The following is a 461,373-nucleotide window of genomic DNA, read 5'->3' as shown; positions in this document are numbered from 1 at the left end:
GGAGCCGATCCGCTCGAACTTCGAGTTCGGCCAGATCAACGTCGTGCTGATGACGCTCGTGATCGCCGACTGCGTCCCCCGGCGCACGCCGTGGCCCCGCGGCCTGCTGCTCGGCTTGGCGATCGCACTGAAACTGACCCCGGCGGTCTTCCTGCTGTACTTCCTGCTGCGCCGCGACGTGCACACCCTGCTGCGGACGGCGGCGTCGGCCGTCATCGCGACGCTGGCCGGGTTCGTGTTGGCGTGGCGGGATTCGCTGGAGTATTGGACCGAGACGGTGCGCAACACCGACCGCATCGGGACCGCGACGCTCAACACCAACCAGAACATCGCCGGAGCCCTCGCGCGGCTCGGCCTCGGCGAGGGCCCGCGCTTCGCGCTGTGGGTGGTGGCGTGCTTCGCGGTGCTGGCGCTGACGGTGTGGGCCGCCAGGCGGGCACTGCGCAGCGCGACGGACGAGTCGTCGGTGCTCGCGCTGATCTGCGTGGCGATGTTCGGCCTGGTCGTGTCACCGGTGTCGTGGTCGCACCACTGGGTGTGGACGCTGCCCACGCTGCTGGTGGCCGGCATCCTGGCCTACCGCCATCGCAACGCACTGCTGGCCGCCGTGACCGCGGCCGGCGTCGCGCTGATGGTCTGGACACCCATCACGCTCATGCCCGAGCACCGCGAGACCACGGCATCGCTGTGGCGCCAACTGGCGGGCGGTTCCTACGTGTGGTGGGCGCTCGCGACGATCATGGCGATCGGCTTCGCGTCGACGTCGCAGGCCGGGGACCGAGCCGCGGTCGCGGCCGAGCCGCTGGTCCGGAACTAGCCCGCGGCCGTCTGGGGCATCCGCGACGCGGGCTTCGCTTCGGCCTTCTCGGCGTTCTCCTTGACGTCGGCCGCGTAGAGGTCGACGTACTCCTGCTCGGAGAGCCGCATCAGCTCGTACATCACCTCGTCGATGACGGCGCGTTCGATGAACCGGTTGCCTGCCAGTCCGTCGAACCGGCTGAAGTCCATCGGCTTGCCGAACCTGACCTCGACCCGTCCGAACCGCCACATCTTGCTGCCGGGCGGGTTCACGACATCGGTTCCGATCATCGCGACCGGAATGACCGGAACGCCGGTCTGCAGCGCGAGCCGCGCGAGGCCCGTCTTGCCCTTGTACAACCGGCCGTCCGGTGAACGCGTGCCCTCGGGGTACATGCCCAGCAACTTGCCCTCGCTGAGAATCCGCTCGGCCGTCGTCAGCGCACTCTGCGCGGAGTCGGCGTCGGTGCGGTCGATCGGCACCTGACCGGCCACGGTGTAGAACCAGCGCGTGAACCAGCCTTTGATCCCCGTCCCGGTGAAGTACTCGGCCTTCGCCAGGAACGTGATCCGGCGGCTCACCACGAGCGGCAGGTAGAAGCTGTCTGCGACGGCCAGGTGATTACTGGCCAGGATCACCGCACCCGAGGCCGGAACATGCTCCAGGCCAGTCACTTTCGGCCGACCGAGCAAGGACAGCAAAGGTCCCATGAAGATGAACTTGAAAAGCCAATACCACATGGACCCTCCACCTTGGGCGCACCGGACGATGCTCTGGCCCAACTTTACCCAGGCGTTGTAGTGGCTACCACAGGACGCCCGCGCGGGCCGGTGGCCTCACTCCTGCACGGTGACGGGGATGTGCTGGTAGCGGCCCGGTCCGGCCGGCGGCGGCGAGTCATCTGGCGGCGGCGGGGAATCCGGTCCGCCGTCGGGACCCGGGGTGCCCCCGGTGCCGTCGGTGTCGTCGAGTACCGCGCGGATCACCGCGAGCAGAGCGACGCTGTGCTCGGCGATCACACCGAGAAGCGGATGGTGTTCGCCGTTGATCACCGCCGCCAGCGCGCACACCGGACACCACACCTGCTGGCACTTACCGGGACCGCCTGCGGCAGTGGCCGCGGCCCGCGCGGCGGCCACGCGCACCGCGGGATCCAACTTGTCGAGAATGGACTGGGCAAGCTGGCGCAGCTCGGGGCCGAGGTCGGGATGAGACCCAATCATGCCGGCCACACCTCCGGATTAGGACGGAAACGCACCGTCAACTCGCTGCCCCGTAACTGCGCGTCCGTCACGATGCATCGCCGAAGAACGGACGCCAACCGGACCCGGCGCCGCATACCGCCGACCCCGATGATCAAGTCGTCATCGACCCGGCCCAACGTCAGTCCGGCGGAGTCGACCTGGGGCAACTCTAGCCGCAATCGGTACACCGCATCGAGACCGGATCCCGATTCCCGATCCACCACCGGCCGCAGCGGCCCGGGCGGCGGGGACCCGTCGCGCCTGCGGGCACAGTCCAGCAGCTCGCCGAGCGCCTTGGTACCGATCGGCTCACCGGCCAGATGCGGCACCAGCACCAGCCCGACATCGCCGATCGTGGCGTCGAGCTCGTCAAGCACCGCCTGCTGCTCGGATATCCGCTCGGTGTACCAGTCGAACGCCGGATGCGCGGGCAGGTTCGAGTACTCGAACGAATCATCCTGCACGAGAATCTGATTGACGATGAGCTCGGCCACTTCGACACCCATGAGCGCCAACGAGCCCAAGGTCCGCGCCGCCTCGGCCGCCACCACCCGTTCAGCCGTCAGCACCAGGTGCGCGGTGACGCGCGATCCGTCGGTGAGCAACGCCGAGAGTTCCCGGATACCGGCATCGGTGCGCTCCAGCAGCGCCACGATCCCCGCCGTCGCGGCGTTGTTTTCTACGGTGCCCGAGAGCCTGCGGTGTCGCGGCCAGGCCCGCTCGAGATACAGGCCGAACGTGTCGGGCAGGGTCAGCATGCGCAGTGCATCGGCCGTCGACGCACAGTCCACCACGACGTGATCCCAGCGCCCCGAGCCGGCCAGCTCACCCACCTCGTGCAGGCCGAGGACTTCCTGTATCCCCGGCAAGGCCGAAAGTTCTTCTGGGGCAACATCTCCCAGATCCGACTCCGGGAATCGCGCCGAGAGCGTGGCAGCGATCTCGGCCCAGCGCGACTCAAGCAGCGCGAGCGTGTCGAGAGCGAGCGCGTCGAGCGATCCACCGGTGTCGGCGAATCCGGACTCCATGTCGGTCAGCACCCGGGTCGGTGACCGCTGCCCCGTCGGCGCGAGGCTGATGCCCAGCACGTCTCCGGTCGAATGCGCCTGATCGGTCGACACGATGAGCACACGCGACCCCGCCCGCGCGGCGCGCACGGCGGTCGCGGTGGCCAGCGTGGACTTGCCTACCCCGCCCTTACCGACAAACAGGCTGATCCGGGCTGGCTCTGCACCTTGGGCAGGCGACGGCGAATCACTCAGCCTCTACTCGTTTCTTGAGGTCTTTCAGTGCGGTGTCGGTGAGCCGCCGTTCGGCCTTCCGCTTGAGCAGGCCGATCATCGGGATGATCAGATCCACCGACAGTTCGTAGGTGACGTCCGTACCGGATCCCTTGGGCTTCAACCGGTATGCCCCCTGCAAGGACCGCAGTAGCGAGCTCGACACCAGCGACCACGTCACCGACGTGCGGTCGGCCGGCCAGTCGTAGGCCAGGACCATGGTGTCCTTGAGCACCGCCGCGTCGAGCACGAGCCGGGCCGTTTTCGGGTAGCCCTCGTCGTCGGTCTCGAGAACCTCGGTCTCCTTGTATTCGGCGACCCAATCCGGATAGGAACCGATGTCGGCGATGACGTCCATCACCGTCGACGGATCGGCATCGATGTAGATGGTCTGCGCCGTCTTGTCCGCCACCTGCACGCCCTTCTCCCCCGTTGCGCGGAGGTACACGACCTACCTAGGGCCTCCGCGAAGAAATCTACTCTCCCGCGCCGCCCCGGACCCCCAGGAACCCGTCGTCAGGCCAGCCGGGAAACTCCGATCGGGCGCGACGCCTCCAGCCGCTGCTTGATCTCGAACGCCATCGCCTTCCCGGCGACCCGGCGGCGATGGTTCATCTTGGCCAGGTCCATGCGCGCGAGTTGCCAGGCCGTCGCACCGGACGGCTCGGCATGCAGGAAGTAATGCAGGATCACGCCGTCGAGCATCTCCTCGAGCCAGATCTCCATCGTCCCGGTGAGCGCACCGGTGACCGTCCAGCGTTGGCCTTTCTCAGCCCGGTCCTCGACGACGGCCAGCCCGAGATCCGGCCACCACCGGCGCCAACTCGCTGGATCCGCCACGGCCTCGCCCACCGCCACCGGATCAGCGGCGACGAACGTTTCGTCGGCGATCTGAATGCTGTTCATCGCGGAATAGCTTCACACATGCGCCGTCACCGGCACAGCCCGGCCGACTAGGCTGACCGGCACAGTCGCTATACAAGCCTGGAGGGCAAGATCGTGCGTGAGTACAGTGCCGAATACAGCGTGCCGCCATCCTTCACCGTCGGCGAGTACGACAACGTCGTCGGTTCCGTATTCACCCACGAGGCCGACGACCCGGACCATGTGATCTTCCGCCGACTGGTCGATGGCGCCTGGACCGATGTGACGTGCGCCGAGGCCGCCGGTCAGATCCGTTCGGTGGCACTGGGTCTGATCGCCGACGGCGTGCAGCCCGGTGACCGGGTCGCGATCCTGTCGGCCACCCGTTACGAATGGCCCATCATCGATTTCGCGATCCTGTCGGTGGGCGCGGTGACCGTGCCGATCTACGAGACCTCGTCGGCCGAGCAGGTGCGGTTCGTCCTGGAGAACTCGGGTGCGGCGGTCGTGTTCGCCGAGACCGACGCGCACGCCGCCAAGGTCGAGCAGCTCAAAGGCGACCTGCCCGGTCTGCGCACGGTCCTCACGATCGACGGCTCGACCACCCCCGCGCTGCAAGCCCTGGCCGAGGCAGGCAAGTCCGTCGACCCCGCCGAACTCGACAAGCGGCTGGCCGGCATCCGGTCGGCGGATCCGGCCACCCTCATCTACACCTCGGGCACCACGGGCCAGCCCAAGGGTTGCCAGCTGACCCATTCGAACCTGCTCTACGAGATCCGCGGCGCCAAGGAGTGCTTCCCGACCCAACTGGCCAAGGGCGAACGCATGCTGGTGTTCCTGCCGCTGGCCCACGTCCTGGCCAGGGCCATCACCATCGCGGCCTTCGCCAACAAGGTCACGCTCGGCTTCACCAGCGACATCAAGAATCTGGTGCCGATGTTCGCGGTGTTCAAGCCGACGCTCGTCGTCTCTGTCCCGCGCGTGTTCGAGAAGGTGTACAACACCGCCGAACAGAACGCCCGCAACGACGGCAAGGGCAAGGTCTTCGAGATCGCGGCCGAAACCGCGATCGAGTGGAGTAAAGCTCAGGACACCGGAGGCCCGGGCCTGGTGCTCAAGCTCAAGCACGCAGTGTTCGACCGGCTGGTGTACGGCAAGCTGCGGGCCGCGCTCGGCGGCGAGTGCCATGCCGCCATCTCGGGTGGCGCACCGCTGGGCGAACGGCTCGGCCACTTCTACCGCGGTGTCGGCCTGTCCATCTACGAGGGCTACGGCTTGACCGAGACCAGCGCCGCGATCACCGTCAACCGTGTCGGCGAGCTCAAGGTCGGTTCGGTCGGCAAGCTCGTTCCCGGCAACAGCATGCGCATCGCCGACGACGGTGAGCTGCTGGTCAAGGGCGGCGTGGTGTTCAACGGCTACTGGAAGAACCAGGCCGAGACCGACGCGGTGATCTCCGACGGCTGGTTCCACACCGGCGACCTCGGCGCGATCGACGACGACGGCTTCCTCACCATCGTCGGCCGTAAGAAGGAGATCATCGTGACCGCGGGCGGCAAGAACGTCGCCCCCGCGCAGCTCGAGGACCGGCTGCGCGCGCATCCGTTGATCAGCCAGGCCATGGCCGTCGGCGACAAGCAGCCGTTCATCGCCGCCCTCATCACGATCGATCCGGAAGCCTTCCCGGGCTGGAAGGAGCGCAACGGCAAGAGCGCGAGCGCGACGGTCGCCGAGCTCGCCGAGGATCCCGACCTGACCGCCGAGATCGACCTGGCGGTCAAAGAGGCCAACCAGGCGGTGTCGCATGCCGAGGCCATCCGCAAGTTCCGGATCCTGCCGGTCGACTTCACCGAGGACACCGGCGAGTTGACGCCGACACTCAAGGTCAAGCGCAAGGTCGTGGCCGAGAAGTTCGCCACCGACATCGCCGCGCTGTACGGCTAGCTAGCCGCTCAACAGTTCGGCGAGGCGGGCACCTTTGGCCCGCCACTGCCAGTTGTCGACGGTCCAGTGCCGGCCGGCGACGCCCATCGCGGCCGCGCGGCCCGGATCGGCGAGCAGATCACCGACCGCGGTCGCGATCGCACCGACATCGGTGCCGTCGACGACCGTGCCCGTCTGCCCGTCGAGCACGGTCTCCGGCGCCCCGCCCGAGGTGCCCGCGACCACCGGCACCCCGCAGGCCGAGGCTTCCAGGTACACGATGCCCAGACCTTCGACATCCAGTCCCGCGCCGCGGGTCCGGCACGGCATCGCGAACACGTCGGCCATCGCGTGGTGGGCGGGGAGCTCCGCCGCCGGTACTCCCCCGGTGAAGATCACGTGGTCGGCCACGTCGCGCTCTTCGGCCAACCGCTGCAATGTCTCCAGGTACGGCCCGCCGCCGACGATGACCAACGCGGTGTCGCGAATTCGCCGCCGGATCGCGGGCAACGCGCGGATCAGCATGTCCTGGCCCTTGCGCGGCACGAGCCGCGACAGGCACACCACCACGGGACGATCGCCGAGCCCGTAACGCTCCCGCAGTCGCGCGCGGGCCACGGGATCGGGCTGGAACCGGTCGGTGTCGACGCCGGGGGCGAGATGTTCGAGCGCCGCGTTCGGGCCGAACGCCGAGGCGAACCGGCCGCGCGTGTAGCGGCTGACGAACGTGACGACGTCGGCATCCTCGCCGATGCGGCGCAGCGCGTTGCGCGCCACCGGCAGCATCGACCAGCCCACCTCGTGCCCGTGCGTGCTGGCCACGACGCGGCCCGCGCCGGCCCGACGCGCCAACGGGCCGAGCAGAGCCAGGGGCGCGGCTGCCCCGAACCAGACGGTTTCGATGTCGTGCTCACGGATCAACCGGGTCATGCGGATCGCCACGGACGGCTCGGGCACCATGAGGGTCGTGGGATGGCGCACGATCCGGTAGCCGGCCCGCTCGGCTTCCGCGTCGTAGTCGGCGCACCCCTTCCACTTCGGGGCGTACACCGTGAGCTGGTGCGAACCGTTTCGCGTCAGCTCCCCGACGAAGGCCTCCAGGTACGACTGAATGCCGCCGCTACGCGGTGGAAAATCGTTGGTGACCAACAGAACCCGCGTCATCGCGCCATCCTTGTAACCATCGGCGATCAGGCTAGCCGCTCAGCCACCGACGCCAACCGGCGACCACCTCGTCGATATCGGCGCCCAGGGTGTCGCGCACCGCGGTCGCCACATCCGGGTGGCCGATCCCGCACGCGCGCACATACAGCGCGCGCAGCGTCGGTACCCCGTAGGTCTCGGCGACATAGCGGCTGAACCACCAGGCGCGGTCGTAGGCCAGCGACCGCGCGGCGCCTGGCGAATCGAGGTCGGCATCGGTGGGCAGCTGCCCGAGGGCGCCGGCATTCTGCGGGCGGCGGTCGATCGCCGGGCGGCCGACGTAGTCGGCGACGCCCTCGGTGAGCCAGCGGGGCGCGTCGGCGGCGGTCTGCGATCGCGCTGCGTAATGAAACAGCTCATGGCGCAGCACGATTCGCAACGCCCCTTGACTCATGGCGGCCGCCCCTGGCGCGAACATGATGCGCTCGGCCGTCGTGGTCGCCGCGATGTCGCCGACGCCTCCGGCCAAGACCCGGAACTGCTCATCCGACGCCGCGACCGCGATGACGATGTCCCTGCGCCAGTCCGGGCCCCAGAACGCCGTCACGGCCTCCACGGCACCGGGCAACTCACCACGGATACGATCCAGCACGACACCGGCGTGCCTGCCCCCCAGCGCCAGAAGGGCGGCGGTGCGACCGTCGGGCAGCCACATCCCGGGAGCGGCGGTCGGGGTTGTCGAAACTGCCGGTACGCCGGGCGGTGTGGGCGCCGGCGCGGGCTCGGGCGACGCGAGCGACACCAGGAGCGCTGCGGCGATGCCGGTTTCGGCCAGCAGCACTACCGCGAGAGCCGGGCGCCGAGACCTGACGTCAGTACCGGCGGACGTTGTAGATCGGCGCATTGTTGACCGGGGCGACCCGTACCGGGGTGCCGTAGGTCGACGCGTGCACCATCATTCCGTCGCCGATGTAGATGCCGACGTGCGAGGCGTCCGAGTAATAGGTCACGAGATCGCCGGGCTGCATCTGGTCCTGCGAGACGGGCTGACCGCCGCGGGCCAGCGCCTGGCTGGAGTGCGGCAGCGAGATGCCGGCCTGCTGGAACGACCACATCACCAGACCGGAGCAGTCGAACGCGCTCGGGCCCGAGCCGCCCCACGAGTACGGTGAACCGATCCGGCTCAACGCGGCCTGGATGACGGTGGAGGAATGGCCGCTGGGCGCACCGCCGGGAATCGCGGCCTCAGGCGGGGCGATGTCGCCGGGCGGAATTCCGTTCGGCGGGGCGGCGAGCACGCCGGGATCGTTGGCCGGTGGCAACGCACCGGGGGCCGGTGCCGGTGGGGCGGCCGGGGCCGGTGGGACAGCCGCGAGCGCCTCGCGCTGAACCGGCGTGAGGGCCTGGTACTGCGACTTGACGACCGCGATCTGAACCTGCAGCTGACTTTGCTTGGATTGCAGATCGGCGCGCACTGCGGCGGCTTGCTCGGCCGCGGTCTTGGCGTCGGCGGCTGATTTCGCCGAGGCCTGCTCGGCCGCGGCGGCCTTCTCGCCGATCGAACGGAAGTTCTGCATCTGCGCCGACATCTGGGTCGCCATCACGCGCTGCACGGCGAGCTGCTCGATCAGCTGTTGCGGCGAGTCGGCGGTCAGGATCGCGTCGACGCCAGAGGTACGGCCACCCATGTACTGCGCGGCAGCAACCTTATTCACCGATGCCTGGAATGTTGCCAGCTGCGCCTTCGCCTGATCGGCCGCGGCCAGGTCATCGGCATGCTTCTTCTCCGCCGCCTGCTGAGCTGCCAGCTTCTCGTTGAGATCCAGCTGCGCCGAATGCATGGCCTCGGTGGTCTGCTCGGCCTGTCGCGAGAGCTCGTTGAGCTTTGCCAAAGCGTCCTCGGCAGGATCGGCCTGCACACTGCCGGCGAGAAATCCCGACAGTAAAGTCAAGACCGCTATCGCACCTGCTAGGGGTCGCTTGACACGACTTGTGGGCCGGTGCGCGCGGTCGTGCCTCAAGTTTTCGTCCTCACAACTGACGTTAGCGAGCCGCCTCGAACTGCTCTTAGGTCTCAGATAGGTTACGAAACGGCATCGGGGTTGTCCAACAGGAGATGCAAATTTAACAGCCCCACGGGCATATTTTCCTGTGCGACAACGGATGCGTGTCGTCAGGCGACCCCGGACGCACCGTTCCGGTGAATCGGAACGAGCCGCAGCCGCGGCGCCAACCCCACGTCAGCGAGCACTTCTAGCGCCTTGCGTTCGTCGTCCAGCAACGTTTCGGGCACGCCGAGCAACACACTCACGACACAGTCCTGACACCCCGGCCCGCGCACCGCGCAGTCGTCGCAGTCGATGATCACGCTGCCGGAGTCGCCGTGACCGCCGCCGGGCTTGCCGCCCTGCCGCATTCCGCTCATCTTGACCGTCCTCTCGATCGGTGTTGCGCGCACGGTATCGCCGGCTACCGACAAGCGTGTCGCCCGAGCGCTGTCGGTGGCTGTCCCTACCGTCATCGGCATGGGCGACGGCGGGCAACTGGCTTTCGAGCTCGATGCCGTATCCCTCGCCGACACCACGTTCGTCGTCGTCGACCTCGAGACCACGGGCGGGCGGGCGACCCCGGCACAGCCCGGCGGCCCGTACGACGCGATCACCGAGATCGGCGCCGTCAAGGTCCGCGGCGGCGAGGTGTTGGGTGAGCTGGCCACGCTCGTCGACCCCGGCCGGGCCATCCCGCCGCAGATCGTCGAACTCACCGGCATCACGTCGGCGATGGTGCGCGATGCGCCGAAGATCGAATCCGTGCTGCCGGCGTTCCTCGAATTCGCGCGGGGCGCGGTCCTCGTCGCCCACAACGCCGGGTTCGACATCGGGTTCCTGCGGGCGGCAGCCGAACGCGCACAACTCAACTGGCCGCGTCCCCCGGTGCTGTGCACGGTGCGCCTGGCACGGCGGGTCCTCACGCGCGACGAGGCGCCCAGTGTCCGGCTCTCCGCCCTGGCGCAGTTGTTCCGCGCCGCCACGACCCCGACCCACCGGGCGCTCGACGACGCCCGCGCCACCGTCGACGTCCTGCACGGGCTGATCGAGCGGGTCGGCAATCAGGGCGTGCACACCTATGCCGACCTGAAGTCGTATCTGCCCGACACCACACCGGCCCAGCGGCGCAACAGGGCGCTGGCCGACCGATTGCCGAACCGCCCGGGCGTGTACCTGTTCCGCGGGCCGTCGCGCGAGGTGCTCTACGTCGGCACCGCGGTCGATCTGCGGCGCCGGGTGCGGCAGTACTTCACCGGAGCCGACCCCCGGGCCCGGATGAAGGAGATGGCCTCGCTGGCATGCGCGGTCGATCACGTCGAGTGCGCCCATGATCTGGAGGCAGGCGTGCGGGAGCTGCGGCTGCTGGCCGCGCACGCACCGCCGTACAACCGCCGGTCGAAGTCGCCGCAGCGGTGGTGGTGGGTGGCGCTGACCGACGAAGCCTTCCCGCGCCTGTCGACGGTGCGAAACCCGAAGCACCGCACGGCACTCGGACCGTTCTCGGCCCGCTCCGACGCGATCGACACCGCCGCGCTGCTGGCCCGTTTCACCGGGATGCGGACCTGCACGGCCAGGTTCGGCGCGGCGGCGGCCCACCACTGCCCCGAACGCGAGCTCTCGCCGTGCCCGGCGCCGCAGGGCGCCCGCGCCGCCGACTACGCGGCCGCCTGCCTGCGGGCCGCGGCCCTCATCGACGGCAGCGACGACGCCGTGCTCGCCGCCGTGCTGGCCCATATCGAGGATCTGGCCGCGGCAGGCCGGTACGAGACGGCTGCGCGGGTACGCGACCACGCCGCGGTGGCCATCGAGGCGTTGTGGCGCGGGCAGCGGCTCGCCGCGCTGGCCGCGTTGCCGGAGTTCGTCGCGGCGCGGGCAGACGGCAACGGCGGCTGGCATTTCGCGGTGATCCGCCACGGGCAGCTGGCCGGCGCGGGCACCGCACCGCGCGGCGTGCCGCCCATGCCGGTCGTCGACGCGATCTGCGCGGGTGCCCAAGTCGTTCTGCCGACGACCGGACCGCTCGGCGGCGCACTGGTGGAGGAAACCGCGCTCATCGCGCGCTGGCTGGCGTCACCCGGGGTGCGGATCGTGCGCACCGAGATCGGCTATACGAGTCCGATCGGCGCGGCAGGCCGCCACGCGCAGTGGGCCGCGACGGCCCGCTCGGCCCGGATGGCCGCCCGGCAGTTGGAGCGCTCAGAGCTGCTGGCCGAACCGCACCCAGCGCGAGAGCAGTTGTTCGGCCGCACCGGAGTCGATGGCCTCGGTGGCGCGCGCCAGGCCGGATTCCCACGCCGGGACCCACTTGGCGTCGCTGGCTAGGCCCGCGTGGGCCACCATCGCCCCGGCGGCGTTGAGCACCACGGCATCACGCACCGGGCCCTTGGCCCCGCCCAGCACCGCACGCGCCTCCGCGGCGTTGGCGGCCGCGTCACCGCCGACCAGCTCGCTGATCTCGGCCCGCGCGAACCCGAACGCGGCGGGATCGAACGTCAGCCGCTCCATCGTGCCCGCTTGAACGCGCCAGATCGTGCTCGTCGTCGTGGTGGTCAGCTCGTCGAGGCCGTCGTCGCCGTGCACCACGAGCGCACTCGAACCCCGGGTGGCGAACACGCCCGCCATCACCTCGGCGAGGTCGGCCCACGCGCAGCCGATCAGCCCGGCCCGCGGGGTCGCCGGATTGGTCAGCGGCCCAAGCAGATTGAACACGGTCGGCACCCCGATCTCGCGGCGCACCACCGAGGCGTGCCGGTAGGACGGGTGGAACTGCGGCGCGAACGCGAACCCGATACCGACCTCGGCGACGCTGCGGGCGACCTCGTCGGGGCCCAGATCGATTCGGACGCCGAGCGCTTCGAGGGTGTCGGCACCGCCCGACAGCGACGACGCCGCCCGGTTGCCGTGCTTGACCACCGGGACACCACACGCGGCGACGACGATCGAAGCCATCGTGGACAGGTTGACGGTGTTGGCACCGTCGCCGCCCGTGCCGACGATGTCGACCGTCGAGGTGCCGATCTCATCGGTCGGCACCCGGCGCGCGTGCGACAGCATGATGTCGGCGAGTTCGCGAACCTCGGCCGAGGTCGGGCGCTTCATCTTCATCGCCACCGCGAATCCGGCGATCTGGGCCGGGGTCGCGACGCCGGTCATCATCTGGTCCATCGCCCACGCCGCGTGACCGTTGGGCAGGCTCTGACCCGTGGTGAGCCGGCCGAGGATACGCGGCCACGACGGCGCCGAGTCTGGGCCGGACTGGGACGGGGACAGCTGCGATGATCCGGATGTCACCGCCGAATGCTATCGCTCGCCGCGCATACCACCCGGACGCATCCCGACACGAATCCGACCAATTGCTCGACCCGGGTGGAGTTCGACAACTACAAAGCGTCATACTTGCGGATGTGACGAGCGCTGTAGGTACCTCGGGAACCGCCATCACGTCGCGCGTTCATTCGCTGAACCGACCCAACATGGTCAGTGTCGGCACCATCGTGTGGCTTTCCAGTGAGTTGATGTTCTTTGCTGGACTGTTCGCGATGTATTTCACCGCGCGCGCCCAGGCTGCTGGTGATTGGCCGCCCGAGCCAACCGAACTCAATTTGGCCCTTGCCGTACCGGTGACGCTGGTCCTCATCGCGTCATCGTTCACCTGCCAGATGGGCGTCTTCGCCGCCGAGCGCGGCGACGTCTTCGGCCTGCGCAGGTGGTACGTGATCACGTTCCTGATGGGCCTGTTCTTCGTACTCGGCCAGGGATACGAGTACATCCACCTGGTCGACCACGGCACCACGATTCCGGGGAGCGCCTACGGGTCGGTCTTCTACCTGGCCACCGGATTCCACGGCCTGCACGTGATCGGCGGCCTGGTTGCCTTCATCTTCCTGCTGGCCCGCACGAAGATGAGTAAGTTCACGCCTGCGCAGGCCACCGCCGCGATTGTCGTCTCGTATTACTGGCACTTCGTCGACATCGTCTGGATTGCGCTGTTCGCCACCATCTACTTCGTTCGATGATCGGCTCGCCGATGCGTTCCATGATCGGCTCGCCGATTCCTCCGATGAGAAGGAGTTCGATGACCAGCAAGTCGCGCCGTCGGCTACGTCGGCGATTGTCAGCAGGACTACTGCTGTTGATCGGCCTGGCAGTCGCGGGTGGTGTTGCGGCCACGCTGACGCCGACACCGCAGGTCGCGGTGGCCGACGAATCACAGTCGGCGCTGCTGCGCACCGGCAAGCAGCTGTTCGAGACGTCGTGCGTGTCGTGCCACGGCGCGAACCTGCAGGGTGTTCCCGATCGTGGCCCCAGCCTCATCGGAACCGGCGAGGCGGCGGTGTACTTCCAGGTGTCGACCGGCCGTATGCCCGCGATGCGCGGTGAGGCCCAGGCGCCCTCGAAGCCCGAACACTTCGACGAGTCGCAGATCGACGCGCTCGGCGCCTACGTCCAGGCCAACGGCGGGGGCCCGACGGTCCTCCGCGACGAGCACGGCGGCGTGGCCCAGGAGTCGCTCATCGGCTCCGACGTCGCGCGCGGCGGCGACCTGTTCCGCCTGAACTGCGCGTCGTGCCACAACTTCACCGGCAAGGGCGGCGCACTGTCCTCCGGCAAGTACGCGCCCGATCTCGGCGACGCCAATCCGGCGCAGATCTACACCGCGATGCTGACCGGGCCGCAGAACATGCCGAAGTTCTCCGATCGGCAGCTCTCGCCCGAGGAGAAGAAGGACATCGTCGCCTACGTCCGCGAATCGGCCGAGACCCCCAGCTACGGCGGCTACGGCCTCGGCGGCTTCGGGCCCGCGCCCGAAGGTATGGCGATGTGGATTATCGGAATGGTTGCCGCGATCGGCGTGGCGATGTGGATCGGATCACGAGCATGAGCCAGGACATCCCGGACAACAACGGCGACGTCAAGGGAACCGACACCCCGGGTCAGATGGGTGCCCCGGGCCAGCCCACCGACGAGCAGCTCGCGACGATGTCGCGTGAGGAGCTGGTCGACCTCGGCGGCAGGATGGACGGCGTCGAGACCATCTTCAAGGAGCCGCGCTGGCCGGTACCCGGCACCAAAGCCGAGAAGCGCGCGGAGCGCACGGTCGCGTATTGGCTTGTGCTCGGCGGTCTTTCGGGCCTGGCGCTGCTCCTGGTCTTCATCTTCTGGCCGTGGGAGTACCAGCCCTTCGGCTCCGAGGGTGAGTTCCTCTACTCGCTGGCGACCCCGCTGTACGGCCTGACGTTCGGGCTCTCGATCCTGGCCATCGGCATCGGCGCGGTGCTGTTCCAGAAGAAGTTCATCCCCGAGGAGATCTCGGTCCAGGAGCGCCATGACGGCGCCTCCCCCGAGTTGCACCGCAAGACGGTCGCGGCGAACCTCACCGATGCGCTGGAAGGCTCGACGATCAAGCGCCGCAAGCTCGTCGGCCTGTCGCTGGGCATCGGGCTCGGCGCATTCGGCGCGGGCACGCTGGTGGCGTTCATCGGCGGCTTGATCAAGAACCCGTGGAAGCCCGTGGTTCCGACCGCCGAGGGCAAGAAGGCCGTGTTGTGGACGTCGGGCTGGACCCCGCGGTTCCACGGCGAGACGATCTACCTCGCCCGCGCGACCGGACGTCCCGGCTCGTCGCCGTTCGTCAAGATGCGGCCCGAGGATCTCGATGCCGGCGGCATGGAGACCGTGTTCCCGTGGCGCGAGTCCGACGGCGACGGCACCACCGTCGAGTCCGAGCATCACCTGACCGAAATCGCCATGGGCGTGCGCAACCCGGTCATGCTGATCCGCATCAAGCCGGCCGACATGCACAAGGTGGTCAAGCGAAAGGGCCAGGAGAGCTTCAACTTCGGTGAGCTGTTCGCGTTCACCAAGGTGTGCTCGCACCTGGGCTGCCCCTCGTCGCTGTACGAGCAGCAGACCTACCGCATCCTCTGCCCGTGCCACCAGTCTCAGTTCGACGCCTTGCATTTCGCAAAGCCCATATTCGGTCCGGCTGCGCGCGCGTTGGCGCAGCTGCCCATCACCATCGATAAAGACGGGTATCTCGTCGCCAACGGTGACTTCATCGAGCCCGTCGGACCGGCATTCTGGGAGCGCAGATCATGAGCCCTGACCTCGCCAAGATGGCAGCCGCACAAGGTGATGCGATCGATTCGCGTTACCACCCGTCCGCGGCGGTACGTCGGCAGCTGAACAAGGTCTTCCCCACCCACTGGTCGTTCCTGTTGGGTGAGATCGCCCTGTACAGCTTCATCGTGCTGCTCATCACGGGCGTCTGGCTGACCCTGTTCTTCGACCCGTCGATGGCGCACGTCACCTATGACGGTGTGTACCAACCACTTCGGGGTGTTCAGATGTCGCGGGCGTACGAATCCGCCCTGGACATCAGCTTCGAGGTGCGCGGCGGTCTGTTCGTCCGCCAGATTCACCACTGGGCCGCACTGATGTTCGCCGCGGCGATCATGGTGCACCTGGCGCGCATCTTCTTCACCGGCGCGTTCCGGCGCCCGCGTGAGGCCAACTGGGTGATCGGCTCGCTGCTGCTGATCCTGGCGATGTTCGAGGGTTACTTCGGCTACTCGCTGCCCGACGACCTGCTGTCGGGCATCGGCCTGCGCGCCGCGCTGTCGTCCATCACGCTGGGCATGCCGATCATCGGAACCTGGTTGCACTGGGCGCTGTTCGGCGGTGACTTCCCCGGCGAGATCCTCATCCCGCGCCTGTACGCCCTGCACATCCTGTTGATCCCGGGCATCATCCTGGCGCTCATCGGTGCGCACCTCGCGCTGGTGTGGTTCCAGAAGCACACCCAGTTCCCCGGCCCCGGCCGCACCGAGACCAACGTCGTCGGCGTGCGCGTCATGCCGGTGTTCGCGGTCAAGTCGGGCGCGTTCTTCGCGATGGTCACCGGCGTGCTCGGCCTCATGGGTGGTCTGCTGACCATCAACCCGATCTGGAACCTGGGTCCGTACAAGCCTTCTCAGGTGTCGGCGGGTAGCCAGCCGGACTTCTACATGATGTGGACCGAAGGCCTGGCGCGTATCTGGCCGGCCTGGGAGTTCTACCCGTTCGGCCGCTACACGATCCCCGCGGTCGTCTGGGTCGCGGTGATCATGGGCCTGGTGTTCGCATTGCTGATCGCCTACCCCTTCATCGAGAAGAAGGTCACCGGCGACAATGCCCACCACAACCTGTTGCAGCGTCCGCGTGACGCACCGGTCCGTACCGCGATCGGCGCGATGGCGATCGCGTTCTACATGGTGCTGACCCTGGCGGCCATGAACGACATCATCGCGCTGAAGTTCCACATCTCGCTGAACGCGACGACGTGGATCGGCCGTATCGGCATGGTGGTGCTGCCCGCGATCGTCTACTACATCGCCTACCGCTGGGCCATCTCGCTGCAGCGCAGCGACCGTGCGGTGCTCGAGCACGGCATCGAGACCGGCATCATCAAGCGACTGCCGCACGGCGCCTACGTCGAGCTGCACCAGCCGCTGGGCCCGGTCGACGATCATGGTCACCCGATCCCGCTCGAATACCAGGGCGCCGCACTGCCGAAGCGGATGAACAAGCTCGGCTCCGGTGGCGCACCCGGCACCGGCAGCTTCCTGTTCGCCGATCCGGAAGTCGAGCACGAGGCGATCACCGAGGCGGCGCACGCGTCCGAACGCAAGGCGCTCACCGCACTCAAGGAGCACCAGGACCGTATCCACGAGAACGGGGAGCCCAACGGTCACCACTGACCGTCCCCGGTAGATTCACCCGATCGCCGCAACCTCTTCCCAAAGAGGTTGCGGCGATTGTCGTATGTGGGGCGCTGGCGTGACCGTGCGCTGCGGATCGGCTCACGTGTGTAGCGCCATGGCGATTTTCGACGGTCGACAACGCCGTGGCGCTACGCGCGTGAAGCGAAAGTCCAATAGCCCCAGAGCACCTGCCCACACCGCAGATTCATTGGGAGACTTATGGCACGGTCATGCCCCTCCCCTACCCTGCCATCTCCAGGCGATGGCGACGGGACTGCCGGCTGCAGCCCCACCTGAGGGCTAGGCCGACAGTTGATCGAGCTGACGTACCGCCAGGATCGGCAGGGCCACCATGCCGACGGTGATGAGGCCGGCAAGCCCGTACAGGCACCACGCGGCCACGTCGTTGTCGGTGGCCATGAGATACGTGGCCAATCCGACTGCGGCCGTGGCGACACCGATGGCGCATGCGGCTGACAGCGCGAACCGCAGCCACACCTGCTCGACCGCGGCAGCGGCGCGGTCGAAGCCGTAGCGGCTCGGCGGCTGAGGGCGGCGCACCGGCGCGCGCACCGGCTGACGGTTGTCGGCCTGGGCACGTGCCCGCAGCAGCAACGGCACCGCGGCGACGATCACGACGACCGATATCCCGATGACGGTGTAGAGCAGCCACGGTGTGTCCGCGGACTCCTCACCCTGCGGATGGCCGCGGCCGAGGTCGACCAGGGCGACGATGGCAGCGACGGCAGCCCCCAATGCGGCCAGCCAAGCGACCGCGCACGCGCCGAGCAGGATCCGGTCGGTGTTGTTCAGTTCGGTGTTGGGGCCGGTCATCAGCAGGCGGTCTGCGCAGAGTTGTTGGCGTTGGACGACAGCACCGTTCCGTCACTCGCGGTGATCGAGCAGTTCAGTCTGCTCACCAGGAACAGGCTGGATGCCTCGACCGAACCGACGTCGGAGTTGGAGATCGGCGTCATCGTGAACGTCCACGGGATGTAGACGTTGCGCAACGTGCGCCGGTTACCGTTCCCGTCGACGTAGGTGATGGTGATGATGTCGCCAGGGGCTTTCGTGCCGGTCACCGAATAGGTGACCTGGCGCGGCCCCGCCGGGGCGGTCGTGGTGGTCGGCGGCGGCGTTGTCGTGGTCGCCGGCGGTGGCGGGGGCGCCTCACTGCTCGGCGGCGGAGGCGGTGGTGGCGGTGGCTCGGTCACCGTCACGGTCTCCGGGGGCGGTGGTGGCGGCTCCTCCGAGGTCGGTGGCGGAGGTGGCGGCGGCGGAGGCGGAGGCGGTGTCGTCGTGGTGATCTCGTCCTGGAACGGCGGTGCCGACGTCGTCGTACTCGGCTGCGGCGTCGCCAGATTGGTGGTGTCGTCGTCGCGCGTCACCAGCACGGCGACCGACGCCACGAGCGCGATCGCGGCGATGATGGCGGTGACACCGACGACCCACGGCCAGCGCGGCGGCGGTGGCTGGTCGACGAGCTCGGTGACCGGGTCGTAGCTGTCGTAGTCGTACAGCCCGGGCTCGGCCGGCACGTAAGGCCCGCTCGTGAACTGTTCGGACTCGGGCGCGGAGTACGCCTGCGAGTAGAACTCAGTCTCGCCGGTGTTCGGGTCGGTCCCGGCCACCTGCGTGGGTTCCTCGGGTGCAGAATGCTTCCCCGGTTGCTGATCCGGCAAATCCGAACCGGAGCCATCCGGTCCTGGGGGATTCGGCCCGCTCATCTACGCCTATCCTTCTCGACTGCTTCACTGTCACACGGGGACGGTCAGTACCGTTCACGGATGACAGTGCCCCGGCAACATTACCCAACCGGCAGGCGTCAGTGACTCCGGCAGTCCCGGTGTCGAGTGAACTGGTGCCTCGATTGTGACCTTGACCAGGCGGCGGGCGAGCATCGGCCCAGCGGGGTCAGTGCTTCTCGGGGCCCCAGTAGTACTCGAAGACCAGGCCGCCGGCCGAGAAGAGCACGAAGCAGATGCCTGCCACGAGCAGCCACGGGAGCCACAGTGCGGCGCCGACGGCCGCGGTCGAGAAGGACAGCGCGATCAGGATCGGCCACCAGCTGTGCGGCGCGTAGAAGCCCAGTTCGCCGGCGCCGTCGCTGATCTCGGCGTCCTCGTAGTCCTCGGGACGGGTGTCGAGCCGGCGGGCCACGAAGCGGAAGAACGTACCGGTGATCAGCGTGAGGCCAGTGGTGAGCACCAGCGCGGTGGTGCCCGCCCACTCCACGCCGCCGTTGGCGAACATCGCGGTCAGCACGCCGTACACGACGGCCGACAGCGCGAAGAAGCCGGTGAGGATCTCGAACAGCCGAGCTTCAATATGCATGAGGTGTCCCTACTTGCTCGCCTGCGGTGCCATTTCACCGCGTCGGGTATCGAACGGCTTGGTGGTCGTCGCCAGCGGCGGCTGGTTGATCGCCGCCAGTGCTTCGGCATTCGTCTTGCCCGCGCTGCGCTGGTCGATGTAGGCCTCGAAGTCGTTGGGCTCCACCACGCGAACCTCGAAGTTCATCATCGAGTGGTAGGTGCCGCACATCTCGGTGCAGCGCCCGACGAACGCGCCGGTCTGCTCGATCTTGCTGACCTGGAAGACGTTGTCGGAGTTGTTGGCCTTCGGATCGGGCATCACGTCGCGCTTGAACAGGAACTCCGGGACCCAGAAGCCGTGGATCACGTCTGCGGAGTTGAGCACGAACTCGATGCGCTTGCCCGCGGGCAGCACCAGCACCGGGATCTCGGTCGAGCTGCCCAGCGTCTCGATCTTGTCGAAGTTCAGATACGTCCGGTCTTCGGGGTTGAGCCCGCGGACCGCGCCGACGCGCTCGTGTCCGTGCGCGTCCTCACCCTCGGGACGCGACTCCATCGCGGCCTTGCGCTCGGGATCGGCGCCGTCGTAGTTGAAGGTGCCGTCGGCGTAGGCGATCTTCTGGTAACCGAACTTCCAGTTCCACTGGAAGGCGGTCACGTCGATGACGACCTCGGGGTTGGGGTCCTTGTGCAGCATGCGCTCCTGCACCACGACGGTGAAGTAGAACAGCACCGAGATGATGAGGAACGGGATGACCGTCAGCACCAGCTCGAGCGGCATGTTGTAGCCGAACTGGCGCGGCAGCTCGGTGTCGGTCTTCTTCTTCCGGTGGAAGGCGCTGGACCAGAAGATCAGCCCCCACACGATGGCGCCCACGACGAACGAGGCGATCACCGAGCCGATCCAGAGCTCGCGGTTGAGTTTGCCCTCAGGGGTGATGCCGGTCGGCCAGCCGAGCGCAAGCGCGTCCGACCAGCTGCAGCCGCTCAGCAGTAGTGCTGAGCCACCGAGGACAATTGACAACAACGCCGCCCTGGCCACCGCCTTAAGCCCGCGAGGTGTCACGCTTGCGCCTCCTAGATCGGTATTTCACGACCGCGAGCGGTCAGTCATTTCAGCGAATACTACGCAGCGTAGACCACGCCCGCCGACGGGAGCGAAGCGACTCGGGAATGGGGCCCAGACGGGGGCGAAGCAACCGGCAGACTCGCCCGGGTGTGGGTCTGCACACCCGCCGCGATTAGGCATACTGGCGCGGTGTGCGGACTGCTGGCCCTGGTAACTGACCCGTCGCGAGCCACCCAGGTCGAGGCGGTGACCGGCGAGGTCGCCAGGGCGTCGCACCTGATGCGGCACCGCGGCCCCGACGAACCCGGCACCTGGTCCGACACCGCTTCGGACAGCACCGTGGTCCTCGGCTTCAACCGGCTGTCGATCATCGACATCGCCCACAGCCATCAGCCGCTGCGCTGGGGTCCGGCCGAATCGCCGGAGCGCTATCTTCTGGTGTTCAACGGCGAGATCTACAACTACGTCGAATTACGTGCAGAATTGCGGTCCGAATATGGTGCCGAATTTCACACCGACGGAGACGGCGAGGCCATCGTCGCCGCCTACCACCACTGGGGCGCCGACGCGCTGCGGCGCCTGCGCGGCATGTTCGCGTTCGCGTTGTGGGACACGCAGGAACGCGAGTTGTTCTGTGCGCGTGACCCGTTCGGCATCAAGCCGCTGTACATGGCGACCGGGCCCGGCGGCACCGCCGTCGGCAGCGAGAAGAAATGCCTGCTGGACCTGGCCGATGCGCTCGACCTCGACCTCGGCATCGACGAACGCGCCGTACAGCACTACACCGTGCTGCAGTACGTACCCGAGCCCGAGACGCTGCACCGCGGCATCCGCAGGCTGGAATCGGGCAGCTACGCCCGGCTCAAGCCGGGCGGCACCCCCGAGGTGACGCGGTATTTCGTCCCGAAATTCACCGCGGTTCCCTTCGTCGCGGGGGCCGAACAGTCCCGCTATGACGAGATCACGGCCGCGCTGGAGGATTCGGTCGCCAAGCACATGCGGGCCGATGTCACCGTCGGCGCGTTCTTGTCCGGCGGCATCGACTCGACCGCGATCGCGGCGCTCGCGATGCGCCACAACCCGCGGCTCATCACGTTCACCACCGGCTTCGAGCGCGAGGGGTTCTCGGAGGTCGACGTGGCCGTCGCGTCGGCGGAGGCGATCGGCGCCCGCCACGTCACCAAGGTGGTCAGCCAGGCCGAGTTCGTCGAGGCGTTGCCCGAGATCGTCTGGTACCTCGACGAGCCCGTCGCCGACCCGGCGCTCGTCCCGCTGTTCTTCATCGCCCGCGAGGCCCGCAAGCACGTCAAGGTCGTCCTCTCCGGCGAAGGTGCCGACGAGTTGTTCGGCGGCTACACGATCTACCGCGAACCGCTGTCGCTGCGGCCGTTCGACTATCTCCCGCGCCCGGTCCGCAAGTCGCTGGGCAAGGCATCCCGGCCGCTGCCGGAGGGCATGCGCGGCAAGAGCCTGTTGCACCGCGGTTCGCTGACGCTCGAAGAGCGCTATTACGGCAACGCGCGCAGCTTCTCCGACGAGCAGCTGCGGGCGGTGTTGCCGAATTTCCGCCAGGAGTGGACGCACACCGACGTCACCGCACCGGTGTACGCGCAATCGCAGGGCGCCGATCCCGTCGCGCGCATGCAGCACATCGATCTGTTCACCTGGCTGCGCGGCGACATCCTGGTCAAGGCCGACAAGATGACCATGGCCAATTCACTGGAGCTGCGGGTGCCGTTCCTGGACTCCGAGGTGTTCGCGGTGGCGTCGCGGCTGCCCGCCGATCAGAAGATCACGCGCTCGACCACCAAGTTCGCCCTGCGCCGGGCGCTCGAGCCGATCGTGCCCGCGCACGTGCTCAACCGGCCCAAGCTCGGATTCCCGGTGCCGATCCGGCACTGGCTGCGGGCAGGCGAATTGATGGACTGGGCTTATGCGATGGTCGGCTCGTCGCAGGCCGGCGCCCACGTCGACCTCGCCGCGGTCCGCACGATGCTCGACGAGCACCGCGCGGGCGCGAGCGATCACAGCCGGCGGCTGTGGACCGTGCTGATCTTCATGCTGTGGCACGCGATCTTCGTCGAACACAGCGTGACCCCGCAGATCAAAGAGCCGCACTATCCGGTACAGCTCTAGGAGAGATTCAGCCCAGCGCCTGCGCGATCTCCGCACCCGCCTCGGCGCCGTAGGCGTCGGACAGCCGCCGCACGGCCTCGTCGCGGTCCCAGCTCCATTCCTGCGGCCCGGGCGCTTCGAGCACCAGGACGGCCACGAGCGATGCCAGCTGGGCCGAGCGCTCCAGGTTCAGACCCGCGCTGCGGCCGGTCAGGAAGCCGGCCCGGAATGCGTCGCCGATGCCGGTCGGGTCGTCCTTGTGCGTCTCGGGCACGACATCGACGTGCACGAACGTGCCGTCCCGGCCCACCAGATCGACGCCCTTCTCCCCCAGCGTGGTGACCCGTAGCTCGATCTGGCTCATCACCTCGGCCTCCGACCACCCGGATTTCTGCAGCAGCAGATCCCATTCGTAGTCGTTGGTGAACAGGTAGGTGGCACCGTCGATGAGCTTGCGGATCTCGTCGCCGGTCAGCCGCGCGAGCTGCTGCGACGGGTCGGCGGCGAACGCGAGCCCGAGCTTGCGGCACTCCTCGGTGTGCAAGAACATCGCCTCGGGGTCGTTCGCCCCGACGATCACGAGTTCCGGCTTGCCGGCCTGGGCCACGAGATCGGCGAGCGATATGGTGCGCGCCTCTGACATCGCGCCCGGGTAGAACGACGCGATCTGCGCCATGTCCTCGTCGGTGGTGCACACGAAGCGCGCGGTGTAGGCCGACGGCGAGATCAGCACATGGTCGCAGTCCACGCCGTGCGAGGTCAGCCAGTTGCGGTAGTCGTCGAAGTCCTTGCCCACCGCGCCGACGAGGGTGACGTCGCCGCCGAGCACACCGATCGCGTAGGCCATGTTGCCCGCGACGCCGCCCCGGTGGATGACCAGGTCGTCGACCAGAAAGCTCAGCGACACCTTCTGCAGATGGTCGGCCAGCAGCTGCTCGGAGAACTTGCCGGGGAACTTCATCAGGTGGTCAGTGGCGATGGATCCGGTCACTGCGATGGTCACGAAGTGTCACCCTTCATTTCGTTAACACGTCTAGGCAAGACTACGCGCGCCGCCCGGGTGCTACAGCGCTCACGGCGCCCCCGTCGCGGCTTGCGCTAACCTGCGTATAACCGTATGCCCGGTCACCGTAGACGGGTGACCCACCTCCAGATCACCCGGGGAGCGCCATTTAATGACTGGTACCTACCAGTACCCCGAATCCGTTCCGCCCCAGCAGTATCCGGAGCAGGTACCGTCCGCTTATCCCGGCATGTTGCCGCCGCCGGTGCAGTATCCGAAGCGTCGCCGGTGGCCGCGGATCCTCGCGGTGGTGCTCGCCGTTGCCGTGGTGGGTGCGGTGTTGACGGTGGTGATCGTGTTCGGCCGCGGCGGCAGCACCCAGTCCGGGGTGGTGTCGGATGAGCAGGCTCAGGCCGCGGTTCAGGAGTATCTGACCGCGTTGATCGACGGTGACGACGAAACCGTCGCGCGCCACACGCTGTGCGGGCTGTTCGACGCGGTCAAGGACCGCAAGACCGATCTCGCGGTGGCCGGCCTGGCCAGCGACGCGTTCCGCAAGCAGTTCAGCAAGGCCGAGGTGGTCCGGATCGACAAGATCGTCCCGTGGTCGACGACGCAGGCGCAGGTGCTGTTCACGATGCGCGTGGCGCCGGCGAGCGGCTCGGCGCGGGGGCAGCGGGCACCCGACCAAGAGCAGCAGGGCGTCGCGCAGGTGCTGGTCGAGAAGGACGGACAGAACGAGAACGTGCTCGTCTGCTCGTATGTGCTACGAACCGGCGGTCAGTACTGACACGCAGCACTGACCGCCCGCACGTCAGTTGAAGGAATCGCCGCAGGCGCAGGACCCGGTGGCGTTCGGGTTGTCGATCGTGAAGCCCTGCTTCTCGATGGTGTCGACGAAGTCGATCGTCGCGCCCTGCACGTACGGCGCGCTCATACGGTCAACCGTCAGCGTGACGCCGCCGAACTCGGCGGTCAGGTCACCGTCGAGGGTCCGGTCGTCGAAGAACAGGTTGTAGCGCAGGCCTGCGCAACCACCCGGCTGCACGGCGATGCGCAGCGCCAGATCGTCGCGGCCTTCCTGGTCCAGCAGCGCCTTCGCCTTGGCCGCGGCAGCGTCCGACAGGGTCACCCCGTGGGTTTCGGTGGAGGTCGCGTCCTGAACAGTCATTGCTCTCCCTAAGCATCCCGGGCATCGCTGATGCCGAAGTTCATTGGGAACGACGTGGGTTTACCTGGTGGGCGTCACCCGCGTGTCCACTACCTCAACGGTACCTCCTTCTGCCGCTATTCCCGACTTATCCCCAGGCCGGGGCATGTGACCGGCATGGTCGCGATGGCAGTAACCTGGCTGGCGTGAAGCTGCTGGGCCGCAATATCGGGCGTGACAAGGACGACAACGGTGCCGACAAGGGCACCGAGGGCAACGCTGAGCGCACGAGCGTGGCCGAACAAGCCGGCCCGGCGACCAACGGCTCCACCACGACGACCGCCCCGAAGGGCAGGCCGACGCCCAAGCGCAGCGAGGCTGCCAAGCGACGCGGACCCGTCGCACCGGCACCGCTGACCGCCGCTGAGGCCCGCAAGCGGCGCAAGGAACTGCGCGGCCCCAAGCTGTCCAAGGAAGAGCGCAAGGCCGAACGGCTCACGCGCCGCGCCGACATGGCCGACCGCCGCGAGAAGATGATGGCGGGCGAGGAAGCCTACCTCCTGCCCCGCGACAAGGGACCGGTGCGCCGCTACGTCCGCGACATCGTCGATTCTCGCCGTAACGTGCTGGGCCTGTTCATGCCTGCCGCGCTCACGATGATCTTCTTCATGCTGGCGCTGCCCGCGGTGCAGTTCCAGCAGATCCTGTCCTACGCGATGCTCGGGCTCGTGCTGGTCATGGTGATCGACGGCTTCGTCCTGGGCCGCAAGGTGAACCGCATGGTCGACGCGAAGTTCCCTGACAACGTCGAAAGCGGTTGGAAACTCGGCTTTTACGCGTCCAGCCGGGCATCGCAGCTGCGCCGGATGCGCGCGCCGCGCCCGATGGTCAACCGCGGCGACAAGGTTTCTTGATGCCGGCGCAGCCGGCCTGATGTCAGTGCGAACACTCGTGCTCGGCGGTATCCGATCGGGCAAATCACAGTGGGCGGAGTCGGCGGTGCTCCACGCCGCCGGTGAGCAGTCACCCGTGCGCTACCTGGCCACCGGCCCGGCCGCCGACAGCGACCCGGCCTGGGCCGGGCGGGTGAGCAAACATCGAGCGCGGCGTCCCACGCACTGGTACACCGTCGAATCGGCCGATGTGGCGGCCGATCTCGCCCGCGACGCCACCGCCACCCTGGTCGACGACGTCGGCGGCTGGCTCACCGCGGCCATGGACCGCCGCGGCGCATGGACGGGTGGTTCGGTGGACGACGATGTCGCCGCGCTCGTGCACGCGGTCAGCGAGTTCACCGCTCCCCTGGTCCTGGTCAGCCCCGAGGTCGGGCTGACCGTGGTACCCGCCACCGAGGCCGGCCGCCGGTTCGCCGACGAGCTCGGCACGGTCAACCAGAAACTGGCCGCAGTGTGCGACCGGGTGGTGCTGGTGGTGGCCGGCCAACCGGTAACCGTGAAGGAGCCGTCGTGACGGAACCCGCTTTCGACCCGGTCACCCCGCCGGACGCCGACGCCGCCGCGGCCGCGGCCGATCGCCAGGTCCGGTTGACCAAGCCGGCGGGTTCACTCGGCCGGCTCGAGGAGCTGTCGATCTGGGCTGCGGCCTGCCAGGGTGTGTGCCCGCCGCGGCAGCTGACCCGCCCGCGGGTCGTGGTGTTCGCCGGCGACCACGGCGTGACCGCGTCGGGCGTTTCGGCGTATCCGGCCGAAGTCACGAACCAGATGGTGGCCAACTTCGACGCCGGTGGGGCGGCGATCAACGTGCTGGCCGATATCGCGGGTGCGACGGTGCGGGTGGCCGACATATCCGTCGACTGTGCCGAACCGCTGTCGCCCGCTATCGGCGCGCACAAGATCCGGCGCAGCGCGGGCAACATCGCGGTCGAGGATGCGCTCAGCCCGGCGGACGCGATCGCTGCGGTCGCCGCGGGCCGCCAGATCGCCGATGAGGAGGTCGACGCGGGCGCCGACCTGCTGATCGCGGGTGACATGGGAATCGGAAACACCACGGCGGCAACAACTCTGGTCGCCGCGTTGACCGGCGCGGAGCCCGTCGCGGTCGTGGGACGCGGCACGGGTATCGATGATTACGGGTGGATGCGCAAGACCAGCGCGGTGCGCGACGCGCTGTATCGGGCCCGCGGTGTGGTCGGCGATCCCCTCGGCTTGCTGCGCGTGTGTGGCGGCGCCGACCTGGCGGCGATGGCGGGGTTCTGCGCGCAGGCCGCGGTGCGGCGCACCCCGGTGCTGCTCGACGGCCTGGTGGTGACGGCCGCTGCGCTCGTGGCCGATCGCCTCGCGCCGGGTGCGCGGGCGTGGTGGCAGGCGGGCCACCGCTCGACCGAACCCGCGCACACGCTCGCCCTCACGCACCTGGACCTCGATCCGATCGTCGACCTGCGCATGCGGCTCGGTGAGGGCACCGGAGCGGCCGTGGCGCTGCCCATCGTGCGCGCCGCGATCGCCACGCTGGCCTCGATGGCGACGTTCGACTCTGCCGGCATCCTCGACAAGACACCGTGATCCGTTCGCTCGCAGGGTCTTTCGCGTTCGGCACGGTTCTGCCGGTGCGGGGCTCGGCGGGCCTGGGCCGCGGCGCGATGACCGCGTTGCCGATCGTCGGGCTCGCGCTCGGAGCCCTCGCCGCCGTCGTGGTGTGGGCGGGCCACTGGGCGTTCGACCCGGCCAACCCGCTGCCCGGAGTGCTGGCCGTCGCGGCCCTCTTGCTGGCCACCCGCGGGCTGCACATCGACGGGTTCTGCGACACGGTGGACGGCCTCGGCTGCTACGGCCCGCCGGAACGGGCGCTTGCCGTCATGCGCGACGGATCGGCAGGCCCGTTCGGCGTCGCGGCAGTCGTCGTGACGATCGCCGCACAGGCACTGGCCTTCACTGAGCTCAGTGCCGTCGCGAGCATCACCGCGGTCGCCGCGGGCCGGGTCGCGGCCGTCGCGGCATGCCGCCGAGCCGTACCCGCCGCGGCGGGGAGCTCGCTCGGCGCCGCGGTCGCGGGCAGCCAACCGGTCGCGGTCGTGCTGGGTTGGGCGGCGGCGCTGGCCGCGTTGGCGGTGTTCGCCGGACCACGGCCATGGCAGGGCCCGCTCGTGGTGGTCGTCGCGGTGCTGTGTTCGATCGGGCTGGTCGCCCACTGTGTGCGCCGCTTCGGCGGCATCACCGGTGACGTGCTGGGCGCGGCGGTCGAGGTGACGACGACCGTCACCGCACTCGGCCTCGCGATCGGCTAGCTCAGCCGCGCCATCCAGCCGTGGGTGTCGGCGAAGGTGCCCCGCTGGATCCCGGTGAGGGTGTCGCGCAACGCCATGGTGATCTCACCCGGTTGCCCGTCGGCGATGGTGAACTCCCCGTCGTTGTGCTTGACGTGCGACACCGGGGTGATGACCGCTGCCGTACCGCACGCGAACACCTCGGTGATCTCGCCTGCCGCGGCCTTCTTCTGCCACTCGTCGACGTCGATCTTGCGTTCCTCGACGGCGAAACCGGCGTCAGTTGCCAACTGCAGCAAGGAATCTCGCGTGATACCCGGCAGCAGTGAGCCGGACAGTTCCGGGGTGACCAAGCGCGCCGAACCGCCGCTGCCGAACACGAAGAACAGGTTCATGCCACCCATCTCTTCGACGTAGCGGCGCTCGATGGCGTCGAGCCACACCACCTGGTCGCAGCCGTTGTCGGCCGCCTGCGCCTGCGCGAGCAGCGACGCCGCGTAGTTGCCGCCGAACTTGGCCGCACCCGTGCCACCGGGCGAGGCACGCACGTATTCGTGTGACAGCCACACGCTCACGGGCTTGATGCCGCCCTTGAAGTAGGCACCGGCAGGCGATCCGATGGCCAGGTAGCGGTATTCGCTGGCCGGCCGCACCCCGAGCCCGGGCTCGGTCGCGATGATGAACGGCCGCAGGTACAGCGACTCCTCACCGCCCGCCGCGGGCACCCACTGCCCGTCGATCGCGATGAGCCGGCGCAGCGACTCGATGAACAGGTCTTCAGGCAGTTCGGGGATGGCCAGCCGGCGGGCCGAGGTCCGCAGCCGCGCCGCGTTGGCCTCGGGCCGGAACGACACGATCGAGCCGTCGGCCCAGCGGTAGGCCTTCAGACCCTCGAAGACCTCCTGCGCGTAGTGCAGCACGATGGCCGACGGATCGAGCTCGATGGGGCCGTACGGGATCACCCGGGCGTCGTGCCAGCCCTGGCCCTCGGTGTAGTCGATCGACACCATGTGGTCGGTGTGGTACTTGCCGAAGCCGGGGTTGGCCAGAATCGATTCGCGTACCGCATCGGTCGCCGGATTCGCATTGGCTGAAACCGTGAACTCGAGAAGGCCGCTAGTCATGCAGCGATTGTATCGCCAGCGACTAGCGAGTTTTCGCCTCCACGAACGGAGGCTTGACAACCTCGCATTCGACGGCCCGGCCGCGTACGTCGACCGTCACGTGGGCACCGTCGGCGATGTCGTGGGCCGTGTCGATAAGCGCCAGCGCGATACCGACTTTCAGTGTGGGCGAGAAGGTTCCCGACGTGGTGACGCCGATCTGGGTGTCGCCGTCGAGCACCGCCAGATCGGCTCGCAAGACACCGCGGCCCACGGCCTTCAGGCCGCGCAGGACGCGCGATGGCCCGGCCTGCTTCTCGGCCAGCAACGCGTCGCGGCCCCAGAACGCGTCCTTGCGCCAGCCGATGGCCCAGCCGCAGCGCGCCTGCAACGGCGAGATGTCGAGCGACAGCTCGTGGCCGTGCAGCGGGTAGCCCATCTCGGTGCGCAACGTGTCACGCGCGCCGAGGCCGGCCGGTTCTCCCCCGGCGCCGCGGACCGCCGCCACCAGCGCATCGAACACCACGCCGGCCCGGTCCCACGCCGGAAGCAGTTCGTAGCCATGCTCGCCGGTGTAGCCGGTCCGGCACACCCGCACGAACACACCATCGAACTCGGCGTCCGCGTACCCCATGTAATCCATGTCGGTGGGCAGCCCGAGGCTCGCGAGCACCTCGGCCGACTTCGGCCCCTGGACCGCCAGCACGGCGTAGGACCGGTGTTCGTCGGTGATGGTCAGCCTGTCCGGGGCATGCTTCTGCAGTTCGGCCACCACGGCGGCGGTGTTGGCCGCGTTGGGCACGAGGAAGATCTCGTCGTCGGACACGTAGTAGGCGATGAGGTCATCGATCACCCCACCGGACTCCGTGCAGCACAACGTGTACTGCGCCTTGCCCGGCCCGATCCGGTTGAGGTCGTTGGTGAGTGCGGAGTTGACGTAGGCCGCCGCACCCGGCCCCCGCACCAACGCCTTGCCGAGGTGGCTGACGTCGAACAGCCCGACGGTGTTGCGCGTGGCCGTGTGTTCGGCGACGGTGCCCGCATACGACACCGGCATCAACCACCCGCCGAACTCGGCGAAGCCGGCGCCCAGCTCGCGATGGCGGTCTTCCAGCGGTCCGTGCAGCAGGTCGTCACTCACGAGCCCACCCTAAAGCGTGTTGAACAACATCCTGCGGTTGAGTCGTCGGGTGTTTCGGCACGAGGAAGCTGGCGATACGAGCCCACGCGGGTAGATCAGAGCGGTATCGGCAGCGCCGACCAGTTTTAGGGTCACATGACCACACATCGTCATCACCACTGCGGACACCATCCGTGCTCGCCGCAGGGCTTGTCGGTGGGTTGTGCGACGTTTATCTGTGATGGCGCGGCACACCACATTCCGGTTCTGTCTCGATCCGACGGTCGAGCAGCGCGAGGCGCTGGCCCGGCATGCCGGGGCATCACGGTTCGCGTTCAACCAGTGCCTACGCATGGTGAAAACCGCGCTCACTCACCACAGAACCGACCCGAGCGTTGGTGTTCCGTGGAGCGGGTTTGATCTGATCAACGCCTTCAACGCGTGGAAGAAGACCGAGGCCGCCGGCCGGGTCTTCACCGTCGACAGTGACGGCGGGGTTGAGGTGGCGATAACAGGCCTGCCGTGGCGCCGTGAAGTCTGTCAGCAGGTATTCGAGGAAGCCGCCGTCGACCTGGGCAAGGGCCTCAAAGCGTGGTCGGATTGCCGCTCCGACAAGCGACCGGGTCGCCGTGTCGGCTTCCCGCGATTCAAGAAGAAGACCGGTGACACCCCGTCATTTCGGTTGCGCAACAAGCACCCCAAAGAGAAGCCCGCCGCGATCCGGATCGGAGATAACACGCGGCCTCGATCGGTCACGCTGCCCAGTATCGGGCAGGTCGCAGTGTATGACGACACTCGCCGTCTGCGGCGCCTACTCGCCAAACACCGAGCGAAGATCTGTTTTGCGACCATCAGCTACCACGGGGGCCGATGGTGGTGTGCGTTGAACGTCGAGGCCGCCGACCTGCACCCACTCCAACAACACCCGGCTCACACCGACGACGCCGGCGGCTGGGTGGGTGTGGACCGCGGCCTGTCTACGTTCCTGGTCGCCGCCACCGCCGACGGCACCGAAGTCGCCCGTGTCAGCGATGCACCTAAAGCACTGACTCGCGGACTCAAACGGCAGCGACGGCTATCGAAGTCGTTGTCGCGCAAGAAGAAAGGATCACAACGCCGCAAGCATGCCGTGGCCCGGTTGGGCCGCCATCACAGTCGGGTCGCCAACGTTCGACGGCATTTCCTACACCAGGTATCGGGCGAGCTAGTCAAGACCCACGACCGGATCGTCATCGAAAACCTCAACGTGGCAGGCATGCTGACCAATCACCGACTGGCCCGCGCGATATCCGATGCGGGATGGGCCGAGCTCGCTCGCCTGCTCAAATACAAGCAGGCGTGGCACGGCGGGCACCTCATCGAAGCTGACCGCTTCTATCCCTCGACCCGCCTATGCCCCCAGTGCCGGGTAGTCAACAGGGTGATGACTCTGGCCGATCGAGTGTTCACCTGCGCATGTGGGCATACCGCCGACAGGGATACCAACGCCGCGGTTAATCTGGCCCACTGGGGCCACACCCACCGCAATGACCTTGATCGAACCCCGGACCTCCAAGCAGCAGGCCGGGTTACCAATGCCCGCCGACGAGACGGCTCTGACCAGCGCCCACGTGTTGGTGAAACCAGCTCGGATGACGCGGGAACCGACGTTCACACCGCACCAGCGGCCTGAACCAACGGACGCCCGAGAAGGGCGGTGCCGGACACTCAACAGAGAGTTGTTCGACACGCTTTAGGGTGGTTCCTCGTGAGCCCAGCGAATCCCGGATATCAGGCCCCCAGCGTCACCGTCAGCTCGTCGCTGCCCAAGCGCAAGAGCGACGCGGTGCTGATCGTTCCCGTGGTCAACGGGCAGGACGAGGACGCAGGTGCGACCGTCGTCGCCAACCCGTTCCTCGACGCCGAGGCGGTCGGTGAGATCGAGGTCGCACTGAAGGCGCTCGGCGCGAAAGGCGGCACCGACCAGATCACCCGAGTGGTCGCGCCGTCGCTGCCGGTGGCCAGTGTGCTGGCGGTCGGTCTGGGCAAGCCGCGTGACGAGTGGCCGGCCGATCTGGTGCGGCGCGCGGCAGGCACGGCCGCGCGGTCGTTGAACGGCACCGAGTCGGTGATCACGACGTTGTCCGACATCGATCTGGAAGCCGCCGTCGAGGGGCTGATCCTCGGCGCGTACCGGTTCATTGACTTCCGCAGCGAGAAGACCGCGCCCAAGGATGCCGGGCTGGCCAAGATCACCGCGCTTGCGGCCGATGCAAAGTCGGCGACCAAAGCGCAGGCGCAGCGCGCCGTTGACATCGCGACCGCCGTCGCGACGGCGCGGGATTTCGTGAACACCCCGCCCAGCCATCTGTTCCCGGCCGAATTCGCCAAGCGGGCAAAGGCTTTGGGTGAGGCGGCGGGCCTCGAGGTCGAGGTGCTCGACGACAAGGCACTCGCGAAGGCCGGCTACGGCGGCATCGTGGGTGTCGGTCAGGGCTCGTCGCGCCCGCCACGGCTCGTGCGCCTGATCCACCGCGGCGGCGGCAGGAAATCGAAGACCGTCGCGCTGGTCGGCAAGGGCATCACGTTCGACACCGGCGGCATCTCGATCAAGCCGGCCGCCAACATGCACCACATGACCTCCGACATGGGTGGCGCGGCGGCGGTCGTCGCGACCGTGGTGCTGGCGGCCAAGCAGAAGCTGCCGATCGACGTGATCGCGACCGTACCGATGGCCGAGAACATGCCGTCGGCGACCGCGCAGCGGCCGGGCGACGTGCTGACGCAGTACGGCGGCATCACGGTGGAGGTGCTCAACACCGACGCCGAGGGCCGGTTGATCCTGGCGGACGCGATCGTGCGGGCCTGCGAGGACAACCCGGACTACCTGATCGAGACGTCGACTTTGACCGGCGCGCAGACGGTCGCGCTCGGCGCGCGCACGCCCGGCGTCATGGGCAGCGACGAGTTCCGTGACCGCGTCGCGGAACTGTCACAGGCGGTCGGTGAGAACGGCTGGGCCATGCCGCTGCCCGAGGAACTCAAGGACGACCTCAAGTCCACGGTCGCCGACCTGGCCAACGTGAGCGGTTCGCGCTACGCCGGAATGCTGGTGGCGGGCACCTACCTTCGCGAGTTCGTCGCCGACGGCGTCGAGTGGGCACACATCGACATCGCCGCGCCTGCCTACAACACCGGCGGGCCGTGGGGCTATACGCCCAAGGGCGGCACCGGGGTGCCGACCCGCACGATGTTCGCGGTGCTCGAAGACATCGCAGACAACGGCTAGCGGACCCCTACAGCACCTGGGACCGGGCGGCGCGCCGCATCACCGACGGCATGAGCCGTGAAATGCCGTAGGCCGCATAGGCTTCCGGCGTGACGGGGCGCACCGCCTGGTTCTTGGCGACTGCCGAGACGATCGCCTTGGCCACCTTCTCGGGTCCGTAGCGCCGCGCCTGGAAGCTCTTCTTGATCTGGGCGCGGCGTGCTTCGACCTCGGCCTGCTTGTGCGCGGGTACGTCGAAGTGCGTGGTGTCGACGATGTTGGTGTCGATGACGCCGGGGCAGATCGTAGTCAATCCGATTCCAGCCGAAGCCAATTCGGCGCGAAGGCAGTCGGAGAACATGAACACCGCGGCCTTGCTGGTGGCGTAGGCGTTCATCGACCCGGCCGGTGAGTAGGCGGCCATCGACGCGACGTTGACGACGTGCCCGCCGGTGCCGCGTTCGACGAGGCGCCGGGCGAATGACCGGCAGCAGTTGACGACGCCGCCCAGGTTGACGTCGAGCACCCGGTCGAACTGGTCGGCCGGGGTGTCGAGGAAGTTGCCGCCATGGCCGATCCCTGCGTTGTTGACCACGACATCGGGCACGCCGTGGGCCGCGCACACCTCGTCGACGAATCGCTCCACCGCGTCGGCGTCGGCGACGTCGAGCGCGTAGGCGTGCGCGACGCCGCCGCGCTCGGCGATCTCGGCGGCCGTCGCCTTGGCCCCGGCCTCGTCGATGTCGCTGACGACCACCTCGGCGCCCTGGGCCGCGAAGGCCAGTGCGGTGGCGCGGCCGATACCGCTGGCAGCACCGGTCACCGACACGAGCGTGTCACCGAACGGTTCACGCGATCGGCCGACCTCGGCGCGGCGCAGTCCGCGCGCCGCGGGCGCACCCTCGATGTGGTCGACGAGTTCGGTCACCGCCTGCGCGATCGCGCGCCAGTGCGAGAACGGCGCCCAGTGCCCGGCTTTGAGGTCGCGCCGCCACAGCCGGGCCACCCACTTCGACTCGTCGTCGAATCCGTGGCCGCGCACAACCGGGTCGTGTTCGTTGCAGATCAGCTGCACCGGTACCGACACGTAGAAGTCCCGCCGGACGCGCCGGAACGATCGAATCGCATTGGCGGGGTAGATCTTCAGCGAGTTGGCGGCATCGGCGTCGAGGTCGTCGGACTGGAACTTGGGCCCCGGCGTGTCCATGGCCTGCAGCCGTCGGGCCGCACCGCGCCGCATCAGGGCGGGCGCGACCAACGGCACCGAGAACGGGATCCAGTAGCTGAACCGCGACGCCAGGTTCACAGCCCGCGCGAAGCGAATCGGCCGGTACGGCCGGGCCAGCCGGTCCCGCACGAACAGCCCGTAGTGGTCGGTGCTCGGACCCGACACCGACGTGAACGACGCGACGCGCGCGGCCGAGCCCGGCCGGCTGAGGTACTCCCACGTCCCGACCGAGCCCCAGTCGTGAGCCAGCACGTGCACCGGGCGGCCGTTCACGCTCACCTCGTCGATGACGGCCGACAGATCGTCGGCGAAGCGCTCCATCGTGTAGGCGGAGATGCGCTTGGGCACCTCGGACGCCCCGGCACCGCGGTTGTCGTAGCGCACGATGCGGTACCGGTCGCCGATCTCGGCGACCACGCCATCCCACAGCACGTGCGAATCGGGCCAGCCGTGCGCCATCACCAGCGTGGGGCGCTCGGGGTCCCCCTGCTCGTAGACCGCTATGCGGGTGCCGTCCTGGCTGTCGACGAAGCGCTGCATACTGCCCCCTACACGAGTTGCCTGTTACGAACAGTACCCAATACCGTAGGTATCGGATGCACTGACTCTAGCGCTCGTCGAGTTCTTGGCGGGCAGCGCGTTCGCGTTCGATTCGGCGGCGCGCGTCGTAGTCGCGCATGCGCTGTGGATAGCCCACCTTCTGGACGTCGTAGACCGGAATCTGCAGCCGCTCACTCAGCCGGCGCGCTCCCGCGTCGCCACCGGCGCGGCGCCGAGTCCACTCCCCGTCGGCGGCGACGAGCACGACGGTGACATCGGTGACGGTGGTTTTGGGTTCCACATAGGCTTCTACGCCCACGTGCTCGGCAACCCACTGTTGTAGGTAGCGAAGGTCGGCCGCCGGATCGCTACCGGCTCCGCGCGCCGAGCCGCGCCGGCGAAACCTGTCGAACAGCCCCAACGGAATGTTCTCCTCACTGTGGACCCCTGATTCGATAGTGCCAGAGGCCACTGGAGACACGAGCAACCCTGAGTGAGTGCGAAAGGTCGAGCAGTGAAAGGATGGTCCGGACAATCCACCTAGGTGCCGTACCCAGTGCACCTTGCTGTGGTAAGCCAGAGTTCGAGTCGTCACGAGTGACCGTCCGAGGGAGTCAATACACATGGCCATCTCCGTCCAGATGCCCGCACTAGGTGAGAGTGTCACTGAGGGGACCGTCACCCGCTGGCTTAAACAGGAGGGCGACACGGTCGAACTCGACGAGCCATTGCTCGAGGTCTCCACCGACAAGGTCGATACCGAGATCCCGTCGCCGGCCGCGGGTGTGCTGACGAAGATCGTCGCGCAGGAAGACGACACCGTCGAGATCGGCGGCGAGCTCGCGGTGATCGGCGAGGCGGGCGAAGCCCCCGCGTCCTCAGAGGCGCCCGAGCCGGAGCCCGAGCCCGAGCCGGCTGCGACCGAACCGTCGGCGGCACCCGCCGAGTCCGCACAACCGGAGCCTGCGCCGCAGGAAGAGGCCCCCGCACCCGCGTCGGCTTCGTCGGGCGGTTCGGCAACCCCGGTCCTGATGCCCGAACTGGGCGAGTCGGTCACCGAGGGCACCGTGACCCGCTGGCTGAAGAACGTCGGCGACAGCGTGGGCGTCGACGAGCCGCTCGTCGAGGTCTCCACCGACAAGGTCGACACCGAGATCCCGTCCCCCGTCGCGGGCACCCTGCTGTCGATCACCGCGCAAGAGGACGACACCGTCGAGGTCGGCGGCGAGCTAGCCAAGATCGGTGAGGCCGGGGCTGCGCCGGCACCCGAGCCCAAGCCGGAGCCGAAGCCCGAACCGAAACCGGAACCCAAGCCGGAACCCAAGGCAGAGCCGAAACCGGAACCCAAGGCAGAGCCCAAGCCCGAACCGAAACCGGAACCGAAGCCCGAGCCCAAGCCGGCTCCCGCCGCCGAACCGGCCGCACCGGCCGCCGCGACCGACGGCGCCCCCTACGTCACGCCGCTGGTGCGAAAGCTGGCTTCCGAGAACGGCATTGACCTCGCCACGGTGAAGGGCACCGGGGTCGGTGGCCGAATCCGCAAGCAGGACGTCCTGGCCGCCGCGGAGGCCAAGAAGGCACCCCCGGCCCCCGCCGCCGCTGCTCCCGCCGCGTCTGCTGCCGCCCCCGCGGCGTCGGCCGCGCCGGCGCCAGCGCTGGCGCATCTGCGTGGCACCACCCAGAAGGCGAACCGGATCCGGCAGATCACCGCGAAGAAGACGCGCGAATCCCTGCAGGCCACCGCGCAGCTGACGCAGACACACGAGGTCGACATGACCAAGATCGTGGCGTTGCGGGCCCGCGCGAAGGCCGATTTCGCCGAGCGTGAGGGCGTCAACCTGACGTACCTGCCGTTCATCGCGCGCGCGGTGATCGACGCGCTCAAGATCCACCCGAACGTCAACGCCAGCTACAACGAGGACACCAAGGAGATCACCTACTACGACGCCGAGCATCTCGGCTTCGCGGTCGACACCGAGCAGGGTCTGCTGTCTCCGGTGATCCACAACGCGGGCGACCTGTCGCTCGGCGGGCTCGCGCGGGCCATCTCCGACATCGCGGCGCGCGCCCGGTCGGGCAACCTCAAGCCCGATGAGCTGGCCGGCGGGACGTTCACGATCACGAACATCGGCAGCCAGGGCGCACTGTTCGACACGCCGATCCTGGTGCCGCCGCAGGCGGCGATGCTGGGCACCGGCGCGATCGTCAAGCGGCCGCGGGTGATCGTCGACGAGTTCGGCAACGAGTCCATCGGCGTGCGGTCGGTGTGCTACCTGCCGCTCACCTATGACCACCGGCTGATCGACGGCGCCGACGCCGGACGGTTCGTGACGACCATCAAGCGACGGTTGGAAGACGGCGCGTTCGAGGCGGACCTGGGGCTGTAAAGCCTTGGCCGTCGTCGCGATAGCGGGATCCTCGGGTCTGATCGGCTCGGCGCTGGCTTCGGCGCTGCGCGCAAGCGACCACCGCGTGCTGCGCATCGTGCGCCGGGCCCCGTCGAACGGCGATGAGCTGTTCTGGAATCCGGACACGGGCGAGTTCGACGCCGGTGCGCTGCACGATGTCGACGTCGTCGTGAACCTCTGCGGCGTCAACGTCGGCGAGAAACGGTGGTCGGGCGCGTTCAAGCAGAGCCTGCGCGACAGCCGTATCGGGCCCACCGAGGTGCTGGCCGGTGCGGTGGCCGACGCCGGGGTGCCGGTTCTGGTCAACGCGAGCGCGGTCGGCTTCTATGGCGACACGCGCGACCACATCACCGACGAGACGGCTCCGGCGGGCCAGGGCTTCCTGGCGCGGTTGTGTCAGGACTGGGAGGCGGCCACCGCCCCGGCCACGGCCGCCGGAAGCCGGGTGGTGTTGTTGCGCACGGGCTTGGTGCTCGCGCAGGCGGGCGGCATGCTGAGCCGGCTCAAACCGCTGTTCTCGTTCGGGCTCGGCGCCCGGCTCGGCAACGGCCGCCAATACCTGCCGTGGATCAGCCTCGAGGACGAGATCCGGGCGGTCCTGTTCACGATGTGGACCGACGCCGTGTCGGGTCCGGTGAACCTGACCGGCCCGGCGCCGGTGACCAACGCCGAGTTCACCGCCGCACTCGGCCGCGCGCTCAACCGGCCCACGCCGATGATCGTGCCGGGCTTCGCGCTTCGCGCGGTGCTGGGCGAGTTCGCCGACGAAGGCCTGCTCGCGGGGCAGCGCGCGATCCCCGCGGTGCTCGAACGCTCGGGTTTCGTGTTCCACCACAACACCGTGCGCGAGGCGCTGGCCCACGCGACCGCACCGAAGGATCTGTGACCGGGTCCGTGCGAAGCCGGGGAGTAACGTCGACATGGTGACATCCATTCGCTCGGCGCAGGCTGCCGTCGACGTTCGGCGCCTCGGCACAGTCGATTACGAGGCCGCCTGGCAGATGCAACGCGAGATCGCCGACGCCAGGATCGCCGGCGGCCCCGACACCCTGCTGCTCCTGCAGCACCCTGCCGTCTACACCGCGGGCAAGCGCACCGAACCGCACGAGCGGCCGCTCGACGGCACCCCGGTCGTCGACACCGACCGCGGCGGCAAGATCACCTGGCACGGCCCGGGGCAGCTCGTGGGCTATCCGATCATCGGGCTCGTCGAACCGCTCGATGTGGTGAATTTCGTTCGGCGCCTTGAAGAGTCGTTGATCGCGGTATGCGCCGACCTCGGCCTGCAGGCCGGCCGGGTCGAGGGCCGGTCTGGCGTGTGGGTGCCCGGTGATGAGCTGCGTCCCGCGCGCAAGGTCGCCGCGATCGGCATCCGGGTGTCGCGCGCGACGACGCTGCACGGCTTCGCGCTCAACTGCGATTGCGATCTGGGCGCTTACTCGGCGATCGTGCCGTGCGGCATCACCGACGCAGGCGTGACGTCGCTGACCGCCGAACTGGGCCGTCGCCTCACGGTCGACGACGTCGTCGACCGCGTTGCCGACAAGGTGTGTGACGCGCTCGACGGCCGCTTGGAAGTTGCTCTGAACGTAGGATGAATTCGTGACTGTGGTCCCAGAAGGTCGGAAGCTGCTACGCCTCGAGGTGCGCAACGCGCAGACTCCCATCGAACGCAAACCGCCGTGGATCAAGACCCGCGCGAAGATGGGGCCCGAATACACCGAACTCAAGGGTCTGGTGCGGCGCGAGGGTCTGCACACGGTGTGCGAGGAGGCGGGCTGCCCCAACATCTTCGAATGCTGGGAAGACCGGGAGGCCACGTTCCTGATCGGCGGCGAGCAGTGCACGCGCCGCTGCGACTTCTGCCAGATCGACACCGGCAAGCCCGCCGAGCTGGACCGCGACGAACCGCGCCGGGTCGCCGAGAGCGTGCAGGCCATGGGGCTGCGCTACTCGACCGTGACCGGGGTGGCCCGCGACGATCTGCCGGACGGCGGGGCCTGGCTCTACGCCGAGACCGTGCGCCAGATCAAGCAGCTCAACCCGAACACCGGCGTCGAACTGCTGATCCCGGACTTCACCGGCAACGCCGCGCAGCTGGAAGAGGTCTTCGAGTCCCGCCCGGAAGTGTTGGCGCACAACCTCGAAACCGTGCCACGCATCTTCAAGCGCATCCGCCCGGGCTTCCGCTATGACCGCAGCCTCGCGGTGTTGACCGCCGCCCGCAACTTCGGTCTCGTCACCAAGTCGAACCTGATCCTCGGCATGGGCGAGACCATCGACGAGGTGCACACCGCGCTGCGCGATCTGCACGACGCGGGTTGCGACATCGTCACCATCACGCAGTACCTGCGCCCGTCACCGCGGCACCACCCGGTCGAGCGCTGGGTGCATCCCGACGAGTTCGTCGCGCTGTCGGCCTACGCCGAGGGCCTCGGTTTCGCGGGTGTGCTGGCCGGTCCACTGGTCCGCTCCTCCTACCGGGCGGGCAAGCTCTACGCGCAGGCCGCGCGGGTTCGATTCGCTGATCAGCCCCCCGTATCCTGAAGTAATGGCGAAATCCCGCACTGCCGCGGAAACCAAAGCGGCAAAGGCCGAGGCGAAGGCTGCCCGTAAGGCCGCCTCCAAGCAGCGCCGCAGTCAGCTGTGGCAGGCGTTCCAGATGCAGCGCAAAGAGGACAAGCGGCTGCTGCCGTACATGATCGGCGCGTTCGTGCTGATCGTCGCGATCGCCGTGGTCGCCGGGGTGCTCATCGGCGGGTTCACGATGTACACGCTCATCCCGCTCGGCGTGGTGCTCGGCGCGCTCGTCGCGTTCATCATCTTCGGCCGCCGCGCGCAGAAGTCGGTGTACCGCAAGGCCGAGGGCCAGACCGGCGCGGCCGCGTGGGCGCTCGACAATCTTCGCGGCAAGTGGCGCGTCACCCCGGGCGTGGCGGCCACCGGCCACTTCGACGCTGTGCACCGCGTGATCGGCAGGCCTGGCGTGATCTTCGTGGCCGAGGGCTCGCCGGCGCGCGTCAAGCCGCTGCTCGCGCAGGAGAAGAAGCGCACGGCCCGGCTGGTCGGGGACACCCCGATCTACGACATCGTCGTCGGCAACGGCGAAGGCGAGGTTCCGCTGTCCAAGCTGGAACGCCACCTGACCAAACTGCCCGCCAACATCACGGCCAAGCAGATGGACTCACTGGAGTCCCGGCTGGCCGCGCTCGGCACCAAGGTCGGCCCGGCTGCCATGCCAAAGGGCCCCATGCCGGCACAGGCCAAGATGCGTGGCGTGCAGCGGACCGTGCGTAGGCGCTGACCAGCTGACGCCGAACGTGAAGAAGATCGCGAGAATTCTCGAGAATCTCGCGATCTTCTTCACGTTGGAGCATGCCTAGCGCCGAACCACCGCGGTGTAGCTGGCCCGGTCGTGCAGACCGCGCAGGTCGCTGTCGGACACCAATGGCGGGATCACCAGCGCGATGAGCACAACTCGGATGAAGGCCCGGACGATGCCGATGCTCTCGCGGCCGTCGGCGGGCACCACCACCAGGCCCAGCGCCAGCTGACCCGGCGTGAACGAGAACAGCCGCACCGCGACCGTGCCGATGACCATCCAGATGACCAGCACCGCGGTCGACAGCAGCGCCATCGACACCAGGTCGAGCGCCATCAACAGCCCCGCCAAACCGTAGGCGACCAGCCAGTCGACACACAGCGCGGCAAGGCGCCTGCCCGTCCTGGCCAACGAACCTGGGCCGTCCTCTGGCAGACCGAGCCGTTCGCCTGGATACTTGTCGGGTCCGCCTGACCGGTTCCCATCACCGGAATCGAAAGGCCCGGGTCCGGACAGCCAAGACCCCAACCGAGAACCGTTATCGCGGGCCATGGTGTCAGGATAGGCGTGGCCGCCGGCGTCACCGTCGGCCGCCATCACAACCAGCGTCTGGCGATTGCGTAACTTCGGCGCAACATCCGGTTGATGACTGCGCAACATCGTGTCCTTAGCGTCAACCCGCGGGTTACCAGTAAAGGAGAACACTCAGTGGCAGAAAAGACGTCCGACGACATCTTCAAGCTGATCAAGGACGAAAACGTCGAGTACGTCGACATTCGCTTCTGCGATCTGCCTGGCGTCGTCCAGCACTTCTCGATCCCGGCGACCGCGTTCGACGAGAGCGTCTTCGAGGACGGGCTCGCGTTCGACGGCTCCTCGGTGCGCGGCTTCCAGTCGATCCACGAATCCGACATGATGCTGCTGCCCGACGCCGACACCGCCCGTATCGACCCGTTCCGGGCCGCCAAGACCCTCAACCTGAACTTCTTCGTGCACGATCCGTTCACCCGTGAGGCGTACTCCCGCGACCCCCGCAACGTGGCTCGCAAGGCGGAGAACTACCTGGCCAGCACCGGCATCGCCGACACCGCCTACTTCGGCGCCGAGGCCGAGTTCTACATCTTCGACTCGGTCAGCTTCGACTCGAAGATCAACGGCACCTTCTACGAGGTCGACTCCGAGTCGGGCTGGTGGAACACCGGCGAGCCCTTCGAGGCCGACGGCAGCGCCAACCGCGGTTACAAGGTCCGCCCGAAGGGTGGCTACTTCCCCGTCGCGCCCTACGACCACTACGTCGACCTGCGCGACCAGATGGCCACCAACCTGATCAACGCGGGCTTCACGCTCGAGCGCGGCCACCATGAGGTCGGCACCGCGGGCCAGGCCGAAATCAACTACAAGTTCAACACGCTGCTTCACGCGGCCGACGATGTGCTGCTGTTCAAGTACATCATCAAGAACACCGCATGGCAGGCCGGCAAGACCGTCACGTTCATGCCCAAGCCGCTGTTCGGTGACAACGGTTCGGGCATGCACGCCCACCAGTCGCTGTGGAAGGACGGCCAGCCGCTGTTCCACGACGAGTCGGGCTACGCCGGTCTGTCGGACACCGCACGCCACTACATCGGCGGCATCCTGCACCACGCGCCGTCGCTGCTGGCGTTCACCAACCCGACGGTGAACTCCTACAAGCGCCTGGTGCCGGGCTACGAGGCCCCGATCAACCTGGTGTACAGCCAGCGCAACCGCTCGGCCTGTGTCCGTATCCCGATCACCGGCAACAACCCGAAGGCCAAGCGCCTCGAGTTCCGCTGCCCCGACAGCTCGGGCAACCCGTACCTGGCGTTCGCGGCCATGCTCATGGCCGGGCTCGACGGCATCAAGAAGAAGATCGAGCCGCTGACCCCGGTCGACAAGGACCTCTACGAACTGCCGCCGGACGAGGCCGCCAGCATCCCGCAGGCGCCCACCTCGCTCGCCGCGGTCATCGACAAGCTCGAAGAGGACCACGAGTACCTCACCGAGGGTGGCGTGTTCACCGAGGACCTGATCGAGACGTGGATCTCCTACAAGCGGGAGAACGAGATCATGCCGATCCAGATCCGGCCTCACCCGTACGAGTTCTCGCTCTACTACGATGTGTAGGCGAGCAATACTCGCTGACCTGCATCGACGGTCCCGCTGACGTCAATCCGTCCGCAGTCCGTCCGCAGTAGATTTAGCCGAGTCCATCCGCTCCGCGATCACCAAACCGATTGCCGAGCGGGTGGACTCGTCTGCGTCTGGCCACAAGTGCCCGTAGGTGTCCAACGTGGTCCTGGCCGACGCATGCCGCATACGTGCCTGCACCGTCTTGATGTCGGCCCCGGAGGCGATCAGCAGCGACGCGAGGTAGTGCCGGCAGTCGTGGAACGTGAACGTGTCCGGTAGGCCCTCAACGCTCCCCCGCACATCGCGGATAGCTCGGTCGATGATCCACGGCCCGCAGCGTCGCCCTGGCCCGTTCGTCACCATGTACTCGCCGCCATACGTTGCGACCGACTTGGACAGCAGCAGCGCGAGATCCTGCGGTATCGGGATCGACTGATCAGACCCGTCGGTCTTCAGGGGCTTATCCGGCCACTGTTGCACCGGGTGCACCACTCCCCTGATGAAATCCACGTCCGAAACCCTCAATGCGGCCGCCTCTGCCACACGCAGCCCAACGAACGCGCCCAGGAGCACCGCGACCCGCAGATGATCGGGCACCGCCTCATAGATCGCCCATATCTGCTCCGTCGTCGCCACGTACGGCTTCTGCTTGCCCATCGGCGGCGACGTCCGCCGCGAGCACGGATTGCGCCCCAGCACGCCATCGTGCACCGCGTCACCCATGATCTGCGACAGCCGCGAGTGCAGCGCGTGCACATAGCTCGGCTCGTGCTCGTCCTGCAGTCGGGCAACCCACGCCTTCACGAGCGACGGCCGCACCGCGGACAGTTGCATGCCGCCGAACTCGGCATCGATCTGCTTGATATGCGTACGGGCTTGGCGCACAGTGGAATCGCGGTTCACCTTGTAACCCTCGATCCACGTGTCGCACCACTGGGCTACGGTCATTTGCGCGTCACGCGGCGCAACGTGGGTCCCGGTGACGAGCGATGACGTCTGACTATCCAGCCACTGCTGCGCATCGACTTTCCGAGCGAACCCCTTCGCGTGCTCGGCTCCACGATCGTCGACATACCTTGCACGCCAGCGCTTTCCCTTGCCATAGACGGCACTCGGGACCGTCTGAGGATTACCCGCCGCATCACGGATCCTCTTCGTCCAGCGATCCTCTACGCCAGCGCGGCGATTACGCGTCTGGGTCATCTGACATGTTCTCCAGCCTGGCGATTGCTTCCGCCTCCGATGGAATGGGGCGTTCCTTTACGAGACCGTAGCGTTCTCGGAATGCCTTGCGAATAAACGCGCTACGACCATGCGCATAGTCCTCCACCACAACTTCTGGGTCGCTGGAGGCAGCCACCCCAGTGTCAAATGCGGCTCGTGGAGTGATCCTCAACAGGTCTTCCGCGACCCTGATCCTGTCGCTGATTTCGGGATTTGCTGCCGCGATCGAACGGGCATCTTCGACTGACAATGCGAGCGTTTGGCGTGCAGTTTCGAAGCTGCAAACCGCCTCCGCTATCCGGTCATGAGCGTTTTGGAATCTATTGATGTCATAGTCCAGTTGCCGCCGAAACTTCGCTTCCTGTGGGGACTTCAGCATGTCGTCGAGCGACATACCGAAGATTGCTGCAATGCACCTCGCCTCACCCAGTTGTATCTGGCGCTCACCGTTCTCGACCTTGTACACGGTCGCCTGATGCCAGCGAAATCCCGATCGCGTCATCTCCTTGGCCAAGGCGGCCTGGGTCAACCCGGCCTCTTCACGTATCGACCTCAGGTTGCTTGCGAACCGTTCTTCGTCCTCCGACACGAACCAACGGTAATCCGTTTCGATGTATTGACGCAATCCGATCCGGTGTTAATCTAATATCGTCTTACAGAACAAACCGGATTGGAGTAATCGATGGCAGGAGACGAGCTGCTCACCACGAAGCAGGTGTGCGAGCAGTACCCGGTGTTTCAGCCGGGAACGATGCGCTACTGGCGCCACAACAATGAGGGGCCAGAGTCCTTCACGCTAGGTCAGCGCGGTCGAGTCGTGTACCGGCGCAGCGAGATTGAGCGCTGGCTGGCTGAACAGGAGCGAGCCACTAGGCGCGGCGGCAGTCCGGAGGTCGCGTAGATGCCGCCGCCGGGCCTAGTGGCCCGAAACCGATCCGGTGGTAGTTGGGACACCGACAAGGAGTATCGACCTCCCCGGCCCCACGTGAGCCAACAAGCCCGCGACCACCTTGAAGACCTGGGCCTGGTCGATGACGACCGGACCCCGGACATGAGAACGCCCCCGGCGGCCACCAGGGGCGTTCTGAACGAATCCGCACCTACACCATCACGAGAGGACTGATCCAATGCCCACTGTAGGCCAACCCACCGACCAATCGCTACCCACGGATCTCGCGCTCCAGCTCGATCGGGCAACCAACCTGGCCGATCTCGCGCGAGGTGACCTAAGCCGAGCAATGCACGCCCTGCCCGCCAACTCATCACTCTGGCTCCACGTCGACATTGTCCGGGCCATCGGCCACCTGCGAGCCGCCGCCGTCCTCGTGGACAAGATCGCCGACCAGCTCGACACCGCAGAGGTGGTGAACCGATGAGCAATCAGCTCCAGGCATTGTGCTGCACCTGCGGGACACTGCGAACCTGCCAGCGGCCCCGCAACTATCGCCCCGAAAACTACTGGCTCGCCGGACCCATCGACCGCGACTGGCACCGCGAAACCGGCGACCTCAAATGCGAGGGATGCGGTCGCATCACCACACACGCCCTCATCCGCCCGCCGGGTGATGCCTTCCGCGATCACGCCGAGATGATGCAGCGCGTTGCCACCGGCACCTCTCACACCCAGTTCACCACCACCGAGCAGCTCACCGAAGTACGCCGAAAATACAATGAAGGCCAGCCGCACAACCCCTTCCTGCACCACCTCTGGTGGAACAGCGACCCGGAGACCACACTGTGTGGCCGAAAGATCCCGCAGCACCGCGACCCATCACCGGAAAAACCTTCCGAAGATGACGACTCTCGCCATCTAGTGCAGTTGTCCGGAAGTCACCAGACCAAACCCCGCTTCCGGGACCACGAGTACGAAGACGAAACCGGTCTGTCGTGGCGGGAGGCCGACTGTGTCGACTGCCTTCGGGTCTGGCACCTGGAGTTGCTGAGACAACGTCGAAAAGTGCTGTCGGACATTGTCATACGCTTCACAACGGACCTGGCCGAAGACATGAGTGGCTATCCAAAGCGGTTCGACCTAGCCGCTGTCAACGGTCTGATCGACGCTATCGAGAACGCCTATTCGGGCAACGTCACCAAGGTCAAGGACGCCACCCGATGAACGTCACCGACATCCTCTCCGCACCACGGACTTGTTGTATCTGCCTGGAATTACTCGCGGAGTGGCCGATCGGCGCTCACAACGCTGACCCCGTGGTGGCGGGGGGCGACTGCTGTCGATCCTGCAACGAGCACGTCGTCATCCCGGCCCGCGAGGCGCAGTAGTGACAGATCCGAAGAAGAACGTGGAGGCCCGCTCCCCGTCGGGGGCGGGCACTCCCGCAACCAGAACACCGTCACACGATGTTCTCGATCAGACGAATACCCTGTCGCGTCAGGTCTCGTGGTTCGAGGTCTACCAATACGCCGAACGACTGGCTACCAGCCACGGTGTCGTCCTCAACCATCTGCCCCTGCCCGGAACGCCACAGTGGTGCGGCATGCCCGACACCGACGCCCGCAAGCTCATGGCGCTCGTCCTCGGCGGTGTCCGCGAAGCACTCAACCACGAAGTCGTACAAGAACATCTTGCCGACGCCGGCAAAAAGATCGCCGCCAGCGCCGACTGGTCAGCACTTGCACAGCGCATCCAATCCGGCCACGGCCCATACATTCCCAGGAAGGCATCGTGACAGACGAATACGGCAGATCGGCCAGTATCGAATGGGCATCGTCTATCCGCCCAAAGAAGCAAGTGTGGTTGTGGGACAATCGGATACCGCTCGGCACCGCGTCGGCGTGGTCAGGCCGAGGCGGCACCGGCAAGACCACCTATGTGATTGACCTGTACGCCCGACTGTCTCGCGGTGAGCTTCCCGGCCACTACCAGGGCACTCCACAGCGGACGTTGATCTGGTCCGGCGAGGATGCTTGGGACACCGTTCTCGTTCCCCGTCTGATCGCAGCCAGGGCCAACCTAGACATGGTGGGCCGGCTGTCCATCACCTCCACGGTTAACGGTCAAACTCAAGAGGTCACGCCGCGACTACCGCTGGACACTGACGCGTTCTGCAAGCAGGTCGTCGACAGCGGCGCCGTCGCGGTGCTCATCGACCCGATCGCTTCCACCATGTCTGGTGACCTCAACCGTGAGGGCGACGTGCGAGCCGCTGTCGACGCGCTGGCGCGGGTGGCTGGCGAAACCGGTGTGGTGATGATGTTCGTTCGTCACTTCGGCAAGGGGGGCGGCAACGCCTCGGACAAGATGAGCGGATCGCACGCTTTCCGTGACGCAGTCCGATCGGTGTTCCTGTTCGCCACTGACGGTGACCGAGTAGTAGTGACCCAGGACAAGGGCAACTACGCCCCGCCCGGTGACGAGTCCTTCGCCTTCCAGCTACAGAACGTCACTGTTGCCACCGACGATGGTCCCGCTGACGTCGCCCGCGTCATCGAACTTGGTACCTCCGATACCTCGGTCGCCGATGTGATCAACCGGGCGGCTGAGCAAGATGACGACGCCGGGGAGAGGACCGCGGCCGAACACTGGCTGGAGGACTACCTCACCGAGAACGGCGCGACGCCGTCCAAAGACGTCAAGACCGCAGCGGCCAAGGAAAAGATCAGCGACCGCACCCTGAAGCGAGCAAAGAAGGCATTGGGTGTGACCGACAAGTCCGAAGGCTTCCCGCGAATCACCATTTGGAGCCTTCCCAGTCGGGCCAACGCCAGTCGGGACACCCCTGTCTCGCAAGAGCGTGGCCCAACTGGCCCAACTGGCGACGACCAGCACAAACAGGTTGGCCCAACTGGCCCTGATTCACAGTCGGGCCAACACACAATGTCTGGCCCAACTGGTGACCCCACTGCGACCGCAGCACCTCAATGTGCGACCTGCCAGACCGAGCTCACCACCCCCAAGTCAATCTCCGCCGGGCTTTGCGCCGAGTGCCAGCTAATCGCCAGGAACTCCACCGCCACTAAGGAAACCGTGAAACCACCCCGACCAACCACCTGCGAACGCTGCTTCGTATCACTCCCGGCCGCCGCTACCAGTCCCCTCTGCGACGACTGCGACGGGGCACCCGAACCAGTCGCCCAGCACGACCGAGACGAACCACCGAAACCACTGCACGTCGTCCACGACGGTCGAATCTCCAAACGAGACGGCGGACTCGATCGCCACATCCGATATTTCACCCCCGCCCCCAACGGATACCCAACGCAGCAAACTCCCAAGGAGACAGCGTGAGCGACCTATACGCCCACTACTACGTCAGGGCCCACGGCGACCTGCCCAGTGGAGAGGTCTACGTAAAGGTCTACGACTTCACGACCGACGACCGCGCAAGAGTCCTATCCGGTGCGCGCCTCACGCCAGCCGACGACCTCGGGGCCGATGACTGCCTATTCGAGTTTCTCGCGTTAGTCCGTGATGAGGACCTTCACCCCGCAGTCCAGGTTCAGAACCATGTGCAATTCTGCTGGCCCACCTAAGAGGACCTCAGCATGAACCACTCGAAAGACCGGCAGTCAGTTTTCCTACTGTCGGAAAACTGCACCGTCAGTGACCGCAATCCGTTCTGCCACAGTGAGTGCCCGCTCCACGGCTGGCAGCACCAGCCGCATTCGCTGGACACACGCCATTGCCAGAATGGCAAGCACGCTTGCCAAGCAGGACGGTGAGCCGCGGTGACACAACCTCGACACCCGGCCCCGTCGCTGGAAGTGCGGATCGCCCAGCGCATCACCAGCGACGGATCCGCCATCATCCCGCCCCGCATCGCTCGCTGGCTCAACGAGCAAGCCGGTATGACGGCCGACCGCCGAATCAAGCTGCGCGACACAGACCCCGACGCCTACGTCGCGTTCGCAGCACTCCACCTATCAGCGCTCCGTTCCGACTGCGGAACGAATACCACTGCAAGGCAACAGAACACGACACACTCGGATATGTGGATGAGCACCAAAGAAGCAGCCCAAGCGCTGAACGTCACCGACCGGTGCGTCCGCAAGTGGTGCACAACCGGCCGACTCCACGCCGAGTTCGTAGGAGCCCGCTGGCTCGTCAACCCCAACAGCATCGCTCTAATCGCCTGAAGGAGAGGATGATATGAGTCTCGAAGCTCTGCAAGCCGAAGTTGAAAGCTATCGCGACGAAGCCGGACAACTCGCCGAAGAGTTCTCCCGAGTCCACGCCGAAGTCGCCGACGACCCGAACCTCACACCCGTCGGCAAGCGGGAACGCCTCGAACCCCTCCACCACCAACTCACCGAACAGATGAGCGCGCTGCACGCCCGCGAAAAAGCCGCCGTCAAATCCACCAAGGAGAAGCTGGAACGACGCGTGTTCGGGCTCTCACCCTCCGCCAGCAGCGACCCCGCGAAGGTCGTATCGTTCCGCGACGCACAAGCCCGCGCCCGCGAACTCGAAGACAGCGACGAAGCCGAGCAGCTCTACCAATCGGCGCTGCGCAGCGGCGACAACATCCTTGCGACGGCAGTCTTGGAGAAAGCGCTCGTTCGAGGATGGTCCTCGATCAAAGACGACTTTCTCAGCCGCAACGCAACCACGCGCGACGACCTAGAAGACCTCGCCGCGCTCGCCCGCTACTCCAACAACGGATTAGCCAACGTCGCCAGATACATGCCGCCAGCATTGGCCCTCCCGTTCTCGGCAGGCTTTCCAAACACACAGCAGCACAAGCACGGCACACCACAAGGCGTCCCCTCACTCGGCGACGTCATGGCCCAACGCCTCGGGCTGTCCTAATGGCTTGCGGCGGACCGGCGTCAAACCCACCGATACACGGGCATTCCGTGGGCAAGGACCTTCACGATGGCAACAACACTGCTGAAACGCCTAGAGGTTTACCTGCGCCACCGCCGCACCCGAACAACACCCAGGGCGGGGTCCCCCGACCAGCCCTCGTCTCGCCCCTCGGCCGCATACGCGGCTGTGTGTGTGCCTACCCCTACCCCTCCCCCCTGGGGGGCCGACCGGCGGTTTTGGAGGTTGGCTGATGGCTAAGTCCACGAAGCTGAATGAGGCGATGGATGCCAACGATGAGTTGGCGGAGGCTGAGATTCGGTATCGGCTTTTGGCTGAGACGTTCGAGGACATGCCGCAGCTCCGAGCGAACCTGAACTCACAGCTGGAGCGAGCGAAGGCGGAAATCGTTCGGCTACGAGCGCTCAAGAAGAAGCCGGATGCGGCGGACGGCGGCAGCAAGGTGGTCGCTTTCGATGCCGCGCGGTTTCGTAAGTCAGAGCCGGATGTCGGCTAGGTGTGTGCGTTATGATCAAATTGGCTGCCCGATCCGGAGATGTGTTGTATGGCAACTAGATTGGCCGCGGCTTACATTGACGTTCGTGTCACCTTCTCCAACGCGATGGACGATATTGTCCGCAACGCTGAACGCGCGGGCGATGAGGCTGAACGCCGACTCAAGCGGAAGTTTAAGGACGGCATCGAAGTTGATGTTGATGCCGACACCTCTGAAGCTGAAGCCAAGATCACCAAAACGACTCGTGATCGTACCGTCAATGTGGGTGTCGATGTCGACACGCGGGGCGCCGAAACCACGCTCGACCGTCTAACTCGTCGCCGCGGGCAGACGGTCAACCTGAGGGCCAACGTTGATATTGGCGATGCTGGACGACAACTCGGCATTCTGACCCGAGGGCTCGAAAATGTCGCCCGCTCCGACATTTTCCGTGTAGGCCTAGGCGTGGGGCTGATCGGGTCTATCCCGTCGATGGTGTACGGCCTCACCGAGGTTGCTGCCGCGATGCAGAAGGTCGCGCAAGCCGGGATCGCCCTGCCCGGCATCCTGGCTGGCATCGGAGCCAGCTTCGGCACCCTGCTCGGCGGCCTGTCGGGTATTGGGGATGCCTTTGAGGCTGTTGTGGCTGCCAACAAGGAAATGGCTTCTGGGCAAACCAATTCAGCCGCGGCGGCGCGGTCTGCGCAATCCGCGCAAAACAACTTGCGGAACGCTCTTGTGGAGCAGGAGCGGGCGACCGGCAATCTGTCTGACGCCTACCGGAGTGCTCGCCGCAACTTGGAGGACCTGCAAACCCAGATGCGTGGCGGCGCTATCGACGCCAAGCAGGCCGCGCTTGATGTTCAGGTGGCGTGGGAGAACCTCAACAGCGGCAACTATGCGGACCGCCGGCAGGCTGTCATTGACTATGAGCAGGCTGTTCAGCGTGAAGCCGAGGTCACCCAGAACAACATTCGCACCCAAGAGGATTATGCGGTCGCTCAGGCCAAGGGAATCGAGGGGTCCGATCAGGTTGTCGCCGCGAATGAGGCGATCATCCAATCCAATCAGCAGGTTGCCGATGCTTTAGCGCAGGTCGCTGAGAACACCAACAAGACCAGTACGGCCCAGCAGAAAGCCAACGACCTGTTGGGTGAACTTTCACCCAACGGGCAGGCGCTGGTCAACTCCCTGACCGGGATTTACGACCAGGTCATTGACCTGCGTAACAACATCTCTCAAACCATGTTGGAAGGTGTCCCGGACGGCCTGGAAGGCCTGTTCGCGAAGGCGCTTCCGCATGTGAATGCTGGCACCCAGAAGATCGCGGGTCGCTGGAACGCGATGATCCACGAGATGCTGAATGTTCTTGGCACCGACGAGAACATGAGCTTGGTCGACCGGATTTTCGGCAACACTGATGAGGCGATGGCTAGGCTGCAGCCGGCCATTGACCCGTTAGTGAACGTGATCGGCACTCTCACTGGTACTGGGTCGGATTTCTTGCCGCGCATCGCTGATGCTCTCGGTAGTGTCCTGACGAGGTTTGACGCGTTTATCACCAGGGCTTCGGAGAATGGTGATCTGAAGCGTTGGATTGATGAGGGCCTGACCGCGGTCGGCGATTTGGGCGGTATCGCCCTGAATATCGCGAAGATGGTGGGTGCGTTCACCAGCGCTGCGGATGGAAACTTCCTCGGCTGGCTGCGCGACGTCACCGACCGGTGGGCCACATTCCTGAACTCGACTGAGGGCCAGCAGCAGATCCGTGACTTCCTGCAGCAGGGTAAGGCGACCCTCAACGAGTGGAGGCCGATCCTGGAGGGCCTGCCCGGTCTGTTCATGGACATCGTGGAGGTCTGTCGCGACCTGCTCAACAACGTGATTCTTCCTGTCGCTAAAGCCATTAGCGACATGCCCGGAGGCATTGAGGCTGTTGCTGGCGCGTTCGCCCTCTGGAAGGGCGCACAGGTGCTTGGCGTCATCGGCGATGTCGCCAACATGCTCGGTATGGGTGGTGGAGGCAAGGGTGGAGTACTTGGCAACCTGACCAAGATCTCGAGTCTGGTGAGGGTTGGCGGACCCATCGCTCTCGGGTTGGGTGCACTGCTGGGGATGGCCAACGAGCTGCACACCAAGATCAAGGAAGACGACGAATATGTTCGTCGCCAAGCTGATCCGAGCATCCCGCAGGAGCAGAAGGATAAGGAGACCACGGAGCGGTTCGGCGTCGGCCGCGGCGATCTCGGGCAGATCCCTGAGCCGGGATCTCTTCTGTTTGAGCAGATGGTCGCCGACATCGAGTCCGGCAAGACCCAGATCCCGGGGATTAATCCCAAGGACGCCCGCAAGGCATTGGAGCGGGCTTACGAGGATCAGAAGAGCGGCAAAACTCCGCCCACCGGCCCGGACAAGCATGGGAACATTCCCGGCACCCAGATTCCGTGGGCATACCCTGAAACGCCGCCGGATCAGCTCTTTCCTGGAGCGCCAGGCTTCCAGACCGCTGGACCTGATCAGTGGCCGACGGGGGACCAGGCGCGCGAAAGGCGTGGTTCCCGTCCGCGGCCCGCCCCCGGAACTCCCGGTGCCGCTATACCTCCGGGCACCAAGTTCCCCGATGCGGGCCTCACTCCGGGGGCCGCCGCTGTCAATGATCTGATTGGTCAGTACTTCCCCGAGATCACGACCATCGGCGGGTATCGGAAGGATCCGCACCCGGATCATCCGAGCGGCCGCGCTCTCGACATTATGATCCCCGGCGGTACGACCGCGGGCGGTGCGAACCCATCAGGCAAGGCGCTGGGTGACCGCATATGGGAGTGGATGAAGACCACCGGCCTGTTCGATATGCGGGGAAGCCTGTGGCAGACCATGACCGGCGGCAACCACTTCGACCACATTCACGCGCGCCTCGCCGACCAAGCCCTTGGCGGGATTCCCGGCACTGTGCCAGGCCCCGGACAGTCGGCAATGCCGTCCACTGGCGGAGTAATCCCGGTTTTCGTGATCAACTGGCCCAACGGCGGTGGGGGTGGGTTCACGGTCAGCGGGTCCACGGGGCCTGGTGGCACCGTTCACCAGGGCACCAATGCGGCTCCCGGCCCGGTAGGTCCGTCGTTGTGGGATGAGGTCGCCAAATACGAGTCAAGCGGCAACTGGTCCAACGCCGACACCGGGCAAAATGGTCATTACGGTGGGCTGCAGTTCTCCCCCGAGACCTGGAATGCCTACGGCGGCCAGGAATTCGCGGCGATGCCCCACCTGGCGACTCGTGAACAGCAAATCGAGATCGCCAACCGCACCGCGTTCACAGGCCATGGTGATACTAAGCCGCAAGGTCTCGGCGCATGGGAGGTCATCACAAAGGGGCTGACCCCCAACATTACGACCAGCACCCCACAGTCATCGTTCATGCCACCCGCGGCGCCGAAACCCCATGCCCCGCAGGCTCCTGGTGGGTCTAGCGCTCCAAGTGGTCCGCTTATGCCGCCGCTGCCGCCCTCAACGGCCAACGTCGACATGGCTGGTTGGCGGCAGCAGATCGCAGGCGGACCCGTCCCGGGACGTAAAGAGGGGCTGATTCCCGCTGCGGCTGGACATTCAGGCCAGTCCGGCAACAGTTTCTTGTCCGGCATCTATGACATGGGCGCCCAGGCCATCAACGGTGTGATCGATCAAGCCGCGTCGATGGCTTCTTCCGCTGCGTCGATGGGTGTGAATGCGATCGCCCCTGGTGCTGGTGGGGCGGCGGGTGGCGCCGCCCAGTTCGGCATCAGCATGGGCACCCAAGCCGCTAAACGCGGGGTGCAATATGTCGCCGACCTGGCGGGCATTTGGACTGACGCGCTGATTGAACAAGCCACCCCGTTCGGCGCGCCCCGATGGATCTCCACCGACCCGACCGCGTTCATGCCCACAGGCCTGATGGACGTCGCAAGCAGTATTCCGCCGCTTCCGAGCCCGCAGGTGCCCGGCGGTCCAGCATCTGGTCCTGGGGGCGAGTTCGATCCAGCGTCGGGCGGTATCAGCAACGACTACAGCGTGCACAACCACAACGTCACCACCACCGACGTGAAAAAGCTTGCGCAAGAGAACAAGGATCAGCAGACCTTGCAGATGATGCGCCATTCCGGAAGGCCGTAAGTGACCGTCAAACCCATCGACAAAGCCCGCTGCGGCAGGCTCATCCTCGCCCACCTCGACCAGGACCTACCGCGAGCCATGGGCATCTACGGCGAAGCCATCCAAGAGGAACGCTTCCCCGAACTCTTCGACGCCACCGTGGGCCTGCTCGGCGGGTCACTGCGGCTGGCGATCGGCGACGACAACCTACGGCAAGCGGCAAGCGACTGGGTCCTGCACGCACAGATGCAAGACGAAGAGGACACTAATGACGCAACCTGATGGCCTGTTTCCCGAGTCCGCGTTCAACTGGGATTCGCTTGCCGAGTTGGCGGCAAAGAACGAAGAGGATTGGGAGGCTGAGCTTTACGGCAAGGCTGAAGCTCCGTTCAACGAGGTACTTGCCGGGTTGTTCGCTGGTTTGCCGGCGGGAATGCCTCAGCCGATCGCCATCCTGTGGGTGCTGGTCAAGCGGTTCACCGGCGTCGAACTGCCTTGGTCGGGGAACAACGAGAACGATTTTCTCGAATCCCTGCAGCAGTGGGCTGAGTCGATTCCTGAACTTGCCGCGGCTGCGGTGCAAGCGTTGAGAGACAGGCTAACTGGCATTGTCAATTCCACCCCAACGGATTTGGACGACTGGCTACTGTCGCTGCTGACAGGTGAGTCGTATATCGACGCGGGCAAGCTGGTCAACCTCGAGGACATCGGCCAGATTGCTCAAGAGAAGATCACCGGGCTACTCGACGCTCTGAATGACGCAGTCGATGACGCACAGCAAGCGGTTCGGGATGCCTTGACCGGCATCGTCAACGCGACGCCGACCGACCTGGACAACTGGTTGCTCGACCTGCTGACCGGCGAATCACCTTTGAACGCCGACAACATCACGTCCGGCATCATCGGCAAGCCGCGGCTGCCCACGCTTGACCGCATCGACATCCCCGATCTTCAGGGCATCATCGACGCGGGAATCAACGCACTGAACAACACCCCAGGTGTGGTCGGCCAAGCAGCCAACCTGTTCGAGGACTTTCTGTCGCGGTTGCCGACGAAAATCTTCAATCACCTTGGTGGTCATAGCGCGGCGCGCGCATCTGAAGAAGAAGCGGCTGCCGCGCTGGAAACCGTCGCCAGCACCATTAATGCGCAGGGGCAGGCGATCACCGCCCTGCAGGCCATCATTGACAGCGGTGAAGGGTTCTCCGAGCTGGTCAGTTTCCGGACGCCAGAAACCACCACCTACAGCACCGCCGGAGGATTCACCTATTCGCTGCCGTCGTGGTTCACGCTCGGTACCGACTTCATCGACCGTGTCATGCGCGGCGGTGGCGGCGGTGCCGACGGCGCAGGTGTGGGGGCGACCGACGGCCAGAACGGCCAACAGTCCACCCTCACCATCAACGGCGTCACTCATACCGCCCCCGGCGGCACGGGCAGCATCACCTCAGATTCCGCTGGCGACGGCGCGCCGGCCATCAATTACCTGGACGTCGTCTATCCCGGCAGCGCCGACCAGAACACCAACGGGCAGCCCGGTAACGCTCCTGCCGGTGGCGGGGCGGCCGCAGTCGGCTTCGGCCGCCAGGGCGGCCTGCCCGGCGGCAGTAACACCGGCAGCGTGTCGCCAACAAGCCCCACTATCACCGGGTCTGTAGGCAGTGGCGGCAACGGTGGCACCGGGTTCGGTGGTGCGGGCGGGGCCGGCGCGCCAGGGCGCATATCCCTCGTGGCCCGCCCGGCGATGCCCCTCGAATTCACCGACATGGGCCTGTTCTCCACCACCGCAGTCAGACTGCTGAAGCTGAACACCGGGGCCGCCTTCACCGACGAGATGACCGCGGCGGCCACCTGGAGCCGCGTGCCCGGCGGCCCCAGCATCAACAAGGGCAACATGCTCGTCATCCGGGCAAATGCGGCGTTCACCAGCTTCGTGTTCCTCATGCTCGAATCAGGCTCGGGCACCACCAGCTACAACATCGGTCGGATGAGCGCAGGCTCGCGCGCGGACTGGAAAACGAACACCATCACCGAGGCCATCCCGTTCAACGCATTCTCGCTGGTTTCCGACGACGACTACACATTCACCGTGGCCGTCAACGGCACCCCGATCGACTCCTACGTCGACGCCGCGCACTCGTCGCTGAAAGGTGCGGATTACCGGCACGGCGGGTGGGGCACATCGGACTCCGTGCTGCCGGGATCGATCTCGCAGTTCATATTCCTCGACAGCGGCACGCCGTCGCGCATCACGTCGGACACGATCAACGTCGCCGAGGCCCGCAGCACCACCACATACGGTGATCTGCTCACCCCCGGCCCCTCGGTCACGCTCAACGTTCCCGAGAGCGGCGAAGTCTTGATTGACCTCTCGGCGAACGTAGGAGATACCGGAGCCACAGGGCGCATGGGATTCCGTGTATCTGGAGCAAACACCATGGCACCGTCGGACGACAACTCTGTGTTCTCCAAGGGATATACGACTTCGCGCAGATTCCATCTGACCGACCTGAATCCCGGAACCACCACATTCAAGGTCGAGTACCGCGCTGTCAGCGCAACACCGTCGTTCACCAACCGAACCATCATCGTCGATCCGAAACCATAGGAGTGAGCTGTGGCATTGAATCCCGTGAACCCGAAGGAAATTCCGACCTGGGTGGGCGGAGTATACGAAGGCACCTTGGAAGAGTCTCGCTCCCTTTTGACGGACACCGACAAGGCGGTAGATGCAGGATTCCTGCTGTACGCCCACGATGAAGTGTTCGTGGAGAACGGTGTCAAGCAGCGCCGCATCGTGATGAAACCCGCAGATGGATCCCCAGAGATGATCCTGGCGCCAGGACTTTACGTCGCTGTGGCATCCACGGGGGCGATCCGGGTTCTCTCCGAGGATGCCTACCACGCCGAGTTCGACGCGGAATAAATGGGTTTCGACCTGCGGGCCATCCTCCTTGATTGGCTTGATGGTCCCGAAGCTGACCCGGAGCCTGAGCCGGAACCGGATCCGCTGATCACGGTGTACACCGTCGCTGGCACCGGCAACTACAACGCTCGCGTCGGCAAGGCCAACTTCCCGGCCCAAGTCGTTGCGCTGCTCGACCCGACGAAATTCCGGTGGGAGCCGATCTGGTACCCGGCCATGGTGCCGTTCACCGGGAGCGTCGCGATCGGTGTGGCCAACTGCGTCAACAAGATCAAAGCCCGGCCAGGCCGGTACGTGCTGGTCGGATTCAGCCAGGGTTCGATGGTGATCTCGCAGGTGTACGAAGAGATCCAGTCCGGTGAGCTGGCGCATCGCGATGCCGATTTCCTCGCCGGTGTGGCGATGGGTAACCCGTGCCGCAAGCTCAACCACACGTTCCCCGGCTACACACTGCTCGGCAGTCACGGTATCGCCGAGGACGCACGTCGACTCGTCACCGTCGACGCTAATCGGTGGTGGGACATGGCGATTCCGAACGACATCGTCGCCGACATCCGCGACGACCTGTTCGGCGAATGGGCCACAACTCTGTTCATGGCGATGTGGGGAGGTGGTGGCAACGTGGCTCAAACGGTCAAGCAGACGGTCCAGTCGTCGCCGGTCGATTTGCGTTCCGCTGCTACGCAGTTGCTCGGCTATATAGGTGTCGGCTCGTCGGCACCGCATACCCAGTACGCGACGTTTAAGCCGCTCGCTGGCAGTGATCTGACGTGTGTGGAGTTGGCGGCGCAGTGGCTCAACAGCCTGGCCGCAGCACCTGACACCTGACTTCACGTTCGACCCCGGTACGACACAACAATAGGTCGAGAGACCTTGTCGTAACTTACGAGAAGATTCGACCTCGGCTAGCGGCGGCCGCCCGCCGAATTCAGCGACCGACTTGACCAGCATCTCCACGGCCGATCTGACGGGCTCAAGCTTGAGCACCTTCCTCTACCAGGACTTTCTCGTCGTCCGCGAGTGTGCCCGACGCTGAAGGCATCAAGTGGATTCACGTCGACCAGCCGACATGGTGAGAGGCTGACCCAGGGGTACTGCCCCTCCCACCCGCCACCGGCCCGCCACGGCCGGCATAGGCGATCCTCCCCCCGATATTTTTTTCTTCACGTGAAACAAAACCGGTTCAGGAGAGCATTTTGTCGACGCTGGCAAGATGCTCCTGCAAACCCGGAAGAAGCCCTCTGACCTGCAACTCGCGTTTCAAACGCGCCTAACAAAAGGCCGGGGGTCCGATTTCGGGGTGAAGATTTGCGGTTGTTGACTTGGTTAACAACGGCACCGCGTCCGCAGTCCGTCCGCAGTAGTTTCAACTCCGCTCTAGCCAAACCAACACTGCCAACGCTCTGACGTGCGGTGATGATCGATGACCAACGCAGCAAACCTCAACAAACGCCCAGCGTGTAGTTCTCGCTCTACTACGACGTCTAATTCGTTCAAGTCGGCTCAAACCGTGGCCCCCGGTTCTTGCCGGGGGCCACGGTTTTAGGCTAACCTCAGCAACGCGAGCGCATCCGCTCGTGGTGCTGACAACCTCACAGGTCAACGGAGAGATTCGTTGGCCTTTTCGTTTCTCTCCAGCCGTATTCACCTATGAGAGAACGAGGTTCACCATGTTCACGGTTTTCATGTTGGTCAAGACCAATCCGGAATGGCTCGGATTCCCGGTGGCCAAACGGTTCGACGAGTTGACCCGGCACCTACAGCCGATACTCGAGCGCCACCCCGAAGTGAAATTCCGTTGGTACGACACGGAGTTCTACACCGCGAGGGTCACCGACCTCCTGCTGTGGGAGACCACCGATCCGCACGAGTACGAGCTCGCGGTCGAGGAACTGCGTGAAACGCCATTCTGGGACCGGTATTTCACCATCGTCGAGATCCTGCCCGGGGTGGCGAACGCGTACGCGGACAACTACGGCAGATCCCCGCTCGGGTAGCCGCCACCCGACCGGCGGCCGGCTCAGCACCGAAAGCACAATGGACCGATGCGTGTTCTGGTGCAACGGGTCAGGCGTGCGCACGTGACGGTCGACGGGGACGTCGTCGGTGCCATCGAGCCGAACCCGCAAGGGCTGGTCGCCCTGGTCGGGGTGACCCATGACGACGACGCGGCGAAGGCCCGCAGGATGGCCGAAAAGCTCTGGCAGTTGAGGATTCTCGACGGCGAGAAGTCGGCATCCGATGTTGACGCACCGATCCTGGCGATCAGTCAGTTCACGTTGTACGCCAACACCGACAAGGGCCGCCGCCCGTCTTGGAACGCGGCGGCGCCCGGCGGGGTCGCCGAACCACTCGTGACCGAGTTCACCGACGCACTGCGCAAATTGGGCGCGACTGTGGAAACAGGGGTTTTCGGTACGGATATGCAGGTGGAACTTGTCAATGACGGACCGGTAACGGTGCTGTTGGAGCTGTGAACCGGCTGGGAGTGGCGCGTATGGTCTGATCATGACGACTAACCTGGAAACCCGGCTCGCCACCTACTCCCCCGTCGTTATCGGCATATTCCGCGTCGTGTTCGGCTTTCTGTTCACGATCCACGGCGCGGCCAAACTGTTTGCCTGGCCGGTGGATTCCGGCAGCGGCGCGATCCCCGTCGGCACCTGGCCGGGCTGGTGGGCCGGCTTGCTCGAGCTCGTGCTCGGCCTGCTGATCCTGACCGGTCTGTTCACCCGCATCGCGGCGTTCATCGCGAGCGGTGAGATGGCGGTCGCCTACTTCTGGCAGCACCAGCCCAATGGTTTGTTCCCGCTGGAGAACGGCGGCGAACCGGCGGTGCTGTACTGCTTCGGCTTCCTGCTGCTGGCCGCGATCGGCGGAGGCGCGTTCGCGCTCGACACCGCGCGTGGCCGGCGCACCGCCCGTGGGTAGGTTGCTGCTCGCCGCCGTCACGGCGGCGGGCCTGCTGCTCACCACGGCCGGGCCGGCGGGCGCCGAACCGCAGGACGCGCGCCTCGTCGTGATCACAACCGGTGGAACCATCGCCACCAGCACCGATCCCAGTGGCGTCCGGCGCCCGACGGTCGGCGGCGCGGAACTCGCCGCAGGTCTCGACGTCGAGGTCGTCGACCTCATGAAGAAGGACAGCTCGCAGCTCACCCCGGCGGATTGGGATGCCATCGGCACCGCGGTCAAGAACGCCGTGGCCAACGGCGCCGACGGCGTGGTGATCACCCATGGCACCGACACCATGGAAGACACCGCGATGTGGCTGGCGACCACCTACCAGGGCTCGGCGCCGGTGGTGCTGACCGGGGCGCAACGCAGTTCCGACGCCCCCGACGCCGACGGGCCGACCAACCTGCGTGATTCCCTGACCGTCGCGGCCAGCCCGGCCGCACGCGATCAGGGTGTGCTGATCGCCTTCGCGGGCAACGTCTTCCAAGCGCTCGGCACCCGCAAGATGAACACCGCCGACCTGGCGGCGTTCGGCGGCACGGCACCGGTCGGCACGGTCGGTGACAACGTGTTCACATTGAATCAGCCTGCGCGAAAACCGTTCATCGCCGAGGTGTCGGCAGGGGCCGCACCGCGCGTCGACATCGTCGCGGCCTATCCGGGCGACGGCCCGGGCCCGATCGATGCCGCAGTGGCCGCGGGCGCGCGAGGAATCGTGCTCGAAGCACTCGGGTCGGGCAATGCCGGTGACGCTGTCGTGGATGCGGTACGGCGGCACGCGCCGGCCGGCGTGGCGTTCGCGATCTCGACGCGCGTGCCCAACGGTCCGGTCGAGGCCGAATACGGGCCTGGCGACGACATGGTCAAGGCCGGCGCGGTGATGGTGCCCAACCTACGGCCGAGTCAGGCCCGGGTGCTCATGATGGCGGCTCTGGCCGCCGGCCGGCCGGTCAATGACGTGTTCACCCGGTGGGGCTGACCTAACGGTCCAGTCCGAGGTCGGCACGGAACCGTTTCATGCCATCGATCTTGTCGGCCAGTGAGGCGTCGGGACCGGTGTAGAACATCCACGGCATGGTCAGGATGTGGGTGATTCCGCCGGCCTCGGCGCGCTCGTAGTCGGCGCTCGTGATCGCGTCGACCAACGGCGTCAGCACGGTGAAACCGTCCATCGACAACCCGGCCTCGGCACGCAATTCGCGCAGCCGCGTGATCGCGGCGATCGCCCGGTCGGTCGTGATGAGGTCGCCGATCCAGCCGTCGTTGCGGGCCGCCCGGCGCAACGCCAGATCCGACAGGCCGCCGACCCAGATCGGGATGTGCGGCGGCGTGGGTTCCATCTCGAGCCTCGGTGCGGTGTAGAACTCGCCGCTGAACTCGGCCCATCCGGGCGACCAGAGCTCGCGCATCAGTTCCAGCATCTCGTCGGTGCGCCGCCCCCTCGCGTCGAACCGTTGCCCCACGAGCTCGAATTCGTCCTTGCACCACCCGACGCCGACACCGAGGTCGACGCGGCCCCCGGCCAGGTAGGCCGCGGTGCCGATGGCCTTGGCCGCGGCGTAGGGGTCACGCATCGCGGGAATGTAGACCGTGGTGGTGAACCGCAGCCGGGTCGTGGCCTGCGCGAGTGCACCGACCAGCACCCACGGGTCAGGCCAGTGGGTGAACGGCTGCCAACGGCGTTCGCCGTCCTTGGTGTACGGGTAGGGCGTCGACAGTGTCTCGAGGTTGACGATGTGATCGGGAATGCCCATCCCGTCGTAGCCGAGATCGTCTGCGGCCTTGGCGATCTCGACGATCTCGGCGGTGTCGAGGAAGCCGCTCGCGATGTAGAACTTCACGCGGCAACGTCATCCCGCGCTTCGGGCCCAGGCCGGCATGATGAACACGCCCTCGGCCTCGACCGTGACCCCGTCGGCGTCGCTGAGCCGGCCACGCGCGAGAGTCTTGACACCTTCGGTGCGTTCGACGAACGCGTCGGCACGCAACTCCCCCAACGGTGTTCCGCGCACGTACCGGCACGTGATCGTCCCCGTGTAGAGCGGCTTGTTGAGCCCGCCGCTGGCCACCTCGCCGAGGATGTGGTCTAGCACGAGCGCACAGATCCCGCCGTGCACCCAGCCCGTCGGCCCCTCGTAGGCCGCGCCGAGCGTGAACTCGCTCCAGCAGGTGCCGTCGGATTCGTGGTTGATGACGAGCGGCGGCGCGAGCGCGTTGCGCAGGCCCACCACGGGGTTGGCCCACACGACCGGCCGGCCTGTCTCGGCGTGCCGCATGGGCTGTGGCCCGTCGCGTTGCTCGCGTCGCAGCGTCTCGGTGACGGCCTCGATCGCTGCGGTCGCCCGCCCGATGCTGTCATCGTCGACACCCGACCGGATGCTCGCGTCGACGAGATCGCGCACCGCGTTCGTCAACGGTTCGTAGAGTGCCTGCAATCGGTCGTGCTCATCAGCGCTGATGACGTCGAACGTGTAGTCCACCCGTCCTTATTAGCACCACTAACCACGGCCCGGCGGCTCAGCCCCCGAAAACCTTGCGCACAACGGCCTTGGCGCGGCGCGTCACGCGCAGGTAGTTGTCGAGGAATTCGCCGCCGTCGTCGCTGCCCCAGCCCGCCGCGAGCGCCACCGCGTTGAGCTGCCGTCCGGGCCCGGGCAGCTGGTCGGTCGGCTTGCCGCGCACGAGCACCAGCGCGTTGCGTGCGCGCGTCGCGGTGAGCCAGGCCTCGCGCAGCAGTTCGACGTCGCCCTCGGCCACGAGTTCGGCCGCACCGATGGCGTTGAGGGCCTCCAGCGTCGAAGTGTTGTGCAGCGCAGGCACTTTGTGCGCGTAGCGCAGCTGAAGCAACTGCACGGTCCACTCGATGTCGGCCAGTCCGCCGCGGCCCAGTTTGGTGTGGGTGTTGGGGTCGGCGCCACGGGGCAACCGCTCGGCGTCCACGCGCGCCTTGATGCGCCGGATCTCGTGCACCGCCTCGGCCGAGACCCCGCCCGGTGGATATCGGGTCTTGTCGACCATGAGCAGGAACCGCTCGCCTAGCTCGAGATCGCCGGCCACCCGGTGTGCCCGCAGCAGCGCCTGGATCTCCCACGGCTGCGCCCACTGCGCGTAATACGCCTCGTACGACGCGAGCGTGCGCACGAGCGGGCCGTTGCGGCCCTCGGGCCGCAGGCCGGCGTCGACCTCGAGCGGTGGATCGGCGCTCGGCGTGCCCAGCAGGGCGCGGACCTGCTCGGCGATGCTTACCGACCAGCGGACCGCGACCGACTCGTCGACGCCGGGCACCGGCTCGCACACGAACATCACGTCGGCGTCGGAACCGTAGCCGAGTTCGCTGCCGCCCAGGCGGCCCATGCCGATCACCGCGATGCGGGCGGGCACACCGGACTCTGGGGTGTTGGCGCGGATCACCGCGTTGAGCGCGGCCTGCAGTACCGCGACCCACACCGACGTCAGCGCCTTGCAGACGTCGGTCACCTCGAGCATGCCCAGCACGTCTGCCGACGCGATGCGGGCCAGTTCGCGGCGGCGCAGCGTACGCGCGGCCGCGATACCGCGGACCGGGTCGGCGTGCCGTCCGGCCGACGCGACCAGGGACCGGGCCACGCTGTCGGGGTCACCCTCAAGCAGTTTCGGCCCGTTCGGCCCGTCGGCGTAGAGCTGGATCACCTCGGGTGCCCGCATCAGCAACTCGGGGATGTATGCCGAGGTGCCGAGCACCCGCATCAGCCGCTTGGCCACGGCGCCCTCGTCGCGCAGCGTCGACAGGTACCAGCGCTGCTCCTGCAGCTCGTCGCTGATGCGGCGGTAGGCCAGTAGGCCGGCATCGGGGTCGGGTGTGTCCGAGAGCCAGTCGAGCAGGGTCGGCAGCAGCACCTGCTGCACCCGGCCCTTGCGGCCGGTCGCGCCGGTAAGCGCGGCCAAGTGGGTCAGCGCGCTCTGCGGGCCTTCATAACCCAGTGCGGCGAGCTGGCGTTCGGCGGCCTCGGTGCTCATGCCTGCCTCGATGCCCAGCGCCGGCTGGCCCACCGATTCGAGCAGCGGCTGGTAGAACAGCTTGGCGTGCAGGCGCGACACCCGAAGGCTCTGCCGTTTGAGTTCCTCGCGCAATACCCCGGCCGCGTCGTGCGTGCCGTCGGGCCGGATGTGGGCGGCGCGCGCCAACCACCGGAACGCCTCTTCGTCGCTGTCGTCGGGCAGCATGTGCGTGCGCTTGAGCCGTTGCAGTTGCAGCCGGTGTTCGAGCAGCCGCAGGAATTCGTACGACGCGGTCATGTTCGCGGTGTCGTCGCGGCCGATGTAGCCGCCCGCGCCGAGCGCGGCCAATGCGTCCACCGTGGACGCCACGTGCAGGGAGTCGTCGTTGCGACCGTGCACCAATTGCAATAGCTGCACGGCGAATTCGACGTCGCGCAGTCCGCCGGTACCGAGCTTGATCTCACGGGACCGCACGCCGGCGGGGACGAGTTCCTCGACCCGGCGGCGCATCGCCTGTACCTCCGGCACGAAATCCTCACGCTCGCAGGCCGTCCACACCATCGGCATCAACGCGTCGATGTACGCCTTACCCAGGTCGGGGTCGCCTGCGGCGGGCCGGGCTTTGAGCAAGGCCTGGAATTCCCACGTCTTGGCCCAGCGCTGGTAGTAGGCGATGTGGGAGTCGAGCGTGCGAACCAGTTGTCCGCGTTTGCCTTCCGGCCGCAGCGCCGCGTCGACCTCGAAGAAGGCGTCGGCGGCGAACCGCATCATCTCGCCCGCGACCCGGGTGGCGGTCGTCAGGTTGTCGTTGGTGACGTCTTCGCCGACGAAGATCACGTCGACGTCGCTTACGTAGTTCAGTTCGCGCGCACCGCATTTGCCCATCGCGATGACCGCCAGCCGGAGGGCGTCACTCGGGCTCTCAGCGCACACGGCGCGCGTGGCGACCGTCAGCGCGGCGCCCAGCGCGGCGTCGGCCAGATCGGACAGGTGGGTGCTCACCGTGACGAACGGCAGCACGGGCTCGTTCTCGACGGTCGAAGCCACGTCGAGGGCGGCCAGCACCAGAAGCTTGTCGCGGTACAGGTCGCGCATGGGCGGCACCGCGACACTTGTGCCCCGGTCGATGTCGACCTGCTGCGCGGCCGCGGTGAACGCCTCGCGCAACTCGTCGGCGCCCGGCAGAACGGCCCTCCCCGCCAGCAGCCGCCAGGACTGCGGGTGGGCGACCACATGGTCGCCGAGCGCGAGCGACGAGCCGAGGACACCGAACAGCCGGCCCCGCAGCGCGCGGTCGGTCAGCAGTTCGCGGTTCAGCTCGTCCCAGTCGCCGCCCAGCGCCTCGGCGAGCCGCACCATCGCGAGCAGCGCGACGTCGGCGTCCGGGGCGCGCGACAGCGACCACAACAGTTCGACGTGATCGTCGGTGTTCCAGCCGAGCCGGTCCAGATGGGCGTTGGCCTGCGGGTCGACCAGCCCGAGCCGGCCGACACTGGGCAGTTTCGGGCGCTCGGTCGCGGGCTTGGGCACGAAGAAAACGTTACAGGGAGCGACTAGAGCGACAGATACGTCTTGAGCTCGTAGGGCGTGACGTGGCTGCGGTAGTTCTCCCACTCGGTGCGCTTGTTGCGCAGGAAGTAGTCGAATACGTGCTCCCCCAACGCTTCTGCCACCAGCTCCGAGCTCTCCATGGCTTCCAGCGCGTTGCCGAGGCTCGACGGCAACTCGCGATAGCCCATCGCGCGGCGCTCCTCGGGGGTCAGGCTCCAGACGTTGTCCTCGGCCTGCGGGCCCAGCACGTAACCCTTCTCGACGCCCCGCAGGCCCGCGGCGAGCAGCACCGCGAACGTCAGGTACGGGTTGCATGCCGAATCGGGGCTGCGCACCTCGACGCGACGCGACGACGCCTTGCGCGGCGTGTACATCGGCACGCGAACCAGCGCCGAGCGGTTGGCGGCACCCCAGGACGCCGCGGTGGGCGCCTCGCCGCCGTGCACCAGCCGCTTGTAGGAGTTCACCCACTGGTTGGTCACGGCGCTGATCTCGCTGGCGTGCTCGAGGATGCCCGCGATGAAGGACTTGGCCACGTCGGACAGTTGCAGTGGGTCGTCGGGGCTGTGGAAGGCATTGGTGTCGCCCTCGAACAGGCTCATGTGGGTGTGCATGGCCGAGCCTGGGTGTTCGGCGAACGGCTTGGGCATGAACGAGGCCCGCACCCCGTCGCCGAGCGCGACCTCCTTGACCACGTAGCGGAACGTCATGACGTTGTCGGCCATCGACAGCGCGTCTGCGTAACGCAGGTCGATCTCCTGCTGGCCCGGCGCGCCTTCGTGGTGGCTGAACTCCACCGAGATGCCCATCTGCTCCAGCGCGTCGATGGCGTGGCGGCGGAAGTTGGGCGCCGCGTCGTGCACGGCCTGGTCGAAGTAGCCGCCGTTGTCGGCGGGCACCGGCACGCTGCCGTCATCGGGGCCGGGCTTCAGCAGGAAGAACTCGATCTCGGGGTGGACGTAGCACGAGAAGCCCAGATCACTGGCCTTGGCCAGCTGCCTGCGCAGCACATGCCGGGAGTCCGCCCACGACGGTGAACCGTCGGGCATGGTGATGTCGCAGAACATCCGCGCCGAATGATGCTGGCCCGAGCTGCTGGTCCACGGAAGCACCTGGAACGTCGACGGATCGGGCCGCGCGACCGTGTCGGATTCGGATACGCGCGCGAACCCTTCGATCGACGAGCCGTCGAAGCCGATGCCCTCTTCGAAGGCTCCCTCGAGCTCGGCGGGCGCGATTGCCACGGACTTGAGGTATCCGAGCACGTCGGTAAACCACAACCGGACGAACCGAATATCGCGTTCCTCCAGCGTGCGCAGCACGAATTCCTTCTGGCGGTCCATGCCCGCAGCGTAGGCACCGGCTGTTAAATCCGTGTTACGGCCCTGGCTGGGTTTGATTTCCGTGTCGCTGCGCGGCCGCTTCACGCACCTAGCAATTGAGGTTGCCGGGCGACTGCCGGTCGACGAAGAAGTTCAGCACCGCGGTGTCGACGCAGGCGTCGCCGTTGAACACGACGGTGTGCTGCGAGCCGTCGAACGAGATCAGCGCCGCACCCATCTGCCGGGCCAGGTCCACCCCGGCCTGATACGGCGTCGCGGGATCGCCCGTGGTTGACACGACCACGACCTTGCCTGGCCCGGGCCCACGCACCTGGTGCGGCACCGACGTGGGCTGCACCGGCCAGAGCGCGCAGACGTCGCGCGGTGCGTATCCGGTGAATGCGCCGTAGGCCAGAAACGGCGCGACTTCCCGGATCCGGCGGTCGGCGTCGGCCCACACGGCCGGGTCGGTCGGGTACGGCGCGTCGACGCACCGGATCGCGGTGAAGGCGTCCTGCAGGTTCTGGTACCGGCCCGCGTCGTCGCGGTTCTGATAGTCGTCGGCCAGCAGCAGCAGGTCCCCCGCGTCGGTGCCACGCTGCAGGCCGAGCAGCCCACTGGTGAGATATGGCCAGTACCGCGCCGAGTACAGCGCGTTGACCGTCCCGGTGTTGGCGTCCTGGTAGCTCAGACCCCGCGGGTCGGACGTGCTGCCGGGGCGGGCTACCAGCGGATCGACCAATTGCTGGTAGCGGCTGACGAATTGGGCGGGGTCGGTGCCGAGCGGGCAGCCCTGGGCTTTGGCGCAATCGGCGGCATAGGACTCGAAAGCCTTTTGGAATCCGGCCATTTGGCGGATGTTCTTGGTGATCGGGTCGATGCTCGGATCGACCGCGCCGTCGAGCACCATGGTACGCACCCGGTCGCCGTACTGTTCGGCGTAGGCCGCGCCCAATTCGGTCCCGTATGAGAAGCCCAGATAGTTGATCTGGTCCTCACCGAGCGCGATCCGTACCGCGTCCATGTCGCGCACCGTCGATGCGGTGCCGATGTTGGCCAGGAACGGTGCGCCCATCCGGTCCAGACACTGCTGGGCGAACTGCCGGTACAAGCCTTCGATGTGGGCGACGCCGGCCGGGCTGTAATCGGCCATCGGCTCACGGCGGTACGCGTCGAACTCGGCATCGGTGCGGCAACGCAATTGCGGCGTGGAGTGCCCGACTCCGCGCGGGTCGAACCCGACGAGGTCGAACCGGCGACCGATCTCGGTGTCGGCCAGCGCCGCACCCATCCCGGCGACGGTGTCGACCGCCGACGCTCCGGGACCGCCAGGATTGACCATCAGCACCCCGAGGCGATCACCGGTGGCCGGCACCCGGATGACGGCCAACTGCGCTTGTGCGCCTTGGGGATCCGCGTAATCGACCGGCACCGCGACCGTGCCGCATTGAGCGGTCGGGATCGCCGACACGTCGGGAATCCAGTTCGCGCAGGTGCCCCACGCCGGTGGCGCGGCGGATGCCACCGGCATCACGACCGCGGGCAGGGCAAGCAGCATCGCCGTCAAGATTCCGCCCACCCACCGCACGGCTGCCATGGTCGCACGGCCCGTACGGCCGAGTCTTCCGCTGAGGCCGACCAGAGATCGGCCGGCAACCATACGGTGACCTTGCGATTCGGCGGCGGTCAGCAGCGGGTGTCCGGCGGCGGCACGGTCACGTCGACGAGATACGTCGCGGCGATGTCGTCGATGCACTTGTCGCCCTGGAACACCACGGTGTGCTGGGTGCCGTCGAAGGTGACCAGCGTGCCGCCGAGCTGGCGCGCCAGGTCCACACCGGCCTGGTACGGCGTGGCCGGGTCGTTGGTCGTCGAGACGACGAGCACCGGCGGCAGCCCGCTCACCGCGATCTCGTGCGGTGTGCTGGTCGGCGGCACCGGCCAGAATGCACATGCCCCGAGCGGCGCGTTGCCGGTGAACTCGCCGTAGCTCATGAACGGTGCGACCTCGCGAAGCCTGCGGTCCTGCTCGACGACGACGGCGCGGTCGGTGATCGCGGGTTTGTCCATGCAGTTGACCGCCACCCGCGCGTCGGTGGAGTTGTTGTAGTGGCCCTTGGCATCTCGGCCCATGTACAGGTCGGCCAGCGCCAGCATGAGGTTGCCGTCGCCCTCCTTGAGCGATTTGAGCGCGTCGGTCAGGTGCCGCCACAGGTTCGGCGAGTAGAGCGGCAGGATCGTGCCCACGGTCGCGTCGCTGTAGCTCAGGCCGCGCCCGTCGCGCGTCTTGGCCGGGTTCTGGACCAACGGGTCGATGATGCTCTTGTACACCTCGACGGCCTTGGCCGGATCGGCGCCCAGCGGGCAGTCGGGGCTCTTGGCGCAGTCGGCGGCGTAGTCATCGAAAGCCTTCTGGAACGCCGCGGCCTGGCGCACACTCTCCTCGACCGGATCGGCGTTGGGATCGACGGCGCCGTCGAGGATCATCGCGCGCACCTTGTCCGGGAACTCCTCGGCGTAGGTGGCGCCGATGCGCGTGCCGTAGGAGTAGCCGAGGTAGGTCAGCTTCTCGTCACCGAGCGCGGCCCGAATGGCGTCAAGGTCCTTGGCCACGTTGTCCGTGCCGACGTTGGCGAGGAACTCCTCGCCCATCTTGTCGACACACCGCTGAACGAACGCCTTGGTCTCGGCCTCCAGGTGGGCCACGCCCTCCGGGGTGTACTCCACCGTCGGGTCGGCACGCTGGCGGTCGTTGTCGGCGTCGGAGTTGCACCACACCGCAGGGTTCGACGACGCGACGCCGCGCGGATCGAACCCGACGATGTCGAATCGCTCCTTGACCGATTGCGGCAGGCTCGGCAGCAGCGACAGCGCCGACTCGACGCCGGATTCGCCGGGCCCGCCCGGGTTGATCACCAGCGAACCGATCTTCTCGCCGGTCGCCGGGAAGCGGATCATCGCGATCCTGGCAACGTCACCGTCGGGCTTGGAATAGTCCACCGGCACCGACAGGAGCCCGCATTCGGCCGCGTCGGGTATGGGTGCCTGATCGCCCGCACCCGCATTGCACGGCAACCACTGCACCGGGGTGCCCGGCCTGGGCACCGCGATGATCGCGCGCCCCTCGATCACCTGGCTGCAGCCCGCCACCGCCAGCACCATCACCGCCAGCAGCGCACCGAACCTGATCCTGACCTTCATGGCACCACATGCTGCCATGACTCGCCGCGTGCACCGGTCAGGGCCAGCCGACCAGCCGGGATTACCGGGTCGCCTTCACCAACTCGTCGAGCGCGACGGCGAAGTCGTCGGCCAGGTCCCACAGGTCGGGCAGCAATTCCGGGCACGACACGATGCCGACGTCGAGCTTGCCGGTCAGCGACATCACCGTGATGTTGAGGCCCGAACCGTGGAATATCGGCCCCAGCGGATACATCGCCTTGACCTCGGCGCCGAGGAAATACAACGGCACCTGCGGCCCCGGCACGTTGGAGACGACGAGATTGTGCACGGGTTTGGCCCCCGACAGCCGGCTGGCCGCATAGACGCGCATGGCCACGCCGAACACCGCCGGGGCCGCGAATTGCGTCCAATCCTGCAGCAGCGTCGCGCCGATCGCCGAACTGTGTTGTTTGGCAACCGAATTCGCCTCGGATATGGCCTTGAGACGTTCGGCCGGGTCGTCGATGTGGGTTTCGAGTGTGGAGAACATGCCCGACACCTGGTTGCGCCCGGGCCGGTCCGACCGGTCGTGCACCGAGACCGGCACCATCGCGACGAGCGAATTCTCCGGCAGCTCACCGCGATCGGCCAGAAAAGTGCGGAGCACACCCGACACGAGCGCCATCACCACGTCGTTGACCTTGACGCCGAAGTGATTCTTGACGGTCTTGATGTCCTCGAGGTCGAGTTGCGCGAACGCGATGTTGCGGTGGCCCGTGACGTTGGCGTTGAACGCGGTCTTGGGCGCGGCGAACGGGGCCGCCATAGTCATGCCGTTGCGTGCCCGCCGCACGGTGTCGACCACCGACGACAGCGTCGACGGCACGACGTTGACCAGCTTCAACGGCCTCGTCGCGAACTTCACCGCGCCGTTGATCGCGATCTCCAGCCCGGTTGCCCCGCCCACGCCTTCGACCGGATCCGGTGGCGGCGCGTCGGGTTCGGTGGTGCACAGCCGCGACATCAGATTGGCGCCCGTGACGCCGTCCACGCCGGAATGGTGCACCTTCGTCATCACCGCGAGCCGTCCGCCGGCGTGTGCGTCGGTGCCCGCGACGTTTTCGATGACCCACATCTCCCACAGCGGCCGGGTGCGGTCCAGCGGCAACGACGCGATGTGGCCGCAGATCTCGGCGAGTTCGGTGCGACCACCCGGCGCGGGCAGCCCGATCCGGTGCAGGTGCCGGTCGACGTCAAAGTCCTTGTCGTCCACCCAAACCGGATGGTCGAGGTTGAACCGGCTGTCGGCGAGTTTCTCCCGGAATTCCGGCATGGCCTTGATCCGCAGTGACAGCGCGTCGCGCATGCGGTCGAACGTGTAGCCGCCGGGCATGGTCGAGGTGTCGAGTTCGAGCACCGAGCACACGTGCATCGGCTGGGCCGCGGTTTCGAGATACAGGAAGCTGGCGTCGAGTCCGCTGAGCCTTTGCATGCGCCTGATCGTAGGGAGACGAGTCGGCAACTGTGAGGAAATCCACTTAACGAGTCGTTTACCCACTTTCCGGCGGGTGGCAGACTGACATGTGTCAGCCGAACCCGGGGACCACATATTGGCCTCGAGGATTCGAAAAGACCATCAATCGAGGGACAACGATGTCTGAACAGTCTGTTTACGGTGCCGCCGGCGTGTCTTCGGACGGTGCGCAGGACACCAAACCCCGCACCAAGGTTCGCACGGTCACGCTCCAGAAGTGGAAGGCCGAAGGCCACAAGTGGGCCATGCTCACCTGTTACGACTACTCCAGCGCGCGGGTGTTCGACGACGCCGGTATCCCGGTGCTCCTCGTCGGTGACTCCGCGGCAAACGTCGTCTACGGCTACGACACCACCGTGCCGATCACCATCGACGAGCTGATCCCGTTGGCGCGGGCCGTGGTGAAGGGCGCCCCGCATGCGCTCGTCGTCGCCGACCTGCCGTTCGGCAGCTACGAATCGAGCCCGCAGCAGGCGCTCGCAACCGCGACGCGGTTCATGAAGGAAACCGGCGCGCAGGCCGTCAAGCTCGAAGGCGGCGAACGCGTCGCCGAGCAGATCGCGACGCTGACCGCGGCGGGCATCCCGGTGGTGGCCCATATCGGCTTCACGCCGCAGAGCGTCAACGGGCTCGGCGGGTTCCGTGTGCAGGGCCGCGGCGATGCCGCCGATCAGACCATCGCCGACGCGATCGCCGTCCAGGAAGCCGGCGCCGTCGCGGTCGTGCTGGAGATGGTGCCCGCCGAGCTGGCCACCCAGATCACCGGCAAGCTGACCATTCCGACGGTCGGCATCGGCGCGGGCCCCAACTGCGATGCCCAGGTGCTGGTCTGGCAGGACATGGCCGGCCTCACGAGCGGCAAGACCGCCAAATTCGTCCGCCGCTTCGGCGACGTGGGTGGCGAATTGCACCGTGCCGCAACGCAGTACGCGCAGGATGTGGCGGCCGGGGCGTTCCCGGCCGAGGAGCACAGCTACTAGGTATCGCTACGCGAAGTCGGGCCGGCGCTTCGCGAGGAACGCATCAACCCCCTCGCGGCCGTCGGCCGAGTCCGCGCGTGCGGCGATCAACCGGCCCTCGGCCTCCATCTGCTCTTCGAGGCTGTTCTTCAGCGAGGACAGCAGCAGCGTCTTGACCGCGCCGTTCGACCCGGCCGACCCGCCGGCCAACTGCTCGGCGAGTTTGCCCGCCCGCTCCGCGAGGTCCGCGTCGGCGACCACCTCGGTGACCAGGCCCCAGTCCTGCGCTTCGGCCGCCGACAGCGTGCGGTTGGTGAGCATCAGTTCCTGTGCGCGGCGCATGCCGACCAGACGCGGCAGGTAGTACGACGAACTGCCGTCCGGGCTCAGCCCCACCTTGGTATAGGCCATGGTGAACGACGCCGATTCGGCCGCCAGGACGAGGTCTCCGGTGACGGCGAGCGAGAAGCCCGCCCCCGCCGCGGTGCCGTTGACCGCGGTGATCAGCACGGCGTCCATCCGCGCGAACGACGAGATGGCCCGGTGCAGGTCGTCGGCGACACCCTTGACGAACTGCCCGCGGGCGGGCGCGGTGGAGAACGCCTTGAGGTCGCCGCCCGCGCAGAAGAACCGGCCGGACCCGGTCAGCACGACGACCTTGGTGCCCACCGTGTCGCAGCGCCGCGCGGCATCGGCCAGTTCCCGAGTCATGGTGTGGTTCATGCCGTTTGCGGCGTCCGGGCGGTTCAGCGTGATGCGCGCGATCGCACCGGACTGCTCGAACGTGATGGCTTCATACGTGGGCTCGGTCACGCACCGGACTCTAGCGGGCCGCCCGCTGCGGCGGTCGCACCCCCAGCCGGTCCGCGGTCGCGCGGACCAGGTCGGCGAAATCGCGGTCGTAGCCGACGGCCCGCAGGGCGCCCTCGCCGATCACCCACGGTTGTTCGGGCGGTATGTCGGCATCGTCGGAGCGGCTGTTGATCACCGATTCGACCAGGCGGAACGGCAAATCGTCGGCATCGGGCGGGCCGCCGCACTCGGCGATCACGTCGGCAGACAACCGCCGGTAGCGGCTACGCAGCTCGGCGCGGCTGCGGCGGAAGGGCTCGAAGCGATCGGTCCGCAGCTCCGGCAGCAGGTACAGCGCACCGAGGTTCCACCGGCCCGCGCACAGCTGGGTCGCGTCGCCAACCACGAGCGTGTGCAGTCGCGGCGCGGCCGGGCCGGACTCCCCTGCCAGATCCGTGGCCAGCCGTAGCGGCGCGTCGACCGTCCCGGTCAGCAGCGCGTCGAGAATGTCGTCCTTGGTCGCGAAATGGTGGTAGAGCGACGCCTGGCGCACCCCAACCTCATCGGCGATCCGACGGGTGGACGTACTGGCGTAGCCGTGGGTGGTGAACAGCTCGGCCGCGGCGTCGAGTATCTCCTCGCGGGCCGTCTTGCCCGGCCTACGGGGCTGTTCCAGGCGCGGACGGCCCCGGCCCGCGCCAGCCATCGCCCCGGTGGTCATCTCAACATTCTGACACCGGGCCGCGTGCCGTCACGCCGGCTGCAGCGCCGCCAGGTACTGCTGCTGGCAGGCGCGGCGGGCCAGCTTGCCGCTCGTCGTACGCGGAATCGACCCTGCCGCAACGAGTTTGACGTCAGCCACGGCGACAGCATGGCGCCGCGAGATCGCGGCGCGGATCGCGTCGACGATCGGCGCCGGGTCGGCGCGCCCCGCGCCCGGGGCCCGCTCCGCGACGATCGCCAGGCGTTCACCGGACGGGGACGGCACGGAGAACGCCGCGACGAATCCCGCCCGCACCGCGGGCGAAGCCTCGGCCACGGTGGCCTCCAGATCCTGGGGGTAATGGTTGCGACCGTCGACGATCACCATGTCCTTGATCCGGCCGGTGATGTACAGCTCGCCGTCGACGTACATGCCCAGATCGCCCGTGCGGAACCACGACGCACCCTCCGGCGCACCCTCCGCATGGCTGTTGCGCTCGAGTCGCGTTTGCAGCTTGTTGCGGAAGGCGAGCTCGGTTTCGTGCGGCCGCCGCCAATAGCCCTGGCCGACGTTGTCTCCGTGCAGCCAGATCTCACCGATCTGGCCGTCGGGCAGCTCGGCGTCGACGTCGTCGTCCGGCGAGACGATCACCGCCCACTGGCTGCGCGCGATCTGCCCGCACGACACCTGGGGCACCGCTTCCGGCGCGTCGGGCGATACCAGGACCGCGCGGCCGGCTCCGAGTTCCTCGCGGTCGACGTAGATGGCGCTCGGGCGGGCGTCGGGCGCGATCGTCGAGACGAACAGCGTGGCCTCGGCCATGCCGTAGGAGGGTTTGACGGCCGTCGGCGAGAGCCCGTACGGCGCGAACGCGTTGTTGAACACCTCGATCGAGGACATGCTCACCGGCTCGGAGCCGTTGATCAGGCCGGCGACGTTGCTCAGGTCGAGTTCCTCGCCCGCGGGCGGCAGGCCGCGCTGGGCCGCGAGCTCGTAGGCGAAGTTGGGCGCCGCGGCAAACGTCGGCAAGTCGGACGCCCCGAGTTCTTTGATCCAGCGGTACGGGCGTCGGACGAACGCCACCGGCGACATCAACGTGATGTGGCCGCCGCACAACGCCGGGAACATGATCATCAGCAGACCCATGTCATGGAACAGCGGCAGCCAGCTGACGCTGCGGATGTTCCAGTCCAGGCCGACCGAGATGATCATCTGCAGCACGTTCGTGCAGGCCGCGCGGTGGGTGATTTCCACACCGGCCGGTGTGCGCGTGGACCCCGACGTGTACTGCAGGTACGCGATGTCGTCGGTGCGTAGTTCCGCGCTGCGGAATCCGGCGCCGACGGAGTCGGGTACCGCATCGACGGCGATCATCCGGGGCCGCCGCGCCCGTGGCAGCTTGCGCAGGAAATCGCCGACCGGTCCGGCCGCCGCCGTGGTGGTCAGCACGACCGACGGGCTCGCGTCGCCCAGCACCGCATCGAGGCGCTCGGTGTGGCCGGGCAGTTCCGGGGAAAACAACGGAACCGCGATGGCGCCCGCGCGGATCGCGGCGAAGAACGCGACGACGTAGTCGACGCCCTGCGGGGTCAGGATCGCCACGCGGTCGCCACGTGATGTGACCTGCTGCAACCGGGCTCCGACCGCGCGGACCCGGGTGTCGAGCTGCGCCCAGGTCAGCTCGACGGCCCGTCCGTCATGGTCGAAATCCAGATATCGGTAAGCCGGCGTATCACCGAACTCGGCGACGTTGCGGTCGAAATGCGACAGCAGCGTGGAGCCGTCCGGGATGGCGATCTCGCCATCCGAATCCAGGTAATCCGCGACCTTCAGGCGTGCCGAAGCGCCGCTCGTCGTCATGGCATCCAGACCCATGTCCGCAATCTTAAGAGGTTTCCTCAGAAACGGGTGGAACCTGTTGTGCGCGGCGCAAAGTCTTTACCTTGACGTGACCTTTGGTCGGTTAAGGGCAACCATTCCGGTGTGGCACGCTGGTGCCATCGGATCCGGTGCACAGCGAAGGTGACCATGGCCCCTGACACGCCCAAAACCTCCAGGTACACCGAGGTCGAGCGCAAGTTCGAGGTGACCGACGCGACCGTCTCCCCCTCGTTCGACGGGTTGACAGCTGTCGCCCGTGTCGAGCGGCCTCCGTCACAACAGTTGGACGCTGTCTATTTCGACACACCGGCCCGCGACCTCGCGGCGCACCGCATCACGCTGCGGCGACGCACCGGCGGGCCCGACGCGGGCTGGCATCTCAAGCTGCCCGCGGGGCCGGATGCCCGTACCGAGGTGCGCGCACCGCTGGACCCGGACGGCGACGCCGAGACCGACGCCGTGCCAGAGGATCTGCGGGACATCGTGCTCGCGATCATCCGCGACCGGCCGCTCGCCCCGGTTGCCCGCATCTCGACGAAACGCAGCGTCGATCTGCTGTTCGGGCACAGCGGCGCTGCGCTGGCCGAGTTCTGCGACGACCACGTCACCGCGTCGGCCGCTGGGCAGGAGGACGAGGCCCAGCAGTGGCGCGAATGGGAACTCGAGCTCTTGGACACCGAGGTTCCGGACGGCCTGCTGGACCGGTTGTCGAACCGGTTGACCGACGCCGGCGCGCAGCCGGCCGGCCACGGGTCGAAGCTGGCCAAGGTGCTCGAAACCGCGGGCGCCGCCGCCGAGGAGCAGCCCGTCCCCGCCGATCCGATGCACCGGGCCATCGCCGAACAGATCGAGGAGCTGCTGGTCTGGGATCGTGCGGTACGGGCCGACGCATACGACTCGGTGCACCAGATGCGCGTGACGACCCGCAAGATCCGCAGCCTGCTGCAGGCATCCAAAGACGCGTTCCCGTTGGCCGACAACGGCTGGATTCTCGACGAGCTCCGGGCGCTCGCGGCCTTGCTCGGGGTGGCCCGCGACGCCGAGGTGCTCGCCGAGCGCTACCAGCGCGCACTCGACGAACTGTCCCCCGACCTCGTGCGGGGGCCGGTACGGGAACGGCTCGTCGACGGCGCGCACCGCCGCTATGCCGCGGGCCTGCGCCGCGCGCTGCAGGCGATGCGCTCGCAACGTTACTTCCGGCTGCTCGACGCGCTCGACGACCTCGTCGCCGCCGAACCCCCGGACGACACCGACGCAGACAGCTCATCGGCGACCATCGGCTCGGCTTACAAGCGCGTGCGCAAAGCAGCCAAGGCGGCGAAGGCCGCAGCCGAGTCCACCGAGGCCGACGCCGAGGAAAAGGACGAGGCGCTGCACCGAATCCGCAAGGGCGCCAAGCGTCTTCGCTACACCGCGGCCGCCACCGGCGCGACCAAGGTGTCCGATCGGGCCAAGGCCATCCAATCGCTGTTGGGCGATCATCAGGATGCCGTGGTCAGCAAGACGCACCTGAGCACGCAAGCCGAAGCCGCGCACGCCGCGGGCGAGGACACCTTCACCTACGGTCTGCTCTACCAATTGGAGGACGAGGTCGCCCAGCATTCCCGCGCGCTCTTGGAGGACGCGCTGCGAAAGCTCGACAAGGCGGTCCACAAGACCCGGCACTGAGGCAGGGGCGAACGAGTTGGCCTGTAAGCCGGATTCTGTTCCTCACCGCCATTTCTGGCGGCGAGGCGGCGACCATCCATCTGGGCACACCGTCGCCGGGTGCCTCGAGCGGCCTACCCGCAGGCTCGGGCGAGCAACCCTCAGGCGCCTGCGCGACCGCAACCAGGTTGCGGCCTTCTTGGCCTTGCTTCGGGTGGGGTTTGCCTAGCCACCCCGGTCACCCGGGGTGCTGGTGCGCTCTTACCGCACCGTTTCACCCTTACCATTTCTGGCGGTCTGTTTTCTGTGGCACTTTCCCGCGAGTCACCTCGGATTGCCGTTAGCAATCACCCCGCTCTGTGAAGTCCGGACTTTCCTCGACACCGTCAGGTGCCGCGGCCGCCCGGCCAACTCGTTCGCGCAGATCACCGTACCCTTAAATCCATGCTGCAGGTGCCACCTGCCCGATATTTGCTCAGGGCGAAGGACCTGGCGGACGCGCGGTACGCCGATCCGATCACCGTCGACGACCTCGCGGCGGCCGCGGGGCTGTCCCGTGCGCACTTCAGCCGGATGTTCACCCGGACCTTCGGGGAGTCTCCGCGCGCCTATCTGCAGAGCAGGCGGTTGGAGCGGGCCGCGGCGCTGCTGCGCAACACCGACCGCTCGGTCGCCGACATCTGCGTGATGGTCGGCCTGCAGAGCGTGGGCTCGTTCACGTCGAGCTTCGCCAAGGTCTACGGCAAGCCGCCGGCGGCCTACCGCGCGAGCCTGCCGCCCGCTGCGCTGCGCGCCCCGGTGCCGAGTTGTGTTCTGGCGCGCGACACCCGGAAAACAGCACACGCGAAGAAGACGGGCACCGACGCCCGACCGTAGCGTCGGTCGCATGATGAGAATCGCAAGCACACACCTCTGGGTTCACGACCAGGAAGCCGCGCTGAAGTTCTGGACCGAAAAGGTCGGAATGGAAGTGCGCGAAGACGTTACGTTGCCCGATGTCGACACCCCGTTCCGGTGGCTCACGGTCGGCCCGCCCGGTCAGGACGATGTCAGCATCGTGCTGATGGCCGTGCCCGGCCCGCCCGTGATGGACGAGGACACCCGCAAACAGGTGCTCGACCTGACCGCAAAAGGCTTCGCCGGCACGGTGTTTCTGACCACCGAGGACTGTCAGAAGAGCTACGAGGAGCTCACCGCCCGCGGGGTCGAGTTCACCGAGCCGCCCAACCAGATGCCCTACGGGATCGACTCCGGTTTCCGCGATCCGTCGGGCAACAGCGTCCGGCTGACCCAGCGCACCTGAGCCGTGTCGAGACCGACGCAATGGTCGATGCCAGGCCGTGCCGGCGACCAAAGCGTCGGTCTCGATGCGGTCAGTCCCTGCGACGCAGCACCATCACGTTGTCGATGAGCGTGCCGCGCTGCCCGTCCGGTCCGGTCGCGTCGCGTTCTTCGGCTCCGACGCGCACCCGCTCCCACTGCTCGTCGGGCAGATCGAGTGCGCCCACGACGTCCTCAGCGCTGGGGAACTCGAATTTCCTTACGTGCTCGGGTGCCCACGGCGGGGCGGCACCGTGGTCGACGATGATCAGCAACCCGCCCGGGGCGACCACCCCGGCGGCGCGGCGCAGCAAGGCAGGCCGGTCCATCGCGATGGGCGACTGCAGGAACTGAGCCGACACCAGGTCGAAGCTGCCCTCCGGCAGACTCTCGGCGAAATCGTGCCGTTCGAACGTGATGCGGTCGGCCACGCCCCGGGCCTTCGCTTCGGCGGCGGCCCGCCCGAGCGCGGTGTCCGAGACGTCGGTAGCCGTCACCCGCCACCCCTGTTCGGCGAGCCAGACGGCGTCGCCGCCTTCGCCGCACCCCAGATCCAGGGCACGGCCCGGGGTCAGGCCCGCGGCCAGTTTCTCGAGCTGAGGGTTGACGCGCCCGCTCCAGATGCGGCCGCGCTGCCCGTAGTGCCGTTCCCAGTACTGGGCCGTCACCTCGGAATGCGTCGGCCACGGCGGGACCGGCAGCCCGAAGTCCTCGGCCAGCAGGCTCTGCACCACCGCGGCACCGACCTGGCTGCCGGCCGCGACGGCGTTCGCCACCTGTGGCATCTGGGCACTCAGGTCCCCTGCGGCGAACAAGCCCGGCACGGACGTGCGGCCGAACCCGTCGACCACGAGGGCATCCATCGCGACCGGACCCGGCGCCGCCACCGCGCCGAGTTGCGCGGCCAGCGGGGAACGCTGGTGCAGCGTGGTGGCGACAAGCGCACCGCGGCGTGCCAACCGTGTTCCGTCCGCGAACTCCACGGCAGCCAATTCGCCGTCTTCTGCGTGGAATTGGGCGATCGAGCGGTCATCGACACCGACGCCCGCGGCATCGAGCAGTTTGATCTGGGTGTCGTCGAGTCCGCCTTCGCCGTTGGTCAGAACGATCAGATCGTCGGTCCAGCCGCGCAGCAGCAGCGCCGAGTGCACGGCACGGTCACCACGGGCGACCACCCCGAGCGGCGCGTCGCGCAGTTCCCAGCCGTGGCAGAACGGGCAGTGGAAAACCGAACGGCCCCACAGCGGTTCGAGGCCTGGGATATCCGGCGGCCGGTAGTCCATCCCGGTGGCGAGTAGCACCGCCCTGGCGTGCTCGCGGGTGCCGTCGCCCAGTTCGAGAACGAATCCCGGTTCACCGCGCACGACTTCACCGGTACGCACTTCCACGGTCGGATAGGCGGCCAGCTCGGCACGGCCCGCCGCGTACAGCTCGGCAGGCGGCCGGCCGTCACTGCCGAGCAGCCCACCGATGCCGTGTGCGGCCAGGTTGCTCTGATTGCCCGCGTCGACGAGCAGTACCCGCCGCCGGGCCCGGCCCAGCACGAGCGCGGCGCTCAAACCCGCGGCGCCGCCGCCGACGACGATGCAGTCCCATGCCTTGTCCATCACTTCAACGTCCATATCCCGAGCTTGCCGACCCAGCACGAAACTGGCAAGCTAATTTGCCATGGAGGCAATCGCAGCCGCGGAGGAGAACGTCGACGCCATGGTCCGGCGGCGGCTGCGCGAGCTACGGGTGCAGCGCGGCCTGACTTTGGAGGACGTCGCTACCCGCGCCCAGATCGACGTGTCGACGCTGAGCAGGCTGGAATCGGGTAAACGCAGGCTCGCACTGGATCATCTGCCCCGGCTCGCCGCCGCGTTGTCGGTGACCACCGATGAGCTGCTGCGCGCACCGGAAGCCGAGGATCCGCGGATCAAGGGCGCCTCGCACACCCATCACGACATCACTTACTGGCCGCTCACGCGGCACGGTCCGGCCGGTGGGCTGCACGCGTTCAAGATCCGCATCAGCGCCCGCCGCCGTAAACCGCCTGCAGAGCTACCCGTGCACGAGGGTCGCGACTGGATGTATGTGTTGTCCGGGCGGCTGCGCCTCATCCTCGGCGAGCAGGACTTCATCGTCAAACCCGGTGAGGCGGTTGAGTTCTCGACGTGGAGCCCGCACTGGTTCGGCGTCGTCGACGGACCGGTGGAGGCGATCACGATCTTCGGCCCGCACGGCGAACAGCTGCACCTGCACGCCTGAGTTACAGGTAGGCGGTCTGGTTGACCAGTCGCACCGATGAGGCGCCGTCGGCGTAGAACTCGGCGATCGACAGTGAGGCCAGATCGAGGTGCAGCCGGTAGAGGATGCCCTCCCCGGCATCGAGCGCAAGCCGTAACACGGTCTTGATCGGCGTCACGTGCGACACCACCAGAACGGTCGCGGCGCCGTGCTCGGCGATGATGCGGTTGCGGGCCCGCCGCACCCGGTGCGCCACGGCGTCGAAGCTCTCACCGCCGGGTGGCTCGACGCTGGTGTCGCGCAGCCAACGCCGGTGCAGCTCCGGATCCCGTTGCGCCGCTTCGGCGAACGTCAAACCCTCCCAGGCGCCGAAGTCGGTCTCGATCAGATCGTCGTCGACCGTGACGTCGAGCCCGAGCGCCTTGGCCGCCGCGGCGGCGGTGTCGTACGCCCGCTGCAACGGCGAGGTGACCACCGCGGCGACTCCGCCGCGCTCGCCCAGATAGCGCGCTGCCGCGTCGGCTTGGCGCCGGCCCTCCTCGGTCAGCGCGGGATTGCCGCGGCCCGAATAGCGCCGCTGGACGGACAGTTCGGTCTGTCCGTGCCGCAACAGCAGCAGCCGCGTCGGCGCGCCGACCGCACCGGTCCAGCCCGGGGCCGACGGCTTCTCGTCCTCGGCCGGCTTCTTCGTCGGCGCCGCCTCGTCGACCACCCCGGCCGCGGCGTCCATCGCCTCGTTCGCGAGCCGGTCGGCATAGCTGTTGCGGGCGCGCGGAATCCAGCTGTAGCTCACGTGGTCGAACGTGTCCGCGAGTGCGGCGGCCTGGCGTTGGAGATCGATCAGGTCGGGGTGTTTGACGCGCCAGCGGCCCGTCATCTGTTCGACGACCAGTTTGGAGTCCATCGACACCGCGACCTCGGTGGCGCCCTGGGCCGTCGCGGCCTCCAAACCAGCGATCAGGCCGCGATATTCGGCGACATTGTTGGTGGCCCGGCCGATGGCTTCCTTGCGCTCGGCCAGCACCGTGCCATGGTCGGCGGTGTACACGACGGCGCCGTACCCGGCCGGTCCCGGGTTACCGCGCGATCCGCCGTCAGCCTCGACGAGCACCTTCACGGCTTGACCCGCAACAGGATTGCTCCACACTCCGGGCAGCGCAGCACGTCGTCGTCGGCAGCGGCCGAGATACGGGCGATCTCGCCGCGGTCGATCTCGATCCGGCACGCCCCGCACCGCCGGCCCTGCAGCAGGCCTGCGCCCGCGCCACCGCGCGCCCGCTGCCGCTCGTAGAGGCCCACCAACTCGTCGTCGATCGCGTCGACGAGGGCGTCGCGGCGGGTCGCACACTGATGGCGGGACTGGTCGATCTCCACGAGCGCGCCGTCGCGCGCCTGCTGGGCATCGGACAGCGCCGTCTGCAGTTCATCGATGCGGCGCAGCGCCTCGGCCTGCTGGGCCAGCAGCTCCTCGCGGCGCTCCATGACTTCGAGCAGGGAGTCCTCCAAGCTCGACTGTCTGCGCTGCAAAGTTTCGAGTTCGTGCTGGATCTCGGTGACCTGTTTGGCGCCCACCCCGCCGCTTTCGAGCAGCGCGCGGTCGCGGTCCTCGCGTTGACGCACCGCGTCGATCTCGGTCTCGAACTTGGCCACCTGGGTGCCCAGATCCTCCAGCGCGATACCCAGCGTGGCCAGCCGGTCGTTGGCGGCGCCGTACTCGGCCTGGGCATCGTCGAGGCGCTTCTGCTCGGCCAGATGCTTGGCACGGTGCTCGATACGGGCCAGCTCGGCGTCCACCTCGGTCAGCTCGAGCAGTGAACGCTGTTGGGATACTTCGGCTTTCATCTTCTTTCGCTCCCCTACCGGCTAACTCTCGACGTTCCATGGATCGGTGCGCACCGTACTGACCCGCACCGGCAGGGTGTCACCGAAATGCCTGCGCAGCACATCGGCCGCCTGAGCACACCAGGGAAACTCGCTGGCCCAGTGTGCAACATCGACCAGCGCCACGTCCGACGCCCGCCGGTGCTCGTCGGCGGGATGGTGGCGCAGATCGGCGGTGACGTACGCCTGCACGTCGGCCGCGGCGGCCGCGCCCAGCAGCGAGTCGCCCGCTCCCCCGCAGACCGCGACCCGCGACACCATGGCATCGGAGTCACCCGACGCACGCACGCCCCACGACGTCGCGGGCAGCGCCGCGCACACGCGGGATACGAACGCCGACAACGGTTCCGGCCGATCCAGCGAACCGACCCGGCCGATGCCGACGTCGCCCGGTATGGGCGCCAGCGCGATGATGTCGAAGGCCGGTTCCTCGTACGGATGGGCCGCGCGCATGGCGGCCAGGATCTTCGAGCGCAACCGTGCCGGCGCGATCACCTCGACCCGGTCCTCGGCCACCCGTTCGACGCTGCCGACCTCACCGATCGCCGGCGACGCGCCGTCATGGGGCAGGAACTGCCCCGTCCCGGTAACGCTCCAGCTGCAGTGGGAGTAGTCGCCGATGCGACCTGCGCCTGCCGCGAACAGTGCCGCCCGCAACGCTTCGGCGTCGGCGGCCGGAACGAACACCACCCACTTGTCCAGATCCGGCCCGGCCGCCACGGGCGACAGCACGCCCTCGACCGTCAGCCCGAGCGCATCGGCCAGCGCGTCGGATACGCCCGGCGAAGCCGAATCGGCGTTGGTGTGCGCGGTGAACAACGCCCGCCCGGTGCGGATCAACCGGTGGATCAGCGCGCCCTTGGCCGTGCTGGCCGCGACGGTGTCAACCCCGCGCAACAACAGCGGGTGATGTGCGAGCAGCAGCCCGCGTTCGGGCACTTCGGAGATGACGGAGTCGGTGGCGTCGACCGCGACCGTGACCGAATCGACGGGTTCGTCGGGGTCGCCGCACACGAGCCCGACCGAATCCCAGTCCTCGGCCAGCCGCGGCGGATAGGCGGCATCAAGCACCGCGATGACATCAGCCAGTCGGGCACTCATGTCAGCACCTCCGTCACGGCGTCCACCAAAACCGGCCACTCCTCGCGCACTGCGGCACGCAGGTAGTTCGGGCGCAGGCCCACGAAAGTATCGCAACGACGCACGGCAATACCCTTGCTTTCCAGATGTTTTCGCATCAACTCCGCGTCGGGCACGGCGAACAGCACAAACGGCGCGGCCCCGGCGATCACCTCGAGGCCGAGCGCGCGAAGCGCAGTGGCCATTTCGGCACGCAGGCCCGCCAATCGCCGCGCACCGGCCTCGGCCTCGGCGACCGCCTCGGGAGCGTTCGCCGCGGCGATGGCCTCCAACTGCAGCGTCCCCAGCGGCCAGTGCGCGCGGCGTGCGGTCAGCCGGGCCAACAGTTCCGGGGCGCCGAGCGCGTAGCCGACCCGCAACCCGGCCAGCGCCCAGGTCTTGGTGAGGCTGCGCAGCACCAGCACGTCGGGCAGCGCATCGCCTGCCAACGACTCGGGTTCGCCGGGCACGGCGTCGGCGAAGGCCTCGTCGACCACCACGATCCGCCCCGGCCGGCGCAGCGCCAAGATGTGCTCGCGCGGGTGCAGCACCCCGGTGGGGTTGGTCGGATTACCGACGACGACGAGGTCAGCCGCGTCGGGTACCTGGGCACCGGCCAGCGTGAACGGCGGCGCGAGTTCGACGTGATGCACCGGCACGCCTGCCGCCGTCAAGACGGCCTCGGGCTCGGTGAAGGACGGCGCGACCAACGCCGCCAGCTGTGGCTGCAGCCCGGGCAGCAGGGCGAAGCCCTCGGCTCCACCCGCCAGCAGCGCCACCTCCGATTCGTCGCGATTGTGCCGCGACGCGACGGCCGCGACGGCACGGCGCTCGTCGGCCGCGCTCGGATAGCGGCCGAGGTCGGTCAGCCGGGCGGCCAGCCGGTCGGTCAGCCACGCCGGCGGCGAGCCGGCGCGCACGTTGACCGCGAAGTCCAGCATGCCCGGCAAGGCGGCCTGGTCACCGTGGTAGCGGGCGGCCGCGCGGGTCGGACTCTGCGATGGGCACGGCACAGCACGACAGTAGTGGGCGGTGCCCCCGGCCGGGCAGCCGGACCGCGCGGGGATCAGGGACAATTGCTCTGTGACCGACGTTGAGACCAGCCCCGAGACCGGCGCAGTCAGCGAGCTGCCGCAGGGCATCCGGCCGCAGTTGGTGCTGTTCGACCTCGACGGCACCCTCACCGACTCGGCCGAGGGCATCGTGTCGAGTTTTCGGCATGCGCTGCAGGCCGTGGGCGCCGATGTGCCCGACGGTGACCTGGCGAGCCGCATCGTCGGCCCACCCATGCACTACACACTGCGCGACATGGGGCTCGGCGAGCACGCCGACGCCGCCATCGCCGCCTACCGCGCGGACTATACGAGCCGCGGCTGGGCGATGAACACGCTGTTCGACGGCATTCCGGCGCTGCTGGCCGACCTGCGCGCGGCCGGGGTTCGGCTGGCCGTGGCCACGTCGAAGGCCGAACCGACCGCCCGCCTCATCCTCGAGCACTTCGGCCTCGACGGGTACTTCGAGGTGATCGCAGGCGCCAGCCCGGACGGCACCCGAGCGGCCAAGGCCGATGTGGTGGCGCATGCCCTCGCGCAGCTTCAGCCCCTGCCGGAGCGGGTGCTGATGGTCGGCGACCGGGTGCACGACGTCGAGGGCGCCGCCGAGCACGGCATCGAAACCGTCGTGGTCGGCTGGGGCTACGGCGCCGCGGACTTCGCCGGTCCGGCGGCCGTCGCCGCGCGGGCCCAGGTGGCGACCGTCGAAGCGTTGCGCGGGGTGCTCGGTGTCTGACCCGCTTCACGTGACATTCGTCTGTTCGGGCAACATCTGCCGCTCACCGATGGCCGAGAAGATGTTCGCGCACCAGATCAGTGAACGCGGCCTGGCCGATGCCGTCCGGGTGACCAGCGCCGGTACCGGCAGTTGGCATGCCGGTGACGGTGCGGATGCGCGCGCCTGCCTGGTCCTCACCGAGCACGGCTATCCGAGCGAGCACCGCGCGGCCCAGGTCGACGACGATCATCTGAGCGCCGATCTGGTCGTCGCGCTCGGCCGCAACCACGCCAGGATCCTCGCCGACCTCGGGGTGCAACCCGAGCGCCTGCGGATGCTGCGTTCGTTCGATCCGCGTTCCGGTGCGCACACCCCCGACGTCGAAGACCCGTACTACGGCACGCGCGACGACTTCGAAGCGGTGTTCGCGGTGATCGAGGCCGCCCTGCCCGGACTGCACGACTGGGTCGACGCGGCGCTCGCGGCCCGGGATGAGCCTCGAGGAATCGTGGTGTGATGCAACGTCTGAGTTTCCTGTTCCGGCCGCAGTGGCTGGCGTTGTTCGTCGTGGTGGTCGCGTTCGCGTACCTGTGCTTCACGGTGCTCGCGCCATGGCAGCTGGGCAAGAACACCAAGACGTCGCGTGAGAACAACCAGATCGCGAACTCACTGCAGGCCGATCCGGTCCCGGTGACAACGCTTCTGCCGCAACAGGATTCCGCAGCCCCCGATGATCAGTGGCGACGCGTGACCGCCACCGGGCATTATCTGCCCGAGGCCGAGGTGGTGGCTCGGTTGCGGGTCATCGACGGCGACCCCGCGTACGAGGTCTTGACACCGTTCGCCGTCGACGGCGGGCCCGTCGTGCTGGTCGACCGCGGCTATGTGAAGCCGGAGGAGGGTTCGGGCGTCCCGCCCATCGCGGCCCCGCCCACCGGGACGGTGACCATCACGGCCCGGCTGCGTGATTCCGAGGCGATCGCCACCGGCAAGGAACCGTTCCGCACCGACGGTGTGCAGCAGGTGTATTCGATCAGCACCACGCAGATCGCCTCGGTGACCGGGGTACCGCTGGCGGGGTCATATCTGCAACTCGTCGGCGGACAACCGGGCGGGCTCGGCGAGATTCCGCTACCTCACCTCGACGCGGGCCCGTTCCTGTCCTACGGCATCCAGTGGATCGCGTTCGGCATCGTCGCGCCGATCGGACTGGGCTACTTCGTCTATGCCGAGATCAAACAGCGCAGACGCGAGCGCGCCGCCAAACCCGCGGAACCGGATCGGCAGCTCACCCCCGAGGAGAAGCTCGCCGACCGTTACGGACGGCGGCACTGAGGCCTGCGGTCAGCACCGCAACCCCGGCCGCGGCCGCCTGCACCGCCCGGGACAACCGCACCGCGCGGCCCACGTCGATGACCTCGGGCACCCGGCCGTCGCCGAGCGTCGGGCGGATCTCCAGTTGATGCGCGTACTGCGTCGGGCCGCCGAGCCGCACGCCCAACGCCCCGGCGAACGTCGCCTCGGCCACCCCGGCATTCGGGCTGGGATGGCGCGCCGCGTCGCGCCGCCACGCCCGCAGCGCCGCCCGCGGTGAACCATCCACCACGGGCGCGCACGCCACGACGAGCAGTCCCGTCAAACGCGCCGGCAGGTAATTCACGACGTCATCGAAACGTGCGGCCGCCCAACCGAATCGGAGGTAACGCGGGGAACGGTGCCCGATCATCGCGTCGAGCGTGTTGGCTCCGCGGTACACCAGTACGCCAGGAACGCCCGCGACAGCGACCCACAGCAGCGGCGCCACCTGCGCGTCGGAGGTGTTCTCGGCAAGAGACTCCACCGTCGCGCGGGTCAGCCCGGCGGCATCGAGCGCGGCGGGATCCCGGCCGCACAGCGAGGGCAGCAGCCGGCGCGCTCCGTCGAGATCGCCGGCTTCCAGCACGGTCGCCATCTGTCCGCCCACGCGATTCAGTGACGTGCCGCCGAGCGCGACGAACGTCGCCAACGCGGTCACCGGCGCCGAACGTCCCGCGGCCGCCCCGAACAGCGCCAGCCCGCTCAGCAGCAGCCCGGTGTGCAGAACACCCGCGCGGCGGTCGTCGGCGTAGGTCAGCCGCTCCAATCGGGCGGCGCCTGCACCGAACACCGCCACGGGGTGGCCCCGGCGCGGATCGCCCAGCAGCAGATCGGCGAAATATCCGATGGCGATGCCGGCAGCGCGACATGTCGGCTCAAACACTTCGGCAGCGTCTCACAAAGTGGTCTACTCGAATTCATGAGGCTGGGTCCACCGCGGCGGCCACGACGGGTGACCGATCTCCTCATCCCGGCGGCGGTGCTGCTGCCCGTTCAAGCGCGCCAGGACCACCGGCACGTCCCTCGCCGCGAGACGCGTTGTCTGACATGGAGGTGCACATGACGTTTCCCACCCTCAACCACGTCGCGGTCACGGTGCGCGACCTTGCCGTCAGCGGGCCCTGGTACCGCGCACTGATCGGCACGGTGGAATCGTCGACGCCCCGTACGGTTCGGGGCTGAGCTTCCGGGATCCGGACGGTATCGCACTGGAGTTCTTCGCACCGAGTTGATCCCGTCCGCGCCGGCGCCCGACGCCGGTTCCGAGGTTAGGATCCGACGCGGAGGAACCCGTGAAAAACCTCATACTCGCGGTTGCCGTGTCGACGGCAATCGGATTCGCGCTAGGCGGCATGAAAGCGTCTGGCCCGGCCCCCGTCGTTGCGGCGCCACCGATCCCCACGCCGGGCGTCTACGACGTCACCGAATCCACAGCCACAAGCGCCTGGGCGCCCTACGCCTGGACACTCTCCGACTGCGGGAAGGAGTGCCTACATGTGCTTTCGCATTCCTCGGACACGCAGTGGGAGCTGGAACTGTCCTGGACAGCCACCGCCGACGGGAACCGCGGCGCCTGGGTCGGGGAACGCACCAACCCCGGCATGGCCTGCCTGGTAGGCACACCCCAGGCCTACCAAACCGGCCCGTTCGCGATGAAGTACATCATCCGGCCCGATCTGACGGGCTTCGTCAACATGAAGTTCTCACAGGACAATCCGTCCTGCTCCGGCGAGACCGACATGCGCAGCCGTGAACTCGCATTACGGCGCGCCCCGGCGGTGTGGTCGTAATCGGTTGGCCGATGAAGCTCACGTTTACGCGCTTGCGCGCGTCTACCCAGTGAGAGCATTCGCCACAAGCAAGGAGCCGCCGATGGATTCCCGATACCCATGAAGGCGCCATTCGAGAGGATCGTCAGCAGGCACGGCGCGACCGTCCTGCGGGTGTGCACGTTCGTCCTGGGCCGCATCGACGCCGAGGACGCCTGGTCGGAGACCTTCCTGGCCGCATTGCGTGCCTATCCCGAGCTTGCCGACGACGCCAACGTCGAAGCGTGGCTGGTGACGATCGCCCACCGCAAATCCGTCGACATCATCCGGCGACGGCAGCGCGATGCGATCGCCGTGAGTGAGTTGCCCGAGCGGCCGTCGCCGATCGGAGTGCCCGGCGAGGCCGACGACGAGCTCACCGAGGCCGTGAAAACGCTTCCGCCCAAACAACGTCAGGCGGTCGCCTACCACTATCTGGTCGGCCTGCCCTACGCCGAGATCGCCGAGATCCTCGGCGGCTCCACAGCGGCGGCGCGAAAAGCCGCCTCTGACGGAATCGCAACGCTACGAACGAAATACCCGGATGCACTCACGAAAGGTGAGCACCGATGAACGACACCCTGGGGCGTCTGCACCGCAGGCTCGAAGACGACGCGGCCGCGCACGGACTGCTCGACGTCGCCTACACCACGATCGACACGCCCGTTGGCCCACTGTTGCTGGCGGCCACCGAGATCGGGCTCGTGCGGGTCGCCTATGACTCGGAGAACCATGATTCGGTCCTCGACGTACTCGCGGCCAAGCTGAGTCCACGCGTCCTGCGCGCCCCGAAACGCCTGGACGCCGCGGCACGTGAGATCGGCGAGTACTTCGCAGGCCGGCGCAGGAACTTCGACCTGCCGTTGGATTACGCGCTGTCCAGCGGGTTCCGTCAGCTCGTGCAACGCCAGCTGTCCCATATCCCCTACGGCCGCACCGAGTCTTACAAGACCGTCGCGCAGATTGTGGGAAATCCCAACGCCGTTCGTGCGGTCGGGACGGCATGTGCGACGAATCCCCTGCCCGTCGTCGTGCCCTGCCATCGCGTGCTCCGCTCCGACGGCAGCCTCGGCGGCTACATCGGTGGGCTGGACGCCAAGACGACCCTGCTGGATTTGGAGCGGGCGGCATGACCGATCGATGGCAGAAACGGGTCGATTCCGGCGATTGGGACGCGATCACCGCCGAGGTCGACGAATTCGGCGGGGCACTGTTGCCGCGGTTGCTGACCGACGCCGAAACGCAACGCCTGCAAGCGATGTACGGCGACGACCATCGCTTCCGCAGCACGGTCGACATGGGCCGCCACCGCTTCGGCGAAGGCGAGTACCGCTACTTCGACCTGCCGTACCCGGAGCCCATCGAGCAGCTCAAGCAGGCGCTGTACCCGCGGCTGTTGCCGATCGCGCGGGAGTGGTGGACCAGGCTCGGCAGGCGGCCACCATGGCCCGACACGCTCGACGAGTGGCTCCAAATGTGCCACCGCGCAGGGCAAACCAAACCGACCGCGATCCTGCTGCGCTACGCCGCCAGGGACTGGAATGCGTTGCACCGCGACCTCTACGGCGATCTCGTGTTCCCGCTGCAGGTCGTCATCAACGTCAACAAGCCGGGTGAGGACTACACCGGCGGTGAGTTCCTGCTCCTCGAGCAGCGGCCGCGAGCGCAGTCACGGGGCACCGCCATGCAGCTGCCCCACGGGCACGGCTACGTGTTCACCACCCGTGACCGTCCGGTGCGCTCTGCGCGGGGCTGGTCGGCGGCACCGGTTCGTCATGGCGTGTCGGTGATCCGGTCGGGTGAGCGGACGACGCTAGCGCTGGTGTTCCACGACGCTGCGTGAATGGCCTGAGTCAAGAAGTGTCGAACGTGTGTTCTAATGAAAGTCGCTGTCCGCCCACTGTGGCCGAACTTCAAAGGAGCTCACCGTGACGACGACTCTAGACACCCCGGCAGAAGTTTTGCACACCGACTCAGGCCTCGACTCAGGCACTTCCGACGCGCCGGCGCCGGCCGCCGAGACCCCGAAGAAGGCCCCCGCCAAGAAGGCGGCAGGCAAGCGGACCAAGACACTGGAGCTCACGCTCACGGTCACCGGCACCGCCGACGGCGAATGGACCGCCGAGCTCAAACAGGGCTCTACGTATCTCGCCCGCAACCTCGCGGTCGCGGCCGCTGCGGTCTCCCGCGCGGCCAAGGAACTCCACGAAGACCTCTCCACCCCGATCGACGCGGTCATCGAAGAGGCGCGCGCCCAACAGGCCGCCAAGGTCGCAGCGCTCGAAGCCGAACTTGAAGCCGCGAAGAAGGCGCTGGCCGACTTGGCCTGAGCTGACGCGTTTTACTGAAGGAAGTGAGTGGGCGCGGACGGTATCGAACCGCCGACCGCTGGTGTGTAAAACCAGAGCTCTACCACTGAGCTACGCGCCCCGTCGCAGGCACGGTACACGGCCGTGCAGCCTGACCGGAAATCCGCTCAGCTTCGCAGCGCCGCGAGTGCCTGCGTCCACACCTTCTGATCGCGAACCTGGCCGGGGTCCATCATCTCGGCGAACCGGATGATGCCGGTCCGGTCGACGACGAACGTGCCGCGGTTGGGATACCCGGCATCGTCGTTGAACACACCGTAGGCCTGGGTGACCGCGCCGTGCGGCCAGAAGTCAGACAGGACCGGGAATGTGAATCCGCTTTCGATGGACCAGATCCGGTGGGTGGGCGGCGGGCCGACCGAGATCGCGACAACGGCGGAGTCGTCGTTTTCGTAGTCCGGCAGGTTGTCGCGGATCTCGCCGAGCTCACCCTCGCACACGCCGGTGAACGCCAGTGGGAAAAACACCAGCAGCACATCCTTGGAACCCCGGTACCCGCTGAGGGTGACCGGCCTGCCGTTCTGGTCCCGGAGCGTGAAGTCGGGCGCAGAACTGCCGACGGCGAGCACTACTGCCGTCGGTTCTTCGCGCAAGCGGTCATCACTGTCGTTTCCCCGCGGCCTTCGACTTCGGCTGCACCAACCGGCTGGCCGTCCAGTCGCCCAGTTTGGCCTGCGAGGTCTGCATCAGTCCGGCCGTCGGGGCCGATTCGGCGATCTCGGCCGGCTGGACGTGGCCCGGCTTGCCGGTCTTGGGCGTCACCACCCAGATCACGCCGTCCTCGGCAAGCGGGGTGATGGCGTCCATCAACCGGTCGACCAGGTCGCCGTCGCCGTCCCGCCACCAGAGCAGCACGACGTCGACGACTTCGTCCGCATCCTCGTCGAGCAGCTCGGAGCCGCACGCGTCCTCGATGTCGGCCCGGATGTCGTCGTCGGTGTCCTCGTCCCAGCCCAACTCCTGGACAACCTGATCGTTCTCGATGCCCAAAATCCGGGCGTAGTTCGGGTCAGAGTCCTTCCCCGCCGCGACCACCGTCGGTCCTCCTTAGCCTTTTGGTTCGCCTGACTCATTCGTGGACAGTGCGTTTGCGCACTATCGTCGCACGCCGGTGTGTACTTCCGTGTCGCTGGCGGTCAGGTTCGCCGCCGCGCCCTCAATACGCCGCATCGCATCGGTCCAGTGCGTTGGTCCGTGCGGTGTTGGACCGCTCCGACGCGGCGTTGAACACGTCCGGTGCGGCGTTGCCCGATATGGCCGCGGCAACGGCCCGCACGGCTTCCACCCATTCGGTCAACGCGCCGCTCAGGTCGGGTGACAGCGCTTCGGTGATACCTGAACTCACCAGATCAGCGCTGCGGTTGAGCGCATCGACAGCGGGCCCGGCCTTCGCCTGCACATCGGGAGCGTTGTTGTTCACGGCTTCGATATAGATGTTCACTGCGTCGACCGCGTCGACCGATGACGTGCTCAGGTCCTCGCAGACCGTGTGCACGGCCTTCGTCGTCAGCGAGGCCTGGCGCTCGGACTCGCGGACCGCCGAACTCGACTCGGACGCCTCGACCGAGGCCGAAACCGAGGCCCGGTAGTCGGGTGCGGCCTCCGAATCCACCTGCGCGGTTCCGTCCGTCACGGACGTGCATCCGACAACCACCATCGCGGTCAGCGCGACACCACCCAGCGCGGACGCAGCGAGTTTCAGCCCCGCCCCAAACTGCCAACCCATCGGCACGATCTGCAGACGTTACCGGTTCTTCACCGTTCGGACCGGTTCATTCCACTCTCCACCCCCAGCGAAGCGAATGCGGCACGATAGGTGGACGATAGAGGGTGCCACAAGCACACATCAGTTGTTAACCGCCTAACAAGGAGCGGAAGTTGACCACCGAGTTCGTGCGCCAGGATCTGGCCCAAAACTCCAGCACCGCAGCAGAACCCGACCGGGTCCGGGTGATCCGCGAGGGTGTCGCCTCATACTTGCCCGACATCGACACCGACGAAACCACCGAATGGCTCGAATCGTTCGACGAACTGCTCGAGCGCTCCGGCCCGGCGCGGGCGCGGTATCTGATGTTGCGGCTGTTGGAGCGTGCCGGTGAGCAGCGGGTGTCCATCCCGGCGCTGACGTCGACCGACTACGTCAACACGATCCCGACCGAACTCGAGCCGTGGTTCCCCGGTGACGAGGATGTCGAGCGACGCTACCGGGCGTGGATCCGGTGGAACGCCGCGATAATGGTCCACCGCGCACAGCGGCCGGGAGTCGGTGTGGGCGGCCACATTTCGACCTACGCCTCGTCAGCTGCGCTGTACGAGGTCGGCTTCAACCACTTCTTCCGCGGCAAATCCCATCCGGGCGGCGGCGACCAGGTGTTCATCCAGGGCCACGCCTCCCCCGGCATCTATGCCCGCGCGTTTCTCGAGGGTCGGCTGACGGCCGACCAACTGGATGGTTTCCGTCAGGAGCACAGCCATCCCGGCGGTGGCCTGCCGTCCTATCCGCACCCGCGGTTGATGCCGGATTTCTGGGAGTTCCCGACGGTGTCGATGGGGCTCGGCCCGATGAACGCCATCTACCAGGCCCGGTTCAACCACTACCTGCATGACCGCGGCCTCAAGGACACCTCGGACCAGCACGTCTGGGCGTTCTTGGGCGACGGCGAGATGGACGAGCCGGAAAGCCGCGGGCTCGCACACATGGCCGCGCTCGAAGGTCTAGACAACCTGACGTTCGTGGTGAACTGCAACCTGCAGCGCCTCGACGGCCCGGTGCGCGGCAACGGCAAGATCATCCAGGAGCTGGAGTCGTTCTTCCGCGGCGCGGGCTGGAACGTCATCAAGGTGGTGTGGGGCCGCGAGTGGGATGCGCTGCTGCACGCCGACCGCGACGGCGCCCTGGTGAACCTGATGAACTCGACGCCGGACGGCGATTACCAGACCTACAAGGCCAACGACGGCGCGTATGTGCGTGACCACTTCTTCGGTCGTGACCCACGCACCAAGGCGCTCGTGGAGCCGATGACCGACCAGGAGATCTGGAACCTCAAGCGCGGCGGCCACGACTACCGCAAGGTGTATGCGGCCTACCGGGCGGCCATGGAGCACAAGGGCCAGCCGACGGTGATCCTCGCCAAGACCATCAAGGGCTACACGCTGGGCCATCACTTCGAGGGCCGCAACGCCACGCACCAGATGAAAAAGCTTGCGCTGCAAGACCTCAAGGACTTCCGCGACGTCACCCGCGTTCCGGTCTCCGACGCGCAGCTGGAAGAGAACCCCTACCTGCCGCCGTATTACCACCCGGGGCCCGAGGCACCAGAGATCCGCTACCTGCTGGAGCGGCGCCGGGCCCTCGGCGGGTTCCTGCCGTCGCGGCGCACCAAGTCCACCCCGCTGCCGCTACCCGGCTCCGACACCTACAAGGCGTTGAAGAAGGGTTCGGGCACGCAGGCGGTCGCGACCACCATGGCAACCGTGCGTACGTTCAAAGAACTGTTGCGGGACAAGAACATCGGGCCGCGCCTGGTGCCTATCATCCCCGACGAGGCGCGCACGTTCGGTATGGACTCGTGGTTCCCCAGCCTCAAGATCTACAACCGCAACGGCCAGCTCTACACCGCGGTGGACTCCGAGCTCATGCTTGCCTACAAGGAGAGCGAAGTCGGCCAGATCCTGCACGAGGGCATCAACGAGGCCGGTTCGACCGCGTCGTTCACCGCGGTGGGCACGTCGTACTCGACCCACAACGAGCCGATGATCCCGATCTACATCTTCTATTCGATGTTCGGGTTCCAGCGCACCGGTGACGGGCTGTGGGCCGCGGCCGACCAGATGGCCAAGGGATTCGTCCTCGGTGCGACCGCCGGCCGCACGACCCTGACCGGCGAGGGCCTGCAACACGCCGACGGGCATTCGCTGCTGCTGGCGTCGACCAACCCGGCCGCGGTGACCTATGACCCGGCGTTCGCCTACGAGATCGCCTACATCATCGAAAGCGGCTTGAACCGCATGTACGGCGAGCACCCGGAGAACATCTTCTTCTACCTCACGATCTACAACGAGCCCTACGTACAGCCCGCCCAGCCCGAGGGCCTCGACGTCGAGGCGCTGCTGCGCGGGATGTACCGCTACCGGCAGGCCACCGAGAAGCGCACGAACGTCGCGCAGATCCTGGCGTCCGGCGTGTCGATGCCCGAGGCACTGCGAGCCGCCGACCTGCTGGCCGAGCACTGGGACGTGGCGGCCGACGTGTGGTCGGTGACGAGCTGGGGCGAGCTGAACCGCGAGGGCGTCGAGATCGAGAAGCACCGGCTGCGCCATCCCGATCAGCCCGCCCGGACGCCGCACGTGACCAGCGCCCTGGCCGACGCGGCCGGTCCGGTGGTAGCAGTATCGGACTGGATGCGGGCGGTCCCGGAGCAGATCCGGCCGTGGGTGCCCGGCACCTACATCACGCTCGGCACCGACGGCTTCGGCTTCTCCGACACCAGGCCCGCCGCGCGCCGCTACTTCAACACCGATGCCGAATCGGTGGTGGTGGCGGTGCTCGAAGGCCTGGCTCGCGACGGCGAGATCGACCCGTCGGTGGCGGTCGCGGCGGCCAAGGAGTACCGCATCGACGACGTGGCGGCCGCCGAGGTGTCCTACGTCGACACCGGTAGCGAGTAGCTCTTGGAGGATTCCACCAGAATCAAGGCGTAGCTTTTAGGGATGACCGACAATCGGTTCGTCCCGCCGAAGTCCACCGTCGAGGTTCTGGAGAATGTGCCCGACTCGGTGTTGCGCCGGCTGAAGCAGTACTCCGGCCGGCTCGCCACCGAGGCGGTGCACGCCATGCAGGACCGGTTGCCGTTCTTCGCCGACCTCGACGCGTCTCAGCGCGCGAGCGTGCAGTTGGTCGTGCAAACCGCGGTGGTGAACTTCGTCGAGTGGATGCGCGATCCGCAGAGCGACGTCAGCTACACCGCGCAGGCCTTCGAGGTGGTGCCGCAAGACCTGCGGCGGCGGGTCGCGCTGCGGCAGTCGGTCGAGATGGTGCGCACGACCATGGAGTTCTTCGAAGAGGTCGTGCCCCTGCTGGCCCGTTCCGAAGAGCAGCTCACGGCGTTGACGGCCGGGATCCTGCGCTACAGCCGGGATCTGGCATTCGCGGCCGCGAGCGCGTACGCCGATCAGGCCGAGGCCCGCGGCGCGTGGGACATCCGGATGGAGGCCAACATCGTCGACGCGGTGGTCCGCGGCGATACGGGCGCCGAACTCCAGTCGCAGGCGGCCGCCCTCAATTGGGACGCCACCGCGCCCGCGACGGTGATCGTGGGGCTGCCCCGGCCGGACCGGATGGACCTCGCACGTGACGACGTACGAGATGTGGTGCAGCGCAACGACCGTGCCGCGATGTCGGACGTGCACGGCACCTGGCTCGTCGCGATCGTGTCCGGTCCGTTGTCGGCCACCGACCGGTTTCTCGCTGAACTGCTCACGGTGTTCGCCGACGGTCCGGTGGTGATCGGGCCGACCGCGCCGACGCTCACGGCCGCGCACCGCAGCGCGACCGAGGCCATCTCCGGCATGAACGCGGTGGCCGGGTGGACAGGTGCGCCGAGGCCGGTGTCCGCGCGCGAGCTGTTACCCGAGCGCGCCCTGCTCGGCGACGCGACCGCGATCGCCGCACTGGAGGCCGAGGTCATGCGGCCGCTGGCCGACGCCGGACCGGCGCTGACCGAGACCCTCGACGCCTATCTGGACTCCGGCGGCGCCATTGAAGCTTGCGCACGCAAATTGTTCGTTCATCCAAACACCGTCCGCTACCGGTTGAAACGAATCGCCGACTTCACCGGGCGTGATCCCGCAATGCCACGGGATGCCTACGTCCTGCGCGTGGCCGCGACCGTGGGCCGGCTGAGCAAACACGCATACCAGTCGAGCACGTCAAACGGCGCATTGAGCGCGGTACCGGCGATTCGCCCCGCCGGTGGAGGGAGTCTGCGCCCGCGCTAGCGGCGTTGCCAGCCAGGTCACAGGTCGCGCCGCGGTATCGGCCATGTCGCATCACATGCACTTTTGTGGACAACCTACAAAAACATAAGACAAGGTTCATAATCTCTTACACCGCGCAAAACCATCTTCACAGTGTTCTCTTAATGAGTGCCTCAAGGACCGATGCTCGCATTGCTTGCGCCCGGACAGGGCTCACAGACACCCGGCATGCTCGCCCCGTGGCTGGAGCTGGCCGGTGCCGCTGACCGTCTCGCGACGTGGTCGCAGATCAGCGGCCTTGACCTGACCCGCCTGGGCACCACCGCCACGGCCGAGGAGATCACCGACACCGCGGTCACGCAACCGCTGGTGGTGGCGGCGACGCTGCTGGCCCACGAAGAGCTCACCCGCCGCGGCCTGGTGAACCAGGCCGATGTCGTGGCCGCCGGCCACTCGGTCGGCGAGATCGCCGCCTACGCCATCGCGGGCGTCATCTCCGCCGACGATGCGGTCAAGCTTGCCGCGACCCGCGGTGCCGAGATGGCCAAGGCCTGCGCGATCGAGCCCACCGGCATGTCGGCGGTACTCGGTGGCGACGAGGCGGAGGTCTTGGCCCGCCTGGAGTCGCTGGACCTGGTGCCCGCCAACCGCAACGCCGCCGGTCAGATCGTCGCCGCAGGCGCGGTCGCGGCGCTGGAGAAGCTGGCCGAGGATCCCCCGGCCAAGGCCCGGGTCCGCCAGCTGGCCACCGCAGGCGCGTTCCACACGCACTACATGGCCTCTGCTCTTGACGGTTACGCCGCGGCAGCCCAGTCTGTAACGACAGCCGAGCCGACGGCGACACTCCTGTCGAATGCCGACGGGCAGCCGGTCTCATCGGCGGCTGATGCCATGGAGAAGCTCGTGGCCCAGCTGACCAAACCCGTGCGTTGGGATCTGTGCACTGCGACCCTGCGTGAGCGTGCCGTCACGGGAATCGTCGAATTCCCGCCGGCCGGGACGCTGGTCGGAATCGCCAAACGTGAGTTGAAGGGCACCCCGACGCGCGCGGTCAAGTCCCCCGCAGACCTGGATGGCCTGGACGAGCTGTAGGCCAGCCGACAACCACATACGCACAACCGAAGAACGTCAGGAATAGCGCACTCCGCACCCGGAGTGCGTATCAACAACAAGAAGGAGCCATCGTGCCCGCCAGTCAGGAAGAAATCATCGCCGGTCTCGCCGAGATCATCGAAGAGGTCACCGGCATCGAGCCGTCCGAGGTGACCCCGGAGAAGAGCTTCGTCGACGACCTGGACATCGACTCGCTGTCGATGGTCGAGATCGCGGTTCAGACCGAGGACAAGTACGGCGTGAAGATCCCCGACGAGGATCTGGCCGGGCTGCGCACCGTGGGCGACGTGGTTGCCTACATCCAGAAGCTCGAGGAAGAGAACCCCGAGGCCGCTGCTGCCCTGCGTGAGAAGTTCGCGGCAGACCAGTGACCAGGCCTTCCACTGCCAACGGCGGTTACCCCAATGTTGTGGTAACCGCCGTCACGGCGACGACCGCGCTCGCGCCGGACATCGAGAGCACGTGGAAGGGTCTGCTGGCAGGCGAGAGCGGTATCCGCGTCCTCGAGGACGAGTTCGTCACCAAGTGGGACCTGCCGGTTCGAATCGGTGGGCACCTCGTGGATTCGATCGACGATCACATGACCCGGTTGGACATGCGCCGCATGTCCTACGTCCAGCGCATGTCTAAGTTCCTCAGCAAGCAGCTGTGGGAGAACGCAGGCACCCCTGAGGTCGACCCCGATCGCTTCGCTGTCGTGATCGGCACGGGTCTCGGTGGTGGCGAGAAGATCGTCGAGACCTACGACGCGATGAACGAAGGCGGCCCCCGCAAGGTGTCGCCGCTGGCTGTTCAGATGATCATGCCCAACGGCGCTGCCGCGGTTGCCGGGCTTGAGCTCGGCGCCCGCGCCGGGGTCATCACGCCGGTGTCGGCCTGCTCGTCGGGTTCGGAGGCCATCGCCCACGCCTGGCGCCAGATCGTCATGGGTGACGCCGACTTCGCCGTCTGCGGCGGCGTAGAAGGCGGTATCGAAGCGCTGCCGATCGCGGCGTTCTCGATGATGCGCGCGATGAGCACCCGCAACGAGGATCCGGCAGGCGCGTCGCGGCCGTTCGACAAGGACCGCGACGGGTTCGTGTTCGGCGAGGCCGGCGCGTTGATGATCATCGAAACCGAAGAGCACGCCAAGGCCCGTGGCGCCAAGCCGCTGGCCCGGCTCATGGGTGCGGGCATCACCTCGGACGCGTTCCACATGGTGGCTCCGGCTGCCGACGGCCTGCGGGCCGGCCAGGCGATGAAGCGGGCCATGGAAACCGCGGGACTCGATCCCAAGGACATCGCCCACGTCAACGCCCACGCCACGGCTACTCCGATCGGTGACACCGCCGAGGCGAACGCCATCCGCGTCGCCGGTGTGGAGCACGCCGCGGTGTACGCCCCGAAGTCCGCGCTCGGCCACTCCATCGGTGCGGTCGGTGCGCTGGAGTCGGTACTGACGGTGCTGTCGTTGCGCGACGGCGTCATCCCGCCGACGCTGAACTACGAAACCCCCGATCCCGAGATCGATCTCGATGTTGTTGCGGGCGAGCCTCGTTATGGCGAATACCAGTACGCCATCAACAACTCGTTCGGGTTCGGTGGGCACAATGTCGCCCTAGCGTTTGGTCGGTACTGAGGGAAACGCTATCCAGAGAGGAAGCATCGGAGCAGTAATGGCAGGTCTGACGGGATTATCCACTGGGAACGGCTTTCCCGACGTGGTCGTCACCGGCATCGCCATGACGACCGCCCTGGCTACCGACGCGGACAGCACGTGGAAGAAGTTGCTGGACGGGCAAAGTGGCATTCGTAAGCTCGAGGATCCGTTCGTCGAGCAATACGATCTACCGGTCCGGATCGGGGGGCATCTTCTCGAGGAATTCGACCACGAGCTGACTCGTGTCGAGCTGCGCCGGTTGTCCTATCTGCAGCGCATGTCGACCGTGTTGAGCCGGCGGGTCTGGAAGGACGCCGGCGATCCCGAGGTCGATCCCAAGCGTTTGATGGTGTCGATCGGCACCGGCATGGGGTCCACCGAGGAGCTGGTCTTCAGCTATGACGGCATGCGGGCGAAGGGCCTCAAGGCCGTGTCGCCGCTGGCTGTCCAGATGTACATGCCCAATGCGGCCGCTGCCGCTGTCGGCCTGGAACGCAAGGCCCGGGCCGGGGTCATCACCCCGGTTTCGGCCTGTGCATCCGGATCGGAGGGCATCGCGCAGGCGTGGCGCAACATCGTGCTCGGCGAGGCCGACATCGCGATCTGCGGTGGTGTGGAGACAAAGATCGAGGCAGTGCCGATCGCCGGGTTCGCCCAGATGCGCATCGTGCTGTCCACCACCAACGACGATCCGGCCGGTGCGTGCCGTCCGTTCGACCGCGACCGCAACGGCTTCGTGTTCGGCGAAGGCGGCGCGCTGCTGGTCATCGAGACCGAAGAGCACGCCAAGGCGCGCGGTGCGCACATCTACGCCCGGCTGATGGGCGCCGGCATCACCTCGGACGGCTACCACATCGTGGCGCCCGATCCGAACGGTGAGCAGGCCGGTCACGCCATGACCCGCGCCATTCAACTGGCGGGTCTGCAGCCCAAGGACATCGACCACGTCAACGCGCATGCCACCGGCACCAGCGTCGGCGACGTGGCCGAGGGTAAGGCGATCAACAACGCGATGGGTGGCCACAAGCCGGCGGTCTACGCACCCAAGTCTGCGCTCGGCCATTCGGTCGGCGCGGTCGGTGCCGTCGAGTCCATCCTGACGGTCCTGGCGTTGCGGGACGGCATCATCCCGCCGACGCGCAACCTGCGCAATCTCGATCCGGAGATCGATCTGGACGTGGTCGCCGGGGAGCCGCGCCAGGGCGATTTCAAATACGCGATCAACAATTCGTTCGGATTCGGTGGGCACAACGTCGCGCTCGCCTTCGGAAAGTACTGATACCCAGCGCTTTCCGCCAAAGGAGGTTTGTATGACGATCATGGCCCCCGAGGCTGTCGGCGAATCGCTCGACCCTCGCGATCCGTTGCTGCGGCTGTCCACGTTCTTCGATGACGGCAGCGTCGAGCTGCTGCACGAGCGGGACCGCTCGGGCGTGCTGGCGGCCGCCGGCACGGTCAACGGCGTTCGCACGGTTGCCTTCTGCACCGACGGCACCGTGATGGGTGGTGCGATGGGGGTCGAAGGCTGCGCCCACATCGTCAACGCCTACGACACCGCCATCGAGGAGCAGAGCCCGATCGTGGGCATCTGGCACTCGGGCGGTGCGCGGCTGGCCGAGGGCGTCAAGGCGCTCCACGCGGTCGGCCTGGTCTTCGAGGCCATGATCCGGGCGTCCGGCTACATCCCGCAGATCTCGGTGGTCGTCGGCTTCGCCGCGGGCGGCGCCGCCTACGGGCCCGCGCTGACCGACGTGATTGTCATGGCTCCGGACAGCAAGGTGTTCGTCACCGGCCCCGATGTCGTGCGCAGCGTGACCGGCGAGGACGTCGACATGGTGTCCCTCGGCGGTCCGGAGGCCCACCACAAGAAGTCCGGTGTGTGCCACATCGTCGCCGACGACGAGCTCGACGCCTATGAGCGCGGCCGCCGCCTGGTCGGATTGTTCTGCCAGCAGGGTCATTTCGATCGCACCAAGGCTGAGGCCGGCGACTCCGATCTGCATGCGCTGCTGCCGGAGTCGGCGCGCCGGGCCTATGACGTGCACCCGCTCGTGACGGCTCTGCTCGACGAGGGCGTGCCGTTCGAGGAGTTCCAGGGCAAGTGGGCACCGTCGATCGTCGTCGGGCTGGGTCGGCTGGCCGGCCGCACCGTCGGCGTGATCGCCAACAACCCGCTGCGCCTCGGCGGCTGCCTCAACTCCGAGAGTGCCGAGAAGTCGGCGCGTTTCGTGCGGTTGTGCGATGCGTTCGGAATCCCGCTCGTGGTCATCGTCGACGTGCCCGGCTACCTGCCCGGTGTCGACCAGGAATGGGGCGGCGTGGTGCGTCGTGGCGCCAAGCTGCTGCACGCCTTCGGCGAGTCGACGGTCCCCCGCGTCACGCTGGTGACCCGCAAGATCTACGGCGGTGCCTACATCGCGATGAACTCGCGATCGCTCAACGCCACCAAGGTGTTCGCCTGGCCGGACGCCGAGGTCGCGGTCATGGGCGCCAAGGCCGCGGTCGGCATCCTGCACAAGAAGAAGCTGGCGGCCGCAGCTCCCGAGGAGCGCGAGGCGCTGCACGAGCAGTTGGCGATCGAGCACGAGAAGATCGCGGGCGGTGTGGATTCCGCGATCGAGATCGGCGTGGTCGACGAGAAGATCGACCCGGCGCACACGCGCAGCAAGCTGACGCAGGCCCTGGCCGAAGCGCCGGCACGCCGCGGTCGTCACAAGAACATCCCGCTGTAAACGCTCGGTATACGCGAAACGCCCCGTCGTGAGACGGGGCGTTTCGTGTGTCCGGCTCAGCGGGTGGTGTATCCGCCGTTGGCGAAGATGGTCTGGCCGTTGATCCAGTGCCCCTCATCGGTCAGGAACACCACCAGCGGCGCGATGTCGGTGATCTCGGTCAACCGGTTGCCCATCCCCTGCGACTTGTGGAACTCGACGCGTTCGGGGGTCTCCTGCGGGTAGAAGAACGGCGTGTCCATCGGCCCGGGCGCGACATTGTTGACGTTGATGCCACGCACGCCGAACTCTTTCGAGGCCGCGCGGGTGAAGTGCTCGACGGGACTCTTGGAACCCGCGTAGGTGGAGTATCCGTCGGTGTAGGCCGCGAGCAGCGCCGTCACGATGGTGACGATGGACCCGTTGTCGTTGAGCCGGGTCCCGGCCTGCTGCAGGAAGAAGTACGCCGCCTTGGCGTTGATGTCGAACATCGAATCGTATTCGGCCTCAGTGGTTTCGCCGATCGGCTTGCGCAGCACCTTGCCGACGGTGTTGACCGCGATGTCGACGCTACCGAATGCGTCGATCGCGGTGTCGAACAGCTTCTCGACGTTGGCGGGCACCGTCAGGTCACCCTGGACCTTGACGGCCTTGACGCCCGCCGCCTGCACTGCCGCGACGGTCTTGTCGGCGTCGGGCTCCGACGATGCGCTGTTGTAGTGGACCGCGACGTTGACACCCCTCGAAGCCAATGTCGTGCTGATCAGACCACCGAGGTTCTTCGCCCCGGCAGCAACCACTGCTGATTTGCCCTCAAGTTTGCTCATGCCTCGACGTTAACGAAGCGATCGACAAATCAGAAACCGAAAATACCGCAGTTTCCACAACTCATTCTTGTGGATAGACTCAACCGGTGTGTACCAGCTTCCCTGATCTGCGGCGATTACGGCAGTTCATCGCGGTTGCCGAGGCCGGCAACGTCACCGCGGCCGCCAAAAGCCTGCACATTAGCCAACAAGCCCTAAGCAGCTCAGTGCAGCAACTGGAGAAAGAGCTCGGCGCCACACTGTTCAACCGGGACGGGCGCCGCCTGACGCTCACCAGAGCCGGACGCTTGCTGCTGGCCGAGGGCAGGCCGCTGCTGGCGGCCGCCCGCACCGTGGCCGAGCGGGTCGAACAGACCGCCAACGACGTCGAGGAGGTGTTCGTCATCGGCCACACGCCGGCCTTGAGCGGCGTGGAGGCCTACACCCGGCTCGAGCCGGCCATCGACGCGTTCCCGAGGCTGTCGTTCACGTTCCGACAGCTCTATCCCGATCAACTGGTGGGTGCCTTGCTCGACGGGTCGGTTCAGCTGGGGCTGCGGCGCGGGGTGGTGCCGACCGATGAATTGTCCACGGCGGTCGTGGGTTACGACCGCGTGCGGCTCGCGCTGCCGAGCGATCATCGCTTGGCCGGACTGCCCGCGGTCGGCATCGGCGAACTCGCCGGAGAACGCATCGCGCTGTGGGCGCCGCCGGGCTCCTCTTACTACAGCGATTTTCTGATGGGCGCGTGCCGGCGGGCCGGGTTCGAGCCCGATTACGTGGTCAGTCGTGTCCAGGGTTCGGCAACTGTGGCCGCACCGCTCACCACGGGCGGGATCGCATTCGTGACCGCACCCGCCGGCCCTGCCATGGGCGGTCGCGTGACCGTCACCGAACTCGAGCCGCCACTCCTGGTCGGCGCGCAGGCGCTCTGGCAGCGCCACACCAGCTCAGCGGTCCGCGATGTCCTGCTGGCCCAGGTCTAACCGAGCACCGCGAGCATCTCGGCGGCGGCCGCGGCCGCGCGCTCGCGATCCGCGGCGACGAGCCCGATGCGGGTGCGCCGGTCCAGGATGTCGTCGGCGGTCAATGCCCCCTCGTGGGTCACGGCGTACTCGAATTCGGCTCGGGTGACGTCGATTCCGTCGGCAACCGGCTCGGTCGGACGGTCGCAGGATGCCTGCGCGACCACGTTCGGCGCCTCGGCCCCGTACCGCGCCACCAGTGAACCGGGCAGTTCGGGCGACAGCTGCACGGTCGACACCGGATTGGCCGGTGCACCCACCAGCGGCAGATTGCGGGTGCGGCACTCCCCCGCCGCGAGCCCGCGCAGCGCCACTGCGCGATCCAGCACATCCTGTGCCATGTAGCGGTATTCGGTGAGCTTGCCGCCGATCACGCCGATCACGCCGTTGGGCGATTCCACGACGGCGTGTTCGCGCGAGACGTCGGCGGTCCGGCCCGCGCCGGTGTCGATCAACGGGCGCAGCCCCGCGTAAGCGCCTCGCACGTCGGCCGGCGTCAGCGCCGTGGCCAACGCGGTGTTGACGGTGTCGAGCAGGAACGTGATCTCGGCCGAAGTCGGTTGCGGCACATCGGGAATCGACCCTGGCGCGTCCTCGTCGGTCAAGCCGAGATACACCCGGCCCAACTGCTCGGGCATCGCGAACACGAACCGGTTGAGCTCGCCGGGAATCGGGATGGTCAGCGCGGCGGTGGGGTTCCCGAACGCCTCGGCGTCGAACACCAGATGGGTACCGCGGCTGGGCCTCAACGTGATCGACGGGTCGACCTCGCCTGCCCATACGCCTGCGGCGTTCACGACGGCACGTGCGTCGACGTCGAACGAGCTTCCGGTGACCTCGTCGGTGAGGCGCACGCGATCACCCTGCGCGACGCTCGCCGACACGCGCGTGAGGATGCGTGCGCCGTGCTGCGCAGCGGTGCGGGCCACCGCCGTGACCAGCCGAGCGTCGTCGATGAGCTGGCCGTCATATGCCAGGAAGGCGCCGTCGAGACCGTCGGTGCGGACCGTCGGCGCGAGCTCGACCGCACGGCAGGCATCGACCCGCCGCGACCTCGGCAGCGTCGCGGCGCTCGTGCCTGCCAGCTTGCGCAGCCCGTCGCCCGCGACGAAGCCGAACCGGATCAGCGCACGCGAGGCTCGGCCCATCGAGGGCAGGAGCGGCACCAGTTGCGGCATCGCCCGCACGAGGTGAGGCGCATTGCGGCTCATGAGGATTCCGCGTTCGATCGCGCTGCGCCGGGCAATGCCCACGTTTCCGGTGGCCAGGTAACGCAGCCCGCCGTGCACGAGTTTGGAACTCCACCGGCTCGTGCCGAACGCGAGGTCGCGCTTCTCGACGAGCGCCACGTCCAGCCCACGCGTGGCGGCGTCGAGCGCGATGCCCGCGCCCGTGATCCCGCCGCCGATCACGAGGACGTCGATGCGCCCGCCGTCGGCGAGTGCGGCGAGTTCGGCAGCGCGCCGGTGCGTATTGAGCGCAGTGGGTCCGGTCATGGTTTGAGGTATCCGTTCAGCGAATGAGCGAGCTCGGTGGCGAGCGCGTCGGCGTCGAGTATCGGTTCGACCATCTGCCCGGATTGGATGGCCGACTGGGTGATCAGCAGGCACATGGTGGCCAGCTGGCGTGGATCTCCCGCGCGCACACTCCCCTCTTCCTGCGCGAGTTTGAGTTCACCGGCGACGGCATCGATGAGGATCTGCTGGCTGGTACCGAGCCGCTCGGCGATGTAGACCATCGCGAGGTCGGGTGCGGTGTGCAGCACGGCCATGATCACGTCGTCGTGGCGAAGCCGCTGGGCCACGGTGACGATCCGCTCCACGAGGGCCTCGCGCCCGGCCTCGGTGGTCTCGACGTCGTCGAGCACGCGCACGATCCGCGCGGTCAGCAGCGCCGCGAGGATCGAGCGGGTGTCGGGAAACCGCCGGTAGACGGTGGGTCGGCTCACCCCGGCCCGGCGCGCGATCTCGGCCAGCGTCACCCGGTCGATACCGAAGGCAAGCACGCAGCTGGCGGCGGCATCCAGGATCCGGTCGCCGAGCGACTCACCGTTACTGAGTGACACCATGTGTAATACTGTAACGCATGACGCGTCCGGCTGAGCAGTTGCTGCCTCCGATGAAGTGGAACGCCTGGGGTGACCCACAGGCGGCCAAGCCCCTGTCCGACGGCATTCAGGCCTTGCTGCAGCAGGCGCTGGGCATCGAGGCCGCCGCGGCCGCTGAGCTGACGCCCGAACAGGTCGAGCTTCGTCCGTCCACCCTCGGCAAGGGTGACCGTGATGCGCTCGCCGCGATCGTCGGGCCTGCGCACTGCCGGGTCGATGACCTGTCGCGACTCTTGCACGCCGGCGGCAAGTCCACGCTGGACCTGTTGCGCCGCAAGGATTCCGGTGTCCAAGACGCGCCTGACGCGGTGATCCTTCCCGGCGGCGAAGATGAGGTGGCCGAGCTGCTGAGGTACTGCACCGAGCACCGGATCGCGGTCGTCCCGTTCGGCGGTGGCACGAGCGTGGTCGGCGGGCTCGATCCGCTGCGTGGTGAATTCACCGCGGTGATCTCGCTGGATCTGCGCCGGCTCAACGTCCTGCACGGCATCGACGAGGTATCCGGCGAAGCCGAACTCGGCGCCGGGGTCAGCGGCCCCGAAGCTGAGGAACTGCTTGACGCACATGGGTTTTCGCTCGGCCACTTCCCGCAGAGTTTCCAGTTCGCCACCATCGGCGGGTTCGCCGCCACCCGGTCCTCCGGCCAGGATTCGGCCGGCTACGGCCGATTCGACGACATGGTCCGCGGCCTGCGTGCGGTGACGCCGGCCGGCGTGCTCGACCTCGGCCGGGCGCCGGCCTCCGCGGCAGGGCCCGATCTCCGCCAGCTGATCGTCGGCTCCGAAGGCGTGTTCGGGGTGATCACCCGGGTTCGGGTGCGCGTACACCCGATTCCGGAGTCGACGCGTTACGAGGCGTGGTCGTTCCCCGACTTCGCCACCGGCGCTGCGGCATTGCGCGCGGTGACGCAAACCGGCACCGGCCCCACGGTGATCCGGCTGTCCGACGAGGCCGAGACCGGCGTCAACCTCGCGACCACGGAAAGCATCGGCGAACAGAGCATCACCGGCGGCTGCCTGGCGATCACGATGTTCGAGGGCACCGCCGCACACACCGAGAGCCGGCACGCCGAAACCCGCGCCCTGCTGCAACAGCACGGCGGGACGTCACTGGGCGAGGCACCCGCCAAGGCCTGGGAGCACGGCCGGTTCGGGGCGCCATATCTGCGCGACTCCCTGCTGGCCGCCGGAGCCCTGTGTGAAACGCTGGAGACGGCGACGAACTGGTCCAACATCGCAGCGCTGAAAGACGCTGTCACGCAGGCCCTCACGTCCTCGCTCGGCGAGTCCGGCACACCGGCGCTCGTGTTGTGCCACATTTCGCACGTGTACCCGACGGGCGCCTCGCTGTACTTCACGGTCGTCGCCGCCCAGCGCGGCAATCCGATCGAGCAGTGGCGCGCGGCCAAGGCCGCCGCATCGGAGGCCATGGTGCGCACCGGTGGGACGATCACCCATCACCATGCCGTGGGCGCCGACCACCGGCCGTGGATGCGCGACGAGATCGGTGATCTCGGTGTCGACGTGCTGCGCGCGGTCAAAGCCACCCTGGACCCGGCGGGAATCCTCAACCCGGGCAAGCTGATTCCGTGACCATTTCGCGGGTCACCGTGCTGACCAATCCGCTCTCGGGACACGGCAACGCCCCGCATGCCGCCGAGCGGGCGGTCGCGCAGTTCCAGCGCCGTGGGGTCGACGTCTGCGAGATCGTCGGCACCGACGCCGCCCATGCACGCCGGCTCGTGGACGAGGCGCTCGACCGCGGGACGGACGCGTTGGTCGTCGTCGGCGGGGACGGCGTGATCTCATTGGCACTGCAGGCACTGGCCGGGGGCGACGTACCCCTCGGTATCGTGCCCGCCGGCACCGGCAACGACCACGCCCGCGAATACCGGCTCCCCACCGGCGATCCCGAAGCAGCCGCCGACGTGGTGGCCGACGGGCGTACCGAAACCGTCGACCTCGGTCGCATCGTCGACGGCTCTGGTGCGGTGAAGTGGTTCGGGACGGTGATGGCCGCCGGGTTCGACTCGCTGGTCAGTGACCGGACCAACCGCATGCGCTGGCCGCACGGGCGGATGCGCTACAACGTCGCGATGGTCGCCGAGATGTCCCGGTTGCGGCTGCTGCCGTTCCGGCTGTCGTTCGACGACGGGCCGGAGGTCCGCACCGAGCTGACCCTCGCGGCGTTCGGCAACACCCGCAGCTACGGCGGCGGCATGCTCATCTGCCCGGGCGCCGACCACACCGATGGTCTGCTCGACATCACGATGGTGCATTCGGCGTCGCGCACGAGGCTTATCCGCTTGTTTCCCACGGTGTTCAAGGGCACGCACGTCAACCTCGACGAGGTCACCACCAAACGGGCGGCGACGGTTCACGTCGACTGCCCCGGGATCAACGCCTACGCCGACGGCGATTTCGCGGCCGCGCTGCCCGTGACGGTGTCCGCCGTGCCGAGGGCACTGAAGATCCTGGTGCCGTAACTTGAAACCCGATGAATTGGGAGTTTGAGGCCGAGGTCTTCCAATGGCGCGGCCCGGCGCCGTACTTCTTCGTCGCAACCCCCGACGACGTCGATGCGTTCCTGCACGACCACCTCGGCGAGCTGACGTACGGCTGGGGTGTGATCCCGGCGCAGGTCCGCATCGGCGACACCGAGATCGCGACGTCGTTGATGCCCCGCGACGGGGTCTATCTCGTACCGCTGAAAGTGGCGCTACGGCGCGCCGAACAGATCGACGACGGTGACCTCGTGCGGGTTCGCTTGTCCGTCGGCCGGTAGCCAATTCTCGCTCCCACCAAGTCTTGAGCCGTACGGCATGTTTGCCGCACACGTCAGAGGCCGCGCGGTATTTTCAATTGGGCCGGGGCGAATCGATTCAGACTGATCGGGTGCGGAGCGTTATGGATTCAAGCAAGTACATCGGTCGCGTCGGCGCTCTTGCCGTGGCATTGGGCATCGGCACGGCGTTGACATCGGGAACCGGCGTCGCATGGGCCGACGACGGTGGAAACACCTCGGGCAAGGCAAATTCCAGCGCGAGCAGCGACGCCGGCAAATCAGGTGAATCCGCGGCCAAGGAACCCGACAGCAAACCGTCGGGCACAACCAAGCCGGACCGCAGGGGCCCGCTCTCGAAGGTCGGTGAACGGATCCGCAAGGACGTCGAGGCCGGTCTCGACGGCGTGCAAGATGCGTTGAAGCGCAGCCAGACTCGGATTGAGAAGACGCGCGACGAGCTCCGCGACCGGCCGACCAAGGTCACCGCCGTGACCGCGGACGCCGAGGCCGACGAGGACGCCGTCAAGCCCACGCGCAAGCGCCGCGACGTCAGCGTCGACAAGGCACAGACCGCCGTCCCGACCGCGGCCAACGCCGTGCCTGCACTCGATCGCACCCCGCGGCCCAACAGCGTGGTCGTGAAAGTCAAAGAGGCCACGCAGGACATCACCGAGCGCATCACCGAGACCGTCAGCGCAACCCGGGCACAGTCGATCGTCGAGAAGGTCACCCAACGCAGCGTCGATGTCCCGGCCACCGCGCAGGCAACGAATGCGCAGGCCCCGCAAGCTCCCGCGGTCCCGGTCGTATCGGCCCTGCTCGCGGCCGCCGGGCTGTCCCCGCTGGGCGCGGGCACGAGTCCGGTCGCGCCCGCACAGTCGCCGGGCTTGTGGGCCGTGATGGCGTGGGCCCGACGAGAATTCGAGCGTGCGGTCAATCCGAGCGGCACGAGCCTGGTGTCGGCCAACGATGCGGCGTCCGTGGTCGCCGAGGGTGAGATCCAGCCGACGGCGGCCGCCGCTCCGAACCTCGCGGTGCAGACCGAGGACCTGACGCCCAAGCCGGAGGTCCCGGCGTCGCTCACCGGCGCGACGATCAAGCTGCCGTGGGTCACCGGCACCGGCGTCACCGACCACTGGTACGTCGCGGGCACCGACCTCGGCATCATGTGGAACAGCGGATACACCGACCCGGAAACCGGAAAGCCGATCATCTACACGCTGTTCGGCGACACCTACAGCGGCCCGAACATGACCGGCGACTGGCGCAACAACGTGTTGTTCCGCACCAGCGACACCAACCTGATGGACGGTCTTCAGTTCAGCGACGCACTGATCCACGCCGGCGCCTCGCCGACCAACCCCGGAATTCCCCGGTGGTATTCGCGCGACGAGCAACCCGCGGCCGGCGCGGCTCAGATCATCTACGACCCGGGTTATGACGGGCTGTTCGGCCGGACCTACACGATGATCCCGACCTCGGCGATCGCGATCCAGAACGACGACGGCACCTACACGCAGTACGCGACCGTGATGTCGATCCGCACGTGGGACAACCCCGGCAGCTGGACCACCAACTACGCGGCCATCGCCTACTCGACCGACGAGGGCAAGACGTGGACGGTCGATCGAGACACCGTGCGGTCGTCGGGTTGGTTGCGTGCGGGACCGGCTTACGTGCCCGGCGATGAGCACTTCCAGCAGAACGCTCTGGTGATGTCGAACGACCCGGAGGATCCCTACGTATACGTGTACGGGACGCCGTCCGGTCGGCAGGGCTCGGCGTACCTGGCCCGGGTCGAGAAGGACCAGATCATGAACCTGGATGCCTACGAGTACTGGGCGGGCGAGGATTCCAGCGGCACCGGCCAGTGGACGACGGGCGATCCGTCGGCCGCGGTTGCGGTCTTCGGCTCGAGCGAAACCGATTTCCTGCCACGGCTCTACAAGGTCATCGACACCTTCACGTTCGGCTTCTTCAGCAAGATCGCGAACGGCATCTGGGTCGGCGGCCTACCGACCGGCGGCAACGTCAGCGAGATGTCGGTGCAGTACAACGAGTATCTCGGCCAGTACGTGGTGCTCTACACCGACGGCGGCAACAACGTCGTGATGCGGGTGTCGGAATCACCTCAGGGCGAATGGTCGGACACCACGACGCTCGTGAGAAACGACCTCGTGACCAACACCGGCATGTACGCCCCGATGGTTCACCCGATGTCGGGCACCGACTACTTCGACACCGCCACCCAGGACAACTCGCAGTACCTGTACTACAACCTGTCCTACTGGGGTGAATACAACGTGCGCCTGATGCGTACGGACCTCGCGTCGATGAAGACGATCTCGGTGTAGCGACGTGCGGCTCCCACTCGCGTTGACTGCGGCGGCCATCACCGTGGCCGCCGCGGTCAACGCGACCGCGTGTGCCCGCGCCAATCCCGAACCGCCACCGCCGGGCCCGGCCCAGACCACGCCGCCGCAGGCGGGCTCGGCCTGCCCCGACCCCTTCGACGGAGCCATGACGCGCGCGCAGCAGATCCTGTTTCGGTGCAACAACGGCATCTGGGAACAGTTCCACGATCCGTATCCGTCGTCGGACCGCTGGCTGACCACCGGACCCGAGTTGGTCGTGCACGGTCAGGGCCGACGGAATCCAGAAGTCAAGGGCGGCTCCTGGACAGGTTCGCCGCAGACCGCCGAAGCGCGTTGCGGCGCAGAACTTGTCGACGTGGTCGGTGCCGGCGAGACGTCGGCCCCCGAGACGCTGTCGGCCGAGCCGGGCCAAACGCTGACGTTCGACATCAGCGACCACATGTTCACCGTCACGCTCAGCGGCTACTGCCTGTGGCAGCGAAGCTGACGGCCTAGCCGACTCCCCGGTTCAGCCAGCTGACCTCGCCGGTCTCGCCGCCGTCGCGGTAGGGCTCCAAGGATTCGTCCCACGCGGTGCCGAGGACGGTGTCGAGTTCGGCGGCCAGCATGTCGGCGCCGCCTGCCATCAGCGTGCGCAGCCGCATCTCGCCGACCATCACGTCGCCGTTGGCGCTCATGACACCGCTCCACAGACCGAGCTGCGGGGTGTGGCACCACCGGTGGCCGTCGACGCCCGCGCTCGGGTCCTCGGTCACCTCGAAGCGCAGCACCGACCAGGACCGCAGGGCGTTCGCCAACTGCGCTCCGGTGCCGACCGGTCCAACCCAGTTGGTGACCGCGCGTAGCTGGCCGGGCATGGCCGGTTGCGGGGTCCACTTCAGGTTGGCCCTCGCCGACAGGGTCGACGACAACGCCCACTCGACATGCGGGCATACCGCCGCGGGTGAGGCGTGGATGTACACCACGCCCGTCGCCGCGTCGGCGAACTGGTTCGATGCACGCATCTGCTTCTCCTTCGGCTCCACGAGGGACGTCTTCCCCAACGGCCTGGTGTTACCAAAGAGATGCAGTTGTTCCGTGCGTGTCTATTGTGCCCTGTGTGGCGCCTGTTGCGCTAGTCTGTGCCGATTTCTCTCAGCACACCATCAGATATCGCGGGCCACAGCTCGTACGTCCAGTCGCCGAAGTCGCGGTCGGTGAGCGCTATCAGTGCGACATCGGCGGCCGGATCTACCCACAGAAACGTCCCTGACTGGCCGAAATGGCCGAACGTCGCCGGAGAATTCACCGATCCGGTCCAGTGCGGGGATTTGCTGTCGCGGAGTTCGAAGCCAAGGCCCCAGTCGTTGGGCCGCTGCGCGCCGAATCCGGGCAGCACCCCCGCGAGCCCGGGGAACTGCACCGAGACCGCATCGGCGTGCATGGCCGGCGACACCAGTGCGGGGCATAGCAGCTCGCTGGCGAACGCCGCCAGATCGGCCACCGTAGACACGCCGCCGAATCCGGCGACCTCGGCGCCGCCCAGCAGTTTCGAGGCTGCCATCCCGAGCGGCTCGAACACCGCCTCGGTGAGGTAGCGGCCGAACTCGATGTCGGCAGCGTCCTCGATGGCCCGCGCCAGCAACTCGAATCCGTAGTTGGAATAGACCCGCCGCTGCCCCACTTGCGCAATCACGTCGGCCGAATTCATCGAGACCCCGGACGCATGCGCCAGGAGGTGCCGCACGGTCGACCCCGGCGGGCCGGCGGGGGTGTCGAGTTCGACGACGCCTTCCTCGATCGCGATCTGCGCGGCGCGGGCCACGAGCGGTTTGGTCACCGACGCCAACGCGAACGGCTTGCCGGTGTCACCGTGGGTGGCCAACACGCCGGACGGCCCGACCACCGCGGCCGCGGCAGTCGGAACCGGCCAGTCATCGAGAACATCCAGTGCGCCCATTGCGCAGGATGCTACTTGCGGGCGATGAAGTAATCGTTGAAGGGATCGGTCTCGACGTCGTGGACCGTGACGGCACCGAAGCCGGCGTCGGCGAGCATCGACAGTGCGAGCTGGCGGCCCCACATGGTGCCGAGACCGGCACCACCGGCCGACAACGAGACCGTCATGCAATGCATGGTCGAGATCGTGTAGAACAGCGAGGCCCACGGGATCGCGATGTTGTCGGCCAGGTTGCTCGACGCCTTGATATCGACCATCAACAGCACTCCGCCCGGCCGCAGCGCCCGGTGGATGTTGGCCAGGACGCGATCCGGGTGCACCTGGTCGTGGATGGCGTCGAACACCGTGATGGCGTCGAATGCGTTCTCGACGTCGAGCGTGGCCAGGTCCCGCGACTCGAAGGTCGCGTTGGTCAACCCCATCATGTGCGCCTCGTCGCGGGCCGCGGTGACCGCCGGCGCCGAGAAGTCGTATCCGGTGAACCGGCTGGCACCGTACTCGGCGGCCATGACGTTGATGGCATGCCCGCTGCCGCAACCGAAGTCGGCGACATCGATGCCGCGTCGCAGCCGCTCGGGAAGACCGTCGGCCAGCGGAAGGATGCCCTCGACGAGCGCGGCGTCGAACACCCCACCGCTTTCCTCGGCCATGATGGCGTGAAAGCGCGGGAACTCGGTGTAGGGCAAGCCCCCGCCATGACGGAAACAGTCGACGATCTTCTGCTCGACTTCGCCGAAGATCGCGATGTACTGCGCGAGTTTGGCGATGTTGTCCGGTCCGCCTGCCCGCGTCAGGGCCGCGGCGCGATGCCGTGGCAGATGGTAGGTCGCCGCGTCGGCGTCATAGTCGACGATGCCCGCGGTGACGATGCCGCCGAGCCACTCACGGACGTAACGTTCGTCGAGGCCTGCGGCGTCGGCGATCTGAGTGCTGGTGGCGGCGGGCAGTTCGGCGAGCGTGTCGAACAGGCCGGTCTGGTGGCCGATCGAGAGCAGCAGGGCCACGGCGGCGTCGTTGACGATGCCGACCACGCGATTGCCGAAGTCTTCGGCGGTTTCTTGTGCGATGAGTGTCATGCCGATGACGCTAGATCTCGCGGTCGCTCACCGGAATCCGCCGAATCATGCGTCTGAGATCGCCGAGTGGGGTGAATGCTGCAGTCAGGAGTCGCGCACTACACCGTTCTGGTACGCCCAGGTGACGGCGGCCGTCCGGCTCGACACCCCGAGCTTGCTGTAGATGTTGGCCAGATGCCTGCCCACGGTCTTCTCGCTGATGACGATCTGAGCCGCGACCTGACGGTTGGTGGCGCCTCCGGCGATCGCGCGCAACACCTCGATCTCGCGCCGGGTCAGCCCGCCCGGGCTGCCCCGCCCGCACACACCGCTCGGCTGCACGGCGAGTTGCTCGTAGATGTTCTCCGCGGTGGCGATATCGGCGGCAGCGGCCGCGTCATCGCCAAGACCCTTGTGCGCCAGGGCCATCCACTCGTACACCTCGGCGATCTCGTAACGCGCCTGCTGCGTGCGGTACTCGCGCAGCGCCGCCTCCAGAACACTGAGGGATGCGGCGTACTCACCGCTGCGCACCAGAACGGCGCCGCGGGCCTGCGCGGCCCAGGCCCGGTAGCCCGGGGTGGCGAAAGTCTGCGCACCCGTGGTCAGTTCATCACTGTGCCGCCGCGCCTCGTCCAGGTCGTTGCGGGCCAATGCGACGATCACGGCGGCGCGCAGCATCCGCATGCGATCCAGCCGACCCGCTCCCGCCAGCGCAACCCGCAAGTCGGCCCAGGCGGCCTGGCTCTGCCCGAGACTGCAGCGCAACAAGGCCTCACCGGGCTGCGGATCAACACCGAGGGCGCGCGCCTTCGCGAACGCGGCCAGCGCGCCCTCCGCGTCACCGCGCAATCGGCGGACCTCACCCAGCTGGTAGAAACCCTCGCCGCCCACCCAAGCGTTGACGCCTTCCAATGCCGTACTGGCAGTGAACAATTCATCTTCCAGGCGACGGTAGTCTTCGTCGCCTGCGGCCAGTTGCAGCCGGTGTACATCGCACACCCGGTAGTAGGAGGCGGTGCTGTTGACGTCGCACCAGCGTTCCATGGCGTCGGTCCACGACCGCATCCGCGGATGGTCGGCGAGCTTGTGGCACAGGTTGAGCACCACGCAGTAGATGTCGCCCGCCCACTCCACGCGGACGTGGCCGGCGAGCAACGGCAGGATCGCCTCGTCGACATAGGCGTATCCCTCGGCGATCCGGCCGTCGTAGAACGCCGCCATCGCCTGGGCGACCAACGACAGCGAGGCCAGCGACGGATCGTCGAATCCGTCGCACAGTTCCCGCATCTGCTCGGCGCGCCGGCTCAACTCGTCGGGGTCCTGCTGCACACCGGCGACAACCGCGTCGAGGTAGGCCAGATACCCGTGGCTCGGCCCCGGCGGTGCTCCCGTCAACAGCCTGCGGGCCCGGTTCATCCAGCCCTGGGCGATGTTCACGTCGCCGCGGGTCAGCCATTCCAGCCCGATGTCGAGCGCCTTCATCGCGGCGGCGGACGGGTCGGTGCGCGCCAACAGTCCGTAGACCCGTTCCGCCAGGCGGACCGCTTCCTTGCCGTGCCCCAACCGCCACGCGGCCGTGGCGTACGCATCCACGTCGGCGAGGGGCATCGGCCCGATACCGTCGGCCGCGACATACGCTCGGTGAGCAGCAGCCCAGTCACCTCGCGCGTAGGCGGCCCGCGCCTCCAACAGCGTGGGATTGTCCGATGCTCGCATCGCCGATGCTCGGGCCGTCGTCATTGCTGCCCACGGTATTACGCGAGAGGCTCGCGCGACAGCATCAATGCGCCACCGCTAGGTTATTAGCCATGCCTCAGACAGTGCGCGGTGTGATTTCGCGGTCCAAGAAGCAGCCCGTCGAGTTGGTCGACATCGTGATCCCGGATCCGGGTCCGGGTGAGGTGGTGGTCGACATCATCGCCTGCGGGGTGTGCCATACCGATCTGACTTACCGCGAGGGCGGCATCAACGACGAGTACCCGTTCCTGTTGGGCCACGAGGCCGCGGGCACCGTGGAGGCGGTCGGCGAGGGTGTCACCCATGTCGAGCCCGGCGACTTCGTGGTGTTGAACTGGCGCGCGGTGTGCGGGGAATGCCGCGCCTGCAAGCGGGGCCGCCCGCACCTGTGTTTCGACACCCACAACGCCGCGCAGAAGATGACGCTGGCCGACGGCACCGAGCTCACCCCTGCGCTGGGTATCGGCGCGTTCGCCGACAAGACCCTGGTGCATGAGGGCCAGTGCACCAAGGTCGATGCCGAGGCCGATCCGGCCGTGGCCGGGCTGCTGGGCTGTGGGGTGATGGCCGGTATCGGCGCGGCGATCAACACCGGCGCCGTCGGTCGCGATGACACCGTGGCCGTCATCGGCTGCGGCGGCGTCGGTGACGCCGCGATCGCCGGCGCCGCACTCGTCGGCGCCAAGAAAATCATCGCCGTCGACACCGACAACAAAAAGCTCGACTGGGCCCGCGACTTCGGCGCCACCCACACCATCAACGCCCGCGACCTCGACCCCGTCGTCACCATTCAGGACCTCACCGACGGCTTCGGCGCGGACGTGGTCATCGACGCCGTCGGCCGCCCGGAGACCTGGAAGCAGGCGTTCTACGCGCGTGATCTGGCCGGCACAGTCGTGCTGGTCGGCGTGCCCACCCCCGACATGACCCTGGAAATGCCGCTCGTCGACTTCTTCTCCCGCGGCGGATCACTCAAGTCCTCGTGGTACGGCGACTGCCTACCCGAACGCGACTTCCCCACCCTCATCTCCCTCTACCTGCAAGGCCGGCTACCGCTGGAAAAATTCGTCTCCGAACGCATCGGCCTCGACGCGATCGAAGACGCCTTCCACAAAATGCACGCCGGCGAGGTCCTGCGCTCAGTGGTGGTGCTGAAATGAGCGCCACCATCCAGCGGGTCGTCACCAGCGGTAAATTCGAACTCGACGGCGGATCGTGGGACGTCGACAACAACATCTGGCTGGTCGGCGACGACACCGACGTCGTGGTGTTCGACGCCGCCCATACTGCGCAACCCATCGTCGACGCCGTGGCCGGCCGCAACGTCATAGCCGTCGTCTGCACCCACGGCCACAACGACCACATCACCGTCGCCCCCGAACTCGCCACCACCCTCGACGCCCCCGTGCTGCTGCACCCCGCCGACGACATGCTCTGGCGAATGACTCACCCCGACAAAGAATTCCGCAGCGTCGAGGACGGACTCGCCCTGACCGTCGGCGGCCTGGACATCCACGCCCTCCACACCCCCGGCCACTCCCCCGGCTCGGTGTGCTGGTCGATCCCCGACCTGAACGCCGTCATCTCCGGCGACACCCTGTTCCAGGGCGGACCGGGCGCGACCGGGCGGTCGTTCTCGGACTTCCCGACGATCCTCGACTCCATCTCCCAACGCCTGGGCACCCTGCCCGGCGAGACCGTCGTCTACACCGGCCACGGCGACACCACGACCATCGGCGACGAAATCGTGCACTACGACGACTGGGTCGCGCGCGGCCACTAACCCGCCAGTCCTGCCATTGGACACCGGCAGCGTCGGGTTAGCCTGAGCACATGGCCGACGGGCCGCGCCGAGCAGAGCCATCACGATGCATTCGCCTCGTGACGGCCTGCCTGGCCATGGTGGTTGCCGTGGCGTGTTCAACGACGGCACCGCCGCCCATGCCGCCGCTGCCGTCGCAGACAACGCCGGCCTCGGCTCAACCCGTACCGCGGCCGGGTGTGTCGGGGACATCGCTGACGCTCGACGGCAAGCCGTGGTGGCCGATCGGCATCAACGCCTATCAGCTGGGTACCAACTGGTCGGTCAATGCGGGCTGCGGCGCGCAGGTAGATCTCGACGATTACTTCGGCCGCCTGCAACCGCACTCACTCACCCGATTCAACGTCTACTCGACGATGGCGGTGAACAAGCACACCGGCCAACTCGATTTCACCGCGCTCGACGCCGTGTTCAAGGCCGCTGAGCGGCACGGCCAACTGCTCATCGCCGTGCTGACCAGTGACGAAGGCGGTTGCGAGAACGACTATTTCAAGGACTACGCGTGGTACGCCGGGGGCTGGCGGACCGATGTCTCTCACGGTTTGCCGATGACCTTCGCCGCTTGGCTCGACACGGCGGTCAAGCGGTGGGGCGGTTCGCCGGTGCTGGCCGGCTGGACCGCGGTCGGTGAACCCGAGCCCTCGGATTGCTTTGACCACCACTGCCATTGGACCGATCGGGCCTGTCACCCGAACTCGGCCAACGTGCTGCGCGCGTTCTTCGACGCGACCGGCTCCCGTATCCGGGAGTTGGATCCCGGTTCGCTGATCTTCAGCGGTCACGCCGGTGGCGGGCAATGCGGATCACGGGGCGACGAGTTCGAGATGGTGAGCGCCTCACCCGGTCTGGACGTCTTGGAGTACCACTACTACGAGGAAACCGATTACCTGCCGGGTGACGTGTACGACGGCCTTCAGCGCCGCGTCGAACAGGCACGAGCGGTGAACAAACCACTCCTCGTCGCCGAGATCGGCATGGAGGCGGGCTCGTGTGCGACGCCGGCTCAACGCAGACAGGTGCTCGGCGACGCTATCACCCGGATGCGGGCCAAGGGTGCGGCCGGGGCCATGTTCTGGGCGTTCGTGCCGGATCCACGTCCCACCGAGTGCACACTCGACATCGGACCGCACGATCCACTGTTCGCGATGGTCGGGACCGCGAGGAGCTGACTCTCCAGGATCCGGCGTTTCTCCGCATCGAATTCAGCCTGGCGATCGAGGCGCCGACTACCGTCGGGGATGACGCTGCTACCGCCAGGAGGTCACATGGCCCGCGACGACGCGCCGGCACCGACCGGCGGTCCGAAACGGCGATTCACGCTGCGTTACTGGGTGGTCCTGATCCTCGTCGGGCTCGCTGCCATATTCGTTGCGCAGAATCGTGACCGCGTGGGCATCCACGTGTTGTGGGTGACGGTCGAGTCGCCGATGTGGTTCATCTTGGTCATCATTTTCGTCGTGGGACTTTTCATCGGTCTGCTGCTGCGCCGGCGGCGGAGTTAGCCATGCCGGAGTCCAGGGTCAGCGCCCGGTCGGATGCCACGGCCGGCGGCACGCGCAAGAAATCCCCGCCTCGCCAGCACGCCGCTGGCCTGGATTCGGCGATCAAGCTGTTCGAGCAGGCCGCTCGTACCGTCCCGCTACCGGCGGCGCCGTATCCGATCGTCATCGCCGACTACGGTGCGGGCTCGGGCCACAACTCGATGCGGCCGATCGCCGCAGCCGTTGCCGCCCTGCGCGGCCGTACCCGGCCCGCGCAGTGCGTGCTCGTGACGCATACCGACACCGCCGAGAACGACTTCACCACGATGTTCCGCGGACTGGCCGAAGACCCGGAGTCCTACTTGCGCAAGGATTCCGCGACGTTCACCTCTGCTGTCGGCCGCTCGTTCTACACCCAGATCCTCCCGTCGAACGCGGTGCACCTCGGCTGGTCGGCGTGGGCACTGGTCCGGCTCGGGAAGGTGCCCATGCCGATCGGTGACCACATCGCGGTGGCATACAGCGGCGACGACCACACTCGGGCGGCGTATGCCCGGCAAGCCGCCCATGACTGGCACGAGTTCGTCGCCTTCCGCGGCCGCGAACTGTCGCCGGGTGGTCGGTTGGTGGTGATGACGATGGCGGTTGGTGACGACGGGGACTTCGGTTACCGCCCGTTGTTCGATGCGGTGATGGACACGTTGCAAGAGTTGGTCGCCGAGCGTGTGGTGAGCGCCGATGAAGTCGAGCGCATGACGCTGCCCATCGTGGGCCGCCGGGCGGCCGATTTCGCTGCGCCGTTCGCGCCGTCGGGCCGGTTCGAGAAGCTCTCGATCAGCCACCTCGAGGTGTTCGACGCCGAGGACGTGATCTTCGGTCAGTATCGAAAAGACAAGAACGCCGACGCATTCGGTACGCGGTGGGCGGATTTCTGCCGGTTCACGGCGTTGGACGATCTCGCCGACGCACTCGGGGACGATCCGGAGCGCCGGCTTCAGTTCTTCGAGCGCATGCACGCAGGCATTGCGGCCCGGCTGGCCGCCGCACCCGAACAGATGCGGATTCCGGTGGCCCAACTCGTGTTGGAGAAGCGCCAGTCAGGCTGATCAGCCGGCGACTCGATCGCGAAAGGTGTTGCGGTAGTGCTGCGGTGTCACGCCGGTGAGTTTTCGGAACTGTTCGCGGAAGTTCGCCGCTGAGGTGAATCCGACCTGGCGGCCGACGTGCTCGATACCGTCGGACGTGCATTCGAGCAGCTGTTGTGCGTGCCGGATTCGCACCCCGGCCAGCCACTGCATCGGGGTCTGTCCGGTTTCGGCCTGAAACCGGCGGTTGAGGGTACGCACGCTGACGGCGGCACGCGCGGCGATGTCTGCCAACGTCAGTTCCCGATGTGCCTCCTGCTCGATCCAGCTCAACACATCGGCGAGTTCGGTGCGTTCGCCGATGTGGCGGGCCGTCAAGTTGTTTCGGCGAATGAACTGTGCCTGGCCGCCGTCGCGGTGCAGCGGCGCCACCGCCAGGCGAGCCGCGTCGGCGGCGACCGCGGCGCCGTGATCCCGCCCGATCATGTGCAGGCACAGGTCGATTCCGGCCGATGCACCGGCCGAGGTCAACACCTGCCCTTCGTCGACATACAGCACATCGGGATCGAGCGTCACCGCGGGGAACGCCGCCCGGAACACGTCCGCCGCCAGCCAGTGGGTGGTCGCCCGCTTGCCGTCCAGTAGACCGGCCGCGGCCAACACGAACGCCCCGGTACAGATCGACGCGATCCGGATGCCCGCCGCGTACGCGTCACGCAGTGCCGCGAGGATCTCGTCGGATGGCGTCGTGACGGCATCGTTGCAGCCCGGTACAACGACGGTGTCCGCCTCGGCGAGTCGGCACAGGCCGTGATCGGTGCCGATGCGCACGGGCCCGGCCGCCACGACCGGTTCGTCGCTGCACACCAGTACGCGGTAGGCCGGTTCGCCGGACGTCAACCGCGCCCGGCCAAAGGTCTCGACGGCGGTGCTGAGGTCGAACGTGTTGACGTCGGGCAACGCGAGGACGGCGACGGTGTGCATGCGGTTACCTCGCCGAGACCGCGGCGTCGATCAGGTGCGGTCCGGGTTCGGCGAGCGCGGCGCTGAATTGCGCGGCCAGTTCCTCTGCGGTTGTGGCTCGGGTGGCCGGGACCCCAAAACCCTCTGCGACGGCGACGAAGTCGATGTCGGGGTTGCCGAGATCCAGCAGCGACCGTGAGCGCTCGCCACTGGCGCTGGTCCCGACGCGCTGCAGTTCCATCTGCAGGATGGCGTAGGCGTGGTTGTTGAGGATCACCACGGTGATGTCGAGCCGCTCGCGGGCCATCGTCCACAGAGCCGAGATCGTGTAAGCGGCGCTGCCGTCCGCTTGGAGCGCGATGACCGGGCGGTGCGGTGCGGCGATCGCAGCGCCGACCGCGACCGGCAGCCCCTGTCCGATCGCTCCACCGGTGAGGGTGAGCAGATCGTGTGGCGCGGCGGACGCGGTTGCGGCCGGCAGCAGCACCCCGCTCGTATTGGCTTCGTCGGAGATGATGGCGTTTTCGGGCAGCAGGGTACCGATCACCTGCGCCCAGTTCTGCACAGTGAGCGGCCCGGTGGGTAACGGGGCGGGACCGTTGTCCGGTATGGCAGGCACTGCGCCACCGAGTTCGTCGGCGAGTTTCTCCAGATCGGCGACCGCGAGCGTGTGCACCTGCGCATCCGCGGGGACGAGTTCACTCGGCTTGCCCGGATAGGCGAAGAACGACACCGGTTCTCGGGCACCGGCGAGGATGAGATGTGTTGTGCCGTCGAGCTGTTGAGTCGCGAGTTCGGCCAGATACTGCAGCCGGTCGAGCGCGGGTATGCCGCGGCCCCGGGCCAGGCGGGCCGGGAATGTCTCGACCAATGTGCGCGCGCCGGCGGCCGCACGAATCCGCGCGGCCGCGGTCAGGCCCGCGGCGTCGGTGGCCGTACCGCCCAACAGGATGGTCACTCCGTCCCCATGAGCTCGCAGCAGATCGGCGGCCTGCACGATTTCCAGACCGGCATCGTCGTGCGCCTCGGACGTTTCCGGATCGGGCAGGTCGGTCTGGGTCGCCGTGCCCCACGAATAATCGGCGGGCAGAATCACCGTGGCCACTCGTCCGGGCGGGCCCACTGCGCTGCGGACGGCATCGCGCACCACGGCGTCGAGATCGGCCGCAGAAGCGGGCCGGTGCACCGAACCATGCAGCCACGTACCGAGCGCATCGATGTCGGATTCCAGTGGTGCGTCAAGCTTTTTGTGGTAGGTGGCATGATCGCCCACGACGTTGACGACCGGACTGTATGCCCGCCTCGCGTTGTGCAGGTTTGCCAGTCCATTGGCCATGCCGGGACCGAGGTGCAGCAGGGTCGCCGCGGGCCGGCCCGCGATGCGCGCATATCCGTCGGCCGCCCCGGTCGCGACGCCCTCGAACAGGCACAGCACCGGACGCATCGCTGGAGCCGAATCGAGTGCGGCGACGAAGTGCATCTCCGAGGTTCCCGGATTGGCGAAGCACACCTCGACGCCCTCGGCGAGCAGGCGCTGCAGCACCACCTGCGCACCGGTGCTCATGAGCGCGCCCGTCCGGCGTCGAAGGCGCCGACTTCACGTTGATTCCGCCGGTCATGCACCCGTCCATAGTGATCGGCCATCCCGTCCGGCGCCAGTGCGTGGCCGACGAGAGCGGCCATCGCCAATGCTTCGGCCCCGAGCACCACCTATTGACTGATTATCAATCAGTATGCGAACGTGAACGTCTGTAACCACGGGCCGTCAACAGGATGTGGGCATGAGCAAACGGCGGATAGACCTGCGCGGCAAGCGGATTCTGGTCACCGGTGCATCAAGCGGCATCGGGCGTGAACTGGCGCTGGCGTTGGCGGGCAAGGGCGCAGTCCTGGCAGTGGCGGCCCGCCGGGAAGACCTCCTCATTCGACTGGCGGACGAATTATCCGACGCCGGACCTGCGCGGCCCATCGTTCTGCGCGCCGACCTCGCCGTGCCGGGCGCGGCCACCGACCTCGGCGGACGGGCACTGAAGGCACTCGGAGGCGTCGACATTGTCATCAACAACGCCGGGGCCAATCTCGCCGGCGCGCAGTCATCCGTCGCAGACTCGGAAGCCGCACGCCGGGTGTTCGAGGTCAACCTGTGGTCGCCGCTCGCCCTCACCGCAGCGCTGCTGCCCGCCATGCACGCGGCCGGCAGCGGGACGATCGTCAACGTCACTTCCACCGTGCAGGCCGTACCGCTGCCCTTGCTCGGCTACTACGCGGCATCGAAAGCCGCACTGGCGCAGGCCACCCGCTCGCTGCGGCTTGAGCTGGCCGAAACTCCGATCAGGGTCGTGGAGGTGGTGCCCGGTTCCACCGACACTGGTCTACGCGACATCGACGAATTGCCCTGGAAGACCGCGCCACCCAGGACCGCGCCGCCGGTCTCGCCCGCGGCGACCGCTGCCGCCGTGGTCCGCGCACTGCAGCGCGGCGCGACGCGCGTCGTCTACCCCAGCTACTCACTGCTTCCGCTGGAGGTCCCGGCAATCGGCCGGCTCGTCGCGGCGATCGGCGGCCGACGGGTGAACACGCTCGGCGCGCTGGACCTTGAGGGCAACCGATGAGCAATCGGCGTCAGCTGATCATCGACGCGGCCCGGAAGCTGTTCGCCACCCGTCCGTACGATCAGGTCACCACGTCGGAGATCGCCAAGCAGGCCGGCGTGGCCTACGGGTTGATCGCCCACCACTTCGACAACAAACGCGGACTGTATCTGGCGGTCATGAATGAGATAGCCGTCGAAATCGCCGCCGCACAGCTCGCGCCGCCACCATCCGACGCGGGCCCCGTCGATCAGCTGCGGCATGCATTGCGCAACCACATCACCTACATCGACTCGTACTCCGACAGTTTCGTTGCGCTGCTGCGCGGTGCACTCGGCGCCGACCCTGAGCACCAGGCCGCGATAGAACGCCTCCGTTGGCTGGGGGCACAACGAATTCTGTCGGCGCTCGGCATTGTCGAGCCCGTCACGGCAGCGCTTCGCACGGCCATGCACGGCTGGGTCGGCTACCTCGACGAGATGATGATCGACCGGATCACCAACCGCGACATCGATGTCGACGTACTGGTCGAACTGGCCACCGCCGCACTGGTCGCCACGCTGCGCACCGCGGCCGTGGTCGACCCGTCGATTGCCTACTCCCCTGATGTCACTGACGCGCTGGAGTCGTTTCGGTGACCGGGTTGGCGCAGATGACCTCGACCGTCGCGTCGATCAGCGCCTCGAGATCATCCGCCGAAGCTCCGGTGCGGACCCGCACCGCCAGATTGTTCAGCGCGGCCGTAGCGATCTGAGCCAGCACCTCCGGTGGATGCCCGGCGAGCTCACCCTCGTGGGCCGCACGCTCGAACCGTTCGGTGAACGCGACCGTGAATGCGCCGAATGTCGCGTCGACGACGTCGCGGATATCCCTGTCCCCGAAGGCCTCTGTTACGGCCGTGCCGATCAGAAAGCAACCGCGCGAGCCGTCGGCCAGATAGAAATCCCGCGCGCCCCGGTAGACCGCCCGTAACGCCTCGCGCAGCGGCACCGGGCGCTGCAATGCTTCGGCCACCACGGCGCGACTGGTCTCGGCATAGTCGGTCACCGCCCGCCGATACAGCGCACGCTTGTCGCCGAATGCCGCGTAGATACTGGGCCGGTTCATGTTCATCCCAGACGCCAGATCGTCCAGCGACGTGCCGGCATAGCCGTTGCGCCAGAAGACATCACGAGCCAACCCGAGTGCACGAGCCGGGTCGTACGCACGTGGACGTCCTCGCCGTTTCGGTTCAGCACTGGTCACCGCCAGAATTTTATACTACTTTGCACAAAATGAGCATCTACCACGTCGAGGCCGGCGAGGGTGAGCCGGTTCTCCTGTTACACGGATATCCGCAGAGCGCATCGTGCTGGCGTCATCAGATCCCGACTCTGGCGGCACGACACCGCGTCATCGCACCGGACTGGCCGGGTTTCGGCCGGTCGGACCCACCTCCCACGCCGGCCACCTACGATGCCGAGGTGGAGCGCATCGGCGAACTCGCCGACAGTTTCGGCCTGGACCGTTTCAATCTCGTCGCCCACGATTACGGCGGTTTCCTCGGCCTTGGCTACACACTTCGTCATCCCGAGCGCGTGCTGCGGCTGGCCCTGCTGAACACCCGGGCCCACAGCATTTTTCGGCCCTGGTTCTACCACTTCTCGCGGGGCCAGCGCTGGGCCGTGACGAACACCCCCGGCCTGGCACGGCGCCTGCCGTTGAGCCGTATCCACCAGCTCTTCCTTCGCCCGTATCGCCGGCTCGGCTGCTGGGACAGCGCGATCGAACACGAGTACCTGGATTGGATGGACACACCACAGGGACGGCGCACCTTCGTCGACTTCTTCACGAACTACCACCTGCCGGTCGTCCCGTGGCTCGCCGTGGGGCTCAACACCATTGCCTGCCCAACTGCCGTCATCTGGGGTGACCGGGACCGCTACATACCGGTGCGCACCGCTGTGGAACTCGCCGAGCGAATCCCCAACGCGACGTTGACGCGCCTGCGCGGTGCGGATCACTACGTGATGGAAGAGCGGCCCGCGGAGGTGACAGAGGCACTGGTCGAGCTGCTGGCCCGGCCGTGCGTCGTTTCCGGCAGCCGCTGATTGGCAAGATTCCGTTGCGATATGGCCATCTGGCCACTGTTGAGCGGTGGTCGAGTGTCGCAACGATGGCGACATGTATGCGCAAATTCTGTTGTTCGACGGATTCGACCCGTTGGATGTCATCGCACCGTTCGAGGTATTGAGCGCCGGCAGCGACTCGATCGGCGGCGAGCTGATCGTGGAACTCGTTGCAGCGGAAGGGCCGAGACTCGTCGTCAGCGGTAACCGCGGGCTGGCGCTGCAGGCGACCGGCCGACTCGACCCCGAGAAGCCCGGATTCGTGATCGTCCCCGGAGCGGCCGGGCCTGTCGACGGCGACCCGGACGAAGGTGCGGTGACCATACCGGTGCTGTTGGCCCGATTCGGTGAGACCGCGGCCGTTGGGTTGATGCGCCGGGCCATGGCCAACCCTGACATCGTCGTGGCGTGTGTGTGCGGCGGTTCGCTGGCCCTCGCGATGGCGGGCCTGCTCGAAGGCCGACGCGCTGTCACCCATCACCTCGGCATGGACGTGCTTGACGCGACGGGCGTGACACCGATCGCCGCCAGAGTCGTCGACGACGGCGATCTGGTGACGTCCGGCGCGGTGACCTCCGGCCTTGATCTTGCCCTGCATCTGTTGCATCGAACCTATGGCCCACGCATCGCATTGGCCGTGGAGTCACTGTTCGACTACGAACGTCGCGGAACCGTCTGGACCGACACCGGCCGCCACGCGGAGGCGGCGTGATGGGCCTCGACGGAACTTGGGACGTCAAGATCAAGACTCCGATCGGTTCACTGGCCGTGATCTACCGGTTCTCGGAAATCGACGGCATCGTCACCGGCTCCGCGGAAGGCAGAGGCGAGACCGTCCGACTCGAAGACATCACCGTCGTCAACCAGTCTGACGCACAACAGGTTACGTGGAAGCAGTCGATCACCAAGCCCATGCGACTCAACCTCGACTTCGACGTCAGGGTGACCGGCGACCAGATGTCCGGGCACTCCAAAGCCGGCCGCTTGCCACGCTCAGCTGTCAGCGGCATCCGTCGGGTGAATCAGGCTGGTTGACAGTCTGTTTCATCGTCCTCGGCGTTGTTGTCGGTGAGGTAGGTCTGGGGGTGGTGATAACCGTTGGTCCGGGCTTGCCCCGTGTCGAGTAGGGGTGGTGGGGTCCATTGGCAGCGGCCGTTGCGCATGGTGGTGGTCCATTTGCCTTTGGCGACCAGGCGGTTGTCGGGCCCGCAGGACAGGGCGAGTTCATCGATGTTGGTCTGCCCACCCACGGTCCAGTCGTGTTGGGCGTGATGGGCTTGGCAGCGGTAACCACCGGCGCTGCAACCGGGCCGGGTGCAGCCCCGGTCACGGGCGAACAACACCAACCGCTGGGCCGGGGTGGCGATGCGTTTGGTCCGCCCGAAGTACAGCGGCACCAGGGTGGCATCGTCGAACACCGCCAGGTAGTGCCAGGCGTGGGCGGCGAGGCGGATCACGTCGGGGATGGGAAGTTTCGACCCGCCGGCGGTGACGGCGATGCCGGCGCCGGCTTCCAGTTCGGCCAGGGTGGTGGTGACGATCAACGCCACCGGCAACCCGTTGTGCGAGCCGAGCTTGCCCGACATCAACGCATGACGCCCGATCGCCACCAGGGCGTCGTGATTGCGTTGCGCGGCGGTGCGGGTATCAGCCTCGATCGCCTGCTCCGATGGTGTGCCGGTGATGCAGGGTGATTCGTCGTCGGGGTTGCACATGCCGGGTGCGGCGTATTTGGCCAGCAGCGGTTCGACCACGGCGCGGGCTTCGGCGTTGAGCCATCCCGACACCTTCGAGGTGCCGTCGGGCTGCTGCGGATGGATGACGAGGCCACGTGTGCGCTCGGCGGCGTCGACCGGTTCCTCACCATCCTGATTCAACAGATACAGCGCTTCGGCGACGGTGTGGCGCACCGTCTCGGGGGTCTCCTGCGCGGCCACCGCCACGAGTTTGCGTTCGAAGGCGTCGCGGCGTGCCGCATTCACCCAATCGGGGCATTTGGTGAAGAACGTCTCCAACTCATCAACGTGATCGGCCGTCAACCAGCCACCGGCCTGGGCGGCCGCCGTCGCTGCCCGCACCGGTGTGAGCGCTTCGCCGGTCACTGATCGGCGTGGCCCGAAATTCATCGCATCCCGGACCCGCCGCCGCGCCTCAGTTCCCGAGATCCGCAGCCGGATCCGCAGCGCTTCGGGCCAGGACTTCGCCCCGATCGCCGCCGGGGTCGTGGACTCCGAGAGCGCACTGATCGCAGCATGCTCGACCACCGGCACCAGATTGCGGACCTCCTGGACCCCCGCGCATACCTCCAGCAGGTCGGCTTCGGGCAGCGACCCCCACGGCAGATCGCGTACACCTGCTATCGCCGCGCGTAACGCGGCGAGCCGGTCCACCACCGAGGAATCCATGCATCGAACACTAGTTCGAACCACCGACAAGAAATCGCCGCTTGTGACTGCCGAGACCAAAGTGGCCAAAGATTTCGCTGACTCCTTGAACTTCCTCATTATGATTCTTATAGGGATGAATACGGTAGTTTGTGACCATGACCGTCGCGGTGTACTCGGCAGAACAAGTGGCCGACATCCTTGGACTGCACGTACGCACCGTGCGCGCATATGTCCGTGACGGCCGCCTGCCTGCCGTGCGGATGGGCAAGCAGTACCGCATCACCGAACAGGCCTTGCGCACGTTCACCGGAGCAACTGCCGTCAAGCCGGCCGGCAAGCCACACGCGCACGTCTCGGCAGTCGCGCACATCCACAACGTCGACCGCCTCACGATGGACCGCGTCACCACACATCTCACGGCCGCAGCGGTCGGCGACTCAAACCGGAAGGCGAAACTCAACATTCATTCGTCTTATGACGAAACCTCCTGCCGGCTGACGATTTTCGTTGACGGTGATCCGGAAGCCACGGCAGCTGTGATCGGTTTGATCGATGGCTTGACACGTCAGGACGAGAAGTGAGTAACACCGTCTACCGATCGCCGGCCGGCCAGAACGCCATCGAGCGCAGCTACCGCGAGCACCTTCAGCGTTGGACCACGCCGGTGCGACAGCGCACCGTCCCGACGCGGGAGGGCGAAACGTTCGTTCTCGACTGCGGCCCCGCTGACGCACCACCGGCCGTGTTGCTTCACGGCGCCGGAAGCAACAGCGCGATCTGGCAAGCCGATGCGCCGCGTTGGTCACTGACCCACAGGCTGTACATGGTCGATGTCATCGGCGAACCCGGATTGAGTGCACCGGTTCGACCCGACCTGAACTCCGATGCCCATGCGCTGTGGCTCGATGACGTATTCGATGAACTGCGTATCGATACCGCCGCCATCGTGGGTGTGTCGTTGGGCGGTTGGCTGGCCACGGATTACGCGATCCGCAGGCCCGGCCGCGTACAACGACTGGCCCTGCGGGCCCCTGGCGGTATCGGCCGCCAACGCTACGGTGCGGTTCTCGCGGCTCTGGTCCTCGCACCATTCGGAGACCGCGGCACCCGAACGGCATTGCGGATTGCCCTCGGACCCGGCACGGTTCCTGACCCGGTCATCGACTACATGCTGTTGATCCAACGCAACTACCGGCCCCGCCGCGACACGCTGCCCATCTTCTCCGATGAGCAGCTACAAGCCATCACCGCACCGCTTTACGTCGCACTGGGCGCAGGTGACCGCTTGCTCAACTCACGCGATACGGCCACACGCTTGAAGCGCTTACAACCCTCGGCGTCGGTGAACCTTCTCGCCGGCACGGGTCACGGCATGTTCGATGACGCCGACGACATATATACGTTCCTCAATGAGGGGTCAAAGTCCTTGGGCGGCAACCCGACCTAGCCGCCGGCCCCACCCGCTCCCCCGCCCCCGGGCGCGGGCACCCAAGGCAGTCCCGGGATGGTCGGGTAGGGAGCCGTCGGGCTCCACGGTGGCTGAGTCGAGGTCGGCGCCTGAGTCGTGGCGGGGGGCGGCTCAGTCGTCGTAGGCGGTGGCGGTGGCGGGGTTTCCGTTGTGGGCTGCGGGGTTTCGGTCACCGGCGGCGCCTGCGGCGCTGGCGGCGGCACCGTCTGGGTCACCGTTTGCGGCGGCGGAGCCTCATGTGTCACCACCTGGGTCTGCTGCGGCTCGGGTGCCGTCGCCTCGACGGGTACCGCAGGCGGCGGCGTCTCGGGTGGTGCGGTGGTGGTCGTGACCGGAGCGGTCGTCGCGGCCGGAACCGCGACGTCTCCGCTGTCGCGGTTGTTCATCAGGAGCACTGCGGCGACAGCGACCAGAGCCGCCGCTCCGCCGGCGCCGGCCAGCACGGCACGACGCCGGTACCAGGGTTGCGCGACGGACTCCTCGTGCTCGGTCAGCTCGCGCTCGCCGAACTGCAATTGCGGCCGCGCCGTGGTGCGCATGCCCGGCTCAGGCCCGAAATCGTAGTCGTCCACCTCAGCGACGTCCGGAATGTCCTGCGCGTCCGACCACGCCAACGCTTTCGGGGCAGCGGGCGGCTCGGGCGCGACCAGCGCCGCCGCGGCGGTCGGCGGCGCAGCCGAAGGCGCCATCGCGGTCATCCCCTCTTCGACGGTCCCGCGCACCGCAGTCAGCCCACCTCCGATGGCGGCAGTCAGTTCGGGTTGCGCGCCGGTGATCACCGGAACACGGAAATGCGCGGACAGCGTCGTCGTGATCGCCGGAATCCGCGCGCCCCCACCCATGGTCGCCACGGCCACCAGATCAGCGGGACGCAGCCCGCTGCGATCGACCGTGTCGTGAAGGACCGCGACGAATTCGTCAAGAGGCTCGCGAATGGCGTCGTCGAGTTCGTTGCGGTTGAGCCGCACGTCGCTGCGGTGGCCCGGCAACTCGGCGACAAGTGCCGTGACCGACTCGACCGACAGCCGTTCCTTGGCGCGGCGGCACTCGCCGCGCAGTCGGCCCAGTGAGCCGATCGCGGAGGTGCTGGCGAGATCGATCGTGCCCGCCGCGGACAGGTCGTTGACGACGTGCGTGAGCAAGGCCTGGTCGATGAGGTCGCCCGACAGATCGGGATGGCGAACGGTCGGCGCAATGGGCTGGTAGCCGTTGCCTGCGTCGGCGAGGGTGATGCTGGTGCCGCTGCCGCCGAAGTCGCATACCGCGATCACGCCACGGGTCGGCACGCCTGGCTCGTCCTGCAGTGCCGTCAGCGCCGCGGTCGCGTCCGAGACAAGCGTCGGTGTGTCGCGGAACTCGGGCACGGCCGCCAGGGCGCCACGAAGCGCCTCGACCTGGTTGGGCCGCCAGTGCGCCGGATGCGTGACGGCGACGGGATCACCTGCAGGGCGTCCCGCGGTCACGGTGTCCAGCAGCGCACCGAGGGCATCCGCGACGAGCGTCTCTCCACGATGCGACGAACCGTCGGGCGCCAGAATGCCGACCGGGTCACCGACCCGGTCGACGAAGTCGGTCAGGATCAGTCCGCGTTCGGTGAGGTTCGGGTTCTCACTGGGCACGCCCACCTCGGAGGCGCGATGCGGATAGAGCGTCAGCACCGGCGACCGCGTCACCGCGGCTCGGCCCACTACCACTGCGGTCAGGTTGGTCGCGCCAACCGACAGCCCGATCCCGTCAGCCATGTCGTCCCGTCTCGAGAGAAACCCTATCCGGTATTCAATCTCTTTTGACGCGGCCGGCGTTACTCAGCGAATCGTGCCGACACCAGGAATCAGTGGTAGATCCAGGGCCGTCACCCACCCTGGCGAATGTTCGTTGACCGCGGGCACGGCGTTGAGCGCACGCAGCCCGGTGGCCAGGCAGCCGGCGGCCGCCGCATCGCGGCCCGAACCGTCGGTGAACCGGAACGCGGTCTCCTGCGAGACGCTCGGGGTGCCCTCGATGTCGACGCGGTAGACGTCGTTGTCGTTTCCGGACGGCCAGTCCGGGGCGGCGTCCGGGCCGATGCGGTTGACGTGTTCGAGTTGGATTCGGGTCTCGCCGCGGTAGACGCCGTTGATGGTGAATCGGACGGCGGCTACGTTGCCGGGCGCGATGATCCCCTTGGCCGTCTTGCGTTCGTCGGGGGTGACCCATTTGTCCCACGTGGTGGTGATCTCGTCGAGCTCGATGCCCGCCGCGTGGGCGATCATGGGAACCGTTGCGCCCCAGGCGAAGATGAGGATGTCGGGGCTTTCGAGCAGGGGCCGATGCTCGGGCGGCTTGCCGATGCCCATCTCGAATTCGTAGTCGCCTGTGTAGTTCGTGTAATCCAACAATTCCGAGGCGCGCACCCGGCGCACCTCTGAGCACAAACCCATCAGCGTCATCGGGAACAGGTCGTTGGCGAAGCCGGGATCGATGCCCGTGGTGAAGCACGACGAACCGCCGGCCTCGCACGCCTCGGTGATCGGTTCGATCCAGTTGGGCGGATTGAGGTGCATTTTCGGCCATACCCACGGCGTCATCGCGGTCGAGCAGACGTCGATTCCGGCCCGCAGGAACCGGGTGATCAACGCGATGTTGGCGTCGGCGTGCGCGGCCGTTGGCCCGTAGTGGACGAGAGCGTCGGGCCGCAACGCGATGAGCGCGTCGACGTCGTCGGTCGCGGTGATGCCGATCGGCGCGCCGAGGCCGCAGATTTCGCCGACATCGCGGCCCACCTTCTCCGGATTGCTGACCCCGACACCGACAAGCTCGAACAGCGGATGTCTGACGATCTCGGCGATCACCATGCCGCCCACAAAACCGGTGCCCCAGACCACGACTCGTTTCGTCACGGCGCTCACCTTAGGGCTTCGGCCAGCCCTCCAAGGCCAGATCGGCGATCGCGTGCAGTTCCGCACGGCCGGCACCACTGCGGGCCTGGATCGAAATACCTTGGCACACGGCGCTGATCCAGCGAGCCAGCAACAAGGTGTCCACGTCGGACAGTTCGCCCGCAGTCACCGCCTGGTCGAACCGGCGCGCCAGCTCGTGCGCGGCCGCGTCGCGAAAGTCGGCCAAGCCGGCGCCATTTCCGACCAGCAGGCAGCCATTCGGGCCACCGGAGGTTGCGTCGGCCGCCCCGTGCACCATGGCTTCGGCGACCTCGCGCGCGGTCGCACGAGTGAGTGCCGTTGCCATGTAGCCGCCCGGACCGTTGATGTAGCGGCGCTTTGCCCGCTCGAAGAGTCCTTCTTTTGAGCCGAACTCGGCGTATATGCCGCGGCGGTTCACCCCGGTTGCGTCGGTCAGATCACTGATCGACACACCCTCGTAGCCCCGGTCCCAGAACAGCTTCATCGCGATGTCCTCGACCATGTCGGGGTTGAACTCCCGGGGTCGCCCTACCGCCATGCTCCACCTTCCGTGATACGCGTCACAACAGGAATCTTCCGCTCGACAATGGACTTGACCTCATCATACTTTGTAACCAATCGGTTCGAAACAACTTCGAGAGGTATGCGATATGAGTACAGCACCCCTAGCCGGGCGGCGGGCCCTGGTAACCGGAGGCTCACGCGGAATCGGCGCGGGCATCGTGCGCCGACTCGCTGCCGACGGCGCCGCAGTGGCGTTCACCTATGCATCGTCGGCGACCGAAGCCGACAAACTGGTGGCCGATGTGAGTGCCGACGGCGCCAAGGTGGTGGCCATCAAGGCCGACAGCGCCGATCCCACCCAGGTGGCCGCGGCCGTCGAACAGGCCGTCGCCGACCTCGGCGGCTTGGACGTGCTGGTCAACAACGCCGGAACCGCGCACGTCGCGCCGATCGACGAGTTCCCGCAGGATCAGTTCGACCGCCTCGTCGCGATCAATATCGGTGGTGTGTACTCGGCCATCCGCAGCGCAGTCCGTCATCTCGGTGAGGGTTCACGGATCATCAACATCGGCAGCATCAACGCCGACCGCGTGCCCGTCGCCGGCTTGTCGGTGTACGCAATGACGAAGGGGGCGGTCGCCTCGCTGACCCGGGGCCTGGCACGTGAACTCGGACCCCGCGGCATCACCGTCAACAACGTGCAGCCCGGCCCGATCGACACCGACATGAATCCCGCCGACGGCGAATTCGCCGATGCCATGCGGGAAGTCATGGCGCTGGACCACTACGGACACACCCGCGACACCGCTGCGGTGGTGAGCTTCCTGGCAGGCCCGGAGTCCGGATACATCACGGGCGCGAACTGGAACGTCGACGGCGGGTACACCGCGTGACGATCACAGACTGACGAAGCCCGAAGGCGGTCGCGCCGGCCCGAGTGATACCCGTCACACCGGGCATCGATACGCCCGTTCGCAACGTCCCTATTTACCGACCGTTGACACCACACGGAAGGGCCCGAAATGACCACAGCACCGTTAGCCGGTAGGCGCGCACTGGTAACCGGCGGCTCACGCGGAATCGGCGCCGGCATCGTCCGACGGTTGGCCGCCGACGGCGCCGCCGTGGCTTTCACGTACGGCGCATCTGCCGTCGAGGCCGAGAAACTCGTCGCCGAGTTGACCGCCGACGGCGCGAAAGCCGTGGCAATTCAGGCCGACGCCGCCGACCCGGCCCAGGTGGCGGCGGCGGTCGAACAGACGGTCGCCGACCTCGGCGGCTTGGACGTCCTCGTCAACAACGCCGGAACCGCTCACATGGCACCCATCGACGAGTTCCCGCAGGAGGAGTACGACCGAGTGGTGGCCGTCAACATCGGCGGCGTGTACTCGGCGATCCGCAGCGCGGTCGGCCATCTCGGTGAGGGATCACGAATCATCAACATCGGCAGCATCAACGCCGATCGCGTGCCGACGGGTGGAACCGCCGTCTACGCGATGACCAAAGGCGCCGTATCGTCACTCACGCGCGCGCTCGCCCGCGAACTGGGACCCCGCGGCATCACCGTCAACAACGTGCAGCCCGGCCCGATCGCCACGGACCTGAACCCTGACGAAGGCGAATTCGCCGACGTGGTACGGCAAACCACCGCGTTGGGCCGGTACGGGCACACCGGCGACATCGCCGCAGTGGTCAGTTTCCTGGCCGGCCCGGAATCGGGATATGTCACCGGGGCGAACTGGAACGTCGACGGCGGCTTCACCGCCTGACGGTCACAGGTCGACAGGGTCCACCGGCTGCGGCTCCGACGTGTCTTTCAGGCGGGCTTTGAATTGCATTGCCCGGTAAGGCCATCCGGAGTTGGTATGCCATTGCGACACCACGAGCCCGACACCGCCGTCGATGTCGAAGCGTGAGCCAGGGAGCACATAGCCACCGTAGAGTTGGGCGACCCGGTTCTGCGCATGGTCTTCGTTCTCCCAAGCCGATCCCGCGATCGGTGTCTGGACCGGCGTGGTGTGCAGGTTCGCCAACGGCGAATCGATCACGCGGTATCCCAACGCGTACTTCGACGCGAAAAACCCGCCGAGAACCCACTTCCCGGGTGCGACACGGCGAAAGCTCAGTTCACCCCAGCGCTCGGCGGCCGGGGTGATCGGCGTGGCACGGCGGCCCCATTCCCAACCCGCGTCGGTATGGCCCCAGCTCCAATAGGATTCGGGGTCGCCGATGCGGCCCGGACGAACTCGCATCAGGATGATGCCCTTATCGCGCTGAAAACCGGTGGAAGCCACGTAAACCCAGCCGTCGTCGGGGTCGTAGTCCCAGGACCAGCACTGCGCGTGGCCGCGGTGCAGACCGGCCGGAAACTTCGAGCCGAAGCGCTCCCATGAAACACCGCAATCGTCCGAACGCCAGATCTCGGTCCAGATGACGTTGCCGAATCCGCGATTGACGATCGCGTGCAAGTAGAGCGAATCCCCCACGCGCAACAGATCACTCGGGATGACGGTACTGATGGCGTTGCGCCGCCAGCCCGACGCGTTGTGGACGTAATGCCACAGCTGACGCGCGTACAGCGGGTCCGGGCCGCCCGCCCGTTCGTAGACGATCTCGTGATTCGCGTCGCCGGTGCCGATCAACACCACCGGTGAACGCCAGTCACCTTCCCCGACCCGGCGGCCGGAGAACGTGTCGCCGAAGACCGACACCAACTTGCCGTTCGGGGCGAGCACCGAGGCACCGAGGTCGGTGCAGGTCACCCCGAACCGATCGGTCAGTCCTGGGCCGGTGAGATCACATACCTTGCCGTTGCGCAGCGGGATTCGGCGTCCGGCTACGTGCACAACCGCAGGCCCCACGGCTCACAGTCGAGGGGGTACGCCTCGACGGGCAGCGGCAGCGGCTTCTGGTAGGCGAGCGTGAACGGCACGGTGTGAATCGAGGGGGCCAGCCCGCACACCGCGTTGTGCGCCACCGATCGAGTGCCGCTCAGCGTCACATCGTTGAACCGGTAGGTCTCGGTGATCGGCGCCCAGCTACCGTCCGGGCACTGCATGCCCTCGATCTTGGACGTGATGAACTGCCACTGACCGTCGGCCAGCCGGGCGTCACCGCCGCTCGTGCCGCGCGACGCCTCGACGTGCAGCCGGCATGCCACGGCCAACTCGAGCGGCTCGCGCAGATCTCCGACCACCGGCACGCAGGACGGGTAGATCGACCACGTCTGAGGCTCCAAACCCTCCTGCGTATAGGTGTAGACACCGTTCATGACGGGCTCGGCTTGAACAGGGCTGGCAAATCCCAGGCCTGCGCCGAATCCGAACGTGAACACCAGGGCGGTCGCAGCAGCCATGCGCTTGAAGGTCACAATGGGTGAGTATCGCAGTCTTCATCAGCGTCGTCACCGGTTTGTCCGTCAGGCGTTTCCCGGTCCCGGTGACGACCCGTAGCGGGTGAGCGAACACGCAGATCACCCGCGGTGATCCTGGAGAGATCGTGACTTCACGACCAGCGGTTAAAGCGTTACTCGCAGTCTTGGTGTGCCTGCTCGCGGCGTGCTCCACCGGTGAACGGGTGGATCTCGGGGACGAGTCCTCGGGCAATCTCATCGCCGCCATCGCGGGCGAGCCCGACCAGCTCGACCCGCACCGGACCAGCGCATATTTCTCGTTCGAGGTGCTGGAGAACGTGTTCGACACGCTCGTCGAACCCGACGAGAACCTGCACATGCGCCCGGCGCTGGCGGAGTCGTGGGAGGTCAGCGGCGATCAGCTCGCCTGGACCTTCCACCTCCGTGAGGGCGTCACCTGGCACGACGGCAGCCCCCTGACCGCCGACGACGTCGTGTACTCGTACCGCCGCATCATCGACGAACAGTTGACCAACGTCGACAAGTTCAGCGCCGTCACCGACGTGAGCGCCCCGGATCCGGCCACGGTCCGCATCACCGTCAAGCACCCCACGCCCAACCTGTTGACCAATCTCGGCGGGTTCAAGGGCATGGCGATCGTGCAGCGCAGCAACGTCGAGAGTGGACAGATCGCCACCCACCCGATCGGTACCGGGCCGTTCTCGTTCGCCGGCCGCAAGAGCGGCGACTCCATCACGCTCAAGGCCAATCCGAACTACTGGGGCGGGGCACCCGGCGTGTCGGGTGTGACGTTCCGGTTCATCTCCGAGCCCTCGACCGCGCTGTCGGCGCTGCAGGCCGGTGAGATCGACTGGACCGACTCGGTGCCGCCGCAGCGCGTCGCGCAGTTACGTGACGACGACTCGTTGACACTCGCCGTCACCCCGAGCAACGACTACTGGTACCTGGCCCTCAACGAGGCTCGCCAACCCTGGAACGACGTGCGGGTGCGCCAGGCGATCGCGTACGCGATCGACCGCGACGCGATCGCGGCGGCCACGAGTTACCGCACCGCGATGACCAACCAGCTGGCCATCCCGGAAGGCAACCCGTGGTACACGCGCTATGACCGGTACCGCTACGACCTCGACGAGGCGCGACGGCTCCTCGACGAGGCAGGCGCCGATCCGCAGAACCTCGACATGCTCGTCACCAGCGAGTATCCCGAGACGGTGACCGCGGCCCAGATCATCGCCGACAACCTTGCGCCCCTTGGCATCACGGTGAACATCCGCACCGTCGACTTCGCGACGTGGCTCGACGAGCAGAACACCGGGAACTTCGACATGCTCATGATGGGCTGGCTCGGCAACATCGACCCCGACGACTTCTACTACGCGCAACACCATTCGAGCGGAACGAGCAATGCGCAGAAGTTCTCCGATCCGGAGGTGGACCGACTGCTCGACGCCGGACGCGTCGAGACCGACACCGCCAAGCGAAAAGACGTCTACACCAAGGCCGCAACCCGGATCGCCGACGAGGTGAGCTACATCTACCTGTACAACCCATCGGTGATCCAGGCCTGGGCCAACAATCTGTCCGGGTACGACGCACGTCGCGACGGGGCGATCCGTTTCCGCGGCGCGGAATTGAATGCGGGTGGTGCGGAATGAATCTCGGTATCGCACGGTTTCTCGCCCGGCGGCTGCTGTACTCGGTGGTGGTGCTCGTCGGGGTCCTGATCGTCGTGTTCGCCCTCGTCCATCTGGTGCCGGGCGATCCGGTGCGCATCGCGCTCGGCACCCGCTACACCCCCGAGGCGTACGAGGCACTGCGCACGGCCAGCGGCATGGACCGACCGATTGTCGAGCAGTTCTTCGGTTATCTCGGTTCGGCACTGACCGGCGATCTCGGGGTGAGTTTCCGCAACGGCGACCCGGTCACCGTGACCCTGCTGGAGCGGCTACCGGCGACCCTGTCGCTCGGCCTCGTCGGCATCCTCATCGCGCTGGTGATCGCATTGCCTGCCGGCATCTGGTCGGCCTTGCGCGAGGGCCGGGCCAGCGACGCGATCGTCCGCATCGCCAGTCAGTTCGGCGTATCGATTCCCGATTTCTGGCTCGGCATCCTGCTGATCGGTCTGTTCGCCTCGACGCTGGGCTGGTTGCCGACCTCGGGATACCGGCCGCTGTTCGACGATCCCGGCGGCTGGCTGCGCCACATCATCCTGCCGGGGCTCACCGTGGGTCTGGTCGCGGCCGCGATCATGACGCGGTATGTGCGGTCGGCAGTGCTCGAGGTCGCCGCGATGGGCTACGTCCGCACCGCGCGGTCGAAAGGTCTGCCGCCGCCGGTGATCACGTTCCGACACATCGTCCGCAACGCGCTGCTGCCGGTGCTGACCATCACCGGTATTCAGCTCGCGACGATCCTCGGCGGCGTCATCGTGGTGGAGGTGGTATTCGCGTGGCCGGGCCTCGGCCGGCTGGTGTTCAATTCCGTTGCCGCGCGCGACTACCCGGTGATCCAGGGCGCGGTCCTGCTGATCGCGGCGCTGTTCCTGCTCATCAACCTGATCGTGGATGTGCTCTACGCGGTCGTCGACCCGAGGATCCGGCTGTCATGACCACTCAGACCGAGAGCCGCGTGGCGTCGTGGCGGCTGTTGCTGTCCAACCCGGTGACCACCATCAGCGCCGTCGTACTGCTCGCGGTGATCGTCGTGGCGTTGACCGCACAGTGGATCATTCCGTTCGGCGTCAACGACATCGATGTGCCCAATGCGTTGCAGGCCCCGAGCGGATCGCACTGGTTCGGCACCGATGAGCTTGGGCGGGATGTGTTTTCGCGGGTGCTCGTCGCCGTCCAGGCGTCGCTTCGGGTCGCGGTGGTCAGCGTGGCGCTGGCCGCGGTGATCGGCGTGACGATCGGCGTGGTCGCCGGATACCGAGGCGGGTGGCTCGACACGATCGTGATGCGGGTGGTCGACGTGATGTTCGCCTTTCCGGTACTGCTGCTGGCGCTGGCGATCGTCGCGATCCTCGGCCCCGGCATCACCACGACGATGTTGGCGATCGGCATCGTCTACACCCCGATCTTCGCGCGGGTTGCCCGCGCCAGCACGCTGGGCGTACGGGTCGAACCGTTCGTCGCGGTATCGCGGACGATGGGTACGGGCAGCATCTACATCCTGACGCGACACATCCTGCCGAACATCGCCGGACCGTTGATCGTTCAGCTGTCGTTGTCGCTGGCCTTCGCGATCCTGGCCGAGGCGTCACTGTCGTTCCTGGGTCTGGGCATCCAGCCGCCGCAGCCGTCGCTGGGCCGGATGATCTTCGACGCACAGGGTTTCGTGACGTTGGCCTGGTGGATGGCGGTGTTCCCGGGGGCTGCGATATTCGTCACCGTGCTGGCGTTCAACCTGTTCGGTGACGGGCTGCGCGACGTGTTGGATCCCAAGCAGCGCACGCTGATGGAAGCCAGGAGGGGCCGGTGATGACCACACCTGTGCTGAGCGTCCAGGATTTACGGGTGGCGATCGGCCGACGGGAGATCGTGCGCGGCATCTCGTTCGATGTGCACCGTGAGCAGACTGTCGGCATCGTCGGCGAATCCGGATCGGGCAAGTCGATGACGGTGCTGGCCGCCACCGGTCTGTTGGATGCGCCGGGCGCGGTGGTGGCGGGTACCAGCACGCTGGCCGACGGTTCGCAACTCGTCGGCGCGTCGGCCCGGCTGCTGCGCGAGGTGCACGGCGGGCGTATCGGATTCGTGTTCCAGGATCCCGGCACCTCGCTGAACCCGCTGCTGTCGCTGGCCCGGCAGATCACCGAAACGCTTGAGACGCATCGCAACATGAGCCGGCGCCAGGCCCGAACCCGGGCCGGTGAGTTACTCGACGCGGTGGGGCTGCCGCAGGATCGGCTGGATTCTTATCCGCACCAGTTGTCGGGTGGCCAACGGCAGCGGGTGATGATCGCGATCGCCCTGGCCTGCGATCCCGAGCTGCTGATCGCCGACGAGCCGACCACCGCGCTCGACGTCACAACACAGGCTCAGATCATCGATCTGGTCGCCGATCTTCAGCGCGATTTCGGGACCGCAGTGGTCTGGATCAGCCATGACCTCGGTGTGATCGGTCAGGTTGCCGACGAGGTGACCGTGCTGCGTGACGGCGAGGCGGTCGAGCAGGCACCGATCCTCGACGTGTTCGACCGGCCCCAGCACGAATACACACGCGAACTGCTTGCCGCCCGGCCCCGTGTCGATGGTGCCGGACCTGCCGGGGCGCCCGACGACGCGCCGGTCTTGTTGGACGTGCAGGGGCTCACCGTGCACTACTCAGGCGTGCAGGCTGTGCGCGATGTGTCGTTTCAGATCCGGCGCGGCAGCACCCTGGGCGTCGTCGGTGAGTCGGGCTCGGGCAAGTCGACGGTGGCAGCTGCGCTGACCGGGCTCACCGAGCCGTCGGCGGGCACCGCGACCCTCGACGGTGCCGACGTGTTCGACGGCGTCCGGGATCTGCGCAGGCGAATCAGCCTGGTGTTCCAGGATCCGTTCGCGTCGTTGAATCCGCGTGCGAGGGTCGGTGCGGCGATCGGTGAACCGCTGCACGTGCACCGGCTGGCCAAGGGCCGGCGGGCGCGCGCCGAACGGGTCGCCCAGCTTCTCGAGCTTGTCGATCTGCCACCGGATTTCGCGTCGCGCTATCCGCACGAACTCTCGGGCGGCCAACGGCAGCGGGTCAGCATCGCGCGGGCGCTGGCCACCGAACCCGATCTGCTGATCCTCGACGAATCGACGGCTTCCCTTGACGTTTCGGTACAGTCGCGCGTGCTGGACCTGCTGGCCGATCTGCAGCGCGAACTCGGGTTGGCCTACCTGTTCATCGCCCACGACCTTGCGGTGGTGCACCGCATGAGCCATGACGTGCTGGTGATGCGCGCCGGCGAAGCCGTGGAGTACCGGCCCGCGGCCGAGTTGTTCGCCGCGCCCGAGCACGAGTACACGCGCACACTGCTGGCCGCGGTTCCGCCCACGCGGCCGCATGAGAAGGTCTAGCGCATGACTCTTGATGGGAAAGTCGCGTTGGTGACGGGTGCTTCGTCGGGCCTCGGTGCTGCGGTTGCTCAGTTGTTTGCCGCGCGGGGTGCATCGGTGTTCGGTATCGCCCGCGACGCCGAGCGGATGGCGGCCGTGTTCGAAGATGTCCCCGGCGGTAAGTACGAGTCGGTGGACATCTCGTCGTCGGAGGCCTGCGGGCAGGCGGTCACGCGCTGCGTCGAGGAGTTCGGCCGGCTCGACACCCTCATCAACGTCGCAGGCTTCCACCAGATGCGGCACACGCTCTCGGTGACCGATGACGACTGGGACAAGGATCTGGCCGTCAATCTCAACGGCCCGTTCTTTCTGTGCCGCGCGGCGGTGCCGCATCTGCTCGACGGCGGCAACATCGTCAACGTCGCGTCCATCGCCGGCATCGAAGGCGAGGTCTACTCCGCGGGTTACTGCGCGGCCAAGCACGGACTCGTCGGCCTCACCCGGGCGCTGGCCATCGAATTCACCTCGAATCGGTTGCGGGTCAACGCGGTTTGTCCCGGCGGCATGCTGACGCCCCAGACCACCGAGTTCGCCGCGCCGGAGAACGCCGACTGGAATCTGATCATGCGCATCGCGGCCCCGCGCGGAATGATGGACGTGGCCGACGTCGCGAAGACCATCGCGTTTCTGGCCAGTGACGACGCGGCCGCCGTGCACGGCGCGGTCTACGTCGTCGATGCCGGCAAGACGGCGGGGTAATCTTCGCCGACCCGTTCCCACCGCCGCCCGATGCGCGCACCATGGAGGTGTCCGACGAGCAGGCGAAGGGAGCAGGCGATGAAGGCGCACGTCGGCGATTTCCTGGTGGTCAAGGGCACGACCACCGACCAGCACGAGCAGCACGCCGAGATCATCGGGGTGCGCGCCGAGGACGGCTCTCCCCCATATGTGGTGCGCTGGCTCGTGACCGGGCATGAGGCGACGGTCTATCCCGGCACCGACGCGGTGGTGGTGTCGGCCGACGAACACAACAAGGCCGCCCAGCGCGCGGCGGAGCGGTCGAGCCGGCCGGGCACAGTGAGCTGAGGGCGGATCAGCTGCTGGTTGTCGCCAGGGATGTCCGCATGAGCATCACGCTGTAATCCGACCACCGCGACAGCGTGAAGTACAGGTCGCTGCCCTTCGACCACGGGTGAATGTAGGGCGCATAGATTCCGCCGGGGATCGCGGTGGAGCTGACGATGGTCTTCGCCTGACTCCACGGCCCTTCGGGTTTGTCCGCCGTCCGCATGACCACTGCGGACGCGGCGTTGGTGTAGAGCATGACGAACTTCTTGAGGTAGTCGTTGTAGGCCACCGACATCTCGCTGCCCGGAGCCCACACCACTTGTATGGCCAGGAACGGGAAACCCCTCAGCCAGCCGAACGGGGTGTAGTACTCGTAGGCCGATTTGTCGGCGACCGCGTTCTCGGCCACGCGCGACAGGAACGGCATGCCGCCCCGGCCCGCCCCGGTGCCGTAGGCGTAGACGTAGCCGCCGTACCGTACGTAGGCGCCCATCTGGAAGTTCTGGTCGCCCCATACGAACGGCACACCGGGAACGGTGTTGAACCAGCTCGGCCGGATGCTCGTGACCGGCACGGTCCAGGTCTCGCCGTTGTTGGTCGACACCGCCACCGCGGAGAAATTCGTCGACCACTGCCCCGGTGCGCCCCACTGGCTCACCGACATGAAGTTTACGTATTGGGTTGTGCCGACCGATATTCCGGCGGTCGGTATGACGGTCACCTCGGTGGCGGCCAACCCGAGGCTCTGGATCACCTGCTTGGAGAAGTTGGGCCGCGCGGCGTCGACCGGCGAGCCGGCGTAGACGTTGCCCGGTACCGGGTTGGGCACGCTCATCCCGTCGGCGAGGTTACGATCGGCACTGCGGAACAGGGTGTTCTTGCGCCATTCCTGATCGGCCACACTGCAGTTGCCGAACGTGTCGCCGAACGCGATGAGCACCTGGTTGTTGGCACCGGATTGCCCGTTGTCCCAGATGATCCCGAGGTCCGCACCCGATATTCCGAAGCGCGAATAGCTGTCGGTGTTGGGTCCGGTGATCCAGTCGACCGTGGTGGCTGCCGACGCCGCGGGTGCGGCGGCGGCGCGAGCGGCGGTGTTCGGCGCGACGGCGGTGTCCTTGGCCGCCTCGGAGGTGGCAGCGGTGCTCGCCGGTTTGCGTCCGATCGGCAGGTGCAGGATCGGCAGACGCGGGGTCGCACTGCGCGCCGACGCGCCGGCCGGCGGCACCGAACACGGGTCAGCGGCCGCGGGTGGCGCGGTGAGCAGTGAATGCACAAGCGCGACTGCCACAGTGGATGCGAGGGTCACCGATGCCAGACGACGGAAGGCCGGCATGACACACCTTTCGGGCTGACGCGTGCGGATATCTGCGCTGAACCCCGGAGCGCGATCTAGATGTGACAATAGTTGCTACAGAGACGGATGTGGTTTGCCGGCGACGATCCGGTATCCATCCGTGATCGCTTTGAGACCAGACGCCCCACTGCGCCCTCAACGTTCTAGTGCAGCGGCCGGCGGCTGCGCGACGCTGGGTTGTGGCCCGCGCCGGGCAGGACCGAACACGTCAGGTTTGTCCGGCCAGATCCGGTGGACGATCGGGCAGCCGATCAGCGCGACAAGGCCCGACGCGATCAGTCCGCCGTCGATGCCACCGATCATGAACGCCAGCGGCCCGGTGTAGGCGTCGTTGACCGAGAACAGCATGCCGGTCACCGCTGCGACCGACCACAGGACCAGCATGCGCGGATTCAAACCGCCCCTGTACCAATAGATCCCACCGCGCAGCCGCCGATTGAACACCTGCAGGTCGTCGACGTCGTAGTAACCGCGCCGCAGCACATGGCCGTAGACAACGATCACCACCCAAGGAATCGAGAAGCAGACCAGCAACTGGAGATAGATCGACATTCCGCTCTCGATCCGGTCGTAGAAGTGCCCGACGTAGACCAGTGCAGTCGCGAGCCCGCACGCCAGCAGCGTCGCCTGAATCCGGTTGAAACGCGGGAAGATCGCGCTGGTGTCGAGTCCCGTACCGTACGTGTTGATGACCGCCTGTGTGGTACCCGAGGCCAGGCCGAGGTAGAGCAGAGCCGGGATGTACCACAGCGGCACGATGTCGACGACTCCGAAGACGAACGAGGTGTCTGCGTCCGCGGCACCGGCGTTGAATGCCGCCGCCGAAGTGAATGCACCCCACAAGAAACAGACGCCCATCCCAAAAATGCCGCCAATTAACAGGGTCAGCACAATCCGGCGGTCGGAGTACTTCTTCGGTGAGATATGGCGCGTCCAATCACCCGAATAGGCTGCGTAAGACGAGACCGTGGCCGCGCACAGCAATGCCGAGACCAGCCAGCTGTTCAACTGTGAGCCGAACGCATAGTCGCCGGTGCCGGCATAGGAAGCATCGAAGTCCCTGCTGTACACGAACAATCCGATGATCATGCACAAGCCCGCAGTCGGCAGGATGAACCGCAGCGAAGCCATCATGCTGTGATGTCCGAACACGGAGATGAAAGTGACCGTGATACTCAGGACACCGTAGGCCACCAGTCGAACCACTTCGTTGTCCGGCATACCGAAAAACCGGATGAGGGCCGAGGCCAGCGCGTCGCCGCCGGTCCAGATCGAGATGGCGGCGAATGCCAGGCTGGCTGTCCCCTCGAGGACAGACCCGATCAGGCGACCCGCGACACCGAAGTAGGCGCCGCTGGACACCGGATTATTGGTTCCCGAGTGCGGCCCCATCAGTCCGGACAGGCCCAGGAAGATGGCGCCCACCGCTGATCCAGCCATGATCGAGGTGGCCGCCGACCACCAACCAAGGCCGAAGGCGATCGGATACCAACCGATGATGAACACCCCGAATGTCATGCTGCCACCAAGCAGCAACACATAGAGGTTGCTCGGCCTGGATCGGCGTTCGTCTTCGGGGATGTAATCGATGCCGTGTCGCTCCACCTGCGGGAGCCGACCGCGCGGCGCGGTGTTCGAGTCCTTGTCTAAGTCCATGCCGACCATGCGGTTGTCACTTTCGGACGAGCCATTCGAATGGCTTGAGGTGTTCTGGATTCTCGGTGTAGATCAACTCCGGATGCCACTGCACTCCGAAACAGATCTCGCCTTCGATTGCCTCGACGACTCCGTCGGGGCTCCACGCGGTCGCCGTGAGCGATCCGGTGTCGGAAATAGCTTGGTGGTGCTGGGAATTCACCTCGGTGAGGTTGGGAAATAGCTCTCCTGCGAGCGATCCCTCCTTGATCTCGACGTCATGGCGGATCGACGCGTAGCCGCCGTCCACGGTGTCCGCCATGTGTTGGCGCAGGCCATTGGCAGGCAGGTCCTGATGCAACCGTCCGCCGTGCGCCACGGCCAACAACTGCGCACCGCGGCACACGCCGAATGCCTTGATACCGCGCCGCATCGCGCGTTCGAGGATCGCGATTTCGACCAGGTCGCGCTGCTCGTCAACACCCATCAGGGTGGCCCTGGTGGTTTCGCCGTAGCGGCGGGGATGGATGTCCCCGCCGCTCAGCAACAGCAGCGCGTCGATACGTTCGGCCAGGCGCAGTGCCCGCTCGGGGTCGAGCGTCGCCGGAATGAGCACCGGCGAACCCTCCGCGCGGACAACCGCGTCGATGTAGTTCCGGTGGCTCGCCAAATAGCCATCGGGGCCGAGCCCACACACAACGCCGACGACTGTCATAGTTCGAGCAGGTACCTTCTGCGTTCGTTGTCGGAGACCAGCAGGTGGTCGGCCTCCCACTCCTTGAGCTTCATCTCGGTGTATTCGCTGACGAACGCCGGTGAGAATGTCTTGTGCACCAGGGGATCCGATTGGAATGCCTCGATGGCTTCCAGAAGAGTGCGCGGCAAAACCGGTGCGTCGGAGTTGTGCGAGGCCTGCTCCAACGGCTTGCCCGGGTCGAGACCTTCCCGGATGCCTTCGAGACCGGCGGCGATCATCAGTGCCGACGCGAAGTAGTAGTTCGCCGCACTGTCGGCGGCCCGGTACTCGATACATGCCCGGTTCTGCGGTAACCGCACCGTGCACGAACGGTTGTTGGAACCATAGCTCACCCGCGTCGGAGCCCAGGAGATCTGTCCGTCGGCCAGCCTGGGAGTGAGCCTGCGGTAGGAGTTCGTGGTCGGGTTGCCCAGCGCGGTGAACGCCGGTGCGTGTTTGAGCACACCCGCGATGAACTGGTACGTGGTCTCGGTCCACTCCCCCGCGGTGTCACCTCGCCGGAACGCGTTGCGCCCGGTTTCCAGGCTCACCAAGCTCATGTTGAGGTGTGCACCGGAGCCCCACATGCTCGCGTATGGCTTAGGCATGAAGGTGGCGAGCAGTCCACACTCTTTGGCGATCTGCTTCACCGCGAAGCGAAACAGCGTCATCCGGTCGGCCATTTCGAGCACCGGGGCGTGTCCGATGCTCAGTTCGTATTGACCGTCACCGCCCTCGTGCCCGAAGGCATATACACCGAAGTCCAGTTCGCCGAGGTACCCGACGAGGGTGTCGAGGAATTCCGAGGCGTCCAGCGTCGCCTCGACATCGTAGGCCGGCGACGGTTTGAGCGATCCGCTGCGCGCGACCGGGACGAGCCGGTCGTGTCCGCCGTCAAGCGATTCGGGCCGGAACACGTAGAACTCGGGCTCGACGCCCAGGTGCACCGAGTAGCCTTGCGCGGCGGCCGCTTCGACCTGTGTTCGAAGCGCATTTCGTGGGCATAACGCGAACGGCTCGCGCCCGCCGTAGCTCATGTCGGCGATCATCCACGCGTAACGACGGTCCCAGGGCAGGATTTTGAGAGTCGAGAGATCGGGCACGCCGACGACCTCGTCCTCGGTCGGGTTCATGTTGCCGATACCGCCGAAACCGCGAGGTGTGTAGCGTTCGGCGCCCGCGACCAGATCGGCGAAGTGCGTCATCGGGACGATCTTGGATTTGGGCCTGCCCAGGACGTCGATCCAGTTGGCCATCGCGTACTTGACACCTTGGGCGCCAAGTTCTTTCGCGACTCGCGTGTGCTCGGGGTCAAGGCTGTAGAGCGTGTCGTTGCGTTCGAATATGGTGTCGGTCATGCGTTTCTCTCCTTGTTGAGTTGGGTGAGTGCTTCGGCGGCCTGCACGAACGGTTCGATCGGGGCACGAGCTACGCCGCCGCCGATTTGTCCGCCGCCAACACCGGCGATGCCGATGTCGAGGTACGGCGTGATCCCGGTCTCGGCGACGCGGCGGACATCGAATCCGACTGGGGTGCCGCGGTAGTCGAGTGCGGGGATACGAAGGTCAGGGTGTTCGCCTGCACAGATGTCGTACATCTCGACGGTGCGGCCGATCATGATCGCGGCGTTGCCACCGCTGGAGCGCTGCAACGGTAGTGCCGCCGCCTGCGCGACTCCCCCGAGTCCGACCACCTCGGTGATGACACTCTCTCCACCCATGAACTCGACGTCGTCGTCGGTGAAGCCCGGATACAACCGGACCGCTTCGAACGTCGGCAGCGGACCGCAGAACCAGCGGTCGCCAGTTCCGGCGACCTGGATACCGAACTCCTTGCAGGAGAAGGCCATCGATGTGACAAGGGTGCTGCCGACGACGCCGCGCATGGTGTCGGCCATCACCTTGGCAGCAGCCATCGCGAGCCGCAGGAAGAAGTAGTCGCCGCCTGCGAGATAGTCGGCGAGCACGCGCGCGTCGGCCGAAGCCGCATCGGTGATGGCCGGCAGCAGCGTACGGGCGAACAAGGCAGTCGCAGCGGTATTGCGGCTGTGCAGTTCGTCGCCCATCGTCAGCGCCCTGCCGATGATCGGTTTCAGCGGAATGCCACCGTGATGCCGGACGACTCGGTCGAGCGCGGGGCAGATCCGGTCTCGCAAATGGTCGAGGTTCTCGCGGGTGGCTTCGGTGTAGGTGCCGTAATTGAGCCGGTCGGCGGTATCGCCTTCGTAGAGCGTGCAGTAGGCGCGGCGACCGGTGCGCGGATCTTCGACCACCAGGACAGGCATGGAAGCCGTCGTCAAGCCGGCCAGTGAACCCACCACACCGAGGGTTTGGCAGCCGGCGACCGTGAGCGTGCCCCGCTCGAAGGCGGCTGCCGCTGCGTCCCGATCGGAGGCGAAGCCCTCATACATCGCCGCCCCGAGCAGTCCGTCGCGCTGGCCCCCGGAGTAGGCACTGAACGGCAGGGTGGGACCCGAGGTGAGCACGAGATCCTTCCGCATACCGGGTATGACGTCCCCGGCAGGCGCGACCGCGATCAGGCGCGGTTCACACGCGAACAATCTCTCCAGTGCAGCGGCATTCGCGTTCGTCACAGTCGCGGCAGGCTGGGCCGGAGCGCTCATGTATACCTCCATTCAGGGTGTGCAAAAACCTTTTGGCATATGATGGGCAGCATGGACGATTCCGCTAGTTCGATGCTGGACAGATCGGCAACGTCGGCTGTTCCGTCTTGACAAAACGTTTTGGCCTGTGCTGGTATGGAACCGTAGCGCAGTGAGTTGCGATGGGTCAAGACCCGGATGTGATCGCAGGCACACCACCCACGGCCCGACGGTCGGGAGAGCGAGCAATCAATGGCAAACATCAAGGACGTGGCGCGCTACGCCAACGTGTCCCCGACGACGGTGTCGCACGTGCTCAACGGGCGCGGCCGGGTGGCGAAGGAAACCAGGGATCGCGTCCTCGAGGTGGCCGAACGGCTCGGCTACACCGCCAGCGCCCATGCCCAGCAACTCGTCACCCGTCGGAGCAGGATCATCGCCATCCAGATGCCCGACCTCGACGTGAGCGGGCGCGGCACCGCGCTGGTCCCCAAATCCGAATCCGAGTACTTCCTCGAATTGATCAACGGCGCCGCCGCGGCGGCCACCGACGCCAGGTACGCGCTGATTGTCGTGTCATCGGGCGTCGACGCATCCTCGATGCGCAGCTTCGGCGTCGACGGCATGATCATCGTCGACCCGAAGGGCTCCGAACAGTTTCTCCAGGGTTCGTTCGCCGACCAGTACCCCGTCGTCACCACCGGCGAGCCGGTCGTCGCGGCGGCCCGACCCTGTTTCGTGGTCGACAACGATCACGAGGCGGCCGCCCGCGACATGCTCGATCATTTTGTCGCCCAGGGTTGTTCGCAGCCGGCGATCATCGTGGATACCACGTCGCGGTCCTACATCCGCGACATCCAGCATGCCTACGGCGAATGGTGCAACGCCAACGATGTCCGGCCCGCCGTCGTCGCGGTGGCCGAGGCATCACCGAACGAGATGGGCAAGGCGCTGTCGTCATTGCGCAGTGGGCCCTCCCCCGCCGACTCGATCTACACCAGCTCCGACGAGTGTGCGATCGCGCTGCTGGACGCCGCACGCGAAGCCGGGATCTCGGTACCCGGCGACCTGGCGCTGGCCAGCGCCGTCGACAGCTCGATCCTGCGCGTCACCAATCCACCGGTGACCGGAGTCTTCCTGCACCCCAGGGATATCGGGGCGCGGGCAGTGGAAAGCCTGACCGACCTCATCGCACGAAAGGACCCAGACTGCCAACTGCCACCGTTGGACAGCAATCGAACCCTGATCCCGACGCGACTGGTGGTGCGCGCGTCAACAGCCATGGAAGCGAATCAATGAAAGTTCTGGTGATCAGCGCGAGCCCGCGTGAAGACGGCAACTCCCATCTCCTCGCCGAGGCCGCGTGCGAGGGGGCGAAACTGGCCGGCCACGAGGTGGAACATGTGTTCCTCGACGACTACGTGCACCGCATGCTCGAGAACTGCCGCCGATGCCGGACACCCAGCGGCCTGTGCTCACTCGATGACCGCTACGAAACACTGTTGCTGGACAAGATGTTGCCGGCCGACGGCATCATCTACGCGATGCCGCTGTATTTCTACGGCATGCCGGCGCGGCTCAAGTCGGTGTTCGACCGCCTCTTCTGCTACACCGCGAACAGCGCACCGCAGCAGGAACGGGTCGTCGGCGGGATCACGGACAAGACCGTGGGTGTGCTGATCTCCTGTGAGGAGAGCTATGTCGGCGCCACCTCCGGCGTCATCGCGCAATTCCAGGAACTCACCCGCTATCTCGACCAGAGCCTGGCCGGGGTTGTGGTCGGCAATGCCAACAGCCGAGGCGAGATCGCCTGTGACCCAAGTGATCCATTGTCGCGGGCGCGCGATCTCGGAGCCCGGCTGTTCGACATCCGGGTGACCGATTACCGATTGACGACGGTCCGCTCCAACAAAGTGTGGGAGCCCGCCGAGTGTTTCAGCAGTTGACCTAGCCTGCGGGCACCACGAGAGCCGGCCGGTACGTCCGCTGCAGGGTCGCGGCCGCGACACTGCCGAGCAGCATCTTCCGAACAGCCGACTGTCCACGCGAGCCGACGACCAACACCGCGGCCCGGTGCTCGTCGGCGAACGAGACAAGCGCATCGGCGGTCGCGCCCGCCCCTGATCCGCGGAACCGGCGAACATGGTGGGCTGCCTCGACGTCGCTGGTGTCGCCGTCCTCGACCGCGACCGTCAGGATGTCCCGATCACCGAACAGTTGTTTGGCGGCCTGCACGGCCCGATCCGCGCCGACGGAACCGTCGACGCCGACGACGATCGGCCCGTCGACCACGGCCTCGTGTTCAGCCGACACCATGTGCTTGGAAACCACGAGAACCGGCCGCGGCGCATGGTGCACGACGAGATCGGACACGCTGCCCATCTTGTGCTCGGTGGCGCCGATGCCGCGGGCCCCGACAATCACCACGTCCGGCTGCAGTTCCTCGGCCACCTGCGCCAAGCCGAGGCCTTCGCCCGCCCAGGTGCGCTTGACGAGCGGCTCGGGCGTCCAGCCGACGGCGCGGGCCAGCGTCACGCCGGTCTCGACCAGTCGGGCGGCCTCACCGTCACTTTCGCTGTCGACCAAGTCGATCAACTCGTCGACATTGCGCGCCGAATGGCGCAACCGCGCCCGTAAACCCTTGCTGCCGAACGGCGGTGTACACAGGTACAGAATCACCGCCTGTGCGCCGGGGAACAGCTGGCTGCCCGTGCTGATCGCCGCATTCGCGGAAGGAGACCCGTCGTATCCGACCACAACCTTCATGTGCGTCCTCTTCTCGTCCGTTCGTGGTTCCAGGTTAGTTTGCCGCAAGCCGAAAATAAGCAGGTAGCCCACTACGCTCGTCGCCGCTTCGGCGCACCGGCAGGCTCACGCGTATGGACGCAACGTTCGCCGGCACGCCTTACCTCGGGCAGGCCATCGCCGCCGAGGCGGGCGAAACGCTGCGCTCCAAGACGTTCAGGCACTGGGTGTGGGGCGCGGCAGGCGTGAGCGTGGCGGGCGGTGGGATCGTGGCCGCGTTCCTGGCGTTCGCCGCGCCCATCGTGTTGAGCCCGGTCGCGACGCAGCGACTGTTGGTCCGCGGCGGAACCGTGCTCGTCATCTTCCTCGGGGTGGCCATCCCGATCATGCTGTGGGTGCGCCGCCGCCGCTTCGCGGCCAGCACCGCATGGCTCGGCGAAGGCCGCCCGCCGACCGCGGCCGAGCAGCGCATGACGCTGGGTGCACCCGGCGAAGCGGTTCGGCTGTCCGGGGCTGTCTGGGCTGTGAGTGCAGTCGTCTTCGCATCGCTGGCCGTCACGGAACAGTTGTCCACGTCGCTGTACATCTTCAGCGTGATCGCGCTGGGTGGGGTCTCCACGAGCGCGGTCTGGTATCTGATCGTCGAGCGTGTCATGCGGCCGGTGTCCGCACAGGCGCTCGGCGGCACAACGCCCGAACACCACTTCGGACCGACGATCGAGCGCCGGCTGATGATGGCGTGGACGCTCGCGACGGGCGTGCCGCTGTTCGGTGTCGCGATGCTCGCCCTCGGCTATCTGGTCGATGTCGGTTTCCGGGCTCAACGCACGTTCGCGGCGATTCTCGTGCTCGTCGCGGTGGCGATCGTGGTGGGCCTGTTCACCATTCTGATCGCCGTGCGCTCGGTCACCGACCGGGTCGGCGCGCTGCGGGCAGCGTTGGCACAGGTGCAAGCCGGTGACTTCACGGCCCGTGTCGCCGTCGACGATGCCAGCGAGATCGGGCGCCTGCAAGCCGGTTTCAACACGATGGCGGCAGGCTTGGCCGAACGCGAACGCATCCGCGACACCTTCGGTACTTACGTGGATCGCTCTGTCGCCGAGCACATTCTGGGTGCGCGCGGCTCATTGCAAGGCCAGGAGGTCGACGTCACGCTGATGTTCGTCGACGTGCGCGGATTCACCGCATTCGCCGAACGACTCCATCCGCCCGAGGTGGTGGCGACCCTCAACCGCCTGTTCGAGACCATCGTGCCGCTGGTGCACCGACACGGCGGGCATGTGGACAAGTACGCCGGCGACGGGTTGATGGCGGTTTTCGGCGCGCCCCGCCGCCAGCCGGGCCACGCCGATCAGGCGCTTGCCGCCGCGCTGGCGATCGCCACGGCCGTGCGCAGCGAATTCGGCGACATGTTGTCGGTGGGGGTCGGGCTGAACTCCGGCCCGGTGGTGGCCGGAAATGTCGGCGGTGCAGGGCGTTTCGAGTTCTCCGTGATCGGCGACGCGGTCAACGTCGCCGCCCGCGTCGAGCAGGCCACCCGCAAGACCGGTGACACCGTTCTGCTCACCGCGGGAACGCTCGGGATGCTCACCGACACTCGGGTGTGCTTCATCCAGCGCCCGGGCCTGAAGCTGAGGGGCCGGACCACCCCCGTGGCCATCTATGCACCGGTGGCGGTCAAGGCCGACCGGGAGCCGATCCGGGGGCGACCGCCCGCGACACCGTCTGCAGATTGCGGGACGTAGCGACGGTCGCCGCGACAATCGACTGGTAGCCCGTACAGCGGCAGAGATGGCCGACGAGTTGCTCCCTCACCTCGGTGGCGGTCAGCACCCGTTGTTCAGCGGCGGCACGGCACACCGCCCACGACAAGGTCACGACCATCCCCGGCGAGCAGAAGCCGCACTGCACCGCCCCCTCGGCGGCGAGCGCGTCGACGAGCTCGCGAAGCGCCGCGGTCGCGACGGTGTTGACCGCTGTGTTGGGCAGTGCGCCGGAAGGCACCACGCACGACGGCGACGGCACCCCGTCGATCAGGACTGTGCACGCGCCGCAATGGCCGGTTCCACATCCGAACGGCGGGGCCATGCCTGCCTGCTCGAGTACGTCCCACAGGCTCGCCGTCCCGCCGTTGGGCAGCACGACGTCGGTACCGTCGATGTCCGCCGACGCCATCAGGCCACCCTCGGGCCGTGAAGATCACGGTGCACCCGTTCGGCAAGTCCGGTGACCATGGCGATGATCTCGCCGTCGATTTCTGCCGAGCGCGGGAGTGCAACCAGTGCGTCACACGCCGCCGCGACGAAGTCGGCGCGATCCGACGACGTGGCCGCGCCGGTCAATCGGTGTACCGCTCCCCCGCTCTGGACGACCAGTGCCGCGCCGCATCCAGGCCCGATCGCGGCGCACACACCGACCTCGACTCGACTCATTCGAGTACGGGCCGAAACCCGCCGGTAGCTGATCCGTTCCGGTCTGCAGAGTTCGATCGTCATCGCCAGCTTTCGTAGCGAAACCCATTGCCCCATAGCCTGTTCGACCGACTTCCAGTCGGCCTCCGCACCGCCCGCACTGACCAGGATCCTGGCACCGGTGGCGACCAGTATCGGGCCCAACTCACGCGGCCCCATGGGCGACATCGCGTTGCCGAGCACCGTCGCGCGGCGGCGGACGGCGGGCGTGGCGAACCATGCGGCACCCTCGTCACCGAACCAGCTCGCGAACTGCGGGTGGTCCACCGGCACCATCGCACCGAGTCGCAGTCCGTCGGCGAGGGGTTCCACATCCCAGGCCTCGCGGATGGTTCGGAGGTGCACCAGGGCGTGCGGGGTGGCTCCGCTCGTGGTGAGCCATGGCTGGACAGCGGTACCGCCGGCGACGACGACAGCGCCTGGATCGACCAGTTCGTCGACCGCCTGGGCCCAGCTCGTCGGATGGATTTCAGCCGTCATGCGCTGTCCGGACGCCTGATATCTCCGCGCGCCACAGCGGAATCCGGCTCACCGGCCGCCCGGTCGCGCACCTGACCGCGGCCGCGACCGCGGCTGGTGAGGAGACCAGAGGTCCCTCGCCGATCCCTTTCGCCCCCAGTGTCAAATCAGGATGCGGCACCTCGAGTGGTACGGCCACCACATCGGGAACATCGACGGCCGTAGGGAGTAGATAATCGCCGAATCCGGCCGTTGTCTGGATCCCTGCGGCGTCGACTTTTCGCTCCTCCCACAGCGCGAACCCGATGCCCTGGACCGTGCCGCCGACGAGTTGCTCCCGCACCGAAATCGGGTCGATGACTCGCCCGCAGTCCTGCGCGCAGACGGCCTGAGCGACCTCGACCTGGCCGGTGACCGTGTCGACGTCCACCGTCACTCGGTGCGCCATCAGTTGGAATGCCTTGTGCGGCCGCGCGGAGTCGGTTGCCGGACCGTCGTAGGTCACCTGGTGTCGCAGCGTGCGGTTGCCCAAGTCCGCGGCGACGGTGGCTGCCGTCCAACCGCGGCCCAACAGCTCGTCGAGTTGGCGACGCACCTCGGCCGAGGCGCGGTGCGCCGCACCGCCACTTGCCATCGTCTGCCGGCTGGCTTTGCTGCCGCCCGCAGTGGGAAACGTCGTCGGTGTAGACACGACCCGGACCGGAACGCCCGGCAACTGCGCGCCGACAACTCGCATGAGCACCTCGGTGACACCCTGTCCGACCTCGGCGGCCGACGACTCCACGTCGGCGCCTTCGGCTGTCAAGGTGACCGCGACGGTGGCCGGGTCCGGTTTCCCATGGCCCAGCCCGGCACTCTTGATACCCAACGCGACTCCCACACCGCGCCGGTGCGTTGTTCCGAGCCGGACATCTGGAGCGGGAACCGCCAGTGCCGCGTCGAGGACGTCTCTGGGATCAGCACATCCGGTCAGCGGTTGGCCGGTCGTCGCGAGCGGTTCGCCTGCCCGCAGAAGGTTCTGGCGTCGAAGCGCCACGGGATCGCGGCCGAGTTCGGCGGCGACCGCATCGACGGTCGATTCGATGAGGAAGCAGGCCTGGGTCGCGCCGAATCCCCGCATGGCACCGGCGGGCGGATTGTTCGTATAGACGGCGCTGGTCGTGATATCCACTGCCGCGAAGCGGTAGAGGCCCGCGCTGAAGTCATGGACGATGGCCGACACCGGCGCTGACGTCGACGCATATGCGCCACCGTCGAGCACCGTGCGGACGCGCAGCGAGACGAACTCGCCGTCCGGACGGCACGTCAGCTTCACATCGGTTGTCATCGGGTGGCGGCTGGGATGTGCGGCAAGCGATTCCGCCCTGGTGTAGATCATGCGTACGGGACGGCCGGTACGCATGGCCGCCAACACCAGATGAGCCTGCAGGGTGATGTCCTCGCGGCCGCCGAATGCTCCTCCCACACCGCTGTTGTGCACGACGAGACGGCTGGGCTCGATGCCGAGGGCGCGTGTCACCTGGGCATGGTCGGTATGAATGTCCTGCGTCGCGATCGTGAGGTGGATCGTGCCGTCTGGTCGCGGAACCGCGACACCGGCCTCCGGCGCCAGGAACGCCGCATCCTGCCTTCCGGTCGACCAGCGGCAGGCGACCGCGATTTCGCCACGGGCGTTGCCACGCCTGGTCTGGTGCTGCGCGACCAGATTCCCGTCGGGGCCCACCGCGGGAGCCGACCGGTCAAGGGCCAGTTCGGGATCCGTGACAGCGGGAAGACCCGTCAGCCGCACGGTGATCAGTTCGGCCATTCTCCGCGCCGCTTGCGGTGTTTCGGCGATGGCGAGCGCGACCGCCTCGCCGTGGTGACGCACCTGCTCGTGCGCCAGCACCGGTTGGTCGGCGACCTTCGAGCCGAGCCGCCTACCGGGTATGTCGGCGCCGGTCAACACCATGACCGCGCCGGGAACCCGCATGGCGGATGTTATGTCGATGCGGTCGATCCGGGCGCTGGCGACGGGGCTGCGCACGGTCATGGCATGCAGTTCTGCCGCGGCATGAACGTGAGTCGCGTACCGGAACCGGCCTCTCAGTTTGTCGATCGCGTCGACGCGTATCGCGGTCGCGCCGATCGCGGCTGGAACGCTCCGCGTGGCCATCGGCCGCTCAGGGGTGGGCTTCGCCGGCGTTGGGCAGCACGGGCTCGGCAGGCTGGTAGTCCTCACTGGTGAACTCCGCCACCGGTTTCGACTCCGCCAAGCCCGCGTCGACCAGGACCTTCTGTGTCTGTTCGATGCCGTCGACCGAGAAACTTCCGAAGCCGTGCTGCTTGGAGTACTCGCCGTTGTACGAGTCGAAATAGGCGTCCATGCTGAACTTCAGCGCACCGGGATCCACCTCGGGGCACTTCGCCACCAGCCGGTCGTAGGACTGTTGGTAATTGTCCTGCACGTACTTGGCCGACTCGGCCCACGCGGTCACGAATCCCTTTGCGGCATCCGGGTGTTCTTGTAGGAACGCGTTGTTGGCCAGGATTGTGTGCCCGTAGGTCGGGACGTAATCTTGCATCGGCATGACCGTGAGGCCGGGGCGTCGGTCCAGGATGGCCTTGGTGCTCGCGGTCGGATAGAACACGACGTAGGCGTCGATGTCGCCGTTGAGGAATTCGGCCTCGGTGGCGTCGTCCGAGGGCACCACCCGGACCTTGCCCGCATCGATCCCGGTGGCCGTCACGAACGCGTTCCAGACGGCGCCCTCGAACTGATCGGTCTGCACGGCGAGGCTGCGCCCCTCGAGATCCTTCGGCTGTTTGATGGACGGGTCCGCCAGGATCGTGACGGGGCCGACTGTCGATGCGGCTCCGATGATGGTGAGCGGCATGCCTTGTCCCGCACCGATCACGGCGGGAGGTGCGGAGATGATGCCGAGATCGAATTCCCGTGCGGCCACGAGCGGTACCGTGTCGCTTCCGCCCTGACCGCGGTCATAGGACAGGTCGACACCGTTCTTCTCGAAGAAACCTTGTTCGATGCCCTCGTTGACCACAGCCCAGTCACCTGAGCAGGTCCATTCGAACGCCATCTTCACCGGCACCGCACCGTCGGAAGCAGAGGACGACGAGGCCGCCTCGGTCGACGAGCAGGCACTCAGAAGTACAGCCGCGGACGATGCGAGTACCGCGGCGAACCGGACACGACCAGATACTTGGAACATGATGACTCCTAAACGGGTTTCGACCTCGGAGGTCAGCGAACGACGGTCTTCCACGGCACGAGGAGGCGCTCGGCCCAGACACAGATGTTGAAGAACAGGATTCCGAGCAGGCATGAGAGCAGGGCCAGGACGAAGACGGCTGCGGTGTTGAGTTGCGCGCTGTAGACGGTTATGAGGTAACCGAGTCCGGTTTTCGACCCGATGAACTCTCCGAGCAGTGTGCCGACCACAGCACCCGGCGCAGCCACCCGGAACGACGAGAACAGATACGGCAGGCAATTGGGAATCCTGATCCGGGTCAAAATCGAGAACTCGCTGGCGTTCGAGAGTTTCATCATGTTGATCAGGTCTCGCTCAACGGATGTGAGGCCGTGGGTCACGTCGACGATGATCGGGAAGACCGCGATCAGGCACGAGCAGATGACGATCGGTAGGCCGGTGCGGCCGAACCAGATGATCAGAAGCGGCGCGATCGCGACCGTGGGCATCACGCGAATGATGTTGAGGAACGGATAGGACAGTTCCTCGAAGATCGCGCTGCGCGCCATCATCACGCCGATCGCGACGCCCATCACGATCGCCACGCCGAAGCCGACGAGCGACATCTTCGCGGTCACCCACATCCCGGACAGGAACAACGCGGGATGGTCGAGGAAACTGTCGACGATGGCCGACGGTGCGGGCAGCACGTAAGGGGGTACCGCCAGCCAGCGCACCACGATCTCCCACAGCACCAGGCCCGCGCCCAGTACAAGCCACGCGCGGGTGACGCGGAAGGTCGACAACAGCCACCCGGCGCGCTCGGCGGGCGGGATGACCGCGATGACGCGCGGCTTGTCGGTGAACGGCACTGCCGTCATCTGTTCTCCTCCAACGACGCCCGGATTCGGTGCTGGATACGCGTGAACTCGGCGGAGTCCTTGAGCTCACTGCGCCGTGGCCGAGGGAACTCGACGTCGATGACGTCGGCGACCCGGCCGGGATGGGCGGCCATGACCAGAATCTGATCCGACAGGAACACCGCCTCAGCGATCGAATGTGTCACCAGGATGATCGAGGCATCCGTCGTGCCCCAGATTCGCAACAGTTCGGTGTGCATCTCGTCCCTGGTGATCTCGTCGAGAGCACCGAACGGCTCGTCCATGAGCAACACCTGCGGTTCCATCACCAGTGCGCGGGCCAATGCCACCCGTTGGCGTTGTCCACCCGACAACTGCTTCGGGTAACGCCGTTCGTAGCCTTTGAGGCCCACCACTTCGAGTTGTTCGCGCGGTGTCTTCGCCGGTGGCCGCGTCCGGCCCCGCGCGACCTGGATCGGCAGCCGAACGTTGGCCTCGACCGTGCGCCATGGCGCCAGCACGGCATCTTGGAACACCATGCTCATCAGACCCGACCTGCGCGCCTCCTCAGGCGTTTTGCCGAGGATGGACAACTCGCCCTGGACCGATGCGTCGGGCAGCAGGCCGGCGATCGCGCGCAGCAACGTGGACTTACCGCATCCCGAATGCCCGACGACGGAGACGATTTGACGCGGACGCACCGTCAAGTCGATTCCCTCCACAGCCACGACCGCGGCCTCGCCCCGGCCGTGAACGATGCAGACGTCGCGCAGGGTGACCCGGTCGGACATCGTCATCGCGTCCCGTCGTTTGCATGTTGTATCCACAAGAGAGTTGTAGCGGCCGACTTTTACGGCTGACTGCGTGCGACGTTTCCGCTGTGTTTCGCCTTGCGCGAACTGGATTCCGGCGATCACTGCTGCCGAACCTCCGCTCCATCTCGAAGAGATTGCATTTTGGATCCCGCGATCGCGCACCGCTCCCGCACCACGGCAACTGCGGCCGCGGCACCGACCGTCACCGCGTCGGGGTGCGGCGCGAACCGGCTCGTGTGATTGCGCGGAACATCATCCCCGTCGCCGAACAACGACGGCTCCTGACAGCCGAAATTCCATATGACCGAGGGGATTCCGAGTTGACAGGCGTACTGGCTGAAATCGTCGCTCGCCGGAAGCGGGTCGTCGGGTGAGCGCACGGCCGCAGCACCGAACAGACTTGCCAAGCCGCGGCACACGATTGCGGTTTCGTCGGGATCGTTGCTGCACGCCGGAATCTCCGAGACAGCATCGATTCGCGCCGCCACATCGGATGCGGCGGCCTCGGCGGCGATGATTCTGTGCATTGCCGATACCAGGCGATCGCCCACCGCGGGTTCGTAGTTACGAGTCGTCACCGTGAAAGTGACGCGATCGGGGATGACGTTGGGCGCCGTCCCGCCGTGGATGGACCCGACGCTGAGCACCGCCATCCGCAACGGGTCGATCTCGCGCGACACAATCGCCTGCAGCCGCACGATCATCGCCGCCGAGGCCACGACCGGATCCCTGGCGAGGTGCGGTCGAGATGCATGACCCCCATGGCCGTCGACCGTGATTCGCCACGAACGCTGATGGGACAGAAAGTACCCGGGACGGCAGACGAGCAGACCGATCGGTCCGGACGTCACATGTTGGGCGTAGATCGCGTCGGGCATCCCGGTGGCGTCGAAGATGCCGTCCTCGATCATGGCTGCGGCACCGACACCGGTCTCCTCGCCGGGCTGAAAGACCGCGACCAAAGTTCCCGACCAAGTGTCGCGGCGCCGGTCGAGCTGTGTGAGTGCGGCGACGAGCGCACTGGCATGGACGTCATGTCCGCACGCATGCATCACCGGTGTCTGTCGGCCGTCGGGCAGCGTGCCGACTGCTCGGCTGGCGTATGCGAGGCCGGTGAACTCTGGCAGCGGAAGCGCATCGATGTCGGCGCGCATGGCGATGACCGGCCCCCGACCGTTGCTGAGCACCGCGACCAGGCCGGTGCCCGCGCATTCGCGCACTCGCGCAGACGTCCGGTTGAGCGCAGCGCGCAAGACCTTCTGGGTCCGATGCTCCTGCATGGACAGTTCGGGATGACGATGCAGATTTCGGTAGAGATCCACCGCCGATGCAAGGGCGCCGGAGAACTGGTCGCGCAGCTCACGCACACGGCTGTCGACGGCTTGCTGCCCAACGGTCATGAGCCGTCTCCGCCCGGCTGGACCACCACGCCCGGGCCGGCCCCGCGGTGCAAACCCGACAGGGTCTCCAGGACCGACCACGCCGTGATGGCCGATGTTCTTCCGCCGGACGCCGGGTCGACGGTGTTGTGGAAGCGGAATTCGTAGCAGCCGACCGCCGACGACCACCGCACCGTATGGTGGGTGCAATCCGCTGTGGGGTCGGCCATCACGATTACCTCCAACCGGTCGAGGCCCACGGTGGCAAGGGCAAGCGCGACCGACGAGTTCGAGGTACGTGGGTACCGTAGAGCCGCGTCGCGGGCTGAGCCTCGAAACACTTCCACGGGCTCGGCCAGGGCCGGGTCCGCGCCGAGCGCCGCGGCCCGCTTGACCGTGATGTGCTGTGCGCGGGCTTCGCCGCGATCGGCTCGTGCCGCGGCCGCCAGGAGGTCGAAACCTCCGATGGCGCCGGCAGGCAGGATGATCCGTCCCGGACCCGACAGTTGTGGCAAGAAATTCGGCTCGGCCAACGCTCCGGCCGAGCACACGACGATGTCTCGGCCCATCGCCACGGTCAGGCCGATGATGGCCTGTGCGCTTTCGACGGTGGTCGCCTCGACCACGACATCGCCGGCGCGGATCGCGGCGAGCACCTGTGTCCGTTCACTACGTGAGTTGAGTGCGGTGACAAGGCTGCACCCCGGCACATCGCCACGCGCGAGACCAGCGGCCACCAAACCACCGATTGCTCCCCTGCCCATCACCGTCACGCCCGTCATACCGCCACCGCCGCCCCGTCCCACCGGGGATCTGCCGCAGCCGCACACCGGCTCGTTGCGGTACGCACCAGCGTGTGACTGGAGCGCGCCTCGAACCGGCCGAGTTCTCGGCCCTCGTGCCGAACATCACCGGGGGCGTCGAGCTGCCATCTCGGTGTGACGAGTGCGTCACCCATGGCCTGTTCTCCGTCGTCGGAAGTGTCCAACAGCTGCGCGACGAGCTGGACGTTCCACGGAACCTGCTGCTGACCGCCCGGTGTCGCGCCGAGTATCCAGCCGTCCCGGTGCCCAATCCCCCACGCGTGCAATGTGGTCAGCGGACGCCGGCCCGCGACGGGAGCGTTGGGGTGCCCCGGTGCGAACGTGAACCCGCGCCCGGCCCGGTTGGACAGAATCAAGTCGTATTCGCCGACCACCAGGCCGCTGCCGTACTGGGGAAACGACAACGAATGAACGAGCACGACCGCGTTGCCCGCTTCATCCACCGCAGCGACTGTCGAAGTACCCTCGGCGGCAGCCGTTTTCGTGTCCGCCAAATCGGCCAGGCTCCGCCGCACATCGCCGGGCCCGACATCGCTGACCACACGGCCGGCCATGGCATGTGTGAGCGCGGGCCCATAGGTCGGCGCGTTGGTCGCCCAGAGCGGCCCCGACTCTGTCTGCACACAGTGTGCGGCCTCCTCGGCCACATCAACCGAAACCAGGTCTGTCGCCGTCAGCATGCCGCCGTGCCGTTGCACGCAGTCGACGACCGCATCGCCGACCGGGCCGGTGAAAAGATCGGCACCGCGCGCGACGAACTCCTCCAGTACAACCCCGAGCCCAGGAAGCCGCACCATGTCGCCCACGGTGTGTTTGGCATCACGCGGCGAGTAGACGCAGCCGTCGGGTTGGTAGCGGTACAGAAGTGTACGTGCCTCGCACTCCAGCGTGGCGTTCATCGGTGACCACCACACGCCACGGCGAGCCAGCTCTACGGCGGGCGCGGTGAGCCTCTCCAGCGGTAGCCGTGCGAGTTCGGCAATTCTGCTGTACCCAGCCGGCGCACCCGGGATGCCGACCGAAAGCGGTCCGGTTGCGGGTACCTCCCAGCCGGCAGCTTCCGCCGCTGCGTACAAACCAGCCGACGCCCCGCCGATGGCGACGAGGGAGATGGGGGCCGAGGCACCGGCGGTCACGTACAACGCCACCACATCGCCGGCCAAGCCACATTTGGACGGCAGGGCAACGGTCTCGGACAGCGCTGCGGCAAGCGCTGCGTCGAATGCGTTGCCGCCCGCAAGGAACGCTGACGCTCCGATCGCGGCCGCCGTCCTCGACCCTGCCGACACCGCGCCGAGGCTTCCCGATGCCACGGCGCGCCGGGCGAGCACGTCGAGCACCGTCAGCCCTCGATCTGGCTCGGCCCGTAGTGTCGCAGCTCGATGATGTGGCCGTCCGGATCCTCCACATAGATGAGGTCCGCCAGACCTCTTGCGCCCCAACGCCGGTACGGACCGTCGGCGGTCTCGAACCGACCCGACCCCACGAGCGCATACATGTCGGTTGGCTCGACCTCGATGCAGAAGTGCGAAACGTTCGTTCCCGTCGCCGCATGCCTGCCGTCCAGGTCGATGATGGCGCCGGGGCAGATCTCCACCGACGGGAATGGCACGGTACCGGCGCGGAATTCATCCAACCGGTGCACCAGGAAGCCGAACTTCTCGACATACCACTGGACAGACGTTTCGGGGTCACGTACACGCAGCACGATGTGGTCGAACTGTTTGACGGTCACGGCGCCCGTGCCGGTGGCGGCGATGTGTGAGTATGTGGAAGTCACGAAGTATGTTGTATCCAAAGATTGTTACCGCCTACGGCACAGCCAATTACGGGTACGTTTCAGCCGGGCGGGTCGCCGGCCCGGCGTGTACTGTCCTGGTAATACAGTGCTTCGTATCCAATAGCCAGTGACTCGCCACCCGGGGGTTCGCCAAATGTCTTCCATCGGAAGCCGACATCGGTCCCTGCGCACCGAGACCGTCGACGAATTACGGCGGCTGATCCTCGACGGCGAGTTGGCGCCGGGTGAGCGGCTGAACGAGTTCAGTATCTCCGAACGGCTTGGCGTGTCACGCTTTCCGGTGCGGGAGGCGTTCCGGCGACTCGAGGCGGAAGGACTCGTCGAGTCCCTGCCCCGGCGCGGCGTTCGAGTGGTCGAACTCGACCAGCACGAGCTCGAAGTGGTGCGGGAAATGCGGGTCGCGCTCGAACTGATCGCCGTACGCCACACCGTCAACCGGTTCACCGCGGACGAGCAGTCAAGGCTGCGCAGGATTCTCGACGAGGGACAGCGCGCCGCCGAGGCGGGCGACGACACCCAACTCGACGAACTGAACGAAGAGTTCCACGCCGCGCTGGGCGAGGGCGCCGGCTCGCGGTTTCTCGCCGAGACGCTGCGCGCCGTGCGAAACCAGTCGCACCACCTTGTCGGCGGCAAGAGCACGGCGGTGGGCAGCTCGTGGGACGAGCATGCCGCGATTCTCCGGGCGGTGCTCGACGCCGACGCCGAGCTGGCAATGATGTTGATGCGCAGGCATCTGACCAATCGCCATGCGAATCAAGGCGGTGCCCACCCCGATGGTGCGTCCTAGCCGCCGAAGCCGAAGAACCGGGCGTGCGCGGGCAAGCTGCGCTGCGGACCCACATATCGGTGCGATGCGACGACGAATTCGCGTTCGGCACTCCGGCGCAACGCCATTCGCTCGAACGCCCGGTCCTCGAACAGCGCCACCACCTCGTCGGCGTGGGCCAGTTGGGCGCCGTAACTCGACCACACGACGATGCCGCCCGGCCGGCACAATGCGGTGGCGGCGTCGACAGTCCGCTGGGCGTCGTCCAGCTCAATGTTCGCGAACACGCCGCACAGCAGCACCAGATCCGCTGGGACAGCACCGATATAGGCGTCAGTGGTTCCGGCGTCAGCGATCACGACTTCGACGCCGACGAGGTCGGTACTGCCAAGGGCCGCGGTGAGAAACGATGCGTTGAGCGGATCGAGTTCGACCATGCGCGCGCGGACATCGCGGCCGCGCGGGTGATGGATCAGCACGGGCAGCAGGTCGCGCGCTTGCCCCGCACACGCACTCACCGCCGTGAGCGGACCCGCGGGCGCTCGGTCGAGGGCGGCAATGATCAATTCCTGCACTACTTCGAGCCGATCGGTGTCGGGCGAATGCAGATCGTCGTATTGGGCGTGCCACTGATACCAGCGTGTTGCGGGGAGCGTCACGCCTGCCCGGCCTCCAGGCTCAACCGTTGCATTCGGTCTTGCGCGGTTCCCTCGATCACGCACTCGAGTTGGCGCGCGTTGAGCGCCGCAATGCCGTCGATCGCTTTCGCCGCCAGATGCTCGGCCTCGAATGCCGCCATCGACTCGAACTCTGCTTCCAGGACTAGATGGTGCAACCCTCCGAACGCCGGCGACCAGATGGCATAAGGCGTCAGCCCGGCTTGAATCCGCAAGGCGTTCTTCTCTTTCTCGGCACCCACGAAGTCGGCAAGAGTGCCGAATTTCAAATTGCGCAGGATCTGATGACGATAGCTCACGGCTCACTCCACTCAGGGGGTATCGATGTGCGGTACGGCGACCCAGCCTTTGTCGTACGGCGTGGTGAAGAAGTTGTGCACCCGCATGTGCGAGATCAGCCACTGGCCGTCGACACGGCGAAAGTCGTTGTCGTATGAGCCGGCTATCCACAATGGCTGATCGGCGCGGTAAGTGCAGGCCTGGAAGTACATGAACTGTCCGCGAGCGGTGTCACCCGACAGCTGCACAGCGGGATTGGTGACGAAGTGCGCCGAGAACGGCATGCGCTCGACGTTGCGATCGAACTTCTTGACAAGTGCTGCCCTGCCCTCCGCCGCCCACCCGGGATTTCCGTGCGGCCCGACGCTCTGCCATTTGCCGTCCTCGGTGAAGAGCCGGGCGACCTTGTCCCCCTTGCCTTCTTTCGCATCGGCAGCGCTCATGTAACTGACCATCAGCCCGCGGATGGCCTCTCGAGACTCCAGATCGTCCAACCGTGCGAGCAACGCGGTCAGCTCCACGGAGGAAACGGCGGTGGTTTCAGACATCGACGGTGAGTGCCTTTCGGTAACGCTCGATCAGCCATTGGTTGAGCTGTGGGATGTTCGATTCCAACCAGGACAGCGGTCCGCGAGGTGCGTAGCGGGAACGCAGGCCCTGCTGGAGTGCGGCGGTCGTCACGGCGTCCTGATGAATGGCCAGCGCCTTGCGCTCCATGAACCGCTCGTACGCCTCGTGGAAACCGGGTTGCTCCACAGCGGATTTCGGGTAGAGATTCACCCGCCGCAGGTCCATCGAACCGGGGCCGGTCGGGTGGATCATCGCGAGCTGGACGAACGTGGGCTGAAGGATGCTGAACATCATGGGCGGTATCGAGGCGAACATCACCCGTTTGCGCTGTTCCTCGGTGAGGCCGGGAATGATCGATGTCGTGCGCTTGCCGTCGGTGCTCGCCAGGCCGGCGTTCTCGTCCAGCAGATAGGTGGGATGCATGACTTGGCCGTCGCCTTCCCCGAAGTCGTAGAACCGCGCGTTCTTCGCGGGCGCCGCCTCGTGCACGCCTCGGTGCACGTAGCTGGTGTGGTAGGGCTCCAGAGCGTTGTCGTGATGAATCTTCCAGTTCCACGCCTGATTCGGGAACACCTGAGCCGGCAGCGCGATCAGGTCCTCGATCCCGAAGGTCGACAGTTCCTCGTCCATCCGGGCCACGGTCGGCGCGAGCGGTGCAGCGTTGTTGTCGAAGTTGATGAAGACCAGTCCGTGGAATATCTCGTGTCGGATCTGAGGAAGACGGATCGTCTCACGCAACCGCTTGACGGGCACGGTCTCGGTCATCGACGGCGCGGCCACCAGGCAACCGTCGAGCCCGTACTGCCAATTGTGATACGGGCACACCATTCTCCTGGTGTTGACGCACCCGCTGTCGGCACCGCGGTCTTCGGCGGCCAAACCCCCGAACAACGGTTGACCGCGGTGCTGACAGACCGCCGACATGACGCGAACATCTCCGGAGAGGTCGCGAAGCATGACGATGGGCTCATCAATGATGGTGAGCGGCAACTGATCCCCAGGCTCGGGAATCTCATTGACATGACCGATGCACAGCCACTCTCGTGCAAAGATGGCTTCTTTCTCGAACTCCCAAAAGTCGTCGCTGGTGTAGACCTCGGGCGGAAGCAGCCTGGCTGTCGCCACCGGATCGGTGCACCGGTCGACGTCGTCCAAAACCCTTCTCGCCGCTTCGATTGCACGAGAACTGAGTGACCTCGGCACGGATGGCGCTCCTTCCAAAGGATGTTGGATCCAAGCTATCCGCCGGGTGTTACCACGCGGTCACGTCATGTCACGACCAGGAAAAGCCATTGACCGGCGCGAGGTTTGACGAACCACCGGCACGTTGACCCGCGGAACATGACATGGTGCGGCCACCCGCGCGGGACGACGCTTCGCATCTTGTATCCAACCGCCCCTGATAAATCAGTTGTGAGTCCGCGCGCAGACAGGCAGAGTCTGCTCGTGCTCATCCGGCGTGCCACCCCCGACGACAGATCAGCGCTGCGAGACGTGCACAACGCGGCGTTCGCGTCCGACGCAGCGACACAGTCGGTCGAGGCCACTCTGGTCGACCAATTGGGCGCGGCGGGCGACAGCATCCCGGCACTGTCGCTGGTCGCCGAGATCGACGGCGCTGTCGTCGGCCACGTGCTCGGCAGCCGCGCCCACCTCGACGGCAGGCCGTCGTTGGCACTCGGGCCGCTCGGTGTGCTGCCCATCCACCAACGGCACGGCATCGGCTCAGCCCTCATGCATGCTGTCCTGGCGGCGGCCGACGCACTCGGCTTCCCCGAAGCCGTCCTCCTCGGCGACCCCGCGTACTACTGCCGGTTCGGATTCCGGCCCGCACCGCCGCTCGGCGTCCGCCCGCCCGTCGAGGAATGGGCCGAACACTTTCAGATCCGGACCCTCACGTCGTGGACGCCCGATCGGCAGGGCACATTCCGTTATGCGCCGGCATTCGACGACATTTGAAATTCCGGGCGCTACCCCAGCGCAGGCTCTGACGAATCGATACGCCCGTTGCTGCTGATGGTCAGATTGTCCGGGCTCACCTCATAGCGCGCGCCGTCGGCCGGATTGACGGCAACGAATCCGTCGCCGGAACGCACCGCATTCGCGATCTCCAGATTCGCGCCGTCACTGAGCCGCTCACCGCGGTAATAGAAGCTGTTCGGCCCGGTCTGGCAGATCACCGCGAGTGACGTCGCGGTCCGGATCATCACGGCGGGTGAACTGTCGGAGTCACACCGCGCCGTGTGCCCGACGAAACCCTGGGCGTCGGTACCGCTCGGGGCATCCGTCGGTGTCGTCGTGGTGGTGGTCGTCGACTCCGCAGACGGCTCGCTCGTCGTGGCCGGTGGCACCGACAACGGTGTCTGGCGCGTCGCAGCACTGTCGTCACCGCCACTGGCCAACATCGATGCCAGGACCGCCGCCACGCCGAACAGGACAACCGTCGCGACCACGAGCATCAGCTGGGTTCGCGTGAGCCGCGACTTGCGCGGCCCCGGCTCCGGAGCCCGAGCCGGCTGCGGTGGCGATGGCGGCGCCGGTGGATACGGCGTGTAGCCCGTGTGGTCCGGGTTCGGATAGACCGACGAGAACTGCCTGGTGTTGCGCGGCGGTGGCGTCGGAGGCGGCGTGACGGCAGGTAGCACGGGGATGGCAGGCGCGGGCCTCGTTGGAGCCTCCTCGGCGGCGGCCGCCTTGGCGGCGCCCGGCGACGCGGCCTCACGAGCCGCTTTGGCCAGCTCACCCGCGGTCGCGAACCGCGCCGTGGCCTCCTTGGCCATGCCCACCGCGATGACGTCGTCGAACGCGCGCGGTATCCCGCGCCGCATGATGCTCGGCCGCGGCGGCGCCGCGAACATGTGGGCGCTCATGAGCTGGCGGAGATCGCCGGTCTCGAACGGCGGCCTGCCGATCAGCGATTCGTACAGCAGGCACGTCAGTGCATAGATATCGGCCGACGGACCGACCGGTCCCCCGGAGAATCGTTCCGGGGCCATGTAGGCACTCGAGCCGATGAGCACGCCCGTCATCGTGACGCTGGCCTCACCCCCGACATGGGCGATACCGAAGTCGACGAGGTAGGCGAAGTCGTCGGTGGTCAGCAGCACGTTCTCGGGCTTGATGTCGCGATGGACCAGCCCGTCGGCGTGCGCGGCGTCCAGCGCGGCGGCCACCTGCGTGATGATCGACGCGGCCCGCGCCGGTTCGAGAGGTCCGTTCGACCGCAGGAGTTCCTTCACGCTGGCGCCCTCGACCAGGCGCATGTCGATGAACAGGACGCCGTCGATCTCGCCGAAGTCGTGGACCGGGATCACGTGCGGTTCCTGCAACCGGGCCGCCACCCGCGACTCGCGCCGGAACCGGGCCTGGAAGCTCGGATCGGCCGCGACCTCGGGACGCAGGAGCTTGACGGCGACCATGCGTTCTTTCACCGTGTCGTAGGCGCGGTACACCTCGCCCATTCCGCCCATGCCGATCAGCGACCTCAGCTCATAGGGCCCGAAGCGGGTGCCGAGGCGTGATGCGCCATTGGGCGGGGCCATTGCACGATCCTTTCAGCCCGCCTGGCTCGCGTGAGGCCACCGTCCAAGGAGCGTCATCAATGACGCTTCCCGCATAGCCAGACGGACGTGGTGTCGCGACACAGTTCTCCAAGCCCCGGGCGGGCCGGGCACGCGGTGGTCTCGGTGACGAGGATAGATGGGTTTCCGCCCTGTCTCCGAAACCACCGCGGCAACCACCGCGGCCGGGCCGTCAGCCGAACGACGAATGCGGTGCGCCGATACCCGGGTCGATCTTGACCGGCCCGGCCGCCGACGGGGCGACGGGGAAGTCGAAGATCGCGGTCGGGATGTAGACGGTCGCGCAGGCGTTGGGGATGTCGACGACGCCGGACAACCTGCCTTCGATGGGCGCGGCGCCGAGCAGCAGATACGCCTGCTCGGGGCTGTAGCCGAACTTCGTCAGGTAGTCGATCGCGTGCAGGCAGGCCCGCTGGTAGGACAGGTGCGAGTCGAGGTAACGCTGCTCGCCGTCGAGCGTGACCGAGGTGCCCGAGAACGCCAGCCATTCCGAGTACTGCGGATCGGTGTTGCCCGGCATGAAGATGGCGTTCTCGCTCACGCCGTAGGTCTCCATGCCGCCGGAGATCACGTCGACCCGCAGATCGATGAACCCGCCCATCTCGATCGCGCCGCAGAATGTGATCTCGCCGTCGCCCTGCGAGAAGTGGAGATCGCCGACCGACAGGTTCGCCCCGTCGACGAACACCGGATAGAACACCCGGCTGCCCTTGGTGAGGTTCTTGATGTCCTGGTTGCCGCCGTTCTCACGCGGCGGCGCGGTGCGGGCGGCTTCAGCGGCGGCCTTGGTGAACGCGTCGCCGGTCAACCCGCCGAGGATCGCGTCCTGCGGCTCGGGCGGCAACGCCAGCGGCGGCACCCGGTCGGGATCGGTCGCGATGAGCGCGGCCTCGCGCGTGTTCCAGGTCGACAGCAGCTTCGCCGACGGCGCGGTTCCCATCAGACCGGGATGGACGATGCCGGTGAACTCGACGCCGGGGACGTGGCGCGACGTGGCGTGCTGGCCCGAGAAGTCCCAGATCGCCTTGTAGGCGTCGGGGAATTGTTCGGTGAGGAAGCCGCCGCCGTTCTGCGTGGGGAAGATGCCGGTGTAGCCCCAGCCCTGTCCGGCGAGCGGGCCGGAATCCTCCTGGGGGATGGGGCCGACGTCGAGGATGTCGACGATCAGCAGATCACCCGGCTTGGCGCCTTCGACCGCGATCGGGCCCGACAACACGTGCACGGTCGTCAGCGGCGCGTTGAGAATGTCGTCGGCGGAATCGTCGTTGACGATCGCGCCGTCGAACCATTCCCGGCAATGCACGCGGAATGAGTCGCCTTTCTTGACCGTCACCGCCGCGGGGATATCCGGATGCCACCGGTTGTGGCCGAGCTTTTCCTGTTCCGTGAATTTCTTGGTCGAATCGAGTGGGAAAACAACGTCTGGCATTGAATCCTCCTTCAGGGCCGGGGCAGCTTTTGATGAAGTGGGTTGGTGGTGATTTTCTGTCGACGCGTGGCCGGTGCCGGTGCCGCGACGACGGCGGGCTTGTCGGCCGTGGCACGGGTCGTGTCCTGAAGTGCCATCGCACTACTGCTCCCGCGCCCGAGACTCGGAGCGCCGATCGTTCTGCGGGCGGGCCCCGAACACGTCGGGCACTCGATCGCGTCGGGTCGAGAACTCATCGAATACAGCTGCTTCGTGGTGCCACAGCCGGACTGACATCGAAATGCGTAGAGAACCAACAGCTTTCCTCCGTTGCGGTGAGAACGCATGCAACAGTACCGATATGTGCAGGTGTTGGCGCGGCAGTTCGAGAAAAAACTTCCATCTGAAACTGATTTGTTGCCTGGCGGGCGCTGCGGCGCGGGGTGACCACCAATGACCCACGCGCTGCGGTAGCTTCACGCACAGCCGGGCAAACAGTCGACAGACCGGAGAAGTCCAGTGAACGATCTGAAGCCGTTTACGCCATCGATCGACTGGAGCGACGAACTACTCCACTCGCTCGTGTGGCTGGTCGAAGCATGGACGATCGCGGCACTGTGCACATTCGGCGTCCTGACGGTCCTTGCCAGGTACACCACATGGGGCCGGCAGTTCTGGACCGTCACCGGGGCGTATTTCACCGGCCGCCACAGCGTCAAACCATGGCTGCTACTCAGCGCGATGCTGCTGTCGGTCATCATCGGCGTGCGACTGTCGGTGCTGTTCAGCTACCAGAGCAACGACCTGTATTCGGCCGCGCAGATCGCCGTGCAGGGCTTCGCGACCGGCAACCAGGCCGTGAAAGAGTCAGGGGTACGCGGCTTTTGGATTTCACTGCTGATCTTCTCGGTGCTCGCGGCAATCCTGGTCACGCGGGTTCTCATCGATCTGTTCATGACCCAGCGGTTCATGCTGGCCTGGCGGACCTGGCTGACCGACCGGCTCACGGGCGACTGGCTCGACGGTCGCGCCTATTACCGGACCCGGTTCATCGACCAGACCATCGACAATCCCGATCAGCGTATCCAGTCCGACATCGACGTGTTCACCGCTCTTTCCGGGCCCCAACCCAACACCCCGCACCAGACCAGCAACGGCACACTGCCTTTCGGCGCCATCTCGTCGATCGTCTCGGTCATCTCGTTCACGTCGATTTTGTGGAACCTGTCGGGGGATCTGAACGTGTTCGGCGTCGAGGTCCCGCGGGCGATGTTCTGGTCGGTGTTCGTCTACGTCGCATTCGCGACGGTCATCGCGTTCTGGCTGGGCCGCCCACTCATCCGGCTGTCGTTCAACAACGAGAAGTTCAACGCCGCCTTCCGCTACGCACTGGTGCGTTTGCGCGACGCCGCCGAATCCGTGGCGCTCTATCGCGGCGAGAAGGCCGAGCGCCTGCAATTGCGTGAGCGATTCGCGCCCGTGGTCGCCAACTACAAACGCTTCGTCAACCGGACGATCGTGTTCACGGGTTGGAACCTGTCGATGAACCACATCATCATCCCGCTGCCGTGGCTGCTGCAGGCGCCCCGGCTGTTCGCCGGCCAGATCCAGCTCGGCGCCGTCACGCAATCGGTGACGGCCTTCGGCGCCATCCAGGACGCGTTGTCGTTCTTCCGCAATTCCTACGACACGTTCGCCGGTTACCGCGCCTCGGTCATCCGGTTGCACGGCCTCGTCACCGCCAACGCCGAAAGCCGCGATCTGCCGAAGGTCATGGTGACCGAAAACCGGGACAGCGTCATCGAACTCGACGACATCGAGGTGCGGAATCCGGCCGGGGAGCCGTTGGTCAACGACCTCAACCTGGCCCTCGATCCCGGCAACGCGATGATCATCACCGGCGAATCGGGCACCGGTAAGACGACACTGCTGCGCAGCCTCGCCCAATTGTGGCCCTACTCGTCCGGCACGATGCGCTGCCCACAGGGCGAGAACGAGACGTTGTTCCTGTCGCAGTTGCCCTACGTCCCGCTCGGGGATCTGCGAACCGTGGTGTCCTATCCCCACGAACCGGGCGACATCCCCGATGACGCGCTACGCGAAGCGCTCCTGGCGGTCGCCCTCCCCCGCTATGTCGACCGGCTGTCGGAGGTCAACGACTGGGCCAAGGTGCTCTCCCCCGGCGAACAGCAACGCATCGCGTTCGCCCGGGTTCTGCTGACCAAACCGAAGGCGGTGTTCCTGGACGAGGCCACCTCCGCGCTCGACGAGCCGCTCGAGTTCATGATCTACGGCCTGGTGCGACGTGAACTCCCCGGCACCGTATTCGTCAGCGTCACCCACCGCACGACGGTCGACAAACATCACGACCAACGGCTGGAACTGCTCGGCGGCGGGCAATGGCGATTGGGAACCATCGACGACGAGGAACCGGTTCCGGTGTAGGGAACGCTGTTTCGGGTTCGCCGGGCACAGAAGCCGCCCGGATACCAAGATGGCTGTCATGGACCACATCACCTTCACCCCGACCGTTGAGCAGCTGAACTACACCTTCGGGGGTGCCGAGCCCGTCATGCGCATCAAGCCAGGGACGGTGCTGACATTGTGGACCGAAGATGCCTACGGCGGGCGGATCACCAGCCGCGACAGCGTGGCGACCGTGGCCCTCGACACCGAAGATCTCAATCCGCAGACCGGTCCGTTCTGGATCGAGGGCGCCGAACCGGGTGACACTCTCGCGGTCCACCTGGTCGACCTCACACCTGCCCGCAGTTGGGGCGCGTCGACCCTGATCCCGTTCTTCGGTGGCCTGACCAGCATTCCGGTCAGCCCGACGCTGCAGGAGGCCCTGCCGGAGCGCACGTGGATCTACGAATACGATTCGGCCGCACACACTCTGGCGTTCTCCGCGCACGGCAGCGATTTCGAGCTGGCGCTGCCGGCCAACCCGATGCTGGGCACCGTCGGTGTCGCGCCCGCGCGCCGCGAGGTGCGCAGCTCCCTGGTGCCCGACGCGTTCGGCGGCAACATGGACACGCCCGAGATGACCGCTGGTGCCACGTGTTATCTGCGGGTCAATGTCGAAGGGGCGCTGTTCTCGCTCGGTGACGGGCACTACCGGCAGGGCGAAGGTGAATCCTGCGGCACCGCGGTCGAGGGCGCGATGAACGTCACCGCGATCGTCGAACTCATCAAAGGCGGTGGCCCGGCCTGGCCGCGGCTGGAGACCGACACACATCTCATGGCCATCGGTTCGGGCCGCCCGCTGGAGGAAGCGTGGCGCGCCGGTCAGGTCGAGATGATCCATTGGCTGGGTGAGCTGTACGGCCTGGACCGCCTCGATGCCTACCAGTTGCTGACCCAGATCTCGCAGGTGCCGATCGCCAACGTCGTCGACGTCAACTACAGCGCCGTCACCAAAATCGACAAACGGCTGCTGCCCTCTGCCGCCGCCTACGGCGGCGTCCACCACGAATTACGCAGTGCTGCAAAAGCACTGGGCACCATCTCCTACTGATTCCGCTAACGCGTCGAAGGGACGAACATGGATCTCGGATTGTCGGGCAAGCGTTTCGCGGTGACCGGCGGCACCCGTGGCATCGGCCGCGCGGTCGTCGAGGGACTGCTGGCCGAGGGCGCCGTCGTCGCATACTGTGCGCGCACTCCGGACGCTGTCGCCGAAGCGCAGGCCGAGCTGACCGCCGGCGGTGCCACCGCGGTCGGCAGCGCGGTGGACGTCGGCGATGCCGCGGCCGTGACGGAATGGGTGTCGGGCGCCGCCGACACGTTCGGCGGGCTGGACGGTGTGGTCGCCAACGTGAGCGCGCTCGCCATCCCCGAAAGCGCGGAGAACTGGCGAACCAGTTTCGAGGTGGACCTGATGGGCACGGTGAGTCTCGTCGACGCCGCGCTCCCCCATCTGGTGGCGAGCGGCGCCGGCTCGATCGTCACGGTCTCGAGCGTTTCGGGTCGTGAGATCGACTTCGCCGCGGGACCGTACGGGACGTTCAAGGCCGCGATCATCCACTACACGCAGGGCCTGGCCTACAACCACGCCGGCAAAGGCGTGCGGGCCAATAGCGTGAGCCCCGGCAACACCTACTTCCCTGGCGGCGTGTGGCCGTCGATCGAGGAGAACAATCCCGAGCTCTTCGCGGCCGCGCTCGCCCTCAACCCGACCGGCCGGATGGCCACCCCGCAGGAGGTGGCCAACGCCGTGGTGTTCCTGAGCAGTTCGGCGGCGAGCTTCATCACCGGAACCAACCTCGTCGTCGACGGCGCGCTGACCCGCGGAGTGCAGTTCTGACGGGTCCCGCGAGGGAGGGAGTCCGGCCGGCCCGTGGCGGCGTCTACTATGTCGGAAATCACGAACGCGTACTCGCATGACTGCCGCGCGTGACTCCGACCGACCACCAAGGGTTCCTGATGGCCGATTCCACCGACAGTCCCGCTGCGCGCGATAAGCACACCGGGATCGCCCGGTGGATCCGACGGCTCGCCATTCCGATCATCGTCGGCTGGATCGCTCTCGTCGCCGTTCTGAGCGTCTCGGTGCCCCAGCTCGAAGTCGTCGGCCAGATGCGGTCGGTGTCGATGAGCCCCGACGACGCGCCGTCGATGATCGCGATGAAACGCGTCGGCGAGGTGTTCGAGGAGTTCAAGTCCGACAGCTCGGCGATGATCGTGCTCGAAGGCGAACAGCCGCTCGGTGACGATGCGCACCTGTTCTACAACGACATGATCGACAAGCTCGAGGCCGACACGGAGCACGTCGAGCACATCCAGGACTTCTGGGGCGACCCGCTGACGGAGGCCGGGGCGCAGAGCAACGACGGCAAAGCGGCCTATGTACAGGTCTATCTCGCGGGCAACATGGGCGAGACCCTGGCCAACGAGTCGGTGCAGGCCGTTCAGGACCTCGTCAAGAGCCTGCAACCGCCGCCGGGCGTCAAGGTTTTCGTGACGGGCGGCTCGGCGCTCGCCAACGATCAGCAGCTCGCCGGTGACCGCAGCGTGCGCATCATCGAGATGGTCACGTTCGCGGTGATCATCACGATGCTGCTGCTGGTGTACCGGTCGATCATCACCGTGCTCCTCACGCTGTTCATGGTGGTGGTCTGCCTGCAGGCAGCGCGCGGTGTGGTGGCCTTCCTCGGCTATTACGAGTTCATCGGCCTGTCGACGTTCGCCACCCAGCTCCTCGTGACACTGGCGATCGCGGCTTCGACCGACTACGCGATATTCCTGATCGGCCGATACCAGGAAGCGCGAACCGTCGGTGAGGATCGCGAGCAGTCGTACTACACGATGTTCCACGGCACCGCGCATGTGGTGCTGGGCTCGGGCATGACGATCGCCGGCGCGACGCTGTGTCTGCATTTCACCCGGCTGCCCTATTTCCAGACCCTCGGCATCCCGATGGCGGTCGGCATGGTGGTCGCCGTGGTCGCGGCGCTGACGCTGGGGCCCGCGGTGATCACCGTGGCAAGCCGGTTCGGCAAAGTGCTCGAACCCCGCCGGGCCATGCGGATTCGCGGTTGGCGACGGCTGGGCGCGTTCGTGGTCCGCTGGCCCGGGCCGGTGCTGTTGGCCACCATCTTGTTGTCGCTGGTCGGGCTCCTCACGCTGCCGGGCTATCGCACCAACTACAACGACCGCAATTATCTGCCCGACAACCTGCCCGCCCAGGAAGGTTTCGCGGCTGCCGAGCGGCATTTCTCGCCGGCCAAGATGAACCCCGAACTGTTGCTCATCGAGACCGACCATGACGTTCGGAACTCGGCCGACTTCCTGGTGATCGACAAGATCGCCAAAGCCGTGTTCGGGGTGCCCGGAATCGGCAGTGTTCAGGCGATCACGCGTCCGCAGGGCGAGCCCCTCGAGTTCAGCACGATTCCGGCCCAGATGAGCATGGGCGGGGTCAACCAGACGATGAACCGCAAGTATCAGCTGGACCGCGCGAACGACATGCTGCTGCAGGCCGACGAGATGCAGAAGACCATCGAGCTCATGGACCAGATGATCGGGCAGATGGAGCAGATGTCGGCGATCACGCTGAGCATGGTGGGCAAAACCCACACGATGGTCGAAGACATCAAGGAACTGCGCGACCAGATCGCGAACTTCGACGACTTCCTCCGACCGCTGCGCAACTATCTGTACTGGGAACCGCACTGCTTCAACATCCCGATGTGCCAGGCGATGCGGTCGGTGTTCGACGGCCTCGACGGTATCGACACCATGACCGAGAGCGTTGAGCAGTTGCTCCCCGACATGGACAAGCTGGCCGAGTTGATGCCTCAGATGGCGTCGATGATGCGGCCGCAGATCGAGACCATGAAGACCATGAAAACCATGATGCTGACGATGCATCAGACCCAGAAGGGTCTGCAGGATCAGCAGGCCGCGATGTCGGAGAACCAGACGGCCATGGGTAAGGCGTTCAACGACGCCAAGAACGACGACACGTTCTACCTGCCACCCGAGATCTTCAACAACGCCGACTTCAAGCGCGGTATGAAGAGCTTCATCTCCCCCGACGGAAAAGCGGTGCGGTTCATCATCTCTCACGAGGGTGACCCGCTGACGCCGGACGGCATCAAGCTCATCGACCAGATCAAGCTGGCGGCCAAGGAAGCCATGAAGAACACCCCGTGGGAGGGGTCGAAGATCTACGTCGGCGGCACCGCCGCGGCCTTCAAGGACATGCAGGAAGGCAACAACTACGACCTCATCATCGCCGGCATTTCCGCGCTGTGCCTGATCTTCATCATCATGCTGATCATCACCCGCAGCGTCGTGGCGGCGGCGGTGATCGTCGGCACCGTGCTGGTGTCGCTCGGCGCGTCGTTCGGTTTGTCGATTCTGGTGTGGCAGCACATATTAGGGATCGAATTGCACTTCATGGTCATGGCCATGGCCGTCATCGTGCTGTTGGCCGTGGGTGCCGATTACAACCTGTTGCTGGTGGCGCGGCTCAAGGAGGAGCTGTCGGCAGGCATCAACACCGGCATCATCCGGGCCATGGGCGGCAGTGGTTCGGTCGTGACGGCCGCCGGTCTGGTGTTCGCGTTCACCATGATGTCGATGGTGGTCAGCGAGATGACCGTGGTCGCGCAGGTCGGGTCGACGATCGGTCTCGGTCTGCTGTTCGACACGTTGGTGATCCGCTCGTTCATGACACCGTCCATCGCGGCGTTGATGGGCCGCTGGTTCTGGTGGCCACAGCTCGTGCGCACCCGGCCGGCACATGGTGTGGTGGCGCGGGCGTTGGAGCGGTCGGGGACCTAACGCGCGACCGCAGCGGCGATCAGGAGTCCGGCGGCGGCGTCGACGCGCGAGCGGTCCTTCGTGACCAGGGCGTCCTGGCACAACCCGCGTAAACCCGAGACCACCAGCGTCGCGCGCGCCGCCGCCTCGTCGCCGTAGCCGATTGCGCGCAGCGCCAGGGAGATCGGCTCAACCATCACGTCGACGGCATCCCGGGCGGACGGGCCATAGGTTTCGGGATCCGTGACGGCCAGGCTGAGAACCTGCAGCAGAAGGCGCACACTGCGATGCTCCGCACCGCGGGTCAGCTCGCGCCACAAGTTCCTTGCGGCTTCGACGAATTCAGCCGGCGTGGTGACGTCGTGGAACATCTCCCCCAGCCGCGGGCGGCTCGCGTCGAGCGCCTGCGCCAGCAACTCGGCGCGATCGCCGAAGTAGTACAGCAGCATGCGCTTGCTCGTGCCCAGCGCGTCCGCCATGGGAGCCAGTGACATGTCACCGATCCCGCGTTCCTCGAGGTAGCCGACGACCGCCTGCAACAACTCCTCACGTTTTGCGGGATCAGGGGTGCGGGCCATCCCTTGACCGTACCGATCGGTACATCTATAGTCAATCATGTATCGATCGGTACATTTTTGAAATTGGGAGGACCCATGTCCGGTTTGAGAGTGGCCGTCGTCGGTGCCGGCATCGGCGGGCTTACTGCTGCAATCGCCCTGCGCGCCAACGGGATCGACGCAACCGTGTACGAGCAGGCGCACGAGCTCAAAGCGCTCGGCGCCGGCGTCGCCATCGCGACGAACGGGTCGCGGATCTTGACGCGGCTCGGCATGGGGAGCGCTTTGGCGGAGATCGCCGGACCGGTGACGCACTATCAGTTCCGCACGTGGCGAGCCGAGCCGGTCGCAGGCGAGCCCTCGACCCTGTCGTTCGGGGACCCGGCGCGGACGTGGTTCCTACATCGCGGCGAGTTCCAGAAGGCGCTTGCCGACGCGCTGCCACCCGACGCGTTGAAGCTGGGCCAATCCTGCGTCGGCGCCCGCGAGTACCGTGACGGGGTGCAGGTCGAATTCGCCGACGGCACAACGGCTGACGCCGACCTGCTGGTCGGCGCCGACGGCATTCATTCCCGCCTGCAGGGAACGGTCACCCACGCCACCGAACCGGTGAGCGAAGGCATCATGGCCTATCGCGGACTGATCCCCGCCGACCGACTGCACGGAATTGCCGATCTGGACGCCAGCGCGATGTGGCTCGGGCCGCGGCAGAGCTTTTTGGCTTATCCGGTATCGGCCGGCCGGTTTCTCAACATCGTGGCCTTCGTTCCGACCAATCTGACCGTTGCCGAATCCTGGACCGCGCCGGGCGACGTCTCCGAGCTGGCGGCCGCATACCGCGGCTGGGATCCGCGCGTGTCGGCGATCATCGACGCCATGGATTCCACGTTCCGCTGGGGAATCTATGACCGCGAACCGCTCGACCGGTGGTCTTCAGACCGGATCACCCTGCTGGGCGACAGCGCCCACGCCGTCACACCACACCTCGGTCAGGGCGCCAATCAGGCCATCGAGGATGCGATCACGTTGGCCACGCTCGTGCGGGGCGCCCGGTCCGATGATGTCGCGGCGCGGCTGCGTCGCTATGAAGAATTGCGGATGGGCCGTACCGCCCAGGTGCGCCGCCAGGCCCGCGCCGCCGGGCGCATCTACCGCTCGACCGATCTCACGCCGCGGGAACAGGCGGACCGGCTACAGGCGATACTCGACAGCGTCGCCATCAACACCTATGACGCCGAGAGCGCAGCGTTGGTCGCGTGACGGCTCGCGCGGCTGTGATAAAGATCCCTCGCCCATGGGATTCGGCGACACTTAGGTTAGGCTAAGCTGCTCGAACGCTCAATGACGAGAGTTCCATTGTCGCACCATGGGCGCCGTACACACGGCGCGGGGGTTGAGGAGAACGCGTCTGAACGGCCTGTATGACCCGGACCAGGAGAAGAGCAGCTGCGGCGTCGGCTTCCTGACCCGCAAGGATGGTGTCCAGACCCACGAGGTCATTCGCAAACTGCACGAGGCCCTGTGCGCGGTACCCCACCGCGGCGGAATGTCCTCGGAAGGCGTGGGTGACGGCGCCGGCGTGAACCTCGATCTGTCGCTGCGGTTCTTCAGCCATCTCACCGGGCGCGCAGACCTGCGGCCCGGGCAGTTCGGCGTCGGCAATTTCTTCTTGCCCAACGATGCCGCTTTCCACGCCGAGGCCGAAGCGGTCATCGAGAACGCGCTGCACGCACAAGGTTTCGCCATTCTCGTCAAACGAGATGTCCCCGTGGACAATTCGGCGATCCGCCCGGCGGCGATCAAGTATCAGCTGCCCATCCGGCAGTGGGTTTTCGTGCCCGAATCCGGCACCATATCCGACGTCAAGATCCACGACGCGCTGATGGCGATCGAGGCGGTCGCCTACACCCGGCCCGAGATGCTGGGGCTCTACCCCCTATCGCTGAGCGCGCGCACCCAGGTGCTGAAGGGGCGGCTCAACTCGAACGAAGTAGTGCCGTACTTCAGCGATCTCACCGATTCGCGCATGGAAGTGCACTCGATGTTCTTCCACACCAGGTTTTCGACGAACACCGCGCCGAACGCGATGATGGCGCAGCCGTTCCGGTTCATGGCCCACAACGGCGAACTCAACACCGACAAGAAAAACCGCCTGTCGGACAACGCCATCGCGCGCGCCCGCAATCGCGCGATCGTCCGCCCGGTCGGGCAGTCCGACAGCTGTCGCCTGGACCAGACCCTGCAGAACCGCGTGCTCGAAGACGGGCTCGACCTCGTGACCGCCGTCGTCGCGATGATGCCGCCGGCCTGGGAGAACGACCCGACGTTGTCGCCGCAGGTGCGCGCGATGCTCGAGTACTTCAGCCTCTACGAGGAGAAGAACGACGGCCCCGCCGCGCTCATCTTCGGTGACGGCACGATCATCGGCGCACGCCTGGACCGGCTCGGTCTGCGGCCGTTGCGCACCGTCGAGACCGCGGATTATCTGGGTGTGATGTCCGAGGCCGGGCAGGTCTACTTCCCGCCACGAGACGTCATCAAGCGCGGGCGCATCGAGGCCGGCGGCATGCTCTACTACGACCACGCCGAGGGCCGGTCCTACTCCACCACCGAGGCACTGGAAAAGCTTGCGGCGCAGGCCGACTACCCGGCCATGCTCGCCGCCGCGCGCATCGAGCTGCGCGATCTGCCCGCCGTGACACCCGAGAATCAACTCTCGCCGGCCCGCTACAACGGCGACCTCAACCGCCATCAGCGCTACGTCGCGTACTCGCTCAATCAGGAGAGCTTCAAATTCCTGATGGACCCGATGCTGGCGACGGGCCAGGAAAAGATCTCGGCGATGGGCTACGGCGCGGCGATCAATGCGCTGTCCAACCACGAAGGCGGTATCGCGCGGTACTTCTCGCAGCGATTCGCGCAGGTGACCAACCCGCCGCTGGACAGCATCCGCGAGGCCGACGGCATGACGCTACGGGTTGCGCTGGGCGCCAAGCCCAACAGCGGCGCCAAACCCGCACCGCAGATCGTCGTGCCCTCACCGATTCTCACGCACCTCGACATGCTCAAGATCCGCGACCAGCAGCACACACCGGTCCAGCGCTTCGGGATGCGGTACCTGGTCGACCTGCACGATCCCGCCGCGAACGCGAACGCCCTCGTGCAAGCCATCGACGGGCTGTGCGACGAGGTCGAAGCGTTCGCACGGGAGACCGGCGGCATCGCGGTGATCTCGGACCGCCACGTCGAAAGCAGCCTTGCGGCAATGCCCCTGACCATCGTCGTGTCCGCGATCAATCAGCGGCTGATCGAAGAAGGGCTCCGGCTTCGGGTTTCGGTGATCGCCGAGAGCGGTCAGGTGTGCTCGTCGCACCACATCGCGACGGTGCTGGGGTTCGGCGCGTCGGCCGTGTATCCGCTGGCCGTGCAGATGCGTGCCGAGGAGAAGTTCGGCACAGCCGACGACGAGAGCACCGTGGCGGCCTTCAAGCGCTTCGCCAAGGCGGCTGAGAAGTCGCTCATGAAGACCATGGGCCGCGTCGGCCTGTGCACAGCCGAAAGCTATATCGGCGGTGAGTTTTTCGAGCCCAGCTATCTCGACACGGGCGACCCGGTGTTGCGCCGCTACTTCCCCAATGTCATCTCCCCCGTCGCCGGGGTCGGATTCGCGACACTGGCCGACACCGTCGCCGAGTGGCACGCTCGCGCGCTCGCGGTGACCGGCGAGAAGGATGTGCCGCTGCTCGGCCTGTTCAAGGAACGCGCCGAGGGTGCGGGGCACTCGTACGGGACGACGGCGGTCCGTGGATTCGTCGACATGACCGAGGAGTCCATCTCCTTCGGCGACGAAGCCCGGCCGGAGAACCCCGACATGGCCGACCCCGCATACCTGCGCGGACTGCCGCTGCACCAGCTCGCGGGTGCGTTCGGCCTCGACGACGACGCGTACCGCAACAACAGCTTCGACGAGCTGACCCCGCGGGCGATCAACAGCTTCGACATCACGCCGGGCTACCGCAACTTCGTGTTCGCGATGAACACCGAGCGCACGCGTCGGCCCGCCGCGCTACGCGACGTGCTGGCCCTGCCCGCCGACGTCAACTTCGTGCACACCGCCGACGAGTTCCGCTCGGAGATGGGTCAATTCGCGCGGTTCGGGAACAACGATTTCCAGGTGCGCGGCCTGACGTGTGTCCAGGCAGGTGACGAGTTCACCCTGCGCCTGCACCACGGCCCCGAACGTCTCGCCGCGCTCCTGGAGTCGCTCGTGCAGCGGTTCGGCGACGACATCGGTGAGAGCGAGATCGTCGGCGACCAACTGCGATTGCGGGCGAGCGGCGAGGCCGGCGACTATCTCGCGAACATCCGGACGGCGCCCGACTCGATCCCGCTGTCATCGGTGCAACCCGCGAGCGAGATCACCGCCACTCTGGCATCGGGCGCCATGAGCCATGGTGCGCTGGTGGCCCAGGCCCATGAGGCCGTCGCGCACGGCACCAACATGGTGGGCGGTCTGTCCAACTGCGGTGAGGGCGGTGAGCACATCACCCGCTACGGCACCATCCGCGGATCCCGGATCAAACAGTTCGCCTCGGGACGCTTCGGGGTGTGGGCGGGTTATCTTGCCGACCCGATGTTGCGGGAACTCGAAATCAAGATCGGTCAGGGCGCCAAACCCGGTGAGGGCGGCCAACTCCCGGCTCCGAAGGTGACCGTGCAGATCGCGGCGGCGCGCGGCGGAACGCCCGGCGTCGAGCTCGTCTCGCCGCCGCCGCACCACGACACGTACTCGATCGAGGATCTCGCCCAGCTCATCCACGACTGCAAGGCCGCCCGCGTTCGGGTGATCGTCAAACTCGTGTCGTCGGAGGGCATCGGCACCATCGCCGTCGGCGTCGCGAAAGCCGGCGCCGACGTCATCAACGTCGCGGGCAACACCGGTGGCACCGGTGCGGCGGCCGTCACGAGCCTCAAGTACGCGGGCCGGTCCGCCGAGATCGGTATCGCCGAAGTGCATCAGGCCCTGTGTGCCAACGGTATCCGTCAGAAGGTGGTGCTGCGCTGTTCGGGTGCTCACCAAACCGCGAGCGACGTGGTGAAATCCGCGCTGCTGGGTGCCGACAGCTTCGAGTTCGGCACCACCGCGCTCATGATGCTCAAGTGCGTCATGGCCAAGAACTGCAACATCAAGTGCCCCGCGGGGCTGACCACGAACGCCGAGGCGTTCGAGGGTGATCCGCGCGCGCTCGCGCAGTATCTGCTCAACATCTCCCACGAGGTCCGAGAAATCCTCGCTACGCTCGGCCTGCCGTCGCTGCGCGCCGCCCGAGGGCGCAGCGATCTGCTGCACCTGCTCGACCACCCATCGAGTATCGGCAGGCTCGACCTGCGTGCCATGCTCGCGGTGGCCGACGAGTTCGTGGTCGGGGAGCCGATCTACATGGAGAAGGACTACTCCGTCGACGACATGTTCTTGAGCCGGCTGAACTTCGCCGGAGTGGCCATGGCCCCGGTGCAGCTGACCAACCAGAACAAGAGCGTCGGCGGACAACTCGCCATCGACATCGAACGCCTGCTCAACCATGGCGGCGCCGACGGTCCGGTCACCGGATCGGCAATCGCGACCGACCACCGCGGCCGGCGCTACCTGCTGCCCGACAGCGTCACCATCACCACGACCGGTTCGGCAGGTCAGAGCTATGGCGTGTTCTGCAACGACGGGATGACCCTGCGGCACACCGGAACATGCAACGACGGAGTCGGAAAGAGTGCGTGCGGCGGCACCATCGTCGTCCGCTCGCCCGGCGGCGGTACGGCCGCGCCGGGCGGCAATGTGCTCATCGGGAACTTCGCCCTGTTCGGCGCATCCGGTGGCCGGTTGTTCGTCGAAGGCGAGGCAGGCGATCGCTTCGCGGTCCGCAACTCCGGCGCCACCGCGGTCGTCGAGGGCGTCGGCGAATTCCTGTGCGAGTACATGACCAACGGTGCGGTGTTCAACATCGGCGGATTCGGCAAGGGCGTCGCCAACGGGATGAGCGGCGGTTTCCTCTACCAGTACGATCCGGCCGGCGAACTGGCATCGAAGGTCAGCGCGGACTCCGCGCTGGTCGCGCCGATCACCGAGGCGCCGTTCCACGAGGTCGCGGCCCGCACGATGCTGGAATGGCATGCCGCGGCAACAGGTTCCGTGAAAGCCCAACTGCTGCTCGATGGTTGGGAGAAGACGCGGCGCCACGTCGTCTATGTGATGCCCCGTGCGCTGCTGCAATACCAGGATTCGGACGCGATCCTGGCCGCCAAGACCCGCAAGGAACTGCTCGACGAGCTGGCATCCTCGCTCGCGGGTTTTCAGGTGCACAAGTTCAAGCGCTCCTACCGCGATCAGCAGGTCGTCCTCGGCGGGTCGGTGCCCGATTACGGCGACACCGACACCGAAGAGATGTTCGCGCTGCTCAACACCTACACGGTGCTCAACATGGCCCAGCAGCTCGCGCTGACCCGGCTGCCCGGCGTGACCGAGGTGACCGATCCGCGCGTCGGCAAGGCGGTCCGAAACCTCGTCCTCACCGAGGATTTCTTCCTCATCCAGAAACTGCAGAAGCACGCGCGCGAGGCCATCGACGCGTTCAGCGACGAAGACCTCGCGGTGCTGATCGCGAACAAGCGCATCACCGACTACAAGCAGGCACTGGCACAGCGCAACGTGCTGTGGACGGACAGCTTGGGCACGTATGGCTGGATCATGCACCAGGACGCCAAGAACATCGACAAGATCGGCCGCCTGCCCTCGTTCGAGGAATTGTTCGCCCATCAGGTGATTCCCGTCATCGCGGCGTCCTTCGCGGCCACCTCCACCACAACGGACCACGTGACGAGCGCATGAAGATCGCCTACATCCCCGAAGACGCCCCCTTCAACGAGGATCAGCGCGCCTGGATCTCCGGCTTCCTCGCCGGGCTGCACTCCCGCCTGGCGATGAATGTCGCACCTCCGCCCGTGGCGGTCGACAGCACCGCATCGCGCCCGCCACTGCGGATCCTCTACGGCACGCAGACCGGCAACGCCGAGGCCGTCGCGGCGGACACGGCCGCCGCCGCCAAGGCACAAGGCTTCGACGTGACCGTGAGCGGCCTGGACGAGATCGCACTCGACGAGTTCGTCGGGCTGCGCTACGTCTTGATCATCACCTCGACGTACGGCGAGGGCGAAATGCCCGACAACGCCGAATTGTTCTGGGAGGCTTTGTCTTCGACGCAAGCTCCGCGGTTGGAGGGCGTGTCGTACGGCGTGCTCGCGCTCGGTGACACGAGCTACGACGGTTTCTGCCAGGCGGGCAAGCTCATCGACACCCGGCTGGAGCAGCTCGGCGCCAGCCGGGTCGTCGGCCGCGCCGACTGCGATGTCGACTACGAGGCGCACGCCGCCGAATGGGTGCAGGGCGCGGTCGGTTCGCTCGTCACCCTGGCCGGGGCCAGCGGAACTCCCGGCACACCTCCGCCCAGCACGGTCGCGCGGTCCGGATGGACCCGCAAGAACCCGTTCCTCGCCGAACTCCCGGTCAACCGGGTGCTGTCGGGATCCGGCTCGGCCAAAGAGATCCGGCACTACGAATTCGCACTCGCCGACAGCGGTATCGGCTATGAAGCCGGTGACGCACTGGCGGTCGTGCCGGAGAACAGCCCGGCACTCGTCGAGGCCATCTGCGCGCATTTCCGGGTGTCGGTCGACACGGTCGTCGACGGCACGCCGCTCGCCGAACTGCTCGGCCACCGCTACGAGATCAGCACGCCGTCCAAGGACCTACTGAGCGAGGTCGAGAGCCGTGCCGAGAACGAGGAGTTCTCGCATGCCCTGCGCGGCGGGGTCAAGGAGATCCTGGAACGCTGGCTCTACGGCAAGGACATCCTGGACATCCTGCGTATCGGCGGCGACGCGCTCAGCCTCGAGGAATTCATCGCACTGTTGAAGCCGTTGCAGCATCGCGCGTACTCGATTTCGTCGAGTTCACTGGCCCACCCGGATCGGATTCATCTGACCGTCGCCAGTGTTCGCTACCACCGCAGCGGCCGTGAACGCGGCGGCGTGTGCTCGACATATTTGGCCGATCGCTGCGGGAGTGCGCGAATCTTCCTGCAGCCCAACAAGTCCTTCCGCGTACCGGCCGACGACGTGCCGATGATCATGGTCGGGCCTGGGACGGGTATCGCGCCGTTCCGCGCCTTCCTGCAGGAGCGCGAACAGCGCGCGGCCGCCGGGCGCAACTGGCTCTTTTTCGGCGACCAGCATCGCGATCACGACTACATCTACTCCGACGAGCTCACCGCCTGGGAGAGTTCGGGTCTGCTCACGCGGCTGGATCTGGCATTTTCGCGCGACCAGGCAGACAAGGTGTACGTGCAGACCCGGATGCGCGAGAACGGCAAGGAACTGTTCGCCTGGCTGCAGGACGGCGCGCACTTCTACGTGTGCGGCGACGCCACCCGCATGGCCAAGGACGTCGACAAGGCGCTGCACGAGATCGTCGCGGAGCACGGCGGTCTCGGCGTCGACGACGCCACCGAGTACGTCAACACCCTCAAGCGCGAGAAGCGGTACGTACGCGATGTGTACTGACGGCCGACGTTGCGAAAACTGCCCCGCGAAGCGCCTTTCGGCAGGCGGCGGCGTCATCGCGCGATCGCTTCCCGCGTTGGGCACCGTCGTGGCCGTCACCGCCAACGATGCCGCCCTGCTGAGCCACACCGGCGAGTATCTGGCACCGGCGCTACCCGGTGAAGCGCTGCGCTGCGGAGATGCCTACATCGGTCTGCGGCTGCATCCCGACCTCATCCGCGACACCTACCTCGCACCCCGCGCGCTCACGGTGGCCAGTGAAACCGGCACCCACCGAGCGTATTTCACTCCCCTGTCCGACGAACTCGCCATCCGCGCGCTCGAGCTCGCCCCGGCTGACGAACCGGAACCTGCTGAGGCCGTCGACTGGTCAGCCGTCAACTGGAGCGAGACCGACCAGCTCACCCACCTCGATACGCTGACCCCGGAGCGCTACCAGGTACTCCCGTTCACCGGTGCGCGCCAGGTCGATCCGCGAGTGATACCCCACTTGCTCGCGCATCTCGTCGACATGGACCTCCCGTTCACCATCGCCGTGCCCGCAGGCGGATGCGTACAGCTGCATCGGGGCCGTGCCGCGATGTTCGATGCGGCGGGTGCACATTTCGCGGTGATCTTCGGCGCCTGCCGCTACGCGATGGACCCGGCGTATGTCGCGGAATGCTGGGTCACCCAGGCATCCGGTGCGACGGGCCTGACTTCGGCGATCGAGCTCTATGACCACAGCAACCGGTGCGTCACCGTGATCACCCAAACCGGCGCCGTGTGCGAACACCTGCACGAGGCCTGGGAAGCGATCGCGGCGTCGTTGCCGGCGTGTGACGGGTAGTGCTGCGCCACACCGTGGGCCAGCAACCCGGTGCCACCTGGCCCGCCGCCCCCAACATGGCTCGTGACGGTGACTTACGAATTCGAATGTTTGGGTTTTGACGGATCTGGCAATTCCTCCCTTCGGCAGTTCCGTAAGGTTCCTACGTCGATCGGATTTACCGTGATTGTGCTCGGCATCATCCTCCTGCTGATCGGTTACTTCACCAGCCTGTCGATCCTCTACACCATCGGCGGAATCCTCGTGGTGATCGGCATCATCCTGTGGATTCTCGGGGCAGTCGGCCGCCCGGTCGGCGGTCGAAAGGTCTGGTTCTAGTACCGACCCCGCTTCGGCGCACCGGTGAGCCCGTGGGGGGTGCTCACCGGTGGCGCTCGAAGTACTTCCGATAAGCCTCGGCAGCGGCGGCCAGTTCGGGCCGGGATTCGAGCACCGGCTGCATCTTCTGCCGGGCTTCTTCTCGTTTGTACGGGATGAACTCCGTCGGGAAGTTCCCGTCATGCGGGTGGTAATCGCGAAGGACCCGGCGCGCCACCGTCGCTTTGTGCACCTCGTCGACACCGTCGGCGATACCCATCGTCGGCGCACCGGCATACATGGCCTGGATCGGCGTGAGGTCGGTGGTCCCCAGCGAGCCGAGAATGTGCAAGGCATTGAACGACACCTCGCGCAACACTTTCGCCATCGTGAACTTGACGGCGGCGATCTCCGTGCGCGCCTCCAGAGCCGAGGTCTGGTCGATCTTCCAAGCCGTCTCCAGCACGAAGAGGCGCAGCATCTTGATCATCGCGTAGGACTCGGCGATCTTCTCCTGCACCATCTGGTGCTCGGCGATCACCTTGCCGTGCGACTCCCGGCTCAGTGCGCGCTCGCACATCATGTCGAAGGCCAGGTTGCACTGGGCGATGGTCCGCATGGCGTGATGGATACGCCCGCCACCAAGTCGGCGCTGCGCCAACGTCTTTGCGCCGTCTTCCGGTCCGAGGAGATGGTCGAGCGGCACCCGCACGTCGCGGTAGATGATGTGATTGTGGTTGCGCGGCTCGGGCATGATCTCCACACCCGGAGTCTTGCGCGGCACGACGAACATCCCGTTGATGCACATGACGAACAGGAGGTCGGCCACGCGGCCCGCTGAGGTGAACCACTTTTCGCCGTTGATCACCCACTCGTCGCCGTCGCGGACGGCGTGGGTCTTGAACAGGTTCGGGTCGCTCCCGCCCTGCGGTTCGGTCATCGAATAGGCCGAGAACATGTCCTGGTTGAGCAACGGCCGCAGCCAGCGTTCCTTCTGCTCCTCGGTGCCGGACGCGGCGAGCATCTCCATGTTGCCGGTATCGGGTGCCGAAGCGCCGAACATGTGCGGGGCGCCCGCATAGCGTCCGATGATCTCGTTGAGCAGCCCGAGTTTGAGCTGCCCGAAGCCCGGGCCGCCGAGGTCACGGTCGAGGAAGATCGCCCACAGGCCGTGGTCTTTGACCTCTTGTTGCAGTTCGCGCACATAGGCTTTCACCGCCGGGTCAGGTGAGCGCACCGCGTACGGGAAGACGTGGTCGAGCGGCTCGACCTTCTCGGCACAGAACTGCTTGACCCAATCCAGCTTTTCCTGAAACTCCGGTTCGGTACTGAAATCCCAAGCCATGCAACGCCTCAGAACTTCACCAGCGGTGACCCGCTGATCAACTCGTAGACGAAGTTCACGAAGAAGAACCCGAAGAACAGGAAGTTCAGCACGAGCAGCACGTAGTGCCACCACCGCGGGCGGGCCGGCCTGGGGAGTTTCGAGTTCAGATACATGAGCATGAACGGAAAGGCCAAGGCCCCGAGATTCGACATGTTCGCCGAAATCTGCACGAGCCGCACCGGTGTGGTGAGGTGGATCGCGCCGGCGATGATCACGAGCACCACCAACATGAACGGGTAGTAGAAGCGGCGGGGATCGCCCTCCAACAGGCGACGCAGGCGCGGGCTCGTGGCATGTGCGGCGTCGGTGAAATTGCGCACCAGTGCCTCGAATATGCCCAACTGCGTGGAGAACAGGATCAGCACGCCGACCACCAGCATCAGATAGAACATGCCCGAGCCGTACTGCTCGCCCAACTTCTCGGCCGTGAACGTCGGCACGTTCGACGTCGTCGGCGCATCGCCGGTGGTCGCGACGATGTGCGCCATCAGGATGGTGGGCAACAGCATCCCGAGCATCGCGCCGCAGAAGAACACCGCCCACTGGTCGATGAGCAGCAGCCGGTACCACCGCTTCCACCGGGAGGCGTTCTCCGGCGTGTCACGGAAGGTCACGCCCACCGGGAGCAATTCGCGTCGGTCCCCGCGCATTCCGGAGATGTAGCCGACGCGATGACCCATGCCGTATCCCTTGTCGCGGTAGTGGGCCATCGCATACCAGTTCAGCCCCGACGCCAGCGCGGTGAAACCGGCGAGCGCGCCGAGCGTCGTCGCGGTGATACCGGGCGGCGGTGCGGCCGGCGTCAACAGACCGCGGATCCCCTCCCACCACACCGACGGCGGAACGATCGCGATGTCGACCACGAGCAACACCGCCAGCAGCGAACCCACGATCACCCAGTTGCTCAACTCGAGCGCGCGCGAGATCTTGCGGGCGAACACACAGATCAGAAAGACGACGAACAGCAGACCGATTGCCAACAGCCGGGTGTATTCGAGTTCGTCGGACCGGTGCACGCGTCCGGCGATCAACGCGAACAGCCCCTGCCCAGCGCTTGCCGCCCAGCCGCCGAAGATGAAGGCGAAGTAGAAGACGATGAGCGACACCGGGATCCAGAATTTCCAGCCCGGCGGGACGCGGCCCCACCCGACGATCGGCACCTCGCCGGTGGCGACCACATACCGCGACACCTCGACGTTGTAGAACGTCTGGAGGATGGCCGACACCGTGATGACCCAACCGATGCCGACGAACCCGTACGCGCCGACCGCCTGCGGGCCGAGCAGCCACTCGCCGCTGCCGACCGAGATACCGAGCGCGATCAGACTCGGTCCGATCACGAACTGGACGATCTGCACCGGACCGAGGCGCGAGACCTTGAACACTTCCTCGGGCTCGGGCAGATCGTCGACACCCAATGGTGGACGGCTCGTGCCCAATTGATACGACGCGGAATCCGACACCGGTTCGGTGAGCTTGCTGTCGGACATCGGGCCCTCCCCCGGGTTGTCGTCATCGACATGTCCCTGGATGGGGCTTACACCACGCATTCGGAAAGGTCAATAGCGGTGTCGCGCCGACCGTCGGCTCGACGGCGCGGGAATTCTTGCGCCGAGGGATGTTTCAGCTTCGTCCGCAGCGCTCCCGGTGACCGGAGCGACCGAGCCCTGCCATGGCGGCGACGCCGAGTTGTCAACGCGCCGAACGACTCGCGCCCGATTTGCTCATGACATGCCGCCCTACGGCATACGCTTGTCGACATGTCCGACCAACGCCCGAGGTCGGGGGCTACGGTTGCAAAGTTGGCCATGTATTGCGTACTGGCCGGATTCCTCGTGGCGGCATTGCTGTTCCCCGTCGTGGGCGCCGCCGGGATGTTGACGAGCCGGGTGTCGGAGACCGTGAGCGAGGACTTCGCCGAGCTGCTGGAGGGCGAAGCTCCGGTCGTCTCCACCATGGTCGATTCCGCGGGAAATCCGATCGCGTGGTTGTATGAGCAACGCCGCTGGGTGGTGCCGAGCGACCGGATCGCCGACACCATGAAGCTCGCGATCGTCTCGGTGGAGGACAAACGGTTCGCCGAACACAACGGCGTGGACGTCCAGGGCACCCTGAACGGACTCGTCAGCTATCTGCGTGGTGCCGAGCAGATCCGTGGCGGGTCGACGCTCGACCAGCAGTACGTCAAGAACTTCAACCTGCTGGTGCGCGCAGAGACCGACAAGGAGCGCCGGGCCGCGATCGAGGTGAGCCCGGCACGCAAACTGCGGGAGATGCGGTTGGCGTTGGCCCTGGACAAGGCGCTGCCCAAAGGGGAGATCCTGGCCCGCTACCTGAATCTGGTGTCGTTCGGCAACGGCGCGTTCGGCGTGCAGGACGCGGCGCGGACGTACTTCGGCATCGACGCCGCCCAGCTCAACTGGCAGCAGGCCGCCCTGCTGGCCGGTTTGGTGAGGTCCACCAGCGCGCTCAACCCGTACACCAACCCCGACGGCGCCCTGGCCAGACGCAACACCGTGCTCGACACGATGATCGAGAACCTGCCCGACCGGGCCGACGAACTGCGCGCCGCCAAGGGCCAGCCGCTGGGCGTTCTCCCGCAACCCGACCCGTTGCCGCAGGGGTGCATCAGCGCGCGGGATCGGGCGTTCTTCTGCGAGTACGCGCTGCAGTTCCTGGCGAACGCGGGCATCACCATGGAGGAGATCACGCGCAACGGCTACCTGATCCGCACCAATCTCGACCCGAAGGTCCAGGACAGCGTCAAGTCGGCCATCGACACCGTCGCCGATCCGACCACCGACGGCGTGGCAAGCGTGATGAGCGTGATCACGCCGGGCAAGGACGTGCACCGGCTGGTCGCGATGGCCGACAACCGCACGTACGGGCTCGACCTCGACGCCAACGAGACCGTGCAGCCGCAGCCGTTCTCGCTGGTCGGTGACGGGGCCGGGTCGATATTCAAGATCTTCACCACGGCCGCCGCACTCGAGATGGGCATGGGCATCAACGCTCAGCTCGACGTTCCGGCGTCGTTCCAGGGCAAGCGGCTGGGCAGCAGCGATACGCCCGGATGCCCGAAGGAAACGTGGTGTGTGAAGAACGCCAGGTCCTACCGCAGCCCGATGAACGTCACCGACGCCCTCGCCCAGTCGCCGAATACCGCGTTCGCCAAACTCATTGCGCAGATCGGGGTTCCACGCGCGGTGGACATGGCGGTCCGGTTGGGGTTGCGGTCGTACGCCGAGCCGGGCAGCGCCCGCGCGTACAACCAGTCCGAGGAGCACGCCGACGAAAGCATCGCCGACTACGTCAAGCGCCAGAACATCGGGTCGTTCACGCTCGGGCCGCTTGAGCTCAATGCCCTCGAGCTGTCCAATGTCGGGGCGACGCTGGCGTCGGGCGGCATGTGGTGCCCGCCCAACCCGATCGACAAGATCTTCGACCGCTACGGGCGGGAGGTCGGCGTCGAGACCCCGCCCTGCGAGCAGGCGGTACCCGAAGGGCTCGCGAACACGCTGACCAACGCCCTTGGCAAGGACCACACGGGCGGGACCGCGACCGCCGCGGCGAGCACGGTCGGGTGGGATCTGCCGATGGCGGGCAAGACCGGCACCACCGAATCGCACCGGTCGTCGGCGTTCCTCGGGTTCACGAATCGATATGCCGCCGCGAACTACATCTTCGACGACTCATCCTCGCCGTCCGGCTTGTGTTCCTATCCCTTGCGCAAGTGCGGTGACGGCGACCTGTACGGCGGCACCGAACCGGCCCGCACCTGGTATCTGGCGATGGACCCGATCGCCGAGTACTTCGGGCCGCTGGGGATGCCGCCCACCGACCCGCGCTACGTCGACGGCGGCCCGGGCAGCGAAGTGCCCAGCGTGACCGGCCTGAAGCTCGACGCCGCACGTAAACGCATCCAAGATGCCGGGTTCCAGGTCGCCGAGTATCCGACGCCGGTCAACAACTCGGCACCCAAGGGTTCGGTGGTCGGGACGACGCCGCGTGGCAAGACGATCCCCGGCTCGATCATCACCATCAACACCAGCACCGGCTACGTGCCGCCGGTCTACGTTCCGCGGCCCGAGGCGCCACCACCGCCTCCCGGCGCACCGCCGCCGCCACCTGACGGCAACGTCATCCTGATTCCCGGGCTGCCACCCATCACCATTCCCGGGCCGCCTCCGCCGCCTCCGCCGGCGCCGCCTCCCCCGGCTCCGCCGCCACCGCCTGCCCCCGGCGCGCCGTTCTGACATCGAGTCTGCGCTGAGGGCGTGATTCACTCGCCCTTTTGCGCCCTGGACGCAGACTCGATGCAGTGCTAGTCGACTGCTCAGCGCGATCCGGCGGGCCGACACCAGTCGCTACGATGGAGACTTCCCGCCGGTCCGTCGAGCCGCGCAGACACTCCCCACGAAATTTCGCGATGAACACCTTGAGCCACACCCGTATCCACGCCACGCTTCTTCTCGTCCTCGCGATGATGTGCGCCGTCGTCGGCTGCTCAGAAGCCCATACGGCGTCGACCCCATCGACGGCACCCGCCGCCGCTGTTCCGCCGCCGCCGGACGCCACGAACCGGCCACTGGCATCCGAGCCCGCACGGCTGGCCGACGATCTCGTCGCCGACGAGCAGGTCCTGCGAGACCCGGCGACACCGGAGAAGGTTTTGCAGGCCGCGGCCGTCCGTCAACAGGCGGCCTACCGTGCCCTCGGACGGCATCCCGAGTGGGATCCGATCGCTCGTCCGCGGATCCCTGCACCACTCCTCGAAACCTATGACCGCAATGTCGACGCGCGCCGTCAGCTCAACGCGATGAGCAAGCGGGCAAAGGACACGCTGCCCGCGTGGCGGATCGTGGCGCCCCGGCCCGTCGACGAGCTGATGGGTTACTACCGCAAAGCCGAGGCAGCGTCCGGCGTCGGCTGGAACTATCTGGCGGCGATCAATTTCATCGAGACCGGCTTCGGCCGCATCGCCGGCGTCAGCACTGCCGGTGCGCAAGGTCCCATGCAGTTCATGCCGTCGACGTTCGCCGCGTACGGCGGGGGCGGTGACATCCACTCACCCCATGACGCCATCATGGCGGCGGGCCGATACCTCGCCGCGAACGACTTCGCCAACAACCCCGATTACGCCCTGTACCGGTACAACAACTCCAACCAATATGTGCGGGCGATCAGCGCTTACGCAGCCGTGCTCGCCGCCGATCCCGGTGCCTTGGCCGGGTACTACCGGTGGGACGTCGTCTACAACTCGACGGCCGGCGACGTGACGCTCCCCGTCGGGTACACCGCCACCGAGCCCGTCCCCGTCGCGGACTACCTCAAGACCCACGCACCGCCCACACCCGACGTTCGGATCTCCACCCAGAGCGAGCAGATTCTCCAGAACATGCTGCAGGTCCGTAACGGTGCCGGCGAGGGATCTGACCAACTGTCCCGGCAATTCCTCGGCGTCCCCTACGGCGCCAACACCCTTGGCGGCTCGGCTGTCGAGCCCGAACAGCTCGTCGTCGACCTGCAGAGGGTCGACTGCTTCACCTACGCCGACTACGTCGAAGCGCTCAAACGGTCGGCCAACCGTGACGAGTTCCTCGATGCACTGGCCAACGTGCGATACCGCGACGGCGTCGTCAGCTTCCAGAACAGAAAGCACTTCTTCACGGACTGGTCGGTATCGGCGCCCGCCATCGCGACCGACATCACGAAGAATCTGAGCCCCAACACGATTCAGGTGCCCAAGAACCTCAACGCCAAGAACTCCGGCGGCGTGTATCTGCCCGGGTTGCCGGTCGTTCCACGGACCGTTTCCTACATTCCCAGGGACAAGGTCGACAGCCACGTCATCGACGGGCTACGCACCGGTGACTACCTCGGCGCCTACGCCGAAGACGGCGGACTCGACGTCACCCACGTCGGCATCATCATCGACACACCCGCCGGGCCGGTCTTCCGGAATGCATCGTCCCTGCGGGCGGACAACAAGGTCGTCGACACCCCGCTTGGTGCCTATCTGAAGACCGTGCCTGGGATCGTCGTCCTGCGCCCGGTGCAGTAGCGGACTCGGGGCATGAGTGGGGCTGTTGAGAGTCGGTTGATGGTTGACGGATCTGTTTCGGTTGATCCTTGACACTCTGGTGTTGTGGTTTAGGCCTGTGCGCCGGTGCGGAAGGCCCGTTTGTTTCGTACCTCGCCGGTGCTGGTGCGGGCAGCGGTTTTGACGAGTTGGTCGCCGACCCAGAACCGCAGCAGCCCACCGTCGACGTGCACATCGCAGCGTGCCCCCGCGTAATGCCGGCCCACGCTGACCTGCTGCCAGGACACGCAGACCACCCCGTTGGTGGTCACCGTCCGTGACACCCAGTCCTGGCCACCGCGCTCGTCAGGGGCAGCGGATGTCCTGACCGCTGGGCTGACACGAGCACCGGCAGTGAATCGTTCGGCCGGGGTGGCCATCTTCAACGACTGATGCGGCCGAACGGTGTTGTACTCGCACACCCATGCATCCAACGCCGCCTGGGCGGTCCTCAGGTTGGCGAAAGGCGCTGCGGTGCGGAGGAACTCGGCTCGCAGGCTGCGGTGAAACCGCTCGATCTTGCCGGTCGTGGTCGGCGTGCGTGGCTGGGTCAGCAGATGCTCGATGCCATGCTCGCGGCAGATCGCATCGAAGAGCACCTCCACCGGAGGATGGTTAAACCGGCCGGTGAACACCTTGCCGTTATCGGTCAAGATCTGCTCAGGAGCGCCGTAGGTCGCCAACGCCTCGCGCAGCCCGTCGCACACCGCGCGGGTACGCTCCCGGACCATCAACCGAGCACACACGCACATCCGGGAGTGATCGTCGATCCCGGTCAACGCCTTGGCACTGGTCCCATTGGCCAGGGGGAATCCGCCCACCACATCCATCTGCCACAACTCCATCGGGGTAGCGCGTTCCCAACGTTTCCACTTGCGAGCGCGTCGATCCCGCAGCCTCGGATCAATCAACCCGGCCCGCAGCAACGCCCGATACACCGCTGAGGCCGACGGCAGCGGTGCCACGTCGCGTTTGGCCAGTTCGAACACCAACCGCCGCGGCCCCCAGTACGGGCGCGAGCGCCGCAGCTCCAGCACCGTCGCTTCCACCTCGGCCGGCATCTGATGCGGACACCACGCCGGCCGATGCGACCGATCCGCCAACCCATCCAGACCCTCGGCCTCATAGCGGGCCAACCAAGCATGCAGCGTCTGCCGCGACACCCCGACCTTGCTGGCCACCTGCGTTATCGACAAACCATCACTGATCACCGCCAACACGGCCTGATACCTCTGCTCGACCACGCTCAACTCCCTCATCCAGGGAGTGTCAAGGATCAACCGAAACAGATGTAAGGCATCAGCCGAAACACTGTCGCCCATCAACCGGAGACAAAACGTCAAGCCTCACCCGACGTCATACAGGGCATGAGTGGGGCGGGCGGGGCTCGAACCCGCGACCAATGGATTATGAGTCCACGGCTCTAACCGACTGAGCTACCGCCCCGGGCGCATCTGCGCGGCACCCATGATCCCACACAGCCGCAGCCGAACGACTCGCGGAGTCAGCCGAACGTGCGGTTTCATCCGCGACGGCCGTATCGATCGGCACACTCGGCGAGTCGCTCTTCCTCGGCGAAGACCGCCCCGACGTAGTGGGATCATGGCGGACGTGCCGTCACCGTCTTACGCATTCGCCTCCGACAACGCCGCGCCCGCTCATCCGCAAGTCATCGAGGCGATCACCGCCGCCAATGACAGCGCGGTCGCGTCCTACGGTGACGACGCCGCCACACAACGCGCGACCGAGGCCGTCAAGACGACGTTCGACTCCCCCGACGCCGATGTGCTGTTCGCGCTGACGGGCACGGGCGCCAACATCATCGCGCTCGCGTCGGCGGTGCGGCCGTGGCAGGAGATTCTGTGCAGCGACGTCGCGCACTCACTGGTCGACGAGGCCGGCGGTCCCGTCCGACTGTCGGGCGCCCAGCTCACCAAACTGCCGAGCGACGACGGGCTCATCGACCCGGCCGAACTCGACCGCGCGGTCACGCGGCGCGGACCGGTCCATCACTCGCAACCCCGCATCGTCACGATCACGCAGTCCACCGAGAACGGGCGGCTGTGGACTCCGCAGGCGATCAAAGACTTCATCGACCATGCCCATGACCTGGATCTGCTCGTGCACGTGGACGGTTCGCGAATCGCCAATGCGGTAGCGGCGCTGGACATCCCGCCGCGCGAAGCCATCGGTGACGCCGACATCGTCACGGTCGGCGGCACGAAGAACGGCCTCCTGCTCGGCGACGCGATCCTGGTGCGACGTCCCGAGCTGTTTGACGGAATTCACTTCGTGCAGAAGCAGATCGGTCATCTCGCGAGCAAGCAACGCTTCATCGCCGCGCAGTTCGAGGCCCTGTTCCGCGACGGTTTATGGCTGCGAAACGCCGACCACGCCAACCATATGGCCGCCCGGTTGAGCGTCGGATTCGAAAGCCTTGGCCTGCGGCTGGCCTCCCCGACCGAGGCCAACGAGGTGTTCGTCGACCTCGATCCTCGTGAATATCACCAGCTGTCGACGGCGTATGCGGTCCATCGGCCGGACCCGCTGCTGCCGACCGTCCGGTTCGTGTCCTCGTGGGCGACCACCGAACGCGAAGTCGATGACGTGCTGAGCCTGCTCGGTCAGGTGTAGACCGGCTGCCCGTCGTCGCCGATCCGGTATTGCTCGGTGCCCTCGTGGACGCGTGCACCATCGACGCCCAATGCGACGGCCACCTTGTTGCACGCGTTGCGCATGACGTCGAGCGTCAATTCGATTGCCTCGTCGCGGGAGAAGTGCTCGAGCAGCGAATCACCCGACACCCGCGACGGTGTCCAGATCAGCGCGTCGACATAGCGCAGGGCCGCCTTGTGGCGTTCGGACAACTCGGAATTCTCGTAGTGATCGATTGCGGAGAACATCGTCTCGGTAGCGCCGGCCTCCAACGCACCGGCCTCGCGCAGTGACTTGCACAGCCGGCAGTTGTGCTGGCGGGCGCCGCGAAGCCGCACGATCTCGGATGTCACGGGGTCGAGCGCGCGCATCCGGCCAACCGCGGGCACGAAGACGTCGATCACGTAGTCGGAGGGTGAGGTGTCGTGGTCCCAGCTGCCCGGTTCGACCGGCACGTTCACCCCGATCGAGCACAGCCCGGCGAGCACCCGCGGCACGAAGTCGGCGATGAAGATCAGGGTCGTCACACCAAAAACATTGGGACCCAGCAGGTCCCCGAAGGCGGCTCGCTGCGCATCGCTGATCGCGGTGACGTCGGCACTGAATTGCTCGGCGAACTCGGTGATCATCGGGTCGACGGCGCCGCCACAGGATTCGGCAGGCAGCGGCGACAGTCCGACCGTCGCGGCGCACGCCTCCCGAACGTCGGCATTGATATCGGCCAGTCCCGGCGGCGACAACGCCACCAGGCGCGTCAACTGACTCAACACACCGGCAGTATCCATCACCGCCGCCGCCGGCGGGCGCTTTACGGCGCCGCTGCCCGTGCCATGGCGTCCAGGCCCGACGCGTAGCTCTCTTTGACCACCTCGAGGTGCACCCAGCTGTCGACGACACCGACGCCGGGAAGCGCCCGCACCGCGTCGAGGATCTCGACCAGCTGTGCGGCCGAGAATGCGCGCACCGTGACCAGCAAGTCGAAGCGACCCAACGTCCGCGCCACGAAGATCACCGAGCGCATCGTCATCAGCGCGGACACGACGTCATCGGCGGCCCCGGTCAGCCGGATACCCAGCCCGAGCGCGCTCTGCCGGTCCTGCCCGGAATGCCGGACCACCGCACCGATGCGCACCACCTGCGACTCTACGAGCCGCACCACCCGGCGCCGGGCACCCGCGGGCGAAAGTCCGACGGTCTCGGCGAGTTCCACATACGATGCCCGGCCGTCACCCTGCAGTGCGCGCAGCAGTGCCAGGTCCATGTCATCGACCTCGACGCTGACATCGCCGACCGGCCCGACCACGTCGCGCAGCACCTCGACGTAGGTGAGTGTGTCGACGCCGACGACACCCGCCATGGCCCGCATCTCGTCGATCACCCCGTCGATGTCACGAATCGACGCGACCCGCACCTCGACGATCAACCCGTAGGCACCACTGGTCAGCGACAGGAACGCGACGTCGTCGCGGCGCGCCAGGGAGGTTGCGATGCGGGCGGCCGGCCCGTCGACCGTCACGCTGACATGCGCCAGCGCACCACGACCCAGCACCGCGGGATGCACGACACCGCGCACCACGACCTGCCCGCTGGCGATGAGCCGCTGCATCCGGGTGGCCGCCGCCGACCGCGACAATCCGACCTGACGCGCGATGTCGCGGTGGGTCAACCGCCCGTCTCCCTCGAGCAGGCTGACGATGGCCTCGTCCACCTCGTCCATCTGAACACCACCTGAAATTCGTTCGAAGATTTTTACTCACCGATGCTCCGGCACAAAGATCGCCATGAAGCCGCGTAGTCGTAATTTCTGATCTTAATGCCACGCTCCACGCGCATATCGAAACTCGCAATATGGGTGTAACGAGCGAATCGATTGCGTGCGCCGACCTGCGGGTTTACCGTAACGCACATCACACTTCGCCCTCCCCGCGCAAGGATGCCCATGGCTGACACTCCCCCGATCAGGCCCAAAGTCACGGAGGTGGAGACGCACGGCGTCGAACCGATCCCCGACGCCGAGCGCACCGCCGGTCCACTGGACCTGTTCCGTCTGGTCTTCGGTGGCGCCAACACGATCGCCACGGTGGTGCTCGGCACGTTCCCGATCATCTTCGGTTTGTCGTTTCGCGACGGTCTGCTCGCGACGCTGGCCGGTCTGATCCTCGGCTCGTTGATCCTGGCGCCGATGTCGTTGTTCGGTCCGCGCAACGGCACCAACAACGCGGTGTCCTCCTCGGCGCACCTGGGTGTGCACGGTCGTGTGGTCGGTTCGTTCCTGTCCCTGCTGACGGCGGTCGCGTTCTTCTCGATCTCGGTGTGGACGTCCGGCGACGTGCTCGTGGGTGGGGCGAACCGCGCGATCGGCCTACCCCAGAACGACACCGCGGTCGGTGTCGCGTACGGAATCTTCGCGCTGTTGGTGCTCGTGGTGTGCATCTACGGCTTCCGATTCATGTTGCTGGTCAACAAGATCGCCGTCGTCGCGGCCACTCTGTTGTTCCTCGCGGGAATCGTGGCATTCGGCGGCATGTTCGACGCGAGCTATGCCGGCACCCTGCCGATGGGTGATCCGCTGTTCTGGCCGTCGTTCGTTGGTGCGGCGCTGATCGTGATGTCGAATCCGGTATCGTTCGGTGCGTTCCTCGGCGACTGGGCGCGCTACATCCCGCGGGATACCCCGGCGTGGAAGACGATGGTGGCCACGATCGCCGCGCAGTTGTCGACGTTGGTGCCGTTCCTGTTCGGTCTGGTCACCGCGACCGTGATCGCGACCCACGCACCGGACAACTTCGCCGCAGGTGACTATGTCGGTGGCCTGCTGACCGTCTCACCGGGTTGGTACTTCGTGCCGGTCTGCCTCATCGCGCTGATCGGCGGCATGTCGACCGGCACCACCGCGCTCTACGGCACCGGCCTGGACTTCTCGAGCGTGTTCCCCCGCTTCAGCCGCGTGCAGGCGACGATCTTCATCGGCTCCATCGCCATCGTGTTCATCTTCATCGGCCGGTTCGCTTTCAATGTGGTGCAGAGCATTTCGACATTCGCCGTACTGATCGTCACGTGCACCGCGCCGTGGATGGTCGTCATGATGATCGGCTGGTTCACGCGCCGCGGTTGGTATGACTCCGACGCCCTCCAGGTGTTCAACCGCAGGCAGCGCGGGGGCCGCTACTGGTTCACCCACGGCTGGAACTGGCGGGGTTTGGCTGCCTGGCTCATCGCGGCCGCGCTGTCGATCTGCTTCGTCAACCTGCCCGATCAGTTCGTCGGCCCGCTCGGCAATCTCGCCGCAGGCATCGACCTGTCGATACCGGTCGGCCTTGGCCTCGCGGCCATCCTCTACCCCGCGCTGCTGTGGGCGTTCCCCGAACCACGCGACGCCTTCGGCCCCGACGGTCCGCTCGGCGTGCCTGCCGGTGCGCCCGCCAACATCCCGATCGTCAGTGACGACAAACCCCAAAACACCCCAACCGCAGAGGAAGTGACAGCATGACCGCCCCGATCGGACCCGTCGACGCGTCGAAGATCCCGCGCTTCGCCGGACCGGCCACCTTCGCCCGACTCCCCAGACTCGATCAGGTGACCAAGGCAGACGTCGTCGTCGCCGGCGTGCCGTTCGACTCGGGTGTCTCCTACCGCCCCGGCGCGCGGTTCGGTCCCACCCACGTCCGGGAGTCCTCGCGCCTGCTGCGGCCGTACCACCCGGGCCTGGATGTGTCGCCGTTCGATCTCGTGCAGGTCGCCGACGCCGGTGATATCGCGGTCAACCCGTTCAACATTCACGAGGCGATCGAGACCATCGAGGGCGCCGCGCGCGAACTCACCTCGGATGGAACGAAACTCGTGACCATCGGCGGTGACCACACCATCGCATTGCCGCTGCTGCGGGCCGCCGCCGCCAACCACGGCCCCGTCGCGCTCGTGCACTTCGACGCCCATCTCGATACCTGGGACACCTACTTCGGCGCCGAGTACACCCACGGCACCCCGTTCCGGCGTGCCGTCGAAGAGGGCATCGTCGACACCGAGGCCCTGTCGCACGTCGGCACCCGCGGCCCGCTGTACGGCAAGAAAGATCTCGAGGACGACCGGCGCTTCGGGTTCGGCATCGTCACGTCGTCCGACGTGTACTACCAGGGTGTGCGCGAGGTCGTCGACAAACTTCGCCAGCGTGTGGGTAACCGGCCCGTCTACGTCTCGATCGACATCGACGTGCTCGACCCGGCGCATGCACCCGGCACCGGAACCCCGGAGGCCGGCGGCATGACGAGCCGCGAACTGCTCGAAATCCTGCGCGGGTTCCGGGGGCTCAACATCGTCGGCGCCGACGTCGTCGAGGTCGCCCCGGCCTATGACCACGCCGAGATGACCGGGGTGGCCGCCTCGCACGTCGCCTACGATCTGGTGTCCCTGTTCGCACTGGGCCAGGAGAGCTCCGGTGCGTAATGGTGGCGACGTCGTCGTCGAAACCCTGACCGCACTGGGTGTCTCGCATGTGTTCGGCATCCCCGGCCAGAACGCGCTCGGCCTGTTCGACGCCATCCGGCGCAGCGACCTGCGGTTCATCAGCTCACGCGTCGAGAACAACTCCGCGTTCGGCGCCGACGGCTACAGCCGCGTCACCGGAGAGGTCGGCGTGCTGTTCCTGTCGACCGGTCCGGGTGCGCTCACCGCGCTCGGTGCGCTGCAGGAGGCATATGCCACCGGCGTGCCGGTGCTGGTGATCGCCAGCCAGGTCCCGCGATCGGGCATGGGTTTGCGCCGTGGCATGCTCCATCAACTCGACGACCAGAAGGCCAGCGCCGTCAACGTCACCAAAAGCGTTGCCACCGCGCGCCACGCCGCCGAGATCCCCAGCCTGATCGCCGATGCCTACGCCTTGGCGCTGTCCGCGCCGGCCGGGCCGACGTGGGTCGAGATTCCGCAGGATGTGCTGCTGGAGCCCACCTCGGTCCCGCCGGTCGCCGCTCTTTCCGTGGCTCCGTCACACCGTGCCGCGCGGCCGGAGCTCATCGAGGAAGCCGCGACGCTGTTGAACAGCGCCGAGCGGCCCGTCATCCTGGCCGGCGGCGGCGTGCGCCGCTCCCCCGGCGGGCCGCATGCCCTCCGCGCGCTGGCCGAAAAGCTTGGTGCACCGGTGGTTTCGACGGTCGGCGGCAAGGGCGCCATACCGTTCGATCATCCGCTGTCGGCGGCTTCCTGGATCGAGGACCGCTACACCACCGAACTACTGGAGAACGCCGACGTGCTGTTGGCCGTCGGCACCGCGATGGGCGAGGTCACCAGTAACTACTTCACGTTCGCGCCGCGCGGCCGGCTCGTGCATGTCGACGCCGAAGGCCGGGTGCTCGAGGCCAATCACCCGGCGCTGGCGATCCACGCCGATGCCGCCACGGCGATGCGGGCGTTGACCGAACGCGTGCACGCCCGTGACACCGGAGCAGGCGCGGCACAGGCCGCTGAGCTCCGAAAGGCGGTGCAGGACCGGCTTGCCGGACAAGATCTGACCACCGAGCTGGAGCTCATGTCCGATCTGCGCGCGGCCGTGCCCGCACCCACCCACACGTTCTGGGACATGACGATCGCCGGGTACTGGGCGTGGTCGGCGTGGGACCCGCAGGACGGCGCGTTCCATTCCGCGCAGGGCGCAGGCGGTCTGGGCTTCGCGTTCCCCGCCGCGCTGGCCGCGGCGATCGCGACCGGCGACCGGACCTTCGCGGTGTCCGGTGACGGCGGCGCCATGTACTCGATCGCCGAGCTTGCCACGGCACGTCAGCACGACGCCAACGTCACCTGGCTGATCGTCGACGACGGCGGTTACGGAATTCTGCGGGAGTACATGACCGCCGAATTCGGCGAAGCGACCGCGACCGAACTGGCCCGGCCCGACTTCGCCGCCTTGGCAGCAAGTTTCGGCATACCCGCGCACACGGCCACCACCGACAACATCGGAGACGTTGTCGCGGCCACCTTCGAGACGGACGGCCCCGCCGTTGTCGTCCTTCCCGCGTTACTGCATATGTTTGCTCCCACCCACCACCCGGAGTCCGAGCCCACCCCACATCTAACGAAGGAATGAATCCGTGGGTAAACCAATCGATATCGCGATCGTCGTCATCTACCTCGTCGCCATGCTGGCCTTCGGGTTCTGGGGTAAGACCCGCACCAAGGACTCCGCGGACTTCCTCGTCGCGGGCCGTCGCCTCGGCCCGACGCTCTACACCGGCACCATGGCGGCCGTCGTGCTCGGCGGCGCGTCCACCGTCGGTGGGGTAGGTCTCGGTTACAAGTGGGGCATCTCGGGCATGTGGCTCGTGGTCGCGATCGCCGTCGGCCTGCTCGCCCTGAGCCTGTTCTTCGCCGGACCGATTCAGCGCCTGCGGGTGTACACCGTCGCGCAGATGCTCAGCCTGCGCTACGGCGTCGACGCCACGTCGGCGTCCGGTGTGGTGATGGCCGCCTACACGCTGATGCTGTCGGTCACCTCGACCATCGCCTACGCGACGGTGTTCAACGTCCTGTTCGGTACGGGCCGAACGGCTTCGGTGATCATCGGCGGCGCGGTCGTGATGCTGTACTCGGCGATCGGCGGGATGTGGTCGATCACCCTCACCGACATGGTGCAGTTCATCCTCAAGACCATCGGGGTGTTCTTCCTGCTGCTGCCGTTCACCTGGCACCGGGCCGGTGGCCTGGACGGCATCCGGGAGCGTGCCGGTGACGCGTTCTTCAGCTTCACCAACATCGGCACCGAGACCATCATCACCTTCTTCGTCGTCTACAGCTTCGGAATGCTGATCGGACAAGACATTTGGCAGCGGGTGTTCACCGCACGCTCACCGCAGGTCGCGAAGTGGGGCGGCACCGCGGCCGCGCTGTACTGCGTGCTGTACGGCATCGCCGGCGCGCTGATCGGCATGGCCGCATCGACGTTCCTGCCCGACGTCGAAGCCAAGGACGACGTCTACGCCCAGATCGCGGAAGCGATTCTGCCCGTGGGCATCAGCGGCCTGGTGCTGGCCGCCGCCGTGGCCGCGATGATGTCGACCGCGTCGGGCGCGCTGATCGCCACGGCGACCGTGGCCCGCACCGACGTCCGGCCGCTGCTGCTGCGCCTCATCCGCCGAAAAGCCGAAACCGAGGAAAATCCTGAGGTGGACGTGCATTCGGACCGCCGGTACGTCGCGGTGCTCGGTGTCGTGGTCATCATCATCGCCGCACTGCTCAACGATGTGGTGGGCGCGTTGACCATCGCCTACGACATCCTGGTCGGCGGGCTGCTGGTGCCGATCCTCGGCGGATTCCTGTGGAAGCGGGCGACGGGTGCCGGCGCGTTGGTCGCGATGGGCGTTGGCACGGTCGTGACGCTGGGCACGATGGCCATCGTCGGCGATGTCCTGGCCAACGAGCCGATCTACTACGGTCTGGTCGCGAGCCTGATCGCCTACGTCGTGGTGAGCCTGATGACCACCCGCACCCCCGCACCGGTGCTGCAGATCTGGGACGACCGGCTCGCCGGACGCAATACGGCTAGCGCGGTCGACGACGTTCCCACGGCCACGTCATGAGCGCCCACACCGCGAGGACAAGGACGCTGGCTGTCAGCACATAGACCGGCCACGGTCCCAAAACGTCGAGCAGCGAGGCCGTCGCGGGTTTGGCGTTGAGAAACCCGTAGTTGGTTTCGGCGAAGCTGTTGAACGCCATGGTGACCGCCGCCCAGGCGGCGGTCACCAGCACCACGAATCGATAGCTTCGCCAGCTGGGGCGCATCCCACGTCCCCAGGTGAGATAGATTGCGGCCCAGACCACCAGCAGGTGGATCGACCAGAACGCCAGGAACTCGTAATGCGGGAAATCCGGGCTCTTCAACACGGGCGAGATGAGCGCCTGCGCGCTGAGGGTCAGGCCCCAGTAGTAGGTGAGCTCGTACGCCCACTGCCGCTGTGACCAGAACGCGTAGGCGCCGACGACGGTGGCGAGGTCGGTGAGGCGCAGCGGCACCGACCGTTCGATCGAGGGCGGTATCAGCGTGTAAACGAGCATCGCGACGTAGATGGCGGCCGTCAGCACACCGAGGACGCGGCCCAACACCCGCGACTGCTGCTCGGTCTGCCTGCGGCCGAGCCACACCAACAGCGCTGCCACAACAGCGAATACGGCGATGGCGGCCCAGTAGGACGGGCCGTAGGCGGTGAATTGCCGTTGTGCCATCGCCGTTCCTACGTCATTGCGCTTGGCTCACCGACGACATGTGGAAATCGGGGATGCGCAGGGTCGGCATCGATGCCCGTGTCGCCCAGTCGCCCCATTCGCGTGGCAGGGTGACCTCGCTGATGCCTGCCTCGGTGGCCCGGCGTAGCAGGTCCAGCGGGCTCTCGTTGAAGCGGAAGTTGTTGACCGCGCCGGTCACCTCGCCGTCTTCGATGAGGTACACGCCGTCGCGCGTCAGCCCGGTCAGCAGCAGAACCGTGGGATCCACCTCGCGGATGTACCACAGCGTCGTCAGCAGCAGCCCGCGCTCGGTGCCGGCGATCATGTCGGCCAATTCGGCTGTGCCGCCGGTCATCAAGAGATTGTCGGCAGGAGCGGCCACCGGCGCCCCGTACTCGGCGGCCACCGCGCGCGGGTAGGCCAACGCGTTGACCACGCCGTCGCGGATCCAGTCGACCCGGCCGATGTCCATGCCGTTGTCGAAGATCGACACCCGCTCCGATGAGGTCGGGACCGCGACAAACGGCTGGCACGCCAAGGATTGCGCGTACGGATCGGAGTACAGCGTCAGCCCGAGGTCGGTGAGCTTCTCCCCCACCCGTGTTCCGCCCGGCGCCGACAGCGCGGTCCGGCCTTCCTGCGCACCGCGGCCGTCCATGGTCCAGGCCAGATAGATCATCATGTCCGCGACGGTCGACGGCGGCATGATCGTTTCGTACCGCCCGGCCGGGAGTTCCACGGTCCGCTCGGCCCAACCGAGCCGCAGCGACAGATCGTCGAGCAGCGAATCGACGCGGACATCAACGAAATCGGGTGTGCTCACCCCGGCCCAGGCGCTGGCGCCGTTGCGTTTGGCGTTGATCTCGACCGAGCCGGTCGGCTGGCTGTAGCGTCGCCGCAAGCCGCTCGACGTCGCCACGAACGTCGTCTCCAGCACATGCCGGGCATACCCGTAGAGCTGGTCGGAACCGCGGAAACCCTTAGCCAGGTCGCCGGCGATTCCGGAGAACACCTGCGAACCCGTGCCGGGTACCGGTGCGTCCCAATCCGCCGGCCCGGCGTCGGCCGGCAGCGGCGGCGCGGCGTCGCGGGCTTCCGGCGCCGCGAGCGCGGCTTGTCGGGCGGCGGCGACGAGCTCGGGGATCACCGCGGGATCGACCTCGCTGGAACGCACCGATCCGACGTGAGCCTTCTCGCCTTGACGCACAATCGAAATCACGGTCGTCGTCCGGCTCACGGTCTCGCCGTTGGTGGTCATCGAATTGCCGGCCCAGCGCAGTGATGCGTCCGCGCGATCGGTGACCAGCACGACAGTTTCCGCTCCGGGCCCGGCCGCATCCAGTGCGATGTCGACAACCTGCTGCGCGTCGATCATCGGCCGCCCTCCGTCCGGGTGTTGAGCACGTTGACGCCGCGGAAGAGTGCGCTCGGGCAGCCGTGGCTCACCGGCGCCACCTGGCCGGGTTGGGCCTTGCCACAGTTGAACGCTCCGCCGAGCCGCCAGGTCGACGGTCCGCCGACGGCCTCCATCGAACCCCAGAAGTCTGTCGTGGTGGCTTGGTAGGCGACATCGCGCACCTGCCCGTCGAGGCGGCCGTCGCGAATCCGGTAGAAGCGCTGGCCGGTGAACTGGAAGTTGTACCGCTGCATGTCGATCGACCAGGATTTGTCGCCGACGATATAGAGCCCATCGGAGACCCGGGAAATCAGGTCCTCGGTGCTCAGATCGTCCGGCCCGGGCTGCAGGGAGACGTTGGCCATCCGCTGAATCGGCACGTGGTGTGGGGAGTCAGCGTACGAGCAGCCGTTGGAGCGGACCTCGCCGAGTCGCGGTGCGAACACCCGATCCAATTGGTAGCCGACAAAGATGCCGTCACGCACCAGGTCCCAGCTCTGCGCACGCACGCCCTCGTCGTCGAATCCGACTGTGGCCAAGCCGAACTCGACGGTGCGGTCGGCGGTCACGTTCATCACCTCCGAGCCGTACCGCATGGTGCCGAGCTTGTCCGGAGTCGCGAACGACGTTCCGGCGTAGGCGGCCTCGTAGCCGATCGCGCGGTCGTATTCGGTGGCGTGGCCGATGGATTCGTGAATCGTCAGCCACAAGTTGGACGGGTCGATCACCAGGTCGGTCGGACCGGCCACCACCGACGGCGCCTTGGTCTTCTCGGCCAGCAGCGACGGCAGTTCGGCCAACTCCGAGGTCCAGTCCCAGACGCCGTCGTCGGCGACCGCCTCCCAACCCCGCGCGGTCGGCGGCGCGAGCGTGCGCATGGTTTCGAAACTGCCTGCCGAGGAGTCGACCGACACCGCCTCGAGGGTCGGGAGCACCCGCACCCGCTGCTGGGTGATCGAGGATCCGAACGTGTCGGCGTAGAACGTCTGCTCCTTGACCGCGTGCATGCCTGCCGAGACGTGGTCGACGCCGTCGGCGGCCAGCAGCCGTCCGGAGTAGTCGTCGAGGACCGCGATCTTGTCGGCGGCCGCCACGGTGAACGGGTCGATGCCGTATTCGGACACCCACGTCACGTCGGTGTAGACCGGTTCGGGCGCGAGCTCGATCCGCTCGCCGTTCAGCTGCGACAGCGTCGTCGCGACCTCGACCGCTCGCCGCGCGGTCGCCGCGGCCACGGTCGCGTCCAGTTCGGCATGAGAGGCGAACCCCCACGTTCCGTCGACGATCACCCGCACGGCCAGGCCGATCTCACGAGTGATCACCGATGTCTCCAGCTCACCGTCGCGAAGCTGGATGAGTTCGGTGGTGATGCGGTGAATCCGCAGGTCGGCGTAGCTGGCGCCGGCGGCGACCGCCGCGGACAGTGCCGCGTCAGCCAACTCGAACCGGGGCAGGCCGAGGAAGTCGGCGTCCACTTGTCGCTGAGCTGTCACGCCTCCCCACACTAAACGGTGCGATCAGGTCAGCGTCACAATGGCAACGGCCGGAAGCCGTCCGATGAGGACTTGCTTCCGGCCGTCGGGGGTTGTGTTCAGTTCGTGCCGGCCTCACCCGCGGTCTGGACGAGCGTGGCCGACGGGGCGGACCCGCCCAGCTGGCGCGCCACGAAATCGGCTGCCTGGACGGCCATCCCATTGACCTTGTAGGAGCTGTGCGCCCCGCGGTCCAGGCCGCCGGGGAAGCACACCGGGTCGCCGGTCGCACACAGCTGAATGGTCTTGGCGGCGTAGGGAGCTCCGATGGTGATGGGCGGCGCGTTGCGGTCGGCCAGGCTCAGGAACCAGCCGTCGGGTGTTCCGAACAGGGCCACGGCCGCAACGTGGGAGGCAACCTCAGCAGGCATGGGCCCGGACAGCCCGGCAGGCAGCACGTATCCGGCGGGCACACTGCTGGACGTGGTGTATCCGGCGACGGCGGCGCCCTGCGAGTACCCGCCGAGCACGATCTTGGTGTCGGGGCAGCTTGCCGCGATCGACTGGATCCTGTTGCTCGCGTCGACGATCCCGTCGACGGCCTGTCCGAAGTTCAGCGATGCCGGGTAGTTCACCCCGTAGACTTCGACGGATTTTCCGGGCAATTGCGCGGTGAGCGCGTCGACGAACGCCTGGCCGGTCGCCCCGACGCCGGGGGCTTCGTTGGTGCCGCGGGCAAAGACGACTTCGACGTCGGCGCACGCGTCGGCGGCGGCATTCGCGGTCGCGACCGGGCCGGCCAACGTGCCGACGACGATCGCAGCCGCGGCGAGGACGGTGAAGAGGGTGGACTTCGCCACCTTGGTGACAACAGTGCTCATGAGTACTCGCCCGTCCTTCGGTTCCGTTTGCCATCGGCTTGATGTGGTAGTGGCAACTACTTGCAACAAGTCGAACGAAGGCGCGGACGATTCCGGTCAGTCAAGTGATGTACGCCACCCGAGCAAATCGGCATCGGAGGGATTGCCGGGACGGATACAGGCGTTGGTTAATCGACTGATCGCCGCCTCGGCAGGTCGATGCAGACTTGACCATGCCGCTACGTCCGAGTGTTACATCGCAATCGTGACTGCTGATGACACGACGTTGACCGATTCCGATTACGCACGTGCCGAACAGATGTTGGCTCCGCACCGGGCGCGGCGAGTGCCGGGCAGTTCGCTCGATCCACAATGGTTGTCCGGTGGTACCCGCTTCTGGTACCGGGTCGGGGCTCGCTACATCGTGGTGAATCCCGATGACGGCAGCCGACGCGACGCGTTCCACCACGACAGATTGGCAGCGGAGCTGTCCGAAACGTCCGGCCACGCCGTCACCGGGAGCGACCTGCCGATCGCCGGCGTGGAGATCCGCGACGACGACACCGTGCGGTTCACCGCATTCGACAAGCAGTGGGACTGGTCAGACGATTCAGGCCTGACCGAGCGAGCTGACGCGCAGCCGGTACCTGGTGAGGTGCCGTCACCGGACGAGGCGTGGGTCGCGTTTCGGCGCGACGGCAACATCTGGGTGCGGCCGCGCAGCGGTGGCGAGGAGTTCGCACTGACGGACGACGCCGAGCCACAGTTCGACTACGGCGGCCTACCCGACACCACCGGGGCGCGAGCATTGACGCGGGTGCTCGGCCTGCCGCCACCGTCGATCTTCCACTGGTCACCGGATTCGACCCGAATCCTGGCGCAGCGCATCGATCAACGCGGCCTTCCGGAGTTGGTTCTCGTCGAGTCCTCACCTGCCGACGGCAGCCGCCCGAAAGAACACCGCACCCGCTACACGATGCCCGGTGAAGCGGCGGTCGCGACGATGACGTGGAACGTCCTCGATGTGAACCAGCGCAAGGTGATTCGCCAGCAGGACGCGCCGTTCGTGATCATGCACAACACGGCGTTGGTGTACGCGTGGTGGACGGGGAAAGCGGACGAAAAGGTGTATTTCCTACACCACTCCCGGGACGCCCGCACCCTCGAGCTGCGTCGCCTCGACCCGGCGACCGGCGCAACGACGACATTGATCAGCGAAACGGGCGAGACACGCGTCGACCCCGCCGTGCAGCTCGGCGACCCGCAGATGGTGCACGTCTTGGAGTCCGGCGAGTTCGTGTGGTGGTCGCAGCGCGATGGTTGGGGCCACCTCTACCTGTACTCGGCCGACGGACAGCAGGTCACCCGGATCACCCAGGGGCAGTGGCTCGTCCGCTCGCTGCTGTGGGTCGACGAGGATCGCAGGCAGGTGTTCTTCCTGGCCGGCGGCCTCAACGAGGAAGACCCGTATCTCCGGCAGATCTGCCGGATCAATCTCGACGGTTCCGGATTCACCCGGCTCACCGACGACGAGCTCGACCACGACGCGGTGAGTCCGCCTGAGGGCGGCTATCTCGTGGACCGGGCGTCGTCGTCGAGCCTGCCACCGCGTTCCGTCGTTCTCGACGGTGACGGGCAGGTACTGGTGGAGCTCGAGTCACCGGACACCGATGCGTTGGAAACCCTCGGTTGGCGACCACCGGAACGGTTCCGCACGACGGCCGCCGACGGACGAACACCGATCTACGGACTGCTGTGGCGCCCCCACGGATTCGACCCGCAGCGACGCTATCCGATCATCGAACATATCTACCCGGGGCCCCAGATCTATCGCGCCGGACCGTCGTTCGACCCGCCGCACCAGGGCGAGCCGGAAGCCTTCGCCGCGCTGGGCTTTGCGGTGGTCGCGATCGACGGACGCGGTACCGCGGGGCGCGACAAGTCCTTTCACGATCATTCCTACGGCGACCTCGGCAACGCCGGCGCCCTGGATGACCACGTCGCCGCGATCCGCGAACTGGGGCACCGCTATCCCTGGCTCGACACAGGTCGGGTCGGGATCACCGGACAGTCCGCCGGTGCGTTCGCCGCCGCCCGCGCCCTGCTGATGTACCCCGACTTCTACAACGTGGCGGTCGCCACGTCAGGAAATCACGACAATGCCGTCAACCTGGCGATGTGGGCCGAGCACTACCACGGTGACGTCAGCGCTGAGGGCAAGCAGGCAATCTCCAACTCCGCGTTGGCCGCCAACCTGAACGGAAAGCTGCTCCTCATCCACGGCGAGCTCGACGACAATGCGCACCCGTACATGACACTGCGGCTGGTGGATGCACTGATCAAGGCGGACAAGGATTTCGACCTCATTCTGATTCCCGGAGCCGAACACGCCCTGATCGGCCGCCAGCACTACTTCCTGCGGCGAACCTGGGACTATTTCGTGCGACACCTTCATGGCACCGAACCACCGAGTTACCGCCTGTCACCGCTGCCGCTGCCGTCACTCGGCGGCTGAGGCGCGCAGGATCTCGCCAGCCCGGCGCAACACATCCAGCTGTGCAGTGTTGTACAGGTCTGCCATCGCGCCGCTGATCGTCCTGTCCGCGAAGCGTTTTCCACGTGGGGCGTCGGATCGGGACTCGGCAAGCCCTGGATGAGCCTGGTTCACTGCCCGGATGTAGGGGGCGAGACGTTCCGCGAGATCGTTCCGCGTCGCCTCGTCGGCGTCGACGGGCAGGTTGTCGAACTCTGCCGACGCGGGATCGTCGGGCGCGTCCCTCATCATGTCGGCGTAGACCCGCATACCGCGGGGGCCAAGAACCCGGCTCAGCACTACGACGAGAGAGCGATCGGCGTCCGTCATCTTGGCCGCGGCTGCCGGCGGGACGAAGTCGTGCGGCAGGTCGGTCGGCGCCGAGTGTTCCAACAGTACGGCGAGCTCCTCGCGGGCCCGCTGCAATCGTTCGATCGTGGCGCCGAGCTCGGCGTCGAGCTCCCGTAAAGCCTGCTCGGGGTGGTCGTCGGAATCACCCATCGCCGCGATCTGCGGAAGCGAAAAGCCCAGCTCGGTCAGCCTTTTGATGCGCACCAACCGGACCAGATGCGCGACGCCGTACTGCTTGTAGCCGTTGGCGCGACGCTCAGGCTCGGCAAGCAGACCGACGGCGTGATAGTGCCGCACGGCGCGCAAGCTGATGCCCGCGAGTTCGGCGATTTCACGGGTACTCCAAGCCACGATCCCCTACTGTGCCACGGCGCCGGTTTGACTATGCCGTTACGTCCGGGTGTGCCATGGACAAATGCCAACGCCTGACCTCGACCTCTACCCCGACGAGGGTGAGCCCGTCACCGGCGAACCGATCGAAGAACAGACGCCGACCCTGCTCGAACGCATGGGCGGCGTATCCGGGCTGGTTCATGCCAGCGTGCCCACGTTCGCCTACGTGATCGCGAACGCAGTCGCGGGATTGAGCGTGGCGGTCGCGGTCGCCGTCGGCACCAGCATCGGTCTGATCGCACTCAGGCTGGTGCGCAAGGAACCCCTTCAGCCGGCCATTTCAGGACTGCTCGGTGTCGTCATCGCCGCACTGATCGCCTATTACACCGGCTCCGCTGAGAACTACTTCCTGCCCGGTATCTGGATCAGCCTGGCGATGGCCGCCGCGTTCACACTGTCGGTCCTGGTCCGGCGCCCGCTCATCGGGGTGATCTGGAATCTGATGCGCACAAGCGGTCCCGACCCGTCATGGCGTGCCGACAAGGTGACGCTGCACGCATTCGACGTTGCGACGCTGGTGTTCGTGGCCGTGTTCGCGGCGAGATTCATTGTCCAACAATGGCTCTACGATGGCGGATTCACCGGGTGGCTGGCGTTCGCGCGGATCGCGATGGGCTATCCGCTCCTCGGTGTGGCGCTTGTGGTGACGTATTGGGCTGTTCGCCGGGCAAACCGGCGGCTCGGCGAGGAACCCGACCGGCGCACGAGCTAGCGCGTTTGCCCCGGCGGCTACCCGCCGCCGATCCACAACCGTTTACCCCAGGCAGCGCCAAATTTTGGTTAGTTAGCCTATCTTACTGTAAGATTTCGTGGGCCCGCCGGCCGGTCCGGCCGTTGCGCTCTGGTTCACACCAATCTTCGAAGGGGGTCAGCGTCATGTCCGTGCAGATGATCGAACGCCCGGCACCGCCGAAGGGCGGAGGTCTGCTGATTGCGGTTCTGGCCGCGGCAGGCATCGCGGTGTCGCTCATGCAGACGCTCGTGGTGCCGCTTGTCCCCCAGTTGCCCGAGCTTCTCGGCACGACGCCGGCCAATGCGTCGTGGGCGGTCACCGCCACACTGCTGACCGGCGCCGTGGCCACCCCGATGTTCGGCCGGCTCGGAGACATGTTCGGGCCCAAGCGAATTCTCGTCGCGTGCGCGGTGATCCTCACGGTGGGATCGGTGATCGCCGCCATGACGAGCTCACTCGCCCCACTCGTGATCGGCCGCGCGCTGCAAGGCTTCGGCGCACCCGTGATTCCGCTCGGCATCAGCGTGCTGAGGGCGGCGCTTCCCGCCGACCGCGTGGGTGGCGCGATGGGGATGGTGAGCGCCTCGCTCGGCGTCGGCGGCGCGCTCGGCCTGCCGATGTCCGCGGTCATCGCCGAGCACCTGAGCTGGCACGCATTGTTCTGGTGCGCCGCGGCTCTCGGACTGATGTCATGCATCCTGTTCGCGACCCTCGTCCCCGACATCGTGCCGTCGGCCTCGATGGGCCGTTTCGACGTCCTCGGCGCGCTCGGCCTGAGTGCGGCCCTCCTTCTGCTCCTGTTGCCAATCTCCAAGGGCGCCAGCTGGGGGTGGACCAGCCCGATGACACTGGGTCTGCTGATCGGATCCGTCGTCGTCTTCGTGGCGTTCGGCTGGTGGCAGTATCGTGCGCCCACACCGCTCGTCGATATGCGCACCACACTCAAACGACCGGTGCTGTTGACCAACCTCGCATCCATCGCAGTCGGCTTCGGCATGTTCGGCACGAGTCTGCTTGGTCCACAACTGCTCCAGATGCCCACGATGACCGGCTACGGCCTGGGGCAGTCGATGGTGATGGCCGGACTGTGGATGGCGCCCGGCGGCTTGGCGATGATGGCCACGTCCCCGATCGCCGGCCGCGTCATTGCGGCACGCGGACCGCGGTTCACGCTGATCCTCGGAGCAGTCATCATCGCCGTGGGTTACCTGGGCGGCACGCAGTTGCTCGGCTCGCCGGCAGGCATTCTCGTCTTTGGCGTCGTCTGCAGCACCGGTGTCGGCTTCGCGTTCGCCGCTCTGCCGACACTGATCAACTCCGCGGTGCCCGTGTCGGAAACCGCGGCCGCCAACGGCATCAACTCGCTCGCGCGATCACTGGGCACCTCGACATCCAGTGCGGTCACGAGCGCGGTCCTCGCGCAGATGACCGTCGTGGTCGCCGGACACGCCTTCCCAACACTCACCGCGTTCCGAACCGCCATGGTGATCGCCGGGTGCGCCGCGCTCGTCGCCGCGGTCATCGCGATGACGATCCCGACGTCGGTACCCGCGCCTGCGCCGTCCACGGTCGAACCCGTGCTAGCGCCCGTACCCACCCGCCGCAGGGCACAACGACTCGAGAACGTGCTGACCGCACTCGGACGTCAGGCGGCGGTCGCGCTGCAGATCCCCTCGACGCCGTATCGCCTCGACCGCGGCGATTACGTCATCGCCTCTTACCTCGGCGCCGACCGGCCGCTGACGTTGGACGAGTTGGCGCGCGAGGTGGACAGTCCGACCACGGCAGTCGACGAACGGATCTCCACGCTGATCCGGGACGGCATGGTGAGCCGGCTACCGGACACCGATCAAGCCGCTCCCCCGCGATTCGCCCTCACGTCGAGTGGTCGTTCGACCTTCGAACGCCAGCGGTCACTGAACATATCGAGGCTGGAGTCCATCGTGTCCCGTTGGGACGACGGCGATGTCGCCGCCCTCATCGGATACCTCGGTCGGCTGTCCGACGGAATCGACGAGGAATTGCGCCGCCAGAATGCCGTTGCGCCCGACGCGGCGCCCCACGGAATGTCACCACATGCCCCCACCACGCCGATTCGGACGGCACGCCCGCCACGTCCCCAACATCCGACCCGGCCCGCGCCACGCTCACTCCGGGATCGCTGGAGTGTTCCGAATCGCCGGGGATGATCTCGGAGCCCAGACAGAATCGCTACTGCGGCAAAGCCGTCCGTGACTAGCACGGCTGGGCTGACGTTTCGGACACGGAACGGCGGTAACAGTCCGTGTCGCGAACGTGATCGCACGGGACGATTCGGGTTCAGCGGCCGCGGTGGGGTCCACTTCGACGTCATCGCCACTGACGGAACCGGACTGATCTCGGCGGGTCATCTGCAAGCCGGCCGCGAGGGGCCACTCGCCATCGGAACTCAGCGAAGACACAGAAAGACCACGCAGACAGTGATATCCACGCACGAGCACCAAACAGACCCGCGCGGTATCGATCTCCAGCGCCTCGTCGACAGTTGGATTCTGCGCCGGCTACCACCATTACTAGCCGGTGATATCCGGTCCGCATTCGCGATGACAGAGCCGACGTGGCCCCCTCGGATGCCACCAACATCGCAACCCGATGAACCCCAACGCGCGCGTCTTCATCGTTATGGGCAAGACGGATCCCGCCGCCGCACGGCACCGCCAGCAGTCGATGATCTTGGTTCCCAGAGAAACTCGGGGGTAACGGGTGTTCAGAGGTGGACAGTCGCGTTGCCGCCCTTGCGCTTCGCGTGGAACATCGCGCGGTCGGCTCGTTCGATCATGCCGTCGAGCCATGCTGCGGAGGTGGTTCCTGACATTGCGAGGTGACCGGCTTCGCTGATGGTGATGCCGACGCTGGCGGTCACCGGATGTTCGGCCGGTGCGCAGATCGCGTACCGGACGGTGTCCAAGTCACTTCGATCGCGGCGGCTGGATTCGGCGCGATCGACGATGACGAACTCCTCGCCGCCGATTCGTGCCACCAGCGCGCTGCCCCGGACAGTGGATTTGATCCGTCGTGCACAGCGGACCAGGACCTCGTCGCCAACCGTGTGGCCGAAGGTGTCGTTGATGTCTTTGAAGCGGTCCAGGTCCACGACCATCACGGTGAACTCAGTGCGGGGAGTGGCGTCGCGTAACAGTTCGCCGATGTGCAAGTGCAGACCTCGTCGGTTGAGCAGTCCGGTCAGCGCGTCGGTGACCGACTCGTTGGCGTCCGTGCGCAAGGCCCAGATTCCGAACTGAATGCCCAGAGGTGTCGCGAGCACTGGGGCAACCGCGGTGAGTGTGCTGGCTGTGAACGTGGTCGTGTCGAAGTTCGCATGGCCGGCGGCTCGCACGGTGAATGCCGTTGTTGCCAGCAGGATCCATGTCAGATGGCCGGCAAGGGCTTTGGGGCCGTCGAAGAACATCAGGTAGATCGAGATCATCGTGAACGCGTTGAACCCGAATAAGCCCAGTAGCCAACTCGAGTCCGCTATCGCTGTGATGGCGATTCCGATGTCGGCAGTGATGACGAAGGCCAGCGATGTCCGGCGTGATGGCCATGGGCGAACGCACCACGCCACTCCCCAGCCGATCTGCAGCAAGCCGAAGATCGCGACTACAACAGCTGACGCGCGCGTCGTTGCGAACGGCATCAGAATCCCAAGGCAGATCACGCCGTTGAACGCGGTGCCAAAGCCGATGAGTGTCCGGATTGCCTCGTACATGGACCGTTTGGCGAAGTATTGCACCTGCGCTGGGTAGTCGACCGGCTCACGCCACCAGTCTCGGAGCAGTCCGACGAACCCTGCGTAGTTCCCCGAATTCGCCAGCAATCCGTACTCCCGTGTGCGTACCGTCAAAAAGCCTGATCGAATGGAACTGCCGCGCATCCCGCAGAACTGCAGCAATCAATCGATGACATTATCCGAATTGCCGAAATGGTCAATATGCAGCCGTCTCCGATCTCTTGAGGCGGATCGGTCGCATGATTGCTGCGTATCGGTTCAGCGACCCGGAGTAGCGCTTGCTGCCGCCGAGCCAGGCGTCCTGATCGTCGGCCAGATGGTGCGGGAGCGTCAGTGTTTCCTATTCTCACCACGAGCTCTGCCGACCCTACTTCGTGCCGTCCTGACCGACGGACCACCACTGACGCCACTCCGCATCGGGCTCCAGCGAGACCGGCTTGCAATGAGCAGATGAGGTGAAGCCCGCGTGGCCGCTCGACACCACGACCCGCTTTAATGGCCCGATGGCCACCTCGCGTGTCCGGACGACGGCATTGGGGTACGCGCTTGTCGCGCCCAGCCTGTTCGGTGTCGTGACATTTCTCTTGCTGCCCATGTTGGTGGTGGCGTGGTTGAGCCTGCACCGGTGGGATCTACTCGGCCCGATCGAGTATGTGGGACTGAACAATTGGGGCTCGGTTCTCACCGACTCGTCGTTTGCGACTTCGCTCGTGGTCACGCTGCTGTTCATCATCTTGGTGGTGCCGACGCAGACTGTGCTCGGCCTGGTCGCGGCAAGCATGCTGGCTCGCGGGCTTCCCGGAACCGGATTCTTCCGCACGGTATACGTATTGCCGTGGATCTGTGCGCCGCTGGCCATCGCCGTGTTGTGGCGCTGGATCCTGGCGCCGACCGACGGTGCGCTCAGCACGGTGCTAAACACCCGCATCGAATGGCTCACCGACCCGGGCCTGGCGTTGCCCGTGGTGTCGGCGGTCGTCATCTGGACCAATGTCGGCTACGTGACACTGTTCTTCCTGGCCGGCATCCTCAACATCCCCGCCGACATCCACAACGCCGCGCGCACCGACGGCGCCGGCTCGTGGCAGCGGTTTCGCCACATCACGCTGCCGATGTTGCGCCCCACGATGTTCTTCGTGCTCGTCACCGGAATCGTCAGCGCCGCCCAGGTATTCGACACCGTGTATGCCCTGACCGCGGGTGGCCCGCAGGGTCGCACCGACCTGATCGCACACCGCATCTACGCCGAGGCGTTCGGCGCAGCCGCGGTCGGACGCGCCGCCGTCATGGCCATCGTGTTGTTCGCGCTACTGGTCGGCGTCACGATCGTTCAGCACCTCTACTTCCGTCGCAGGATCAGCTATGACCTCACGTAACGTCCTCGTCTACGCCGGGCTGCTGCTTGGTGCCGTGATCACGCTGCTGCCGTTCGGGTTGGGGTTGCTGACGTCGTTCACGTCGGCCGAGCAGCTCGCCACCGAATCGCCGCTGTCACTGCCGAAGCCACCGACTTGGGAGAACTACCTCGGGCTGGCAGATGCCGGATTCGGCCGGGCTATCGCCGTAACCGCAGTGGTGACCTCGGTCATTCTGCTCGGCCAGCTGGTGTTCTCGGTGCTCGCCGCGTATGCCTTTGCGCGCCTGCAGTTTCCGGGACGCGACGTGCTGTTCTGGGTGTACGTCGCGACGCTGATGGTGCCTGCCACGGTGACGGTGGTGCCGCTCTATCTGATGATGGCCGAGGCGGGGCTGCGCAACACGTTCTGGGCGCTGGTGCTGCCGTTCATGTTCGGCTCGCCGTACGCGATCTTCCTGCTGCGCGAGTATTTCCGGTCCATTCCCGGTGACCTCATCAACGCCGCCCGACTCGACGGCGCGAACACCCTCGACGTGATCACCCACGTGGTGGTGCCGGCGAGCCGGCCGATCCTGGTGACACTGGCGTTGATCACCGTGGTGAGTCAGTGGAACAACTTCCTGTGGCCGTTGGTCATCACGAGCGGGAGCAAGTGGCAGGTGCTGACGGTCGCGACCGCCGGACTGCAGACGCAGTACAACGCGCAGTGGACGCTCGTGATGGCGGCGACGACGGTGGCGATCGTCCCGCTGATCGTGTTGTTCGTGGCGTTGTCGCGCAACATCGTCCGCTCGATCGTCGTGACGGGCATCAAATGAAGCGCTCGACGCAACTCGCCGCCGGCCTTGCGCTCACGATGGCCCTGCTGCTGGTGGCGGCGCTGCTGCTGGGCCGCGACACCGAGCCGTCGGGCAAGACCGTGGTGACCGTGCGACTGTGGGATCCGCAGGTCGCTGCGGCCTACCGGGAGTCCTTCGACGCGTTCAGCGCGGAGCATCCCGACATCGAGGTGCGCGTCAACACCGTCGCCTATTCGACGTACTTCGACACGCTGCGCACCGATGTGGCCGGCGGCAGCGCCGACGACATCTTCTGGATCTCCAACGCCTACTTCGCGGGGTATGCCGACAACGGCCGACTGCTCGATATCGGAAAACTCCTCGGGCCGAACGCCGCCCGGGCGTGGGAGCCGTCGGTCGTCAATCAATTCACCCGCAACGGCACGCTGTGGGGCGTACCGCAACTGACTGATGCCGGCATCGCGGTCTACTTCAATGCCGATCTGCTCGACGCTGCCGGCGTCGGCCTCGCCGAGCTGCCGATGCTGCGCTGGTCCAACGGTCCGGACGACACGTTACGGCCGCTGCTGGCGCGGCTCACCGTCGACGAGGCCGGCCGCACGGCGGCCACCCCCGGCTTCGACGCGAACCGGATTCGGCAGTGGGGATACAACGCCGCCAACGATTTACAGGGCATCTATCTCAATTTCATCGGCTCCGCGGGCGGGATCTTCGCGATCGGTGACCGGTTCGCGTTCGACAACCCGCAATCCGTCGAAGCGTTCGAGTACCTGGTGCGGCTGATCAACGACGACCATGTCGCGCCGCCGGCATCCGACACCAACAACAACGGGGACTTCTCCCGCAACGCATTCCTGCAGGGCCGTATGGCGTTGTTCCAGTCCGGCACCTACAACTTGGCTGCCATCGCCGACCAGGCCCGCTTCCGATGGGGCGTGGTGATGCTGCCTGCTGGACCGAAGGGCCGGGTCAGCGTCACGAACGGCATTGCCGCAGCGGCCAATCCGGCCACCCGACATCCGGACGCGGTACGCGAGGTACTGGCGTGGATGGGCAGCAAGCGAGGCAACGAATTCCTGGGAGTGCGTGGCGCCGCGATCCCGGCCGTGCTCGCCGCCCAGCCCGTGTACCACGATTACTGGAAGGCGCGGGGCGTCGACGTCAGCCCGTTCTTCCGGGTGCTGCGCGGGCCCCGCATCCCCGCACCGGGCGGGGCCGGATTCCCGGCGGGCTATGAGGCCATCAAGCCGTACTTCGACGAGATGTTCCTGGGGCGCGGCGACGTCGCGACCACCCTGGCCGATGCGCAGTGGGCCGCGAACGCCGCGGCGTCGCGATAGCGCTCGCCGATTCAACCCGCAGGTCACAGCTAATCGGTACTGTGGCCTGGTGTCCAAGCACGCCAGCGCATCCCGCCGCATGAGCTTGATAGTGGCAATGCTTGCGGTTGCAATGTTCGCACCGGCCTGCAGTGCCGGCCCGCTCGGCGATTCGACTCGGCCGCAGGCACCCCAATCCGAAGCGGGCTATGCGCCGGCGCCGGCCGCACCCCCCGCCGACGGGTGGCGGCCCGGGTTTGAAGGAGGCGCCGCAGCCCGCTGATTCCAACCGCGACGTCGTCAAGACCGCGTCGATGACCATCACAGCCGCGGACACCACCGACTCGGCCGACAAGGCCGTGTCGATCACCACCGACGCCGGCGGGCGCGTGGACAGCCGGTCCGAGGACGCCGGAACCAGTTCGGGCCGGGCCCGTATCGCCCTCGTACTGCGCGTGCCCGAGGCCAAGCTCGACGCCACGCTCGATGAGTTCAAGAAGCTCGGCACCGTCGACACCGTGGAGATCCGGGCCGAGGACGTGACGTCGCAACGGGTCGACCTCGATGCCCGCATCACCGCATTGCAGACCTCGGTCGACCGCTTGCTGGGAATCATGCGCGATGCCAGGGATCCCGATGCACTCATCAAAGCCGAGGAGGCCTTGTCGCAGCGGCAAGCCGACCTCGACAGCCTGCGGGCACAGCGCAAGCAGTTGGGCGATCAGATCGACTACAGCACAGTGAATCTTGAGTTGATCGCCGAGCAGGTCGGCGGCCCCACCGAGCAGTACCACGGGTTCTTCGGTCAGGTCGAACGCGGCTGGGACGGGCTCGTCGCGGTGGCCTCCGGCGCGGTGATGTTGTTCGGCCTGATGCTTCCGTGGCTTGTCGCGCTCGTCGTGGTCGGCGCCATCGGCTATGTCGTCATCCGGTTGGTGACGTCGCGGCGGGGCTGACTAGCCGCCGCGACGCGGCAGGCTGGTGCCCAACACCGTCAGCTCCAACGCGAGCGCGGTGCCGCACACCACCGCGAGTATCGCGAACGCGACCCAGTCGCGGGACTTCGGTCGTGACGGGGCAGCCGAGATCTGACCGGCACCACCACGCGCGGTGATGGCGTCGCCCATCTCGTCGGCGCGCCGAAGCGCCACTGTGACAGCGGCGGCCAGCAGGTCGACGAGATCGGACACCAACCGCCGGATACGCCCGCGGAACGTCTGGGCGCGTTCCTTGGGCCGCAACCGTCGTGCGGCATACAGCGTGCGGAACTCGTCGATGAGCATCGGGAAGGCCCGCAGCGCCAGGGCGATGGTCACGGCCCAATCGTCGACCGGAATGCGGAACACCCGTAACGGCCGCCCCAAAGTCGCGACCGCGGGCGCGATATCGGCGACGTTGGTGGTCCACGACACGAGCGCCCCGAGCCCGATCAGCACGAAGGCGAGCGCGGTGAGGCGCAGGAAGTTCACCAGACCACCGAGCCCGATCTCGATCGAGCCGACATCGATGACCGGGGCGCCCCCGGCGAACGTCGCGGTCAGCGCGCCCAACGCGATCACGATCCACAACCACACGGGAATCGTGGGCACCGCACCACGCGGGATATGGGCCAACCGGGCGATCACCAAGGCAAGCAACGCGACGAACCCGATGGGCACCCAGCCGGGGTAGAACGTCAGCAACACCCCGATGACGGCGACACCCAGCAGTTTGGTGCCCGCCCACAGTTGGTGGACGACGCTGTTGCCCGGCACCGGGCGCAGCAGCACAACGGGTTTGCGTTGTCCGCGGGTCGGTGCCGTCATAGCGCACCACCAGCCGCGGTCGGTGCGAGCGCGAGCGCGCCGTCGCGAAGGTGCAGTGTGCGCGGACACAGCCCTTCCAAGCCGGAGAAATCGTGGGAGATCACGACGACCGTGAGCCCACTGGTGCGCCGCAGGTCCTCCAGCAGCCGCAAAAGACCGCGTTGGCTGGCGGCATCCAGGCCGGCCAGCGGCTCGTCGAGGATCAGCGCGCGGGGTGAGCGGGCCAGCAGCCCGGCCAGCACGACGCGACGCATCTGGCCGCCCGAGAGTTGGTCGATGCGGCGCTTGCCCAACGCCGGGTCCAGCCCGACGGATGCCAACGCTGCGGCGACGCGGTCGTGCTCCTGCACGGAGAACCCGGCAGCTGACGCGATCTCGCGTTCGACACTGCTGCGCATCAGCTGGAGCCGCGCCGCTTGGAACGACAGCGCCACCGCGCCCACCTGTTCGGACACCGGGGCACCGTCGAGCAGGCAGGCGCCGTAGGTCGGGACGGTGAGCCCGGCCATGATCCACGCCAGGGTGGATTTACCGGAACCGTTGAGTCCGTGAATGAGGACGCCGTCGCCCTCGTTCACGGTGAACGTGATGTCGTGCAGAGCCGTCTTGGCCCACGGCGTTCCACTCGCGTATTCGTGGCCGACGGCGGTGAGCTCCAATACGGGCTCGCCCGGGTGGTGAGCGGCCATCGACCCGACCGGCACCGCTGAACTCTGCACCATGTCGGTGTTGTCGGCAGTGCCGCCGTTTCCGCTCAGGTTGACCGTGCGATCGGCGGTTTGGGCTTCGTCGTTGTAGTGCGTGATGTGCACGAGCGACATCTGGTGGTGGTCGGTCAACCTGGACAGGACGTTCATCAGAGTTTCGCGGCCCTGCTGATCGACCATGCTCGTGATCTCGTCGGCGATCAGCAGCGAGGGCTCGCGTGCGAGCGCGCCCGCAACCGCCAGACGTTGCAGTTCGCCGCCCGACAGGCCACCGGTGTCGCGCTCGGCGAGCCCGGCCAAACCGACCTCGGACAGCAGCCGGTCGACATCGGTCGTCGTCCCCGGTGGCAGGCCCCACACGACGTCGTCGGCCACCCTGCTGCCCAACACCTGACTCTCGGGGTGCTGCATGACGACCGCGGTGCCGCCGATGCGGCCGAGACCCACCGCCCCCGGCCGCTCGACCGTCCCGGATGACGGGTCACGTCCCGCGAGGACCAGCATCAGCGTGGTCTTGCCGGAACCGTTCGGTCCGGTCACTGCGACATGCTCGCCCGGTTGCAGTTCCATCGACACCGGCCCGAGCGCGTCGTGGTCGACGCCCGGGTACCGGAACCGGACGTCGGTGAGCCGCGCCGGTACCGGGCCGATCGGCTGCTCGGCGGTGTCGGCGTCGAGTTTGTGCACGTCGGGCACACCGGCGAGCCGGGTGAGCACGCGCGACAGCGCCCACCAGCCGATGAGGCTGACGAAGGTGATGCTCTGGATGCCGATGGCCAGGAACAGCAGCGGCCAGTAGTCGAGCAGCGTCGCGAAGCCGTTCTTGAGTGGCTCGGCCAGCACGTCCAACACCGGGATACGGGCGAGCACCGCGGCAAGACCGTCGATGTTGGCGGTCATCGAGTCGAAGATCAGAGTGCGGAGTCGCGACAGCACGGCCAGCGCGAGGACCGCGGCGGCGCCGAAGATCGCGCCCGCGACGACGGCGGCAGCGAGCACGGTGGGGGTGCCGCGACCTCGGCGTTTGACGACACCGGTCAAACCGCCGATGTAGGCACAGTTGATGACGGTCATCATGCCGCCCATGCCCGCGATCAAGAACGCGATGGTGGCACCGGCGACGGTCGCCGCGACCAGCACCCGCAGTCGGTACCGGTAGGCCAGCAGACCCATCGGCACCGTGCCGAGCAGTGACACACCGCGCGCGAACGGCACGATAACGGCGATGATCGCGGTCGCCGCACACAGCGCGGCCATGACTGCCGCCTGCGCGAGTTCACCGGGAGTCATTCCGCGCCGAGGCGCACTCACCGGTGATTTCGCGGTCATTGCTCGATTCTGCCAGGAGGTAAGACGAGGCTTACCCGGCCGTGGTGTGACGGCCGACACGACCGTGCACTGCATAGCAAATCTATGTAATATGGCGACATGCCGACAGCGAGCACCGAGAATGTCACCGTGACTGACGAAACCGAACTCGGCGCAGACCTGCTGTCGGTTGTCGCCCGCCTCAACCGGCTGGCGACCCAGCGCACCCGGCTACCGCTGCCGTGGGCGCAGGCCCGGCTGTTGTCCACGATCGAGGACCAGGGTGAGGCGCGGATCTCCGACCTCGCTCTGCTCGATCACTGCTCGCAGCCGACCATGACCACGCAGGTGCGCCGGTTGGAGGACGCCGGCCTGGTGTCTCGAACCGCCGACCCGGGCGATGCACGCGCAGTGCTCATCCGGATCACCGACAAAGGCAGGCAGACCCTCAACCAGGCGCGGGCCGACCGCGCCGCCGCGATCAACCCGCGGCTCGAGCGGTTGGACGCCGGAGACCGCCAGACCCTGGCCGATGCCGTCCAGGTCATCCGTCGGCTGTTGGCCGATGTCGCGGAGCACCCCGATAACTAGTTAGGAGCCCTTGCCCTTATGTGGCGCCAACCCAAAGCCGTTTGGGCCGTCGCCTTCGCGTCCGTCGTCGCCTTCATGGGCATCGGACTCGTCGACCCCATCCTCAAACCGATCGCCGACAACCTCGACGCATCGCCGTCCCAGGTCTCGTTGCTGTTCACCAGCTACATGGCCGTCATGGGCGTGGCGATGCTGATCACCGGCGTGGTGTCGAGCCGCATCGGGCCGAAACGCACCCTGCTGCTCGGCTTGGTGGTGATCATCGCCGGCGCCGGCCTGGCCGGTATGAGCGACACCGTGATGGAGATCGTCGGCTGGCGCGCACTGTGGGGCCTGGGTAACGCGTTGTTCATCGCGACGGCGCTGGCCACCATCGTCAACTCGGCGAAAGGCTCTGTGGCGCAGGCAATCATCCTGTACGAGGCCGCCCTGGGTCTCGGTATCGCGATCGGCCCGCTGGTCGGCGGGGTACTGGGTTCCATCTCGTGGCGCGGCCCGTTCTTCGGTGTGTCGGCACTCATGGCCTTCGCACTCGTGATCACCGCGTTCCTGCTGCCCGCCACGCCACGCGCCGAACGGGCGACCACGCTCCTCGACCCGTTCCGCGCACTGCGCCACCGCGGGCTGCTCGGCGTCGCGGTCACCGCACTGCTCTACAACTTCGGATTCTTCACGCTCCTGGCGTTCACGCCGTTCCCGCTCGACATGACCGCACACCAGATCGGGCTGATCTTCTTCGGCTGGGGTGTGGCGCTGGCCTTCACCTCGGTGGTGGTCGCGCCGCGGCTGCAGCGCCGCTTCGGCACTGTCCCGACGCTGATCGTCAATCTTCTCGCGATGACCGCGACCCTGGTGGTGATGGCGCTCGGCACCGACTCCAAAGCCATTCTCGCGACGTGCGTGGTGGTCGCGGGCCTGTTCATCGGTATCAACAACACGCTGATCACCGAGACCGTGATGAAGGCCGCCCCGGTCGAACGCGGCGTGGCCTCCGCGGCCTACAGCTTCCTGCGGTTCAGCGGCGCCGCCGTCGCACCGTGGCTGGCCGGAGTTCTCGGTGAGCAGGTCAGCGTGCACCTGCCGTACTGGGTCGGCGCGGCAGCCGTGCTGCTGGGTGCGGGCGTACTGTTCGCGACGCGTAAACACCTGACGGGCATCGACGTCGAGGAAGACGAACTCGACGAGCTCACCGACGAGGCGACTGCCGTCACGGTGGGCAGCGACAGCTAGCGGCTTCTTGCCGGGCGGCCCGCCTGCTAGCGACAATGTCGCTGAAATCGCCTCTCCTGCAGCACTATTAACTACAGCCCCACAGCTCCGACAACACTTGGCACTCAGGCCCCGCCTGCCTCATGCGAACCGCAATTTCCTGTGCCCGCATATCAGCGACAAAGTCGCTGGTATGCGGGCACGAAACCACTGGTGCCGAAGTGACACGGCAGTGTTGTTGTGTTGCAAGTGATTCGGCAACCTGGGACGGAAGCGGCCGGTGAGACGTACGAGGCGGTTTCCGCGACATTGTCGCTAATAGCCGGGCAGGACGGCCGCTCACATTGCGAACAGCAGAAACTGCGTGATCTGAGTGGGCGAGAAGTTGTCGTCGCTGACCATGATCACCGACTGGCGTCCGTCGGAAAGCCTGGGGCCCAGTGTGATTCCCTCGATGTTGTCCAGCGGGGTGAGCCCGGGCGTGTTCGTCAGATCGGCAAGCAACGTCTTGGTCAATTGCCCAGAGCCCTCGGTGACGCCCGCCCGGTAGACGCGCACCGCGACGTGGGTGCCGTAGCCGCGCTCGACGACCAGGAACGTCCCGTCGTCGAGCGCGACGAGATCGGACAAGCCGTTGTCGCCGCCCGGCCCGGCGCTGACCGCGTCGAGCGGATAGGTGTATTCGCGATCGGCCGCACCGGTGTCGACGTCGTAGCGGGTGATGCGGGTGATCGCACCGTGCTGCTCGTCGGGCAGGGCGCCGTCCTGGTAGACCGGTCCCTCCATCGCAGCCCACAGATACCGGCCGTCCGGGGTGAGCGAAAGCCCTTCCAGCGCACGGTTCTGCCGGGCGCCGTGGTCGGGAGCCGACGTCTTCAGCGCGTCCGGCAGGGCGAACTCCCCGAGGTAGGTACCGTCGAGGCCCGCGATGCGCACCCACGGATCGAGCCGGACACCTCCGTCGCCGCGCTCGCCCTCGCTGGTCCAGTACAGCCGGCCGCGGCGGGCGTCGTACGCGATGCCCTCGGGGTCCGGCGGCACCACGGGCGGGCGGGCTTCGGCGTCCAGCGGCGCGAACGGCTTACCGTGTGAGTCCAGCCACGGACGTGTACCGACGAAGTCGACGCGTTCGATGCCGTTGTCCGACAGCGCGATCTGTGCCGTGTAGAAGCGGGCCGGGTTTTTCGCGGAGCGGTCGTCGCTGACGATGTAGTAGAGCCCGGCCCCGGCGTCGTAGCTGATTCCGGACAATCCGCCGATGACGGTACCGTCCAGCGTCGCGCCCGACGCGATACGTTGCTGGCCCAGGTACTCGAAAGCCGGTGCAGCACCGGCATCGGCATTGCAGCCGGTCAACAGGAGCACGACGGCGAGCAGTGTTCGACGCAGCATCACGTCGTGACAGTACCCACCAAAGTGCCGACGACGTAGGTCGCGGCGATCGCGATCGTGCCGAACATCAACTGCCGCAGTGCCGCTGACCACACCGGCTTTCTCGTGAACCGGGCCGCCACACCACCAGCGATCAGCAGGCCCACCCCGCCGCAGGCCAGCCCGGCCCACAGTGATTCGAAGGCAAGCAGATACGGGATCAACGGGATGATCGCGCCGATCGCGAACATCAGGAACGACGACACCGCCGCCGTGACCGGTGAGGGCTTCTCCCGCGGATCGACGCCCAACTCCTGCACCAGGTGGAAGTTGAGCGCGCGGTTCTCGTCGCGGTGGATCTCGTCGGTGGCTTTCTGCGCGGTGGGCTCGGTCATCCCCATCGCCACCAGCATGCCGACCAGTTCGGCCTTCTCCGCCTGTGGTTGCTTGTGGAACGAACGGCGTTCGACCCGAACCTCGGAGTCGATCTGCTCGTTGGCCGTGGTCACCGACGTGTACTCGCCGAGTGCCATGGAGAACGCCCCGGCCAGCAGGCCCGCCACGCCGCTGAGCACGACGGTCTGCGCGCTGGCGCTCGCGGCCACACCGGCGATCAGCGCGGTGTTGCTGACCAGGCCGTCCATGGCGCCGAACGTCGCGGCGCGCAACCAGCCGCCCGTCACGTCGGCGTGTTTGTGGTCGATGGTGTGAGGCATTCCGGTGGGCGACAACGGCCCGGGCCGATCGGTCATACCCCGATTCAACGCCCACGCGATTCGACCGTTCCACTCAGGTTTACCTGCGTTGGCGGGCGCAGGCGTTACCGTCAGGTATGACCTCCACTGCCGAACATCTGCGCAACACGCTGGACGGCCGCTGGCGTGACGTCAAGAACGCCATGCGGACCAACCTGTCGAACGAGATTTTCCGGCCGCACTACACGCCCAATACGGTCATCGCCCGGGCGAAGGTGGGCGAGCAACTCAAGATCATGGCCGCGGCGGGCGCAGCCGAGGACGGGTTCCGCAAGGAGCACGGCGGCAACGGCAACGTCGGCGCGGCCATCACCCAGATCGAGATGCTCGCCATGTCGGATCTGTCGCTCATGGTCAAGGCAGGCGTGCAGTGGGGGCTGTTCGGCGGCGCCATCGAGAACCTCGGCACCGAGCGACATCACAAGGCCTACGTGCGCAAGCTCATCGACCTCGACCTGCTCGGTTGTTTCGCCATGACCGAGACCGGCCACGGCAGCGACGTGCAGTCCCTGGAAACCACCGCAACCTACGATGCGGCCACCCAGGAGTTCGTGATCCACTCCCCGACCCCGACGGCGCGCAAGGACTACATCGGCGGTGCCGCCGAAACCGCCAGGGTCGCAGCGGTTTTCGCGCAGCTGATCACCCCCGACGGCGTCAATCACGGTGTGCACTGCCTGGTGGTGCCAATCCGCGACGAGATGGGCAACGACATGCCCGGCGTCACGACCTCCGACTGCCACTACAAGGGTGGGCTGCCCGGCGTCGACAACGGCCGCATCGTGTTCGACAACGTTCGGGTGCCCCGGGAGAACCTGCTCAACCGCTACGCCGACGTCTCCCCAGACGGCACCTACAGCTCGCCGATCGAGAACCCGGGCCGTCGGTTCTTCACCATGCTCGGGACCTTGATCCGAGGTCGCGTCACGGTCGGCGGCAGCGCGGCGGCCGCAGCTCGCGTCGCCCTCGACATCGCCACCCGGTATGCGTTGGAACGCAAGCAGTTCAGTGCACCCGACGGCGACGACGAGGTGCTCATCATGGATTACCTCGTGCACCAGCGCCGGCTGATTCCGCTGATCGCCAAGTCCTACGCGCTGCAATTCGCGCAGAACGAGCTCGTCGCGAAATGCCATGAGCTGCAGACCTCCGACAACCCCGACCCGGAGGAACAGCGGGAATTGGAGGCACGAGCCGCCGGGCTCAAGGCCGCCAACACCTGGCATGCCAGCAAGGCCATCCAGGAGGCCCGCGAAGCTTGCGGTGGCGCAGGCTATCTCGCCGAGAACCGGTTGATCGCGCTGCGCGCCGACACCGACGTGTTCACGACCTTCGAGGGCGACAACCACGTGCTGACGCAGCTTGTGGCCAAAGAGTTGTTGACGGCCTACGCCGACGACATCAAGGGCATGAGCCCCGTCGAATGGGTGCGCTTCGCGGCGAACTTCGCCGGCGAGCGGGTGCTCAAGCGCACCGCGGCCGAGACGATCATGCAGACGATCCTCGACAGTCGCCAGGACAACGAAGAAGAGGGCAGCCTGTTCAACCGCGGCACACAGGTCAAGATGTTCGAGGACCGCGAGGCGTACATGCTGGCGTCAGTGGCACGACGGCTTCAGGGCAAGGCCAAGGAGGTGTCGGCGTTCGACGCGTTCAACGCCGTCCAGGACCACGTGCTGCACGCGGCGACGGCCCACATCGACCGAATCGTGTTGGAAGCGTTCGTCGCAGGCATCGACGCGTGCGAGGACGACACGGCCCGCGAGTTGCTGAACGACGTGTGTGATCTGTACGCGCTGTCGGTGATCGAGGACGACAAGGCCTGGTTCATCGAGCACCGCTATCTGTCCACCGAACGCGCCAAGGCCGTCACAAGGGGTATCAACGAGCGGTGCCGCAGCCTGCGGCCGCACATCGAGACGCTCGTCGACGGGTTCGGCATTCCCGAGCAACTGCGCTACGCCGCGATGCTCGACCCCGACGAGCTGCTCAACGGTTAGGGCTTCGGGATCGGGTCGACGGCAACCAGCTTGCCGTCGTCCCCGATCCGGAACCGCACGGTCGCGATGCCGGTCGGCGCCTTCGGTGAATCCTGGCCCTGCTGCCACTGGTAATTCACGACGACCGAGTCGTCGGCGTTGGTCACGACGTTGATGTAGGGCCGCGGCTCGGGCGTGGCAGGGCCCAGCGGAGTCTGGCGGTCGAAGAACAGCAGCTGGCCCGGGCTGTTGGGCTCGGGGTTGGTCTGGCCGACCTGCACCCAGTACAGCCGGCAGTTACTGGTGTGGCCTTCGTTGACCTTCGTCCACTCCGAACCGGCCTTGGGCGCGGGCAGCTTGGCGATCTCCTGCGCGACCGTGTCGGCAGCCGGGCCGTCTGCCGGCGTGCACGTGTCGGGCTTGGGCGGCGGCGCCGAGGGTGGGCTCCACCCGCATCCCACGGCAAGGAAACCCAGGGACAGCAGCACCGCGCTCAGCCGGGACAACCGCATGCCACCGAGCTTACGGGGCAGGGCCGCGGGATCGCCGCAACGCGCCGTCCACCCGACAATCTCAATTCTCTTTCTCAACCGCGCCGCAATTCCCGAATCACCGAATTCGCACGCACATGAATTCCGGCGCCATCGCCGTTGTGAATGGCGCAATATTCAACGTGGCCGGTCACAACCTTGCCGAGCCGCTTTATCTGCACATCAGAAAACCTTTCTGATGTGCCAACAACAATGCGGCCGCGGACCAAATGATGCCCCGAAGCAAATAATGCTCGCTGTTATCATTTCCGGCTATGGAACTGCGGCAGCTGGAGTACTTCGTCGCTGTCGCGGAGGAGGAGAGCTTCACCAAGGCGGCGGCCCGGTTGCACATCGCGCAGTCCGGGATCAGCGCGCAGATCCTGCAGCTGGAACGCGAACTGGGTCAGCGGTTGTTCGACCGCAACCGGCGCGCGGTCCGGCTCACCGAGGTGGGCACCGCGGTGTTGAAGCATGCGCGGCTCGCGTTGGCGGCAGCCGAGGACGCCCGGCAGATCGCCGACGAGTACGGCGATGCGTTACGCGGCCACGTCAGCGTCGGGCTGGCGGCGTCGTCGTCGTACGCGTTCGATCTCGCCGACATGCTCGCGAAGTTCCACCGCGATCACCCGTTGGTCGAGATATCTCTGCAGGAGACCGGTAGCGACGAACTCGTGGCGGGGCTGCTCGCCGGCCGTCAGGACGCGGCCATCATCGCACCGCCCGCCGTGGTGCCCCCGGATCTCGGGCTGCAACTGGTCGCCGACGAACCGCTCGTCGCGGCGGTGAGCACGGACCACCCACTGGCCACCGCCACCGACATCACCCTCGATGACCTGAGCGGGTGCCAGCTGATCACCTTTTCCCCGATGGTCGGCACGCGCAGCACCATCGACGCCACGTTCGCTGCCGCGGGAATCGAGGCGCACATCGGCATCGAAGCGGGTGATCCGAGCGTCTTGGCCGAGCTTGCCGTGGGAGGCCTGGGAGTCGCCCTGGTTCCCGAGCCGTACGCCCGGGCGCGCGACGGCCAACTGCGCGTTCTGCCGATCACGGACGTGCAGCTGCGAGGATCCCTTGCGCTGGCGTGGAATAACGCCAGACGGCCCACACCCAGTGCGCGGCGGTTGATCGATTACGCCAGGCAGTCGCTGTCAGCCAAGTACGGCCTGTCAGGCTGATCACGGAACGCTACAGTGACTGCGCTGACACCGATTGAAGGAGACACACTGATGGCCTGGTTCCTCGCCATGGAAGGCCCCGCCAACAAGGCCGTGCTGTACCAACTCCAGGAATCGGTCGACACTGACAAGCTGGCCGAGGAGATGTTGAGCTCGGCGACCCTGGACCGCGCCGTCGCGGTGCCCGCGGTGCTGCAGAACAACAAGCAGCACGTGACGGTGTACGTCCGCCCGGCGGCGTGGGGCGTGTGGACCTTCTACCAGCTGACCGAGGAGGAGCGGAAGGCGCTCGCGTCGGCGACCAATCCGCTCGTGGAGGCGCTGGCTCAAGCCGCGCGCCAGAAGCAGAACCGGCCGCAGTCCTAGTCACCCGCGATGTCACCCCCGATGTGCCAGCCGCGGGCGCGCGCGTACTGGCGATACAGCCGGGCGTAGACACCCGCGGATTCCATCAGCTGCGCCGGCGCCCCGGTCTCGACGACGCGTCCCCCGTCGAGCGCGACGACCTGATCGGCCGCCTCGAGGGTGGCCGGGCGGTGGGCGATGACGATCATCGTGCGGTGCGGGTCGGCTGCCAGTTCGGCGATGGCCGCACCGATGGCCGCTTCGTTCTCGGGATCGAGGGCCGATGCGGCCTCGTCGACGAGCACGATGCGCGCCTGCTTGAGGAAGGCGCGTGCGATCGATACGCGTTGACGCTCTCCGCCGGACAACTGGGCACCGCCCTCGCCGACCCGGGTCGCCCAACCGTTGGGCAGCCGGTCGATGACCTCGTCGAGTGCGGCGGCGCGCGCCGCGGCGTGCAACTCGGCAGCGGTCGCGTCGGGCCGGGCCAATCGCAGGTTCTCCTCGATCGTGGTGTCGAACAGGTAGACGTCCTGGAACACGATCGCGATCTCGCGCAGGAGCGCGGTGTGGTCGTAATCGCGGACATCGACGCCGCCGACGCGTACCGACCCGGTGTCGGTGTCGAACAACCGGGCGATCAGCCGCAGCACCGTCGTCTTCCCCGACCCCGACGGGCCCACGAGCGCCGTCGTGGAGCCCGCCGGACAGCAGAACGACACGTCGCTGAGCGCGGCGTTACCGCCGTATCCGAAACCGACACCGCACAATTCGATGCCGACGTCGTACACGACGCGGCGCGGCCGAGGCGATTGCGGCAGTGGGTCGAGGCGCAGGAAATCGTCGACCGTGGCGACGAGGTAGTCGAGCGCACCGATGCCGCTCACGTGACCGCCGAGCGTGCCCAGCGGTTCGGTGAACCGCACCGCGAGGATCAACAGCGCGACGGCGTCGGCGACGTGCAGTGATCCGTCGAGCAGGTATGTCGCCGTCAGCGCGAGCGTGGCGACGAAACCGGCGGCCACGACCCAGGTGTAGAGCTGGTCGGGCCACAACAGCCGGTTCAGGCCCCGGGCATAGCGTCGGCGGTGTTCGTCGAGCGCGTCACGCATCTGCACGGTACCGGTGCGCCCGCGGCCTGCCGCCCGGATGACCGACTGCGCCTGACCGTATTCGACTGCCCGGCCGGCAATTTCATTCCCGGCGGCTTCGATGTCGGCGACCACGCCGAGAGTGCTACGGCGGCAGTTTCGCGCCGCGAGCAACGCGGCGGGCAGCGTCAGTGCCAGCACCAGCCCGAGCCGCCAGTCGACCACCAGTGTGACTGCGGTGATCGTCACCGACACGCTGATGCAGTTCACCGCGGGCCCGGCCACCACGACGCTGACGTGCCCGACCTCGCCGGCCACCGACGTGGCTGTCCGCACGAACCGGCCCTTGTTGTCGCCGCTGAACCAGCCCATCGGCAACACATTGAGGTGTTCGATGAGCCTGCCGCGCAACTGCGCGGTGGTCTCCCCCGCCGCGACGAATCCGACCGTCATCGTCCGCACATTGAGCCACCAGTAGATCAGCACGCCGGCTCCCGCCACGCCCAACCATGGTGCGGCTGCGGCGAAATCGGGCTGCGGTGCCAGCAGGGCGCGCAGGATCGGAACCAGCGCCCCGAGCAGAAGTCCCTGCACGACACCGAGTACCGCCTGCAGCGCCGCGACGTGCAACAGCGGACGGGGATCGGTCACGATGGTCAGTAGCCGGCGGATCATGCCGCCACCCCCTGCTGTGCGCGCCACAATCTGGCGTAGAGCCCGTCGCGGGCGAGTAGTGCGGCGTGGGTGCCGGTCTCGGCGATACGGCCACCGTCGAGGACGACGATCTGATCGGCGCCGACGACGGTGTGCAGGCGGTGAGCGATCACGATGACGGTCTTGCCGACGATGAGTTCGGCGAGCGCGTCGTGCACGGCGACTTCGCTGTCCGGGTCGAGTGCCGCCGTCGCCTCATCGAGCACCACGATCGGTGAACGCGCCAGGATGGCCCGTGCGATCGTCAGCCGCTGCCGCTCGCCACCCGAAAGTCCGCCGCCGTCAGACTGATTCAGCACGGTGTCGTAGCCCTGTGGCAATCGCTCGATGACATCGTGGATCTGCGCGGCCTTCGCCGCCGCGCGTATCTCGGCGTCGGTGGCCGTGGGCCTGCCCAACCGGATGTTCTCGGCGACGGTGTCGCGGACGAGCACCACGTCCTGGAACACCAGCGACACCGTCGACAGCAGTGCCGTCGAGGACATGTCGCGGATGTCGACCCCGCCGATCCGGATGGCGCCGGACGTGACGTCGTAGAACCTGGGCACGAGCGTCGCCACGGTGGTCTTGCCCGCCCCGGACGGTCCGACGAGCGCGGTGACCGTCCCAGGGCGGCAGGTCATGGTGATGTCGCGCACGGCGTCGGTGGTGCCGTCGTAGGAAAAGCCGACATGGTCGAACTCCACACCGAACTCGTTGGGGCTCTTGGGCATCTGCGGCTCGGGCAGTGCGGGTGTCGAGAGCAGCCGTTCGATGTTGCCCGCGGCCACGCGAGCACTGCGAAGCGCTATCGACCCGTGGATGAGTTCGGACAACGGCGCGGCGAGTCCCACCCCGACGACGAGGAACGGGATCAGGTCTGCCGTCGCGAGCCCGCCCGCGCGGACGAACATCAACCCGGCCACTGTCACGACCGCGAGCACCGTCACCTCCGCCGCGAGGATGTGGCTGGCCGCGGTGCTGTAGCGAACCTCGGCGACCCAGGCTCGGAAGGCGTCGCGATAGTCGCGGACCGCCCGCGTGAATCTCTCCAATGCCGTTGTGGCACCGAATGTTTTGGCAACGGCGATACCGTCGGCGTATTCCACTGTCGCGCCGCTGATCCGGGTCTCGGCCGCGATCAGCTTCTGGGTGTGTTCCGGCATCGACCGCATCGCCAGCCGGTAGGTCAGGAAGGCGATCACCGGCACCGCGACCGTGACCGCCGTCATCGGCGCGTCCACCGATATGAGATAGCCGATCGCGACGAGCGTGACGGTGACCGCACCGACGAGCTCGCCGAGGGCGTGCGCGAACAGCACGTGCATGGCTTCGAGGTCGACGGTCATGACCTTTTTCATCTGGCCCGAGCCCGATGACCGGAACCAGCCCAGCGGAACGATGCCGAGGCGGTCGACGAGGCGCTTGCGGAGGTGGTGCAGCATCCTGGCGTCGGCGTGGTGGCCGATATGGGAGGCCAGGCCGAGGCAGACCAGGCGTACAGCGGCGCCCGCCGCTCCCAGACCGATCCACAGCCATACGTGGCCCTCCGAGCCGGCCAGCGCGCGCCGGGCGATCTCCGCGATCGCGATATACGGAAGCAGGCCCGCCGCCGCGGCGACGGCAGCCAGCAGCGCGCACGCGATCAGGTTGACATGCACGGGGCGCAGCATGTCGGCGGCGCCGCGGTAGGTGATGGGTAGTGCGGGAGGTGGGGCGACCTCGGGCATACTCGGCGTCCTCTCATAGGGAAGGCTGCCCTAAGTCTTGAAGTTGAAGTCGACTTCATGTCAACTGCTCCGCATGGACGAAAACCGACGTGGCGCGCACGTACAGATCGGTGAGGCCGCCGCCCTCTACGGGCTGGCACCGTCGGCATTGCGCTGGTGGGAGAAACAGGGCGTATTGCCCGAGCCGGACCAGAACGGAGGCAGGCGCACGTACAGCGAGGCCGACCTGCGCCGGATCGGGCTGGCGTATCTGTGCGCGGTCACCGGACGGATGCCGCTGGACCAGGCCGCGATCGTGACGTCCGGCGATACACAGAACGGCGAATGGCTGGAGGCGGTGCGGGGCCACATCAAGCGGCTCGACGAGCAGTGTGCGCGACTACAGGCTGCGCGCGACTACCTGACGCATCTGCTGCTGTGCACGTCGGACGATCCGACAACGGATTGTCCATACCTGGATGAGGAGCTGGTCAAACACACCCCGCGGGGGCGGTTCGCCGAGGCGGACCTGATCGATGCCGCCCGGCGATCTCGTACCTTGCTCCCCCGGCTGGACTCGAACCAGCAACCCTTCGGTTAACAGCCGAATGCTCTGCCAATTGAGCTACAGGGGACTGCCTTTCCGCGGATCTCCTCCGCGGCCGAGCGTTGACTCTAGCGTACTGACCGCCACCGCCGCCAATGCGATCCCACACGGGCGAGTCGACGCGTCGGTGAGGCAGGATGGACACACACAACTGTCGTCTGGGAGGAACGCTGTGATCCGCTATGCCGCCGTGATCGCCGTCGGCTACGTGCTCGGCGCGAAGGCCGGCCGCCGTCGCTACGAGCAGATCGCCAGCACCTATCGCGCGGTCACGTCCAACCCTGCGACGCGAGCCGTCATCGACGCCGGGCGGCGCCAGATCGCGCGGCGCGTGTCACCCGACCCGGAGTTCGTGACGATGACCCCCATAGACGCAGAAACGTCGGTGCTCTCCGTGGAGAACACCGACGATTCGGTGAAGGCCAAGCGCGGCTGGTGAGCGCTAGCCGATGCTCTGATTGATCGTCGTGCCGGGAAGCAGCGGGCCGGTGCTCAGGCCCGGGTTACCGCTGCCGGGCGCGCCGATGGAGACCGGCGGGATGCCGCCGACCGCGGGCTGACCGTTGGAGTACGACAGGCACTTGCCGTCCTCTTTGTTGCCGAACCAGGCCAGGCAGGCCGGGGCGGCAGTGACGTCGGACTGCGGGGTCGTGGCGGCGAGGAAGGCCGGGGCGGCCACTGCGGCTGCCGCGAAAGCCCCGACTGCGACGAAGCGCCGCGTCCGGTTGCTGAACTGTGTCACCAGGTTGCCTTTCTCAGCTCGTCCATAGATCGGCTCCACCCTATCGTGATGTGAGCTCTCACGCAGTGAGGTCGTCGCCGCTCGCTTGTTCCAGCAGGCTGCGGCGGTAGGACTCCATCGCGACGAGGTCACCGAACAGGGCGTGATATTCGTCTCCCTGCTCGACCGGCGACATCCGTTGCAACTTGGACTTCACCTCGGCGATCTGGCGGCCCACCCAGACCTCCTGCAGGCGGGCCAGCACGCTGCCGATGTAGCGCGGGAGCTTCTCGTCGTCTTCGACGTTGATCGCCTCTACGCCGAGCTCGTTGACGAGGCTGGCGGCCGCCGGAGACGACGTCTGCTCGCGCACCGCTTCGATCCACTGCGCCCCGGACACGCCCGACGCCGTGCCGCCTGCCGCCTCCATGGCGGTGCGCACGGCGGCATAGCCGGGATGCGTGAAGCTCTCCACGGTCAGCGAATCGAACACCGGGCCGGCCAGCGCCGGATACTGCAGGCCCGCCTTGAGCGCCTCCCGCTGCGGCCACAGCGTGGGATCGCTCGGGTCGGGCCGCTGCACCGGGGGCGCCTTGGGTCGGGCCTGCGGCTCGGCACCGGCACGGCGGCCGTCGCGGCGGCCACCGCTGGCTTCCTCACGCACGCGCCCGATCACCTGCGCCACGTCGTCCCAGCCGACCCAGCCGGCGAGCTGGCGGGCGTATTCATCGCGCAGGGTCGGGTCTTTGATCCCGGCCGCCATCGGCACACACCGGCGCAGCGCGGCCACGCGGCCTTCGGCACTGTCGAGGTCGTGTTCGGCGAGCGCGCTGCGAATCACGAACTCGAACAACGGTGTTCGGCGGGCCACCAGATCCCGCAGCGCGCCGTCGCCGGAACGCAACCGCAGATCGCACGGGTCCATGCCGTCCGCCGCGACCGCCACGAACGACTGCCCGGCCAGGTTCTGCTCCCCCTCGAACGCCTTGACGGCCGCGGCCCGCCCGGCGGCGTCGCCGTCGAACACGTAGATCAGTTCACCGCGAAAGAAGTTGTCGTCCATCATGAGTCGCCGCAACATCGACAGGTGCTGGTCGCCGAACGCCGTCCCGCACGAGGCCACTGCCGTGGTCACCCCGGCCAGATGCATGGCCATCACGTCGGTGTAGCCCTCGACGACCACGGCCTGATGGCCCTTGGCGATATCGCGCTTGGCGCGGTCCAGCCCGAACAGCACCTGAGACTTCTTGTACAGCACGGTCTCTGGCGTGTTGACGTATTTGGCCTGGTTCTGGTCGTCATCGAACAACCGGCGCGCGCCGAAGCCGATGGTCTCGCCCGACGACACCCGGATCGGCCACAGCAACCGGCGGTGGAACCGGTCCATCGGGCCGCGCTTGCCCTCGCGGCTCAGCCCGGCCGCTTCGAGCTCCTTGAACTCAAAACCTTTGCGCAGCAGGTGCTTTGTCAGCTTGTCCCAGCCCGACGGCGCGAATCCGCAGCCGAACTGGGCGGCCGCAGCGGCATCGAAATTGCGTTCGGTCAGGTACTTGCGGGCCTCGGCGGCCTCGTCGGACTGCAGCGCCTCGGCGTAGAACTCCTGCGCGGCGGCATTGGCGGCCAGCAAGCGGCTGCGGCTGCCCCGGTCGCGCTGCACGTTCGTGGTCGACGCGCCGGTGTAGGTGACGGTGTAGCCGACCCGGTCCGCCAGGAGCTCGACTGCCTCGACGAAGCTGACGTGCTCGATCTTCTGGACGAACGCGTAGACGTCACCGCCCTCGCCACAACCGAAACAGTGGAAGTGGCCGTGGTTGGGCCGGACGTGGAACGACGGCGATTTCTCGTCATGGAAGGGGCACAGGCCCTTCATCGAGTCGGCCCCGGCACGCCGCAACTGGACGTAATCGCCCACGACATCCTCGATGCGGACTTTGTCACGGATGGCCGCGATATCGCGATCAGGAATCCGGCCGGCCACCGGCCTAGTCTATGCGTGCCGGAAACTCCGGTTGAACGGGTTTGCCCGCGGCGGGGAGGGACGCAGATGAGCTTCGGCGGATACGGCGGGCCCCCGCCACCACACACCTTTTCGGCGCCGCCACCCGCGGCACCGGTCAATCCCTTGTCGACGCTGTCGATCGTGTTCGGCTTCGTGTTCGCCCCGGTCGGCGCCGTACTCGGCCACCTCGCGCTGACACAGATCAAGAAACGTCGCGAGCGGGGTCGTGGGCGGGCGGTGGCCGGACTGACCATCTCCTACTGCGTGATCGTTGCCGCAGTCGTCGCGGTGGTGGTGTGGGCGGTGCTACCCGGCAAATCGGACGCCCCGGCGACGTCGGGGACGTCCGCGGCCGAGAGCGAGAAGTCGGCCAAGCAGTTGCTCTTGACCGGGAGCGAGCTCGGTGAATTGCTCGGCGAGACGTTCGAACCCGTCCCCCAAGACGCCGTCGAAGGCGGCATCGACGACATGGCCGAGACCTCGAGCTCCCAGGCCGGTGCCGAACCGTACGACTGCATCGGTCCCGTCGTGGTGGCCGAGCGGAGTGGTTACGCCGACGCCGATGTGCAGGACTTCGCGCGTCAGGTCTGGCGCGGCTCCGACGGGGTGGTCAGGAAGGTCGACGAGGCCGTCATCGAACTGTCGACGCCCGAGGATGCTCAGGCGGTTTTCGATGAGATCAAGGCGACGTGGCAACGCTGTGACGGCCAGACCGTCACCTATTGGGGTACCGAGATACCCGATGCCGGGCACCTGACGCACAAGATCACCGATATCCGGACCGAGGAGACGACGCTGGCCGCGACGGTGTTGTTCGGGCACACCAAGAATGCGCAGACCAGTCCCAACGCCCGGGCCGTCACGGTCGCGGGCAGCTACCTGGTCGAGACCGAGATCTCGTTCGACGACGAGGAATCCACGGCGGCCGCCAACCCCGAGACGAGCGGTGTTGACGTGGCGTGGGCGATCGCCGACAAGATCGGCGCCTGAGGCTCTTCAGTCCAACGGCCGGGGCGAGCGCGCTTCGTGCACTCGTTCCAGCCGCCCCTCGGTGTAGGACGCGATCTGGTCGATCACCACGCGCAACCGGGCACCGTCGTCGTCGGCCGCGGTGAACTCCGGCTCGAACTGCGGGTCGAGACTGCCGGGCGCCTGCGCCCACAGCGCCAGGGCCACCTCGTGGATGAGTGTCCGCTGGTCCGCCTGGATCTGCAGATGTCGGTGGTCGGACATGATGAACTGCAACGCCAGCATCTTGAGCACGGCGACCTCGGCGCGCACGAGGTTCGGCACCGCGAGATCGGTGTCGAAGCGCTTGAGCGGACCGTCGCCGGCCACCTCGCGGGTCTCGGCGATCGCCGCACTCGCGAACCGGCCGACGAGCTCACTCGTCAGGCGTTTGAGCGCCACCGAGGCCGCGAGCGTTCCGTCGTACTTGCCCACGCCCGCCACGACAGGCATCTCCGACAGCCGCTGCGCGGCAGCCAGCAGTTCGTCGTGCGTCACGGTCGGGAAGGACTCGGCGCCCAGGCGCGCGAGCGAGTCGGCGGCGTCGGCGTCGGCGAGCACCCGCAGATCGATCCGCCCCGAGATCACACCGTCCTCGACGTCGTGCACGGAGTACGCGACGTCATCGGCCCAGTCCATCACCTGCGCTTCCAGGCACGGCCGCTCAGCAGGCGCACCGTCGCGCATCCAGGCCGCGGCGTCGAGGTCGTCGTCATAGAAGCCGAACTTCTTGCGGCCGCCGTAACGCTGCCACGGGTATTTCGTCACCGCGTCGAGCGCTGCCCTGGTCAGGTTCAAACCCGCCGAACGGCCATCGCCGTCAAGGACTTTCGGCTCGAGGCGGGTGAGGATCCGGAAGTTCTGCGCATTGCCCTCGAATCCGCCGAAGGCATTGGCGATCTCGTTGAGCGCACGCTCGCCGTTGTGACCGTACGGCGGGTGCCCGATGTCGTGGGCGAGCCCGGCCAGGTCGACGAGGTCGGGATCGCAGCCGAGGCCGATGGCCATACCGCGACCGATCTGGGCCACCTCAAGCGAATGGGTCAGGCGAGTCCGCGGGGTCTCGCTCTGCCGCGGTCCGACGACCTGCGTTTTGTCGGCCAGCCGCCGCAGAGCGGCACTGTGCAGCACCCGGGCTCGGTCCCGCGCGAAGTCGGTGCGGTGCTCGGTATCGGTCCCCGGCAGCGCAGCACCTTTCGGCGCTTCGTCCACCAGGCGTTGCCGGTCGAAGTCGTCATAGTGGTCGTGCCCTACTGCGTTCACCGGGGCACAGTCTGCCAGGACACGCCGCCTGACTCGTGCAGCACATTAGATTGACCGTCATGCGCATCGCCCGTCTGTTCAGCATGCTGCTCGCGATCCTGATGACCGGGTTGCTCGTCGCCCCCGGCGCAACCGCCGAACCGCCGCTGCGGCTGGCCACTCAGCTCACCGACAATGCGGGCGCGCTGTCGACTTCCCAGCGCGCCAGTGTGCAACGAGCTCTCGACCAGCTCTACGACGACCGCCGCATCCAGCTGTGGGTCGTGTTCGTCGAGGACTTCTCCGGGCAGAACTATCTCGGCTGGGCACAGAACACCATGCAGTTGAGCGAGCTGGGTGACGACGATGCGCTGCTGGCGGTCGCCACCCGGGCGCGTTCGTTCGCATTCCAGGTCCCCGACACCCTCCCTGGCGGCAACTCGCGCGCCGAGGAGATCCGGCGCGACAACATCGAACCGGCGCTGCGACGCGACGACTGGGCGGGCGCGGCGATCGCGGCCGCCAACAATCTGAACGCCGAACCGCCCGCGCCGGAATCCAGCGTGTCGTGGCCCGCGATGCTGATCGCCCTCGGCGTGTTGCTCGTACTGGGCGGGCTGCTGTGGTGGTGGTCGCGCCGGCGCCGCGCCAAGCGCCGCAAGGCCGAATTCGAGGCCGCGAAGCGGGTGGACCCGACCGACGCCAATGCGCTTGCGACGGTGCCGCTCGAAGCGCTCGATGAGCTCTCGCGCTCGATCGTCGTCGATGTCGACAACGCCGTGCGTACCAGCGAAGCCGAACTCGAACTGGCGGTCGAAGAGTTCGGCCCCAAGCGGACCGAACCGTTCAGCACGGCCCTGGCCAACGCGAAAACGGCGCTGGCGCAAGCCTTCAACGTGCGTCAGATCCTTGACGACGACGCCCCGGAGACACCGCTGCAGCAGCGCGATCTGCTGACCCGGGTCGTGGTGTCGGCGGCCAAGGCCGATCGGGAACTCGATGCGCAGAGCCAAGCCTTCGAACAGCTGCGCGATCTCGTGATCAACGCCCCCGCACGGCTCGACACCATGACGCAACAGATGGTCGACCTGACCGCGCGGATGAACCCGTCGGCCCAGACCCTCGATGGGTTGCACAAACAGTTCGACGCCACCGCACTCAGCTCGGTCGCAGGCAACGTCGATGCGGCAAAGGAGAGGCTGGCGTTCGCCGACCGCAACATCGGCAACGCCCGCAATCTGGTGGCCCGGCCCGCCGGTGATCAGACCGGGTTGGTCGACTCGGTGCGGGCGGCCGAGTCCGCGCTCGACCAGGCCCGGACCCTCCTCGACGCCGTCGACAGCGCGGCCACCGACATCAACCGGGCACTGGCCGGGCTGCCCGCCGCGATCACCGACATCCAAGCCGGTATCGATCAGGCGAATACCCTTCTCGCACAACCGGGTACGCCGCAGACCGACAAACTCGCAGCGGCCCGTGATGCCGCGGCCAAAGCCGCTGACGACGCCAGGGCCAACGGCAACGCCGACCCGCTGGGCACCTTCACGCGGCTGACGCAGGCCGATGCCAACCTCGACCAACTGCTGGCCAGCGTGCACGAACAGCGCGAAGCCGCCGAACGCCTCGCGCGGACTCTGGAGCAGGCGCTCTTCACCGCCCAGTCGCGCATCAAAGCGGTGTCGGACTTCATCGAGACCCGGCGCGGCAGCATCGGCCCGGAGGCGCGCACGAGGCTCGCCGAGGCCAGCCGGCAACTACAGGCCGCCGAGGCCAAACGGGCCAGCAACCCGAATGAGGCTGTCGCACATGCCAATGGGGCCTCGACACTCGCCGCCCAGGCGCAGGGCCTTGCCAACGACGACGTGCGCGCGGCGCAGCGTTCCTACACCTCGCAGTACGGAGGCGGCGGGTCCGATATGGGCGCCGTGCTCGGCGGCATCATCATCGGCAACATCCTGCGCGGCGGCTTCTCCGGCGGAGGAGGGTTCGGCGGGGGCTATGGCGGAGGATTCGGCGGTGGCCGCGGCATGGGCCGCCCGACGTCCTACGGCGGGGCATCGCGCTCGTCCGGCCGCAGCTACAGCGGTGGCGGCGGCCGGTTCTGAGCGCGCGCTCAGCAGCCCTTCAGCCGCACCGCCAAGTAGTCGGACACCTTGTCGAGTGCTACCCGCTCCTGCGTCATGGCGTCGCGCTCGCGGATGGTGACCGCGCTGTCTTCGAGCGTGTCGAAATCGACTGTCACGCAGTACGGTGTGCCGATCTCGTCCTGGCGGCGGTAGCGGCGGCCGATCGCACCGGCGTCGTCGAATTCGACGTTCCAGCTCTTACGCAGCTCGGCAGCGAGGTCGCGGGCCTTCGGTGACAGGTCGGCGTTGCGCGACAACGGCAGCACGGCCGCCTTGACCGGCGCGAGGCGCGGGTCGAGCTTGAGCACGGTCCGCTTGTCCACGCCGCCCTTGGCGTTGGGCGCCTCGTCCTCGGTGTAGGAGTCGACCAAAAACGCCATCAGCGAACGCGTCAGACCCGCTGCTGGCTCGATCACGTAAGGCACGTACCGGGTTTCGGTGGCCTGGTCGTAGAACGACAGGTCGACGCCGGAATGCTGTGAGTGCGTGGACAAGTCGAAGTTCGTGCGGTTGGCCACGCCTTCCAGCTCACCCCACGGGTTGCCGGCGAAACCGAACTTGTACTCGATGTCGACGGTGCGGTCGCTGTAGTGCGACAGCTTCTCCTTGGGATGCTCGTAGAGCCGCAGGTTGTCGCGGTTGATGCCGAGGTCGACGTACCACTCCAGCCGCGTGTCGATCCAGTACTGGTGCCACTCACCCGCCGTCGACGGCTCGACGAAGAACTCCATCTCCATCTGCTCGAACTCGCGGGTGCGGAAGATGAAGTTGCCGGGCGTGATCTCGTTGCGGAAGCTCTTGCCGATCTGACCGATGCCGAAGGGCGGCTTCTTGCGTGCGGTGGTGACCACATTCGCGAAGTTCACGAAGATGCCCTGCGCGGTCTCGGGCCGCAGGTAGTGCAAGCCCTCCTCGGTCTCGATCGGGCCGAGGTAGGTCTTGAGCATCATGTTGAAGTCGCGGGGCTCGGTCCACTGGCCCTTGGTGCCGCAGTCCGGGCACACGATCTCGTCCATCGGCACTGAGTCGGGGTCATCGAGACCCTTCTTCGCCGCGTACGCCTCCTGCATGTGGTCCTGCCGATGACGCTTGTGGCAGTTCAGGCACTCGACCAGCGGATCGTTGAACACCTCGACGTGGCCGGACGCGACCCACACCTGCCGCGGCAGGATGATGGCGCTGTCCAGGCCGACGACGTCGTCACGGCCGGTGACCACCGAGCGCCACCACTGGCGCTTGACGTTCTCCTTGAGTTCGACACCGAGTGGCCCGTAGTCCCATGCCGACTTGGTGCCGCCGTAGATTTCGCCCGACTGGTAGACAAGGCCACGGCGTTTCGCCAGGTTCGCAACGGTGTCGATGATGGATGCCACGGTGCAACAGCGTAGCGACCGGCGGCCTGGCACTGATAATCCGGCGCACCGGCCCGAACTGTTGACATGCATCAACGCGCATGTATTCTGGCCGCATAATGAAAACGATTTCCAGTTTGGCAGACGATCAGCACGCTGACGCGCACCAGCATCACGGCGCGCCGGCTCCCGAGCTGCCGCCGCGCGAGGTCCTCGACACCGCCGGCGAGTTGCTGCGCGCACTGGCCGCGCCACTGCGGATCGCGATCGTGCTGCAACTGCAGCAGTCCCAGCGCTGCGTGCACGAACTGGTCGACGCACTCGGTGTGCCGCAACCCCTGGTGAGTCAGCACTTGCGCATCCTCAAGCAGGCCGGGGTGGTTTCCAGCGAGCGGGCCGGCCGCGAGGTGCTCTATCGGTTGGTCGACCACCACCTCGCGCACATCGTCGTCGACGCCGTCGCCCACGCCGGCGAGGACCGCCGGTGACAGGCGCGGTCCGGTCCACCCGCCAACGCGCGGCGATTGCCGACCTTCTCAACGAGACCGACGGGTTTCGCTCCGCTCAGGAACTGCATGACGAGTTGCGCCGTCGCGGCCAGGGCATCGGGCTGACCACGGTCTATCGCACCCTGCAGGCCATGGCGACCGCGGGAGTCGTCGACACCTTGCGGACCGACACCGGCGAATCCGTCTACCGGCGGTGCTCGGAGCACCATCACCACCACCTGGTGTGCCGCGCGTGCGGTTCCACGGTCGAAGTGTCGGGCCCCGACGTCGAGACCTGGGCCGCCGACGTCGCCCGCGAGCACGGGTTCTCCGACGTCAGCCACACGATCGAGATTTTCGGCGTCTGCGGTGAGTGCGTCGGCGCCACCTAGCCGCACGCCGCTCGATGGCAGGTGCCGGTGCGCCCGGCTATGAGCGACAATGTCGCGGAAAACAGCTCACCTGTCCCACTGGGAGCATGAGCCCCATGGGCACAATCACACGAAGCACTCCTACGTCGCTGCGCCACAGCGGCCTCAGTTGTTACCTGCCCGCCCTGCGCGCGACTTTGTCGCTGTAAGGCGGGCACGCCGAATCGCGTGACGCACGTGGCCAGCGGGCCATGAGTGGCAGTTGTTATCCACGCCGTGAGGCTGAAGCGAATGATGTTACGCACGAGGCGTTTTCCGCGACATTGTCGCGGAAAGGCGGGCCGACCGGATACACCCAGCCGCTCCTCGACCGAGCCGCCACTCCTAGACCGGATCGCGCGCCAACCCGAGCACCGTGTGTCTGGTCAGCGGCGCAAGTTCGATGGCGCCGGGTGCATGCGGGTCGACCCAGGCCATCTCCTCGATCTCGGCCTGAGGCGCGGGATCGCCGTCGAGTACGACCGAATACAGCTGGGCGTCCACGACGTGGCCGGGTTCGTTGGCGGCGGCCGCGGTGTAGCGGCCCAGCGCCCGAGCCGACGTCGTATCGAAGCCCGTGCCGAGTTCCTCGTAGACCTCGCGGACGAGTGCCTGCAACGGCTCTTCGCCGGGCTCGATCTTTCCGCCGGGCTGCATGAACGATGACGTGCCGCGCTTGCGGACCACGAGCACGTGATTGCGCTCGTCGAGGACCACGGCCGCGACGATGCCGATGACCGACGTCACGACGTCAGATCCCGGCGGACGTCGGCTCCGGTCGCCAGGACCATCAGGATCAGGGTGCGCAGAGCGTCGTCGGTGAGCCCGGCGGCCGGAAAGTTGTACCGCAGCATGACGTCGGCGACCTTCTTGGCCGCCCCCTTTCGGACCGCGCCCTTGGCCGTCGCGCCGTCGGCGGGCGTCTCGACAACCTTCTCCACCAACACCACGGTGCCCAGCATGGTGCGGCTCGCGTGCGCGGCAACGCGGTCACGAATCTTGTTGTTGAGCGGCAGATCCCAGGCCAGCGGCTGGGTCAACGAGACCATCTCCAAGTCCTCGGCGATCGCGACGACCCGCACCGACGCCACCGATCCGTCGACCGTCACGGTCAGCGCGTTGTCCTCCTCCTCGACGACGGACATCACCTCGCCGAGCACCGACGACAACCGTTGCAGGAGGCCGGGCATCACGCCCTGCCGAAGCGACGATTGCGGTTCACGTATTCCTCGCACGCCGCCCACAGATCGCGCCGGTCGTAGTCTGGCCAGAGCTTGTCCTGGAACACGAACTCGGCGTAGGCGGCCTGCCACAGCAAGAAGTTACTGGCCCGCTGCTCCCCCGAGGTGCGGATGAACAAGTCCACGTCGGGGATGTCGGGGCGGTGCAGGTGTTTGGCGAACGAGGCTTCGCTGATCCGGCTCGGGCTGATCTTGCCTGCCACCGCTTCCTCGGCGAGTGCCCTGGTGGCCTCGACGATCTCGGTGCGCCCGCCGTAATTCACGCAGTAGTTGATGGTGATGACGTCATTATCGACCGTCATCTGCTCGGCGATGTCGAACTCCTTGATGACACTGCGCCACATCTTGGGCCGCGAGCCGACCCAGCGCATCCGCACGCCCATGTCGTTGAGATTCTCGCGGCGTCGCCGCACCACCTCACGGTTAAAGCCCATCAGGAAGCGCACTTCTTCGGTGCTGCGCTTCCAGTTCTCGGTCGAGAACGCGTACACCGTCAGATGCTTGATACCGATCTCGATCGCACCGCACGTGATGTCGATGAGCACCGCCTCGCCCATCTTGTGGCCCTCGGTGCGGCCCAATCCGCGCTGTGTGGCCCAGCGGCCGTTGCCATCCATCACCACTGCGACATGGTTGGGCACCTGATCGGCCGGGATCTGCGGAGCAGCCTCTTTGGACGTGTGCTGGGGCGGGCGGGCGAAGCGGCCGTTGGTGCCGGCTGGGATGTCGGGGAAGACGACCGGCCAGGTCGATTTGTCCGGGAACGTCGGGTAGTCGTCAGGCGCCGGGGGCAGCTGTGGGTAGGTGGTCTTGTCCCGCTTCCCGTCCCGCTTCAAAGCCATGCGCCATATCCTGCCTGACCAGCGCTGCCCGCTGATCGGCGACCGTGCGATCGATCCGGTACACACGCTCGACCAGAGGCAATGTCCGTAACTGACGCTCCAGATGCCACTGCAGATGTGCGGCGATGAGGCCGCTGGCCTGGCTGCGGTGCCCTGGCGATGTCGTCTCGGCGTACTCCCAGTCGCCGTCGTGCAGCGCTGCCATCAGCTCGAGCACGGGCTGCGGCGGCGTGGCCGAACCGCTGGGCCGACAGTGCACACACACGCTGCCGCCCGCCGCGACATGGAATGCCCGGTGCGGGCCGGGTGCGGCACATCGCGCGCATTCGGTCAGCGCCGGAGCCCAGCCGGCGACCCCCATGGCCCGCAACAGATACGCGTCGAGCACCAATTCGCGTTCCCGGGACCCGTCAGCAATCGCGCGCAGCGCCGAAACGGTCAGCCGGTGCAACGCGGGCATCGGCGCCCGCTCCTCACCGGCGAGCCGCTCGGCGGTCTCCAGCATCGCGCACGCACTGGTGTAGCGGCCGTAGTCGCTGACGATGTCGGCCGCGAACGCGTCGATTGCCTGAACCTGGGTGACGATGTCGAGATTGCGGCCCGGATGCAGCTGCACATCAATGTGGGCAAACGGCTCCAGCCGCGCGCCGAACTTGCTGCGCGTCCGCCGCACGCCCTTGGCCACCGCGCGGACCAATCCGTGGTCGCGGGTGAGCAGGGTGACGATCCGGTCGGCCTCGCCGAGCTTGTGCTGGCGCAGCACGACCGCCCGGTCACGATACAGCCGCATCGTGACAGTCTCGCATCATGGCCTGACAAGTTCCGTTATGCACCGCCGATATTCTCGAAAGTGATGGGCAAATCTACGACTTGCGACTCGGCCACCACTCCCTTCCCGACCCTGACGAACCAGCTGTATCAACTTGCCAGCGGCGCCATCACCTCTGACGAATTGGTACGCAGATCGCTGCATGCGATCACCGCAAGCCAGTCGACCCTCAACGCGTTCCGCGTCGTGCTGACCGAACAGGCACTGGCCGATGCCGCCAAGGCCGACCGCGATCGCGCGGCCGGCAAACAGCTCCCGTTGCTGGGGATCCCCATCGCGGTCAAGGACGACGTCGACATCGCGGGCGTGCCCACCCGCTACGGCACGAACGGCAACGCCCGCGTCGCGACCGCGGACGCCGAGGTGGTGCGTCGGCTGCGAGCCGCAGGCGCGGTCATCGTCGGCAAAACCAACACGTGCGAACTCGGGCAATGGCCGTTCACGAACGGGCCGGGCTTCGGCCACACCCGCAACCCGTGGTCGAGCAAACACAGCCCGGGTGGCTCGTCCGGTGGGAGCGCGGCCGCCGTCGCCGCGGGCCTCGTGGCCGCGGCGATCGGTTCCGACGGCGCGGGCAGCGTTCGCATCCCGGCCGCGTGGACCCATCTGGTCGGAATCAAACCCCAGCGCGGCCGTATCTCGACCTGGCCGCTGCCCGAGGCGTTCAACGGCATCACGGTCAACGGTGTGCTGGCCCGCACGGTCACCGACGCGGCCCTCGTTCTCGACGCCGCATCCGGCAACGCCGACGGCGACCTGCACAAGCCGCCGCCGATCCAGGCTGCCGACTACGTCGGACGGGCACCGGGCCCACTACGGGTGGCCATGTCGACGAAGTTCCCGTTCACCGGCTTCCGGGTGAAGCTGCACCCCGAGATCCGCGCCGCACTGCAGACGGTTGCCGACCAACTCGGCCACCTCGGTCACACCGTCGTCGCCAAGGACCCCAAGTACAGCGTGCGGATGTCATGGGACTTCCTGTCCCGGTCCACCGCCGGTCTGCTGGATTGGTCGTACCGGCTCGGTGACATCGAATACGACGACCGCACGGTCGCGAACATGCGCATCGGCCGGCTGCTGTCCGAGAACGTGCTGCGCAAGGCGCGCGCCCACGAAGCTCAGGTGCAGCGGCGCATCGGCTGGATCTTCAACCTCGTCGACGTCGTCATCGCCCCGACGACGGCACAACCGCCGCCGCTCACCCACGAATTCGACCGGCTCGGGTGGTACGCCACCGAACGCCGCGCAATCCAGGCGTGCCCGGTGACCTGGCCGTGGAACCTCCTCGGCTGGCCGTCGATCAGCGTGCCAGCCGGGTTCACCTCGGACGGATTGCCGATCGGCGTGCAGCTCATGGGTCCGGCCAACAGCGAGCCGATGCTGATCTCCCTGGCCGCCGAGCTCGAGGCCATCACCGGTTGGGCCGCCAAACAACCCACGGTCTGGTGGAACACCCCGGAAGGCCACCGCGTGCGCGACACCAACGGCGAGACACCCGAGAATTACGACGTATCGCAGGCGGTCGCGGCGGTCAACGCACTTCGCCAGCCGCCCGGACGGCTGGCGATGGCAAACGAGAACGAGTAGTCGACTACGCGCGCCACTCACCTTGGGCGCTCCTAGCGTTCGTGCCATGGCGGCATCAACGGGATGCCCCCACGAATATGGAGGCGCGATCATGTCCATCAGCTACCCGGCTCGTTTCGCCGTCGTCGCACTCGCCGCCACTGCCGTCACCGTGCCCGCACCAGCCCAGGCCGACCCGCTCCCGTACGGGCCCGACACCTGTATCCAGGGCTATGTGTGGCGCGAGGCACGGTCGGGCGACACCGTATGCGTAACACCCGAGACCCGTTCGACGGTCGCCCAGCAGAACGCCAACCCCAAGGCGCACAAAGACCCCAACGGTGCCTATGGACCCGAAAGCTGCGCTCAGGGTTACGTGTGGCGGGAAGCGTTCGACGGCGACACGATCTGCGTCACCCCGGATTTCCGCCAGCAGATGTTCGACGACAACGCTGCCGCCTCGTCACGCAAACAAGCCAACGCTCCCGAGCCGACACCGCAGGCGGGCGGCGATTCAACGGTGGTCTTCGAGATCACCGGGTCGGGCACCGTGTACTCCATCGACGTCGATCCCGGCGGCCGGAAGGCGACGGAGAACACCCAGGTGCCGTGGAAGACTACGGCGACGGTCGGGCCGGACGTAGGCCTGTTGCAGGTGGTCGCGGTCGGCAAGACCGGCGAACAGGGCTGCCGGATAACCCTCGACAACGAGGTCGTCGCCGAAGAACCGGTCGGCGGCGGCGCGCACTGCGTGTTCAGCCGGCCCTGACTGTCAGAACCCAAGCCTGCCAAGTTGTTTGGGGTCGCGCTGCCAGTTCTTGGCGATCTTGACCCGCAGGTCGAGGTAAACCTTTGTGCCGAGCAGCTTTTCGATCTGTGTACGCGCCGCGGTGCCGACCTCGCGGAGCCGGGCGCCGCCTTTCCCGATGACGATGCCTTTCTGGCTGTCGCGCTCCACATAGAGGATGGCGTGCACGTCGATGAGGTCGTCACGTCCTTGCCTGGGTTCGACCTCCTCGATCACGACCGCCAGGGAGTGCGGCAGTTCGTCGCGCACGCCTTCGAGTGCGGCCTCGCGGATGAGTTCGGCCATGAGCACTTCTTCGGGTTCATCCGTGAGCTCACCGTCGGGGTAGTACGCCGGGCCCGGGGGCAGCTGAGCGACAAGGACGTCGGTGAGCACATCGAGTTGCTCGCCGGAAGTCGCCGAGACGGGGACGATCTCGGTGTCGGGACCGACCAACTCGCTGACCGCCAGCAGCTGTGCTGCCACCCGGTCCTTGGGCACCTTGTCGATCTTGGTGACGATGGCGATGAACGTGGTCTTGGGCGCGACGGCGCGGATCTGCTGGTAGATCCAGCGGTCGCCGGGACCGATGGCCTCGTCGGCGGGGATGCACATCCCGATGACGTCGACCTCGGAGTAGGTGTCTTTGACCAGGTCGTTGAGGCGTTGGCCGAGCAAGGTCCGGGGCCGGTGCAGGCCGGGGGTGTCGACGAGGATGATCTGGAAGTCCTCGCGGTGGACGATGCCGCGGATCGTGTGGCGCGTGGTCTGCGGACGATTCGACGTGATCGCGACCTTGGTCCCGACGAGGGCGTTCGTCAGCGTCGATTTGCCTGTGTTCGGCCGGCCGACGAAACAGACGAAGCCGGAACGGAACTCGCTCATACCGGCGTACCGGTCCGGTCCGTGACGATCACCGCGGCATCAGCCGACAGCTCACGCACCGCAGCCACACCCGCGTCGTCGGCCGATCCGCCGACCAGGACAGCCGCTTCCAGTCCCGTCGCGCCACTGGACACCGCGGCGGCCACCGCGGCCTGCAGCGCGGTCAGTTGCAAGGCGGCGAGATCGACGGGCGCGCCGGCGTACGTTCGGCCGTCTAGATCGCGCACGGCCGCTCCGGCAGCCGCTTCGGCGCGGCCCATCGCTCCGCGGGCCAGCACCACGAGCTTGGCGTCCTCGGCGTCGAGTTCAGTCATCCGGGTGATCTCCTCCTCGCGTGCGCGAATTCTCGTCAGGGGACTCCGTCGGCGAGACCAGCACGGTGTTGATTCGCACGCGGCCCCGATGATCGGGCCCGCCCTCGGCGCGCAAACGCAGTCCGTCCCAGGACACCTCGGCGCCGGGCAGCGGCACGCGCCCGAGCTCGAACGCCACGAGGCCGCCGACGGTGTCGACGTCGAGATCCTCGTCCAAGTCCAGCCCGTACAGCTCGCCGAGATCCTCGATCGGCAGTCGCGCCGACACGCGGTACTCCCGCTCCCCCAGGTCTTCCACGGGCGCGACCTCATCGGTGTCGTATTCGTCGGCGATCTCACCGACGATCTCTTCGAGCACATCCTCGATGGTCACCAGGCCGGCGATCGCGCCGTATTCGTCGACCAGCAGCGCCATGTGGTTGCGGTCGCGCTGCATCTCGCTGAGCAACTCATCGAGCGGCTTGGAGTCCGGCACGAACACCGCCGACCGCATGACCTGCGCGACCGTGGTGTCACGACCCCCGTTGGTCGAGTAGTAGGTCTGCTGCACAAGGTCTTTCAGATACACCACACCGACGATGTCGTCCACGTTCTCCCCGATCACCGGGATACGCGAATGCCCGCTACGGACCGCCAGCGATGTCGCTTGGCCCGCGGTCTTGTCACTTTCGATCCACACCATCTCGGTACGCGGAACCATGACCTCGCGGGCCGGGGTGTCACCGAGTTCGAACACCGACTGGATCATCCGGCGTTCCTCGTCGGCCACCACGCCGCGCTGTTGCGCCAGATCGACGACCTCACGCAGTTCGATCTCGGACGCGAACGGGCCGTTGCGAAAACCACGACCCGGGGTGAGCGCGTTACCGATCAACACCAGCAGCCGGCTGATCGGGGTCAGCAGCACCGAAATGGCCTGCAGCGGAAGCGCGGACACCAATGCGATGCTGTAGGCGTTCTGCCTGCCGACGGTACGAGGGCCGACACCGATGGCCACAAAGCTCGTCACCACCATGATCGCAGCGGCGGCGAACAGGCCCCAACTGACGCCGAGATGCCCGTCGAGGAACGACGCCAGCAGCACCGTCGCACTCACTTCGCATGTGATCCGCAGCAGCACCACGAGATTGATGTAGCGCGGGCGTTCGGCGACGACTCTGCCCAGCCGCGCCGCACCCGGCCGTTCGTCCCGGGTGAGTTCTTCGATGCGCGCGATCGACACCGTCGACAACGCGGCGTCGATGGCCGCGAACAGACCGCCGAAGCCGACCAGGATGATCGCGCCGAACAGGGGTAGGAGCCCGCTCACGGTTGGTCGAAGTATCGGGACTTGTCCAACAGCTGCCGATCTTTGTCGCTCTGTCGGTCGGCGTGGTAGGCCTGCACCTGATCGGCGACCCATTCCTCCAGCAGCTGACGCTGCAGGGCGAACATCTCTTTCTCCTCGTCCGGTTCGGCGTGGTCGTATCCCAGCAGATGCAGCACACCGTGCACCGTCAGCAGGGCCAACTCCTGGCCCAGGGAATGTCCGGCCTTCGCGGCCTGCTGCTCGGCGAACTCCGGGCACAGCACGATGTCACCGAGCATGGCCGGGCCGGGCTCGGGCGAATCCGGCCGACCGCCGGGTTCGAGCTCGTCCATCGGGAAGCTCATGACGTCGGTGGGGCCGGGCAGGTCCATCCACCGCATGTGCAGGTCGGCCATCGCCGCGCTGTCGAGCAGCACCATCGACAGCTCAGCCGCGGGATGCACGTCCATCTTGGCGATGACAAACCGTGCGACACTGATCAATTCGGATTCGGAGACGTCGATCCCCGACTCGTTGGAAACCTCGATGCTCATCGTCTGGGCCGCCCGCTCGACGACCGGCGCTGGGCCCGGTTGAGCATCGCCGGCTCCTCGTGGCGCGCGTAGGCGTCGACGATCTCCGACACCAGGCGATGCCGGACCACGTCTGCGCTCGTGAGTTCGGCGAAGTGGATGTCGTCGATGCCATCGAGGATCTGCATGGCCGCCCGCAGCCCCGACGTCGCTCCGCCGGGCAGGTCGACCTGCGTGACATCGCCCGTCACAACGACTTTCGAGCCGAACCCCAGACGCGTCAGGAACATCTTCATCTGCTCGGCGGTGGTGTTCTGCGCCTCGTCGAGAATGATGAAGGCGTCGTTGAGGGTGTTGTGCGTAAGCAGGAAATCCTCGGTGACGTACAGCGAGTCCTCGGCCGCCACACTGATACACACGGCTTCCTCGGTGCCGGCGGGTTCGATGCGGTCGATGAACCGCATCGGGCGGCCGCCGCCGGTCGCGTCGTACTTCGCAACCTTGCGCGAGAGCCGGAAGGGCACGACCCCTGCAGGAAGGCGGATGTCGAGGATGTGTGCATCGGAACGGTGATGGACCTCGCGACCGCGAGCCATCCCAGGCTTGCGGCCCTCGGCTTTCCGCGTACGTGCGTACACGACGCCACCCAGCGACTCCACGATGAAGGCGACGTCGTCGCGCATCTGATCCGAAATGGTCGTGTACTGAATACGGCAGGTCCGGCCCTCTTGGGTGACCGGGCCCCCATCGGTGTCGAGGAGGCCCTGCAAGACCGCGAGTCGCACGTCTGCCGAGTTGAACAGGTAATCCGCGGGAACGAACTTGGTGTCGGATTTCTTCCCTGACAGGCCTAGCGCACGCATCACGCCGGTCACCGGATTCTCGATCGTGATGACCTCACCAGGCGTCGTGATCCGGTTCAGCACATAGTCGACGGCGGTCTTTTGTCGCGCCGTGATCCCTGGGATGAGTCGCTCGAGGGACTCGGCGAGTTCCGGATCATTGGTCGCGAATGTCGGCGTCGCCGTGCATGAGAAACATCCGTCGCCCAAGAGCAGGCCGAGCGCATACGGATCCATCGGAACAGGTTTCGACTCGAAGACCACGGGAGCGCTCAGCAGCGGCAATTCGTATCGGTGATAGTGGGCCGCACGGAGATTGCCGATCATCTCCTTGGTCTCCAGGACCCGGGCCGGCTTTCCACGGCGTCGATCGTCGCGCGTGTAGACAGACCATAGGTGGTCACCGGAGGCCAGCGTGGATGCTCCGTCCTGCGTCTGGACTCGGTAGATTTCTTTGAAGCCTTGCGGGTAGACACCCGTGACCTCAGTCGGGCGGCCGTTCGAGCCGATCACGAAGTCCCCGACCTTCAGTTCGCCGATCCGCCGGAAGCCACTGGGCGTCAACACCTTGGCGAACAACGGCTGCGCACGACCACGCATATACGCCAACGGCGCGACCTCGATCACCCCGGCGCTCATCAGCTTCGGGATGAGTTCGGGATCCATCATGTCGTGCAACGCGTCGTACAGCGGGCGCAGATACGGGTCGATCTTCTCGCTCAGCGTGCCGGGCAGAAAGCCAAGGCGTTCACCGGCTTCCACCGCCGGACGGGTGAGGATGATGCGGTTGACCTGCTTGGTCTGCAATGCGTTGACGGCCTTGGCCATCGCCAGATACGTCTTGCCGGTGCCTGCAGGTCCGATCCCGAACACGACGGTGTGGGCGTCGATCGCATCGACGTAGCGCTTCTGGTTGAGCGTCTTGGGCCGGATGGTCTTGCCACGCCGCGACAGGATGTCGAGCGTGAGCACCTCGGCAGGCGACTCCTCACCCGTGCCGGTGAGGATCGCGACGCTGTGCCGGACCGCATCCGGTGTCACCGACTGGCCGCTGGAGGCGACGGCGATGAGCTCGGCGACGACGCGCTCGGCCAGCGCAACGTCGGCCGGCTCCCCGGAGAAGGTGACTTCGTTGCCGCGCACGTGAATGTCGGCAGCCAGTAGGTTCTCGATTGCCCGCAGATTCTCGTCGGCCGAGCCAAGCAGGCCCACGATGATGTCGGGCGGAACGGTGATGCTGCTGCGGACCGATCCGGAACCGGTGGTCGACGAGTCAGCGGTCGTGTCGCGGGGCGTCACGTGGGGTTTCGTGCCTGCTTTCTGTGTTCTCGTGACGGCTCTGGTGGCCGTACTGCTGTTCGTCAGTTTACCGCTGGTCAACGACTCGGCCCAACGGTTAAGGCCGCAACGGCAAAGGGCACCCCGCACGGGGTGCCCTTTGAGCCTGCGCTGCCGGTCAGTGGCTCTGGTGAACCGTGGTGTCCACCTGCGGAACCGTCACGTGCGGGCCGATGTTGTTGACCCAGTCGTGATGGCCGACGTCAGCCTGCGCGGGACCGGCCAAACCCAGAACCGCAGCGGCCAGTCCGCTGGCGATGACAGTGGCGAATCCGAACTTCTTCATGATGCTCATGCTTCTTTCGTGTCTGCGAGTGATGTTCGAGCCGTGGCGCGAATGTCGCGGTTCGGACGCGGTATCGACGCTCCGTTGTGCCGATCTATCTGGTTGAACACAAAGATCAGCGCGGTAATTCCGGTGGCAGCAATTGACCGGGTGTTGGCAGGACGTTACCGGCGACGGGCCTGGTGTTGACTTTGACACCAGGGCTGTGGGACGGGTCGGCCGACCCGTAGTTCACGACCGTGACGTCGAAATCGGGCGCGGGACGCGCTGCTCTTCTTCGGGTCCGAGATCTTCGAGTGGCGCGACGTCCTCGCCCGCGAGCACTTTGCGCATCCGCTCCTTGTCGAGTTGCCCTTCCCAGGCCGCGACCACGAACGTGGCCACGCAGTTGCCGAGCAGGTTCACCGAAACCCGCATCGAGTCCATGATCCGGTCAGCACCGAGCAGCAGCGCCACCGCAGCGACGGGTATCGCGCCATGACCGATCGCCGCCACGGTGGCCGAGAGCGCCAAGAACGACGAGCCGGGCACGCCCGCCATGCCCTTCGAGGTAAGCATGAGCACCAGAACTGCGGTGATCTGTTCCCCCAGGCTCAGATCGACGCCAAGCGCCTGAGCCAGGAACAGCACGCAGATGGAGAGGTAGAGCGTGGCGCCGTCCAGGTTGAACGAGTAGCCCGTCGGAACCACCAGTCCCGTCGTGGTTCGCGAGCATCCCGCGTTGGTCAGCTTGGTCATGATGCGTGGCAGCACGACCTCGGTGGACGCGGTACCCAGCGCCAGGAACATCTCGTCCTTGATATAGACGAGGAACCGCCACAGGTTCACCCCGGCGAACAATCGGGCGATCACCGCCAGGATCACGATGAACAGCGCGGCAGCGGCGTAGCAGGCCGCGATCAGCTTGGCGTAGCTGCCGAGGGAGCCGATCCCGTACTGACCGATGATGTAGGCCATCGCACCGAACGCACCCACCGGCGCGAGTCGCATGATCCAGCCGATGATCGTGAAGAAGATGTGGCTGAGGTGGTCGACGAACTCGAGGATGACCGGCGGGCCGCTCTCTCCGAACTTGGCCAGCGCCAGGCCGAACAGCACCGCGAAGAACAGCACTTGCAACAAGGCGTTTTCGGCGAACGCGGAGATCACCGAGCTGGGAATGATGTTGAGCAGAAACTCCACGGTATGGGGCAGCTCGCCGTCGTTCGTTTTCGCGGCGACGGCCTCTGCGCCGGTGGCCAGCGTCTGCGGGTCGATGCTGAAACCGGAACCGGGCTTGACGATGTTGCCCACCACAATCCCGAACAGCAACGCGAATGTCGTCACGGCCTCGAAGTAGATGAGTGCCTTCACACCGATTCGGCCGACCGACTTGAGATCTCCGACGTGCGCGATGCCGAGCACCACCGTGCAGAAGATGATCGGTGCGATCAACATCTTGATCAACTTGATGAACCCGTCGGCCAGTGGCTTGAGGTTCTCGCCGAAGTCGGGCCACAACCAGCCCACTGCGATACCCGCGACGATCGCGACGAACAACTGGATGAACAGCGACGTGTACCACGGCGGCTTGTTCGCGAGCCGGATCATCTCGCTCTGCGGCGGATCGATGGTTGTTGCCATGGCCGGCAACGTATCCAGCGTTCGTCACCTCACGGTGTGATCGATGTTTCGCGGAGGAAACCTGACGCCGGCCCGCGTCAGCCGGCGAAATCCCTCAGCGTGGCCGCGACGGCGTCGGCGTCCGGCGTCGCGTACATCTTTCGTGAGTTCTTGTCGTAGCTGGCCAGGAACGGACAGTCGCCGGCCGTACCGGAGACCGTGTCCCCGCTCTTGATCACCTTGCCGGTCTTGGCTTCGCGGAACTCGATCTCGTATTCGACGGAGTAGTAGTCGATGGTGACCGTGTCCCCGCCGTCATCGCCCTCACACGTCGTGGATTTCACGTCGCTGCCGAGCTTGCGCTCCAGGCACGCGACGACATTGATGGCCGAGTAGTCGTCCGAGCGAGCCCACTCGTTGTCCTCTACCGGCAGCCACGCGGTGTCGACGATCCCGAGACCTTCGTAGAAGGCCGCGATGTTGTACGGCTCGCGGTAGTCGGCGGCGTTGCTCAATGAGTCACCCTCGCACACCGTCGAAAAATCGCTCGCCGAATGGGCGGTCCTGACCTTGCCTTCGGATGCCACCGAGAAAACGCCGTATGCCATGAACGCAACCGCGAGCACCGCGATGACCACGATCGCGATCAGCAGCTTGGGGGTTCCTGACTTCTTCGGTGGCGGACCGGCCTGCGCCCATTGCCATGGCTGCCCGTACGGCGACGGCGGCGGCCATTGCGGGTGCTGGGGCGCATAAGGCGGCTGCTGCCCGTAAGGCGGCGGCGGCCCGTACGGAGGCGGACCGTACGGCGGCGGTGGACCTTGGGGCGGCAGACTCACGGTTGGCTCCTCCTCAGGTGCTGTCCACGCCGAAACAGCAGGCTGGCCAAGTCCAGCCTAAGGCGTGGCCAGGCATGCCGGAGACGCCAATTTCGAGCGAGCTAGACGCGCCAGCGCGGCGTCAGCGCGCCGATCGCGCCCAACGCCACCGCCGCGGCGGTCGAGGTCCGCAACACCGACGGCCCCAGCCGCACGGCCCGCGCCCCGGCCCCGCTCAGCGCGGCGATCTCCTCGTCGGCGATACCGCCTTCCGGGCCGACGATCAGGGTCAGTGAATCGGCTTGCGCGAGTGGCAGTTCGGTGATCGGCTCGGTGGCCGTTTCGTGCAGGGCCAACACCAGACCGCCGGCGGCAACCGCGTCGGTCACCCGGCCCACCAGCTCAGGCGTCGACAGCACGCCGTCGACGCCGGGAACGTAGGCCCGCCGGGACTGCCGTGCCGCCGACCGCGCGACCGCGGCCCAGCGGCGCAGGCCTTTGTCCACCTTCGGCCCGTCCCAGCGCGCGACGCACCGCGCCGCCTGCCACGCGACGAACCCGTCGGCGCCCGCCTCGGTGGCCAGTTCGATGGCCAGTTCGGAGCGGTCGGACTTCGGCAGCGCCTGGACGACCGTCACCGCCGGCTCGGCGGCCGTGATCAACGACCGTTCGGTCACGCGCGCCGACACCGTGCCCTTCGCGGTGGCCTCGACCACGCAGTGCGCGAGCATGCCAACGCCGTCGCTGAGGTCGATCTGCTCGCCGACGCGGATACGCCGGACGTTGGACGCGTGAAAACCCTCGTCGCCGTCGACGACCGCGAGTTCGCCCGCGTCGGGCAGCGCGTCGACGTAGAAAAGCGCTGCGCTCACGACGTCAGCGGCCGGAGAACGTCTCGCGCAACCTGCTGAACAAGCCACCCGAGCTGGCGGAGGCCTGCGCCGAGCGCACCTCGGCGGCCTCGCGGGCGCGGTTCTCCTTCAGCTTGCGCAGCAGGTCGATGTCGGTGTGGTCGAGCCGAGTCGGCACCATCACGTCGATGTGGGCATGGAGATCGCCGCGGACTCCCGACCGCAGATGCGGCATCCCGTGCCCGCGCAACGTCGTCACCGCGCCGGGCTGGGTACCTGCCGGGATCGTGAGCTCGGTGGGACCGTCGAGTATGGCGTCGACGGTGACCGTCGTGCCGAGCGCGGCGTCGACCATCGGCACCGAGATCGTGCAGTGCAGATCGTCGCCGTCGCGGACGAACGTGTCGTGCTGCTTCTCGTGAACCTCGACGTACAGGTCGCCCGCCGGACCGCCGCCGGGCCCGACCTCACCCTGGGCGGCCAGCCGCACCCGCATGCCGTCACCGACACCGGCCGGGATCTTGACGCTGATCTCGCGCCGGGCCCGCACTCGGCCGTCGCCGCCGCACCGGTTACAGGGATCGGGGATGACTTCGCCGACGCCGCCGCACACCGGGCAGGGACGTGACGTCATGACCTGCCCGAGCAGCGATCGCTGCACGGTCTGAACCTCGCCGCGACCACCGCAGGTGTCGCACGTGACGGGCGTCGACTTGCCGTTGGTGCCCTTGCCGTGGCACAGGTCGCACAACACGGCGGTGTCGACTGCCACCTGCTTGGTCACCCCGGTCGCGCATTCTTCGAGATCGAGCCGCATCCGCAGCAGCGAGTCCGCGCCGGGCCGTACCCGGCCGATCGGTCCGCGTGAGGCCGTGCCGCCGCCGAAGAACGCTTCGAAGACGTCGCCGAGGCCACCGAAACCGGCGCCGAATCCGTTTCCGGCTGAGCCGCCGACGGTCTCCATCGGATCGCCGCCCATGTCGACGATGCGGCGTTTCTCCGGATCGCTCAGTACCTCGTAGGCAACCTGGATCTCGGTGAACCTGCTCTGGGCTTCCTCGTCGGGATTGACGTCGGGGTGCAGTTCACGTGCCAACCGCCGATAGGCGCGCTTGATCTCCGAATCACTCGCGCCTTTGCTCACTCCGAGCAGGCCGTAATAATCGCGTGCCACGCTGACCTTGCCTGACCTTTCGTGCCGGGGTTACCGGCTGCCTAGAACTTCGCCGATGTAGAGAGCAACCGCAGCGACATTAGCGATAGTTCCCGGATAGTCCATTCGAGTGGGACCGACCACACCCATCCCGCCGTACACCTTGCCCGAACTGCCGTAGGCGGTGCTGATGACCGAGGTGCCCGCCATCTGTTCGGCCTCGGTCTCGTGACCGATGCGCACGGTGACCTTGCCTGCCTCCTGCTGGGCGGCGAGCAGCCGCAGCACCACGACCTGTTCTTCGAGGGCCTCCAGCACCGAACGTAGCGAGCCGCCGAAGTCGGCGGTGTTGCGGGTCAGGTTGGCGGTGCCGCCGAGCAGCAGCCGTTCCTCGGCATGTTCGACGAGTGTCTCGACCAGGACGGTCGCCGACCGGCCGACCGCGTCCGCCAAACCGTCGCTGCCGTTGAGATGCGTGGCCAGGTCGGACACCGCGACCGACGCGGCGGTCAGCGGTTTGCCCTCAAGGGCCTGGCCGAGCATCTCGCGTAGCTTCGCGAGCTCGTGGTCGTCGATCGCGTCGCCGAGTTCGACGATCCGCTGATCCACCCGGCCGGTGTCGGTGATGACGACGAGCAGGAGCCGCGCCGGGGTGAGCGCCACCACTTCGAGATGGCGCACGGTCGACGTCGACAAGGTGGGGTACTGCACGATCGCGACCTGGCGGGTCAGCTGCGCGAGCAACCGCACGGCCCGGCGCAGCACGTCGTCGAGGTCGACACCGGACTCCAGGAAGTTGAGGATCGCGCGGCGTTCCGACGACGAGAGCGGCTTGACGTTGTCGATCCGGTCGACGAACTCGCGATAGCCCTTCTCCGTCGGGACCCGGCCGGAGCTGGTGTGCGGCTGGGTGATGTAACCCTCGGCCTCGAGCACGGCCATGTCGTTGCGCACGGTTGCGCTCGATACGCCGAGATTGTGCCGTTCGACCAGGGTTTTGGAGCCGATCGGCTCCTTGGTGGCAACGAAGTCGGCAACGATTGCGCGAAGCACCTCGAAACGACGATCGTCGGCACTACTCACTTGTTCACCTGCCCTTCGGAGCTACGCTGCACCCATTTTACGGTTACCAGCAGTACCTTTACCGACCGTGTCGGGCCGGCAAGGCCACCGCGGGCCGAATTCAACCGGTGGCAAATCGGCTCGAGAGTATTAGCCTTAGCACCCATGCCGATGCCGAAACCGTGCACGGGTGCCCAGCAAGTGAGCCTGCGATGATTTTCAAAGGCGTACTTGAGGGCAAACCGTATCCGGAGCATGGGCTGACCTACCGGGACTGGTCTCGCATACCGCCCCGGCAATTACGCCTGGACGAGTTGGTCACGACGACAACCGTGCTCGCGCTCGACCGGCTGCTGTCCGAGGACTCCACGTTCTACGGCGACCTGTTCCCGCACGCGGTGCGGTGGCGTGGCGACATCTACCTCGAAGACGGTCTGCACCGGGCCGTGCGGGCAGCCCTGCGAAACCGCACGATCCTGCACGCGCGATTGTTCGACATGGACGCCGTCGTGCCTGCGCAGGCTTGAAGTCCGCTCAGTCGGCCATCGCGTCGCGCAGGCTCTTGGGCCGCAGATCGGTCCAGTTCTCTTCCACGTAGGCCAGGCAGTCGGCGCGTGTGCTCTCACCGAAGACCACCCGCCAGCCGGCCGGAACGTCGGCGAACGCCGGCCAGAGGCTGTGCTGCTCCTCGTTGTTCACCAGCACGTAGAACGTGCCGTTCTCGTCATCGAAGGGATTGCTGCTCATCGGTACTCCTGATCGTTCGATCGGCGGCCATGGCCGTGTCAATTCCGAGATCGGCGCCCAGCACCCGGTCGGACAGCAGTCCCAGGCAGCTGAGGTTGGGAAATCCGGGTCCCTGGTTCAGGCCCGCAAGGCCCGGCAGGAACAGCTTGGGGGTGACGCCGGTGACCGCGAGGTCATAGCCGATCGACTCTTGCAGGCTGTCCCCGGTCAACTGCGAGCCGAGACCGAGTTCCAGCATGTCGAGGGCGTCCTGGGCGAGCAACGGGACGAACCACAGGGCGTCGGCACCCGATCCGTCGATCACGAGGTCGAACCCGTGCACGGTCTCCAACCGTTCGCTGCTGGATCTGACTCCCGCTCCCGCGGGGCGATCCGTTTGCAGCGTCAACCGGATCCGCTCGTCGCGCGCCACCGCGTGCGCGACCCGGCCGCGCAGATGCCGGATCCGGTCGTCGGCGAGCAAGGCCTCCTGCACCCGCGCCGAGAACACCCCGCGGTCCGTGCGGTTCATCGCGTCACGACGCTCGGCCAACGTCAGACCCGCCCAATGGGTCGGATCGGAGTACAGGGCGTTCTCGAAGAAACCCTCGCCGCGCGTGAACAGCGTGACCTGCGGTGAGATCACGGTGATCGTCGAAACCCGGTGGCGGAACAGTTCATTGAGCATGGTCGCGGCGGTTTCACCGCCGCCGATGACGGCCACCCGCTCCGCCGAGATGAGTTCCTGGGCCGCGGCGCGGTGCCAGAACTGGGCGATCGACAGCACGCGCGGGTTGCCGGGCAGGATCGCTTTCTCGGCCTGTCCGGGTCCGGTCACCATGACGGCTCCCGCGGTCACGGTCGACTCGTGGGTCGAAAGCACCCACGACTTCTGATCCTCGTCGACGCCGATCTCGGTGACCTCACCCGAGACCACGTTCATGCCGATGTTGTCGGCCACCCAGTTCAGGTACTGGCTCCACCGACGATGCGTCGGCGCCGGCCGGCCCCGATCGATCCATTCCGCGAACTGCCCGATGTCGATGAGATAGGACTGCCAGCTGTGGCGCATCATGCGCTCGTCGAGTTCGGCGTTGCGGCGCTGCACGAGCGACGAGCGGTACGGGAAGCCGACGTCCTTCTCGGGGCTGGTGCCCAGCCGGTGCTGACCGTCGGTCCAGCCGCCGACGGCCTGCCAGTTGGCGGCGACGCCGGCTCGTTCGACGACGACGACGTCGGGTGCCGGCACGCCCATCGCTCGCAGCTCGGCCGCCTTGGCCGCCACGGCAATGGCTTTCGGGCCTGCCCCGATGACGGCCAGGGTTCCGGTTGTGGCACTCACTCGATCACCTCTCGCAACGCGTCCAGCCACATCGCCTGCAGTGCGGCGACATCATCGGCGGACAGAATGTCTGGCAGGGTTCGCCACTGCGTGCCCAGGACGGCCGCCCCGTCGCGGTCGATCACCGCGGCCATGATGGTCAGTTCGTGGCGTACCGCGACGTTGGGCTCGGGAACCGGCGTGACGCCGGCCAGCAGTGCCCGGTCCTGCAGCAGCGCATGGTCTGCCGAATCCAGTTCGATCCGGCCGAGATAGTTGAGCAGCACCTGGGGCTCGGGATTGGCGCCCAGCCGCTCCGCGGTGTCCTCGCGCAGATAGCGCAGCAGCCCGTAGTCGATCGCGTCGCCCGGGATGGCGGCCACCAGGTCGGCGACGCCGCGGGCATCGTCAGCCGTCAACCGCAGCGGATAGATCATGCTCAACAGTCCGGCGGTGTCGCCGGTGTCGATCTCACGGGTGTCCTCGCCAAGACCCGCAGACACCACCGCATCGGACCGGCCATAGGTCTCGAGGGCCAACAGCGGGGCCGGGGTCGGCTGCCCGCGGTGTCTGCGCCAATTGGTGAGCGCGCGCGCCGTTGCCGCGGCCAGCACCTCGGTCACCGGCACCGGACCGGTGAGCACGCGGGCTGTCACGTCGGGTTCGGCAAACGCCATCTCGATCGTGACGTGGCCCATCCGGTCGGTGGCCGGGTCGACGCGGCGGGCACCGATGTGCGGGTCGTCACCGACGAATTGCCGCTGCCAGAAGTCACAGGTGTCGAGCTTGAGCGCCCGCTCGGCCAGCAATCGCGACCATTGCCGCAGCGACGTGTGCTCACGCACCGGTGCGGGCGTGCGCCCGGAAGCCAGGGCATGCCAGGTGGTCTCGAGCTCGCCGACCATGATCCGCCAGGACGCCGGGTCCAGGGCCAGCACGTGGGCGGTCAGGATCAGTACGCCGCCGCGGGTGTCGGGGTGGCGCAGCCACACCGCGTCGAGCATCGAACCTTGTTGGGGATCGATGCGCTCGACCGAGAGCCTCGCCTGTTCGGACACCGCGGCGGTCAGATCGCCCGAAACCGCCACCTCGGTGAGGACGTCCCGCGGCGGCGACGCGACGAGCGTCCTGGTGACACGGTCGAGCCGCGTCCGCAGCACCTCGTGCCCGTCGATGATGTTGCGCAGCAGGGCTTCCAGCTGGTCGCGGGTGATGCCCTCGGGCAGCCGGAACGCCTCGGTCTGCGCGAGCCGGTGCGGATCGCCGTACTGGTAGAGCCAGCATCCGTTGGGTAGCAACGGGATCGGGCCGGACTCGTCTTCGGACTCGTCGACATCGATTTCGTCGGAGTCGATCGCCGCGGCCAGCTCCCGAACCGTCGAGCAGTCGAGCATGAGCCGCGCCCGCAGCGCCAGGCCGCGCCGTCGCACCGCCTGTACGACCGACAGCGCGACGATGCTGTCGAGGCCGAGGTCGAGGAAGTCGGCGGTGACATCGACGTGCGCGGTGCCAAGCACCTCGGCCAGAACTTCGGCAACCACTTTCTCGGTGTCGGTCACGGGCGCCTCGACCTGATCGGACTGCCGCCCGGCGTCGACCGCGGCGAGCGCGGCATCGTCGACCTTGCCGTTCGTGGTCAACGGGATCTCGTCGACCAGCAAGATATGGTGGGGCACAAGGTATCTCGGAAGCGCCGCGGTCAGCATGCGGCGCAGCTCGGCCGCCGGGGTGTCACTGACCACATATGCGGTCAACCGCGGTCCGCTGCGGTGGCGCCGGACCGCGACGTGGGCGTGCTGGACGCCGGGGTGGCGATGCAGCGCCGCAGCGACCTCGCCCGGTTCCACCCGAAAGCCGCGGATCTTGACCTGGTCGTCGCTTCTGCCCAAGAACTCGATTGCGCCACTTGGGTTTCGGCGCACGAGGTCACCGGTCCGGTACATCCGCGCGCCCGGGTGGAACGGATCGGGGACGAAGCGCCCCGCCGTCTCCCCCGGCCTGCCGATGTAACCGCGCGTGAGTTGTCCGCCGGCCAGATACAACTCACCGGCGACGCCGTCGGGAACCGGACGCAACCAGCCGTCGAGCACGTAGGCCGCGGTCGAATCGGTGGGATGGCCGATGCAGGGTTGCGGGTGTTCGGCGATCGCGGCGACCACCGCCTCGACCGTGGTCTCGGTCGGGCCGTAACAGTTGTGCGCCGACATCCAGGTGCGCTCGCACTCGGCCTGGATCGCGTGCCAGGCCGCGGTGTCGATCGCCTCACCGCCGAGTGCCAAGACGGCCAGCGGCACCGTGGTCAGCAGACCGGCCGCCCGCAGCTGGGTGAACATCGACGGCGTGGTGTCGATCATGTCGATCGCGAACCGTCCGATGGTCTCGACCACCGCCTCGGCATCGCGCTGCACGTCGTCGCCGACGATGTGCACGCTGTGCCCGTCGAGCAGCGCCACCAACGGCTGCCACGCCGCATCGAACGTGAACGACCATGCGTGGGCCACGCGCAACGGACGGCCGACGCGTTCGGCCGCCGGTCGCAGTACGTGGCGCGCATGGTCGGCGGCGTACGACAGGAGTGCCTGGTGGGTTCCGATGACTCCCTTGGGTTTACCCGTCGTACCCGATGTGAAGACGATGTAGGCACCCTGGCCCGGACGCACCTGCGCGGGCCGGTAGTCGGCAGGCGGCTCGGCCGTGGAATCGGCGGCGGCCAGCAACTCGTCGTCGATTATGAGTGTGGCGCCGGTTTGACGCACGATCTCGTGCACGCGCTCGTCGGGCATCGCCGGATCGAGCGGAACGATCAGCCCGCCCGCCTTGAGTACGGCGAGCATCGCCACGACGTAGCCGGGCCCGCGGCCCAGCCGGATCGGGACCGGGATCTCGGCACCCACGCCGCGACGGTTGAGTTCGGCGGCCAGGCGGTCGGCCGCCTCGTCGAGTTCGCGGTAGCTGAGTTCGCCGCCGTCCCAGCTCAATGCGATCGAACCCAGGCGCTGTGCGGCCGCCTCGGTGAATGCGGTGTGAAAGCCGCCCTGCGGCCGGGTGGTATCGACGGGGACGGCCGGGCGGGCTTCGTCGTCGAGGGTGACGGCAACCTCGCGAAGCGGCCGGTCCCAGGATTCGAGCAGTCGTTCGACGACGGCCAGCACCCGCAGGCCCAGTGCCCGGGGATCGAGCATTCCCAGTGCGCCGTCGAGGGTTTCGACGAGCACGGTGAGCCGGCCGTGGGTGGGGTGCGCGGCGATGGTCACCGGGAAATGGGACAGGCTCTCCAATGCCGAAGGCCGCAACACTGCGCCGTCGAGGTCGAACTCGTCGCTGCCCACGAGCCCACCGGGTGGGAAGTTCTCGTACACCAACAGGGTGTCGTAGAGCTCGCCGATACCGCCGAGCGAGCGTAGTTCGGTGTGGCTCAGGTAGCTGTGGTCACGCAGTTCGGCGGCTTCGCGTTGCAGCGCTAGGCATTGGCGGCCGACCCGCTCGGACGGGTCGACCCGGACCCGCAGCGGAACGGTGTTGATGAACAAACCGACCATGGTCTCGACGCCCGACAGTTCGTCGGGCCGGCCGGATACCGTCACGCCATACACCACATCGGTGCGGTCGGTGATTGCCGAAAGAATTGCGGCCCACGCCATCTGGAACAGCGTGTTGACGGTTACGCCTCTGGATCTCGCGGCGTCGAAGATCGCTGCCGACCGCTGCTCGTCGAGGGTCACCTCTGTGCGCGCGGGCAGCCCCGGCTGCGCTTCGCGCCCGGCCAGCGCCGGTGACAACAACGTCGGACCGTCGAGGCCCTCCAGGTGCAGACGCCAGCGGGCGCGGCTCGCCTCCTGATCGCGACCGGCCAGCCAGCCGATGTAATCGCGGTACGGGCGCGGCGAATCCGGCAGGACGGTGACATCGCCCTTGGCTGCGTACAGCGTGATGAACTCGCCCACGAACACCGGCAACGACCAACCGTCGATCGCGATGTGATGAGCGACCACGACCAACCGCCACTGCAGCCCGGGCTTTTCGATGAGCAGGAACCGGATCAGCGGCCCACGGCCGAGATCGAATCGCCTGCCGCGTTCCTCGGCTTCGATCGCGACGGCCTCGTCGGCCGTGGCCGTCACGTGTCGCCACGGCAGGTCGATCGCGGTCGGGACGACGGCGACCGGGCGGCTGAGGTTGCCCTGGAAGAAGCTGGCCCGCAGGTTGGGATGACGCACGAGCATCGCCTCGGCGCAAGCCCGCAGCAACCCGGCATCGACGTGGCCCGCCACGTCGGCAGCCATGGCGATCACATACGGGTCGGGACTTTCGTCACCTTCGGTGAGACCCGCCAGTGAGTACAGCCCCTGTTGGAGCGGGCTGAGCGCCAGGACGTCCTCGACACCGGGCGGTGTTCCGGTTGATGTCATGGTGTCCCGTCTTGGGTTTGCCCCCAGCCGGCGGTCAGCGCCGCGAGTTCATCGGCCGACAGGCCCGACGCGGCCATCGGGGCGTGGTGGGTGTCGCCGGAGGTGCTGCCGCTGTCGGCCGCGGCGTCGACGGCCGCGGCCAGGTCGGCCAGTTCGGGATGCTCGAAAACCATCCGCGCCGTCATCGCGAGACCGGCGTCGCGCGCCCGCGCCGCGAGTTGCACCGCGAGGATGCTGTCGCCGCCGAGCGTGAAGAAGTCGTCGAAGCGACCCACTTCACTGACGCTGAGCAGCTCGACGAGCATGGCGGCGAGCGCCTGTTCGGTCGGTGTACTCGGCGGCTCGGCCGGGGCGGTGACGGTGACCCGCGGCCGGGTCAATGTCTCCGGGGCGATGTCGTCGACCACGGTGATCGCCGCGCGGGCGAATTCCTCGGGCAGCCCAGCGCGCAGGGTCTCGACGAACGCCGCCGGATCCGCTGTTGCCGGGTCGAGCGCCACATAGCCGGCCAGGATCGGCGCACCGCGCCCCTCCCAGGTTCTGGTGGCGGCCGCCACGACGCCGTCGACGGCCTCCAAGGCGGCCTGCAGCCGTGGCTCGCCCGTCACGATGGGCTCAAGCCGTCCGTCTGCAGTCCAGCGGGCCCGGTCCCCCGTGCGGTACAGCTGCCCGTCACCAAAGGGATTGGGCGCGAAACGCTTTGCCCCGACACCGGTCGCCTTGCCCGCAGCCTCGTCCACCGCGCCACCGGCGTAGTAGACGTCGCCGATGACGCCGACGGCCACCGGGTCCAGCCACTCGTCGAGGACGTAGACGTTCGTCGCGCCCGCCGTCTGCGGCAGCCCGGCCGGCGGCACCGCCTTGCGGCTCCAGTCCTCGACCACGCGTGCACGTTCGGCCGGATCGATGACCGCGATGTCGCGCAACGTCAGGTCGGCGTCGGTCGCGAATGCCTCGACAATGCGCTGTAGCCAGCCCACGAGTCGTTGTGCGGTCGCCGCCTCGTAGAGCTCGGTGCGGTAGATGACCGTGCCTTTGTAACCAGCACCCGCTTCGGCGAAGAAGTTCAGCGACAGGTCGGCATGTGCCACGTCGAACGTGGGTTCCAATGCGGTGAAACGGGTTTCACCACCATCGCCCGAATCGATCACCTGGCCGGTCGGCAGATCCTCCCGCACGTGCACGACGACGCCGAACAGCGGGTTGCGCGACAGCGACCGCACCGGGCTCACCGCATCGACGACCCGGTCGAACGGCAGATCCTGATGCTTGTACGCGGCCAGCGCCATCTCACGCGACCGGCGCAGCACTTCGCGCAGCGTGGGGTTGCCGGACAGGTCGTTGCGCAGCACCACGATGTTGATGAAAAAGCCGATCAGCGCATCGAGTTCGGGTGCGGTACGCCCGGCCACCGGCGTGCCGAGCGGTATGTCGGTGCCCTGACCGGCCTTGTGCAGCGCGATCGCAACCGCTGCCTGCAGGAGCATGAACTCGGTGACGCCGAGTTCGCGCGTGAGCTCGACGAATTTGTCTCGCGTGGCCGCGTCGATGCTGAAGTCGAACGCCTCGCCCTCGCCCGTGGGCACCGGGGGCCGTGGGAAATCGGGTTCCAATCCGTTGTCTTCGGACAGTCCGGCCAGCTGTTTGGTCCAGTACTCGCGCTGTTCGTCGACCGAGCTGTCGGCGCCCGACAGCAACTCGGCCTGCCAGGCCGCGAAATCCGCGTACTGCACGGGCAGCGGGGCGAGTTCGGCCGGCTGTCCCGCGCGGCGCGCGTGGTAGGCGGTGAGCAGGTCGGTGAACAGCACCGCACCCGACCAGTGGTCGGCGGCGATGTGGTGCACGACGAGCGACAGCACATGCGCATCCGGGGTGGACAGCACCGCGGCGCGGATGGGCCAATCGGCCTCGAGGTCGAAGCAGTATTTGCGCTCGGCATCGAGTTCGTCCTGCAACCACTCTTCGCCGGCGCCGCGCGCCCGCCGCACGGTCAGCGGTGCGCTCGGGTGCACGATCTGGTATGGCGCACCGTCGATTTCGCGATAGGTGGTGCGCAGGATCTCGTGCCGGTCGACCACGTCGTTGACCGCCGCGATCAAGGCCTCGACGTCGCACGGCCCGGTCAGCCGCGCCGCGAACGGCACGTTGTTGACCGGGTTCGGACCGTCGATGCGGAACTGGAACCATTGCCGTAGCTGAGCGGCCGACATCTGCAGCGGCCCGTCGTGTGGCACCGCGACGATCGCGGACCTGCCGGTCGTGGCGCCCGAGGCGAGCAGTGCCTCGACATGTGCGGCCAATCCCGACACGGTGGCGTGTTCGAAGACGTCTTGCACTCCGACGTCGACGCCGAACCGCGCCCGCACCGCCGCGACGAGTTTGGTGGCCAGCAGCGAGTGCCCGCCGAGATCGAAGAACGAGTCATCGGCGCCCACCTGGTCACGGTCCAGCAGCTCGCCGAACAACGTCGCGACTGCGCGCTCGGTGTCAGTCGATGGTTCGCGGAACACGGTGGCGGACTTGATCTCCGGTTCAGGCAGCGCCCGGCGGTCGATCTTGCCGTGCGCGGTGATCGGGATCTCGTCGAGCTCGACGTAGGCCGCGGGGATCATGTACTCCGGCAGCGCGGCGGTGACCCTGGCCCGGATCCGGTCGATCTCGACGCACTCGGCATCCGCGGCAGGGGTGATGTAGGCGACCAGGCTCTTGCCGAGGGTCGGCAGATCGCTGACCACGACGACGGCCTGCCCCACCGACGGGTCGACCGAGATGGCCGCCGAAACCTCGCCGAGTTCGATGCGGAAGCCCCGGATCTTGACCTGTTCGTCGGCGCGCCCGACGAACTCGATGTCGCCGTCGGCGTTGCGCCGCGCGAGATCACCGGACCGGTACATCCGGCCACCCGGATTGAACGGGTCGGCCACGAACCGCTCGGCCGTCAGCCGGGGCCGTCGATGGTAGCCGTGGGCGACATGTGTTCCGCCGATGTAGATCTCGCCGATGACACCGACCGGCACAGGTTGCAGCGCGTCGTCGAGGAGGTGGATCGTGGTGTTGATCTTCGGCGTGCCGATCGGCACGATGCGCGCGCCCTGCTTGCCTTCGACCTTGTACCTCGTGCAGTTGAGCACCGTTTCGGTCGGGCCGTAGAAGTTGTGCAACAGCGAGTCGAACGTCGCGTGGAACTTGTCGGCGATCTCGCCCGGCAGCGCCTCACCGCCGATCGGCACGCGCTGCAGCGTGCGCCACTCGTTCACCCCCGGCAGGGACAGGAACAAGCCGAGCAGCGACGGCACGAAGTGCATCGAGGTGATGCCTTCGTTGCGCAACAACTCGGTGAGGTAGCCGATGTCGGCCAGGCCACCGGGCTTCGGGATCACCAGGCGGGCACCGGCGGCCAGCATGCCGAAGATCTCGCCGATCGACACGTCGAAGCTCTGCGAGGCGACCTGGAGCAGGCGGTCGTCGTTGGTGACGTTGTAGTCGCCGCCGAACCAGACGAAGTACTCCGCGATCGGGCGGTGTGGAACCGGTACGCCCTTGGGCAGGCCGGTCGAACCCGACGTGTAGATCAGGTACGCGGTGTTGTCCGGGTGCAGCGGGCGCACCCGCTCGGCGTCGGTCGGGTCGGTGGCCGGGTAGTTCTCCAGCCCGGTGACCGGTTCGCGCAGCACGATTTTCGGATCGGAGTCCTCGAGGATGTAGGTGAGTCGATCCTCGGGGTAGGCGGGGTCGACCGGCAGGTACACCGCACCGGCCTTGACGATCCCCACTGCCGTGATGACGAGTTCGGGTGACTTCTCCAGCAGGACCGCGACACGGTCTTCCGTACCGATCCCCTGCTCGATCAGCCAGTGCGCCAGCCGGTTGGCCGACTCGTTGATCTCGCGGTAGCTGTAGTGGCGTCCCTCGTAGACCACGGCCGTCGCGTCGGGTGTGCGGGCCGCCTGCTCGGACACCAGAGCGGTCAATGTGGTTGCCGGGGAGTCGAATTCCTCGCCGGCGACGACTGTGCGCATCCACTCGGCGTCCTCCGCCGTGAACAAGTCCAGCCGCGACAGCGGGCGGTCCGGCTCGGCCAGTGCGTTGTCCAGCAGCACTGCGAAGTGCCGCAGCATCTGGGCTGCCAGGTCGGCGTCGAGCACCTCGGTCAGGTGTTCGGCCTCGACCACCGCGCCCGCGGTGTCCCACTCGACCATGAAACCGAGCGGCAGCTGGGTGAAATGCCCACGCAGTTCCGCACGTTCGCACGTCACGCCCTCCGGGCTGAAGCCACCGCCGTCGGGTTCGCGGAAGCCGAAGCTCACCCGGGTCATGCGCTCGGCGCCGTGTCGCCGGTCGGGGTTGAGCTCGCGGACCACCCGGTCGAGGTTGACCCGCTGATGGGCGAACGCGCCGAGCGCGGTGTCTCGCGTCTGAACTACCAGATCGCGGAAACCGGCGCTGCCTTCGGGCCGCATGCGCATGGCGACCGTATTGCCGTAGTAGCCGATGGTCTCGTCGGTCTCGCGGTTGAGCACCGGCGTGGCGACCAGGAAGTCGTCGGTGTGGGTGTAACGGTTGATCAGCGCACCGAAAGCCGCCAGCAGCACCATGTACGGCGTGGCACCGGTGTCGCGCGCCAACGCCGAGACCTTCTCGACCGTATCGGCCGACAACGGCAGCGTGCTGCGTTGCGAGCGGAAGCTCGTCGGCACGATGGAACCGGCGGGGCCGGGAAGCTCCAGCGGCTCAGGCGGATTCGCCATCACCTCACGCCAGTACGCCAGATCCTCGTCAGCGGTGTCCGCCGGCGCCGCAACGGCGCGTGGCGTTTCTGGCAGCGTGACGCCGGAGTAGGCCCTAGTCAGGTCGGTGAAGAACACGCGCCAGGAGCCGTCGTCCCACGCGATGTGATGGGCAACCAGCAGCATCACGTGTTCTGCCGGACCGGTTTTGATCAGGGTGATCCGCAAGGGCGAGTCGGTGCTCAGGTCGAACGCCGTGCCGAACTCGCGCTGCGCCAGCACTTCGAGGCGCAGCTTGCGCGCACGCTCGGACTTGTCGGACAGATCGTGCATGGTCCACGCGGGAGTCAGATCCTCGTGCACCGTGGCGCGGGGTTCGCCGTTCTCGTCGGCCTGGTATGTGGTCCGCAGAATCGGATGACGCCGCGCGACCGCGTCGAGTGCACTCTGCAGGCGCTCGGCGTCCAGTTCGCCGGTCAGCCGGTAGGACAGACTCACGTTGAGAAGCACGCCGCTGGGGTCGAAGCCCTGCACGAACCACATCCGGCGCTGACCGTCCGAGAGGGCCGTCGGGTCGACGGCAGGTGCGTCACCGTCGGCCTGCGCCGAGGGTGACGCCAAACCGCGCTCGGCGAGCTTGCGCCGCATCAGCTCCAGACGCGCGTCGGAGGTGCGGGTGGCGCCGGCAGCTGCAATGTCAGTCACGCGAAAATGCTTCCTTTTCAGGTCTTTCCAGGTGCTCGATCAACTCGGTGGCGGTGACGCCGCCGAGAATGGTGGCCAGCGGCACAGATTGACCGGTGGCTTTCTTGAGCTTCTTGCGCAGGTCGAGCGCCAGCAGCGAGTCGACTCCGAGGTCGAGCAGCGACGCGTCGAGATCCAGTCCCGATGTGTCGGGCAGTTTCAGCACCGACCCTAGCGCGACGCGCACCGCACCGGTGGTGTCCATATCGGCCGTGTCGACCGGTCCAGCGGTGTTGTCACCGTTGTGGGCGGGTCGCTGCGCGGGTGCTTCCGTACCGGGCATGCCGCCCAAGAACGTCGCGAGCCGGGTGGCGTCAGCGGTGAAGATCAGCGGATCTGCCGGGTGATCGCGCAGGCTGGTGTCCACTGCCCGATCGGGAGCCATGGCGATGAGGCCGGATCGCTCGACCCGGGTGATCTCCTCGGCGTCGATGATCCCGGCGCCGGGCCACAGCCCCCAGCGCACGGCAGTGCAGCGGCGGCCCCTCGCACGCAGCTGTGATGCCATGACGTCGAGCAGCCGGTTCGCAGCGGCGTAGGCGGCATGGCCGTAACCACCCCACAACCCGGATACCGACGAGCACAACACGATTCGGGTGTCATCGCGCAGTGGCCACGTCTCGACGAGGTTGGCGATTCCGGCAACCTTGGCCCCGAACGTCTCCGACGTCGCGTGCGCGGTCAGCTCCTGGCTCGGCGTGATGGTGACCGCGGCCGCCGCGTGTATCACCAAGGATGCTGCAGTGCCGCCGTATTCGGCTGCGGTGGCCGATATCTGTGCGGTGTCGGTGAGGTCGCAGCGCGGCGCCACTATTTCGACGTCGTGGTGTGCGGCCAGCTCCGCGAGGCGTCCGTCGTCGACGCCACGGCGGCTCAGCAGCACGATGCGCCGGGCACCGAGTGCGGCGAGCCGGCGTGCGTAGTGCAGGCCGACCGCACCGGCACCGCCGGTGATCACGACGTTGTCGAGGATTCCGGAGTCTGTCGACCACGGTGCCGCGTTCGACGGCTCGTGGCGCATCGACCGCCGCCACAAGGTGGGTCCGGAGCCGTTGTCGCGCATCGCGATGTCGTCGGCTTCGCCGAGCACCGCGGTGACGGCCGCGGTGGCGGCGGCGTCGTCAAGGCCGCCGGGCACCTGCAGCTGCCCGAAGTTCTGGTCGGGGTGTTCGAAGCCGATGCTGCGGTGCATCGCGGCGAGTGCCACCGCCGCAGGCTCCGGTTCGGCGGTCGAATCGCCCGCGGTGACAAGCCAGACGTCGCGCGTGTTCTGCGTGATCGCATCGGTGTACCGCAGTAGGCCGTTCCCGATTCGCCGGCTCAATTCCTCGGCGGTATCGACCACGTCGGATCCGGCCGTCGTGGGCGCGACGACGATGAGCAGGTCCGCGTCCGCCGGTTCGGCCGCGGTCACACCGTCGTGGCGGTCGACCGCGGACCGCAGCGCCGCTGCGACGTCCGTACCCTCGTCGAGTTCGAGTAGCGCTGCGCGGCGTACGCCGTTGCGGGCCGGCGCCGGTAGCTGCTGCCAATCCTCGACGGCGACCGTCAGACCGGCGATCGGTTCGAGCGGATCCGGGTGTGCCCACAGGTGCTCGGTGCGCATGGGTGCGAACGGAAAGTCTCGCAACGACGTTCGGCGGCCGGGCAGCGCATCGCCCCACCGGTAGCCCGAATCGGCAAGAGCGACCGAGACGATGTTGGCCGACAGCCGGTCCGTCAGCGGTTCGTCGCGGCGGCCGGAGCCCACCATCACGACCGGTCCGCCTGCAGAATCGGCGGAATCGTCGAGGAGGTCGCCCATGGCGAACAGCAGCGCCGGATGCGCGGAGAGTTCGACGAAGATGCGGGCCCCGCGGCGCGCCGCTTTGGCCACCGCCCGATCGAACCGGACGGTGCTGCGCAGATTGGTGTACCAGTAGTCGGCGAAGTCGGTACCGGCCTTGACGACGTCGGCGGTGGCCGAACCGATGAACTGCACCGGGGTGTCGGAAAATTGTCCGGCGGGGAGCAGTGATTCGAGCTCGGCGCGCGACGAGTCCAAGGCGGTGGTGTGCGCGGGGAACCACATCTCGATTTCCTTGGCGAACGCGCCTCGGCCGGCGACGGTGCGCACCGCCGCCGCGACGGCATCGGTCTCGCCCGAAACCGCCACCGACGACCGGGAGTTCACCACCGAAAGCTCCAGCCAGCCCGGGGTCGCGGCGACCACCTCGGCGGCCTCGTCCGGCGTGATGCCCAGCACCGCAACGCGGTAGGGGCCGGTGAGCCGATCGAGCACGGTGGCACGGGCGATCACCACTGCGACGGCCTCGGGCAGCGTGATGCTGTCTGCCACATAGGCCGCGCCGATCTCGCCGAGGCTGTGGCCGACGGTGATGTCGGGCAACACGCCACACGACCGCCAGACGCGGGCCAGCGCGACTCCGTGTACGAATTGCGCACCCTGGATCTGGACTTGTGAGAAGTCGTTCGTCGTGACCCCGGAATCCGGATCGGCCAACAGATGGTCCAGCGGGGATGCCGCCCCGGCTGCGGCGAATTCCTTGGCGCACCGGTCGACTTCGGCGCGGTATTCCGGCAGGCGATGGTAGGCCTCGACGCCCATCGACGGCCACTGGCTGCCCTGCCCGGGGAACACGAAGGCGATCCGCGCCGCCGAACCCTGATGCGGTGGGTTTCCGGAGGATCGGACGGTCAGCGGATCCTCGCGCCCGTCAGCGAGAGCCCGCAGCGCTTCGGTGAGTTCGGTACGGTCGGCGGCCCGGATCGCGGCGCGGTGGCGGCGCAGTCGCCGAGTCGTCAGCAGGGTTGCCGCGACGTCGGCCACGTCGGCGGCCGCCTGCCCGTCGAGGTACGCCAGGATCGCAGCGGCGTCCTGGGCCAGGAGATCTTCGGCGTGTGCGCTGAGCAGAACGGGGATGCGTCCGTCGGGTAGGGCCACCATCACGCGGCCTCACCGTCGTCGGGTACCGCGACGATCGCATGCGCGTTGGTACCGCTCATCCCGAACGCGGACACCGCGCCGATCCGTTCGTTGTTGACGGCGGGCCACTGCGTCAGCTTCCTCGCGAGGCGCAACCCCTGTGAGTCCCAGTCGATTTCGCGGCTCGGCTCGTCGACGTGCAGGGTGGCCGGAATCGCCGCACGTTGTGCCGCGATCAGGACCTTGGCGAGGCCGAGCCCGCCTGCGGCGGCCTGCGAGTGGCCGACGTTGGATTTGACGGAGCCCAGCACCGCACCGGCCCCGGGGTCGGTGGCCCCGTAGGTCTGCACGAGTGAACGCAGTTCGGTGCGGTCACCGAGGCGGGTTCCCGTGCCGTGGCCTTCGATCATGCCGACGTCCTCGGGCCGCACCCCGGCCTGCTCGATGGCCTTGCTGAACAGCCGCTGCTGCGCGGCGCCACTCGGTGCGGTCAGCCCGGTGGTCCGGCCGTCCTGGTTGACCGTGGTGGCGCGCACCTCGGCCAGGATGCGGCGACGGTCGCGCACCGCGGCCGATTTGCGCTGCAGCACGAACATCGCGGCGCCTTCGGCCCACACCGTGCCGCTGGCATGGGCACTGTAGGGCCGGCAGTGTCCGTCGTCGGACAGCGCGTGTTGCTTGGAGAATTCGACGAAGTATCCGGGTGTGCCCATCACGCAGACGCCGCCGGTCAGCGCCATGTCGCAGTCGCCGGCACGCACCGCGCCGACCGCGGTGTGGAAGGCGGTGAGCGCCGACGAGCAGGACGTGTCGATGGTGAGCGCAGGCCCGGCCAGGTCGAGTGTGTACGCGATCCGTCCCGAGATCACGCCCAGTGACGTTCCGGTGATCAGATGGCCGCTGTGGTGGGAGAACTCGGCGAGTTCTGGGCCGTACTCAAGATAGGACGCACCGATGTAGCAGCCGACGTCATGGCCGGCGACGTCATCGGGGTTGATGCCGGTGTTCTCCAGTGCGCGCCACGCCATCCGCAGCGCGACCCGCTGCTGGGGGTCCATCGCGACCGCTTCGCGCGGTGAGATTCCGAAGAACGCAGGATCGAATGTCGCCGCGCTGGACAGGAAGCCGCCGAGATCGTGGATCGGTTTGAACCCGTCGCGGCGTGAGCCGTCAAGCAGGTCACCGATCGCCCAACCGCGGTCGGCCGGGAACCGACCGAGCGCCTCGCGCTGTTCGGACAGCAACGCCCAGTATTGGTCCGCGGTTTCGATCCCGCCGGGCGCCTCGAGCGCCATGCCCACGATCACCACCGGATCGGTGGCACCGGGGTGGGGCACCTGCCCGCTAGAGCTCATTGACAAGCTCCGCCACGTCCTCGGTGTACTCGTTGATGAAGAAGTGTCCGCCGTCGAACATCGAGAGCGTGAACGCGCCGCCGGTGTGAATCTCCCAGCGCCGCAACATGTCCTCGCTGATGCGATGGTCGCGCTCGCCGCCGATCGCGTAGATGTCGGCCGCGATCGTCACGTCGGTGTCGCACGCGTAACGGTTGAAGGCCTCGTAGTCGGCACGCACCGCCATCAGCAGCAGTTCGACGAAGTCCTCGTCGGCGAGCAGCTGCGGATCGGTGCCACCGAGATCGACCATCTCGGCGATGATCTCGGACTCGGCCATCGGCAGCGCAGGCGACGCGGCCACCGCCGAGGGCGCCTCGCTCGCCGAAACCCAGAGCGCGTCGACCGCGACGCCGTTGCGCTCGGCGACGCGCGCGAACTCGAACGCCACCACAGCGCCCATGCAATGTCCGAACAGCCGCAGCGGGCCCAGTTGCGACCAGTCCCCCGCCTCGAACAGATCACGCGCGAGGGCGTCGACCGTGCCGGGTGCCGGGTGTGCCATCCGGTCGCCGCGTTTCGGGTACTGCATGACGTAGGCGTCGGAACCCGCTGCTGCCAAAGCGTTTCCGATCGATCGGTAGGCCACGGCGGCTCCGCCGGCGTGCGGGAACACCAGCGTCGGTTTGGCGGCCGGGTCGTCCCCCGGATACCGCTTGATCCAGGGCTTGAAGGTGAGCTGCGTATCCGACCCGGTCACGGTGTCGCGGCGGTGTCGAGTGCGGACATCACGTCGGCGTCGTCCATGTTGGCTACCTCCAGATACAACTCGGCGACCTGGTCGAGGCGATCACTACCCGCCTCCCGCGCCGTCAGGCGGGTCGCGAGCTTCTCGACCGTCCTGGTCGCGAAGACGTCGGGCACCATGACGGTCGGCGTGTCCAGCCAGTCGCGGATTCGGGCGACGGCCGCGGTGGCCAGCACCGAATCGCCGCCGAGTTCGAAGAAGTCCTCGTCGACACCGAGTTCGGTCACCGCGAGCAGCTCGGCCATGATCGTGGCCAGGGCGCGTTCCAGGACCGTCGACGGCGCACGCGTACTGCGGCGCTGCGCACCGTCGACCGCGTCGGCCAGCATCCGGGCCACCGCGCGGCGGTCGGTCTTGCCGCCTGCGGTGAACGGGATCTGGTCGACGAGCTCGAAGTGCCGCGGAACCATGTGCGGCGGTACGAGTTCCGCGAGCCCGGCACGCAGGTCGGCAGCCGTGGTGGTGGCCTCGTCGCGTCCGATCACGGCGGCGAGCATGTCGGTCCCGGACACCGGAACGATCGCCGCGACGGCGGCATGCACACCGGGCAGTCGCTGCAGTGCGGCCTCGACGTCGCCGAGTTCGATGCGGTAGCCGCTGATCTTGACGCGGTGGTCGGCGCGGCCGACGAACTCCAGCGTGCCGTCGGGCCAGTACCGCGCGAGATCCCCGCTGCGGTACCACGTCCGGCCGCAGTAGGTCACGAACCGGTCGGCGGTGAGGTCGGGCGTGCCGCGGTAACCGCGTGCGATACCGCGTCCGGCGAACCACAGTTCACCCGGCACCCAGTCCGGGCAGTCCTCGCCCGCGGCGTTGACCACGCGGCACGCGTTGTTGGCGAACGGCTTGCCGTACGGCACGGCGGCCCACTCGTCCGGCAGCTCACCGGCCTCGTAAAGCGTTGCGTGCACGGCGGTTTCGGTGGCGCCACCCAAACCGGTCAACCGCACGCCCGGCGCCAGCGCCTGCAGCTTGCGCACCATGGTGGTGCGCACCCAGTCACCGCCGGTCGGCACCGCACGCACCGAGGGCAGTCCGGTCTTGGCCGAACCCGCGACCTCGACGAGCATCTCCAGCCAGCCGGGCAGGAAGTTGAGGACCGTGACGCCGTGCGTGTTGATCTGCTCGACCCAGTGGTCGGGGTTGCGGCGATCGCCCTCGTCGACGACCACGATCGTGGCACCGGCCGTCAGCGTGCCGAACACGTCAAGGACCGACAGGTCGCATTCCAGATGAGAGAGCGCCAGCACACTGTCGGCCGGGCCGACCCCGAAGTATCCGTTGAGCGCTTCGATGGTGTTCATCGCGGCGTCGTGGGTGACCTCGACACCCTTCGGTTCACCGGTGGAACCCGACGTGAACAGGATGTAGGCCAGTTCGTTGGGATCGGTTGCGGCCGGCTCGATTTCGTCGGCGCGCGAGCCGACGCGGATGGCCTCGGCCACGGTCAGGGCGGGCAGCCAGGTGGGCGGTCCGTCGCCGCAAAACAATGCCATCCGGACGTCGCCGTTCTTCAGCATCCGCTCGGCCCGCTCGGCGGGTTGGTCGACACCGACCGGCACGTAGACCGCACCGGCGGCCAGGATCGCGAGCAGCGCGGTGATCTGGTCGGGCCCCTTGGGGCCCATCACCGCGACACTCTCACCCGTGCGGATACCCGCGACCCGCAGCGCGGCCGCGACGGCGAGCACCCGCTCCCGGAGCTCGGCATAGGTGAGCTCGCCTGCCGACCCGATCACCGCGACGGCATCCGGTCGGGCCGCGGCCTGGGCGAAGAAGCCCTCGTGCAACGCATAGCCGGTCGGCGCGGCGGTCCGAGCGTTCGCCGCATCCCGCACGGCGCGCTGCGATTCGCTCAGCAGCGGCAGCGACGGCGCCTCCCACGACGTGTCGTCGGTGGCGAGCCTGCGCAGCTCGGCGATGTGGCGCGCGAACATCGCGTCGATCACCCCGGGCCGGAATGCGTCTTCGCGCACATCCCAGTTCACCAGCACGCCGCCGTCGAATTCGGTGACCTGCGCGTCGAGCAGCACCTGCGGCCCTTGCGAGTTGATCCAGACAGGCTTGCCGAAGGTTTCGGTGACCTCGGCGGCGAACAACTCGCCGAGGCCGAGCGCGCTCGTGTAGACCACCGGGGCCAGCACCTGGGTGCCGCGATGACGGCCCAGATCGCGCAGGACCGACAACCCCGGGTAGTTCGCGTGTCCGGCGGCGGCGTGGAACGTCTCCTGCACGGCCCTGGCGCGCTCGGCCGCGTTTGCGGTGCCGTCCAGATCGATGCCGAGCAGCAGCGACGAGGTGAAGTCTCCGACGAGCTTGTCGACGTCGGGGTGGCGCTGCTCGCGGCCGAACAGCGGCACGTTGAGCAGGAACCGGGAATCGGCCGACCAGCCGGCCAGGGCGTCGGCGAACGACGCCGCGAGCGCCATCGCCGGGGTGATTCCCCGTTTGCGCGCCGCGGCGTAAAGCGCGTCGCGGGTTTCAGGGTCCAGCCAGTGGTGGCGACGCGTGGTGTGGTGCGGGTCGGCCTGTTCGGCGACCGGCACCAGCGGCAGCCTCGGCGGGTCGGGCAGGTCGGCGATCCGCTCGGCCCACCACTTGCGGTCGGCCTCGTGTGCATCCGACGCCTCGGGAGTGGCCAGCCGGTACTCGCGGTAGGTGTAGCCGAGGGGCGGCAGTTGCGCCCCGTCGTACAGCGCGGCCAGATCGGCCATCAGCGTGCGGTAGCTCATGGCGTCGGCGGCCTGCATGTCGAGGTCGACATGCAGCCGGGTGGCGCCGCCGGGCAGCAGCGACAGCGTGAGTTCGAAAACCTCGCCGTGCAGTTGCTGGTGGGACTTGGAGCGTTCGATCACCGAGAGCCGCTCGGCGACCTCATCGGGCGATGCATCACGCAGGTCCTCGATCGTGACGGGATACTGGCGGCCCGGCGCCGCGATGCGTTGCGTGCCGTCCGGAAGGAACTCGACCCGCAGCATCGGGTGCCGCTCGGCCAGCGCCGTGGCCGCGCGCTGCAGCCGCTCGGGATCGACGCCGTCGCCGTCGAATTCGACGTAGAGGTGGCCGGCCACCCCGCCGAGCTGCTGATCGCCTTCGCGCCCGACCCACATCGCGTGCTGCATCGGCGCCAGCGGGAAGGGCTCGCCGGCATCGGGATCTGCGCTGGGATCAGTGGTCGACTGCGGCGAATCATCCTGCGCAGCACCGGCATTCGATTCGGTCGTCCGCGCCGCCACCAGCTCGGCCCATGCCGACACCGTCGGCGTGGCGGCCAGCGACGCGAAATCGATGTCGATCCCCTGTCGACGCCAGCGGCCCGCAAGTGACATCATTCGGATGGAGTCAAGGCCCTGGCCGATCAGATCGGCGTCGGGATCGACAGCATCGCCGTCGACACCGAGAAGGTCGGCCACCGCCTCCCTGATGGTCTGCGAATTCGCAACAGCGACGTCGCCCACAATGGCCTCCCGAACGATTAGCACAGGCTGTCCTAACTTCGTGGAGGCTACCCTATATTCGGGTGACCGAATACGCCTACCCCGAGGTGCCTCGTCGTGACTCTGACCACTCCCCAGCCATCCGAATCCGCAGCTCAGTCGACGTTGCTGCAGGGATTCACGTCTTTTCCGGCCGACCGCGCCGAGGCCTACCGGGCGGCGGGATATTGGACCGACCGGCTACTCGATTCGGTACTGCGCGACGCCGCTGCCGAGTGGCCGGATCGCGTCGCTGTCGCCGATGCCGGGAAGTCTTACAGCTACGCCGAATTGGACGCCCGGGCCGACCGCGCCGCCGCCGGGATCGCGGGCCTCGGCATCCGGCCGGGAGACCGCGTGCTCGTGCAATTGCCCAACTCGGCGGAGTTCGCCGTCGCGTTGTTCGGCCTGTTGCGCGCGGGCGCCGTCCCCATCATGTGCCTGCCCGGCCATCGGCTCGCCGAGCTCACGCACTTCGTCGACGTGGGCGGCGCCGTCGGGTTGGTGATCGCGGATGTGGCGGGTGGTTTCGACTATCGGGAGATGGCACGCGAGCTCGTCGCGTCGCACCCCGGCGTGCGCCACGTGCTCGTCGACGGCGAGCCGGCCGAATTCCTGTCCTGGTCGGCCGTGTCGCGTGAATCGTCGGACGCACCGCCCGCGATCGACCCCGATCCGGCGTCACCGGCACTGCTGCTGGTGTCCGGCGGAACCACCGGTGCGCCCAAGCTGATCCCCCGCACGCACCAGGACTACGTCTACAACTGCACCGCGAGCGCCACGTTGTGCGAGCTGACCGGCGACGACGTGTATCTGGTCGCGCTGCCCGCGGCCCACAACTTCCCGCTCGCCTGCCCGGGACTGCTCGGCGCGTTGAGCGTCGGCGCCACCACGGTCTTCACGGCCGACCCGAGTCCCGAGTCGGCGTTCGCGGCCATCGACCGTCACGGTGTCACCGTCACCGCTCTGGTCCCCGCGCTGGCCAAGTTGTGGGCGCAGGCGTGCGACTGGGAGCCGTTGGCACCCAAGTCCCTGCGGCTGCTGCAGGTCGGTGGCGCAAAGCTGGCCGCCCCGGACGCCACGCTCGTCCGCACCGCGCTCACCCCGGGTCTGCAGCAGGTGTTCGGGATGGCCGAGGGGTTGCTCAACTACACGCGGATCGGCGATCCGGTCGAGGTGCTCGAAGCGACGCAGGGCAGGCCCTTGTCGGCCGATGACGAGATCCGCATCGTCGACGAGGAAGGCAACGAGGTCGCGCCCGGCACCGAGGGCGAGCTGCTGGTACGCGGGCCGTACACGATCAACGGTTATTTCAACGCCGAGAGCGCCAATGAGCGCTCGTTCAGCCCGGAGGGGTTCTACCGCAGCGGGGATCGCGTGCGCCGGTTCGCCGAGGGTCCGCTGGCCGGCTACATCGAGGTGACGGGGCGGGTCAAAGACGTGATCGTGCGGAGCGGCGAGAACGTGTCGGCGCTCGATCTGGAAGAGCACCTGCTGACGCATCCGTCGGTCTGGTCGGCAGCCGCGGTGCCGCTGCCCGACGAGTTCCTCGGCGAAAAGGTCTGTGCGGTCGTCGTGTTCTCCGGTCCGCCGGTCACGCTCGCCGAGCTGCACACGCATCTGGAGCAGCGCGGTGTGGCGGCACACGCGAAACCCGACGTCCTCGTCCCGGTCCCGAGCCTGCCCACGACGGCGGTCGGCAAGATCGACAAGAAGGCGATCCTGCGCCAGCTCACCGACGGATGAGTTCGCGGGCGAGCGCTTCGGTCCACCAGTGCTCGACGCGGTCGGGCGGCCAGCCGCGTTCGACCGTCAGCGTCGTGTAGACGTCCACATTGCACAGGGCGGCGTAGATGTCGACGGCTTGCTGCACGTCCAGGCCGGCGCGCAATGTGCCGGCGGGCCAACCGGAGAACACTTGGATGCGGGTCTGGTCGGCGGCCTCGCGGGCTTGGCGGTAGAGGGCCGCAAGGTCGGGCTCGGTACGGCCCGCTTCGCGGATGAGTGCGACCAGGTCACCGGCGCGCTCGAACAGCCGCCGGTCATAGCCGGCCATCGCGGCCAGGTGCGCCTGCGGTGTCGCGCCGGATTCCAGTTCGTGGAGCATCTGCGGTAGGTCGGCCGACAGATCCGCGGCGTCGACCAGCGCCCACACCAGTCCGGCTTTGTTCTGATACGCCGCGTACACGGTGGGCACCGACACCTCGGCCGCTCGGGCGACGTCGCGCACGGTCGTCGTCGCCCAGCCGTGCGTGACGAATAGCCGACGCGCCGCATCGGCGATTTCGGCACGCGTCTGCTTCGCCTGCGCGAGCCGCCGCAGTGAGTCGTAACGACGCCGGTCGGCCATGACCACCTTCCATTTGTGTTGATATTCATTCAATATAGTAAGTGTAAATCTAATTTTGGGGGCCGACATGGATTTCACCGTTGCGGCAGGTCTCGGCGGCATCGGGTTCGTCCTCGTCGCGGTCGTCGTCAACGTCATCTACGTACGCGGCGGACTGCCGATGCCGGTGGCGGGCAAGGACATCGGCGCCGTGACCGACTCCTTCGCCACTGTCGGCGACGCCTTGAGGAAACCCTCGGTGCTTGCCCCGGCGATGTGGCTGTTCACCACGGTGTTCGCCGCCGGGCTGCTCACCGTGCTGGGGGATGGCGGCGGCGATGCCAGGGCGTGGGCGCTGGTGGGCTTTGCCGGAGTGATCATGCAGAACGCGACCTTCACCTGCGTCGAGGCGCTGCGCTTCGGCATGGCCGCGGCCGCGAGCCACGGCCGGGGCTCCATGGCGGGGCTGTGGGGTCTGAGCAATGTGCTGTTCGGCTTCAACCAGGTGTTTCTGGCCATCGCACTGCTCGGTTTCACCGCGGCGGGGGCCGACACCGGATTCATCGCGCCGTGGCACGCCTGGCTCGGTTACGCGAGCGCGGTCCTGTTGTTCATATCGTCGGCAGCAAGCCCGTACAACGCCGGCGGCGCGAGCCGAATCGCGCCGGTCGGCCTCATCGGCTGGCTCGGCTGGGCAACCTGGATCGTCATCTACAGCATCGAGTTACTGCGGCTGTGACGTAGCCACCCTGCCCTGCCGCGCCGCGCCGCCGATTGTCACGCCAGAGTGACGGGCCGCGATTGTCACACCAGAGTGACGTTCGAGGTCCGCAGCCACTCCAGCGTGACAAATGCGAGCCCACACGGAAATTCAGCCCACCACTGTCACACCAGAGTGACGTCCGAAGTCCACAGCCACTCCAGCGTGACAAACACGAGCGCAGCGCAGGCGCAACGCGCCACACCGCGGTAAAGCTCAGGCGCGCGGTACCAGGTGCGGCGCGAGCGTCGTGAGCTTCTCGCAGGTCTCCTCGAATTCCCGGTCCGGGGTCGAATCGCCGATGATGCCGGCACCGGCCCGCAGCCAGGTCTTGCCTTCGGCTTCGTAGCAGGCGCGGAGTGTCAGCGCCGCGTCCATGCCGCCGTCGGCCGAGAACGTCACCACCGCACCGGAATACAAGCCGCGGGGCGCCTCGTCGAGCCGCAGGATCGCGTCAACGCTCTCGGCCTTGGGAATGCCCGATGCGGTGACGGCCGGGAACAGGGTCTCCAGCGCGTCCATGCGGTCCATCGAGCGCTGCAGCCGCCCGCCGACGGTCGACCCGAGATGCTGGACGCTGCCGCGCTCGCGGACGGTCATGAAGTCCAGCACCACCGCGGTACCCGGCTCGGCCACCTCAGCGATCTCCGACACCGACGTGCGCACCGAAATCGCGTGTTCCACAATCTCTTTCGGATTCGACTCCAGGTCGTCGCGGGCGGCGCGGTCGTTGTCGGCGCCACGCCCAAGGGCGCGGGTGCCTGCGAGCGGTTCGGTCAGCACGGTGCCGTCGGCACGCACCGCGGCGACCAATTCGGGGCTGTAGCCCAGCGCCCGGATTCCACTGAGGTGCAGCAGGAATGACCGCGCCGGGGTGTTGTTGTGACGGCCCACGCGATACGTGGCCGGGAAGTCGACGGTGAACGGCACGTCGAAGCGCCGCGACAGAATGACCTTCTGGTACTGGCCGCTCGTGATCTCGTCGATCGCGGTGGCGACGCGGTCGCGATAGTTCGACGAGTCCGCCCGGACATCCACCGCGGTGGCCGCCGGCACCGCGCTCACTCCGTCCGCCAGCACCGCACGCAGTGCCTCAGTCTGGCGGTCATCGGCGCCGATCAACGTGATCCGCCCGTCCGACACCACGAATTGGGTACGGGGCCAGAGGATTCGGGCCAGCGGCGTGCCCGGCTGCAGTCGCGCCTGCAGACCGAAGCGATACGTGCCGAACTCGAATGCCACCCACCCGAACAGCCGGTCGGTTTCGAGCAGCAACCGGTCGACGGCCTCGCCGAGCGCCGCACCCGGACGTCCGGACCACGCCTGCCGCTGCACCACGCCGTCCTGGATCACCCGCAACTCGTCGGAGTCGAGTTCGACGACGGCCCGCACGCCCAGCGCCAACGTCCACTCGCCGTCGCGCTCGTAGACGACGTAGTCCTCGCCGTCACGTTCAGGCAGCACCCGGGCCAGCTCGGCCACGAGGTCAACGGGGTTCGTACCGGTCGGCAGCGACAGCTCGATCGACTCGGCGTTGTCGGAACTCGTCTCGAAACTGACCTTCGTCACGGGAAGTAAATGTAGCCTAACCTAGGTAAACCAGGTGCACTACGCCGTCGCCCGCGGTGTGATTCGCGTTAATCCAGCAAGGTGCGCACCACACCGTCGGCCAGCAACCGGCCGCGGTCGGTCAGCACCACACGCTCTCCGGCCGCATCGACCAAGCCATCGGCCACCAGGCCCGCCAGGCGCGCGCGTTCACCTGCGGTGAGATCACCACAGGCCAACCCGCGCCGCAGCCGAAGCCGAAGCATCACGTCCTCGAGGTGGCGAGCCTGCGGGTCGAGCTCTTCGAAGTCGGCCACCGGCAACTGTCCGTCGGCCAACGCTTGCGCATAGGCGTTGGGGTGCTTGATGTTCCACCACCTGGTCGCACCCAGGAACCCGTGCGCTCCCGGTCCGGCGCCCCACCATTCGCCGCCGTCCCAGTAGCCGAGGTTGTGCCGGCACTCGCCGCCCGGTCGGCTCCAGTTCGACACCTCGTACCACTCGAAGCCGGCCTCCGACAGATGCGTGTCCAGCAACTCGTAACGCTGCGCGAGCACATCGTCGTCGGGTGCGGCGATCTCACCGCGGCGCACCCGCCGAGCCAGCGCGGTGCCGTCCTCGACCACCAGGGCGTAGCCCGATACGTGATCGACCCCGGCGTGCACCGCGGCGTCGACCGAACGCCGCAGGTCGTCGTCGGACTCCCCCGGCGTCCCGTAGATCAGGTCGATGTTGACGTGCTCGAAGCCCGCGGCCCTGGCCTCGGCCGCCGCGGCCGGCGCCCGGCCCGGTGAATGCGTGCGGTCCAAAACCGCCAGCACGTGGGGCGCCACCGACTGCATACCGAGCGAAACGCGGGTATAGCCGGCTTCGCGCAGCGCCGCGAAGAACTCGGGCGAGGTCGATTCCGGATTGGCCTCGGTGGTCACCTCGGCCGCGGCGGCAAGCTCGAAGTTGTCGCGGACGGCGTCGAGGACTGCAGCCAGTCCGGCGCTCCCGAGCAGCGAGGGTGTCCCGCCGCCGACAAACACGGTCCGAACCGGCACCGCACCCACCCGCGCCGCGGCCATCCGCAACTCGACGCGCAGCGCGGCCAGCCAGCCCTCGGGGTTGGATCCGCCCAGTTCAGTGGGCGTGTAGGTGTTGAAGTCGCAGTATCCGCAGCGGGTGGCACAGAACGGCACATGGATGTAGATGCCGAACGGTCGTCCCGCGACGGGCGCCAGATCGGGCTGGCCTGACGGCGCGGTCCGGGTGGTCATGCAACGATTTTCCCAGACTGTCCAGCGGGGACTTTTGCTCACCGTGAGCGCAAATATGGCCCGGTTAGGGGCTATGGCGACAATCGTGGCACAATGGCCGCGTGACTTCCGCCAACAACAGCACCACCCGCGTATCGCTGGTGGCTCGGCGGCATGTCGATTTCAAGCGTGTTTGTAGCTGTTGCTGTCTGCCTTGATCCTGTGTAGACCTGCCCACCTGTACTTTCAGCTGGCCACCGGATCTGCGCCGCCGGACAGCCACCGGTGAACAGCGCGGCCTAAGGCCAGCTCCTCCGCGAAGGAGCACCTACAGTGACAACCCCCAAGGCACCGGCCAAAGCCGCACGTCCCGCCAAGCGTCCCCGCGGCGAAGGACAGTGGGCTCTGGGCTATCGCGAGCCGCTCAATCCCAATGAGCAGGCAAAGAAGGACGACAATCCGCTCAACGTGCGGGAGCGTATCGAGAACATCTACGCCAAGAACGGCTTCGAGAGTATCGACAAAGGCGACCTGCGCGGCCGCTTCCGCTGGTGGGGGCTCTACACCCAGCGCAAGCCCGGCTACGACGGCACCTGGACCGGTGACGAGAACACCGACATGCTCGAGGACTCGTACTTCATGCTCCGGGTGCGCTGCGACGGCGGTGCGCTCTCTGTCGCGGCGCTTCGGACGCTCGGTGGCATCTCGACCGAGTTCGCGCGCGACACCGCCGACATCTCCGACCGCGAGAACGTCCAGTACCACTGGATCCGGGTCGAGGACATGCCGGAGATCTGGAAGCGCCTCGACGCCGTCGGACTGCAGACGACCGAGGCCTGCGGCGACTGCCCGCGCGTCGTGCTCGGCTCGCCGCTCGCCGGTGAATCCCTCGATGAGGTGATCGACGGCACCCCGGCGATCGACGAGATCGTGCGGCGCTACATCGGCAAGAAGGAGTACTCCAACCTGCCGCGCAAGTTCAAGACCGCGATCTCGGGCTTGCAAGACGTCGTTCACGAGGTCAACGACGTCGCGTTCATCGGGGTCAACCACCCCGAGCACGGGCCCGGTTTCGACCTGTGGGTCGGCGGTGGCCTCTCCACCAACCCGATGCTCGGCCAGCGGCTGGGCACGTGGGTGCCCCTGGACGAGGTGCCCGAAGTGTGGGAGGGCGTCGTCAGCATCTTCCGCGACTACGGCTACCGGCGGCTGCGGTCCAAGGCCAGGCTGAAGTTCCTGGTCAAGGACTGGGGCACCGAAAAATTCCGCGAGGTTCTCGAGACCGAGTACCTGAAGCGTCCGCTGATCGACGGACCGGCCCCCGAGCCGGTGACCCGTCCGATCGATCACGTCGGCGTGCAGCGCCTCAAGAACGGGCTGAACGCCGTCGGTGTCGCGCCGATCGCGGGCCGGGTCTCGGGCACCATCCTCAGCAAGGTCGCCGACCTCGCCGAGGCGGCGGGTTCGGACCGGATCCGCTTCACGCCGTACCAGAAGCTCATCATCCTCGACGTCCCCGATGACAAGCTGGACGAGCTGCGCGACGGCTTGGACGCGCTCGGACTGCCCTCGCAGCCGTCGCATTGGCGGCGCAATCTGATGGCCTGCACCGGCATCGAGTTCTGCAAACTGAGCTTCGCCGAGACCCGCAAGCGCGCTCAGTCGCTGGTCCCCGATCTGGAGAAGCGGCTCGAGGACATCAACGCCCAGCTCGACGTGCCGATCACCGTGAACATCAACGGCTGCCCGAACTCGTGCGCGCGAATTCAGGTCGCCGACATCGGCTTCAAAGGCCAGATGATCGACGACGGTGACGGGCCAGTCGAAGGTTTCCAGGTGCACCTGGGCGGCAGCCTCGGCCTGGACAGCGGTTTCGGCCGCAAGCTGCGCCAGCACAAGGTGCTCTCCACCGAGCTCGGCGACTACATCGACCGGGTTGTTCGCAACTTCGTGAAACAACGCGAGTCCGGTGAGCGTTTCGCCCAGTGGGCCGTACGGGCCGACGAAGCTGATTTGAGGTGAGTGCTTTGACGACGACGATGGAGTCCGAGCTACGCGAACTGGCCGAACGGGGCGCTGAGGAGCTTGCGGGCGCGAGCGCGGAGGAACTGCTGCGCTGGACCGACGAGCACTTCGGCGGCGCCGGTGGGCCGGGCAGTAGGCCTGAGTACGTGGTGGCCTCGAACATGCAGGACGCGGTGCTCGTGGAGATGGCGGCCAAGGTGCGCCCCGGCGTCGACGTGCTGTTTCTCGACACCGGCTACCACTTCGCCGAGACGATCGGCACCCGCGATGCCGTGGAGGCCGTCTACGACGTCCACGTGGTCAACGTGGCGCCCGAGCACAGCGTCGCCGAGCAGGACGCGTTGCTCGGCAAGGATCTGTTCGCGCGCAATGCCGGTGAGTGCTGCCGGCTGCGCAAGGTCGAGCCGCTGAGCAAGGCTCTCCAGGGCTACCGCGCTTGGGTGACCGGTATCCGCAGGGTCGAAGCGCCGACCCGCGCGAACGCGCCGTTGATCAGCTGGGACAACGCATTCGGCCTCGTGAAGATCAACCCGATCGCGGCGTGGTCCGACGACGATATGCAGGCCTACATCGACGCCAACGGCATTCTCGTCAATCCCCTTGTCTACGAAGGCTATCCGTCTATCGGCTGCGCACCGTGCACGAGTAAGCCGCTCGTCGGCGCCGATCCGCGCAGCGGTCGCTGGGCCGGCCAGTCCAAGACGGAATGCGGGCTGCACGCCTCGTGAGGTTGTTGTGACGCTCGTCCTCACCGCACACGGCAGCGCAGATCCGCGTTCGTCGGCGAACGCCCATGCGATCGCCGGCCATCTGCGCCGCCTGCTGCCCGACACCGACGTGCGGGTGGCGTTCTGCGAGCAGAACGCGCCGAACCTGGCCGACGTGCTGCCGGACGTCGCGCCCGGCTCGGTGGTGACACCGCTGCTGCTGGCCAGTGCGTTTCACGCCCGTACCGACATCCCCGGCCTGATCGCCCAGTCGGGCGCCGACGTCCTCCAGGCCGACGTGCTCGGCGAAGACCCGCGGCTGCTTCAGGTGGTTCGGGAACGCCTTGCTGCACTGGGAGTTTCACGCTTCGACGCCGCGCTGGGCGTGGTGCTCACCGGGGTCGGCTCATCGCATCCGGCCGCCAACGCCCGCACCGCGTCGCTCGCGGGCAGCTTGGCCGAAGGGACTCGGTGGGCAGGCGTGCAGGTCGCGTTCGCGACCGGTCAGACCCCCTCGGTGCCCGAGGCCGTCGAGCAGTTGCGTGCCAGTGGCGCCGAGCGCTTCGTGATCGCGCCGTGGTTCCTGGCGCACGGCCGCATCACCGACCGCGTCGCTGAATACGCTCGCAGCCAAGGCATTCCGATGGCCGAACCGCTAGGCCCGCACCGGTTGGTGGCGGCGACGGTGCTCGACCGCTATGAAGAGGCACTCGCCGCGTACAGCGCAGGCTTCGCCGCTTAGCCCTCCGGGCATTCCTTCCTTCACGCAGCCCTGGCGTCGAGTTCGACGCCAGGGCTGTGCTTTGCCGTGTCGCGGCAGCTTCTGACGACCCTGGTGTCGAACTCAACGCCAGGGACCGAGGTCACATCACACAACCTTGACCCATATACCCATGGGGGTATATTCGGAATCAAGAAAGATATACCCCTGGGGGTATCAGAATACGAGCCTAGGAGCTGAACAATGAAGTTCATCCAGTACTACCTGGAGTGTCTGTCGCACGCGTCGTACCTGATCGGCGATGAAACGTCGGGCCGAGCGGTCGTCGTCGACCCCCAACGCGATGTCGCCGAGTATCTGGCAGACGCCGAAGAACACGGCTTCCGGATCGAGCTCGTCATCGAGACGCACTTCCACGCCGACTTCGTGTCGGGCCACCTGGAACTTGCCCAGGCCAGCGGCGCGAAGATCGTGTACTCATCCGTCGCGCAGCCCGAGTTCGACTTCATGGGAGTCGACGATGGACAGCGATACTCGCTCGGCGAGGTGACGCTGGAGTTCCGCCACACTCCCGGACACACCCCGGAATCGATGAGCATCGTGGTGTACGAACATGCCGGCGACCCGGTCCCCTACGGCGTGCTGACCGGCGACACCCTGTTCATCGGCGATGTGGGCCGGCCGGACCTCTTGGCCTCCGTCGGGTTCACCCGCGACGAACTCGCCGACAAGCTCTATCACTCGCTGCGCGACAAGCTCATGACGCTGCCCGACGCGACGCGGGTCTACCCCGCACACGGTGCGGGCTCGGCCTGCGGCAAGAACCTCTCCACCGAGCTGTCGTCGACCATCGGTGACCAGAAACGCACGAACTATGCACTGCGGGCCGCCGACAAACAGTCGTTCGTCGACCTTGTCACCGCGGGACAACCCCCTGCCCCAAGCTATTTCGTCTACGACGCGGTCCTCAACCGCAAGGATCGGGAATTGCTCGACGAAACGGCCATGCCACAGTCCATGGATTACGACCAAGCGGCCACGGCACTTGCCGGCGGCGCCGTGCTGATCGACGGCCGCAGCCCGGAAGAGTTCGCCCAGGGCCACCTGCGGGGCGCGATCAACATCGGCTTGGCGGGGCGCTATGCGGAATTCGCCGGCTCGGTGGTCAAACCGGACGCCGACATCGTTCTGGTCACCGAGGCCGGGCAGGAGTTGGAGGGCAAGAATCGCTTGGCCCGCATCGGGTTCGACCGGGTCAGCGGTTACCTCGCCGCACCAGAGCAGACGATGTTCGCACATCGCGACCAGGTGCAGGTGGCATCGCGACTCACCGCAGAGGCTTTCGCGCAGCGATCCGCCGAGGTCGCCGATCTGCAGATCGTCGACGTGCGCAACCCCGGTGAGGTGGCGGCCGGGATGGTCCCGGGCGCGGTCAACATCCCCGTCGGCCAACTGCCGGACCGGGTCAGCGAACTCGACGCCAACCGTCCCACGGTCGTCTACTGCGCGGGCGGCTACCGCTCGTCGGTCGCCGCAAGCCTGTTGCGCCAGAAGGGATTCACCGACGTCAGCGACATCCTGGGCGGCTACAACGCCTGGGCCGCGAGCACTCAAACGGCGTGAGGCGCAAAGACATGATGACCGTGATTCAACTTGCCGGAAGGGCCGACTGACCGCCATGCTCGCGCTGATCCTGTCGCTGGCCGTTCTGGTCGGGGTGTCCCTCGGCTTGCTCGGCGGGGGCGGCTCGATCCTCACCGTGCCGCTGCTCGCCTACGTGGCCGGTCTGGACGCCAGGCAGGCGATCACCACATCGCTGCTTGTCGTCGGGGTCACCAGCGTCATCGGCGCCGTCACTCATGCGCGGAACGGTCATGTGCAGTGGCGCACCGGACTGTTGTTCGGCGTGACCGGCACGGCAGGGGCGTATGCGGGCGGACTGATCGGGCACCTGCTGCCCGGTTCGGTACTGCTGACCGCGTTCGCCGTCGTGATGATCGCGACCGCGGTAGCCATGCTCAACCGACGCCCGGAGTGCACCACACCGGCCGTACGCGCGCCCGCGGTCAAGACCCTGCTGATGGGCCTGGTCGTGGGCGTGGTAACCGGAACTCTCGGCGCGGCAGGCGGATTCGTCGTGGTTCCCGCGCTGGCCCTGCTCGGCGGTCTGCCGATGCCCATCGCCGTCGGCACCTCGTTGATCGTCATCGCCATGAATTCGTTCGCCGGTCTCGCCGGCCAGCTGAGCACTGTGCCGATCGATTGGACGCTTGCCGCGATGGTCACGGCTGCCGCCGTGGCGGGAAGTCTGCTCGGCGCCCGGCTGACCGCACGCGTCGATCCGGACACGCTGCGCCGCACGTTCGGCTGGTTCGTGCTGGCGATGGCCTCGATCATCCTGGCCGAGGAAGTCCATCCCGTCGTCGGGCTGGTCGCCGGTACCGCAACCGCGATCGGCGCCTTCTATTACTTCGTGTGCAGGCGCTACGCATGGTGTCCCGTCCAACGACTGTTCGGTCCACCTGCTCCCGCGACATGACCGATCTCGATACCCCCGCCGGTACGATCCCGGCAGTGACAACTACGACTTCGAAAGGCGCACACCATGGTCGGTGACCAGGAGGCCATCGCCGCTGTCCTCAATCGGCTGCGGCGCGCACAGGGACAACTCGCAGGCGTGATCTCGATGATCGAGCAGGGCCGCGACTGCAAAGATGTTGTGACACAACTCGCCGCGGTATCGCGGGCGCTGGACCGGGCCGGATTCAAGATCATCGCCACGGGTCTGCGCGAGTGCATCACCGACGAACGCGCCTACGGCGCCGAACCTATCGAGGTGTCCGAACTGGAGAAACTGTTCCTCGCCCTCGCCTGACGGACTAGGTGGTGGTGAGCGCCTGGTCTTCGTCGGTGCTTCGCACCACCACCTGGACGTCGCCGGCGATCTGCGGTACGCGTGTGGCTCTGACGTAGACGGTGTCCCCTTCCTTGAGACCCAGCGCCTCGGCGTCACCCCGGGTGATCTGGGCGGTGAACGGCACGTTGTTCGTGGCACTGGTGAGTTCGACGCGTACCTCGAAGCCCAGCATCACGATGCGGTCGATCGTGGCCCGCAGCACACCGGTGACCTCCGCGGTGCCGTCGCCCGCCGCGATCGCCATCTCGGGATTGCGGCCGACGCGAATGTCGTGGGGCCGCACCAGGATTCCGTTCAACTCCGACACCGCGCCCAGGAAGGACATCACGAATGCATTGGCCGGCTCGTCGTACACCTGCGTGGGCGATCCGACCTGCTCGATACGTCCCTTGTTGAGCACCGCGATGCGATCGGCGACGTCGAGCGCCTCGGCCTGGTCGTGCGTGACGAGCACGGTCGTGACGTGAACCTCGTCGTGCAGGCGGCGCAGCCACGTCCGCAGGTCGTCGCGGACCTTCGCGTCGAGCGCTCCGAACGGTTCATCGAGCAGCAGCACCTGCGGGTCGACGGCGAGCGCACGCGCCAATGCCATCCGCTGGCGCTGGCCACCCGAGAGCTGATTGGGATAGCGTGTCTGAAAGCCGCTGAGCCCCACCACTTCCAGCAGGTTGTCGACTCTCTCCTTGATCTCGGCCTTTGGGCGTTTGCGGATCTTGAGACCGAAGGCCACGTTGTCGCGCACCGAGAGGTGCTTGAACGCGGCATAGTGCTGGAACACGAAGCCGATGCCACGCCGCTGCGGCGGCACCCCCGTCACGTCGCGGCCGTTGATGGTGATGGTGCCGGTATCGGGTTGGTCCAGGCCGGCGATCGCCCGCAGCAGCGTCGACTTGCCGGAACCACTCGGCCCCAGCAGCGCGGTCAACGAGCCCGCCGGCACCTCGAAGTCGATGTTGTCCAATGCGGCGAAGCTGCCGTAGTGCTTGTTGGCACCGCGTACCACGATCGCATCGGTTCCCGAGTTGGTCACAGCGATCACTCCTTCTAAGACTGTTCAGCCGAGATTCGGCGCCGGTCGAGAACCACCTGGACCACCAGGACGACGACGGCGACGGCCATCAGCAAGGTCGATATGGCATATGCGCCGTACACCGACTCTGCGGTGCCACGGTTGTACCGGTCAGCCACCAACAGCGTCAGCGTCTGCGATGCGCCGGGCAGATTCGACGACACCATGATCACCGCGCCGAATTCGCCGAGGGTGCGGGCGATGGTCAGCACGATGCCGTAGGTGAGGCCCCACCGGATGGACGGCAGGGTGATCCGCCAGAACGTCTGCCACCAACTGGAACCCAGCGTGGCGGCGGCCTCTTCCTGGTCGGTGCCGATCTCGTGCAGCACCGGTTCGACCTCGCGGATGACGAACGGAACCGTCACGAAGATGCTGGCGAGCACGATGCCGGGAAAACCGAAGATGATCTTGAATCCGAGGTTGCTCTCGACGAACCCGAACAGCCCGGCCGAGCCCCAGAGCAGGATCAGGGCGACACCGACCACCACGGGTGACACCGCGAACGGCAGGTCGATGACCGCCTGCAACGCGCTCTTGCCACGGAACTTGTTGCGCGCCAGAACAAGCGCGGTGGGCACCCCGAACAGCACGTTCAGCGGCACCACGATGGCCACCACCAACAGGGACAGCTGGAGGGCCGAGATGGCCGCGGGTGTGCCCACCGAAGCGAAGAACGCGCCGAGCCCGGGCGCGAACGTGCGCCACAGGATCAACGCCACCGGCACGATGACCAACACCGCGATGTAGGCCAGCGCCAGATACCGCAGCAGATTGCGCACCCACGGTGACAGCGTCATGCCGAAAGCTCCTCACGTTTGGCCGCCCGCGAACCAACCGCCCTCAGCACGAACAACACCACGAACGAGATGACCAGCAGCACGATGGAGATCGCCGCCGCACCGGTGCGGTCGTCGTTTTCGATGAGCGTGCGGATCCACTGTGATGAGACCTCGGTCTCACCGGGAACCGCGCCGCCGATCAGCACGACCGATCCGAATTCGCCGATCGCCCGCGAGAACGCCAACCCGGCGCCCGACAGCAGCGACGGCAACAGTGCCGGGAGGATCACCTTGGTGAAGATCACCTGATTGGAGGCGCCCAGCGATGCGGCGGCCTCCTCGACCTCGCGGTCGAGTTCAAGCAGCACCGGTTGGACCGAACGGACCACGAACGGCAGTGTGACGAACAGCAGCGCGACGCCGACACCCCACTTGGTGTGTTGCAGGTGCAGCCCGACCGGACTGGCCGGTCCGTAGAGCGCCAACATCACCAGGCTGGCCACGATGGTGGGCAACGCGAAGGGCAGGTCGATGACCGAATCGACGATCCGCTTGCCCGGGAAGTCGTCGCGCGTGAGCACCCAGGCGACCAACAGACCGAAGACCACGTTGACGATCGTGACGCCGGCCGAGATGGTCAGCGTCACCCGAAACGACTCGATCGCCGCGTTGGACGTGACCGCCAGCCAGAAGGCGTTCCAGCCACCGCCCGCCGACTGCCACAGGATGGCGGCCAGGGGCAGCAGCACGATGACGCTCAGCCAGATGGACGCGGCACCGACCCGCAGCGAGGTCGTACCGTAGCGTCTACGACGCGCGCCGGGAGCGCGACCTCCCGGCGCGGTCGCGGATGCCGATTCGGTCTCAGCCGCAGCTGTCATCCAGTCGCCTGCTTGTAGATCTTGGTGATCGTCCCGTTGTCCTTGTCGAACAGCGCGGGATCGACCTCACTCCAGCCGCCGAGTTCGGCGATCGTCCACAGCTTCTCCGGTGTCGGGAAATCTTTCGTGAACTCGGCGGCAACGGCCGGGTCAACGGGCCGGAAACCGGCTTCCGCCCACAGCCTTTGTCCTTCGGGCGTGTAGAGGAAGTTCTTCAGCGCGTTGGCCGCGTCCGCGTGCGCACTGGTGTTGACGACCGCGACCGGGTTCTCGATCTTGAATGTCTGCGGCGGGTTGATGTGCTCGACGGGCTTGCCCTGCCGTTCGACGTTGATGGCCTCGTTCTCGTAGCTGATCAGCACGTCGCCGGTGCCCTGGAGGAACACGTCGGTGGCTTCCCGCCCCGACCCCGGACGGGTCTTGACGTGCTCGGTCACGAGCTTGTTGACGAAGTCGATGCCCGCCGCAGCGTCCTTGCCGCCGTTGCTCTTGGCCGCGTAGGGAGCCAGCAGGTTCCACTTGGCCGAGCCCGAACTCAGCGGGCTGGGCGTCACGACCTCGAGGCCCGGCTGCAGCAGATCGTCCCAGTCCTTGATGCCCTTGGGGTTGCCCTTGCGGACGACGAGCGAAACCACCGAGCCGAACGGGATGCCCTTGGTGTTGCCCGCGTTCCAGTCCTCGGCCACCTTGCCCGCCTTGACGAGCCGGGTGATGTCGGGTTCCACCGAGAAGTTGACGATGTCGGCCGGCTTGCCGTCGACGACGGCCCGGGACTGGTCGCCCGAGGCGCCGTAGGACGTCGTCACGGCGACGCCCTTGCCCTCTTCGGTTGCCGTGAACGCCGGGATGATCTTGCTCCAGCCCGGCTCGGGAACCGCATATGCGACAAGAGTCAGGGTGGTTTCCGCGCCGCCGGCACCGCCGTCGCCGCCCGCGACGTCACTCGATCCACCGCCGCATCCCACGACGAGCACCCCGGTGGTGGCCAGCACAGCTGAGTTCCTCGCGACGTTCCGCCAGAACTTGTTGATGTCGAGCTTCTTGGTGGGCACTGATGACCTTTCGTTGCGAGCTACGGACAGTGGTGGTCCGTCACGGCGGAAAGACGAATGGATCAGTGCTCGGGCAAACAGCGAGCCCACCACCGACCCCAAACCGCGGACGGGTTGGAGTCAGCGACAACAGTGAACGTCTGCAACAGCGCATGAACCCACGGCACGGAGGGCCACGACGTGGCTCTGCGTGGTGCCGGACGCTGCTTGCATGGCGCGAAGAATAACAGAGTCTGACGCCGGCGCCTCCCGAGCGATCGGGTCAGCGGGTCACGAACCACATGACGATGACGAGGACCACGAGAATCGCCAGCACCAGGGTCACGCGGGAACGCGGCATGCCGGTCATTCGGTCCTCATCGCCTCGGCCAGTTCGTCAGATTCGTCCGCTCCGGCCCGCCGTAACCTGCGGATACCGGCCGTGCCCTGGCCGAGAGCGCCGTCGAGCACCACTGCGGCACCGTACGCGAGGGCCAGGACGACGGGCATCACCACCGCGGTCTGGACCACGAACGGCAGGCCCGTCAGCCACAGCTCCACGCCGTCCCACCAGCTGAGGATTGCGCCCATGCCGAAAGCGTATGCGATGGCCGTGCCCGGACAGATTCATCCCATCGCGGTCAGTAACGTTCGACACGTGGCATTCGGGTAGACGAGCAACGTATCCGCAGATCATGATGTCCGAATGGTTCTGCAACACACTGAGCCCACCGGTGCCCCGGAGGCGGGCGCCCGGAAGGTGCCCGAGGCCCCGCTGACCGTGACGGCTCCGGTGCCGTACTCGGCCAGCGCGTCGCTGCGGAACCCGTTTCCGCCGATCGCTGACTACGGCTTCCTGTCCGACTGCGAGAACACGTGCCTGATCTCGTCGGCCGGGTCGGTCGAGTGGTTGTGCGTGCCGCGGCCGGACTCGCCGAGCGTGTTCGGAGCCATCCTCGACCGTGGCGCCGGCCACTTCCGGCTCGGCCCCTACGGGGTGAGCGTGCCTGCCGCGCGCCGCTATCTGCCCGGCAGCCTGATCTTGGAGACCACGTGGCAGACCCATACGGGTTGGCTGATCGTGCGCGACGCACTCGTGATGGGGCCTTGGCATGACATCGAGACACGATCGCGGACTCATCGCCGCACCCCGATGGATTGGGATGCCGAGCACATCCTGCTGCGCACGGTGCGCTGTGTGAGCGGCACCGTCGAACTCGTGATGAACTGCGAACCGGCCTTCGACTACCACCGCGTCAGCGCGAATTGGGAGTACTCCGGACCGGCATACGGGGAGGCCATCGCGCGCGCCAGCCGCAACCCCGATGCGCACCCGACCCTGCGGCTCACCACGAACCTGCGCATCGGCATCGAGGGCCGCGAGGCGCGGGCCCGTACGCGGCTCACCGAAGGCGACAACGTCTTCGTCGCGCTGAGCTGGTCGAAGCATCCGGCGCCGCAGACCTACGAAGAAGCCGCCGACAAGATGTGGAAGACCAGTGAGGCCTGGCGGCAGTGGATCAACGTCGGCGACTTCCCCGACCATCCGTGGCGGTCGTATCTGCAGCGGAGCGCCCTGACGCTGAAGGGCCTGACCTACTCCCCGACCGGCGCGATCCTGGCCGCTCCCACCACATCGTTGCCGGAAACTCCCCAGGGCGAACGCAACTGGGACTACCGCTACGCCTGGGTGCGCGATACGACGTTCGCGCTGTGGGGCCTGTACACGCTCGGCCTGGACCGCGAGGCCGACGACTTCTTCTCGTTCATCGCCGACGTGTCGGGCGCCAACAACGGTGAACGCCACCCGCTTCAGGTGATGTACGCCGTCGGCGGTGAACGCACGCTCATCGAAGAAGAGCTGAATCATCTGTCCGGCTACGACAACTCGCGGCCGGTTCGGATCGGCAACGGTGCATACAACCAACGCCAACATGACATCTGGGGCACCATGCTCGATTCGGTGTACCTGCATGCGAAGTCGCGCGAGCAGATTCCCGACGCGCTGTGGCCCGTGCTCAAGAATCAGGTCGAGGAGGCCATCAAGCATTGGAAGGAACCCGACCGCGGCATCTGGGAGGTACGCGGCGAACCTCAGCACTTCACCTCCAGCAAGATCATGTGCTGGGTGGCGCTTGATCGCGGTTCGAAGTTGGCCGAGCTTCAGGGCGAGAAGAGCTACGCCCAGCAATGGCGGGCGATCGCCGAGGAGATCAAGGCCGACGTGCTGGCACGCGGCGTGGATTCGCGCGGTGTGCTCACCCAGCGCTACGGAGACGACGCGCTCGACGCATCGCTGCTGCTGGCCGTGTTGACCCGGTTCCTGCCCTCCGACGATCCGCGGGTGCGGGCCACCGTGCTGGCAATCGCCGACGAACTCACCGAGGAAGGGCTGGTGCTGCGTTACCGCACCGAAGAGACCGACGACGGTCTTTCGGGCGAAGAGGGCACGTTCACGATCTGTTCGTTCTGGCTGGTTTCGGCTCTCGTCGAGATCGGCGAGGTGAGCCGGGCCAAGCATCTGTGCGAGCGCCTGCTGTCGTTCGCGAGCCCGCTGCATCTGTACGCCGAGGAGATCGAGCCGCGCACCGGTCGCCATCTGGGTAACTTCCCCCAGGCGTTCACACACCTGGCGTTGATCAACGCCGTCGTGCACGTGATCCGCGCCGAAGAAGAAGCCGACAGTTCCGGCGTGTTCGTGCCCGCCAACGCCCCGATGTAAGGCCTGTTCTCCGGCGAGCAGACACGTAGGTACCCGAAACGAGCCGTTTCTGGGTACGTACGCGTCTGCTCGCGGGAGAAGATCTCTCGAAAATCACGGTGCGCCAATATCTGTCAATGCGTCTGCCGGGCAAGCAGCATCGGGGGCATGAGCCACTCTCACCCCGCGGACACCTCCCGCACCACGATCGACACCGCGATCGGCGTCCTCGTCGGGTTGCGTGGCTGCACGCCCGATCAAGCGTTCCGGGAGCTGGTTCGGGTCGTGCAGCGCACGGGCATCGGAATAGGAAGCATCGCCCGCGGTCTCGTCGATCTGGCCGGCGGCCGCTCTGGATCATCCGCCGAGTACGCCGAGGCCTTCAACGCCTGGGGTGAACTGCTGGCGCAGACCCGGCGGACGCCGGCCGTCACCCGGTGACGGGCCGGTCCTCCACCATCGACAAACCGATCATCCTGAACGGTTTCTCGATGGACGCGGTCTCGCACGTCAACTACGGGTTGTGGCGCCATCCCCGCGATCAGACCCACCGCTACAACACCATCGCCTACTGGGTCGAGCTGGCCCAGATTCTCGACCGGGGACGATTCGACACGTTCTTCCTGGCCGATGCGCTCGGGCTGCTCGACACGTACGGGGGCAATGCGGACGCGTCGCTACGCAGTGGAACACAATCCCCGGTGAGCGACCCGCTGCTGCTGGTGTCGGCGATGGCCGCGGCCACCACACACCTGGGCTTCGGGATCACCGTCTCGACGACCTACGAGCATCCGTATCTCCTGGCCCGCAAGTTCACGACACTGGACCATCTCACCGAGGGCCGGGTGGCGTGGAACATCGTGACCTCGCAGCTCGACAGTGCGGCCCGAAACCTCGGACTGGAACGGCAGATCCCGCACGACGAGCGCTATGAACGCGCCGACGAGTTCCTCGATGTGGTCTACAAACTGTGGGAGACGTCGTGGGAGGACGACGCCGTGGTACGGGACCGCGAGCGCAACGTCTACACCGATCCGGCCAAGGTCCACCGAATCGACCACAAGGGAAAGTATTTCACCGTCAGGGACGCACACCTGTCCGAGCCCAGCCCGCAGCGCACACCACTGCTGCTGCAAGCCGGTGGTTCGCCGCGCGGTCAGCAGTTCGCGGCCAAGCACGCCGAAGTGATTTTCGTGGCCGGCGCCGACGCGCCCGGTATCCGGCGCAACGTCGAGAGCATCAGGACGCTGGCGGCCGGTTACGGCCGCGATCCCGACTCGCTGATTTTCATCAGCGCCCTGTCAGTTGTGGTGGACAACACAGCGGCCGGTGCCCGCGGCAAACTTGCGGACTACCAACGGTATTTCGACGTCGAAGGCGCACTGGCACATTACTCGGCGAGCACCGGCGTCGACTTCGCGGGCCAGGACCTCGACAGTGTGATCGGCCGCCACGACACCGATTCGAACCGCTCGCTGTTGTCGATGTTCGCCGACGCCGACCGGCGGTGGACGTTGCGCGAGGCGCTCGCGCCGTCCTCCGGATTCGGCCGCAGCCGCACACTTGTGGGCACGCCGGTCTCGGTGGCCGACGAACTGGAGCAGTGGTTGGCCGACACCGGGACGCAGGGAATCAACCTTTTGCACATCGTCAATCCCGACAGCTATCGCGACTTCGCCGAACTGGTGGTGCCCGAACTCGACCGGCGCGGCCGCGTGCGGCCTCGACCCACCACCGCAACCACGCTGCGCGAGCGGGTGCAGGGTACTGCTCGGATCCGAGACGACCATGCGGCCGCGCGGTATCGCGACGCTCGCGTTTCCCGCGGAGTGAACGTGTGATGACCACCGACATCAGAGTGCTCGACACCGAGCAGGAACTGACCACCGCGCTCAACGTGTTTCGCGCGGCGATGGTCGGCTTTCCCCGGTTGTCCGGCTTGCCTGCCGGACGGATCCGCCGGATTCTGGAGCCGGGCCGAACATTCGGCGCGTTCGTCGACGGCACGCTCGCCGGCACCACGGACTCGGCAACCAGCTCGCTCACCCTGCCCGGCGGCAAGGTCGTGGGTCATGCCGCCGTTACCCACGTCGGCGTCCTGCCCTCCCACACGCGCCGCGGTATCGCCACTGACCTGCTACGCCACCAGCTTCGCGACATCCGTGACCGCGGCGAGACAGTGGCGACCCTACGGGCCTCCGAAGCCACCATTTACGGTCGTTTCGGCTACGGGGTCGCGAGTTCGTCGAACACCGCCGAACTGCTCACGCGGCGGGCTGCCCTGCGACCCGGAATCGGGCACGGCGGGCCGGTGCGGCTGATCGATCCTGACGAGTCGTGGCAGCTGCTGCCGCAGATCTATGCCGCCAATCGGCCCGAGCGGCCCGGGACCATCGATCGTCCGCCGGTCTGGTGGCAGTCACAGCGGCTACGTGCCGAAGCTGCAGCAGGACCGAGTTACGTTGTCGTCCATGGCGACCCGGGTTCTGAGACGGGGTTCGCCCGCTATCATCCAGTCGACACAGACGGGTGGTTCGTCAGCGAGCAGCGCACGGTTCTGATCGACGACTTCTTCGCGCCCACCGATGAGGCCTATGTGGGACTGCTGCGGTTTCTGATCGACCTCGATCTGATCGATCGGTTGATATTTCAGATGCTGCCGGTCGACGATCCGCTTCCCTGGCTTCTGGTCGACCGTCGCGCCGCCAGAATCACCGGCACCCGCGACGAGACGTGGTTGCGCGTCGTCGATGTGCCTGCCGCACTCGGCGGACGCAGCTACAGCGACGGCGGGTCCGTCACGTTGACGGTTCATGATCCGCTGCTGCGAGAGAATTCGGGCACGTATGCCATCTCGGCCGGTGGCGCCGAGAATGTCGGCGGCACCGCGCAGTTGGAGGCCGGGGTCGAGGCGGTCGCAGCCGCGCTGCTCGGCGGAACAACGTGGCGTGCCCTGGCGTTGAGCGGTTCCGTACGGGTCAACGATCCCGAGGCGCTTGCCGTCGCCGACCGCCTCTTCTCGGTGCCCGCGCAGCCGCACACCGGCATCTTCTTCTGACATGTCGTCGTGGCGATAACTTCGGACTGATCGAAACCGTTGTCCGGCAAAGACTCCTGGCCGACCATGGTCGCATGAGAACGGTGCTGTCCAGGCGACACACACACGATGACGCTGTTTGACGTCACCGATCTCGCCGTCACTATTCACACCGGGAACCGCGCTCGCGGGCGGCGAGCGGTGCGGGCGGTCGAGTCGATCAGTTTCGCGGTGGAACCCGGCCAGACCGCCGCCATCGTCGGCGAATCCGGCTCCGGCAAGAGCGTTTCGCTGCTTGCCGCCACTCGGCTGTTGAGCCCCGATGCGGAGGTGACCGGGTCGGTGCGGTTCGCCGGCCGTGACCTGCTGACCCTGGACGGACGCGAACTGCGCCGAATCCACGGCAAGGACATCGGTTTCGTATTCCAGGATCCCCAGAGCAATCTGCACCCGTACAAGACCATCGGGCGCCAGATCGACGAGGTCCTGCGTATCCATACCCGTACCGACCGGCGTGAACGACGCGGCAGGGTCGAGGAGCTGCTCGCCGAGGTCGGCATCGACGAAAAGGGTTACGACAGCTATCCATCGGAGTTCTCCGGCGGCATGCGGCAGCGCGCGATGATCGCGATGGCGATCGCACTGAATCCGGCACTCATCGTCGCCGATGAGCCGACCACAGCTCTGGACGTGAGCGTGCAGGCCGGAATACTCAACCTGCTCAAGCGGCTGCAGCGCGAGCACGGCGCCGCGATCCTGTTCGTGAGCCACGACCTCGGTGTGGTCCACGACATCGCGGACACCGTCACCGTCGTCAAAGACGGTCGAGTCGTGGAAACCGGTACCCGTGAACGGGTTTACCAGCATCCACAGGAGCAGTACACCTGTGATCTGCTGTCGGCGTCGCGCCTGCACAGTCTGCCCGGTGTCGACGGCTCCCCACTGATCGATCCGGTGGAATCGACCGAACCGCTGCTGAGGGTTCATGGGCTCCGCAAGAGCTACCGCACCCGGGCTCGGCGTGAACGTCGGACCGTGGTCGACGGCCTGGACTTCGCGATCCATCCCGGCGAGATCGTCGGTCTCGTCGGGGAATCCGGGTCGGGCAAGTCGACTGTCGGCCGGATCGTCGCGGGTCTGCAGTACGCCGACGCAGGTGAGATCACGTTGTCCGGTGCGCGATTCCCCACTGCGGTCGCGGATGGTGTCCCCGCACTACCGGCCAGCGCCCGCCGTGACGTACAACTGGTCTTCCAGGACCCTTACTCGAGTTTGAACCCGCGCCGCACCGTTGCGGACTCGCTCGCCGAACCGCTGCGCGCACAGCGCGTTGATCACCCCACCATCGACGCCCGCGTGTCCAGCGCCGCCGAGGACGCGCGACTGCCGCGGACATTGCTCGACCGGTTTCCCGCCGAGCTGTCGGGTGGGCAGCGGCAACGTGCCGCGATCGCTCGTGCGCTGGTTCTGCGACCCCGGCTCATCGTCGCCGATGAAGCCTTGTCGTCACTGGACGTCACCACGCAAAGCGAGATCATCTCGCTCGTCGTCGAACTTGTCCGTGAACATCGCACGGCCTTCCTGTTCATCACGCACGACCTGGGGGTTGTTTCGGCGATCGCACACCGCGTGATCGTGCTCGGCCCCGACGGCTTGGAGGAAAGTGGTCCTACCGCAGAGGTTTTCGCCGCACCACAGTCGGCGTACACACGCAAGCTGCTCGATGCGGTGCCACGGTTGACGGCCTCATGACGGATCTGCTGCTCAGACCACAAGTGAGCGCCGACAGCCCGCCGCAGGCGCGCACGCGCAAGCTGCGATCGTTCCTGCGCGATCCCGGGCTGGTCGCGGGTTCGGTTCTGTCGGGTTTCGTACTGCTGGCCGCCCTTGGAGCACCTGTGGTCGCCGCGATCGTCGGTCATGGGCCCAACGAACAGTTTCCCGACGAAACGCTCGACGCGGCAGGGCTTCCGATCACCGGTGGCCACGGCTTCCTGCTCGGCGCCGACGGCAGCGGCCGAGATGTCCTCGTCCGCACGCTCTACGGCGCGCGCGTCTCGCTGGCCATCGGTATCCCGGCCACCACCATCGCCATGCTCATCGGCGTCGTCGTCGGACTGGCCGGTGGGTACTTCGGCGGCCGGATCGACGCGGTGCTTTCCGAGCTGACCAACATCGCGCTGGCCTTTCCCTTCCTGGTGACGGCGCTGAGCGTGGTGACGCTCAACCGGGGCACGGCAGGCACCACCGTCGTCGACCCCATCGTGGTGGTGATCGGCATCATCGCCTTGTTCTCCTGGACCTACTTCGCGCGGCTCGTGCGCAACTCGGTCATCGAGATCAAGGCGAAACCGTACGTGCTCGCAGCGATCGGCGCGGGCAGCTCGCATTTGCGCGTCATTGTGCGCGAAATTCTGCCCAACATCGCGCCCACTGTCGTCATCTATTGGGCTGTCCAGCTTCCGATCAACATCATCGCCGAGGCATCGCTGTCCTATCTCGGCGTCGGCATCCGGCCGCCCACTCCCAGTTGGGGCACGATGATCGCGAATGCCCAGGACTCTGCGCTGTATCAAACCCAGCCGCTGATGCTCATCGCCCCGGCGGGTGCGCTGTTCCTCACCGTTCTCGGCTTCAACGTGCTCAGCACGGCGCTGCGCAATCGATTCGACCCGAGCACGACCCGGTGACGCGAACTCTGCTCTGGCGGTCGGCCCGCATGGTACTGACCGTGTTCGCCGTAGTGCTCGTGACATTCGGGCTCACCAAGGTCGCCTACCAGAACCCGGCCCGAATGCTGGCCCCGGAGAACGCGTCTCAGCAGACGGTCGATGCGATCGCCAACAGCCTGCGGCTCAACGACCCCTGGTACGTGCAGTTGTGGCATTACGTGGTGCGGGGGCCCGAGATCAAGGGCACGCCGACCGGACTGGTCAACTGGCCGCCCAGCCTCGGCTATTCGTACCGCGAACAACGCCCCGTCACCGATCTGATCCTGGAGAAGATTCCGGCGACCCTGAGCCTGGCCGTCGGCGCACTGGTGTTGTGGGTCGCGCTGTCGATCGTCCTCGGGGTCTATGCGGCCCGCAAGCCCGGCGGCGTGTTCGACGCGATCACCTCAGGCATCTCCTATGTGTTCCTGTCGATCCCGACCTTCGTGACGGGCGTCATCCTGCTGTTCGTCCTTTACTACCAACTCTCGCTCGCAGGCGTGAAATGGTTTCCCAGTGGAGGCTACGTCGCGTTCACCACGTCGCCGTCCGAGTGGGCACGTCATCTGCTGCTGCCATGGCTCACGCTCGTGCTCGCCGAACTCGGTCTGTTCCAGCGCGTCGTCCGGGCCTCGGTGCTCGAGGTGGCGAACAAGGACTTCATCCGCACCGCGCGTGCGAAAGGCGTCGCACCGCATGGGGTCTACTTCGACCATGCACTGTCAGCCGCACTCAATCCGATCCTGACGCTCGGCGCCATCGAGTTCGCCGCGATCCTTGGCGGCGCCATCATCACCGAGCAGATCTTCGGTATCGACGGTGTCGGACGCCTCGCCGTCAATGCGGCCAACAACGGGGATGCTCCGGTGGTGATCGGATGCACCCTTCTCGGTGCGGTGATCTTCGTGGTGTCCACCTTCGCCATCGACGTCATCACCGCGGCACGCAGCGGCAAATAGGCCACCCCACAACACAACTGAGGAGAACCATGAAGTCACCACGAAAAGTGGTCGGCGCGTTGATCGCGACCACCGCCCTACTCGTCGCCGCGTGCGGCACCGATGGCGGTGAACAGGCATCATCCACCGACCCCGAGAGTCTCTACGGCGGGACGCTACATATCGCCTCGGTCGGCGATGTCGATGCGCTGGATCCGCTGATCGCCTACTCCGCCGAATCGTGGCAGGTCATCAGGGCGACCACCCGCCAGCTCGTCACCTATGCAGGCAACAAAGAGAGCATCGGAGAAGACACCGAGGTGGTCCCCGATCTCGCCGAGAGCTGGGACATCAGCCCCGACCGCAGAACCTACACGTTCCATCTGCGCGACAACATCAACTTCTCCGGCGCGAGCACGCGCCCGATCACCGCACAGGATTTCGTCTACGCCGTCAAGCGGTTCCCCGACCCCAATGCACAAGTCAGTGCGATCACCTATTACAACGCGCTGTTCGAAGGGTTCAAGGAGTACTCCGACGAGTTCGCCAAAGTCCCCACCGGTGACCTGGCCGCAGTCAAGAGGTTCATCGACACGCACGAGATCAGCGGTCTGAAAGCACTGGACGACAAGACATTACAGCTGACGTTGACGCAGCCGGCCAGCGATATCCTGGATATCCTCACGCTCAACTTCGTCACACCGCTGCCCGAGGAGGTGGTGTCGAAGTACTTCGCCGACAGCCTGGAGTTCCGCAAGAACTACGCATCGAGCGGCCCGTACTACATCGAGTCCCTCGACCCGGGCAAGCAGCTGACCCTGGCCAAGGTGCCCGAGTACAACGCCGAAGGAGACCCGCGAAAGGCCTACGCCGACAAGATCGTGTTCGACACCACGGTCAGCTCCGCCGACGCCGTATCCCAGCAGTTGCAGACCGGCACGGCCGACATCGGGCTCTATGTCCGCGCGTACCCGGCCAACGTCATCGCGCAGTACAAGAAGACCGATCCCGACCACCTCCACACCTCGGCGAGCGGCTCGGCGATCTTCATCAGCTGGAACAATCCCGCCGAGCCGAAAACACCGGCCCAGGATGCGTTCAAGGATCTCCGGGTCCGGCAGGCCTTCAACTACTCACTAAACCGTGCCGACGTGGTCCGCGGTCTCGGCGGTCCGGACTCCGCGATCGCCAGCAACGAGATCCTCACCTCGACCATCGTCGGCTACACGGGGAAGAACCCGTACCCCACGCCGGACGACAAAGGTGACCCCGAGAAGGCCAAAACGCTGCTGACCGAGGCGGGCAAGCCGGGTTTGACGGTCAACGTGGCATACCGCAACAACCCCGAGTTCGAGAAGATCGCGACGTCGGTGCAGACATCGGCCGCCAGGTCGGGTATCAACGTCAAGCTCACGCCCATCGCCGCCGACAGCTGGGGCGCGTTCGACGCCTTTTTGAGCGACAAGTCGAAGCTCGACCAGTGGGATCTGGCGATCACGAACTGGACGCCGGACTGGCAGGGCAACAGCGCCCGCATGACTCTCGGCGGATGGTTGGATTCCGACTTCGCACCCGGCGGCACGTGGAACGGGGTCACCTACCACAATCCGAAGCTCAACGAGGCCGTCAACCGGGCGTTCGCCGCACCGGACCCGACGGCGGACTGGCAGGAAGCCAACACGATCGCGACCGAGGACCTGGCCTGGTTCCCGCTCATCGAGCGGGTCAAGACCGTGCCCACATCCGATCGAGTGACTAACTGGACCTGGCAGTCGCTCGGAAACGGCGCCGACATCACCAACATTGCGGTCAACGGGTAGTCGGCGGGTCAGGGGCGGCGCGCGAGCAACCAGGCTTCGCCGCCGCCCTCGCCTGCATCGATCACCTCGAAGCCACCGAAGGCCGCCAGGAGTTCGCCGCGTACGGCGCGAAACCGACCGGGTTCGCGGTCAACCTCGCTGAGTACGCTGATCGCGAGAACACCTGCCGGGGTGAGACGTTCGATCATCGCCGGGTACAGGCCCGGGTCACGGAACCGGTGACACAGGATGACGTCGACGGAAGGCCCGGCGGGAAGACCGCCATCGAGGTCGACGACGTCGAAGCGGCACCGATCCGCGACGCCGTATTGCGCGGCCAGCCTCTCCGCGTGATCGATCGCGACGGCGGACACGTCGACACCCCAGACCTGCAGTCCTCGCCGGGCCAGCCAGACAGACCCGAAGCCCGTCCCACACGCGATGTCGAGGGCCGTTCCCGTCACCGGGAACACTGATTCGCGTGCCGCGAAAACGGCAGGCGGTGCGGGCTCGGCCACCGCTTCGCAGCGACCCGCGTACGTCGCGTCCCAACGCACCCGATCCTGCTCGCTCACCTCGCCACCCTACGAAATAGGGGCGAGGGAATACGAGCCATGGCCGCCGAGGTTGGCCACAGCATGCGAGCCATCGTCTACGACCCGCAAGCCCCTGCCAATCTGCGACTCGCCGAGGTGGCCGATCCACCGGTGGCCGATTCGCAGGCACTGATCGACGTGCACGCGATCGGCCTCAATTTCGGTGAAGTGCACTTCATCGACCAGATGCGCAAACCCGGTGAGGTGCCGGGGTGGGACAGTGCAGGCGTGGTCGTTCAGGCCGCGGCCGATGGGTCCGGCCCGGCCGTCGGGACGCGCGTGGTGGGGTTCAGCGGCGAGGCCGGCTGGGCACAGCGCCGCGCGGTCGCCACCGAGAATCTGACCGAGTTACCCGAGTTCGTCGAATTCGAGGAAGCCGCGGCCCTACCCGTTGCCGGTGTGACGGCGCTGCAGGCGTTACGTGCCCTCGGCCCGATCGTCGGCCGTCGTGTCCTCATCACCGGGGCCTCCGGCGGGGTCGGCCGGTTCGCGGTGCAGCTCGCGGCCAGAGCCGGTGCTCACGTGGTCGCCGCTGTCGGCAGCGCCCCGCGCGGTGAAGGCCTGACCGAACTCGGAGCGGCCGAGGTGGTCGTCGGTCTCGACAGCGTCACCGAACCCGTCTACGGCGTACTGGACAACGTGGGCGGAAAGCTTCTCGCACAAGCCTTCAGCCTGGTGGCCGACGGTGGTTCCGTACAGTCGATCGGAATGGCCTCCAACGAACCGACCACCATCGACTTCGAGCACGAACGCCGGTTGGGCAACCGGAAACGGTTGGAGCCCTTCACTGTTCGAGCACCGTTCGCCGCCGATCTGCGCTATCTCCTGACCCTGCTCGCCGATGGCGAGCTCGATCCGCAGATCGGGCTACGGGACTCGTGGGAGAACGTCGCGAGCGCCGCGCAAGCGTTGCTGGACCGCAAGGTGGCGGGTAAGGCCGTGTTGCGCGTCAGGTGAGGACGGGTCAGTTGCCCTGGCCACCTCTGCCCCGCGACGCGAGGTCGGACACCGGATCCTTGCCGTTGACGAACCACTCGCCCAGGATCCGCGCCTTGTAGACGACGGGATTGTGTGACGCGAGGGTGCGGGCATTGCGCCAATGCCGGTCCAAGGCAAGCTCTTCGGACACACCTGACGCACCGAGCGCGTCGAACACCCTGGTGGTGGTGCGCAGTGCGGCGCCGATGATCACCAGTTGTGCCTGCGTCACGGCCACCTCGGCGTCGATGAGCAGTTGACGCGCATGGTCGTCGCTGCCCGCGAGACGGCCCGCCACGATCCGGTCCAAAGTCTGCGCGCTCCGGCCCAATGCGGCCTGGGCACCAAAGGCCTCGGCCGACAGTTCGCCGATCACCTGCAGCAACTGCGGATCGTCGGCAGGCACGTCGGACAGGCCCTGCGGATAGTTGCGTTTGCGCGCCTTGAGCGCTGCGGTTCCGTCGCGCTGCGCGGCCTTCGTGATGCCGGTGAGCACCGCGAGCATGGCGATCTGATAGAAATGCGCTTGGTACGTGAAGCGTTGTGCGGCGGGAAACACGTTGCCGCGCTCGGCCCGGGCCGCCGCGTAGTGGGCCGATCCGCTTGCGGTCGTGCGCTGACCGAAGCCGCGCCAGTCATCGGTGAGGGTGACGCCCGGATCGTCGGCACGCACGAGCGCCGTCCACAGCTCGCCGTCGTCACCTCGCCCGAGCACGTCGAGCCAGTCGGCGTAAAGACTGCCCGTGGCATAGTATTTCGCGCCGGACACCAGCCAATGGTCGTCGGCGGCGGTGACCGTGGTCGCCAGGTTGGCGAGGGTCACGTTGTTCGCCTCGGTCCAACCGCCACCGACGAATTCCCCTGCGAGGAACCGCTTGATCCAGGTGTTGTTGTCCTCTGTCACCGGGGCGTTGAGGCGGTCCTCCACGAAAGCCAGGTGGTTACGCCAGATATGCGCGACATTCGCGTCGGCCTGCCCCAACTCGGCCAACAACTGGAAGGTCTGCTCCAGAGAAGCACCGAATCCGCCTTGCTCGGCCGGAATTCGCAGGGTGCCGAAACCGGCCTCGCCGAGCCACCGCACCTGCTCGTGCGGGAACACTCGATCCCGTTCGCGCGTCACGTTGCCCTCGGCGATCCGATCGAAGATCGGCCGGAACACCGAGCGCAGTTCGGCGTCGTAGCCGGTGGGCCGCTTCAAATAGATGTTGTCCGTGCTCATTCCGTACTCCCGCCCGCGTCGATTCGATATGCGTACTCGTCGGCCACCGCCACATAGCCCAGCCTGCGGTACAAGAGGTGCGCCTTGCTGGCGTTGTCGATGTCGGTGCCGAGTGAGGCTGCCGTGAACCCGCGTCGTAGCGCGGCCAGCCAGATCTTGCGCAGCAACAGTTCGCCTGTCCCCCGCTGCCGACGGTCCCGGCGCACGCCGATGTAATCGGTGTGGGCGCTGCGCTGCGCGGCCGCGCCGGTGCCCACGGTGTAGACCGAACCGAGGACGTAGCCGATCACGACCTCGTCCCTGTCGATCGCTGCGAGGCTGAAGTCCGGACTGAACGCCCGGCTGTGCAGATGATGTTCCCAACGTTGCGGGGTTTTCGCCATGTTGCCGAAATGCTCGCTGAACGTGTCGAACTGCAACTGCCGCACCTGCTCACCGAATCCACCGGCAATGACTTCAGGCCAGGACAACACCGCCACCCCGTCGATGTGCGCCGCGGCGAGGGCTGACGGGTCCTCGTCGGTCAGAGACTTTCGGGTACTGATGAACTGACGTTCCCGCCACGCGCCCTGATCGACGAGTGCGGCGATGGCGGCCGCCTGGTCGGCACCGATGTAGACCCGCAAGTAGGAGCCGGGCGTGGCCACGCGGTGGAAGCGGGCGACGGTATCACCGACGATCGTGTCGACCGCATCTCTCGGCACGGACGGCCCGAACACGAAGTCCGCCAACACCTCCGGTTCTTCCCCATCGGGCTGATGCAATGCCGCGTATCCGAGCACGTCATCCGAATCGCCGTAGAGGACGACTGCCGACCCGGGGTACACCCCGTCGAGCTGTTCGGCGACATCGCGGGAATCGGCGGCGAACTTTCGTCCGCCGAGTCCCGGGGTCGTGGCCAGGAAGTCGGCGATCAGCGGGTGGTGACGCGGCGTCGCCTGCGCCACCGACCACCGGTCGACGACGACGGCATGCCCGGTGAGCGTCACGGCGTGACCCCCTCGTTCAGCAGCCGTTGCTGCTCCTCTTCGGACAGGGTCTGGATGCTGCCGATGCGCCTGGCCACCTCGGGCCTGGTCCGCTTGAGGTACCAGTACCACGCCAGGCCGATCAGCAGGATGCCACCGAAGACGAACGGCAAGATGTTGAACGGGAAATCGGGCACCGGATAGAAGTTGCTGATGATGACGTAACCCAGCCCGATCGTCGCCGCCACCGAGACCGCGAGCCGAACGGGGGTCAGCGCATTGATCTTGCACAGCCAGATCGGGGTCGCGATCACAACAAGCAGGTAGCTCACCAGGAAGCCCCAGTTCGCGACGTAGCCGCCGTACACGTCGAACACCAGCCGGCCCGCCGAGCTGAAAGTGGCGACCGTGGAGAACACCAGTGCCAGAACGCCGACGAAAACGACTCCGGCCCAAGGTGTTTTATACGTGGTGTGCACCCTGGCGAACACCTGCGGCAGTGCGCCTTCGTGAGCGAAGGTGAACAATGACCGTGCCGCCGCGGTGGTGACCGCGGTGACGAACACGATGAACGCGACCGCGACGGCCGCGCTCACCACCTGGTTCACCCAGGCGACTCCGACCGAGTCGGCGAGCTGCGGCAACACCGCCTTGTCACCGTCGATCTCGCCGAAATGCAGGATCTGCGGATAGGTGGCAAAGATGTAGAGGACGCCGAGCAGGATGACCACGCGCAGCAGTGACCGGGCGATGTTGCGGTGGGCGTTCCTGGCCTCGGCGCCCAGCGACGCGACACTCTCGAAACCCGCGTACGACCCGACCGCGGTGACCGCGGCGATGAACGTGGCACTCGACCCGAGATGCTGCGGGTCCCACTGATCCCAGTCGATGCGGAAGCCGTAGCCGATGTAGGACGCCACGATGATCACCAGGATCGACGCGATCGCGAGCAGTTCGAACGCGAGCTCGTACCGCGCCGCGACCGAGACACCGCGATACGGCAGGTAGACCGCGAGCCCCACCACGACGAACACCAGCAGGAGCCGGAACCAGACGGCTTGTGAGCCAAGGCCGATCGACTCAAGGAAGGCATCGAGGTACAAGACACCGCCGAGCGTTCCCGTGGTCGCGAACCCGATGTAGCCGAACAACAGGCTGAATCCGGCGGCATACGCGAAGCCCGGCCCCAGCCCGTTGCCGGTGTAGGTCCCGAGCGAGCCGGAAGACACCGTGCGTTTGGCCTGGAAACTGATCGTGATGGCGACCAATGCCACGATGAGCAAGCCGATGACCGCGGCCCAGGCCGCGCCCTTGCCGGCCGCCACGAACAGCGAGAACGGCACCACCGCCACCGCCACGCTGGGCGCTGCGGCGGCAAGCCCCTGGGCGAACACGCCCCAGGGCCCCAACGCGTCACGCTCCAGTCCGGTGGACTCTGCGGTGGTCAGAGCACGGCCCCCGGCCGTCGTCGGCTCGTCAGTAGTAGTCACGGTATTGTCCTTTCTGACCGCGACGCCGCCCGTGCGCAGACGGGTGGTTGGTGAGTCGGTATGTGTTGTCACACTGCCGCAATAGGATTCGTCGCGTCAGCTATCGAATCGGCGGGATTCTATTGAGAGGTAACGGTATTCCTGCGGAATGCCGCAGCGGGGTGCGCGTCACCCAACAACCCGGTGTCGCCCCCGAACAGTCGCTGGCGCAGCGTCGTGGGTTCACCCGCTTCGCGCGCGCGACCACGCTTGCGCAGTTCTGGAATGAGGTAGGTGGCCACATCGGTGAAGCTGCCGGGAGTGACGTGGTAGGCGATGTTGAAACCGTCGACGCCGGTCCGCGCGGCATAGGCTTCCAGCTGATCCGCGACGGTCGCGGCGGATCCGACGAAACAGCTCTCCCCCGAAACCGCCCAGATTACCGACGTAATCGCGAAGCGTAAGACGCTGCCGAACATCGGAATCCGTGACCGCGGCGAGTATCGAGCGGCTGGCATCGGTGTCGAACTGCTCGATCGGGCGGTCCACGCCGTATGTCGACCAGTCAACTCCACTCAGCGCGGAGAGCAACACCAGGCCGCCCTCCAGGTCGTGGAACTTGGCGAGGTCCTCGGCCTTGGCCTGCGCAGCCGAATCGGTGCTGTCGGTGACGATCTCGACCGAGGTGATGAACTTCAGCGAGCCCGGATCGCGGCCGTGCCCGGCCGCGCGACGACGGACGTCATCGATATTGGCCCGCAGCACGTCGGGGCGGGGATCGCTGGCGAAGACCAGTTCGGCGTTGCGGGAGGCGAATTCGCGACCGGCCGGCGACGTGCCCGCCTGGAACAGCACCGGGGTGCGTTGCGGGGACGGTTCGACGAGGTGGGCTCCGGGGACGGTGAAGTAGCGCCCGTCGTGGCCGATGTCGTGAACCTTCGTCGGATCGGTGTACACACCGCCTTCCCGGTCGCGCAGCACGGCGCCGGGTTCCCACGATCCTTCCCACAGTTTGAAGGTGACCTCGACGAACTCCTGGGCGATCGCATACCGCTCGTCGTGCGGAATCTGGCGGTCACGCCCGATGATGTTGCGCGCCGCGCTGTCGAGCAGCGACGTGACGATGTTCCAGCCGATCCTGCCGCCCGTCAGATGGTCGAGCGTGCTGAACTTGCGCGCCAACAAATAGGGGCTTTCGTACGTGGTCGACACCGTGATGCCGAACCCGAGCCGTTGTGTGGCAGCCGCCATCGCCGACACCGCCAGCAGCGGATCGGTGACGGGCGTCTGCACGGCCCGGGCGAGCGCCGCGCTCGCGTCACCGCCGAACACGTCGAGCTGGCCGACCGCATCGGCGATGAACAGCAGGTCGAACCCACCGTCGTCGAGCAGCTTCGCGAGCTCCACCCAGTACCGGATGTCGGTGTACTCGGCAGTGCGGTCGTCCGGGTGACGCCAGAGCCCGAAGTTGCCGTGTGACACCGTCGACATCGTGAACGCCGAGAGCACGAACGGTGCGGTCACCGCTCGGGCCTCTGCGGAACGTCCAGCCCGAGATGCGATCTCAGCGTGGTACCGATGTATTCATGGCGGAACAGGCCACGCTTGCGCAGTACTGGGACCACCTGTTCGACGAACAACGCGCTCTGCCCCGGCAATCCCGTGTCTCGCAGGACGAAGCCGTCGGCGGCGCCCGCGGTGAACCACTCCTCGATCTCGTCGGCGATGCGCTCCGGGGTGCCGACCACGGCGGCGCCCCATCCGTTCACGGTGCGGTACAAGAATTCCCGCACACTGGGGTTGCCGTCACTCGCGAGGTGGCGGTAACCGGCCAGAGCAGTCTGGTGGGTCTCGGTGTGATCGGGGAACGCCGAAGCCGGGACGGGGCCGTCCAGGTCCACACCCGTGACATCGACGTCGACTTCGAGCAGCCAGCCGGCCTGGTACTCGGGACTGAAGTACTCGTACTCCTCACGTTCGGCGCGCCGGGCCTCCTCGTCGGTCGAGCCGACGACGTAGCGCAGCGACGGTGTGATCAACGGCGGCTTGGACCGTCCGAGCCGACGGGACTCCTGATGGATCTGCCGGTAGAACTCCTCGGCCCGACCCCGGTTGCCGTGACTGGTGAAGATCACTTCGGCGTGCGTGGCGGCGAACGTTCGTCCGGTGTCCGAGGATCCGGCCTGGAAGAGCACCGGCCGCCCCTGCGGTGACCGTGCCGCGCCGATCGGGCCGGCCACGTCGAAGTAACGGCCGTGATGGTCGGCGGGGCGAATACTGTTGACATCGTTGAAGATCCCCGCGGCACGGTCTTCGACGATCGTGTCCTCACCCCAGCCGTCCCACAGTTTCCGGACGACTTCGAGCGCCTCCCCGGCTATGAGATAGCGCTCATCGTGAGCGCGTACCCCGTCGGCGCTGAAGTTGTCGGCGGCGGCACGCGCGAAACTGGTCACGAGATTCCAGCCGGCCCGGCCGCCACTGAGGTGATCCAGGGAAAGGAGCTGGCGGGCAAGGTGATACGGGTGGGCGAGCGTCGCAGAACCGGTGACCACCAGACCGATGCTCTCGGTCACCGACGACAACGCGGCGGTTGTGGTGAGCGGCTCGAAATCCTCGGTGGTCTTGTACGCCCATGTCGCGGGTGGCCCGTAGTTCAACCCGTCGGCGAAGAACAACGCGTCGAACGTGCCGGCCTCGGCGGTTCGGGCGTGTTCGAACAGGCGGCGCCGCACTCCTGCGGTGCTGTTGTCGACGTCGGGATGCCGCCACGGACCGGCTGACCGGGTATTACCGAAGGCCAGCAGATGTAGCTCTCTTGGCACTCCGGCGACGTTACGGCGTCACCGCCCCGCCGCCGAGGGTTGCGCTCACCGCGACGAAATCGCGCGACAGCTAGATCTTCTCGATGTTCGCCACGATCTCCCCGGCGATCTCGCTCGCCTGGTCGACGATGTCGTCGCCGCACGCCCACGTCTCGACAACGACATTGGATGCCACGGACAACGCGTGATGGCAGCCGCCGCTGGGAGCGCCCTCGGGCGTCGACATCTGGCTGATGGTGGTCTCCTCGGCCGTGACTTCGCTGACCGCCCATTCCAACGGCTGGTTGTCCTGGTTGTAGGTGACGATCGAACCGACGCAGTTGTCCCAGGTGGCCTGCGAGGTGTCGAAGAAGTCCCGCGCTTCTTGAGACGACGGGTACAGCACCACGGCCTGCTCGATCCAATGTGCGTTGTCCTCGCCCGGTTCCCGCACGATCTGGTCGCGAAGCGCGGTCCATCCGGTGTCGCCGTACACGAGTTCCTGCGCGCCGAACGCGGCCGCCAGACACTCGGGGTCCGATACCGCTTCGGAGTTGTCGTTGAGCTCATCGAGTTCCAGGGTCACCTCGAGGTCGAACGATCCGACGATGTCGTTGAGTTGTTCGACCGGGACCAGCAGCTGGTCGAGGTCCGATTCCGTCAGCGTCGTCTCGAAAGGCGGCGCGTCCGGGTCGCGCATCGCCGAACCCGTCACCGTGTTGACGCATCCCGACAGCAGTCCCGAAAGGATCACCGCGACACCTGTCGCGCACAGCCGGGTCATGCCCGTCGTGAAGGCCACGTGCTCATTGTCGCTGACCGAGCGAATCTTCGCGGGACTACTCGAGCGAATAGGCGTCGGCGGTCAACTGAGTTCGCTGACCTTGTCCATCATCAACCGCGCGATCTCGATCGCGCTGGTTTCCACGTCGCCGCCCTTTCGGCTCGACGGATTGCTGAAGAACGCGACGTCGACCTCGACAAGGCAATTCGCCCGCACCCCGAGTGCCCGCGCGACGGGGCTCGACGAGCCGTCGACGGTATGACCGAAGTCGACGGTCGCGGCCACGACCGAGTCCTCAACCCGCACATCGGAAACCGTATCGGTGAAGTAGCCGCCGCGCACCTGCTCCTTGACGATCGTCACGGTCGTGCCCTCGCAGTCCTGCCACTGCTCGGCGAAGGTGTCGAAGAGCTCATTGGCGCTGGCGACGCTGTCGAGCGCCACGACGCCGGCCTCGGCCGCGAGCACCGCACCGCCGGGCTCGTCGCCTTCCCATTGTTCGCCGGCGATATCGGTGACGGCGGCGGATTCGTATGTGCTGCGCTGCATCGGGGTCACCGCGCCGACACAATCGTGCGGCGACGCATCGCTTTCCGTGGCCAGCCCGTCGGGCAGATCGTCAAGGCCGCCCGAGCGGGGGGCCACGTAGGTGTCCTCCTTGAGCTGCTGCTCGAGGATTTCGGTGAGCTCATCGATCTCGGGAAGCGCCTGGACCACGTTCTGCCCGGTGAGCGGCTTCGGCGCCAGGTCCGCGGCCGGCTCCACGGCACCGTCGACCATCCGGGTGCAACCGGTCGCGAGGACCAGGGTCGCCATCAGCAACCCGAGTTTGCCGATCGCGGTCATCAGCAGTCACCCCCAACGTCAGACACCGTCGTCTGACCCTACTACGCGCTGACTGCCAGCAAACGCGCCAACCGCACCGCCCCGGTTACTTCTTGGGCTTGTCACCTGCCGCATCGGTGGACAGGGCGGCGACGAACGCCTCCTGGGGGACGTCGACCCGGCCGATGGTCTTCATCCGCTTCTTGCCCTCTTTCTGCTTCTCCAGCAGCTTGCGCTTGCGGGTGATGTCACCGCCGTAGCACTTCGAGAGCACGTCCTTGCGAATGGCCCTGATGTTCTCCCGCGCAATGATTTTCGAACCGATGGCGGCCTGCACCGGCACCTCGAACTGCTGGCGTGGGATGAGCTCTTTGAGCTTGGTCGTCATCTTGTTGCCGTAGGCCGACGCCGAATCCTTGTGCACGATGGCGCTGAACGCGTCGACTGCCTCACCCTGCAGCAGGATGTCGACCTTGACGAGATCGGCGGCCTGCTCGCCGGCTTCCTCGTAGTCGAGACTGGCGTAGCCACGCGTGCGGGACTTGAGCGAGTCGAAGAAGTCGAAGATGATCTCGCCCAACGGCATGGTGTAGCGCAGCTCGACCCGCTCCGGCGACAGGTAGTCCATGCCGCCGAGCTCGCCGCGCCGCGACTGACAGAGCTCCATGATGGTGCCGATGAACTCGCTCGGCGCGATCACCGTCGTCTTGACCACCGGCTCGTAGACCTCGCGGACCTTGCCCTCGGGCCAGTCCGACGGGTTCGTCACGACGATCTCGGAACCATCGTCTTTGATCACCCGGTAGACCACGTTGGGCGAGGTGGAGATCAGATCGAGGTTGAACTCGCGTTCCAGACGTTCACGGGTGATCTCCATGTGCAGCAGCCCGAGGAAGCCGCACCGGAAGCCGAAGCCGAGCGCCACCGAGGTCTCGGGCTCGTAGGTCAGCGCGGCGTCGTTGAGCTGCAACTTGTCCAGCGCGTCGCGCAGGTCCGGATAGTCCGAGCCGTCCACCGGATACAGACCCGAGTACACCATCGGCTTGGGCTCGCGGTAACCGGTCAGCGCCTCCGTCGCGCCTTTGCGCGCCGTCGTCACGGTGTCACCCACCTTGGACTGGCGGACGTCCTTCACACCCGTGATGAGGTAACCCACCTCGCCGACACCCAGGCCCTCGCTGGCCTTCGGCTCGGGCGAGACGATGCCGACCTCGAGCAGTTCGTGGGTGGCCCCGGTCGACATCATCGCGATGCGTTCGCGCGGGGTGATCTTGCCGTCGACGACACGCACGTACGTCACGACACCGCGGTAGATGTCATAGACCGAGTCGAAGATCATCGCCCGCGCGGGGGCGTCGGCGTCACCGGTCGGCGCGGGCACCTGCCGCACGACCTCGTCGAGCAGCTCGGCCACGCCCACACCCGTCTTGCCGGACACCCGCAACACGTCCGACGGCTCACAGCCGATGATGTGCGCGAGCTCGCCGGCATACCGCTCCGGGTCCGCCGCGGGCAGGTCGATCTTGTTGAGCACCGGGATGATCGTGAGATCACGGTCGAGCGCGAGATACAGGTTGGCCAGCGTCTGCGCCTCGATGCCCTGCGCGGCGTCGACCAGCAACACCGCGCCTTCGCACGCCTCCAAAGCGCGCGACACCTCGTAGGTGAAGTCGACGTGTCCCGGCGTGTCGATCAGGTGCAGCACGAACTCGTCGTCACCGACTTTCCACGGCAGCCGCACGTTCTGCGCCTTGATGGTGATGCCGCGCTCGCGCTCGATGTCCATCCGGTCGAGGTACTGGGCCCGCATCGACCGGTCGTCGACGACGCCGGTGAGCTGCAACATCCGGTCCGCCAGCGTCGACTTGCCGTGGTCGATGTGGGCGATGATGCAGAAGTTCCGAATCTGCGCCGGCGCAGTGAACGTCTTGTCGGCGAAGCTGCTGATGGGAATCTCCTGGTGAGCGTGGGTCTCGGGCACGTCGTGTGCGCCTCCAGGGTATCGAGCAACGACCGTTGCGACACAATCGCGGTGCCGTCGGCCTGACCTATGCTCGTCACATGGCGTCGCAGTGGAAGACGTTCCAGAAATTCGCGGAGAACCTCGTGTTCAACGAGGCGCCCAAGCTCGTCCGCCAACTCCAACGGCCCGAGAACGTGCCACGGACCGTGCAACAAGGCATCCAGCAGGGCATCAAGCTGGGACTCGAGGTCTTGGCCGGCGGGCCCGGCGACAAAGCCCCCGCCATCACCGCGGGCCGCCCGGTGTCCAAGCACAGTGTTCCCACCGCGCACCGGGCCCGAAAACTCGTCTACTCCCCCGACCTCGACGGCCGCGCCGATCCCGGCGAGATCGTCTGGACCTGGGTGGTCTACGAAGACGATCCGACGAAGGGCAAGGACCGCCCGGTCCTCGTGGTGGGCCGTGACCAGCGCACCCTGCTCGGGCTCATGCTCTCCAGCCAGGACTACCACCGCGACGACCCCGACTGGGTCGGCATCGGTACCGGCACGTGGGACTACGACGGCAGGCCGAGCTGGGTCCGGCTCGACCGCGTGCTCGACGTGCCAGAAGAAGGCATCCGCCGCGAAGGCGCCATCCTCGACCGTGACCGCTTCGAGGTGGTCGCCGCGCGCCTGCGCACCGAATACTCCTGGAGTTGACGGCTCGGGGGCATTAATTCGGCGGGAGCGGGCATTCAATGCCAATGACCGCGCAACCGCCCGATCCCGACCCGGCCAGCACTCCCGACCTGGAACCCGGAGGTGGCGTGACGCCCGGGGCCACCCCGCCGGACTCCGGTCAGACCTCGGGCCTCGGCGAACCCGAGCCACGCCCCAAGAACAAGGTCACGCCCACATCCGTCGCGGCCATCATCGGGCTCGCCGTCCTGCTGGCGTTCTTCATCGCCGCCGGCGTGCTGCTCATCCTCAACATGACCGGGGTGTTCGACTAACTCACCGCGGCTGCCGCCACATCTGCCTCATCGTGGCTGCCGCCACATCGGCGTCATGATGGGGCCACCATCGGGCAACTGGATCTCGCCCGTGACCTCGAAACCGAACCGCATGTAGTACGGCACATTGTCGGGATTGCTCGACTCGAGGTAGGCCGGGGCGTGCTCGGCGTCCACTCGATCCAACCGCGACTGCATCAGCGCATGCCCGAAACCGCCGCCGCGCACCGTGGGATCGCTGCCGATCACCGCCAGATACCAGTGCGGCTCCTCGGGGTGGTGCTCCTTCATGAGTTCGACTACCTGCTGCCCGCGCCCCATGCCGCGCCCGAAGGCCAGAAAGAGGGCGGGCAGCATCCGCAGCTCTTCGACTTGGGTCTGCTTCCATCGGCCCGGACCGTCCCAGAGCGCCGCCGCACCGATGACCCCGTCTCGGCTCGCCACCTCCGGAGCCCCACGGGTCAGGAAGTGATGGCGCGTGATCGTGGCGAACAACTTCGGCAGGCCTTTGGCCCGCCGCGCTTCGTCGGCCAACACCCACTTCATCACCGGATCGTCGTAAAACGCGCGGCCCAGGACGGCACCGAGCTGCTTGACATCGGGTTTGCGTGCGGGGCGGACATCTACGGCGGCCACCCGACCACAATCGCACACTTGTATCGCGGCGACGCTACGGTTTTTGACGAAAATGGGCCGGAATCCGTCAGAAACCGTAGTCTCGCTGACGAATTCGACTGGGCCACAACGTGACCGAGCGGTCAGCGCCCCTGGGTGATGTAGGCCTGCAGCTGTTGCTGTTCGGCTTCCAGCTCCTCCATACGGGTCTTGACGATGTCGCCGATGCTCACGATGCCTGCGAGTCTGCCGTTGTCGAGGACCGGGATGTGCCGGACGCGGTTCTCCGTCATCAGCACGCTGAGATGGTCGACGGTGTCACGCGGTGTGCACGTCGCCACGACAGTCGTCATGATCTCCGACACCGGCTGCGCCAGCAGGCTGCTGCCGCGCTCGTGGAGTTTGCGAACGACGTCGCGCTCCGACACGATGCCGATCAGCCCGTCCGGCCCGATGACCACCATGGCACCGATGTTCATCTCGGCCAGGCCCGCCAACAGCTCGGTCACCGTGGTCTCCGGCGAAATCGTGGCCACCGCCGCGCCCTTGTTCTTCAGCACATCTGCGATTCGCATCGCCCGCCTCCGATCGTGATGCACCTCACACCAGGCTAGGTCGGCGAGAGGCGCTGCGAAAGGGCTTTCCTCACGTCGTCGCCTCGGAATAAATCGAGGCACCCATGGGCTGCACCGTCGCGAGCCCCTGCGACCGACGAACGAGGGAACGGCACATGAGCACATCACATTCGGTACCCACCACCCAGCTCGGCGACGAATTGGCCGTCAGTGCAATAGGTTTCGGCGCCATGGCACTTACCCCGGTGTACGGCGAGGTGGACGACGCCGAGTCGCTGGCGACGTTGAACCGCTGCCTGGATCTGGGTGTGACCTTCATCGACACCGCCAACATCTACGGCGGCGGGGAAAACGAGAAGCTGATCGCCAAGCTGCTGGCCGACCGGCGTGACGAGGTCACCCTGGCGACCAAGTTCGGGATCGAGGGCAATCCGGCCGACCGGGCCGCCGGACGGCCCACCGCCCGTGGGGACGCCGAGTACGTGCGGCGCAGCATCGACGAGAGCCTGCAGCGGCTGCAGACCGACGTCGTCGACCTCTACTACATGCACCGCCGTGACGTGAGAGTGCCGATCGAGGAGACCGTCGGCGCGATGGCCGAGCTGGTCACCGCGGGCAAGGTGCGGCACCTGGGCCTGTCCGAAGTGACCGCCGACGAGCTGCGTGCAGCCGTCAAGGTGCACCCGATCGCGGCAGTGCAGAGCGAATGGTCCATCTGGAGCCGCGATGTCGAGCGCAACGTCGTGCCGGCGGCCGCCGAGCTCGGCGTGGGATTCGTGCCGTACTCCCCGCTTGGTCGCGGATTTCTCACCGGGACTCTGCGGTCGGCCGCCGATCTGGCATCCCCCAACGACTTTCGCAAGACCATGCCCCGGTTCGCCGAGGGTTCGCTGGACGCCAACCTTGCCGTCGTCGACGCCATCCGGTCGATCGCCGAGTCGATCAGGGCCACACCGGCTCAGGTCGCACTGGCGTGGCTGCGCTATCGCGCCGAGGCGCTGGGAATCGCCTCGGCGCCGATTCCGGGCACCAGACGCGCCGCGCGGGTCGAAGAGAACCTGGGCTCGCTTTCGGTGACGCTGACACCCGAACAGCTGACCGCGTTGAACGAGGCCGGGGCGGCCGTATCCGGTGACCGCTACACCGACCTCAACTGGGTGTCGGCCGGACGCGAATAACGACCGGACTTCGCGCCGCGGTTTTCAGCGTGTCCCGGTCCGGGAACCGGTAGGAATGACGCCATGATCGAGGTCACGCTCCTCGGCACCGGCAGCCCCATCCCCGATCCGGATCGGGCCGGCCCGGCCACCCTGGTGCGCACCGGTGACCAGACCTTCCTCGTCGACTGCGGCCGCGGCGTCCAGCAGCGCCTGGCCGCGGCCGGCTCAGGTGCCAATCGGGTGACCGCGCTGCTGCTCACCCATCTGCACAGCGACCACATCGCCGATCTCGGCGACGTGATCATCACGCGGTGGGTCACCACGTTCGCGCCTGATGTACCGCCGCTGCCGATCATCGGTCCGCCGGGGACCGGTGAGGTGGTGGCGGCGACGCTGAAGGCGTTCGGATTCGATATCGGTTACCGCATCGCCCACCACACCGACCTCACCGGTCCACCGCCGGTCGAGGTTCACGAACACACCGACGGGCCGGTGTGGGATCACCACGGCGTTCACATTCGCGTCGCACCGACCGATCACCGACCCGTGGCCCCGACCATCGGGTTCCGCATCGAGCACGGCGGCGCATCGGTGGTGTTGGCCGGCGACACGGTGCCGTGCGAGAGCCTGGACCGGCTCGCCGGCGGTGCGGGCGCCCTCGTGCACACCGCGATCCGCAAAGATCTCATCGAAACCCTTCCGCAGCAACGGATTCGCGACACCTGCGACTACCACTCGTCAGTGCAGGAGGCGGCGGCCACCGCGGCCAGGGCAGGCGTCGGGATCCTCGTCCTCACCCATTACGTGCCCGCGATCGCGCCCGGCGCAGAAGAACAATGGCGCGCGCTGGCCGCCACCGAATTCGACCGGCAGATCGAACTCGGCGACGATCTGCACCGCGTCGAGGTGCATCCGGGCGTGTGCGTCAAGCCAGCCGGGTGATCTCGACGACCACGTCGAGATCCGTCGAGCCCTCGCCGGAGTAGATTCCCTTGAGCGGGGCCACATCCGCGTAGTCGCGGCCCACGCCCACGCTGATGTACTGCTCGTTGATCTCGGCATCGTTGGTCGGGTCGTAATTCCACCAGCCACCCGTCCACGCCTGGACCCATGCATGGCTCTGGCCGTCGATGGTGTCGCCCAGCGCGGCCTTGCGCTTGGGGTGCAGATAACCCGACACATAGCGAGCCGGAATACCCATGGACCGCAACATGATCAACGTCAGGTGCGCGAAATCCTGACAGACGCCCTTGCCTTCGCGCAATGCGTCCAGACCCGACGAGTGGACGCCCGTGGTGCCCGGCACGTAGTCGAGTTCACTGCGCACCCACTGCGCCACGGCGATCACCGCGTCGTGCGGGTCGTGTTCCTTCGCGATGCGCTCACCGACACGCTGAATGCGCTTGCTGCGCGGCGTGTAGTGGGTCGGGCCGAGCACCTCGTCGAACCGGTCGAACACGGCCTCGGACCGAAGATCGTCCCAGCTCACCAACTCGTCAGGCTTCTCGCCGACCTCGGTCTCGACCACCGATGCCGAGGTCACCTCCAGTTCGGTGTGCGGTGCGTGCAGATCGAACGCCGTCACTGCGGTGCCCCAGTAATCCACATAGCGGTAGGACCTGGTGGCGGGCACGGTCTCCACGCGGTTGAGGATCACGTTCTGCCGGGAATCCGACCGCGGGGTCAGGCGTGCCTCGTTGAAGGATGCGGTGACCGGCGAGCGGTAGGCGTAGCCGGTTGAGTGCACGACCCGCATGCGCCACATCTAGAGCTCCCCTTCTTCGATCACCAGCGCCTCACCGTGCCCGGCATCGGTCCAGGCCACCCACGGCGCCGAATGGAAATACTGCAGCGCCAACGCATCTCCGACCTCGCGGCAGGTCTTCTGCAGACCGGCCAACCGGGTTTCGAGGGACTCCAGCAGCACCCCCGGTTGCATGAACTCCAACTCACTGCGGGCCCGGCCCAGCAGCCGCTGCGCTTCGGCGGTCGCACCGAGCCGGTTGTGGGGCCGGTTGAGCAGTTCGTCGAGACTGATCTCGGCCAGCCGCAGCGAGAAGAAGATCGACCGCGGGAACAGCCGGTCCAGCATCATGAACTCGACGACCCGTCCGGCGTCGAGCACGCCGCGGTACGTGCGCAGGTAGGTGTCGTGCGCACCTGCCGAGCGCAGCAGCGTCACCCAGGCCGGCGACGAGCCGCTGTCCCCGACCCGGGACAACAGCAGCCGCACCGTCATGTCGACGCGTTCGATCGCCCGGCCCAGCAGCATGAATCGGTAGCCGTCGTCGCGGCTCAACGTCGAATCCGCCAGTCCGGCGAACATCGCTGCCCGGCCCTCGACATAGGACAAAAATTCATGCGGCCCAAGGCGTTTGGCGGCCCGTTCCCGTTCGGCGAGCGCGTTGTATGTCGTGTTGAGGCACTCCCAGATCTCGGTCGAGGTGACCTCGCGGGCGCCTCGGGCGTTCTCCCGGGCCGCCGAGATGGCGTCGACGATCGATGCCCCGCCGTAGGTGTCGCGGCTGAACGCGACGATGTCGGTGAGCGACCAGACATCGAGACGATCCTTGGGCGGATCGATGCCGAGCACCCGCAGCAGCGTCCGTGACGCCTGGTCGGGATCGACACTCGAATCCTCCAGCAGCTGGTGGATCGTGACGTCGAGAATGCGTGCGGTGTCATCCGCGCGCTCCACGTAGCGTCCGATCCAGTACAGCGATTCGGCGTTGCGTGCCAGCATCTGTGCCCCCTACTGCTGCTGTTGGGACGACGAGCCGTCGGGTATGCCGTCGGCTTTGGGCCCTTTGGCCGACTTGGGCAACGCCCGGACCACCTCCGCTGCGGCCAACTCGCGGTCGGCCACCGATGTCCGCGACGCCAGCACCCACGTGTCCTTGGATCCGCCGCCCTGACTGGAGTTGACCACGAGCGAACCCTCCGGCAGCGCGACGCGGGTGAGGCCGCCGGGCAGCACCCAGACGTCGTTGCCGTCGTTGACCGCGAACGGCCGCAGGTCGACGTGACGTGGGGCCAGCTTGCTGTCGATCTGGGTCGGGACGGTCGAGAGCTGCATGACCGGCTGGGCGATCCATCGGCGCGGATCGCTGCGGATTTTCTTGGCGATCGCCGTCAGCTCTTTGGCCGACGCATCCGGCCCGAACACGATGCCGTAGCCGCCCGAACCTTCGACGGGTTTGATGACCAGCTCGTCGATCCGGTCGAGCACTTCCTCGCGTTCGTCGTCCAGCCAGCACCGGTACGTGTCGACATTGGCCAACACCGGCTTCTCACCGAGGTAGTACTCGATGATGGTCGGCACATAGGTGTAGACGAGCTTGTCGTCGCCGACACCGTTGCCCACCGCGCTGGAGATCACCACATTGCCGGCCCGGGCCGCGTTGAGCAGGCCCGCGACGCCGAGCACCGAGTCCGGCCGGAACTGCATCGGGTCCAGGAACGCGTCGTCGATGCGCCGGTAGATCACGTCGACCTGGCGCTCGCCTTCGGTCGTGCGCATGTAGACCGCGTTGTCACGGCAGAACAGGTCGCGGCCCTCGACCAGCTCGACACCCATCTGACGGGCCAGCAGCGAGTGCTCGAAATACGCCGAGTTGTAGACGCCCGGTGTCAGCACCACGACGGTGGGATCGGCGACGTTGGTGGGCGCCGCGTTACGGAGGGCCCGCAGCAGGTGTGACGAGTAGTCGCCGACCGCTCGCACGCGATGGGTCGCGAACAGGTTCGGGAAGACCCGCGCCATAGTCCGCCGGTTCTCCATCACATAGGACACGCCCGACGGTGAACGCAGATTGTCCTCGAGCACCCGGAAGTCACCCTTGGCGTCACGGATCAGGTCGATGCCTGCGACGTGGATCCGCACGCCGTTGGGCGGAACGATGCCCGCGGCCTCACGATGGAAGTGCTCACAGGAGGTGACCAGGCGGCGCGGGATGACCCCGTCACGCAGGATCTCCTGCTCACCGTAGATGTCGTCGAGGTACATCTCCAGCGCCTTGACGCGCTGGGTGATGCCGCGCTCCAGCCGCGACCACTCGGCCGCCGAGATCACCCGCGGCACGAGATCCAGCGGGAACGGCCGCTCCTGACCCGACAGCGAGAACGTGATGCCCTGGTCGATGAACGCCCGGCCCAACGCCTCCGAGCGGGCCTGCAACTCCGAGGCGTCCGACGGAGCAAGCTCGGCGAAGATGCCCTTGTACGGTCCGCGCACGTTGCCGGCCGCATCGAACATCTCGTCGAACGCCTCGGAGTACCGCCCCAAGCGGTTGTAGCCGTCGAAGACGCCCCGATGTTTGACGCGCGGCGGCGGGGTGCTGCGCGACCGGGCGGAATCAGCCGGCCTCTCGGAAGCGACGGTTCGAAGGCTCATCCCCAACATGCTGCCCCACCTGCGGGCTTTTCGCCGGTTCAACGACACAGCCCGTTTCGCCAGGCCAACGGGTGGGTTGGGGTGGTAGAACGGGGTGGAAAGCCCGGGGTTCAGCGGTCGGCGCTTTGGGAGTTCCGGCGTGGCACTGGTACCCTGAACAGTCGCTGCCCGCGGAACGGTGGGCACACACAGACTTCGGTAACCCCAGCTAGAGAATTAGAAGGAACTTCTTCGTGGCCAACATCAAGTCGCAGGAAAAGCGCATCCGCACCAACGAGCGTCGTCGGCTGCGCAACCAGTCGGTGAAGTCGTCGCTGCGTACGTCCGTGCGCGGATTCCGCGAGGCCGTCGAGGCCGGCGACAAGGAGAAGGCTGCCGAGTTGCTGGTGTCGACCAGCCGCAAGCTCGACAAGGCCGCCAGCAAGGGCGTCATCCACGCCAACCAGGCCGCCAACAAGAAGTCGGCGCTGGCGCTCGCGCTCAACAAGCTCTGATCTTCACTTCTCACTTCCAGGCCCGGTTCACCGGGTGGCTCCTTCCCCGGTTCACCGGGAGGCGAGTTCCGCCACCCGGCGTACCGCTGCCTCAAGGGCGTAGTCGGCATCTGCCGCTGCGCCCTTTACGTCTGCATTGAGCGCGGCAACCACGCGCATCGCTTCGGCCACCGAATCCCGCGACCACCGGCGGGCCTGCTTCTGCGCCTTCTGCACGCGCCACGGCGGCATCCCCAGCTCCCCGGCCAGCCGGTACGGGTCACCGGACAGCGGCCCAACGCGCGCGATCGTGTGTACGGCCTCCGCGAGCGCGTCGGCCAACACCACGTGCGGCTCGCCGGCGAGCATCGCCCACCGCAACGACTCGGCCGCCCCGGACACATCGCCGAGCACCGCCTTGTCGGCGATGTCGAAGCCCTTCACCTCCGCCTTGCCGCTGTGATAGCGGCGCACCGCGGCCGCGTCGACCTGCCCGTCGGTGTCGGCCACGAGCTGTGAACACACCGCGGCCAACTCCCGGATGTTGGAACCGACCGCGTCCAGCACCGCGGAGACGGTGTCATCGGACACCTTGGTGCGCAGCCTGCGGAACTCGCCCCGCACGAAATCCGCGCGCTCAGCCGGCTTCACGATGCGCGCACACGGATGCACCTGCGCGCCAAGCTTTTTCAGCTGGTCCGCCAGAGCCTTCGCTCGTCCGCCGCCGGAGTGGATCACAACCAGCACCGTCCCCGGTGGGAGATCGGCGGCCGCCGAGGCGATCAGCGAAACCGCATCCTTGCCCGCCTCCGCCGCGGACTCCAGGACCACCAGCCGTTGTTCGGCGAACAACGACGGACTGAGCAGCTCGGCAAGTTCGCTGGTGCTGACATCGCCGGCGCGCAGGCGGTCCACCGGCACGTCATCGGATCCCGCCTGTTTACGGGTGTCACGCAGCACCTCTGCCACCGCACGCTCGACCAGCAGTTCCTCATCACCCAGTACCAGGTGCAGCCCATCGGCCTGTTGGCTCACGCCATGATCGTTTCACGCCCGCCCGACACCGCTGACAATCAGGTTTGGAGTGCGCCGGCGAGCGTCCACGCCAGCAGACCGAACGCCAGCACGGCCAGGCTCCGGCCCATCCACCGTCGTGCCCAGCCCAGCTGCCAGAGCACGGACAGCGCGATACCGACCGCGGCCACCGACACCACGCCAGCGAACCCCGACGGCGTCGGCACCGTCGAGCCCGGCACCGAAGACGCCCACCGCGCCACCGAAAGCAGCCACCACAACTCGGGTCCGGTGAAGCGGATCAGCAGTTGTGCGCCTGCCGGCCACACCGCCGCCATGGCCGCCGCCGCAGTCCCCAGCACGGTGATGGGCGGAATGACTGCGGCGACTGCCAGATTCGCTGCCACCGCGACCACGCTGAACGTTCCCGATATACCCGCCACGAGCGGGGCGGTCACCAGTTGGGCAACCACCGCGACACAGACGGCCGCCGCCAGCGGACGCGGCCAGCCACGCGCCTCCAGCCGCTGCGACCACACAGGTGCGATGACGACGATGCCCGCCGTCGCACACACCGACAACGCGAATCCGGCATCGACCGCGAGCTCGGGTGCCCCGATCATCAGCACCAGGACGCTGGCCGCCAACGCCGGTATGGCCCGACGCCGCCGGTGAGTCAGGACCGCCAGCAGCGTGACCGCGCCCATCACCGCGGCGCGCAGCACACTGGCCGACGGTTGCACGACGACGACGAAGCCGACAAGGCCGAGGGCGGCCAAGACCACGGCAGACCGTGGACCCACCAGAGACGCCGTCAGCAGCAGCGCACCGCACACGATCGTGACGTTGGCGCCTGAGACCGCTGTCAGATGCGTCAGCCCAGCCGCCCGGAACTGCGCGGTGGTCTGCGCACTGACGGTCGCGGTGTCGCCCAGCACGAGAGCGGGCAGCATCGCGGCCTGGTCGGCAGGCAGTGCGGTGCGAGCCGCGTCGGCGAAGTCCGAGCGGACGCGCTGCGCACCGCGTTGCACCGCCGAGGCACCACCGACCGACGGCTGACCGGTCGCCGAGACCACGGCCACCGTGAGGTCGAGGCGGCCGGGCCGTGCGATCGCCGCACGAAACCGCGCAAACCTCCCGGGTGCGACATCGGAGTAACCGGCGACCGGTGCGAATACGAGGACACGCCCCGACAACTCGTGCGGTCCGAGGGAAGAGAGCTCACCGCGGAACATCAGGCGACCGCCTTTGACGACCCGTGGCGTCTCGCTCGGCATGACCGTCACTTCGGCGGTTGTCCCGTACCGGTCGACGATCGGATGGTGGCGGACCTGATACACCCGCATCCCGATCGCCGCGGCGAAACCCACGCCGACAATCGCCACCGCCAAGACCGCGGCGGTGCCGGCGCGCACTGCGCCACCGACTCTCGCCGCGGCAGCGGTGAGAAGCGTCGCTGCCACGAGCGCGATGACGGATCCTGGGACGTACCAGAGGATTCCGGCCGCTGTCACGAGCCACGCGGTCAGCGCCGCGGGAACCAGACGCAGATCCAGACCCTCGCCGTCAGTCGCAGTCGGCGGCGGCGATGTCACACGCGGACCAGCGCGCGCAGCTTCTCGAGCCGGGCCGGGCCGATGCCGTCGACATCGCCGAGTTGGTCGATGCTGGCGAACCGGCCGTTGGCGGCGCGCCAGGCCACGATGGCCTCGGCGGTCACCGGTCCGATTCCGGGCAGCGCGTCGAGTTGCTCGACCGTCGCAGTGTTGAGATCGACCGGCCCCGCCGGATCATCCGCCGGGGCCGCGGCTGCCGGGGTCGCCTTCTCCCCCGCGATCGAACTGCCCATCGTCGTCGGCTCCCCGGGCGGTGCGGCGATGCCCACGACGATCTGTTCGCCGTCGGCAACCCGGCGCGCCATGTTCAACCCGATCAGGTCGGCACCGTCGACCGGACCTCCCGCCGCGGTGAGCGCATCGGCGATCCGGGCGCCGGAGTCGAGCGTCACCAACCCGGGTTTGTGTACGAGGCCGACGACGCTGACCACCATCGGACCGTCCGGTGCGGCAGTCGCCGGTGTCGGGCTGGCTGACGAAACCATCTGCACCGGTGGAAGGTTCGCGGCCGTGACGGGCGGAGGCCGGTCGCGGATCAGGGTGAAGACCGTGACGAGCACCGCGAGCACGCCGACGCCGACGAGTGCCAACACGCCGGTGCGCCCGGGGTCGGCGCGTACGGAGGCCAGCCAGCCCCGGGATTCGGTGTTCGTGGTATCAGGCAGCCACCGCGACAGCGTGGTGTCCGGAACTTCAGGTTCGCCCGCGGGGGTATCTTCGCGATCGTCGGGCGCACCGAGCCGGCGATGCAGCCGCTGCACGGGCAATTCGGTTCCCATGCCCGCGACGGTAGCTGCGGATGCCCACGATTCCGGTCGTGCGGACCGGCTCAACCGCCTGGTTGTGGATGAAAACCGATCTGTGGATAACCTGACCGCCGCGAGTTCGGCTACCCGGCGCGCTTGTCGGAGCGATCGCGGGTCGGCCGATTCTCCTTGGGATCCTCCGATTTGTCGTGCTGCAAAGTCTTCCGCGATGCATCGGCCGGCCGACCCGTGACCGATCTGACTGTGCGGCTCACGTCACGCACGAGCTTGCGCACCGGCCGATCTGCTGTCTTGGTGTCGTCGGATGCCCTTGATGGCTCGGCGGTTGCGGAAGCCCGGGTGGCCGCGCGGCCGGCCTCGCGATGAACCCTCGTGGCCGGCGGCGGTGCATCGGCCGAACTCGCCGAGGCCGGCTGCACCTCGGCCCTCGACGTCTCCGTCGTCGGCCCCGCCGTGCGGAACGGATTGTCAAGCGCGCCACGGATGTTCGTCACAGCGGTGTCGACCGAGTCCGACACGATGTCCGATGCCACGTCGACCACCTCGGTGGCCTGCGCGGCCGCGGCGCTGACCGCGGCGAGCGGGTCACCCGAGCGGGCGAGCTCCTGCGCACCGGCATCGACGGTCTGGACGACGCCGAGCACCAGCAACTCTCCGGCCTGAAACGCCACGGCGGCAGTGACTTTGATGGCCTCGACGGCAACCACCTCGGGCAACGTCTCGGCTCCGGTCTCGGTCGGCACCGGCACGCCGGGCCCCGGCAGCGGCTGATTGAGCGCCGCCAGCACCGTTTCGCGGGCAGTGTTGACGGCGTCGGGTAATTCGGCGGGCGTGAGCACCGCCGAACCCACCCGCATCAACTGAACGACCGCGATCTCCAGGGTGTTGAAGGCCTTCGGGACAACACGGTTGACGTCGTTGAGAATGATGCCCTCGGCGGCGTCATTGGCGGCACCGGTCACCGACGCCGCCGCCGTGCCGACCGCCCGCGGCAGTGAGCCCGTCGCCGCCAGCGCGTCGAGGAATATCACCGGCGTCTGCACCGCCGCCAGCGGAACGGTGATCGCCCCCTGCACGACGAACGGGCAGATCACGCTGCAGTACAGCACCTGGTTGCGCAGGAACGCCAGTGGGATCGCGCCGAGGGGCGGTGACGCGGTGAGCTGGACCTGGGCGTTGACCAGACGTGGCCCGTGCAGTTCCGGCGACGCCGCCACCGGTGCGGCGACGAGCGCTGCCGCACCGGCGGCAGCGAGGGTGGTCAGGACGGTGGACTGGATGCGCGCATACACGTCTGCCCCCAAGAGTTGTGTTCCGGACACTGCTCTTACACACGGGCTTCGACGGTGAAAAGTTCAACGCTCATCCGCCGTGTGCGGCAAGCACCGATATCCGCGGCCCTGCCCCGTCCTCGGTGACCAGGTATGTCACTGTCGGGCAATTGAGTTCGTGGCCATGGCGATCGCGGCGCGAGAACGTACCCCGGATCAGCGCCGACGTCGAGTTCAGCGACGTGAGCTCCAAGTGCACCACGTCGGTGTGGTCATAGCCGATCGCCCGGAGCCCGTCCAGTTCGCCCTGCATGACGGCGGCCACGTCCTCCTCGGTGGTCAGGGTGACGACACCGTCGTCGCTGCTGATGATCAGCGGACGTCCGTAATGTCGCAGCAGGGCCGCCAAGTCGCCGTCGCCGCGGGCACAAGCCACGAAGGCGGACAGGTACGTCTGAAACCAGCCCGCATCGATCGCCATGGCTAGCCGACCGCTCGGGTGGAGGATGGTCCCGGCGTCACGCGCTCCAGGAACCGCAGGAGTTCGACGGGGAACGGCAGCACCACGGTGGAGTTCTTCTCGGCAGCCACCTCGACGACCGTCTCCAGCAGCCGCAATTGCAGCGCTGCGGGCTCGGCCGCCATGACATCGGCAGCCGCGGCGAGTTTCTCGGAGGCCTGCAGTTCTCCGTCGGCGGTGATGACGCGCGCTCGCCGTTCCCGTTCGGCCTCGGCCTGTCGCGCGATCGACCGCTTCATGGAGTCCGGCAGCACCACGTCCTTGATCTCGACGCGGTCGATGTGGATGCCCCAGCTCACCGCCGGATTGTCGATGAGCAGTTCCAGACCCTGGTTGAGCCGTTCCCGGTTGGACAGGAGATCGTCCAGGTTGCTCTTGCCGATGATCGACCGCAGCGAGGTTTGCGCCACCTGCCCGATCGCCGACATGTAGTCCTGTACGTCGACCACCGCGCGGACCGGGTCGATCACGTTGAAGTAGATGACCGCGTCGACGCGCACTGTCACGTTGTCGCGGGTGATGCCGTCCTGTGCGGGGATGGGCATCGTGATGATCTGCATGTTGACCTTCTGCAGTCGGTCCGCGACCGGTATCAGCATCGTCAGACCGGGTGGCCTGACATGGTTTTGAACCCGGCCGAAGCGGAAGACCACGCCCCTCTCGTACTGCTTGACCACGCGGACGTTGCTCACGCAGACCCAGGCCAACACCAACACGGCGGCCGCCGCCACGCCGAGCGAATAGACCATGTCCATGATCTGACCTCGATTCATGGAGTCGCGGTGTTCGACCCCACAGTTCGATTGTGCGACGCCGGTGCGTCCGCTGCCAGAACCGACCGAGAGGCCGCCGAGTGAACAATCTGCCCGATAGTGTCTACTGCACTGGACAGGCTCATCGAGGAGACGATTCATGACCGCAGGGCAACCGCCGCTTCGCGTGATCCAGTGGACCACCGGCAACATCGGCCGGCGTTCACTGCACGCCATCATCGGCCGCGACGACATGGAACTGGTGGGCGTGTATGCCCACGGCTCCGACAAAGTCGGTGTCGACGCCGCCGAATTGGCGGGCTGGCGGGAACCGACGGGGGTTCTGGCCACCAATTCCGTCGATGAACTGCTCGAGCTCAAGCCGGACGCGTGCTGTTACAACCCGCTGTGGCCGGATGTCGACGAGCTCACTCGGCTACTGTCGGCCGGGGTCAACGTGTGTTCGAGCGCGGCCTGGATCACCGGCGGCAAGCAGACCCCCGAGGATTTGCAGCGGATCCGGAAGGCTTGCGAGACAGGGAATTCCACGATCTTCGGCAGCGGCGCCCACCCCGGTATGACGAATATGGTCGGCATGGTGCTGTCCGGTTCATGCGAGCGGGTCGACGAAATCCGGATCACCGAGTCGGTGGACTGCTCGACCTACGAGTCGGCCGGAACCCAGACCGCCATGGGTTTCTCGCAGGATCCCGAAACGCCGGGTTTGGCCGAGAGCGTACGGCGCGAGAGCGAGGTGTTCGCCGAGTCCGCGGCGATGATGGCCGATGCCATCGGCGCGACACTGGATCGGATGACGTTCGACGTCACGTTCACCGCGGCCACCGGCGACTCCGATCTCGGTTTCATGCAGATCCCGAAGGGCACCGTCGCGGGCGTGTTCGGCTACCACCGCGGCTGGGTCGGCGACAAGAACGTCGTCAGCGTCGGATTCAACTGGACGATGGGCGATCACGTCACGCCGCCCAAACCCCTTGAGCACGGCCATGTCATCCAGGTTTTCGGGTTGCCCAACATGCGTACCGTGCTGCACTGCCTGCCACCCAAGGACTGGACCGAGCCCGGGTTCATGGGCCTCGGAATGATCTACACCGCGCTGCCGGTGACCAACGCGGTGCCCGCAGTGGTCGCCGCCCCGCCCGGGATCGTCACGCTCAAGGATCTGCCACCGATCACCGGACGCTTCGCGGGCTGAGACGGCCGGCGAGCCTGTCCTTGCCGGGCCCGTCCAGATCGGTCAACGCAGCGCCTCGGCCCGCCATCGCCATGAGCACCGCCTCACCGGGGCCGCGCACCTCGGGTCCGCGACCCCACGACCAGTCGAGATCCGTTGCGACGAGCCGTACTCCGCGCGTCCGTAGCGCGCCGCGCAGCGGCGGCGCCCAGATCGCGAAGTTCAACACGACGCGCAACCGGTCCGGCGGAATCACCCGAGGCAGGCCCAGTGACCGACGTATGTCCTGTTGGTGGATCATGCCGTCGGCGAGTGCGATCCGCCCGCCGAACCCGGTGGTCAAGCCTCTCGGCTCGGCGTAGCGCCGAAACAGTGCGATGAGCTCACCGGGCTGTTTGCCGGCGTCCTCGGCGACGCCGACCGCGTTGGCGCCGCCGCGCGTCACTAGTCCCTTCGCCATGCGACGGATCGTCTCGCCGCGGCTCAACGCGTCGTAGCCGATCACGTGCGCGGCGACGTCGCGAACCCGCCAGTCCCCACACAGCGTGGGACTGTCCCACTGCTGTGGCGTCAAACCGTCGAGGAACTCGGCGAATTCGGTGCGCTCGTCGCGCGCGAGTTGCATGGTCGAGCTCACGAATCCACGCTCTCCACGAGCGCACCGTAACGGCTGAGGTAGAGCGGCCAGCCGGCGTCGCCGTCGACTCCGGAAACAACGGCCTCCCAACCATCTCCATGCCGGTCGATGTGGCGATGTTCGAGTTCGACACGCGTGCGCGTCTGCGACTCGGCGACGAAGCGCACTTCGACCTCGCTGCAGCGGACCGGGTCGGTTTCGATTTGCCAGGTGGGGCCGATGTCCCAGGCGAACACGACCCGGTTCGGTGGATCGAGTGCGATGACGCGCGCCCACGCGCATACGCTGCCGTCGACGCCGCGGTCGTAGATTCTGCCGCCAGGTCTCGCCTCGAAGACGGTCTCGGCGATCGGGACGGCCAGCAGGTTGTGTTCGCGGGGCTTGAAATCGCCGAACTGCTCGGTGAATACGCGGAACGCCCGCTCCAGCGGTGCATCGACCACGATGTCGTGGCGGATGGTTCCCAGCCTGGCCTGACTCATGTGGGGTCTCCTTCCTGGCGCTCTACGACTTCCTTGAAACCGGCCAAGGCCTGCACCCAGAACCGGTCGAGATAGTCACGCAACGCCACCAGGCCCGCCTCGTTCACGCGATACAGCCGCCGGGTGCCCGCGATCGACTCGACCACGAGGTCGGCGTCTTTGAGCACCCGCAGGTGTTGGGAGACAGCGGGACGCGAGATGGGTAATTGGTCGGCGAGGACGCCCACCGCCACCGGACCGTCGGCGAGTTTCTCGAGGATCGACCGACGAGTCTTGTCGCCGAGCGCGTCGAGGACGGCGGATGCGGACGCGGACACTTGGTAAGTGTGAACTAACGGTAAGTCAACGTCAACCGTTAGTTGCGACTTACGGACTTACGGATACACCTCGACCGCCACCCCGACCGCGCCCCCACCGACGTGGACCGCCAGCACGGGCCCCATGTCGGTGACCGTGAGCGATGCGATCTGCGGAAGTCGGGTGGTCAGTGCCGCACCGATTTCATCGGCCGCGTCGCGGTTGTCGACGTGGTGCACGACCACGCTCGCCTGCCGGTCGCCGACGACCTCCGCCACCTGATCGACGAGGGCTGCATGCGCTTTCGAGATGGTCCGGATCCGTTGTGACAACACGAGCCGACCGTCCACGTCGAGGCGCAGCAACGGCTTGAGTGACAGCGCGGTGCCGAGCCAGGACGCCGCCGTGCCGATGCGGCCGCTGCGGCGGAGGTTGTCGAGCCGGTGCACGACGATGAACGCGTGTCCATGTCCGACCGCGTCGCGCGCGGCCGCCTCGACGGCGTCCAGATCCGCACCCGCACCGGCTGTTCGGGCCGCGGCAAGCGCTACGAAGCCGACGCCCATGGCCGCCGAGCGCGAGTTGACGACCCGCACCGCTTGGCCGAATTCACGGGCCGCGAGCACCGCCGAACTGTAGGTGCTCGACAGTGCGGCCGAAATATGAACCGCGACAACGCCATCCCCACCGCTGTCGGCGAGTGCCTGCCGGTACACGTCAGCGAGTTCCGCCGGCGTCGCGCCGGACGTCGTGACTTTCGCCCGGTCCTGGATGTCGGACGGTACCGGGTCGACGCCGTCGCGCAGGTCGGTGTCGTCGTCGAGCACGTGTAACGGCACCTGCCGGATCTGCCATTGTTCGCGGTGTTCCTGGCACAGCCGCGACGACGAATCGGTGACCACTACGACTGCCATGTCAGTCGGCGGAATTCTCTTGTGACACACCGGCTGTGGCGAGGCCTTTGAGCATGAGCTCGGCCACTGCGCGGTGGGCTTCGAAGTTCCAGTGGATCCCGTCGGGATTGCCGCGGCCGTTGAGCACCTCGTCGGCGACCGCGGCCTTGAGGTCGACGAGCGCGACATCGTGCTCCTCGGCCCAGGCCGTGATCGCCCGCACGGTGCGCTCCCGGCCGTGATGCGCCTTGCCGTAGGTCTCGGCGATGTGCACGGAAGGCAGTGAGGCCACCACCGGTATCCCGGGCCGGTTGAAATCAATTGCGTTGCGCGTCATCTCAAGATATTCGACCGTCACGTGTGGCGGCAGCGCCGACCGCGCGATGGGCGAAAGACGTGGTTGGGCCCAGCCATAGCCGTCGCGGACCCAGCGTCGCAGCCACGCCGGACGCACGTAGCGGATCAGCTCGCGCAACGCCGTCGGCAGCGGCGATGGCAGGGAATCCATGCCGCTCGTCGCGAAGATCACGGCACCGGCGCGCGGAAGGGCCGCCCACGATCGGGGGTCCTGGGTCGCGGCCCACCAGACGTCGCGGCACGTCCAACCGATCCGGCCGATGAGCTCCAGGTCCCAGCCGAGCTGGTCTGCCACGATGTTGGGCCAGATGCGCGGATCGTCGGACGGCAGGCCGCCGGTCGGGCCGAAGTAGGACAGCGAGTCGGCGAACACCAACAGCACCGGCCTGCGCTCGGCGGAGCGCTCAGAGGACATCGTTGGCAACCTGAGCCGACGCGTTCCACACGTCCAGCCGCCACCGGATCGCCGGGAAATCCGCGTCGTCGGCGGAATGCCCGGACAATTGGACCCAGCTCGCATTGCCCATACCGCCCAGCACGGGCCAGTTGTCGACGGGCAAGCCCAGCAAGCCGGCGGTCAACGCCGCGATCAGCCCACCGTGAGCGACCAGCACAACCGGGCGCTCCGGTCCGTCGATCCCCCACTCCTGTTGTTCGGCAACGAGTTCCGCCACGACGGGCATGCTGCGTTCGGCGACGTCGACACGGCTCTCGCCGCCGTGGGGCGCCCATCGCGCGTTGTCGCGCCAGGCCAGCCGCGCACCCGGCGCCGCCGCGTCCACCTCGAGATGGGTGAGGCCCTGCCAGTCGCCGAGATGGGTTTCCCGCAGCCGCTGGTCGACCTCGACCGAGATTCCGGCGCGATCGCCCAGTGTCACCGCGGTATCCAGCGCGCGCTTGAGATCCGACGACACGATCAGCAGGGGCTGGCGTTTCGCCAGCACCTCGGCGGCTGCTGCCGCCTGGTCACGGCCCAGGTCCGACAGCTCGGTGTCGAGCTGCCCCTGCATCCGGCTACCGGCGTTGTACTCGGTCTGACCGTGACGCAGCATGACCAGGCGGCGCACCCTCATTCGGCGTCTCCGTCCGGCGCTTCAGGCTGCCGATCGAGATCCACCGGCACCAGCGGGCAGTCCTTCCACAGCCGGTCCAGCGCATAGAAGTTGCGTTCATCCTGGTGCTGGATGTGCACGACGACGTCGACGTAGTCGAGCAGCGTCCAACGACCTTCTCTGGTGCCTTCCCGGCGGGCGGGCTTGTAGCCGGCGCGCCGCATCTTCTCCTCGACCTCGTCGACGATCGCGTTGACCTGCCGCTCGTTCGAGGCCGACGCGATCACGAAGCAGTCGGTGATCACGAGCTGCCCCGACACATCGATGACTACCACGGCGTCGGCAAGCTTGGAAGCCGCGGCCTGCGCGGCGACGGTGGCCATTTCGACGGCTTCGGCGGTGGCGGTCATCGGGCTGCCCCCGCGTTCGTCGCGTCGGCGGTATAGAGGCCGCGCTTGGCCACGTACTGCACCACGCCGTCGGGCACCAGGTACCAGATCGGCCGAGACTGTTCGGCCCGCCTGCGGCAATCGCTCGACGAAATCGCCAACGCCGGCACCTCTACAAGTTTGAGCGCATCGGGCGGCAATTCTTCAAGCGCCGCGGAGATGTGTTTGCCGTCGAGTTCGTAACCAGGTCGGCTCACGCCGACGAATCGCGCCATCGAAAACAGGTCCTCCCAGTTCTGCCAGGACAGGATCGACGCCAGTGCGTCAGCACCGGTGATGAAGTACAGATCCGCGTCCGCGTTCAAATCGCGCAGGTCGCGCAGGGTGTCTTTGGTGTAGGTCGGACCGCCGCGGTCGATGTCGACACGGCTCACCGAGAACCGCGGATTGGACGCGGTCGCGATCACCGTCATGAGGTAGCGGTCCTCGGCCTCGGTCACGCGCCGATCGTGCTTTTGCCACGGCTGACCGGTCGGCACGAACACGACCTCATCGAGGTCGAACAGGTCGGCAACCTCACTGGCCGCCACCAGGTGCCCGTTGTGAATGGGATCGAACGTCCCACCCATCACGCCGAGCCTGCGTCGAGAAGCCACGAATAGCCAGCTTACGGCAGCGTCGGTGCCACCTCAGACGGGCAGCAGCCCGTCGATGACCGCGGCCAGCTGCTTGGCCGAGCGGCACTCGTGCATCGGGATGACGTCGAGGTATTTCGGCACCGCGGAGTCCCCGCTGCCCCACAGGTGCTTGGGTTCGGGGTTGAGCCAGTGGGCATGGCGGCTGGACGACACCATGTGCGCCAGCAGCTCGGCCTCCGGGTTGCGGTAGTTGTTGCGGCCGTCGCCGAGGACGAGCAGTGAGCTGCGCGGCGACAGCACGTTCGGATACTTGTCGAGGAAGGACACGAACGCGTGCCCGTAGTCGGAGTGCCCGTCGCGGGTGTACACCCCCGCTTCGCGGGTGATGCGCTGGACGGCCACGGCCAGATCGGACTCCGGGCCGAACAGTTGGGTGACCTCGTCGGTGGTGTCGATGAAGGCAAAGACGCGAACCCTGCTGAACTGCTGACGCAGCGCCGACACCAGCATGAGCGTGAAGTGGCTGAAGCCCGCGACCGAGCCCGAGACGTCACACAGCACCACGAGTTCCGGACGGGCCGGATGCGGCTTCTTGAGCACGACATCGATCGGCACGCCGCCGGTGGACATGGACTTGCGCAACGTCTTGCGCAAGTCGATCTCCCCGGCGCGCGAGCGCCGGCGACGAGCGGCCAGCCGGGTCGCCAGGGTGCGGGCCAGCGGGGCCACCGTCTTGCGCATCTGCTTGAGCTGCTCGCCCGAGGCACGCAGGAACTCGACGTTCTCCGCGAGCTGCGGCACCCCGTACATCTGGACGTGTTCACGGCCCAGCTGTTCGGCGGTGCGGCGCTTGGTCTCCGACTCGACCATCTTGCGCAGTTGCGCGATGCGCTGGGCGGCCAGCGCCTTGGCGATCTCCTCCTGCGTGGGGGTGGGTTCCTCGCCGTACGGTGCCAGCAGCCCGGCCAGCAGGCGGCCTTCCAGGTCGTCGAGGCTCATGGCCTTGAGCGCCTGATACGACGAGTACGACGGTCCGCGGCTGGAGTTGTAGCGGCCGTAGGCCTCGACGATCTGGGCGATCATCGCCGCCAGTCGGTCATCGAGGTTGGCCAGCTCGTCGTTGTCGGTGAGCATCTGCACCAGTGCCGCGCGCATCGCTTCGATGTCCTCGGGCGGCAGGGTCTGCCTGTCTTCGGCCGGATCGTCAGTGGCGTCGTCGTCGAGTACGGTGCGCGCGCCCAGCGCCGCCGGGAAGAACAGGTCGAACATCGCGTCGTAGGTGTCGCGGTGGTCGGCGCGGCGCAACACCGCGCATGCGATGCCTTCGCGCAATGCTTCGCGATCGCCGAGACCGAGCACCGTGATCACGCGCCCGGCATCCACCGTCTCCGACGGCCCCACCGAGATGCCCTGCCCGCGAAGGGCTTCCACGAATTCCACGAGATGGCCCGGCAGGCCGTGGGGGGCCAGTGGCTGCGGTGGTCGGGTCCGGCGCGACGCCATCAGTCGTCGTCCGTCAATTCAGCCGGAGCTCGCCGGCCGCGCGCTGCTGATCGGACTGGTGTTTGAGCACCACACCGAGCGTTGCGGCGATCATCTGGTCGTCGATCGTGTCGAGCCCGAGGGCCAGAACGGTGCGGCCCCAGTCGATCGTCTCGGCGACCGACGGCAGCTTCTTGAGCTGCATGCCGCGCAGCACGCCGATGATGCGGACGAGTTCGGTGGCGATGTGCTCGGGCAGCTCGGGCACCCGGGACAGCAGGATGCGCCGTTCGAGGTCGGGGTCGGGGAAGTCGATGTGCAGGAACAGGCAGCGGCGTTTGAGGGCCTCCGACAACTCGCGGGTCGCGTTGGAGGTCAGCACGACGAACGGCGGCCGCTCGGCGGTGATGGTGCCGAGTTCGGGGACGGTCACCGCGAAGTCGGAGAGGACCTCCAGCAGCAGCCCCTCGATCTCGATGTCGGCTTTGTCGGTCTCGTCGATGAGCAGCACCGTGGGGTCCGTGCGTTTGATCGCCGTCAGCAGCGGACGGGTCAGCAGGAATTCCTCGCTGAACACATCGTCTTTCGTGCGGTCCCAGTCGGCTCCCTCGCCCTGACCGGCCTGGATCCGCAGGATCTGCTTGGCGTGATTCCACTCGTAGAGTGCCCGCGCCTCGTCGACACCCTCGTAGCACTGCAGCCGCACGAGCTCCGAACCCGTGGATTGGGCGACCGCGCGGGCCAATTCGGTTTTGCCGACGCCGGCCGGCCCCTCCACGAGCAGCGGCTTGCCCAACCGGTCGGCGAGGAAAACCGCGGTGGCGGTTGCGGTGTCGGGCAGGTAGCCGGTCTCGGCCAGCCGTCGCGCGACATCGTCGATGTCGGCGAACAGCGGCGCCGGGCGTGCGGGCACGCTCATATCTCTCCTGGTTGTCTAGGCCGGGCGGGTTTGGCCGTCGCCCCACACGATCCACTTGGTCGAGGTCAGCTCGGGCAGCCCCATCGGCCCACGGGCATGCAGCTTCTGGGTGGAGATGCCGATCTCGGCGCCGAAACCGAACTGCTCTCCGTCGGTGAACGCGGTGGACGCGTTGACCATCACCGCGGCCGCGTCGACGCGCTCGGTAAAGCGCTGGGCGGCAGCGAGATCGGTCGTGACGATGGCCTCGGTGTGCCCGGTGCCGTAGGTGTTGATGTGGTCGATCGCTCCGTCGACTCCGTCCACCACGGCCACGGCGATGTCCATCGACAGGAACTCGGCCCGCAGTTCGTCGTCGGTGGGGTCCGAGTGCACGGTGACGCCGGCGTCCTGTAGCGCCGCCGTCAGCCGCGGCAGCGCAGTCTCTGCGACCGCGCGGTCGACCAACAGCGTCTCGGCGGCATTGCACACACTGGGCCGACGTGTCTTGGAGTTCAGCAGTATCTTCTCGGCCAGCTCGAGATCGGCCGATTCATCAACGTAGACATGGCAATTGCCCACACCCGTCTCGATCGTCGGCACCTGCGCGTCGCGCACCACGGCGTCGATCAGGCCGGCGCCGCCGCGTGGGATCACCACGTCGACCAAGCCGCGGGCCTGGATGAGGTGGGTGACGCTGGCGCGGTCATGGCTCGGCAACAGCTGCACGGCGTCGAGCGGCAGCCCCTCACCCGCGAGGGCGGACCGCAGCGCGATCACCAACGCCTCGTTGGATCGCGCAGCCGACGAGCTGCCACGCAGCAGCGCCGCGTTACCGGATTTGAGGGTCAGGCCGAACGCGTCGACCGTGACGTTGGGCCTGCCCTCGTAGACCATGCCGACCACCCCGAGCGGCACGCGCTGCTGGCGCAACTGCAGGCCGTTGGGCAGGGTGCGGCCGCGCAGCACCTCCCCGACCGGATCGGGCAGCCCCGCGACCTGACGCAGCCCGGCGGCGATGCCGTCCACGCGCTGCGGGTTGAGGGCCAACCGGTCGAGCATTGCCTCGGGTGTACCGGCGGCGCGCGCCGCCTCGAGATCCGCGGCGTTGGCGGCGAGTACCTCGTGGACATGTGACAGCACGCTGTCCGCGGCGGCGTGCAGGGCACTGTTCTTGGCCGCGGCGCTCAGGGTCGCCAGCGTCCTGGCCGCGACCCGGGCCCGCCGCGCGGCGTCATGGACCTGTCCACGCAGGTCCGCGTCCGGTACCACAACAGCACTCGACTGCGTCTGAACGCTCATCCAGCCAGCGTATCGGACCTGTTGGCGGCGTTCGACGCGTGTCAGCCCAGGGCTCGTCTAGCGTTGTCGGCTATGGCCGCTTCGCGCGTGTGCGTCGTTGGAAGCATCAATGCCGACCTGACCTTCGCCGTGCGCACCCTGCCCCGCCCGGGGCAGACCGTCCTGGCGTCCTCACTCGTATCGGCACCGGGCGGCAAGGGCGGGAATCAGGCCGTTGCCGCCGCGCGCGCAGGCGGCAACGTCGCACTCGTGGCGGCCGTCGGCGAGGACGCCGCGGCCGAGTCATTGCGCGCGCACCTGCGCGCCAACGGCGTCAACCAGGATGCGGTGGTGAGCCTGCCGGGCCCGAGCGGATCGGCCGTGATCGTCGTCGACGCCACAGGCGAGAACAGCATCGTGGTGGCACCTGGCTCGAACTCCCTGCTCGACGTGGATTCCGCGGCCGCCCGGTCCGCGATCTGCGACGCCGACGTCGTGCTGCTGCAACTGGAGATTCCCGCCACGACCGCGATCGCGGCGGCCCGGTTGGCCCGTGCGGCCGGAGCCGTCGTCATGCTCAACGCATCACCTGCAGGCACCGCCGCGCACCACCTGCTGGCGCTGTCGCACTCGGTCGACGTGGTGGTGGTCAACGAGACCGAGGCCGCGGAGTGGCATTGGCCGGTCAAGCATCTCGTGATCACCCGGGGATCGAAGGGCGCGAGTTACCTGGGTGAGGACGAACGCTTCGATGTGCCCGCGCCGATGGTGCGGGCAGTCGATACCGCCGGGGCCGGCGACGTGTTCGCCGGTGTGCTCGCCGCGGGCTGGCGCTCGGGATATGAGGATGCGCTGCGGCGCGCGTGTGCGGCCGGAGCGCTCGCGACGCTCGTGCGCGGGGCGGGCGACTGCGCCCCCAACGCCGCCGACATCGACGCCGTGCTGACGCACTGAGGCAACCAACTGAAGTTGATACCGTTGCCGTTATAGTCGCCAGCTATGACACCGCGACCGCCCGAGGGCGACTGGCTCGGCACGCCATACCTCAAGTTCGACCGGCAGGGCCCGTTCGGCGTCGTCACGCTGGACCGCCCCGAGGCGCGAAACGCCATGACACCGGCGATGTACTTCGGGATCCGCTACGCCGTCACGCATGTCGAGTCGGATCCGGACCTCGCGGGCCTGCTGATCACCGGCACGGGTGACGTGTTCGCGCCGGGTGGTGACCTGGGCGGCGGCGACGGGGTCGATGACTGGATGAGCTTCGGCGCAGCCCTCTCGATGGATGTGACGCCGTTCGAGACGTTGCGCCAGTCGGTCAAACCGGTTGTCAGCGCGGTCAATGGGTTGTGCCAGGGCGGCGGTCTGCAGATCGCGATGTGCAGCGACATGGCCGTCGTCAGCGACCGCGCCACATTCCGGGTCCCCGAGCTCTATCGCGGTATCGCCGACACCTACTACAGCCAGATGCTGGCCCGGCTGATCGGCCCGGTGCGCACCCGCGACCTGATGTTCACCGGCCGCACGCTGAGCGCCGACGAGGCCGTCGACTGGGGCATGGTGGCGCGTGTCGTGCCGCACGACCAACTGCTCGACACCGCGCGTGAGGTGCTTGCGCAATGCTGCCGCACCGCACCACGCGCACGGGGCGTGGTCAAGTCCAGCCTGGACAACTATCTGGGCTTGTTCGACCGGATCGGAATGAAGGCCAGCTACAGCGGCGACGAGGCTGCCGAGGGTTTCCGCGCCTTCAAGCAGCGAAGGTCGCCCGAGTGGGTTCATCCCGAGCTCCGGACCGAGGGCCGACTCTGAGTTAGTTCACGCTTTCCTGAATTCAGCGTTCAATGTACTGTCTCTTCCATGGAGACGGTCATCAACGGCACCGCGTTGTCCCGGTTCGGATACGCGCTCTCGGACCCGACGCGCGCCCGCATCCTGCTGATGTTGCGCGACGGGCCGCGCTACCCGTCCGACCTCGCCGATGCCATCGGCGTGTCCCGCCAGACCCTGTCCAACCACCTGGCGTGCCTGCGAGGCTGCGGACTCGTGGTGGTCCAGCCCGAAGGCCGGCGCAACCGCTACGAACTCGCCGACCGCCGCATCGGCCACGCGCTCGATGATCTGGTGGGCCTGGTACTCGCCGTGGATCCCGCCTGCTGCCCCACCGCCGATACCGAAGGCTGCTGCTGATGGTGACGGCTACCCGCCAGGATGTGTTGGCCCGCCGCATCCGCTGGCTCGTGGCGGCGACGATCACCTACAACGTCATCGAGGCGGCCATCGCACTTGCCGAGGGCACGCGGGTGTCGTCGTCGGCATTGATCGGGTTCGGCCTCGACTCGGCGGTGGAGGTGTCGTCCGCGGCGGTGGTGGCGTGGCAGTTCGCCGCCGCGGACCCCGAGACCCGGGAACGGACCGCGCTGCGGCTCATCGCATTCTCGTTCTTCGCACTGGCCGCCTACGTGACCGTCGACGCGACCATGTCGTTGTTCGGCATCGGCGAAGCGCGGCACTCACCGGTCGGCATCGCGCTCGCGACCGCGAGCCTGCTCATCATGCCGGTGCTGTCGCTCACGCAGCGCCGGGCCGCGCGCGAGCTTGGATCCCGGTCAGCCTTCGCCGATTCCAAGCAGACGCTGCTGTGCACATACCTGTCCGCCGCACTTCTGATCGGCCTGCTGCTCAATTCCCTACTCGGATGGGCGTGGGCCGACGGTGTGGCCGCACTGGTGATCGCCGCGCTCGCCGTTCGCGAAGGCGTCAACGCCTGGCGTGGTGACCCATGCTGCTAGCGGGGGGGCTCAACCGCTAACTTTCGGGAATCTCGCGTTCGATCTCGTCGAGCCAGATCCGGGCGGACATGTCCGACGGTGCCCGCCAGTCGCCTCGCGGTGACAGCGCGCCACCGTGCGACACCTTGGGCCCGTTGGGCAGTGCCGAACGTTTGAACTGCGCGAACGAGTAGAACCGCTGCGCGAACACCTGCAGCCAGTGCCGGATCTCCTTGAGCGAGTAGGCCGGCCGCTTGTCCTCCGGGAATCCGGCCGGCCAGTCCCCCTGTGCCGGATCATGCCAGGCGTGCCAGGCCAGGAACGCCACCTTCGACGGACGGAATCCGTACCGCAGCACCTGAAACAGCGAAAAGTCCTGCAGCACATACGGTCCGACTTTGGCTTCGCTGCTCTGGATCTCCTCGTCTTCACCCGTGGGGATCAGCTCGGGCGTGATCTCGGTGTCGAGCACCGACTGCAGCACCTCGTTGACGTCCGAGTCCACGGGCCCGAACTGACCGGACGCGATGACCCATCGGATCAGGTGCTGGATCAGGGTTTTCGGCACGCCGCCGTTGACGTTGTAGTGCGACATCTGGTCGCCGACCCCGTACGTCGACCAGCCGAGCGCGAGTTCGGACAGGTCGCCGGTGCCGAGCACGATGCCGCCGCGCTGGTTGGCGAGCCGGAACAGGTAATCGGTTCGCAGGCCGGCCTGCACGTTCTCGAACGTGACGTCGTAGACCTTCTCGCCACGGCCGAACGGGTGGTCCATCTCCGTGAGCATCAACTCGGCGGTCTTCTTGATGTCGATCTCTTCGAACGTCACACCGAGGGCCTCGCTCAGCCGGATGGCGTTGTTCTTGGTGCGGTCCCCCGTGGCGAAGCCGGGCAGCGTGAACGCGAGAATGTCGCTGCGCGGGCGGTTTTCGCGGTCCATCGCGCGCGCGGCGACGATCAGCGCGTGCGTGGAATCCAGGCCGCCCGAGACGCCGATGACGACCTTCGGGTAGTTCAGTGCGCGCAGGCGTTGCTCCAGACCGGAGACCTGGATGTTGTATGCCTCATAGCAATCCTGCTGCAGCCGTTCGGGATTGGCCGGTACGAACGGGAAGCGCTCGACCTCACGCAACAGCCCGATGTCCCCGGACGGCGGGTCGAGCTGGAACTCGACCCGGCGGAAGGCGTCAGACGTGGCCGCGTGGTGGCGGGCATTGTCGTCGAACGTGCCCATACGCAGCCGCTCCGAGCGGATCAGCTCCAGATCGACGTCGGCGACCGCACGTCGTTCACCGCGCGGAAAACGCTCGCTCTCGGCGAGCAGCAGCCCGTTCTCCCAGATCATCGTCTGGCCGTCCCATGCGAGATCGGTGGTCGACTCGCCCTCACCCGCCGCGGCGTAGACGTATGCCGCCAAACACCGTGCCGAAGCCGAGCGGGCCAGCAGGCACCGGTCCTCGGCACGGCCGACGGTGATCGGGCTGCCCGACAGATTCGCCAGCACCGTCGCCCCCGCCAGTGCGGCCTGCGCGCTGGGTGGTACCGGGACGAACATGTCCTCACAGATCTCGACATGCAGGACAAGGCCGGGAAGGTCGGCGGCCACGAACAACAGATCCGGACCGAACGGCACCTCGGCACCCGCGACCCGGATGGTGCCGCGCACGTCATCGCCCGCGGCAAGCTGCCTGCGCTCGTAGAACTCGCGGTACGTCGGCAGATACGACTTGGGCGCCACGCCGAGTATCGCCCCGCGGTGGATGACCACCGCCGCGTTGTAGATGCGGTGGCGGTGCCGCAGCGGCGCACCGACGACGAGCACCGGTGCCAGCACGGCCGACGCCGCGACGATCTCGGTGAGCGCTTCTTCGACCGATTCGAGCAGCGCGTCCTGCAGCAGGATGTCCTCGATCGAGTAGCCCGACAGCGTCAACTCGGGGAAAACCGCGACCGCGACGCCGTCGTCGTGGCAGGCCTGGGCCAACCGCAACACCGACTCGGCGTTGGCCGGCGGATCCGCCAGTGCCGTGTGATGAGTGCAGGCCGCAACCCGCGCGAAACCGTGGCGGTAGGCGCTGTAGAAGTCCATCGCTCCCTATTGTTGCCCGTGAAGTGTCAAGATCGGGTGACGGGGTATCAACAATCTCATGAGCGATACCGCTGTCGTCGTCGTCGACATGCTCAACAGTTACCAACACGAGGATGCCGAACTGCTGGCGCCCAATGTCGCCCGGATCATCGATCCCCTCGTCAATCTGATCAAAGCCGCGCGCGAGCGCGACGACGTCGACCTGATCTACGTCAACGACAACTACGGTGACTTCACCGCGCAGTTCAGCGACATCGTCGAATCGGCGCTCGACGGCGAGCGGCCGGACCTGGTGCGCCCGATCCTGCCCGAGGACGGCTGCCTGCTGTTGACCAAGGTGCGCCACAGCGTCTTCTACGCCACCGCGCTGGACTATCTGCTGGGTCGGCTGGGCACCGAACGCGTGATCCTCGCCGGCCAGGTCACCGAGCAGTGCATCCTCTACAGCGCCCTGGACGCCTACGTCCGCCACTTCGACGTCGTCGTTCCGGCCGACGCGGTCGCACACATCGACGCCGGACTGGGCGAGGCTGCGTTGGAGATGATGCGGCGGAACATGAGCGCCGAGGTCGTTCCGGCCGCCGAGTGCCTGGCCTGACGTGTCGACGCTCAGCCGAGATCGATGATGACCTTCACGTCGGTGCCGGTTTGACGGTGATTGCACGCATACCGGCTGAGTAGCCACATCTCCGACCGATCTACCCTCGACAGAGTGGATGCACCCGAACTCGTGACCCTGCTACAGGGGCGCCGTGTCGCCGTGCTCACGGGCGCGGGGATGTCCACCGACTCGGGGATCCCCGACTACCGTGGGCCGGATTCGCCGCCGAGCAACCCGATGACCATCCGGCAGTTCACCTCCGACCCGGTGTTCCGGCAGCGCTACTGGGCCCGCAACCACATCGGCTGGCGGCACATGGACGACACCCAACCCAACGCGGGCCACCGCGCACTGGCAGCGCTCGAAGCCTCGGGCGTCGTGACGGGATTGATCACCCAGAACGTGGACCTGCTCCACACCAAGGCCGGCAGTCGTGACGTGGTCAACCTGCACGGGACTTACGCACAGGTGGTGTGTCTCGACTGCGGTCACACCATGGCGCGAAGTACGCTGGCCGACTTGTTGGAGCAGGCGAATCCAGGTTTCCTGGAGCGTGCCGAGACGGTCGGTGGCATCGCCGTGGCCCCGGATGCCGATGCCGTCGTGACCGATACCGCGTCGTTCGTCATCATCGACTGTCCGGTCTGTGGCGGGATGCTCAAACCCGACATCGTCTACTTCGGCGAGAACGTCCCGAAAGAGCGTGTGGAGCAAGCCTATTCAGTGGTCGATGCGGCACAGGCCCTTCTGGTGGCGGGTTCGTCGCTGACCGTGTACTCGGGCTACCGGTTCGTCCGTCATGCGGCAGCGCGCGGCATGCCCGTCGCCATCATCAACCGTGGCCCCACTCGCGGCGATGACCTCGCGACCGTGAAGGTCGACGCGGGCTGCTCGGAGATGTTGACGCTGCTCGCCGGTGAGCTGGTCAGAACGTACACGGCATCGCCCGGATAGCGTGCACGAAATTGCCTTGCAGATAGGCCGGTTCGCCGGCCGCGATATCGGGAAGCTGGTGCAGTAACTCGGCGAAGAGCGCTCTCAGCTGCGTTCTCGCCACATGAGCGCCCAGGCAGAAATGCCGTCCGCCACCACCGAATCCCAGGTGCGGATTCGGTTTTCGGCTCAGATCGAGTACCTCGGGCCGGTCGAATACGGCGGTGTCCCAATTGCCCGACGCGTAGAACATCACGACCTTGTCCCCAGCGGCGATCTTCCGGCCACCGATCTCGACATCGGTTGCCGCGGTGCGCCGGAACGTCATCACGGGCGTCGCCCACCGCACGAGTTCTTCTACCGCACAGCCGATCCGATCGTCGAAATCCGCCATGAGCCAGGCGCGTTGGTCAGCGAAGTCGGTCAGCGCCTTGAGCGCGTGGCTCGTGGCCTGCCGGGTGGTGTCGTTGCCTGCCACCGCGAGCAGCACGAAGAACGCGGCCACTTCGGCGTCGGTCAGGCGGTCACCATCGACCTCGGCCTGGACGAGGGCACTGATGAGGTCATGGCCCGGCTGCGCACGCCGTTGCGCGGCCAGTTCGCCGGCGACCTGATGCAAATAGACCTGGTTTTCCAGCAGTACTTCGAGCGGGTTCCTGCCGTCGAGGTACACCGGATCGGCCCAGGACACCAGGGCATCGGCCGCGTGCGCGACCTGCTGACGGTGAGACTCGGGAATGCCGACCATGTCCGAGAGCGTGCGAATGGGCAGTTCCTTGGCACACTGGTCGACGAAATCGACACCGCTACCTGCCGTTTTGAGTTCGGCGACGATCTGGCGCGCGTTGGCCTTGATGGAGGTTTCGATGCGGGCCACTTGACGCGGGGTGAAGGCGGCGTGGACCAGTTTGCGGATCAGCGTATGCCGCGGTGCGTCCATGGCCAGGAACGACTGCGAGGCCTCCAGCAGTTCCTCGGGCACGTTCTCGAACAGCACACCCTTACCGGACAAGAAGGTCTCACTGTCGCGGCTGATGGCGACGATGTCGGCGTGCCGGGTGACCGCCCAGAACCCCTGATCGTTCGGATCATGCATGAGCGCATCCTCCACCGGCGGATGCCAGCTCACCGGCCGGGCGGCCCGAAGCTCGGCAAACGCGTTTTCCCGCTCGGCTGCCGAGATGGCCCAGAACTTTCGCGACGACAAGTCGACGGAGTCGTAGGCACGCTGCGACAAGGATGTGATCGGCGACACAGGCATGGCGCGACAATAAGTCTAGACAGTGTGTCTAGTCAAGGTGAGAACGAAGCCGATACGCTGTGGGCATGCCATCGGTGACGCGAAAGCCGCAGGCCAAACGTGAGGAACGGCGCGAAGAGATCGAACGTCAGCTGCTGGCGGCAACCGATCGGCTCATGGCCGACGGCACGAGCTTCACCGAGCTGAGCGTGGACAAGCTGGCCACCGAAGCCGGCATCTCGCGCGCAAGCTTCTACATCTACTTCGAGGACAAAGGCCATCTGCTGCGCCGCCTGGCGACGCAAGTCTTCGGCGAGCTGGCACGCGATGCCGAGCAGTGGTGGGGCGTCGCGGGCCGGCGTGATCCCGCCGATGTGCGCGCCGCGATGTCGGGCATCATCGCGAGCTATCGCCGCCACCAGCCGCTGCTCGTCGCGCTCAACGAGATGTCGGCCTACGACTCACTCGTCGGGCAGACGTACCGCGAACTGCTCGCCGGCATCACCGCGCAACTGACCCGGGTGATCGAGGACGGCCAGGCCGACGGGTCGATCCGCCCGCAGCTCCCGGCCGCCACCACGGCGAGCGCGCTCACGTGGCTGGTCGAGCGCACCTGTCACATCAACCTGCCGTCGCAGCCGGCGTCCTACGATGCCGAACTCGCCGCGACGCTCACCCAAATCGTCTGGGCTGCCCTCTATCTCGAGTCCCCACCCGAGTGATTTGTGCACCGTGACCGGCGGTGAGCGCCGCTGGAGGTGCACAAATCACTACGTGGCGACGAGATCGTCGGCGTGTACGGCGGGTCTGCGCATCTCGGCGGGCAGATCCGCGGTCGAGCGGCCGATCATCTTGGCGAGCTCGGCCGCCTCGTACGCCACCACGCCGCGGGCGACGGTGCGGCCGTCAAGCGCACGCAGGTCGACGACATCTCCGCCGTGGAATCGCCCGGTGACTTCGGTGATCCCGGCAGGAAGCAGTGAGCGGCGCTGCTTGACCACCGCGCGCACCGCACCGTCGTCCAGCGTCAGCGTGCCTGCCGACTCCGCGGCGTAGCGCACCCAGAATCGGCGTGCCGACATCCGCTCGGGCCGGGGTGCGAACACCGTGCCCACCGATGCGTCGTCGAGTGCGGCGGCGGCATCGGCCGCGGCGGCCAGCAGGACCGGAACGCCCGCGTCCGCGGCCAGCAGTGCCGAGGACAGCTTCGACGCCATGCCGCCCGTCCCGAGATGGCTGCCGCGACCGGCCACGACACCGTCGAGATCGCCCTGCGCGGCAACCTCAGGGATGAAGCGCGCGTTGCCTTTTCGCGGATCGGAGTCATAGAGGCCGTCGATATCGGACAGCAGGATCAGTGCGTCGGCCCCGACGAGGTGCGCCACCAGGGCCGAGAGCCGATCGTTGTCGCCGAACCGGATCTCGTTGGTGGCCACGGTGTCGTTCTCGTTGACGATCGCCACCGCATGCAGGGCGCGCAGCCGGTCGAGGGTGCGCTGAGCGTTGTTGTGCTGCACGCGCATCGAGATGTCGTGCGCGGTGAGCAGCACCTGGCCGACCGTGCGGTTGTAGGCGGCGAACGCCGAACTCCACGCGTTGACGAGGGCGACCTGGCCCACGCTGGCCGCGGCCTGCTTGGTGGCCAGGTCGGCCGGGCGCTTGCTGAGCCGCAGTGGTTCGATCCCGGCGGCGATCGCACCGGAGGACACGATCACCACATCGGACCCGGCCTTCATCCGGCCCTCGATCGCTTCGACCAGGCTCGCGAGCCGGTTCGCGTCGAATACCCCCGAGGGCGTGGTGAGCGCGGTGGTGCCGATCTTGACGACGACGCTGCGCGCGGTACGCACAGCATCGCGATGAATGCTCATTCGCCGCTCTCCCGGCGGGCCTTCCGTGCGGCCTTGCGCTCGTCGGCGGACACGCGGTCGCTCTGTTCGAGCCGGACATCGGTGCCGCGGCCGGTGAGCGGTACATCGATCCCGGCCGGGGTCTGCGGTTCCCAGTCGAAGGTCATGTCACCGATGGTGACGGCACAGCCGGGTTGGGCGCCCAGCTTGAGCAGTTCGTCCTCGACACCCAACCGCGCGAGCCGGTCACCGAGATAGCCGACGGCCTCGTCGTTGTCGAAGTTGGTCTGCGCGATCCAGCGTTCCGGCCGGGTGCCCCGCACGATGAACCCGCCGTGCCCATCGGACTCCACGGTGAAACCGCTCTCGTCGACGGCGATCGGCCGGATCACCGGACGCCTCGGCACCACCTCGGGCTGCGCATCGCGGTACTTCTTGACCATGTCCCACAACGCAAATGTCAAGGGGCGCAACCCGTCCCGGCTGACCGTGGAGATCTCGAACACGGGCCAGCCGAACCGGCGAGCGACTTCGTCGCGCACGAAATCGGCCAGTTCACGGGCGTCCGGCACGTCGATCTTGTTGAGCACCACCGCACGCGGCCGCGACGCGAGATCGCCCAGCGTCGAATCCCCCTGCAGGGTCGGGGTGTAGGCGGCCAATTCGGCCTCGAGCGCCTCGATGTCGGAGATGGGGTCGCGGCCGGGCTCCATGGTCGCGCAGTCGACGACGTGCACGAGGACCGCGCACCGCTCGAGGTGACGCAGGAACTCCAGACCCAGTCCGCGTCCCTCGGAGGCTCCGGGGATCAATCCGGGCACGTCGGCCACGGTGTAGGTGTTGTCCCCCGCCGACACCACACCGAGGTTGGGCACCAACGTGGTGAACGGGTAGTCGGCGACTTTGGGTTTGGCAGCCGAGATCGCGGAGACGAGCGAGGACTTGCCTGCCGACGGGAAACCGATCAGCCCGACGTCGGCGACCGTCTTGAGCTCGAGCGTGAGGTCGCGGGCCTGGCCCTTCTCCCCGAGCAGTGCGAAGCCGGGGGCCTTACGCGCCCGGGAGGCCAGCGCTGCGTTGCCGAGGCCACCGCGTCCGCCGGCCGCCGCCTCGAACCGGGTTCCGGCACCGACGAGATCCGCCAGCATCCGGCCCTGTTCGTCGAGCACTACGGTGCCGTCGGGAACCCGAACCTCGAGGTCGGTGCCCGCGGCACCGTCGCGGTTACTGCCTGCGCCCTGCTTGCCGGACGGCGCGACCACATGGGGATGGAAATGAAAGTCCAGCAGGGTGTGCACCTGCGGGTCGACGACGAGGATGACGCTGCCACCTCGACCGCCGTTGCCGCCGTCAGGACCACCGAGCGGTTTGAACTTCTCGCGGTGCACCGACGCGCAGCCATTGCCGCCGTTGCCTGCCCGCGCGTGAATGACGACGCGGTCGACAAACCGGGGCATCGGACATCCTCTCCGTCGAATGTGAAGCTATCGCGAAAGTTCTATCGAGAACTCGCAGCTGCTTCACATTCGCGGAGAATCCTCGATGTCTCAGGCCTCCGGGCGCGGCACGGGAACGATGTTCACGTGCTTGCGGCCACGCTTGGAGCCGAACTCCACGGCGCCGGGAGCCAGGGCGAACAGGGTGTCGTCGCCGCCACGACCGACGTTGACGCCGGGGTGGAAATGGGTGCCGCGCTGGCGGACGAGGATCTCGCCGGCCTTGACGACCTGGCCGCCGAACCGCTTGACGCCGAGCCGCTGGGCGGCTGATTCGCGACCGTTGCGTGAGCTGGAAGCGCCCTTCTTGTGTGCCATGTCGAAACGCCTCCTATTACTTGATGCCCGTGACCTTGAGCACAGTCAGCTGCTGACGGTGCCCCTGGCGCTTGTGGTAACCGGTCTTGTTCTTGAACTTGTGGATGCGGATCTTGGGACCCTTGGTGTGCTCGAGCACCTCGCCGGTGACCGCGACCTTGGCCAGGTCATCGGCCTTGCTGGTGACCTTCGCGCCGTCGACCACAAGAGCGACGGGCAGCGATACCGACGCGCCGGGCTCGGAGTCGAGCTTCTCAACCTTCACCACGTCGCCGACGGCAACCTTGTACTGCTTGCCGCCGGTCTTGACGATTGCGTATGTCGCCATCGTGTCCTCTGCTCTAGCTGCTCTGCGGGCGCGCGTTACCGGTCGGTGCGTGCGCGGGTCTTGGGTGGCGGGGTGCCCCGCCGTCGCCAGCCTGCGAACCACAGGCACTGACGACAACTGGTCAAGGGTACGTGACCAGCGGGTAAAGGGTCAAACCGGCCCTAGTGCACGGCGCGCCGGGCGCCGTACCACTGCTCGCCTGCGGGTTCACCGGCCAGATTCCAGCTCCACGACACCCGCGGGGTGATGCGCGCATACCAGCCGGGCCCCATCATGCCGACGCGTTCGACGGGTGGTTCCGCGTCGCCGTAGACGCGGATTGCTCTGGCAATGAACGGGTCCATCGACACCAGATCGTCGACGACTAGCGAGACCTGGGTGCGGCCCTGAGCGATGTTGACGAGCTTGCGGGTCCGCAGCACATCGGCACCTACGCCACCCACCCAGATGTCGGAACCGTCCACCTCGAAGGCGACCGGGACGACATCGGGCTGCCCGTCGGCGTTCACCGTCGCCAGCCGCGCCACCGGTTGTGACCTCAGGTACGCGAGCTCGTCGTCGGTGAACGCCACCGGTCAGCCCTCGTGTGCGGGCGGGCCGGCGGGGCGCGCGGCTGCCCGGCGGCGGACGCGGCCACGGGCCACCGCTACCGGCGGCTGGTAGACCACGACAGCCGGCTCGTCGTCCTCGTCCTCGTCATCGGAGTCGTCGTCGTCCGAGTCCTCGTCCGAGTCGTCTTCGTCTGAATCCTCGTCCGAGTCATCGGTGTCATCGTCATCGGAGTCGTCGGAGTCATCCGAGCCATTGATCACCTCGATGTCCTCGTCGAGGTCGTCTTCGTCCTCGTCATCATCGAGGTCGATCTCGTCCTCGGTGTCGTCGGACTCGTCGTCCTCGTCCTCGGTGTCCTCGAAGTCGTCGTCGCCAAGTGCGCCGGCGGTCTCGGGCACGGTGTGTTCGGCGGCAGTCTGCTCGTCGTCGCCTTCGGTTTCGAGAACCTCGCGGTCCTCGCCGGCCGTGTCCTCGTCGGAGTCCTCGTCGTGGCGACCGTTGGCCGCGGCCATCGCCTTGAACATCGGGTGTTCGCCCGCCGCATGCGCCGGCACCTTGGCCACATGCACTTCTTCGGTGCGAGCCGCGCCCTTCTTGCCGCGCTTACCGCGACGCCCGCCGCCGCCCGGGGACTCGGCCTTGCGGCCGCCGTTGGTCGATGCGGAGTCGACGGGGTCGCCGTGCAACACGATCCCGCGGCCGCCGCAGTGCGTGCACGCCGTCGAGAACGCCTCGATCAGCCCGGTGCCCAACCGCTTTCGGGTCAGCTGCACCAAGCCGAGCGACGTGACTTCGGACACCTGGTGGCGCGTGCGGTCACGGGCGAGCGCTTCGGTCAGCCGCCGCAGCACGAGGTCACGGTTGGACTCCAGCACCATGTCGATGAAGTCGATGACGACGATGCCGCCGATGTCGCGCAACCGGAGTTGCCGCACGATCTCCTCGGCGGCTTCCAGGTTGTTGCGAGTGACGGTCTGCTCCAGATTGCCGCCCGAGCCGGTGAACTTGCCGGTGTTGACGTCGACGACGGTCATCGCCTCGGTGCGGTCGATGACGAGCGTGCCGCCCGACGGCAGCCACACCTTGCGGTCCATCGCCTTGGCCAGCTGTTCGTCGATGCGGTGCACGGCGAACACGTCCGGCGCGTCGGCCCCGGCAGGCTCGTATTTGCTGAGCCGGCCCATCAGGTCGGGCGCAACGGTGTTCACGTAGGAGTTGATGGTGTTCCAGGCGTCGTCACCGGAGACGATGAGCCCGGAGAAGTCTTCGTTGAACAGGTCGCGGATCACCTTGACCAGCACGTCGGGCTCTTCGTAGAGCGCGACGGCCGCGCCGGCCTTCTTCTCGGTGATCTCGGCGGCTTTGGCCTCGATCTCCGTCCACCGCTTCTGCAGCCGCTCGACGTCGGATCGGATGTCCTCTTCTTTCACACCCTCCGAGGCGGTACGGATGATCACGCCCGCGTCTGACGGGACCACCTCACGCAGGATCTCCTTGAGCCGCTGCCGCTCGGTGTCGGGCAGCTTGCGACTGATACCCGTCGAGGACGCCCCCGGCACATAGACCAGGTAGCGGCCGGCCAACGACACCTGCGTGGTGAGCCGGGCGCCTTTGTGCCCGACCGGGTCCTTGCTGACCTGCACGACGACGTAATCGCCTGGCTTGAGGGCCTGCTCGATCTTGCGGTTCTGCCCGCCGAGCCCGGCGGCTTCCCAGTTGACCTCGCCGGCGTAGAGCACACCGTTGCGGCCGCGGCCGATGTCGACGAAGGCGGCCTCCATCGAGGGCAGCACGTTCTGCACGATGCCGAGATAGATGTTGCCGACCAGGGACGCCGAGGCCGCTGAGGTGACGAAGTGTTCGACCACGACGCCGTCCTCGAGCACCGCGATCTGGGTATAGCGGGCGCCTTCGTGCGGTGGCTCGGTGCGCACCTTGTCGCGCACGATCATCGTCCGCTCGACGGCTTCCCGGCGGGCCAGGAACTCGGCCTCGCTCAGGATCGGCGGACGGCGGCGGCCGGCGTCGCGGCCGTCGCGCCGCCGCTGCCGCTTGGCTTCGAGCCGGGTCGATCCGCTGATGCCCTGGATCTCGTCTTTGTCGGACTTGTCCGCGCGCGGAGCACGCTCGTGCACGACGGTGTTGGGCGGATCGTCCGGAGACACCGCCGATCCGTCGTCATCGCCCGAGCCGGCCTTGCGCCTGCGCCGCCGCCGCCGGCGGCGAGTGCTGCCGTCGGTGCCGGTGCTGTCCTCGTCGCCGCCCTCGTCGGATTCGTCGGACTCGTCGCCGGTGTCCTGATCGCCGGTGTCACCCTGCTCGTCGACGTTGTCGTCGCCCTCGCCCGCGTCACCGTCGCTCTGTTCGCCACGTCCGCGGCCACGGCCACGACGGCCACGGCGGCGCCTGCGTGCGGCCGGCTTGTCGGCCTGTTCCTCGTCGGTGTCGGACTCCGAGTCATCGTCCTCGTCCTCGTCGTCGTCGATGTCGACCGGTTCGAAGGACACGGGCTGCGGGGCGACGAAGAGCGGCAGGTAATCAGCCCGCTCGGTGTGGGCTTCGCGCGCCGGCGGGATGTTCGCGGTCTCGAGAATTAGCCGCGACTCCGGCTCATCACCCACAAGCGCGGTTGCCGCGGGCTCGTCGGCTTCCGCGGTTTCCGGCTGGGCCTCGACAGCCTCGGCCGGTGCTTCTTCGTCGGGTGCTTCTTCGGCCGGCGACGGCTCCTCGGCCGGGGCCACCACCACAGCCTCGGTCACCGCCACGGTGACCGCGTCGACCTGCACCGGCTCGGCCGCCTCGACGGGTTGACCGGCCTGGGCGGGCTCGACGGCCAACGCCTCGCGCACGCGCTCGGCATCGACCTTGTCGATGGTGGAGTGGGCGCTGCGCTGCCGGCCGTCGAACTCGGCGAGTGCATCGAGCACGCGCCGGCTGGTGGTGCCCAGAACTCGCGCCAGCGAGTGGACTCTCAGCCGCTCTGGGAGTCCCTCCTGCTGCGGAGTCTGGGGTGATAGGTCTTCGGTATGGGCATCTTCGGCCACGAATTCTCCTCAAGCCCCCGGGCGCGTCGTGCGACGCGGCCACGCGAGGGCTTCCGCTATTGGCCCGGGATACGTTCCCCGGGCTTGTTGTGGTCTCGCTCCGAGCGGCTCGTCTACCGAACCCACCCGGTGCCTGGCTGAATGATGGCTGGACGGTCGGCGCCACACCGGATTGCGGTGGTCGCGCTCGTCGAAGTCTTCATTCGGGTGATCAGCCCCGGTTGAGGCCGATTACCCGGAACCAGTATCCCACATCACTGACGCGGTTCTGACCAGACGGCCAGAGAGACCGCGCGGCGGATCAGGAAGAAGTGGCTTCGCCTGGGAACCACAGAGCAATCTCGCGGGCGGCTGATTCGAGCGAATCCGAGCCGTGCACGAGGTTGTCCTGGGTGACAAGTGCCAGGTCACCGCGGATCGTGCCGGGAACGGCCTTCTCCACGGGATCGGTGCCGCCGGCGATCTGACGGAACGCGGCCACGGCACGCGGGCCCTCGACGATGGCCGCGACAACCGGCCCGGAGGTGATGAATTCCAGCAGGGACCCGAAGAACGGCTTGTCTTCGTGCTCGGCGTAGTGCTGCCGGGCCAGGTCATCGCTGACGTTCTTGAGTTCGAGGGCCGCAAGCGTCAAACCCTTGCGTTCGATCCGGCTGAGGATCTCCCCTACGAGTTGGCGCTTCACGCCGTCGGGCTTGATCAACACGAGGGTCCGCTCAGTCACGGCAGAAAGAGTACCGGTCGGTAGCCGGCGCCGCTCAGCAGGTCCCCCCGCTATTCCGGAGGTGGTTGCTGGCCCGGCAGCAGGCCACGTTCCTGTCTGCGTTTGACCTCTGTGCGCAGGTACACGATCAATAGCCAGACGACGGCGAACACCACCCCGATGAAGCCGATGGCACCGTGGATCACCACCCCGGCGATCAGGACAACCTGGATGCCGAGGTTGGCCCAGATCGCCCACGGTCTGCCCTGCACGCCGCACATCAGGATCAGCACGACGGCCAGCCCGATGAGGTAGCCGCCGGCGGTCCAGGTGAGACCGCTCTCGCCGACGGCGACGACCGGTAGCGCCAGGAGCACCACAATGGCTTCCAGGATCAGCGTCCCCGCCATCACTCCGCGGAAGCTCTTCCACGGATCCGGCGGTGTCGGAGATGTGCTCATGCGGGATCCCGTCCGAACAGGGTCCGGGCCGCGCCCGCGGTCACCACCGAACCGGTGATCACGACGCCCGCCCCGGAGAACCCCTCGCCCTCCGCACCGGACTCCTCGACCAGGGCGGTGGCCGTTTCGATGGCATCGGGCAAGGTCGCAGCGGTGATCACACGGTCCTGGCCGAATCGTTCCTCTGCCCGCAGGGCCAGCGATTCGACGTCCAGAGCGCGTGGCGACCCGTTGTGCGTCACCACGATCTGGTCGAATGCCGGCTCCAGCGCGGTCAGAATGCCGTCGACGTCCTTGTCGGCCATGACCGACACGACGCCGACCAGAAGCCGGAAATCGAACTCCTGCTGCAGCGTCTGCGCCAACGCCGCCGCGCCTGCCGGATTGTGTGCGGCGTCGATGAAAACCGTTGGTGCGCTGCGCATCCGCTCCAGCCGGCCGGGGCTGCGCACCGCGGCGAACCCGGCCCGTACCGCCTCGACGTCCAGTTGCCGGTCCGCGCCGGCTCCGAAGAACGCCTCCACCGCGCCCAGCGCCACCACGGCGTTGTGGGCCTGATGCTCACCGTGTAGTGGCAGGAAGATGTCGGAGTACACCCCGCCGAGGCCCTGCAGTTCCAGTAGCTGACCACCGATGGCCACCTGGCGTCCCAGAACCGCGAATTCGGAATCCTCCCTGGCGACCGCGGCGTCGGCGCGGACCGCCTCGGCGAGCAGCACCTCCATGGCCTCGGGGTCCTGTTTGGCGATCACCGCGACGGTGTCGGTCGGCACCAAATCCTCTTCCTGGCGGGTGATGATGCCGGCCTTCTCGCCCGCGATCGCGGCGATGGTGTCGCCCAGATAGTCGGTGTGGTCGATGCCGATCGGGGTGATCACCGCGACCGGAGCGTTGACGACGTTGGTGGCGTCCCAGCGCCCGCCCATGCCGACCTCCACCACGGCGACATCGATCGGCGCGTCGGCGAATGCCGAGAAAGCCATGGCCGTGAGCACCTCGAACTTGCTCATGGCCGGTCCGCCCGCCGCCTCCGACTGCTGGTCGACCAGTTGCACGAAGGGCTCGATCTCGGTATAGGTCTGCACGTAGTGAGCCGGCGAGATCGGTTTGCCGTCAATCGATATGCGCTCGACCGCGGACTGCAGGTGCGGGCTCGTGGTGCGCCCGGTGCGCCGGTGCAGTGCGGTCAGCAGCGCATCGATGATGCGGCATACGGACGTCTTGCCGTTGGTGCCCGCCACGTGGATCGACGGATAAGCCCGTTGCGGTGAGCCGAGCAGTTCGAGCAGGGCCGCGATGCGTGTGGTGCTCGGCTCCAGTTTGGTCTCCGGCCACCGCTGGTCGAGCAGATGCTCGACCTGCAGCAACGCGGCGATTTCGTCCGGCGAAGGAACTGGGTCAGTCACCGGATTCCCTGCTCCTCGCGCGGGCGCTCATCGCAACCCGGCCAGGCGTGCGGTGATGCGTTCGACCTCTTCATTCGCCAGTTGCTGGCGACCCCGGATCTTGTCGACGACCTCCACGGGTGCCTTCGCCAGGAATGCGTCGTTGCCGAGTTTGGCTGTCGTGGTTGCCAATTCCTTCTGCGCGGCGGCGAGGTCCTTTTCCAGCCTGCGCCGCTCGGCCTCGACGTCGACGGTGCCCGAGGTGTCGACCTCGACGACGACGGTGCCCTGCGACAACCGGACCTCGACCGCGGCCGACGGGGTGAACCCCTCCCCTGCTTCGGTGAGCCAGGCCAGCGAGCTGATCGCCGGAAGCTGTGCCTGCAGGCCCGCGGCCGCGATGTCGGACAACCGGGCCGGGACCTTCTGCCGGTCCGCCAGACCCTGGTCGCTGCGGAAGCGGCGCACCTCGGTGATCAGTTTCTGCATGTCGATGATGCGTTGTGTCGCAACCGAATCCAGGGCGAACCCGGAGGGCTCGGGCCACTGCGCGATCACCACCGACTCGCCATCGGTGAGCGTCTTCCACAACGTCTCGGTGACGAACGGCATGACCGGATGCAACAGCTTGAGCAGCGCATCGAGGACGAAGGCCAACACCGCGGTCGTGTGCGTGACGCCCTCGTTCAACTGCACCTTGGCCAGCTCCACATACCAGTCACAGAACTCGTCCCACGCGAAGTGGTAGAGCGACTCGCAGGCCCGGCTGAACTCGTAGCTGTCGAAGGCCGAATCGGCCTCTGCGCGAACCTCTTCCAACCGGCCGAGGATCCACCGGTCGGCATCGGTCAGCTCTGGCGCAGCAGGCAACGGCGCGGGAGCGGCCCCGTTCATGAGCGCGAAGCGGGTCGCGTTGAACAGCTTGGTGGCGAAGTTGCGCGACGCGCGGGCGTGGTCTTCGCCGATCGACAGATCACCGCCCGGGCTGGCGCCGCGAGCCAGGGTGAAGCGCAACGCGTCGGCGCCGAACTTGTCGACCCAATCCAGTGGGTCGATACCGTTGCCGCGCGACTTGCTCATCTTGCGGCCGAACTCGTCGCGGATCAGGCCGTGCAGGAACACATTCTCGAACGGGACCTGCGGGCCACGTTTGCCTTCGAGGGTGATCGCCGGATCGTCGCCGACGAAGGTGCCGAACATCATCATCCGGGCGACCCAGAAGAACAGGATGTCGTAGCCCGTCACCAGCACCGACGTCGGATAGAACTTGGCCAGTTCGGCGGTGTGGTCCGGCCAGCCCATGGTCGAGAACGGCCACAGCGCCGACGAGAACCAGGTGTCGAGGACGTCGGGGTCCTGCTCCCAGCCCTCGGGCGGGGTCTCGTCCGGGCCAACGCACACGGTCTCGCCGTTGGGTCCGTGCCAGATCGGGATCCGGTGGCCCCACCACAGCTGGCGTGAGATGCACCAGTCGTGCATGTTGTCCACCCAGGCGAACCACCGCGGCTCCAGGCTCGGCGGATGAATCACCGTGTCGCGGTTGCGCACCGCGTCACCGGCCGCCTTGGCGAGCCCTTCGACCTTTACCCACCACTGCAGGGACAGGCGCGGCTCGATGGGTTCACCGCTGCGCTCGGAATGTCCCACGCTGTGCAGGTACGGGCGCTTCTCCGCGACGACGCGGCCCTGCTCGGCCAGTGCCTCGCGCACCTTGACGCGCGCCTCGAAACGGTCCATCCCGTCGAATTGCGTTCCGGTGTCTGCGATCCGGCCCTTGGCATCCATTATCGTGGGCATCGGGAGTTGATGCCGCAGCCCGATCTCGAAGTCGTTCGGATCGTGCGCCGGGGTGACTTTGACTGCGCCGGTACCGAATTCGGGGTCGACGTGCGTGTCGGCGACGACGATCATCTCGCGGTCGACGAACGGATGCGGAAGCGTCTTGCCGACGAGGTGGCGATAGCGTTCGTCGTCGGGGTGCACCGCGATCGCGGTGTCGCCGAGCATCGTCTCGACGCGGGTGGTCGCGACGATGATGTGCGGTTCGTCGTCGTTCATCGAGCCGTACCGGAACGAAACCAGCTCGCCCTCGACGTCTTCGTACTTGACCTCGAGGTCGCTGATCGCCGTCTCCAGCACCGGCGACCAGTTGACCAGCCGCTCGGCCTGGTAGATCAGGCCGGCGTCGAACAGCCGCTTGAAGATCGTGCGGACCGCGCGGGACAGACCGTCGTCCATGGTGAAGCGGTCGCGGCTCCAGTCGACGCCGTCGCCGAGGCGGCGCATCTGGCCACCGATCGTGCCACCGGACTCGCGCTTCCAGTCCCACACCTTGTCGATGAACAGCTCGCGGCCGAAGTCTTCCTTCGTCTTGCCGTCGACTGCGAGCTGCTTTTCCACGACGGTCTGGGTCGCGATGCCGGCGTGGTCCATGCCGGGAAGCCACAGCACCTCGAAGCCCTGCATCCGCTTACGCCGCGTGAGCACGTCCATCAAGGTGTGGTCGAGCGCGTGGCCCATGTGCAGGCTGCCGGTGACGTTCGGCGGCGGCAGCACAATGGAGTACGCAGGCTTGTCGCTCGTCGGGTCGGCCGTGAAGTAACCCGCGTTCACCCAGCCCTGATACAGGTCAGCCTCTACCGAACCCGGATCCCAGGACTTGGGGAGGGCATCGGCGCGGTTATCAGGACTGGGAGTCACCGCGCCATTCTAAGAAGACCGGCCCCGGATAAGCGAAAGCCCCCGACGCCCGGTGCGTTCGCTGGGCGTCGAGGGCTCTGGCGATGTGGCGCGGTTGGCTACTTCTTGCCACCCAGCAGGCCGCCGAGGATCTCGCCGATCGCGTTGTTCTGGCCGCCACCACCACCGAGCACGCTGCCGAGGATGCTGCCCAGCGGATTGTTACCGCCGCCCGAGCCACCCGCGGCTCCACCCAGGATGCTGCCGAGGATGTCACCGAGGCCGCCGCCGGAAGCCTGCGGCTGCGGCGCGGACTGCGCGGGTGCGTTCTGCTGTGAGAACTGCTTGCCGATGTAGGCGAGCACGATCGGGGCCAGGATCGGCAGCAGCTTCTTGATGAGATCGCCGCCGCCCGCGCCCGTCCCCGCCAACGCCGACGCGACCTGGTTGCTGTCGTTGCCGCCGAAGATCTTGGCGACGATCTGATCGCCTTCTTTCGCGTCGACCTGGTCGACGCTCACACCGCCGTCGAGCAGACCGCTGGCGCCCTTTGCGGTGACGGTCGACTCGAGATCGCTTGAGTCGATGTTGTCCGCCTTGACGTTCTCCGCCACGCCGCCGACCAACGCTGGCACCAGAGTCTTGATCGCGGCGTTCACCTCGCCTTCATCTGCGCCGAGCTTGTTGGCAATATCCGCCACTGGGATCTGCGCGAAGAGTTCGTCGAGACCGGCCATTTCTTAACCCACCTTCGTTGCTGGCGTACTTGAAGTCCTCGCCGTCGACCCTAGTCCAAACTGATCTTGTCCTCAGGTGTTCTGTGCGGCGAGATCGATACCGCGTCAGCCGAGCGCGGTGGTTTCCAGCGTCACGTCCGCTGCCGGAAGCCGCGTCAGCAGTACGTCACCCATCGCAGCGGCCGGCGTCAGCACGCCACGCAGATCCGAGAGTTTGTCGCGGTCGAGCGCCAGCGCCAGGCCGCACTCCCCCAGCAACACCGCCGTGGCCTTGTAACCGGGGTCGCCACGCTGGGCCATCGTCGCGACATAACGCGCACCCGACGTGGTCGTGGTGTACGTCTCGACCCGATAGTGGCCGTTCTCGCGGGTCTTCTCGCTTGGTCCGGTTCCCGGCTTGGGCAGCACACGTTCGATGAGGCCGGCGGGCAATCGGTTGAAATACCGCCCACCCAAGCCCAGGGTGGCGGCGTTGGAACCGGTCACCACTGCCGCGGCGATCGGCGCGACGACCGAGCGGCCAACGCTCATCTGCTCGCCGTACTCGAACTTCCGCCCGTACGCATAGTCCAGTAAAGCGTTGCTGCGCCGAACAATTCGGGTGTTCGGCGCGGCCATCGCGAACGCCCCCGTCCAGTAGCCGGCCAGCTCAGGTGCGATCTCGGCGCCGCGGCGCCACCGCACGTCGGGCTGCGCGCCGAGCTGCGGCTCGGCGCCGCGATCGGGGCTCAAGGTGTAGGGATCGTTCATCAGCTCGCGGGCCTCGGGATCGCTCGACGCGGTGCGCAGCACCTCAAGCATCGAGGCGGCCGTGCCACCCGAGACCCCGCCGGCGAACGACCGCACCACCAGGTTGGTGTCGCACAGTTGCCCGGCGTTGTCGGCAGCGGCGCGGCGGTACAGCGCATACACCGTCAAATCCGATGGGACGGAATCGAATCCGCACGAGTGCACGATCCGCGCGCCGGTGTCCACGGCCTGCTTGTGGTGCAGGTCGATGCTGTTGCGGATGAACATCGTCTCGCCGGTGAGATCGGCATAGTCCGTACCGGCCGCCGCGCACGCCGCGACGAGCGGCATCCCGTAACGGGTGTAGGGACCGACGGTCGTCACCACGACCTGCGTGCGCGCGGCCATGGCGTCCAGCGTCGCGGGATCGTTGGCGTCGGCGATCACCAACGGCCAGGACTGCGCGGCGTCGCCGAGGGTCGCGCGCACCGCCTCCAGCTTGCGCTCCGAGCGTCCGGCCAGCGCGATCCGTGCGGCACCGCCCGCTCTGGCCAGATACTCGGCCGTCAGCTTGCCGGCGAAACCCGTCGCCCCGTACAGAACCAGGTCGAACTCACGCTGCGTCACATTCCCGACGCTACCCGAGCAGTTCGGGTAGCTGAACCGGTTCGCCGCGCAGATGCTCGCCGAGGAACGCGAGCACCACCTGGTACCAGATCTTGGCGTGCTGCGGAGCCAGCACCCAATGGTTCTCGGTCGGGTAATAGAGGAAACGGTGCGGGCTCTCACCGTTCTGGTCGGCGGGCAGCGCAGAATCCGTCAGCAACTCGTACCAGAGCCGCAACGCCTCGCCGATCGGCACCCGATAATCCTTGTCGCCATGGATCACGAGCATCGGGGTCCGGATCTGGCCGACCGCCAGATGGGGTGAATTGCGCTGCGCCATCTCGGCCGTCATCTCGCGGGCCCACCAGTAGGCGCCGTCGGTGGTCGGGCCGAACTGATCGAGCGCCCACAGGCTGGCGTGGGTGACGATCGCGTCGAACCGGTCGGTGTGACCGGCAATCCAGTTGGCCATGTAGCCGCCGAATGAGCCGCCCATCGCCGCCGTCCGCGACGCGTCGATCCGGGGGTGTGCGCAGGCCGCATCCGTCGCCGCCATGAGATCTGTGTACGGTTCGGCGCCCCATGCGCCCCACCCGCGGGCGATGAAATCCTGCCCGTAGCCGGTGGACAACCCGGGATCGGGCATGAGCACGCCGTAGCCCTGTGCGGTGAGCAACCACGGATTCCACCGCCAGTGCCAGCTGTTCCAGCTGCCCAACGGGCCGCCGTGCACCCAAAGCACCAGTGGCACATTCTCTTCCCCGGTCGGCAGCGTCAGCCAGGACCGGACCTGTACGCCGTCGGCAGCTGTCGCCGTCACCTCGGTCAGCGTGCCGGGCAACTGCGGGGCGTCGACGCACGGCAGCTCGGTCACGGTGCCGTCGGGGTCGATTCGCACCGGGTGTGGCGGCGCGGCATACGAACTGCGCAACGCGTAGATCACGCCGCCGGGCGCGCTGCGCACGTCGGTGTAGGTGTAGTCGTCGTCGGTGCGCCGGGTCACCTCACCGGTGACCGGATCGACCGCGAAGACGGGTCCGCGGCCACCGTCGTCGGCGGTCACGATGAGCGTCGACGAGTCCGCCGACCACGTAACCGAGCTGGGCCACCGGTCCCAATCGGCGGTCAGTTGCACCGGCTCGGCACCGAAGCGCAGGTAGCACAACGTGATTCGCGGCGGAGTCGTCGGGGTGGAATGCGTCTCCCTGGTGAACGCGACAGCGCTACCGTCCGGCGCGAGCACCGGATGGTCCAGGTCGGCACCGGGCTCGTCGGCGATCGTGGTCCGGGCCCCGGTGGCACGGTCGATGCGAACGAGGGTCGAGCGGATCGCCGCGCCCGGCGCGGGTTCGTGCCACGAACTCACCACGAACGAGCCGTCGGCGCTGACGTCGAATGTCGTCTCCTGCAGGGCCGCACGCGGTCCGGGAGTCAGATTGCGCGGCCCGTCGGCATCGAGGAGGTGAGGCTGCTCGGGGCCGAGATCGTGGTCCCAATGCCGGACCGGGTAGCCGGTGTGCAGGATCGCCGACACCTTGTTGTCCCTGCGCTGTTCGCGCAGGTTCTTGTCGTCGTCGACGGTGTCGGCCAACAGCGGTGCACTGACGACGGTCACGTCGGCCGCGCGAGCACTGACGGCTCCGGCGACACCGCCGGGCAGCGCGAGCATTTCATATGCCTCGCCACCGGCCGCGGGCAGTCGCCACAGGGCGGCGGGCCTGTTGGCGGCGCGCTCGGAGTCCGGTGTCGGACGCACCGCGAGGAACAGCAGGTCACCGTCCGCAGCGAACACCGGCGACGATTCGCCCTTGACGCCACGGGTCAACCGTCGGGCCGGCTGTTGACCGGCCGGGTCCAACTCCCATATCGCGGTGACGAATTCGGTTCGCTTGTCGTTCAGTGTGCTGACCGTCGTGACCACCCGCGAGCCGTCGGGCGATACCGCCAGGCCGGACACCCGTGGCAGCGCGAGGTACTCGTCGAGATCGTGAAACGGCGTCATGTCGTCCCACCGTAGTGGCGCGGCCCGCACCGGATCCGGTGCGGGCCGCTGATGTCGACGGTTCAGACCACGTCGGTGATCTGTCCGGCGCTGTCCGCCCGGACCTGCTTGCTGCTGCGCTCGCCCTCGACGTTGATGAACATGAGCACGTTCGCGTCGAAGGGAATGTTGCGTTTGATGCTCAGGGTCTGCACCTTGCCGTCCGGGATCCGGCTCGCCGCCACTGCCCCGTTGATCGCATTGGCGATCGCCGTGGTCGGCACGTCGGTGATGGCGAACAGGTTCTGCTGCAACGCTTCGGTGTCGTCGTCGTAGTCGATGGGACGTGACGGGCCGACCGCACCGGAGGTGTAGCTCCACTGATTGAGCTCGGTCGGCGCGTTCGGGTCGATGGCCTCGACCGTCAGCACACCGGGCGCGATGTTGATCTCGACCACCTGCATGGGGTTGGCGCCGACCTTCTCCGAGATCGCGGCGTAGGCCGCGTCGATACCTTCGGCGGTGAACAGATTGCCCGAGACGGCTTCGGTGATCTTCTCCGTACCCGACGCGACGACCTGCTCGGCGGCGTTGGAGGCTGCGTCCCTGATCTCGGTGACCTTCGAGCAGCCGCTGAGGGCGGACGCCGCGATGACGGCGGCGCCGATGGCGACGCCGAAACGGGTGGGGTTCATCTGATCCTCTCTGAGTTTGGCCCGACCGCGTCCGGTGCGGACGCATGTCGAGCGTGCTGCCGCGGGCCCACTACCGATCACAACTCCGACAGCGAACTTCGACGGCGAGCGCACGCGCCCATTCGGGGCTCATATTGTTAGCACAGGGACTTCACAGCGAATTAACGCGCATTGATCAGGTAGACATATCGCGGCGGCTACCGTACTTCGGGAGTACACCGTCAGTACTCAGCGAATCCTGCGAAGAAACATCGCCACCAATCCGTGATCATTCGGAGGTCCCCCTGTGCCACCCGAAGTCGAAGACGCAGTCACATCCATGGCCGCCGTCAACAACGAGTTCTTCTATTGGATGTCCATCGCGCTCATGATGCTCATCCACGCAGGCTTTCTCGCCTACGAGATGGGCGCGTCACGCTCCAAGAACGTCCTCGCGACCGCGATGAAGAACCTCCTCGCCTTTGCCTGCATCGTGGCGTCGTTCTTCTTCGTCGGCTGGTTCCTCTACAACGCGATGCCCGCGGGCTATCCCAGGATCGATGAGCTCGCTGCCGCGGCACTGCCATGGAGCGACAACATGGGTCCGAACGTCGAGGATCCAGTCAGCGGGATTTTCTGGGGCGCCTTCGCGCTGTTCGCGGCGACGACCGGTTCCATCATGTCCGGCGCTGTGCTGGAACGGATTCGGACCAGCGCCTTCCTGATCCTCACCGTGTTCGTCGGATCGGTGGTGTGGATCATCGGCGCGGCGTGGGGCTGGCACGGCGCCGGATGGATGCTGACGAAACTCGGATTCCACGACGTCGGTGCGGCCGGATGCGTCCACATGATCGCGGGGTTCGCGACGTTGGGAATCTTGATAAATCTCGGCCCGCGCCTCGGCCGCTTCCTGCCCGACGGCACCGCGGTCACCATCCGCCCGCACAACCTGCCCCTGACCATGCTCGGTCTCATGCTGATCTTCGCCGGGTTCTTCGGGTTCCTGATGGGCTGCGTCATCTACGGACCAGACGGGTACGCGACGATCTACGGCAGCCCGACCACGTTGTCGGCGTTCGCATTCAACACCCTCATGGGGTTGGCCGGCGGGATCATCGGCGCCTATCTCACGTCGAGAGGTGAACCGTTCTGGACGATCTCGGGCGGCCTGGCCGGTGTCATCGCCGTCGCCTCAGGCATGGACCTCTACCATCCGGCGCTCGCGTTCATCATCGCTTTGGCGGGCGGGGCGCTGAGCCCCTACCTGGGCAAGCTGCTGGAGAGATTCCGGATCGACGATGTCGTCGGAGCTGTCACCGTGCACGCTGGAATGGGCACCTATTCGCTGCTCATGGCAGGCATTTTCCTGTCCGGTTACCCGAACACCGACGGGAACCCGCCGATCTCGCTGTGGGGTCAGCTGATCGGCATCGCGGTGTTCGCGGCGCTCGGCTTCATACCCACTTATCTGGTGGCCCTGGGACTCAAGAAGATGAAGTTGTTGCGTATCCCGCCCGAGGTCGAGGAGCAGGGTCTCGACCTCAGCGAGGTGCCCGCAACCCCGTATCCCGAAGGCATTCCGATGACGGTCATGCCGGTCAACGGCGCGAAGGCGCTCGTCGGCGCAGTGGAGGTGAAGTAAGTGTTCAGTCCGATCGACAGTTACGACGGTGCCGGTGTGGTGTTCACCTTCGGTGGTTTCTCCGTCGGCGTATGGGTTGTGTTCATCTTGGCGGTGGCGTTGTTCATCGGCTTTTTCGTTCGGATGATCCAGCACGAGAACGATGCATACCGGGCCATCGCCGAGCACAAGCCGGTCGAGCCCGGACCAGCTGCCGAAGGCGAGCCACCGGCGTACTGATCAGCGTGCGAACACGCCCCCGGTCACTTGGCCGGGGGCGTGTTCTGTTGCGCTGCTTGATGTGCGGCGAGCCAGGCCACCACACGGTCGCGATAGCCGATGATGCCCTTGTAGTCGGCCATATCATCGGGAAGGTCCGACAGCACCGCGGCCAGCCGGTCCCGCCAGGGCGCCACGGTGACGAGGTCGGCCAGCGGCAACATGTAGGTGCGTATCAGGAAACAGATCGCGCCGGACTCGGGCAATCGGATCAAATGCTGCAGCTCGACACGCAGATGCACGAGCCGGCCGAAGGTTTCGTCGTCGACCGTGCCGATCATCGGCCGGTCCGGACCCCACTCGTGGTACAGCTCGGTGGACACGTCGAGGCGCCGTCCGATGGTGAGCGTCCAGTTGGTGCGGCGGTAGGTTTCGTTGGGCTGCAGACGCATGAGAAACTCGCGGGCTCGGGTGATGACCCCGGTTTGACGCAGCCTAGGCACCGGTCCGTGAATCTCGAGGAACGTCATGCCGACGTCGAAACCGAACGACCAGTCGGCGGCGAACGTCACCACGCCAGCGTCACCGAACAGATCGTCGTCACGCTGGTCCAGCAGCACGATGTCGTCCTGTACTTGGCCGGCGATGTAAGCCAACGGCTCTGCGGGAAGGGATGACTCGTCCCCGACGACGAAATCCTGGGCGATTCCGAGCCGGTTGTTGCGCCAGTGCCAAACCGATCCATTCGTGGTCAGCGACATGATGTCCGGGTAGGAGGTGGCCATCTCGCGCATCAGCACCAACATGGCGTCCCAGCAGGCGGCTCGCATATGCGGCAGTACCGCATAACGTGTCGGATCCGCGGCCAATATCCGTGCCCGTTCCGCCAGTTCGTGCTCGTACTCGCTGTCGATGTCGACGACCCGGTCACCCCAACGCCCGACAGGTGTGACCACGGCGCCGCCGGCCGGCTCGACATTGGTGCTGTAGCGGTACCTATCGCTGGGGAACGGAAACGGAAAGGTCGCCAGCAGATCGGGAGCCGATACAAGTACGGGTGTCACGGTCACAGGGCCAACTCCAATCGGTTGCCTGCGGCACGGGATACACAACTCATCAGGGCATCTCCCCGTTGTTTCTCGGTGTCGGTGAGGAACAGGTCACGGTGCAGGATGCTGCCGCCGGAAACGAGAATTCGACATTCGCCGCATACCCCTTGCCTGCACAGATTCGGAATGGCGTGGCCACGGCGTTGGAGTGCCTCCAGTAGTGAGACACCCGATGGCACCGTGAACGTCTCTCCGGTGCCGGCAAGGTCCACCTCGAACGGCTCGCCCGCGTCGAGCGCTTCGACCCCGAACCGTTCCAGGTGAATTCGACTGTCGGGCCAGCCTGATGCCCTCGCCTCTGCGCTCACATCGTCCATGAAACGTGTTGGGCCACAGACATACAGGTGCGTTCCCATCGGTTGGCCGGCCAACACGGCGACGAGTTCGCCGTGGAACTTCGCCCGGTCGGTGAAGATCTGGGCATCACCGCAGAGCCGGTCGATCTCGTCGAGGTAAGCGCCTCGGCCTTTTCGGTGGATGTAGAGCAGTTGCACTTGCCGACCCCATCGTTGTGCAGCACGCAGGTGCGACACCATCGGGGTGATTCCGATGCCCGCGGCGATCAGCACGTGACGGCGCGCTCTCAGCACCGGAGCAAAGGCACTGCGAGGGGGCCGGACCGTCACCCGGTCGCCGACGGACAACGCCTCATGGATCCAGCGTGAACCACCGGATCCGTCCGGGCACAACAGGACTGACACGACATAGCACGCAGGCGACATTCCGTCACCCGTCAGGGAATAGGCATTGGTCACGCCCCCGCAGTCGATCACGATGTGGCTGCCCGGCGGATAAGACGGCAAGGTGCCGCCGTCGGCCCGCGCCAGACGTACAGTCCGCACCTGGGGCACGCTGTCATCGATGTCGACGACGGTCACCTCGAGGTCGCTCACGACGCCACCGCCTCCGACTGCTGTTCGGCGTCGGCCATGAAGCCGAGATGCGCGCCCTGGCGGCGTGAAACGTGGTAGTAGACAAGGAGCATACGAGCGCATCCGGCACAGCGCAGCGTTGACTCGAGGTCGACTGCCGCAGTGGTGACGGTTCGGCAGTGCACACACTGCACGTCTCGGGTCGCGACTTCGGTGCTGGCGATTGTCATCTCATCGTCGGCGACGCCGCTTTCGAGCGCACAGGCGCGAAGCCGCAGGCATGCGTTGGCCGGGCCCGCGATCATCAATCGCCAGCCGACGACCGCTGAGGCGAGATCGCCGGCCAGCGCCGTGCGGGCCTCTTCGTCGGTCGTGACCCGGTGCACGGTCGGCTCGACCGGTAGTTGCGTGGTCCACACCGACACGACGTCGTCGGCCGACCCGAAAGCGATGATCGTCCAAGACCGGCCGGAGCGATCGGCGTCGGGCAATGTGATGGCGGTGGCCCATGGCGGCACGCTGGTGAGCTTCAAAGCAGGTTTCATGCAGCCTTCCCGAGCAATGGACACCTATGGTTAACGCGTTTCGCTGACAGGAAACCACCGCTTCGTTTCAGCGCTGTGAAGCGAACGTCTCAAGCGGTTGACGCACCGATACATTCGACCGATGGTCGAATCGATCCTCGTCATCGGTGCCGGCATCACCGGAATGGCCACGGCTGTCGCGTTTCAGCAACGCGGGTATGACGTGTGCGTGGCGGAGGCCCGTACCGACACCACGCCCGGTGCGGGAATCAGCATCTGGCCGAACGCATTGGCAGCGCTCGACGAAATGGGCCTGGGCGACGCGGTGCGCAACGCGGGCGGGCGGGTCACTGCGGGTGCACTTCGGTGGCACGACGGCACGTGGCTGCGGCGGCCGGCTGCCGAACGTTTCACCCGCGCCCTCGGCGAGCCGCTCGTCGTGATCAGACGAGCGGCATTGACCGACATTCTCACCGGGGCGCTGGTTGCCGGAACAGTTCGTTACGAGCTGACGGCTCGCGAGGTCGCTGTCACGTCCTCCGGTGTGCGCGTGACGTTCACCGACGGCTCGGTTCGCGAGGCGACCGGTCTGGTCGGCGCCGACGGCGTCGACTCGGTGGTGGCCCGCCACCTGAACGGTCCACTGCGCAAGCGCTACGCCGGGTACACCGCCTGGCGGGGTGTGGCCGACTATCCCCTTGATCCCGAACTGTCCGGCGAGACGCTGGCGCCCGGCCTCGAAGTAGGACACGTTCCGATGGGCGGTGATCACACCTACTGGTTCGCCACCGAACGTGCGCGACGCGGCCAGACCGCACCCGAGGGCGAGCTTGCCTACCTTCGCCGGATCTTCGGCTCGTGGGCAGAGCCGATTCCGACGCTGCTGGCCGCCGCGGATCCGGCCGAGGTACTTCGCAACGACCTCTACGACCGGGCGCCGGCCCGCTGTTGGGCCAGCGGGCCCGTGGTGATCGCCGGGGACGCCGCGCACCCGATGCGCCCACACCTGGGCCAGGGCGGATGTCAGGGTTTGGAGGACGCCGCGACCTTGGGCACGCTGGTGACGACAACGCCCGATCTGACCACGGCGTTCGCACGGTTCACCGAAGTACGACGGCGCCGCGTCATGGCGATCGTGCGGGAGTCACGGCTGATCGGCCGGATCGTGAACCTGCGACCCGCCGTGTTCAGCGCCGCCGCGAGCCGCGCCACGGTGCTGGTCCCCGAGTATGTACTGACTCGACACCTCGCCTCGATTGCGGCGAGTTCAGCCTTCAAGCCGGCGCGGTGAGACTCAGCGGCCGAACGCCCCGAGAGGATCGAGCAGCGACGCGCAGAGCCGGCGCAGGTCGAGGATGCCGAGAACCGCACCCGGCCGGACGGCCTGGCACCCGGAACCGGCGGCCGGCGCGCCCCACACCGCCGGTGCGCCGCCCGCCGCACCGCACCTCGGCCAGGCGCCGAGCCCTTGCGTGCGCAGAACGTTCTCGGCCACCCGGATCTGCTCTTCGCGCGGCGCGGTCGAAGGTGAACCGATGCCGCCGTGCGCGGCCCAGGTGGATTGTTTGAACTGGAGCCCGCCGTAGTGGCCGTTACCCGTGTTCGTGGACCAGTTGCCGCCGGACTCACACGCGGCGATCGCGTCCCAGTTCACGGAGTCGGCGCCTGCGGTCGCCGTCGACAGGGCCATCGGCCCCATCGCGAGCGCCCCGGACAGCGCTGTGATCCACACACTCCTCGTCATCGCTCTACGGATGTTCTTCATCGCGGCCCTTCCCCGACCTTCGACACCAGGACCGCGGAACAAACGTCGGTCACAAACCTGCAACCGTGCGGTCACTAATGAGTTCGTGTGACCAACCTCACGCGTTACACAGGAGGCGGAAGTTCTTCCGGAGACTGGAGTAACCCGAGAGCTTCATGAGGAAACAGAAGCGGTGCCGGGCAATGCCCGGCACCGCTTCTGAACAGAGCTGTTGTGGTGCTGCTCTAGCCGCGCTGCCCGCACACCGGCCAAGCGCCGATGCCCTGGGTGTTCAGCACCTTCTCGGCCACGCGGATCTGCTCGGCACGCGAGGCCTGATGCGGCATGCCCGAGCCACCGTGCGAACGCCAGGTGCCGAGATTGAACTGCAGGCCGCCGTAGTAGCCGTTACCAGTATTGATCGACCAGTTGCCGCCCGACTCGCACGCCGCGACCGCATCCCAGTTAACGCTGTCCGCATTGGCGGTGCCGGCACCCAGCGCCACCGGAGCCACAGCGAGCGCCCCGGCGATGATGCCAAGCCCAAACGTCTTGCGGATGTTCTTCACTTCGTTCCTTTCGCCAAGCGCGCGCCATCGACACCCGCTCACGCGGGCGTGGCTACCTGAAGCAGGCAGGAGGGGTTGGTCCGTGCCGTCTCGGTCAGGCACGGAAGGGGGAGCATGAAACGCCCAGCCGGGTGTCGATCCCGGCGCCGCGCAGCGCATTCGCCGCTGCAGCCCACTCACACGCAGGTTCTTGGGTTTGAAATTGTTTTGCTCCGTTCGGAGTCGTTAGGGACCGTACAAAGGTCTCGAACAGAAGTCATGTCGATGTAGAAGCGATCGCGGAAAGATCACGGTCAGATAACGAGACGATGAGAGAAACGTTTATGCAGGTCAGCTCGCGAATTCAGCCCGATCGCTCCTTAAACCCCTCGGCGCCGAAAAGTGAGGCAGCTCACGCGATTTTTGTGACCCCGGACACTTGAATTGGGCCAGTCGATGGGCAATCCCCGGCCCGTATAGACCAAACACGCAGGTAGACGCCATCGGCGGGTGTCACGATGCCCTGAAATCGTTCGCTATACGACCACTCAGCTCGACCGGGCGGTCGGTCCACCAAAGGCGTTGCCGTAGACAACATTTCGAGTTTCGTCAGGAATGTACCAACCGGCACCGCGGGAGCGCCCCCTCCGTCGCGACCACCCGCCACGCACCGAAAACAACTGCACTGCAGCGACATTCAGCACACTCACATCGGGTCCAGACCCGCCCCCGACGGGTCACCAAGGCCCCCGGTAGGGCGTCGCGACAGTCAAAGCTACAGGTCAGAACTGTTTTGACGGACTAACGAAAAGTGTTTCAGCCTACTGCGCCAACTGTTTCGACATTGTGCCCAACGTTGTCACGCGCCAATCCTCAACGTACTCAACAGGTCTCGCCAATTCGGGCCGTCATGAGACGCCGCCCATTACGCACGGCCGGTCAAACTCCGCTCACCTATTGATGACGAAAAAATGGACAAACAATCTCGAAACGATAAATACAGCAGATTCAGGGGTCGAATTCGAAATTTGCTGGCGTCACTCGCACCGAATTGCGGTGACTCAGGGAAGGTCGGCTTCGCTGTTGACGTTGGTCAGCGCGCGCTGTGGCGCCATGACGATCCGCTGGGTGTCCACGGACTCGGCGAGCGCGCGCATGCTGCGCTGCCCAGCATCCACGAGGGCCGAGATCCGGTCGGTCAGGCGCGTGCGGTAGATCCCCGCGAGATAGTGGTCGCGGCCGTCCCAGGGCAGCACGATATCGGCAGGCAGCCGCATCGCAGGCCCGACAAGCTCGTCGATCAGATCGGCGGACAGCAACGGCATGTCGACCGCGCACACGAAAGCCATGTCGCGCCCCGCCTCGGCGGCAGCGCGCAGGCCACGGCCGGTCGCCACCAGCGGACCGACGCCACGGACCTCGTCGCGCAACACCTGCGCGGTCAGTTGTGGAAGCGGCTGGCCGGGTGCGGCGATCACGAACACCGGCGAACATCGGACGCTGACCGCGGCGACGACGCGCTCGACCAGCGTCGAGCCGTCGAACGGCAATGTCGCCTTGTCGCGTCCCATCCGGCGCGAGGCCCCGCCCGCCAGCACGACGCCGGCAAGCGGGATGGAAGTCAGGTCAGCGCGATCAGTCGACAGTCCAGGTGTCTTTGCCACGCAGCAAGGATTGCAGAGCGGCGGTGTCATGGGGCTTCGATTCGATGGCCGTGTTGACCTGCTCGCGCGCGGCATCGTCGTACGTCGGCCGATTGACCTGGCGGAAGATGCCCATGACCATGTGGTCGAGGTTCTGCTCGCTCAGGCGCGACAGCGCGAATGCGTACGCCGGATCGTCGACCTCGGCGTTGTGCACGACGATCTCGCTCGCCGCGACGTCAGCGGTCTTGGCGACCTCCAGGCCGTACCCGGACTTGACGACGCAGTACTCGCCGTCGGCACCGAAGGTGATCGGCTCCCCGTGCGTGACGTTGATGAGCCGCTCTTCGGCGCCTTCCTTACGCAGCGCGTCGAAGGAGCCGTCGTTGAAGATCGGGCAGTCCTGCATGATCTCGACCAGCGCCGCGCCGCGATGGGCCGCGGCACCCCGCAGCACCTCGGACAGGCCCTTGCGATCGGAATCCAGCGCCCGGCCGACGAAGGTGGCTTCGGCACCCAGCGCCAACGACACCGGGTTGAACGGGTAGTCCAGCGAGCCCATCGGCGTGGACTTCGTGATCTTGCCGACCTCCGAGGTCGGCGAGTACTGCCCCTTGGTCAACCCGTAGATCCGGTTGTTGAACAGCAGGATCGTGATGTTGATGTTGCGGCGGAGCGCGTGGATCAAGTGGTTACCACCGATCGACAACGCGTCACCGTCACCGGTCACGACCCACACTGACAGGTCCGGCCGGGCCAGCGCCAAGCCGGTGGCGATCGTCGGGGCACGCCCGTGGATCGAGTGGAAACCGTAAGTCTCCAGGTAGTACGGGAAGCGACTCGAGCAGCCGATGCCACTGATGAACGCGATGTTCTCGCGCCGCAACCCGAGCTCGGGCAGGAAGTTACGGATGGTGTTGAGGATGACGTAGTCACCGCAACCGGGGCACCAGCGGACCTCCTGGTCGCTCGTGAAGTCCTTGCCCTTCTGCGGCTGGTCGGTCTTGGGCACCAGGCTGGTCTTGTTCAGGCCAGACTCCGTGAGTCCCAGGTCCGCCCCAATAAGGTCAGTCATGCGTTCGCTCCCACAGTCTCAGTCTCGATGGTGGCGGCGGCCAACCGCGCGAACTTCGCCTTGTCGCTTTCCTTCTCGGCCAGCGTCCCATCCATCGCGGCATCGATGATGCCCTCGACCTCGTCGGCCAGGAAGGCCATGCCCTCGACCTTGGTCACCGACTGGACGTCGACCAGGTACTTGCCGCGCAACAGCAGCGCAAGCTGTCCCAGGTTCATCTCCGGCACCACGACGTTCGGGTAGCGACGCAGAACCTCATCCAGGTTGGCCGGGAACGGGTTCAGGTACCGCAGGTGAGCTTGTGCCACCTTGATGCCCTTGCGCCGGGCGCGCCGGCAGGCCTCACCGATCGGGCCGTAACTACTGCCCCAGCCGAGCATGAGCAATTCGGCGTCGCCGCTCGGATCGTCGACCTCGAGATCGGGCACGGAGATTCCGGCGACCTTCTCCTGGCGCAACCGCACCATCAGGTCGTGGTTCTTTGGCTCGTACGAGATGTTGCCCGAACCGTTGGCCGCCTCGAGACCGCCGATGCGGTGTTCGAGGCCGGGCGTACCCGGGACGGCGAACTGCCGCGCCAGCGTCTCGGGATCACGCGCATACGGCTGGAACGGCTCGCCTTCCTTGGCGAACGTGTGCTCGATGGGCGGATAGCTGCTCACGTCGGGGATCCGCCACGGCTCCGAGCCGTTGGCGACCGCACCGTCGGACAAGATGATGACCGGGGTGTGGTAGTTCACCGCGATACGCGCGGCCTCCACGGCGATGTCGAAGCAATCCGACGGGGACCGCGGCGCGAGCACCGCGACGGGCGACTCGCCGTTGCGCCCGAACAGCGCCTGCAGCAGGTCGGCCTGCTCGGTCTTGGTGGGCAGGCCCGTGGACGGGCCGCCGCGCTGCACGTCGATGACGATCAGCGGAAGCTCGGTCATCACGGCGAGACCGATGGCCTCCGACTTGAGCGAGACACCGGGGCCCGAGGTGCTCGTGACACCCAGCGCACCGCCGTACGACGCGCCGATGGCGGCGCCGATTCCGGCGATCTCGTCCTCGGCCTGGAACGTGAGGACGTTGAAGTTCTTGTGCTTGGACAGCTCGTGCAGGATGTCGCTGGCCGGCGTGATCGGGTAAGTGCCCAGCACCACCTGGATATTCGCGAGATGGCCGGCGGTCACGATGCCGTACGCGAGCGCCGTGTTGCCGGAGATCTGCCGGTACTCGCCCGACTTCAGCTTCGCCGGCGACACCTCGTAGGTGGTCGCGAACGCCTCGGTGGTCTCGCCGTAGTTCCATCCCGCGCGCAATGCCAGCACGTTGGCCTCGGCGACATCGGGCTTGCGGGAGAACTTCTCGCGGATGAAGGTCTCGCTGTGCTCGAGCTCGCGTCCGTACATCCAGGACAGCAGGCCGAGCGCGAACATGTTCTTGGCGCGCTGGCCGTCCTTCTTGGTGGCGCCGATCGCCTCGACCGCGCCGAGAGTCAGCGTGGTCATCGCGACCGACTGCACTACATAGTCGGACAACTCGTCGGTCTCCAGCGGGTTGGCGTCGTAGCCGACCTTGGCGAGGTTGCGCTTGGTGAACTCGTCGGAGTTGGCGATGATCAGGCCGCCGCGCGGCAGATCCGACACGTTGGCCTTCAGCGCGGCCGGGTTCATCGCGACCAGGACGTCGGGCCGGTCGCCCGCGGTCAGGATGTCGTAGTCGGCGATCTGGATCTGGAACGACGAGACGCCCGGGAGCGTGCCCTGAGGGGCGCGGATCTCGGCCGGGTAGTTCGGTTGCGTGGCAAGGTCATTGCCGAACAGCGCGGCCTCTGACGTGAACCGGTCGCCGGTCAGCTGCATACCGTCGCCGGAGTCGCCGGCGAAGCGGATGACAACCTTTTCAAGTTTCTGCCGCGGCGCGGCGCCAGTGCCGTTGCCGTTCTCACCCACGGCTCCCGCCTTTCACGCGTTCTTCGGCCACGTTTCACCGCTCTGTACAACGGCGCTTCCATACGATGCGCCGCCGGCTCAACGTCCACCAAATTTTGATGTCACTACCAGTACCGATTATTGCACTGTTCTTAGGCTCCACTTCACCGCGGTGGGGCTTGACACGCGGGCGAGTCGTCACCGAAGGCGCTGTTCACTGACGTGAAGGCGGCCGGTTTGAGACACAAGTGTGGTTTTCGTCACGTTTAGGAGAATGTCATTCTCTAAGGAAAAGGCTACCCGCCAGTAGCCCGCGGCTAGCACCGTCGGATCAAACTTGACACCTGTCGAGTTTTGGCCGTGCCACCTGCGATTACACGCGATCGGCCGAGCAGACGTGTATGCGCTTGTCCAACTCGTGGGCTACCAGTGCGCTGGCCGATTCCGCGGCGCGGCGCGGATCGGCCCCGGCGGCCCGGTGCGCGACGTAGCAAGCGGTGAACATGTCGCCCGCGCCCGTCGTCTGCACGCCGAGCACCCGCCAGGCGGCGGGGACCCGCAGGACCGTGCCGTCCACGTAGATGTCGCAGCCCTCGGATCCGTACGTCACCAGGATTTCGGGCACGCCGAGGCGCTGCGCGGTCGATGCGTCGAAGGGGCCGTCGGCCACGATGACGGCCTCGTCCTCGGCGAGCTTGAGGATGTCCAGATGGGCGAGGAGTTCAGCAGGAAAATGCCGGTCCTCGACGAGCGGCCCAAGCCGGTCGGCCCGCACCAGGCCCTGCCCGTCGTATGCGACGCGGTGCCCGCGGGCGGCCAGCGCGGCGAGGGTGTCGGCCGGGAAATCCGTTCGCAGCAACGGCGCGAGGTGCACCCACGTCGTGACGGGATCGGCGGCGTCGATGTCGTCGGGGGTCCACACCGGACCGATCGCCTCGACCCCCATATGGCGATGGTCGGTGTCGTCGTAATCGAGGCTGAACGAACTCGTCACGCCGGACGGCAGGATCTGGACCAGCGACCCGAACCGCTCGAGCAGCGGATCGAACAGCGCATGGTCGTCCTCGGCACCCATCGCCACGATCCGCCCCGCGCCACCGGCGGCTTGCAGCGCGACACCCGCGAACGACGCGCAACCACCGGGGCTCGGCTCGGCCCCGTTGATGATGTCGATCGCCAGGTTGCCGAGCACGGTCACGCCCGGGACTAGCTCTCGCGGCATGGATGAGTCCCCCGGTCGTATTCGGTCACAGTCTGGCGGCGGTCCACACATACCCATGTGGCCGTGGGGCGAAATGGTAGCTGGAGAAGCTGCGAGCGCGTCGAGGTAGTCACGCGGGCAGGTTGTAGGGGGTGATCACCTGGATGGGCGCCGGACGGACGGTTTCGGCTGGTAGTGCACCGTGTTGCTGCAGGATCAAGCGCATCGCGAGCCGTGCGTCGGCGCGCAGGTCGTTGTGCAGCACCACCGAGATCCGGCCGTCGCGCAGCAGTCTGCGGTTGTCGGCGTCGAGGTCGTGGGCGACGAAGACCTTGCAGGTCCGACCGAGCTTGTCGAACGCCGAAACGGTGGCCAGGTTGCCACCGCCGGGCGAATAGACGGCCTCCACCCACGGATGGCGCTGCAGGGCGTCGAGGACGAGCCCTTCGTTGGTTGCGTCGATACCGTCGCTGTCGGTCACCTCGACGACGGGGCGCCCGGAAGCCCGCAGGCCCGACCGAAACCCCACCTCGCGTTCCCCCTCGCCCCGGAAGACCGTGCGGCTCACGGTGATCAGGACCCCCGACGGCGCAGGCCCGAGCCACTGCTCGATCAGGTAGGCCGCCGTCACCCCGGCACCGTGGTTGTCGATGCCGACGTACGCACACCGCGAACTCGTGGGGATGTCCGTCGCGTACGTCACCACCGGCACGCCCGACGCGACAAGATGGTCGACGGCCTCGGCCACCTCGGGCTCGTCGGCGGCCTTGAGCACCACGCCGTGGCTGCTGCGGATGCGCGTCAAGGTGTCGACCATCTGTGCGGTGGACCCGGATTCCCACAGGTGGAACCGTGCCCGCAACATGGCCGGTGCAAACGCCGGCAGCTCGGCTTCGACAGCCGCGCGGAACGCGTCAGAGAACCGCTGCGGCGTCTGCATCACCACGTCGATCAGGTAACGACGGCCGTTGAGCCGCAACTGCGCCCGCTGCTTGTCCAGATCCGCGATCGCCTGGCGTACCTCGTCGCGGGTGTTCTCCCGCACCCCGGGCCGGTTGTTGAGCACCCGATCGACGGTCGCCTCGCTCAAGCCGCACTGCTGGGCGATTTCCCGAACCTTGTATCGGTGCGCCATATGCGTGCCCCCTCTCCTCCGGCGTGCAGTCCACCGCGTGCGGAGATGATGATGGTTTTTTGATGGCTTTTTGCGGTTGATTGTGGCACACCACACAGCAAGACTTTCAGCCATGACTTCACTGGGCACAGCGCACCGCGCCTGGATCGAGGACTCCGACTGCAGCCTCGACGACTTTCGCGAGTCCGTCTCACGCCGAACCGATCCCGCGGACTATCCGCATGCCGTCGCGGTCCGGGCCAATGTGCCGGTGTACGCAGCGCAAAGCCTCGACGATGCAGACCGTCGCGTCCTGCAGGCCGAGCTCATCGCCGCTCTCGCCGGCGGGCCCGGCGTCGTGGTGTTCGAAGGCGCCTTCGAGAGCGACGTGATCGACCGGGCCGGCGCGGCCTTCACCGCCGTGATCGAGGCGCAACATGCCAAAGGCGGTGCGGCCGGTGACCACTTCGGCAAGGCGGGCGCCAATGACCGCATCTGGAACGCGGCACAGAAGCTGGCCATGCACGACCCGAGGGTGTACGCCGAGTACTACGCCAACGACGTGCTGGCGCTGGTCTCACAAGCCTGGCTGGGCCCGCGCTATCAGGTGACCTCTCAGGTCAACGTCGTCAATCCCGGTGGCGCGGCGCAGGTTCCGCATCGCGATTACCACCTCGGTTTCGTGACACCGGATCAGCTCGCGGACTATCCGGCGCACATGCACCGGCTGTCGCCCGCACTGACACTGCAGGGCGCCGTCGCCCACTGCGACATGCCGCTGGAGAGCGGCCCGACCATGCTGCTGCCGTACTCACAGACGTTCACCGGCGGCTACATCGCGTTCTACCGGCCCGAGTTCATCGAGTTCTTCGCCGCGCACCAGGTGCAGATTCCGTTGCGCAAGGGCGACGCGGTGTTCTTCAATCCGGCCCTCTACCACGGGGCGGGCGCCAACACATCGACCGATATCCGGCGGATGGCCAATCTGCTGCAGATCTCCTCGCCGTTCGGCAGGGCGATGGAATCACTGGATCGCACGGCGATGCTCCGTGCCGTCTATCCCGAACTGTTGGCGTTGAAGGCGGCCGGGCGTTCGGAGCGAGATCTGGCGAATGTCGTCAATGCCACCGCCGAGGGCTATGCGTTCCCGACCAATCTCGACAGCGATCAACCCATCGGCAGTCTCGCACCGCCCAGCCAGGTCGACACCGTGCTGGCCGCGCTCGCCGACGGGATCGCGCCCGCCGACCTCGACACCATCCTGGACCAGCAGAACGAACGGAGAATCCCATGACCACGCTCGGTGTGATCGGACTCGGGCGCATCGGCGCCTTCCACGTCGACACGCTCAGTGGCCTCGACGGCATCGACGGCCTCGTGGTCGCCGACGAGCGCGCTGACGTGGTGGCCGCGGTCGCGGCCAAACACGGTGCGAAACCGGCGGATTCGGTCGAGGACCTGCTGGACTCCGGCATCGACGGCGTTGTGGTCGCGGCCGCCACCCCGGCCCACGCCGAGCTGACGCTGGCTGCGGTCGGCCGGGGACTGCCCACGTTCTGCGAGAAGCCCATCGCGTCGACGGCCGCCGAGAGCGCGCATGTCGCCGAGGTGATCACGCGCTCCGGGGTACCTGTCCAGATTGGCTACCAGCGCCGGTTCGACGCCGCGTTCGCCGCGGCCAAGCGCGCGGTGGACTCCGGCTCACTCGGGCACCTGCACACGGTACGGAGCACGACGATGGACCCCGCTCCCCCGCCGATGGACTACATCAAGAACTCGGGCGGGATCTTCCGCGATTGCGCCGTCCACGATTTCGACGTGCTGCGGTGGATCACCGGGCAGAACGCCGTGGAGGTCTATGCCACCGGGACCGTGCAGGGCGACCCACGATTCGCCCAGTACGGCGATGTCGACACCGCGGCGGTGGTCGTGAAATTCGACGGCGGCGCGCTGGGCATCGTCTCGGCAGCGCGCTACAACGCGCGGGGTTACGACTGCCGCCTGGAGGTGCACGGCTTCAACGACACGGTCGTCGCCGGCTGGGACCAAGGCGCACCGATGCAGAACATGGACCCGCGCAACGATTTTCCGGCCGGGCCGTACCACCACTTCTTCATGGACCGGTTCACCGAGGCCTTCCGCGCCGAGCTCGCCGCGTTCGTTTCGGTGGTCAAGGGCGAGGCGATCCCCGGAGCCACCGTGGCCGATGCGGTCGAGGTGGCCTGGCTCGCCGAGGCAGCCACGGAGTCACTGCGCCGGGGTACGCCGGTGCGCATCGAGGAGGTTCGGAACTCGTGATCAAGGTCGGCGGGCAGGAGCGAAGCGACCGGGGAATCAAGATCGGCGGGCAGGAGCGAAGCGACCGGGGAATCAAGATTGCCGGGGCGCCCATTTCCTGGGGGGTGTGCGAGGTACCCGGCTGGGGTTACCAGCTGCATCGCGACCGGGTGCTGACCGAGATGCGCGGTGCGGGGTTGACCGCGACCGAACTCGGGCCGGACGGGTTCCTGCCCGCCGACCCTGCCGAGCTCACCGAAGTGCTTGACGCGCAATCCCTCTCGTGTGTCGGTGGGTTCGTCCCGGTGGTCTTGCACGACGCGAACCACGATCCGGCGCGCGACCTCGAGGGCCCGCTGGCATCGCTGCTCGCGGCGGGCGCCGGTGTGGTCGTGCTGGCCGCGGCCACCGGGTCCGACGGTTACGATTCGCGTCCCGAACTCGACGCCGACCAGTGGGCCACGCTGCTGGCGAATCTCGACCGGCTGTCGCGCATCGCCGCCGAGGCCGGATTGCTTGCGGTGCTGCACCCGCATGTCGGCACCATGGTCGAGACGCGGTCGGATGTGGATCGGGTGCTGGCCGGATCGTCGATCCCGCTGTGCCTGGACACCGGTCACCTGTTGATCGGTGGCACCGATCCGCTCGAGTTGGCGAAGGCCGTGCCGCACCGCATCAAGCACACGCACCTCAAGGATGTGGACGCCGCGCTGGCGGCGCGCGTCCAGGCCGGTGAACTCACCTACACCGATGCGGTGCGGGCCGGCATGTACACCCCGTTGGGTACCGGCGACGTCGACATCGCCGGGATCGTCTCGGTCTTGCGGGACAACGACTTCGACGGCTGGTTCGTGCTGGAGCAGGACACGATTCTGCAAGCCGAGCCGACAGACGAGGGGCCGGTGCGCGACGTGGTCGCGAGCGTGGCTTATCTGAAGTCCGTCAGCGCATGACCGAAGCTTGCGAGCGCATGACGGGCCTTCGCATCGGCGTGCTCGGCGCATCCCGCATCGCCGAGAAGGCGATCGTCGGGCCCGCGCAGGAACTCGGGCATCGCCTGGTGGCCGTGGCTGCCCGCGATCCGCGGCGGGCCGCGGCGTTCGCCGAGAAGTACGGGGTGGAACGCGTACTCGGCTCTTACGCCGAGGTGATCGAGGACCCCGAGGTGGATGTCGTCTACAACCCGCTGGCCAATGCCCTGCACGCGCCATGGAACGCGGCTGCCGTTACCGCCGGCAAGCCTGTTCTCAGCGAGAAGCCGTTCGCGCGCAACAGGTCCGAGGCAGCCGCCGTCGCCCAGGCGGCGGAAGCCGCCGGCGTCACCGTGTTCGAGGGATTTCACTATTACTTCCATCCGGTCACCCAACGCGCGTTCGCGCTGGCGGAAAGCGGCGAACTCGGCAGGCTCACGCACGTCGAGGTCCGGATGGCCATGCCCTTTCCAGCCGACGACGATCCTCGCTGGTCGCTGGATCTCGCCGGCGGCGCGCTGATGGACCTCGGCTGCTACGGCATGCACGTCATGCGGGCACTGGGCCGACGCGACATCGACGGGCTGGGCGGAGAACCGTCCGTCGTGCGGGCGCGTGCCGAGGAGCGGACGCCTGGGGTCGACGCGTCCTGTGACGTCGACCTCGCATTTCCCGGTGGGTGTACGGGGCTGAGCGCCAATTCGATGGTGGCCGAGGACTATTCGTTCACCATCCACATCGCCGGAACTCACGGGGACGCGTTGGTCCACGACTTCATCCGACCCAACGACGACGACCGATTGACCGTCCGTTCGGCGGCAGGAACCCGGGTCGAGCGCCTGGGCACCCGCGCCAGCTACACCTATCAACTGCAGGCGTTCGCCGACCACGTACAGCATGGGGCACCGCTGCCGTTCGGCCTCGCCGACGCGGTCGCCAACATGGGCTATGTCGATGCGGCCTACCGTGCGGCAGGGTTGCCGCCCCGGTGACTCACCGCGGCCTCACCTGGGGGCCGCCGTCGAGCCTCGCACCACCAACTTGGGCTCGCACACGAGATCGACCCGGGAGCCGGTGCCGTCGATGCGCTCGACGGCACGCCCGACCGCCAGTTCTGCGAGCTGCGCGCTGTCCTGTCCGACGGTGGTGAGATCGACGTGGGCGAGGCCGGCCAGCGGACTGTCGTCGAATCCGACCACCGACACGTCGGACGGCACTCGCACGCCGGCCCGGATCGCGACGTCGACGAACCCGAGCGCGCAGCGGTCGTTGAACGCGAACACCGCGGCGGGCAGCGCTGATTCGGTGGCAAGCAACGCGGTGGCGGCGGCTGCGCCTTCGCGTTCGGTGATGCCGCCGGCGGCGATGGTCGCGGCCACGCCTGCGGCGTCGGCGGCCTTGCGAAGTCCCTTGCGGCGTTCCGCGGCGCCGGGGGCTCGGCCGCCGTCGAGATATGTGATCGCGCGATGGCCGAGCCCAGCCAGGTGGTCGACCGCGAGTCCGGCACCGACCGCGTCGTCGCTGCGGACGGCGTCGACACCGCGGAGCTTGCGTGCCACCGTAACGACCGGCAGCCGGGTGTCGAGTTCGATCAGTTCGCGTGTGGGCAGTTCGGGGCCGATCAGCACCAGCGCCTCGACGCGGTTGTCGAGAAGGGTGCGTACGGCCTGCCGTTCACCGTGGTGCGGCGTCACGCAACTCAGCAGGACGTCATAGCCACGCAATTCGGCCGCGCGGTAGACGCCGTCGACCAAACCGGCGTGGAATTCCTGGCTCGCGGTGAAGACAACGCCGAGCAGGTTGGTGCGCGCTGAGCGCAGCATGCGCGCACGGGGATCGGGCCGGTAACCGATTTCGTCGGCGGCCCGGCGGACTCGCTCGCGGGTGGCCTCGCTGGCACCGGGGGCGTCCCGCATCACGATGGACACCAGGGCGCGCGAAACTCCTGCCCGCTGCGCCACGTCGTGGAGGGTCGGCCGGTCCCACATGGCGCCATTCTAGAACGTTCTAGGAACTCGTCTTGACGAAGTCTGCGCCCGACGGCTTTACTTTCCTCTAGAACGTTCTAGAAGAAACGGGAGTCCTCATGTCGGATCAGCTGCGGTTCGGTCTCATCGGCACGGGATGGATCGGACGCTTCCATGCCGAATCCCTGGCCCGACGAGTTCCGGATGCCTGCCTGGTGGCGGTCGCAGATCCGAATAACGAAGCGGCACAAGCCATCGGTGCGCCCCGAGCCTACGCAGACCCGATGGAACTCATCGGCGACCCCGCGGTGCAGGCCGTGGCGATCAGCTCGCCCGCGACCACCCACACCGACCTCGCCGTCGCGGCAGCGCAGGCCGGCAAGCATGTGTTCTGCGAGAAGCCCATGGCGCTCACGCTCCACGACGCCGACCGAGCCATCACCGCCGCGGCCGACGCGGGCGTCGCCCTGCAGGTCGGGTTCAACCGCAGATTCGCCGCCGACTTCGCCGCCGCGCACGACGCGATCATCGCGGGGACCATCGGCACGCCGCAGCTTCTGCGGTCTTTGACTCGCGATCCGGGGATCTCGGCCGAAGTGGCCGCACGTGTGAAGCCGTGGACGATCTTCAACGAAACCCTGATCCACGATTTCGACACGCTGTGCTGGCTCAACCCCGGTGCGCGGGTCACCGAGGTCTACGCGCAGGCCGCAGCACTGATCCACCCGCAGTTCGCCGAAGCCGGCTTCCTGGACACCTCGGTGGTCCAACTGCGGTTCGACAACGGCGCATTCGGCACCGCCGAGGCCAGCTTCCAAGCGGTCTACGGCTACGACGTGCGGGGTGAGATCTTCGGCTCCGACGGTGTGCTGCTCGCCGGCCGGGCTCCCGAGCAGGCCGGGCGGCTCAACACCGAGTTGTTCGCCGACGCCTACGTCGCACAGTTCGCCCATTTCGTCGACAGCATCCGGACCGGAACCACCCCGTCGGTGACCGGGCACGACGCCCGCGTCGCACTCGAAATAGCGCTGGCCGCAGCAGAATCGGTACGGACCGGTGCCCCGGTCGCGCTCGCCGGAGCGGTGCGCCGATGACCTTCCAACTCGCCGTCTGTTCGGAGATGGTGTTCACCGACCTCGACATCGTCGACCGGGCCCGGCGCATCGACGAACTCGGTTTCGCGGTGGAGATCTGGAGCTTTCACGACAAGGACCTCGACGCCCTGGCCGCCACGGGCGCACGCTTCTCGTCGATGACCGGCTATCTGCACGGCGATCTCTACGATCCCGCCGGCTCACGCGAAGTGGTGCGCACCGCCGAGCAAGCCGTCAAAGCCGCGGCGGTTCTCGGGGTTCCGCGACTCGTCGTGCACCCCGGAGAACTCGTCGACGGCCAGGCCGCCCGGCCGCGGTACCGCGCCACCGGCGAGATGTGGTTGTCGGCGCTGCGCGGGCTCGAAGCCCTCGGCGAACTCGGCGCCGCAGCAGGCGTCACGTTCTGCCTGGAGAACCTCAACACGATCGTCGACCACCCCGGTGTCCCGCTCGCCCGCGCCAAGGACACGCTCGCACTCGTCGAAGCAGTCGGGCACCCCAACGTCAAGATGATGCTGGACCTCTATCACGCCCAGATCGGCGAGGGCAATCTGGTCGATCTCGTGCACCGCGCGGGGCAGGCGATAGGCGAGATCCAGGTCGCCGACGTGCCGGGCCGGTGTGAGCCGGGCACCGGTGAGATCCACTACCCCGCCGTGGCAAAAGCGTTACGCGACAGCGGATACACCGGGACCGTCGGCATGGAGGCCTACGCTGCGGGCGACAGCGTCGCCGCCCTCGAAGCGTTCCGCGCGGCCTTTTCGGTCACCTAGCCCCGGCGAGGTCACCAACACCGCGAGCGTGCGGGTCTGTTTGCCCGATACGCCAAAATTGACGTACGAACACGCACGCTCGCCGCAACGCTCAGTACCGCCCTGGGCTTGCCGGTGCGCTAGTTCGTCGCGAACGCCTCCCGATTGCTCAGCAGGAACTCCCGCATGGTCGCCGGCTCCCGACCGGTGAGCGCACGCAGGGCGTCCGGGTCGGCCGGGAGCGTCCGGCCGCTCTGGGCCACCATCTGGCCGACCGCCGAAATGTGCTGCGCCATCGCGGCGTTGACCGCTTCGGCATCCGCGGAGCGGGACAGGGCCAGCAGATCATCGCGCCACTGCTCCCGGCTGATCGGCTCGTAGCGGATCGTGCCTGCCGAGGATTCGGTGAGCAGATCGGCGATCTCGACGTGGCTGTACTCCTCGGAGCCTTTCGCGAAGTACACGGTGTCGGTGAAACGTTCGGGGTGCAGCAGGGCGGCCAGCGCCAGTTCCGCGGCGTCACCGGCGCGGATCCACGCGATCTTCCCCGGGCCGAACGAGTTGCGGATGACTCCGTGCTCACGCACCCAGTGACTGTGCAGCACAAGCAGGTTCTCGTGGAACAAGGCCGCGACCCGCAGGATCAGCAGATCGAGGCCCGCCCAGTCCAGGACTTGCTCGGCCAACCACTGGGCACGCCCGAGATCGGAGGGGCTGTCCGGATGTGCGGGTCCCATCGACATCACCACGGTGCGCGGTGAGCGGCCCACTTCCCGCACGGCGGCAGCATAATTCGACGCCGCGCTCACCACGCCGGCGTCGATCGGATAGGTGAAGTAGGTCAGGTCGACATCGGCGAGGGCCGGCACCAGGGTGCGGCGATCATGCAGGTCGCCCACCGCGATCTCGGCACCGAGCGCCGCGAGCCGCTCGGTTCGCTCGCTGCGCCGGCGCGCCAGGATCCGTACCGGGTGGCCCGCCTCGCGGAGGCGGCGTACCAGGTATTCCCCGGTGTTACCGTGACGTCCGGTGGCGCCCGTGATGAGGATCGGGTTGGTCAAGATGTGTTCCTCTCGTGGTGGTGCTGACTCAGTCGAACGTGAACAGGACTTTCCCGCCGCGTTGTGTCGTCTGAGCGTGCTCGAAGGCCTTGCGGTGGTCGTTCAGCCGGTAGGTCGCTTCGACCGGTACGTGGAGTAGGCCGTCGGCCATCAGGGTGGCCAAATGACCCAACACGGCGCGGATTTCGCGGGCCGGTGCCCGGAAGTACCAATTGCCGAGCCAGAATCCGGTGTGGCGGAGTTCGCGCTGGAACAGGTCGGCCGACGTCAAACCCTGCGGCGCACCGGTCAGGGTGCCGTAGCTGACGACGGACCCGCCGAAATCCAACGCGGAGGTCAGCGGGGCCGCGGCCGGACCACCCAGTGGGTCGAGAACCAGTCGCAGTTTCTCCTCGCCCAGTGCGCTGGTGATCTCTGCCGCGAGGTCCGGTCCGCTGACCAACACAACATCTCCGCCGGCGCGGCGGACGTCCTCGACGGCGTCGGCACGCCGAACGACATTGAGCGTCTTGATGCCGCGCCGCCTGGCCAGCGTGATCACGTGCAGCCCGACCGCCGAGTTGGCGGCGGTCTGCCCCACCCAGTCCCCGATGCCCAGGGTGGTGATCCGCTCCAGTAACAGGTGGGCGGTCACCGGGTTGATGGACAACATCGCCAACTGCACGGGGTCGTCTCCCGGCACCACGACGACATCCTCCTGGGCGGCAACCACTTTCTGCGACCACGTGCCGTACTTGAAGGTGGGCAGGAGGACGGCCCGCCTGCCGACGAGAGCGTCGTCCGCACAAGGCCCCGCGGCTTCGACGATGCCGACACCCTCGGCACCGACGGTGGCCGGTAACGCGGGGCGCGCCAGGTAGCGTCCCTCGATCAACAACAGATCCGAGGGATTGATGGCCGCGGCTTCCATCCGCACCACGACGTCCCCCGGGCCCGGGGCCGGATCTGCGCCGTCGACCAGCTGAACGGACTCCTGGGGATCTCCGAATTCGGTCAGTACGAGATGCTGCACGGGTCCTCCTGCGAGTAGAGCGAGTGGGTTGTCAGGGATTTCGCACCGCGGTAGCCGCCTCACGGGACGTCACACGCAGGTCGGTGAAGCGCAGTGACACCAGCGGCAGCTGCGACCGTGGTTGCCACCGGTCATCGCGTAGGTAGGCGCGCCGCGTCGCCGGGACCTTCAGTCCGTCCACGTCGACGTGGTCCTCGACGTACTGGATCACGGGGATCCGGCCCGCGATGTCGAGGTGGTAACCGTGCCGGGCCAGCAGCAGATCCGGGCCGAAGTAGAACTGCTGGCGCCGGCAGTGGCTGGGCAGGCCGGCGGGCAAGGTGGCGCCGAGGCCGACGAGGCGCCGGTCACCGGTGCCGATCGGCTCGATGGCGTACGTGTGCACCCCGGGCAGCGTCAGCAGGAACGGCAGATTCAGGTAGTTCCACAGCGCGTATCCGCTGAAGTACGCGCGCTGCAACGGATTCCACGGGCTTTCGAGGATGTGCCCGGCAAAGGTATCCCGCACGTTGTGCCGCCGGGCCAGCTCGGTGCCGTCCTCGGCGACCAGCGCGGTGCCGTCCGCGGTGAATTCGACATGCGACGTGTCACCGGCCGGCCACACCGCCGCCCAGACCTCGCGCATGGCGACGGCGAACTTCCGCTTCGACCGGCCGGGCATCTTTTTGATCTCGAACAACGAGCCGCTGCTCTCCAACGTGCCCAGCACCTGTTGGCCGGCCCGCCAACGGTCCAGTCCGCCAGCCGCATTCAGGATGTCGTCGAGCAGTGCCATGGTGCCTCCCGGTGCCGGTGTACCCCGTGCCAGATCACAATCACCCGCTGAGTATAGTTTTGTCAACCCAGACTCTGGATGGAGGAACGATGACCGCCGAGCTCACCAACCCGCGCACCGACGGCTGGGGCCAGAAACGAACCAAGACCGTCAGCTGGCACGATCCCGCACCGGCCACCGCGATCGGCCTGTCGATGGCCGGGGTCGACTACCTGAACGCGGTGATCGACGGCACCCTGTCGCCGCCACCGATCGCCGGACTGATGGATTTCGCGATGATCTCCGCGGAGCCGGGACGCGTCGTGTTCACCTGCACCCCGGACGAGTCCGCCTACAACCCGATCGGATCCGTACACGGCGGACTGGTGTGCACGCTGCTCGATTCGGTGACGGGATGTGCCGCCCACAGCGCGCTACCCCGCGGCAAGGGTTACACCTCGATCGAGATCAAGGTGAACTACCTCAAGGCCGTTCGCGCGGGTATCGGCGAGCTGACGGCGACCGGAACCCTGGTCAAGTCCGGTGCGCGCGTCAGCTTCGCCGAGGGTGTCGTCACCGATGCCGCAGGCGCGGTCATCGCAACGGCGACCAGTTCGCTGCTGATCTTCGATCTCTGAGCTACCCGCGCTCAGTACCGGACCGCGCCGGCCAGCAACGGCGGGTAAATCCCGGACGGCTGCCCGTCGACGGTGGTGCCGGCAAACTGCAGGGTGGCGCGCATGGCCCCGTTGAGGTCGGCGGGGTAGTTCAGCGCGGGCGCGGACACCCGGTCCAGGCGGTCGCACTGTTCCGGTGTGAGCTCGACCTCCAAACCGGCGAGGTTGGCCTCCAGGTGTGTGAGCCGCCGGGCCCCGATGATGGGGACGACGGTACCCGGCCGTCCCCGCAACCACGCCAAGGACACTGCGGCAGAACTGGTTTCGAGCTCGGCGGCGATGGCGTCCACCGTCTCGATGACGGTGAACTGGTCATCACTCGGGCCGCCGACATAGGCCGCGCGCGCCGAATCCGACACCTCGCCGCCGCGCCGATACTTCCCGGAGAGGAAGCCGTTCTTCAACGGGCTCCACGGCACCAGTGCCATGCCCTGATCGGCCGCCAGCGGCGCCAGCTCACCCTCCACGGTGCGGGCCAGCAGTGAATATTCGACCTGCAGAGCGATCAACGGTGTCCACCCTCGCAGGAGAGCCATGGTCTGGGCCTGCGCGGTGACCCACGCCGGCGTGTTCGAGAATCCGATGTAGCGAACGGACCCGGCGCGCACCAGGTCGTCCAGGGCCCGCATGGTCTCCTCGATGGGCGTATGCCGATCCCAGTTGTGCAGCCAATACACGTCGAGATAGTCGGTCTGGAGCCGGCGCAGGGACTCGTGCAGCTGAGCGATGATCGCCGAACGGCCGGCACCACCTCCGTTCGGATCCCCCGGGTACAGATTGGTGAAGAACTTCGACGCCAACACGACCCGTTGACGCCGACCGGGGCTGCGGCCGAAGAAGTCGCCGAGAATCTTCTCGGAGTGGCCGTTGGTGTAGAAGTTGGCGGTGTCGACGAAGTTGCCGCCCCGGTCGAGATACGTCGCGAGAATGCGCTCGGACTCCTCGACACTCGTACCTGCGGCGCCGGGATCCTCTCCGAATGTCATGGCACCGAGCGCGAAGGGACTGACCCGAAGACCCGATCGGCCGAGGGTGAGGTAATTGTCGAGCGGCACTGAAGACTCCTTCGGATAAGGAAATTGGACATCTCCATCACAATTCAGGATCCGATCCCGCGGTAGATCGTTCCTCGCATGTTCTTGCATGATCCTGCTCAATGCGATCGGATCGGTCTAAGATCGGCGTCCGCCGTGGTTTCCTACGGATATGCGCGCTCGCATCGATCCCCTCTCCGAGATGTGTCGTCGCATCGACAGACATGCCAGGCCGGACATGGGCACGTCGATTCACGGACTGTTGCTGTCGAAGGTCAGAGGTTCGGCAAGTCCCGACTACTCGCTGACCGAACCGCTGCTCGTTGTCATGGCACAGGGCGGCAAACGGCTCCATCTGGGCGAGGAAGTGTTCGAGTATCGGGCCGGGCAGTATCTGCTCGTCGCCGCGAGCCTTCCGGTCACCGGGCACTACCTCGGAGCACCGACGCAAGCGGCGCTGGCGATGGGGCTTGTGCTGCGGCCCGCCGCCCTGGCCACGCTGATGCTGCAGGCCGGATCGGACCTGCCAATACGCGTCGCGGGCAGCGGTCCCGCGATCGCCACCGGAGACGCCGACCCAGACCTGCTCGACGCCGTCGCCAGGCTTCTCGCGTTACTCGACCGCCCCAGAGACGCACCGGTACTCGCGCCCTTGATCGAGCAGGAGATCCTGTGGCGCTTGCTCACTGGGCCGCACGGTGACACCGTCCGCCAGATCGGCCTTGCCGACAGCTATCTGACACAGGTGAATCGGGCCATCGGGTGGATGCGGGACAATTATGCCGCGCCGGTGCGGATCGAGGACCTCGCCAGGATGTCCGGTATGAGCACGTCGGCCTTTCACCGCCACTTCCGGGCGGTGACGGCGATGAGCCCGCTGCAGTTCCAGAAGCGAATCCGCCTGCAGCAGGCCAGGTCTCTTCTCGTCGCCCGCCCTGGTGACATCGCAGGAGTCGGACACGAGGTGGGTTACGAAAGTCCGTCGCAGTTCACTCGCGAGTACCGCCGACTGTTCGGCGCACCGCCTGGTGCGGATGCCGCGCGGTTGCGCGACGACCCACCACGCCGAAACTACGCTTTGTGACGGAATTCGGCCGGAATCCGTCACAAAGCGTAGTTTCGGCGCGGAAGAACTACTTGCGGCCCAATTCGTGCGACAGCGCCTCGAGTTCGTTGCCCCCGGCCATCTCCTGGGTCAGGTGCTCGAGCGTGATCTCGTCGTACGTGCAGTCCAGTTTCTGCCTGCCGCGGTTCAGCAGGACGAAGTGATCGCCGACCATGTGCGCGTGGTGCGGGTTGTGGGTGATGAAGATGACCCCGAAGCCCTGCTCCTTGGCCGCGGTGATGTAACGCAACACCATGCCGGACTGCTTGACACCCAGCGCGGCCGTCGGCTCGTCCAGGATGAGTACGCGGGCGCCGAAGAAGATCGCCCGCGCGATCGCCACGCACTGGCGCTGTCCGCCCGACAGCGAGCCGATCGGCGCATCGACGTCGGGCAGATCGATGCCCATCTTCTGCAGTTCCGAGATCGTCGTAGAGCGCATCCCGTTGATGTCCAGCGACTTCAGAATGCCCTTGCGGAGTTCGTTGCCCAGGAAGAAGTTGCGCCACACCGGCATGAGCGGCACCACCGCCAGATCCTGATACACCGTGGCGATGCCGGCCTTCAGCGCGTCCTTCGGCGATTCGAACACCGTGGGCTTGCCGTCGATGAGCAGTTTGCCCTCGGTCGGCTTGTGCAGGCCGGCGATGATCTTGATCAGCGTCGACTTGCCCGCACCGTTGTCACCGAGCACGCCGGTCACCTCGCCGGCACCGACGCGCAGGTTGATGTCCTTGAGCGCGATGATGTTTCCGTAGCTCTTGCCGACACTCCGCAGTTCGACCAGCGGCACCTCGCCGCCCGACGGTGACTCCGCAATCGGCGCTTCAGCAGTTGTACTCATTCACTTACCTTTTCGCTGCGTAATTGCGGACGACATTGTTGGCGATCACCGCGAACAGCAGCATCGCGCCGAGGAAGAACTTGAACCAGTCCGGGTTCCATCCGGCGTACACGATGCCCTGGTTGGTCATACCGAAGATCAGCGCACCGATCAGGGTGCCGATCGCGGTGCCGTACCCACCGGTGAGCAGGCAGCCCCCGATGACCGCGGCGATGATGTAGAAGAACTCGTTGCCGACGCCCTGTCCGGACTGAATCGTGTTGAACGAGAACAGCAGATGCATGCCGACGAACCAGGCGCAGAACCCGACCACCATGAACAGGCCGATCTTGACCTTGGTCACCGGCACACCGACCGCCCGGGCACTGTCCTGATTACCGCCGACCGCGAAGATCCAGTTGCCGACGCGGGTCTTGAACAACACGTACGTCGCGATGAGCGTGAACAGGATCCACCACAACACGGTGATCCGGACCTCGACCGGGCCGACCGAGATCGACGACGCGAACACCGTCCGCCCCGAATCGAACCCCTGCATGTCCGACACACTCGGTGTGGCCACCTGACCCGAAAGCAGTTTGGTCACCGCCAGATTGATTCCGGCAAGCATGAAGAACGTGCTCAACGTGATCAGGAACGACGGAATCTTGGTCTTCATCACGAGGTAGCCGTTGAAGAAACCCACGGCCAGCGACACGATGAGCGCCAGCGCCGCGCCCACCCACAGGTTGAGGTGCAGGTTGTAGGCGAGCATCGACGCTGCGAGCGAACTGGTCGTGACCGCGACGCCGGCCGACAGGTCGAACTCGCCGCCGATCATCAGCAACCCCACACCGACAGCCATGATGCCGATGGTCGAACTGGCATACAGCACGGTCGCCAGCGACTCGGGCGAGCGGAACGGCGGCGCGACGATGAGGAAGAAGACGAAGATGCCGACGGCACCGACTGCGGCACCCATCTCCGGGCGGATGATCAAGCGCTGCAGCTTGTTCTGTTCCTTGACGCGTTCGTCGTGGACGACCTTGTGACTCTCGAGATCGAGATCTGCCTGCGTACTCATCAGTGCTCTCTCTTCTTCGCGCAAGCGCTCATCATCAACGCGTTCCGTTCTTGGCATACTCGGCCACCGCATCGATATTCGACTTGTCGATGAACGACGGGCCGGTCAGCGTCGGCTGATTGCCACCAATGACGTTGCCGTTGGTGAGGTAGAGCCACAGCGAGTCCACGGCCAGATAGCCCTGCAGGAACGGCTGCTGGTCGACGGCCCACTGGACATCGCCGTTCTTGATCGCATCGACCAGTGCGGCATTGGTGTCGAAGGTCGCGATCTTGGCGGAACTACCGGCATTCTTCGCCGACTGGACGGCGGTCAGTGCGAACGGTGCGCCGAGCGTCAAGATGGTGTCGATCGCGGGATCCTGCTGCAGCTTGGCGGTGATCGTCGACTCGACGGACGGCATGTCCTTGCCGTTGACGTTGAGGACCTCGGTGGCGGGGAACGTGTTCTTCACGCCCGCGCACCGAGCTTCGAGGTCGACATGACCCTGTTCCTGGATGACGCAAACGACCTTCTTGGCGCCTTCGGAGGCCAACCGCTTGCCCGCTTCCTGTCCGGCGATGTAGCCGTCCTGACCGAAGTACTCCTTGACGCCCATCCCCTGCCAGGCATCGAGGCCGGCGTTGAACGCGACCACCGGAATGCCCTTGGCCGCGGCGTTCTGCACGGCGGCCTTCATGGCGTCGGGCTTGGCCAGTGTCACGGCGATGCCGTCGACGCCGCTGTCCACCGCGGTCTGAACATGGTTGGCCTGGTTGGGCGCCTCGGGATCGCTCGAGTAGCGCAGCTCGATGTTGTCCTTCTTGGCCGCGGACTCGGCGCCCTTGCGGACCAGGTCCCAGAAGGAGTCGCCCGGCACCTCGTGGGTGATCATCGCGATGGTCATCCGCGGGGTGTCGGCCGTACCCGCATCCGTGCCGCCGCCGCTGCTCTCCGGCTTGCCTCCGGTGCTGGAGCACGCGCTGGCGCCCAACAGGAGCACACTCGCCCCGGCGACCGCCACGAGCCGACTCAACCTCATTGTTTCTCCTTGCCTCGACGTCACCGGTGCTTGTCCGCCTGGAGTCCAGTGACAAGCGGCACGGCCTCGTCCCTGATGTAATACCGCTCACATCGGAAAGTCAAGACTTTGTTCGGACATTAGGACTGCATATCAAATCGCGGACAAACCGGACACCGCGCCGGCCACCATCTCGAGAGGTCGAGTGCCCGGCGCGAAAGCCATTGGCAGATAATCCCTTAGAGGTGCTTACCGATCGACGAGGGTGGTATCGAAGTAGTACCGCGATGCGCGGTACGCGTGGCTGCCGTACTCCACGATGCGGCCGGAATCGTCGAACGCGGTCCGTTCCATCACCAGCAGCGGGGCCTTCGGCTTCTCGTCGAGCAGCCGCGCCTCGTCGCGGTCGGCGGCCTTGGCGCCGATCCGCTGCCGGGCCAGCCGGATGTGCACCCCGCGGGTGCGCAGCGACTGGTAGAGCCCGGCCCGTTCCAGCTCGTCCTCGTCGGGGGCCAACGCCGCCGGCAGATAGTTCGTCATGAGCGCCAGCGGCTGGCCGTTCGACGTGCGCAGCCGACGCATCCTGGCGACCTCGGCCCCGGGTGCGAGGTTGAGCCGCTCGGCGATGTCGTCGGTGGCCGGACCGACGCTGTACTCGAGCACCTTGGTGGCCGGCTCCTGGCCGCCGCGCGCCAGATCGTCGTACAAACTCGTCAGCTCGACGGGCCGGTGGACCGGTGTCTGCACCACCTGCGTGCCCACCCCGCGCTTGCGGACGAGCAGTCCCTTGTCGACGAGTTCCTGGATGGCCCGCCGGGTGGTCGGGCGCGACAAGTTGAGCCGACTGGCCAACGCGAGCTCGTTCTCAAACCGGTCCCCCGGCTTGAGTTGTCCATCGAGGATGGCCTTTTCGAAGACCTGGGCAACCTGGAAGTACAGCGGCACCGGACTCGAACGGTCGAGTTCGACGGACAGCGTCGGGGTCACTCTCGCTCCGATCCTCGGGTGCTCCGCGCCCGGTTTGCGTGGAGTAGTGACATAGGGTACATGCAAATGACGGCAAGTAAGAATGTCCGAACAAAGTCTTGACAGCGACCGGTGACGGGGCGCACAGTCGACATCGACGCCAGGCGCGTTCGTCGCCGTTCCGCATCTGCCAGCCACATACGCACACCGCACCCGGGAGTCATACCGTGACCGATACCCCCAACCAGGATTTCGACGTTCTCGCCATCGGGCGCTGTGGCGTCGACGTGTACCCGCTGCAGATCGGAGTGGGGCTCGAACATGTCGAATCCTTCGGCAAGTTCCTGGGCGGCAGCGCCGCCAACGTCGCGGTCGCCGCGGCGCGGCTGGGGAACCGCAGCGCGCTGATCTCGGGAGTCGGTGACGATCCGTTCGGCCGGTACGTCCGCAACGAGCTCGCCGCCCTGGGCGTCGACAACCGGTTCGTCACGACGCACGACGCCTACCCGACGCCCGTGACGTTCTGCGAGATCTTCCCGCCCGACAACTTTCCGCTGTACTTCTACCGCAAGCCGTCCGCGCCCGACCTGCAGATCCAGCCGGACGAGATCGACACCGAGGCCGTGCGCAACGCCCGGCTGTACTGGTCGACGGTCACCGGCCTGTGCGAAGAGCCCAGCCGCAGTGCACATTTCGCCGCTTGGGAGGCGCGGGCAAGGGCGCCGCTGACCGCTCTCGACCTCGACTACCGGCCGATGTTCTGGGAGACCCCGGCCGCGGCCACCGAACAGGTGCAACGCGCGCTACAGCATGTGACGGTCGCCGTCGGCAACCGGGAGGAATGCGAGATCGCGGTCGGCGAGACCAACCCCCACCGCGCCGCCGAAGCACTGCTCGATCTCGGTGTCGAGCTCGCGATCGTCAAGCAGGGACCGCGCGGCGTGCTGGGCAAGACCCGGCACAGCTCGGTCACCGTAGCGCCCAACGAGGTTGACGTCGTCAACGGCCTCGGCGCCGGAGATGCCTTCGGCGGCAGCCTCATCCACGGCTTGCTGCACAACTGGCCGCTGGAGAAGACGCTGCGCTACGCCAACGCTGCCGGGGCGATCGTCGCGTCCCGGCTCGAATGCTCGACCGCGATGCCGACCGCCGCGGAGGTTGCAAATCTCGCCGAACAAACCGCCGTGGAGGCCGTCAATGTCTAATGCCGTGTGCACCAACTACGCAGAGATCACGGCTGTCCGCGCGGGTGATCCCGACGCGGTGGCGCGGGCGTGGCAGCAGCGGACCACGCGCCCGACCGTGCGTGGTGACGGCAGGCTGATGATCGTCGCAGCCGATCACCCCGCCCGGGGTGCCCTCGCGGTCGGTTCCCGGCCGACGGCGATGAACAGCCGCACCGACCTGCTCGACCGGTTGTGCACCGCACTGGCCGACCCGGGAGTCGACGGCGTGCTGGCGACCGCCGACATCCTCGACGACCTGCTGCTGTTGGGCGCGCTCGACGACAAGGTGGTGATCTCGTCGTTCAACCGCGGCGGGCTCGCGGGTTCGGCGTTCGAGCTCGACGACCGGATGACCGGCGCCACCGCCGCCTCGACCGCGGCCGCCCGCATGAACGGCGGAAAGATGCTGTGCCGCATCGACCTTGAGGATCCGGGCACGGTGTCGACGCTCGCGGCGTGCGCGCAGGCCGTCGACGAGCTCGCCGCCCACGGACTGATGGCGATGGTGGAGCCGTTCCTGTCGAGGCGCGTGAACGGCAAGGTGCGCAACGACCTGACCGCCGACGCGGTGATCAAGTCCATCCACATCGGCCAGGGGCTCGGCTCGACCTCGGCCTACACCTGGATGAAACTGCCGGTCGTCGAGGAGATGGACCGGGTGATGGACGCGACCACCCTGCCGACGCTGCTGCTCGGCGGCGACCCGACCGATCCGGACGAGGCATTCGCCAGCTGGGAAAAGGCGCTGGCGCTGCCGTCGGTGCGCGGCCTGATCGTCGGACGCACCCTGTTGTACCCGGCCGACGACGATGTGAGCTCGGCCGTTTCGACCGCCGTCGAGTTGGTGAGGTGACCGATGCATTCGAAGCTCTACATCCCGGCCCGCAGCGCTGAGCTGCCGTTCACCGTCGACGTCACGCCGGAGAGCGCAGGCTGGACCGAGTCCTCGTTGCGGGTCCTTGAACTCGACGACTCGCAGACCGCCGAGCTCCACACCGGCGGAACCGAAGTGATGATCTTGCCGCTGACCGGCGGGGGCACCGTCAGCTGCGGCGATGAGACATTCGAACTGTCGCCGCGCGCATCGGTTTTCGACGGCCCGGCCGACATGGTGTATGTCGGCATCGACCAGGAGTACGTGTTGGCCGGCGGCGGGCGCTTCGCGATCTGCGGGGCACGGGCCAAGCGCTCCTTTCCCAACCGGCGGGTCGCTGCGGCAGACGTACCGCTCGAACTGCGTGGTGCGGGCAACTGCAGCCGTCAGGTGCACAACTTCGGCACCGCCGACACGTTCGAGGCCGATTCGCTGATCGCGTGCGAGGTCATCACACCCGGTGGGAACTGGTCGAGCTATCCCGCGCACAAGCACGACGAGAACACGCCGACGCAGACCGCGCTCGAAGAGATCTATTACTTCGAGATCGCCGAAGGCCCCGACGGATCAAGAGGTTTCGGCTATCACCGGGTGTACGGCACACCCGACCGCCCGATCGAGGTACTCGAAGAGGTCCGCACCGGTGATGTCGTCCTGGTGCCGCACGGGTACCACGGCCCGTCAGTCGCCGCACCCGGCTACCACATGTACTACCTCAACGTGATGGCCGGGCCAGGCGCCGAACGGGCCTGGAAGATCGTCGACGATCCCGAACACACGTGGCTGCGCGGCACCTGGGACGGCCAGGACATCGATCCACGTCTCCCCCTGCACCAACCTCGTAAAGGAGCCTGACCGGATGGTCTCCACCGCACCCAAGTCGACCGAGAAGTTCGTCGACACCGAGCCCACCGTGCGACTCACCGTGGCGCAGGCCACCGTTCGGTTCCTGGCCAACCAGTATGTCGAGCGCGACGGCGAGCGGTCCAAGTTCTTCGCGGGCTGTTTCGGAATCTTCGGCCACGGCAATGTGGCGGGGCTCGGTCAGGCCCTGTTGCAGGATGAGGTCGAGGCCCACGAGGCAGGCCACGAGCCCGGCTTGAAGTATGTGCTCGGCCGCAACGAGCAGGCCATGGTGCACAGCGCCGTTGCATATACCCGGCAGAAAGATCGCCTGCAGGCCTGGGCGGTCACCGCCAGCGTCGGGCCCGGATCCACCAACATGCTGACCGGCGCGGCACTGGCGACGATCAACCGCCTGCCGGTGCTGCTGCTGCCCGCCGACACCTTCGCCACCCGGGTGAGCGCGCCCGTGTTGCAGGAACTTGAGCTGCCCTCGTCGGGCGACGTCACGGTCAACGATGCCTTCAAGCCGTTGTCGCGATACTTCGATCGGGTGTGGCGCCCCGAGCAGCTTCCGGCCGCGCTGCTCGGCGCCATGCGTGTGCTGACCGATCCCGTCGAAACCGGCGCGGCAACGGTGGCCATCCCGCAGGACGTGCAGGCCGAGGCGCACGACTGGCCGCAGTCCCTGTTCGCCGAACGCACCTGGCATGTGGCCCGTCCGCTGCCCGAACGCGCGGTGATCGCCAGAGCGGCCGACGTCATCCGCTCGGCCACCAAGCCCCTGATCGTGGCGGGCGGTGGCGTCATCTACTCCGGCGCCACCGAAGCCCTGGCCGCGTTCTGCGAACAGACCGGCATTCCCGTCGGCGAAAGTCAGGCGGGCAAGGGCTCACTGCGGTTCGATCATCCACAGTCGGTGGGCGCGATCGGCTCGACCGGCACCACGGCCGCCAACGCGCTGGCGGCCGAGGCCGACGTCGTCATCGGTGTCGGCACGCGCTACAGCGATTTCACGTCGGCATCCCGCACTGCGTTCAACAATCCCGACGTCCGGTTCGTCAACATCAATGTCGCGTCGCTGGATTCGGTGAAGCAGGGCGGTATCAGCGTGGTCGCCGACGCGCGAGAGGCGCTCGACGCGCTGAGCGCCGCACTGGACGGTTACGCCGTCAGCGACGAATACCGCTCGCGCACGGCCACACTCGCCAAGGAATGGGACGACACCGTGTCGGCGGCCTACGCCACCGAGGACGGCGTGGCCCTCAATCAGAACCAGGTGATCGGCCTCGTCAACACGTTGTCCGAGCCGGCGGACGTCGTGGTGTGCGCGGCCGGCTCCATGCCGGGCGATCTGCACAAACTGTGGCGGACCCGCGACCGCAAGGGCTATCACGTCGAATACGGGTACTCGTGCATGGGATATGAGATCGCCGGCGGAATCGGCGTGAAGATGGCCGCTCCGGATCGCGACGTCTTCATCATGGTCGGCGACGGCTCTTATCTCATGATGGCCACCGAGCTCGTCACCGCCCTTCAGGAGGGCGTCAAAGTCATTCCCGTCCTGGTCCAGAACCACGGATTCGCATCGATCGGCGGACTGTCGGAGTCGGTGGGCTCGCAACGTTTCGGCACGGCCTACCGGTACCGCGGCACCGACGGCCGCCTCGACGGCGCCAAGCTCCCGGTGGATCTGGCGGCCAATGCCGCCAGCCTGGGCGCCGACGTCATCAAGGCCGGCACAGCGGCCGAGTTCGCCGACGCCGTCAAGACCGCGAAAGCGAGCGACCGCACCACGGTCATCTACGTCGAGACCGATCCTCTTGTTTTCGCGCCGGACAGCCACTCGTGGTGGGACGTCCCGGTCAGTGAAGTATCGACGCTGGATTCCACCAAGGACGCCTATCAGCGCTACGCCGAGTGGAAGAAAGTCCAACGCCCCCTGATCAATCCATCCGATCGCTGAAGAGAGAACCGATGAGCACAATTCTCGTAGGGTCCGCCCCCGACTCCTGGGGCGTCTGGTTTCCCGACGATCCACAGCAGACGCCCTACACCCGATTCCTCGACGAGGTGGCGGCATCCGGCTACGAATGGATCGAGTTGGGGCCATACGGCTACCTGCCCACCGATCCCGAACGGCTGGCCGACGAGCTCGCGGCACGCAACCTCAAGCTGTCCGCCGGAACGGTGTTCGAGCATCTGCATCAGGACGATTCGTGGTCGGCGGTGTGGAAGCAGATCGAAGATGTCGCGAAACTGACTGCGGCCGTGGGCGGTAAGCATGTCGTCGTGATTCCCGAGATGTGGCGCGACCCCGCGACCGGCGCCGTGCTGGAGGACCGCAACCTCACACCAGAGCAGTGGAAGAAGAAGACCCAAGGCATGAACGACCTCGGTAAGGCGATGTTCGAGAAGTACGGTGTGCGTGCGCAATACCACCCGCACGCCGACAGCCACGTGGACACCGAGGAGAACGTCTACCGCTTCCTCGACGGCACCGACGGCGAGTTCGTCAACCTGTGCCTGGACACCGGACACATCAGCTACTGCGGTGGCGACAACATCGCGATCATCGAGCGGGCGCCGGAGCGGATCGGATATCTGCACCTCAAGCAGGTCGATCCGGAGGTGCGGGCCAAGGTCGAGGCCGAGGATCTGCCGTTCGGCGAGGCCGTCAAGCTCGGCGCGATGACCGAGCCGCCGCGCGGGATCCCGGACATGCCACCGCTGCTCGCCGCGGTCGAGAAGCTCGGCATCGACGTCTTCGCGATCGTCGAGCAGGACATGTATCCGTGCGACGTCGACGCTCCGCTGCCCATCGCCAAACGCACCCGCGCCTATCTCGGGTCGTGCGGCGTCCCGTCGGTGAAGTTCGGCTTGCCGACCGAACAGGAGAACCATGTCTGATCTACGTGTCGCCGTGCTCGGCGTCGGCATCATGGGCGCCGACCACGTGTCGCGATTGACTTCCCGCATCTCGGGGGCCAACGTGACGGTCGTCAACGACTTCATCACGGAGAAAGCCGAACAGATCGCGGCGGGCATCCCGGGCTGCCGGGTGATCGGTGATCCGCTCGACGCGATCGCCGACGCCGATGTCGACGCCGTCGTGCTGGCCACCCCCGGACCGACCCACGACAAGCAATTGCTCGCGTGTCTCGAGCACCGCAAGCCGGTGTTGTGCGAGAAGCCGTTGACCACCGACGTCGAGTCGTCCCTCGAGGTCGTGCGCCGGGAGGCCGAACTGGGTACCCGGCTCATCCAGGTCGGTTTCATGCGCCGCTTCGATCCCGAGTACATGCACCTGAAATCCCTGCTCGACGCGGGGGAATTCGGCACGCCGCTCGTGCTGCATTGTGTACACCGCAACCCGGCCGTCCCACCGAGCTTCGACAGTTCGATGATCGTCAAGGATTCACTCGTCCACGAGGTCGACGTCACGCGTTTCCTGTTCGACGAGGAGATCACCTCGATCCAGATCCTGCGGCCGGCACCCAATCCCGGTGCACCCGTTGGCATTCAGGATCCGCAGATCGCGATCATGCGGACCGCGTCGGGTAAACACGTCGACGTGGAGCTGTTCGTCACCACCGGCGTCGGTTACGAGGTACGCACCGAGCTCGTCGGTGAGAACGGATCGGCGTTCATCGGCCTCGACGTCGGGTTGATCCGCAAGGGTGCGCCAGGTACCTGGGGCGGCCAGATCACCCCGGGCTTCGGTGAGCGCTTCGGCTTGGCCTACGACATCGAGTTCCAGCGCTGGGTCGATGCGGTCAGAGCCGGTGCTGCGACCGGCGACTACACCGACGGCCCGACGGCATGGGACGGCTATGCCGCGGCAGCGGTATGCGCCGCCGGGGTCGAATCGCTCAACAGCGGTGACCGCGTCGAGGTGTCGATGGTGGACCGCGCCGCCGTCCCCGGCGCCTGACACACCTGCGCGAGCGTGCGGGTGCGCCGCCGACACACCCAGCCTCGGGCAGCATTCCCCACACGCTAGCGACGAGGATTCATGACCGATCCACGACTGGTGGCGACGGCGGGAGCCAGCGTTCTCTCGATGTGATCGCCGAGCGTGGGGGCTGCGGTTACCAGGGGTCCACATGGACTCCAACCCCCACACTCGGCGACGTCTTCCTCAGAGGATGTAGAGCATCTCCTGATAGGTCGGTAGGGGCCAAAGATCGTCGGCAACCAGCCCTTCCAGCACGTCGGAGGCAGTGCGAACGGCGTCCATCGCAGGCAGTAGCGCGTCGCGCGCGTGTACCGCTTCGTCGAACGCCGACTCCGCCGAGTGATCGTCAAGTGCCGCCTTCAAGCCGGCGAGCGCCGCCGACAGATCGGCGATGGGCACCGAAACCGCTTCCAGCAGTGACATGTTCGGCTCAATGCCGGCGGCCTTCATGGTGGCGACATTCTGTGCGAGCTCGGTCTGGTAGCGCACCGCCGCCGGCAACACTACCGTCGACCCAAGTTCCAGCGCCAGCTTCGCCTCGACCCCGATGGTGAGCGCGTACTGCTCGAGCCTCACTTCATAGCGACTGTGCAGCTCACGCTCGTTGAAGACGCCGTAGCGCTCGAACACCTCGACCGCCTCGGGCTTGATCAGCTCCGGAATCGCGTCAAGGGTGGTCTTGAGGTTCGGCAGCCCCCGCGCCTCGGCTTCGACCTGCCAATTCTCCGAGTAGCCGTCGCCGTTGAACACGACCGCGCCATGCTCGGTGATGACCTCGGTCAGCAGCTTCTGCACCGCCGAGTCAAAGTCATCACCGCCCGCGACTGCCTTCTCCAGCGCCGTGGCCATGTAGTCGAACGAGTCGGCCATGATCGTGTTGAGGATGATCATGGGCACCGCGACGGTCTGGCCGGAGCCGGGCGCGCGGAACTCGAATCGGTTGCCGGTGAACGCGAACGGACTCGTGCGGTTACGGTCACCGGGGTCGGTCGGCAGCGGCGGCAGGGTGTCGACGCCGATGTGCATGACGCCCTTACCTTTGGACGACGTCGCAGCGCCCTTGGCGATCTGTTCGAAGACGTCGGCGAGCTGATCGCCGAGGAATATCGAGATGATCGCAGGCGGCGCCTCGTTGGCGCCGAGGCGGTGGTCATTGGTCGCCGAGGCGACGGAAACCCGCAGCAGCCCGCCGTATTTGTGCACGGCGCGGATGATGGCGGCGCAGAACACGAGGAACTGAGCATTCTCGTGCGGGGTGTCGCCTGGCACCAGCAGGCTGCCCAATTCGGCATTGCCCACCGAGAAATTCACGTGCTTCCCCGAGCCATTGACCCCGGCAAACGGTTTCTCGTGGAAGAGACATTCCATGCCATGCTTTTTCGCGATGGTCTTGAACGTCGTCATCAGCAACTGCTGGTGATCTGACGCCAGGTTAGCGCGCTCGAACATCGGCGCGATCTCGAACTGGCCGGGCGCCACCTCGTTGTGGCGGGTCTTGGCGGGGATACCAAGCTTGAACAACTCCCGCTCGGTGTCCATCATGAACCCCAGAACCCGCTCGGGTACCGCACCGAAGTAGTGGTCGTCGAACTCCTGACCTTTGGGCGGCTTCGCGCCGAACAACGTGCGTCCGGCGTTGATCAGGTCCGGCCGGGCGAGGAAGAAGTGCCGATCGACAAGGAAATACTCCTGCTCGGGTCCGCAGAACGAAACCACCTTCTCCAGCTTGTCGTGGCCGAACAGGGTGAGGATGCGCTCTGCGTGCACGCCCATCGCCTGCTGGCTGCGCAGCAGCGGCGTCTTGTAGTCCAGCGCCTCACCGGTCATAGACACGAAAACCGTTGGAATACAAAGCGTATTACCGTTCGGATTCTCCAGGATGTAGGCCGGGCTGGTCACATCCCAACCGGTGTATCCACGGGCCTCGAAAGTGCTACGCAACCCGCCCGAAGGAAAGCTCGATGCGTCGGGCTCGCCTTGGATCAGCGTTTTTCCGGCGAACTCGGCCAGGGTCTGGCCGTCGGCGACGGGCTCCAGAAAGCTGTCGTGTTTCTCTGCGGTCAGGCCGGTCATCGGATAGAACACGTGCGCGTAGTGAGTGGCGCCCTTCTCCAGCGCCCAATCTTTCATCGCTGCCGCGACCGCGTCGGCTACCGCGATGTCGAGCTTGGCGCCCTTCTCGATGGTCGCAACCACGGACTTGAACACCGACTTGGGCAGTCGCGCCTGCATCTCGGCTTTGGTGAAGACATTGGCACCGAAGATCTCGCCGGGTGCCTCAGCGGGGTCGAAACTAATGGCCGGTGGCACGTAAGCCTCGACACTATTGATCGCCTGCAAACGGACCGCGTTTCCGCTCATGGGGCTCCTATCACCACGTGTGCTTGACCGGCCAACTCTAGGAACCTTCGATGGCAAACTTGTTACGGCTGCATCAATGCTGAGATCTAGTGTGTCCACACAAGGATCGTCACGAGGTCCACGCTCAGTCCTGTAGCCAACCGTGGTGTCCGATCACCGCGACGGCAGCCGTGGCTGCGGCCGCGGTGAACACCGGGATGCTGATGTGGATCTTCATCATCAAGGCGCCCGTTAGCGCGCCGGCGAAGATCGCCAGGATCGCCCAGAGCCGCCGATGTTTCAGCCAGGCCCACCCGGGCATGAAGAGCGTTTCGCTCGCGTACGCCGTAATCGTCGACGTGACAACCACTGTCGTCATGTCGGTGACCGCGAGTACCCGCGCGGTCGCCGCCTGCGCGCCCATCAACAGTGCGATGGTGCCCGCGCACACGATGCCACCGGGCCCGGCGCCCGCGATATCCCAGACTGCCATCGCCACCCCGACCGCGGTGAGGATTCCCGCGCTGCCGAGCAGGATCTTGGTGACGGCCGGCGGCCACACGCCGGAGTACTCGCGCAGGATGCGGCCCGCGAGTGCCGCTCCCGCGACGTATGCACCGAGCGCGAGCAGAGGCCCGACGACCGGAAGATCGTCTTCCGCCGCCACGCCCATACCGAGGATCACGATGTTGCCGGTCATGTTTCCGGTGAAGATGCGGTCGAGGCCGAGGTAGCCGACGGCATCGAGCGCACCGGTCACGAACGTCAACGTCATCATCAACCACAGTCGCAGATGACGCTGGCGGGAAACCGATTTCAGAACGATGACCGACTCCTTTCTCGATTACGCGCTCGGTTACCTCTGCACCTGCTCCCAGCGGTGCCGCGGATAGTTCGCGACGACGGCGGCTCCATCAGAACGTGGGTCCGAGGCCGCGGTCATCGCGCCTTCGGCGCCGATGGAGATGAGGTTGGCCTGGCCCAGGCTCTCCGAGTGCGGGGCCATCTCCATGTCCGGTAAGCCGCCGCGGGTCAACGCTTCCCGCGCGGAGCCGGACAGATCGGCCTCCCAGCTCACGGTGTCGCGCGTGGTTCCCTCGTGTTGCAATCCGACGATCGCTCGCGGTGCCGACACGGCCGACTCGACGTTCTCGCCTGCCAGCGCGCGCAGCAGCAGTTGCGCGAGGATCTGGGGCTGGCCCTGCCCGCCCATCGTCGCAAGCACGTGGCGCACTTTGCCCTCGTGTGTCGTCATCGCCGGCATCAGCGTGTGCACCGGTCGTTTACGGGGCGCGAGCACGTTGGGGGACGCCGGATCCAGGGAGAAGCTCGTCCCGCGATTGTGGAACAGCACGCCGGTGTCGGGGTCGATCAGCCCGGAGCCGAAGGCGTGATACACGCTCTGGATCAACGAGACGGCATACCCATCGCTGTCCGCCGCGGCGATGCCCACGGTGTCGCCGTACGGCACGAGCGCGCGATCATGTTCCGCCTCGACCTCGGCCTCAACCACGTCGGGCCCAACCGTCAGAAGCCGCTCGACATCGACGTCGACGCATCGCGGATCGGCCAGATCACTTGTGCGGAGCTGGTTTCCACGCCGGAAGATCTGCATGAGCGTACCCAGTCCGGCCCCGAGGGGGTCGGTCAGGCCGAGCTTGTCGATTGCGTGCAGCGCACGCAGGAGAATAAACCCGTGCGAGTTCGGTGGGCTCGTCAGCACGGTGAGTCCGCGGAAGCTCATCGCGATCGGATCGGTGATGTCGGGTTCGAAATCCGCGAAATCCGCACCGGTCAGACACGATCCGTGCGCCCGCAGGTAGTGGACCATCCGTTCGCCGAGGGCGCCCGTATAGAAACCATCCGGGCCGGACACGCTCAATTGCGCCAGTGTCTCGGCCAGGGCGGGTTGCCGGAAGGTCTCACCGGTGCGCAGCGGCTTACCTGCCGGCCGGAAGACGCGGTCGAAATCTGCGGTGCCGAACAGATCGACGTTCTCGGGGTGGTTGATGTGCGCGGTCAGCGACGGCGCAACGGCAACGCCGTGTTCGGCATAGTGCTGTGCGGGTGCGAGGGTGCGTTCCCAGGCGAGTTGGCTGCCCAGCTTGCGCAGCGCCTGCCAACCGCGCACCGCTCCGGGGACCGTCACGGCGTCGGCACCCCGTGCGGGTAGCCAGGTTCCGTGTTGGGCACGCATCGCCGCGGCGTCGGCTGCCGCGCCGGACCACCCCGAGGCGTTGATGCAGCGCACCGCACCGTCGGGGGTACGCACCAGCGCGATGAGGTCTCCGCCCAGCGCAACGTTGTGCGGGTACACCACGGTGAGTACCGCGGCCGCGGTGATGGCGGCGTCGATCGCATTGCCGCCCTGCGCTATTGCCCGCATCCCGGCGTCGGTGGCCAGTGCGTGCGGCGTGGCGAGTGCACCGGTGAACGACATCGGATTCGTTGATGACGGCACGATGGACTTCTCCTTCATGGCTGGTCGCAAGGGACAGCCGGTGGGGTCCGGCAACTGCCGGACGTCGTGAGGACCTCGGTTCGGCGCTGCTGGCGCCCGCTGCTGGACTCGTCAGTGAAACGTGGAGAGAAATGCCCTCGTTCGGTCGCTGCTGGGGTTGCTGAAAATGAGCTCAGGCGAGGCGTCCTCGATGATGCGGCCGTTGTCCATGACCACGATCCGGTCGGCCACGTCGCGCGCGAAGCGCATCTCGTGGGTCACCAGAACCATCGTCATGTGTTCTTTCGCCAATTCGCGCATCACGGCGAGCACTTCGCCGACCATCTCGACGTCCAGCGCACTCGTCGGCTCGTCGAACAGCATCACCTTCGGGCGCATCGCGAGCGCGCGGGCGATCGCGACGCGCTGCTGCTGGCCTCCGGACAACTGGCTCGGGCGTGCATCCGCCTTGTGCGCGAGACCGACGCGATCAAGCAACTCGATGGCGTCCTGCAGCGCCTTGTCCTTGGGGGTGCCGAGCACCCGCACGGGCGCATTCCAGACGTTCTCGGCCGCTGTCATGTGCGGAAAGAGGTTGAAATGCTGAAAGACGAAACCGATTTCGCGCCGGCGCCGGGCGAGCTCGGCCGTGCCGACCCGCTTCCGGTTGGTCAGGCCGCGGTGGCCGATCGGTACACCGGCGATGAGAATCTCGCCGCTGTCGAGTTCCTCCAAGTGATTGAGCGACCGCAGCAGCGTGGTCTTTCCGGCTCCGGAGGGGCCGATCAGAACCACGACCTGGCCGCGCATCACGTCGAGCGACACGTTGTCGAGGACGCGCCGTCCCCCTAGGGTGCAGCATGCGTCGCGCACCTGCACGATGGGCTGTTCGACCGTCGAACTCATCTGAGTACTCATTCCCGCCTCACGCCTGTGGCTGTAATGTCGCTGCATTGCTGCCTTTTCGCCCGCCGAGCAATCGCTGTGTGATGCGCACCGGCTGGTCGATCCCCAGCTGGCGCGCCAACCGGTTCTCGATGGCGGCCTGGATGAACGTCCAGATCGTCGTCAGTGCCAGGTAGTAGATCGCCGCCACCATGAAGATCTCGAAGGTGAAGAACGTCGCCGAGCTGATCGACTGTGTGACCAGGAAGAGCTCACTGACACCGATCACGCTCAACACCGACGTCGTCTTCATCAAACCGTTGAATGTGTTCCCGAGGGGCGGGACCATGACCCGCAGCGATTGCGGGACGATGATCCACCGCATCACCTTGCTGGGGCGCATACCCAGCGAGGCTGCCGCCTCGAACTGACCCTTGGGCACCGAATCCAGGCCCGCACGGACGATTTCGGCGATGTAGGCACTTTCGTGGATCATCAACCCGACGATGGCGGCTTGGACGGCGGCCTTCACCGAGATACCGACGAAGCTGACGTCATGGAACTCGTAGAGGCCCACGGCGGCCAGGCCGGTGTAGATCACCACCAGCTGGACGAGCAACGGCGTGCCGCGGATGACCCAGATGTAAAAGCCGGCGAACCACCGCAACGCGGCGATATGAGACCGCCTCATGAGCGCGATGACGAGTCCCAACACCGTCGCCAAGACCATGGCGACCACTGAGATGACGATGGTGAGTACCAGGCCGTCCAGGAAGGGCTCACTCGGTGTGAGCAGGCTCTTCCAGAAGAAATCCCAATCGAAATTCACTGTGTTGCCTGCCGGTTACTTCTGGATGCTCAGGTCGGTCTGACCCCACTGCGCAAGGATCTCGTCATAGGCGCCGCTGTTCTGCAGTTCGGTCAGCGCCTGTTGGATCGCGTCATGAAGGGCGGTGTTGCCCTTGAGCGTCGCGGCACCGATCTTGATCGTGCCGAACGGCTCGCCGGCCATCTGGATCTTGGCGCCGGTCTTGGTCTCGTAGTAGCCGAGGGTTTCCGCAGTATCCAGGAAGGCATCCACCTGGCCGGTCTGAACCTGCTGCAGCGATACCGCCGCGTTGCTGTTCCGGCTGATGTCGACCGGCTCTTTGCCTGCCGCCGTGCACTTTTCGGACTGTTCCAGGGACAGCGCTTCGGCGGTCGTGCCGACGGCAACCATGACCTTCTTGCCGCAGAGGCTCTCGTTCATCCCGGTGATGTCGGTCGCCTGATCTTCGGCGACGGCGATCCCGGTGCCCGAGTAGAGATACGGAACGAAGTCGACGACTTTTTCGCGCTCCGGTTTGATGTAGAGCTGCGCCATGATCACGTCGCACTGCTTGCCCTGCAGGGTCGGAATGACGGCGGCGAAGCCGGACTGGACGAACTCCGCCTTCAGCCCGAGTTGCCCGGCCAGCGCGTTCGCGAGGTCCACCTCGCTGCCCACCAGGTTCCCGGTCTCGTCGTGATACACCCCGGGCGGGGTTCCGTCATTGGGCGCGCACACCTTGAGCGTGCCGGCCTGCAGGATCGCCGGCGGCTGCACCTTCGGCGGGCCGGCCGACTCGGAAGGCGCGGCCGACTCCGACGACGAACAGCCCGCGAGCGCGGCCAGGCAGGCAGCGGCAAGGGCGATGGTGATCTTCTTCATGGGTTCCTCCTGTGGGGCGGCGGGAACTGCGAACGGGGTGCCTATCGACCGATAGGCGTGAGGCTATCGAACGATAGGCGTCTTGTGTGCCGAATGGGTTAATTCATGTGTCGGCCGAGAAAAATCCGATCCGACAGAGGGCCGCCCGGCGACTACGCCGTGAGCGCGGCCGTCAGCGCGCCATGCGGGACGGCGCCGTCATGTCGGCGAGCCGTCGTTTCGTGGTCTCCCGCACCACAGGCAAGACCCCCGGATCGACGAGCACCGCGCGCAGCAGGAAGTCGGCGGCGTCGAGCGGGCGGCCCCGGCGGATCGGACCGTCGGGCCCACCTTGTTCCCTGATGGTTTCGAACAGCACGCCGTTGAGCGCACGCTGAAAGAAGGTCGGGTCGATTTCGACGAACTCCCCGCTGCGTTGCCCGCCGATGATCAGACTCTCGACGAGCCGGTGGAAAAGCTCGATGCCGTCGCGTTCGTCGTCGAATCCCTCCTGCGCCAGGACGGCGTCCTGGTACAGACCGCGGGAATCGAAGGGCTGCGAAAGCGCGTCCTGCACGTCGAGTGCCGCGGTCAGGTGCAGCTTTTCGGCCCACGTCGAATCCTCGCCGATGCGCTCTGAGAGCCGGTCGATCGACGGTCCGAGATCGAGCTCGATCAGTGTCCGGAAGATCGTCTGCTTGGCGTCGAAATGGTGAAACAGCGACGGCTGTCGAATGTGCACGGCCTCGGCGATATCGCGGGTCGAAGTGCCGAAGTACCCGCGTTGGGCGAACAGCGCGGAGGCGGCGAGGAGAATGCGGCCACGCGTCGACGACCAGTCAACCGGAGCCGGCCGCCAACCGTTTCCGTATTTCACGGAGCACCTCTCCCCCGGTAGCCACCGGCATCGGCGACGCGCGGCGCCGACACCGTCCTGAACGATGATTGTGGCACGGTGCGACGCCGGCGCGGCCGAGCGTGCCGTCGGTCGCCGTCACCGGCCTGCCCGGCCACTCATCTGCGCCCAGACGCCGTCGATGCGGGCGCCGAGGTCGATGTCGGCGGCCACCTCGACGAGCGCGGCAGCCACGATCGACGCCGGCGCCCGGTCGAGTACGACCAGTCCGATCGCCGGGCGCGGGCCGTGCTGGACCATCGGCCGTGCGACGAAACCCGGTGGCACGCCCAGCTGCGGCAGCCATGCGGTCGACGCGATGGTCGCGCGCTGTGAATTCGCCACATGCGCGTAGAGCGCGTCGACCGAATCCGCCTCGACCGCTGGCCGGAAGTTGACGCCTTCGGCGGCCATGTTGGCGTCGAGTATGCGGCGGTTGCGCATCGTCGGCGTCAGTACGCACAGCTCCAGCGTCGCCGCATCCGACCACGCGACCTTCGACTCGCCCATCAGCGGATGATCCGCCGGAGCCACCAGAACGTATTGCTCCCGGTACATCTCGACCAGTTTCGTGCCGGGAGGCGCTTCGTCGTCGAGATACGTCAGGCCGCCGTCGATCTCGAAATCGGCCAGCCGCCTGGCGATTTCGCGTGACGACAGTGCCTCGATACGTACCGAGGCGGCCGGGTTGCGCTGAAGGAATTCCGCGGTGACGAACGGACTGGCGGGCACGGCCGTCGGAATCGCACCCAGTCGGGCGGTAACCGTCAACCGCCCCCGCATGCGGTCGATGTCGGCCAGCATGTCGTCGCGTTCGGCGACGATCCGCTGCGCCCACGCCACGACCCGGCGTCCCTCCTCGGTGAAACCCTCGAAGCGGTGTCCCCGCTGCACGATGACGATGCCCAACTCGCGCTCCAGCCGGCGGATGGCCACCGACAGCGTCGGCTGACTCACGTGACACCGTGCGGCCGCTCGCCCGAAATGCCGCTCGGTCGCCAGCGCGAGCAGGTAGTCGAGGTGCTGCAGCAGCACGTCGTTGGCCATCGGTCACCTGCACTCTCGGTCGCTCGATAGATAGCATCTATCACTGCATGTGAAATACCAATCCCCACCACCTGCCATTGAGTGCGGGCCCGCGTTCGGGACGGCTAAGTTTGGAACCATGAGCCGCGGCACCGACTACCAAGCCGACTACGACGACCACGACGTCATCACCACCGGCGCCAAGGACGAAGCGGCCGGCGTCAACGCCGTGATGGTGTCGATGCAGCGGGCAATCGAGCAGATGGGGCCGTTGCGGACCGCGGCCGCGTTGACCCGGCTCAACCAGCGCCACGGCTTCGACTGCCCGGGCTGCGCGTGGCCCGAGGAACACGGCGGCCGCAAACTCGCCGAGTTCTGCGAGAACGGCGCGAAAGCCGTGGCGGAAGAGGCCACCAAACGCGTGGTGACGCCGGAGTTCTTCGCGCGCCACACCATCGCCGAACTCGACGCCAAACCCGAGTACTGGCTGTCGCAGCAGGGCCGGCTGACCCATCCGATGGTGCTCGCGCCGGGCGACGACCACTACCGGCCGATCTCCTGGGATGCCGCCTACCGGATCATCGCCGACGAACTCAACGCGCTCGGCTCACCGGACGACGCCCTCTTCTACACCTCCGGCCGCACGAGCAATGAAGCCGCGTTCCTCTACCAATTGCTGGTCCGCAGCTATGGCACCAACAACCTGCCGGACTGCTCCAACATGTGCCACGAATCCTCGGGCACCGCGCTGATCGAATCGATCGGCATCGGCAAGGGATCGGTGACAGTCGAGGACCTCACGCTGGCGGACGTGATCCTCATCGCCGGACAGAATCCCGGAACCAACCATCCGCGCATGCTGTCCATCCTGGAGAAGGCGAAGGCCAACGGCGCCAAGATCATCGCCGTGAACCCGCTGCCCGAGGCCGGGCTGATCCGGTTCAAGGACCCGCAGAAGGTCAACGGCGTTGTCGGGCACGGTGTCCCGATCGCCGACGAGTTCGTGCAAATCCGCATCGGCGGCGACATGGCGTTGTTCGCCGGGCTCGGCCGGCTGCTCCTGGAAGCCGAGGACAATGCGCCCGGCACCGTCGTCGACCGCGAGTTCATCGCCGCGCACTGCGCCGGTTTCGACGAGTACGCCGCCCAGACCCGCGCGGTCGACCTGGACGTCGTCACCGACGCCACCGGAATCGACCGGGCCCAACTGCAACGGGTCGCCGACATGCTCATCGCATCGCAGCGCACGGTGGTGTGCTGGGCCATGGGGCTGACGCAGCAGACCCACGCGGTCGCCACGATCGGTGAGGCGACCAACCTGCTGTTGATGCGCGGCATGATCGGCAAGCCCGGTGCCGGTGTGTGTCCGGTGCGCGGCCACTCCAACGTCCAGGGCGACCGCACGATGGGCATCTGGGAGAAGATGCCGGAGGCGTTCCTGTCGGCGCTCGACAGTCGATTCGGCATCGTAAGCCCGCGCAGGCACGGCTACGACACCGTCGACGCGATCCGCGCCATGCGCGACGGCCGGGCGAAGGTGTTCATCGGCATGGGCGGCAACTTCGTCTCGGCCACCCCCGATACCGAGGTGACCGAGGCCGCGCTGCGCAGTTGCAGTCTCACCGTTCAGATTTCGACGAAACTCAACCGCAGCCATCTCGTGCACGGCAGCACGGCGCTGATCCTGCCGACGCTGGGCCGCACCGACCGCGACATCATCGACGGACGTAAGCAGCAGGTGTCGGTCGAGGACTCGATGTCAATGGTGCACCTGTCCCGCGGCAGCCTGCATCCGCCCAGCGACCAGTTACGCAGCGAGGTCGCGATCGTCTGCCAACTCGCGCGCACCCTCCTCGGCCCCGATCACCCCGTGCCGTGGGAGACCTTCGCCGCCGACTACGACACCGTTCGCGATGCGATCGCCGCCGTCGTGCCGGGCTGCACGGATTACAACAAGCGGGTGCGCCGGCCCGACGGGTTCCAGTTGCCGCACCCGCCGCGGGACTCTCGCGAATTCCCCACCACCACAGGTAAAGCCAACTTCGCGGTCAACCCACTGGAGTGGGTCGAGGTGCCCGAGGGCAGGCTGGTGCTGCAGACCTTGCGCAGCCATGATCAGTACAACACCACCATCTACGGTCTCGACGACCGTTATCGCGGTGTGAAGGGCGGCCGGCGCGTGGTGTTCGTCAACCCGTCCGACATCGAGCGGCTGGGATTGCGGCCGGATGACCGGGTCGATTTGATCTCGGAGTTCGACGGCCAGGAGCGCCGGGCCAAGGACTTCCTCGTGGTCCCCTACTCCACCCCGGCGGGCAATGCCGCGGCCTACTACCCCGAGACCAATCCCCTCGTGCCGCTTGACCACACCGCGAAGAAGTCGAACACGCCGGTGTCCAAGGCGGTCGTCATCAGGCTCGAACGGCGCGAGGGAGGCGCACGGTAGTGGGCCGCGTGACCGCGCGCCGCCGCGCACATCACGTCACGGCAGACCATGCCGTCGCCCGGCCGGAGACACTCGTCGTCGAGGAGCCGCTGGAGATCCGGCTCAACGGCACGCCCATCACCGTCACGATGCGCACGCCCGGATCCGATGTCGAGTTGGCACAAGGCTTTCTGCTCACCGAGGGCATCATCCGGCAGCGCGACGATCTGCTGACGGTGCGGTACTGCCGGGGCGCCACCGAGGAATCCGGCGTATCGCAGAACACCTACAACGTGCTAGACGTGACGCTGGCACCCAGCGTTCCCGAGCCCGATGTCGATGTCACCCGCAACTTCTACACGACGTCGTCCTGCGGTGTGTGCGGGAAAGCCTCGCTCGATGCGGTGCGGCTCATCAGCCGACATTGCCCGGGCGACGACCCCTCGACTGTGGCGGCCGAGACCCTGTCGGCCATGCCCCACCAATTGCGCGATGCGCAAAAGGATTTCGCCAGCACCGGTGGACTCCACGGCGCCGCACTGTTCACCGTCGACGGCACCATGCTCGTCGTCCGGGAAGACATCGGCAGGCACAATGCGGTGGACAAGGTGATCGGCTGGGCGCTCGAACAGAACCGGATACCACTGACCGGCACCGTGCTGTTGGTCAGCGGCCGCGCATCGTTCGAGCTCACCCAGAAGGCGGTCATGGCCGGCATCCCGGTGCTCGCGGCCGTCTCGGCTCCGTCGTCGCTTGCCGTGGATCTGGCCAGCCAGTCCGGCCTCACGCTGGTCGCATTCCTGCGTGGCGAGTCGATGAACGTCTACACGCGTCCCGACCGTGTGACGCATTGACGGAAAGGCCGTCCGAGGGCTGACGCGGAAAACCGCACTCTACCTGCAATCTCCACCCGTTCTCCACGAAACCTCCAAGCTCGCCCACCCGGTGATCGCCGACGATCGGATCAACGTCGGACCGCACAGATCACCGCAAAGGGGAGCCCACGATGGCGGACATTCTCATCGCCGCACTTTCACCACTCGGACATATCGGACCACTACTGACGGTGGCGCGCGGGTTGGTGGATCGGGGTGACCGGGTGACCGTGCTGACATCGGCCAAACACGCGCCCGCGATCCGGGCGGCCGGAGCCGCCCCATCGGCGCTGCCCACCGAGGCCGACCTCGACGCCACCCGGCTCGACGCGGACAATCCCGGCAGGGCGCAGACGTCGGGTATCAAACGCGTCAACTTCGACATCATCCACTTCTTCGTCGCCCCGATGGCACATCAAGCCGATGCGTTGACCAAACTGTTGGCGCGCAACCACTACGACGCGGTGATCGCCGACTACGGCTTCTTCGGCATCATGCCGTTCCTCCTCGGCGACCGGAAGAACACGCCGCCGATCCTGGCCTACTCGACCACGCCGCTGATGGTGAGCAGCCGAGACACCGCGCCGAGCGGGCTGGGGCTTCCGCCGTCATCGACGCGGCTCGGACGGCTGCGCAATCGTGGCCTCAATCTCCTGACGCAGGGGGTGCTGTTGCGTCCGGCGCAGAACGCGGTGAAGGAGCAGCTTCACCGGATGAACTCCCGCGCATTGCCGACCTTCGTCTTCGACGCCGCCGTGCTCGCCGACCGGCTGATCGTTCCCACCGTCCACGAATTCGACTACCCGCGGAGCGATCTGCCGGCCAACGTGCGCTACGTCGGCGCCGTGCATCCGGCGCCCAGCCATGCCTTCCAGCCGCCCACCTGGTGGGGACAGCTCGATGCCGGCCGGCCGGTCGTGCACGTCACGCAGGGCACCGTCGACAACGCCGACCTCGGCCGGCTACTCGAACCGACGATCGAGGCACTCCGCGACGAAGACGTCACAGTGGTCGCCACCACCGGCGGGCGCGACATCGACCTGCTGAAGGTCGCGGTCCCGTCGAACACCTTTGTCGCCGAATACATTCCACATGACGTGTTGCTGCCGAAGGTCGACGTGATGGTGACCAACGGCGGCTACGGCGCGGTCCAGCGCGCATTGTCCACCGGCGTGCCGCTGGTGGTGGCAGGCAACACCGAAGACAAACCAGAGGTGGCCGCGCGGGTGGCCTGGACGGGCGCGGGCATCAATCTGCGCACCGGCACCCCGTCCCCGGATGTCATCCGGCGCGCGGTCCGCGACGCGCTCGCCGACGATCGCTATCGCAACCGTGCGCGCGGACTCGAGGCGGCTTTCGCTCAGCGGGACGGTGTGGCCGAGATCGGCGTGCTCGTCGACGAGGTCATCGCCGAGCGCCAGCCCGTTGCGACATGAGCTGCGCCGATCCGTTCTGCCGCCCGCCGTCGACGACCGTGGCGCGATCAAGCCCAAGCAGTCACGATGTCAACCTTGTCCACGATCGCCGTATCGACCAGGTCACTGAACCGTGGTGGCGCTTGGACCATTCTCTCTTGGTACAGGATTCGCATCCATCGACGGGTAGCTTCGGGGTCGATTCGCACCGTGTCCCAGGTGTGTGAACGCAGCATCCGTGCACATGCCCGCTCGAGAGGGGCCGGCGGCATCGACGGCCAGTGTTCTGAGATCAACGGAGTGAGGTCAGTGGGCGCCACCGACTTGAGGAGTCGCATCGATTCCTGCAGCGCTGCCGTGAAGTCCAGCAGACGTTCTGTGAGTTCACCGAAACGGTCGCTGCGGCAGTAGTACACACTGTTGGGTCCCAGGCCGCCCGATTCGGTGTAGTCGTTGGCGATGAACCCAGTTCGACGGCTCTGCACCATTTCGGCGGTAGTGAGATCCAGGACGATGGCGTCACCGAGGCCGGACTCGAATAGTTCGACGAACATAGGCGTGGACAGATCCCGCAAAAACGTGATGGACGCGGGGTCCACGCCCGCTTCCCGGATCAGTCCGGCGGTGAAGGCATAGGGGGCGCTGCCCCCTATGCCCGGCGCCAGAACCGTGCACCCGACGAGGTCTGACCAGGCGAAGTCGGGCTGCTCTTCGCGCGTCACCAAAGCCTTGGGGAATTGATGGTTCACTTGAGCGAAAACAGTGAGCTCACGCGGAGTTCCGCAGTACATGGCCGGCACCCACAGACCACCCAGCGCGATATCGGCTGCGCCGCTGTCCAAGTCGTCGACCACCCTCGTCCATGGGTCGCAGGCCGTGGCATTGACCTGCAAACCACGGTCGGCGAACAAGCCGAGGTGTTCGGCGTAGTACTGCGGCAGATAGTTCAGCGCGTGCGCGGTGGCAGAGATGTTGAGTGCCGGCATGTTCCAGATTCCTTTCGGTTGGTGTGGTCAGGCGGGGACAGGAACAGGTTTTTCGCTGACCGCCTCCAGCGACTTTCCGAATGTCTCCGGCCCGAAACGGGCAGCGACCACGAGCAGGGCGTACATGATCGCGATCATGATGAACACGCCGGGAACGCCGGCGCGATCGAAGAAGAACAGTGCGGCGAAGGGCATTACCGCACCTGCGACGTTGCCGATCCCGTTGACGACTGAGGCACCCATGGCGCGTACCGACGTCGGGAAGAGTTCCGGTGACCACACAGAGAGCATAGTGTTGAGCATCATCGTGAAGAACTGAAAGATCATGCCTAGCACCAGGATCAGCGTGGTCGAGGTGGCGAAGGCTGCGAAGGAGATCGCCGATATGCACCCCAGGATGGCGGCACAAGTCACGGTCAGACGCCGTGGCGCTTTGCCGGCCAGATAAGACGCGGCGCACGCGCCGAACAGCGAGCCGATGTTCATGATCATCGTGAAGGCCAGCGAGTCCTGCAGGGAGTAACCGCGCGAAACCAGCAGGATCGGCATCAGAAACAACAGGGTGACCTGGGCACCGAACGACATCCACGATGCTGCGCCGATCGCGGCGGTGCGGCGCAGGTTCTGTCCCTTGAACACCTCGACGTAACTGCTCTTGGTCTGCACCGGGATGTCGTCGATCGTGACGAATTGCTTTGTGGCGCCGGGATTTCGAAGACCGGCAATGCTGCCCGATGCCAGTCGGGTGAGGCTCCTGTTGGCATCGTCGACGCGGCCCTGCGACAACAGGTAGCGAGGCGACTCCGGCAGGTAACGACGGAAGAAGACCACCAACACCGCAGGTACAGCCAGAATGACGTATGTCCACCGCCAAGCGGAGTCGTTGCCGCCAAGTGCACCGTTGAGCGGCCCCAGAACCAGCCAGAAGAACCCGAAAGAGGCGATATTGCCGATGCCGCCGGATGAGATGTTCAATGTGGCCAACAACGTCCCGCGATGCCGCGTCGCGACTATTTCGGCCAATATGGCCAAGCCGACTGTGAATTCACCGCCGAGTCCGATGCCGACGACAAAGCGGCTGGCCAGCAGCATCTCGTAATTGACTGCGGCAGCGCTGACGAGCCCGCCCAGGGTGTAGATGAGCAGGTTCAGACTCAGCGCGGTACGCCGGCCCCACCGATCGGCGATGTAGCCGCCGATCAACCGCCCGACGAGACCGCCGACGACGGTTGCCGTGTTGATCATCGTCAGCTCGGCGTTGCCGATACCGAAGGACTCTTTGAGCAGTGGACCCATGGCACCGGTGGAATTCTGCTCAAGGGAGTCGAAGAACAGACCTGCCATCAAGAGCAGGATCACGACGGTCTGGACGCGACCGAATCCGATTCGATCCAGTGCCGCGCTCAGACCGGACGGCGTAGTCGGTTCAGGATCAGGTTTCTCATCCAGAACGGTGGGCAGGCGAAGAGTTGGGCGAAACATGGGCATGGCAGTGGCTCCTGGCGACGAGGAAACGACACCGACACTGGTTGCGTCGGTGAGCAGACCTCAAGTCGTCATCGGCCTGGGATCACGCTGACAATTTTGTATACGACCCTCATTACCTATCCATTACCCATCTGGGCATTGTTGTTACATCTGGGAAAATCTGCCCCAGATTGTAATACGATCCGAGGGTTACTCAGCCGGATGATCGAATTTCTCGCCGAAGTAGCGCTCGTCCCGCTGAAGATGCTCATCCATCAGATAGCCGGCCTGGACCACTGCCCCGTTGACGATGGCCAGCGCCAATACCCGGTGATCGGTCAACGACGCGTCAGGGTTGTGCCCCAAACCCCACTGCACGCGCCGATTCACGTGGGCAAGCATCTCGACCAGCTGGCGGTTACCCGAGGCCGTGGCCACCAGGTCGTGAAACGGGGTCTCGTCGTGGTCGCTTGGTTTGTTCTCGGCGATCGCCGCGAGCTTGTCGGCCACGTCGCCGCCTCGATTCTGCGCCGCGAGTTGCGCGGCCAGAATCTCCAGCCCGCGCCTGATCTGCAACAGCTCCCGGCTGTCCTGGATCAAGGTTTCCGACACCGCCGCGCCGCGGTAGCGGACGATGCTGACGAACCCTTCGGACTGCAACCGAGTCAGGGCCTCCCGCACCGGAACTCGCGATACTCCGTAGCGTTTGGCGATCGCCTCCTCGACCAACCGCTCCCCTGGCGACAGCCGGCCCGCGAGAATATCTTCCCGCAGCGCATGTGCGATCGAATCGCCGGTCGACTCCACACGCGATAACCGTTCAGCCACAACCGAAGCCTAGCCCCCCAAGTCACGTCCGAGCGTTGACGAGATGAGCTGCGCCGATCCGTTCTGCCGCCCGGTCGAGCCCGCTGTCGGACCCGTCGACCGAAACCCAGGCGACGTGCCCGTCGGGCCGTACGAGCACCGCGGGCGGGATCGGCACGCGACCGAAGAGTGGCACGCGCCAACTCGCGCCGATGGGTATGGCCTCGACCGCGTCGCGGCCGAGCCCCGCGCCGAAGTCGATGAGCACCGGCCGCGCTTCGTGCAGCAGCTCGTAGAGTCGGCGCAGCGTGCCGCCGACTCTGATGTCGCAATCCGGGATTCGCCGCCCGACGAGCACGTGGTCGGCGTCGGACCCGTAGCTGACATCGAGGCCTGAGATCGCCGCGCCGACACGCTCGTTGACCGCGTCGATGTCGAGCAGCCCGCGGAACGTATCGCGCATCGCGGTCACATTGGCGCCACCGGCCAGCAACGCCGTCTGCGCCCTGGTGTTCTCCAGGACCCGCTGCGCAACCGGGTGACGCTCATCGTGATAGGTGTCGAGGAGTTCGCGGCTCGCGTCACCCCGGATGACGGCCGCAAGCTTCCAGCCCAGATTCGTGGCGTCTTGGATACCGAGGTTCATGCCCTGCCCACCCAGCGGTGGATGGATGTGCGCGGCATCGCCGGCCAGGAACACCCGCCCGGAGCGGTAGCTCGTGGCTTGGCGGGACACGTCGGCGAATCGCGACAACCACACCGGCGAGTGGACGCCGAAGTCCTTGCCCGCCACGGTGTTCAGCGCCGTTCGTAGGTCGTCGAGACCAAGCTCGCCCTTCTGTTCGGAGGGCTCGTACTCGGTCACCATGACGCGCTGCCAGGTCTGGCCCGACAACTGCCCGAACGGCAGGAACGTGACCACGCCGGTGTCCGTGCGCTCCAGGAAGGTCCGCCCCGGCGGCGGGTCTCCGACTTCGACATCACCGAGAAGCGTGACGAACTCGGCGTCGGTGCCCTCGAACGGGATTCCCGCGAGCCCGCGGACCGCGCTACGGCTGCCGTCACATCCGGCGACGTAATCGGCACGCCGTCGCTGCGGGCCGTCCGGCCCTGCGGTGGTGACGACGACGCCGGTCGCGTCCTGCTCGAGTCCGGTCACCTCCACGCCCCACTGCACGGTCACGCCGAGTTCGGCGGCGAACCGCTCCAGCACACTCTCGGTCTCGGTCTGCATGATGGCCAGCGTGTAACCCCGCCGGGTCGGAAGCGCGGACATGTCGAGCCGTATCCCGGAGAAATGGCCGGCGTCCATCGGTGTGCCCTGCGCTTCGAACGCGTCCAGCATGCCGCGCTGGTCGAACACCTCCATGGTTCGCGCGTTCACGCCGGCCGCGCGTGACGTCCCGGCACGTTCTCGGGCGCGGTCGACGAGTTCGACCGATACCCCGCCGCGGGCGAGCTCACCGGCCAGCATCAACCCCGTGGGCCCTGCTCCGACAACAACCACATCCGCCATCTCAACCTCCCTCTAACGATGTTAGGGAAAACTCTAACAGTGTTAGGGTGACCCGTGTGGCGCCCAAATTGAACCGCGATGTCATCGCCCGCACCGGGCTCGATCTGCTGGGCGAGCACGGGCTCGACGGGTTGTCGATGCGCATCCTCGCCAACGCACTCGGCGTTCAGGCGCCCACGCTGTACTGGCACGTGAAGAACAAGCGGGAATTGCTCGACATGATGGCCGACGTCATCGCAGGCGAGATCGGCGAGCGGCTCAGGCCACGGCGGCCCGACGAATCGGCGCACGACTGGCTCGCCGAGGTGGCGAGGGCGATCCGGGCCGCGTTGCTGGCCTACCGCGACGGCGCCAGGGTGTTCGTCGGCTCGGCGACCCCGTCCGCCCGGCCCGCCAACGAGTTGGCGCTGCGCGAATTACAGGCCGCCGGATTCGATCTGGACGCCGCAGCGCGCGCCGTGCTGACCCTGCTGCACTACGTCACCGGCAGCACCATCGAGGAACAGGCGCGCCGCGGCCTCGACTACGACGACAATCCGTACCGCAACGCGTACCTGTTGAACGCCAAGCACTTTCCCCTCGGCGCGCAGGTGCGGGACGTGTTGTTCAACCCCGATGCCGACGCGTCGTTCGAAGCGGGCCTGAGGGTCGTGCTCGCCGGCATCAGTGCGACGTTAGGACCGCGAGCAGACGCGTGAGTACCCCTTGGCGGCCGATTCCGGGTACCTGCGCGTCTGCTCGTGGGAGAGTCTCAGGCGCTCTTGTCGCGCCGCTCGGTGCGAGACGGCTTGCGCGGCACGATGGTCGGCAGCACGTTGTCCTGCACGGTCTCCTTGGTCACGACGACCTTGGCGACGTCGTCGCGGCTCGGGATGTCATACATCACCGGCAGCAGGACCTCTTCCATGATCGCGCGCAACCCGCGGGCGCCGGTGCCGCGGTGAATGGCCTGATCGGCGATGGCCTCAAGTGCGTCGCCGGTGAACTCGAGCTCGACGCCGTCCATCTCGAACAGCCGCACGTACTGCTTGACGAGCGCGTTCTTGGGCTCCGAGAGGATCTTGACCAGCGAGTCCTTGTCCAGGTTGGTCACCGAGGCGACGACAGGGAGCCGGCCGATGAACTCAGGGATCAGACCGAACTTGATCAAGTCCTCGGGCATGACCTCGGCGAAGTGGTCCTGCGTGTCGATCTCGGCTTTGGACCGCACCTCGGCACCGAAGCCGAGGCCGCGCTTGCCGACGCGATCGGAGACGATCTTCTCCAGCCCGGCGAACGCACCCGCGACGATGAACAACACGTTGGTGGTGTCGATCTGGATGAATTCCTGATGCGGGTGCTTACGCCCGCCCTGCGGCGGCACCGAGGCCTGCGTGCCCTCAAGGATCTTCAGCAGAGCCTGTTGCACGCCCTCGCCGGACACGTCGCGGGTGATCGACGGGTTCTCGCTCTTGCGGGCGATCTTGTCGACCTCGTCGATGTAGATGATGCCCGTCTCGGCGCGCTTGACGTCATAGTCGGCGGCCTGGATGAGCTTGAGCAGAATGTTCTCGACGTCCTCACCGACGTAGCCGGCCTCGGTCAGCGCGGTCGCGTCGGCGATCGCGAACGGGACGTTGAGCATCTTGGCCAGCGTCTGCGCGAGGTAGGTCTTGCCGCAACCGGTGGGGCCGAGCATCAAGATGTTGGACTTGGTCAGCTCGACCGGCTCGGAACGGGAGTCGCGGGACTTCTCCCCCGCCTGAATCCGCTTGTAGTGGTTGTACACCGCTACCGCGAGCGTCCGCTTCGCCGTGTCCTGACCGATGACGTAACCCTCGAGGAACTCGCGGATCTCCGCGGGTTTGGGCAACTCGTCGAGTTTGACGTCGTCAGCGTCGGCGAGCTCCTCCTCGATGATCTCGTTGCACAGGTCGATGCACTCGTCGCAGATATATACGCCAGGACCCGCGATGAGCTTTTTGACTTGCTTCTGGCTCTTCCCACAGAACGAGCACTTCAGCAGGTCACCACCGTCTCCAATGCGCGCCATGTGGGGAGGTCCTACTTCCTGTTCGCGGTCGGTCGTTACGCCACTCGGTGGGTCACCCCGGGCGTAAACCCGACGCTACCCGTTCGTTCCGTCACGGTGCGACCTTAAGGCCGAATCGCTCCGGTGGTATTTATCCGTGTGCAGGAGAACATATCGTTCCCGGTGGCATCCCACCCGTCGGCACGCTGTCTGTGTCCTTGGCGTGTCGCCACGGTGATGCGACAGAAGTCAAGTCACGGCATCCGAACCGTGGTGTTCGCCGGCAACCACGATACCGTGCGCCGCGTAGGCAACGGTCAGCGATTTGAGGCAAACGCCCCATGCTCTGGGCGAACATCCGGAGCAGCGTGGAGCCATGACCAAACCACGTACTCCGTTGGACGCCGCAACCGCCGTCCTGTCCGATCCGACCCTGCCCACCGGCGCCGACGAACGATTCGTCGGCTTCGGCGTCATGGGCTTTCCGTTCGCCAGCGGCCACTATCTGGCATTGCGCTACTTTCCGGCCACCACGTTCTCGCCGGGATATCGATCGGTGTGGCACCGCGGACCCGACGGCGTCTGGACGTTCTACGCCACGACGCCCGGCCAGCAGAGCTGTGCCCGGTACTTCAGTTCGGCCAGCCAGAACGACGCGGTGCAATGCGAGATCGACGTCGCATGGGTGAACCCGTGGACGCTGCTCGTCGGCATCCCGGGGCTGCTGGAATGGACCGTCGAGATCCGGTCGACCGCGTCGAGCCGCCTGGTCAGCGCCATCGGAAGAGCGCTGCCCACCCGGTCGTGGACCAATCCGGCGATGCTCGACCTCATCGGCCGCACCGCCGGAACCCTGCTGAGGGCCGGCACCGTCCAACTGGCCGGAAAGGCACCCAACGGCCAGCACTTCATGATCGCGCCGACCCAGGTGTGGTTGGCGGACGGGCACGCGGTGTTGGACGGCACCGACCTGGGCCCGCCAGGACCACTTGCCGAGCAAGCCGTCCTGGCCGACTTCCGGCCACCGCAGCGCGGGATATTCGTCGTCGGTTCGGGGCACTTCGACACGTTCGACGCGACCCGCCACCGCGCAGCTGATCGCACCGTGCTGTTCGACGGATCTGCTCCCGACCCGGGCGCATAATCGGCGAATGGCTTCGCAGCCGGCTCCGCCGGAGCCGTCGACCGGGTCACCGAGTCGAGCCGAGTTGCTGGCTGCGCTGTCGGTGGCCGTCGACCTCGGCCTGGGTCAGCCCAGCGAGCACATGCTCCGTTCGGCGCTGATCGCCACCAGACTGGCCGACCGGCTGGGCCTGACCGGGTCGCAACGCGACTGCGTCTACTACACGACGCTGATCATGTGGATCGGATGTCACGCCGACTCGCACGAATACGCGCGGTGGTTCGGCGACGACATCGCGGTGCGCCGCGACAGTTACCACGTCGACACGTCCGGGCTGCCGTTCCTGCGTTTCCTGATGAGCAATGCCGCCCGCGGCGAACCGCTGGCACACCGGCTCAGCGTGATGGCGACGCTGCTCGTCGATGCGCGCGGTCACCTGTCCCGCATGATCCACTCGCACTGCACGTCGGCGGCGCTGCTGGCCGACCGGATGGGGCTCGGGCCGGAGGTGCAGGCGGCGCTGGCCTACACGTTCGAGCGTTACGACGGCGGCGGAATGCCTGCCGGTGCACACGGTGACGACATTCCGATCCAGATGCGGGTCGCCCAGCTGGCCGAACTGGCCGAAGTGCATCACCGCACGCGCGGCGTCGCCGGTGCGGTGGCGCTCGCGCGCAGCAGGCGCGGCGGCCAGTTCGACCCACGCGTGGTCGACGTGTTCGTGCGCGATGCGGACGCGATCCTGGCCGGCCCGCCGACGGGCGACGCGTGGGCCGCCGCGCTCCGAGAGGCGCCGGACCGCCGCCAGAATCTCGACGAGCCAGGCCTGGATTCGTTGCTCATGGCGCTGGGCGATTTCGTAGATCTCAAGTGCCCGTTCACGCTTGGCCACTCACGAACCGCGGCCGCACTGGCCGCCGAGGCCGCCAGGGTTGCCGGTCTCGACGCCGACACCGTGGCGTTGGTGCGCCGGGCCGGCCACGTCCACGATCTCGGACGTATCGGGGTGTCCAACCAGATCTGGTCCAAGGCCGGGGCGTTGACGGCCGCGGAGTTCGAGCGGGTGCGCCTGCATCCGTACCTGACCGTGCGGATCCTCAGCCAGGTTCGCGGGTTGCGGCCGGTGGCTGAGCTCGCCGGCAATCATCACGAATGTCTCGACGGGTCGGGGTATCCGCGCGGTCTCACCGAGAGTGCGCTCGGTCTGCCCGACCGGGTATTGGCAGCGGCGGTCGGCTACCAATCCGGTTGTGAGCCAAGGCCCTACCGTGAACAACTGAAACCGACGGCGGCAGCGCGCCGATTACGCGAGCGGGTGACTGCCGGTGAACTCGACGCGGTTGCGGTCGAGGCGGTGCTGCACGCGGCCGGGCACCGCGCCGATCGACCGAACGTGCGACCGGACGGTCTGACCCCGCGCGAGATCGACGTGCTGCGCCTCGTCGCCCGGGGCGCGTCGAACAAAGAGATCGCACAGTCACTGGTGATCAGCCAGAAGACGGCACGCAACCACGTCGAGCGCACCTACGCCAAGATCGGCGTGTCCAACCGCATCGGCGCCAGCATGTACGCGTTGCGTCACGGTCTGGTGAATCCCGGTGGGCCCCAACGCAACTGACACGGCCCCCGGATGAACCGGGGGCCGTGTCAGTGGAACGTCGAACTCAGGCGGTCTGGGCCGACAGCTTGCGGTACTCGAGCACCGTGTCGATGATCCCGTACTCCTTGGCCTCCTCGGCCGTCAGGATCTTGTCGCGGTCGGTGTCCTTGCGGATGACGGCCGGATCCTTGCCGGTGTGGCGGGCCAGGGTGGTCTCCATCAGCGTGCGCATGCGCTCGATCTCGGCGGCTTGGATCTCCAGATCGGAGAACTGGCCCTGGATCACGCCGGACAGCGCGGGCTGGTGGATCAGCACCCGGGCGTTCGGCAGCGCGAGGCGCTTGCCCGGCGTACCGGCCGCCAGCAGCACCGCGGCAGCCGAGGCGGCCTGGCCGAGGCACACGGTCTGGATGTCGGCACGCACGTACTGCATGGTGTCGTAGATGGCCATCAGCGAGGTGAACGAGCCACCCGGCGAGTTGATGTACATCGTGATGTCACGGTCGGGATCGAGCGACTCGAGCACGAGCAGCTGAGCCATGATGTCGTTGGCCGACGCGTCGTCCACCTGCACGCCGAGGAAGATGATGCGCTCCTCGAACAGCTTGTTGTACGGGTTGGACTCCTTGACGCCGAAGCTCGAATGCTCGATGAACGACGGCAGGATGTAGCGCGCCTGCGGCTGAAGACGGGGGTCCGTGTGGTCGGTCATTTGTCGAGTCCTGCTCCTGGCCCTGAGCCGTTGACGTTGGCGTTGGTGATGATGTGATCGACGAAGCCGTACTCGAGGGCTTCCTGCGCGGTGAACCAGCGGTCACGGTCCGAGTCGGCCTCGATGCGCTCGATGGTCTGACCGGTGAACTCCGCGTTGAGGCGGAACATCTCCTTCTTGATCACCGCGAACTGCTCGGCCTGGATCGCGATGTCGGCCGCGCTACCCGTCACACCGCCGAGCGGCTGGTGCATCAGGATGCGCGCGTGCGGCAGGGCGTAGCGCTTGCCCTTGGTGCCCGCCGCGAGCAGGAACTCGCCCATCGAGGCGGCCATGCCCATGGCGTAGGTCGCGATGTCGCACGGCGCCAACACCATGGTGTCGTAGATCGCCATACCGGCGCTGATCGAGCCGCCGGGCGAGTTGATGTAGAGGTGGATGTCCTTGGTCGGATCCTCCGCCGACAGCAACAGGATCTGCGCGCACAGCCGGTTGGCGATGTCGTCGTCCACTTGGGAACCCAGGAAGATGATCCGCTCGGAGAGCAGCCGCTCGTACACCGAGTCGACAAGGTTGAGCCCCTGTCCGGCGCCACGCATGTCAGTCACGACTGGATACCTGCTTTCTCTTACGTCTTGGTACTGACGACACTAACCAACCTGGGCCGCCGCGCATGCCCGTAGAGGCCCGCGTTCGCTCACAGCGTCACTTGGCGGTGTCGTCGGCCTCGTCGGCGTTGTCGCTGTCGGAGTCCTCGGCGCTGTCGTCGGCCGCCTCGGTGGCGTCCTCGTCGGCGCCCTCGGCGGCCTGCTCACCCGACGGGCCGAAGAACTCCGTGGTGTCGATCACGGTGCCGTCGGTGTCGGTGACCGTGGCGGCGTGCACCACCGCGGCGATGGTCAGGCCACGGCGCACGTCGGCGAACATTGCGGGCAGCTGGTTGTTCTGCTGCAGGATCTGGATCAGCTGCTGCGGCTCAAGGCCGTACTGACGCGACATCAGCACGAGCCGCTCGGTGAGGTCGTTCTGGCCGACCTGGATGTCGAGCTTGTCGGCGACGGCGTCCATCAGCAGCTGGGTCTTGACGGCCTTCTCGGCGTTGCTGCGGTTGTCGGTGTCGAACTCCTCGCGGCTGCTGCCCTGCTCGGTCAGCTGCTCGGCGAACTTGTCCTCGTCGTGGTCGAGGCCGTGGATCGCGTTGTGCAGGGTCTCATCGATCTGGGCCTGGACGATCTTCTCCGGCAGCGGAACCTCGGTCTGCTCCAGCAGCGCCTCGATCGCCTTGTCGCGGATCTGCTCGGCCTGCTGGACGCTCTTCACCCGGCGCACCTGATCGGTGAGGTTGTTCTTCAACTCCTCGATCGTGTCGAATTCGCTTGCCAGCTGAGCGAACTCGTCGTCGGGCTCGGGAAGCTCGCGCTCCTTGACGGACTTCACGGTCACCGTGACCTCGGCGTCCTGGCCGGCGTACTCACCGGCGGCCAGCTTGGTGGTGAAGACCTTGGACTCACCGGCCTTCAGACCCTTGATGGCGTCGTCGAGGCCCTCGATCAACTGACCGGAACCGACCTCGTGCGACAGGCCCTCGGTGGCGGCCTCGGGAACCTCGTTGCCGTCGACTGTGGCCGACAGGTCGATGGAGACGAAGTCACCGTCCTGCGCGCCGCGCTCGACACCGGTCAGGGTGCCGAACCGGGCCCGCAGGTTCTGCAGCTCGGTGTCGACCTCCTCGTCGGTGACCTCGATCGGGTCGACCGTGATCTTCAGCGCCTCCAGATCGGGCAGCGTGATCTCGGGGCGGACGTCGACCTCGGCCGTGAACACCAGCTCCTCGTTGTCCTCGAGTTTGGTGATCTCGATCTCAGGCTGGCCGAGCGGCTTCACGTCCTGGGTCGAGACGGCCTCGCTGTAGCGGGACGGCAGCGCGTCGTTGACGACCTGCTCCAGCACGGCGCCGCGGCCGATGCGGGCCTCCAGCAGCTTGCGCGGAGCCTTGCCCGGGCGGAAACCGGGCAGCCGGACCTGCTTGGCGAGCTCCTTGAATGCGCGATCGAAGTCCGGCTCAAGCTCGGTGAAGGGCACCTCCACATTGATCCGCACCCGCGTGGGGCTCAACTGCTCGACGGTGCTCTTCACTCTTCTTGCTCCTAGATAGTTCTGTCGTACTGACGGGTGAGTCGGGGTGACAGGATTTGAACCTGCGGCCTTCCGCTCCCAAAGCGGATGCGCTACCAAGCTGCGCTACACCCCGTGTCCTGGTCGATCCGCCGGCCGACACGCCCGCGAAAAGGACCACGCGAGATACTACGTGCTGACGACACGGAGCATTCAATTGGATTTGATTCGGGGCGCACCGGTACAGTGCTGGTGCACATGCGGGCGTAGCTCAATGGTAGAGCCCTAGTCTTCCAAACTAGCTACGCGGGTTCGATTCCCGTCGCCCGCTCCAACAAACCGCCCATACCGGGCGGTTTTTGTTTTGCCGGCCGACTTCGTTGCCTGACCGACCGGCGCGCCCACCCCGGTCACGGGCACGTCTCGAACACCTTTCGATCGGCACAGCGGGGCTGCGTCGTGCTGGACGCGCCCTTACATTGAGTAACAGGCGGGGATCCCCGAGCGATCTTGAAACCGACGGCGCGCGTCGACGTCGAAAACGCGCCCATTGCCGCCACACCCGTGCAGGAGTCGAATGCCCGAGATGAGCACCATCGCAGGCAGCTGCGCACCGGAGTTCGGCGCCGTCCGCGACGCGTTCGAGCAGAACTTCGCCGAGCGCGGTGAGATCGGCGCCGCCGTCGCGGTGTGGGTCGAGGGCGACCTGGTGGTCAATCTGTGGGGTGGCCGGGCCGACGCCGCGGGCACCCGTCCCTGGCGCGAGGACACCCTGGCCAGCGTCTTCTCCGGTTCCAAGGGCCTCACCAGCACGTGCGTGCACCTACTCGCCGACCGCGGCGAGCTCGACCTGAACGCTCCGGTCGCCCGGTATTGGCCCGAGTTCGCGCAGGCAGGCAAGGACGACATCACCATCGCGATGGTCCTCGGGCATCGGTCGGGAGTGATCGGCCCGCGTGAACCGATGGACTGGCGTGAGGTCACGGACTGGGACAGCGTGTGCGAGCGCATCGCGGCCGCCGAACCGTGGTGGGAACCCGGCACCGCGCAGGGTTATCACGTGGTCACGTTCGGGTTCATCCTCGGCGAGGTGATCCGCCGGGTCACCGGCCGGACGCTGGGCCAGTACCTGCGCACCGAGATCGCCGAGCCGCTCGGCATCGACGTGCACATCGGGCTTCCTGCTGCCGAACACCACCGCTGCGCGGAGATGGTCAACAAGCCGACGGTGCAGGGGCTGCTGGCCGACAGTGGGTTCGTCGTACCGCCGGACACATTGGACGCACACCCGATGGCCGGCTGGGCGGTGTCGATGAACTTCGTGCCCGACGACGAGCTCGGCGTCCACAGTCTCGACAACTGGCGGTCGGCCGAGTTCCCCAGCACCAACGCGCACGTGTCGGCGTTGGGTATGGCGACGTTCTACAACGCGCTGGCCCAGGAGAAACTGCTGAGCCGCGAGCACATGGAGTTGTGCCGGGTCTCGCAGGGCGGGTTCGACACCGACGTGGTGCTCGGCCCGCGGGTCGCCGACCACGGTTGGGGCCTGGGCTACATGCTCAATCAGCGCGGCGTGGCGGGCCCGAACACCCGCATATTCGGCCACGGCGGATCGGGCGGTTCGTTCGCGTTCGTCGATCTCGAGCACCGGATCGGCTACGCGTACGTGATGAACTATTTCGACGCCACGAAGTGCAATGCCGATCCGCGAACGGTCGCGCTGTCCAACGAGGTCTACTCAGCTCTGGGCGTAATTTAAGGGCCTGCTCACAGACCCGGAAACCCCGTTTCCTGTAGGTACGCTGGACGCCATGAACGGCTTCGTGCTGGTACTCATCATCCTCGTCATCGCCGCGATCGCCTTCGCGGTCTACAGCTCGTCGAAGGCGAACGGCCGCTCGGCCGAAACCCTGGCCGACGCCAAGGCCGATGCGCGGCGCCTCATCGAGCGGCTCGGCGGGCAGGTGCTCAACCTGACCGGCAGCGACGACGCCTCCAAGCAGGCGCTTGCCGACGCGTCGGAGCGCTACACCGCCGCGTCGTCCCAGATCGACCAGGCCACGACCGTCAAGCAGGCCGAACTCGCCAAGGAAAGCGCGATCGAGGGCCTGTACTACGTCCGCGCGGCCCGCACCGCGATGGGTATGGATCCGGGGCCGGAACTGGAGTCGCTGGCCGGCCAGCGCACCGCGGGCGCGGTCACCGAGGACCGGCGCATCAACTTCGAGGGCCGTGAGATCGAGGCATCCCCCACGCCGTCGCAGCGCACGCCGAACTACTACCCCGGCGGCCGGGTCGCCGGGCGTCCGGTGCCCGCGGGCTGGTACTCCGAGCCGTGGTGGAAGCCCGCGCTGATCGCCGGCGCCTGGGGTTTGGGCTCGGTCCTGCTGTTCGACGCACTGTTCTCAGGCATGCACGGTGTTGACTACGGCGCGCAGGGCTTCGAAAGCGGTTACGGCGACGGCTATTCCGACGGATTCGCGGCCGGGCAGGACTCCGGGATGGACGGCGGCGACAGCGCCGGTGACTGGGGCGGCATGGACACCGGTGGCTGGGATGGCGGCGGCGACTTCGGTGGAGATTTCGGCGGCTTCTGACGCCTGTTCCTTGCGCCAGCAGACGCGTAAGTACCCGTCAGCACGCGTTTTCGGGTACCGCAGCGTCTGCTCGCGAGACGATCAGAACCGGCTGTCGAGCCGCGCGGACACCCCCGCCTCCTGCAGATCGAGGCGTTCGAGCATGGCCCGCGCCGCCTCGTCTTCGATGTGGCCGGCATCGCGCTCGGCGATGAGGGCGGCCCGCTGCGCGGACAGCACCTCGCGGTAGAGCGCCGAGAACACCGCGGCCCGTTTGGTGAGGGCGTCGGGGTCGGGCATCTCGTCGGCGTCCTGCGAGTGCCGGGCGATCATGGCGTGAATCTCCGCGACCACGCGAGGATTCAAACCCGCAGGCGGGTTCGCGAGAAACTCCGCGAGGACGACGTCCGCGGCGTCGTGGACCACGCGCTCGGCCTTGAGTTCCTCTTCGCGGTCGGCCGCGTGATCGTCGGAGAACCGCGACAGATGCAGGCGCCGGATCAGCCACGGCAGTGACCAACCCTGGATCAACAGCGTGCCGACGCTGACCACGAAGGCGATCGCCTGGATGGTGGCGCGCTCGGGGAACGGTTCGCCCGTCACGGTGGTGGCCGGGATGGCCGCCGCGGCGGCGAGCGTCACCACACCGCGCATCCCCGTCCAGGACACGACGACGTTCTCGCGCCAACTCAGCGCCCGTCGATCGATCATGGTGCGCCACTTGGCCTTCGGCTTGCTGCGCGGCTTGACGCCGAGCGCGCCGCGGCCGCCGCGCATCGGGACGGGCACGCTGAACTTGTTCTCCATGTGCCGGGACAGCTTGTTACGCCCGAATATCGCGAACACCGACAGCGGCCGGATCACCAGGACGATCAACAGCACGATGGTCGACGCGACCGCGACCTCGGCGAGCGACTCGTGGGCCTGCCGAAGATCCTCCAGCACGAACCGCAGATGCAGTCCGATGTAGGCGAACACGAACGCCTCCAGCAGCACGTCGACCGAGTTCCACACATAGCGCTCCTGCAGCCGGGTCTGATAACCCGCGCCCAGATTTCCGTTGCCGACCACGAATCCGGCCACCACGACCGCCAACACACCCGATGCGTGCAGCTCCTCCGCCGCGAGGAACGCCGCGAACGGCACCACGAGACCCTGGATGGTCTCCAGGCCGGGGTTGGCCAGCCGCTTGCGGATCCACAACGTCACAACGCCGAGCACCGCACCGACGATGGGTCCGACGGTCGCGCTGTAACCGAACAACAGGAACGGGTTTTCGATGAAGGTGTGGCTGCCCGCGACCTGAGCGACCGCGATCGAGAACAGCGTGAGCGCCGCGGCGTCGTTGATCAGGCTCTCGCCGGTGAGGATCGCCATGACCCGTTTGGGCAGACCGAGTTTGCGTCCGACCGCGACGGCGGTGACCGCGTCGGGTGGCGCGACGATGGCGCCGAGCACGAGCGCCGTCGCGAATGTCAACGGCACCACCACCAACCACGACGACACCGCGGCGACCGCGAAGGCCGTCACCACCACGAGGCCGACACCGAGGCCAAGGATCGGGCGGATGTTGCGCAGGAACGTCGGGAACGAGAAGTCCAGCGCGGCGGAATAGAGCAGCGGCGGCAACACCACGGTCAGCAGGATGTGCGAATCCAGTTCGGGCGGTTCGAACTCCGGCAGGAACGACACCGCACTGCCGATGACGACGATGATGAGCGCGGGTTCCAATCCGCGCCGGTGCGCGATGGCCGTGACGACGATGGCTCCGACGACAACGAGGATCAGTTCCACCCCGAGATTGTCCCGTCAAACTCCGTGACGTGCCGGACGGGCCGATGGCGGGCTCAGGCCTGACAGGTGGGGCACCAGAACAGGTTGCGGCCCTCCAACTCCATGGTGCGCACCGGCGTCCCGCACACGCGGCACGGCTCGCTCGCTCTGCGGTAGACGTACGTGCGAGGTCGCCCCGTCCGGTACGACGGTGCACCGTGGTCGTGTTCGGGCCGCACGACGACGATCTTGCCGCGGCGCACCCCGACCTTCATCAGCTCGACCAGGTCGGTCCACATCGCGTCGAACTCGGCCTGGTCCAACCGGGTTCCGGGCAGGTGCGGGTCGATGCGGTGGCGGAACAGCAGTTCGCTGCGGTAGACGTTGCCGACGCCGGCGATCACCGCCTGGTCCATCAGCAAGGCTCCGATAGGCCTGCGGGACTTGGTGATTCGCTTCCAGGCCAACGCAGGATCGGCGTCAGCCCGCAGTGGGTCGGGCCCGAGTTTGGCGACGATGTCGACGATCTCGGGCTCGGCGATGAGCTCGCAGACGGTCGGACCGCGCAGATCGGTGCCGTACTCGGCACCGATCATCCGCATCCGCACCTGGCCGATCGGTTCGGGCAACGGCACGGGAGCCTCGGTGAACGTGCCGTACAACCCGAGGTGGATGTGGACCACGCGGCCACCGTCGTAGTGGTGGAACAGGTGCTTACCCCAGGCGGACGCACGCTTGAGGATGTGGCCGTTGACCGCGGCGGCTCCGTCGCTGAACCGGCCCTGCGGGCTGGACACGGCGACGGGGGCGCGGCCGAAGCGGCGTTGATGCAGCCGGGCCAGCCGGTGCAGGGTGTGCCCTTCCGGCACGTGTCAGGCCGGGGCGCCCGGAACCGGGGGCGCGACGTGGGTGCGCTCGTATTCCGCCATGATGTCGATCCGGCGCTGGTGACGCTCGGCCTCCGACCATGGCGTGGACAGGAACGCGTCGACGATCGCGAGCGCTTCCTCGGTGGTGTGCATGCGGCCGCCGATACCGATCAGCTGCGCGTTGTTGTGCTCACGGGCGAGCTTCGCGGTCTCGACACTCCACGCGAGCGCGCAACGTGCGCCGGGCACCTTGTTCGCGGCGATCTGCTCACCGTTGCCCGAGCCGCCGAGCACGATGCCGAGGCTGCCGGGATCGGCCACGGTCTTCTCGGCGGCCGCGATGCAGAAAGCCGGGTAGTCGTCGTCGGCGTCGTAGGAGTACGCCCCGCAGTCGATCGGCTCGTGGCCGGTCTTCTCCAAATGCTCGATGATCGTTTTCTTGAATTCGAGTCCGGCGTGATCGGCACCGAGGTAGACGCGCATGGCGGTAACCCTAACGCGTCAGCGGTCCGGCTCCGCGCCCGCTCTGACGCCGGCCGCCAGGAGGTCGAGCATTCGCTGCGCCTGCTCGGCCGAGCCGCTCGCGAGGAAGATCCCGAGCAGGCTCGACACCACGTCCTCGGCACGGACGTCGGCGCGCAGGCTGCCGTCCGCCGCCCCCGCTTCGAGCAGCAGCTCGACCGCCCCGAAGATGCTCGCCCGCGTGTCGTTGTGATCGACCGCGCCGGATTCGAACACCGCCCGAAGCGACTCGGCCATCCCCCGCTTCGCCGCGACGAACTCGGCGTAGCGGTTCATCCACCGGCGCAGCGCCACCGCGGGCGGGTGGGAGGCCAGAAGCTCGGTAGCCGAGGCCGACACCTCGGCGAGCTCGGCTCGGTAGACGGCCTCGATGAGCGCCTCGCGGCTGGGGAAATGCCGGTACAGCGTGCCGATGCCGACGCCGGCGTCGCGAGCGATCGCCTCGAGGGTGACGACGCCGTCCGCGGCCGCGAACGCAGCCGAAGCTGCCGCGAGAAGCCGCTCGCGGTTGCGTTTCGCATCAGCCCGTTCCGCCATAGCGGAGGCACCTCCGTTTTGTTATCGTGGCAAGAAGCGGAGGCCCCTCCGCATCGGTTTCCAGTATCGCAGGTCAGGAGCACATCATGGGCACATCGCACCCCGGCGGCATCGGCACCCTGGGCGGGCACGCGGTCGCGCGGATCGGCTACGGCGCCATGGGACTCGGGCATCAACTCCCCCAGGCCGATGCCGTTGCGGTACTGCGCCGCGCCGTGGCACTCGGCGTCGACCACATCGACACCGCGTCGTTCTACGACGACGGCGAGGTGAACCGCCGCATCCATGACGCGCTGTCGCCGTACGCCGAAGACCTCGTCATCGTCAGCAAGGTCGGCGCGCGGCCCGCCACCGGTCGGATCCCGCTCGCACTGGCCCAGCACCCTGCCGAACTGCGTGCTGCCGTCGAACTCGATCTGACCCAGCTGGGCCTCGACCGGATCCCGGTGGTCAACCTGCGGCGCGCCGACATCGGGCCCGGCGTGATCGCCGAGGGTGACCAGATCGTCGACCTCGACGATCAGCTGGCCGAGATGATCACGCTGCGCGACGAGGGCAAGATCGGCGCGATCGGCATCAGCAATGTCGATCTCGCCACCCTGCGGCGTGCACTGCCGTCCGGCATCGTGTGCGTACAGAACGCTTACAGCGTGCTGAACCGCGAACGCGAATCCGAGCTGGCGTTGTGCGCTGAACACGACATCGCGTGGGTGCCGTTCTTCCCGCTCGGCTCGGCGTTCCCGGGCTTTCCGAAGGTCGCGGAAAACCCTGTGGTGCAACGTATCGCGGGCGACCTCGGTGCCAGTGGCGCCCAGGTCGGGTTGGCCTGGTTGCTGGCGCACGCACCCAACACGCTGCTGATCGCCGGCACCACGTCCGTCGAACACCTCGAAGAGAACCTGCGCGCCGGCGACATCAGCCTGTCGGCCGATCACCTCGCCGAACTCGACGCGGTGTGGGCGGGTGCGTCACCCCACAGTGATGGCGTCGAGGCGTTCCTTGATGAACGCTGACGACGTCACGGGCTCCAGGCCCGATACGCGGCCGACCGGCGGCTCAAGCGGTGTCACCAACGCATCGTGGTTGGCCTCGTAGAAGTAGATCAGCGACACCAGATCTTCTTCCGGCGCATGGGGTTGCGGTGGCAGCACGCGATGGCGTCCCGACGGCCAGCGCCTGCCGCTCCAGTATTCGAGAAGGTCGCCGATGTTGATCGTGAGCGCACCGGGCTCCCACGGTGCGTCCTCCCAGCCCTCGGCCTCCGAGTACACCTGCAGGCCGCCTGCGCCGGGTTCGCGGTCCAGTACGGTCACGGTGCCGAAGTCGGTGTGCGGCCCGATCCGGAACTGGCCGGGCTCGGGCTCTCCCACCACGCTCACGGGCGGGTAGTGGTTGATGTTCATCGTCCACGTCGGCCGGTCGGCCAGTGCCACAAACGGATTCACCGAAAGCCCGAGCGCGTGGGCGAAGAGCGCGAGCAGGTCGTCGGAGAGCTTGCGCATCGCCGCGGTGTACTCGGCGACCAGCGGCTGCAATGCGGGTACCTCGGCCGGCCACACGTTGGGCGCGAACCAGATCCGGTCGACATCCGGGTCGCCGGTCGCGGTCTCGGCGCCAAGGCTGTAGCTCTCCTTGAGGTCCGGTGGCGTCTCGGTGCCTTCTGCGTAGCCATTGGCCTCGGCACCGGGCCCGATCCAGCCGTGCCCACCGACCGGCACCGAGTAGCGCTGCTTGACCTCGGTGGGCAGCGCGAAGAACTCCCGGCTCGCCGCACGCACCCGGGCCGCCAGGTCGGTGTCCACACCGTGGCCGGTGACCACGATGAAGCCGGCCCGTTGCAGGCCGGCGTCGACCTCGGCGGCAACGGCGTCCGCTTCGGCACCACCGGCATACCAGCGCGATATGTCCACTGTCGCAATGGCACTCATTCAGCCACCCCGATGTCCTCGTTCCATAGTTCTGGCCGTGCCGCGATGAACTCCTCCATCATCGACACGCACCGCTGATCCTCGAGCAGTGTGATCTTCACACCGTTTTCGGCAAGCCAGTCGTGGCCGCCGGAGAATGTCTTGGCCTCGCCGATCACCACCGCGCCGATGTTGAACTGACGCACCAGGCCGCTGCAGTACCAACACGGCGAGAGCGTCGTCACCATGACCGTGGACCGGTAGTCCCGCTGGCGGCCGGCGTTGCGGAACGCGTCGGTCTCGCCGTGCACCGACGGGTCGTCGTTCTGCACCCGGCGGTTGCGCCCGCTACCCAGCAGCACCCCGTCGGTGGTGAACAACGCCGCCCCGATCGGAATACCGCCTTCCGCCAAACCCTTTCGGGCCTCGTCGACGGCGACGTCGAGCATCTGTTCCGGCGTCACACTGCCACCTTCTCAGCTTGGACCTTGGTGCGGCACAGCGCCAGATAGCAACCCGCGGCGAGCGCGAATCCGACAAAGAAACCGATGTCACCGAGTTCGGGCAGCGCCCGGACCACATAACCCACGAACAACTCCTGGTTACAGAACAGCAGTACCGACACCACCAGACCGATCAGGAACGACAGTAGCCCCGGCCAGTTGGAGTAATCGCGGTCATAGAGAAATCCGTCGACCCGGTGACCGCGGCGCAGATACTGATCGGCGAAGACGACGCCCAGCCAGGGACCGACCCAATAAGCGATCAGGAACAGGAAGCCCTTGTAACTGGTGGCGGCATCGGCCAACGCCCACCAGGCGACGAGGAATCCGGCGACCCCGAAGAATGCGGTGGCCAGCGCCCGCGCGATGTGGGCGGGCAGCTTGACGCCGGTGGTGACGAACGCCATGCCTGCCGAGTAGACGTTGATCGCGTTGGCGGCGATGGCCCCGATCGCGATGGCCAGCAGCGTGGCGCCGGCCAGCCACCCGGGCAGCGAGCTCGTGAACGCGTCCGTCGGGTTGTCCGTCGGCGCCGTCACGATGGTCACCGAGGCCGCACCGACGATCGCCAGGATCGTGCACGCCGAGAACAGCCCGGTGGCGGCGAACAGGCCGGTGCGGACCGGTGACACCGTGCTCGGCAGGTAGCGGCTGAAGTCGGCGGCATAGGGCGCCCAGCCCGCGACATAGCCGAACGTGGTCCCCACCGTGAGCAGGAAGCCGCCGAGTCCGCCGACGCCGCCGTCGACCGCGGGCGCACCAAGATCGGCTTTCGACATGATGATCACCGAGGTGATCGCGAAGATCACCGCGAGCACCGGGAACGCCCAGCGCTCGAACGCCTGCACCAGATTGTGGCCGAAGAAGGCCAGCGCGGTCTGCACCGCGACCACCAGCACCAGCGCCGGAAGCGGGCCGATCCCGAACAGCGTCGAGAGCGCGAACGCTCCGCTGACGCTGTTGGTGGCGAACCAGCCGACGCCTGCGGTGACCGCCATCAGCACCGATGGCACCGCATTCCCCCGGAAGCCGAACGGCAAGCGCCCCAACACCATCTGCGGCACCCCGAGCTGCGGCCCCCGCGCGGAGAGAAAGAAGTGCGCCAGCGCGCCGAGGCCGGCGCCCACGATGATGCCCGCCGCGGCCTGCCAGAAGTTCATGCCGAAATAGGAGACCGCGAGCACGCCGAGGAAGATGGTCGCGAACTCGAGGTTCGGCGACGCCCACGTCCACAGCAGTTGGCTGGGGCGCCCGTGCCGGTCGGCCTCGGCGATGTACTCGTTGCCGCCCGGCTCGACGGCTGCGATGCGGTCGCGATAGGAACCGTCGGTGGTGGGCTCGGGCGCATTCATGCGTTACACCGTGGCGTGAACCGCGGTGTAACGCAACCTGAACGCGACAATACGGTCGCGGTCAGTCCGGCTGGGCAGCCGCGAGCAACTGCCGCGCGCTCGCGACGATGTGGTCGTCGAGAGCGGCCCGCCGGGTGTCCGGGCCTCCGGTGGTGATCGCCTCGAGCAGCGCGCGGTGCTCCTCCGGGATCGCGAACGGGCTGTCATGTCGTTTGGCGAGCCGGTGGATCTGCATCCGGATGCGTGGCTGCACGCTGGTCCACAGCTGCATGGCGTGCTCGGAATGTGCACTCTTGACGATGGTCTCGTGGAACTGCACATCGAGTTCGTTGAGCTGTTCGAGGTCATCGACGAGCGCCGCCTTGTCCATGAGCTCGACGAGGCGCCCGAGTTCGGCGAGCACCGCGGGGGCGGCGCTGGCCTTCTCCACCGCGAACTGCTCGATGGCGAGCCGCACCGGCAGTAACACGCCCAGCAATTCATCGGCACTCACCGCCGCGACGAACGCCCCGCGGTTGGGGATGTGATGAACCAGCCCTTCACTTTCCATCTGGCGCAGCGCTTCTCGCACCGGCCCCGGGCTCGTCGAGAGGTGCGCGGCCAGGACGTCCTGCTTGAGCTGAGCACCCGGAGCCAAGACGCCTTTCACGATCTGTTCGCGCAACCAGTCCGCGATCTGATGCCGCCGCGAGGAAGCGAACGGGGCAGCGGCGGCCAGCGGTTCGATGGCCCCCAACACGTCCTCCGTCATACGTATCTCTCCCTTCACGACGGTTGCCCGCCGCCCTAATCCTATGCAGCCGCGTTCGGCGGCCAGATGACAAACACGACGCACTGTTGCGTTGATTACAGATTATAGATAATCTCTGATCCACGCCATCCCGGCTCCGGACCGACGGACAAACGCCCATCCGGTAGCCGAAACCTCCCCCGAACAAAGGACACTCATGCGCACAGGTATCCGTGCGGCGATCGCCGCGCTCGCCGCCACCGCCGCGGTGATCACGGCGGGCTGTACATCTTCCGACCAGGCCGGCCCCGCCTCATCCCAGAACAGCGTCTTGTCGAAAGTCCTGACCACCAAGAAGCTCACCGTCGGCGTCTTCGCCGACGCACCGCCGTACGGCGTGATGAACAGCTCGGGCGAGTACGAAGGTTTCGACATCGACAAGGCGCGGGCACTTGCCGAATCACTCGGCGCCGAAGTCGAATTCGTCAGCACCACGAACGCGAGCCGGATTCCGATGCTCGAGACCGGCAAGGCCGACGTCGTCATCGCCGCACTGACCAACCTCGACGAACGCGCCCAGGTGGTGGCGCTGACGAGGCCATACGCGTCCGAAGGCCAGCTCGTCGTGGTACCCGCCGACAGCCCGATCCGCAGCTACGACGACCTCGCCGGCCGCACGGTCGCCGCGACGCGCGGCAGTGTGCCCGCCACGATCCTGGAGGCGGAGTTTCCGCAGGCCAAGCCCAGCCTGTTCGAGGCCGTGGCCGACTCCATCCAGGCGCTGCGCAGCGGAAAGGTCGACGCCCTGATGGAAAGCACCGCAGTGGTGGCCGACATCCGGGCCAGCGAGGGCGCCGCGGTGCGCGTGCTCGACGCTCCCGCGCTGGCCCCCTCGTTCGTGTCCTTCGGCGTCAAGATGGGCGACCAGCTCTGGCTCAACTACCTGAACAACTTCATCATGAACTACAACATCAGCAAGGCCGCCAATGAGTCCTACAACCGGTGGCTCGGCATGGACGTCCCCGACCTCATCAAGTAACTCGCTGCATCCCAACATCTTTCAGGACAACACATGCAGCTTTACTACGGGGACCTGATCCCCTACCTCCCGGCACTGCTCAAAGGTCTCGCGGTCAGCATCGGGGTGAGCCTGGTCGCCGCGATTGTCGGCGGCGCATTCGGAATCCTGCTCTACGCCGGGCGCACCTCCCAGGTGAGTGTCTTCCGGGCCGCGTCGTCGGCCTACATCGAGATCATCCGCAACACCCCACTGCTGTTGCAGCTCTACCTCGTCTACTTCGCGCTGCCGCAGGCCGGGGTCAACCTCGACCCGGTCGCGGCGGGCATCCTCGCGCTCAGCATCAACAACGCGGCGTACATGGCCGAGATCTATCGCGCCGGCTTTCAGTCCGTACCCGCAGGCCTGCGCGAAGCGGGCGCGGCACTCGGGCTCAGCCCACGTGACACGTTCTGGCGTGTGCTGTTTCCACCGGCGATGCGAAATGTCCTGCCGGCCATCACCAATCAAACCATCCTGCTGTTTCTGGCCTCGTCGATCACGTCGGTCGTATCCCTGCCCGACCTGATGCACGTGATGATGGGAATCACCTCGACCACGTTCCGCACCATCGAGGCGTTCACCGTCGGCGGCCTGCTCTACTTCGCGGTCGCATTCCTCATCGCGAGCCTGTCGCGAATCGTCGAAACCCGGTTCATCAAGTGGAAGGTGGCGTGATGTTCGAGGGACTCGGCACCCAACATCTGTCATTGATCTGGCACGGGGCGCTTGTAACGCTCCAGATATGCGCGCTGTCAGTTCTTTTCGGCGGCATCCTGGGAATCGTCATCGGGCTGATGTCCACCGGCCCCATCCGCACCCTGCGATGGGTGGCCGCCATCTACGTCGCGGTGATACGCGGCATCCCGGTGTTGCTGATCATCTTCTTCGTCTACTTCGGAATACCGCTGCTGGCCCCCGGCAGCAGCCTCTCGGAGTACTGGGCCGCCGTGATCGCGCTGTCGGTGTTCGCGTCGGCCTACATCGGCGAGCTCGTGCGTGGCAGCATCCAAGCGGTCCCCCGCGGGCAGTTCGAGGCCGCCGACGCACTCGGACTGTCCTACGCGCAACGCATGCGGTGGGTCATCCTGCCGCAGGCAGCACGGGTGATCGTGCCACCCGGTGTCGGTTTCCTGGTGATCCTGATCAAAGACAGCTCGCTCGTCGCGGTCATCGGGCTCATCGAGCTGACCCGCGCAGGCAATGTCGTCAGCTCGCTGACCGCCGATCCGATCACCACCTACCTCATCGTCGGGGCCGGCTATTTCGTCATCTGCTACGCGCTTTCGTCCCTGGGCCGCCGCTACGAACGACGGCTCGGCATTCACGTCAAGGCGCCCGCGGTCGGCGACACCCTCACCCTCACCACAGGAGCGAACAAATGATCGATGTCGATGGACTGCGGCTGAGCTTCGGCGACACCGAAGTGCTGCACGGGGTTTCGTGTCGGGTGGCCGAACGCGAAGTCGTGTGCATCATCGGCGCGTCGGGTTCGGGCAAGAGCACGCTGTTGCGCTGCATGAACGGCCTGGAACGGCCGTCGCACGGCACGATCGTGATCAACGGGCACACGCTGGGGCCCCAGGAGAAGACCGCCGACCTGGCCGTGGTGCGCCGTGACGTGGGCATGGTGTTCCAGCATTTCAACCTTTTCCCGCACATGACCGTCATCGAGAACATCGCGCTCGCGCCGCGACGGGTGCTGGGGCGCAACAAGACCGATGCCGATGAACGAGCCCGCACGCTGCTGGGGCGAGTAGGTCTGGCCGACAAGGCCGACGTCTATCCCGATTCGCTGTCAGGCGGCCAGAAGCAACGCGTGGCCATCGCCCGCGCGCTCGCCATGGACCCGAAGATCATGCTCTTCGACGAACCGACCTCGGCGCTGGACCCCGAGATCGTCGGCGAGGTGCTGGCGGTGATGAAAGACCTTGCCGCCGACGGTATGACGATGGTCGTGGTGACCCACGAGATGGGATTCGCCCGCGAGGTCTCCGACCGGGTGATGTACATGGACAAGGGCATGATCGTCGAAACGGCCAGTCCGGCATCGCTGTTCAGTTCACCGCAGGAAACCCGTACCCGGGAGTTCCTGAGCAAGGTGCTCTGAATGCCTGCCCTGGACTACCTGCTGACGGGCGCCGAGATCGTCGACGGCACCGGGGCTCCCCCGCGCCGTGCCGATGTCGGGCTGCGTGGGGACCGCATCGCCTTCGTCGGGTTGTCGCCCGACGTGCGGGCGGTCAGCACGCTGGACTGCACCGGCATGATCATCACGCCCGGGCTGATCGATCCGCACAGCCACAGCGACTGGTCGGTGCTGGGCAATCCCGACGCGTTCAGCACGATTCATCAGGGTGTCACGACCGAGGTGGTCGGCAATTGTGGTGTCACCTATGCCCCGATCGGCGACGACGATGTCGACGCGACCACAGGCGCCCTGCAGGCCATGGGTTACGACGGCCCGGTCGACTGGCGCAGCTTCGGCGATCTCGTGCAGCGCGTGCACTCCGGTCAGACGGCCCAGAACCTCATGTGGTTCGTCGGGCACACCGCGATTCGCTCCGCCGCGCGGTCGGCCGATGACCAACTCCGCGGGCAGGTCCACCTGCTCGAGGAGTCGATGGAGGCCGGCGCGATCGGTTTCACGAGCGGGCTGGAGTACGGCTCAGGACGTTTCGCGCCGACCGAGGAACTCGTGACGCTCGCCTCGGTGGTCGGCAGGCGCGACGGCATGTACGCGAGCCACATCCGCAACCGCGACGCCGGTCTCGACACCGCCGTGGACGAGTTCTTCGCCGTCGTCGACGGCGGTGGCGTGCGGGCTCAGCTGTCGCACCTCAACGTGCGCCATGACACCGGGGCCGAACCCGGCGCCTGGGAACGCGCGGCCGAGCGCGTCGTCACCGAACGACAGCGCGGAACCGATGTGCTGGCCGACATGACCCCTTACCCGCACGGCATCGGCATGGCCACCGGGTTGCTGCCGGCATGGCTGGCCGAACGCCCCGGCGCAGAGGCCGCCGAGCTGCTCAAGGACCGAGAAGTCCGCGACCGGGTGCGCCGCGACAGCGACCGCTACTGGCGGTTCGTGCACCGCGGCCAGTGGCACCGCGTGCGGCTCGGTGTCAGTCCCGCCCATCCCGACTGGGAAGGCCTGTCGTTCACCGAGATTGCCGAGAAGCACGGCGCCGACGAATGGGAGTGCCTGTTCGACATCCTCACCGCGGCGGGCGCCGACATGGGCAGCGTGCAGCTGATCGGCGACCTGTTCACCGCGGGCCATCTCGCCGAGGCGATCGCGCACGACCACTTCCTGCTCGGGGTCGACGCGTTCACCACATGCCGGCACGGCGCGCTGGAGGGCCGGACCCGCAATCCGCTGTTCTACCACGGGCATACGCATTACCTGGCTCATCACGTGCCGGCGGGCACGCTGTCGCTGGAGACGGCCATCCACAAGATGACCGGGATGGTCGCCGCACACTTCGGCATGCGCGACCGGGGTGAATTGCGCGCGGGCGCGTTCGCCGATGTCGTCGTATTCGATCCCGAGATCGTTGCCCGCACCGACACCTGGACGCTGCCGACCCGATACGCCGACGCCGCACGCCACGTCTGGGTGAACGGCGTACCCGTCGTCACCGACGCCACCCACACGGGCCGCAGGCCCGGACTCATGCTCACCCACCGGCCGTGACCGCTCGGCCATATCATCCCGAGGAGTACCAAACCACATGAAAATCACCGGCATTCAGACGTGCGGGCTGCGCGGCGCCACCCCGGAGGGGGGCTGGTCCAACGAACTGCGTCCCGACGACGTCGTGCACACCCTGGTCGCCGTCCACACCGACAGCGGCCAGGTGGGCATCGGCAGTGCCTTCACGACCGAGGGTTTGGTGGCCGCCGCCGTGGATGTTCTTGCACCGCAACTCATCGGGCAGAGTGCGCTGGAAGCCGAGCGGCTCACCGAGACACTGCACCAGAGCGCGTTCTGGATGGGGCGCGGCGGTTCCTTGACCCACGCGACCAGCGCCATCGACATCGCGCTGTGGGACCTGGCCGGCCAGGCGCTGGGGCAACCGGTCGGACGGCTGCTCGGTGGCCGCTACCGGGACCGGGTCCGCCCGTACGCCTCGGTGCTCATGGACGAGGCGCCGGTGATGACCGAAAACCTGTCGCAGCTGGCGGATCAGGGCTTCACGGCGTTCAAGATCGGCTGGTGGAAGTTCGGCCGCGTGGACAGCGAGACCGACGAGCGCACGGTGGCCGCGGCCCGTGAAGCCGTCGGCGATCACATACTGGCGGTCGACGCCGGTGGTTCAGAGGCCTTCTTCCCCGGCGGATTGTCGTGGGCCAAACGCACGGCCGACATGCTGGCCGATTACGGCGTCGCGTGGTTCGAGGAGGCGCTGGCACCCGACGACGTCGACGGTTTCGTGGAGTTGAGACGGCATTCCAAGGTGCCGATCAGTGGCGGCGAGGTGCTGACCCGTCGGCAGACGTTCCTCCCGTTCCTTGATGCGGGGGCCTTCGACATCGTGCAACCCGACACCACCAAAGGCGGCGGCCTGAGCGAATCCCGACGGATCGGCTGGGCCGCGCAGGACCGCGGGGTGCGGCTCATACCGCACGGCTGGAACACCGCGATCGGTCTGGCCGCCGATCTGCACCTGGCCTCAGCACTGGCCGCGACCGACTTCGTCGAGTACAAGACCGGATCGGCCTACATCGACGAACTCGTCAGCGGCGGATGGGATCTCGACAACGAAGGCATGCTCGCGGTGCCGGACGGGCCCGGGCTCGGCGTCACGCTGGACCGGGCTGCGCTCGAGCGCTACGGCACTCGCCCGACATTCGCCGATGCGCGATGAGTGAGGTGTTCGATCACCGGGTGATCCCGCTGGCGACCGTGCAGGAGCCGAGTCACATCGACGTGATCGGCGACGGACTCGTCGAGGGCGGCCTGCCCGTGGTCGAGGTCGGGATGCGCGGCGCGCACGGCCTCGACGCGATCCGCCGGCTGTCGGCGCGCGGCGACCTCCTGGTCGGCGCCGGAACCGTCCGCTCCGTCCCCCAAGCCCGCGAGGTGATCGATGCGGGCGCACAGTTCGTGGTGTCACCCGGTCTGGACGACGACGTGGTCCGGTTCGTGACGGATGCCGGGCTGCCCATCATTCCGGGGGTGCTCAGCCCGACCGAAGTGGGTGCCGCGGCACGTCTCGGTCTGCGTCGGGTCAAGCTGTTCCCGGCCGCGGCCGTCGATGCCTCGGCTCTGCTGACCGCCTACGCCGCGGTGTTTCCCGACGTCCGATTCATGCCGTCGGCCGGTGTCACGGCCGCTTCGATGGCCGGATTCCTGTCCCAGCAGGCGGTTTTCGCGGTGAGCGGCAGCTGGATCACCGCACGCGCGGCCGACGGTGCTGCCGCGGTCGCCGCCGCGGCTCGAGACGCGGTCGCCGTGGCCGCGGGGGTGTGACGATGAGTTTCGACGTTGTCGCGATCGGTGAGAGTCTCGGGCTGCTGACCGCACCACGGCCCGGCCGCCTGCACCACAACCCCGCGCTGCGCCTGGGATTCGGTGGCGCGGAAAGCAACGTCGCCATCGGCGTCGCCCGTCTGGGCGGGTCGGCGGCCTGGATCGGGCGGATCGGCGCGGACAGTCTCGGGGAGTTGATTCTGCGCGAACTGCGCGCCGAGGCCGTCCACACCTTCCCGGCGCTCGACCACGACGCCGCGACGGCCCTCATGATCAAAGAGCGACCCCATCCGGGCGCATCGCAGATCAGCTACTACCGCCGCGGGCACGCCGGCACCCGTCTGCAGCCCTGTGACATCCCGGCCACCGTCGTGGGCGACACGAAAATCCTTCATATCACCGGGATTTCAGCGGGACTGGGCAAAGGCCCGTTGGCTGCGGCGCACGCCGCGATAGACCTTGCCGCCGCGGCAGGCGCCGCCGTGTCGTTCGACGTCAACCACCGCGACGCGCTGTGGGCCGACCGCGACGCCGCCGCGGCCGCCTACCGCGAGTTGGCGCGCCGAGCCGACATCGTGTTCGCCGGAGAGGACGAGGCACACCTGCTGACCGACGTCGAGACACCCGACCGGCAGCTCGACGCCCTGCTGGGCATGGGCGTCGAGTGTGCGGTGGTCAAGCGCGGCGCCGAGGGCGCGATGGCCGCCACCGTGGGTTGGCGCCACTCGGCGCCTGCCGTGCCGGTCCCGGTGGTGGACACCGTGGGTGCCGGTGACGCGTTCGTCGCCGGATGGCTGGCAGAGCGCGCCCAGGGCGCCGATCCGCGACTGTGTCTGGACACCGCGCTGGCCTGCGGGGCATTCGCATGCACCGGCGAAGGCGACTGGGAATCCGCACCCACGCGCGACGACCTGCGGTGGCTACGCGCGGGTGCGGCGGACCCGGTGCGCCGCTAGTCGAATTCCGGGCGCTCGTTGCGGGTGCGCTTGAGCTCCCAGAAATGCGGATACGACGCGAACGTCACCGACGCGTCCCATAACTTGCCCGCCTCCTCGCCGCGCGGGATGCGGGAGAGGACCGGGCCGAAGAACGCCACGCCGTTGACGTGGATGGTCGGTGTGCCGACGTCCTCGCCCACCGCATCCATCCCGGCATGGTGGCTCTTGCGCAGGGCTTCGTCGTACTTGTCGGTCGTGGCGGCCTCGGCGAGTTCGGCGGGCAGGCCGACCTCCTCGAGGGACTGCGCGATCACCTCGTCGAAGTCCTTGTTCTCGAGATTGTGGATGCGGAAGCCCATCGCGGTGTAGAGCGGCGACAGGATCTCGGGGCCCTTGAGTTGCTCGGCGGCGATCGCGACCCGGACCGGACCCCAGGCCTTCTTCATCGCCTCTTGGTATTCCTCGGGCAGATCGCGGCCCTCGTTGAGCACGGCCAGGCTCATCACGTGGAACTGCACCTCGATGTCGCGCACCTTCTCGACTTCGAGGATCCAACGCGACGTGATCCAGCACCACGGGCACAGCGGGTCGAACCAGAAACCTGCGGTGTTCTTGCCATCCTTGTTGGCCATTCAACGCGTCCTCTCGATCCGAACTGGACAGAACTCCGTCCAGCACAACTCCATGCACCCTCACCCTGTTCCCGTCATCGGCGTCGCGCAACCGGCACGCGGTGTCGAGGGGGTGGAAAACGAGTAGTCAACTACTCATTCGCGCAGGCCTTGTCCGGTTTTATCGTGGCCTCACTCGTCGGGTCGGCAGAGGAGGCACGCATGATCGGCGCCGATGCAAAGCCGGCCACATCCGGGCTGGCACCCCGGGTCGAGGTGATCGCAGAGACATCGGAGCCGACGAACAGCGCTCGAGCGCGACAGTGCCCGTCGGTCGCCCTCGATGCCAGCAGCCCGGGCGAGACGATGATCAGTGTCTACGTCCACGTCGACGCGGAATTGGACGATGACAGCGCGCGGGCGGTCGCCGAGGCGATCGCCCAGACCGCGCGGCGCGTGAGGTGGAAGTCCAACACCGCGATGGTCGAGGTGAACACCCGAGATGTCGCGACCCTCGCGGCCATCCGTCACGTGGGTTACGTCGAAACCGGATTGAGTCTCAGCGCGCCGAAACCCACCAGTGCCAGGCTGGACAGCGCTCCCGACCCGCAACTTCGACGGGTCACGAAATGCCAGCAGCAACACAAGAACGGCGAGGGCGTTCTTGTCGGGATCATCGACGTCCACGGGTTCGACTTCGCCCACCCCGATTTTCTGGACGAGACACGCCATACGCGATTCGAGGCGATCTGGGATCAGGGCGGCGTCACGCGCCCGCCACCCCCGTCTCGCGCCGGCGACAAAGACGGCTATCAATACGGTTCACTGATCCTCAAGCGCCACATGGACGCGGCGATCGACGCGGCGCCCGTACGCCGGATGGCGGCCACCTCACTCGAGCCCCAGTCGCAGATGGTGCCAGGATCGCACGGCACACACGTCGCCTCGATCGCCGCGGGCAACCGCGGTGTGGCCCGTAATGCCCGGCTGGCAGCCGTGTTGATCGACCTGAGCGAGCAGTCCGAGAACGCCGCGACGAGCTTCTACGATTCGACACGCGTGACCGACGCCGTCGATTATCTGTTGGATCTCGCTACCGAGCTCGGTGGAGAGCAGCCCTTGCCGGTGTCGATCAACATCAGCCTCGGCACCAACGGCCACGCGCACGATTCCACGAGTCCCACGGCCCAGTGGATCGACCATGCACTGTCGACCCGCGGCCGCGCCGTCGCCGTGGCGAGCGGTAACTCGGGTCAGACCGAGGCCGCCGGCGACGGAGACCGGGGCTTCATCAAAGGACGGATCCATGCCAGCGGAAAGCTCCGGAAGGCCGGTTTGCCACACGATCTCGCCTGGATTGTCGAAGGAACCGACCATGTCGCCGATGTCTCGGAGAACGAAATGGAGATCTGGTACGAGGCACAGGACAGGTTCGAAGTGGCGATCAGGCCGCCCGGCGGGACATGGAGCGAGTACATCAAGCCCACGAGAAAAGCGATCAACAAACGCCTCGGCGACGGGACGCGCGTCAGCATCGTCAACGAAAGCTACTATCCGGAGAACGGGCTGAATCGAATATCGGTAATCCTCTCGCCCAGATACCCGCGCCCGGTCAACGGTGCCATACCACAACCGAAGCCGATCACGGCTGGGCAATGGACGGTCCGGCTGCGCGGAATCGTCGTGCGCGACGGCACATTTCACGCGTGGATCGAACGGGATGACGCACGCCGCCGGCCCGGCAGCGGGAATCTGTGGGACTTCCCGTCGTACTTCGCCCCTGGCTCCTATACCGACGACTCGATGATCAACTCCCTGGCGTGCCCCAATCGGGTGATCGCGGTGGCCAACATCGACGTACACGGCGAGAAGGTCAACGTCAGTTCCAGCCGCGGCCCCACTCGAGACGGCCGGTGCAAACCCGACATCGGGGCGGACGGTACCGACGTGGTGGCAGCGTGCGGATTCCACCCGAGAAGTGAGTGGATCGCGATGACAGGCACCAGCATGGCGAGTCCCTACGTGTGCGGCGTCGCGGCGCTGATGTTGGCGGCACACCCGCGCCTCACCGCCGCCCAGATCCAGGGCATCATCCGAGCGACCTCGGCACCGCTCATCGGATACGACTTCGACTGGCGCAAGGACGCGGGCTTCGGGCTGATCAACCCGGCGGGCTGCGTCGAAGCCGCCACGAGCTACAAAGCGAAGGCCGGCAAATGAAACTACTCGCGTTTCACGCCACGGACGGCGATTGTCTACTGCTCGAATCCGGCCGCGGACACCGGGTTCTCGTCGACGGTGGACGGTCATCCAGCTTCAAGCGATGCACGCAGCCCACACTCGACAGACTCGTCACCGAGAACAAGGCGATCGATCTCGTCGTGGTCTCTCACATCGACGCGGACCACATCAGCGGCATACTCCCCCTTCTCGATGCGGTCGAGAAGTGGGCCAGTTTCGAGCACCAGATGGCGCATGCCGAAGAAGGCGAAGTGCTGCGACAACCCACTCTCCCGAAACCGCCTGAGATCAGGGGTATCTGGCACAACTCGTGGCGAAGCCAACTCGGCGAACTCGCCGACCCGGCGGGGAACCTGGCACAAGCCGTCGCGTCGGCAGTCGAACTCTCCCTCGGCGTCGGTAATTCCGACATGACGGAGCCGGCGCTCACACTGTCGAACCTGGCGGCCAGTGTGCAGCAGGGCGAGGAATTGATGAACAAGCTGGACCGCTCCCGCGTGCCGATCCCGTTCAATGCACCTTTCGACGGAATGGTGCTGCTGCGCAGGCCGATTCACGTCGAGAAGCTCGGGGCACTCAAACTGAGCGTGCTGGGCCCCGCCAAACACCACATTGACGAGTTGCGGAAGAAGTTCGAGGTCCTGATCGACGCGCTGCCGCGCCGCGCAGCGGGGGTGACACGCGGTGGCGGCCCGGCGCTCGACATCGGCGGCATCCCGCTGGAGATGGCGATCGACGCATCGCGCGCGTTGATCGAAGACGTGACCGCCCGGGCCGAGATCATCAAAGAGGCCGACGCGTCAAAGGTGACCGTACCCAACCGCGCATCGATCGTCGTACTGGCCGAAGAGAACGGCAGCACCTGCCTGCTCACGGGCGACGCCGCCGAACCGGAGATCATCGATGGCCTCAAAGCCGCCAAACTCCTTGGCCGCGAACCATTCCGGTGCAACGTCCTCAAGGTTCAGCACCACGGCGCCGAGCACAATGTCAGCGCCAAGTTCGCCGAACGCGTGCTGGCCGAGCACTACGTCCTCTGCGGTGACGGCGCGTCGGGGAATCCGAATCCGTCGGTGGTGCGGACGATCATCGAAACCCGCATGAAGGCCGATCCGTCCTCCCCGTTCACGGTGTGGTTCACGAGCTCGGAGACACGGCCGGGTTCGAGGACCAAGCGCGCCGTCATGCGCGACGCGATCGCCGAGGCCACCGCGGCCGAACAGGACCACCCCGACATGGTGTCCGTTCGGGTACTGGCCGACGACGAGAACTTCCACACGATCGAGTTTTGAGGTGATGTCATGAGAATTCGCAAGGATGTGTGGGCATTGACCACCGCGGCCGGCGCCGAATGGCCTGAGGAACTGACGAAGTACCGCGACGCGGTGGCGGCGATGCGACAACTCGATCCGCCCGGCAACGGTAAACCCACCGATCCGCTGTCGTGGACTTTTCAGGCCGCGATCCATGGCCGCAACCGGCCACCGGGCGGGCCCGACACGAGCAACCGATTCTGGAGCAACTGCCAGCACGGCAGCTGGTTCTTTCTCGCGTGGCACCGAATGTACCTGTGCGCGTTCGAGAAAATCGTGCAGCACTTCCTCGATGACGACGACTGGTCGCTGCCCTATTGGTACGCCATCGATCCCGACGACGAGGACAAGGCGGTGCTGCCCCCGGCCTTTCGAGAGAACACCCCAGGCAACGCGCTGTTCACCGATATGCGTTCGGTGCCCGCCAATTCCGGCGATCCGCTGGCATTCGTCGAGCCGGGAAAACCGGCCCTGATCGAGGCCCTGGGCACCCCGTTGTTCAACACCGCCGACGGCATCCAGACCTTCGGCGGCGGCGAACGCGCCACCCCGGCCTACAACGGCGGTGAGCAAGGTCTGCTCGAAGGTGTCCCCCACGGACTGGTGCACGTGCTCGTCGGCAACGACTACGACGCCATCGGAAACCCGATTCGGTTCGGCTGGATGGGCAACTTCGGCACCGCCGCACTCGACCCGATCTTCTGGTTGCACCACTCGAACATCGACCGGCTGTGGCAGGTCTGGCTGGATGCCGACGACACCCATCACAACCCGACCGGCGACCCGGCGTGGATGCGCACGAAGTTCTCGTTCCCCAAACCCGGTGGGGGCACTGTCACGCGGGAGATCGGCGACGTCCTGGACACCACCGCGTTGGGCTACAAGTATGAGAACGTCAAGCCACCCAGCGGACTTCAGCCACCGGAGCCCGCGGGAGGAGGGCGAATCGATTTGGGTCTGGGTGAGGGCGAGCCGATACCGCCGTTGCCGCCACAGGTGATCGGCGCGACAGTCGACGTGCCGATGGTGGGTGATGAGCGCGTCGACGTCGCGATGTCGGAACCCGCCGACATCGGACTCGGCGAACGGGCCGTGGCAGAGCGGTTGCTGCTCCGACTCGAAGGCATCACCGGGACCATCGCCGCGCCTGCCTACGACGTCTACGTCAATGTGCCCGAGGGCGCGTCGCCGCCCGACTACCCGGAGCGCCGCGCCGGCACCCTCACCACGTTCGGGGTTCCCGAGGCCAGCCGTGGCACCGACGACCACGACGGCACCGGACTGAACGCGGTTTTCGACATCTCCTCGGTACGCGACGCGCTCGCCGATGCCGGGCAGTGGGATCCGGCCAATCTGCGGGTCTCGTTCGTCCCGCTCGTTCCGTCCACCTCGAATCAGGCAGCTCTCGACGCGATCGCGGCGGGTGCGGCACCCGTCACCCCCGATCTGCACGCGGCCCGGATCGTCGTCCTGGTCGCCTGATGGTCACGACGGCGGTCCACGACCGGCTGGCCCGTGCGCCGCAGACCTGGGTGTACGTCGTGGCTGGCGCGGCGATGGTGTTGCTGGTGGCCAACCACGTGGCCGGGTCGATGCCGCATCCGGTCGCGGCAACCGACCACCACGCGCACGGTCACCACATGCCCGGTGCGCCGATGCCGGATCAGGCACCGAACACGCTCGCATCGACGTGGTTGTGGTGGACGGTGATGGCCGTGGCCATGATGTTCCCGCTGGCCGCGGCGGGCGCGCGCCGTATCGCGTTGGCAAGCCTTTGGCGCAGAAGACATCTCGCGATCGGCGAGTATCTCGTCGGCTATCTGTCGGTGTGGGCGGTCGCCGGTTTGGTCGCGATCGTCGCCGTCGCGGCGGTGTGGCCGGACGGCGCACCGCCGCAAGCCGTTCCAGTCGTGTTGCTCATCGCCGCGCTGTGGCAGGTGTATCCGGTGCGTCGCAGGGCGCTGGCACGGTGCCGGGGCAGCGGGTTCGTCAATGTGCGGGGATGGCGCGCCGACCGGGATTGCGTGGCCGACGGATGGAATTACGGCACGAAGTGTCTGCTGACCTGTGGGCCGGTGATGGCGGTGATGGCTGTCGGGCACAGCCTGATCGTCATGGCCTGCGTCACGGTGCTGCTGCTGACCGAACGCGCCCGCGGCCCGAATCCGGCACAGCGCGCCGGCCGCCCCTTGGAGGCGGTCGGCCTCGTCGTTATCGCGGGCGCCGTGTACGTCTGGGGTTTGAGCACCGAGATGCCGCTGCCCTGACACATATGGCGACGAAAATGTCGTTGGCCTTCTTGACCACATGGAATCGGTCGACGATGACGGTCGCATGCGGCAGCGCTTCGCAGGCGGCCGCGCGTAGGCCGGTCACAGATCGATGGCCACGTGGGTGATCTGGGACCGCCAATCGGGATCCTGACCCGCCAGCCAGTCGATCACCGCCGAGGTCCGGCCGTTGACCTGGCCAAGTAGGCCTTGGTCACCGGTGATGTCGGCCAGACCGGTGCCGCAGCGATCCACCCACGCCGGAGCCGCGATCACACCTGCGAGCCGTTCTGCAGCCCCGTCGGCGAACGCATCTACTCGACGGCGCAGTTCTCTCGGTTGCAGGTCCCGGGAAGCGACCAGGCGCACGGATGCTCGGCCAACCGGGCTCCATGCGGTCGGGACTGACGTGTGTCGCATCGCGGCCCACGCAGGACTTCGTCGGGCTGGTCACCGGCCCCATGCTGGAGGCAGTCGACCCACTGGTCCCGCGGGGGCAACCTTTCGTGAGCGCGGCGTTGGATCTGGACGACCTTGTCGACGTCGCACATGTCATCCAACAGGAAGCAGTCTGGCCAACCGCTACAACGATTCCGTCGTCTACCTGCGGCGCCGCCGACGACAGAGCCATCACGATCCGGTCGCCTCTTTTACCCGACACGCG

At 66.9% G+C, this 461,373-nt stretch carries 419 protein-coding genes, 5 tRNA genes, 1 other RNA gene and 8 pseudogenes (1 of these 433 only partly in view); 201 read left to right on the top strand and 232 right to left on the bottom strand.

Annotated elements, in window-relative coordinates; translation table 11 throughout:
- A protein-coding gene (locus AWC31_RS32395) for a glycosyltransferase 87 family protein (protein ID WP_085149252.1) crosses the window boundary here: on the top strand, window positions 1–817 show its 3' portion. Its footprint begins 473 nt before the window's first position; the window shows 817 of its 1,290 coding nt (coding positions 474–1,290); its start codon lies beyond the left edge, outside the window; it ends in the stop codon at window positions 815–817.
- Here AWC31_RS32395 and AWC31_RS32390 read toward each other — a convergent pair.
- The 5 genes from AWC31_RS32390 to AWC31_RS32370 form a co-directional block, all read right to left on the bottom strand.
- Window positions 814–1,539, bottom strand: coding sequence for a lysophospholipid acyltransferase family protein (locus tag AWC31_RS32390; RefSeq protein ID WP_085149249.1), 726 nt, complete (start codon window positions 1,537–1,539; stop codon window positions 814–816). The genes AWC31_RS32395 and AWC31_RS32390 overlap by 4 nt on opposite strands.
- 96 nt (window positions 1,540–1,635) lie before the next feature.
- Entirely contained in the window at window positions 1,636–2,022 is a 387-nt protein-coding gene (locus AWC31_RS32385) for a hypothetical protein (RefSeq protein ID WP_067855585.1), read from the bottom strand.
- Window positions 2,019–3,305, bottom strand: a complete 1,287-nt coding sequence (locus tag AWC31_RS32380; RefSeq protein ID WP_085149246.1) for an ArsA family ATPase — start codon at window positions 3,303–3,305, stop codon at window positions 2,019–2,021. The genes AWC31_RS32385 and AWC31_RS32380 overlap by 4 nt, the downstream gene beginning before the upstream one ends.
- Entirely contained in the window at window positions 3,298–3,735 is a 438-nt protein-coding gene (locus tag AWC31_RS32375) for an SRPBCC family protein (RefSeq protein ID WP_067855583.1), read from the bottom strand. Before AWC31_RS32375 ends, AWC31_RS32380 begins: the two co-directional genes overlap by 8 nt.
- Window positions 3,736–3,839: 104 nt before the next feature.
- Window positions 3,840–4,229 (bottom strand): polyketide cyclase / dehydrase and lipid transport, encoded by a 390-nt coding sequence (locus tag AWC31_RS32370; protein WP_067855431.1) that lies wholly within the window; start codon window positions 4,227–4,229, stop codon window positions 3,840–3,842.
- A 93-nt stretch (window positions 4,230–4,322) separates the two neighbouring features.
- On the opposite strand from AWC31_RS32370, the gene AWC31_RS32365 reads away from it, so the two are divergent.
- Window positions 4,323–6,131 carry an AMP-dependent synthetase/ligase gene (locus tag AWC31_RS32365; RefSeq protein ID WP_085149243.1) on the top strand — a complete coding sequence of 603 codons (1,809 nt, stop codon included), beginning with the start codon at window positions 4,323–4,325 and terminating at the stop codon, window positions 6,129–6,131.
- Here the strand turns inward: AWC31_RS32365 and pimB are convergent, their stop codons facing one another.
- The 4 genes from pimB to AWC31_RS32345 all read right to left on the bottom strand — a co-directional run bounded on the left by pimB (window position 6,132) and on the right by AWC31_RS32345 (window position 9,669).
- Window positions 6,132–7,274, bottom strand: a complete 1,143-nt coding sequence (pimB, locus tag AWC31_RS32360; protein WP_085149240.1) for a GDP-mannose-dependent alpha-(1-6)-phosphatidylinositol monomannoside mannosyltransferase — start codon at window positions 7,272–7,274, stop codon at window positions 6,132–6,134. It lies immediately after the preceding gene.
- A gap of 31 nt (window positions 7,275–7,305) precedes the next feature.
- Window positions 7,306–8,157 carry a peptidase gene (locus AWC31_RS32355; protein ID WP_085149237.1) on the bottom strand — a complete coding sequence of 284 codons (852 nt, stop codon included), beginning with the start codon at window positions 8,155–8,157 and terminating at the stop codon, window positions 7,306–7,308.
- A complete protein-coding gene (gene ripC, locus AWC31_RS32350) occupies window positions 8,126–9,274 on the bottom strand; it encodes a peptidoglycan hydrolase RipC (protein WP_067855419.1) in 1,149 nt (382 codons plus the stop codon). Before ripC ends, AWC31_RS32355 begins: the two co-directional genes overlap by 32 nt.
- A gap of 152 nt (window positions 9,275–9,426) precedes the next feature.
- Window positions 9,427–9,669, bottom strand: coding sequence for a hypothetical protein (locus AWC31_RS32345; RefSeq protein ID WP_067855416.1), 243 nt, complete (start codon window positions 9,667–9,669; stop codon window positions 9,427–9,429).
- Between the two features lie 109 nt (window positions 9,670–9,778).
- Between AWC31_RS32345 and AWC31_RS32340 the strand changes: the two are divergent.
- Window positions 9,779–11,560 (top strand): annotated as a pseudogene (locus AWC31_RS32340) (DEDD exonuclease domain-containing protein); the annotation flags it as partial.
- On the opposite strand, the gene trpD reads toward AWC31_RS32340, so the two are convergent.
- Complete coding sequence (trpD, locus tag AWC31_RS32335; RefSeq protein ID WP_084356891.1) at window positions 11,498–12,592, bottom strand: anthranilate phosphoribosyltransferase; 1,095 nt, start codon at window positions 12,590–12,592, stop codon at window positions 11,498–11,500. The pseudogene AWC31_RS32340 and the gene trpD overlap by 63 nt on opposite strands.
- 113 nt (window positions 12,593–12,705) lie before the next feature.
- On the opposite strand from trpD, the gene ctaE reads away from it, so the two are divergent.
- Genes ctaE through qcrB form a run of 4 tightly spaced genes read left to right on the top strand, consistent with a single transcriptional unit; the run spans window position 12,706 to window position 17,040 of the window.
- Window positions 12,706–13,317, top strand: a complete 612-nt coding sequence (gene ctaE / locus AWC31_RS32330) for an aa3-type cytochrome oxidase subunit III (protein ID WP_085149234.1) — start codon at window positions 12,706–12,708, stop codon at window positions 13,315–13,317.
- A gap of 59 nt (window positions 13,318–13,376) precedes the next feature.
- Complete coding sequence (gene qcrC / locus AWC31_RS32325; RefSeq protein WP_067855577.1) at window positions 13,377–14,183, top strand: cytochrome bc1 complex diheme cytochrome c subunit; 807 nt, start codon at window positions 13,377–13,379, stop codon at window positions 14,181–14,183.
- Window positions 14,184–14,239: 56 nt separating this feature from the next.
- Window positions 14,240–15,400, top strand: a complete 1,161-nt coding sequence (gene qcrA / locus AWC31_RS32320; RefSeq protein ID WP_198538980.1) for a cytochrome bc1 complex Rieske iron-sulfur subunit — start codon at window positions 14,240–14,242, stop codon at window positions 15,398–15,400.
- A complete protein-coding gene (gene qcrB, locus AWC31_RS32315; protein WP_067855401.1) occupies window positions 15,397–17,040 on the top strand; it encodes a cytochrome bc1 complex cytochrome b subunit in 1,644 nt (547 codons plus the stop codon). The genes qcrA and qcrB overlap by 4 nt, the downstream gene beginning before the upstream one ends.
- Window positions 17,041–17,343: 303 nt before the next feature.
- Here the strand turns inward: qcrB and AWC31_RS32310 are convergent, their stop codons facing one another.
- From AWC31_RS32310 to ctaC, 4 genes are all read right to left on the bottom strand, one after another.
- A complete protein-coding gene (locus tag AWC31_RS32310; protein ID WP_085149231.1) occupies window positions 17,344–17,877 on the bottom strand; it encodes a DUF2561 family protein in 534 nt (177 codons plus the stop codon).
- Window positions 17,877–18,770, bottom strand: coding sequence for an MmpS family transport accessory protein (locus tag AWC31_RS32305; protein WP_085149227.1), 894 nt, complete (start codon window positions 18,768–18,770; stop codon window positions 17,877–17,879). The genes AWC31_RS32310 and AWC31_RS32305 overlap by 1 nt, the downstream gene beginning before the upstream one ends.
- Window positions 18,771–18,957: 187 nt before the next feature.
- Window positions 18,958–19,377, bottom strand: a complete 420-nt coding sequence (locus AWC31_RS32300; protein ID WP_085149224.1) for a cytochrome c oxidase subunit 4 — start codon at window positions 19,375–19,377, stop codon at window positions 18,958–18,960.
- Between the two features lie 9 nt (window positions 19,378–19,386).
- Window positions 19,387–20,424: an aa3-type cytochrome oxidase subunit II gene (gene ctaC / locus AWC31_RS32295; protein WP_085149221.1), complete on the bottom strand. Its 1,038-nt coding sequence runs from the start codon at window positions 20,422–20,424 to the stop codon at window positions 19,387–19,389.
- A 192-nt stretch (window positions 20,425–20,616) separates the two neighbouring features.
- On the opposite strand from ctaC, the gene asnB reads away from it, so the two are divergent.
- The gene (gene asnB, locus AWC31_RS32290) at window positions 20,617–22,563 is read left to right on the top strand and encodes an asparagine synthase (glutamine-hydrolyzing) (RefSeq protein WP_085149218.1); all 1,947 of its coding nucleotides are present in this window, start codon (window positions 20,617–20,619) and stop codon (window positions 22,561–22,563) included.
- Window positions 22,564–22,570: 7 nt separating this feature from the next.
- Here the strand turns inward: asnB and AWC31_RS32285 are convergent, their stop codons facing one another.
- A complete protein-coding gene (locus AWC31_RS32285; protein ID WP_085149215.1) occupies window positions 22,571–23,545 on the bottom strand; it encodes a carbohydrate kinase family protein in 975 nt (324 codons plus the stop codon).
- Window positions 23,546–23,717: 172 nt separating this feature from the next.
- On the opposite strand from AWC31_RS32285, the gene AWC31_RS32280 reads away from it, so the two are divergent.
- A complete protein-coding gene (locus AWC31_RS32280) occupies window positions 23,718–24,335 on the top strand; it encodes an Rv0361 family membrane protein (RefSeq protein ID WP_085149212.1) in 618 nt (205 codons plus the stop codon).
- A 24-nt stretch (window positions 24,336–24,359) separates the two neighbouring features.
- Here AWC31_RS32280 and AWC31_RS32275 read toward each other — a convergent pair whose 3' ends face one another.
- Window positions 24,360–24,716 carry a HesB/IscA family protein gene (locus tag AWC31_RS32275; protein WP_067855376.1) on the bottom strand — a complete coding sequence of 119 codons (357 nt, stop codon included), beginning with the start codon at window positions 24,714–24,716 and terminating at the stop codon, window positions 24,360–24,362.
- Between the two features lie 272 nt (window positions 24,717–24,988).
- Here AWC31_RS32275 and AWC31_RS32270 point away from each other — a divergent pair, with 272 nt between their 5' ends.
- From AWC31_RS32270 to AWC31_RS32255, 4 genes are read left to right on the top strand one after another with little or no spacing between them, the layout of a single operon-like run.
- Window positions 24,989–25,609 carry a DUF3043 domain-containing protein gene (locus tag AWC31_RS32270; RefSeq protein ID WP_374213973.1) on the top strand — a complete coding sequence of 207 codons (621 nt, stop codon included), beginning with the start codon at window positions 24,989–24,991 and terminating at the stop codon, window positions 25,607–25,609.
- A 25-nt stretch (window positions 25,610–25,634) separates the two neighbouring features.
- Window positions 25,635–26,165, top strand: a complete 531-nt coding sequence (locus AWC31_RS32265) for a bifunctional adenosylcobinamide kinase/adenosylcobinamide-phosphate guanylyltransferase (protein ID WP_085149920.1) — start codon at window positions 25,635–25,637, stop codon at window positions 26,163–26,165.
- Window positions 26,162–27,217 (top strand): nicotinate-nucleotide--dimethylbenzimidazole phosphoribosyltransferase, encoded by a 1,056-nt coding sequence (cobT, locus tag AWC31_RS32260; RefSeq protein ID WP_085149209.1) that lies wholly within the window; start codon window positions 26,162–26,164, stop codon window positions 27,215–27,217. The genes AWC31_RS32265 and cobT overlap by 4 nt, the downstream gene beginning before the upstream one ends.
- Window positions 27,214–27,939: an adenosylcobinamide-GDP ribazoletransferase gene (locus AWC31_RS32255; RefSeq protein ID WP_085149206.1), complete on the top strand. Its 726-nt coding sequence runs from the start codon at window positions 27,214–27,216 to the stop codon at window positions 27,937–27,939. The genes cobT and AWC31_RS32255 overlap by 4 nt, the downstream gene beginning before the upstream one ends.
- On the opposite strand, the gene AWC31_RS32250 is transcribed toward AWC31_RS32255, so the two are convergent.
- Both AWC31_RS32250 and gcvT read right to left on the bottom strand, forming a co-directional pair.
- The gene (locus AWC31_RS32250) at window positions 27,936–29,042 is read right to left on the bottom strand and encodes a branched-chain amino acid aminotransferase (protein ID WP_085149202.1); all 1,107 of its coding nucleotides are present in this window, start codon (window positions 29,040–29,042) and stop codon (window positions 27,936–27,938) included. The two genes, AWC31_RS32255 and AWC31_RS32250, sit on opposite strands and share 4 nt — an antisense overlap.
- A gap of 22 nt (window positions 29,043–29,064) precedes the next feature.
- Window positions 29,065–30,162 carry a glycine cleavage system aminomethyltransferase GcvT gene (gene gcvT, locus AWC31_RS32245; protein WP_085149199.1) on the bottom strand — a complete coding sequence of 366 codons (1,098 nt, stop codon included), beginning with the start codon at window positions 30,160–30,162 and terminating at the stop codon, window positions 29,065–29,067.
- A 220-nt stretch (window positions 30,163–30,382) separates the two neighbouring features.
- Between gcvT and AWC31_RS32240 the strand changes: the two genes are divergently transcribed.
- Together AWC31_RS32240 and AWC31_RS32235 are read left to right on the top strand one after the other, a co-directional pair.
- Window positions 30,383–31,813, top strand: coding sequence for an RNA-guided endonuclease InsQ/TnpB family protein (locus AWC31_RS32240; protein ID WP_085149196.1), 1,431 nt, complete (start codon window positions 30,383–30,385; stop codon window positions 31,811–31,813).
- Window positions 31,814–31,888: 75 nt separating this feature from the next.
- Entirely contained in the window at window positions 31,889–33,409 is a 1,521-nt protein-coding gene (locus tag AWC31_RS32235; RefSeq protein WP_085149193.1) for a leucyl aminopeptidase, read from the top strand.
- Window positions 33,410–33,416: 7 nt separating this feature from the next.
- Here AWC31_RS32235 and AWC31_RS32230 read toward each other — a convergent pair whose 3' ends face one another.
- Entirely contained in the window at window positions 33,417–35,156 is a 1,740-nt protein-coding gene (locus tag AWC31_RS32230; protein WP_085149190.1) for an SDR family oxidoreductase, read from the bottom strand.
- Between the two features lie 67 nt (window positions 35,157–35,223).
- Window positions 35,224–35,577 carry an oxidoreductase gene (locus tag AWC31_RS32225; RefSeq protein WP_067855352.1) on the bottom strand — a complete coding sequence of 118 codons (354 nt, stop codon included), beginning with the start codon at window positions 35,575–35,577 and terminating at the stop codon, window positions 35,224–35,226.
- Window positions 35,578–35,779: 202 nt separating this feature from the next.
- Between AWC31_RS32225 and sucB the strand changes: the two genes are divergently transcribed.
- The 5 genes from sucB to AWC31_RS32200 are packed head-to-tail and all read left to right on the top strand — an operon-like array spanning window position 35,780 to window position 40,868.
- Complete coding sequence (gene sucB, locus AWC31_RS32220; protein ID WP_085149187.1) at window positions 35,780–37,543, top strand: 2-oxoglutarate dehydrogenase, E2 component, dihydrolipoamide succinyltransferase; 1,764 nt, start codon at window positions 35,780–35,782, stop codon at window positions 37,541–37,543.
- A 4-nt stretch (window positions 37,544–37,547) separates the two neighbouring features.
- Window positions 37,548–38,450 carry a TIGR01777 family oxidoreductase gene (locus AWC31_RS32215; RefSeq protein ID WP_085149184.1) on the top strand — a complete coding sequence of 301 codons (903 nt, stop codon included), beginning with the start codon at window positions 37,548–37,550 and terminating at the stop codon, window positions 38,448–38,450.
- A gap of 34 nt (window positions 38,451–38,484) precedes the next feature.
- Window positions 38,485–39,162 (top strand): lipoyl(octanoyl) transferase LipB, encoded by a 678-nt coding sequence (gene lipB / locus AWC31_RS32210; RefSeq protein ID WP_085149181.1) that lies wholly within the window; start codon window positions 38,485–38,487, stop codon window positions 39,160–39,162.
- A 4-nt stretch (window positions 39,163–39,166) separates the two neighbouring features.
- Entirely contained in the window at window positions 39,167–40,111 is a 945-nt protein-coding gene (lipA, locus tag AWC31_RS32205) for a lipoyl synthase (RefSeq protein WP_085149178.1), read from the top strand.
- A 4-nt stretch (window positions 40,112–40,115) separates the two neighbouring features.
- Complete coding sequence (locus AWC31_RS32200) at window positions 40,116–40,868, top strand: DUF4191 domain-containing protein (protein ID WP_067855336.1); 753 nt, start codon at window positions 40,116–40,118, stop codon at window positions 40,866–40,868.
- 75 nt (window positions 40,869–40,943) lie between these two features.
- On the opposite strand, the gene AWC31_RS32195 is transcribed toward AWC31_RS32200, so the two are convergent.
- Complete coding sequence (locus tag AWC31_RS32195) at window positions 40,944–41,438, bottom strand: RDD family protein (RefSeq protein WP_207626484.1); 495 nt, start codon at window positions 41,436–41,438, stop codon at window positions 40,944–40,946.
- A gap of 156 nt (window positions 41,439–41,594) precedes the next feature.
- Between AWC31_RS32195 and glnA (AWC31_RS32190) the strand changes: the two genes are divergently transcribed.
- The gene (glnA, locus tag AWC31_RS32190) at window positions 41,595–43,031 is read left to right on the top strand and encodes a type I glutamate--ammonia ligase (protein ID WP_067855332.1); all 1,437 of its coding nucleotides are present in this window, start codon (window positions 41,595–41,597) and stop codon (window positions 43,029–43,031) included.
- 42 nt (window positions 43,032–43,073) lie between these two features.
- Here glnA (AWC31_RS32190) and AWC31_RS32185 read toward each other — a convergent pair whose 3' ends face one another.
- Window positions 43,074–43,985, bottom strand: a complete 912-nt coding sequence (locus tag AWC31_RS32185) for a tyrosine-type recombinase/integrase (RefSeq protein WP_234817065.1) — start codon at window positions 43,983–43,985, stop codon at window positions 43,074–43,076.
- A gap of 238 nt (window positions 43,986–44,223) precedes the next feature.
- Complete coding sequence (locus tag AWC31_RS32180; RefSeq protein WP_165766095.1) at window positions 44,224–44,850, bottom strand: helix-turn-helix domain-containing protein; 627 nt, start codon at window positions 44,848–44,850, stop codon at window positions 44,224–44,226.
- A gap of 93 nt (window positions 44,851–44,943) precedes the next feature.
- Here AWC31_RS32180 and AWC31_RS32175 point away from each other — a divergent pair, with 93 nt between their 5' ends.
- The 18 genes from AWC31_RS32175 to AWC31_RS32095 all read left to right on the top strand — a co-directional run bounded on the left by AWC31_RS32175 (window position 44,944) and on the right by AWC31_RS32095 (window position 61,509).
- A complete protein-coding gene (locus AWC31_RS32175; RefSeq protein ID WP_085149168.1) occupies window positions 44,944–45,162 on the top strand; it encodes a helix-turn-helix transcriptional regulator in 219 nt (72 codons plus the stop codon).
- 226 nt (window positions 45,163–45,388) lie between these two features.
- Complete coding sequence (locus AWC31_RS37230; RefSeq protein ID WP_133060237.1) at window positions 45,389–45,637, top strand: hypothetical protein; 249 nt, start codon at window positions 45,389–45,391, stop codon at window positions 45,635–45,637.
- Window positions 45,634–46,377, top strand: a complete 744-nt coding sequence (locus tag AWC31_RS32170) for a hypothetical protein (protein ID WP_085149165.1) — start codon at window positions 45,634–45,636, stop codon at window positions 46,375–46,377. Before AWC31_RS37230 ends, AWC31_RS32170 begins: the two co-directional genes overlap by 4 nt.
- A 163-nt stretch (window positions 46,378–46,540) precedes the next feature.
- Window positions 46,541–46,948, top strand: a complete 408-nt coding sequence (locus AWC31_RS32165) for a DUF2742 domain-containing protein (protein WP_165766094.1) — start codon at window positions 46,541–46,543, stop codon at window positions 46,946–46,948.
- Window positions 46,945–48,507, top strand: a complete 1,563-nt coding sequence (locus AWC31_RS32160) for an AAA family ATPase (RefSeq protein ID WP_165766093.1) — start codon at window positions 46,945–46,947, stop codon at window positions 48,505–48,507. The genes AWC31_RS32165 and AWC31_RS32160 overlap by 4 nt, the downstream gene beginning before the upstream one ends.
- A complete protein-coding gene (locus AWC31_RS32155) occupies window positions 48,504–48,752 on the top strand; it encodes a hypothetical protein (RefSeq protein WP_085149157.1) in 249 nt (82 codons plus the stop codon). Before AWC31_RS32160 ends, AWC31_RS32155 begins: the two co-directional genes overlap by 4 nt.
- 195 nt (window positions 48,753–48,947) lie before the next feature.
- Entirely contained in the window at window positions 48,948–49,355 is a 408-nt protein-coding gene (locus tag AWC31_RS32150) for a helix-turn-helix domain-containing protein (protein ID WP_133060236.1), read from the top strand.
- A gap of 13 nt (window positions 49,356–49,368) precedes the next feature.
- Window positions 49,369–50,028 carry a hypothetical protein gene (locus AWC31_RS32145; RefSeq protein WP_207626463.1) on the top strand — a complete coding sequence of 220 codons (660 nt, stop codon included), beginning with the start codon at window positions 49,369–49,371 and terminating at the stop codon, window positions 50,026–50,028.
- 250 nt (window positions 50,029–50,278) lie between these two features.
- A complete protein-coding gene (locus AWC31_RS32140; RefSeq protein ID WP_085149151.1) occupies window positions 50,279–50,542 on the top strand; it encodes a hypothetical protein in 264 nt (87 codons plus the stop codon).
- Window positions 50,543–50,590: 48 nt separating this feature from the next.
- Window positions 50,591–54,667 carry a transglycosylase family protein gene (locus AWC31_RS38190; RefSeq protein ID WP_272937914.1) on the top strand — a complete coding sequence of 1,359 codons (4,077 nt, stop codon included), beginning with the start codon at window positions 50,591–50,593 and terminating at the stop codon, window positions 54,665–54,667.
- The gene (locus AWC31_RS32130) at window positions 54,668–54,928 is read left to right on the top strand and encodes a hypothetical protein (RefSeq protein ID WP_085149148.1); all 261 of its coding nucleotides are present in this window, start codon (window positions 54,668–54,670) and stop codon (window positions 54,926–54,928) included.
- A complete protein-coding gene (locus AWC31_RS32125; protein ID WP_085149145.1) occupies window positions 54,915–57,254 on the top strand; it encodes a hypothetical protein in 2,340 nt (779 codons plus the stop codon). The genes AWC31_RS32130 and AWC31_RS32125 overlap by 14 nt, the downstream gene beginning before the upstream one ends.
- A 9-nt stretch (window positions 57,255–57,263) precedes the next feature.
- Entirely contained in the window at window positions 57,264–57,572 is a 309-nt protein-coding gene (locus AWC31_RS32120) for a hypothetical protein (RefSeq protein ID WP_133060235.1), read from the top strand.
- A complete protein-coding gene (locus AWC31_RS32115) occupies window positions 57,573–58,400 on the top strand; it encodes an alpha/beta hydrolase family protein (RefSeq protein ID WP_085149140.1) in 828 nt (275 codons plus the stop codon).
- Between the two features lie 842 nt (window positions 58,401–59,242).
- Window positions 59,243–59,569, top strand: a complete 327-nt coding sequence (locus tag AWC31_RS32110) for a darcynin family protein (RefSeq protein ID WP_067855328.1) — start codon at window positions 59,243–59,245, stop codon at window positions 59,567–59,569.
- A gap of 48 nt (window positions 59,570–59,617) precedes the next feature.
- Window positions 59,618–60,049 carry a D-aminoacyl-tRNA deacylase gene (gene dtd / locus AWC31_RS32105; RefSeq protein WP_085149137.1) on the top strand — a complete coding sequence of 144 codons (432 nt, stop codon included), beginning with the start codon at window positions 59,618–59,620 and terminating at the stop codon, window positions 60,047–60,049.
- Window positions 60,050–60,080: 31 nt separating this feature from the next.
- Complete coding sequence (locus AWC31_RS32100; RefSeq protein ID WP_067855323.1) at window positions 60,081–60,503, top strand: DoxX family protein; 423 nt, start codon at window positions 60,081–60,083, stop codon at window positions 60,501–60,503.
- A 34-nt stretch (window positions 60,504–60,537) separates the two neighbouring features.
- Entirely contained in the window at window positions 60,538–61,509 is a 972-nt protein-coding gene (locus AWC31_RS32095; RefSeq protein WP_085149916.1) for an asparaginase, read from the top strand.
- A gap of 1 nt (window position 61,510) precedes the next feature.
- Here the strand turns inward: AWC31_RS32095 and AWC31_RS32090 are convergent, their stop codons facing one another.
- The 7 genes from AWC31_RS32090 to AWC31_RS32060 form a co-directional block, all read right to left on the bottom strand.
- Window positions 61,511–62,371, bottom strand: coding sequence for a TIGR03619 family F420-dependent LLM class oxidoreductase (locus AWC31_RS32090; protein WP_085149133.1), 861 nt, complete (start codon window positions 62,369–62,371; stop codon window positions 61,511–61,513).
- A gap of 9 nt (window positions 62,372–62,380) precedes the next feature.
- The gene (locus AWC31_RS32085; RefSeq protein ID WP_085149131.1) at window positions 62,381–63,010 is read right to left on the bottom strand and encodes a PaaI family thioesterase; all 630 of its coding nucleotides are present in this window, start codon (window positions 63,008–63,010) and stop codon (window positions 62,381–62,383) included.
- Between the two features lie 37 nt (window positions 63,011–63,047).
- Window positions 63,048–66,038, bottom strand: coding sequence for a bifunctional [glutamine synthetase] adenylyltransferase/[glutamine synthetase]-adenylyl-L-tyrosine phosphorylase (locus AWC31_RS32080; protein WP_085149128.1), 2,991 nt, complete (start codon window positions 66,036–66,038; stop codon window positions 63,048–63,050).
- Between the two features lie 23 nt (window positions 66,039–66,061).
- Window positions 66,062–67,402 carry a type I glutamate--ammonia ligase gene (glnA, locus tag AWC31_RS32075; protein ID WP_067855312.1) on the bottom strand — a complete coding sequence of 447 codons (1,341 nt, stop codon included), beginning with the start codon at window positions 67,400–67,402 and terminating at the stop codon, window positions 66,062–66,064.
- Between the two features lie 88 nt (window positions 67,403–67,490).
- Entirely contained in the window at window positions 67,491–68,978 is a 1,488-nt protein-coding gene (locus AWC31_RS32070) for an alpha/beta hydrolase (RefSeq protein ID WP_085149914.1), read from the bottom strand.
- 89 nt (window positions 68,979–69,067) lie between these two features.
- Window positions 69,068–70,582: an alpha/beta hydrolase gene (locus AWC31_RS32065; RefSeq protein ID WP_207626462.1), complete on the bottom strand. Its 1,515-nt coding sequence runs from the start codon at window positions 70,580–70,582 to the stop codon at window positions 69,068–69,070.
- A 61-nt stretch (window positions 70,583–70,643) separates the two neighbouring features.
- Window positions 70,644–72,035 carry a WS/DGAT/MGAT family O-acyltransferase gene (locus AWC31_RS32060; RefSeq protein ID WP_085149122.1) on the bottom strand — a complete coding sequence of 464 codons (1,392 nt, stop codon included), beginning with the start codon at window positions 72,033–72,035 and terminating at the stop codon, window positions 70,644–70,646.
- Between the two features lie 161 nt (window positions 72,036–72,196).
- Between AWC31_RS32060 and panB the strand changes: the two genes are divergently transcribed.
- Window positions 72,197–73,057: a 3-methyl-2-oxobutanoate hydroxymethyltransferase gene (panB, locus tag AWC31_RS32055; RefSeq protein WP_085149119.1), complete on the top strand. Its 861-nt coding sequence runs from the start codon at window positions 72,197–72,199 to the stop codon at window positions 73,055–73,057.
- 6 nt (window positions 73,058–73,063) lie between these two features.
- Here the strand turns inward: panB and AWC31_RS32050 are convergent, their stop codons facing one another.
- From AWC31_RS32050 to AWC31_RS32040, 3 genes are read right to left on the bottom strand one after another with little or no spacing between them, the layout of a single operon-like run.
- Window positions 73,064–73,849, bottom strand: a complete 786-nt coding sequence (locus tag AWC31_RS32050) for an enoyl-CoA hydratase/isomerase family protein (protein WP_085149116.1) — start codon at window positions 73,847–73,849, stop codon at window positions 73,064–73,066.
- A gap of 10 nt (window positions 73,850–73,859) precedes the next feature.
- A complete protein-coding gene (locus AWC31_RS32045) occupies window positions 73,860–74,534 on the bottom strand; it encodes a TetR/AcrR family transcriptional regulator (protein WP_374213972.1) in 675 nt (224 codons plus the stop codon).
- A 45-nt stretch (window positions 74,535–74,579) separates the two neighbouring features.
- On the bottom strand, window positions 74,580–76,406 hold the full coding sequence (locus AWC31_RS32040; RefSeq protein WP_207626461.1) for a fatty acyl-AMP ligase: 1,827 nt from the start codon (window positions 76,404–76,406) through the stop codon (window positions 74,580–74,582).
- Between the two features lie 153 nt (window positions 76,407–76,559).
- Between AWC31_RS32040 and AWC31_RS32035 the strand changes: the two genes are divergently transcribed.
- Window positions 76,560–78,080, top strand: a complete 1,521-nt coding sequence (locus AWC31_RS32035) for a CYTH and CHAD domain-containing protein (protein ID WP_085149113.1) — start codon at window positions 76,560–76,562, stop codon at window positions 78,078–78,080.
- An 8-nt stretch (window positions 78,081–78,088) separates the two neighbouring features.
- Here the strand turns inward: AWC31_RS32035 and rnpB are convergent.
- Window positions 78,089–78,474: RNase P RNA component class A (gene rnpB, locus AWC31_RS32030), an RNA gene on the bottom strand.
- A 29-nt stretch (window positions 78,475–78,503) separates the two neighbouring features.
- Here rnpB and AWC31_RS32025 point away from each other — a divergent pair.
- On the top strand, window positions 78,504–78,935 hold the full coding sequence (locus tag AWC31_RS32025) for a helix-turn-helix transcriptional regulator (RefSeq protein ID WP_085149110.1): 432 nt from the start codon (window positions 78,504–78,506) through the stop codon (window positions 78,933–78,935).
- A 10-nt stretch (window positions 78,936–78,945) separates the two neighbouring features.
- Window positions 78,946–79,362 (top strand): VOC family protein, encoded by a 417-nt coding sequence (locus AWC31_RS32020; RefSeq protein WP_085149108.1) that lies wholly within the window; start codon window positions 78,946–78,948, stop codon window positions 79,360–79,362.
- A 70-nt stretch (window positions 79,363–79,432) separates the two neighbouring features.
- Here the strand turns inward: AWC31_RS32020 and AWC31_RS32015 are convergent, their stop codons facing one another.
- On the bottom strand, window positions 79,433–81,001 hold the full coding sequence (locus AWC31_RS32015; RefSeq protein WP_234817064.1) for a bifunctional NAD(P)/FAD-dependent oxidoreductase/class I SAM-dependent methyltransferase: 1,569 nt from the start codon (window positions 80,999–81,001) through the stop codon (window positions 79,433–79,435).
- A gap of 46 nt (window positions 81,002–81,047) precedes the next feature.
- On the opposite strand from AWC31_RS32015, the gene AWC31_RS32010 reads away from it, so the two are divergent.
- Window positions 81,048–81,629, top strand: coding sequence for a type II toxin-antitoxin system RelB family anti-toxin (locus AWC31_RS32010; protein ID WP_067855286.1), 582 nt, complete (start codon window positions 81,048–81,050; stop codon window positions 81,627–81,629).
- Between the two features lies 1 nt (window position 81,630).
- On the opposite strand, the gene AWC31_RS32005 is transcribed toward AWC31_RS32010, so the two are convergent.
- The 4 genes from AWC31_RS32005 to cobC are packed head-to-tail and all read right to left on the bottom strand — an operon-like array spanning window position 81,631 to window position 85,621.
- Window positions 81,631–82,725 carry a bifunctional RNase H/acid phosphatase gene (locus tag AWC31_RS32005; protein WP_085149103.1) on the bottom strand — a complete coding sequence of 365 codons (1,095 nt, stop codon included), beginning with the start codon at window positions 82,723–82,725 and terminating at the stop codon, window positions 81,631–81,633.
- Window positions 82,722–83,450, bottom strand: a complete 729-nt coding sequence (locus tag AWC31_RS32000) for a zinc ribbon domain-containing protein (RefSeq protein WP_085149100.1) — start codon at window positions 83,448–83,450, stop codon at window positions 82,722–82,724. The genes AWC31_RS32005 and AWC31_RS32000 overlap by 4 nt, the downstream gene beginning before the upstream one ends.
- 21 nt (window positions 83,451–83,471) lie before the next feature.
- Window positions 83,472–84,590 (bottom strand): Nif3-like dinuclear metal center hexameric protein, encoded by a 1,119-nt coding sequence (locus AWC31_RS31995; RefSeq protein WP_085149098.1) that lies wholly within the window; start codon window positions 84,588–84,590, stop codon window positions 83,472–83,474.
- Entirely contained in the window at window positions 84,587–85,621 is a 1,035-nt protein-coding gene (gene cobC, locus AWC31_RS31990; RefSeq protein ID WP_264051721.1) for an Rv2231c family histidinol phosphate aminotransferase CobC, read from the bottom strand. The genes AWC31_RS31995 and cobC overlap by 4 nt, the downstream gene beginning before the upstream one ends.
- Window positions 85,622–85,691: 70 nt before the next feature.
- On the opposite strand from cobC, the gene AWC31_RS31985 reads away from it, so the two are divergent.
- Genes AWC31_RS31985 through AWC31_RS31975 form a run of 3 tightly spaced genes read left to right on the top strand, consistent with a single transcriptional unit; the run spans window position 85,692 to window position 87,713 of the window.
- The gene (locus AWC31_RS31985) at window positions 85,692–86,396 is read left to right on the top strand and encodes an HAD-IA family hydrolase (RefSeq protein ID WP_085149095.1); all 705 of its coding nucleotides are present in this window, start codon (window positions 85,692–85,694) and stop codon (window positions 86,394–86,396) included.
- Window positions 86,389–86,895 (top strand): low molecular weight protein-tyrosine-phosphatase, encoded by a 507-nt coding sequence (locus AWC31_RS31980; RefSeq protein WP_085149092.1) that lies wholly within the window; start codon window positions 86,389–86,391, stop codon window positions 86,893–86,895. Before AWC31_RS31985 ends, AWC31_RS31980 begins: the two co-directional genes overlap by 8 nt.
- On the top strand, window positions 86,895–87,713 hold the full coding sequence (locus AWC31_RS31975; RefSeq protein ID WP_067855277.1) for an SURF1 family cytochrome oxidase biogenesis protein: 819 nt from the start codon (window positions 86,895–86,897) through the stop codon (window positions 87,711–87,713). Before AWC31_RS31980 ends, AWC31_RS31975 begins: the two co-directional genes overlap by 1 nt.
- Here AWC31_RS31975 and AWC31_RS31970 read toward each other — a convergent pair.
- Window positions 87,667–88,617, bottom strand: a complete 951-nt coding sequence (locus AWC31_RS31970) for a cobalamin biosynthesis protein (protein WP_085149090.1) — start codon at window positions 88,615–88,617, stop codon at window positions 87,667–87,669. The genes AWC31_RS31975 and AWC31_RS31970 overlap by 47 nt on opposite strands.
- Before the next feature lie 176 nt (window positions 88,618–88,793).
- Here AWC31_RS31970 and AWC31_RS37225 point away from each other — a divergent pair.
- The 6 genes and pseudogenes from AWC31_RS37225 (at window position 88,794) to AWC31_RS31945 (ending at window position 91,872) form a co-directional block, all read left to right on the top strand.
- Window positions 88,794–88,966: pseudogene (locus AWC31_RS37225) on the top strand (VOC family protein).
- Between the two features lie 60 nt (window positions 88,967–89,026).
- Complete coding sequence (locus AWC31_RS31965; RefSeq protein WP_085149087.1) at window positions 89,027–89,524, top strand: hypothetical protein; 498 nt, start codon at window positions 89,027–89,029, stop codon at window positions 89,522–89,524.
- 99 nt (window positions 89,525–89,623) lie between these two features.
- Window positions 89,624–90,115, top strand: coding sequence for an RNA polymerase sigma factor (locus tag AWC31_RS31960; RefSeq protein WP_085149084.1), 492 nt, complete (start codon window positions 89,624–89,626; stop codon window positions 90,113–90,115).
- The gene (locus AWC31_RS31955; protein WP_085149081.1) at window positions 90,112–90,675 is read left to right on the top strand and encodes a methylated-DNA--[protein]-cysteine S-methyltransferase; all 564 of its coding nucleotides are present in this window, start codon (window positions 90,112–90,114) and stop codon (window positions 90,673–90,675) included. The genes AWC31_RS31960 and AWC31_RS31955 overlap by 4 nt, the downstream gene beginning before the upstream one ends.
- Window positions 90,672–91,385, top strand: coding sequence for a 2OG-Fe(II) oxygenase (locus AWC31_RS31950; protein ID WP_085149078.1), 714 nt, complete (start codon window positions 90,672–90,674; stop codon window positions 91,383–91,385). Before AWC31_RS31955 ends, AWC31_RS31950 begins: the two co-directional genes overlap by 4 nt.
- A gap of 118 nt (window positions 91,386–91,503) precedes the next feature.
- Window positions 91,504–91,872: a DUF6319 family protein gene (locus tag AWC31_RS31945; protein ID WP_085149077.1), complete on the top strand. Its 369-nt coding sequence runs from the start codon at window positions 91,504–91,506 to the stop codon at window positions 91,870–91,872.
- Window positions 91,873–91,900: 28 nt separating this feature from the next.
- On the opposite strand, the gene AWC31_RS31940 is transcribed toward AWC31_RS31945, so the two are convergent.
- The 4 genes from AWC31_RS31940 to AWC31_RS31925 all read right to left on the bottom strand — a co-directional run bounded on the left by AWC31_RS31940 (window position 91,901) and on the right by AWC31_RS31925 (window position 93,637).
- Window positions 91,901–91,972 (bottom strand) — tRNA-Val (locus tag AWC31_RS31940).
- Between the two features lie 46 nt (window positions 91,973–92,018).
- Complete coding sequence (locus AWC31_RS31935) at window positions 92,019–92,480, bottom strand: peroxiredoxin (protein ID WP_067855259.1); 462 nt, start codon at window positions 92,478–92,480, stop codon at window positions 92,019–92,021.
- Window positions 92,481–92,511: 31 nt separating this feature from the next.
- Entirely contained in the window at window positions 92,512–92,946 is a 435-nt protein-coding gene (locus AWC31_RS31930; protein ID WP_067855256.1) for a DUF3052 domain-containing protein, read from the bottom strand.
- A gap of 121 nt (window positions 92,947–93,067) precedes the next feature.
- A complete protein-coding gene (locus AWC31_RS31925) occupies window positions 93,068–93,637 on the bottom strand; it encodes an Rv2240c family protein (protein WP_085149074.1) in 570 nt (189 codons plus the stop codon).
- A 152-nt stretch (window positions 93,638–93,789) separates the two neighbouring features.
- On the opposite strand from AWC31_RS31925, the gene aceE reads away from it, so the two are divergent.
- The 7 genes from aceE to AWC31_RS31890 all read left to right on the top strand — a co-directional run bounded on the left by aceE (window position 93,790) and on the right by AWC31_RS31890 (window position 103,371).
- Window positions 93,790–96,579: a pyruvate dehydrogenase (acetyl-transferring), homodimeric type gene (aceE, locus tag AWC31_RS31920; RefSeq protein WP_085149071.1), complete on the top strand. Its 2,790-nt coding sequence runs from the start codon at window positions 93,790–93,792 to the stop codon at window positions 96,577–96,579.
- Between the two features lie 42 nt (window positions 96,580–96,621).
- Window positions 96,622–97,908, top strand: coding sequence for a PucR family transcriptional regulator (locus tag AWC31_RS31915; RefSeq protein ID WP_085149068.1), 1,287 nt, complete (start codon window positions 96,622–96,624; stop codon window positions 97,906–97,908).
- Window positions 97,909–98,070: 162 nt separating this feature from the next.
- Entirely contained in the window at window positions 98,071–98,979 is a 909-nt protein-coding gene (locus AWC31_RS31910; RefSeq protein WP_084356887.1) for an ACP S-malonyltransferase, read from the top strand.
- A gap of 92 nt (window positions 98,980–99,071) precedes the next feature.
- Window positions 99,072–99,371, top strand: a complete 300-nt coding sequence (gene acpM, locus AWC31_RS31905; RefSeq protein WP_036443195.1) for a meromycolate extension acyl carrier protein AcpM — start codon at window positions 99,072–99,074, stop codon at window positions 99,369–99,371.
- Window positions 99,368–100,618, top strand: coding sequence for a 3-oxoacyl-ACP synthase KasA (gene kasA, locus AWC31_RS31900; protein ID WP_067855244.1), 1,251 nt, complete (start codon window positions 99,368–99,370; stop codon window positions 100,616–100,618). The genes acpM and kasA overlap by 4 nt, the downstream gene beginning before the upstream one ends.
- A 37-nt stretch (window positions 100,619–100,655) precedes the next feature.
- Window positions 100,656–101,918, top strand: coding sequence for a 3-oxoacyl-ACP synthase KasB (gene kasB / locus AWC31_RS31895; protein ID WP_067855241.1), 1,263 nt, complete (start codon window positions 100,656–100,658; stop codon window positions 101,916–101,918).
- A gap of 31 nt (window positions 101,919–101,949) precedes the next feature.
- Window positions 101,950–103,371, top strand: a complete 1,422-nt coding sequence (locus AWC31_RS31890; RefSeq protein ID WP_067855238.1) for an acyl-CoA carboxylase subunit beta — start codon at window positions 101,950–101,952, stop codon at window positions 103,369–103,371.
- 56 nt (window positions 103,372–103,427) lie between these two features.
- Here the strand turns inward: AWC31_RS31890 and AWC31_RS31885 are convergent, their stop codons facing one another.
- Window positions 103,428–104,177 carry an SDR family oxidoreductase gene (locus tag AWC31_RS31885; protein ID WP_067855235.1) on the bottom strand — a complete coding sequence of 250 codons (750 nt, stop codon included), beginning with the start codon at window positions 104,175–104,177 and terminating at the stop codon, window positions 103,428–103,430.
- Between the two features lie 86 nt (window positions 104,178–104,263).
- Here AWC31_RS31885 and AWC31_RS31880 point away from each other — a divergent pair, with 86 nt between their 5' ends.
- Window positions 104,264–105,142: a LysR family transcriptional regulator gene (locus AWC31_RS31880; RefSeq protein WP_067855233.1), complete on the top strand. Its 879-nt coding sequence runs from the start codon at window positions 104,264–104,266 to the stop codon at window positions 105,140–105,142.
- On the opposite strand, the gene AWC31_RS31875 is transcribed toward AWC31_RS31880, so the two are convergent.
- Window positions 105,139–106,677 (bottom strand): glycerol-3-phosphate dehydrogenase/oxidase, encoded by a 1,539-nt coding sequence (locus tag AWC31_RS31875; RefSeq protein WP_085149065.1) that lies wholly within the window; start codon window positions 106,675–106,677, stop codon window positions 105,139–105,141. The genes AWC31_RS31880 and AWC31_RS31875 overlap by 4 nt on opposite strands.
- Entirely contained in the window at window positions 106,674–107,249 is a 576-nt protein-coding gene (locus AWC31_RS31870) for a TetR/AcrR family transcriptional regulator (RefSeq protein WP_085149062.1), read from the bottom strand. The genes AWC31_RS31875 and AWC31_RS31870 overlap by 4 nt, the downstream gene beginning before the upstream one ends.
- Before the next feature lie 50 nt (window positions 107,250–107,299).
- On the opposite strand from AWC31_RS31870, the gene AWC31_RS31865 reads away from it, so the two are divergent.
- The 5 genes from AWC31_RS31865 (at window position 107,300) to AWC31_RS31845 (ending at window position 112,934) form a co-directional block, all read left to right on the top strand.
- Window positions 107,300–108,880 (top strand): FAD-binding oxidoreductase, encoded by a 1,581-nt coding sequence (locus tag AWC31_RS31865; protein ID WP_085149906.1) that lies wholly within the window; start codon window positions 107,300–107,302, stop codon window positions 108,878–108,880.
- A gap of 2 nt (window positions 108,881–108,882) precedes the next feature.
- Entirely contained in the window at window positions 108,883–109,773 is an 891-nt protein-coding gene (locus tag AWC31_RS31860; RefSeq protein WP_207626480.1) for a diacylglycerol kinase, read from the top strand.
- An 11-nt stretch (window positions 109,774–109,784) separates the two neighbouring features.
- Window positions 109,785–110,072, top strand: a complete 288-nt coding sequence (locus AWC31_RS31855) for a DUF1905 domain-containing protein (protein WP_067855222.1) — start codon at window positions 109,785–109,787, stop codon at window positions 110,070–110,072.
- A gap of 122 nt (window positions 110,073–110,194) precedes the next feature.
- Window positions 110,195–112,426: a DUF4185 domain-containing protein gene (locus AWC31_RS31850; protein ID WP_085149056.1), complete on the top strand. Its 2,232-nt coding sequence runs from the start codon at window positions 110,195–110,197 to the stop codon at window positions 112,424–112,426.
- Window positions 112,427–112,430: 4 nt separating this feature from the next.
- Window positions 112,431–112,934, top strand: a complete 504-nt coding sequence (locus AWC31_RS31845; RefSeq protein ID WP_085149053.1) for a hypothetical protein — start codon at window positions 112,431–112,433, stop codon at window positions 112,932–112,934.
- 4 nt (window positions 112,935–112,938) lie between these two features.
- Here the strand turns inward: AWC31_RS31845 and AWC31_RS31840 are convergent, their stop codons facing one another.
- The 4 genes from AWC31_RS31840 to AWC31_RS31825 form a co-directional block, all read right to left on the bottom strand.
- Window positions 112,939–113,451 (bottom strand): DUF3145 domain-containing protein, encoded by a 513-nt coding sequence (locus AWC31_RS31840; RefSeq protein WP_067855537.1) that lies wholly within the window; start codon window positions 113,449–113,451, stop codon window positions 112,939–112,941.
- Window positions 113,452–113,561: 110 nt separating this feature from the next.
- The gene (locus AWC31_RS31835; protein ID WP_085149050.1) at window positions 113,562–114,386 is read right to left on the bottom strand and encodes a serine hydrolase domain-containing protein; all 825 of its coding nucleotides are present in this window, start codon (window positions 114,384–114,386) and stop codon (window positions 113,562–113,564) included.
- Window positions 114,387–114,397: 11 nt separating this feature from the next.
- Entirely contained in the window at window positions 114,398–115,462 is a 1,065-nt protein-coding gene (locus AWC31_RS31830) for a class I SAM-dependent methyltransferase (RefSeq protein WP_085149046.1), read from the bottom strand.
- Between the two features lie 84 nt (window positions 115,463–115,546).
- Entirely contained in the window at window positions 115,547–117,184 is a 1,638-nt protein-coding gene (locus AWC31_RS31825) for a helix-turn-helix domain-containing protein (RefSeq protein ID WP_085149044.1), read from the bottom strand.
- Window positions 117,185–117,252: 68 nt separating this feature from the next.
- Between AWC31_RS31825 and AWC31_RS31820 the strand changes: the two genes are divergently transcribed.
- The 5 genes from AWC31_RS31820 to AWC31_RS31800 all read left to right on the top strand — a co-directional run bounded on the left by AWC31_RS31820 (window position 117,253) and on the right by AWC31_RS31800 (window position 121,590).
- Complete coding sequence (locus AWC31_RS31820; RefSeq protein WP_085149041.1) at window positions 117,253–118,341, top strand: S-(hydroxymethyl)mycothiol dehydrogenase; 1,089 nt, start codon at window positions 117,253–117,255, stop codon at window positions 118,339–118,341.
- Window positions 118,338–118,964, top strand: a complete 627-nt coding sequence (locus AWC31_RS31815) for an MBL fold metallo-hydrolase (RefSeq protein WP_085149038.1) — start codon at window positions 118,338–118,340, stop codon at window positions 118,962–118,964. The genes AWC31_RS31820 and AWC31_RS31815 overlap by 4 nt, the downstream gene beginning before the upstream one ends.
- Window positions 118,965–119,092: 128 nt before the next feature.
- On the top strand, window positions 119,093–120,172 hold the full coding sequence (locus AWC31_RS31810; RefSeq protein ID WP_234817063.1) for a beta-mannosidase: 1,080 nt from the start codon (window positions 119,093–119,095) through the stop codon (window positions 120,170–120,172).
- Window positions 120,173–120,268: 96 nt separating this feature from the next.
- Window positions 120,269–120,505, top strand: a complete 237-nt coding sequence (locus tag AWC31_RS31805) for a LapA family protein (protein WP_085149032.1) — start codon at window positions 120,269–120,271, stop codon at window positions 120,503–120,505.
- A 2-nt stretch (window positions 120,506–120,507) separates the two neighbouring features.
- Window positions 120,508–121,590 carry a class I SAM-dependent methyltransferase gene (locus AWC31_RS31800; RefSeq protein ID WP_085149029.1) on the top strand — a complete coding sequence of 361 codons (1,083 nt, stop codon included), beginning with the start codon at window positions 120,508–120,510 and terminating at the stop codon, window positions 121,588–121,590.
- Here AWC31_RS31800 and AWC31_RS31795 read toward each other — a convergent pair whose 3' ends face one another.
- Window positions 121,591–122,553 (bottom strand): GlxA family transcriptional regulator, encoded by a 963-nt coding sequence (locus AWC31_RS31795; protein WP_085149026.1) that lies wholly within the window; start codon window positions 122,551–122,553, stop codon window positions 121,591–121,593.
- A gap of 4 nt (window positions 122,554–122,557) precedes the next feature.
- Window positions 122,558–124,096 carry an acetolactate synthase large subunit gene (locus AWC31_RS31790; protein ID WP_085149023.1) on the bottom strand — a complete coding sequence of 513 codons (1,539 nt, stop codon included), beginning with the start codon at window positions 124,094–124,096 and terminating at the stop codon, window positions 122,558–122,560.
- A 217-nt stretch (window positions 124,097–124,313) separates the two neighbouring features.
- Between AWC31_RS31790 and AWC31_RS31785 the strand changes: the two genes are divergently transcribed.
- Together AWC31_RS31785 and AWC31_RS31780 are read left to right on the top strand one after the other, a co-directional pair.
- On the top strand, window positions 124,314–125,144 hold the full coding sequence (locus AWC31_RS31785) for an SDR family NAD(P)-dependent oxidoreductase (RefSeq protein WP_085149020.1): 831 nt from the start codon (window positions 124,314–124,316) through the stop codon (window positions 125,142–125,144).
- Complete coding sequence (locus AWC31_RS31780; protein ID WP_085149017.1) at window positions 125,141–125,761, top strand: TetR/AcrR family transcriptional regulator; 621 nt, start codon at window positions 125,141–125,143, stop codon at window positions 125,759–125,761. Before AWC31_RS31785 ends, AWC31_RS31780 begins: the two co-directional genes overlap by 4 nt.
- On the opposite strand, the gene AWC31_RS31775 is transcribed toward AWC31_RS31780, so the two are convergent.
- A complete protein-coding gene (locus AWC31_RS31775; protein WP_165766092.1) occupies window positions 125,733–126,368 on the bottom strand; it encodes a TetR/AcrR family transcriptional regulator in 636 nt (211 codons plus the stop codon). The two genes, AWC31_RS31780 and AWC31_RS31775, sit on opposite strands and share 29 nt — an antisense overlap.
- A 29-nt stretch (window positions 126,369–126,397) precedes the next feature.
- On the opposite strand from AWC31_RS31775, the gene AWC31_RS31770 reads away from it, so the two are divergent.
- From AWC31_RS31770 to AWC31_RS31760, 3 genes are all read left to right on the top strand, one after another.
- Window positions 126,398–127,213, top strand: a complete 816-nt coding sequence (locus tag AWC31_RS31770) for an alpha/beta fold hydrolase (protein ID WP_085149011.1) — start codon at window positions 126,398–126,400, stop codon at window positions 127,211–127,213.
- A gap of 73 nt (window positions 127,214–127,286) precedes the next feature.
- Complete coding sequence (locus tag AWC31_RS31765) at window positions 127,287–127,943, top strand: DJ-1/PfpI family protein (protein ID WP_085149904.1); 657 nt, start codon at window positions 127,287–127,289, stop codon at window positions 127,941–127,943.
- Window positions 127,943–128,266, top strand: a complete 324-nt coding sequence (locus tag AWC31_RS31760; RefSeq protein WP_085149008.1) for a hypothetical protein — start codon at window positions 127,943–127,945, stop codon at window positions 128,264–128,266. Before AWC31_RS31765 ends, AWC31_RS31760 begins: the two co-directional genes overlap by 1 nt.
- On the opposite strand, the gene AWC31_RS31755 is transcribed toward AWC31_RS31760, so the two are convergent.
- Window positions 128,254–129,636 carry an HNH endonuclease signature motif containing protein gene (locus AWC31_RS31755; protein ID WP_085149005.1) on the bottom strand — a complete coding sequence of 461 codons (1,383 nt, stop codon included), beginning with the start codon at window positions 129,634–129,636 and terminating at the stop codon, window positions 128,254–128,256. The genes AWC31_RS31760 and AWC31_RS31755 overlap by 13 nt on opposite strands.
- Window positions 129,637–129,773: 137 nt before the next feature.
- On the opposite strand from AWC31_RS31755, the gene AWC31_RS31750 reads away from it, so the two are divergent.
- Together AWC31_RS31750 and AWC31_RS31745 are read left to right on the top strand one after the other, a co-directional pair.
- Complete coding sequence (locus AWC31_RS31750) at window positions 129,774–130,199, top strand: helix-turn-helix domain-containing protein (protein ID WP_085149002.1); 426 nt, start codon at window positions 129,774–129,776, stop codon at window positions 130,197–130,199.
- Window positions 130,196–131,065 carry an alpha/beta fold hydrolase gene (locus AWC31_RS31745; RefSeq protein WP_067852246.1) on the top strand — a complete coding sequence of 290 codons (870 nt, stop codon included), beginning with the start codon at window positions 130,196–130,198 and terminating at the stop codon, window positions 131,063–131,065. The genes AWC31_RS31750 and AWC31_RS31745 overlap by 4 nt, the downstream gene beginning before the upstream one ends.
- On the opposite strand, the gene AWC31_RS31740 is transcribed toward AWC31_RS31745, so the two are convergent.
- The 3 genes from AWC31_RS31740 to AWC31_RS31730 form a co-directional block, all read right to left on the bottom strand.
- A complete protein-coding gene (locus tag AWC31_RS31740; protein ID WP_085148999.1) occupies window positions 131,062–132,828 on the bottom strand; it encodes an Hsp70 family protein in 1,767 nt (588 codons plus the stop codon). The genes AWC31_RS31745 and AWC31_RS31740 overlap by 4 nt on opposite strands.
- A gap of 63 nt (window positions 132,829–132,891) precedes the next feature.
- Complete coding sequence (locus AWC31_RS31735) at window positions 132,892–133,920, bottom strand: NAD(P)H-dependent amine dehydrogenase family protein (RefSeq protein ID WP_085149902.1); 1,029 nt, start codon at window positions 133,918–133,920, stop codon at window positions 132,892–132,894.
- A 55-nt stretch (window positions 133,921–133,975) separates the two neighbouring features.
- A complete protein-coding gene (locus AWC31_RS31730; RefSeq protein ID WP_085148996.1) occupies window positions 133,976–134,524 on the bottom strand; it encodes a TetR/AcrR family transcriptional regulator in 549 nt (182 codons plus the stop codon).
- A 112-nt stretch (window positions 134,525–134,636) separates the two neighbouring features.
- Here AWC31_RS31730 and AWC31_RS31725 point away from each other — a divergent pair, with 112 nt between their 5' ends.
- Both AWC31_RS31725 and AWC31_RS31720 read left to right on the top strand, forming a co-directional pair.
- Window positions 134,637–135,383 (top strand): SDR family oxidoreductase, encoded by a 747-nt coding sequence (locus tag AWC31_RS31725; RefSeq protein WP_085148994.1) that lies wholly within the window; start codon window positions 134,637–134,639, stop codon window positions 135,381–135,383.
- Window positions 135,384–135,512: 129 nt separating this feature from the next.
- The gene (locus AWC31_RS31720) at window positions 135,513–136,259 is read left to right on the top strand and encodes an SDR family oxidoreductase (RefSeq protein WP_085148991.1); all 747 of its coding nucleotides are present in this window, start codon (window positions 135,513–135,515) and stop codon (window positions 136,257–136,259) included.
- 3 nt (window positions 136,260–136,262) lie between these two features.
- Here the strand turns inward: AWC31_RS31720 and AWC31_RS31715 are convergent, their stop codons facing one another.
- On the bottom strand, window positions 136,263–137,351 hold the full coding sequence (locus AWC31_RS31715) for a glycoside hydrolase family 183 protein (RefSeq protein ID WP_234817062.1): 1,089 nt from the start codon (window positions 137,349–137,351) through the stop codon (window positions 136,263–136,265).
- The gene (locus AWC31_RS31710; protein WP_207626460.1) at window positions 137,327–137,845 is read right to left on the bottom strand and encodes a hypothetical protein; all 519 of its coding nucleotides are present in this window, start codon (window positions 137,843–137,845) and stop codon (window positions 137,327–137,329) included. Before AWC31_RS31710 ends, AWC31_RS31715 begins: the two co-directional genes overlap by 25 nt.
- Before the next feature lie 143 nt (window positions 137,846–137,988).
- Between AWC31_RS31710 and AWC31_RS31705 the strand changes: the two genes are divergently transcribed.
- The 6 genes from AWC31_RS31705 (at window position 137,989) to AWC31_RS31680 (ending at window position 143,973) form a co-directional block, all read left to right on the top strand.
- Entirely contained in the window at window positions 137,989–139,518 is a 1,530-nt protein-coding gene (locus AWC31_RS31705; RefSeq protein WP_085148985.1) for an ABC transporter substrate-binding protein, read from the top strand.
- Complete coding sequence (locus AWC31_RS31700) at window positions 139,515–140,471, top strand: ABC transporter permease (protein ID WP_085148982.1); 957 nt, start codon at window positions 139,515–139,517, stop codon at window positions 140,469–140,471. Before AWC31_RS31705 ends, AWC31_RS31700 begins: the two co-directional genes overlap by 4 nt.
- Window positions 140,468–141,343 (top strand): ABC transporter permease, encoded by an 876-nt coding sequence (locus tag AWC31_RS31695; RefSeq protein WP_085148979.1) that lies wholly within the window; start codon window positions 140,468–140,470, stop codon window positions 141,341–141,343. Before AWC31_RS31700 ends, AWC31_RS31695 begins: the two co-directional genes overlap by 4 nt.
- Window positions 141,343–142,908: an ABC transporter ATP-binding protein gene (locus AWC31_RS31690; protein WP_085148976.1), complete on the top strand. Its 1,566-nt coding sequence runs from the start codon at window positions 141,343–141,345 to the stop codon at window positions 142,906–142,908. The genes AWC31_RS31695 and AWC31_RS31690 overlap by 1 nt, the downstream gene beginning before the upstream one ends.
- Window positions 142,909–142,911: 3 nt before the next feature.
- The gene (locus tag AWC31_RS31685; protein ID WP_085148972.1) at window positions 142,912–143,646 is read left to right on the top strand and encodes an SDR family NAD(P)-dependent oxidoreductase; all 735 of its coding nucleotides are present in this window, start codon (window positions 142,912–142,914) and stop codon (window positions 143,644–143,646) included.
- A 78-nt stretch (window positions 143,647–143,724) separates the two neighbouring features.
- Complete coding sequence (locus tag AWC31_RS31680) at window positions 143,725–143,973, top strand: DUF1918 domain-containing protein (RefSeq protein ID WP_067852232.1); 249 nt, start codon at window positions 143,725–143,727, stop codon at window positions 143,971–143,973.
- A 7-nt stretch (window positions 143,974–143,980) separates the two neighbouring features.
- Here AWC31_RS31680 and AWC31_RS31675 read toward each other — a convergent pair whose 3' ends face one another.
- The 5 genes from AWC31_RS31675 to AWC31_RS31655 all read right to left on the bottom strand — a co-directional run bounded on the left by AWC31_RS31675 (window position 143,981) and on the right by AWC31_RS31655 (window position 150,306).
- Entirely contained in the window at window positions 143,981–145,291 is a 1,311-nt protein-coding gene (locus tag AWC31_RS31675; RefSeq protein ID WP_085148969.1) for a glycoside hydrolase family 183 protein, read from the bottom strand.
- Between the two features lie 156 nt (window positions 145,292–145,447).
- Window positions 145,448–146,968, bottom strand: a complete 1,521-nt coding sequence (locus AWC31_RS31670) for a purine-cytosine permease family protein (protein WP_165766091.1) — start codon at window positions 146,966–146,968, stop codon at window positions 145,448–145,450.
- Between the two features lie 16 nt (window positions 146,969–146,984).
- Window positions 146,985–147,662, bottom strand: a complete 678-nt coding sequence (locus AWC31_RS31665) for a gamma-glutamyl-gamma-aminobutyrate hydrolase family protein (protein ID WP_067852226.1) — start codon at window positions 147,660–147,662, stop codon at window positions 146,985–146,987.
- Entirely contained in the window at window positions 147,659–149,041 is a 1,383-nt protein-coding gene (locus AWC31_RS31660) for a glutamine synthetase family protein (protein ID WP_067852224.1), read from the bottom strand. The genes AWC31_RS31665 and AWC31_RS31660 overlap by 4 nt, the downstream gene beginning before the upstream one ends.
- Window positions 149,038–150,306 (bottom strand): YlbE family protein, encoded by a 1,269-nt coding sequence (locus tag AWC31_RS31655; protein WP_067852223.1) that lies wholly within the window; start codon window positions 150,304–150,306, stop codon window positions 149,038–149,040. Before AWC31_RS31655 ends, AWC31_RS31660 begins: the two co-directional genes overlap by 4 nt.
- 231 nt (window positions 150,307–150,537) lie before the next feature.
- Here AWC31_RS31655 and AWC31_RS31650 point away from each other — a divergent pair, with 231 nt between their 5' ends.
- Together AWC31_RS31650 and AWC31_RS31645 are read left to right on the top strand one after the other, a co-directional pair.
- Window positions 150,538–151,584 carry a LacI family DNA-binding transcriptional regulator gene (locus AWC31_RS31650; RefSeq protein WP_085148963.1) on the top strand — a complete coding sequence of 349 codons (1,047 nt, stop codon included), beginning with the start codon at window positions 150,538–150,540 and terminating at the stop codon, window positions 151,582–151,584.
- On the top strand, window positions 151,581–152,231 hold the full coding sequence (locus AWC31_RS31645; RefSeq protein WP_067852219.1) for a flavodoxin family protein: 651 nt from the start codon (window positions 151,581–151,583) through the stop codon (window positions 152,229–152,231). Before AWC31_RS31650 ends, AWC31_RS31645 begins: the two co-directional genes overlap by 4 nt.
- Before the next feature lies 1 nt (window position 152,232).
- Here the strand turns inward: AWC31_RS31645 and AWC31_RS31640 are convergent, their stop codons facing one another.
- Window positions 152,233–153,051 (bottom strand): universal stress protein, encoded by an 819-nt coding sequence (locus AWC31_RS31640; RefSeq protein WP_067852217.1) that lies wholly within the window; start codon window positions 153,049–153,051, stop codon window positions 152,233–152,235.
- A gap of 113 nt (window positions 153,052–153,164) precedes the next feature.
- On the opposite strand from AWC31_RS31640, the gene AWC31_RS31635 reads away from it, so the two are divergent.
- On the top strand, window positions 153,165–154,775 hold the full coding sequence (locus AWC31_RS31635) for an adenylate/guanylate cyclase domain-containing protein (RefSeq protein ID WP_085148960.1): 1,611 nt from the start codon (window positions 153,165–153,167) through the stop codon (window positions 154,773–154,775).
- On the opposite strand, the gene AWC31_RS31630 is transcribed toward AWC31_RS31635, so the two are convergent.
- The 10 genes from AWC31_RS31630 to AWC31_RS31585 form a co-directional block, all read right to left on the bottom strand.
- The gene (locus AWC31_RS31630) at window positions 154,708–155,205 is read right to left on the bottom strand and encodes a (2Fe-2S)-binding protein (protein ID WP_085148957.1); all 498 of its coding nucleotides are present in this window, start codon (window positions 155,203–155,205) and stop codon (window positions 154,708–154,710) included. The genes AWC31_RS31635 and AWC31_RS31630 overlap by 68 nt on opposite strands.
- The gene (locus AWC31_RS31625) at window positions 155,205–155,981 is read right to left on the bottom strand and encodes an FAD binding domain-containing protein (RefSeq protein ID WP_085148954.1); all 777 of its coding nucleotides are present in this window, start codon (window positions 155,979–155,981) and stop codon (window positions 155,205–155,207) included. Before AWC31_RS31625 ends, AWC31_RS31630 begins: the two co-directional genes overlap by 1 nt.
- Window positions 155,971–158,115 carry a xanthine dehydrogenase family protein molybdopterin-binding subunit gene (locus AWC31_RS31620; RefSeq protein ID WP_085148951.1) on the bottom strand — a complete coding sequence of 715 codons (2,145 nt, stop codon included), beginning with the start codon at window positions 158,113–158,115 and terminating at the stop codon, window positions 155,971–155,973. Before AWC31_RS31620 ends, AWC31_RS31625 begins: the two co-directional genes overlap by 11 nt.
- Before the next feature lie 7 nt (window positions 158,116–158,122).
- Complete coding sequence (locus AWC31_RS31615; RefSeq protein ID WP_165766090.1) at window positions 158,123–159,169, bottom strand: ABC transporter substrate-binding protein; 1,047 nt, start codon at window positions 159,167–159,169, stop codon at window positions 158,123–158,125.
- 32 nt (window positions 159,170–159,201) lie between these two features.
- Complete coding sequence (locus AWC31_RS31610; protein WP_085148944.1) at window positions 159,202–160,029, bottom strand: ABC transporter permease; 828 nt, start codon at window positions 160,027–160,029, stop codon at window positions 159,202–159,204.
- Entirely contained in the window at window positions 160,026–160,805 is a 780-nt protein-coding gene (locus AWC31_RS31605) for an ABC transporter ATP-binding protein (protein ID WP_085148941.1), read from the bottom strand. The genes AWC31_RS31610 and AWC31_RS31605 overlap by 4 nt, the downstream gene beginning before the upstream one ends.
- A 116-nt stretch (window positions 160,806–160,921) precedes the next feature.
- On the bottom strand, window positions 160,922–162,223 hold the full coding sequence (locus tag AWC31_RS31600) for an amidohydrolase (RefSeq protein WP_085148938.1): 1,302 nt from the start codon (window positions 162,221–162,223) through the stop codon (window positions 160,922–160,924).
- Window positions 162,220–162,984 carry an aspartate dehydrogenase domain-containing protein gene (locus tag AWC31_RS31595; RefSeq protein ID WP_165766089.1) on the bottom strand — a complete coding sequence of 255 codons (765 nt, stop codon included), beginning with the start codon at window positions 162,982–162,984 and terminating at the stop codon, window positions 162,220–162,222. The genes AWC31_RS31600 and AWC31_RS31595 overlap by 4 nt, the downstream gene beginning before the upstream one ends.
- Window positions 162,981–164,366 (bottom strand): gamma-glutamyltransferase, encoded by a 1,386-nt coding sequence (locus AWC31_RS31590; protein WP_165766088.1) that lies wholly within the window; start codon window positions 164,364–164,366, stop codon window positions 162,981–162,983. The genes AWC31_RS31595 and AWC31_RS31590 overlap by 4 nt, the downstream gene beginning before the upstream one ends.
- Window positions 164,367–164,368: 2 nt before the next feature.
- Entirely contained in the window at window positions 164,369–164,806 is a 438-nt protein-coding gene (locus AWC31_RS31585; protein ID WP_198538917.1) for a VOC family protein, read from the bottom strand.
- Between the two features lie 154 nt (window positions 164,807–164,960).
- Between AWC31_RS31585 and AWC31_RS31580 the strand changes: the two genes are divergently transcribed.
- Complete coding sequence (locus AWC31_RS31580) at window positions 164,961–165,617, top strand: GntR family transcriptional regulator (protein WP_067852203.1); 657 nt, start codon at window positions 164,961–164,963, stop codon at window positions 165,615–165,617.
- On the opposite strand, the gene AWC31_RS31575 is transcribed toward AWC31_RS31580, so the two are convergent.
- From AWC31_RS31575 to AWC31_RS31560, 4 genes are read right to left on the bottom strand one after another with little or no spacing between them, the layout of a single operon-like run.
- Window positions 165,614–166,255 carry a class I SAM-dependent methyltransferase gene (locus AWC31_RS31575; RefSeq protein WP_067852200.1) on the bottom strand — a complete coding sequence of 214 codons (642 nt, stop codon included), beginning with the start codon at window positions 166,253–166,255 and terminating at the stop codon, window positions 165,614–165,616. The genes AWC31_RS31580 and AWC31_RS31575 overlap by 4 nt on opposite strands.
- Window positions 166,252–166,572, bottom strand: coding sequence for an NIPSNAP family protein (locus AWC31_RS31570; RefSeq protein ID WP_067852198.1), 321 nt, complete (start codon window positions 166,570–166,572; stop codon window positions 166,252–166,254). Before AWC31_RS31570 ends, AWC31_RS31575 begins: the two co-directional genes overlap by 4 nt.
- A gap of 12 nt (window positions 166,573–166,584) precedes the next feature.
- Window positions 166,585–167,100 (bottom strand): nuclear transport factor 2 family protein, encoded by a 516-nt coding sequence (locus AWC31_RS31565; protein ID WP_084356768.1) that lies wholly within the window; start codon window positions 167,098–167,100, stop codon window positions 166,585–166,587.
- Entirely contained in the window at window positions 167,093–168,325 is a 1,233-nt protein-coding gene (locus tag AWC31_RS31560) for an aromatic ring-hydroxylating oxygenase subunit alpha (RefSeq protein ID WP_131807565.1), read from the bottom strand. The genes AWC31_RS31565 and AWC31_RS31560 overlap by 8 nt, the downstream gene beginning before the upstream one ends.
- A gap of 210 nt (window positions 168,326–168,535) precedes the next feature.
- Between AWC31_RS31560 and AWC31_RS31555 the strand changes: the two genes are divergently transcribed.
- Window positions 168,536–169,081, top strand: a complete 546-nt coding sequence (locus tag AWC31_RS31555; protein WP_234817061.1) for a GNAT family N-acetyltransferase — start codon at window positions 168,536–168,538, stop codon at window positions 169,079–169,081.
- Between the two features lie 11 nt (window positions 169,082–169,092).
- Here the strand turns inward: AWC31_RS31555 and AWC31_RS31550 are convergent, their stop codons facing one another.
- Together AWC31_RS31550 and fmdA are read right to left on the bottom strand one after the other, a co-directional pair.
- Complete coding sequence (locus AWC31_RS31550; RefSeq protein ID WP_085148932.1) at window positions 169,093–170,664, bottom strand: serine/threonine-protein kinase; 1,572 nt, start codon at window positions 170,662–170,664, stop codon at window positions 169,093–169,095.
- 211 nt (window positions 170,665–170,875) lie between these two features.
- Window positions 170,876–172,132, bottom strand: coding sequence for a formamidase (fmdA, locus tag AWC31_RS31545; RefSeq protein WP_085148929.1), 1,257 nt, complete (start codon window positions 172,130–172,132; stop codon window positions 170,876–170,878).
- A 498-nt stretch (window positions 172,133–172,630) separates the two neighbouring features.
- Between fmdA and AWC31_RS31535 the strand changes: the two genes are divergently transcribed.
- The 4 genes from AWC31_RS31535 to AWC31_RS31520 all read left to right on the top strand — a co-directional run bounded on the left by AWC31_RS31535 (window position 172,631) and on the right by AWC31_RS31520 (window position 179,401).
- Window positions 172,631–174,556, top strand: a complete 1,926-nt coding sequence (locus AWC31_RS31535) for an ABC transporter ATP-binding protein/permease (protein WP_085148926.1) — start codon at window positions 172,631–172,633, stop codon at window positions 174,554–174,556.
- Window positions 174,557–174,614: 58 nt separating this feature from the next.
- Window positions 174,615–175,628, top strand: coding sequence for an acetamidase/formamidase family protein (locus AWC31_RS31530; RefSeq protein ID WP_067852185.1), 1,014 nt, complete (start codon window positions 174,615–174,617; stop codon window positions 175,626–175,628).
- A gap of 27 nt (window positions 175,629–175,655) precedes the next feature.
- Entirely contained in the window at window positions 175,656–176,417 is a 762-nt protein-coding gene (locus AWC31_RS31525; protein WP_067852183.1) for an SDR family NAD(P)-dependent oxidoreductase, read from the top strand.
- Between the two features lie 119 nt (window positions 176,418–176,536).
- Window positions 176,537–179,401 carry an MMPL/RND family transporter gene (locus AWC31_RS31520; protein ID WP_085149891.1) on the top strand — a complete coding sequence of 955 codons (2,865 nt, stop codon included), beginning with the start codon at window positions 176,537–176,539 and terminating at the stop codon, window positions 179,399–179,401.
- Here the strand turns inward: AWC31_RS31520 and AWC31_RS31515 are convergent.
- Complete coding sequence (locus AWC31_RS31515; RefSeq protein WP_085148923.1) at window positions 179,398–179,958, bottom strand: TetR/AcrR family transcriptional regulator; 561 nt, start codon at window positions 179,956–179,958, stop codon at window positions 179,398–179,400. The genes AWC31_RS31520 and AWC31_RS31515 overlap by 4 nt on opposite strands.
- 75 nt (window positions 179,959–180,033) lie before the next feature.
- Between AWC31_RS31515 and AWC31_RS31510 the strand changes: the two genes are divergently transcribed.
- From AWC31_RS31510 to AWC31_RS37000, 5 genes are all read left to right on the top strand, one after another.
- Entirely contained in the window at window positions 180,034–181,197 is a 1,164-nt protein-coding gene (locus tag AWC31_RS31510) for an FAD-dependent monooxygenase (RefSeq protein ID WP_085148920.1), read from the top strand.
- A gap of 106 nt (window positions 181,198–181,303) precedes the next feature.
- The gene (locus tag AWC31_RS31505; protein WP_085148918.1) at window positions 181,304–186,820 is read left to right on the top strand and encodes a glutamate synthase-related protein; all 5,517 of its coding nucleotides are present in this window, start codon (window positions 181,304–181,306) and stop codon (window positions 186,818–186,820) included.
- Entirely contained in the window at window positions 186,817–188,550 is a 1,734-nt protein-coding gene (locus AWC31_RS31500) for a diflavin oxidoreductase (RefSeq protein WP_085148914.1), read from the top strand. The genes AWC31_RS31505 and AWC31_RS31500 overlap by 4 nt, the downstream gene beginning before the upstream one ends.
- Complete coding sequence (locus AWC31_RS31495) at window positions 188,540–189,379, top strand: ChuX/HutX family heme-like substrate-binding protein (protein WP_085148911.1); 840 nt, start codon at window positions 188,540–188,542, stop codon at window positions 189,377–189,379. The genes AWC31_RS31500 and AWC31_RS31495 overlap by 11 nt, the downstream gene beginning before the upstream one ends.
- A gap of 162 nt (window positions 189,380–189,541) precedes the next feature.
- The gene (locus tag AWC31_RS37000; protein ID WP_110775351.1) at window positions 189,542–189,697 is read left to right on the top strand and encodes a hypothetical protein; all 156 of its coding nucleotides are present in this window, start codon (window positions 189,542–189,544) and stop codon (window positions 189,695–189,697) included.
- 43 nt (window positions 189,698–189,740) lie between these two features.
- Here AWC31_RS37000 and AWC31_RS31490 read toward each other — a convergent pair whose 3' ends face one another.
- Window positions 189,741–191,021 (bottom strand): acyl-CoA dehydrogenase family protein, encoded by a 1,281-nt coding sequence (locus tag AWC31_RS31490; RefSeq protein WP_085148908.1) that lies wholly within the window; start codon window positions 191,019–191,021, stop codon window positions 189,741–189,743.
- Between the two features lie 8 nt (window positions 191,022–191,029).
- On the bottom strand, window positions 191,030–192,553 hold the full coding sequence (locus AWC31_RS31485) for an Nramp family divalent metal transporter (RefSeq protein WP_085148905.1): 1,524 nt from the start codon (window positions 192,551–192,553) through the stop codon (window positions 191,030–191,032).
- Window positions 192,554–192,823: 270 nt separating this feature from the next.
- Between AWC31_RS31485 and ponA2 the strand changes: the two genes are divergently transcribed.
- The 3 genes and pseudogenes from ponA2 to AWC31_RS38025 all read left to right on the top strand — a co-directional run bounded on the left by ponA2 (window position 192,824) and on the right by AWC31_RS38025 (window position 197,127).
- The gene (gene ponA2, locus AWC31_RS31480) at window positions 192,824–195,319 is read left to right on the top strand and encodes a transglycosylase/D,D-transpeptidase PonA2 (RefSeq protein WP_085148902.1); all 2,496 of its coding nucleotides are present in this window, start codon (window positions 192,824–192,826) and stop codon (window positions 195,317–195,319) included.
- Window positions 195,320–195,492: 173 nt separating this feature from the next.
- Window positions 195,493–196,404, top strand: a pseudogene (locus AWC31_RS38030) (lytic transglycosylase domain-containing protein); the annotation flags it as partial.
- Between the two features lie 57 nt (window positions 196,405–196,461).
- On the top strand, window positions 196,462–197,127 hold the full coding sequence (locus tag AWC31_RS38025) for a DUF1460 domain-containing protein (protein ID WP_374213971.1): 666 nt from the start codon (window positions 196,462–196,464) through the stop codon (window positions 197,125–197,127).
- A gap of 89 nt (window positions 197,128–197,216) precedes the next feature.
- Here the strand turns inward: AWC31_RS38025 and AWC31_RS31470 are convergent, their stop codons facing one another.
- Window positions 197,217–198,404, bottom strand: coding sequence for an IS481 family transposase (locus tag AWC31_RS31470; RefSeq protein ID WP_085148896.1), 1,188 nt, complete (start codon window positions 198,402–198,404; stop codon window positions 197,217–197,219).
- A gap of 113 nt (window positions 198,405–198,517) precedes the next feature.
- Window positions 198,518–198,591, bottom strand: a tRNA-Ile gene (locus AWC31_RS31465).
- A gap of 156 nt (window positions 198,592–198,747) precedes the next feature.
- Here AWC31_RS31465 and AWC31_RS31460 point away from each other — a divergent pair.
- Window positions 198,748–199,779, top strand: a complete 1,032-nt coding sequence (locus tag AWC31_RS31460) for a threonine aldolase family protein (protein WP_085148893.1) — start codon at window positions 198,748–198,750, stop codon at window positions 199,777–199,779.
- Here the strand turns inward: AWC31_RS31460 and AWC31_RS31455 are convergent.
- Both AWC31_RS31455 and AWC31_RS31450 read right to left on the bottom strand, forming a co-directional pair.
- A complete protein-coding gene (locus AWC31_RS31455) occupies window positions 199,770–200,585 on the bottom strand; it encodes a carboxymuconolactone decarboxylase family protein (RefSeq protein ID WP_085148890.1) in 816 nt (271 codons plus the stop codon). The two genes, AWC31_RS31460 and AWC31_RS31455, sit on opposite strands and share 10 nt — an antisense overlap.
- A 23-nt stretch (window positions 200,586–200,608) precedes the next feature.
- Window positions 200,609–201,517, bottom strand: coding sequence for an Lrp/AsnC family transcriptional regulator (locus AWC31_RS31450; RefSeq protein ID WP_085148887.1), 909 nt, complete (start codon window positions 201,515–201,517; stop codon window positions 200,609–200,611).
- A 222-nt stretch (window positions 201,518–201,739) separates the two neighbouring features.
- Here AWC31_RS31450 and AWC31_RS31445 point away from each other — a divergent pair, with 222 nt between their 5' ends.
- From AWC31_RS31445 to AWC31_RS31430, 4 genes are read left to right on the top strand one after another with little or no spacing between them, the layout of a single operon-like run.
- Complete coding sequence (locus tag AWC31_RS31445; RefSeq protein ID WP_234817060.1) at window positions 201,740–203,290, top strand: purine-cytosine permease family protein; 1,551 nt, start codon at window positions 201,740–201,742, stop codon at window positions 203,288–203,290.
- On the top strand, window positions 203,287–204,243 hold the full coding sequence (gene speB / locus AWC31_RS31440) for an agmatinase (protein ID WP_085148881.1): 957 nt from the start codon (window positions 203,287–203,289) through the stop codon (window positions 204,241–204,243). Before AWC31_RS31445 ends, speB begins: the two co-directional genes overlap by 4 nt.
- Window positions 204,236–205,876 (top strand): thiamine pyrophosphate-binding protein, encoded by a 1,641-nt coding sequence (locus AWC31_RS31435; protein ID WP_085148878.1) that lies wholly within the window; start codon window positions 204,236–204,238, stop codon window positions 205,874–205,876. Before speB ends, AWC31_RS31435 begins: the two co-directional genes overlap by 8 nt.
- A 16-nt stretch (window positions 205,877–205,892) precedes the next feature.
- Window positions 205,893–207,365, top strand: a complete 1,473-nt coding sequence (locus AWC31_RS31430; RefSeq protein ID WP_207626478.1) for a sodium:solute symporter family protein — start codon at window positions 205,893–205,895, stop codon at window positions 207,363–207,365.
- On the opposite strand, the gene AWC31_RS31425 is transcribed toward AWC31_RS31430, so the two are convergent.
- From AWC31_RS31425 to AWC31_RS31410, 4 genes are all read right to left on the bottom strand, one after another.
- Window positions 207,328–208,011, bottom strand: coding sequence for a YwaF family protein (locus tag AWC31_RS31425; RefSeq protein WP_067852126.1), 684 nt, complete (start codon window positions 208,009–208,011; stop codon window positions 207,328–207,330). The two genes, AWC31_RS31430 and AWC31_RS31425, sit on opposite strands and share 38 nt — an antisense overlap.
- Window positions 208,012–208,024: 13 nt before the next feature.
- Window positions 208,025–209,386, bottom strand: coding sequence for a metallopeptidase TldD-related protein (locus AWC31_RS31420; protein WP_067852124.1), 1,362 nt, complete (start codon window positions 209,384–209,386; stop codon window positions 208,025–208,027).
- The gene (locus AWC31_RS31415; RefSeq protein WP_085148872.1) at window positions 209,383–210,900 is read right to left on the bottom strand and encodes a TldD/PmbA family protein; all 1,518 of its coding nucleotides are present in this window, start codon (window positions 210,898–210,900) and stop codon (window positions 209,383–209,385) included. Before AWC31_RS31415 ends, AWC31_RS31420 begins: the two co-directional genes overlap by 4 nt.
- 98 nt (window positions 210,901–210,998) lie before the next feature.
- Window positions 210,999–211,760 (bottom strand): cutinase family protein, encoded by a 762-nt coding sequence (locus tag AWC31_RS31410; protein WP_085148870.1) that lies wholly within the window; start codon window positions 211,758–211,760, stop codon window positions 210,999–211,001.
- 298 nt (window positions 211,761–212,058) lie between these two features.
- On the opposite strand from AWC31_RS31410, the gene AWC31_RS31405 reads away from it, so the two are divergent.
- Window positions 212,059–214,254, top strand: coding sequence for a S9 family peptidase (locus AWC31_RS31405; protein WP_234817089.1), 2,196 nt, complete (start codon window positions 212,059–212,061; stop codon window positions 214,252–214,254).
- Here the strand turns inward: AWC31_RS31405 and AWC31_RS31400 are convergent.
- Window positions 214,240–214,974, bottom strand: a complete 735-nt coding sequence (locus AWC31_RS31400; RefSeq protein WP_085148864.1) for a helix-turn-helix domain-containing protein — start codon at window positions 214,972–214,974, stop codon at window positions 214,240–214,242. The genes AWC31_RS31405 and AWC31_RS31400 overlap by 15 nt on opposite strands.
- 64 nt (window positions 214,975–215,038) lie before the next feature.
- On the opposite strand from AWC31_RS31400, the gene AWC31_RS31395 reads away from it, so the two are divergent.
- From AWC31_RS31395 to AWC31_RS38020, 3 genes and pseudogenes are all read left to right on the top strand, one after another.
- The gene (locus tag AWC31_RS31395; RefSeq protein ID WP_085148861.1) at window positions 215,039–215,728 is read left to right on the top strand and encodes a DUF3159 domain-containing protein; all 690 of its coding nucleotides are present in this window, start codon (window positions 215,039–215,041) and stop codon (window positions 215,726–215,728) included.
- 164 nt (window positions 215,729–215,892) lie between these two features.
- On the top strand, window positions 215,893–217,938 hold the full coding sequence (locus tag AWC31_RS31390) for an MFS transporter (RefSeq protein WP_110775349.1): 2,046 nt from the start codon (window positions 215,893–215,895) through the stop codon (window positions 217,936–217,938).
- A 351-nt stretch (window positions 217,939–218,289) separates the two neighbouring features.
- Window positions 218,290–218,485: pseudogene (locus tag AWC31_RS38020) on the top strand (acyl-CoA dehydrogenase); the annotation flags it as partial.
- A 10-nt stretch (window positions 218,486–218,495) separates the two neighbouring features.
- Here the strand turns inward: AWC31_RS38020 and AWC31_RS31380 are convergent.
- Window positions 218,496–219,632, bottom strand: coding sequence for a GGDEF domain-containing protein (locus AWC31_RS31380; RefSeq protein WP_234817059.1), 1,137 nt, complete (start codon window positions 219,630–219,632; stop codon window positions 218,496–218,498).
- A 389-nt stretch (window positions 219,633–220,021) separates the two neighbouring features.
- On the opposite strand from AWC31_RS31380, the gene AWC31_RS31375 reads away from it, so the two are divergent.
- From AWC31_RS31375 to AWC31_RS31360, 4 genes and pseudogenes are all read left to right on the top strand, one after another.
- Complete coding sequence (locus AWC31_RS31375) at window positions 220,022–220,894, top strand: carbohydrate ABC transporter permease (protein WP_085148854.1); 873 nt, start codon at window positions 220,022–220,024, stop codon at window positions 220,892–220,894.
- Complete coding sequence (locus tag AWC31_RS31370) at window positions 220,881–221,693, top strand: carbohydrate ABC transporter permease (protein ID WP_085148850.1); 813 nt, start codon at window positions 220,881–220,883, stop codon at window positions 221,691–221,693. The genes AWC31_RS31375 and AWC31_RS31370 overlap by 14 nt, the downstream gene beginning before the upstream one ends.
- Window positions 221,690–223,015 (top strand): ABC transporter substrate-binding protein, encoded by a 1,326-nt coding sequence (locus tag AWC31_RS31365; RefSeq protein WP_085148847.1) that lies wholly within the window; start codon window positions 221,690–221,692, stop codon window positions 223,013–223,015. The genes AWC31_RS31370 and AWC31_RS31365 overlap by 4 nt, the downstream gene beginning before the upstream one ends.
- Before the next feature lie 112 nt (window positions 223,016–223,127).
- Window positions 223,128–223,950 (top strand): annotated as a pseudogene (locus tag AWC31_RS31360) (DUF4349 domain-containing protein).
- Here AWC31_RS31360 and AWC31_RS31355 read toward each other — a convergent pair.
- Both AWC31_RS31355 and AWC31_RS31350 read right to left on the bottom strand, forming a co-directional pair.
- The gene (locus tag AWC31_RS31355) at window positions 223,951–224,799 is read right to left on the bottom strand and encodes a CbiQ family ECF transporter T component (protein ID WP_085148844.1); all 849 of its coding nucleotides are present in this window, start codon (window positions 224,797–224,799) and stop codon (window positions 223,951–223,953) included.
- Window positions 224,796–226,835 carry an ABC transporter ATP-binding protein gene (locus AWC31_RS31350; RefSeq protein WP_085148841.1) on the bottom strand — a complete coding sequence of 680 codons (2,040 nt, stop codon included), beginning with the start codon at window positions 226,833–226,835 and terminating at the stop codon, window positions 224,796–224,798. Before AWC31_RS31350 ends, AWC31_RS31355 begins: the two co-directional genes overlap by 4 nt.
- Before the next feature lie 99 nt (window positions 226,836–226,934).
- On the opposite strand from AWC31_RS31350, the gene AWC31_RS31345 reads away from it, so the two are divergent.
- Window positions 226,935–227,405, top strand: a complete 471-nt coding sequence (locus tag AWC31_RS31345) for a MarR family winged helix-turn-helix transcriptional regulator (RefSeq protein ID WP_085148837.1) — start codon at window positions 226,935–226,937, stop codon at window positions 227,403–227,405.
- Window positions 227,406–227,423: 18 nt separating this feature from the next.
- Window positions 227,424–228,635, top strand: a complete 1,212-nt coding sequence (locus tag AWC31_RS31340) for an MFS transporter (protein ID WP_085148833.1) — start codon at window positions 227,424–227,426, stop codon at window positions 228,633–228,635.
- A gap of 318 nt (window positions 228,636–228,953) precedes the next feature.
- Here AWC31_RS31340 and AWC31_RS31335 read toward each other — a convergent pair whose 3' ends face one another.
- Both AWC31_RS31335 and AWC31_RS31330 read right to left on the bottom strand, forming a co-directional pair.
- The gene (locus AWC31_RS31335; protein WP_085148830.1) at window positions 228,954–230,006 is read right to left on the bottom strand and encodes an esterase-like activity of phytase family protein; all 1,053 of its coding nucleotides are present in this window, start codon (window positions 230,004–230,006) and stop codon (window positions 228,954–228,956) included.
- Window positions 230,006–230,737: a VIT1/CCC1 transporter family protein gene (locus AWC31_RS31330; protein WP_067852094.1), complete on the bottom strand. Its 732-nt coding sequence runs from the start codon at window positions 230,735–230,737 to the stop codon at window positions 230,006–230,008. The genes AWC31_RS31335 and AWC31_RS31330 overlap by 1 nt, the downstream gene beginning before the upstream one ends.
- 80 nt (window positions 230,738–230,817) lie before the next feature.
- On the opposite strand from AWC31_RS31330, the gene AWC31_RS31325 reads away from it, so the two are divergent.
- The gene (locus AWC31_RS31325) at window positions 230,818–232,740 is read left to right on the top strand and encodes an acyl-CoA dehydrogenase family protein (protein WP_085148827.1); all 1,923 of its coding nucleotides are present in this window, start codon (window positions 230,818–230,820) and stop codon (window positions 232,738–232,740) included.
- Here AWC31_RS31325 and AWC31_RS31320 read toward each other — a convergent pair.
- Window positions 232,737–233,231 (bottom strand): LppP/LprE family lipoprotein, encoded by a 495-nt coding sequence (locus tag AWC31_RS31320; protein ID WP_085148824.1) that lies wholly within the window; start codon window positions 233,229–233,231, stop codon window positions 232,737–232,739. The genes AWC31_RS31325 and AWC31_RS31320 overlap by 4 nt on opposite strands.
- 293 nt (window positions 233,232–233,524) lie before the next feature.
- Between AWC31_RS31320 and AWC31_RS31315 the strand changes: the two genes are divergently transcribed.
- Window positions 233,525–234,430, top strand: a complete 906-nt coding sequence (locus AWC31_RS31315; protein ID WP_085148821.1) for a LysR family transcriptional regulator — start codon at window positions 233,525–233,527, stop codon at window positions 234,428–234,430.
- A gap of 51 nt (window positions 234,431–234,481) precedes the next feature.
- The gene (locus tag AWC31_RS31310) at window positions 234,482–234,796 is read left to right on the top strand and encodes a hypothetical protein (protein ID WP_085148818.1); all 315 of its coding nucleotides are present in this window, start codon (window positions 234,482–234,484) and stop codon (window positions 234,794–234,796) included.
- Here the strand turns inward: AWC31_RS31310 and AWC31_RS31305 are convergent.
- Window positions 234,793–236,541, bottom strand: a complete 1,749-nt coding sequence (locus AWC31_RS31305; RefSeq protein WP_085148815.1) for an ABC transporter ATP-binding protein — start codon at window positions 236,539–236,541, stop codon at window positions 234,793–234,795. The genes AWC31_RS31310 and AWC31_RS31305 overlap by 4 nt on opposite strands.
- The gene (locus AWC31_RS38185) at window positions 236,538–238,289 is read right to left on the bottom strand and encodes an ABC transporter ATP-binding protein (RefSeq protein ID WP_085148812.1); all 1,752 of its coding nucleotides are present in this window, start codon (window positions 238,287–238,289) and stop codon (window positions 236,538–236,540) included. Before AWC31_RS38185 ends, AWC31_RS31305 begins: the two co-directional genes overlap by 4 nt.
- Before the next feature lie 73 nt (window positions 238,290–238,362).
- On the opposite strand from AWC31_RS38185, the pseudogene AWC31_RS31295 reads away from it, so the two are divergent.
- Window positions 238,363–238,815 (top strand): annotated as a pseudogene (locus AWC31_RS31295) (helix-turn-helix domain-containing protein); the annotation flags it as partial.
- A gap of 15 nt (window positions 238,816–238,830) precedes the next feature.
- On the opposite strand, the gene AWC31_RS31290 reads toward AWC31_RS31295, so the two are convergent.
- A tRNA-Asn gene (locus tag AWC31_RS31290) sits at window positions 238,831–238,903 on the bottom strand.
- Between the two features lie 144 nt (window positions 238,904–239,047).
- On the opposite strand from AWC31_RS31290, the gene AWC31_RS31285 reads away from it, so the two are divergent.
- Window positions 239,048–239,314 (top strand): hypothetical protein, encoded by a 267-nt coding sequence (locus AWC31_RS31285; protein ID WP_067852079.1) that lies wholly within the window; start codon window positions 239,048–239,050, stop codon window positions 239,312–239,314.
- Between the two features lie 3 nt (window positions 239,315–239,317).
- Here the strand turns inward: AWC31_RS31285 and AWC31_RS31280 are convergent, their stop codons facing one another.
- Window positions 239,318–239,617, bottom strand: coding sequence for a DUF7155 family protein (locus tag AWC31_RS31280; RefSeq protein WP_067852254.1), 300 nt, complete (start codon window positions 239,615–239,617; stop codon window positions 239,318–239,320).
- 58 nt (window positions 239,618–239,675) lie between these two features.
- Window positions 239,676–241,574 (bottom strand): DNA primase, encoded by a 1,899-nt coding sequence (gene dnaG / locus AWC31_RS31275; protein ID WP_085148808.1) that lies wholly within the window; start codon window positions 241,572–241,574, stop codon window positions 239,676–239,678.
- 66 nt (window positions 241,575–241,640) lie between these two features.
- Between dnaG and AWC31_RS31270 the strand changes: the two genes are divergently transcribed.
- Window positions 241,641–242,585 (top strand): sensor domain-containing protein, encoded by a 945-nt coding sequence (locus tag AWC31_RS31270; protein WP_085148805.1) that lies wholly within the window; start codon window positions 241,641–241,643, stop codon window positions 242,583–242,585.
- 6 nt (window positions 242,586–242,591) lie between these two features.
- Here AWC31_RS31270 and AWC31_RS31265 read toward each other — a convergent pair whose 3' ends face one another.
- Window positions 242,592–243,866, bottom strand: coding sequence for a deoxyguanosinetriphosphate triphosphohydrolase (locus AWC31_RS31265; RefSeq protein ID WP_067852073.1), 1,275 nt, complete (start codon window positions 243,864–243,866; stop codon window positions 242,592–242,594).
- Between the two features lie 59 nt (window positions 243,867–243,925).
- On the opposite strand from AWC31_RS31265, the gene AWC31_RS31260 reads away from it, so the two are divergent.
- The gene (locus AWC31_RS31260; RefSeq protein WP_085148802.1) at window positions 243,926–245,950 is read left to right on the top strand and encodes a TPM domain-containing protein; all 2,025 of its coding nucleotides are present in this window, start codon (window positions 243,926–243,928) and stop codon (window positions 245,948–245,950) included.
- A gap of 8 nt (window positions 245,951–245,958) precedes the next feature.
- Here AWC31_RS31260 and AWC31_RS31255 read toward each other — a convergent pair whose 3' ends face one another.
- Window positions 245,959–247,344: a glycine--tRNA ligase gene (locus AWC31_RS31255; protein ID WP_085148799.1), complete on the bottom strand. Its 1,386-nt coding sequence runs from the start codon at window positions 247,342–247,344 to the stop codon at window positions 245,959–245,961.
- Between the two features lie 98 nt (window positions 247,345–247,442).
- On the opposite strand from AWC31_RS31255, the gene AWC31_RS31250 reads away from it, so the two are divergent.
- Together AWC31_RS31250 and AWC31_RS31245 are read left to right on the top strand one after the other, a co-directional pair.
- Window positions 247,443–247,811 (top strand): ArsR/SmtB family transcription factor, encoded by a 369-nt coding sequence (locus AWC31_RS31250; protein ID WP_067852068.1) that lies wholly within the window; start codon window positions 247,443–247,445, stop codon window positions 247,809–247,811.
- Complete coding sequence (locus tag AWC31_RS31245) at window positions 247,808–248,203, top strand: Fur family transcriptional regulator (RefSeq protein WP_067852066.1); 396 nt, start codon at window positions 247,808–247,810, stop codon at window positions 248,201–248,203. Before AWC31_RS31250 ends, AWC31_RS31245 begins: the two co-directional genes overlap by 4 nt.
- A 363-nt stretch (window positions 248,204–248,566) precedes the next feature.
- On the opposite strand, the gene AWC31_RS31240 is transcribed toward AWC31_RS31245, so the two are convergent.
- Genes AWC31_RS31240 through recO form a run of 4 tightly spaced genes read right to left on the bottom strand, consistent with a single transcriptional unit; the run spans window position 248,567 to window position 251,094 of the window.
- Window positions 248,567–248,968, bottom strand: a complete 402-nt coding sequence (locus AWC31_RS31240) for an NUDIX hydrolase (protein ID WP_067852064.1) — start codon at window positions 248,966–248,968, stop codon at window positions 248,567–248,569.
- Entirely contained in the window at window positions 248,965–249,411 is a 447-nt protein-coding gene (locus AWC31_RS31235) for a hypothetical protein (RefSeq protein ID WP_085148796.1), read from the bottom strand. Before AWC31_RS31235 ends, AWC31_RS31240 begins: the two co-directional genes overlap by 4 nt.
- Window positions 249,411–250,304, bottom strand: coding sequence for a decaprenyl diphosphate synthase (locus tag AWC31_RS31230; protein ID WP_085148793.1), 894 nt, complete (start codon window positions 250,302–250,304; stop codon window positions 249,411–249,413). Before AWC31_RS31230 ends, AWC31_RS31235 begins: the two co-directional genes overlap by 1 nt.
- The gene (gene recO / locus AWC31_RS31225) at window positions 250,240–251,094 is read right to left on the bottom strand and encodes a DNA repair protein RecO (RefSeq protein ID WP_067852252.1); all 855 of its coding nucleotides are present in this window, start codon (window positions 251,092–251,094) and stop codon (window positions 250,240–250,242) included. Before recO ends, AWC31_RS31230 begins: the two co-directional genes overlap by 65 nt.
- A gap of 63 nt (window positions 251,095–251,157) precedes the next feature.
- Here recO and AWC31_RS31220 point away from each other — a divergent pair, with 63 nt between their 5' ends.
- A complete protein-coding gene (locus tag AWC31_RS31220; protein ID WP_084356776.1) occupies window positions 251,158–252,720 on the top strand; it encodes an amidase in 1,563 nt (520 codons plus the stop codon).
- A 91-nt stretch (window positions 252,721–252,811) separates the two neighbouring features.
- The gene (locus AWC31_RS31215) at window positions 252,812–253,468 is read left to right on the top strand and encodes an MmpS family transport accessory protein (protein WP_085148790.1); all 657 of its coding nucleotides are present in this window, start codon (window positions 252,812–252,814) and stop codon (window positions 253,466–253,468) included.
- A gap of 3 nt (window positions 253,469–253,471) precedes the next feature.
- On the opposite strand, the gene era is transcribed toward AWC31_RS31215, so the two are convergent.
- The 11 genes from era to hrcA all read right to left on the bottom strand — a co-directional run bounded on the left by era (window position 253,472) and on the right by hrcA (window position 264,479).
- Complete coding sequence (gene era / locus AWC31_RS31210) at window positions 253,472–254,371, bottom strand: GTPase Era (RefSeq protein WP_085148787.1); 900 nt, start codon at window positions 254,369–254,371, stop codon at window positions 253,472–253,474.
- Window positions 254,368–254,685 (bottom strand): cytidine deaminase-like protein, encoded by a 318-nt coding sequence (locus AWC31_RS31205; RefSeq protein ID WP_067852054.1) that lies wholly within the window; start codon window positions 254,683–254,685, stop codon window positions 254,368–254,370. The genes era and AWC31_RS31205 overlap by 4 nt, the downstream gene beginning before the upstream one ends.
- On the bottom strand, window positions 254,678–255,994 hold the full coding sequence (locus tag AWC31_RS31200; RefSeq protein ID WP_067852051.1) for a hemolysin family protein: 1,317 nt from the start codon (window positions 255,992–255,994) through the stop codon (window positions 254,678–254,680). The genes AWC31_RS31205 and AWC31_RS31200 overlap by 8 nt, the downstream gene beginning before the upstream one ends.
- Window positions 255,991–256,527, bottom strand: coding sequence for an rRNA maturation RNase YbeY (ybeY, locus tag AWC31_RS31195; protein WP_085148784.1), 537 nt, complete (start codon window positions 256,525–256,527; stop codon window positions 255,991–255,993). Before ybeY ends, AWC31_RS31200 begins: the two co-directional genes overlap by 4 nt.
- The gene (locus tag AWC31_RS31190) at window positions 256,524–258,647 is read right to left on the bottom strand and encodes a PhoH family protein (RefSeq protein WP_085148783.1); all 2,124 of its coding nucleotides are present in this window, start codon (window positions 258,645–258,647) and stop codon (window positions 256,524–256,526) included. The genes ybeY and AWC31_RS31190 overlap by 4 nt, the downstream gene beginning before the upstream one ends.
- Before the next feature lie 157 nt (window positions 258,648–258,804).
- Window positions 258,805–258,981: a hypothetical protein gene (locus AWC31_RS36995; protein WP_165766084.1), complete on the bottom strand. Its 177-nt coding sequence runs from the start codon at window positions 258,979–258,981 to the stop codon at window positions 258,805–258,807.
- Window positions 258,982–259,203: 222 nt separating this feature from the next.
- On the bottom strand, window positions 259,204–260,595 hold the full coding sequence (dctA, locus tag AWC31_RS31185; protein WP_085149886.1) for a C4-dicarboxylate transporter DctA: 1,392 nt from the start codon (window positions 260,593–260,595) through the stop codon (window positions 259,204–259,206).
- Window positions 260,596–260,672: 77 nt separating this feature from the next.
- Window positions 260,673–261,413: a hypothetical protein gene (locus tag AWC31_RS37565; RefSeq protein ID WP_165766086.1), complete on the bottom strand. Its 741-nt coding sequence runs from the start codon at window positions 261,411–261,413 to the stop codon at window positions 260,673–260,675.
- A 101-nt stretch (window positions 261,414–261,514) separates the two neighbouring features.
- Window positions 261,515–262,264: a 16S rRNA (uracil(1498)-N(3))-methyltransferase gene (locus AWC31_RS31175; protein WP_085148777.1), complete on the bottom strand. Its 750-nt coding sequence runs from the start codon at window positions 262,262–262,264 to the stop codon at window positions 261,515–261,517.
- Between the two features lie 4 nt (window positions 262,265–262,268).
- Window positions 262,269–263,417 carry a molecular chaperone DnaJ gene (dnaJ, locus tag AWC31_RS31170; protein ID WP_085148774.1) on the bottom strand — a complete coding sequence of 383 codons (1,149 nt, stop codon included), beginning with the start codon at window positions 263,415–263,417 and terminating at the stop codon, window positions 262,269–262,271.
- Between the two features lie 30 nt (window positions 263,418–263,447).
- Window positions 263,448–264,479, bottom strand: coding sequence for a heat-inducible transcriptional repressor HrcA (gene hrcA, locus AWC31_RS31165; RefSeq protein WP_067852040.1), 1,032 nt, complete (start codon window positions 264,477–264,479; stop codon window positions 263,448–263,450).
- 191 nt (window positions 264,480–264,670) lie between these two features.
- Between hrcA and AWC31_RS31160 the strand changes: the two genes are divergently transcribed.
- Entirely contained in the window at window positions 264,671–264,985 is a 315-nt protein-coding gene (locus AWC31_RS31160) for a type II toxin-antitoxin system VapB family antitoxin (RefSeq protein ID WP_067852038.1), read from the top strand.
- A gap of 7 nt (window positions 264,986–264,992) precedes the next feature.
- On the opposite strand, the gene AWC31_RS31155 is transcribed toward AWC31_RS31160, so the two are convergent.
- Genes AWC31_RS31155 through AWC31_RS31120 form a run of 8 tightly spaced genes read right to left on the bottom strand, consistent with a single transcriptional unit; the run spans window position 264,993 to window position 284,914 of the window.
- Entirely contained in the window at window positions 264,993–265,205 is a 213-nt protein-coding gene (locus AWC31_RS31155; protein WP_067852036.1) for an MbtH family protein, read from the bottom strand.
- Complete coding sequence (gene mbtG / locus AWC31_RS31150; RefSeq protein ID WP_085148771.1) at window positions 265,183–266,526, bottom strand: NADPH-dependent L-lysine N(6)-monooxygenase MbtG; 1,344 nt, start codon at window positions 266,524–266,526, stop codon at window positions 265,183–265,185. The genes AWC31_RS31155 and mbtG overlap by 23 nt, the downstream gene beginning before the upstream one ends.
- Window positions 266,523–270,914: a non-ribosomal peptide synthetase gene (locus AWC31_RS31145; RefSeq protein ID WP_085148768.1), complete on the bottom strand. Its 4,392-nt coding sequence runs from the start codon at window positions 270,912–270,914 to the stop codon at window positions 266,523–266,525. The genes mbtG and AWC31_RS31145 overlap by 4 nt, the downstream gene beginning before the upstream one ends.
- Window positions 270,911–276,346 (bottom strand): non-ribosomal peptide synthetase, encoded by a 5,436-nt coding sequence (locus AWC31_RS31140; RefSeq protein WP_085148765.1) that lies wholly within the window; start codon window positions 276,344–276,346, stop codon window positions 270,911–270,913. The genes AWC31_RS31145 and AWC31_RS31140 overlap by 4 nt, the downstream gene beginning before the upstream one ends.
- The gene (gene mbtD / locus AWC31_RS31135) at window positions 276,339–279,332 is read right to left on the bottom strand and encodes a mycobactin polyketide synthase MbtD (protein ID WP_085148762.1); all 2,994 of its coding nucleotides are present in this window, start codon (window positions 279,330–279,332) and stop codon (window positions 276,339–276,341) included. The genes AWC31_RS31140 and mbtD overlap by 8 nt, the downstream gene beginning before the upstream one ends.
- Window positions 279,332–280,666, bottom strand: coding sequence for a beta-ketoacyl [acyl carrier protein] synthase domain-containing protein (locus AWC31_RS31130; protein ID WP_085148759.1), 1,335 nt, complete (start codon window positions 280,664–280,666; stop codon window positions 279,332–279,334). Before AWC31_RS31130 ends, mbtD begins: the two co-directional genes overlap by 1 nt.
- Complete coding sequence (locus AWC31_RS31125) at window positions 280,656–281,405, bottom strand: thioesterase II family protein (protein ID WP_085148756.1); 750 nt, start codon at window positions 281,403–281,405, stop codon at window positions 280,656–280,658. The genes AWC31_RS31130 and AWC31_RS31125 overlap by 11 nt, the downstream gene beginning before the upstream one ends.
- Entirely contained in the window at window positions 281,402–284,914 is a 3,513-nt protein-coding gene (locus AWC31_RS31120; RefSeq protein WP_272937915.1) for a non-ribosomal peptide synthetase, read from the bottom strand. The genes AWC31_RS31125 and AWC31_RS31120 overlap by 4 nt, the downstream gene beginning before the upstream one ends.
- A gap of 93 nt (window positions 284,915–285,007) precedes the next feature.
- Here AWC31_RS31120 and AWC31_RS31115 point away from each other — a divergent pair, with 93 nt between their 5' ends.
- Window positions 285,008–286,675, top strand: a complete 1,668-nt coding sequence (locus AWC31_RS31115) for a (2,3-dihydroxybenzoyl)adenylate synthase (RefSeq protein ID WP_085148750.1) — start codon at window positions 285,008–285,010, stop codon at window positions 286,673–286,675.
- Here the strand turns inward: AWC31_RS31115 and AWC31_RS31110 are convergent.
- Window positions 286,662–287,279, bottom strand: a complete 618-nt coding sequence (locus AWC31_RS31110; protein ID WP_085148746.1) for a TetR/AcrR family transcriptional regulator — start codon at window positions 287,277–287,279, stop codon at window positions 286,662–286,664. The genes AWC31_RS31115 and AWC31_RS31110 overlap by 14 nt on opposite strands.
- A gap of 67 nt (window positions 287,280–287,346) precedes the next feature.
- Here AWC31_RS31110 and AWC31_RS31105 point away from each other — a divergent pair, with 67 nt between their 5' ends.
- Window positions 287,347–287,997: a hypothetical protein gene (locus AWC31_RS31105; protein WP_085148742.1), complete on the top strand. Its 651-nt coding sequence runs from the start codon at window positions 287,347–287,349 to the stop codon at window positions 287,995–287,997.
- Between the two features lie 237 nt (window positions 287,998–288,234).
- Here AWC31_RS31105 and AWC31_RS31100 read toward each other — a convergent pair whose 3' ends face one another.
- Window positions 288,235–289,587 carry a salicylate synthase gene (locus tag AWC31_RS31100; protein WP_085148739.1) on the bottom strand — a complete coding sequence of 451 codons (1,353 nt, stop codon included), beginning with the start codon at window positions 289,585–289,587 and terminating at the stop codon, window positions 288,235–288,237.
- 68 nt (window positions 289,588–289,655) lie between these two features.
- Complete coding sequence (gene hemW, locus AWC31_RS31095; protein WP_085148736.1) at window positions 289,656–290,828, bottom strand: radical SAM family heme chaperone HemW; 1,173 nt, start codon at window positions 290,826–290,828, stop codon at window positions 289,656–289,658.
- Window positions 290,829–290,929: 101 nt separating this feature from the next.
- Here hemW and AWC31_RS38340 point away from each other — a divergent pair, with 101 nt between their 5' ends.
- The 7 genes from AWC31_RS38340 (at window position 290,930) to AWC31_RS31060 (ending at window position 297,135) form a co-directional block, all read left to right on the top strand.
- A complete protein-coding gene (locus AWC31_RS38340; protein ID WP_374213964.1) occupies window positions 290,930–291,025 on the top strand; it encodes an Ms4527A family Cys-rich leader peptide in 96 nt (31 codons plus the stop codon).
- A gap of 115 nt (window positions 291,026–291,140) precedes the next feature.
- Window positions 291,141–292,829, top strand: a complete 1,689-nt coding sequence (locus AWC31_RS31085; RefSeq protein ID WP_067852010.1) for a nitrite/sulfite reductase — start codon at window positions 291,141–291,143, stop codon at window positions 292,827–292,829.
- A gap of 17 nt (window positions 292,830–292,846) precedes the next feature.
- A complete protein-coding gene (locus tag AWC31_RS31080; RefSeq protein ID WP_207626476.1) occupies window positions 292,847–293,560 on the top strand; it encodes a phosphoadenylyl-sulfate reductase in 714 nt (237 codons plus the stop codon).
- 7 nt (window positions 293,561–293,567) lie between these two features.
- Entirely contained in the window at window positions 293,568–294,281 is a 714-nt protein-coding gene (locus AWC31_RS31075) for a sirohydrochlorin chelatase (protein ID WP_085148730.1), read from the top strand.
- Between the two features lie 222 nt (window positions 294,282–294,503).
- Window positions 294,504–295,883 carry an MBL fold metallo-hydrolase gene (locus AWC31_RS31070; protein ID WP_085148726.1) on the top strand — a complete coding sequence of 460 codons (1,380 nt, stop codon included), beginning with the start codon at window positions 294,504–294,506 and terminating at the stop codon, window positions 295,881–295,883.
- 55 nt (window positions 295,884–295,938) lie between these two features.
- Complete coding sequence (locus AWC31_RS31065) at window positions 295,939–296,799, top strand: sulfite exporter TauE/SafE family protein (RefSeq protein ID WP_085148723.1); 861 nt, start codon at window positions 295,939–295,941, stop codon at window positions 296,797–296,799.
- Between the two features lie 66 nt (window positions 296,800–296,865).
- Entirely contained in the window at window positions 296,866–297,135 is a 270-nt protein-coding gene (locus AWC31_RS31060; RefSeq protein WP_085148720.1) for a metal-sensitive transcriptional regulator, read from the top strand.
- 4 nt (window positions 297,136–297,139) lie between these two features.
- Here AWC31_RS31060 and AWC31_RS31055 read toward each other — a convergent pair whose 3' ends face one another.
- The 6 genes from AWC31_RS31055 to AWC31_RS31035 all read right to left on the bottom strand — a co-directional run bounded on the left by AWC31_RS31055 (window position 297,140) and on the right by AWC31_RS31035 (window position 301,531).
- On the bottom strand, window positions 297,140–298,207 hold the full coding sequence (locus AWC31_RS31055; RefSeq protein WP_165766085.1) for a sulfate/molybdate ABC transporter ATP-binding protein: 1,068 nt from the start codon (window positions 298,205–298,207) through the stop codon (window positions 297,140–297,142).
- Window positions 298,208–298,221: 14 nt separating this feature from the next.
- On the bottom strand, window positions 298,222–299,046 hold the full coding sequence (gene cysW, locus AWC31_RS31050; RefSeq protein WP_085148714.1) for a sulfate ABC transporter permease subunit CysW: 825 nt from the start codon (window positions 299,044–299,046) through the stop codon (window positions 298,222–298,224).
- Window positions 299,043–299,909, bottom strand: coding sequence for a sulfate ABC transporter permease subunit CysT (cysT, locus tag AWC31_RS31045; protein ID WP_085148711.1), 867 nt, complete (start codon window positions 299,907–299,909; stop codon window positions 299,043–299,045). Before cysT ends, cysW begins: the two co-directional genes overlap by 4 nt.
- Window positions 299,906–300,961, bottom strand: coding sequence for a sulfate ABC transporter substrate-binding protein (locus AWC31_RS31040; protein ID WP_085148709.1), 1,056 nt, complete (start codon window positions 300,959–300,961; stop codon window positions 299,906–299,908). Before AWC31_RS31040 ends, cysT begins: the two co-directional genes overlap by 4 nt.
- A gap of 120 nt (window positions 300,962–301,081) precedes the next feature.
- Window positions 301,082–301,174: an Ms4533A family Cys-rich leader peptide gene (locus AWC31_RS38335; protein ID WP_374213962.1), complete on the bottom strand. Its 93-nt coding sequence runs from the start codon at window positions 301,172–301,174 to the stop codon at window positions 301,082–301,084.
- A 132-nt stretch (window positions 301,175–301,306) separates the two neighbouring features.
- Window positions 301,307–301,531 carry a hypothetical protein gene (locus AWC31_RS31035; RefSeq protein WP_067851991.1) on the bottom strand — a complete coding sequence of 75 codons (225 nt, stop codon included), beginning with the start codon at window positions 301,529–301,531 and terminating at the stop codon, window positions 301,307–301,309.
- Between the two features lie 115 nt (window positions 301,532–301,646).
- On the opposite strand from AWC31_RS31035, the gene AWC31_RS31030 reads away from it, so the two are divergent.
- The 8 genes from AWC31_RS31030 to AWC31_RS30995 all read left to right on the top strand — a co-directional run bounded on the left by AWC31_RS31030 (window position 301,647) and on the right by AWC31_RS30995 (window position 312,147).
- Window positions 301,647–303,662, top strand: coding sequence for a glycoside hydrolase family 15 protein (locus AWC31_RS31030; RefSeq protein WP_085148707.1), 2,016 nt, complete (start codon window positions 301,647–301,649; stop codon window positions 303,660–303,662).
- A 147-nt stretch (window positions 303,663–303,809) separates the two neighbouring features.
- Window positions 303,810–304,082 carry an ANTAR domain-containing protein gene (locus AWC31_RS31025; protein ID WP_085148705.1) on the top strand — a complete coding sequence of 91 codons (273 nt, stop codon included), beginning with the start codon at window positions 303,810–303,812 and terminating at the stop codon, window positions 304,080–304,082.
- Between the two features lie 50 nt (window positions 304,083–304,132).
- Window positions 304,133–305,482, top strand: a complete 1,350-nt coding sequence (locus AWC31_RS31020; RefSeq protein ID WP_085149884.1) for an LLM class flavin-dependent oxidoreductase — start codon at window positions 304,133–304,135, stop codon at window positions 305,480–305,482.
- Window positions 305,482–306,699, top strand: coding sequence for a GNAT family N-acetyltransferase (locus AWC31_RS31015; RefSeq protein WP_085148703.1), 1,218 nt, complete (start codon window positions 305,482–305,484; stop codon window positions 306,697–306,699). The genes AWC31_RS31020 and AWC31_RS31015 overlap by 1 nt, the downstream gene beginning before the upstream one ends.
- A gap of 108 nt (window positions 306,700–306,807) precedes the next feature.
- Window positions 306,808–308,430: a dipeptide ABC transporter ATP-binding protein gene (locus AWC31_RS31010; RefSeq protein ID WP_085148700.1), complete on the top strand. Its 1,623-nt coding sequence runs from the start codon at window positions 306,808–306,810 to the stop codon at window positions 308,428–308,430.
- Window positions 308,427–309,368, top strand: coding sequence for an ABC transporter permease (locus AWC31_RS31005; RefSeq protein WP_085148696.1), 942 nt, complete (start codon window positions 308,427–308,429; stop codon window positions 309,366–309,368). Before AWC31_RS31010 ends, AWC31_RS31005 begins: the two co-directional genes overlap by 4 nt.
- Entirely contained in the window at window positions 309,365–310,348 is a 984-nt protein-coding gene (locus tag AWC31_RS31000; protein ID WP_085148693.1) for an ABC transporter permease, read from the top strand. The genes AWC31_RS31005 and AWC31_RS31000 overlap by 4 nt, the downstream gene beginning before the upstream one ends.
- Before the next feature lie 29 nt (window positions 310,349–310,377).
- Window positions 310,378–312,147: an ABC transporter substrate-binding protein gene (locus tag AWC31_RS30995; RefSeq protein ID WP_085148690.1), complete on the top strand. Its 1,770-nt coding sequence runs from the start codon at window positions 310,378–310,380 to the stop codon at window positions 312,145–312,147.
- Window positions 312,148–312,155: 8 nt separating this feature from the next.
- Here the strand turns inward: AWC31_RS30995 and AWC31_RS30990 are convergent, their stop codons facing one another.
- Entirely contained in the window at window positions 312,156–312,701 is a 546-nt protein-coding gene (locus AWC31_RS30990; protein WP_085148687.1) for a class I SAM-dependent methyltransferase, read from the bottom strand.
- A gap of 63 nt (window positions 312,702–312,764) precedes the next feature.
- On the opposite strand from AWC31_RS30990, the gene AWC31_RS30985 reads away from it, so the two are divergent.
- Complete coding sequence (locus tag AWC31_RS30985) at window positions 312,765–313,679, top strand: zinc-binding dehydrogenase (protein WP_085149882.1); 915 nt, start codon at window positions 312,765–312,767, stop codon at window positions 313,677–313,679.
- A gap of 7 nt (window positions 313,680–313,686) precedes the next feature.
- Here the strand turns inward: AWC31_RS30985 and AWC31_RS30980 are convergent, their stop codons facing one another.
- The 8 genes and pseudogenes from AWC31_RS30980 to lepA form a co-directional block, all read right to left on the bottom strand.
- Window positions 313,687–314,922 (bottom strand): acyl-CoA dehydrogenase family protein, encoded by a 1,236-nt coding sequence (locus AWC31_RS30980; RefSeq protein WP_085148684.1) that lies wholly within the window; start codon window positions 314,920–314,922, stop codon window positions 313,687–313,689.
- Window positions 314,919–315,911, bottom strand: coding sequence for a GNAT family N-acetyltransferase (locus tag AWC31_RS30975; protein WP_085148681.1), 993 nt, complete (start codon window positions 315,909–315,911; stop codon window positions 314,919–314,921). Before AWC31_RS30975 ends, AWC31_RS30980 begins: the two co-directional genes overlap by 4 nt.
- Entirely contained in the window at window positions 315,908–317,380 is a 1,473-nt protein-coding gene (locus AWC31_RS30970) for an APC family permease (RefSeq protein WP_085149880.1), read from the bottom strand. The genes AWC31_RS30975 and AWC31_RS30970 overlap by 4 nt, the downstream gene beginning before the upstream one ends.
- A gap of 119 nt (window positions 317,381–317,499) precedes the next feature.
- Window positions 317,500–318,850, bottom strand: a pseudogene (locus AWC31_RS30965) (LLM class flavin-dependent oxidoreductase).
- Window positions 318,851–318,879: 29 nt separating this feature from the next.
- On the bottom strand, window positions 318,880–320,184 hold the full coding sequence (locus AWC31_RS30960) for an NtaA/DmoA family FMN-dependent monooxygenase (RefSeq protein ID WP_085148678.1): 1,305 nt from the start codon (window positions 320,182–320,184) through the stop codon (window positions 318,880–318,882).
- Between the two features lie 70 nt (window positions 320,185–320,254).
- Window positions 320,255–320,965: a sensor domain-containing protein gene (locus AWC31_RS30955; RefSeq protein WP_234817055.1), complete on the bottom strand. Its 711-nt coding sequence runs from the start codon at window positions 320,963–320,965 to the stop codon at window positions 320,255–320,257.
- Between the two features lie 63 nt (window positions 320,966–321,028).
- Entirely contained in the window at window positions 321,029–321,793 is a 765-nt protein-coding gene (locus AWC31_RS30950; RefSeq protein ID WP_085148675.1) for a sensor domain-containing protein, read from the bottom strand.
- A gap of 85 nt (window positions 321,794–321,878) precedes the next feature.
- Window positions 321,879–323,753 (bottom strand): translation elongation factor 4, encoded by a 1,875-nt coding sequence (gene lepA / locus AWC31_RS30945; RefSeq protein WP_085148672.1) that lies wholly within the window; start codon window positions 323,751–323,753, stop codon window positions 321,879–321,881.
- Between the two features lie 80 nt (window positions 323,754–323,833).
- On the opposite strand from lepA, the gene AWC31_RS30940 reads away from it, so the two are divergent.
- Together AWC31_RS30940 and AWC31_RS30935 are read left to right on the top strand one after the other, a co-directional pair.
- The gene (locus tag AWC31_RS30940; protein WP_085148669.1) at window positions 323,834–324,436 is read left to right on the top strand and encodes a type II toxin-antitoxin system PemK/MazF family toxin; all 603 of its coding nucleotides are present in this window, start codon (window positions 323,834–323,836) and stop codon (window positions 324,434–324,436) included.
- A gap of 44 nt (window positions 324,437–324,480) precedes the next feature.
- Window positions 324,481–324,729, top strand: coding sequence for a DUF6480 family protein (locus tag AWC31_RS30935; protein WP_085148666.1), 249 nt, complete (start codon window positions 324,481–324,483; stop codon window positions 324,727–324,729).
- Between the two features lie 27 nt (window positions 324,730–324,756).
- On the opposite strand, the gene AWC31_RS30930 is transcribed toward AWC31_RS30935, so the two are convergent.
- Both AWC31_RS30930 and AWC31_RS30925 read right to left on the bottom strand, forming a co-directional pair.
- On the bottom strand, window positions 324,757–325,365 hold the full coding sequence (locus AWC31_RS30930; protein WP_085148662.1) for a GNAT family N-acetyltransferase: 609 nt from the start codon (window positions 325,363–325,365) through the stop codon (window positions 324,757–324,759).
- A 122-nt stretch (window positions 325,366–325,487) separates the two neighbouring features.
- Entirely contained in the window at window positions 325,488–325,919 is a 432-nt protein-coding gene (locus tag AWC31_RS30925; RefSeq protein WP_067847065.1) for a CBS domain-containing protein, read from the bottom strand.
- Window positions 325,920–326,074: 155 nt separating this feature from the next.
- Here AWC31_RS30925 and AWC31_RS30920 point away from each other — a divergent pair, with 155 nt between their 5' ends.
- Both AWC31_RS30920 and AWC31_RS30915 read left to right on the top strand, forming a co-directional pair.
- On the top strand, window positions 326,075–327,097 hold the full coding sequence (locus AWC31_RS30920) for an aldo/keto reductase (RefSeq protein WP_085148659.1): 1,023 nt from the start codon (window positions 326,075–326,077) through the stop codon (window positions 327,095–327,097).
- Window positions 327,098–327,160: 63 nt separating this feature from the next.
- Window positions 327,161–328,021, top strand: a complete 861-nt coding sequence (locus AWC31_RS30915; RefSeq protein ID WP_085148654.1) for a ribonuclease Z — start codon at window positions 327,161–327,163, stop codon at window positions 328,019–328,021.
- Here AWC31_RS30915 and AWC31_RS30910 read toward each other — a convergent pair.
- From AWC31_RS30910 to AWC31_RS30900, 3 genes are read right to left on the bottom strand one after another with little or no spacing between them, the layout of a single operon-like run.
- A complete protein-coding gene (locus tag AWC31_RS30910; RefSeq protein WP_085148651.1) occupies window positions 328,005–328,844 on the bottom strand; it encodes a transglutaminase family protein in 840 nt (279 codons plus the stop codon). The genes AWC31_RS30915 and AWC31_RS30910 overlap by 17 nt on opposite strands.
- Window positions 328,845–329,822 (bottom strand): alpha-E domain-containing protein, encoded by a 978-nt coding sequence (locus AWC31_RS30905; RefSeq protein WP_085148648.1) that lies wholly within the window; start codon window positions 329,820–329,822, stop codon window positions 328,845–328,847. It abuts the gene before it with no gap.
- Between the two features lie 9 nt (window positions 329,823–329,831).
- Window positions 329,832–331,334: a circularly permuted type 2 ATP-grasp protein gene (locus AWC31_RS30900; RefSeq protein WP_234817086.1), complete on the bottom strand. Its 1,503-nt coding sequence runs from the start codon at window positions 331,332–331,334 to the stop codon at window positions 329,832–329,834.
- 371 nt (window positions 331,335–331,705) lie between these two features.
- Between AWC31_RS30900 and rpsT the strand changes: the two genes are divergently transcribed.
- Complete coding sequence (rpsT, locus tag AWC31_RS30895; RefSeq protein ID WP_067847077.1) at window positions 331,706–331,966, top strand: 30S ribosomal protein S20; 261 nt, start codon at window positions 331,706–331,708, stop codon at window positions 331,964–331,966.
- Window positions 331,967–332,017: 51 nt separating this feature from the next.
- Here the strand turns inward: rpsT and holA are convergent, their stop codons facing one another.
- The 6 genes from holA to AWC31_RS30865 form a co-directional block, all read right to left on the bottom strand.
- Window positions 332,018–332,980 (bottom strand): DNA polymerase III subunit delta, encoded by a 963-nt coding sequence (holA, locus tag AWC31_RS30890; protein ID WP_085148642.1) that lies wholly within the window; start codon window positions 332,978–332,980, stop codon window positions 332,018–332,020.
- Between the two features lie 38 nt (window positions 332,981–333,018).
- A complete protein-coding gene (locus tag AWC31_RS30885; protein WP_085148639.1) occupies window positions 333,019–334,554 on the bottom strand; it encodes a ComEC/Rec2 family competence protein in 1,536 nt (511 codons plus the stop codon).
- A complete protein-coding gene (locus tag AWC31_RS30880; protein WP_085148635.1) occupies window positions 334,551–335,354 on the bottom strand; it encodes a ComEA family DNA-binding protein in 804 nt (267 codons plus the stop codon). Before AWC31_RS30880 ends, AWC31_RS30885 begins: the two co-directional genes overlap by 4 nt.
- 110 nt (window positions 335,355–335,464) lie before the next feature.
- Entirely contained in the window at window positions 335,465–336,646 is a 1,182-nt protein-coding gene (locus tag AWC31_RS30875; protein ID WP_133060234.1) for a hypothetical protein, read from the bottom strand.
- A 58-nt stretch (window positions 336,647–336,704) separates the two neighbouring features.
- On the bottom strand, window positions 336,705–337,094 hold the full coding sequence (locus AWC31_RS30870; RefSeq protein ID WP_085148629.1) for a DUF6841 family protein: 390 nt from the start codon (window positions 337,092–337,094) through the stop codon (window positions 336,705–336,707).
- A gap of 2 nt (window positions 337,095–337,096) precedes the next feature.
- Window positions 337,097–337,888: an SPFH domain-containing protein gene (locus AWC31_RS30865; RefSeq protein WP_067847907.1), complete on the bottom strand. Its 792-nt coding sequence runs from the start codon at window positions 337,886–337,888 to the stop codon at window positions 337,097–337,099.
- Window positions 337,889–338,045: 157 nt separating this feature from the next.
- Here AWC31_RS30865 and AWC31_RS30860 point away from each other — a divergent pair, with 157 nt between their 5' ends.
- Window positions 338,046–339,098, top strand: a complete 1,053-nt coding sequence (locus tag AWC31_RS30860) for an NAD(P)H-dependent amine dehydrogenase family protein (protein WP_085148626.1) — start codon at window positions 338,046–338,048, stop codon at window positions 339,096–339,098.
- Here AWC31_RS30860 and AWC31_RS30855 read toward each other — a convergent pair.
- The 11 genes from AWC31_RS30855 to AWC31_RS30805 are packed head-to-tail and all read right to left on the bottom strand — an operon-like array spanning window position 339,076 to window position 347,504.
- Window positions 339,076–339,702, bottom strand: a complete 627-nt coding sequence (locus tag AWC31_RS30855; RefSeq protein WP_085149876.1) for a maleylpyruvate isomerase family mycothiol-dependent enzyme — start codon at window positions 339,700–339,702, stop codon at window positions 339,076–339,078. The two genes, AWC31_RS30860 and AWC31_RS30855, sit on opposite strands and share 23 nt — an antisense overlap.
- An 8-nt stretch (window positions 339,703–339,710) precedes the next feature.
- Window positions 339,711–340,196 (bottom strand): SRPBCC family protein, encoded by a 486-nt coding sequence (locus tag AWC31_RS30850; protein ID WP_085148623.1) that lies wholly within the window; start codon window positions 340,194–340,196, stop codon window positions 339,711–339,713.
- On the bottom strand, window positions 340,193–340,513 hold the full coding sequence (locus AWC31_RS30845) for an ArsR/SmtB family transcription factor (RefSeq protein ID WP_067847114.1): 321 nt from the start codon (window positions 340,511–340,513) through the stop codon (window positions 340,193–340,195). The genes AWC31_RS30850 and AWC31_RS30845 overlap by 4 nt, the downstream gene beginning before the upstream one ends.
- A gap of 57 nt (window positions 340,514–340,570) precedes the next feature.
- Window positions 340,571–341,407 carry a DegV family protein gene (locus AWC31_RS30840; protein WP_067847116.1) on the bottom strand — a complete coding sequence of 279 codons (837 nt, stop codon included), beginning with the start codon at window positions 341,405–341,407 and terminating at the stop codon, window positions 340,571–340,573.
- Between the two features lies 1 nt (window position 341,408).
- The gene (octT, locus tag AWC31_RS30835) at window positions 341,409–342,158 is read right to left on the bottom strand and encodes a diglucosylglycerate octanoyltransferase (protein ID WP_085148620.1); all 750 of its coding nucleotides are present in this window, start codon (window positions 342,156–342,158) and stop codon (window positions 341,409–341,411) included.
- Entirely contained in the window at window positions 342,148–342,816 is a 669-nt protein-coding gene (gene gpgP / locus AWC31_RS30830) for a glucosyl-3-phosphoglycerate phosphatase (protein ID WP_085148617.1), read from the bottom strand. Before gpgP ends, octT begins: the two co-directional genes overlap by 11 nt.
- On the bottom strand, window positions 342,813–343,205 hold the full coding sequence (gene rsfS, locus AWC31_RS30825; RefSeq protein ID WP_085148615.1) for a ribosome silencing factor: 393 nt from the start codon (window positions 343,203–343,205) through the stop codon (window positions 342,813–342,815). The genes gpgP and rsfS overlap by 4 nt, the downstream gene beginning before the upstream one ends.
- Window positions 343,202–343,840, bottom strand: a complete 639-nt coding sequence (nadD, locus tag AWC31_RS30820; protein ID WP_085148613.1) for a nicotinate-nucleotide adenylyltransferase — start codon at window positions 343,838–343,840, stop codon at window positions 343,202–343,204. Before nadD ends, rsfS begins: the two co-directional genes overlap by 4 nt.
- Before the next feature lie 33 nt (window positions 343,841–343,873).
- Window positions 343,874–345,325: a vWA domain-containing protein gene (locus AWC31_RS30815; protein WP_085148611.1), complete on the bottom strand. Its 1,452-nt coding sequence runs from the start codon at window positions 345,323–345,325 to the stop codon at window positions 343,874–343,876.
- 13 nt (window positions 345,326–345,338) lie between these two features.
- Window positions 345,339–346,223 carry an AAA family ATPase gene (locus tag AWC31_RS30810; RefSeq protein ID WP_067847129.1) on the bottom strand — a complete coding sequence of 295 codons (885 nt, stop codon included), beginning with the start codon at window positions 346,221–346,223 and terminating at the stop codon, window positions 345,339–345,341.
- Between the two features lie 15 nt (window positions 346,224–346,238).
- Window positions 346,239–347,504, bottom strand: a complete 1,266-nt coding sequence (locus tag AWC31_RS30805) for a glutamate-5-semialdehyde dehydrogenase (RefSeq protein WP_085148609.1) — start codon at window positions 347,502–347,504, stop codon at window positions 346,239–346,241.
- A gap of 72 nt (window positions 347,505–347,576) precedes the next feature.
- Between AWC31_RS30805 and AWC31_RS30800 the strand changes: the two genes are divergently transcribed.
- Genes AWC31_RS30800 through AWC31_RS30785 form a run of 4 tightly spaced genes read left to right on the top strand, consistent with a single transcriptional unit; the run spans window position 347,577 to window position 350,275 of the window.
- Window positions 347,577–348,437, top strand: a complete 861-nt coding sequence (locus tag AWC31_RS30800) for a ribokinase (RefSeq protein ID WP_085148607.1) — start codon at window positions 347,577–347,579, stop codon at window positions 348,435–348,437.
- 45 nt (window positions 348,438–348,482) lie between these two features.
- Window positions 348,483–349,295 (top strand): enoyl-CoA hydratase/isomerase family protein, encoded by an 813-nt coding sequence (locus AWC31_RS30795; RefSeq protein WP_085148606.1) that lies wholly within the window; start codon window positions 348,483–348,485, stop codon window positions 349,293–349,295.
- 48 nt (window positions 349,296–349,343) lie between these two features.
- A complete protein-coding gene (locus AWC31_RS30790) occupies window positions 349,344–349,673 on the top strand; it encodes an ArsR/SmtB family transcription factor (protein WP_067847139.1) in 330 nt (109 codons plus the stop codon).
- Window positions 349,673–350,275 carry a cation efflux transmembrane domain-containing protein gene (locus AWC31_RS30785; RefSeq protein WP_085148604.1) on the top strand — a complete coding sequence of 201 codons (603 nt, stop codon included), beginning with the start codon at window positions 349,673–349,675 and terminating at the stop codon, window positions 350,273–350,275. The genes AWC31_RS30790 and AWC31_RS30785 overlap by 1 nt, the downstream gene beginning before the upstream one ends.
- A 16-nt stretch (window positions 350,276–350,291) precedes the next feature.
- On the opposite strand, the gene AWC31_RS30780 is transcribed toward AWC31_RS30785, so the two are convergent.
- Window positions 350,292–352,343 (bottom strand): NAD(+) synthase, encoded by a 2,052-nt coding sequence (locus tag AWC31_RS30780; protein WP_085148602.1) that lies wholly within the window; start codon window positions 352,341–352,343, stop codon window positions 350,292–350,294.
- A 58-nt stretch (window positions 352,344–352,401) separates the two neighbouring features.
- On the opposite strand from AWC31_RS30780, the gene AWC31_RS30775 reads away from it, so the two are divergent.
- Window positions 352,402–352,941: a cysteine hydrolase family protein gene (locus tag AWC31_RS30775; protein WP_085148600.1), complete on the top strand. Its 540-nt coding sequence runs from the start codon at window positions 352,402–352,404 to the stop codon at window positions 352,939–352,941.
- 114 nt (window positions 352,942–353,055) lie between these two features.
- Complete coding sequence (locus AWC31_RS30770; RefSeq protein WP_085148598.1) at window positions 353,056–353,898, top strand: NAD-dependent protein deacetylase; 843 nt, start codon at window positions 353,056–353,058, stop codon at window positions 353,896–353,898.
- Here the strand turns inward: AWC31_RS30770 and AWC31_RS30765 are convergent.
- Complete coding sequence (locus AWC31_RS30765) at window positions 353,870–355,138, bottom strand: cytochrome P450 (RefSeq protein WP_085148595.1); 1,269 nt, start codon at window positions 355,136–355,138, stop codon at window positions 353,870–353,872. The two genes, AWC31_RS30770 and AWC31_RS30765, sit on opposite strands and share 29 nt — an antisense overlap.
- A gap of 65 nt (window positions 355,139–355,203) precedes the next feature.
- Between AWC31_RS30765 and AWC31_RS30760 the strand changes: the two genes are divergently transcribed.
- The gene (locus tag AWC31_RS30760; protein ID WP_085148592.1) at window positions 355,204–355,839 is read left to right on the top strand and encodes a TetR/AcrR family transcriptional regulator; all 636 of its coding nucleotides are present in this window, start codon (window positions 355,204–355,206) and stop codon (window positions 355,837–355,839) included.
- 48 nt (window positions 355,840–355,887) lie between these two features.
- Here AWC31_RS30760 and proB read toward each other — a convergent pair whose 3' ends face one another.
- From proB to AWC31_RS30690, 14 genes are all read right to left on the bottom strand, one after another.
- Window positions 355,888–356,988 carry a glutamate 5-kinase gene (gene proB / locus AWC31_RS30755; RefSeq protein WP_085148589.1) on the bottom strand — a complete coding sequence of 367 codons (1,101 nt, stop codon included), beginning with the start codon at window positions 356,986–356,988 and terminating at the stop codon, window positions 355,888–355,890.
- Window positions 356,985–358,424 (bottom strand): GTPase ObgE, encoded by a 1,440-nt coding sequence (gene obgE, locus AWC31_RS30750; RefSeq protein ID WP_067847174.1) that lies wholly within the window; start codon window positions 358,422–358,424, stop codon window positions 356,985–356,987. The genes proB and obgE overlap by 4 nt, the downstream gene beginning before the upstream one ends.
- A gap of 90 nt (window positions 358,425–358,514) precedes the next feature.
- Window positions 358,515–358,781, bottom strand: coding sequence for a 50S ribosomal protein L27 (gene rpmA, locus AWC31_RS30745; protein ID WP_067847176.1), 267 nt, complete (start codon window positions 358,779–358,781; stop codon window positions 358,515–358,517).
- 16 nt (window positions 358,782–358,797) lie between these two features.
- The gene (rplU, locus tag AWC31_RS30740; protein WP_067847179.1) at window positions 358,798–359,109 is read right to left on the bottom strand and encodes a 50S ribosomal protein L21; all 312 of its coding nucleotides are present in this window, start codon (window positions 359,107–359,109) and stop codon (window positions 358,798–358,800) included.
- 161 nt (window positions 359,110–359,270) lie between these two features.
- Window positions 359,271–359,681, bottom strand: a complete 411-nt coding sequence (locus AWC31_RS30735) for a PPOX class F420-dependent oxidoreductase (RefSeq protein WP_067847180.1) — start codon at window positions 359,679–359,681, stop codon at window positions 359,271–359,273.
- Between the two features lie 3 nt (window positions 359,682–359,684).
- Complete coding sequence (rne, locus tag AWC31_RS30730) at window positions 359,685–362,705, bottom strand: ribonuclease E (protein ID WP_085148586.1); 3,021 nt, start codon at window positions 362,703–362,705, stop codon at window positions 359,685–359,687.
- A 301-nt stretch (window positions 362,706–363,006) separates the two neighbouring features.
- The gene (gene ndk, locus AWC31_RS30725; protein WP_085148584.1) at window positions 363,007–363,429 is read right to left on the bottom strand and encodes a nucleoside-diphosphate kinase; all 423 of its coding nucleotides are present in this window, start codon (window positions 363,427–363,429) and stop codon (window positions 363,007–363,009) included.
- A gap of 50 nt (window positions 363,430–363,479) precedes the next feature.
- On the bottom strand, window positions 363,480–363,869 hold the full coding sequence (locus tag AWC31_RS30720) for a DUF4233 domain-containing protein (protein WP_085148581.1): 390 nt from the start codon (window positions 363,867–363,869) through the stop codon (window positions 363,480–363,482).
- Window positions 363,866–365,275 carry a bifunctional tetrahydrofolate synthase/dihydrofolate synthase gene (gene folC, locus AWC31_RS30715; protein WP_085148578.1) on the bottom strand — a complete coding sequence of 470 codons (1,410 nt, stop codon included), beginning with the start codon at window positions 365,273–365,275 and terminating at the stop codon, window positions 363,866–363,868. Before folC ends, AWC31_RS30720 begins: the two co-directional genes overlap by 4 nt.
- Window positions 365,276–365,302: 27 nt before the next feature.
- A complete protein-coding gene (locus AWC31_RS30710) occupies window positions 365,303–367,954 on the bottom strand; it encodes a valine--tRNA ligase (protein WP_085148575.1) in 2,652 nt (883 codons plus the stop codon).
- 98 nt (window positions 367,955–368,052) lie between these two features.
- Window positions 368,053–368,670, bottom strand: coding sequence for a DUF937 domain-containing protein (locus AWC31_RS30705; RefSeq protein WP_067847198.1), 618 nt, complete (start codon window positions 368,668–368,670; stop codon window positions 368,053–368,055).
- Between the two features lie 105 nt (window positions 368,671–368,775).
- Window positions 368,776–370,026, bottom strand: a complete 1,251-nt coding sequence (locus AWC31_RS30700; RefSeq protein WP_085148572.1) for a saccharopine dehydrogenase family protein — start codon at window positions 370,024–370,026, stop codon at window positions 368,776–368,778.
- Between the two features lie 10 nt (window positions 370,027–370,036).
- Window positions 370,037–372,007 carry a S9 family peptidase gene (locus AWC31_RS30695; protein WP_085149874.1) on the bottom strand — a complete coding sequence of 657 codons (1,971 nt, stop codon included), beginning with the start codon at window positions 372,005–372,007 and terminating at the stop codon, window positions 370,037–370,039.
- A 62-nt stretch (window positions 372,008–372,069) separates the two neighbouring features.
- Complete coding sequence (locus AWC31_RS30690; RefSeq protein WP_085148569.1) at window positions 372,070–372,681, bottom strand: hypothetical protein; 612 nt, start codon at window positions 372,679–372,681, stop codon at window positions 372,070–372,072.
- 286 nt (window positions 372,682–372,967) lie between these two features.
- On the opposite strand from AWC31_RS30690, the gene AWC31_RS30685 reads away from it, so the two are divergent.
- Entirely contained in the window at window positions 372,968–374,302 is a 1,335-nt protein-coding gene (locus tag AWC31_RS30685; protein ID WP_067847206.1) for an ammonium transporter, read from the top strand.
- Entirely contained in the window at window positions 374,303–374,521 is a 219-nt protein-coding gene (locus AWC31_RS30680; protein WP_067847209.1) for a hypothetical protein, read from the top strand.
- A 23-nt stretch (window positions 374,522–374,544) separates the two neighbouring features.
- Here AWC31_RS30680 and AWC31_RS30675 read toward each other — a convergent pair whose 3' ends face one another.
- Genes AWC31_RS30675 through AWC31_RS30665 form a run of 3 tightly spaced genes read right to left on the bottom strand, consistent with a single transcriptional unit; the run spans window position 374,545 to window position 377,026 of the window.
- The gene (locus AWC31_RS30675) at window positions 374,545–375,570 is read right to left on the bottom strand and encodes a heme-dependent oxidative N-demethylase family protein (protein ID WP_085148566.1); all 1,026 of its coding nucleotides are present in this window, start codon (window positions 375,568–375,570) and stop codon (window positions 374,545–374,547) included.
- Window positions 375,567–376,502: a PDR/VanB family oxidoreductase gene (locus tag AWC31_RS30670; protein ID WP_085148563.1), complete on the bottom strand. Its 936-nt coding sequence runs from the start codon at window positions 376,500–376,502 to the stop codon at window positions 375,567–375,569. Before AWC31_RS30670 ends, AWC31_RS30675 begins: the two co-directional genes overlap by 4 nt.
- Window positions 376,499–377,026, bottom strand: coding sequence for a dimethylamine monooxygenase subunit DmmA family protein (locus AWC31_RS30665; protein ID WP_085148560.1), 528 nt, complete (start codon window positions 377,024–377,026; stop codon window positions 376,499–376,501). The genes AWC31_RS30670 and AWC31_RS30665 overlap by 4 nt, the downstream gene beginning before the upstream one ends.
- 121 nt (window positions 377,027–377,147) lie before the next feature.
- Between AWC31_RS30665 and AWC31_RS30660 the strand changes: the two genes are divergently transcribed.
- Window positions 377,148–378,296 (top strand): FAD-dependent monooxygenase, encoded by a 1,149-nt coding sequence (locus tag AWC31_RS30660; protein ID WP_085148558.1) that lies wholly within the window; start codon window positions 377,148–377,150, stop codon window positions 378,294–378,296.
- A 3-nt stretch (window positions 378,297–378,299) separates the two neighbouring features.
- Here AWC31_RS30660 and AWC31_RS30655 read toward each other — a convergent pair whose 3' ends face one another.
- The 7 genes from AWC31_RS30655 to AWC31_RS30625 form a co-directional block, all read right to left on the bottom strand.
- Window positions 378,300–378,749 (bottom strand): transglycosylase family protein, encoded by a 450-nt coding sequence (locus tag AWC31_RS30655; RefSeq protein ID WP_085149872.1) that lies wholly within the window; start codon window positions 378,747–378,749, stop codon window positions 378,300–378,302.
- A 245-nt stretch (window positions 378,750–378,994) separates the two neighbouring features.
- A complete protein-coding gene (locus AWC31_RS30650; RefSeq protein WP_067847219.1) occupies window positions 378,995–379,318 on the bottom strand; it encodes a transglycosylase family protein in 324 nt (107 codons plus the stop codon).
- A 1,040-nt stretch (window positions 379,319–380,358) separates the two neighbouring features.
- The gene (mobA, locus tag AWC31_RS30645) at window positions 380,359–380,961 is read right to left on the bottom strand and encodes a molybdenum cofactor guanylyltransferase (protein WP_374213959.1); all 603 of its coding nucleotides are present in this window, start codon (window positions 380,959–380,961) and stop codon (window positions 380,359–380,361) included.
- Window positions 380,933–382,015 (bottom strand): 2-oxoacid:ferredoxin oxidoreductase subunit beta, encoded by a 1,083-nt coding sequence (locus tag AWC31_RS30640; RefSeq protein WP_067847224.1) that lies wholly within the window; start codon window positions 382,013–382,015, stop codon window positions 380,933–380,935. Before AWC31_RS30640 ends, mobA begins: the two co-directional genes overlap by 29 nt.
- Window positions 382,012–383,952: a 2-oxoacid:acceptor oxidoreductase subunit alpha gene (locus AWC31_RS30635; RefSeq protein ID WP_067847227.1), complete on the bottom strand. Its 1,941-nt coding sequence runs from the start codon at window positions 383,950–383,952 to the stop codon at window positions 382,012–382,014. Before AWC31_RS30635 ends, AWC31_RS30640 begins: the two co-directional genes overlap by 4 nt.
- 352 nt (window positions 383,953–384,304) lie before the next feature.
- Window positions 384,305–385,129 carry a PfkB family carbohydrate kinase gene (locus tag AWC31_RS30630; protein ID WP_085148552.1) on the bottom strand — a complete coding sequence of 275 codons (825 nt, stop codon included), beginning with the start codon at window positions 385,127–385,129 and terminating at the stop codon, window positions 384,305–384,307.
- A 133-nt stretch (window positions 385,130–385,262) separates the two neighbouring features.
- Window positions 385,263–386,267 carry a LacI family DNA-binding transcriptional regulator gene (locus tag AWC31_RS30625; RefSeq protein ID WP_085148549.1) on the bottom strand — a complete coding sequence of 335 codons (1,005 nt, stop codon included), beginning with the start codon at window positions 386,265–386,267 and terminating at the stop codon, window positions 385,263–385,265.
- 112 nt (window positions 386,268–386,379) lie between these two features.
- Here AWC31_RS30625 and AWC31_RS30620 point away from each other — a divergent pair, with 112 nt between their 5' ends.
- From AWC31_RS30620 to AWC31_RS30605, 4 genes are all read left to right on the top strand, one after another.
- Window positions 386,380–387,540, top strand: coding sequence for a phytanoyl-CoA dioxygenase family protein (locus tag AWC31_RS30620; RefSeq protein WP_085148546.1), 1,161 nt, complete (start codon window positions 386,380–386,382; stop codon window positions 387,538–387,540).
- Window positions 387,537–388,544, top strand: coding sequence for a Gfo/Idh/MocA family protein (locus AWC31_RS30615; protein ID WP_085148543.1), 1,008 nt, complete (start codon window positions 387,537–387,539; stop codon window positions 388,542–388,544). Before AWC31_RS30620 ends, AWC31_RS30615 begins: the two co-directional genes overlap by 4 nt.
- A gap of 71 nt (window positions 388,545–388,615) precedes the next feature.
- Window positions 388,616–389,476 (top strand): sugar phosphate isomerase/epimerase family protein, encoded by an 861-nt coding sequence (locus AWC31_RS30610; protein WP_085149870.1) that lies wholly within the window; start codon window positions 388,616–388,618, stop codon window positions 389,474–389,476.
- 17 nt (window positions 389,477–389,493) lie between these two features.
- Window positions 389,494–390,486, top strand: coding sequence for a Gfo/Idh/MocA family protein (locus AWC31_RS30605; RefSeq protein WP_085148540.1), 993 nt, complete (start codon window positions 389,494–389,496; stop codon window positions 390,484–390,486).
- Window positions 390,487–390,498: 12 nt separating this feature from the next.
- Here AWC31_RS30605 and AWC31_RS30600 read toward each other — a convergent pair whose 3' ends face one another.
- Window positions 390,499–391,482, bottom strand: coding sequence for a LacI family DNA-binding transcriptional regulator (locus AWC31_RS30600; RefSeq protein ID WP_085148537.1), 984 nt, complete (start codon window positions 391,480–391,482; stop codon window positions 390,499–390,501).
- Between the two features lie 98 nt (window positions 391,483–391,580).
- Here AWC31_RS30600 and AWC31_RS30595 point away from each other — a divergent pair, with 98 nt between their 5' ends.
- Together AWC31_RS30595 and AWC31_RS30590 are read left to right on the top strand one after the other, a co-directional pair.
- On the top strand, window positions 391,581–392,555 hold the full coding sequence (locus tag AWC31_RS30595; protein WP_085148534.1) for a Gfo/Idh/MocA family oxidoreductase: 975 nt from the start codon (window positions 391,581–391,583) through the stop codon (window positions 392,553–392,555).
- Window positions 392,552–393,328, top strand: a complete 777-nt coding sequence (locus AWC31_RS30590) for a TIM barrel protein (protein ID WP_085148531.1) — start codon at window positions 392,552–392,554, stop codon at window positions 393,326–393,328. Before AWC31_RS30595 ends, AWC31_RS30590 begins: the two co-directional genes overlap by 4 nt.
- 119 nt (window positions 393,329–393,447) lie before the next feature.
- Here the strand turns inward: AWC31_RS30590 and AWC31_RS30585 are convergent, their stop codons facing one another.
- The 3 genes from AWC31_RS30585 to AWC31_RS30575 are packed head-to-tail and all read right to left on the bottom strand — an operon-like array spanning window position 393,448 to window position 396,155.
- Window positions 393,448–394,368 carry an NmrA family NAD(P)-binding protein gene (locus AWC31_RS30585; RefSeq protein WP_085148529.1) on the bottom strand — a complete coding sequence of 307 codons (921 nt, stop codon included), beginning with the start codon at window positions 394,366–394,368 and terminating at the stop codon, window positions 393,448–393,450.
- Between the two features lie 28 nt (window positions 394,369–394,396).
- The gene (locus AWC31_RS30580; protein ID WP_085148526.1) at window positions 394,397–395,380 is read right to left on the bottom strand and encodes a zinc-dependent alcohol dehydrogenase family protein; all 984 of its coding nucleotides are present in this window, start codon (window positions 395,378–395,380) and stop codon (window positions 394,397–394,399) included.
- Window positions 395,381–395,411: 31 nt separating this feature from the next.
- Window positions 395,412–396,155, bottom strand: coding sequence for a hypothetical protein (locus AWC31_RS30575; protein WP_085148523.1), 744 nt, complete (start codon window positions 396,153–396,155; stop codon window positions 395,412–395,414).
- A gap of 89 nt (window positions 396,156–396,244) precedes the next feature.
- Here AWC31_RS30575 and AWC31_RS30570 point away from each other — a divergent pair, with 89 nt between their 5' ends.
- Window positions 396,245–396,772 (top strand): PaaI family thioesterase, encoded by a 528-nt coding sequence (locus tag AWC31_RS30570; protein ID WP_085148520.1) that lies wholly within the window; start codon window positions 396,245–396,247, stop codon window positions 396,770–396,772.
- A gap of 11 nt (window positions 396,773–396,783) precedes the next feature.
- On the opposite strand, the gene AWC31_RS30565 is transcribed toward AWC31_RS30570, so the two are convergent.
- The gene (locus AWC31_RS30565; protein ID WP_085148517.1) at window positions 396,784–397,866 is read right to left on the bottom strand and encodes an aldo/keto reductase; all 1,083 of its coding nucleotides are present in this window, start codon (window positions 397,864–397,866) and stop codon (window positions 396,784–396,786) included.
- A 151-nt stretch (window positions 397,867–398,017) separates the two neighbouring features.
- Between AWC31_RS30565 and AWC31_RS30560 the strand changes: the two genes are divergently transcribed.
- Complete coding sequence (locus AWC31_RS30560) at window positions 398,018–398,929, top strand: AraC family transcriptional regulator (protein ID WP_085148514.1); 912 nt, start codon at window positions 398,018–398,020, stop codon at window positions 398,927–398,929.
- Between the two features lie 49 nt (window positions 398,930–398,978).
- Here AWC31_RS30560 and AWC31_RS30555 read toward each other — a convergent pair whose 3' ends face one another.
- The 4 genes from AWC31_RS30555 to AWC31_RS30540 all read right to left on the bottom strand — a co-directional run bounded on the left by AWC31_RS30555 (window position 398,979) and on the right by AWC31_RS30540 (window position 402,844).
- Window positions 398,979–399,794 carry an ATP-binding cassette domain-containing protein gene (locus AWC31_RS30555; RefSeq protein ID WP_085148511.1) on the bottom strand — a complete coding sequence of 272 codons (816 nt, stop codon included), beginning with the start codon at window positions 399,792–399,794 and terminating at the stop codon, window positions 398,979–398,981.
- 4 nt (window positions 399,795–399,798) lie between these two features.
- Window positions 399,799–400,857, bottom strand: a complete 1,059-nt coding sequence (locus AWC31_RS30550) for an ABC transporter permease (protein ID WP_067847266.1) — start codon at window positions 400,855–400,857, stop codon at window positions 399,799–399,801.
- A 34-nt stretch (window positions 400,858–400,891) separates the two neighbouring features.
- Window positions 400,892–401,878, bottom strand: coding sequence for a substrate-binding domain-containing protein (locus AWC31_RS30545; protein WP_067847269.1), 987 nt, complete (start codon window positions 401,876–401,878; stop codon window positions 400,892–400,894).
- Between the two features lie 228 nt (window positions 401,879–402,106).
- Window positions 402,107–402,844, bottom strand: a complete 738-nt coding sequence (locus tag AWC31_RS30540; RefSeq protein WP_085148508.1) for a GntR family transcriptional regulator — start codon at window positions 402,842–402,844, stop codon at window positions 402,107–402,109.
- A 206-nt stretch (window positions 402,845–403,050) separates the two neighbouring features.
- Here AWC31_RS30540 and iolC point away from each other — a divergent pair, with 206 nt between their 5' ends.
- The 6 genes from iolC to AWC31_RS30510 are packed head-to-tail and all read left to right on the top strand — an operon-like array spanning window position 403,051 to window position 409,700.
- Window positions 403,051–404,028: a 5-dehydro-2-deoxygluconokinase gene (gene iolC / locus AWC31_RS30535; RefSeq protein WP_085148505.1), complete on the top strand. Its 978-nt coding sequence runs from the start codon at window positions 403,051–403,053 to the stop codon at window positions 404,026–404,028.
- Window positions 404,021–404,902: a Cgl0159 family (beta/alpha)8-fold protein gene (locus AWC31_RS30530; RefSeq protein ID WP_085148501.1), complete on the top strand. Its 882-nt coding sequence runs from the start codon at window positions 404,021–404,023 to the stop codon at window positions 404,900–404,902. The genes iolC and AWC31_RS30530 overlap by 8 nt, the downstream gene beginning before the upstream one ends.
- 3 nt (window positions 404,903–404,905) lie before the next feature.
- Window positions 404,906–405,778, top strand: a complete 873-nt coding sequence (gene iolB / locus AWC31_RS30525; RefSeq protein WP_085148498.1) for a 5-deoxy-glucuronate isomerase — start codon at window positions 404,906–404,908, stop codon at window positions 405,776–405,778.
- Between the two features lie 4 nt (window positions 405,779–405,782).
- A complete protein-coding gene (gene iolD, locus AWC31_RS30520; RefSeq protein ID WP_085148495.1) occupies window positions 405,783–407,732 on the top strand; it encodes a 3D-(3,5/4)-trihydroxycyclohexane-1,2-dione acylhydrolase (decyclizing) in 1,950 nt (649 codons plus the stop codon).
- Window positions 407,733–407,743: 11 nt separating this feature from the next.
- Window positions 407,744–408,676 carry a sugar phosphate isomerase/epimerase family protein gene (locus tag AWC31_RS30515; RefSeq protein ID WP_085148492.1) on the top strand — a complete coding sequence of 311 codons (933 nt, stop codon included), beginning with the start codon at window positions 407,744–407,746 and terminating at the stop codon, window positions 408,674–408,676.
- The gene (locus tag AWC31_RS30510; protein WP_085148489.1) at window positions 408,669–409,700 is read left to right on the top strand and encodes a Gfo/Idh/MocA family protein; all 1,032 of its coding nucleotides are present in this window, start codon (window positions 408,669–408,671) and stop codon (window positions 409,698–409,700) included. Before AWC31_RS30515 ends, AWC31_RS30510 begins: the two co-directional genes overlap by 8 nt.
- A 207-nt stretch (window positions 409,701–409,907) precedes the next feature.
- Here the strand turns inward: AWC31_RS30510 and AWC31_RS30505 are convergent, their stop codons facing one another.
- From AWC31_RS30505 to AWC31_RS30470, 8 genes are all read right to left on the bottom strand, one after another.
- Entirely contained in the window at window positions 409,908–412,085 is a 2,178-nt protein-coding gene (locus AWC31_RS30505) for a glutamine synthetase III family protein (protein WP_085148486.1), read from the bottom strand.
- Between the two features lie 124 nt (window positions 412,086–412,209).
- Window positions 412,210–412,839: a YoaK family protein gene (locus tag AWC31_RS30500; RefSeq protein WP_234817053.1), complete on the bottom strand. Its 630-nt coding sequence runs from the start codon at window positions 412,837–412,839 to the stop codon at window positions 412,210–412,212.
- 81 nt (window positions 412,840–412,920) lie between these two features.
- Complete coding sequence (locus AWC31_RS30495) at window positions 412,921–414,525, bottom strand: gamma-glutamyltransferase family protein (RefSeq protein WP_234817052.1); 1,605 nt, start codon at window positions 414,523–414,525, stop codon at window positions 412,921–412,923.
- Window positions 414,526–414,636: 111 nt separating this feature from the next.
- Window positions 414,637–415,410: an amino acid ABC transporter ATP-binding protein gene (locus AWC31_RS30490; RefSeq protein WP_085148481.1), complete on the bottom strand. Its 774-nt coding sequence runs from the start codon at window positions 415,408–415,410 to the stop codon at window positions 414,637–414,639.
- A gap of 19 nt (window positions 415,411–415,429) precedes the next feature.
- The gene (locus tag AWC31_RS30485) at window positions 415,430–416,218 is read right to left on the bottom strand and encodes an amino acid ABC transporter permease (RefSeq protein ID WP_085148478.1); all 789 of its coding nucleotides are present in this window, start codon (window positions 416,216–416,218) and stop codon (window positions 415,430–415,432) included.
- Window positions 416,219–416,233: 15 nt separating this feature from the next.
- The gene (locus tag AWC31_RS30480) at window positions 416,234–417,079 is read right to left on the bottom strand and encodes an ABC transporter substrate-binding protein (RefSeq protein ID WP_085148475.1); all 846 of its coding nucleotides are present in this window, start codon (window positions 417,077–417,079) and stop codon (window positions 416,234–416,236) included.
- A gap of 172 nt (window positions 417,080–417,251) precedes the next feature.
- Complete coding sequence (locus tag AWC31_RS30475) at window positions 417,252–417,935, bottom strand: TetR/AcrR family transcriptional regulator (RefSeq protein WP_085148472.1); 684 nt, start codon at window positions 417,933–417,935, stop codon at window positions 417,252–417,254.
- 117 nt (window positions 417,936–418,052) lie between these two features.
- A complete protein-coding gene (locus tag AWC31_RS30470) occupies window positions 418,053–419,000 on the bottom strand; it encodes a LysR family transcriptional regulator (protein ID WP_085148469.1) in 948 nt (315 codons plus the stop codon).
- A gap of 118 nt (window positions 419,001–419,118) precedes the next feature.
- On the opposite strand from AWC31_RS30470, the gene AWC31_RS30465 reads away from it, so the two are divergent.
- The 3 genes from AWC31_RS30465 to AWC31_RS30455 all read left to right on the top strand — a co-directional run bounded on the left by AWC31_RS30465 (window position 419,119) and on the right by AWC31_RS30455 (window position 423,715).
- Window positions 419,119–421,425, top strand: coding sequence for an FdhF/YdeP family oxidoreductase (locus AWC31_RS30465; protein WP_085148467.1), 2,307 nt, complete (start codon window positions 419,119–419,121; stop codon window positions 421,423–421,425).
- Entirely contained in the window at window positions 421,425–422,258 is an 834-nt protein-coding gene (gene fdhD / locus AWC31_RS30460) for a formate dehydrogenase accessory sulfurtransferase FdhD (RefSeq protein ID WP_085148464.1), read from the top strand. The genes AWC31_RS30465 and fdhD overlap by 1 nt, the downstream gene beginning before the upstream one ends.
- A gap of 152 nt (window positions 422,259–422,410) precedes the next feature.
- A complete protein-coding gene (locus tag AWC31_RS30455) occupies window positions 422,411–423,715 on the top strand; it encodes a nucleotide disphospho-sugar-binding domain-containing protein (protein WP_085148461.1) in 1,305 nt (434 codons plus the stop codon).
- Between the two features lie 47 nt (window positions 423,716–423,762).
- On the opposite strand, the gene AWC31_RS30450 is transcribed toward AWC31_RS30455, so the two are convergent.
- The 4 genes from AWC31_RS30450 to AWC31_RS30435 all read right to left on the bottom strand — a co-directional run bounded on the left by AWC31_RS30450 (window position 423,763) and on the right by AWC31_RS30435 (window position 428,470).
- Window positions 423,763–424,680 (bottom strand): ABC transporter substrate-binding protein, encoded by a 918-nt coding sequence (locus tag AWC31_RS30450; RefSeq protein WP_085148458.1) that lies wholly within the window; start codon window positions 424,678–424,680, stop codon window positions 423,763–423,765.
- A gap of 27 nt (window positions 424,681–424,707) precedes the next feature.
- Entirely contained in the window at window positions 424,708–426,168 is a 1,461-nt protein-coding gene (locus AWC31_RS30445; RefSeq protein ID WP_234817051.1) for an MFS transporter, read from the bottom strand.
- Window positions 426,169–426,357: 189 nt separating this feature from the next.
- The gene (locus AWC31_RS30440) at window positions 426,358–426,975 is read right to left on the bottom strand and encodes a GntR family transcriptional regulator (protein ID WP_085148455.1); all 618 of its coding nucleotides are present in this window, start codon (window positions 426,973–426,975) and stop codon (window positions 426,358–426,360) included.
- 22 nt (window positions 426,976–426,997) lie between these two features.
- Complete coding sequence (locus tag AWC31_RS30435) at window positions 426,998–428,470, bottom strand: FAD-dependent monooxygenase (protein WP_085148451.1); 1,473 nt, start codon at window positions 428,468–428,470, stop codon at window positions 426,998–427,000.
- A gap of 56 nt (window positions 428,471–428,526) precedes the next feature.
- Here AWC31_RS30435 and AWC31_RS30430 point away from each other — a divergent pair, with 56 nt between their 5' ends.
- Entirely contained in the window at window positions 428,527–429,168 is a 642-nt protein-coding gene (locus AWC31_RS30430; protein ID WP_207626458.1) for a TetR/AcrR family transcriptional regulator C-terminal domain-containing protein, read from the top strand.
- Window positions 429,169–429,221: 53 nt separating this feature from the next.
- On the opposite strand, the gene clpX is transcribed toward AWC31_RS30430, so the two are convergent.
- Complete coding sequence (gene clpX / locus AWC31_RS30425) at window positions 429,222–430,502, bottom strand: ATP-dependent Clp protease ATP-binding subunit ClpX (RefSeq protein WP_067847333.1); 1,281 nt, start codon at window positions 430,500–430,502, stop codon at window positions 429,222–429,224.
- A 355-nt stretch (window positions 430,503–430,857) separates the two neighbouring features.
- On the opposite strand from clpX, the gene AWC31_RS30420 reads away from it, so the two are divergent.
- On the top strand, window positions 430,858–431,625 hold the full coding sequence (locus tag AWC31_RS30420; RefSeq protein WP_085148448.1) for a hypothetical protein: 768 nt from the start codon (window positions 430,858–430,860) through the stop codon (window positions 431,623–431,625).
- 7 nt (window positions 431,626–431,632) lie between these two features.
- Window positions 431,633–433,222 (top strand): HD domain-containing phosphohydrolase, encoded by a 1,590-nt coding sequence (locus AWC31_RS30415; RefSeq protein ID WP_085148445.1) that lies wholly within the window; start codon window positions 431,633–431,635, stop codon window positions 433,220–433,222.
- 46 nt (window positions 433,223–433,268) lie between these two features.
- On the opposite strand, the gene clpP2 is transcribed toward AWC31_RS30415, so the two are convergent.
- From clpP2 to AWC31_RS30395, 4 genes are all read right to left on the bottom strand, one after another.
- On the bottom strand, window positions 433,269–433,916 hold the full coding sequence (gene clpP2 / locus AWC31_RS30410) for an ATP-dependent CLP protease proteolytic subunit ClpP2 (RefSeq protein WP_067847342.1): 648 nt from the start codon (window positions 433,914–433,916) through the stop codon (window positions 433,269–433,271).
- The gene (locus tag AWC31_RS30405) at window positions 433,913–434,515 is read right to left on the bottom strand and encodes an ATP-dependent Clp protease proteolytic subunit (protein WP_067847346.1); all 603 of its coding nucleotides are present in this window, start codon (window positions 434,513–434,515) and stop codon (window positions 433,913–433,915) included. Before AWC31_RS30405 ends, clpP2 begins: the two co-directional genes overlap by 4 nt.
- A 106-nt stretch (window positions 434,516–434,621) precedes the next feature.
- Window positions 434,622–436,052 (bottom strand): trigger factor, encoded by a 1,431-nt coding sequence (tig, locus tag AWC31_RS30400; protein WP_085148442.1) that lies wholly within the window; start codon window positions 436,050–436,052, stop codon window positions 434,622–434,624.
- 41 nt (window positions 436,053–436,093) lie between these two features.
- Window positions 436,094–436,167: transfer RNA gene (locus tag AWC31_RS30395), tRNA-Pro, on the bottom strand.
- A gap of 124 nt (window positions 436,168–436,291) precedes the next feature.
- Between AWC31_RS30395 and AWC31_RS30390 the strand changes: the two genes are divergently transcribed.
- From AWC31_RS30390 to AWC31_RS30380, 3 genes are all read left to right on the top strand, one after another.
- Window positions 436,292–436,365: transfer RNA gene (locus AWC31_RS30390), tRNA-Gly, on the top strand.
- A 243-nt stretch (window positions 436,366–436,608) separates the two neighbouring features.
- On the top strand, window positions 436,609–437,790 hold the full coding sequence (locus AWC31_RS30385; protein WP_085148439.1) for a serine hydrolase domain-containing protein: 1,182 nt from the start codon (window positions 436,609–436,611) through the stop codon (window positions 437,788–437,790).
- Window positions 437,791–437,842: 52 nt separating this feature from the next.
- Complete coding sequence (locus AWC31_RS30380; protein ID WP_085148436.1) at window positions 437,843–438,628, top strand: hypothetical protein; 786 nt, start codon at window positions 437,843–437,845, stop codon at window positions 438,626–438,628.
- 81 nt (window positions 438,629–438,709) lie between these two features.
- Here AWC31_RS30380 and AWC31_RS30375 read toward each other — a convergent pair whose 3' ends face one another.
- From AWC31_RS30375 to AWC31_RS30360, 4 genes are read right to left on the bottom strand one after another with little or no spacing between them, the layout of a single operon-like run.
- Window positions 438,710–440,401 carry a cation:proton antiporter gene (locus AWC31_RS30375; RefSeq protein ID WP_085148433.1) on the bottom strand — a complete coding sequence of 564 codons (1,692 nt, stop codon included), beginning with the start codon at window positions 440,399–440,401 and terminating at the stop codon, window positions 438,710–438,712.
- Between the two features lie 53 nt (window positions 440,402–440,454).
- Entirely contained in the window at window positions 440,455–441,249 is a 795-nt protein-coding gene (locus tag AWC31_RS30370; protein WP_067847361.1) for an Fpg/Nei family DNA glycosylase, read from the bottom strand.
- 3 nt (window positions 441,250–441,252) lie between these two features.
- Window positions 441,253–441,732 (bottom strand): ribose-5-phosphate isomerase, encoded by a 480-nt coding sequence (locus AWC31_RS30365; protein WP_067847363.1) that lies wholly within the window; start codon window positions 441,730–441,732, stop codon window positions 441,253–441,255.
- Between the two features lie 18 nt (window positions 441,733–441,750).
- On the bottom strand, window positions 441,751–442,308 hold the full coding sequence (locus AWC31_RS30360) for a TetR/AcrR family transcriptional regulator (RefSeq protein WP_067847366.1): 558 nt from the start codon (window positions 442,306–442,308) through the stop codon (window positions 441,751–441,753).
- Between the two features lie 86 nt (window positions 442,309–442,394).
- On the opposite strand from AWC31_RS30360, the gene AWC31_RS30355 reads away from it, so the two are divergent.
- Window positions 442,395–443,321 (top strand): aldo/keto reductase, encoded by a 927-nt coding sequence (locus AWC31_RS30355; protein ID WP_085148430.1) that lies wholly within the window; start codon window positions 442,395–442,397, stop codon window positions 443,319–443,321.
- On the opposite strand, the gene AWC31_RS30350 is transcribed toward AWC31_RS30355, so the two are convergent.
- The 4 genes from AWC31_RS30350 to AWC31_RS30335 form a co-directional block, all read right to left on the bottom strand.
- Complete coding sequence (locus tag AWC31_RS30350; protein WP_085148427.1) at window positions 443,277–444,236, bottom strand: isopenicillin N synthase family dioxygenase; 960 nt, start codon at window positions 444,234–444,236, stop codon at window positions 443,277–443,279. The two genes, AWC31_RS30355 and AWC31_RS30350, sit on opposite strands and share 45 nt — an antisense overlap.
- Window positions 444,233–444,679 carry a nucleoside deaminase gene (locus AWC31_RS30345; protein WP_085148424.1) on the bottom strand — a complete coding sequence of 149 codons (447 nt, stop codon included), beginning with the start codon at window positions 444,677–444,679 and terminating at the stop codon, window positions 444,233–444,235. Before AWC31_RS30345 ends, AWC31_RS30350 begins: the two co-directional genes overlap by 4 nt.
- Window positions 444,676–446,070: a purine-cytosine permease family protein gene (locus tag AWC31_RS30340; protein ID WP_085148420.1), complete on the bottom strand. Its 1,395-nt coding sequence runs from the start codon at window positions 446,068–446,070 to the stop codon at window positions 444,676–444,678. Before AWC31_RS30340 ends, AWC31_RS30345 begins: the two co-directional genes overlap by 4 nt.
- 61 nt (window positions 446,071–446,131) lie before the next feature.
- A complete protein-coding gene (locus AWC31_RS30335) occupies window positions 446,132–446,821 on the bottom strand; it encodes a GntR family transcriptional regulator (RefSeq protein WP_067847381.1) in 690 nt (229 codons plus the stop codon).
- A 196-nt stretch (window positions 446,822–447,017) separates the two neighbouring features.
- Between AWC31_RS30335 and AWC31_RS30330 the strand changes: the two genes are divergently transcribed.
- Genes AWC31_RS30330 through AWC31_RS30295 form a run of 8 tightly spaced genes read left to right on the top strand, consistent with a single transcriptional unit; the run spans window position 447,018 to window position 454,292 of the window.
- Window positions 447,018–447,839, top strand: coding sequence for a transporter substrate-binding domain-containing protein (locus tag AWC31_RS30330; RefSeq protein WP_085148417.1), 822 nt, complete (start codon window positions 447,018–447,020; stop codon window positions 447,837–447,839).
- 33 nt (window positions 447,840–447,872) lie between these two features.
- The gene (locus tag AWC31_RS30325) at window positions 447,873–448,535 is read left to right on the top strand and encodes an amino acid ABC transporter permease (RefSeq protein WP_085148414.1); all 663 of its coding nucleotides are present in this window, start codon (window positions 447,873–447,875) and stop codon (window positions 448,533–448,535) included.
- The gene (locus tag AWC31_RS30320; RefSeq protein WP_085149862.1) at window positions 448,535–449,242 is read left to right on the top strand and encodes an amino acid ABC transporter permease; all 708 of its coding nucleotides are present in this window, start codon (window positions 448,535–448,537) and stop codon (window positions 449,240–449,242) included. The genes AWC31_RS30325 and AWC31_RS30320 overlap by 1 nt, the downstream gene beginning before the upstream one ends.
- The gene (locus AWC31_RS30315) at window positions 449,239–449,967 is read left to right on the top strand and encodes an amino acid ABC transporter ATP-binding protein (protein WP_085148412.1); all 729 of its coding nucleotides are present in this window, start codon (window positions 449,239–449,241) and stop codon (window positions 449,965–449,967) included. Before AWC31_RS30320 ends, AWC31_RS30315 begins: the two co-directional genes overlap by 4 nt.
- Window positions 449,968–451,557 carry an N-acyl-D-amino-acid deacylase family protein gene (locus tag AWC31_RS30310; RefSeq protein ID WP_085148409.1) on the top strand — a complete coding sequence of 530 codons (1,590 nt, stop codon included), beginning with the start codon at window positions 449,968–449,970 and terminating at the stop codon, window positions 451,555–451,557.
- A 37-nt stretch (window positions 451,558–451,594) separates the two neighbouring features.
- Complete coding sequence (locus tag AWC31_RS30305; protein WP_085148406.1) at window positions 451,595–452,731, top strand: mandelate racemase/muconate lactonizing enzyme family protein; 1,137 nt, start codon at window positions 451,595–451,597, stop codon at window positions 452,729–452,731.
- Window positions 452,728–453,336 carry a bifunctional 4-hydroxy-2-oxoglutarate aldolase/2-dehydro-3-deoxy-phosphogluconate aldolase gene (locus tag AWC31_RS30300; protein WP_085148402.1) on the top strand — a complete coding sequence of 203 codons (609 nt, stop codon included), beginning with the start codon at window positions 452,728–452,730 and terminating at the stop codon, window positions 453,334–453,336. The genes AWC31_RS30305 and AWC31_RS30300 overlap by 4 nt, the downstream gene beginning before the upstream one ends.
- A 2-nt stretch (window positions 453,337–453,338) precedes the next feature.
- Window positions 453,339–454,292, top strand: coding sequence for a sugar kinase (locus AWC31_RS30295; protein ID WP_234817050.1), 954 nt, complete (start codon window positions 453,339–453,341; stop codon window positions 454,290–454,292).
- Here the strand turns inward: AWC31_RS30295 and AWC31_RS30290 are convergent.
- Window positions 454,289–454,906 (bottom strand): mycothiol-dependent nitroreductase Rv2466c family protein, encoded by a 618-nt coding sequence (locus tag AWC31_RS30290; RefSeq protein ID WP_067847406.1) that lies wholly within the window; start codon window positions 454,904–454,906, stop codon window positions 454,289–454,291. The two genes, AWC31_RS30295 and AWC31_RS30290, sit on opposite strands and share 4 nt — an antisense overlap.
- 201 nt (window positions 454,907–455,107) lie before the next feature.
- On the opposite strand from AWC31_RS30290, the gene AWC31_RS30285 reads away from it, so the two are divergent.
- The 4 genes from AWC31_RS30285 to AWC31_RS30270 are packed head-to-tail and all read left to right on the top strand — an operon-like array spanning window position 455,108 to window position 460,706.
- Window positions 455,108–457,105: a S8 family serine peptidase gene (locus AWC31_RS30285; RefSeq protein ID WP_133060233.1), complete on the top strand. Its 1,998-nt coding sequence runs from the start codon at window positions 455,108–455,110 to the stop codon at window positions 457,103–457,105.
- Window positions 457,102–458,418, top strand: coding sequence for an MBL fold metallo-hydrolase (locus AWC31_RS30280; protein WP_085148392.1), 1,317 nt, complete (start codon window positions 457,102–457,104; stop codon window positions 458,416–458,418). Before AWC31_RS30285 ends, AWC31_RS30280 begins: the two co-directional genes overlap by 4 nt.
- 9 nt (window positions 458,419–458,427) lie before the next feature.
- Window positions 458,428–459,921 (top strand): tyrosinase family protein, encoded by a 1,494-nt coding sequence (locus AWC31_RS30275; RefSeq protein ID WP_085148389.1) that lies wholly within the window; start codon window positions 458,428–458,430, stop codon window positions 459,919–459,921.
- On the top strand, window positions 459,921–460,706 hold the full coding sequence (locus AWC31_RS30270; protein WP_085148384.1) for a copper chaperone: 786 nt from the start codon (window positions 459,921–459,923) through the stop codon (window positions 460,704–460,706). Before AWC31_RS30275 ends, AWC31_RS30270 begins: the two co-directional genes overlap by 1 nt.
- Here the strand turns inward: AWC31_RS30270 and AWC31_RS30265 are convergent.
- Window positions 460,654–460,985 (bottom strand): annotated as a pseudogene (locus tag AWC31_RS30265) (transposase); the annotation flags it as partial. The gene AWC31_RS30270 and the pseudogene AWC31_RS30265 overlap by 53 nt on opposite strands.
- A gap of 95 nt (window positions 460,986–461,080) precedes the next feature.
- Between AWC31_RS30265 and AWC31_RS37685 the strand changes: the two are divergent.
- The coding region (locus AWC31_RS37685) for a hypothetical protein (RefSeq protein ID WP_207626457.1) at window positions 461,081–461,373 on the top strand (293 nt) is incomplete at its 3' end.

It is taken from the genome of Mycolicibacterium wolinskyi (assembly GCF_002101965.1).
Taxonomy (GTDB): domain Bacteria; phylum Actinomycetota; class Actinomycetes; order Mycobacteriales; family Mycobacteriaceae; genus Mycobacterium; species Mycobacterium wolinskyi.
This window is presented reverse-complemented; position numbering and strand designations above follow the sequence as displayed.

Coding starts and splice junctions, on each gene's coding strand:
- AWC31_RS32390 (WP_085149249.1), bottom strand. CDS start 1,539: ATGTGGTATTGGCTTTTCAAGTTCATCTTCATGGGACCTTTGCTGTCC.
- rpmA (WP_067847176.1), bottom strand. CDS start 358,781: ATGGCACACAAGAAGGGCGCTTCCAGCTCACGCAACGGTCGCGAATCA.
- AWC31_RS31605 (WP_085148941.1), bottom strand. CDS start 160,805: ATGACGATGTCCGACCGGGTCACCCTGCGCGACGTCTGCATCGTTCAC.
- AWC31_RS32145 (WP_207626463.1), top strand. CDS start 49,369: ATGAGTCTCGAAGCTCTGCAAGCCGAAGTTGAAAGCTATCGCGACGAA.
- AWC31_RS31740 (WP_085148999.1), bottom strand. CDS start 132,828: ATGGCTGACGGGATCGGGCTGTCGGTTGGCGCGACCAACCTGACCGCA.
- AWC31_RS31025 (WP_085148705.1), top strand. CDS start 303,810: ATGAGCCACTCTCACCCCGCGGACACCTCCCGCACCACGATCGACACC.
- AWC31_RS31155 (WP_067852036.1), bottom strand. CDS start 265,205: ATGAGCAGCAATCCCTTCGATGACGAGAACGGCACGTTCTACGTGCTG.
- AWC31_RS31070 (WP_085148726.1), top strand. CDS start 294,504: ATGAAGTTCATCCAGTACTACCTGGAGTGTCTGTCGCACGCGTCGTAC.
- AWC31_RS30980 (WP_085148684.1), bottom strand. CDS start 314,922: ATGAGCACGGACAACATCTATTTGAAGCGGCCCACCGGCTACGACGCC.
- AWC31_RS30695 (WP_085149874.1), bottom strand. CDS start 372,007: ATGACGCCGTTTCACGATCTCGACGAGTACCTCGCGCTGCCACGGGTG.
- AWC31_RS30505 (WP_085148486.1), bottom strand. CDS start 412,085: ATGAGCGGAAACGCGGTCCGTTTGCAGGCGATCAATAGTGTCGAGGCT.
- AWC31_RS30515 (WP_085148492.1), top strand. CDS start 407,744: ATGAGCACAATTCTCGTAGGGTCCGCCCCCGACTCCTGGGGCGTCTGG.
- AWC31_RS32060 (WP_085149122.1), bottom strand. CDS start 72,035: ATGCAAAGGCTCAGCGGACTCGACGCCAGCTTCCTGTATCTCGAAACC.
- AWC31_RS31885 (WP_067855235.1), bottom strand. CDS start 104,177: ATGAGCAAACTTGAGGGCAAATCAGCAGTGGTTGCTGCCGGGGCGAAG.
- dctA (WP_085149886.1), bottom strand. CDS start 260,595: ATGGCAACAACCATCGATCCGCCGCAGAGCGAGATGATCCGGCTCGCG.
- AWC31_RS31625 (WP_085148954.1), bottom strand. CDS start 155,981: ATGACGGCTGAAATCCATCCGACGAGCTGGGCCCAGGCGGTCGACGAA.
- AWC31_RS32185 (WP_234817065.1), bottom strand. CDS start 43,985: ATGACCGTAGCCCAGTGGTGCGACACGTGGATCGAGGGTTACAAGGTG.
- era (WP_085148787.1), bottom strand. CDS start 254,371: ATGAGCGAGTTCCGTTCCGGCTTCGTCTGTTTCGTCGGCCGGCCGAAC.
- AWC31_RS31395 (WP_085148861.1), top strand. CDS start 215,039: ATGCCAACGCCTGACCTCGACCTCTACCCCGACGAGGGTGAGCCCGTC.
- AWC31_RS31995 (WP_085149098.1), bottom strand. CDS start 84,590: ATGAGTGCCCGACTGGCTGATGTCATCGCGGTGCTTGATGCCGCCTAT.
- AWC31_RS31700 (WP_085148982.1), top strand. CDS start 139,515: ATGAATCTCGGTATCGCACGGTTTCTCGCCCGGCGGCTGCTGTACTCG.
- clpX (WP_067847333.1), bottom strand. CDS start 430,502: ATGGCGCGCATTGGAGACGGTGGTGACCTGCTGAAGTGCTCGTTCTGT.
- AWC31_RS32385 (WP_067855585.1), bottom strand. CDS start 2,022: ATGATTGGGTCTCATCCCGACCTCGGCCCCGAGCTGCGCCAGCTTGCC.
- AWC31_RS32070 (WP_085149914.1), bottom strand. CDS start 68,978: ATGGCAGCCGTGCGGTGGGTGGGCGGAATCTTGACGGCGATGCTGCTT.
- AWC31_RS31505 (WP_085148918.1), top strand. CDS start 181,304: ATGGGCGCCGTACACACGGCGCGGGGGTTGAGGAGAACGCGTCTGAAC.
- AWC31_RS31825 (WP_085149044.1), bottom strand. CDS start 117,184: ATGACGACGGCCCGAGCATCGGCGATGCGAGCATCGGACAATCCCACG.
- AWC31_RS31725 (WP_085148994.1), top strand. CDS start 134,637: ATGAGTACAGCACCCCTAGCCGGGCGGCGGGCCCTGGTAACCGGAGGC.
- AWC31_RS31865 (WP_085149906.1), top strand. CDS start 107,300: ATGAAGTGGAACGCCTGGGGTGACCCACAGGCGGCCAAGCCCCTGTCC.
- AWC31_RS30720 (WP_085148581.1), bottom strand. CDS start 363,869: ATGAGCACATCTCCGACACCGCCGGATCCGTGGAAGAGCTTCCGCGGA.
- AWC31_RS30915 (WP_085148654.1), top strand. CDS start 327,161: ATGATCGAGGTCACGCTCCTCGGCACCGGCAGCCCCATCCCCGATCCG.
- AWC31_RS31755 (WP_085149005.1), bottom strand. CDS start 129,636: ATGGATTCCTCGGTGGTGGACCGGCTCGCCGCGTTACGCGCGGCGATA.
- AWC31_RS31105 (WP_085148742.1), top strand. CDS start 287,347: ATGGATTTCACCGTTGCGGCAGGTCTCGGCGGCATCGGGTTCGTCCTC.
- AWC31_RS31675 (WP_085148969.1), bottom strand. CDS start 145,291: ATGCCGGCCTTCCGTCGTCTGGCATCGGTGACCCTCGCATCCACTGTG.
- AWC31_RS31530 (WP_067852185.1), top strand. CDS start 174,615: ATGGACCACATCACCTTCACCCCGACCGTTGAGCAGCTGAACTACACC.
- ybeY (WP_085148784.1), bottom strand. CDS start 256,527: ATGAGCATCGAGGTTTCCAACGAGTCGGGGATCGACGTCTCCGAATCC.
- AWC31_RS32230 (WP_085149190.1), bottom strand. CDS start 35,156: ATGCAGCGCTTCGTCGACAGCCAGGACGGCACCCGCATAGCGGTCTAC.
- panB (WP_085149119.1), top strand. CDS start 72,197: ATGTCTGAACAGTCTGTTTACGGTGCCGCCGGCGTGTCTTCGGACGGT.
- AWC31_RS31450 (WP_085148887.1), bottom strand. CDS start 201,517: ATGGACGAGGTGGACGAGGCCATCGTCAGCCTGCTCGAGGGAGACGGG.
- AWC31_RS31650 (WP_085148963.1), top strand. CDS start 150,538: ATGGCAAACATCAAGGACGTGGCGCGCTACGCCAACGTGTCCCCGACG.
- AWC31_RS31425 (WP_067852126.1), bottom strand. CDS start 208,011: ATGGCACAACGGCAATTCACCGCCTACGGCCCGTCCTACTGGGCCGCC.
- AWC31_RS30880 (WP_085148635.1), bottom strand. CDS start 335,354: ATGGGAACCGAATTGCCCGTGCAGCGGCTGCATCGCCGGCTCGGTGCG.
- AWC31_RS32175 (WP_085149168.1), top strand. CDS start 44,944: ATGGCAGGAGACGAGCTGCTCACCACGAAGCAGGTGTGCGAGCAGTAC.
- AWC31_RS30355 (WP_085148430.1), top strand. CDS start 442,395: ATGGGCACATCGCACCCCGGCGGCATCGGCACCCTGGGCGGGCACGCG.
- recO (WP_067852252.1), bottom strand. CDS start 251,094: ATGCGGCTGTATCGTGACCGGGCGGTCGTGCTGCGCCAGCACAAGCTC.
- AWC31_RS30465 (WP_085148467.1), top strand. CDS start 419,119: ATGAGCCGCGGCACCGACTACCAAGCCGACTACGACGACCACGACGTC.
- AWC31_RS30545 (WP_067847269.1), bottom strand. CDS start 401,878: ATGAGGTTGAGTCGGCTCGTGGCGGTCGCCGGGGCGAGTGTGCTCCTG.
- sucB (WP_085149187.1), top strand. CDS start 35,780: ATGGCCATCTCCGTCCAGATGCCCGCACTAGGTGAGAGTGTCACTGAG.
- AWC31_RS38335 (WP_374213962.1), bottom strand. CDS start 301,174: ATGCAAGCAGCGTCCGGCACCACGCAGAGCCACGTCGTGGCCCTCCGT.
- AWC31_RS31510 (WP_085148920.1), top strand. CDS start 180,034: ATGTCCGGTTTGAGAGTGGCCGTCGTCGGTGCCGGCATCGGCGGGCTT.
- AWC31_RS30365 (WP_067847363.1), bottom strand. CDS start 441,732: ATGCGCGTCTACCTCGGTGCCGATCACGCCGGACTCGAATTCAAGAAA.
- lipB (WP_085149181.1), top strand. CDS start 38,485: ATGGTGACATCCATTCGCTCGGCGCAGGCTGCCGTCGACGTTCGGCGC.
- AWC31_RS32025 (WP_085149110.1), top strand. CDS start 78,504: ATGCTGCAGGTGCCACCTGCCCGATATTTGCTCAGGGCGAAGGACCTG.
- AWC31_RS31470 (WP_085148896.1), bottom strand. CDS start 198,404: ATGAGGGAGTTGAGCGTGGTCGAGCAGAGGTATCAGGCCGTGTTGGCG.
- AWC31_RS30550 (WP_067847266.1), bottom strand. CDS start 400,857: ATGAGTACGCAGGCAGATCTCGATCTCGAGAGTCACAAGGTCGTCCAC.
- AWC31_RS31685 (WP_085148972.1), top strand. CDS start 142,912: ATGACTCTTGATGGGAAAGTCGCGTTGGTGACGGGTGCTTCGTCGGGC.
- AWC31_RS38025 (WP_374213971.1), top strand. CDS start 196,462: ATGCTGCAGGTCCGTAACGGTGCCGGCGAGGGATCTGACCAACTGTCC.
- AWC31_RS30330 (WP_085148417.1), top strand. CDS start 447,018: ATGCGCACAGGTATCCGTGCGGCGATCGCCGCGCTCGCCGCCACCGCC.
- AWC31_RS32100 (WP_067855323.1), top strand. CDS start 60,081: ATGACGACTAACCTGGAAACCCGGCTCGCCACCTACTCCCCCGTCGTT.
- AWC31_RS30600 (WP_085148537.1), bottom strand. CDS start 391,482: ATGTGGGACCGGCCGACCCTCCACGACGTGGCGCAGCGGGCAGGAGTT.
- AWC31_RS31310 (WP_085148818.1), top strand. CDS start 234,482: ATGGCCTGGTTCCTCGCCATGGAAGGCCCCGCCAACAAGGCCGTGCTG.
- AWC31_RS31855 (WP_067855222.1), top strand. CDS start 109,785: ATGAATTGGGAGTTTGAGGCCGAGGTCTTCCAATGGCGCGGCCCGGCG.
- fmdA (WP_085148929.1), bottom strand. CDS start 172,132: ATGCCAGACGTTGTTTTCCCACTCGATTCGACCAAGAAATTCACGGAA.
- AWC31_RS31950 (WP_085149078.1), top strand. CDS start 90,672: ATGACCGATCGATGGCAGAAACGGGTCGATTCCGGCGATTGGGACGCG.
- qcrA (WP_198538980.1), top strand. CDS start 14,240: ATGGGTGCCCCGGGCCAGCCCACCGACGAGCAGCTCGCGACGATGTCG.
- AWC31_RS31620 (WP_085148951.1), bottom strand. CDS start 158,115: ATGGCCACGCGGAGCGTTCCAGCCGCGATCGGCGCGACCGCGATACGC.
- AWC31_RS30420 (WP_085148448.1), top strand. CDS start 430,858: ATGACCAAACCACGTACTCCGTTGGACGCCGCAACCGCCGTCCTGTCC.
- AWC31_RS31925 (WP_085149074.1), bottom strand. CDS start 93,637: ATGGGTTGGCAGTTTGGGGCGGGGCTGAAACTCGCTGCGTCCGCGCTG.
- AWC31_RS32300 (WP_085149224.1), bottom strand. CDS start 19,377: ATGCATATTGAAGCTCGGCTGTTCGAGATCCTCACCGGCTTCTTCGCG.
- AWC31_RS30905 (WP_085148648.1), bottom strand. CDS start 329,822: ATGCTGGCACGCAACGCCGAATCGCTGTACTGGATCGGACGCTACGTG.
- AWC31_RS31405 (WP_234817089.1), top strand. CDS start 212,059: ATGTTGGCTCCGCACCGGGCGCGGCGAGTGCCGGGCAGTTCGCTCGAT.
- AWC31_RS30790 (WP_067847139.1), top strand. CDS start 349,344: ATGGAGACGGTCATCAACGGCACCGCGTTGTCCCGGTTCGGATACGCG.
- AWC31_RS30305 (WP_085148406.1), top strand. CDS start 451,595: ATGAAAATCACCGGCATTCAGACGTGCGGGCTGCGCGGCGCCACCCCG.
- AWC31_RS30380 (WP_085148436.1), top strand. CDS start 437,843: ATGAACGGCTTCGTGCTGGTACTCATCATCCTCGTCATCGCCGCGATC.
- AWC31_RS30275 (WP_085148389.1), top strand. CDS start 458,428: ATGAGAATTCGCAAGGATGTGTGGGCATTGACCACCGCGGCCGGCGCC.
- AWC31_RS30570 (WP_085148520.1), top strand. CDS start 396,245: ATGACCGCCGAGCTCACCAACCCGCGCACCGACGGCTGGGGCCAGAAA.
- AWC31_RS30810 (WP_067847129.1), bottom strand. CDS start 346,223: ATGAGCGTGCCCGCACGCCCGGCGCCGCTGTTCGCCGACATCGACGAT.
- AWC31_RS31830 (WP_085149046.1), bottom strand. CDS start 115,462: ATGACACTCATCGCACAAGAAACCGCCGAAGACTTCGGCAATCGCGTG.
- proB (WP_085148589.1), bottom strand. CDS start 356,988: ATGAGCATTCATCGCGATGCTGTGCGTACCGCGCGCAGCGTCGTCGTC.
- AWC31_RS31580 (WP_067852203.1), top strand. CDS start 164,961: ATGTCTTCCATCGGAAGCCGACATCGGTCCCTGCGCACCGAGACCGTC.
- AWC31_RS30480 (WP_085148475.1), bottom strand. CDS start 417,079: ATGAAGAAGATCACCATCGCCCTTGCCGCTGCCTGCCTGGCCGCGCTC.
- AWC31_RS31490 (WP_085148908.1), bottom strand. CDS start 191,021: ATGGCTTGGGATTTCAGTACCGAACCGGAGTTTCAGGAAAAGCTGGAT.
- AWC31_RS32310 (WP_085149231.1), bottom strand. CDS start 17,877: ATGACCGGCCCCAACACCGAACTGAACAACACCGACCGGATCCTGCTC.
- AWC31_RS30555 (WP_085148511.1), bottom strand. CDS start 399,794: ATGAGTACAACTGCTGAAGCGCCGATTGCGGAGTCACCGTCGGGCGGC.
- AWC31_RS30285 (WP_133060233.1), top strand. CDS start 455,108: ATGATCGGCGCCGATGCAAAGCCGGCCACATCCGGGCTGGCACCCCGG.
- AWC31_RS32035 (WP_085149113.1), top strand. CDS start 76,560: ATGGCCCCTGACACGCCCAAAACCTCCAGGTACACCGAGGTCGAGCGC.
- octT (WP_085148620.1), bottom strand. CDS start 342,158: ATGTCCTCTGAGCGCTCCGCCGAGCGCAGGCCGGTGCTGTTGGTGTTC.
- AWC31_RS31305 (WP_085148815.1), bottom strand. CDS start 236,541: ATGATCCGCCGGCTACTGACCATCGTGACCGATCCCCGTCCGCTGTTG.
- AWC31_RS31145 (WP_085148768.1), bottom strand. CDS start 270,914: ATGACATCAACCGGAACACCGCCCGGTGTCGAGGACGTCCTGGCGCTC.
- AWC31_RS31010 (WP_085148700.1), top strand. CDS start 306,808: ATGACGCTGTTTGACGTCACCGATCTCGCCGTCACTATTCACACCGGG.
- AWC31_RS31890 (WP_067855238.1), top strand. CDS start 101,950: ATGACGATCATGGCCCCCGAGGCTGTCGGCGAATCGCTCGACCCTCGC.
- AWC31_RS31315 (WP_085148821.1), top strand. CDS start 233,525: ATGGAACTGCGGCAGCTGGAGTACTTCGTCGCTGTCGCGGAGGAGGAG.
- AWC31_RS31955 (WP_085149081.1), top strand. CDS start 90,112: ATGAACGACACCCTGGGGCGTCTGCACCGCAGGCTCGAAGACGACGCG.
- AWC31_RS30625 (WP_085148549.1), bottom strand. CDS start 386,267: ATGGCGCACCGATACAAGGTTCGGGAAATCGCCCAGCAGTGCGGCTTG.
- AWC31_RS30500 (WP_234817053.1), bottom strand. CDS start 412,839: ATGACGTTGACGTTCGTGACCGGTGCGCTCGATGCCGTCGGCTACCTC.
- AWC31_RS31520 (WP_085149891.1), top strand. CDS start 176,537: ATGGCCGATTCCACCGACAGTCCCGCTGCGCGCGATAAGCACACCGGG.
- AWC31_RS31355 (WP_085148844.1), bottom strand. CDS start 224,799: ATGACGGCACCGACCCGCGGACAACGCAAACCCGTTGTGCTGCTGCGC.
- AWC31_RS31960 (WP_085149084.1), top strand. CDS start 89,624: ATGAAGGCGCCATTCGAGAGGATCGTCAGCAGGCACGGCGCGACCGTC.
- AWC31_RS31805 (WP_085149032.1), top strand. CDS start 120,269: ATGGCCCGCGACGACGCGCCGGCACCGACCGGCGGTCCGAAACGGCGA.
- AWC31_RS30985 (WP_085149882.1), top strand. CDS start 312,765: ATGCGAGCCATCGTCTACGACCCGCAAGCCCCTGCCAATCTGCGACTC.
- AWC31_RS31160 (WP_067852038.1), top strand. CDS start 264,671: ATGATTTTCAAAGGCGTACTTGAGGGCAAACCGTATCCGGAGCATGGG.
- AWC31_RS31375 (WP_085148854.1), top strand. CDS start 220,022: ATGGCCACCTCGCGTGTCCGGACGACGGCATTGGGGTACGCGCTTGTC.
- AWC31_RS31720 (WP_085148991.1), top strand. CDS start 135,513: ATGACCACAGCACCGTTAGCCGGTAGGCGCGCACTGGTAACCGGCGGC.
- AWC31_RS30800 (WP_085148607.1), top strand. CDS start 347,577: ATGGCCGCTTCGCGCGTGTGCGTCGTTGGAAGCATCAATGCCGACCTG.
- AWC31_RS30925 (WP_067847065.1), bottom strand. CDS start 325,919: ATGCGAATCGCAGATGTGCTGAAGAACAAGGGCGCGGCGGTGGCCACG.
- AWC31_RS31250 (WP_067852068.1), top strand. CDS start 247,443: ATGAAAACGATTTCCAGTTTGGCAGACGATCAGCACGCTGACGCGCAC.
- AWC31_RS31615 (WP_165766090.1), bottom strand. CDS start 159,169: ATGTTCCAAGTATCTGGTCGTGTCCGGTTCGCCGCGGTACTCGCATCG.
- AWC31_RS30805 (WP_085148609.1), bottom strand. CDS start 347,504: ATGAGCGTTCAGACGCAGTCGAGTGCTGTTGTGGTACCGGACGCGGAC.
- AWC31_RS32110 (WP_067855328.1), top strand. CDS start 59,243: ATGTTCACGGTTTTCATGTTGGTCAAGACCAATCCGGAATGGCTCGGA.
- AWC31_RS30455 (WP_085148461.1), top strand. CDS start 422,411: ATGGCGGACATTCTCATCGCCGCACTTTCACCACTCGGACATATCGGA.
- iolB (WP_085148498.1), top strand. CDS start 404,906: ATGCATTCGAAGCTCTACATCCCGGCCCGCAGCGCTGAGCTGCCGTTC.
- AWC31_RS31610 (WP_085148944.1), bottom strand. CDS start 160,029: ATGACGGCAGTGCCGTTCACCGACAAGCCGCGCGTCATCGCGGTCATC.
- AWC31_RS32240 (WP_085149196.1), top strand. CDS start 30,383: ATGGCGCGGCACACCACATTCCGGTTCTGTCTCGATCCGACGGTCGAG.
- AWC31_RS30620 (WP_085148546.1), top strand. CDS start 386,380: ATGACTTCACTGGGCACAGCGCACCGCGCCTGGATCGAGGACTCCGAC.
- AWC31_RS30665 (WP_085148560.1), bottom strand. CDS start 377,026: ATGAAACCTGCTTTGAAGCTCACCAGCGTGCCGCCATGGGCCACCGCC.
- AWC31_RS31015 (WP_085148703.1), top strand. CDS start 305,482: ATGACCACCGACATCAGAGTGCTCGACACCGAGCAGGAACTGACCACC.
- AWC31_RS31640 (WP_067852217.1), bottom strand. CDS start 153,051: ATGAAGGTTGTGGTCGGATACGACGGGTCTCCTTCCGCGAATGCGGCG.
- AWC31_RS31550 (WP_085148932.1), bottom strand. CDS start 170,664: ATGGCCCCGCCCAATGGCGCATCACGCCTCGGCACCCGCTTCGGGCCC.
- AWC31_RS31060 (WP_085148720.1), top strand. CDS start 296,866: ATGGTCGGTGACCAGGAGGCCATCGCCGCTGTCCTCAATCGGCTGCGG.
- AWC31_RS30350 (WP_085148427.1), bottom strand. CDS start 444,236: ATGAGTGCCATTGCGACAGTGGACATATCGCGCTGGTATGCCGGTGGT.
- AWC31_RS31030 (WP_085148707.1), top strand. CDS start 301,647: ATGGTTCTGCAACACACTGAGCCCACCGGTGCCCCGGAGGCGGGCGCC.
- ponA2 (WP_085148902.1), top strand. CDS start 192,824: ATGTCCGACCAACGCCCGAGGTCGGGGGCTACGGTTGCAAAGTTGGCC.
- AWC31_RS32000 (WP_085149100.1), bottom strand. CDS start 83,450: ATGAAAGCCGAAGTATCCCAACAGCGTTCACTGCTCGAGCTGACCGAG.
- qcrB (WP_067855401.1), top strand. CDS start 15,397: ATGAGCCCTGACCTCGCCAAGATGGCAGCCGCACAAGGTGATGCGATC.
- qcrC (WP_067855577.1), top strand. CDS start 13,377: ATGACCAGCAAGTCGCGCCGTCGGCTACGTCGGCGATTGTCAGCAGGA.
- AWC31_RS30300 (WP_085148402.1), top strand. CDS start 452,728: ATGAGTGAGGTGTTCGATCACCGGGTGATCCCGCTGGCGACCGTGCAG.
- obgE (WP_067847174.1), bottom strand. CDS start 358,424: ATGCCCCGGTTTGTCGACCGCGTCGTCATTCACGCGCGGGCAGGCAAC.
- AWC31_RS32045 (WP_374213972.1), bottom strand. CDS start 74,534: ATGGCTGGCGCGGGCCGGGGCCGTCCGCGCCTGGAACAGCCCCGTAGG.
- AWC31_RS32345 (WP_067855416.1), bottom strand. CDS start 9,669: ATGCGGCAGGGCGGCAAGCCCGGCGGCGGTCACGGCGACTCCGGCAGC.
- AWC31_RS36995 (WP_165766084.1), bottom strand. CDS start 258,981: ATGAGCATCATGAAGAAGTTCGGATTCGCCACTGTCATCGCCAGCGGA.
- AWC31_RS32305 (WP_085149227.1), bottom strand. CDS start 18,770: ATGAGCGGGCCGAATCCCCCAGGACCGGATGGCTCCGGTTCGGATTTG.
- AWC31_RS30490 (WP_085148481.1), bottom strand. CDS start 415,410: ATGAGTTCGACGGTCGAACAGCCCATCGTGCAGGTGCGCGACGCATGC.
- AWC31_RS31790 (WP_085149023.1), bottom strand. CDS start 124,096: ATGAGCACCGGTGCGCAGGTGGTGCTGCAGCGCCTGCTCGCCGAGGGC.
- AWC31_RS30795 (WP_085148606.1), top strand. CDS start 348,483: ATGACACCGCGACCGCCCGAGGGCGACTGGCTCGGCACGCCATACCTC.
- AWC31_RS31565 (WP_084356768.1), bottom strand. CDS start 167,100: ATGTCTGAAACCACCGCCGTTTCCTCCGTGGAGCTGACCGCGTTGCTC.
- AWC31_RS31390 (WP_110775349.1), top strand. CDS start 215,893: ATGTCCGTGCAGATGATCGAACGCCCGGCACCGCCGAAGGGCGGAGGT.
- AWC31_RS31630 (WP_085148957.1), bottom strand. CDS start 155,205: ATGGCGTCGGCGGACATCGACGGTACCGACGTCGTGCTGCCCAACGGC.
- AWC31_RS30270 (WP_085148384.1), top strand. CDS start 459,921: ATGGTCACGACGGCGGTCCACGACCGGCTGGCCCGTGCGCCGCAGACC.
- AWC31_RS30855 (WP_085149876.1), bottom strand. CDS start 339,702: ATGCAACTCGCGCGCGACGAGCGCACCGAATTCGCCGAGTTCCTCGAC.
- AWC31_RS30405 (WP_067847346.1), bottom strand. CDS start 434,515: ATGCGTGGCGCCGGACAGGGGCTCAACCTTGTCGACTCGGTGTACGAG.
- AWC31_RS30865 (WP_067847907.1), bottom strand. CDS start 337,888: ATGGACATGGTCTATTCGCTCGGCGTGGCGGCGGCCGCCGTGTTGGTG.
- AWC31_RS32040 (WP_207626461.1), bottom strand. CDS start 76,406: ATGGGTCTGGATGCCATGACGACGAGCGGCGCTTCGGCACGCCTGAAG.
- AWC31_RS30315 (WP_085148412.1), top strand. CDS start 449,239: ATGATCGATGTCGATGGACTGCGGCTGAGCTTCGGCGACACCGAAGTG.
- kasB (WP_067855241.1), top strand. CDS start 100,656: ATGGCAGGTCTGACGGGATTATCCACTGGGAACGGCTTTCCCGACGTG.
- AWC31_RS31345 (WP_085148837.1), top strand. CDS start 226,935: ATGCCGACAGCGAGCACCGAGAATGTCACCGTGACTGACGAAACCGAA.
- AWC31_RS31485 (WP_085148905.1), bottom strand. CDS start 192,553: ATGTCCGACAGCAAGCTCACCGAACCGGTGTCGGATTCCGCGTCGTAT.
- AWC31_RS30780 (WP_085148602.1), bottom strand. CDS start 352,343: ATGGACTTCTACAGCGCCTACCGCCACGGTTTCGCGCGGGTTGCGGCC.
- AWC31_RS31525 (WP_067852183.1), top strand. CDS start 175,656: ATGGATCTCGGATTGTCGGGCAAGCGTTTCGCGGTGACCGGCGGCACC.
- AWC31_RS32275 (WP_067855376.1), bottom strand. CDS start 24,716: ATGACTGTTCAGGACGCGACCTCCACCGAAACCCACGGGGTGACCCTG.
- AWC31_RS31765 (WP_085149904.1), top strand. CDS start 127,287: ATGTATGCGCAAATTCTGTTGTTCGACGGATTCGACCCGTTGGATGTC.
- AWC31_RS30655 (WP_085149872.1), bottom strand. CDS start 378,749: ATGACGAGGAGTGTGTGGATCACAGCGCTGTCCGGGGCGCTCGCGATG.
- AWC31_RS30910 (WP_085148651.1), bottom strand. CDS start 328,844: ATGTGGCGCATGCGGGTCGTGCACTCAACCGGCTACGCCTACCGCTCG.
- AWC31_RS31635 (WP_085148960.1), top strand. CDS start 153,165: ATGGACGCAACGTTCGCCGGCACGCCTTACCTCGGGCAGGCCATCGCC.
- AWC31_RS30470 (WP_085148469.1), bottom strand. CDS start 419,000: ATGGCCAACGACGTGCTGCTGCAGCACCTCGACTACCTGCTCGCGCTG.
- AWC31_RS30775 (WP_085148600.1), top strand. CDS start 352,402: ATGAGCGATACCGCTGTCGTCGTCGTCGACATGCTCAACAGTTACCAA.
- AWC31_RS31110 (WP_085148746.1), bottom strand. CDS start 287,279: ATGGCCGACCGGCGTCGTTACGACTCACTGCGGCGGCTCGCGCAGGCG.
- AWC31_RS32115 (WP_085149140.1), top strand. CDS start 57,573: ATGGGTTTCGACCTGCGGGCCATCCTCCTTGATTGGCTTGATGGTCCC.
- AWC31_RS32010 (WP_067855286.1), top strand. CDS start 81,048: ATGGAGGCAATCGCAGCCGCGGAGGAGAACGTCGACGCCATGGTCCGG.
- AWC31_RS30940 (WP_085148669.1), top strand. CDS start 323,834: ATGGCGTCGCAGTGGAAGACGTTCCAGAAATTCGCGGAGAACCTCGTG.
- AWC31_RS30660 (WP_085148558.1), top strand. CDS start 377,148: ATGGTCGAATCGATCCTCGTCATCGGTGCCGGCATCACCGGAATGGCC.
- AWC31_RS30325 (WP_085148414.1), top strand. CDS start 447,873: ATGCAGCTTTACTACGGGGACCTGATCCCCTACCTCCCGGCACTGCTC.
- AWC31_RS31370 (WP_085148850.1), top strand. CDS start 220,881: ATGACCTCACGTAACGTCCTCGTCTACGCCGGGCTGCTGCTTGGTGCC.
- AWC31_RS31915 (WP_085149068.1), top strand. CDS start 96,622: ATGACCGACAATCGGTTCGTCCCGCCGAAGTCCACCGTCGAGGTTCTG.
- AWC31_RS31665 (WP_067852226.1), bottom strand. CDS start 147,662: ATGACAGTCGTCGGCGTTGTGTGTGGGCTCGGCCCCGATGGCTATTTG.
- AWC31_RS31515 (WP_085148923.1), bottom strand. CDS start 179,958: ATGGCCCGCACCCCTGATCCCGCAAAACGTGAGGAGTTGTTGCAGGCG.
- AWC31_RS31340 (WP_085148833.1), top strand. CDS start 227,424: ATGTGGCGCCAACCCAAAGCCGTTTGGGCCGTCGCCTTCGCGTCCGTC.
- AWC31_RS30360 (WP_067847366.1), bottom strand. CDS start 442,308: ATGGCGGAACGGGCTGATGCGAAACGCAACCGCGAGCGGCTTCTCGCG.
- AWC31_RS31130 (WP_085148759.1), bottom strand. CDS start 280,666: ATGAGCTCTAGCGGGCAGGTGCCCCACCCCGGTGCCACCGATCCGGTG.
- AWC31_RS31080 (WP_207626476.1), top strand. CDS start 292,847: ATGGAGTCCGAGCTACGCGAACTGGCCGAACGGGGCGCTGAGGAGCTT.
- AWC31_RS31350 (WP_085148841.1), bottom strand. CDS start 226,835: ATGACCGCGAAATCACCGGTGAGTGCGCCTCGGCGCGGAATGACTCCC.
- AWC31_RS30870 (WP_085148629.1), bottom strand. CDS start 337,094: ATGGCGATCGATGCGGGCTGGTTTCAGACGTACCTGTCCGCCTTCGTG.
- AWC31_RS31870 (WP_085149062.1), bottom strand. CDS start 107,249: ATGGTGTCACTCAGTAACGGTGAGTCGCTCGGCGACCGGATCCTGGAT.
- AWC31_RS31850 (WP_085149056.1), top strand. CDS start 110,195: ATGGATTCAAGCAAGTACATCGGTCGCGTCGGCGCTCTTGCCGTGGCA.
- AWC31_RS30840 (WP_067847116.1), bottom strand. CDS start 341,407: ATGGCAGTCGTAGTGGTCACCGATTCGTCGTCGCGGCTGTGCCAGGAA.
- AWC31_RS31205 (WP_067852054.1), bottom strand. CDS start 254,685: ATGACTGAACTCGACGCCGAGGACGCCAAGCTCGTGGTGCTGGCCCGC.
- AWC31_RS31445 (WP_234817060.1), top strand. CDS start 201,740: ATGGCTGACACTCCCCCGATCAGGCCCAAAGTCACGGAGGTGGAGACG.
- AWC31_RS30595 (WP_085148534.1), top strand. CDS start 391,581: ATGTCGGATCAGCTGCGGTTCGGTCTCATCGGCACGGGATGGATCGGA.
- AWC31_RS30850 (WP_085148623.1), bottom strand. CDS start 340,196: ATGAGTCAGGCCAGGCTGGGAACCATCCGCCACGACATCGTGGTCGAT.
- AWC31_RS31655 (WP_067852223.1), bottom strand. CDS start 150,306: ATGAGCGCTCCGGCCCAGCCTGCCGCGACTGTGACGAACGCGAATGCC.
- AWC31_RS32020 (WP_085149108.1), top strand. CDS start 78,946: ATGATGAGAATCGCAAGCACACACCTCTGGGTTCACGACCAGGAAGCC.
- AWC31_RS31455 (WP_085148890.1), bottom strand. CDS start 200,585: ATGGATACTGCCGGTGTGTTGAGTCAGTTGACGCGCCTGGTGGCGTTG.
- AWC31_RS31035 (WP_067851991.1), bottom strand. CDS start 301,531: ATGGGCGCAATCCTCAGCTGGTGGGACGGCGTGGAGCTGTGGCTGACG.
- AWC31_RS30335 (WP_067847381.1), bottom strand. CDS start 446,821: ATGACGGAGGACGTGTTGGGGGCCATCGAACCGCTGGCCGCCGCTGCC.
- AWC31_RS30590 (WP_085148531.1), top strand. CDS start 392,552: ATGACCTTCCAACTCGCCGTCTGTTCGGAGATGGTGTTCACCGACCTC.
- AWC31_RS31320 (WP_085148824.1), bottom strand. CDS start 233,231: ATGCGGTTGTCCCGGCTGAGCGCGGTGCTGCTGTCCCTGGGTTTCCTT.
- AWC31_RS31820 (WP_085149041.1), top strand. CDS start 117,253: ATGCCTCAGACAGTGCGCGGTGTGATTTCGCGGTCCAAGAAGCAGCCC.
- AWC31_RS30310 (WP_085148409.1), top strand. CDS start 449,968: ATGCCTGCCCTGGACTACCTGCTGACGGGCGCCGAGATCGTCGACGGC.
- AWC31_RS38185 (WP_085148812.1), bottom strand. CDS start 238,289: ATGCCCGAGGTCGCCCCACCTCCCGCACTACCCATCACCTACCGCGGC.
- AWC31_RS31660 (WP_067852224.1), bottom strand. CDS start 149,041: ATGACCGACACCATATTCGAACGCAACGACACGCTCTACAGCCTTGAC.
- AWC31_RS30860 (WP_085148626.1), top strand. CDS start 338,046: ATGACCGCAGGGCAACCGCCGCTTCGCGTGATCCAGTGGACCACCGGC.
- AWC31_RS31800 (WP_085149029.1), top strand. CDS start 120,508: ATGCCGGAGTCCAGGGTCAGCGCCCGGTCGGATGCCACGGCCGGCGGC.
- AWC31_RS30605 (WP_085148540.1), top strand. CDS start 389,494: ATGACGGGCCTTCGCATCGGCGTGCTCGGCGCATCCCGCATCGCCGAG.
- AWC31_RS31365 (WP_085148847.1), top strand. CDS start 221,690: ATGAAGCGCTCGACGCAACTCGCCGCCGGCCTTGCGCTCACGATGGCC.
- AWC31_RS30950 (WP_085148675.1), bottom strand. CDS start 321,793: ATGACCGCGATCGGCAAACTCGGGTTGCTGATGGCGACCCTGGTCCTC.
- AWC31_RS31020 (WP_085149884.1), top strand. CDS start 304,133: ATGGACGCGGTCTCGCACGTCAACTACGGGTTGTGGCGCCATCCCCGC.
- AWC31_RS30615 (WP_085148543.1), top strand. CDS start 387,537: ATGACCACGCTCGGTGTGATCGGACTCGGGCGCATCGGCGCCTTCCAC.
- AWC31_RS32065 (WP_207626462.1), bottom strand. CDS start 70,582: ATGAAGGTCAGGATCAGGTTCGGTGCGCTGCTGGCGGTGATGGTGCTG.
- AWC31_RS31735 (WP_085149902.1), bottom strand. CDS start 133,920: ATGGTGATCGCCGAGATCGTCAGACATCCGCTGTTCGAGCTTGTCGGT.
- AWC31_RS31780 (WP_085149017.1), top strand. CDS start 125,141: ATGAGCAATCGGCGTCAGCTGATCATCGACGCGGCCCGGAAGCTGTTC.
- AWC31_RS38190 (WP_272937914.1), top strand. CDS start 50,591: ATGGCAACTAGATTGGCCGCGGCTTACATTGACGTTCGTGTCACCTTC.
- AWC31_RS31230 (WP_085148793.1), bottom strand. CDS start 250,304: ATGGCTTTGAAGCGGGACGGGAAGCGGGACAAGACCACCTACCCACAG.
- AWC31_RS31325 (WP_085148827.1), top strand. CDS start 230,818: ATGACCTCCACTGCCGAACATCTGCGCAACACGCTGGACGGCCGCTGG.
- AWC31_RS31910 (WP_084356887.1), top strand. CDS start 98,071: ATGCTCGCATTGCTTGCGCCCGGACAGGGCTCACAGACACCCGGCATG.
- AWC31_RS30765 (WP_085148595.1), bottom strand. CDS start 355,138: ATGCCTGTGTCGCCGATCACATCCTTGTCGCAGCGTGCCTACGACTCC.
- AWC31_RS30435 (WP_085148451.1), bottom strand. CDS start 428,470: ATGGCGGATGTGGTTGTTGTCGGAGCAGGGCCCACGGGGTTGATGCTG.
- AWC31_RS31005 (WP_085148696.1), top strand. CDS start 308,427: ATGACGGATCTGCTGCTCAGACCACAAGTGAGCGCCGACAGCCCGCCG.
- AWC31_RS31220 (WP_084356776.1), top strand. CDS start 251,158: ATGGGCAAATCTACGACTTGCGACTCGGCCACCACTCCCTTCCCGACC.
- AWC31_RS31975 (WP_067855277.1), top strand. CDS start 86,895: ATGCAACGTCTGAGTTTCCTGTTCCGGCCGCAGTGGCTGGCGTTGTTC.
- AWC31_RS31690 (WP_085148976.1), top strand. CDS start 141,343: ATGACCACACCTGTGCTGAGCGTCCAGGATTTACGGGTGGCGATCGGC.
- AWC31_RS30705 (WP_067847198.1), bottom strand. CDS start 368,670: ATGGCCGGTCTCGACGAACTCTTCGCGCAGATCCCAGTGGCGGATATT.
- AWC31_RS31600 (WP_085148938.1), bottom strand. CDS start 162,223: ATGACCGTTGGGCAGCAAGCCGTCGACAGCCGTGTGCGTGAGCTGCGC.
- AWC31_RS32170 (WP_085149165.1), top strand. CDS start 45,634: ATGAGCAATCAGCTCCAGGCATTGTGCTGCACCTGCGGGACACTGCGA.
- AWC31_RS32140 (WP_085149151.1), top strand. CDS start 50,279: ATGGCTAAGTCCACGAAGCTGAATGAGGCGATGGATGCCAACGATGAG.
- AWC31_RS30640 (WP_067847224.1), bottom strand. CDS start 382,015: ATGACTGACCTTATTGGGGCGGACCTGGGACTCACGGAGTCTGGCCTG.
- AWC31_RS31670 (WP_165766091.1), bottom strand. CDS start 146,968: ATGGACTTAGACAAGGACTCGAACACCGCGCCGCGCGGTCGGCTCCCG.
- gpgP (WP_085148617.1), bottom strand. CDS start 342,816: ATGAGGGTGCGCCGCCTGGTCATGCTGCGTCACGGTCAGACCGAGTAC.
- AWC31_RS30785 (WP_085148604.1), top strand. CDS start 349,673: ATGGTGACGGCTACCCGCCAGGATGTGTTGGCCCGCCGCATCCGCTGG.
- AWC31_RS32015 (WP_234817064.1), bottom strand. CDS start 81,001: ATGGACGTTGAAGTGATGGACAAGGCATGGGACTGCATCGTCGTCGGC.
- AWC31_RS31680 (WP_067852232.1), top strand. CDS start 143,725: ATGAAGGCGCACGTCGGCGATTTCCTGGTGGTCAAGGGCACGACCACC.
- AWC31_RS31460 (WP_085148893.1), top strand. CDS start 198,748: ATGGCGGACGTGCCGTCACCGTCTTACGCATTCGCCTCCGACAACGCC.
- AWC31_RS30920 (WP_085148659.1), top strand. CDS start 326,075: ATGAGCACATCACATTCGGTACCCACCACCCAGCTCGGCGACGAATTG.
- AWC31_RS31695 (WP_085148979.1), top strand. CDS start 140,468: ATGACCACTCAGACCGAGAGCCGCGTGGCGTCGTGGCGGCTGTTGCTG.
- speB (WP_085148881.1), top strand. CDS start 203,287: ATGACCGCCCCGATCGGACCCGTCGACGCGTCGAAGATCCCGCGCTTC.
- mbtD (WP_085148762.1), bottom strand. CDS start 279,332: ATGGTGGCCCTACCCGACGGACGCATCCCCGTTCTGCTCAGCGCACAC.
- AWC31_RS32370 (WP_067855431.1), bottom strand. CDS start 4,229: ATGAACAGCATTCAGATCGCCGACGAAACGTTCGTCGCCGCTGATCCG.
- AWC31_RS31840 (WP_067855537.1), bottom strand. CDS start 113,451: ATGCGTGCATCGAACCAGTTCGCCGACGCGGCGACGGGCGTGGTGTAC.
- AWC31_RS31595 (WP_165766089.1), bottom strand. CDS start 162,984: ATGACGGGCGTGACGGTGATGGGCAGGGGAGCAATCGGTGGTTTGGTG.
- dtd (WP_085149137.1), top strand. CDS start 59,618: ATGCGTGTTCTGGTGCAACGGGTCAGGCGTGCGCACGTGACGGTCGAC.
- AWC31_RS31495 (WP_085148911.1), top strand. CDS start 188,540: ATGTGTACTGACGGCCGACGTTGCGAAAACTGCCCCGCGAAGCGCCTT.
- AWC31_RS31760 (WP_085149008.1), top strand. CDS start 127,943: ATGGGCCTCGACGGAACTTGGGACGTCAAGATCAAGACTCCGATCGGT.
- AWC31_RS31795 (WP_085149026.1), bottom strand. CDS start 122,553: ATGCACACCGTCGCCGTCCTCGCGTTGCCCGACGTCAACACGTTCGAC.
- AWC31_RS30690 (WP_085148569.1), bottom strand. CDS start 372,681: ATGAACCCCACCCGTTTCGGCGTCGCCATCGGCGCCGCCGTCATCGCG.
- rplU (WP_067847179.1), bottom strand. CDS start 359,109: ATGGCGACATACGCAATCGTCAAGACCGGCGGCAAGCAGTACAAGGTT.
- AWC31_RS30450 (WP_085148458.1), bottom strand. CDS start 424,680: ATGCCGGCACTCAACATCTCTGCCACCGCGCACGCGCTGAACTATCTG.
- AWC31_RS30415 (WP_085148445.1), top strand. CDS start 431,633: ATGGCTTCGCAGCCGGCTCCGCCGGAGCCGTCGACCGGGTCACCGAGT.
- AWC31_RS31770 (WP_085149011.1), top strand. CDS start 126,398: ATGAGCATCTACCACGTCGAGGCCGGCGAGGGTGAGCCGGTTCTCCTG.
- AWC31_RS32250 (WP_085149202.1), bottom strand. CDS start 29,042: ATGACTAGCGGCCTTCTCGAGTTCACGGTTTCAGCCAATGCGAATCCG.
- AWC31_RS31065 (WP_085148723.1), top strand. CDS start 295,939: ATGCTCGCGCTGATCCTGTCGCTGGCCGTTCTGGTCGGGGTGTCCCTC.
- cysW (WP_085148714.1), bottom strand. CDS start 299,046: ATGACGCTGTCACCGTGGGTGCGCAATCTGCTGCGGTATCTGGCGCTG.
- AWC31_RS31750 (WP_085149002.1), top strand. CDS start 129,774: ATGACCGTCGCGGTGTACTCGGCAGAACAAGTGGCCGACATCCTTGGA.
- AWC31_RS31645 (WP_067852219.1), top strand. CDS start 151,581: ATGAAAGTTCTGGTGATCAGCGCGAGCCCGCGTGAAGACGGCAACTCC.
- AWC31_RS30280 (WP_085148392.1), top strand. CDS start 457,102: ATGAAACTACTCGCGTTTCACGCCACGGACGGCGATTGTCTACTGCTC.
- AWC31_RS31235 (WP_085148796.1), bottom strand. CDS start 249,411: ATGCCCGGCCTCCTGCAACGGTTGTCGTCGGTGCTCGGCGAGGTGATG.
- AWC31_RS30340 (WP_085148420.1), bottom strand. CDS start 446,070: ATGAATGCGCCCGAGCCCACCACCGACGGTTCCTATCGCGACCGCATC.
- cysT (WP_085148711.1), bottom strand. CDS start 299,909: ATGACAGCTGCGGCTGAGACCGAATCGGCATCCGCGACCGCGCCGGGA.
- AWC31_RS32125 (WP_085149145.1), top strand. CDS start 54,915: ATGACGCAACCTGATGGCCTGTTTCCCGAGTCCGCGTTCAACTGGGAT.
- hemW (WP_085148736.1), bottom strand. CDS start 290,828: ATGACCACCCGGACCGCGCCGTCAGGCCAGCCCGATCTGGCGCCCGTC.
- AWC31_RS30530 (WP_085148501.1), top strand. CDS start 404,021: ATGTCTAATGCCGTGTGCACCAACTACGCAGAGATCACGGCTGTCCGC.
- AWC31_RS31420 (WP_067852124.1), bottom strand. CDS start 209,386: ATGATCGACGCGCAGCAGGTTGTCGACATCGCACTGGATGCGGCCGGG.
- AWC31_RS30575 (WP_085148523.1), bottom strand. CDS start 396,155: ATGGCACTGCTCGACGACATCCTGAATGCGGCTGGCGGACTGGACCGT.
- AWC31_RS31260 (WP_085148802.1), top strand. CDS start 243,926: ATGCGCATCGCCCGTCTGTTCAGCATGCTGCTCGCGATCCTGATGACC.
- AWC31_RS30760 (WP_085148592.1), top strand. CDS start 355,204: ATGCCATCGGTGACGCGAAAGCCGCAGGCCAAACGTGAGGAACGGCGC.
- AWC31_RS32280 (WP_085149212.1), top strand. CDS start 23,718: ATGACTGGTACCTACCAGTACCCCGAATCCGTTCCGCCCCAGCAGTAT.
- AWC31_RS30295 (WP_234817050.1), top strand. CDS start 453,339: ATGAGTTTCGACGTTGTCGCGATCGGTGAGAGTCTCGGGCTGCTGACC.
- AWC31_RS30560 (WP_085148514.1), top strand. CDS start 398,018: ATGCGCGCTCGCATCGATCCCCTCTCCGAGATGTGTCGTCGCATCGAC.
- glnA (WP_067855312.1), bottom strand. CDS start 67,402: ATGGACCGCCAGAAGGAATTCGTGCTGCGCACGCTGGAGGAACGCGAT.
- AWC31_RS30510 (WP_085148489.1), top strand. CDS start 408,669: ATGTCTGATCTACGTGTCGCCGTGCTCGGCGTCGGCATCATGGGCGCC.
- AWC31_RS30385 (WP_085148439.1), top strand. CDS start 436,609: ATGCCCGAGATGAGCACCATCGCAGGCAGCTGCGCACCGGAGTTCGGC.
- AWC31_RS30815 (WP_085148611.1), bottom strand. CDS start 345,325: ATGGCGTCGCGCCGGACCCGACCACCGCAGCCACTGGCCCCCCACGGC.
- clpP2 (WP_067847342.1), bottom strand. CDS start 433,916: ATGACCGACCACACGGACCCCCGTCTTCAGCCGCAGGCGCGCTACATC.
- AWC31_RS31330 (WP_067852094.1), bottom strand. CDS start 230,737: ATGACCGATCGGCCCGGGCCGTTGTCGCCCACCGGAATGCCTCACACC.
- AWC31_RS30445 (WP_234817051.1), bottom strand. CDS start 426,168: ATGCCCATGTTTCGCCCAACTCTTCGCCTGCCCACCGTTCTGGATGAG.
- iolD (WP_085148495.1), top strand. CDS start 405,783: ATGGTCTCCACCGCACCCAAGTCGACCGAGAAGTTCGTCGACACCGAG.
- AWC31_RS30290 (WP_067847406.1), bottom strand. CDS start 454,906: ATGGCCAACAAGGATGGCAAGAACACCGCAGGTTTCTGGTTCGACCCG.
- AWC31_RS31815 (WP_085149038.1), top strand. CDS start 118,338: ATGAGCGCCACCATCCAGCGGGTCGTCACCAGCGGTAAATTCGAACTC.
- rsfS (WP_085148615.1), bottom strand. CDS start 343,205: ATGACCGCCACCGCCGAAGCCGTCGAAATGGCCACCGTCGCCGCGCAG.
- AWC31_RS31215 (WP_085148790.1), top strand. CDS start 252,812: ATGTCCATCAGCTACCCGGCTCGTTTCGCCGTCGTCGCACTCGCCGCC.
- AWC31_RS31335 (WP_085148830.1), bottom strand. CDS start 230,006: ATGCTGCGTCGAACACTGCTCGCCGTCGTGCTCCTGTTGACCGGCTGC.
- AWC31_RS30900 (WP_234817086.1), bottom strand. CDS start 331,334: ATGTTCGATGCGGCCGGCAACGTGCGCGGACCGTACAAGGGCATCTTC.
- AWC31_RS31875 (WP_085149065.1), bottom strand. CDS start 106,677: ATGACCGGACCCACTGCGCTCAATACGCACCGGCGCGCTGCCGAACTC.
- AWC31_RS31270 (WP_085148805.1), top strand. CDS start 241,641: ATGAGCTTCGGCGGATACGGCGGGCCCCCGCCACCACACACCTTTTCG.
- AWC31_RS30935 (WP_085148666.1), top strand. CDS start 324,481: ATGACCGCGCAACCGCCCGATCCCGACCCGGCCAGCACTCCCGACCTG.
- AWC31_RS31730 (WP_085148996.1), bottom strand. CDS start 134,524: ATGGCGGTAGGGCGACCCCGGGAGTTCAACCCCGACATGGTCGAGGAC.
- AWC31_RS31500 (WP_085148914.1), top strand. CDS start 186,817: ATGAAGATCGCCTACATCCCCGAAGACGCCCCCTTCAACGAGGATCAG.
- AWC31_RS31785 (WP_085149020.1), top strand. CDS start 124,314: ATGAGCAAACGGCGGATAGACCTGCGCGGCAAGCGGATTCTGGTCACC.
- AWC31_RS37230 (WP_133060237.1), top strand. CDS start 45,389: ATGCCCACTGTAGGCCAACCCACCGACCAATCGCTACCCACGGATCTC.
- AWC31_RS32195 (WP_207626484.1), bottom strand. CDS start 41,438: ATGGCCCGCGATAACGGTTCTCGGTTGGGGTCTTGGCTGTCCGGACCC.
- AWC31_RS32200 (WP_067855336.1), top strand. CDS start 40,116: ATGGCGAAATCCCGCACTGCCGCGGAAACCAAAGCGGCAAAGGCCGAG.
- AWC31_RS31835 (WP_085149050.1), bottom strand. CDS start 114,386: ATGGGCGCACTGGATGTTCTCGATGACTGGCCGGTTCCGACTGCCGCG.
- pimB (WP_085149240.1), bottom strand. CDS start 7,274: ATGACGCGGGTTCTGTTGGTCACCAACGATTTTCCACCGCGTAGCGGC.
- AWC31_RS30995 (WP_085148690.1), top strand. CDS start 310,378: ATGAAGTCACCACGAAAAGTGGTCGGCGCGTTGATCGCGACCACCGCC.
- AWC31_RS31710 (WP_207626460.1), bottom strand. CDS start 137,845: ATGGCTGCTGCGACCGCCCTGGTGTTCACGTTCGGATTCGGCGCAGGC.
- AWC31_RS31410 (WP_085148870.1), bottom strand. CDS start 211,760: ATGAGCACTGTTGTCACCAAGGTGGCGAAGTCCACCCTCTTCACCGTC.
- AWC31_RS30320 (WP_085149862.1), top strand. CDS start 448,535: ATGTTCGAGGGACTCGGCACCCAACATCTGTCATTGATCTGGCACGGG.
- AWC31_RS32355 (WP_085149237.1), bottom strand. CDS start 8,157: ATGCGCCGATCTACAACGTCCGCCGGTACTGACGTCAGGTCTCGGCGC.